Here is a 461,373-nt window from a genome sequence, read left to right on the forward strand (position 1 = left end):
CAGATAATCGGCTTGATACAGCTCAAATGGGCCAAATTACGATTCGTGCATCAAATGGAAAAAATATTCCTCTAGATCAAGTCGCTGAACTCAGACCTGTATTAGAAGAAGGAGGAATCTGGATACGTAACCGTTTACCAACTCTCAGCGTCCGTGCTGACGTGTCTGGTGCTCAAGCACCAGATGTCTCAAAGCAAATAGAACCGATGCTAAATGATCTTCGTAAAATGTTACCCATTGGTTACAGTATTGAAACTGGAGGAACTATTGAAGAAAGTGCTAAAGCAGATGCAGCTATTCAATCTGTTATGCCGGTGATGTTACTACTTTGGGCAATATTCTTGATGCTACAACTGCAAAGCTTCAGTCGCATGTTTATGGTGGTATTAACAGCTCCACTTGGCATGATCGGAGTAAGCCTAGCCTTATTGATTACTCGTGCACCATTCGGTTTTGTGGCCACATTAGGAGTAATTGCTCTAGCTGGTATGATTATGCGTAATTCGGTTATTTTAGTTGATCAGATAGATAGAAATATTTCTACCGGTCAAACACCAGAACAAGCGATTATTCAAGCCACTGTAGGTCGTACTCGTCCTGTTCTATTGACAGCTTTAGCAGCAATTTTAGCAATGATTCCTCTTACACTTTCCACATTATGGGGCCCAATGGCAATTGCGATTATGGGTGGTTTAGCAGTAGCAACGATACTTACTTTATTCTTTGTCCCAGCACTCTATGCTGCTTGGTTTAGAGTGAAAAGCTAAATTTATTTAGCTCGATAGAACTAAAAATTTATAGCTTAAAAGCACAAATAGATTTTTCTATTTGTGCTTTTTTTAATGGTTTATAAACTTCTAAAGTGAGGAAAATGATGATGAGTCACTTGTAAATTTGAAGTAGCTCATTATTCAAATTTTATAAGAAGAAAAGATAGTGTTAGACAAGATAAGCCGCTAAGAAAATTTCTACACCTGATTGTACAGAGTTTTCAATTTCTGCAACTCCCATACGGAAATTTTTAATTTTTTTACTACACATCACTTCAGAAATGAGACAAATACATTTGGTAAAAGAGTCCCTATATACTAGGTCCTATTATAATTCCGGCTAGAATTTCACCTAGTGATTCCATTTGAGCTAAAAACCTTTGAGCAATCTAGGCAATGATTCTGCTGATAAGCAGAATCACCACCTACTCAATGGAAAATCTGTCCTAATAACTTCAGCTGAAGCACTTGATCCATTAACATTTTCCATCGATTTTTTTTCTATCAATTAGTTACAAGATATGGACACGTTTTAAATGTCGATTCACATTACCCTCAACTTTTGCACGGCCATGTAATACTGAATTATTATCAATCAACATGTAATCACCACTAACCCACTGATGTTGGTACATGTATTTAGGGTCATATAAAATCTCTGTGATTGACTGAACAATTTCTTGTGATTCTACGGGTTGATGATTTGTATCTTTAATGGAGAGCTGTACAGGATTCACTTCCTGATTATCTTCATTTTCGATTTCAATAAACCGGATGACTGAATGGCCTTTATGAGGATGGTTTTCAATGAGGTTTACATCAATTGAGCCGCCATAATGTGCTTTTTTTTCAGTCGAATAAGATAGCTTAATTTTCTTCCAGTCTTCTAATTGACTAGAAGGTATATCTTTCAAAATACGTGTGGTATCAACAAAAAGTGTTTCCCCACCTCGCCCATCTTCTGAGGATACGGTACACTGAAAAGCATTAATTCTTGGAGTTTGTTTCGCAAAAGCTCCATCCCAATGCAATTCAACCCTGCCTTTTGAGAAAATATGGTTTTTAGGATCTTGTTCCATTTTTACATTGAGTAAAGCACCAAACTCCCAATACATCAGATTGCCCAATGACTCACAAAAGTTAATATATTGTGGATCTGGTAACGCTTTAAATCCACGAAATACTAAAACTTTATATTGAGACAACAAGTTATTTAAAACCTCGGTACCGATCTCATTAATATTGTCATGAACATCCGATGCCGTTATTAATGCTCCAAATGGAGACAAATCTTTTACACTAAACATTATTCAAATCTCTAAATATAAAACCATATGTACTTACATTTCTTGTTGGTTATTACGCAAATAATGGCTAGCTTTTCCGTTTTTAAAGATTAATAAAGCATTTTCTTCTTCGGCTTTATGTCGTGGAACTAAAGTAAATCCATCATCATCTTGTATAACGACCGAATGCCAAGGAGTACGCCAATTGTCATCCGAGTCCATCAAATATATTCCAATTTTTTCTGAAACTCGAGGTTGTGGATGAATACTAAGACGAACCGAATTTGGGAATTGCTCTTTCAATAAATTAGTCCATGCATTACTTCTTTGAATTACTCGGTAAGCATTCATACGAGCTACATTCAATATCTGGTTTTTTGACCAACCTTTGAATTCAGTAAGACCTGAAAAATCCTCAGTCAAAAAGCGACAAATCCCGCGATACATTTCAGCTGCTGGTTTTTCTTGCTTACATCGGTGTTTTAAGCTTAGTAATGACTCTCCATATTGAACCATCAACTCTTCACGTAGTGTGCTATATTCTGGTATATCTTGAAAAACATCATCTAAATCAAAGTAATCAATATTATCTGCATAAGGTTTTCCCACTCTCTCTATAAGATCATATTTATAAGAAGATATGGCCTCATCTGGGATTCGTACTAGTTCAGCAAAAACCCTCCCATCAGAACAAATAGTTAACTTTGCTCCAGGTGAATAAATATTTTTTATTTTTTCACATAATTTATTCAATGTTGCTAAAGCTAATTCCTCACCTTTATCAGGGAAAATATCTAAAGTTTTTTTCCTATTTGGTGATTTAGCTGGAAAAGCAGGTAAAATCATATGAATAGGTTGTTTATTTTTGACAAAATTCAATACTTTTTGAATATGTAAAAAAGCTTCTTCTTGAAAGTTCTCTTGCTCTGAGTCATTTGCTAATAAACGTCGCTTATGAAAAATTAATTTTACGATCTGCTCAGCTAACATTAAATCATTATTTAAAATTTGTACCACAACAAAAACCCTTATTTCCTTTATACATTCACAAACTTTTAAATTAGACTTATTTTTAAGTCTTTATTTAAATTTTCAATATTACTTTATAAATAAATTTCACTTATTTCATTCAGCTTTCTCTCCAATAATAATTTCTATAGTAGTTAATCCTATTTTTGATGATATTAACTTTTTATTTAACACAAAAAAATTTTCATAAAATTTAAATTAGTCAATCATTTTATATAAACCATTAATAAAAAATAAGATCAAAATTTCAACTCATATATTTCTAATTTTAACTATCAAAATAAATAACTATCGAACATTTAACCACCAATAAAATATATCTATTAGTTAAAATCTGATTATTTTCCTTGAGTATAAAATTTTATTTATATTAAGCTTTCTAAATCAATCACAAGTCTAGCATTTGCTTTAACGTAAATCCATGTCCTAAAAATTGATTAAAACACTCAAAAAAAAACATAATTATTCAGTTTAATTTAATATTAATTTTTTAATACAGGATGAAAAATAAATAGACATAAAAATAAAATTTTATTTTCATTAAATTAATTAAAATTATAAAAATTCATAGTAAACCTTTGCTTAAATTTAAATTACAAAAAACCCCTAACAATTGATTGACTACTTACAATTAAGAATAAATATAAATTAGCAATTAATTTATTAATAAAACTAATATAAAAATTTTACAATTTTACCGAATATTTAATATTATTAAGTTTTTATAAATTTTGTTAAAAACAATAGAATAATAATTTTTATGGTTTATAGATAAAAACTTCGTTCACAAGCCTGTTTTTCAACCAAAATTAAATATTTTTTGTATAAATTTAGACCTATAAATAATTATATAGTGAATAAAATTTAACTTCCTTTTCATAATATTTAATTGAAATGGAGAACATCTTGCACCACACTGGCAAAATTAATTGCCATTTGTGAAGGGGCATGTTTTTTATAAGCAAGCCCTAAACCCACCGTAGGTACTGGCGCCTTCAAAGAGCGATAAGCCACGCCTTGTATTTGCAATTGTTTAGTCGACTCGGGAACCAAAGATACCCCTAAGTTTGCAGAGACTAACGATAAAATTGACACAATTTGCGGAGCATTTTGTCCAATTTTTGGTTCAAAGCCGCGCTCATGACAGGCTTGTTTAATCGCATCGAAAAGCCCTGCGCTAATTGAAGGTGGCGAGACAATAAAATCAAGTTCTCGGAGTGCCGTTAAATCAATTTCTGGTGATGAATCGTCTAGATTAAAAGACTCCGAAGGCAAAGCAGCAATGAGGGGTTCAGCCAATAACTCTTGAATAATTAAACTATCTGGAATATTACGTGGTGATCGAATAATTGCGACATCTAAACGGTCTTCGAGTAGTAAATCGATGAGCAGCAAGGTGTTCGCTTCTTCAAGTTTTAAATTCACTTTCGGATATTGCTGCTGGAAATAGCGAACGCATTTAGGAATGAGAGGGTTCAACATTGAAGTACCTGTAAAACCCAATCGTAATTGACCTACTTCGCCATTTGCCACTTGTTTAACGAGGTTCGCTGCATCTTCTACACGCTGCTGTACAGGCTGTATCGCATTAAAAAAGGCAAGCCCAGCTTCGGTCAACTCAACACCATGCGGAGAACGGATAAATAAATCTGCACCTAGCTCTTCCTCTAAGTCCCGTATTTGCATGCTTAAAGGCGGCTGACTCATGTTTAAACGATGCGCAGCTCTGGTAAAGTTTTTTTCTTCTGCTACTGCTAAAAAGTAGCGTATATGTCTGAGTTCCATCGCTATATATAAAACATATCATGACCTATTGTTAAATATATTAGAAAAATACCCTCTAAATTGCTAATTTTAATTTATCGAATTTTCTCGATGCAGCATGTTCCAACGCACTGCACTTTCTTTCTGTCATGGTCATGATATGAGCTCTTCATCTACACCCAGTACCTTAAGCACTGAGGCAAATTCTCTTCTTTCCCGCGAATGGATTCACAAAGGGACTAAAGCCTACAAACATGCAGGATTTGCTTTATTCCTCGTAGGTTTTGCCAGTTTCTCTCTGATTTATTGTGTACAGCCACTTCTGCCAGCATTCAGCCAAAGCTTCCAAATTAGCCCTGCGAGCAGCTCTTTAGCTTTGTCATTAACGACTGCTTTTTTAGCCATTTCGATTGTGCTATCGAGCGCTTTTTCTCAGGCAATTGGTCGTCGTGGTGTTATCTTCAGCTCAATGCTGTGCGCAGCTATTCTTAATATTGTGGCTATGTTTACACCTAACTGGCACAGTTTGCTCATAGCAAGAGCATTAGAAGGTCTATTACTTGGTGGTGTACCCGCAGTGACGATGGCTTGGATTGCAGAAGAAATCGCACCTGAACACTTGGGTAAAACCATGGGGTTGTATATTGCAGGTACGGCTTTTGGTGGAATGATGGGCCGCGTCGGCATGGGTATTTTGATTGAATATTTTTCTTGGCGCACTGCTTTAGGCTTACTTGGTGCAATCTGTTTTATTTGCTCAATTGCTTTTTTGAATTTACTTCCTGCTTCGCGTAATTTCGTACAGAAAAAAGGTTTGAATTTAAATTTTCACCTGCAAATGTGGCGGACCCATTTAAGTAATTTAAAATTACTACGCCTATTTGCCATTGGTTTCTTGCTCACTAGTGTGTTTGTGACCTTGTTTAACTACGCCACTTTCCGTTTAAGCGGAGCGCCCTATTCACTAAGTCAAACTCAAATTAGCCTTATTTTCTTGTCGTATAGCTTTGGCATGGTGTCTTCATCGTTGGCAGGAACGCTAGCCGATCGCTTCGGTAAAAAAACCATGATGATGAGCGGCTTTGCCTTAATGATTGTGGGTAGCCTCATGACATTACTCAGCTCTCTTTTCGGCATTATTATCGGCATCGCCTTTATTACCACAGGTTTCTTTATTACCCACTCACTCACCAGTAGTTCCGTTGGTGCCGAAAGTAAACAAGCCAAAGCCCACGCCAGCTCCCTGTACTTGCTGTTTTACTACATGGGTTCGAGTATTGTCGGCTCAGCAGGTGGCTGGTTCTGGTTACACGGTGGATGGAGTGCGATCGTAGGCTTAACCGTTGTACTGTCGTTAATTGGAATATTTTTAGTCGTTTATACCACACACGCGAAAGCGCATTAATTTTTAAGTTAAAGGAAAATCACATGTCGAGTTTATTTGTTTATGGCACTTTAGGCCCAGGCCGTCCTAATGCACATATACTTGAAAATATTGGCGGACAATGGTCAGAAGGTTGGGTAAACGGAAGCTTGCGCAATGAAGGTTGGGGAGCAGATTTAGGCTATCCGGGAATTGTACTTGGTGAAACTACCAATCAAGTTCAAGGTTTTATTTTTAGCTCAGAACATTTAGATGCAAACTGGAAATTACTGGATGACTTTGAAGGCGAAGAATACGAAAGAGTACCTGTTCAAGTCACTTTAAATAGTGGCGAACGTGTTGATTCTTTTATTTATGTGTTAAAGTCTTAAGCTATTTCTAAAGTCCAAGCACATAAAGATTTAAAAATTGATAGAAAAAATTTAAGTGGTCATTTTTTGGCTTGTATTTTTTTTAAGAAACTGTAGAATTCATTCCACGTCGCCGACATAGCTCAGTTGGTAGAGCAACTGACTTGTAATCAGTAGGTCCACAGTTCGAATCCGTGTGTCGGCACCATCATTAAACCTCATGAATATTTGATTTATGGGGTTTTTTGTTGCCTGTAGGTTTTGAAATACTTACAGATTTATAATTATTATCAAAAAATTGAGTGTAGACCTATTGATCCACACCCTTCAAATTATTTTTCATATTTCTCTAATTCAATAACCATTTCTTTTGCTGCGGCTATAATTTTAGGCATAGCTTCTTTAGTTAGATCTTGGCCCAATTTCATGCTTTGCTCCATCACTAGAGGCATTTTGTTTATGGCTGCTTGACCAACTGGTGATTTATAAAAATTAATTAATCCATCGATTTCTTCTTGAGTGAAATTTGTCACATAAATACGAGTAAATTCAGGCTCAAGTTTTTCCCAACCCATGTCTTCTACAGTAATGGTAGAGAACTTTTTAGCAAAATTTGCCACGACCTGTTTTTGTTGTGAATTAAGGGGTTTACCTTGTTGCATTTCAACTTCAGAGATTGTTTTTGAAATCATCTGCTCAATGTACGAGTTCATTTGTTTATATAAATCTTGGGATTTTGTGACCTTCATTAATTCTTTTACAGACTCACTAGAAGCAGGCTGTGCAAAGGTTGGATGAGTGAGGCATAAACCAATAACTAAAGTAGATAATATTTTCTTCATCATAATTAATAACATATTAAGAATATTTTTTAAGGATAATAGTTGGGATAGACAATTCTTGTCAAAGGCTTTGTTTTTTGTTTTTAATAAAGACTTATTATAAACCTAATCTTAAAAATAATTTTCTAAAACAAATTTATTCTTTTAAAAGCGAAACATGATGCTGATAATTTATTAAAAAATATAAGATTAAAATAAGAAATATTAAAAAGATATGATTATAATGCGCCCCCAAATAAGGTCATATGAATAAGACCTATTTTATAAACTTTAATTCATTAAGATACCAATACGGAAAAATATGAAACTTCGTTTTATTTTACCTGCTTTATTTCTAACATTGCCTTTAACAACATATGCTCAAGACACTACATCTCAAGCTCAAATGCAAACTACTACAATGCCACCCATTTGCTTAATTGAGGGTACCCCTTCAGCAGAGCACTATAAATCTATTAAACGTATTAAAGCCGCGAAAGGAACTTATGGGGGTTTTGAAGAGGTAAAACCTAAATTAGCGATCATTGCTCGTAAATACGGTGCAGATGTGGTGATTAATTATCATCAAAGCCAAAGATTTGGTTTCTGGCCGTGGCGTATTGTACGTCCAGTACTTACAGGAACTGCGGTGAAATGGAATACGCCAGTTGATTGCACAGCCTTAGGCGGCAAACAAATTTATTAATACAAAATGAAAAAAGCCCAACATCCTGTTGGGCTTTTTTCGTATTTCGTTACTAGGTACACTTCCTGTAATACCTCACGTCCTGATGCTTAAACTTATTATTGTTGTTTTACGTTTCGGAACTTCCTGTTCCTGATGAGTTCATCATAGGCAATTCATCACGTCATAAAAAGACGCCAACTTCCCGAATGTATGTAAGAAAAAGCGTACATAGTGCTTTTAAATTCAAAACTTAATTTGCCTATATTTGAAAATAAAAAACGAAAATATGAATTTATGAAGAAGTTCAGTTCATCAATTAAATGAGAAAACGCTATAATGAACCTATTACTTTATTTCTAAAATATATTTAAAAATAACAAGGAACGAGATGTTTACTTTGCCATCAAATATTTTTCAGCCCTTAGTGATCATACTGGCATGCCTTATTTTCATTGTAAGTAAAATGCCGCAGCTAAAATATAGAAAAACTATATTATTTCTCGCTATTGGTAGCCTTACTTTAATGATTGTTTTAGGAATATTTGGCTTCTTTAATTAAGCCTTATTTCTTGCTCTTCTCTATCATTTTTTCAAAGTGTTTAAGGTTTGGGTTCAACGTATCCCAAGCGTAGGCTTGGCTCACAAACACCTCTGCTCTAGGCTGATAAAGGCTTGGGTCATCAAGCGTACCTGCACGTATTGAAATCATTTCAGGGGCAATTTCAGGTAAGCCAAAAAGCTGAGAACCACAAGTCGGGCAAAATGCTCTTTTAATAGGTCGGCCAGAAGATCCTAAAGTCTCAAAATATTTAAGTTCACCATTCACTTTCAATTCAGATTGGTGAAAAAAAGCGATGGGTGCATATGCTGAACCTGTTGCCTTCTGGCAATCTCGACAATGGCAATTAAAGCTATAACGTGGTTCTGCTTCGCTTTGATAGCTCACAGCTCCACATAAACACGATCCTTGATATTTGGCTGACATGGCTCATCCTATTTTTTTATTGCTGTGATTTGAATATAACGTACATATCCATTTTGGTAGAGTTGTTGGCATAACTTTGCAGTCATTTGAATTTTTAAATTTGCCAATCCTCGGCTTTGATTTTGTCCTTGCTGATTTTGAATATACCGCGAAAAACCGAGTAATACTTGCTCAGATAAATCTTCAATTTGAATATCGACAAAACCTTGTTGTTCCAAGGTAGTTCTTAGTTTTTTTTCAGTCGGTACAGCATCCCAAGCGACATTTGCTGCTTTGAGTAAATAACAATGCTTTTGTTCTTGTAACACGGTCATGTTTTGACATGAATCGGCACGCATTAGGTAGTGAAAACCTAATCGTCCTTTTGAATTTAAAACTGGAGCGATGGAATCTAGAAATGAATTTAAATTGCTGTGATAAGCGGCATCGATACACAACACAGCATCGAAGTGTTGTTTAAATTCAAATTGTTTTAAATTTAAAAATGAACCACAAAAAATCTGACTTATTTCAGGAATAAGCCTTTGAATTTTATTAATACACTCGGGTTGTAAGTCAACTGCATTGAGGCTTTTGGGTTGATAGTGCTGTAGCCAGTGCAACAAACTTGCACCCTGTCCGCAGCCTAAATCTAAGAGATGATCTTTTGAATTTAAATTGATAGCTTGTGCCAAATGATCTGCCAATTGGCAACAAGCTTCACGGTAGTTTTGGGTATTTTTCCAAAAACCCAAATTTGTCCAAGCAAGCTCTTCGTTATCTCCCAAACTTGATGCATCAATTGCATATTTATGAGGGATAAGCCTAGAAAGAGCTGCTCGGACTTTTATTTTCACAATTTCAGTAACCGAGCTCAGGAGCAACTTCGACCTGAGGTTTTAAACCTACAAATGGTAAAGGTGCACCTAAAATTTCAGCAATATGCATTGCAGAAGTAACTGCTGACTCTAAAATTGGCAAGCCATCACATGACCATGAACCGCAGTAAAATACTTTACGGTTTAAGTCTAAATGGCGTTGTTGCAACTCTTTATTTAGGGCAACTGTTTGTGAGTCAACGACTGCACGCGTTAAAGTCACTTTTGAAATGATTTTTTTAGGATCAATATCAGTCACTGGGCGCCAAGTCTGGAACACTGGATTTTTACCCACAAGTGATGGTTCAACCGCATTCATCCAAACTGTGAATTGCTGACGCGTAAACTTACGATCCATCATATAGCTCAGCACTGACCAGTCTTTACGACGTGGTGGCATTACTGTTGCATCTGTATGAATAACAAGATCACCTTGCTCAAAACGGAATTGCTTAAGTAAATTCATATCTTCAGCAAATTGTTCAGGGTTCAAAAACTCATCAATTTTAGACGTTGGCGTTGCCACAATCACTCGATCAAATAAGTTCTTTTCACCTTGGCTGTTTTCAACCAGTACTTTCTCACCTTGTAATTCAACGTTCTTAATCGCTGATCCGCTATGAATGTCGATACCTTTAATCAAGCTATCTACAAATGCAGGTGTACCGCCTTTCATACGCAAAAGCATGTCGCCATCGGTCAAATGACGTAAAAACTCAAGTAGGTTTTTTGCTGGCCAATCGCCAATTGTTTTTGGATTACACGTACAAATTGTATAGAGCACCGGCATAACAACGCCATGCCAGAATACTTCTTCTATATCGTTCTGATTAATAAATTCAGCGAGAGTAATATCTTGATTTTTAGATTTGAAAAACTGATGAATTGCAGTTTTTAATTGCAACATCCCTTTTACAAGACGCCAGCCATATTGCTGAATACCTTTACGATTATTGATAATCGGGAAATTACCAATACGGCTACGAGATGTGGTTAACCATGTTTCAGTACGATCTTCAAATAACCAGCTACATGACATATAAGTACGTACTGGAAAGGTTTTAATACCTAAATGAGCAGCGAGGCTGAGTGTGTTTTTCCATAAATGAGGATTCATCACACGTAGCGGTGCATCAATAATTCCACCATCGAACTCAATGCTATGGCTATCCATTCCCCGGCCAGGAAGTGCTTCAAATATCGTGATCGTATGCCCTGCATCTTTCAGAATTCTTGCTGCCGCAAGACCTGCCATTCCACTGCCAATAATTGCGATATTCAAAATGATGTCCCATTCTTTGAGAATTTTTTTGATTATCACTCATACCCCAAAAAAACACCGTATTAAAAACTACCAGATTTTTATTTTTTGCATCAATTTATATAGAAAATATTTAGCTTTTTGGCAAAGTCATTTTTTATATTTCCTTACAATCATATGGAAGCTCATAAAACCTTAAATTTTTTGAAAATTTAAAAAAAATCTTTTAAATAAAATAAGATAATTTAACTATATTTATATCATTCGTTTTACAACTATTATTTTTTGCGATATCATGACATCACAATAATGAGAAGAAAATCACATAAAACAATGCCGCAACAACAATGCCAACCATCATAAAAACAGAATATTTACAGCGAAAAAGCCCGCTATTCACATTTGATAGCGGGCTTTTTATTACTTTAAATGACGAAAAATAAGACTTAAAAGATCTAACCTTCTTGCATGATTGAACCGAATTTTCCACGATTAAAATCATCAATCGCTTCCATAATCTCGGCTTTGCTATTCATCACGAATGGACCATAACCTTCGATTGGTTCGTTAAGTGGTTGGCCAGTCAACACTAGGAATTTAGTGTCTTCTTCAGCATTTAAACTAAACTCAACGCCTTCGCGAGATAAAATCGCAACGGTTTTACCTTCAAGACGGTTGGTATCATTAATGACCACTGCACCATCTAACACAACAACAAGCGTAGTATGTCCTTCAGGCACATAAAGGGTATGTTTTTGGCCTTTAGCCAATTTACCATCCCATACATTTAATGGACTAAATGTTGTTGCTGCACCTTTTGCATCTGCATATTCACCAGCAATCACACGTAAATGACTACCATGCTCGTCTAACGCAATGTCTGGAATCTCTTTCGCTTCAATTGCTTGGTATTTTCCAGGCGTCATTTTTGAATGAGCAGGTAAATTTACCCATAATTGTACCATCTCAAAAAGACCACCATGCTCTGCAAACTCAGGAGAATGGAACTCTTCATGCAAAACGCCTGCACCCGCAGTCATCCATTGTACGTCACCTGTTTTAATGGTTCCGCCGCCGCCGCTTGAGTCTTTATGAGTCACTTCACCTTGATAAGCGATTGTCACTGTTTCAAAGCCACGGTGTGGATGCGAGCCTACACCTTGCTGTTCGGTCGTTGGTGAGAAGGTATAAGGCGCTGCATAATCGAGTAGCAAAAATGGGCTTAGGGTTTGGCCTAAACGGTCATAAGAGAATAGGTTATATACAGGGAAACCATCACCCACCCAATGCATGTGGTTATTTTGATATGCACCAAGAAATTTCTTCATCTGATCTCTCCTATATATGTAGGATTTTCTTGAACTGAGATTGATTTTACGCCTCAATAATTGCAGTTTATAGATCAGGATTAGCAACACATTATTTCATCTATGAGACAATCATAAAGTTTGAGGTACTCTTTTTAAGATCGTCCTATTTTTAAAATTCTTAATCCTATTTTTTAGACTTAATCACGACAACAAACTCAACTAGCATAATTTTAGGCACTGATGACCTACTTAATAATTTTTGATTATTTATTTTGATAACACGAGGACATAAAAAATGACTCAAGATTACGTACGTTTAGACAAGGATAATGCTGCGGTTCTTTTAGTTGACCACCAAGCAGGTTTACTTTCTTTAGTTCGAGATATCGATCCAGACAAATTTAAAAATAATGTATTAGCACTTGCAGATGCTGCGAAATATTTTAATTTACCGACTATTTTAACGACCAGTTTTGAAAATGGTCCAAACGGTCCTTTAGTTCCAGAATTAAAAGAACTTTTTCCAGATGCGCCATTTATTCCACGTCCTGGTCAAATCAATGCATGGGATAATGAAGACTTTGTAAAAGCGGTCAAAGCGACAGGTAAAAAACAACTAATTATTGCTGGTGTGGTAACTGAGGTTTGTGTGGCATTTCCTGCGTTATCTGCACTCGCAGAAGGCTTCGAAGTATTTGTGATTACTGATGCTTCTGGTACTTTCAATGAATTAACCCGTGATGCTGCTTGGGACCGTATGTCAAAAGCAGGTGCTCAGCTCATGACTTGGTTCGGTATGGCATGTGAGTTACACCGTGACTGGCGTAATGATGTAGAAGGCTTAGGTGCACTCTTCTCAAATCATATTCCTGATTATCGCAACCTGATGACCAGCTATAGTTTTAATACATCGCAAAAATAAGCTGAATTGCTAAGATTAGAGTGCCTAAGCGCTCTAATCTTAAATTTAAATGGATTGATCTGGCATTGATAAGCTCTTTTGATGATTTTTATTATTTTTATTTGGTCGTAAAACACGGCGGCTTTAGTGCGGCCAGTGAAGCTGAGAATATTAGTAAATCTAAGCTCAGCCGACGCATTATTGATCTTGAAAATAAATTTAATGTGAGCCTGATTCAAAGAACAACCCGGCATTTTAAAGTAACTGATTTAGGTCAAGAATTTTATGAGGAATGCTGCAAAGTTATTGCTCAAGTTGAATGTGCAGAAAACGTTTTGTTAAAACAAAAAAGCGAACCTCAAGGGGTAATAAAAGTAAGCTGCCCACCTTTAATGATGCATTTTCAAATTAGAAAAATTTTAAATCAGTTTTTAAAAACCTACCCTAAAGTTGAGATTGCTCTTGAGCTGACGAGCCGTCGAGTAGATATTTTGCATGATGATATCGACCTCGCCATTCGCACCAATTTCGAACCGAATGAAGATTCAAATTTAATTGTTCGTGATGTGATTAAAACTGACCATTGTCTAGTGGCTTCACCTGAATTACTACAAGGTCGCATCATCCAGCATTATTCCGAATTACAGGAATTTCCAAGTATTAGCTTAGGGACTCAAAAGCAAAATTACATTTGGCATTTATGCAATATTCGTAACGGTGAATCGGTTGATGTGCCTTATCAACCACGAATCAAAAGTAATGATTTGGCAGGTGTTTACTATGCCGTGATGGATGGTTTAGGCATTGCCGACCTTCCCTTTTTAACTGTCGAATCTGAAATTCGTAAAGGCACACTTGTTCATATTCTTCCTGACTGGAAGTCAAATATTGGCATGCTACAACTGGTTTATGTGTCTAGAAAAGGCCAACGTCTGGTTGTCGAAAAACTCATTGAAACATTGATTGATGAGCTTAGGCGTTTACCTGAAAGCCATGAAGGATATCTGCCAACGTAAATAAAAAACCGGTCATGAATGGGCATGACCGGTTTTTTGTGAAACATCACATACAGCATAACTGCATGTTTTCGTTCAGAACAAAACGAACTCGCTTTGTTCCTTACTCAGATAAGTCTACGCAGAGATATTTCATTTCGACATATTCTTCGATGCCGAATTTTGAACCTTCACGGCCTAGACCTGACTGTTTTACGCCACCAAACGGAGCAACTTCATTTGAAATCGCGCCCGTGTTAATGCCGACCATACCGTACTCAAGTGCTTCACCCACTCGCCATTGACGAGCTGTGCTTTGAGTAAATAAATAAGCAGCTAAACCAAACTCGGTATCGTTTGCCATCGCCACTGCTTCATCTTCAGTTTTAAAGCGGAATAGTGGTGCAAGCGGACCAAAAGTTTCTTCTTTAGACACTTTCATATCTTGAGTTACGCCAGTTAAAACTGTTGGCTCAAAGAATGTGCCGCCAAGTGCCGAGCGTTGACCACCAATACGAATTGTTGCGCCTTTCTCGGTTGCATCTGCAATATGAGACTGCACTTTTGCAATCGCATCTTCATCAATTAAAGGCCCTTGAGTTGAACCTTCTTGACGACCGTCACCTACTTTCAATTTAGACACGGCTTCAACTAGACGCTCTGCCAATGCATCGTAAATACCATCTTGAACATAAATACGGTTAGCACAAACACAAGTCTGACCGCTGTTGCGATATTTACTTGCCATAATGCCCTGAACTGCTTGTTCAAGATTAGCATCGTCAAATACCACAACTGGTGCATTACCACCGAGTTCAAGTGAAAGCTTTTTAATCGTTGGCGCACATTGTTGCATCAAGATACGACCAACTTGCGTTGAACCTGTGAAGCTTAACTTACGAACAATATCGCTTTCGCATAGTTTTTTACCCACTTCAACCGCATCACCACTAATGTTAATTAAAACATCTGCTGGTAAGCCTGCCTGTAACGCCAAAACTTCAAGTGCATAGGCAGTTAACGGCGTTTGCTCTGCTGGTTTAACCAACATTGAACAACCTGCAGCAATGGCTGGACCTGCTTTACGCGTAATCATCGCAGCTGGAAAGTTCCACGGCGTGATTGCAGCTGTAACACCAATCGCTTGTTTAATCACGAGCAGACGTTGGTTTGGCAACGTAGGTGTTAAGACTTCACCATCAATACGGCGAGCTTGCTCGGCAAACCAGCGGATGAATGAGGCTGCATAACCAATTTCACCACGTGCTTCTGCCAATGGTTTACCTTGCTCAGCTGTTAAGATTTGAGCCAGATTTTCTTTGTGCTCAAGCATGAGGTTGTACCATGCCAATAACACATCAGCACGTGCCAAAGCAGTTTGCTTTTTCCAAGCAGCTTGCGCTTTTGCTGAACGGTTAATTGCGGCTTCAACTCCTGCACGGTCATAGGTTTTTACCCATGCCAAAGTTTCACCTGTAGCAGCATCATTAACTTCGATATAGTCATTTGATGCAGGTGCTTCTAATGAAATATCAGGATGTTTTAATAAATACTGCAAATTATTTTGAATCATGCAGATTGCTCCATCGCTTTTGCACTACCTGCTTTCAGTGTCGCAAAACCTTGTTTCAAGATATCAAGACCTTGACGGAATTGCTCAGCAGGAATGGTTAAAGGATATAAGAAACGAATTACATTACCGTATTTACCACAAGTAAGAAGTAACAACCCGTTTTCCATTGCATAGTTTTGTACAACTTTTGCTTGTTCAGCTGTTTCAAGTTCTACTGCAACCATTGAACCTAATGCACGAATATCAGTTACCACGTCGCCTGTTGCTTGTTGAATATCTTTAAGTGCAACAACTAACTCAGCACCTAATTCATTTGCACGGTCACACAAGTTTTCTTCTTCAATCGCATCAATCACTGCGTGCGCAGCAGCAACCGCAATCGGACTACCTGCGTAAGTACCACCTAGTCCACCTGGATTTGGTGCATCCATTACTTCTGCACGGCCAACAACACCTGAAATTGGGAAACCGCCGCCCAAGCTTTTCGCCATCGTGATGAGGTCTGCTTTAGTCTCGTAATAGTTCATTGCAAACAATTTACCAGTACGGGCAAAACCTGATTGCACTTCGTCAGCAACTAATAAAATGCCGTGCTTGTCGCAAATTGAACGTAAACGTTTTAAGAACTCGGCTGGTACAACATGAAAACCACCTTCACCTTGGACTGGCTCAAGCACAATTGCTGCAACATCATGTGGTGCAATATCTTCACTGAAAATATCTTCAACGCTTTCAATTGCCGCGTCTACTGAAATACCTTTAGCAGGCACAGGGTAACGTGCGTGGAACACACCCGCTGGCATTACACCGAAATCACGTTTGTAAGGCGCTGTTTTACCCGTCATTGCCATGGTCATGAATGAACGACCGTGGAAACCATTACCGAAAGTAATAATGCCGTGACGACCTGTATAACAACGAGCAATCTTCACAGCATTTTCAACTGCTTCTGCACCTGTTGTGAAAAAAGCTGACTTAGCAGGACCAGCAATTGGCGCACGCTCATTAATACGCTCAGCTAAAGCCACGTAGCTTTCATAAGGTGTTACTTGATAGGCAGTATGCGTAAATTTAGTGAGTTGTTCTGTCACCGCTGCAATGACTTTAGGGTGGCGATGGCCTGTATTTAAAACCGCGATACCACCAGCAAAGTCGATAAATTGGTTGCCTTCCTTGTCCCAAAGCGTCGCGTTTTCAGCTTTTTCCGCATACCACTGGCACATCACGCCTACACCACGTGGAGTTGCTTGCTGTTTACGTGCGTTAAGTGCAGAATGTTGATTATCCATTTGATTCCCTCATATTTTCATCATCAGTTGCAGCTTTGGTTTTTTGCATCCTGTGCTTAATTTTCAGGGTGCTTTACAACGACTGCCTATGCATGTAATTTCGCTCGTCTGGCGGCAACTGACGAGAGCCATTTTTTAACTGTAGGAGAGAGCCAATTGCGTAGTTTACTTGGAGATCATTTATTACAACGGCTCCAACAGGACACCGAAGGTAAACTACATCAGCGCCTTTTCCGTTGTCTGCGTGGTGCCATTATTGATGGTGTCATTCAGCCTAAAACTCGCTTGCCCGCTTCACGTGACTTAGCCAGTGAAATTCATGTTTCGAGAAATACTGTTCTTACTGCCTATGAACAGCTACAGGCTGAAGGCTATTTAGAGGCTCGTACGGGACACGGCACATGGGTTGCCGAGAAACTACCAGAGAGTTTTTTAAATACACAAAATAAGAAAAAAGTAGTTTCAAGTCCGAAAGTTCAAAACTCTTATGCGCTCTCAAATCGTGGCTCAAACTTATTAGGCTATGCCGCAGCCTCGCCACACCAATGGGGAGCTTTCGTGCCGGGAGCACCCGATGTTACCGAGTTTCCACATCATATTTTTAGTCGTATTCAGGCCCGCTTGAGCCGAGAGCCTGACATTAACCGTTTAATTTACAGCAATGCTGGTGGCTGTATTGAGCTTCGAAGTGCGTTGGCAGATTACTTACGCGTTGCACGTTCAGTTCAGTGTGATGCTGACCAGATTATTATTACCGAAGGTATTCATCAAGCGATTGACTTAGTTTCGCGTGCGCTTAGTGATATTGGTGATCGCGTCTGGATTGAAGATCCGGGCTATTGGGGAATGCGCAACACTTTACGTATTAATGGCGTAGATATTCAACCCATGCCAGTCGATGCCGAAGGCATTATTCCCGAAGAAAATCCGGTTAAACCACCTAAATTAATTTTTGTCACGCCATCACACCAATATCCACTGGGTTCACATTTAAGCCTAGATCGCCGACGCAAATTGATTGAAATTGCACGCCAACATAATAGCTGGATTGTAGAAGATGATTACGACAGTGAGTTCCGTTTCTCAGGCCAACCGTATCCGTCATTACAAGGCTTAGAAAATGATGCACCTGTGCTGTACATGGGCACGTTTAGTAAAACCATTTATCCATCTTTAAGAATTGGGTATCTAGTGGTGCCTAAACCACTCTTTTCACCGCTACGCATTGTGGCAGCCGAACTCTATCGTGGCGGACATTTACTCGAACAAAAAGCCCTAGCCGAATTTATTCGTGAAGGCCATTACGAAGCGCATATTCGTCGTATGCGTTTACTTTATGGAAAGAGACGCGATTATTTAGTCAGTCTGATTAAACGCTATCTTGGCCCCGAATTTATTCATGAATATGACGAAGCAGCAGGATTACACTTAGTTTTAAAACTACCAAACTCTTGCGATGATGTCGCGATTGCAGCCATGGCACTTGAACGTGGTGTCAAAGTTCGCCCCCTTTCACAGTACTACATGCAATCACACGCACACGCTGAGCGCGGACTACTGATGGGATTTGCCTGTGTAAATGAAAAAGACATGGTGATGGCTTTCGGTGTGTTGCTCCAGTGCTTACGTGAAGCAGGTGTACCTACGCTGAATTAGCTATTCTCTCGTACTAAGCCAAACAAAAAGAGCCTCATTGTGAGGCTCTTTTTTATTTAAAAATGACTAAACTAATTTCTCTTCTTGAGTATGAGTGAGATGGGTTGTTCTACGGTCTTTACCCCACCCCAGTTTTTCCGACAATATTCCAAAAAACACAATAATGCCGAACAATGCTGTGGTGTAAATCACTTCTTTAAAGTATGTGCCTTCAATCAACATGGTAAGAATTGCACCAATAATTGCAAAGATCACTACATAAGTTAAGTAAGGAAACATCCACATTTTAAAGTCAATTTTTACGCCTTCAGCTTCTAACTTTTTACGCATACGAAGCTGAGAATAAGCAATGGTCAGGTACACATACAGTGTTGCCGCACCTGTAGTGAGCATGAAAAAGTCGTAAACATCCATACTCTTAGTTGCAGTTAAAATCACGGCAATCACAGAGAAGAAACATGACACAATCACACCTACCCACGGACTGCTTTTACTGTTCACAGAGCCAAAACTTTTCGGTGCGTCACCACGTTTAGCTAAAGAGAACAGCATACGTGAACACGTATAAAGTGCTGAGTTAAAGCAACTACATACCGACGTTAGAACCACAAAATTTACGATATGACGTGCCCCCGGAATACCAAGAGCAGACAAAGTCACACTATAGGTTCCCCAAGTTGAATCTTTCAAAAGTTCATTGTTATGAGGAATGAGACATACCGCCACAAACATTGAACCCACATAGAATAAAATAATTCGCCAAACCACTGAGTTCGATGCTTTACGAATTTCTTTAGATGGATTTGCCGATTCTGCTGCCGCTACAGTGACAATTTCAGCGCCAATATAAGCAAACATGACCCCAAGTAAAGCGGTAATAACTGATGAACCACCATTAGGCATAAAGCCTTGAGAGGTTAAATTACTAATACCAGAAGCAGCTGGATTGCCCCAAGGCCATAAATGCATGATGGCTAAACTACCAATCACCAAGAAGATCACAATCGCGATGACTTTGATGAGTGCAAACCAGAACTCAAATTCGCCATAGTTCTTCACGTTTTGTAAATTGACTGCGACTAAGGCACCAATCACGACAACCATATAGGCCCAGATAGGTATAAATGGGAACCAATTATTTAAAATTTTACCTGCCACATAGGCTTCCCAACCCATGAGCATTGCGAGCGTACACCAGTACAACCAGCCAATTGAGAAACCTGCCCAACGGCCAATCGCACGGTCAGCATATGTTGAAAAAGAGCCACTATCAGGGTTTAAAACGGCCATCTCGCCTAACATACGCATGATGAACCAAACGAGTAGACCACCTAAAGCGTAAGTTAGAAAAACTACAGGTCCCGTATTGTAAATAATACTGCCCGAGCCTACGAATAAAGAGCCACCAATTACCCCTGCAATCGAGATCATCGTTAAGTGGCGTGATTTGAGTCCATGTTTTAAACTTTGGGAGTGATTGGCTTCAGAACCATTTTGATGAGCTGCCATATCATTTTCCTTAATATATGGAGGATATCGGCTAGTCTCGGAAATCCTCCGAAGCCAAAAAATATCCCCTAAAAATTTAGCCGTTCTGCCCAATTCCTAAAACAGAAAAATCACTGAGCTTATCCGGCGCTTCCGTATGCATACTTCCAATGGCTTTAATTTGTCGTTTCGGCAGTCAAGAAACGAGAGCCATTTTTGGAATAAAAGAGAGAGCCAATTGCAAAATTTATACGCAAAATTGGCTCTTTTTGTCTGAAATGCTGGTAAATGGTTTTAAGTTTTTATTCTGAAAATAATTAAGTTTTACTTTAATAAGATTGGAATTTTTTAGTTTTGCTCAGAGATTAATAACGCTTTTGTACCTGTTTCCAAGGCTCTAAATATATGCTTTTGATCGGCAGGGTAACAAATATAGTCTCCGACACCTAGCTCAACAGCTTCATCAATTAAGCCTACTAAAGCTTTACCTTCGACCACAATAATGTGCTCCACAGAACCAACAGGATGAGGTTCTGAAAGACGGTCTTCGCCCGGCTCAACAATCAATAAATACACATCTCGGCGCGCATGCGGTGGACAAGTCGCTAGCAAAATTGCTTTGTAATTGGCAATCTCTGAACTCACTGTTGGTCCATCGCCACAGCGAATGACTTGTACCTGATTGCTCGGTTCTTCCATCAAACGTGCAAATGGAATATTCAGTGCCACACAAAGTGCCCATAGCGTTTCAATGCTTGGGTTACCTTGACCAGCCTCTAATTGAGAAAGTGTAGACTTTGCAACGCCTGCACGACGGGCAACCTCTGCCAAAGAAAGCCCTGCTCTTTGACGTTCACGATTTAAACCTTTGGCAATAATTTCAATTGGCTGAGACATTCACCACATCCGTTCTATAAAAAAAACGATCGTTCGTTTTGACAAAACAATCAGACTTATTCATTATAATGGAAAATCGTTCGTTATATCATGCTATGTCCACATACGCTCTCATTAAGAAACTTAGTAAAGACACCACCCGCTCGATTTTCTTTGTTTGTCTGGCAACCAGTGTTGTTGGTATGTCTTTAGGTTCACTCGCCGCAAGCTATGGCTTAGCGCTCTGGATCCCACTTTGCCTATCCATATTTGTGCTCGCAGGAACTGCTGAATTTATTTTTATTGGATTCTTGGCTGTAGGTGGTAGCCCAATTGCTGCTGCGGTTGCAGGACTACTCGTCAATTTAAGACATTTGCCTTTTGGCATTGCGGTCAATGAATTAATCAGAGGTAAATTCTCTCAATATTTCGGTGCTTATATCATGAACGATGAAAGCGTTTTGTTTGGCATGGCACAGCCCGATTTCGAGACAAAAAAAGCCGCTTACTGGCTATGTGGTATAGGCATCATGCTGACTTGGCCACTCGGTGTCACTGCGGGTTATTTTATTGGAAGTGCCATTCCAGACCCAAAAACGTTCGGTCTAGATGCCATTTTCCCTGCCATTTTAATTGCACTTACTTTTAATGCTTTAAAAAACAAATCTACTCGAAAAGCTGCATTTGCCGGATCAACTTTGGCACTGATGACTACACCTTTTTTGGCCTCAGGACTTCCAATTCTGATTTCACTTTTTGGCTTAATATTTGGTAGAAAAAAATGAATCAACAATTACTCATTATTTTAGGAATAGGCTTACTAGCACTTGGAACATATGGGATTCGTTTTGCTGGCTTTCACTTGGGTGCCAAGTTTACTTTTTCTGAAAAATATCAAGTTTTACTTTCAAACGGCGCAACTGTTTTGCTCTGTGCCATTGCGGTCACGACGACATTTTTTGAAGGCCAAGATTTCGCAGGTTTCGCACGTATATTCGGCGTTGGGCTAGCACTTCTCTTAGTTTGGAAAAAAGTACCACTTTTATTGGTGATTTGCTTAGCAGCCGCTGGTACGGCTCTAATACGTTTACTCGGAATTGAGTAATAAAAAAGGCGAGATAAACTCGCCTTTTTTTAAAATTTTGTTTAGAACGGTAAATCGTCGTCTAAATCAGCCGGTGCAGATGCAGGCTGTTGTGGTGCTTTAGGAGCAAAGCCACCACCTTGTGGGCTGTTGCCACCATTACCGAAACCACCTTGGCTACCATAACCACCGCCATTGTTTTGACCGTAGCCGCCACCTTGGTTGTTATTATTTTGATAACCGCCACCTTGTTGAGGTGCGTTAAAACGTGGTTGGTTAAAATCATTACCGCCAGCAAAACCTTGTTCGCCTTGTTGACGACCATCTAACATTTGCATCTGTTCGCCACGAATTTCTGTTGTATAGCGCTCTTGGCCATTTTGATCAGTCCACTGACGTGTGCGTAATGAACCTTCAATATAAACCTTAGAACCTTTACGTAGGAACTGCTGAGCAATTTCACCTAAACGGTTATGCAAAACAATACGGTGCCATTCAGTTTGTTCTTTACGCTCACCTGAAGTTTTATCGGTCCAAGCTTCACTTGTCGCGATTGAAAATTGAGTCAGCGAGCCCCCATTTGGAAAAGTTTTTGTTTCAGGATCACGGCCCAAAGTACCAACCAAAATAACCTTATTTACACCACGCATTAGCTGTCTTCATCCTATTCATTTCTATGTTTTACTTTATAAGAGTTATGCTTAAATGGCTACCTCTTTACCGAACAACTGCGTTAAATCACGTCGCGCAGCCTCATCAAGAGTCTGTTTATCGACTTTAATATAAGCAACTTGCTGGTCAGGCATCACCACAACTTCTTCTATACCACGAATTGCCAATAGCTGTGTGGTCCACTCATTCACCTGTTGCACTTGCGGTAATGGCAACACAATCGATGACAAATACCGCGGCTGAGCTAAACCAAAACTAATTAGCAACCATATTATAGCAATCCCTGTTAAGACACTCCATCCAATCGCAGTATTATGTAACATCAATAATTGACCACCTAGTGTGCCGCCAAAAAAAGCACCTAAAAACTGGCTACTGGCATTTACACCCATAGCAGTTGCTTTTGATTGAATTGGCGCACATTTTGATAACCAAGATGGCAATAAAGCTTCCATCACATTAAAGGCAATGAAGAAAATACCTAATCCTGCGAGTAATACATATTTTGATTGATAACCAAATATAAGCAGCAGCAAACCTGCAATAATGCCTGTAATTGCCGTTAAGAAAATGCCTCGCATTTTGCGATATTTTTCAGCCACGATAATGCTTGGAAATGCAAAAAACAGACTAATCACCAACAGTGGTAAATACACCAAACCGTGGCTCGCCAAAGGAATATGCGCAAACTCGATCAGCTGTGAAGGCACATAAATAAACATGGCTGTCAGCAATAAATGCAATGCAAAAACCGAAACGTGTAAACGGTTTAAATCACCCATTTGAATGACTTGCTTAAGCTGCGCTAAGTAGCCTTGCTGATAATTACGATGATGACGAGTTACTTTAGGTACAAGCAATAACATCAAAATCGCGATTAAACCCATAATGGTCGTGACAAAGAACAAACCAGAAATGCCGACAAGACTTGTGAGCCAAGGCCCCAGACTAAATGCCACCACAAAAGACAGACCAATACTCATGCCCATCGCGGCCATGGCTTTAGTACGTTGCTCTTCGCGCGTCACATCGGCAAGAAGCGCCATCACGACTGCTGAAACTGCACCCGCACCTGCAATGGCACGGCCAATAATCACGCCATAAATCGTGTCAGATAAACCCGCAATTGCACCGCCAATTGCAAACAGCAATAAGCCAAGTACCACAAGAGGTTTACGACTAAAACGGTCAGCCAGTAAGCTAAAAGGAATTTGCAAAATAGCCTGACTTAAACCATAGACACCCACAGCCAAACCAATGAGTGCTGGAGTTGCATATTGATATGACTGCCCGACTACAGAAAAGACAGGAATAATCATGAACAAACCCAACATACGTAGCGCAAAAATACTACTTAAGGCAAAAGTTGAGCGACGTTCCAAAGCATTCATCATATCAATACACGTTTATCAAACTAGGCAAATTATAAGCCGATTCGTTTCTAAAAATACGGGACACTTTATTTAAATTAACGATTTCAGCTTAAAAAAATAAAGAGGCATTCAGCCTCTTTATTCTATCGAACTTTACTGAAAATTAGCTTAAGGCGACTGTTGCTCGCGCTTCGAATATTGAATTGAAGCAATAACAGCCCACACAATAAACGCTACACCAATTAAACCAGTGACAACTTCAGGTACATGTACACCTGTACCACTTGCAATCATAATGAATGCTAAAGCACCAATTGCGTAATGCGCACCATGCTCTAAGAACACATAAGCATCTAGCGTGCCTTTTTCAACAAGATAAACAGTCATCGAACGGACAAAAATAGCGCCGATTGCAAGACCGAGCATAATTACAACAACGTCGCTGGTAATTGCAAAAGCACCGATCACACCGTCAAAACTGAATGATGCATCTAATACTTCAAGATATAAGAAACCACCGATACCCGCTTTCACCACACCCGACGCAGCACCTGAGCCATCTTGTAATACAGCATTACCATTTTCATCAATTTCAGGCTCACCACCTAACAAATGACTTAATACTTCAACGCCAATGTAAACCACAATGCCCCAAATACCGGCCATGGTCACTGCTAAACGTTGGTGGTCATCTACATAACCTGCCATCACAATTAAAGCGATCAAAGCAATAAAAACAGACATTGCAGGTACGCTAGCTAAACTTGAAAGTTTAGTTTCAAGCCATCTAAACCAATGCGTTTCTTTCTCATCATCAAAGAAGAAGTTTAAGAAAACCAATAATAAGAATGTTCCACCAAACGCTGAAATTTCAGCGTGGTGTGCCATTAAGCGTTCAGAATAAGTTTTCGGATCATTGAGTGCCAATTTTGCCACTTCAATAACACCCATATCAGCAGTTACAGCAACAATCACGACAGGGAAAATCAGACGCATACCAAAAACGGCGATTAAAATACCGACCGTTAAAAAGATCATTTTCCAGAACGGATCCCAATTACGTAGAACCGATGCATTCACGACAGCATTGTCAAAAGATAAAGAGACCTCCATTACCGCTAAAATCGCTGTAATTGTTAAAGCTTTAAGCATGGTAGACACGCCAGCTTCAGGTCCATGGGTAAAACCCCAATACGCGGATAGTGCTAAACACACCACCGTAAAAAATATCGAAAATCGGAAATGCTTCATGGATCAGACCTATACCAAGAACTAAATTTAATCTTTCTTAAAACCGCGGCTATTATATCGATAATTAACCACAAAACGATGTTGTTTTGTGCCGTTATTCCAGTTACTTTATCTCTCTGTTTAATAAAGAAATTTATAATCTTTAATTAACTTGTTAATCGTATTAAATATTTTCTTGCGATATATCTATCATTATTATTTTTGTATTTTAAAATTGATTTAAAATCTGGTTCAGCTGTCTTATTTTAAATGGAATGATTTTATGCTTTTTTCTCAAGAACTCTGGCAACGTAATTTAAATTTATATCAAAAAATTCTCGACCTGCCTTTTAATCAGGAACTTGCTAACGGTACTTTAGATAAAGAAGCTTTTTGTCATTATGTGATTCAAGATGCTCAATATTTAGTGGCCTATGGTCGCGTACTTGCGGTGGCGGCAGCAAAAGCGTTCGAGGCTGACGATATTATGCAATTTTCAGATGCAGCTAAAATTGCGATTGTGGTGGAGCGTAGTTTGCATGATGACTTCATGAAAAACTTTGGGGTAACTAAAGAAGAATTTAAAAATACGCCACTCACTTTGGCAGGTCACCACTACACTTCATTTTTAACAGCAACAGCTTGGTCTGAAAGCTACCCTGTCGTACTCGCTGCACTGTTACCTTGCTTCTGGATTTATGCTGAAGTTGGTAAGGATATTGTAGATAAATCAATTCCTAATAACCCTTATCAAGCATGGATTGATACCTATGCAGGCGAAGAATTCCATATAGCCGTTCGTAATGTGATTGCGACGGTAGACAAGGTTGCCGCACGTTGTGATGCAGACACTTTAGAGAAAATGCATGCCGCGTATACCATGGGTGCAAAACTTGAATGGTTATTTTGGGATAGCGCCTACCACCAAAGACAATGGCTAGGTTTAGACCATATTTAAAACTTCAAAAGAACCGGTCAGATCGTTCAATCTGCTGACCGTTTTTAATAAAATGCGAGATAAATATGTATATCGGCGAATTAGCATCTTTAACAGGGGCCACTCCTAAAGCCATTCGGCATTATGAAAAATTAGGCTTGCTACCAGTCGCAAAAAGAAAAGGCAATTATCGTATTTATGAAGAGATTGATGTTAAATCAGTTAAGATGATCCGCCTTGCACAAGCTGTTGGATTTAGCCTTTCTGAGCTTTATGACCTGTCAGCTTTAAAATATAAAAATAATCGCTTTCCTGTAGAAATTGCACAGCAGCTTATTCAAAAAAAGAACCAACAAATTATTGAGCAGAAAAAAGCGTTAAACCGTTTACAAGAAGATTTAAAAGAACTGGAAGATGAGATTATTCAGACTTATATTACCAATAAGATTTCTGCCTAAAACAGCTGGTTAAAATCTGGAAATAGCTTTCAAAATGAGTGCTTGACTCTGCCCTTAGGGACAAGGTTTATCGTAATGACTTCTTTTATTACGGACCAATAAAATGAGTGCGCATCTTTCTTTATTTAAAAACTCAACAGCATTAATTACAGGCGCATCTTCAGGAATAGGCAAAGCCTATGCTCAAGAATTTGCATCTTTAGGAATTCATTTAATTTTAACAGCACGCTCTGAGCAAAAACTAAATGATTTAGCCGATGAACTTAGAAAAAAATACAACGTGAATGTTGAGGTGATCGTTTTAGATTTAGCTCAACCCAATTCAGCTCAAAGCTTATTTGATGAAGTACAAGCTCGAAAATTATCGGTAGAAATTTTAATTAACAACGCCGGTTTTGGAAAATGGACAAAATTTCTAGATCAATCTGTATCGATCTATCAAGAAATGATCACGCTTAATATCAGCAGCGTAACGTCTTTATGTTATCTATTTTTGCCCCACATGCTTGCGAACAAAAAAGGCATCATGATTAATATTTCATCGACAGGTGCGTTCCAGCCGTTACCTTATATTGCCGTCTATGGTGCAACTAAATCGTACGTATTGCAGTTTACTGAAGCGCTTGCAGGGGAATATGCATCTTCGGGTGTTAAATTTCTGGCAGTTTGTCCAGGCAATACCGAAACCAATTTTACTCAGGTGGCAAATGCAGATACGAGTGGCATGAAAAGCTCTACGGTAGATGATGTTGTCTCTGCTACAGTTCGAGCATTAGATAAAAATAAAGCAACGGTTGTGGTGGGATGTAGCAATTATTTAACGTCTCAATTACCTCGAATTCTTTCTCGCCAAAAGATGATTCATTTAGTTGAAGGCATGCTCAAAACCCGTGTTATTGAAACATTATAAAAATGCTTCAATTTAAAAGATTAAGGGATTTCTCTTAATCTTTTAATGCTGAAATAGCTGCCAGCCATAAATTAAACCTGCCGCAGCGACCACCCAACAAAGGGTTGCCAATCCTAGACAAGACCACATCGACATCCGTGTTGCCAGCACATAAACAGCGACTAAATAAATGGCATAGGGAATAAGTGACCATAGACCAAATAGAGCCGTCTTTTGTAAAGCCTCAGCCCCTTTTTGTTGATAGACAATCACGTGAGCAATCAAGGCAAATGTAGGAAAAAGTGGAACTAAACCCGCAATATAAAATGCCTTACTTTTCGATAAAACCGAAATAATAAGGACAACCCCAGCCCCCAACATACACTTTAAAAATAGAGCCCACATGCGCTGATCCTATCTGGCCATTTCCATAGCAAAACGCAGTATTGTGCGCTTTTCAGAGAAAATTAACAGCGACTAAAGCAATTAATGCTGGAACTGCCTGAATATAAATAATCTTTTTACTCGCAGTCAGACCACCATAGATACCTGCAATGAGTACACAGCCTAAAAAGAAGTTGGCAATTGATGTCGCAAACGGTGCATCAGCCAATAAAGACCAAAACAAACCCGCTGCTAAAAAACCATTATAAAGACCTTGGTTCTGTGCCATCACTTTGGTGAGTTTTGCTTTCTCTGCATTATTTCCAAATGCTTTCATGCCATAAGGCTTGTCCCACAAAAACATCTCTAACACTAAAATATAGACATGTAATATGGCAATAAGCGCAATGAATATTTGTCCGATCATACAATTTTCCTTTTTATTTTAAAGATATGAAAAAAAGATCAGTCTCTCGACTGATCTTTTAGTTTTTTATGGCTTTAACAATACTTTGCCTTGGCGAGCACCTTGCGTTGCTCTTTGAGCAGCTGTTTTGATCTCATCAAAACTAAATACGCCTTCTACAGGTAAGATTAATTTTTTCTGAGTTGCTAACGTTAATAGCTCAACAATCAGTTCCTTTTTACGAGCGGCTGGCATTTCTTTGTTGACCACACTTGCCCAGAAACCTTTTACCGTCGCTTGTTTGAAAATTAAATCACCCGATGAAATCTGCATGGTTTCACCAGTCATACTACCAAACGAAACGAGCAGGCTATTTTCACTGAGTAGATTTAGCATTTCACCACTGGCGCTGCCACCAATCGAGTCCACACCCGCAATAAGAGGTTGGTCACCGTGAATCTGTTTAACCTGTTCTTTCCAATTAGGCTGATCGGTTGCAACAACATGTTGAATACCTAAGGCTTGCATCTCGGCAATCGCATCAGTACGACGAACCAAATTAATCACAGGTAAGCCACGTGCCTGCGCAATCATCGCAACTGTTTTACCTACTGCACCATTCGCCGTGTTTTGAATGAGCCATTGACCCGGTTGAACATTTACAAAGTCCAATAGCATGAGGGCACTAATTGGCATACCGATCAGCTGTGCTGCTGTTTCATCATCAATTTCATTATTGAGCGGAATAAGTCCTTGCGCTGGTGCAATAAAATATTCAGCCCAGCTACCATGCACAGATGCCACTGCAATACGTTGACCTACTTGTACATGAGTAACACCTTCACCCAATGCATCAACAATACCAACGGCTTCACTACCACCAATCGCAGGTAAAGTTGGCTTGTAGCCATAGCTTCCTCGTACTGTCCATACATCATGATTATGCATTGGAGACATAATCGTTTTAATACGAACTTCGCCTGCTTTTGGTTCGGGCTTTGGCATATCCGCCTGCTCTAAAACGTCTACAGGTTCGCCAAAATTACCATGGATAATACTTCGCATTCTTTATTCCTCTATCGGTTTTAAGAGTTTTTGGGTTGTTTCTAAAGCTAGATGTAGATGTGCTTTGTCTTGCGACAATTTTGTGAGTAAAGCTGCACCTAACCATAACTGATACATGACTTGCGCAGTTTTTAAAGGCTCAATATGTTTTGGAATTGATCCTTCTTGTTGGCCTTCCTTAAGCAGCAAAGCCAGACGCTGGGTTAATTTGTACACACCGTCATTGAGAATTTGACGCATATCTTCCGACAAATCAGAAACCTCTGCCGCCAATTTCACAATCAAGCAATTTTCAGCCCAGCTGCCATATACCGGATCATCAATCCACGCCTGCCACAATGCCATTAAACGGGCATAGGCACTTTGTTCACTGTGCTGCCAAAGTTGTTCCATACGAACTTTATAATTAGCCATGTATTGCTCTAGCAAGGCACAGCCAAACGCCTCTTTCGAAGCAAAGTAGTGATAGAACGAACCTTTGGGTACGTCACACGTCTTTAAAATTTCTTGCAAACCAACACCGACAAATCCTTTGTGTAATACCAGCTCAAAGCTGGTATCCAAAATATGTTGTCGCGTGGTTTCGCTTTTATTTAATCGTTTCATGCAGACACCATACTCCACTATTAGACCAGTCGTCTAGTAAAATTATGTTGCTCAATAAAATTTGCTAAGAAGTAGAAATCAAAAGAAAGGAATGTTAAAAATACAACCTGCTTATTTAAACAAATTTTGTCGATTGTCGTTTAACCGTCACAATTTGTCGCTTTAAATCATTTTGTACCACTTGAACAATTTTAAATCGTTATCATATATAGGGTCTGTTGTTTATAAATAGCCACATCTCCCTGTGCTAATCAAAACAACACCTAAATTTTCATTAATACATAATTGAGATGTTTTATGAGCCAAAGTCATATCCGTATTCGAGGCGCACGTACCCATAATTTAAAAAATGTGTCTCTCGATATTCCACGCGATAAGTTTGTGGTAATTACGGGGTTATCAGGTTCAGGAAAATCTTCTCTTGCCTTCGATACCCTGTACGCCGAAGGACAACGCCGTTATGTCGAATCACTTTCGGCCTATGCTCGCCAGTTTTTATCGCAAATGGAAAAGCCAGAAGTCGACTCGATTGAAGGTTTATCTCCAGCGATTGCCATTGAGCAAAAATCTACCAGTCATAACCCACGTTCAACGGTTGGTACGATTACCGAAATTTATGACTATTTGCGTTTGCTTTATGCACGTGTCGGTACACCATATTGCCCTGAACACGACTTGCCGATGGTTGCGCAAACTATTTCTGAAATGGTTGATGCGGTAAAAACACTTGAAGAAGGCACAGCACTCATGTTGCTTGCCCCTGTCGTTCGTGAGCGTAAAGGTGAATACAGTAACCTGTTCGAACAACTACAAGGCCAAGGTTTTGTTCGTGCCCGTGTTGATGGTGAAATCATTGATATTGATACGCCACCCGAGCTCGACAAAAAGAAAAAGCATACCATCGAAGTTGTCGTTGACCGCTTTAAAGTACGTGAAGATTTAGGTAACCGTATTGCGGAATCATTTGAAACAGCACTGCGTTTAGGTGGCGATATTGCCGTTTTGTCATGGATGAATGGCGAACATCCTGATCGCGTTTTTTCTGCCAAACACTCATGCCCTGAATGTGATCGCGCAGTTGCAGAGCTTGAGCCACGTTTGTTTTCATTCAACAACCCGTTTGGTGCCTGCCCTGTTTGTGATGGTTTAGGTACACGCAGTCATTTTAGTTCTGAAAAGCTGATTCCAAATCCTGATCTTGCGATTAGTGAAGGTGCGATCCGTGGATGGGATCGCCAGCGCCCATATTATTATTCGATGCTGCAAAAAGTTGCAGATCATTTTGGTTTTCAACTTGATACGCCTTGGAACCAGCTCGATAAAGATACTCAAAAGAAATTCTTACAAGGTACAGGTAAAGAAAAAGTCGATTTAAGCTATATCGACGAACGTGGTCGTAAACACACTCGTGTACAACCATTTGAAGGAATTTTGCCTCACCTTGAACGTCGTTATCGTGAGACTGAAAGTAACTATGTACGAGATGATTTAGCTCAATATCTTTCTAATGCAGCGTGTGATGCATGTGATGGTTCACGTCTAAATGAAATTTCACGCCATGTTCGCGTTAAAGATAAAACGATTGCCGACATTACCCGCATGTCGATTGGTGATGCTGAAAGTTATTATCAAGATTTAAATCTTGAAGGTGCTAAAGGTGAAATCGCCGATAAAATCTTTAAAGAGATTCGAGAGCGTTTACATTTCTTGGTGAGTGTTGGACTTAACTATTTAAGTTTAGCTCGTTCTGCCGAAACGTTATCGGGTGGTGAAGCACAGCGTATCCGTTTAGCCTCACAAATTGGTGCAGGCTTGATGGGCGTCATGTATGTCCTTGATGAACCATCTATTGGCTTGCATCAACGCGATAATGATCGTTTATTACAAACGCTGATTCGCTTACGTGATTTAGGTAATACGGTATTAGTCGTTGAACACGATGAAGATGCTATTCGTGCAGCCGACCATATTATCGATATCGGTCCGGGAGCTGGGATACATGGTGGCGTGATTATTGCCGAAGGAACTTATGATGAATTGGCTAACCATGCTGACTCACTCACAGGTCAATATCTTTCAGGCAAGCTCAAAATTGAAATACCAAAACAACGGACTCAATCACCACGCCCAGATGAATTCATTAAACTTTCTGGTGCAAGTGGTCATAACCTTAAAAATGTCGATTTAAAAATTCCACTCGGCATTATGACTTGTGTGACTGGCGTTTCAGGTTCGGGTAAATCGACACTGATTAACCGTACTTTGCTTCCATTAGCTGCAACACAGCTCAATGGTGCAACTACATTAACAGCCGAGAAGTTTGACTCAATTGATGGTCTACAACATCTAGATAAAGTTGTTGATATTGACCAAAGCCCAATTGGACGCACGCCACGTTCTAACCCTGCAACGTACACAGGACTATTTACGCCAATCCGTGAGTTGTTTGCTCAAACGCCAGAGGCAAAAGCACGTGGTTATAGTGCAGGCCGTTTCTCATTTAACGTGAAAGGCGGACGCTGTGAAGCCTGTGAAGGCGACGGCATGATTAAGGTCGCGATGCACTTCTTACCAGATATGTATGTGCCTTGCGATGCATGTCATGGCAAACGTTATAACCGTGAAACGCTTGAAGTGGGCTATAAAGGCAAAAACATTTCTGATGTTTTAGAAATGACGGTTGAAGATGCTGCTGAGTTCTTTAGTGCAATTCCAGTCATCCACCGCCGCTTAGAAACTTTAACTCAGGTGGGCTTAGGTTATATTCGTTTAGGTCAAGCTGCTACGACCTTATCTGGTGGTGAAGCGCAACGTGTAAAACTAGCGCGTGAGTTAGCAAAACGAGATACGGGTAAAACTTTATATATCTTGGATGAACCGACAACAGGTCTACATTTCCACGATATTGCCAAGTTGCTCGACATTTTGCATGAACTACGCAACAAGGGTAATACCATTGTGGTGATTGAACATAACCTTGATGTGATTAAAACAGCGGACTGGGTTGTGGACTTAGGTCCTGAAGGTGGTTCAGGCGGTGGTATGATCATTGCCGAAGGCACACCTGAACAAGTGGCTGAGGTTGAGATTTCCCATACAGGTCGTTTCTTGAAACCGATGTTGAAGTAATTTATTGAATAAAAAGCCGGAACTCATTTCCGGCTTTTTTACCCCTCAACTGCATTCCGACCTCGGGCCTTAGCTCTTAATAAAGAACGGTCAGCTTGCTCTAAAAGCTCTATCCAACTCGCCGCGCCTATGGCAAAACCAATACTCACAGACACATGCAATTTTTCATCGGAACCAGATAAACAAATCTCTTCTAAAGAAATCGCCATTCGAATTTTCTCTGCTAAAAGACGGGCATCTACAAATTGCACCTGTTCTAATAATATTAAAAACTCATCTCCGCCATAACGAACAATTAAATCTGAACTTCGAATATTTTGCTTTAACTGCTCGGCAATATTCACAATAACATGGTCGCCTACAATATGCCCATATTGGTCATTCACCTGTTTAAAACGATCAATATCTATAATCATTAAACACGTTTGCGTAAATTTTTGAGGGTAACTTTCAACAATTTTTAAATATTCAGATAAAGCTAGACGGTTGGACACACCAGTTAATGGATCTGTATTGGCAATATTCTTTAATTGGAATTCAAAAGCATCGCGCTGCTGCAACATACGCTGTAATCGATCAATCGCTTCAAACAGGGAAAGGAATTCACCTTTGGTTGTCATATTCATCTCATCTGTCCAATGATTAGAACTACGCGATAAATCTAAAATTAAAGTTCTTGCTTTTATTAAAGGAGAAAATACCCTTCTTTGTGCATAATTCAGCGTAAGTAACGCTGTGGCTAAAGAAATTAAAGATATTAATAAAGTTAAAAGAAAACCATTTCGAGCAATTACATTTTCTTGAGTTGCAATCACGACACTTTCATCAAGAATATAACTTTGCAAATCAACCACAGTGGTAAATTTACCCACGATTGCATCTGTCAATTGGGTGCCATTTAAATCATATGGCTCCCCTTTTTGGCTTTCTTCTAATAGGTTTTGAACAATCGGAATACCTTTATCTATAAATTCTGATTTCACTCGGGCATATAACCGACGGTATTCAGGGGTCTTTGCCTGTTCAGGCTGCAAGGTATCAACCAAAATCCATAAATATCTAGATTGATGCTGAGTTTGTAGAGAGCGCGCACGATTATTACTTGGAATTTCTTCATTAAAGCTCACAGGAGCAATAATATTAGACGCCATCCGTCCCGCCTGATCGCGCATATCGGTTAGAACTATAATGAGCGTAAAGTAATTAGAAATACGGCTATCTTTACTTTTTAACTGCAACATCAGTTTTTGCAGTATTTCCCTGCAATGATCCCAGACTCCAAACATCCCTAAAATAGCGTTATCCATTTGAACGGAAGTCCTGGCTCCATAGGGAGTTTCACCGTAATAATCAACGACACGTCGGGCTTGTCTAAGATTTTCTTTGAAATTGGTTTGCAGCTCATTTGCTAATGAAACATAGCCTGCTTGTTTTAAGATAAGAATGCTTGTATCAATTTGCGCATCAACAATTAAACGAAACTTTTTTAATTCTTGCTGATTCTTTAATAAATCACTAGGACTGCTCGACATCATCTTATTGGCAGGAGCGCGCTCCTTAGAAATTTTATAGGCAATATCTGCTACTGCTCTTAAACTTTTTATTTCGGCTAAGGCTTGTCTAGTTTTTATATAATCCTGATAGCTCCCCACAATAAGCGGTACAGCCATGAATAATAAGGACAAAATAATAACCAGCATAAAAAAGAACAGTCGATTACTAATATGCTCTGAACGTAATCCTGACATTTCTAGCTGGTACTCCGTAAATGTCCTGCCATTTTTAATACGATATAAATTAGGCTTAAATCCATCCTAGCATTTTAATAACTAGAATTTCATCAATAAAACCTTCATTTCTCTTTTAATAATTATACGGCTTCTAGATTTTAGTAAGCTTAAATAAATAGTATCGAAAAATTAAATGATTTTTATAAAAAAACTCTATTTTACAGATTAAAAATTTTTAGCAATGATAATAAACATATCTAGTTATCCTCTTGGATGCGCTTCTCCCAGCATCCACTGCCCAGCTTTAAGCTGGGTTCTTTTTGTTCTATTATTTTCCAATAAAGTTCATATAAATTTTCTTATAATTTTAAGATTTTCTTATAGATAAAAAAAAAGCTCAACCTTGGGGAAAGCTGAGCTCGTAAAATCTGATGTGATACACACATCGTATCTGGGAAAGCACTTTAAATCCTAAAAACGTTAGGCAGTGAACTTTGCGATTGAATTATGTGATTTATCTCTACTTTTGTAAAGTCGATTAAATTAATCAGAATTCAAAATTTAATCGATTTTTCAACTTAAAATAGAGATTTCTTTTATTTTATTCACTTATATAATAATTAAAAATAGTTAAATTTTTTAGTTAAACTAATCTAAATATTGTTAACTAATCCTCAAAATAGTATGAATATGATAATAAATTGGTGAATTTCTACTCAACATGTAAGCAACTCTACAATTTACTTAATGTTAAAACCGATCATATTAATCATTTTTTCCAATCATAAATGTAATAACTTTTAAACATTTATTTCTAAATTCATTATGAAATATAATTATTAGTCTCTTGTAAATGTTCATTTTTTTATCAGGTTGACAATTTACTTTTCATTTGATTATTTTTTCACCAATTTTAACATAAGTGTCAAATATCTTTAACATTCCTTTTTTTCATTATTGACTTCATAAATTGTTACAATACAATGACCCCAGCTTTATCTCTTGTTATTGCTGGAAATGATTATGAAAAAACTTGGTTTAGCCACTGCTGTACTATTAGCCATGACCGGTGCTCATGCTTATCAATTTGAAGTTCAAGGTCAATCTGAATATGTTGACACAACTGCAAACGATAAAAACTTCACTGGTACTGCACAAGGTACTTATTATTTAAAAAATGTTGATGCTTCTAAAGGTCCTTTAGCTGAAGCAGCTTTCTTAAACCAAGCATCTAACGTTTCTGTTGCTTATAACTATATCAAATATGATGAGAAAGACACTGTAAACGTTGAATCTCATACTTATGGCGTTAAGGGTGAAGCATACCTTCCAACTCCTTACTTACCAGTTTATGCTAGCGCATCTTACAACCACACTATTAATGATTTTAAAGATGGCGTAAGTGATGACAACGGTGACCGTTATGCATTAGAAGCTGGTGCAATGTTGTTACCTAACTTCTTAGTTGCTGTTGGTTATACAAGTGTTGCAGATCAAATTTCTTTAGATGCTTTCGGTGTAAATAAATACGGAATCGCTAAAGCAGTTGGTGAATCAGTTGCTATTGATGAAAAACAAGATGCTGTAACTGCTCGTACTAAATACGTTGGCAACATCGATGGTACGAATATGGCTATTGGTTTTGAAGCATTTGGCGTATTTGCTGAAGACAATGCTTACGGTATGAAAACTGACCTTTACGTAACTCCTAAATTAAGTGTTGGCGCATCTTTTGCTGATGTATCTGCATTTAATTCTGGTTACGACCATGTTTGGGGTGGTCACACTCAATACTTCATCACTCCAGCTGTAGCAGTTGGTGCTGACTTCGTTAAAGCAAATGCGAAAGATGGCAACCCACGTGATACACAAACTATCGGCTTAAATGCTAAATTCCGTTTCTAATTTAATTTAGAAATCGAATTAAAAAAAAGGACTCAATTGAGTCCTTTTTTTATACCTAAATATTAGCTTCGCACAATATTTAAGAAGTACAGATGACGTTCATATTGATCAATAATGTCTTGAATTAAATCTTCTTGCGTCCAATCCATCACATCATAATTTTGCCCGCCCTCTCTTAAAAAGACTTCAGCTTGGAAATATTGTCCATCTTCAGCTTCAGTACGCCCAATTAAAAAACTTGGCGGTACTGTTTCACGTGAAACAACTTTATAAATAAAATTAATTTCATTGTGATGGTCCACACGAAGTTGCATTCCATCTTCAAGTTGAGTAATTGAAACTTCTAAGTGACGGCGTCTAAATTCATGTTTGATATTTTCAAATGCACGACTTACTTGCTTTTCAATATATTCTCTTACTTCTTCTTCATTATGAGGATAGTGCATGATTAATCCTAGACGCTGTTGCCAGCTCCGTGGATTATGAATCGCACGTGGTGTAATGCGTGCTTCTTGAATAGCTGTCATTTTGGTGACATCAAGATGCAATGCTTTTATTAATCCCCAACTCATTAAAAGCATGACCACAGTAAATGGCAATGCACTCATAATAATTGAAGACTGTAACGCAGCTAAACCACCGACTAGCAATAAAATAATTGCGAGCACAGCCATCAGCACCGTCCAGAACAAACGTTGCCAAGTAGGTGAATTATCCGTTTTTGACGTTAAATAATCCGTTACCAAGGCGCCAGAGTCGGCAGACGTCACAAAGAAAAGAATAACCAAAAGGGTGGCTAAAACATTCATAACACCTGACAACGGCAAGTGGCCTAAAAACTCAAAGAGTGCAACTGAAGAATCTTGCTGAACAGCCTGAATTAATGTTGTTTGGTGTTCATGGATAATGCTAAATAAGGCGGCATTTCCTAAAAAGCCCATCCAGATAATGGTAAAACCTGTCGGGATGAGTAAAACACCAACAATGAATTCTCGAATGGTGCGACCACGTGAAACACGCGCGATAAACATACCCACAAATGGTGACCATGAAATCCACCAAGCCCAATACAAAATTGTCCAACCACCTATCCAGCCATTCGGTTGGTAAGCATAAAGGTTGAAGGTCATTGTAAATAAATTAGCAAAATACTGACCTGTGTTTTGAATTGTCGTTTGAAGCAAATAAATGCTTGGCCCACAAATGAAAACAAACGTTAGCAAAATAACAGCTAAAATCAGATTTAATTCTGATAGGCGTTTTACCCCTTTATCTAGACCTAAAAAGACCGATAAAGAAGCCAAAATACTCACCACGACAATTAAAATAATCTGTATATGAGTGCTTTGTTCTATACCTAAAAGATAATGTAAACCAGAGTTAATCTGAGTGACACCAAACCCGAGAGAAGTCGCTACACCAAATACCGTACCAATGGTCGCGAAAATATCGATGCTATCTCCCAATGGCCCATAAATCTTTTTACCAATGAGCGGATATAGGGCTGAACGGGTCTTTAAAGGTAAATTATGTCGATATGCAAAATAGGCTAGAGATAATCCGACTACGGCATAAATTGCCCAAGCATGTAAGCCCCAATGGAAAAAAGTAACTCTTAATGCTTGCTGTGCAGCATCAATAGTCTGAGCATCCCCACTTGGTGGATTAACATAGTGCATGACAGGTTCGGCAACGCCGAAGAACATCAACCCAATCCCCATCCCTGCTGTAAACAACATGGCGAACCAAGATCCATTATTATATTCAGGCTGACTATGATCTGGTCCTAATTTAATTCGACCTATTGATGAACAGGCGATATAAATCAATAAAATGAGAAAGAAGGCAACAGATAAAACATAGAACCAGCTAAATGAATCAGTAATCCACTGTTTTAATTGCTGTGTTAAAAGTTCAAAAGAACTCGGAGCAATCACAACCACTGCTAAAAATAAAGCAATAATGATGACCGTACCAAAAAATACGTTAGGATTAACGTTTGCAAACCAACCTGGTTGTTTGGAAGGCATAACTCCTCCATGTTATTTTAATGAAAAATGACAGGCATTAAGCCCCTAGAGATATTCACGGAATGAACAAAGTTAAATCTTTCAATAGAGAAAGCCGATAACACTCTAAATAAACTTAAAGAATATTGCAGTTACAAAGGTGTAAATAAATTAAAACACCTCCTCCATTATTTATCTGAATTTTTTTTAGGGAGGTGGGTAATATATTGTAAAGCGATTAGGCGAGTTACGATTAAAGCTAAATACATGACTCCACAGAACATTTGCAGCATGGCTAAAACACGCGCTGGTGGAGTGATTGGCATGAGGTCGGATAAGCCTGTAGCAGACTGCAAGCTAAAGCTGAGAAAGAGTAAATCTAGCCAAGTCTGGAAGGCATGGGGATTATTTGGATTTTGAAAGCTATAAGGAAAAACGAGCTGGCAAATGTTGTATAAAAATGCAAAACCCCATGCAATCAGTGTAAAGACTGCTGCTGCCGCAAATAGTTCATCTCTTGTTAAATATCGGTCAGCGAACATATAACGAAATAAACCATAAGCTGCCGAAAAATAGGCCAGAGCTTCGCAGCTATGGGCAAATAACTGAATATATAAATTGCTATATCCCAACACAATCAGTACTGATGACAGAATTGCACCACTCACAAATGTTAAGCCTAAAAAAGTAAACATCGGGGTCTGGCGAATAACTTTGGCAATCAACAATAAAGCAAGAACACCTAATGACCAGGTTAAAGTCCGGTAAGGCAAACTATCAAATGTCAGCATGGCTAAAATCAATAAAATAAACTGAACCAGTAACAGCCATGCGGAAGGCAGTAAGCGAAAACTTGCCCAAAACTCAATAATAGATCGCATTATTATTTTCCTTGTTTCATTATGCTTTTTTGAGAGTTAACAAATAATACTGTACACAAAATCAGGCAAACAAGTTGTTCTTTATTAATATCTAAATTCCAGATTGGAAATAAAATAAGTATAAAAAAAGCCCCGTAGGGCTTTTTAATGAATGAGCTAACAATATTAATCTTAGTGATCCGATGCACCAGATGCACCAATACCTGTCATTGAACGAACATATTGAGCATCGAAAGCAGCACGCTCTTTTTTAGCACGCGCAGAGTTGTCAGTCACCGAGAACAACCAACAGCAAAGGAATGACAATGGCATAGCAAATAATGCAGGACCATTGAACGGATTGATTGGTGTATCAGAGATTTTTAAAGTATCTACCCAAACTGCTTTAGAAAGAACAATGAGTACTACTGCTGTTACAAGACCAACAACACCACCAATAACCGCTCCACGAGTCGTTAAGCCTTTCCAGAACATTGAAAGAACAAGAATCGGGAAGTTTGCACAACAAGCTACAGAGAACGCTAAACCAACCATGAATGCTACGTTTTGCTTCTCAAACAAGATACCCAAAACCATAGCGAAGATTGCTAAGCCCAATGTCGCAATTTTTGACATACGAAGTTCAGAAGCAGGCGTCGTTTGGCCTTTCTTGAATACGTTAGCGTATAAGTCATGAGAGATTGCAGATGCACCTGAAAGTGTTAAACCAGCAACAACAGCAAGAATCGTTGCAAACGCTACTGCTGAAATGAAGCCCATGAATAAGTCACCGCCTAAAGCGTCACTTAAATGCACGGCTGCCATATTGTTACCACCAACAAGCTCAAGTTTGCCTGTTACTGCCATTTTCGCAACATCAAGGAATTGCGGATTGTTTGATACGAAAAGGATCGCACCGAAACCAATGATGAAAGTTAAAAGGTAGAAGTAGCCAATAAAACCTGTTGCAACCACAACCGATTTACGTGCTTCTTTTGCATCTTTTACAGTGAAGAAACGCATAAGAATATGTGGAAGACCAGCTGTACCAAACATCAACGCCAAACCTAGAGACAAGGCATCAATTGGATTTGCCGCAAGTTTACCCGGCCCCATAATTTTTGAAGCATCGGCCAAGCTGATGTCGTGTACTTTACTGAAAACTTCAATTGATTGGCTAAACATGTTGCTGAAGCTGAAACCAACTGCTTTCATCACCATGAATGCCATGAAGGTTGCACCACTGAGTAACATGACTGCTTTAATAATTTGTACCCATGTTGTTGCCAACATGCCACCAAAAATTACGTATGCCATCATCAATAGACCAACGATGACTACAGCAATGTTGTAGTTCAAACCAAATAGTAATTTAATGAGCTGACCCGCACCTACCATTTGGGCAATCAGATAGAATGCCACGACAACAAGTGAACTGACTGCAGCTAAAGTACGTACTGGTTTCTCTTCAAGACGGAATGAAACCACATCTGAAAGGTTATATTTACCTAGGTTACGCAAACGTTCTGCAACCAAAAATAAAACAATTGGCCAACCTACCATGAACCCAAGCGAGTAAAGCAAACCATCAAAGCCTGAACTAAACACTAGTGCGGAAATACCAAGGAAAGATGCAGCAGACATATAGTCACCCGCAATTGCCAGACCATTCTGGAAACCGCTGATGCCACCACCTGCTGTATAGAAATCTTGTGTTGATTGGGTTTGCTTCGCAGCCCACTTAGTAATGAACAAAGTGAAACCAACAAAAATGACAAACATGATAATGGCATGCCAGTTGGTGGCTTGCTGTTCAGCTTCACCTAAGTCCGGACTTGCCATAGCCACTGTTGAATATAGCGATGCTGCTGCCAATAAAGCTTTCGCTTTTAATGAATTCCATTTCATATTAGTGTAGTCCTTTCTCATGCGTGATGGCTTCAACTTCCTTCAACGCTTCTTCACTCAACTGGTCAAGGGTACTATTCGCGATAAAGGAATACACACCACACAATAGGAAAGATAAAACGATAATTCCTAAACCTAGTGGGATTCCCCATGTCGTTACACCACCACTAAATGAACTCATCAAAAATTCTTTGTTGTAGCCAACAAGCAGCATAAAACCCACATAAAGAACTAACATGATGATTGTAAGCGTCCAACTTAATGTACTTTTTTTCTTGACCATCTTTTGAAACTTTGGATTGCGTAGAATCTGTTCTACTTGGTTCTGATCCATAACCAAACTCCTTGCCCTGTGCCCAGCCTTGGCCACTTTTTAATAATAGTTTCTCAGGATTAAAGTTAGCAAAATTACGTGTAATTCGTAACTTAGACTTTGGTCGTTAAAATTTAATCAATTTATAGCTTTGTTTCTGCTTGGGGTATGATAGGCACAAGGTTTTAATCATGTGAGTCATATGAACAGCTGGCTGATTATTGGGGTACTCACCCTTTATATAGCACTCTTATTTATTTGTGCTTTTTTTGGTGAAAAGCATGCCAGCCGTCTGAGTACACGTGGCCGCATGTTCTTGTTCAGCTTAACACTAGGCGTTTACTGTTCATCATGGACATTTTATGGCGCGACTGGAGCAGCTGTTCGAGAAGGCGTCATTTTCTTGCCTATTTACTTAGGTCCTCTCTTATTTGTCTGGTTTGGTTATGACATTTGGCGACGCTTAGGCCGAGTACGTCAGCATCACGCAATTTCATCGATTGCCGACTTTGTTGCTGCACGTTATGGCAAAAGTGGTGTCTTGGCTTCGCTAGTTACGATCTTGGCAGTAATCGCCATTATTCCCTATCTGGCTCTACAGTTACGTGCGATTGCTTTAAGTACTTCTGTTATTCTGGAACAGAATGCTCATATCCATACAACCACCAATAGTGTTTTGCTTTTAACCAGTGTACTGGCTATTTTGGCCATGATTTTTGGTACAAGGCAGATTGCAAACACCGAGCAACATGGCGGTCTCATGTTAGCTGTGGCATTTGAATCTTTTGTAAAATTATTCGCGCTGATTTGCGTTGCTTTATTTTTTATTTTTGAAACACCAGCGAACCTTGCACAAGTCACATCAGATGTGAACCAAACCTTTCAAGAAGTTCAGTTGTTTGGAGTGCCTGAAACTTTCTGGATTCAGACGTTATTGGCAGGTCTAGCAATTATCTGTTTACCCCGCCAGTTCCACGTGGCAGTAGTTGAACTACGCGATGAAAAGCATATTCGCGGTGCACGCAAATGGTTTGCGGTTTATCTGATTTTAACAATTTTAGCCATTATTCCAATCGCAAGCTGGGCATTACATGCAGCACCGAAGTTCTTAACTGTACCTGATGTTGCAGTACTCTCATTGCCCCTGAGTTATAACCAAGAGTGGTTGGCTTTACTGGCCTTTTTAGGTGGCTTCTCGGCATCAACAGGCATGTTACTGGTTTCATCTGTTGCCTTGTCTATTATGCTCAGTAATGACTTGATTATGCCTGCACTCTGGCGTTTTAAGTTGCTATCACGTCACGATAAACATTTACCTAAAGTTCTTAAATTCAGCCGTCGTATTAGTATTGTCGCGGTGATGCTACTTGGTTTTTTATTCTTTCATTTCTTTAATGATATTAACCAGCTTTCAGTATTTGGTTTATTGGCGTTTAGTGCCGTTGCCCAGTTTGCACCTGCGCTTATTGGAGGTTTGTATTGGCGAGGCGGAAGCCGCCAAGGTGTCTATGCTGGCCTCATCGTTGGATTTTTAATGTGGAGTTACACCTTACTATTTCCAACAATCTTACGTAGTTTGCCAGAAGCCTATCAGGAAACAGCCCAAAGTATTTTGCTTTTTGGCCCTTTTGGAATTAACGCCTTACGACCAGAGTCACTTTTTGGTTTTGAATCATTTGCGCCACTTACACACGGTGTAATCTGGTCACTTGGTTTAAATATTGTTTTATATATTTGGATTTCTAAACTTTACCGCCCAAGTGTGGCAGAACAAATTCAGGCAGAAAGCTTTTTCTACTATGAAACCAAACCCCTGCCATCACCGCATACCTCTACCGATTTAACTTATTTACCGCACGATGCTGCACGTTTAAAAGTAGGTGACCTGTTCGCTCTTGCTAAAAGAATTACGGGTGAGCAACCAACAACACAAGCATTCGAGAACTTTTGCGAACAAAATCATCTCACTCTCAACCCCAATAGCATCGCCAATGGCATGTGGTGGCGTTTTACCGAGCAATATCTAGCTGGCATTATCGGTGCAGCCTCTGCCCGTACTTTGCTCACTACAGCAATGATCAATAATGGCCTCGCATTAGGGCAAGTCGCTAATATTTTAGACCAAGCCTCACAGTGGCAACGTTTTAATCAAAACTTGCTCATGACCATGATTGACCACATGACCCAAGGGGTGAGTGTGGTTGATAAAAATATGTGTCTGGTGGCTTGGAATAACCAATATTTAAAACTATTTGGCTACCCGAAAGACTTAGTTTATGTGGGTTGTCCAATTGCCGATTTGATTCGTTATAACGCTGAACGCGGCGAATGCGGCCCCGGTTCAGTCGAAGAACATGTTCGTAAACGCTTACATTGGATGAAAGTCGGAAGCGCGCATGAATTTGAACGAATCCGTAAAGACGGACGCGTTATTCAAATGCGCGGTAATCCTATTTCAGGTGGAGGCTTTGTTACAACATTCGCCGACATTACCGCTTTCCGTGCAAATGAGGCAATACTTGAAGCCCGCGTAAAAGACCGAACCCAACAGCTTGCCGATGCTTTAACCGAGCAACAGCTTGCACGCGAACAAGCCGATATGGCAAACATGTCAAAAAGCCGATTTATTGCAGCAGCCAGTCATGACTTATTACAACCCATGCATGCTGCTCGTCTCTTTAGTACTGTTCTTGAACAAAGCATTGCAACTGAAGAAGACCGTCAAACTTTGCAACAGCTTGACCGTGCTCTATATGGTGCAGAAAGTATGCTCTCTGCCCTACTCGATATTGCCCGCTTAGAAGGCGGTAGCATACAGCCAAAAAGACAGCCTTATCCGTTGCATGATTTACTCAGTGATCTTGAACTACAGTTTAAATCGATCGCCGCTCAGCGAAATATTTCACTCAAAGTTCACGATGTATCATTCTGGATCGATACAGATCCACAATGGATACGACGTATTATTCAAAACTTTGTGAGTAATGCACTGCGTTATACCGCCAAAGGTCGAGTGATTGTTGGTGTATTACGTTCAGCCCAAAAACCTGACCATATTCGTATTGGTGTTTGGGATACAGGCCCCGGAATTGCCGAAGAACAACGTATTAAACTGTTTCAAGAATTCGAACGCTGTGGGCATTTATCACCTTGGGGTGAGCAAGGCCTAGGCTTGGGTCTCGCAATTGTGCAGCGTATGACAGGTTTGTTGAATTACCCTGTTCATGTCTACTCAGAGCTCAATAAAGGCTCCTGTTTTATGATTGAGGTTCCAGTCGTAGAAGCGCCAAAAGTGATAACTCCAACCGTACAGGCAGTGCCTTTAAAAACTAAAGCCTACCGGATTTTATGTTTAGACAATGATGAAACCATTTTAGAAGGAATGAGTAGCTTATTAGGTCGATGGGGTTATGAGGTTTTTAAAGCCACTGAACCAGAACAAGCACTAGAAATTATTCAAAAAGAGAATATTCAGGTCTGGCTTATCGATCAGCATTTAAATAACAACCAACTCGGTGTCGATTTTATTTTGCAAAATCGACAGCATGACGTTCCGGTTGCTTTAATTACAGCAGACTCTCATCCAGAGTTACCTCAGCAATTGAAAGAACTGAATATTGTTTTACTCAAAAAACCGCTTAAACCGGCCTCTCTAAGAGCATGGCTATCGGGACTTAAAATTGCCAGCGCGGCAGATTAAACATTTTCCTCTCCCAAGCTTTTTATAAGTTTGGGAGGGATTTTTGGCAAAAGTTATAGGTTTAATTTAAGCCAATAGGCAGAACTGCTCAAAAAGTCTACTTTTGTTGATTAAATAATTGGCTAAACTTTCCAACAGCCCTTTTTCTATGGCAAAGCCCATCTTTTTTGTAAGTGAACACTTGTATACTTAGTTACAATTTAATAAATATTTGTTTTTTAAAATTATTATCTAAACAAAACCACCATATACGACTTTAGTCGTATTCTACTTGCATTCTTGATGACACATAACTATTCCAAACGCATTTGATAAATGTATAACCATTTTTAACCGATTTCTATATTAAGCACCCCTGCTCACGAATTAATGCAAAGGACAATTGCCATGAATATTTCTGATAATAGCCCACAAAACCAACTCTCATCTCAACAGTTTTATCGTCAATACAGTGCCAATGCTTTACTTCCTGAACTAGATTGGCAAAGTATTTTCCCTCATAGCAAACTCAATGAAGCCCATATCAAAGCGTTAAATACGATTTATCAAAGTGCGGTCCCACTCGCGCTTAATGTATTTCATGATCTAAATTTTGATGTATTTGCACCTGCAGCTTATCATCCTCAAGGATTAGGTTTATTTGATAAATTGGCACAACAAGAAGAAAACTTCTTAAAGGTTCTTAGCACTGAAAGTGAAAATCTTGACCATGACACACGTCATCAAATCTGGAGCATGCTACTCCGTGGCGGTGCGGTTTTGGTTTTCAAAGCTTGGCTTGGTCATGTCAAACTTGGAGAAAATCAGCTAGATATGACTCAATTTGATGAGCTCTCTGACTTACTCTTTATTAAAACGCATCCTGATCAACTTGCTGAACGACTACATGTCGATGAAAAAGCAAAACTCGACCATATCTTCTTAATGTATGGCAATGATATTTTCCTTGATCGCTTCAACAGCCTAGAAACAGCTGCACTTTTTGTAGATTTAGGCGTTTATGATGCAGCGTTTTTAAGCTTACGTGATGACCGTGTAGCTGAATATTTAAAAAGTAAAGGCTATGTGACCCAAGAACAGATCGATGATTTGCAATGTGCACTCAATCCTTTGTACTGCGACAGCCTAACACCAAAGCAAGATTGCCTTGCTTAAGTGGCACACATAAAAAAGACCTCAACTGAGGTCTTTTTTATTTTTAGATTTTCTTATCTTCAATATTTAATGCACTAATTGCCAATACGGCTTGTGTACGGTTTTGCACACCTAATTTTCTAAAAATAGCGGTTACATGGGCTTTAATTGTTGCTTCCGAAACATCGAGTTCATAGGCAATCTGTTTATTAAGCAAACCTTCCGCAACCATCATCAAAACACGGAATTGCTGTGGTGTTAAAGATTGGATACGTTCAGCTAAAGCAGTTTCATCTGCCGCTCTCGGATCAAGATTAAGGTTAGGTGGCAAATTAGGTGGTAACCAGATTTCACCTTCTAAGACGTGGCGAATCGCTTCGCCAATATGACTTGGATGAGCAGATTTAGGAATATAACCCATCGCGCCATGTGCAATGGCACGCTGAATAATTGAAGTTTCTTCATGTGCAGAAACCACAATAATTGGAATAGCTGGATACTGTGCTCGTACATAGACTAGAGCAGAAAAGCCTGAGGCACCCGGTAAATTTAAATCGAGTAATACTAGATCAGGTTCTGCCCCATTTTCCAAACGCTCATAAAACTCATCAACCGAAGCTGTTTCATGAATTTGTGCCTGTGGCAGGCTATAACGTACTGCTTGAATTAAAGCATGACGAAACAAAGGATGATCATCAACGATTAAAATATTCATAAGCGATTAAAGTAATCTTGAGCATAAGTATAGCCTATTGTAACCCTACTATTTAGATGAAAGATACGTTCATCTTATCCATTTTTATGCAAAATGTTGATAAATGTAGAACTTAGCCAAGATTTTCAGAAGTTTTTTAACTTTTAATCAAAATTAATCTGTTTTTTATATAAGCTTACTTTTTATTATAAAAAATATATCACCTATAATTATATAAAATAAAATCAATAAGTTAATATAAAAACGAAGTATAAAAATCCTCTATTTATCTTTTATATTTAAAACTGATAAGGTTGACCAATTTCGTTATTTTACAGTTTACCGTCGATATTGATTAATAAGTCTAATCTCTTGTTTTAGACTTAGGAACCAAATTATGACTGGTATCACATCACCAAAACCTTTAAATATTGTTGCTGTTTCTGGTGGCTTAAATACCCCATCTAAAACGGAAAGTTTGGTTCAAGCCATTCTTGATGAGTTATCCGAAGCAACCGACATTAAAGTTCACTTTATTAAATTAAGTGAAATTGGACCTTTATTAGGTGGCGCATTTTATCGAAATCAACTTCCACAGCGCGTACAAGACGACCTTGCAGCAGTTGAAGCAGCAGATGCATTAATTGTTGGCACACCTGTTTACCGTGCTTCTTTCACAGGCCTTTTCAAACACTTCTTCGATTTTGTTGAACAAACTGCATTGGTCGATGTGCCTGTACTTTTAGCAGCATCGGGCGGTAGTGATCGTCATGCACTGGTACTTGAACATCAACTTCGTCCATTGTTCAGTTTCTTCCAAGCACAAACTTTACCGATTGGTGTATATGCGACCGATCGTGACTTTACCCCTGAATACACGGTGAAAAGCGAGCAATTATCAGATCGTATTACGTTAGCAGTAGCGCGTGCATTGCCAATTTTAGAATGGGCACCAGCGAAAGGTAAACGTGCTGAAGTAGTGAAATCTAAGACTCAGCAAGCAAATCAAGAGCTTGGTATTAACAAGCAAATTGAGCAAGAAGAAGTATTACCTTCAGCGGCTGTGCCTGATCTTAATGCAGCAGAGTCTCGCTTGCATCACAAGTCTGGCAAATCATTAACGCATGTTGCCTAAGTGCAATATCGCTAAATAAAAATAACGAATTGGGAGAGCAAACCATGACGCAATTACAACAACCAATTAAATTTGCTTATTGGGTACCAAACGTAAGCGGTGGCCTTGTAGTAAGTAACATCGAACAGCGTACAGACTGGAGTTATGACTACAATGTTCGACTTGCACAGGCTGCCGAAAAAAATGGTTTTGAATATGCGCTCACTCAAATTCGTTTTACGGCGGGGTACGGAGCAGAAAACCAGCATGAATCAGTAAGTTTCAGTCACGCATTACTGGCAAAAACTGAAAAACTTAAAGTCATTGCGGCGATTCTGCCCGGCCCTTGGAAACCGGCACTCGCAGCCAAGCAACTTGCAACAATTGATTATTTAACTGAAGGCCGTATTGCCATTAATGTGGTGAGTGGTTGGTTTAGAGGAGAATTTGATGCGATTGGTGAAGAGTGGCCAGAACATGATCAGCGCTACGTCCGCTCTGAAGAATTTATTCGTACGTTAAAAGGAATCTGGACCACCGATAACTATAGTTTCGATGGTAAATACTATCAATTCCAAAACTACACACTTAAACCGAAACCTCTGCAAAAGCCTCATATTGAAGTGTTTCAAGGCGGTAGCTCACGGGCTGCACGTGACATGGCTTCACGCGTATCTGACTGGTATTTCACCAACGGTAATACCGTAGAAGAAATTCAAAAACAAGTCGAAGACATTCGCACTAAAGCTAAAGCCAATAACCATCAGGTTAAAATTGGTGTAAATGCGTTCATTATTGCTAGAGATACCGAAGAAGAAGCAAAAGCGGTACTTCAAGAAATTATTGATAAAGCCAACACTGAAGCGGTAAATGCGTTTGGCGATGCAACACGTGAAGCAGGTGCAGCTTCTCCAGAGCAACAAGGTAACTGGGCAAAATCAAGTTTTGAAGATTTAGTGCAGTATAATGATGGCTTTAAAACCAATTTAATTGGTACACCTCAACAAATTGCAGAGCGTATTGTAGCGCTTAAAAATGTAGGTGTTGATTTGATTCTTTCTGGATTCTTACATTTCATTGAAGAAGTAGAATATTTTGGGGAAAAAGTTCTACCACTCGTTCGCCAATTAGAACTTCAACAAGAAAAGGAGATAGAAATTCAAGCAAAATCAGCCTAAAAAACTTCATTTAAAGCAGCGCAAGACAATAAAAACAATAAATTAAAAATAAAGAATTTATTGGCTCCAAGACTCGGCTTGGAGCCTTTATTTTTAAGTTTTCTCGACTTCTCGAATCACTGTTTCAACCGAATAACGGCACCATTTTGAAAGTTTCTCAATAAATTCATTTAATGCTGCGGGTTCAAAATGGCTGACGATCATATAGCAAGCATTGCCCATCACTTTAAAGCATTCATCGATTTGTTCATATTGCTTGACCAGATTTTCAATTTCCTCAAAAGCGCGTTGTTCATTTAAATGCAAATGAATAAATTGTTTATGCGAATATTGCACAGCAATCGTGTAATTTTTGATGACACCAGCATCCATTAACTGTGCAATTCGAGTGCCCACCGCCTGCCCTGTCCGGTGAACTCGCTGCCCAATTTCTTTATTGGTTAGTCGAGAATCGTGTTTAAGCAATGCAATAATTTTTAGATCAATCGGGTCTAATTCAATATTCATTTTTCATGGTGAAAGAAAACTGGCGGTAATGCTTTCATCTGACTATAGCCGATTTTACTGGCAGAGAATAATCTTGTTTTATCTCATATCAACAAGAGTAATCTCATGAAACAAGCACTATTAATTATCGATGTACAAAATGATTATTTTAAAAATGGCAAAATGGAATTGGTTGGACCAGAGCAAGCACTAGAAAAAATAAAACAACTCGAACAATATTTTAGCGAGAAAAACTTGCCAATCATTTATGTGCAACATATTAACCCGCCACAAGCGAGTTTCTTCCAAGAAAATACAGATGGAGTTTTACTTCACCCTGAACTCAGTACTGGAAGTGATTCATTAATCGTAACAAAGCACTATCCAAATAGTTTTTTAGAAACCGATTTAGATGAACTTTTAAAAACACATCAAATTGAGCAACTCGTGATCACAGGCATGATGACTCACATGTGTATTGATTCAGGTACACGTGCAGCCAAAGAACTGGGCTATCAACCGATCTTAATTGCAGATGCAACCGCAACTCGCAATTTAAGCCATGACGGAAAAATTGTAAAAGCTGAAGACGTACAAACCGCTTTTTTAACTGCGCTTAGTACATTTGCAAATGTACAAAATACTGCTGACTTTTTAGGAAAGTCTTAAATAAAACCCAATAAAAAAGCCCCAGATGGGGCTTTTTTAAAATTAGTTTTGTTTATGGGGATAAACAGTTTCAATTAACTGATCTACCACAGCAGGCTCAGCCAAAGTTGAAGTATCACCCAAACTATCAAGCTCATTTGCTGCAATTTTTCTTAAAATACGGCGCATGATTTTACCAGATCGGGTTTTAGGTAATGCTGGTGCCCAATGTAGTGCATCAGGTGAAGCCACAGGTCCAAGCACTTTACGTACCCAGTTAATTAACTCTTTACGCAGTTCTTCCGACTCTGGCACACCCGCTTGTAGAGTCACAAAAGTACAAATACCTTGTCCTTTAATATCATGCGGCATACCTACCACGGCTGCTTCTGCTACTGACTCATGCGAAACAAGAGCACTTTCAATTTCAGCAGTGCCCAGACGGTGGCCTGAAACGTTTAAGACATCATCAACTCGACCTGTGATCCAGTAATAACCATCTTCATCACGGCGAGCACCATCACCCGTAAAGTAGGTATTTTTAAAGGTCGAGAAATACGCTTCAATAAAGCGATCAGGATCGCCCCAAATGGTACGCATCTGGCCCGGCCATGAATCTTTAATCACAAGATTACCTTCAGCCGCACCTTCTAGCTCATTGCCTTCACCATCTACAATGGCTGGTTGAATACCAAATAACGGACGTGTTGCCGAACCTGGTTTTAAAGCTGTTGCACCCGGCAATGGAGCAATCAAAATACCGCCTGTTTCGGTTTGCCACCATGTATCAACAATCGGACAGCGGCCTTCACCAACAACGTTGTAGTACCAATTCCAAGCTTCGGGGTTAATAGGCTCACCGACCGAACCAAGTAAACGCAGGCTGCTACGGTTACTTTCACGTACAAATGAATCCCCTTCTCGCATCATCGCGCGAATTGCGGTTGGGGCCGTATATAAAATAGAGACTTTGTGCTTATCGACCACATGACCAAGACGTGCCCATGTTGGATATTGAGGGACACCCTCAAACATTAAAGTCGTAGTTCCATTTGCAAGTGGGCCATAGATCAAATAACTATGTCCTGTAATCCAGCCTACATCGGCCGTACACCAGTACACATCATCTTGTTTTAGATCAAAGACCTCTTTAAAGGTACTTGTTACATAGACTAAATAACCACCTGTGGTATGCAAAACACCTTTAGGTTTACCTGTCGAGCCCGAGGTATAGAGAATAAATAATGGGTCTTCAGCCTTCATCGGTTCTGGAGGACAGTTGGCATCCACTTCCATAATAATGAGGTGATACCACAAATCACGTCCCGGCTTCATTTCAATCGGGTTCGCATTACGGTAAACCACAACTACATTTTCAACGCACTCTGTACCCGGCAATTCTAGAGCCAAATCGACATTTTCTTTGAGTGGTAATAGTTTTCCGGCACGTAGGCTTGAGTCCGCGGTAATCACCAGTTTAGCTTGGCTATCTTCAATACGGCTTGCTAAAGAGTCTGGCGAGAACCCACCAAATACCACGCAGTGAACAGCACCAATACGGGCACAGGCCAACATGGCAATTGCAGCCTCAGTGACCATCGGCATATACAACACAACACGGTCGCCTTTACCAATACCATATTTCTTTAAAACGTTGGCAAAGCGGCAGACTTCGTCGTGTAATTCTTTATAAGAAACGATTTTATGACGAGAAGGATGGTCACCTTCCCAAATAATTGCTGGTTTATGAGGATGTTCTTTAAGATGCCTGTCTAGGCAATTTGCTGATACGTTCAACTCACCATCAGCAAACCATTCAATTTTGAAATTGTCTTTGTCAAAACTCGTATTTTTAACTTGGGTAAATGGCTTTATCCAATCGACAATTTTAGCTTGCTCTGCCCAGAATTCATCTGGGTTCTCGATAGAGTGTTGATAACGTTTAAAGTAGTCTGCTTCAACAGTACGAGCTGTCTTTTTAAATTCCTCTGGTACTGGATAGATCTCATTCATACGCAACTTCCTTGATCTTGTGCATCCCATCTCGAGACTGTGGCTATTATTTTACTGGATCTTATTTGTATGCCTTTTCAGTATGATGACTGTTTCAAAGCCTAGACAATGCGACTTTGGTCATATATTAACCACTTACTCAAGCACACGAAATTGTGAACATTTTTATAAAATTAAGTTGATTTAAAACATTTGTCTATAGCTTTTACTTTTATAATTTTTTCAAGATTTGATGGTTTTGATCATCAACAAAGATTATTTTGTCTCTCATATGCAACACAGGAATAAAATAATATGTTTGCCCAAACAAGCTCCTCACGCCCACCTCAGCTCCCTTTTAAAGATAGTCCGTTTTCAATTCATGGACGCTTTAATCGCATGAGCTATTTAGGTGGTTATGGACTGATTTATTTAGTCACCCTCTTGGGCTATTTCATTTTGGCTTCATTTCTTGGAAGTTTTCAGCTTTCAAGCAATTTATTTAATTTTGAATTTTATAGCTCTCTTTCTGGAGCCAGTGCTTTAGTAGTCTGGGCTTTTTCGCTGTTCCTGATTTATTTAAATATTGTACTCGTTGTTCGACGCTTGCACGATCTAAATAAGAGTGGCTGGATGGGACTGCTATTGTTCATTCCAGTTGTTCAGTTCTTTTTTATGATTTATTTACTGCTTGCCTCAGGTACAGCAGGTCCCAACGAATATGGTCCTGTTCGACCAGCAACGTTTATAGAAAAACTGATGGCTTGGCTTATTTTAGTCGCTATTTTAATTAGCCTTATTTCAACAGCAGGAATTTTTTATTATTTCTCAGGGACTGATACCTTAGCAACACCGACACAAATCTTACAAAAAGGAACGGAATACTTTTAATTAAAAAACACTTTATTATTTAGATGAACTCATTATAGTAGGCGCACATTTTATCTCCTACTATGATGAAAGCCGAAAATCGCTTTCATAAATTTTTTTTAATTGAGACTTGCCGTGGCTGATGAACAAAAATCCTTAACGGATGTCGCAAAAAATACAGGCGAACTTTTACAAGAAGCGGGCACTAAAACCACTCAAACGGTTTTAGCCCATACTGAAAAGTATCATGATGCCTATACCACTATCGACAAAATCGTGGATAGCTTTTGGGAACGTGTGCCTTATATATGTATTGCGATTATCGTTTTTATTATTTTTTGGCTACTGACCAAATTATTTAAGTTCTTTGTTCGTAAAACCTTAGAAAACCGCTCTTACACACGCCAAAACCTAGTTTTGGTCTTAAACCGTGTAGGCAGCACGACAATTCTATTTTTTGGTTTCTTAATTGCACTCGTCATCATGATTCCAGGGTTTACACCAGGGCAACTCATGAGTGCTCTTGGAATTGGTTCTGTCGCTATTGGTTTTGCATTTAAAGATATCTTTCAAAATTTACTGTCAGGCATCTTAATCTTATTAAGCGAACCATTCCGCATTGGCGATTCCATTGTTGTAAATTCGCTTGAAGGAACGGTTGAAGATATTCAAATTCGTGCAACATTCTTACGCTCGCCAGATGGCCGTCGCATTGTTATTCCAAACGCAACTGTTTATACGAGTGCTTTAACTGTAAATACAGCTTATCAACAACGACGCTGTGAGTTTGTAGTCGGTATTGGATATGACGACGATGAACAAAAAGCCAAGCAGATTATTTTAGATATTCTTAACAATGATCGAAATGTACTTAGTCAGCCAGCCTTCTCGGTTAACGTTACAGCGTTAGCAGATTTCTCGGTTAACCTGACTGTACGCTGGTGGGTTGATACAACTGAAACTGATATTTCGTCATCTACGAGCACTATTCAAGCTCAGGTCAAGCAAGCTTTTAATACGAACGGAATTAATATTCCTTACCCAATTCAGGAATTAAAAATGGCCGCAAATCAGCCACTTTTAAACCCTAAAACATCAACTAAAGAGACGACCTAAAATATAAGAAATAGACGTTTCAGTTCTTAAAATACGGTTGCCTAAGCTCACAGCTTGGCAGCCGTTTTTTGTGAGCAAATCAACTTCATAGGGAATAAAGCCACCTTCGGGACCCACGACTACATTACAAGCATGTGGAATATTAACTGGCATGCTCTGCTCGGCATAAGGGTGGGCCACATAGGCTGGTGTTTCTTTCGAGATCAAGCTTGGCAAAACGTCTTCAACAAAAGGTTTAAAGCGTTTGTACATTTGAATTTCAGGAACAATCGTGTCACCTGCTTGCTCAAGCCCTAAAGTCACATAGTTATCGAGTTGTTGCAAAAATGGAGTTTGCCAATAGCTTTTATCTACGCGATAACTATGAATCAAACTAATTCTTTCAACACCTAAAGTCACACTGTCCATGATTAAACGGCGTAAAACTTTGGGCCTTGGTAACGCTACAATTAAATGAACCGGAAGTTTTGCAGGGACAGCTTCTTCACGAATAGGTCGTATACAAACTTCTTGATCGTTAATCGACATAATTTCAGTGGTATAACGAGCACCGTTTCGAATACCAACTTTTAGATTTTGGCCAACCGTAATATCAAGATGTTCACGTAAATGCTGTAATTGGCGCTTTGAGTGAATTGACCACGTGTCCGACTGAATATCTTCAGGCTCTAGCAAAACAATATTCATGGTTTGTCGGCCAAATACCGATTAATTACGCCAATATGTTTTTGCAATGAACCTTGGTTACGTTGTAAGACTTTATGTGCTTGTTCTACCACTTGTTGGGCCTGATCAGGTTCAGCTAAACATGCCATCCAGATCGCTACAACTTGCTCAGCGTCTTGGGCAATGAGCACACCATTTTCGTCAATGAATTCATCAACAATGGTTTGGAAATTAAAGTAACGAGGTCCAATGACGGTCGGCACATTTAAAACCATAGGCTCTAAAATATTATGCCCACCGCCCGGCTCATTTAAAGAACCACCTACAAAACACACCTGACTTAAGGCATACCATAACCAAAGCTCCCCCATACTATCGGCTAGATAAACCTGCGTACTCGTATGAATACTTTGGTTCAAGCTTCTACGGTGAGTAATTAAATCTAGGTTTTGGCAAATTTCAAAGACTTCGTCGAAACGTTCAGGATGTCGAGGTACGACAATACAAACTAACTCTGGATCTGACTTTAAATAAGGCTGAAGTGCTTGCAAAATTTGTTGTTCTTCGGGTGCATGTGTACTGGCAATTGTCAGTACTTTCCGTTGGCCCAAATACCATAGCTGGTGTAACTTTGCTGCCTGACTTATAAATGCTTCTGGTGCGTGAATATCAAATTTAATATTTCCAACCACCTGACTTTTTTGTTGTTCTAAGCCAAGCTCGACATAGCGTTGGCGAGTAGCATTATCTTGAGCCAACACCCAGTCAATTTGTTTCAACATTCCTGCTGTTAAACCTGAGACTCGACTATAACCTTTAGCTGATTTTTCTGATAACCGCGCATTTAACAATAAGCAAGGAACCTGTTGTAGCTTGGCTTGATCAATTAAATTTGGCCAAAGTTCAGTTTCAACCAATGCTAAAAGTTTTGGCTGATACAACTCAAAAAATTGTTTTAAAAGATGCTTTTGATCAACAGGCAAATAAACTGCTTGAAATAAATCTAAAAACGGCGCTTTTAAAAATAATGATTTGGCACGCGCCTGCCCAGTTTTAGTCGTATTAGTAACTAACACAGGTTGACCGAGTTTAAGATAATGCTCGATTAAAGGCTGCGCAGCATTGGTTTCTCCAACCGAAACAGCATGGAACCAAATTGCTCTCACATTTTTCGGAGATTCAAACGGCCCAAATCTTTCAAGACATTCCTGATTATATAATTCCTGGCTTTCTGCACGTTTTTTTATCCGCCAGTGGTAAAAAGGTTTTAATAAATGGAGTGCGGTGTTGTACCAAAAAGGGGTCGCCAAGCGGTTTGCCTCAAATAGTCAAAGTTTAAAACTGGGGAAAATATAACATAGATAGAAAAAATGGCAGAGTTTCGATACCTAAACTCTACCATTACAAGAAAAGCGATTTACTGAACCCATAAATTAAAGAGGTCAGTAAATCATCTGTTCAAAAAATTACGAAGCTTCTAGCGTTGGATAGTCTGTATAACCTTCAGCACCTTTCGCATATAAAGTTGTTGGTTGAAGTTCATTTAAAGGTAAGTCTTGCTCTAAACGCTGTAAAAGATCTGGGTTGGCAATATATGCTTTACCAAAAGATACTGCGTCAGCTTCACCATCACGCAAAATACGTTTTGCTGACTCTGGTGTTAGATTCTCATTCGCAATCCATACACCATTAAATTTTTCGCGAAGTTTAGGACTAATACTATCAGCAGCTTCATATTCACGAGAGAAGATGAAAGCAACATTACGTTGGCTCAGTTGTTCAACTACATAACCAAATGTTGCTAACGGGTTTTCATCACCCATATCGTGTGAATCACCACGTGGTGCAATATGTACACCTACTCGGCCAGCACCCCATACTTCAATAAATGCATCAACGACTTCTAATAATAAACGTGCACGATTTTCAACAAGACCACCGTATTCGTCATCACGTTGATTCGTATTACTTTGAAGGAACTGGTCAATTAAGTAACCATTCGCTGCGTGTAATTCAACACCATCAAAACCAGCTGCTTTAGCTAATTCTGCTGAATGTTTATATTGAGCAACAACCTCTTTCACTTCTTCTAATGAAAGTGCACGCGGTTTTACATACGGACGTTTAGGACGTAATAAACTCACTTCACCCGCAGGTTGAATCGCACTTGGGGCAACAGGAATATCACCATCTAAAAGTTCAGGATGCGAAATACGACCAACATGCCAAAGTTGAGCTACAATTTTTGAACCTTGAGCATGAACTGCCTCAATAATTTTATTCCAAGCTTGTGCTTGCTCTTGTGACCACAATCCTGGGGTTTCTGCATAACCCACAGTTTTTGAACCAATCACTGTTGCTTCAGTCAAAATTAGACCAGCATTTGCACGCTGTTGATAATATTCAACCATTAAATCATTCGGTACTCGACTTTCACCACTACGCGCACGCGTTAATGGAGCCATTACCAATCGATTTTTGATTTCAAAATCACCAACCGTTAAAGGAGTATTGAGTTCAGCCATAGTCGCCTCGACTTACACTTTAATATTGTTAAAGTGTTTGTTTTAAATGTTCGATATATTGCTGAATCAAAGCTTCGTTACGTGAAAAATAAGACCATTGACCATATTTTTGGACCTGAATCAGACCCGCCTGTTGTAAAACAGACAAATGATTCGACATTGTAGACTGTGCTACTTTGCCCAATCGTTCAATATGACCTGCACAAACACCCTTCTCAAAACTACCACCACACTCTTCCACTGGTAAATAATGCGCAGGTTCTTTTAACCATTGCAAAATCTGCCGACGTAGCGGATTGGAAAGGGCTTTGCTAATTGCATCAATATCCATAGGCTCAACACGTCTTTTAAACGAACAAAGCTTTATTCAGCATTTCGGAACCATCATATCGCATTTTTGCGATATTCATATCTATTTTTTTCGATATTCATATCGCATTTTTTCGATTAAGATTCGAAGGCTGAATTGCTTTGCCGTTTTAATCGCTAAAAATCCAAGAGTTCTACATATTCATAGATGAACTGTATTTAAACTAAAAGTTCAGCAGACTCTTATAAACCTTGTTTTAAGCTCGCCTCAATAAAGCGATCAAGGTCACCATCAAGAACAGCACCTGTATTAGAATTTTCAACGCCCGTACGTAAATCTTTAATACGTGAATCATCTAATACATATGAACGAATTTGGCTTCCCCAACCAATATCAGACTTAGAGTCTTCTAAAGCTTGAGCCGCTTCATTACGTTTTTGCATTTCCAATTCATACAAACGCGCACGTAATTGTTTCCATGCATGGTCACGGTTAGCATGTTGCGAACGCTGGTTCTGACACGCCACCACAATACCTGTTGGAGTGTGGGTCAAACGCACTGCCGAATCGGTTTTGTTAATATGCTGACCACCTGCCCCAGATGCACGGTAAGTATCGGTACGAACATCAGAAGGATTAATATCAATTTCAATATTGTCATCAACTTCTGGTGAAATAAATACCGCAGAGAATGAAGTATGACGGCGATTACCACTGTCAAATGGTGATTTACGAACTAAACGGTGCACACCTGATTCTGTGCGTAACCAACCGTAGGCATATTCACCTTCAACACGAATTGTTGCAGATTTAATACCAGCGACATCGCCATCAGATACTTCCATAAGCTCTGCTTTGAAGCCATGACGTTCAATCCAGCGCATATACATACGTAAAAGCATAGATGCCCAGTCTTGTGCTTCGGTACCGCCTGAACCTGATTGAATCTCGACATAGCAAGGATTAGGGTCCATTGGATTACTAAACATACGACGGAATTCAAGTTTAGCCAGTTCATCTTCAGCAGCACTAAGCTCTGACTGAACATCTTCAAGCAAGCTTTCATCATCAGCTTCTACAGCCAAATCTAACATCGCTTTTGCATCTTCAAGTTGTGTTGACAACCCATCCAATACATTAATAACGTTTTCTAGTTCGCCCTTTTCCTTCGCCATCGCCTGAGCACGGCTTTGATCATTCCAAATCGCAGGGTCTTCTAACTCACGTAAAACTTCTTCTAAACGCTCTTTTTTCAGATCGTAGTCAAAGATACCCCCGTAGTGTTTGGCTACGATCAGTTAAGTCTTTCAATTGGTTTAGATAAGGATTAATTTCCACGCGAGTGTTCCCATAAGAGCAGATAAACAGTCAATTATTTTAGCATAGCTTCCCATTTTCAAACAAAAGCACTAAAACTTATTGATTTTTATTATCTTAATAATGAGAATCAAATATAATACAATTGACTTATATGTAAAAAACACATTAAAATTAACAACTTAAATCTTAATAACTTTATAACATATATTAATCCAGAGCTTTACCATGAAAAAATCAAATATTTTATTCGCAATCATTACTGCTACATGTGCTTTCAATGCAAATGCCTATCAAACTGAAGTTGGTACAATGTACGAATTTACAGATATGGATGGGGGAGAAAATAATAGCTTCGGTATTAACGGCAAATATTATTTTAATCCAGTAGAAGCAAAAACTTTCCCTTTAGCTGAAGCTGCTTTTTTAAATAAGGCTTCCAATATTGGTCTTGGTTATGCGTATAGCAAGTTAGAAGATGATGAAGATTCTGGAAAACTCGAATTTAATTCTGTAGGCATTACAGCTGAATACTTTATTCCAAGTACCCCACTCTATTTATCAGGCGCATTTAACCGTACAAAAACCAAAGTCAGTGCAAATGATTTTGGTTCTGTTGATGATAGCGGTAATGGTTATGCTGTAGAGGTCGGTTTCCTACCAACAGATGGTTTATTGTTGGCCGCTGGTGTAACAGATTTATCTGAAAGCTTTGATCCAATACAAGCAGCTAAATATGGTTTTATAACTTCAGTCACAAATGCTACAGCTGTAACTGGTGAAGATGAGGATACAGCCGTAACTTTACGTGCCAAATACGTTACTCAAATTTCAGGTTTTTATACTAATTTTGAAGGACAAACTTATATTGGTGACGAAACAACTTATCGCTTAGGTGCAGATCTTTATCTTGATCCTACTTTAAGTATTGGAGCATCTTTTGCAGATTCAACAGCAGAAGATTCTGATGCAATTTTTAGTGTCCGTGCACAGAAATTCTTCACACCTCAAGTAGCAGTAGGTTTAACTTATACAACTGTTGATGATGCTAACTCTTTTGGTATTAATGGAACATTCCGCTTCTAATCCATAAGTATTTACTATTAAAAATATGAATGCTCAAGGGAATTTTCCTTGGGCATTTTTCAGTTCATTTTAAGCTTAACCGGTAACATCCTCATACAAAATTGGGTACTTTTACAGCATTTTTTATGATCTACACAAAATCTCCTCAATTTTAATAAAATTAAACATTCTATCTTTATATTTTAAAATCAAATACTTAAGTTAAATATATTTACAAAAAAAGCACATAGTTACAGTGCGGTTACTTGTGCAAGATTGACGCTACCCGATTTTCCTCTAGACTAAAAGTTGTAACAAAACATTTATAAAATCGCTTTTTAGAGGGGAGAGATTCCATGAAAAAACTAGCAATTGCATCAGCTCTTTTATCTGCACTCGCAGTAAGTGGCGCAGCAAACGCTTACCAAGCTGAAGTTGGTGGTTCTTACAATTATCTTGATCCAGACAACGGTAGCAGCGTAAGTAAATTCGGTGTTGACGGGACTTATTACTTTAATCCTGTTCAAACTCGTAACGCTCCACTTGCAGAAGCAGCATTTTTAAGCCGTGCAAGTAATGTTAACGCACTTATCAACTATGGTGATAACAGCGGTACTAAAGATACTCAGTATGGCGTAGGTGTTGAATACTATGTTCCTAACTCAGATTTCTACCTTAGCGGTGATGTAGGCCGTAATGAGCGTGAAATTGATAACACCAATATTGATAGCAAAGTAACTACTTATGCAGCTGAAGTAGGTTATTTACCAGCTCCAGGTCTATTACTTGCACTAGGTGTTAAAGGTTACGACGAGAAAGACGGTAAAGACGGCGCTGATCCAACAGTTCGTGCTAAATACGTAACTCAAGTAGGTCAACATGACGTAAACCTTGAAGCGTTCGGTGCGTTTGGTGACCTAGACGAATATAAAGTTCGTGGTGACTACTACATCGATAAAACTTTAAGCCTTGGTGTGGATTACTACAATAACGACTTAACTGATAAAGATGAATTTGGTATTAATGCTAAAAAATTCTTAAATCAACAAGTAAGTCTTGAAGGTCGTATTGGTTTCGGTGACAACGATAACACTTATGGTGTTCGTGCAGGCTACCGCTTCTAATCTTACCTATAAGTTTATAAAAAAATCCGCTCAAATGAGCGGATTTTTTTTATTGGTTTAAATGCACAATACGCAATTGTAAATTTACATTACCCTTAAATACATTACGGTCAATCTCATAGACCAAATGAACTTCATCTTGCATAGGATTAAATTCAAATCGTCCAACGGCATTAAAAGCAATCGCATCAAAAGTATATTGATCAAGAGCCAATCTAAGTTTTAGATGTGTTTCTTTAAGCCAACGATAATCAACAACTTTAAAATGTCCTTCAAACTGAGGAAATGGGAATTTTTGCCCCCATGGTCCAAGTTGCTCAATCCAATCCAATGTGTCTAGTTGCAAAGCCGAAGCTGGTAATTCCCCATCTGTCCATAAAGTAGCTTGAAACAAAGATTCTTCCATAGCTGCAACACAGGTAGTAAACACTGTTTTAAAAGCATCAAAATTTTCTTTACGTATCGTTAAACCTGCCGCTGCTGCATGTCCACCAAAATGGCTCACCAATTCGGGATGTTGTTCAGCAACCTGTTCAATCGTATCTCGAATATGCACCCCATCAATTGAACGCGCAGATCCTTTAATATGGACACCATCTTCATCTGGTGCAAAGACAATAGCTGGTCGATGAAACTGTTCTTTTAAACGCCCTGCCACGATCCCAATCACGCCTTGATGCCAGTTTTCTTCGAAGAGCACCAGAGCTGGGGGAATATCTTCTTTTGAGAGCTGCAAACTATCTAAAGCAGATAAAGCTTGTTGCTTCATCTCTCCTTCAATTTGTCGCCGCTCTATATTCAACTGATTTAATTGTTGAGCAATCGGGTAAGCTGTTTCCATAGAGTCTGCTAATAAACACTCTATACCGATTCGCATGCTCTCCATACGCCCAGCAGCATTAATACGTGGACCTAAAACAAAACCTAGATCTTGTGCACGCAAAGACGACGCCTCTCGGCCAGCAATATCCAACAGTGCCAATATCCCAACTCGACATTGATGTTGCTGAATCCGCTTCACACCTGCATCCACTAAAATGCGGTTGTTATAATCTAATACAGCAACATCCGCATAAGTTCCCAAAGCAACCAAATCTAGATATCGAGTGACTTTGCTTGTGCTTTTACCTTGTCTAGTACGTAAACTTGCCAAATTAGCCAACACATAAAATGCAACACCAACACCAGCAAGCGCCTTACTCGGAAAATCACAGCCTAATTGATTTGGATTCACCACCGCCTCTGCTAGAGGCGTTTCTTTTGTTGTTAAGTGATGATCGGTAATAATAACTTGCATGCCCAGAGCATGGGCTGTATCAACTCCAGCATGGCTGGAAATTCCATTATCAACTGTAATTAATAAATCAGGTTGATAAGTTTGGTGTGCAAGCTCTGCAATTGCGGGGGTAAGCCCATAACCGTATTTAAATCGGTCTGGAACTAAATAGTCGACTTGTGCTCCCATATCACGAAGCACCAATACCATTAACGCTGTGCTGGTTGCACCGTCAGCATCATAGTCGCCAACAATAATAATCTTTTTCTGTGCATCAATAGCTTGATCTATTAATGTCACAGCTGTCTCTAGTCCCTTGAGCTGCGGGGCTAATAAATTCTTAAGCTTTAGCTCTAATTCCTGTTCAGATTCTACTCCACGCCTTGCCAAAATTTCGGCAATAAACGGCGGCACGCCCTGAAATTGTTCAGGGCGTGTCAATAAAGGTCTTTGTTTGATTTGTATTTTTGTCATTTAAGGCATCAGTCGGTGCAGCGTCCATTGACCGTCGATTTTTTCATAACTCAAGCGGTCATGTAAACGATTTGGTCGTCCTTGCCAGAATTCATAATAATCTGGTTGCAGACGATAACCGCCCCAGAACTCCGGCTTGTCAAGCACTTCACGGCTTTCAACTTGCTGTTGTAAGTCTTGAAAACGTTGCTGTAACAGCTCTCGGCTTTCAATTTTACCACTTTGGGGGGTACTGATATGCGCTGCAATCTGGCTATCACGTGGTCGTTTAAGGTAGTATTCTGTAGATTCTTGCTCAGCAATTTTAACTACGCGACCACCCACTCGCACCTGACGTTCTAGACTTGGCCAGTAAAATAATAATTCGGCATATGGATTTTCTGCCAAATCAATACCTTTTTGACTGTCATAATTCGTATAAAAATCATAACCAGCTTCTGTGGCCCCACGTAACAAAACTGTTCTAACATGAGGTCTGCCCTTTGCACTTGCAGTTGCTAATGACATTGCATAGGGTTCATGCAAATTGGCTGCTAGAGCCTGATTAAACCAAACAAGAAACTGCTGATGAGGGTTAGATTCAACCTGCCCCTCATGCAACTCACCTTGCTCATAACTTAAGCGTAATTCACTTAAATCTTTAATGACATCACTCATGTCATGCACCTTATGCGACTTGTGCTTGTGAACGAACTGAATCTGCTAAATGTTGAGCTAAAGCTTTCACCTCTTGCTCATCATCACCTTCAACCATGACACGAATCACCGGCTCTGTTCCAGACTTACGAATCAAGATACGTCCACGGCCTTTGAGCTGTGCTTCTGCTTTATCAAATTCAGTAACCAATGCCGGAATAGAATACGGATCAAGCATTTGTTCTAAACGTACGTTCAAAAGAACTTGTGGGAATAATTTAAAGTCTTGAACCAATTCATGAAGAGCCTTATTTTGCTCGACCATTACTGTTAATACTTGAAGTGCGGCGATAATGGCATCACCAGTCGTACTCTTGTCTAAAGTTAGAATATGACCAGAAGGTTCACCACCTATCACCCAAGCATTTTCTTCTAAAGCCTGTAATACATAGCGGTCACCGACTTTTGCACGAACAAAGTTAACGTTTGCTTTTTCAAGTGCAACTTCAAGTGCCATATTACTCATGACAGTACCAACAATACCCGCTGGCTTATTTTGAGCTTGAGTCGCCAAAATATATAAAATATGGTCGCCATCAATTAAGTTACCAAACTTATCAACCATCACAACACGGTCAGCATCACCATCAAAAGCAATACCTAAATCTGCTTCCTGCTCAACTACTGCTTTTTGTAAGTGTTCAGGATGTGTTGAACCACAGCTTTCATTAATATTTAAGCCATCTGGTTCATTGTATAAAGCAACAACTTTTGCCCCTAACTCACGAAAAACTGAAGGCCCAACGCTATATGCAGCGCCATGAGCACAGTCCAACACAATCTTTAAATTATTTAAATCGAAGTGGTAAGGGAAAGTAGATTTACAAAATTCGATGTAGCGGCCATTGGCATCATTTACACGAACACTTTTACCTAAGTTTGCAGTGTCTTCAATAAATAAATCTTTTTCTAATTCGTGGTTAATTTCTTCTTGTAATGAATCCGGTAATTTTTTACCTTCGCTTGAGAAGAATTTAATCCCATTATCATAATATGGATTATGCGATGCAGAAATAACAATACCTGCATGTGCATGTAAAGCACGAGTTAGGTGTGCAATTGCTGGTGTTGGTAATGGACCAAGTAGATGAACATATACGCCAGCAGCGTTTAAGCCCGCCTGCAAAGCAGATTCTAAAATGTAACCAGATAAACGAGTGTCTTTTCCTAATACAACGAGTGGTTTATTTTTTGGACTCGTTCGTTTTAATACCTTCCCTGCAGCAAATCCGAGTTTTAAAGCAAACTCTGGAGTAATAGGCATTTGCCCAAATTTTCCACGAATACCATCCGTTCCAAAATAACTCATAGCTTATCTCATTCTTACGCCACTTCAGGGTGGCTCACTTCATATATGGCAATTCCGCCATATTTCTTTTCGTTAGATTTACTTTACACCAAAAACAAAAAGCCGTCAGTGTAATGACGGCTTTCTTCATTGTTTTGGTTACCAAAATCTAACCAACACGATAGTTTGGAGCTTCTTTAGTAATCGTTACATCATGAACATGTGACTCAGACATACCAGCTGAAGTAATTTTCACAAATTTCGCATTTTGGCGAAGATCTTCAATCACAGCAGAACCGGTATAACCCATCGATGAACGTAAACCACCCATCATTTGATGAACGATGTTACCCATTGGGCCTTTATATGGAACACGGCCTTCGATTCCTTCTGGTACTAATTTCTCAGCACCCGCTTTTGAATCTTGGAAATAACGATCAGCAGAACCAGTTGCTCCCGCCATTGCACCTAATGAGCCCATACCACGATATGCTTTGTAGTAACGACCTTGGAAAAACTCAACTTCGCCCGGCGCTTCTTCAGTACCTGCAAGTAATGAACCAACCATGATCGTACTTGCACCCGCACCGATCGCTTTTGCCATATCGCCAGAGAAGCGGATACCACCATCTGCAATTAAAGGAATTTGATCTTTTAGTGCGCTAGCAACGCTGTCAATCGCAGAAATTTGTGGCATACCAATACCTGCCACAATACGTGTTGTACAGATAGAACCAGGACCAATACCTACTTTTACAGCATCTGCACCTGCATCTAATAATGCTAATGCAGCATCACCAGTTGCAATGTTTCCACCAATCACTTGTACTTGAGGGAAGTTTTGTTTCACCCAACGTACACGTTCAATTACACCAGCTGAGTGACCATGTGCTGTATCAACAACAATTACGTCAACACCAGCTTCAACCAATGCTTCCACACGACTCGGTGTATCAGCACCTGTACCTACCGCAGCACCAACACGTAAACGACCAAGGTCATCTTTACAACTGTTTGGATAGCTTTCAGCTTTGCGGAAGTCAGTCACTGTAATTAAGCCTTTAAGTTCGTTGCTCTCACCAACGACCAAGACTTTTTCAATACGGTGTTTTTGCAATAATGCTTGAATATTTTCTTTAGATTCGCCTTCACGTACAGTGACTAAACGATCTTGACCTGTCATGATGTTGCTAACAGGTTGTTCTAAATTAGTTTCAAAACGCGTATCACGGCCTGTCACAATACCAACAACCTTGCCGTCTTTAACAACAGGTACACCGCTAATGTTATTAGCAGTGGTAATCGCAATCAGTTCACGTACTGTAGTTTCAGGCGTTACAGTGATAGGGTCTTTCACCATACCCGCTTCGAATTTCTTTACACGGCGTACTTCTGCAGCTTGAGCAGCAATATCCATGTTTTTGTGCAAAATCCCGATACCACCATTTTGTGACATCGCAATCGCCATACGTGACTCAGTCACTGTATCCATTGCAGCTGAAACTAATGGGATATTTAAATGAATGCCGCGAGTTAATCGTGTCTTTAAAGAGACATCTTTTGGGAGAACAGTAGAGTAGGCAGGAAGTAATAAGACATCATCGAAGGTTAGCGCTTCTTGAACGATGGTCAGCATAACAATCTCACTGGTAAATTCCGTGAGCTATTATAAACAAATTTCAATGCAATTTTCATATTATCTTTGCCTTTTTCAGCAATAGATGTAGAGCTGCTCTAAATAATTCCCACTTATTATAGTTTTAACGTTATTTTTTAACCCATGTTTTTGCAACCCAGAATTTTATCTGGGTTGATCATTAGACATCATATTTAGGCAGGACAACTAAAAACTTGTTCTGTCATCAAGTCAACACCACAAGGTAAAACCTCAATCCAGTCCAAAAAATGATTAATCATTTCTTTGCCAATAAATGGACTGCCATGCTGTGGAACAATCATTTCAATGTCCATCTGGCGGACCATGTTTACCCATAAACGGATAACCTTATTTGAACACATATAGCGTTGGTGAAAAGCTTTCATTTTCAGAACATGCGTATCGAAATCTCTTAAAGGTTGATTAGCATCCTCAACAAGTGAAGCGCCCATATCACCAGAAAATAAAATTTTGGCGACTGGATCATAAAACTGAAAATTACCAACCGAATGTAGAAAATGTGCAGGAACCACCACAAGCTTTGACTCCCCCAATTGAATCACTTGACCACGGTCAGGTAATTCAATAAGACGGTCTTCCCAATTTCCTTTCATACGCTCACTCATAAATGAGGAATTTAGGTGCGGTAGAAAACGTGCCCATAATTTTGACGCCACCACTTTAGCGTCTGTATAGACTAACCAACGTGGCATTGAGGTAATAATATCTGGATCCTGATGCGAAGCCATCACATAGTCTAGATTTTTCAAACGTGTATATTTATTTAATTCCATCGTTAATGGAACATAGGTCAAATCACCACCTGGATCGATTACAGCAGCGCGCTCATGATCAATAATTAAAAATTGATTGGCTTGGATACCTTCCCCTTTGACCAAACTGGTAAAACTAATACATTTATGTACGCCATTATCAAATAATATCTGCGATGTTGTTTTTTCAAACCCCATACAATTCCCCAAAAAACTTTAAATATTAGATATTTTTATATCCATACTAAAATAAAGGGATTCTATAACTCTTGCAATGAATTGCTTTATTTTTCTCATAATATTTTAAAATAGCTTTTGCTTTTCTTATTTTATAAATGAATCATAATGTTATTTAAAATTTACACGCAATAAATTAAAATAATTCTCATTATCAGTTTTGTCTTTTGCGCTGTCTAGGCCTCCCATGAACCAAGTACCTTATTTTTCAAGCTCCAAAACATTGTTAGCAGTTGCTATTTTTAGCTTAATGACAGCAAGTCATGCTGATGGAACAGCAGAACAACAGAATTCGACCAGTGTGCTACCCACAATTTCTATTCAGGCGCAAAAAGAACCCAGCTCTCCCTATGTCGCAACAAAAGCAACCTCTGCCCTAAAATCAGATGCACCCTTATTTAAGACAGCTCAATCAGTTTCTGTGGTGACTCGTGAACAGCTCGACCAGAAACAAGCTAGAACTCTAGCAGATGCACTTGAAGGTGTTGCAGGTGTTGAAGCTGGAAAACTTGGTCGTCGTGGTTGGGATGATTTTGTTATTCGAGGACAGACCTCTTCCGATTCGGTTTATGTAGATGGTTTAAGAGTTGGACAAAATACTTACGTTGCCACTGAACTATCAGGCATGGATCAGGTCCAAGTCTTAAAAGGCCCTGCCTCTATTAATTTCGGTTTGGTTGCACCAGGTGGTATGGTCAATTTAGTCACTAAACGACCTGAAGCAGAAAACTTTGCACGTGCTAGCATGACTTATGGCAGCTATAACTTAAAAGAAGGTACATTCGATTTAAACTATAGCCCTAATAATAGTGAGAAAGGTGCTTTTCGTTTAAATGGCCGCATCTCTGACCAAGATGACCCGACAGATTATGTGTATTTTAAAAATTACTATATCTCCCCTTCTTACAATTTCGACTTAGGTGATAACACTGACCTCTCTGTCATCGCAAGCTATCAGCATCGTGAATATATTCGTCAGCAAGGCTTGCCTGTAATTGGCACATTAAAAGACAATCCTAACGGCGCTATAGACCGAAGTTTATATATTGGCGACCCTAACTTCGGTAAATATGAAGCAGATGTTTACCGCACTGGTTATACGTTTAAACATGCTTTTGATAATGGCTGGAACTTTAACCAGAGTTTTGCAGTTCAAAAAACTGAAATGGATGGTACTGCGGTTTTTGCTCAAACTAAAAAGTTTTGGGCAGATTCATCTTACACAACCATTAACCGAGCAAATAATAGTCGACATCAAGTAATTGATAACTTAAGTTTCGCCATCGATAACCGTTTAAACAAGCAGTTTGATTTATATGGTATGCAACACGACCTTAATATCGGAGTAGATGCTTTTCAGGAAAAAAGTGACTACACCAATGATAAATACGATATTGGTAATTTAAATATCTATGACCCCGTTTATGGTCAAAACGTGACATTGAAGCAAAATGTTCGGGATATTAATCGTCTCAAATATTTGGGACTCTATTTACGTGATCGCATTCAACTCAATGATCAATGGCTTTTAAGCTTATCTGGACGCCAAGACTGGGCACAAACTCAAAGCACAAGCTTAGTTACAAGTAGTGCAAGTAAACAATCAGACAATGCTTTTACGGGTAGCGCCTCTGTCATGTATACCCTTAATGACATTGTTGCCCCTTATGTCAGCTATGCCACTTCATTTACACCTAACAGTGGTACTGATGTAAATAATAATCCGTTCAAACCTGAAGAAGGAAAACAGGTTGAAGTCGGAATGAAATTACAAAGTCCTGATCAACGAATTCAAGGCGCTATCGCTTGGTATGATTTAAAACGTCAAAATGTTTTAGTCACTGATACTGCGAATAGTGGCTATAAAATACAACGTGGCGAACAGTTAACTCGCGGTATTGAGACTGAGTTAAATGCAGATGTATTAGAAGGCTTAAAATTAACGGCTGCATATACCTACACCATTGATGCTGAAATTAGTAAAGATGCAAACTCAAGCAATGTAGGAAAAGCACTCGATAATATTCCTGAGCATGCTTATAGCTTGTCAGCACGTTATAAATTTGACCCAGAATCAAAACTTGGTTGGTATGTTGGCGGTGGATTCCGTGGCGAAACATATAAAACTGTCGATGGCTTAGATATCCACATTCCGGGCTATACAGTCTTTGACACTGAAGCTGGCTATGACGCTGGACATTGGGGTGCTCAACTTGCGATCCGTAACCTATTTGATAAAGATTACTATGCAGGTGCACTGAACGAGAATTTGGTGACGCTCGGTAACCCACGCCAAATTAACTTCACAGTGAAATTTAACTATTAAAATAATCCACAAAAAAACGCACTCAATTCGAGTGCGTTTTTTATGGTAGCTTTAAATGCTTTAGAAGAAATAATGCTGCACTAAAGTAGAGACACCTACAATTAAGAAAATAGCAGCACCAATTTTATGGATAAGTGAGATAGATAAACGTTCAGCTAATTTATTACCAATAAATACAGCTGGTGCATTGGCAATCATCATACCTAAGGTTGTACCTAGCATCACCCAGAAAATGCTGTCATAACGTGCAGCTAAAGCAACTGTCGCAATCTGGGTTTTATCACCAATTTCTGCTAAGAAAAACAGGATAAAGGTTGCACCAAAAACACCAAATTTTTGCCATCTGTTAATGCTATCTGTTTCATCATCTAGCTTATCTGGAATAAGCATCCAGAACGCCATACCTATAAAACCACCCGCAAGTACCCAAACTAAAATTTCGGGACTCAACACGGTCGTAATCCACTGCCCAAGCACAGCAGAGATACCATGGTTAATTAAAGTTGCTAAAAGAATCGCAATCAGAATAGGGATTGGCTTACGGAAACGTGCAGACAGTAAAAGGGCCAACAATTGAGTTTTATCGCCCATTTCAGCAAGGGCAACAATCGAGGTAGAAATCAGAAATTCTTGCATGTCGTTTCTCTGGCTAGCATAAATGCCCATGACCTACCGCTCCTGCTAGCCAAATATCTGCAGAGTGGTAAATCAAAGGTCTTGCCAACTCGGAAACGATGAGACGTTTAAGCTATGATGACCATGTTCTGTTGAACAATTATGTTGATCATCACCTATTCATTCAGAAATGAATAGCGGCTACTCCCCAATGAAGTATGTGCTCATTATATTCGAGCAGTGCTATTTTTCAAACAAAAAATTTTATCCATGCCCATACTAATAGCCTCCCCAAGCCTAATAGTAAAGCTAAACAGATACTTAAGTTAATAAAACCAAAATTGTTAATGCCAGCTATATGTTGTGATTGAAATTCAAATGGCAAAATAAGCGTTGCCACAAATACTTCCAAACCGATTGCAACGTAGGTCATCCACTCCCAAGGAAAGTGCAAAAAACTGACCCATAATCCCATCAATAAAAATACAACCAACAGAATCGGTAACATGATTTTTAAAAAATTCACCATTTATTATTTCTCCTTTACCTAAAACGAGAAACTTTTCCTCTCTCGAGCACTCCCTCTTAATCTTTAGATTAACCTAAAATCAATTAAATTAAATACCAAAATAAAAACCCCGCCGAAGCGAGGTTTTAATGATTCATTTCAAAATATTAGATTAATAAAGTACGAATATCTTTAAGAAGTTTCGTAAGTTTATTGGTAAATCGAGCGGCATCTGCACCATTAATTACACGGTGGTCATAAGACATCGACAACGGCAACATTAAGCGTGGATCAAAGTCTTTACCATTCCAAACTGGTTGCATCGTTGCAGGTGAAATACCCAAAATCGCAACTTGTGGCCAGTTCACAAGTGGTGTAAATGATGTACCACCAATCGAACCTAAGCTTGTAATCGTGAAATTCGCACCTTGTAAGTCTTTCGGTGTTAATTTCTTATCACGTGCTTTTTGACCTAACACACCCAATTCAACTGCAATTTGCTTAATTGATTTTTGGTCTGGGTTACGAAGTACTGGCACAGTTAAACCATCAGGTGTTGCTACCGCAATTCCCATATGGATTTCATTGCGCAAGAGCACTGATTTACCGTCATCAGATAGATGACCTGCGAACTCACGCTCTTCTTTCAACAAATACGCAACTGCTTTGATTATGAATGCCATAATCGTCAGGCTGATACCTTCTTTTTTGAAGTTGCCTTTCAGCTCATTACGCCAATCTTCTAACTCAGTAATGTCAGCCAAATCAAACTGGGTGACTTGCGGAATAAAGTTGTTCAACGACAATTGCGGAATTGATACTTGCTGCAAACGCGTCAGTACTTTTTCTTCCACGCCACCAAATGCAGTGAAGTCAGGAAGCTTTGGCAAACCCGAAACCGCTGGTGCAGCCGCAGCAACTGGTGCAGCTTGTGGCGCAGTTAAACGAGTCTTCACATAAGCAAAGATATCTTCTTTAACAACACGGCCATGCTCACCAGAAGTTTTAACTTGTGACAAAATTACACCAAGTTCACGAGCAAGCTTACGTACAGCAGGACCTGCATATACTTTAGCGTTTTCGGCTTCTTGCTCTTTAGTTAACTTGTCACTGCCAGACGCTGGAACAGATACAGCCTGAGTCGGAGCAGGAGCTGCCGCTTTAGGCGCTGCTGCCTGTGCAGCTGGAGCTACTTCTGCTTTTGCCGCTGGTGCCGCAGCAGGTGCTTGGCCTTCAGCTTCAATTGTTGCAAGCAATATACCTTGTGAAACCTGTTGGCCTGCTTGCAAGTGAATCGCTTTCACAACACCCGCAACAGTACTTGGAACTTCAACAGTCGCTTTATCTGACTCAACCACAACAAGGCTTTGGTCTACATCAACTTTATCGCCAACTTGTACCAAAATTTCAGCAACAACTGCTTTATCTACACCCAAATCAGGAACGTTAATATCAACTGGTCCAGATTGAGTAGCAGCCGCAGCTACAGTTTCTTGTTGAACTGGTGCAGATGCTGCTACTGGAGCTGCTGTAGAAGCAGGAGCTTCAACTGGCGCACTTGATGCAGATGTTGTTTTCACTTTAATGAGCACAACACCTTCTTTAACTGTATCGCCTTCTTTAACTTGAATGCTTTCTACAGTACCAGCAACACTGCTTGGTACTTCTACAGTTGCTTTGTCAGATTCAACAACAACGATGCTTTGCTCAACATCGATTTGCTCGCCAACTTTTACTAAAATTTCACCAACTAGTGCTTTTTCAACACCAATATCTGGAACTTGAACTTCAACCACTTGGCTAGTGGTTGCAGCTGCTGGTTGTGCAGCAACTTGTGGAGCTGGAGCAGGTGCTTCTTTTTCAGCTGCTGGTGCAGGTTTTGCAGCTTCTTCTGCTTGAGCTACAGGTGCAGCACCCTCAGCTTCAAGTTCAAACAATACCGTACCTTCAGTTACGCTATCGCCTTCTTTGATCAAGATGCTTTTCACTACACCTGCTGAAGTGCTAGGCACTTCAACAGAGGCTTTATCTGACTCAAGCAAAACAAGGCTGTCATTTTCAGCAATGCTATCGCCAACTTTTACCAAAATTTCAGCAACAACTGCTTTATCTACGCCAATATCAGGGGTCTTAATTTGCATGCTTAGTTCCCCTCACCTGTTTGCGCTTCATGGTATTCAGCAACTGCTTGAACTTCTGGATGTGCTTGTGGAGCCCATGCCACTGGACGATCAGTATCTAACTCAAAGTTAGAAATTGCATCTTTAACTAAACGTGCATCTACTTCACCTTCGTCAGCTAATTTTTTCAAAGTAGCAACAACGATATGTGCAGCATCAACACCAAAGAAACTACGCAAGTTAGCACGTGTATCTGAGCGACCATAACCATCTGTACCCAACGCAACAAATGGGCGACCATCTGGAAGATAGGCACGGATTTGTTCGCTATACGCACGCATATGGTCTGTTGCTGAAACAACAATACCTTCTGTACCGCGTAATTGTTTAGATACCCAAGACTCTTTCACTTCTTCAGTAAGTGGGTGTAAGCGGTTGTATTCTTCACATGCCATACCATCACGAGACAATTCATTGAAGCTTGTTACACTCCAAACGTTTGAATGGATTTGGTATTCATCACGTAAGATTTTCGCAGCTTTGATCACTTCACGAAGAATTACACCTGAACCAAGTAATTGAACAGTTGCTTTTTCATCTTTTTCGAACAAGTACATACCACGTTTAATGCCTTCCTCAGCGCCTTCAGGCATTGCAGGATGCTCGTAGTTTTCGTTCATTACAGTTAGATAATAGAACACACGCTCTTGGTTCACATACATACGTTGTAAACCATCATGTACGATTACAGCCAACTCATAACCAAAACATGGATCGTAAGATACACAGTTTGGAATCGTGTTCGCCAAGATATGTGAATGACCATCTTGGTGCTGTAAACCTTCACCGTTCAATGTGGTACGACCAGCAGTAGCACCTAACAAGAAACCTTGAGCTTGTGCATCACCAGCAGCCCATGCAATGTCACCAATACGTTGGAAACCAAACATTGAGTAGTACATGTACATTGGAATCATTGGCAAGTTATTCGTTGAATAACTTGTTGCCAACGCAGCCCATGCGCTCATCGCACCAGCTTCGTTAATCCCTTCTTGAAGCATGTGACCGTCACTTGCTTCACGGTAATGCATTAACTGTTCTTGGTCTTCTGGAGTATATTTTTGACCGTGAGCAGCATAAATACCAAGCTGACGGAACATACCTTCTAAACCAAATGTACGTGCTTCATCTGGAACGATTGGCACTACGCGGTCTTTAATTGCTTTTTCTTTAAGTAAAGCAGCAATTAAACGAACCATCACCATAGTCGTAGATTGCTCTTTACCACCTGAACCGTTTAATACTGCATCAAATACAGATAATTCAGGAATCGCTAAAATTTCACTCTCTTTACGACGTGCAGGTAGGTAACCACCTAATGCTTCACGACGCGCCTTCATGTACTTCATTTCTGGAGAGTTTTCACTTGGGCGATAGAATGGAAGCTCTTCTAATTTATCATCTGTAAATGGCAAGTTAAAACGGTCACGTACATATTTTAGAGAGTCGATCTGCATTTTTTTGATTTGGTGAGTTTTATTCACCGCTTCAATTTCTTCAGACAAACCATAACCTTTAACAGTTTTTGCAAGAATAACTGTTGGTTGACCTTTAGCTGTCATTGCTTCTGCATAAGCAGCAAAAACTTTGTACGGGTCATGACCACCACGGTTAAGATTATCGATGTCTTCATCGCTTAAATCTTTTACAAGTTCCGCAGCTTCTGGGTACTTGCCAAAGAATTTCTCACGTGTATATGCACCACCTTTCACTTGATAGCGTTGGTATTCACCATCAACAGTTTCTTCCATTACCGCTTTTAAAGCGCCTGTGTTGTCTTTTGCAAGTAGCGGATCCCAATGACGGCCCCATACCACTTTAATGACACGCCAGCCCGCACCACGGAATAAAGATTCTAATTCTTGAATGATTTTACCGTTACCACGTACAGGACCATCTAGACGCTGTAAGTTACAGTTAACAACCCAAATCAAGTTATCAAGTTTTTCACGACCAGCAAGTGAAATTGCACCAGTACTTTCTGGCTCATCCATCTCACCATCGCCAAGATAAGCCCAGACTTTACGATTTTCTTCTTTGATCAAGCCACGGTTCATCAAATATTTTTGAATGTGCGCTTGATAAATCGACATGATTGGACCAAGACCCATTGATACAGTTGGGAATTGCCAATAGTCCGGCATTAAATATGGATGTGGATAGCTTGGTAAACCGTTACCGCCAACTTCACGGCGGAAATTACTTAACTGTTCTTCAGTTAAACGTCCTTCAAGGAATGAACGTGCATAAATACCAGGAGCACAGTGTCCTTGGTAATAAATCATATCTCCGCCAAAGTTATCGCTGTTTGCACGGAAGAAATGGTTAAAACCTACGTCATATAATGTTGCACTTGATGCGAAGCTCGCCAAGTGTCCACCTAAATCATCACCTGTTTTATTCGCACGAAGTACCATTGCTAAGGCATTCCAACGAATCAATGCACGAATACGGCGTTCCATATCTTGGTCGCCTGGCATTGCAGGTTGTTCTTCAACAGAAATTGTATTTAAGTAAGGTGTATTGAGACGTTGAATTGGAACATGCTTAGCAATTGCTTGTTGGTAAAGTTTTTCCAATAAGAATGCTGCGCGCTCAGTTCCCATATGTTGTAAAACTGAATCGAATGCATCTTGCCACTCTTGGGTTTCTTGTGCATCGGAGTCACCGTAAAACGCCATAATTCACCTGTTCCTTGTTCTTTAATCTACTTTGTATTTTTACCACGTTTTACCCCTCTCTAGTTATTGCCACGGGTGAATGTGAGGGGGGCCTATTATTTTCTGAATGAATAGTCATTGACCGAGCATTAAACAAAATAACAAAAAAACGCCAATAATGGCGTTTTTTTATACAATCTTTACGTTAAAAAAGGTTTAGGCTAATTTCAGATTCATAAATTTAATAACCTTAACTTTTTAACTATGCTTTTAAGGAAGCATCGCCAAGTAAGTAGTTGGATTCTTACGTTGACCATCTTTTACTACTTCGTAGTGCAAATGTGGGCCAGTACAGCGACCAGTACAGCCTACATTGGCAATATGCTCACCTGCCGACACTTGGTCACCTACACGTACCATTAAGCGCGAAGCATGAGCATAGCGTGTTAAGTAACCATTCCCATGGTTAATTTCAACGTATTGACCATAGCCAGTGCCCCAGCCAGATTTCGTTACAATACCTGGGCCTGTTGCATAGATTGGCGTGCCACTTGGAGCAGCCATATCTAAACCACCATGATGTTCGGCACGGCCGCTCATTGTACGACCACCGAAGTTCGAAGAAACTCGTACAGTATCAGGAAGAGGATGCGAAACTAACCAAGAGTAAGCATTTGAAGAAGAGGCATTAAAAGAATTCTTTGCACTCGTATTGCCATATTTTTTTGCGAGCGATTCATTGTTGAGCTCAACCGTTTTTTGGCGTAAGGTCACTGAAACTTTCGCACTCGCCGGAAGATCTAAATCATCAGGATGGGTGTATGAACCTTGAGATAATGTTTTTGATAGTTGTTCCAATCGATCTGAATCAGTAGATTGGTTAATTGTTTGATAATCTGCAAAAGCAACTGATGCTGCCGAAGCGGCAAGTGAAAACGCTAATAAAATACGACGCGTGTGCATAAAAACCTCTTGAAACTGTTCTTACTCAAGTTCCTTATGATCTCTTCCTTGATATCAATCGAAATGAACGCTTAAGATGAAGACAAGAATCTATCCGAGAATGACCCATGTCTAAACCCGATAACGTTTTTCAACAAACCGGAAAACACATAAAAACAGGAAACCTTACGTTTCTAACAACGCAAGTCGCGCAATGGCAAAGACTTACGAAAATAATCCAACCCTTATTGCCCCAACCGGAACAATGGCAGGTCGTGTGTTATCAAAATGGTTCTTTAATCATTACTGGTGAAAATCAGGCGATGATTAGTCAACTCAGTTATTTACAGAACCAATATGTATCTAAATTATCTCAACTTGAAGGGTTAAAAGACTTACAAAGAATTCAGGTTCGCTTGAGAAATAAAAATACTCCAAATCCACCCTCATCTGAGCCCTCTAAACCCATCCCCCCGGAAACACAAGAAATGTTACGTAGTGCAGCCGACTTTGTGAGCGACCCTAAGCTTAGCCAAGCTTTACTACGTTTGGCAAGCAATAAAAAATAATGAGCTTTCTATTTCTTAATTAGAATCGTTCTTGTTATGTGATAATAATCACACTTTGCAATGTTACAATATAACGTAGCCAAGTAAAGACAATGACTTATGTCACACTGACATATGGAATTGGACATTCATTCTCGTCATTAAATGTTACAATTTCATAATTACTCGGATCACTTTGAACATTGCGTAACAACTGATTATTTAAAGCATGTCCCGATTTATAGCCATCAAACTTGGCAATAATTTGATGACCAAGTAAATACAAATCACCTACTGCATCCAAAATCTTATGTCTCACAAATTCGTCAGCGAAACGTAAGCCTTCTTCGTTCACAACACCTGTGTCATCTACACCAATGGCATTATCTAAACTTGCCCCCAAGGCTAAGTTATTTGCTTTGAGGTAATCGAGATCTTTCATAAAACCAAAAGTACGAGCTTCACTGACTTCATATACAAAAGTTTCAGTAGAAAAGTCGATAGTGGCAGATTGATATTCTTTAGCAAATGCTGGATGGTCAAAATCAATCGTAAAATTTAACTGAAAACCATTATGCGGGCTAAAAATCGCTTTTTTATCATCTATTAATGCTTCAACTGGTTTTAATATTCTTATAAATTTTTTCGGTGCATCTAGCTCACGCAATCCACCTTGCATTAAGAGGTAAATAAACGGGCCGGCGCTTCCATCCATAATCGGAACTTCGGACGCAGATACCTCAACAATAAGGTTATCAATTCCTAAACCTGCAATTGCGCTCATTACGTGCTCAATCGTTCCAACTTTTATATCTCCAATCACTAAATTGGAGCACATGAAAGCTTCTTGAATGAGCAATGCATTTGCATGGATTTCAACGGGCGGGTCTAAATCGATACGACGAAATACAATACCTCCATCCGCGGTATGTGGAATGAAATTGATCATCACTTTTTGACCGCTATGAAGACCTATTCCACTCGCTTTTACCACACGATTGAGAGTACGTTGTTTCACCATGCTTTGTAACTTCTTTTTTAAAACCGCTATACGTTAGCATATTTAGTCATTGATCAAAAACAAAAAAAGGCAGTGTTTAAACACTGCCTTTTTTAAAATTTAATAATTTTTTACTTACGTTGCTGATTTTTCAAGTAATCTTGAATACTCATCGGAGAAGAACGCGGAGAAGAACTTGCATTGCTACTCACTTCATTGTCTGCATTTTGACGCTTATTAATAGCAGGAACGTCATCTTCATCAACAGATTGAGCCGCTTGAGACGTTGCATGACTTACTGTATTACGTTTTCTCGGTTCTGCATCTGCTGCATTACGCGTTAAACCAGTTGCAATTACTGTTACACGTAATTCATCACGCGCATCTGGATCAAATACTGTACCGTAGAAAATTTCACCTTCATCAAGGTCAACAATCTGGTTCACAACATCAGTAATGATTTCAGTTTCGCGTAACGTAATATCATCACCGCCAGTAATGTTAATCAACACACCTTTAGCATTAATAATATTGACGTTATCAAGCAATGGGCTACGAATAGCCTGTTCAGCTGCTTGACGTGCACGATCTTCACCACGACCTAAACCAGCACCCATCATTGCGTAACCACGAGTACTCATTGCAGTTTTCAAATCGGCGAAGTCAAGGTTAATGTGACCACGGTTTACAACAAGGTCAAAGATACTACGTACAGCGTTTAACAATACATCATCAGCTTTTTTATAAGCATCTTTCATTGAAATATCGCCATATACGCTAAGTAAGCGCTGGTTCGGGATAATAATCAATGAATCAACATGTGCTTCAAGCGCTTCAATACCGCGTTCAGCAGATTTTAAACGGCGACGGCCTTCAAAGTTAAATGGAGTTGTTACAACACCAACAGTCAAAATACCCATTTCTTTGGCAACTTCAGCCACCACAGGAGCCGCGCCTGTACCCGTACCACCACCCATACCAGCGGTAACGAATACCATATCCGTACCTTCAAGATGGTGACGAATAATTTCACGGCTTTCTTCTGCTGCAACTTGCCCAACTTCAGGGTTAGCACCAGCACCTAAACCACGTGTACTTTGCTCGCCTAACTGAATTTTGAAAGGTGCATTCATACAGTCTAGTGCTTGTTTGTCTGTATTGGCACAAACGAATTTAACACCTTGAATATCAGACTGCACCATATGTTGAACGGCATTACCGCCACCACCACCTACACCAAATACAGTGAAACGGGCTTGACCGTTGCCATCGTTTAGTTCATCTTCTATAAATTCAAATGAGGCCATGACCTTTAGGGTTCCTAATACATTATGGCAGTCACTTCAGCCCGTATACTGCCTTGATTTTCAAAAATAACTAATTTTAAGAATGCTGTGCAATACAAACCTTGTCAAGTACAGTGGTTTTCTCTTACAACTTCCTAACAATTCTACCAATAAATCCATACATCCTAAAAAATGGCTTTTAGCTTGCTATTAAATGCATTCCAGCCATTTACCATTCGCTCCCATACCGAACGGTCATTTGCCTCTTCAGGCTCTTCAACAGCTTCTTGCAACTCACTTTGGCTAAACATGAGCAAACCAGCTGCTGTTGCATACATCGAACGACGTAATGCTGCCTGATGTTGATCATCAGCATAAACCTGTAACGGCGGATTACCCAAATGGGCAGATACCCCCAACATACGGCGAGCCAAACTCACCATACCTTCGATTTGACAAGCATCCCCTGTCAACACTACACCATGGTATAAACCATGAATTGCACCGCTGTTTTCGAGCTCATCGCGAATCTGGCTAAAGATCTCTTCATAGCGGGCAATAATAATTTCTGACAACTCAATTCGACTAATAGTTTGAGGGCCATCAATTCCTTCTACCTGAATCATGTGATCTGGCTTAACAGCACTTAAATCAACACAACCATACAGAATTTTAATACGCTCAGCTTCTTCTGTTGTAGTTTGCAATACAGCAGCAATATCACGCGTAACGTGCTCACCACCGCGTTGCAATGTACGTGCCAGAGCCAAACGTCCATCTAAATAAACGGCAAGATTGGTAATGCCTGCGCCAATATCGACCAGACAAACACCATACTCTTTTTCATCTTTAAGCAAGCTTGCCTCAGCGGTTGCCAGACAAGATACCACCATTTTTTCAACCCCGATATTTGCACCTTTCATAGCGCGATCAAGGTTTTGCATAGTCGCAATCGGCATCATCATTAACTGATAATGTCCGGTCATACTATGGGCAGTCATATTAATTGGATTCTGCACCCATTCAGCAGAATCACCTAATTCAAAGCCTAATGGCACTGCACTTGCTAAATAGTAATCAGAAGTCACATGACTTGCTTTTGCCAATTCTAACGCGCGCACGACTTCATTTGTTGTAATAACATGTGCTGGATTAGCAACTGGTGTGCGGCCAGAGGCATAAAAACTTTGCAACTCGGTACTCGGAATCGATACCCATGCGCTATGAATGCGACATTCGGCCATATTTTCCGCTTCAGCGACAGCATTTTTAATCGCAGCGATAACTTTATCGAGGCTTACGATTTTTCCTTTATTCATGCCACGATTGCGAGCAGTTGCCATACCGATAACTTGAATGTTATCCGGCGCATGAATTTTTCCAATCAAAACTGAAACTTTATGCGTCCCAATGTCAATCGCAACAACTGAGGGAACAGCTTCATTCATCACTCATACCATTTCTTTGTTGTTTAATACCAGGCAAATTGCCTATTTTAAAGCCACGTATTATGGCTTTGCTTTTGTTCCACCTGCAATGCTTGTGTCATCAATCGTTACAACAAACTGACCATTCACAATTTTAGGTGGTGTTGCGTTCTTCCATTGAATAGATAATCCATTACGATATCGCAAATCAATGGCTGAGATTTTCGGCCACACTTGTTTTAAGTCAGATTGTGCCAGATGGCTTAAACGTTGCAACTTATTCATTGTTTGATCTTGGTCAACAATAATTCGTAAACCTGAGTCAAACTGCATAAACCAAGTCATTCGCTCCGTCAGATATAACTCTTTTAGACGCAAATTGGCAGGGTGAAATAATTGATTGATTTCATTATAGCGTCGCATCATCATTTTTGACTGGCTTACCGGACCATGGAGTAACGGAAGCTCAGGATGAATAGTCGGCTCTGCCTCACTGAATACATCGCCTCCATCGCTTAACAAGCGACCTGTTCCCCAACGGGCGATGGCATGTCGAGGCATGACACGAACACGAATACCATTGGGCCAAGCACGAGATACTACAACTCGGTCTACCCACGAAATTTCTAATGTTTTATCACGAATCTGTTCTAAATCAGATGTGAAATAATTCGCTTTTATAATTGGAGCAACATGCTGCATCACTTGTTGTGTTTCAACTGAAGACGTCGATCCCACAACTTCTAACTTTGCAACTGTTGCATCTGTAATAACTTTATATAGCCCATAAATTCCGACTGCCAGCACTACAAAAGCAATAACCAACAGCACCCATCCACCAGCATTTGCAAGCTTCTGCTTACGTGTAGGTGGTTTATCATGAATAGAGGTGATGGCCGCACGTTTACGGCGCATGGAAGCCGGAAGTTGTGCCATATTTAAGCCGTACCTTCCAATGTTTGCTCAAGAATGGCAACACACAATTCATCAAAACTATAGCCAACAGCTTTCGCAGCTTTTGGAACTAAAGAGTGGCTGGTCATACCTGGCACAGTGTTTACTTCTAAAAGCCAGAAATTACCCTGCTCATCCTGCATCGCATCAATACGGCCCCAGCTTTCTGCACCAACTGCCTGAAAAGCGCGTAAGCACAATGCTTGAAGGTTCTTCTCTTCTGTCTCACTTAGACCACAAGGAATACCATACTCTACATCATTACGTTGATATTTCGCTTCGTAGTCGTAGAAAGCAACATCTGCTGGTGGTTGTAAACGAATAACAGGTAAAGGCTGACCATTTAGGAATGAGATCGTGAATTCACGACCTGTGATCCACTTTTCTGCCATCACAACAGCATCGTGCTGAGTTGCTTTCTCAATTGCAGCTGCAAAATCTTCTGCTTTCTCTACCTTACTCATGCCGACACTTGAGCCTTCATGTACAGGTTTGATAATTACCGGTAAGCCTAACTCAGCAATCACCGCATCTAAATCTGTTTCTTTAGTAATAATGCGATATGGCGCTGTAGGTAAATCACTACCTTGCCAGATTTGCTTGGTTTTAACTTTATCCATGCCAATCGCAGAACCTTGTACACCAGTTCCTGTATAAGGCAGATTCAACCATTCAAGCACGCCTTGAATCTGGCCATCTTCACCACCACGACCATGCAATACAATAAATGCACGATCATAATTTACAAGTTCAGTCACACTGCGGTCTTGCGGATCAAATGCTTCAGCCTGAACACCTGAACGCAATAAAGCGTCCAGAACTGCCTGACCACTATCTAAAGACACAGCACGCTCAGCCGATTTCCCACCAAATAGCACGGCAACTTTGCCGAATTTTGTAGCATTTGACACGTTTAAATCCTTAACCCGATAATTCAATATTTTTGTTTATTTCACATACAAATGGTGTTGTGCAAGTTCTACAGAAATTGCTCCCACGTTACCCGCACCTTGCGTTAATAACAAGTCATTTGGTTGTAACACATTTTGCATGATGTTTTGCAAATTACCTTCAACCGGATCAACCAAAATCGGCTCTACTTGTCCACGTAAACGAATACTACGCGCTAGAGTACGGCTGTCTGCACCCACAATAGGCTTTTCGCCGGCAGGATAAACTTCCAATAATAATAATTGATCGACCTGAGAAAGCACTTCAATAAAGTCATCAAAGCAATCGCGGGTACGCGAGTAACGGTGTGGTTGGAATAACATCACCAACCGACGATCCGGATGACTCTGACGAGCAGCTTTAATGGTTGCTTCTACTTCTTTCGGATGGTGTCCATAGTCATCAACTAACTTCACGTTACCATCCGCAAGTTCGAATTCGCCTTGTACTTGGAAGCGACGACCAACGCCACTGAAGCCGGCTAAAGCACGGCTAATTGCGTCATCAGAAACACCTTCATCAGTCGCAACACCAATAGCAGCCAAAGCATTTAAAATATTATGCAAACCCGGTTGATTAATCGTTAGACGTAATGGTTCACGGCCTTTACGCAACACAGTAAAGTGCGAGCGCATACCATCTTGTTCAATATCAACTGCGCGAATGTCGTTGTCTTCGTTAAAACCATAGGTAATTACTGGACGGCCTACACGCGGCATAATTTCACGAATGTTGGCGTCATCACCACAAACTACAGCTAAACCATAAAATGGTAAGTTATGAAGGAACTGAACGAACGTATCTTTTAATTTATCAAAGCTACCTTCATAGGTATCCATATGGTCAGCATCAATGTTCGTTACAATCGCTGCCATTGGTTGCAAATAAAGGAAAGATGCGTCTGATTCATCAGCTTCAGCTACGATGAAACGGCTTTCACCTAATGCAGCATTTACGCCTGTACTGTTAAGTAAACCACCAATCACATAAGTTGGATCAAGGTTTTCTTCAGCCAACATAGTCGTTAAAAGACTAGTCGTTGTCGTTTTACCATGTGTACCAGCTACAGCAATACCATGACGGTAACGCATAAGCTCACCTAGCATCTCTGCGCGGCGTACGATTGGAGTACGTTGCTCAATCGCTGCTTTAATTTCCGGATTTTCTGGATCAATCGCTGTAGAAACTACAAGCACATTGGCATTTTTAATATTTTCCGCTTGATGCCCGATATAAACCTTGATGCCATTTTGCTCTAATTGTTCTGTAGTTTTAGATGCTTTAATGTCTGAACCGGAAATTTTATAACCTTGGTTACCCAATACCTCTGCAATGCCACACATCCCAGCACCGCCGATCCCCACAAAATGAATGTGTTTGATACGGCGCATTTCAGGCACTTTAATCAGTTTTTTTGCTTGGTTCGCAGCTGTTGATGGAGACATAGTAAATCCGATTACATTTTTTGGATAAGATCAACCACATGCTGAGTCGCATTTGGTTGGGCATGTTGACGCGCTTTCACTGCCATTTCTGTAAGTAACTGGCGATTCATCAGCGAAGTGAACAATTCATTTAGAACATCTGGTGTCATAGTCGATTGCTGACAAATTTTTGCAGCACCGAAATCCGCCAGAAATTTGGCATTTGCAGTTTGATGGTCATCAACTGCTATAGGAAGTGGCACAAAAACTGCGGCCACACCTGCTGTTGCAACTTCTGTTACCGTAAGTGCTCCAGCTCGGCAAATAATTAAATCTGCCTCACTATAAGCCTTTGCCATATCTTCAATAAACGGCAAAACGTGTATGGTTAAATTAGCTGGAGCATCTGCATAGAGTGCTTGAGTTGCCTCAACTTGTTGCTGACCACACTGGTGAAAAACATTAAGTGGAACTTGTAATTTTTTTAATGCTGGAGGTAAGCGTTCATTGAGTGCTTTGGCACCTAAAGAACCACCAACAATGAGAATATTTAGAGGTTGCCCTGCTTGCGCGCGCTCATCATAACGCCACTTTGGGCTTAAAATATCTGTGATTTCATGACGTACAGGATTTCCTGTTGTAACGACTTTTCCACCAGCAGGAAATGTATTTGGAAATGCTTCACACACGACTTTAGCAACACGAGACAACTGCGCATTGGTAAAACCAGCAACCGCATTTTGTTCGTGAATAAGTACAGGAATACCTAACAAACGTGCTGCTAAACCACCCGGTCCCGCAACATAACCGCCAAAGCCTGCAACTGCATCAACTTTAAGCTGTTTCATATAACGCATAGCGCTAAAAGTGGCTTTTAAAATTTTAAAAGGTGCAGCAATTTTACGGACTAATCCGTTGCCACGAACACCTTGAATATCAATTTGATATATTGGAATATTTTGATCTTTTAATAATCGGTTTTCCATACCTGTTGGCGTGGCTAACCATGAAACCTGACAACCTTGTTGTTGAAGTTTTTTGGCTACGGCGAGGGCTGGAAAAACATGTCCACCTGTACCGGCAGCCATCATCATGACATGTTTAGGTTTGCTTTGCTGTGAATCGGTCACGGTCTAATTCTTCAACTCAAAAAACAATGGAAATTGTCATCTATTTTTGTAGCCGTTTATTTTAATCCTAAAGCTTCATTAACGAAAAGCTAATTTCACTCGTTTATAACAGAAAGATGTGCTTTTTTGAAAATATGCCTACAAAGCTGTGGTGTATTTAGTATTGTTATTTTATTAATTCATATATTTTCAGGTGATTTCCCATAAATACCGCGGAAAACCACCTGAAATAACTAATTAAGCTGAACGACCAGCTTCTAATACATCAAATAGATCATCTGCAATTGATGTACCAAATTGAGCATCAATTTCACGAATACAGGTTGGGCTAGTGACATTAATTTCAGTGACATAATTACCAATCACATCTAAGCCTACAAAAATCAAACCTTTTTCGCGTAAGAAAGGGCCAATTTTAGCTGCAATCAGCTTATCGTTGTCAGTAAGCGGACGCGCTTGGCCTAAACCACCCGCCGCCAAGTTACCGCGCACTTCACCATTTTGTGGAATACGGGCTAGACAGTAAGGAATAGGTTCGCCATTCACCATTAAAATACGCTTATCCCCTTCTACAATTTCAGGAATATAGCGCTGAGCCATAATTGGACGGTTGCCTAGCTCTGTCAGCATTTCTAAAGTAGAACCAATATTTACACCGTCTTGGTATAAACGAAAAATTCCCATACCGCCCATACCATCAAGCGGCTTAACAATCACATCACCATGTTCTTTAATAAATTCACGAATTAAACTTTGCTGTGATGTCACAAGTGTAGGTACTTGTAGCTCTGGAAATTGCGTTGCAAAAAGTTTTTCGTTGCAATCACGCAATGATTGAGGCTTATTAATAATCCATGAACCTTCACGCTCAGCTTGTTCAAGCACGTAAGTTGTGTAGACAAAATTCATGTCAAATGGCGGATCTTTACGCATAAGTACTACATCGTAAGCCGCGATAGATTCTTTTTTCTTTTCGCCTAACTCATAGTAATGATTGTAATCTTCAAAAACTTTTAATGGTGAAATTAGACCGTAAGCCTTACCTTGATCGATATATAAATCTTGCTGTAATGCATAACCTAATTCATGTCCACGACGGCTCGCCGCCCACAACATTGCCATGGTTGAATCCTTTTTAAGGTTTACGGTTTCAATCGGATCCATGACGACAAGTACACGCATGCTCAAGCTCTTCTTAAAATTTAAATTAACATGAGTATAGCTGAGATTTTTCACTGGTTTTTCTTAATTTCAGTAAATGGTTATCTGTTATTTCTTTAGATTAGACCAATCCGAATCCTATTCCTTCAATTTTGTTTTTAAATTTAAATTCTAGCTGATATAACAACTAACCACCCAAGCTTTTTTTGACTAAATACTCAACTATTTTAATATCAGCATATACCCATTAGACAAAACAAAACTAACAATTTCAGCGAACTGATTCATCACTACAAATAACTCACAGCCCTATAATATAAAATGGATGATACCAATTGATACTCATTGATAAAATAAATTACGCCTTGATAAAAAGGTAAGCTTTTAAACAAATGACTTTAATATTGTTTTAACTATAATAAAAATACTTTGGAATTATTAAATTGAAGACACTCATACCAAACGGTAATAAAGGTAATGTCTAAAACACTCAGTTAAACCATTCTCATTCTTAAAAAGTGATAGTTTGGCACGATGACCCTACTAATGACTCTAACCACTATATTTTAAAGTCAACTTCTTATCCACAATTCGGATGATTTAAAAAATGCACTATCTATTAAGCTAGATTCAAAAATAAGTAATAATTTTCAACTTTAAATAAAATAATTAATAAAAATATATTTTTATTAATTTAAACTTATTATTTATATAAAAATCATTATCTCATGGTATTATTAAAATTAATTTAAAAGCCGTTTAGAATAAATAAATAAAAACAACTTCCCCTTAAATTAATCTTATCATTTTAATAAAAAAATAAATAAAATTAATTTTAGTATTTACTATTTTAAATTCTTTAATATATATTGTGACCTCAACCCTATATTACAAAGGATTTAAAAATGCGTATTGATGATTGTTTAGTAAACCTAGAACAAAATGTGTGTGACGGAAATGGTCAGTTAGCACTAATTTGGTGGTTTATCTAATCTTTAGTTAGATAAATAATTAGGGGTGATTAGAGTTTTTTAACTCTATTACCCCTAATTATCTCTTATAAATTCTTTCCAATTTAAAAATTAATATTATCAAATAAGCTTAAAATGAATAAACAGTTTAATTTTAATGAAGTTTTTAATGGTATAGAATCTGTTTTTAGTAAAAACTCTATTAACCTAAATACATTTAATACATATTTATCACCTAAATTTTATCACACTATAGGTGAGTATTTATTAGAGTTATTAGAAAAAAAACACGATTTTATTCCTTCATTTAATCCAGCAATATCATCTCGTATAACATTACTTCAAACACAATCAATTCATTTAGAACTAGAAATTTTACCTGCAAATATCCCACCTAGGAATTACATATCCACCAACGGAAGCAAACAAACTGTTGGCGTATTAATTGGTAGTGCTAACATACAAAGATTTTCAAAAAATGATGAAAAAAAAGAAATAGTTAAATTTTCAAAAGAAATTATATCTAGTGGACAATCCACTTTAATAGATCATGAGATAGTGGTCGTAGAAAATAATTCTACAGTCTCAACTTATCTTTTATATTTAACTGATAATACAAGTGTTACTAGTGAATCAATAAGAGAAGTTTATTCTATAAATACTGGGAAATTTAGCCATATAGTATCAAATAGTCTTGCATCCTCACGTTTAGAACTTATGTTATTTACTATGGGACATATGAATTACAAAGATTGTTCAGATGTAGCAGAACATTTAGCTTTTAATCATAGGGATTACTTTATTAGATGGGAAGCTACAAGAACTTTCTGTAAAGTAAACCCTGATCAAGCAGAAATATTCCTTTCAAGAGTTTTAGCGGAAGAACAACATCCTCATGTTATTAATGCTATTAATCAAAGTTTATTTTTAATCAAAAATAGGAATAAATAAAATGAATAAAGATAAAATATCTTTAGATGAATTTATTGATTATATTAAAAAAAATATAGACTTAGATGATCTAAATTCTATTAACTCTGCCGCTCCAATGTTAATAAAATTAAGTAATGATAAAGACTTATTACCTAAGGCTGTATGTGACGAATTAAGGTACTCAAATAAACCTTTTCAAGAAGGTAATCCTTATCAAGCTAGTGGCTATGTTCTTTATAAAGATGAAGATTTTGTGATAAGGGCAGTTTGCTGGATTTCAGATAAAGAAAGAAAGTTTGTAAATGTAGATGTTGATCGAGGTCTACTAATTTATTCTATAGCACATGATCATGATTTCAGTTTCTTAACAGTTGGTCATTATGGTTCAGGTTACTATACAGAAACTTATGAATATGATTATGATTCAGTCATAGGTGAAACCGGCGAAAGCATTGAAATGAAAAAGATCTCTTTCAATCAATTAAAACCAGGTCAAACTTATCTCTTCCGCGCAGGTAAAGAAATACATCAGCAACGTTCTCCAGATGATTTTTCTATTAGCTTAAATTTGATTGTTCGAAAACGAGGTCAACAGAGATTTAATGACCAATATGCTTTTGATTTAAACAATAAAAAAATCATAAGACCTTTAGAGAATGACACATTCAAAAGAGCACAAACTGTACATCTAATAGCTGATTTACTCGGTTCTAAATGCTTAGATAGTTTTTGGAAATTAAAAGATTCCCATAGTTGTAGAAGAACACGTATTGAAATAATGAAGGAACTAACTAAATTTAACCCGACTTTACGTAATGAAATTTGGGAAAATGCAAAGCTAAGTTCTGATACCATCCTTTCTAATGCAGCGTACGAAGCTCTAAAATAATATCTTTAGTAGTCAAATGAATTTACTAACTATCAAAATTATTTTGATATTTTAAAATATCAACTATTTTGATAGTGAATAAGGAAACTTTATTCCAATCTGTAAACTCAAATGTCTTAGATAAATTTGTAGGTCCATTGGTTAGATACATTATAAATTTTATCATGTATCTATCAATAATATTATAATTAGGATAATTAATAGCTCCTGAAAACACACCAACAATATTAGGTTTCCAATTTGTCTTTTCTTTAAATTTTTTGAAATAATTATCTAATTCTGGTATATCTCTACCTTTTTTCCTAGCCGTTGCACTGACTGAAAAAAAACCATTATTTATTGATTCTAACTCTTGCAAGTTATTTTCAATAAATTTATAAAGAGATTGGTTATAGTTTCCATAACGAATACTAGCACCTATAAGAATGAAATCATATTTAACATCTATTTTAGAGTAATTATCTACAGAAAAAACAGAAATTTTAAAACCATAACCAAGTAATATTTCTTTTATATAGTTGCTTATTTTTAATGTTTGACCATCTGTAGTTGAAAACAATATAAGAATATTTTTCATTTATAATAAAATCCTTCAATATATTAATAAATTAAAATTGATTAATTCTATAAAATATTTTAAAATTAATCCAACAATATTTAAAATCAAAACTATTTTTAAACATATGAAAAGCTACAAATATGTATATCATATATACGATTTTCTATTAGCGATTTATTTTTGCAAGATAAAAAATAAATTTGGATCGTATAAAAAATAAATTACTATTCACAATTAACCAAAATCCTTTTTCATCCAAGAATTCCATAATTCGAATCATTGGATTATTTTGATGTGCTAATTAATATGCATATAAAGTCGCTATTTTATTAGTTTGTTTTAAGTGATATTCATCTGATTAAGAAAATTCAACGAATTCAATTTTCTTTTTAATCCTGACTGATGCAACAACTATTCACTAATACTTTGTTTATAAGACTTTACTCATTTCTTAATCACTCTAATATAAGCAATGTATAATTTACAACCATAAAACTGTCTCATTAAGCTTTTATTAAGAAATACAATATAGACCATAGATTTACAAGGTGATTTTTTTAACTGTGAGAAAATATTTTGAAATTATTAAATTCGAAACACTTTTATAAAATAGCAATAAAGCTAATTTGTAAAAACTCAGTTGAACTATTTTCATTCTTAAAAGATGTCAATTTGGTGTGGTAAATCTATTGATGGCTCCAGCGCTTATATTTTTTAAGTCGATTCCTTATTCGCGATTAGACTAAGGTAAATTCAGTTAAACTATCGCCATAAATGACTATTTTTTAAGGTTTAGAATGAAACTTTATCGCTATTTAACTGGTCCTGATGACTCTGCTTTTTGTGCACGAGTGACTAAAGCACTGAATCATGGTTGGGAATTATATGAAGCGCCAACCATGACCTTTAATGGCACGCATGTCATTGTTGGACAAGCAATTTGCAAAACAATTGACGAGAATTATGATCCAGAAATGGATATTTTAGATGTTCTGAAAAATAACGCTTAATTCTAAGGGGGATTTTTTATTAGTAAAAGCCCCTCTCCAAAACTCAATTAACAAGAAAAACTAATGAGTTAATTCACATAGTTTGCTTAATTTACTCATTACATTCCTAAAAAATAGTTATTAAAAAATAAAAATGTCATTTTTTAAGGCAATATTTCTTTTATTCTAAACAATTAAATGATTATAATTATCATTTATACTTTTATTTTTGTTAACTGATTTTATTTTTATGTTAAGAATTTCTATACCATCTCCCCAAATTAAGCGTCTTTTCCCGCTGAGCTTACTCAGTCTAATGATCTTGAATATTCAAGGTGCCTACGCAGAAGACTTGATTGACTCGTCATCGAAAGTGGCAGCTACCATGCCCACCATAAAAATTGAGGCCATGAGTGAACTCGACCCAATTAAAAGTTATATCGACTATGACAAGGCCAATGTCACACGCGATGGTTTAGACAAAAAAGATATTCCTCAAACCGTTGATACCATTGATGTACAGAAATATAAAATTTATGGATCAAATGATTTAAGCGTTATGCTGCAAGGCACCCCTGGCGTATCAACCAGTTATGATATGCGCGGTGATGGGATCACGATTCGTGGTTTTGGTGCCGATACAGGTGATATTTACCGCGATGGCATACGTGAAAGCGGACAAGTACGTCGTAGTACAGCCAATATCGAGCGTATAGAAATTTTAAAAGGCCCCGCTTCTGTTTTATATGGTCGTAGTGCTGGTGGCGGGGTTGTGAATATGGTGAGTAAGTTCGCCAATTTTGACTCTAAAAGTTCAGTTGGTGCGTACGCAGGTTCTTACGACAACTACGGAACAACCGCTGACATCAACCAAGTTATTAATGACAATTTAGCAATACGTTTAACGGGAGAATATGGCGAGACAGGCAGCTTCCGCTCTGGTATTGAAAATAAGATTGAAATGTTTTCACCAAGTTTCACTTATAAAAATGACGATGGAACACTCACTTGGACCACGCAATATACTTATGACAAATTAGGTCGTATACCTGATCGCGGACCATTACATGACATTCTGCCTGCGGGAACTTCAATTAAAATGGGATTTGCCCAAGACGGCGATTATGTTGATGATATTTTGCAAGTGGTCCGTACCGATGTGAATTATCAATATGCGCCTGATTGGAACTTTCACTGGGCGGCAAGTTACCGACAAGCAGAACAGAACTTTGACCACTTTTATTTTGGAACTTATTGTGGGTTAGATGGAAAAAACTCAAAGGATGAGTCTTGTACTAAAAAAGGTTACATCGACCAAATTTACTACTGGCAACAAACCAGCAATAAGACCACCACCAATACATTTGATATTAAGGGCAAGTTCAAAACAGGCCAGCTTGAACACCAAATTATGGTAGGTACAGACTGGACTTATGAACAGCGAGAGCCACGTCTAGCCAATAAAACTCAAAATGGGTCAGCCATTTATGGTTACGTTAATCCAATCACTGGTGAACGAGAGTACAGCCGTGGCAATGGCCCATTAAAAATTAGTCAGCATAACTATAATGAAGGCACCACTTACGGCATATTTATTCAGGATTTAATTGGTCTAAATGACCAACTTAAACTGATGATGGGTGTCCGCTACGACTACTTCGATTTTTCAACCACCAACAAGTTAACTAATGAACACCGTAACGTAAAAGATGGTAGCTTTAGCCCAAATGTTGGTTTGGTATGGCAACCGCTTCCTGAACATAGTTTTTACACGTCTTACTCTAAGAGCTTTGCACCATTTGGCGGACAAATGGGTGTTAACCAAGTCACTGGAAGCACCGATGTCACAAAAATGGATAAAGAACCTCAATATAACGAGCAATACGAAGTTGGGGTAAAAAGTGAATGGTTAGATAATCGTTTAAATACTCAATTTTCTGTCTTTGATATTCGTAAGAATAATATCCGCTATAAACCAAATCCTAATGAGCAACCAGAAGTATGGGCAACTGCGGGTCAGCATCAATCTCGTGGTCTTGAATTTAGCTTTATTGGCCGCGTACTTGATAATGTCTTTGTTCGAGGTGGTTATGGCTACACAGATGCAAAAGTAAAAGAAGATAAACAGAAGCCTGAACAAGAAGGTAACTATTTAGCAAATACATCTAAAAACACGGGTAATTTATTTGTTCGTTATTTACCAACTGAACAGTGGTATACCGAAGTGGGCGTAACCTATGTAGGTTCGTATTATCCAAATATTAATAATCAAGTCAAAATGGAAGGCTTCAACCGTATTGATGCAGCGATTGGCTATAGTGCAGACCCATGGAATGTCACACTTGCAGTGAATAACTTAACCAATAAAGAATATTGGCGCTCAGACAGCATGCCAGGCACACCACGTAATGTGTTATTGCGTTTGAATTATCAGTTCTAAGTAAATATTAAAAAGGCATACCCCTATTTGGAGGTATGCCTTTTTATTTTTAAATAGTAAAAAAGACAAGATTTTTATCTTCAATAAATAAAATATTTAATTTTTAGATTATACTCTTCTCACTAAACATACCAATTAAATCAACAATATGAATAAACAGTTTATTTTAACTTTTTTATTATTTTTTTTATCGCTATCAACAGAAGCAAAAATCATTACTCTTTCAATTGATACATATCAAGACTTATCAAAACAACAGCAAAATAGTATTAAAGACAACCTCAATAAAGGATGGATCAGTTATGCTAGAGATGATACAAGAATTCATTATTTGAGTTATCAACTAATTAAATCTATTTCAGATTCCGTCGTAATAGCTCCAGTTAAAACTGCACCAGTCAATCTAGGAAATTTAAATTCTTTAGAGTTATGGCAATTTGACTGCAAAAATAAAAAAATGATGTTGTTGTCAGAAGCGACTTATTCAATTACGAATTCTGAAATATTTTCAATACAAGAAGTAGAATTTCCAAAAGAAGTGCCCGCTATTCCGAACTCTATTGCAAATAGAATTCTAGAAATGGCATGTGTTCTGAACTACATAAAAAATCATTAGCTATAAAAGGAAGGAAAGTTCAAGTACTCCTTCCTTTTATATTATGGAAATTAAATACCGTATTTCTCGCGATAAGCTTGCATATTTGCTAGCGCTTCTGTTTCGCCTTTCGCTTCTAAATAATCCATCAAATCTTTCATGGTAATTAGGGCGTGCACAGGAATTTCTAATTCTTTTTGAACTTCTTGAATTGCAGAAAGCTCACCTTGACCGCGTTCTTGACGATCTAATGCCACCAAAACACCCGCTATAGTTGCGCCAGCGTTTTTCAAAATCGTTACAACTTCACGAATCGCTGTACCTGCGGTAATTACGTCATCAATAATCCAGACCTTTTTGCCTTCAACCGCTGCACCAACTAAAACACCGCCTTCACCATGATCTTTTGCTTCTTTACGGTTAAAGCCCCATGGCACGCTTTTGTTATGGACTTGCGACAAAGCAACAGCAGTCGCCGCTACAAACGGAATGCCTTTATAAGCTGGTCCAAAAATCACATCAACATTTTGACATTGTGTTAATTTATCAGCATAGCCTTGCGCTAAAAGAGATAAAGCTTCACCATCGTTGAGTAGGCCTGCATTAAAAAAATAAGGACTCACGCGTCCAGATTTTAAAGTAAACTCACCAAATTTAAGCACACCGCGTGATAATGCGAGTTCGATAAATGCTTGCGGGTGAAATGACACAGGCGTTGTCATGAGGTGCTCCAAATTCACAATTGAGGTTAAATTTTCGCATGATACCAAAGGATCAGTATCCAAGTGATGTAAAAATTCTTCGAGTCGTTTCCATTAACGTAAATGGCTTACGTTCTTCAGTAACGAAAGGCTTACTTGAATGGTTAGAACAATCAGATGCCGATGTCGTATGCATGCAGGAAAGCCGCATTACCCATGAACAATGGACTGAAAAATTTAGACCCGAAGGATGGCATACCCATCTCTTTCCAGCAGAGCGTGCAGGTTACGCGGGAACTGCAATATATAGCCGCCTACCCTTCGTCTCTGTTAAAGATGGTTTAGGGTTTGAACTAGCTGACAGTCAAGGCCGCTTTATTTCTGCGGAATTCGATTTAGGTTTGTCACATCCGGTACATATTGCCTCATTATACTTACCTTCAGGCTCAAGTGGTGAAGAAGCGCAAGCACGTAAAGATTTATTTTTAGGTGAATACGCAAAAATCTTGAAACAATGGCGTGATGAAAATAAGTCAGTCATCATTTGTGGTGACTACAACATTGTTCATAAACGTATTGATATTAAAAACTGGTCGGGTAACCAAAAATCATCTGGTTGTTTACCCCATGAGCGTGCATGGCTTGACCATATTTACGATGAACTTGGCTATGTTGATACATTCCGTATCGTTCGCCCAGAAGCAGAACTTTATTCATGGTGGTCAAATCGCGGCCAAGCTCGTGCAAAAAATGTAGGGTGGCGTATTGACTATCATGCATGCTCACCAGACTGGAAAGCACGCACAACCAACGCTTGGGTCTTTAAAGATCAATGGTTTAGCGATCATGCACCAGTAATTATCGACTATAAAATTCAAGAGTAAGTGAACAAGTGTTCACTTGCATTATCGTTTTCGCTTACAGCATATGTCGTTTTTGAGTATTTTTCTTACACAGCTTTAACGGCATTATAGCCCCACGGCACAAGGACGCAGTCAGGATGACGTAAAAGGATAGGACGCCGTAGGAAGATAAAATAAACTTATGATAAGTTTATTTGCAAGGATGTGACATTGGACGTTGAAATGAGACCCGCATGATCAGGATGATTAAATGCGGGTTTTCTCTTTTTTAGTCTCTTATTTTTTGCGCTAAGTTCTTTTAGTTTTAACTTCTTCTTATTAAGCTCATTATTACCTTGTCTTATGACAATAACATGACATTTCTTTTTCGATTAATCATTAATTTTCATTTGTTTTAAAAGTATGGGTATAAAGTAGTGCTTAAAAGCTTTTTGGGTTAGGCTGTGTGCTCTCTCTTTTTGACATGGTCCGATAAAATGTTAAAAATTTATGGAATTAAAAACTGTAATTCAATGAAAAAAGCATTTGATGCTTTGCAAGCCAAAGGGCTGAGCTACGATTTTCATGATTATAAAAAACAAGGCATTGATGCAGATACTCTAAAGATCTGGTTAAAAGAAATTGGCCAAGATACAGTTCTCAATAAAAAAGGCACGACTTGGCGTAAGCTTTCGGAAGAAGAACAAAATCGTGCTTTAAGCAGTGAAAATCACCTTATTGAAGCACTCATTGCTCAACCTAGTTTAATTAAAAGACCTGTTTTACAAACCTCACAAGGTTTCATTGTAGGTTTTGATGAATCTACCTATCAAAACATCCAAGCATAAAAAAACGAGCCATACGGCTCGTTTTTTATTAAAACTTTTAGTTCGCGCGAATCCATGTTTGGTTACGACCAAGTGCAGAAACGCCAATATAACCACGTAATTTAAGCTTTTTACCGCCATCGGTTAACTCACCTTTCAGTTTGTAAGTTTTACCAGATTTTGGGTCTAAAATCGTACCGTTTTCATAACTGTTACCACCTACATTTTTTAAATTATGTACAATGGTGACACCTTTAAGTGGTTTGTTTTTATACGGACCTTCACATTTTGTACAAGCGTTTTCTTCACCCGGTGTCAAAATGTTCTGAATGGTTGCAGTTAAGGTTCCGTCCTTCTGTTCCGTAAATTTCACTACGGCTTTTGGCTTGTTGGTCTGATCATCAATCGTTTTCCATACCGTTCCATTGAGTGAATCAGCCGCATTGGCAAATGCAGCCATACCAATGAGTCCTAAAGCTAAAGCAATCTTTTTCATTTTTGTAATATCCTTGGGTCTTTCAAGATTTTCAGTATTCAGAAGTCGCAAAGATATTGCAATTTTTGAATGTGACTGTTTCGTGTAACCTTGTAATCTTGCAAAATAAAATTTACAAGAAAACAAGAAACTAGCATAAAAATGGATGCTATATGAATATATCAAATGTTTGGAAATACTATTTTACAGAAACTTTTCTTAAAACAACAATTCGTAAGCCAAGCCAGCTAAATTTGCCAGCTACCGCTTTACGTCCCGTTCTAGAGCAAATGTGTCGTGCTTTTCCACGACAAAAAAATGTTTCTGTGCGCCCGATTCGACTAGCAGGCATTAAAGGTGAAGAAATCAAACCGCAAGATTCTGCGACTCAGCTGATTTTTCACATTCACGGCGGTGCTTTTTTCCTTGGCAGTGTGAAAACACACCATGCATTTATGACAGATTTAGCTGCTCGCACGCAAATGCAGATCATTCATGTAGATTACCCACTTGCTCCGGAACACCCTTATCCTGAGGCAACCGAAGCATTATATGATATTTATCAATCATTATTAGTTCAGGGAATTCAACCCAAAGATATTATTTTATCGGGCGATTCATGTGGTGCAAATTTAGCGCTAGCACTTTGCTTACGTTTAAAAGAACAACCCGAACTTATGCCAAGTGGCCTGATTTTATTGTCACCTTTTCTAGATTTAACCCTTACGAGTGAGTCTCTTCGATTTAACAAAAAACATGATGCCTTACTCTCTATTGAAGCCCTACAAACAGGAACTCAGTACTATATAGGCAATCATATTGCTGCTGAGGACCCACGCGTTTCACCTATTTTCGATGACTTGCATGGTCTACCGCCCACTTTGGTTCAAGTAGGTTCTAAAGAAATATTATTAGACGATGCCAAGCGTTTTAGAGAAAAAGCTGAAGAGGCTGGCGTTAAAGTGCAATTCAAACTTTATACAGGCATGTGGCATAACTTCCAGATGTTTAATGCATGGTTTGATGAGGCAAAACAAGCATTGGCAGATATTGCTGAATTTGCTCACGAACTTGATAAAACTTAATTTATCTATAAATGATGTGGAGAGTGAACAAAACTTTTCGCATCATTTTCTTTATAAAAAGTCATCATGTATAAATTGAAAATCATGTTATGTTTAAAAAATAAATTATTTAAACAATCCAATTTTAGGATGGTCCAATAAAGAGGCATCTATATTTAGGAGCCCTTACATATTATGAAAAGTCGTTTAATCACTCATCCCATACATAGAATAAAACAGGTGATAATCGATTTCATCCACAATAATCACATCATTAACTGGACACCATTACAAAAAAGTGCCCTGATGCTTACACTTGCCTGTGCAATGAATTTCAGTTGGATTTTATGGAAAGGCTATATTTTAATTACACCAAGTGTCTGGCAATGGACTCATTTACCTTTGGTTGAATCACAGATTTGGCTTAATTTATTTACCTTATTTTTATTAATTATTTTAATTATTCCCTGTTATCGCTACAAAAATGATGAATGGGCTCAAAGAGTTATTCCTTTCATTAGCGTTCAGTTCTTTGCACTCATGCTATGTCACGATGGATATTTAATTGGCAGTATTAGCCCAGCCACTATGGTCGGTTATGTGGGTACGATTGGGGTAGGCCTAGTGTTATTTAACCGTAAAATCGTTTATAGCGCCCTTGTGCCTGCGACAATCATTTTAACGGTATGTACGTATTTAGGTATGATAGGTACTTTGCCTTATGCTCCTCTATTTAATTTTGATGCCATGGACCATGCTCAAACCAATTCATTTTGGTTGGGAAGTATGGCTTTTTTTATTATGCCGATCTTACTGGCTTGTTTTATTTTATTTGAAATATTACTTACACAGTGGCGTCAGCGAGAAAACTACATTCAACGCTTAAGTCAAATTGATCCATTAACTAATGTATTAAATAGGCGTAGTTTAAACACGCATTTAGAATCCCTACACCAACAGCAATTTGATTATGCAGTGGTACTTCTCGATATCGATCATTTTAAAAAAATTAATGATATATACGGGCATCACCAAGGTGATCAAGTCTTAATTGAAATCGCTCAATGTCTTTCCGAGAACTTGCGTAACGAGGATATTATTGGACGTTTTGGTGGAGAGGAATTTATTTTATTACTCCCCCACACCGATATTATTCAAGCAGAGAAAATTGCTGAGCGTTGTCGTCTTGCTCTGCAAGAACTACCTGTTTGTAGCGCCCAAAACAATCCTATTCATATTAGTGCAAGTTTTGGAATCAGCAGTTCAGCTTTTGCAGAAGACCCTTATCTTGTAATTCGACAGGCTGATCAAGCACTCTACGCGGTAAAAGCTTCAGGGCGTAATCAAGTACGTACATTTCATCAGATCGAAACGATGAATATCTTATGAATCTTTTAGTTTTGCCAAACTCGCAAGTTGTTGCAAAAGCTCTTGCTGACTAAAAGCACCAGTTAAACGTAAAGCACGAATCTCTGTTTGCTCTGGGCTTAAAAATAAATAGGTTGGTGGTCCTAAAATATTCCATTGTTTGAGTAACGCTTCATGCGACTGATCATAGTGACTCAAATCAAGCTTAATTAAATAATAAGGTGCGAGAGCAGACTGAACCTCAGGTGCTTTTAAAATACGGTGCTCAATCGGTTGGCAAGCAACACACCAATCTGCATATACATCAACCACAATAGCCCGATCAGTAGGCGCTGCTGCTAAAATCTTTTGGAAGTCTGCCGCGCTAGTCGCAACATGCCACTCGGCCATGTGGTCAGAACTTTGCAAAGTTCGATTTTGAATATGTTGATATTGGTTATAGGCTACAAAAGGTGTAACGATTAATAATAAGATCGCATAGAGCCACTGTAGCTGCCCTTTTTTCCAGAAAAACTGATAAACAGCATAGGCTATAAAAGCGAGGCCTAGTACTAAACTAAGTACTTGCATACCCCAATCTGGCAATAAAGGACGAATAAAGTAGAGGCTTAAACCCAACATCAGAAAAGCAAAAATCACTTTAATCTGATGCATCCAGTCGCCCGCTTTAGGCAAAAATTTTGCCCCTAAAATGCTTGCAAGCAATAAGGGAATTCCCATTCCAAAACCTAAACAGAATAAAAGCAAAGCGCCTTGCCATTGGTTTTGTGTTTGAGAAATAAATAATAAAGTTCCAGCGAGAGGTGCAGTCATACAAGGACCGACCAAAAGTGCAGAAACCACACCCATGACTCCAGCACCGACTAAAGTGCCGCCTTGTTGCATTGACTGAATACGATCAAGTCGGTTTAACCATGTTTGCGGTAAACGAATTTCAAACAAGCCAAATAGGTTCAGAGCAAATACGATAAACAACAAACTAAAAGCAATTAAAGTCGCAGGCTGTTGTAACCAGCGCTGGAAATTTAAGCCTGCTGAAGAAGCAATTAAACCCAAGCCTGCATAGACCAATGCCATGCTACACACAAAAGTAAGTGCAATGGTCCAAGCCTTTAAACCTTTATGTTCTCGAATAATCAGCGAAGTTAAAATAGGCAACATCGGTAAAGAACATGGTGTAAATGCGAGCAACATGCCTAAACCGAGAAATAACAAAACCCCATACCAAAGTGAGTGTTCAATTAGCTTAGCAGACCAAATCTGATCTTGCGCAATTTGTGGCGTGGCTGGATCAATTACTGCCTCTGTGCCCTGCTCTTTTTCTAAAAATTTTGAATCTGAGGAAGTACCGGGTTGCGTATTTGCCAAATCGAGCAATCGTTTTGGTGCTGTTCCTGCTTGGTTTTGCACACCGACCAAGCCATCTGCATCAGTTTGAAACTCAATGGTTTGTGGCGGATAACAAATACGATCTTTGGCACAGCCCTGCCAAGTCACACTATAGTGCTCTGAAGGTTTTGTTTTAATTTTGAAATTAACTTGATGGTAGTAAACCTGACTTTGCCCATAATTTTCATCATATTGAGCAATCGCTTTAGGTAAATTTAAAGCTAAAGGTTGAGTACCTTGTTGTACGGTAAATTTGTGCTGATAAAGATAATAATTGGGCTGAATCTGCCAAGATAAATTCGCAGTATGCCGCTCAGAAGATTCAACCGAAAATGAAAAAGCTTGTTCAGGTGACAGTAGCTTATCTTGTGCAGAAACCAACTGACTAAACACACAAACAGCAACGGTTAGAAAATAAAGAATTCCCTGATGAATAAGCTTTTTCATTAACATAACTTTAAATTGCTTCGATTAGAACAAGAACGCCACGCCTAAGCCACCATTGTAGCTCTTGTCTTGACCCTCTAAATCGACCCCGATACTTGCGTCAAGCTGAGTACGATTATTTACAGCGTAGACTAAGCCTGTACCTAAACCGTATTCATAGTCTTGGCTTTCAGCTTTACGGTAAATGAATTCAGAATATCCAGAAAGTTTACCGGCAATCTTATAATTGATTGCTGGAATTGCAGTCACAGCCCAGTCACTATTTTGCACTTCGTAACGCATAGTAATTGAGGTATCAATCAAGTCATTATATTTATAAGCCACTGCTGAGCTTAGGCTATAAATATCATCATGCGCAGTAAATTCATCATTACCAGTTGCAATGACAGCCTGAGCTAACACAGCCATTGATAAATTTTCATCATCTAGTTCAATTGCTTTTTTCAAACCGATGCTTACATCACCAAAGCCTGAATTGTCAGTTTTTTTACCAGCACGTTTGGTTTGAGTCCATGCTGGACCTTGCCAACCTAATTGTAATTCTAAGCCATCAGCTAAACCTGTACGGAATAGCATATCTTCATTTACAGTTACGGTCTTTTCTTTAACACCATCGACAGTCGACTCTGTATAAGTCGCGCTAGGTAAACCTTGTTCCCAAGCTAACTTACCCACTGGTGTAATACCTGTTCCGAAGCCTGCTCCAGGACGGTCAAAGGAAAATTCTGCTGCGAAAGTACTTCCAGCAGCAACAGTTGTAAGGGCAAAAGTTAAAATTTGTACTATTTTCATTTTAATGTCCAATCAAGTAGTTAATTCTTTTGTCATTTTAGCCCCATGACGGCGCAATAATTCTAATGTTTCACGCTCTTCTTCAAGTGATTCTGACCAATCTATTTCATCAAAATCACAATCAAAGAACAACTGACTGATTGAAGATAAAACGGTGAGTCCTTCTTCATCACGTGAGTTTGGATCAACTTTTTCATCGAGTAAACGTTGAACAGCTGGAGCACATGCCGAGCTTGCTGCATCCCATAATGGACCATAAAACTCTTCTGCATCCCAAAGGTGTACATTTGCTTTGGCTTGAATTAGGGCTTCAAGAATATCGAGATAAACTTGTAACGCTTGTTGCTTCTCTTCTTTTGATAATGGTGTACCTGCTTCATAAGCTTCCGATACATTTTCCCACCATTTAAAAATTCCGTCACAGATAATTGATACAGGTGGCCCTTGCTCTGGATCAATAAAGTTCGGATCAAGTCCGTCAGCAAGTAATTTCTGCACTTGCGCGAGTTCTAATTCTTCTATGGCTTTAATTAAAGCTTGCTGCTGGGTGGTTAACATGACCATCTCTCAAAAATATATTAGGGCTATTATGCCTAATCTCTTCTCCAGATTTTAGAGGTTGATTGCATCGCATTGCAAACCTAATGTTGTGAATAGTTTTATTTTCATCAAATATAAAAAAAAGCCCCGAAGGGCTTTTTAGTATTTTCAATTAAACTTCATCATCAATGAATTCTGGTTGCCCACCTCTCGGGTGTTCTTTTTTCTCAAAGGTATGTTCGAGGCTACGTTTTAATTTTTCAATCGCGCCATGAATTGAAGCGTCAATATTTCCTGCTTTATGGTGCACTGCAACTGGTTTCAAACCTGAAGGACGTGCTTCAATCATACAGTGGATATCTTTGTCACCACTTTTGTCCCCATTTTCATCACTAAAATGAACCGAGAAATGTGTAATACGTTCGCTATGACGTTGGAATTCTTGAGTAAGTTCTGCACGTACATAAGTAATTAAACGTTCACTATTATGGATGTTTTTATCTGTGCGGATTTCAATATTCATAAATACCATCCTCTCTTTCTTACTGTGGATCTTTTCTATGCAAAACTTTTTTATGTTGGCATGTTTTAAGCATGCATGAACTGACTTCAATTGTACATTTTGATGGTGTAATGGTTTGTTATCTCCTGACTTAAACGTACTGGTTTTAATTTATTTTGAAGATCTTCATATCTTCAATATCAGTCCATCTATAAAAATATGCAAGCTGATTTTTTAAATTTTTATGAAAAATTGAACAAAAGGAGAGCAATCGTGACCAAATCTTATCTATCTGGAGCCGAGCTCATTGAGCAAATTCAAAAGTCTCCTTATTCACGTGATTTGATCGGTTATCACGGGCAGCCTCCACAAGTTAAATGGCCTAACAATGCCAAGATTGCAGTGCAATTTGTTCTTAATTATGAAGAAGGTGGCGAAAAACATATTGAGCACGGCGATGAAGGCTCAGAACAGTTTTTATCGGAGATTATTGGCGCTGCAAGTTACCCAGCGAAACATATGTCGATGGACTCGATGTACGAATATGGTTCACGTGCTGGTTTTTGGCGCATTCATAATGAATTCCAAAAGCGCAAACTTCCAATGACTATTTTTGGAGTTGCAATGGCACTTGTCCGCAATCCTTATATTGTGGAGGCGATTAAGCAAGCTAATTATGATGTGGTTTCTCATGGCTACCGCTGGCTTCATTATCAAGATACTGATATTGAGTTAGAAAAACAGCATATAGAACAAGCTCTATCTGTTTTAGAAAACTTGTTTGGAAATAAAGTGATCGGTTGGTACACCGGACGTGATAGCCCTAATACACGTCAATTACTTGCAGAATTCCCACAAATTCAATACGACTCTGATTATTATGGCGATGACCTGCCTTTTTGGACGACTCTCACCAATACTGGTGGTGCATCACGTCCTCATCTGATTATTCCGTATACTTTGGAATGTAACGATATGAAATTCTGTTCACCGGGTGGCTTTAATAGTTCAGAACAATTTTTTCAATATTTAAAAGATAGTTTTGATGTACTGTATGCAGAGGGAGAAAATGCACCAAAAATGTTGTCGATTGGAATGCACTGCCGTATTTTAGGGCGTCCAGGCCGTTTTAAAGCACTACAAAAGTTTCTCGACTACATTCAAATGCACGATCGAGTCTGGATATGTAGTCGTCAAGACATTGCTGAACATTGGTATAAAAATCACATAACTAAATAATTGATTTTTTAATTTTCCAAATTCATAAGCCAATCATGAACGCCTCTTGGCACTGTTATTGCTAAAACTCTATATCACGACAACGAGTTTAGGAATAACAGTGTTTTTAGCCGAGTTTAATCAAGCCCCACCCGAACAACTTAAAACTTTGTTAAAAAACTGTGTCCACATTCCAGCATGGGCCGAGAAAATCACTTCAAGACGTCCCTATTCATCAAAAGCATCTCTTTTAGAGCATGCAGAAAATTTAAGTCAAATGTGGTCATGGCAAGACATTGAAACTGCTTTAGCAACCCATCCAAAAATTGGTGAACGACAAGCAAAAAAACAACTCAATGCAAAAGAGCAACATTTTTCAAATCAGGAACAAGCTGGCATTTCTTTAGATGAACTAACACAACAAGCTCTGCTTCAAGGTAATCTTGATTATGAACAAAAGTTTGGCTTTATTTTTCTAATTAAAGCAGCGGGCCTCAGTAGCGATGAGATTTTAAAAAAGCTACGCGAACGTTTACAACATGACTTAGCTATCGAAAAAGTAATTGTACATGAGCAACTCTCAGCGATTGCTCTATTACGTCTATCTCAGGAAATACAAGCATGATCAGCACTCATATTTTAGATACGAATTTAGGCAAACCAGCTGCACACGTAGAAGTGAAGTTGTTTCATGCAGAAACCCACGAGCTGATTGCAACCGCAACCACGAACCAAGATGGTCGAGTGGCTGATTTTGGAATAACAGACTTTGCAAAAGGTGCTTATCAACTTGAATTTGAAATTGCACCTTATTTTTCATCTCAGCAAATTAAAACTTTTTTCCCACGTGTTTGTATTCAGTTTTTTGTAGAAGACGTCAATCAGCATTATCACATTCCATTACTGATCAGCCCGTTTGCTTACTCCACTTATCGCGGTAGTTAATTCAAATATAAATAGGAGAAAAATATGAATCATCAGCAAAAAAATGCGATTTCTCCAGAGCATGAATATTTAGGAATTTCCAAAAGTTTTGCTTACGGCTTACAGCATGTGCTGACCATGTATGGTGGCATTGTAGCCCCGCCTTTGATTATTGGAACGGCAGCTGGCTTAAGCTCAGCACAAGTCGGAATGCTCATTGCAGCTGCCCTATTTGTCGGGGGATTGGCAACACTGATTCAAACAATCGGTACCAAATATTTAGGCGCAAAATTACCTCTGGTACAGGGTGTGTCTTTTGCGGGTGTTGCAACTATGGTTGCCATTATCACCACTGGTGGCGGCTTACCTGCTGTCTACGGTGCGGTGATTGTCGCATCTCTGATTGGACTGTGCCTTGCACCTTACTTTTCAAAAATTATTCGGTTTTTCCCACCCGTTGTGACCGGATGCGTCATCACGATTATTGGGCTATCTCTGTTACCCGTTGCGATTCGCTGGATGATGGGTGGCAACAACAAAGCACCTGACTGGGGTAGCGTAGAAAATATCTCTTTAGCCTTACTAACCTTAGGTATTGTGATTGTTCTAAATATGCTGCCGCAAGCAAGCATTCGCCGCCTATCGATTTTATTGGCTATTGTTGCTGGTACCACCCTCGCTTACTTTATGGGTTTTGGTGATTTTAGTCAGGTGAGCTCAGGCGCATGGCTCCAATTCCCACACTTATTTGCATTCGGTTTACCGACTTTCGAGCTTAGTGCAATCTTATCGATGCTAATCGTTACCTTAGTGATTATGACTGAGACTACAGCAGACATTATTGCTGTCGGAGACATTGTAGGAACTGAAGTCGATTCGAAACGAATCGCCAATGGCGTACGTGCCGATATGTTTTCGAGTGCTTTTGCGCCTATTTTTGGTTCGTTCATGCAAAGTGCTTTTGCCCAAAATGTTGGATTAGTTGCTATTACTGGCATCAAAAGCCGATTTGTAGTCGCAGCAGGTGGTGTGATTCTCATTATTTTGGGCCTACTCCCCATTATGGGTCGTTTGATTGCCGCGATTCCAATGCCCGTACTTGGTGGTGCAGGTTTGGTCTTGTTTGGGTCGGTTGCAGCGAGTGGAATTCGCACTTTGGCAAAAATAGATTATAACGATCAGAAAAATTTGATTATTGTCGCGACTGCTTTATCAGCAGGAATGATTCCAATTATTAACCATGAGTTTTATGCTCATTTTCCAGTTTGGGTACAAACTTTGTTCCATTCAGGCATTAGTTCAACATGTATCTTTGCTATCTTGTTGAATTTATTATTTAATCATTTACCCTCATTCCGCAGCTCACGTACCCCGCATTTAAGCCAAACAATAAACACAAGAAATACTCATTAAAGATTTAGTTTTTAGCGCCCCACTTCGGTGGGCTTTTTTTTAACCGTTGATCAAATTTGGCTTCATTTTTGCTTAAGACCCTGTATCCTTAGCGTGCTTTATTTGGGGGGAGATCATTTAAATGCAATTAAAGCAACTTGCGGCGACTTGTGCCTTGTTATCTGCAACTGCCATGGTTCAGGCAAAACCAATCTGGCAAGATTTTAGTGTGACTGGACTTTATGGTGAAAACTATGAAGTTGTAGATGACAAAGAAACCACAATTACTTTGGAATATGCAGCGAAAGTTAAATACGCTGATGTATTTTTCTTCATGGACCGCATGCGCGGTGAAGATGACCACAAGAGTACTTACTTTGAGTTATCACCACGTTTAAGCTTAGGTGAAGTGTCTGGTAAAAAACTGGCGTATGGTCCAATTAAAGATGTTTTAATTAGTACCACTTGGGAAAGTAACAGTGAAAACGGCAATAACTTCGACAACTTCCTTTATGGTTTTGCAGTTGACTTAGATATCCCATATTTCCAATATGCGAATTTAAACTTCTACCGCGCGAATAATGAGAAAACTGACGACGATTATCAAATGACATTCGTTTACGGCGTTCCATTAAAATTAGGATCTGAAGATTTCTTGGTAGATGGTTTCCTTGACTGGTCAACTGCTGAAGGCGACCATGCCAGCGAGTTGAACTGGACAACACAATGGAAATGGAATGTAGGTAAACACATTTCTCCTGACACACGTCTATACCTCGGTATTGAGCATTCTGTGTGGAATAACAAATTCGGTATTAAAGGTGCAGACGAAAATAACGTCAGCGCATTGGTTAAATACCACTTCTAAAATTATGATTTAGAAGATAAGACAGCAAGGATAACTCCTTGCTGTTTTTGTTTTAATCGAGTGGATTACCCACAATATTGCTAATAATCCCTTGCATAATATGTCCGCCTTGTTCACGGCGTAATTCTGCATACCACGCTTGTGTAACGCTTTCATCTTTCATATGGGTCACATCACAGCGTTTACGCGCACGAAGTACCAACTCATTTGCACGTTCATTGCGCTTATTTTGATAGCGACGTAAAGCATCTTCGACACCTAAAGTGTTAATTTGCAGAGAACGCGCTAAATAAATCGCATCTTCCATCGCTTGGCAACCGCCTTGTCCAATATCAGGTGTGGTGCTGTGTGCAGCATCACCTAAAATCACTACACGACCTTTATAAAACTGAGTAAACGGTTCAATGTCATGGATTTCTACCCGATTGGTCTTTTGCGAGTCTAAACGCTCAATGAGTTGCTGTACTGGCAAACACCAATCCGCAAAATATTGTTTTAAAAGTTTTTTATAGTCATCTCGATTATTGTCTAATCCTGCTGGCAAAGGCACATCTAAAAAGAAATAGAACTTACCATCTGCAACTGGCATTAAAGAAGCTCGCTTGCCTTCACCCACATAAGTCGTCCATTGCTGAGCTGGGGCTAAATCTTCAGATATTTCAACCAAGCCATTCCAGTTCACATAACCCGCATAACGGCGCTGTACTTGTTGGCCCAAAACATAGGTCCGTGTAAGTGAGTGAGTACCGTCAGCCCCAATTAATAGATCAGCCTGCGTTGAGCTGCCATCTGCAAAATGGACCTCAACAAAATCAGCTTTGTCTTCAAGGCTGACCATTTTTTTACCTAGATAAATCTGATCTCTGCCAAATTCATCCATGAGCATATTTTGTAAATCGGCACGTGCAACTGGATAAGGTCTTTGCCCTACTTCTTCAATTAATGGTAGTAAACTGAATTGTGTCATCACATCTCCAGTTAAACCATCTACATAGGCTAAGTCATCCATTTGTCCACCAAGTTTGGCGATTTTGTCTGTTAATCCCAGATAGTTTAGACATTTCACACCATTCGACCACAGCGAAATTGCAGCACCGACTGGAAGAATCTTTTCAGTTTGCTCAAAAATACGAACTTGGTGACCAAATTTTTTTAATGCAATGCCTGTGGTTAGACCTCCCATTCCCGCACCAATAATCACCACATTCATAACACGCTCCTATAGATATTCACCTATAGAGTGCTTATGCTAAAAACATGCCATCCTTCAAAATTTATTTAGCTTTTCCACAAAACTGGCATGCACCATGCTTATATATTTACGTGTAAAACTCGTCTCAGCACGCTCAGTGTGAGTGCAGTTTTAAATGAAAAATCATGTTTTTAACAAGAAATACGGATACTCCATTATGGCAATATTGCACGCTCCAGCTTTTGAACTTCCTGAAATTTTGAATACAAAAACCAATTTGGCAGATGCCCGAATTGGTGCTCAAGTTATTGAGTGTTCAGATGATTTCTTTGCAGAAGCAAAGCGTATGCTGCAATTTGAAGCACCTATTTTTGTTGAAGATAAATTTGATGACAACGGCAAATGGATGGACGGCTGGGAAACCCGCCGTAAGCGCCACGCAGGCTATGACTGGTGTATTGTAAAACTAGGGGTGAGTGGAAAAATCACTGCTCTTGATATCGATACCAGCTTTTTTACAGGAAATTATCCAGCTTCTGCATCATTAGAAGCATGTTTTGCACCAAATGGGGACCTGACAGGTGCAAAATGGGAGAGTATTTTAACAAATACTGAACTCGGCCCAAGCCAGCATCATATTTTCATGGTCAATAATGATGCACTTTTCACTCATATACGCCTCAATATTTTCCCAGATGGTGGTATTGCCCGTTTACGTGTCTATGGTGAAGTTCATATTCAAGTGACTGACAGCGAACAAACTCTCGATTTATTGGCCCTTGAAAATGGTGGCCGTGTAGTTGCCTATAGCGATGCGCACTTTGGCCATCCACGTAATTTGATTAACCCAGGCCGTGGCGTCAATATGGGCGATGGATGGGAAACCAAACGCCGCCGAGCACCGGGTTATGACTGGTGTATTCTTGCACTCGGTAAAAGCGGAAAAATTGAGAAACTTGAAATTGATACGGCTCACTTTAAAGGGAACTTCCCTGCTGAGGTTTCTATTCAGGCGGTTTACCTTGAAAATCCAACCGATGCACAGTTAATTCCTCAAAGTATGTTCTGGTCTTACTTACTAGAAGCTCAACCGATGCAAATGGACCATATTCATGAGTATGTGAATGAGATTTTACAGCATGAAAAAATCTCGCATATTCGTATTAACATGATTCCAGATGGTGGCATTAGCCGTGTTCGTTTATGGGGAAAAATTGCCAAGTCATGATCATAAAGAATGTTCAAATTCAGCCCTTAACCATTGAGAACTTTCAGCCCTTCGGAGAGGTCATCTGTTGCGACGGGCATGATTTTTTTCATATTAACGATGCCCACACCGAGCGCTACCATGCGCTCGTAGAAACTGAAATTGAAGGGCAAGCAAAAGCAGGAATTAGTATTTTCCGGAATATTAAAGCCAGTGTTCTACCTCTAGAAATTTCTATGTTAGAACGCCATCCGAAAGGCTCTCAAGCATTTATTCCATTACAGCAACAAAAGTTTTTAATTATTGTAGCGCCCGCTTTAGACGAGAATACTCCCGACATTTCAAAGCTATGTGCATTTGTTTCAAATGGTAAGCAAAGTATCAATTATCGGGCAGGCACATGGCATCATCCTTTGCTTACCTTTGAGGCACCAAGTGATTTTGCAGTGGTCGATCGAATTGGAGGTGGAGCGAATTGTGATATTTTTCAATTTCCACAGGCTATAAAAATTACGACCTAAATTAAAATATACAGATCTGTCTATTTTTTAATTTTATGGCAAAAACCGTTGTGGTGATTTCCAATAACTTAGGATTACATAAAAAATCCCCGCCTATTGAGCGGGGATTTTTTAATTCTATTTTAAACAGTGATATCAGCTAAGTTACCCTTCTGCTCAAGCCACTGCTTACGATCTGCTGAACGTTTTTTGGCAAGCAATTTATCGAGTAAACCAGCTGTTAGATGGGCATCATCTAGATCGAGCTGAACTAAACGACGCGTGTTTGGGTCCATGGTCGTTTCACGTAGCTGAATCGCGTTCATCTCACCCAATCCTTTGAATCGGGTAATTTGCGGATTACGATTGCCTTTAACATTTTTCAAAATGGCTTCAAGCTCATCTTCATCAAGCGCGTAATAGACATCTTTACCAATATCGATACGGAACAATGGTGGCATTGCCACATACAAATGCCCTTCTTCAACTAATGTTGGAAAGTGTTTTACGAATAAAGCGCAAAGCAAAGTCGCAATGTGTAAACCATCCGAGTCAGCATCGGCCAAAATACATATTTTGCCATAGCGTAGTTCTGATAAATCATCACTACCAGGGTCTACACCAATGGCAATCGCAATATCGTGAACCTCTTGAGAAGCCAAAACCTCATCTGAAGAAACTTCCCATGTGTTTAAGATTTTTCCACGAATTGGCATGATAGCTTGAAAGTTTTTATCACGCGCTTGCTTAGCACTACCACCTGCTGAGTCACCCTCGACAATGAATAACTCACTGTCTTCACGAGTTTGGCCAACACAGTCAGCCAATTTACCCGGTAAAGCAGGGCCAGAAACAATCTTTTTACGTTCGACTTTCTTCGCTGCTTTTAAACGACGACCAGCTTTAGAAATCGCCATTTCTGCCAATTGCATGGCAATTTCAGCATGTTGGTTGAGCCAGAGTGCGAAAGCATCTTTCGCAATATTTAAAACAATATTAGATGCTTCCCGACTCGAAAGACGCTCTTTGGTTTGACCTGAAAACTGCGGTTCTTGGAACTTGAGTGATAAAATATAGTTCACACCATCCCAAACATCTTCTGCCGAAAGTTTAAGGTTACGCGGTAACAAGTTACGTAGCTCACAGAACTCACGTAATGCCTCAGTTACACCTGAACGTAAACCATTCACATGAGTCCCGCCTTGCGCGGTTGGAATCAGGTTGACGTAACTTTCTTGAACCTGTTCACCACCTTCTACATTCCAACAAATTGCAAATTCACACGCCGCACGGTCTGCCTGACCATTACTCACAAAAGCGGGATTTGGCAAAATTTCGCGGTCTTGTAATTCATCCATCAAATAATCGACGAGACCATTTTCAAATTGCCATTCGATTTTTTCATCGTTAATTTGATCGATATAGAGAATTTTTAAACCAGCCGCTAAAACAGCTTTGGCTTTTAAATTGTGTTTAAGTGCTTTTAAAGCAAATTTTGGACTATCAAAATATTTCGCTTCTGGCCAAAAATGTACCGTTGTACCTGTCGCGCGTTTTGGAGCTTTACCTTCGAGAACGGCTAAAGGTGCTACGGGTTCACCTTGCTCAAAGGCCATTTGATATAGGTTACCCTGACGTTGAACTTCGACCTCAACACGTGTTGATAAAGCGTTTACAACTGAAATTCCCACACCATGCAAACCACCTGAAAATTGGTAATTATCGGTACTGAATTTACCACCGGCATGCAGCTTGGTCAGAATGATTTCGATACCACTTTGGCCATATTCAGGGTGAATATCGACCGGCATACCACGGCCGTTATCTTCAACAGACAATGAACCATCTTTATAAACTGTGACACATATTTTGTCGGCATGACCAGCTAATGCTTCATCAACAGCATTATCAATGACTTCTTGGGCTAAATGGTTAGGTCGAGTCGTATCGGTATACATCCCTGGACGACGACGAACAGGGTCTAAACCAGAAAGGACTTCAAGCGATTGAGCCGTATATTGTGTCACGTTGTACGTTTTCCTTATTTGATGGTGTGCGCAAAGAATTCGATCACTAACGGTAATTTTTCTTCAAAATCTTCCATAGCATGATTGCCATGAGCATCCGTCAAAATCAATGAGGATGGCGTTGCAGCACTATAATAGCGTTGTGCTTGACGATAATCCAAAATTTCGTCGCCTTGTTGCAACAAGACGAGTATTTTGTCAGCATTTTCAGGTTGTTTCAGTTCCAGTTGTTGTAATTGTCGCAACTGAATATGATCAATTGACCATTGATCATTCACCACGTAGGGCATACTTTCAACTTGGAATAACTCATCAAACAACTTCCATGGTTGCATAGCAGGATTAATCAGTACAGCCGGAATATTATATTTCGCGACAAAATATGTCGCAAAAAATCCGCCGAGACTACTACCGACTAAAGCTACGTCTTGCAACGATTCAATCAGCGCTGAAACTTGCTCTACCACTAGATTAGGAGATCTGTTTAGGTCTGGCAAATGCACATTTATGCCTAATTCGCTACAATACTGCTTCAGGCTTAGCCCTTTAATTGAAAGAGAGCTACTATTAAAACCATGGAGGTAGATAATATTCATATATTTCCCTCTAAATTGAGAATAAACTCACATTTTTGTTCTCAGTTTGTATATAAAAACACTATTGTCAGACAAGAAAAACCACTCAACTAACCATTCATCAGTATTTTAAAAACATGTGTTATTTAAACTACTAAGATGGAAACGTTTACTGCCGTTGATAAAAAGTACAGCTTAAAACGTCGGTTATAACGTATATGGGGAAAAGATATGCCGAGCTTAACACCACTACATGAAACTTATTGTAAATGGGATCGTACGCCACCGAGTCAGGCAGACGTACTAGAAGGTTTAGCTCAACTGTTCAGTACCAGCTTAAATGGTGTACATGAATTAATACAAGTTATTAATATTGAAGTATTAAAAAATGCTTTTGGTATAAGTACTCAAAATGCTAAAAACTTTCAAAAACGACCATTTGTGCAAAAGGCATATCAATTTTCTTATGGCGCTTTACAAAAATATGGTAGCTGCTTTTTAGCGCCTGGTTTGCGTCGCATTATTGAGAAATATCCCACACTTCATGAAAAACCTTTAACGCCAAACCTTCATTTTTTAGTGGGAATTTTGAATGGGATTTTTGGGGATTACCTGCTTAAACAACATAGCCCCCTTGCTTTGCCAATGGTGCTATACGATCACTACGGAGCCATACAGCAAGGTGAGCTTGCAGGTCGTATTGTAATTTTGGTTCATGGTTTGTGTATGAACCACCTTAGTTGGTCAAACGCTCATTATGGCGGTATCGGTGAGCGTCTGTTAGCCCAACGTGACCATAACACGATGCTATATTTAAATTACAATACAGGACGCCGCATTTCAGCCAATGGCCGCAGCTTCTCAAATTTATTAGAAGATCTTGTAAAACATAATCCAAGAATTACCAGTATTGATGTGATTGGCCATAGCATGGGAGGACTAGTTGCTCGTAGTGCCCTTTTTTATGGCAAACAAAATATGTATCAATGGATTCATATGGTCGAAAATCTAGTATGTATTGGTTCTCCACATCATGGCGCAGTCTTAGAGCGTTTTGGCTTTACCATACAAGATAAGCTCGGGGCCTTCCCTTTTGTAAGTTTACTCGGTCAACTGGTTAATATTCGTAGTAATGGCATTTTAGACTTACGCCATGGTAGCGTTCGTGATGACGACTGGGAATATATGGATGCCCGAATTGGCATGATGGATGATAACCGTGCCCCAGCTCCCCTACCTTCCCATATCAATACCTTTTTAGTGGCAGGAACACTAGAGTTTGAAAAGGTGCGTAATAAAGCCCTTACCGTGATTGGCGATTACTTAGTGAGTGTGAAAAGCGCACTTGGCGAACATCCAAATCCACGTTTTCAGCTTAAAGTTCCAGACTCACATAAAGCCGTTTTTTATGGTTTAAATCACTTTGAAATTCAGTATCACTCGAGTGTTGCCGAGCAGATTACTCGCTGGCTATATCCTAATGTTAATGATTATGTGCAAGAAGGTATTCAAACCCATATTATTGATATGCCGAACTATACGCTCGAAGATTTAGAAGGAATTGTAGAGACGTAAAAAAAGCCCAACTTTTGTTGGGCTTTTTTTATAGAATCTGAAATATTTTAAAAAGAGCTCTATAACTATTATTTATCTTTAGAAAATAAGTTGTCTTTACTATCTAAAACTTCATCAGCATAAAGATAGTATTTCCCTTTCTTAAAGACTACTTTTCCTAACTTTTCACCACTTTGAGCTTTAAAGAAAGATAGTTCGTTATTTTTCTCTTTCACTTTGCATATATAAGATTTATCAACCTGAAAGCCAGTAGTAGAATACTCACACTTTTTGGGTGTTAGTGTTAAAACGGATTCTATGGTCGCAACATTTCCACCTGGTAGTTCTTCTGAACTATAATAATGATAAGTACCATTCCACTTATCTACATTTGCAAATGTGTTAGCAGAAAGAACCAGCAATAATAAAAAATAAATTTTTTTCATTTAATTAATTTATAAATAATCAAGTCAAACTATTATAACCAAATTACAATATAATAAAATATTTTATGAATTTATAAATAAACTATTAAAAATACTCTTTTTGAAAATTAATTCTTATCACTATTACTAAATTTAGAGAAATATATGAAGGAAATCGTTGTTTTTGACTTGGATGGGACATTACTATCGGGTGACTCTACAAAAGCATGGTTAACAGATAAATTGAAATCTAATATTTTTAGATTTATCGCTGCACTTATTGTTACACCCATCGCTTTACCTCTTATGAAATTTAAGAAGTATAAATCTAAAGGTGCTTCATTGTATTTATGGATTGCAACGTATAGCTTGAACGAAGAAGAATTAGAATACAGTTTTAAAAATTTCTCTAAGAATATCAATGAAACTACTTCCGGTTCATTATATTGGTTTGAGCAAGGTATAGCCGAAGTTAAAGATCATTTAGCCAATAGAAGAATTGTGTTTATTGCCACGGCTGCACCAGAAAAGTTAGCGAATGTTTTACTCGAGTCTATCAATCTAGATGTACAAATTATTGGTACTTCTTTGCAAAATAAACTAGGAGGATGGATAAGTGGGATACATTGTAGGTCTGAAGAAAAAGTAAGAAGATTGAATAAGCTTGATATCAAACAACCCTGGTTTGCAACATACAGTGATGATATTGAAGATGACTTACCTATTTTGATTGGCGCTAAACTGCCCTATTTAATTAATGGGGATAACAACAAAATTAAAAATATTAAAATCAACAATTTAAAAATATTAAATTGGTTTTAAAGTTAGAACATTAATATTATTTTTAGAAGTCACCGAACAACTAATTAACCAAAGATGCTATAGAATCAATTAAATTAACCTATATAGGTTAATTTAATTCTTAACGTATCTTTACAACAAGTTAGATAAAAATCATATCAAAATCTAGAATTATAAAAATATATTAGATATTCATTAAAACTACTTTTAATGAAATAATTTTATATTTTCTAAATAAATATAATGATTCATGACGATAATCAATTTTTTCAAATTCTAAATACCATTCGCTTCCCACATTTCAACAGCTTCTTGACATTGCTCAAGAGAATGGAATGCAAATACTCTAGTATCTTTCATAGTAATTTTAATAGCATCAGAATTTAAATCGAATACATTTTTCTCAACAGAACATTGATAATTCTTTATTTTATAACCGTTTAATTTCTTACATTTTGGTTGTTCTAATTTTTCATCAAAAGTATACCAATCATTTAAAGTTTTCCCCATACAAGTAATTTTATCCTGAGCATCCATTTGTGGTTTTGAATTCTCTATTTTTTTATCTCTCAGTTGAGAAACAGAAGTCTCCTTTATCAGTGAGTCATTAGTATTATTTGACTGTGATTTTATAACTGAATTTGATTCTTTTGGCTGTTCAATAGATACATTTGATTCTTTTTCCACTTTGTTAACATCATTGCAAGCCGTCAAAAGTAAAATACTTAGGACTATTAAAATTTTATTCATTACTCATCTCATAATGTTGAATTATCTAAAAAAGTAGTAGGATCTATTAGATCAGACCGTCGTTGATAGGCATTGTTGCCACGAACTGTTAATGGGCCGGTATCTTTAGGATTAGAATACATCTCCAAATGTAACATCATACTTGGAACTTGTATTGTGAGTTTACCTACATAGCCAATAGTTTGCCCGCGTTTTACATCATCTCCAACTTTTACTAAGGACTTCCCTGCCAGAACCTCGCCATAGCGTATAATATGTTTTTTATGTACAATTTCAATTACATCAGTACCAGAATAAAAACCTTTTACCACACGTACTTTTCCATCAGCCATCGCTCTAATTTCAGTTCCTACTGGTGCATACAGATCACAACCTGCATGTTTCCGTGTTCCACCACTACGATTTGAACCAAATCTACCGCTCCCATTTTTATAAGAACTTGTACGAGTTTTTAATGGGAACAGATAAGATTCATCCTCTTTCAATTTATCTATTCTTAACTCAATAACTGGCATAGGATTCTTCAAAACAGCGGTATAAAGTACTTGTTCTTTACTATCAACATCTACAACAATTTCAATTTTCTTCCCTTCTTCGCCCCGATGTTTTTTTAATCCAATCCCATCTTGTCCAGTATAATGTGTTCTTTTTGCACCATTATACTTAATTGAATAAGCTAGATTTTCTTCTTTACCTGTCTCTTTATTGATTGTTTTAATAGTAAAAGCGACATCACTACCATACTGTTTAGTTAAAGGATTACCATTTTTCTCTGTATGAACATTCTCTGTTTTTCCCAGTGAAGGAATAAAATCAATTAAGTAATCAACAAAGCTCTCTTCATTCTTAGGCGGTGTTTCTTTCGCTGGTGCTTTTTTTGCTGGTACTGTCTTACTTGGAGTATTTGGAGTTACTCGAGGCATCTGTATTGTTGTAGCTGTAGGATTTAAGTTGACATTAATTACAGAAATACTTGGATCATTTCTTAATGTCAAAACAGGTTTCTTATTTGAAAGTAGCAATTTATAAACAAATGCATTCAACATTTTTAATTGAATAAAGCCATTACTATCAGTTGTTTTCTCTATTTCTCTACCTCTATATGAAACAAAAAACTTATTATTTTTTAAAATCTTACCTTTACTATCATGTATTTTCAATTTCACGCTGACTAGCCCTAATGGGACTGATATACAGCTATTTTCTATTCCTTTAGTTACGGATATTGTTTTTAGTTTTTGGTAACCTTTACTTCCATTTACCAATATATCTAAATTTTCGCCCTCTTCTGCAATTATACCAGTTTTTATTCCTGAACTATCAGAAGTATGCTCTTTGATCTTACCTTTATATCTTACGAAAAACCTCATATTCGTTATTTTTCTATTTGTGTCAATTTCTATTATGGCTATATCAAATTTTATATCTTTAGAGGTATGTTTTTTCACCTCATTTTTCTTCGAATCAACAGTTTTCTGTTCCACAACAACAACTTTTTCTTGTTTTGGCTCTGGTTCAGCAGGTTTTTGTAAGACAGATTGAATTTTAATATCTTCACTTACACTTAATTCAATAGATTGTTTTTTATCAGAGGCTTGTATGATGACCGCTGATTGTTTACCATCTGCTTTAATTATAATTTTACTACCTGGATGTCTAATAATAACAGGTAATAGTCCTTGCTCATCTGACTCTGTATTTACAATAAACTTTGATTGTTTAAACTTACCACTATATTCAGATTCAATAGTTACTTTTTTATTTTTTGCTATTTGTCCAATTTGGTTCTTTAATTTTATATATATTTTTCTATTACAACAGCTTTCTAAATCATAATGGTTAAACATCTCAATATATTTACTAATATGAACATTATTTCCATCTACTTCTTTATAATTCCCTTTAAAACCTGATATACCTAAAAAAGAACCTAAGCCTCCGTCACCAACTAAATGAGCTCCTGCAATAGCACCCGATTCAGTAATTTCAATTCCATTTATTATTTTCCCATAGTATTCATTAAAACTTCTATTTCTTAATCGTTTGCAAAGAAGATCTATCCATTCTCCAATGACTTGAACCTGCTTAGCAGGAGATTTCAAAAAATCTGATAAAGAATTAATACTATTGTGTCCAATCCAACTCCCAGTCCAATCATTTTCTTCAGTTTTATCAGAATTATCTTTCCAATGCTTATAATAACCAAGATCGATAAGTGCAGCTTCCCCAAACTGGAAAAAACCAATATAACCCCGAGAATTCTTATTTTGGCTTGCTCTAATGTTTACTGGTGCCGTTAAGGGTAAACTTAAATCTGATGAAGATTCCATTCTTGAAACGGCACAAATAAATCCATATCGCGTTAATGGATATGACTTTTGATTTATAGATTTACCATTTTTCATTTATTTAAGTCCTCAAAACTAAATCGTTTAATATCAATTTTTTTATTATTGATATATGAACTTAAAATAGGTTTCATTTTCTCAAAATTCCCCAATCCAGGGCAACTTAACTCAACACCATTTTTATTCGCTTTTTTTGTTGGAAAAAACTTATCTTCAAACATATCATAGCGACCTAAATTTCTAAAATATGAAAAATAATTACCATTAGTATCATTAATGATATTTATATCACTATGATCATTTTTTAGATAAGCATAATAAACTTGGTATTTATTTTTATTCACTTCAATAACTTGACATTCCCCTGTTGACATCCATTGAGCATCTTTTGGGTTTAAGCCAATAGTCTTTACAAGCTTTGCTTTATTGTTATCTTCCCAAATTTGTTTACATGGAATATTAACTTTATCAATTTTGATACTTTCATTCTTATTTTTGAAGCTATCCCAAATTTTTTCACAAGCATTTTCTTCAGCAAAAGCTTGTATTGAGATAAATGTGCTCAATAGCAATATTAGACTGCGTCTCATCTCTTATACTCCAAATTTATTAAAGTCATCTTCTAGGTCATCTTTATATTCATCATCTAGCGCTTCTGCAAGCTGGCTTTGGATTCCATCATCTAAAAAATCGCCAGTATCATGACTATAAAGATCTTCATTTAATTCCTTCGTAGGTATAATGCTTTTATTGTGATTATTGCTGATAAATTGAATTTCGACAGTATCTGATGAATCACTAAATATTCTTGGTGTTCGCCCCATTTCATCTAACAACCCAACATATTCCGTATTCTTTGTTTTATTGATAACTTTAAATCTAATTTCCTCTTTCAAATTTTCTAAATTGAAAATATCACTAAAATCAAATCTTCGACTAAAAATTCCACTCTCAGGCATTTTCGGCAACTCAGCATTTACTGTTGCCCCACTCGTAAATAAATGCTGCCCAGCTTTACTTTCAAACTTACCGCCTGTTGTTGAAAATACGCCATCCGCATTAATTTTGAGCTGTGACCCACCTGCTGTTAATACAATTTCTTTTGGACTTGTAAGCTCGATTTTTTCTTCTGTAGAAATGAGCTTGATGACCTTCTTGGCAATCGCTTCAATAGCATCATCTTGCGCTTGTAGTTCGAGCTTTCCTTTTGCTGCATAAGCGCGGAAACCTTTTTGTGCGGCAAACAAACTGATTTTGTCTTGTGCATGCCCAATGATATTTTTCTGTGCGCTTAAATTAATTGAACCGCTGGCACTTTCAGCAATATCTTGCGACGCTTGCAGAATAATATTTTCAGGTGTCGTTAAAGCAATGCCATTTGGCGATGCTAATAACATAAGCGCTTGTCTAAAGATTTTGCCTTGTTCTTGTTGTTTCGTATCTGCACTACTTTCTAAACCTTGGGTATAACCCTCCATAAAGCCTTGTAATGAACTCAACGCTTTTGATGGTGATACTTCTAATTTACTGCCTTTACTAAATGTTCCACATACACTCATCAAATCAAAGTCTTTGGTCTCCACATTCCCTAAGACCTTTCCGACCTCTTTAATACTTTCAAATGGATTTTTATGAATCCGATCTTTAATGCTGGCAAGTTTTCCTTTAACGATGTCAGCGCCATGTTCTTCAACGTTTTCGATGAAAGCTTTTAAGTTTTCTACCGCATCTTTGGCATCGCTAAAGAAAGCATTAAATTCGTCTACAACACCTTTTGCATCGCCACCTAAAGCACCCATGTCTTGAATAAAGCCACCGCAGTCTTTTAATGCGTGAATAGGGTCGTTATTAATGCCTTCCTTAAATAGGTTTACCGTACTATTTAATGCCTGTCCTGCGTTTTTTAGCTCAAGGGACTGGATGAATTTGGGTAATCGATTAATCACATTCAAAGCATCAGTTTGTTGCTTAGCTGCAACTTCACTGAGCATTTTCATGCTTTCATAACCTTGTGAAAGTAAAGATTGTGCTTGTGCAGCTTCTAAATGGTCTGCAATTGCCTGCTCTTGTGCATAGGTACTAATGAGCATGCCTTTGCCCGCACGCACAGCTCCCCAAGCATCTGTTCTAAGCTCAAAACCCTCACCACGACCTTGGCTCGTCGCTTGTTCTTTCGGATGGCTTAAATTACCTAAATTCAGTTGCGTCGCTGCATGACTACTTTGTAGTTGAGTACTGATTTGCCCCGTTGTGTCATCAAAGCGTAATTGGTTAAAACCACTACCGCTGATTTCCTGACTGCGAATCCCGCTTAGTTTTTTAGTATCAGGAAGCTGCCCTTTTACATCGAACTTGGTTGGCGAACGCTGCGCTTCATGGATACGCCCTGTCACAAATGGACGGTCAATATTGCCATCAAAGAAGTCTATGACAACCACTTCACCAATACGTGGTAAAAACCGTGCTCCATAGCCCTCACCTGCCCAAGGAGTCAGTACATCAACCCAAGCCGAGTCGGTATCGTTGTCATTGCTCCCTGCACCACCGTCATGTCCATGATCATCACTACGGGTAAATAGAAAGCGTACTTTTATACGCCCCCATTCATCGACATGAATGGTCTCTCCCTCTGGCCCCACGACTTTCGCTCTTTGTGGGTAGGCAATTGGTCGATGCTGTTCTGGATGATATTCAGGTGCAGTTTTAATTTGACGGCGTATTAAGGTCAGCTCATTACCTTGGCGCTCAATATCTTCATAACCATGTTTATCCCAACGACTTTGGGTTAACAACTGGCTAACTTGCTGATGCAAATCTTTCGGTAGGTTATTTTGATTATAGAAATTTTTAGCAATAATCAGGAACTCTTGATCAGCCCCTTCATGCTGATCAATTTCAGGATGCTCCTGTAGGTTAAACCAATAACCAACTTGGCTATCACGGACACTACTATAGGCCTTAAAGTATTTGGCCTGACTCGCATACATATTCGTGAAGTGCTGATTTAATTTTTCTAGCTGATTACCACTTGAAGCGGTAGCTTGATCTTCCCCTTTTAAATCTTGCATCCAAGCTGGGCTCATGTGCCATGCTTGTTCAAGGCTCAAACTCGCTGAATCAAACTGCTCTGAATGTATGTGTGTAGTAATAACTGAACCTACACCTTCTTCGTGTGCCAGAGCATCGGGTTGCCAACGCTGCACATGTACCGCTGTCGGCTGCAAAGTCCGCACTGCTACAAAACCCGTAATGCTATCTTGATATTCTGTCGCACTACTTCGGTGATAACGAATGCTGCGTCGTTCTAAAGCTTGGTACTGGCTATTGTCATCAATGAGTCTTAGTTTTTGAGCGTGTATTGGCACAGTAAAATGAGGTACAAAAAGTTCGGTTTCATCAATTAGCCAGCTAACGCCTTCACTTCGCCATAAGCGTGTCAGAAAGTCATAATCAGACTCATTGTGCTGCATGATAAATGGGCGAATATCATAACTCTGACTTAACCCACTAAGATCGAGACTTAAACTTGTCGCAAAAAGCTGACTTTTTTCTTGCCACTCTTTAAATAAAACTTCCGTGACTTCAATAATACTTTTATTCATGAAAACACGACTATTACGGCGCTTGTGCCATAAGTTTGTCGCGTCTTTTAAGGTCAATTTATAAAGCGTTAATGCGCCATCACTTTGGCCATAACTGGCTTCAGTCACAATTCCTGTTGTTCGAAATAATTGACCTGCATCAGTGACCTGATCAACAGCAACCTGTACCCCTATAAACTGCTTCAATGCAATTTGGGCACTCGTCGAAAGACAAATTAACTCAGCTTCAATTCCCCCATTTAGCTGATGTTGGCCTTCGATACGCTGTAAAAAAACTTGGTTATTGAGTAGTTCATTAGAAAATTGCACGTGAATCGCGCGTTTCTGTGCACTCAACCCTATTTTTTCCAAAACATTAAATATATTAAAAAGCATTTTTTATAATCATAAGGATATATAAACGGCTGCACTTTATAAAAAACAGACCTATCTGTCTACATCATTATTCTTTTTTTTAATTTGTTTTCTTATAGTTTGATTAATTCTAAAACAATAAAAAAAAGCCCAACATAATATTGAGCTTTTTTAATCTGTTTAAACTTACTTTTTAGCAGTCTTAAACACTGGATAAAAACGGAATAACTGCCATAAACATACCAGTAATAGCAAAAGGAAATAAACCAATGACCAAACTGGTAAAGACTGACCTAAAAAGGTCCAGTCAATAGCTGCACACTCACCTGAACCAGAAAGCACTTCTTGCAAAACTGCTTTCATAGGTAAAGCATCAATTAAATAATTTAAACCTGGTCCACAACTCGGTACTTGATCTGCAGGTAAATGCTGTATCCACACATGACGCCCTGCCACACCGACTGACCATAAAATTGCGATGCCAGCCAAAAATGCATAAAAGCGTTTAACCGCATTGGAAACTGGGTTATGCAAAAATGCTATGAGCGCCACAAAACCCATCGCCATTAAGCCAACACGTTGAAAAATACAGAGCGGACATGGCTCTAAACCTTTTACATGTTCCAGATACAACGCAAAAGACATGCCGACAATACTTGCTAAAACAAGTAGTCCACTCACCAAACGGTAACTTAATCGCATGTAAAACCTCGTTTTATTATCGATATTGTTCAAGATATTGATCAAAACTGACCTGAATATCTTGCTCAAGTTGTTCTTGCTGCTGTAACGACTGTGCAGCCAATTGTTCAAAATGTTTCAAGGTTTCCACACTAAGCTCATGCTCTTCATAACTTTCAGCATGTAATTGCGCCATGTGGCTACCAAAACTCCAAGTTCCACCATGTTTTAACGTATCGTCAATAACATGGGCAGATAAAGTCTCATCAACTTCATCAATTCGTGCTTGCATGATTGCTAATGCTGAACCATACAAGTCCGTTGCGTAGGTCTGATCGAGTAGCTGTGCACAATCTTGCATTTTTGCAATATATAAACGTGCCCAATCTTCGATGTGATATGACCCTGTTAAATCTGTAATGGTTGCGTTCGGTGCTCGACCTCGGTTTACCACCTCGGTCTGATTTTTCTCAACCAAGTCTTGCTCAGGACCTAACAAGTCTGGGCTATCACTTAACAGACAATAAAGTGCTAACACTTCAAGGAAGCCTGCCGTTGTTTCATCAACACCAATTGCCGAGTATGGGTTTACATCAACAGCACGTAGCTCAACATATCCCACCCCTCGATTTTTCAAGGCTTGAGATGGTGTTTCACCTTTTTGAGGCACCTGTTTTGGACGTACAAGACTGTAATATTCATTCTCAATCTGCAAAACATGATCATTGATTTGCAACGGCTCACCAGAGGCATCATTTAACCCTAAACGGCTAAATGGTGGGTAAGGAGAATGAACGGCTTTTTGTAAACCATCCAGATAGCCAGACAAATTATTGTAATGAATACCTAAGCTTTTTTGAGCTGAGTTTTGATAACCCAATCGTCCCATACGGAGTGCTGTAGCATACGGTAAATAGTATGAACCTTTGATTAAAGGCAACAACTGATGTTTATGTCCAGTTAAGAAACAACGACATACTGTTGGGCTAGCACCCACTAAAAACATAACTAACGGTGTTAAACGGATAAAATTACGAATAAGACCAAAATAACGATGGCTACGATAATCCTGCAAACTTAATGATTTTAATTGTTCGTCAATTTCATGAGCTTGTAGCTCGGCAAAAAGCGTATCTGGAAAAGATAAATTGTAATGCACGCCTGAAATGGTCTGCATACGGCGACCATATCGAATTCCTAGCCCACGACGGTATAGTGTTTTAAAACGACCAATATTAGACGTGCCGTATTGTGCTAGACGAATCCGCTCTTCATTGTCGTCTAACATACATGGCATAGACAGTGGCCAGAGTTTCTCACCATTTTCTAAATGACGATGCACAACCGCATGAATATCGGTGAGCTCATTCAAAGCTTCACCAATGGTTGGCTTAGGTGAGGTAATAAACTCCATTAATGCTTCTGAATAATCAGTCGTAATTTGTGGATGTGTTAAAGCCGAGCCCAATGCCTTTGGATGTAACTCTTGTGATAAGAACCCATTACTTTGCATACGTAGGCTTTCACGCTCTATTCCACGTAACATGCCTTGTAGTAGCGACGAATCCACCCAAGCAGGAATAACTGATTGAGAGGGTGTAGTGGGTTGACTCATGCATTTGCTCGCTTATTAAAGATCACTATATACAAAATCGTGAGATGATACGGCTATTTATATACTCACATCATTCCAGTTTGGCAATTTTTATCACAATCTTGTTATTTAAGACACGAAAGAATTGTGATTTTATTGAAGAATAATTGCTAAAGAGTTGTCAATATCATGAACGAACAAGACATTTTAAACTTTTGGTTTTCTCCTGAACACCGTTCACTTTGGTTTGCAAAAAGTGATGATTTTGACAAAAAAATCCGTGAAAATTTTTCTGACGTTCATCGACAGGCAACTCAAGTAGAACTCTGGTCTTGGCGAAAAACAGCTGAAGGCCGTCTGGCAGAGATTATTGTACTAGACCAGTTTTCTCGCAACATTTATCGTGATCAACCCCAATCTTTTGCCTACGACAGCTTGGCATTAGCTTTGGCACAAGAAACGATTAGCTTGCAACTCGATGCCCAGCTTAATCCAGAGCAACGTTCTTTCTTATATATGCCGTTTATGCATAGTGAATCAAAATTGATTCATGAGTTTGCCTTAAAACTCTTTCAACGCCTCGGCAATGAAATTAACTTAAGTTTTGAGAAAAAGCATAAAGTTATTATTGATCGCTTTGGACGCTATCCTCATCGAAATACCATTCTTGGGCGTGTTTCTACTCCAGAGGAAACCGAATTTTTATTAGAACCGAACAGTAGTTTTTAAAACTTCTTAATTTTTAATGCTGAGTCATCTATTTTTTAATGCTCAGCTGGGAGTTCATCATGAAATATCTCTCTCTTTGTTTAGCCTTAGGCACTGCCTTAACTTTAACTGCGTGTGCAACGACTCCAAGTAAACCAAAAACCTTTGATCAGCTTGGCCAGTTTTCAGCATATCCCCTAAATGCTCAAACGTTCCGTATTAGCTTTCAAGCCGACCCCAATATGAGTTATGGCAGAGCTGAAGAAATTACCTTGGTGAAATCAGCACAAACGACGATACAAAAAGGTTTCCGCTTTTTTAAAGTGCAAAATGATCCAAGTAATCAGAGCCAGAAACCACCACGTCAAGCTGTGGTTTATCCATCAGCTCCAAGCTTTTACCCATATGGTTATGGTCGTCGCTACCCAGGTTTCTGGCATGATCCGTTCTATGATTACCCACAAGTGGTCAATATCGACCCTGTTCAAGTGTCGTATACTATTGAATGTTATCGGGATCAAAAGCAGGCTCCACAGGATGCTTTTGATGCAACATTGATCTTGAAATCAATCGGACAAAAATATGGATTGAGTCCGACAGGAGAGCTGTTGCCACCGCCTGAGCCTCCAGTAAAACAAAAATGAATAGGATAAATTTATGAACATGGCAGAAGAAGTTCACCACGTGCCCAGTCTTAAACGTAGTAAATATTTTGCTACTCTGGCGCTTATTATTGTCGTTGTGCTGTGGATTGCACTGATGGTGGCTGATCGTTTTCTGCCAGAGTACACAGGTTTTATTCATATTTTAATGTTAGGAGCAGAAGCTGGTGTAGTCGGTGGTTTAGCCGACTGGTACGCAATTACGGTTCTGTTTCGGAACCCGTTTGGTAAGTTACCCATTCCTAAATTTTTGCGCGATCACACCGAAATTATTCCGCGCAACAAAGCTCGCATTGCAGAGTCAATGGGACGTTTTGTACAAGAAAACTTTCTTTCGCCTCAAGTGGTCGAACGAAGCTTAGAAAAAACTGACTTGAGCCTTGCAATTGGCCAATGGTTAGCAAGCCCACAAAACAATACTCAAGTGGTGCAGCTCATTCAGCAAACCGTACCGAAAATTTTTGAGTTTGTTAGCCAAGATCAAATTGCCAATTTTGTGCAAAACAATAGTGTGCAATGGGTGCGTAATACTGAGGTCAATAAACTCGCAAGTGAAATGCTACGCGCAGTATTGGAAAATGATTTCCATCAAGACGTTTTACAGCGTGGACTCGATATCGCGCATGAATGGGTGGTACAAAACCCAGATAAAACCCGTGAATTAACCCGAAAAATGTTTAAAGCACTTGGTGTCTGGTCACTTGCAAAAGGCGCAAGCTGGATTGGTATAGATGTTCAACAACGTACCATCGATTCCCTGGTTGAAAAAGTAGAATCGATGCTGGCAAACCCTGAACACCCATGGCGACAAGAAATTGAAACCATTGCCCACTCTCTCATGCTTGAGCTGGCAAAACCAGACAGCGTTGCTAGCCAACGTCTCAACAGCGGTAAAGATGCCCTTCTAGATAGTCCACAAGTCCTCAATTTCATCAGTGGCGCTGTTACGATTTTGTGTAATGCCATTAAAGAAGATTTAATGAAAGAAGATTCTGGCATTGCAATGAACCTAAGAGCGGCTATTCAGCAACTGGGTGAAAATCTTGTTCAAAATGCCAAAGTACGTGAAGTACTAAACAAAGAAATGACAGGACTTGCGCTGACTTTTACAGATCAATATAGCCATAAAATCATCCGTTATGTGAGCGAGCGTATTCATGAATGGGATTCACGTGAAATGATCGGAAAAATTGAAAATGAAGTCGGTGGCGACCTACATATGATCCGAGTAAATGGCGTTGTAGTCGGTGCATTTATTGGTTTAACCCTCGGTGTAATTCGGGCAGTGATCGAATCAATTTTATAACTTTAAATATTTTAATAAGAGAACAATATGCTTCAACTACAGTCCAAACTGGCCACTCAAGGCGTGACTATTTTTAGTACCATGACGGCAATGGCACATCGTTTAGGTGCTCTCAACCTGTCACAAGGCTTTCCAGATTTTCCCGCACCACAAGCCTTACTGGAAGCTTTGTCTCAGGCGACTTTAGCTGGGCATAATCAGTATCCACCCGGCGATGGTATTCTCGGTTTACGTGAACAGCTCGCTTTACAATTTCAGCAGCGTGACCAACTTCAACTTGACCCTGTAACGCAAATCACGATTACTCCCGGTGCAACCATTGCAATTTTTTGTGCCATACAGGCCTGCATCAATGCAGGTGATGAAGTCATTATTTTTGACCCAAGTTACGACAGCTACGGCCCTTCTGTGCAGTTAGCAGGGGGTAAAGCAGTTCATATTGCACTTGAAGCACCTGACTTTAAGGTGAACTGGCAGCAAGTTAAAGATTTGATTAATGACAAAACCCGTATGATTGTGGTGAATACTCCCCATAATCCAACAGGTACCATCTGGGCAAAACAGGATTGGTTAGAACTGATTGCACTGATTCAAGATAAAAACATTGTGGTTTTATCCGATGAAGTCTATGAACACTTAGTCTTTGATAACCAACAACACTTTAGTGCATTGCATTTTCCAGAGCTCAGAGAGCGTAGTTTTGTGATTGGGTCTTTTGGGAAAACCTTTCATGTGACGGGCTGGAAAACAGGTTATTGTGTCGCTTCACCTGAGTTAATGCGTTTATTTCGCCAGATTTACCAATATGCGAATTTCTGTGGCACGACGCCTTGTCAGATTGCTCTAGCGCAATATATGCAGCAACATCCGGAACATATTCAAGAGCTTTCGCAGTTTTACCAAACTAAGCGAGATCGTTTTAATCAGGCAATTCACAATAGCCGTTTTTTACTAAAACCATCTCAAGGGACATATTTCCAAAATCTTGATTACAGTCAGATTAGACCTGACTTAAACGATGTAGAAATGTGCCAGTTTCTTGCCGAGCAACATAAAATTGTGGCTATTCCTGTTTCAGTTTTCTACCAGCAAGCGCCCGAGTCTTTACGCCTGATTCGCTTCTGCTTTGCTAAAAATGATGAGACATTGCAAAAAGCAGGAGAAATCTTGAATGAATGTTAATAAATTTAGAAACTTAGCATAGTAAAACACTACAAGAAATTTCACCTAAATATGCTAAGTTGAATGTCTGCCCCGCTCATCAAAGAGATGGGCGATGGAGAACACATGCCACCAAGACAGTCTTTAATTCACCAGCAAAATCTATGGAAAACGTTTTTCGTTTTCTTACTGCCTCTCATTGCAACTAATATTTTGCAGAACTTGTCGGGGACGATTAACACCATCTTTGTTGGTCAAATGATGGGAGTTGATGCAATTGCAGCAGTTTCTGTATATTTCCCTATTTTATTCTTGCTTCTCGCTTTTATTATCGGGATTTCAACGGGTACTACTGTTTTAGTAGGGCAAGCATGGGGCGCGCAAAATATAGAGAAAGTCCAGAGTGTGGTGGGTTCTACCCTGTTTATGACACTGATTGGTGGGGTAATTACTGCGATTATCGGTGTGTTTTTTGCCCACGATATTTTAGAGTTATTGGGTACTGATCCAAAGGTAATGCATCTTGCTTTGCCTTATGTGCAATGGATGCTGGCGGGTAGCCCGCTTCTGTTTGTTTATATTATTTATACCTCAATTTTACGTGGTGTAGGCGACAGTACCACGCCTTTACTAGCATTGGCTTTAACCAGTGTCATCGGTGTAATTATTACACCAATTCTACTTAAAGGTTATTTTGGCTTCCCTGCTCTAGGAATTATTGCACCTGCTATAGCATCAATTATTAGTTACATCGCAATATTAATTTTCCTTGCGATTTATCTGAACAAGAAAAATCATCCGCTTAGACCTAATCGTCAGCTTCTGCAACATATCCGTCACAATCCAGAACTGAGCAAAATCATTTTGCGCTTAGGCGTCCCAACCGGCATTCAAATGATTACCACCTCAATGGCTGGCTTGGTTATTGTTGGATTAGTTAACCGTTATGGATCACATGCTACAGCAGCGTATGGTGCAGTGAATCAGGTGCTTAACTACATTCAGTTCCCTGCCTTATCGATCTCAATTGCGGCTTCAATTTTCGCCGCACAAGCGATTGGTGCTGGCAAATCAGATCTGTTAGCACGGGTAACCCGCACAGCTTTGGGAATGAACTTCTTATTTACAGGTACCTTAATTGCACTCGGCTATCTATTTTCAAAATATTTAATGGCTTTGTTTATTACCGACCCAACTGTGGTGGTGTTAGGGCAGCAACTTTTATTTATTGTACTTTGGGCAATTTTATTCTTTGGTGCAGGTGCCATTTTTGCATCGATCATGCGTGCCAGCGGAACCGTGACTGTTCCAATGCTACTTAATATTTCTGCTATTTTATTTATTGAAATTCCATGTGCTTACTGGTTTAGCTCAATATGGGGCCTTAAAGGAATCTGGGTTGCTTATGCCTTGGCATTCGTTAGTTTATGTATTATTCAAGGCTTGTATTACCAATTTATCTGGAAGAAAAAGAAGATCAAAGTTCTTATTTAGAACTAACTAAACCACATAAAAAAAGCCATCATTTGATGGCTTTTTTCGTTAAAAAATTATTTCATTAATTTGGTCACAATGGTTGAAGCACGTTGATATCCCGTTGGGAATAAACGCTGGAATGCATCAAGAATTTTTGCATCGCTACCAATCAATAAACGGCGTTTATTTTTTAAGACAGCTTGTAAAATTTGACGAGCTGCTTCTTCAGGTGGAGTACGTAGTAGCTTATCAAAGTTTTGGATCGATTTAGTCGGGTCCATCCCTAAACTATTCAAGCTATCACTCATTTTTGCAGCTTTAGCAATATTGGTGCGGATTCCACCCGGATGTACGCACAACGAGCTTACGCCACTTTTTTCAATATCTAACTCTTGGCGTAATGATTCAGTAAAACCACGTACAGCAAATTTAGTCGCGTTATAACCAGATTGAGTCGGTTGAGCAGTTAAACCAAATAGGCTCGAGATGTTAATAATGTGCCCATCTTGAGTTTGCTTAATGAACGGTAAAAACTCTTTAGTTCCGTACACCACACCCCAGAAGTTAATCCCAACAATCCACTCTAAATCTTCGTAGGTTGCACCTTCGACAGTTGAGCCTAACGCAACACCAGCATTGTTAAAAATCAGGTTAACAGAACCATGATCTTGTACAGTTTCTTGTGCCCACTGCTTTACAGCTTCACGATCCGACACATCAAGCTTTTTGGTAGTAACCGTAATATTGCTGTACGGTTTTAAAAGCTCGACAGTTTGTTGTAATCCTTTTTCATTAATATCACTCAACGAAAGATGGCAGCCCTGTTTTGCCAAAAGAATTGCTAGCTGTTGCCCAATGCCAGAACCTGCGCCCGTAATTGCAGCGACTTTGTTTTTAAAATTTTTCATTGTCCATCCTTTGTTTTTCGATATTTGCACAACCGGTTCATTGCATGTGCAGTTCAGACATCTTCAATATAATTTTGACAATATCCATTGTCAATATAGTACACTGTAATTTCAGATAGAATGGCACAATTCTTCTGAGAGCTTTATCATAGTGAGCATATTTGGCCAAAACCTATAAATTAGGAAACCATTCTTTAGGAAACGACTTATTTATGGCGACTAACGACTCAACCAGTAAAAAGAAAACAAAAAGTGTGAGTAAAGAACGTCAGTTCAAAGGGTTATCTCTATCTGAACGTAAAGAGGCGCGCCGTGAAAAATTGATTGAAGCAGGTATTGCGACCTACGGAACACTCGGTTTTTTTTCCGTGACGGTAAAAGATGTATGCCAAGAGGCAAAACTCACAGAACGTTATTTTTATGAATCATTTAAAAAGAGTGAAGATTTATTCCAAACCATCTTTTTAAAAATGATTGAAGAATTACAGCAGAACTTAATGCAAGCCGTGATTAAAGCTACCCCCGATCCAGAAAAAATGGTCGATGCTGGTTTAAGAGCACTGCTGACAACATTAAAAGACGACCCAAGATTAGCTCGTATTGTCTATGTCGACGCAGTTTTGGTACAAGAGTTACATAATCAGGCCACTATTCAAGAAACACTTGCGCAATTTGATCGCATGATTCAAGCCTTTGTTATGCTGACCATGCCGCAAATTCAACACCACGAAAATGAGCTTTCTTTAATCGCAACTGGTTTGAATGGATACGTCACTCAAATTGCGATTCGATGGGTCATGGGAGGGTTTGAACAGTCTCTTGAGCAGGTTTTAACCGCATGCCGTATCGTTTTCTTATCTTTATTAGCGCAAGTTTCAAAATAATATTAAAGTTTTTTGACAGACATAAATACGCTAAACCAGTTAAGCTATTAAAGTGATAACCTATTGAATGATTTTAAGAAAATTAAGGTCTTCATGTCACAATTTGGTCATACCTTTGCCTTGGTTTTGTCACAAATTATTGCTAAATTTAATTTTATAGACTTTTCTGCAATGAAATTGTCATAATTAATCTTTGTAATAAGCCTGTCATAACTACAAAACGGTTCACCGTTAAATCTATAGGATATTGCGCTGTGAAAGATGACTATATTTTAATTGTCGATGATGAGCTTCCTATTCGCGAAATGATCCATACTTCTTTGGACATGGCAGGCTTTCAGTGTTTACAGGCAGAAGATGCCAAACAGGCTCATCAAATTATCGTCGACCAACGTCCGGCGCTTATCTTGCTTGATTGGATGTTACCTGGAGGCGTAAGTGGTGTCGATTTATGTCGCCGCTTAAAACGAGATGAAAACCTAGCAGAAATTCCAGTCATTATGTTGACTGCTCGCGGAGAAGAAGACCACAAAGTACAAGGTCTTGACGCAGGTGCAGATGACTACATGACTAAGCCTTTCTCAACACGTGAACTGGTTTCACGTATTAAGGCTGTTCTGCGTCGTGCCAATGCATTAAGTGGCGAAAAAACCATTGATGCCAATGGATTAATTCTTGATCCTGTAAGCCAGCGTGTTAGCTTTGGCAACAGCATTTTAGATATGGGTCCAACTGAATATCGCTTACTTGCATTTTTTATGACCCATCCAGAGCGTGCATATACACGTGCCCAGTTGCTCGATCAAGTGTGGGGCGGTAATGTATATATCGAAGACCGCACTATCGATGTGCACATTCGCCGTTTGCGTAAAGTTTTAGAACCTTTTGGTGTTGACCGATTTGTTCAGACTGTGCGTGGAACTGGCTACCGTTTCTCAACACGTGCAGATTTAGCCGCAGGTTAACCAAGATTTATGTATGAACCCTACCCCGTCCCAGAACAGGTACGTGAACAAAAACTTTCTCGCTACAGTAGTTTATGGACGTTTGCCAAACAAGATTTACGGCTCTTATTATTTTTTCTAATTATTGCCGGTTTAGTCGGTTTAGGCGTTGGGTATTTCTGGAGCTGTATTTTTATCGCCTTCGTGGTGTTTTTTACACTCCAGTTGCGTTCTTTATATCTGGTCAATGACTGGATTGCGAATAAACCTTATGACGTTCCTCCAAATCTTAATGGGATTTGGGGGGCATTATTATTTAATGTCTACCGTGCTCAGCGCCAAGAACGAATTGTACAGGCCGAAATGGTCGGTTTAATTGACCGTGCACAGTCCTCTTTGGTTGCGCTTGCTGAAGCCGTTGTTTTAATTGATGACCAACATCAAATCGAGTGGTGGAACCCTGCTGCCGAACGTTTGTTAGGAATCAGTCCTCTCGACCGTGGTCGTAACTTATTAACGATTTTACGTCAGCCGACCTTTATTGAATATTTTAACAATATTGATCAGGCACCCGATGGGATTAAGCTTCACTCAAATTTTGATGATGACCGATATGTACAGGTCAAACTCACAAGATTTGGTGGAGAAAGTCGCTTATTGGTGGCTTACGACGTGACTCGTATGCACAACCTTGAGCAAATGCGTAAAGACTTCGTCGATAATATTTCTCATGAACTTCGAACCCCTTTAACCGTACTGAGTGGTTATATCGAGACATTTACCGATCAGGAAGATATTAGTCCGCGCTGGAAACGTGCTTTTGATCAGATGCAGTCTCAAACTAAGCGTATGAATGCTTTGGTGAATGACTTACTGCTGTTATCGAATTTAGAAAATAATAAAAAAATTGCAAAAAATCAGATTATTGAAATGCCGAGTTTAATGAGTCAACTCTTTGATGATGCTCAGGCCTACAATGCCGATTATGGACACACGCTCAATTTACACATTGATAGCCACTGTGACCTGATTGGTTCTGACATGGAAATTGCTAGTGCATTTAGTAACTTAATTACCAATGCTATCAAGTACACACCTAAAGGTGGAACCATTACTATTGGCTGGCACGACGATGGTGAACATGCATACTTTAGTGTACAAGACACAGGTATTGGAATTAACCCTAAACATTTGCCACGTCTGACTGAGCGCTTCTACCGCGTAGACAGCGATCGTAGTCGTCAAACAGGTGGAACTGGTTTAGGTCTTGCGATTGTAAAACACGTGTTGATGCAACACGGCGCGTATTTAGATGTACAGTCTAAAGAAAACGAAGGATCAACATTTACCGCAGTTTTTCCAAAAGAAAGACTCTATAACATGACCTAAAGTTGCCCCCGCATATATAAAAAGCCGACTGATGAAAAGTCGGCTTTTTTATAATATTTAAGCTAAGTTACTTAAAATTCGAACAATAAGATTTCGTCTGATTTTTCTCTAGGATATTTAAAAAACTAGTGGCAAAAGTATTACTTTGACGCAGTGCGTCACGGTGATCTCCGCCATCAATTGTTTGATAGATAGTTGGTTTTTTTAATTTACATAACTGTTGGTAATAAGCTGATGTCCCTCTAGGGTCGACTAAATGATCTTTAGAACCTTGAACAATCATTAACGGTACAGTAGGCACCATATTTTCAATGGACTGTTGTTTTAGATAAGCCAAAAGAGGTTTTAAATCGGCATCAGATCGAAATATGCTAGAAGGAGATTTCTTCAAGTCAGATTGAAGTTCAGATAAACAACGACTGCGTCCTTGAGTCAATACTGTGTTCATTTCTGGGCTTACCAGTTTTTCAGGAACGATGCTTGGATCTGCTGCTTGTGCTCCTAATAATACAATCGGGAAAAATGCTGCCACACTTGGTTCTGGGTTTGGATTACTCTGCACATATTCTGCAATGCCCTCATATTGATAGCCGCCTGGTGCAAGAGCGATTGCCCCTTTTAAATCCAGTTCAGGCGCATCTTTTTGACCATAAGCAGACACTGCAATTGCCGCAGCTCCGCCTTGACTGTGCCCCATCACCAACCACTGTTTATTAAAACTCTTAGGCTTGAGCATATGTAATGCCCGCACTGCATCAACCACCGTATGAAGCTGGCTCTTTGCATTCATGTAAGGATGCCCACCCGGTGTACCTAAACCCTGATAATCAGGTGCAACAACTGCATAGCCACGTGCAAGCCAACCATCTAAAGCTTTAGAAGCAACTTCTTGGTATGAATGAACGGGGCCGCCAACATAATCACCCGAAGGTGCACAAGTATCAGCAACTCCAGTCGTGCCATGCGCCCAAGCCAGTATCGGCCAACCATTTTTTGGCGGAGTGCCTTTTGGTAATAAAATAAAAGCGGATGCCACAATGGGCTCGCCCTTAATCCCTCGACTACGATAATTAACTAACAAACGCTGATCAGCATGAGGAAATAAATCTGTCACATCTTGCCGTTCTAGAGACAGTATTGAACCCGGTTTGTCGCTCACAATTTGCTTACCCAAATCTGTAATGGGAACAGCCATAGCAGAACCAGACACCAAACAAGCGCTGCTAAATAAAATTTTTAAAAAAGAATTACTTTTTTTAATCAAGGGATTACTCCTCTATTATTTACATTATATCTATTTAAATAATTAATTTATAAAATATAAATTACCATAAAATCTTCTATATTTATATTTAACTCAAAATAATTTACATTTATATATAAACACTTAAAATCTAATTAGAATATATTTTAAAGAAATGTATTATAAATATCGTTGCAAAAATTAATCCAATTTCAATAATAAAAAATATATGCTGATATTTTCTTAATTACTATAGCGATTAAAATGTCAAAACAATATAAATTTATACCCTATCTGATTTGTCTTATTCTCGGTTCTCTACCTATCCATAGTTTTGCAGACGTAGAAGTGTATGGTCCTGGTGGGCCAGCACCTGCCATGAAAGAAGCCGCCAAACAATTCAGCAATAAAACGGGGATAGCAGTCCATGTGACTTCTGGTCCAACTTCTCAATGGTATGACAAAGCGAAATTAGATGCCGATGTTATATATAGTGGTTCTGAAGCCATGATGTCTGATTTCGAAAATGCTTTTTCTGAGCAAATTATAAAAGACTCGGTGGAACCTTTATATTTACGCCCAGCAGCGATTTTAGTACGCAAAGGAAATCCTAAAAATATTAAAGGATTTAAAGATCTAGCTAAACCCAATATTAAAGTTTTAGTTACTCATGGTGCAGGTCAGGTAGGTATGTGGGAGGATATCGCTGGTAGAACTGGCAATATTCAATTAACCAAATCTATTCGAAAAAATATTGCCACCTATGCAGCCAATACAGGTATTGCCAAGAAAAACTGGGAAGAAAATAGCAGTTATGATGCTTGGTTAGTTTTTAATATTTGGGGAATTAGTAACCCAGATGTTGGAAAAATTATACCTATTGAACCAGAGCTGGTTGTCTATCGTGATACAGGTGTTGCGTTAACCAAACATAGTTTAAAAGACGCTGAAGCTAAACGTTTTGTAGAGTTCTTATCGTCTCAGCAAGGTCATACTATTTTCAAAAAATATGGTTGGACAAAATAATTAAAAAAGGGAGCGTAGCTCCCTTTTCTTTTTTAAAATTATTCACTCTAGTTCACCTAGAATATATTCATTTCAAATTAAATATACGCCAACGGCATATAAACTTCCCAATATGAGACAAAAGGCTGAACTGATATACCAAAATAAATCACTATTACCGACAAATTTTGACTTTAACCATGGAAAAGCCAGACCACGGATAAGAAAAACCGCTGCAACAAGCGACAAAATAAGTTTAGTAAATGGTAATAGCTGTATTCCCTTTGCTGCAAAGAAAGCATAAGTAGCACATACCGTTAGAATTAATCCCACAGCTATAGCTGTAAAATTAGGATACCAATGCCCTCTTTCAACCATCTGAACAATACTTTTCCCGGCCCCTAAAAACCGAAAACCATTTGCCCCCCAGAACACACAAACAAAATGAAGTAATGCGGCACAGAATGTTAATAATGCAGCAATATAAAGTAGAGCGTTCGGAAGTGAGTGCATTAGATTTTATACTAATAAATATGTGTGATATTTATTATACTCAATTATAAAATATATAAAACTTATTGATAGTTGAAATGAATTTAACTTGGTATTTAATATTTTAAATACCAAGCTCAGGTAATCTCAATTATTTACTCTCAAACTCTTTAAAATCAGCTTTTCTGATTTTTGCATGGATCCCTTTGGTTTTATCTACAACTTGTGAAACTTCAAAATCTGTTGCGGCACTTAAATACGCATAAGCCGTTGCTTCATCAATACCGTATTCTTGATTTAGGAAACGAATGGCTTCACGTGTAGATTTCTTCATGGCTTCATCTAAATCTTCATCAAGACCCGGTGTAATCCAAAACTCAGCATTTTCAGCTAAAGGTTGTTTTAACTCTTTACCCGGTATTTTATCTTTACCTGCTTTGAGCAAGGTAAATTTTAGGGTCGCACGTGCTGAAGCTTCGAGTGCAGTTAATGCAACTTCACCGTCCCCTTGCGCGAAATGACTATCACCCGTATAGAATAATGCGCCTTTGACCTGAACAGGATAATAAGCTGTTGAACCTGCACCTAGTTCATTAATATCAATATTTCCACCATACATTGCAGGGGGTACAGAGTGAACAGGCTCAGAAGTATTGGCTGCTACCCCCATAATTCCCATAAAAGGATACAGCGGGAAACGTATTGATTTACCCGATTCTGTTTTTAATACACCTTCGTACTCACCTTTAGCATTTTTTTCAATTGGTGTGAAAATTGAGACATTTCCATAGCGTTCAGGATGCTCAGCCGATGCATTTTCTTGCTTTTCTTTTTTAGGAAATTCCCCCACTAATGCACCTTTACCATGTCGATTTGAAATAACACCGTAAGGTACACGCGGCTCAACTTTAAGTACCTCAACTTTCAAAATATCACCGGGCTGTGCGCCTTCAATTGCAACAGGGCCTGTCACAATATGTGGCCCATCTTTATGAAAATCATGCTTTAAATTTGACTGCGTAATTGTTTTTGCATCTTCCAATATTTCATTAGATTTGACACCTTTCGATTGAAAGAACTTTTCAGCATTACGCCCTTGGTCTTCAAGCAAACCTTCATGAGAAACCGTATCAAATGTCACAACACTACCCGACGGAACAGTAAGCACGGGTTTAGCATCCCGATTCGGTAAATAGCCCCATGTAATAGTATTTAAAGTAGATGGAACGTAATAATTACCTTTATATTCGCCACTTTGAAGTTGAGTAGGCTGTTTTGAAATTTGATTTAAAACTTTAAAATCATTGGCATGAGTGAGTGAAATACAAAGTACAGATAAAACCGCAGCTGTAAGGCTTTTAACTTTTAACATGATTTCAGAACCTAAAAAATATGAAAATTACAGTAAGGTCCTGAATAGTTAGCAAGCATTGTGCCAAGGCTAAAGCCTGTGCAATATTTAAAAAACGCTTCATATTTATAAAATTAAATAATTTTTTTAGATTTAACAACTTATCTTCAAATAGAATTAAAATTACGACTTAAGTCTAACTTAAATATTTCTTTCTATTTTTATTTATTAATTTTCAATCATATTAATATTTTTGCTCTCTTCAGACACATATTTATGGACTAGCTTCTATAATGTCTTATTTCAGATCACTTTATCATAATTATATATTTATATAATATAAATATAAACACAGTTATATATTTTACTTTTATATAATTTAAATCAAAAAATAAACCCTGAATAATTAAAGTCAGGGTTTACTTATCTTATAGGGGTTATATCGTTTACTAAACTGTATGTCCCATGCGCTCGCCCATTACAACCACAGACTCAGCTTTAAAGCGTTGTTCCCATTCGATCTTATCTTTTTCAAATAAAATAACTGCAGTAGAACCTAAATAAAAACGTCCAAGCTCAGCACCTTTCTCTAGCTTTAATTGATGATGCTGTAATTCGATACGACCTGAAGGTTTCACTTTACCTGTTGCAACAGTTTCAATACCAGCAACAATCATTGCACCCACTAACACAACAGCCATACGGCCAAGTTCAGTATCAAACAAACACACCATGCGTTCATTACGGGCAAATAGTCCCGGTACATTTTCAGCAGTCACCTGATTTACCGAAAATAGCTCACCTGGTACATACAAAGTTTCAGTTAATGTACCTGCAAACGGCATATGTACACGGTGGTAATCGCGTGGTGATAAATAAACTGTTGCGAACTCACCATCTTGGAATGGCTGAGCAAGTTGTGGGTCGCCAATGAGTTTCTCTACAGAGAAGCTTTGGCCTTTTGCTTGAAATACTTCACCTGCAGTGATCTTACCAATTTGAGAAATAGCACCATCAGCTGGAGACACGATGCTATCTGCATTTTCGTCAACGAGACGCACACCATCTTTTAAAGCACGAGTAAAAAAGTCATTAAAAGATTTATATTTCAGTGCATTGCCTTGTTCAGCAATCGATAGATCAATCCCATATTTAGTTTTAAATGCATGAATAACAGCAGTTTTCACAACTGGATTTTCACTCGCAGCAACTTTACCTACCACACGGCTCAATTGGTGCTGTGGTACAAGGTTTTGTGCCTTAATAAATAATTCTTTTTTTAATCGAGATGTGAAACTCACGACGGTGATTCTCCAGTAATAATAGGACTATCGAGGCGATTGCCCCATTCACTCCACGCACCATCATAGGCTTTTGCTTCCCAGCCCAAGAGCCTAGCCAAAATATAGGCCAAACCGGAACGGTGATGTGACTGGCAGTACACAACTACAGGTTGCTGTAAATCGAACCCAAGTTGTTCAAGGCGCTGCCGCGTGCGTTCAAGCGGATGCAATTTTAGATGATTTTCACGATTAAGTGCAGTACTCCATTCAAAATGGAGCGCATTTGGAATGTGACCGCCGCGTCGCGCTGCTAAACGGACACCACTATATTCATCACTCGTGCGGCAATCCCACAATTGCACATTTTCTTGCTCAACTTGCTTGCGCAGCTCTTCATAGTTCACTCGGAACTGAGCAGCATGCGATAAATCAATCTGAATTAAGTCTGCAACAGGAGAAACTTTTTCGACTTCGGCTGTGGTTGGTAGCCCTGCTCCTAACCATGCATGGATACCGCCATTAATTAAACTGGTACGAGTGAATCCTAAGCAATGCAAATTCCAGATTAAACGCCCAGCCCATGCTCCGCCTTCATCATCATAAACCACGACATGATGATTAGGTGAAATATTCAATTTTTCAATCAGTGCTTGCAAACCTGCTTCATCTGGCAAAATGCCAGTAGCTTCTTCATCTTGAGCCACCAACCATTTCGGCTGTAAGTGAATAGCATGAGGGACATGGAGTTGTTCATAAACCGATGCACGGCTCAAATCTACAACGCGAATATATTCATTGCCTAAATAAGGCACTAACTCTTCTGCTTCTATTAATAAATCGAGTTTAAAATCTGGAGGTGTCATCGTCATGGTTACTTTTTATACCAGCTTATTTCCAATCTTAGCATAAGCATATATCTAACAAACTCTGATTTTCTGCAACTCTTTAGCAGAAAATCAGATATCAGCATTCTTACTTTTAAAAATACAAAATAGAGAGACTATTTATTACTTAAACCACTTCTTCAAGTTCTTCGATTTCAAAAACCTGACGTAAATAAGCCAAGAAAGTATCGTTATCAGTCATGGTTTTACCGGGACTATCAGAGATTTTCGCAACCGACTGGCCATTACATTCAACAAGTTTCAACACAATATTGAGCGGCTTTTGTCCCATATCATTAGTCAAATTAGTTCCAATACCAAAACTCACCTGAAAACGATCTTTAAAGTATTGATGTAATTCCCATGCTTTTGGCAAATTAAGACCATCGCTAAAAGTCAGCATCTTAGTTTTGGTATCAATTTTTAATTTACGATAATGCGCATAGGCCTTATCACCCCATTCGTAAGGGTCACCACTATCATGGCGTAGGCCATCAAATAGTTTCGCGAAGTACAAGTCAAAATCTCGCAGGAACGCATCCATACCAACAACGTCAGTCAAAGCAATTCCTAAGTCTCCGCGATATTCTTGAACCCACGTCTCTAAAGCAGCTTTTTGAAAGTCACGCAGACGTACATCAAGGGCCTGAAAAGCTTGTAGGAATTCATGAGCCATGGTCCCAATTGGTGTAATGTTTAACTCTTTTGCGAGCAGGACATTACTTGTACCACGGAACACATTTGGCACTGTTTTATGAAAGGCTGCTACAACATGTTTTTGCCATACGAAGCTATAACGGCGACGTGTACCAAAATCAGAAACTAAGAATGGAGGATCATTCGGTTTTTGTGTTTTTTCAAATTCCTGAATCAATTCAAGCTTAGCCTTTAAACGGCGCTCGCCTTCAGCCCATACTTCATCGGTTTTGATACGACTAAAATAAAGTTCATTTACAATTGCCAATACAAAAATTTCAAACATCATGGCTTGGACCATCGGACCTTCAATATGAATATCCAAACGACCTTGCGCATCAATGCTAGCTCGAATAAAGCGTCGCTTCAGTTGAAACAGTTCTAAGTAATCGACAAAATCACTTTTTATAAAGCGTAATTTACGTAAATATTGAAGCTCGTCTTCTTTATATTTGAGATTACATAAATGGTCGAGTTGCTCATTTAAGTCATCCAAAATATCCACTAACGGATAGACTGTATCTTCTAAGTTTCTGCAACGAAAATGATAGACACTATGTGTTTGCGGGAATTTATGCAAAACCACTTGTAGCATCGTAAATTTGTACAAGTCTGTATCTAGTAAAGAATGGATAATTGGAGACATAGTCAATGATTATTCGCTTGCTTCTTAGCATTAAAGCATATTTTTATAAATCAATTGCGAGCTTTTAGACCATTGTTGCAATTCCATGAAATTTCCTTTTAAAAATCATTTAATTTAAATTCTGCTAAACTAAACCAATTCAATTAATTGCAGAAATTTGCTTTAACTATGCGCGCTTTAATACAACGAGTTCTTGAAGCCAAAGTGGTGGTTGACGGTGAGACTACTGGTGAAATCCAACACGGACTACTAGTTTTTTTAGGCATTGGCCGTGATGACACTTTAGCAATTGGCCAAAAGCTTATTGATAAGATTTTGAAATATCGAATCTTTGATGACGAACAAGGCAAAATGGGATGGAATGTTTCTCAAGCAAATGGTGGAATCCTGCTTGTTTCACAGTTTACCCTGATGGCCCAAACGCAAAAAGGTTTACGTCCAGATTTTGGTCCAGCCATGCCACCAGCAGATGCCAAAGCTTTATATGAACAGTTGGTTGAATATACCCATTCACAATTCGAAAACGTTCAAACCGGTATTTTTGCAGCCGATATGAAGGTTCATCTTATTAATGATGGTCCTGTGACGTTTAACTTAGAAGTCGAAGCGTAGATATAAAAAAACTCCCATTTGGGAGTTTTTTTATATCTGGCGATTAACGACCAGTTTTTTCTTTAATAAAAGCACGTGCCTGACGTACTTTCTCTTTAACTGGTTTTGGCAACTTAGGCGGAATGAGTCTAGCCACTTGGTTAAACCAAACAAGTAGGCTGAAGTCTCCTTCCATCTTAATACTGCCGTTTTGCATGCCTGTCATAAATGCAGTTGGGTCACCTTTAATCAAAGTTTTTACACCCTGTTCGCTATCTGCAAATTGCAAGATAAAGTCAGCTTTTTCAGCTGCGCCTGCAACAGTATCGATCTGTCCATTATTAATAATGATCTGACGTGCAACACCTAAGTCCGTACCAATCTGAATACGGAAAGCGCGGTCATGAATCAATTCAATAAACTTAGGGCTAGTACGTGCCAATTGCTTCATACGCAGCACTAAACCTGCTACCAATAAATCTAACGGGTCTGTACTGACATCAACGAGAGGTAACTTGACTACAGGTATAGAAGAAAGTTTCATGAACATTCACGCCTATTGTATTTTTATGAAAACTTTAGTGCAAAACTCAACAAGAACATACCATTGCTTGTGTTTTGTGCATCAACTGATAATTTTTAGCTGGCAACGCAATCTAGATGAAACGTCAACAGACGCGTCTATCGTAGCATAACTGGCTATTTTTTAATAAATGCTTTGTATAATAAAAATCACGTTTCGTAAATAAAAAAGGCATGCTGTGCATACCTTTTTACCGTTAGATAACAATTTAATTATCGGCTAGAACATTGCTGCTGATCATCTTCATATACTGGCGTGTGTTCTATATATTGGCGATTTGCCAAAGCCTTTTGTGCCTGTTTATCCTCACGTAACAAAACAAATGTAACCATTACCATCGCTAGACTTAGTGCAGTTAAATAACTATATGTGACTGGCATTTCAAAAGTGACTTGAACTCCAAAACGGACCACTTCCAATAGCCCCCAAAAGAACATCCCTGCAAGCATAAAACCAAGCCAACGACGGTAAGGAGAAAAGAAAACAGCAACAAGCGCGACAGCGATCAAGCTGAATCCGGCGATAGCGGCAAAATTCGCTGTTACCATAGAAACCTCCGTCTTAATGAAAACGTCTAAAAAGATTCGGTCTTAAAACCCGACCTCATTCCAAAAACAACTTTAATTCATAATTTGTGTTGAAGCTTAGGATGCATTATGGATGTTTTTTTTTAGAAAAAAAGACCCGTTTTTTCTTAATGCGACATACTTTGTCGCAACATTCTTTTGTCATTACATTTTTGTAAAATTCAAAAAGTTCGATTCCCTATATGGCATCAATTCTGGCGTGTCATTACAAAAAAATATGCTGTTTTTAAGGACCAAAATAAGTTTTTTTCAGATTTTTTTATTGCCTTTTTTCTGTGCAAAATTCTGTCATAACTTGCTTGTTTTTATGACTATTCTGCATAAAAAAAGCGCTACTCTGAAGTAGCGCTTAAAGCTTAGCCTTAAACATTAAGCACGGTTTAAATCTTTGTCATGCATGCCCAGCAAATACAGCACGCCATCTAAGCCCACACTTGAAATAGCCTGATTTGCATTTTGACGAACTAACGGTTTAGCGCGATAAGCTACACCTAAGCCTGCAATAGCAAGCATTGGCAAATCGTTTGCACCATCACCTACTGCCATCGCTTGCTCTAGAGAAATACCCATTTTATTTGCAAGTTCGCGTAATAACTCAGCTTTACGAGCGCCATCAACAATTGCGCCTTTTACTTCACCTGTTACGAAACCGTCTTGAACATCTAAAATGTTGGCATGAACTTCATCAATACCAAGTTTACCTTGTAGATATTCAGCAAAATATTGGAATCCACCAGATAAAATTGCCGTTTTATAACCAAGCGCTTTTAAAGTTGAGATAAGACGTTCTGCACCTTCAGTAATGGTTAAACGCTCTGCAATTTTAGGTAGAACAGCAGCATCTAGCCCTTTTAATAATGCAACACGAGCACGGAAGCTTTGCTGGAAATCAAGCTCACCTTGCATTGCTCTTTCAGTAATTTCAGCAACTTGTGCGCCTACCCCTGCTTCAATCGCTAACTCATCAATCACTTCTTGTTCAATGAGTGTTGAGTCCATATCAAAACAAACTAAACGGCGGTTACGTCGATAAGCGTTGTCTTCTTGAACAGCGACATCAATATTTAATTCGCTTGAAAGAAGTAAACATGCTGCACGCATAGCTTGAGCATCTAGAGTTGGGCCACTGCTTAAACCAAACTGTACACATGCACGTCGTGGGAATGCGCTATCCTTTTCAAAGTCAACACGGCCTGATAAACGGGTAACCGTTTCAATGTTAAAGCCTTGGCTAGACACAATTTGTGTAACCGCTTGTAAGTGTGCAGCAGTGAGTTCAGGGGCTAAAGCCGTGACGATATAACGAGTACGACCACCTTCAGTTACCCATTGATCGTATTCTGCGCCTGTGATTGGTTTAAAGCGCACTGTTAAGCCAATATCATGTGCTAAAATCAGAATTTCTTTCATTGCCAATGCAGTCGCAGTTTCATTATCGGAAGCGACTACAATGCCTAATGTAAGTTGATTATGAATAACAGCCTGACCTACATCCAGTATTTGCAATGAATGTACGGATAGTACTTGCATTAATCGGGTAAACTGGTTTGGTTGGTCTGGTCCTAAAAAGGATATAAGAATGATTTCTCGCATGAATTGACTCTAGTCTGAGTGACAACTATTGTAAGAATCATAATCGAATTTCAATATAATTGCCTTGGAAGTTTAACTTGATTGCGCCTAGACAAGGGCTATTTGCTAGCCTACTGATCGTTAGTTTTGCATTGCATACCTTTTTAATGGTGATTGCAACGACACACCAGCTTAATGAAAACCGTGCGAGTCAAGGTCAGCTCATGACTAGTCAACTCGTGGCCGACAGCTTATCTGAGCTAGAACCTGCTAATACGGTATCTTTAGCTCTGATTGCCAATCGCTATGCGACCAATCCAAGCGTTGCGTCTATTCGCATTCTTGATGCCAACAAACAAGTACTGGCAACGAGTGGAATTTCAAAAACTCGCCAAGGTGAGATTTTTGCTCGCGATGCTTTGCAAAACGAAAAGAAAGTAGGCTCTATCGAGGTTACGCTGATTCAGCCAAGTATTGGCGAAATTTTGCGCACACAATGGCTAGCAATCTTAGCATCTCTGTTTTTGCATGTTTTATTATGGCTTGCTTATCGCGCGATTGCCCGTCCAACCCGTAGCGAATACTTGGCACGCATTAATGAAGAAAACCGCTTGAAACATGAAATTCAGCAATTAACTCAGGCGCTTGCATTAGAAAAACAAAATACGGTGACATTGGTTGCCCAAGCTCAGCAACAAGCTAAAGCTAAACCAGCGCTTCGCCCACAGCCAGAGAAAACTTCAGATTCAGCTGACCAACATACTTTGGCACTCAATATTCAGTTTTATGACCCTAAACAGTTATTAAGCAGTGTTAACCAATCGGTATCTGTTCCGTACTTTAAACTCTGTCAGCTCTTTTTAAACAAGAGTATTGAGTTATGTGTGAAACATTACCAATTAAAGTTAGCAGACATTGAAGTTGTAAATGAATTTAATGCTGACGGCGCGACACTTGCGATTTCAACCTCGCATACGCATGCCGTAGAGTGTTTACTCATGATTGGAACTGTCTTCCAACTACTCTCAGACGTTTTATATAAACGTTACCGCGAAGATAAACGCTTTGCGCTGCAAACCCGTAGCGCAACGTGTAATGCTGTAGAAGCGATGCAAATTGATGCGAAAGAAGCGGCTCAACGTTTAGCACAGCATCTTCATGCGAAAGAATCTGCTTTATATCTTGAAAATGATCAACTCAAAGCAATTCAAGACAGCTATCAACTTGTTGCAATGCCAAACCCAAGCAATGTGATGACTCGTCATGCCTTTATGATCAATGGTATGAATGCAGAGTGTGCTGAACTTGCCCAAAATATCCGGACTGAGATTTTGATGGGGAAAAAATCAATCCCACAAAATGATAGTCCAAGCAGTGCAGCTTCATAAAAAATAACTGCGCATATCAGAACCTAGCCTTTTGGCTAGGTTTTTTTTATTTAAATTCATTGTTTTTATTTTAAATTATTCCATTTTCTTATGATTTATTTGTATAAATAAAGCTGGATCTATTCTATCTCGATGCAAAGTTGGATAAATCAGAATCATAGGCAAAATTATCTAAACAGCGTAAACTATGCAAAATTTATTAAATAGAAATTGTCTAACGACAAAAAAAGGTGAGAGCGAATGCCGCTGAGTCGTGTTGAAGATCTTGTCGCCGATATTCGTGCAGGCAAAATGGTTATCTTGATGGATGACGAAGATCGCGAAAATGAAGGTGATCTTGTCATTGCAGCAACGCATGTTCGTCCTGAAGATATTAACTTCATGATTACCCATGCACGTGGTCTAGTTTGCTTAACGTTAAGCCGTGAGCGCTGTAAGCAGTTAAACCTTCCGTTGATGGTTGACCAAAACGGTGCTCAGCATAGTACAAACTTTACCTTATCAATCGAAGCCGCTGAAGGTATTACAACTGGTATTTCAGCAGCAGAGCGTGCACATACAATTCAAGCTGCTGTCGCAGCGCATGCAAAGCCAAGTGATATTGTACAACCGGGCCATATTTTCCCGTTAATGGCACAGCCAGGTGGTGTTCTACATCGTGCGGGTCATACTGAAGCGGGCTGTGATTTAACACGCTTAGCAGGTCTTGAACCAGCTTCTGTTATTTGTGAAATCATCAATGAAGATGGCACAATGGCACGCCGTGCAGATTTAGAAATTTTTGCCGAGAAGCATGGCTTAAAAATTGGTACAATTGCGGACTTGATTCACTACCGCATGACCAATGAACAAACGGTTGAACGTCTGGATCAAAAAACGATTCAAACAGAATATGGTTCATTTGAACTCTATCGTTATCGTGAGATTGGTAACCCGGACATCCATTTGGCTTTAGTCAAAGGCGAGCCAAAAGAAGGTGTTACAACAGTACGTGTACATGGTTTCAGTCCAATTCGCGATTTACTTAAGCTAAATAAAGCCGATGGTGAACCTGCGTGGAATCTAGACCGTGCACTACAGACAATTGCAGCGAGTGATCGCGGTGTTTTAGTCTGGATCGGGCAAGATCATTTGCAAGACTTGGGACCAGCGTTGGATGATTTAAATAAACCAAAACCGGTGAAATCCAATGCAGCACTTTCACATCAATATCAAACCATTGGTGTAGGCGCTCAAATTTTGCGTGACTTAGGTGTTGAAAAAATGAAGCTTCTTAGCTCACCATTACGTTTCAATGCTTTATCTGGCTTTAATTTAGAAGTAGTGGAATATGTCACTGCTGATCAAATCACAACGAAATAATCGAGGTTGCTATGGCAATTCGCCGTATTGAAGGTTTATTACATCTCGCAAGCGAAGGTCGTTATGCGATTTTAGTGGGTCGTTTCAACAGTTTTGTTGTTGAACACTTATTGGATGGTGCAATCGATACATTAAAACGTCATGGTGTAAATGAAGATAACATTACTGTTATTCATGCTCCTGGCGCATGGGAACTCCCGATTGTTGCTAAAAAATTAGCTACATCAAATCAGTTTGATGCAATCATCGCACTTGGCGCAGTTATTCGTGGTAGCACACCACACTTTGACTTCGTTGCTGGTGAATGTGCAAAAGGTTTAGGTGTAGTTGCGTTAGAAAGCAGCTTGCCTGTCATCAATGGTGTATTAACTACTGATAGCATCGAGCAAGCCATCGAACGTTCAGGTACAAAAGCAGGAAACAAAGGTAGCGAAGCTGCTTTAACTGCAATTGAAATGGTTAATTTATTAAAGGCAATTTAAAGCATGTCTCAAACACTGCAAGCCGCTTATGCAGCAAAACGCAAAGCACGTCGTTTTGCTGTACAAGGTATTTATGAGTGGCAAATGAGTCACAATCCTGTACATGAAATCGAAGCACGTACTCGTGCTGAAAATGCCATGCACAAGGTAGACTTAAATTACTATCACGAACTATTAACGCAAGTGATTGCACTGCGCGATGATCTTGATGCATTACTCATTCCGGTACTTGACCGTGAACTTAGTGCACTTGATGGTGTAGAGCTCGCAACCTTACGTTTAGGTGCTTATGAGTTACGTGATCATTTAGAAGTACCTTATCGTGTAGTTCTTGATGAAGCCATTGAACTCGCCAAACACTTTGGTGGAGCAGATAGCCATAAATACATTAATGGCGTTTTAGATCGTTTAAGTTCAACACTACGTAGTGCTGAAAAACAACAAGCAAACTAATAGGTTTGAAGTTGATATGGCTGAGTTTTCTATTATTGACCAATACTTTAACAGACAATCTTATACAGATGTCACCTTAGGTATTGGAGATGACTCAGCCTTAGTCACCCCTCCTCAAAATCAACAATTGGTGATCTGTGCAGATACGCTAGTTGCTGGTCGTCACTTTCCTCTTAATACCTCAGCGCATGCAATTGGCTGGAAAAGTGTGGCTGTCAATCTTTCAGATATTGCTGCCATGGGTGCTAAACCGCATAGTATTTTACTTGCGTTAAGCCTACCTACCATTGACCATGAATGGCTCGAAGGATTCAGTCAGGGAATCTATGACTGCTGTAATCAATTTGGTGTTGCTCTCATTGGTGGAGATACGACCCAAGGTCCACATCTGACCATTACCGTGACGGCTATGGGTTGGATTGAAGCTGGACAAGCCGTGTTACGTTCAGGCGCAAATGTCGGTGACTATGTTTGTGTAAGCGGTCAAGTTGGAGATGCAGCATATGGTTTACAAGACCTAGGTCATCCATTACAAAAAAGACTAGACTACCCGACACCACGTTGTCAGCTCGGACAACAGTTAAAGGGTCTTGCTTCTAGCATGATTGATATTTCTGATGGATTAGCCCAAGATTTAGGTCATATTTTAAAAGCTTCAAAGGTCGGTGCTCGGTTATTTTTAGAAAAGTTACCGATTGATTCAACGCTAGAGAAACTACCAGAACAGCAGCGTTGGCAATATGCGCTAGCTGGTGGTGATGACTACGAATTATGTTTTACAATAACACCGCAAAATTATGAAAAACTTTTGCAAAAACAACTAGACATTAAGATTACAATGATCGGACAGATCGTTGAGCAAACACAACTAACTTTTGAGCATTTGGGTTCGGATTACCCATTGCAAATTCATGGATACCAACACTTTGCATAAGCCGCCGATTCATTTTAAAGACATGTCTTGGTTCAACCGCTGCATTGTTTTCTGTGGAGTTGGTTTCGGATCTGGTCTCGCACCTAAAGCCCCTGGTACTTTTGGCTCTGCTTTTGCCCTACTCTTCGTTCCGATCTGGATATCGCTTGGATTTAACTTAAGCTTAATCGCGATAATTATCATGTCCTTGGTCGGGATCTATATCTGTGGTCAAACAGCAAAAGTCATAAATGTACACGATGATGGTCGAATTGTGTGGGATGAATTTGCAGGGCAATCTATAACCTTTCTTCCTCTCATTTACTTACAACAAATGAACTGGATGTGGGTGATCGTCGGCTTCATATTATTTCGAATTTTCGATGTTTGGAAACCTTGGCCTATCCGTGTTATTGATCGTCAAGTGCATGGTGGTTTTGGTATTATGCTTGACGATATTATTGCCGGTGTATGGGCTGCTCTTTGTACACTAATTATTATCCATTTGAGTTAAATCATTAGAGTTATACATGTCAACTACCGTCATTATTCTTGCTGCTGGCAAAGGAACGCGTATGCGTTCTCAGCTTCCTAAAGTATTACAACCTTTAGCGGGTCGCCCACTATTAGGGCATGTCATTCAAACGGCAAAACAATTACAAGCTAAAAATATTATTACGATTTATGGTCATGGTGGTGACCGCGTACAACAAACATTTGCTCAAGAAAATGTTCAATGGGTTGAGCAAGCAGAACAACTTGGTACAGGTCATGCAGTACAAATGACCTTGCCTGTACTTCCTAAAGAAGGTGTTTCACTGATTTTATCAGGCGATGTGCCATGCATTAATGCAAATACGCTACAAAAATTATTAGATGCATCGACTCAGACAGGAATTGGCTTAGTTACGCTCACTGTTGATGATGCAACAGGTTATGGCCGTATTGTGCGCCAAGATGGCAAAATTCAAGCCATTGTTGAACATAAAGATGCCAACGAAGCACAACGCCAAATTAAAGAGTTCAATACAGGTATTTACTGTGTTAGCAATGCAAAACTACATGAGTGGTTGCCTAAACTTTCAAATGAAAATGCACAGGGTGAATATTACCTAACTGACATCGTTGCAATGGCGATTGCAGATGGCTTAGAAGTTGCCTCTGTTGAACCAGAGCTTGCTTTTGAAGTTGAAGGTGTTAATGACCGCTTACAACTTGCAGCTTTAGAACGCCAGTTCCAGCAAGAACAAGTCAAAAAGCTAATGCAGCAAGGTGTAATGTTCTTTGACCCTGCACGTTTTGATTTACGTGGCTCTGTAAAAGTTGGACAAGACGTTCGTATTGACATCAATGTTATTATTGAAGGTGAATGTGAGCTTGGTGATTTTGTAGAAATCGGCGCTGGCTGTATTCTAAAGAACACCAAAATTGCAGCAGGCACCAAAGTTCAAGCCTATAGCGTTTTTGATGGCGCAGTTGTAGGTGAAAATGCTCAGATTGGACCATTTGCACGCTTACGCCCAGGGGCTAAATTGGCAAATGAAGTACATATTGGCAATTTTGTGGAAGTTAAAAACACAACGATTGGATTGGGTAGTAAAGCTAATCATTTCACCTATTTAGGTGATGCAGAAATCGGTGCTGAATCGAATATTGGGGCAGGTACTATTACTTGTAATTATGACGGTGCAAATAAACACAAAACCACTATTGGCGATGCCGTTTTTATCGGTTCTAATAGCTCGCTGGTTGCCCCGGTGACCATTGGGAATGGCGCAACAGTTGGTGCGGGTTCTGTGATTACGAAAGATGTAGCCGAACAAAGTCTCTCCTTTGAACGTGCGCAACAAATTTCAAAAGCAAATTATCAACGTCCCCAAAAGGTTAAAAAATAAGAGGATTGAAGTATGTGTGGTATCGTCGGAGGCGTTGCAGAGCGTTGTGTAACCGAAATTTTAATTGAAGGTTTAAAACGTCTTGAATACCGTGGTTATGATTCTGCGGGCGTTGCTTTACTTAATAATCAACAAATTTTACGTGAACGCCGTGTAGGTAAAGTCATCAATCTTGCTGATGCAGTTGCTGAACACCAACTTACAGGGGCTATCGGCATTGCGCATACACGTTGGGCGACCCATGGTAAGCCAACTGAAAACAATGCTCACCCACACATGTCTGGTAAGGTTGCTGTTGTACATAACGGCATCATTGAGAACTACCAAGAGCTAAAAGATGACCTTCAAGCGTTAGGTTATGTTTTTACTTCTCAAACAGATACTGAAGTTGTTGCACACTTAGTTGCTGAAGCTCTAAAAAGCACAGATAGCCTTTTAGATGCTGTTGAAACTGTTGTACCTCAGCTTAAAGGTGCTTACGCGCTAGGTATTATCCACAGCGATTATCCAGATGAACTCATTACTGTACGTGAAGGTTCACCTTTAGTGATTGGCGTAGGTATTGGTGAAAACTTTATTAGTTCAGACCAACTTGCACTTTTACCAGTGACAAACCGCTTTATGTACCTAGAAGAAGGTGATATTGCACGTCTTACCCGTACTTCAATTGAAGTATTTGCAAATGGCGAACGCGTTGAACGTCCGGTAAGAGAGCTTGATGCAACCGTAAGCAGTGCATCAAAAGGTGAATACAAACACTACATGCTCAAAGAAATTTATGAGCAACCAGAAGCAATCAAACAAACAATTTCTCAAGCGCTTGATGGCAATAGCTTACGTGATGATTTCTTGAAAAATGCTGATGCAGATTTCAACAAAATTCAAAGCGTACAAATCATTGCTTGTGGTACAAGTTACCACTCAGGAATGATTGCGAAATATTGGTTTGAACAACTGATTGGCGTGCCTTGCCAAGTTGAAATTGCGAGTGAATTCCGCTATCGCACCCCTGTAATTGTTGAAAATACACTTTATATTTGTATTTCACAGTCAGGTGAAACAGCCGATACATTAGCTGCACTACGTGAAACTCAAAAACGTGCGAAAGCAAACAATATCGATATTCAGACTTTGACTATCTGTAACGTTGCTACGTCTTCAATGGTTCGTGAAACTGATCATCACTTATTGACTCTTGCTGGTCCTGAAATTGGTGTTGCATCAACTAAAGCGTTCACGACTCAGCTCGCTGCGCTTATGTTGTTAATCTTGAAAATTGGTCAAGTGAAACAACGTATTAGCCCTGCTCTTCTTGAAGAAATTACACGTGAACTATGGCACAGCCCGAAAGTTATTCTTGATACGCTTAAACATGATCCAGAAATTTTGCGTTTGTCTGAATTATTCGTTGAAAAAAATCACTGCTTATTCTTAGGCCGTGGTACGAATTATCCAATCGCATTAGAAGGCGCATTAAAGCTAAAAGAAATTTCATATATTCATGCAGAAGGCTATGCAGCTGGTGAGTTAAAACACGGCCCATTAGCACTCGTTGATAGTGAAATGCCGATCGTGATTCTTGCTCCAAATGATGAAATGCTTGATAAGCTCAAATCAAATATGGAAGAAGTTCAGGCACGTGGTGGTGAATTATTCGTTTTCGCCGATGAAAATAGCGGAATCAATGAAAAAGATCGTCAACACGTTGTACATATTCCAGCAGTAAACGAATGGCTAGCTCCAATTGTTTATAGCGTACCAGTTCAGTTGTTGTCTTATCACGTTGCTGTATTACGTGGTACAGACGTTGACCAGCCACGTAACTTGGCGAAGTCAGTAACTGTAGAGTAATTCAAAAAGATCATTATTAAGGCATCACTTGCTTTAATAACTGATTGATTAAGCCCGATATGTGTAAGTGCATATCGGGCTTTTTTATTGCGTTCATACAGCTACACAAGCGCTTTTACGTGAAAGAATAGAGAACAGTCCCTTGGACCCTGTGCCACAACGGACTTTTACTTTTGCGCTGATTTAAAGTTTGAGAGATCATTGCGACACAGAGATAAAGGAGCTAAGCGAACTTAGCCCATTTGAGTTTTGTCGCAGCGTTGAATGCTGCTGAACAAGTTAGGGGCAAAGTCCTGTGGGAGAACAGGACTTTGCAAACTGGTGTGTTTTAAACGTTGTACGGTTTGAGGTGAATACACCTGCGCAAGCTGTTGGCAAATACAATTGCAACTGGCCTGCATGTGTTCACCTGACAAGCAAATTCTTTTAAATTCCTGCTGAGCATTGGCGTCATCATTTGTAATACCGTAAGCACCGACCACAAGGTTTAAAAACAATATAAATTTATGAAGTTTCATATTATTCTCATGATTATTTATATCTTTAAATAAAATAAAAATATTATTCGCTTAAATATTAAAATAATTTTTTAAATAATAATTAATCCTCCCATATAAATAGGAAAATAAAATAATTAAGATTTTAAAATAAAAATAATTTATAAATTTAAAAAATCAGGATATAGAAAACCCAAATTTTAAATAAATAAAATAGTTAAATGAGAGAGAAAATGAGTTTGAATAATGGCATGGCCAACTCCTTAAAAATGGAGTCCTACCACCAAATCACCGTCAATTGATTAGGGTGGCAGAACGAAAGAGGGTTGACAGACTGAGCCTAGCGATCAGCACGCGCGTACGCGTCCCCCTTCCGCCCTACCATAGAGAAAAAGGGGGCACAAAGGTTCCACACGGGAAATACTTAGAAAGTATAACCCGACACGCTAGACACGGTCTGTCAAAACCGACTGGCAATGTAGGCCAGCAACAAAATAATAATCGGTATAATAAAGAACGTCAATTTATTTTAATAAAAAAGTTTAAATATAATAATTTAATTAATGTTTAAATAATATTATTCTCTTTATTGTATTTATGGCTTTTAATTAAATTTAAAATATAAACTTAGGTTATATATATTTAGTTAATAAAATAGATTAATCGTTAATTATAATTTAACAGTCTATATAAATATAATAGAAAGATGTTGCCCGATCATGTAACTTGGCTAAGTCAGTAACTGTAGAATAATTTAAAAATATCGTGTTATGAAAGTCACCTTTGTTTTGATAACTCATCTATTAAAAAGCCTGATATGTCTTTGAAATACATACTGGACTTTTTTATTACGTTCATGAAACTTTAGAAAATAGTGGTATCTTCTTCTTAAGATATTCTAATAAATACAACTAAATCAATATGTTATATACAAAAACCAACAAAAACACTTGGATTTATATGTGAAAAATTATGGTATAAATCACGCTTCGAAATTTGCCTAATAACTATAAATTTCGACTATTACAAAAACTTTCTAATTATAAGGAGCAACTCGTCATGGCTAATGGATTTCCAGGTGGAAACTTTAGAATCGTTAACAAAGAAACAGGTGCGTGTATCGCAAGCGCATATGGTGGACAAACCCATGGCTTACAAGATGCTGTAACTGCACGTGGTGAAACGGGTCAGTTAGCCTATTCTCATACAAATGACCGACTCTTTACGGTACATGACAAGGTTAAAAATATAGACGAAGAACTTTGGTATTTTGACAGCCAAGACTATCGCAGTGGTCGAGAAAATAAGCTTTATAACAAAGTTAAAGATATCCGTTCTAGTTGGGTGCTCGGTGCTCATGTTGAAACAGATGCGATTGCATATAAATTATTTGATAAAGACTTAGAGCATTTCCTTAGTCTTTTACCAAAGCAAGATGAAGAAACAATCGCCCACTTAAAAACCAGTGATTGTCTTGATATTGTTCATTTATTACAGACATTTATTTATAGTAACGGCGAAGAAACGATTAAATCGGAACTTGTTGGTAAACTCGATGAGACTAAGCTGAACGAATATTTAAATGCTGTACTCGCTCATGAGTCAATTCGTCGCATCGAACAAAAGTTCTATGAATATGCTGCCTCTCCTTGGCTCTTTTTAGATATTCCTGAACTTAAAGGTTTGCCTGAAAATCCTTTCGCTCAGCAGAATGAACAAATCTATAAGATCATTCTTGCCTCTGTACAATTAGATGTCTTGGATCAAAAAGATTGGACTACAAGATCAGAGTTCCGATTGCATTTACGCCATGACAATATCGATGCTCTACTAAAAAATATGAAGAAAGAGAGCATGGCGGAGCTTCATGCAAAAGCATATAAAGAATATGAAAATACTCAAGACCTCAAAAAAGAAGCCGTAAAAGTCCTTCTAGAGCTTAGAAAAGCACTAGATTTACATACGAATGAAAAAAATATGGAGACAGTCAAAAAGATTTTAAAAGTCAGCTTAAAATCAAATGAGTCTTTTGAACAATTGCAAACAGCGTTAAACAGTACCAATGGTAAAGAAATAAAACCAGTGAATTGGCATAGTGGCAATGTTTTCTTGCAAGGCGCAGGCCGCCAGTACCAAACTAACTGGGCATTTGAAGATGGTTATATCTTTGTAGAAGGCCAACCAGATGCTGTACTGACACATCTCTGGGGTTCATCTGTAGGTATTAGTCAACGATCTAATGACCCAAAACAGCGTTGGGAATTGAAATAAGCTTAATTTGAGCTAGAACATAAGATGGTAAGAGAAAGCTCTCTTACCATCCTGATGAAGTTTATATTGCGATATCTTTTACTGGTAAATGCTTACCTAACAAAGAAAAACTAACGTCTGCAACTTCCAACGGGTCTGAACTGGTCCAAATAATATGATTTCCCTCATTTGGACTTTCAGAACTTAAATCATATCTATTTAATTGGCGCATTAAATGTGCGGTAACTGCTTCCGAAGGCTCAATAATTTGGATATCACGACCAACAATTTCTTGAATCGTAGCTGAAACAAATGGATAGTGTGTGCATCCCAAAATAATCGTATCAACTTTTTGCTCGACCAGCGGCGCCAAAATATTTTTTAAATAATCCTTAACTTCCGCTGTATGCGCTTTACCTGTTTCAATTTTTTCGGCTAAGCCAATACAAGGCACCAAAGACACTTTAATATCTTGCGCATACGTTTCAATTAAACTTTTTAAGTTTTTACCCCTCACCGTGGTGGCAGTTGCCAAAACAGCAATATGCTTGCTTTGTGTGATGGCTACAGCAGGTTTTACCGCTGGTTCTATGGCAATAAGTGGAACACTAATTTGTGCTCTAATCGTTTCAATCGCTACAGCCGTCATGGTGTTACAAGCAACCACAATTGCTTTGCACTTCCCGTCATTTATAAGATTTGAGATTAAGTGAGTGGTTCGTGAAACAATCCAGTCACTATCTTTGTCGCCATAAGGAACATGTTTCGAGTCAGCAAAATAAATAATATCTTCATTCGGAAGCGCCTGCCGAATATGCTTAAAGAGAGACAACCCGCCTAAACCAGAGTCAATCATTCCAATCGGGTTATTCTTCTGGTTCATTATTTTTCCAATTTAAAATTCTAAAAGAAACTATATTTTTCATTATTATATTATGTTTTCTATCGGTTTTTAAATCAGGCCCAATGAGGACCTGACCTAAATTTCGAATTTTATTTTAAGCTGCCGCTTTTTGTTCCTTTATCCAATTTTTAATACGTGCATCCAATATATTTAAAGGCAATGTTCCTGCATTTAAGATCATGTCATGGAACGCTTTGATATCAAAACGGTCTCCAAGCTCATGTTTCGCGAGCTCCCGTAGCTCTAAAATTTTGAGTTGGCCCATCTTGTAAGCTAATGCTTGTGCAGGAATAGCAATATAGCGGTCTGTCTCTGCCTGAATATCTGGTTCATCTAAAGCTGAGTGTTCACGCATAAAATCAATCATTTGCTGACGGGTCCACTTTTTATAATGTACACCTGTGTCAACCACTAGACGACAAGCACGGAACAACTCACTCGATAGTCTTCCATAGTCTGAAAGCGGGTCTTTATAGAAACCAACATCTTTACCCAATTGCTCTGCGTAAAGTGCCCACCCTTCAATATAGGCGGTATGGTTGGGTTGCTTCCGGAACATCGGCAAATTTGGTAAGTTTTGGGCAATATCAATCTGCATATGGTGCCCGGGAATTGCCTCATGGTAAGCGGTCGCTTCCATTGATATTTTTGAACGTTCAGAGAAGTCGCCAGTATTTACATACACCTGTCCGGGACGTGAACCATCAGGCGTGCCTTGGTGATACTCCGCACCTGCCGCTTCTTTTTCTCGATATTGCTCTACAGGCAAAACTTCGACTTTATTTTTGGGTAATAAACCAAATAGCTTCGGTAATTCTGGTTGCATTTGGGCAATATATCCGCGATAAATCTCTAAAATTTCTTCACGAGATTTGGGGAAAACCGTAGGGTTTGTTTTTAAGGATTGTTGGAAACTTTTTAAGTCATTGAAACCTTGTGCTTTAGCAATTTTCAGCATTTCCGCTTCAATACGAGCAACTTCTTTTAACCCAAGCTGATGAATAGTTTCAGGGCTTTCCGAGGTTGTCGTATTGTTTTCTACATAAAAACGATAGAGCTCGTCACCGTTTGGCAAGCTCCATATACCCTCGTGCTGTCGTCCATAAGGTAGGTAATCTTTCTGAATAAACGTACCGAGTTTTTGATAAGCAGGGCGAACATTCTGATCTATGGCCTGTAGTATTTCACGGCTTAAACGCTCTTGTTCTGCTTTCGAAATGTTTTTTGGAAATTGTTTTAATGGAGAAGCAAACACACTGTCCTTTCCTGCTGGAGTTGCAATGCTATCAACCTGCTTTGCCACTTTTTCAAGTAAATATTTCGGTGGTATCAAACCATCTTTTTGTCCTTGTTTTGCTAACTGAATACCTTGATCAAGAATAAGAGGAATTTGTTTTAAACGAGCAATATAGTCTTGATATTGTTTAGCATTGTTAAATGGAATCGAACTAATAAATCCCGGAAATTGTAAATGTAGCCCCCACATTTGATTGAAAGGCATCTCATAGAGTTTCAAATCATAACTTTTGAGTGTCTCTTTCAACTGATAAATCATTAAGTCTTTATTTAATTGATCAGTTGCTGAAAATCCTGTGCTATCAATCGCTTCAAAACGTTTTAAAAAATTTTGAGTAGTTTTTTTATCTTTCTCAATCTGATTTTTTGAAACCTCGGTCCATCGATCGTTGTAGCGTAAATCTCCTAAAGTCGTTGCAGTTTCAGGATTATTTTTCAAAGTATATTCCCACTGTTCTTGTAAAAGCTGGTTTAAAGCGCTCACCCGAACAGAGACATTACTATTTGGTTTAGATTGTGATTTTTCGATGGTATTTGTATTTATTTCGGGGCTTGCAGCATCAGAAGAATGAGACATCCAAAATAAAACACTGATACAAGCAAAATGTAAGGTTCTGTTTTTCATTTAATTATCCAGAAATATTTAACAAAGTTTAAAATATAGACAAAACAAATTACGTGCCAAGCAGCATATAAAATGGTGTAAAAATCGAGTATTTTTTAACTCAATGATTTTATAAATTAATTTTCTTTTTAATTAAATTATTTATAGTTGCTATCTTTATTCCGAATCTGACTTTAATTTACCAGAAAGTCAAAAAAAGAGCACATGAGCGATCTCAGTGCACTTTTTTATTTCTACATTAAAAATTGTTTCTCAAGAAAACAAATATTGATAAACAATATACGCAGCCAGTTTTGCTGTTCTATTGTCTAAATCAAATTTTGGATTGCACTCGGCAATATCTAAAAGTTTGATTTTTCCAGTCTCTTGAATATGCTTAAAAATTGCTTCAAAAGTAGCTAAATCAATTCCTTTTACAGCAGGTGCACTGACTCCCGGTGCAACCGCAGCCGTGAATACATCTAAATCAATCGTAACGTACAAACAGTCGACTTTTTCAATAAAAGCATCAACCGCTGCAAGCACGTTGTTTAGGTTAAAAATATTAACCTCATGATCGCGTAAATATGAACAATTTAGAGCATCGGCTGTATCAAACAAAACTTTAGTATTGGCATGGTTGGCAACCCCAATACATAAATAATTAAATTGTTTTTGATGTTGTTCTGAAAGCCTTGCTGCTTGTAAAAAAGGTGTTCCAGAGGTGGCATGCTCTGCTTCACGCAAATCAAAATGGGCATCGAAATTAATAATGCCTATTTTTTTATCTGGCGCGTGGGCTTGTACATATTGAAACAAACCGCTAAAGCTGCCAAATGCAACTTCATGTCCACCACCAAGTACAATCGGTTTTAAACCATTTTGTAGGCTAGTTGCGACTTGCTCCGCCAACTCAGTTTGGGCTTGCTCTAAATTGTCATATTCGCAGGTCACTGTACCCAAATCGACAATACTGACTGGACGATGAATAGGTAAATTGGCAAGCTGATTACGGATTGCATCTGGCGCATCGGCAGCACCGACTCGGCCTTTATTACGTTTCACGCCTTCATCCGAGCTAAAACCAATCAACGCAAATTCAGCATGTTGGGTTTTATTCATAATATGGTGAATACGTTGGTGTGCTTCACCCTCGCCATCATGGCGACCTTGCCATTTAAATGTGTGATTCATGTGACACCGTTTAAAAAATAACTTCTTGTCCATGCTGAACGACTCGCTTAGGCAAATCTCCGCCCAGCCAGTAAACAATTTCAGATGGATGCTCAATATCCCAAGCGACAAAGTCAGCGACTTTACCCTGCTCCAAACTACCGTGCGTTTGCTCTAAACCGAGTGCTTGTGCGGCATGAATGGTGACACCAGCCAATGCCTGCTCTGGTGTTAAGCGGAATAGCGTACTGCCCATATTCAGCATTAAACGTAAAGAAAGTGCTGGAGATGTGCCCGGATTTAAATCACTCGATAGCGCAATACGCACGCCATGTTTAATGAGGCTTTCAATCGGTGGATATTGTGTTTCACGTAATAGATAAAAGGCGCCCGGTAGTAACACAGCAACCGTACCCGACTCTGCCATTGCTTTGACATCATCTTCGGTCATGTACTCTAAATGGTCAGCCGACAAAGCATGATAACGTGCTGCCAAACTTGAGCCACCTAGCGATGAGAGCTGTTCAGCATGCAGCTTAACGGGTAAACCCAATGATTGTGCCGTTTTAAAAACACGCTCAACCTGAGCTGGTGAAAAGGCTAAATGCTCGCAGAACGCATCAACTGCATCGACTAAGCCTTCAGCATGCAGTTTAGGCAGCATTTCTGTACAGATATGCTCAATATAAGCATCGCTTTGATCTTTGTACTCTGGCGGTAAAGCATGAGCAGCCAAGCAAGTGCTTTTAACCGTCATCGGTAATTTTTCACCAATTTGACGGATCACACGCAGCATTTTGCGTTCATTTTCATAGTTGAGTCCGTAACCAGACTTAATCTCGATGGTAGTTACACCATCTTGTTGCATGCAACGAATACGCTTAAGGGCTGATTTCAGTAATTGTTCTTCGCTGGCTTCACGCGTTGCACGTACAGTACTGGCAATACCACCACCGCTTGCTGCAATTTCAGCATAACTTACACCTTGCAAGCGTTTTTCAAACTCAACGCTACGGTTGCCACCAAATACACTATGCGTATGGCAGTCGATAAACCCTGGGGTCACCCAAGCGCCGTTTAAATCAACTGTTTCGGAATATGTGTCGGTAGGAAGTTGTTGTTGTTTTCCAATCCATTGAATGAGATGCCCTTCTGTGACAATTGCAGCATCTTCAATGTAGGAGTATTGCCCATTTTGCATGGTCGCAATGTGGCAATTCTGCCAAAGTTTTTTCATGAGCCTTTCCTCAAAACTGCCCAATAGTGAAACCATTGGGCAGTTCATTTGTTAGCTTTCTATCTCAACATTTTGCTGGATAGGATTACTTTCCTTTCCCAAGTTTTGCTGTGGTTTTACCCATATGCGATAAGCAATAGTTAAGAGTGCAAGCCATGCTATTCCGACATAAATTGCAGGACGTGAATCAGGGAAATAACCCATCATGACTAAAATGAACACCATAAAACCAATCGCGAACGCAGGTGCAACTGGCCAACCCCATACAGGGAAATCAAGTGCCTTAATTTCAGCAGTAGATAATTTACGGCGCATCGCAACTTGCGAAAGCAAAATCATGAGCCATACCCAAACCGTTGCAAAAGTGGCAATTGATGCAATGATCATGAATACATTTTCAGGAATTAGGTAGTTCAACACCACACCAATTAACAGCACACCAGCCATAACCACAACAGTCATCCAAGGCACACCATTACGCGATAACTTTTGGAAAATTTTCGGTGCTTGACCACGGTTTGCCATACCGTAAAGCATACGGCCAGCACCAAATACATCACTATTAATTGCTGAAATTGCAGCAGTCACCACCACAATATTTAGAATATTCGCGGCAGATTTAATGCCTAAATTTTCAAAAATTTGTACGAATGGGCTACCTTGGCTACCAATTTGATTCCATGGGAAAATCGACATCAAAACAAAAATGGTCAGTACATAGAAAAGTAAAATACGTACTGGAACAGCATTAATTGCTTTTGGCAAAGTGGTTTTAGGGTCTTGTGATTCGCCAGCAGTTAAACCGATAATTTCGATACCACCGAAAGCAAATACAACTACAGATAAACATGCAACTAAGCCTGCAATGCCATGCGGCATAAAGCCATCATAAATCCATAAGTTCGAAATACCCGGTACTACACTGCTATGGTCAGCATGGAAGCCATAGAACATTAAGCCTATTCCACCTAAAATCATGGCAACAATGGCACTGACTTTAATGATGGAAAGCCAGAATTCGAGTTCACCAAAGACTTTAACGTGAATTAGGTTAATGGCACCCAAGAACATAATCAGAGATAAAATCCAGATCCACCGTGGTACATCGGGATACCAGAACCCCATATAAATACCAAAAGCGGTGACATCGGCAATCGCGACAATCACCATTTCAAACACATACGTCCAGCCCGTAGTGAAACCTGCCAAAGGACTAATGTATTGTGATGCATAGTGGCTAAATGAACCGGATACTGGGTTATGGACAGCCATTTCACCCAGTGCGCGCATAACGATATAAATTGCAATCCCTGCAACGATATACGCGAGTAAAACTGAAGGCCCCGCCATTTTAATAGCAGTTGCCGAACCATAGAAAAGCCCAGTTCCAATTGCTGAGCCCAATGCCAAGAAACGAATATGGCGGGTGTTCAATCCCCGCTGTAGTGTGGAGTTTTGTGACATTATAATCTCCAATCCTTGAGGAAATTTAGTTAGATTCGGCCACTCCATGTGACCGTTTTATCAATCACACTTCAGATAAACTAGGGAGTAGTTTTGGAATAAGTAACTTGTTTAAGCAGCCACTCGAAAGTAATTCACTTGCTTGTTCAATATCAGGAGCAAAGAAACGGTCTTCACTGTAGTAAGGAACTTGATCGCGCAAGATTTTACGAGCTTGTTCAAGTTTAGGCGAGCTTTTTAAGCCTTCACGGAAGTCTAGACCCTGACAAGCGCCTAACCATTCGACAGCTAAAATGCCACGGACGTTATCAGCCATTGGCCAAAGACGTTTACCTGCATTCGGAGCCATTGATACATGGTCTTCCTGATTCGCTGAAGTTGGCAAACTATCAACACTCGCTGGATGTGCAAGTGCTTTGTTATCACTCGCAAGAGCTGCTGCTGTAACTTGAGCAATCATGAAACCTGAGTTCACGCCACCATTTGCAACCAAGAACGGTGGAAGCTGTGACATGTGACGGTCCATCATCATCGAAATACGACGTTCTGAAAGTGAACCAATTTCTGCGATTGCCAATGCTAAATTATCTGCCGCCATTGCTACAGGTTCTGCATGGAAGTTACCACCAGAAATCACATCACCTTGTTCTGCAAAAACAAGTGGATTATCAGATACAGCATTTGCTTCAATTTCTAAAACTTCAGCAGCCTGACGGATTTGAGTTAAACATGCACCCATCACCTGTGGTTGGCAACGTAAAGAATACGGATCTTGAACTTTGCTACAGTCTTCGTGTGAATGTGCAATTTCACTCGAATCTGTCAATAAATCGCGATAAGCCGCAGCAACATCAATTTGACCACGTTGACCACGTACTTCATGAATACGAGCATCAAACGGTGAGCGTGAACCCAGCATTGCTTCAACACTTAAGCCACCACAAACTGTCGCAGCAGCAAATAAATCTTCAGCTTCAAACAAGCCACGTAAAGCATAAGCGGTCGAAACTTGTGTACCATTTAGAAGTGCCAAGCCTTCTTTAGCAGCTAAAGAAATTGGCTCTAAACCTGCAATTTTTAAAGCTTCAACTGCTGGCAACCATTCACCTTTATAACGCGCCTTACTTTCACCTAGCAAAATCAATGACATATGTGCAAGTGGTGCCAAGTCACCTGAAGCGCCTACTGAACCTTTAAGAGGAATGTGCGGATAAACTTCAGCATTAATTAAAGCCAACAAAGCATCAATCACTTTACGGCGAATACCTGAGAAGCCACGTGCCAAGCTATTTGCTTTCAATAGAATAATTAAACGAACCATTGCATCATCAAGTGCTTCACCTACACCTGCCGCATGCGAAAGAACTAACGAACGCTGTAATTGTTCTAAATCTTCAGGAGCAATCTTGGTTGAAGCAAGTAAACCAAAACCTGTGTTAATGCCGTAAGCTGTACGTCCCTCATTTACAATCTGTTCTACACAAGCCACGCTTGCGTTGATTGCAGCTGACGCACTTTCATCTAACTTAACTTTAATCGGGTTGAGGTAAGCTTGACGTAAATCAGCTAAGGTTAATTTTCCCGGTTGGATCAGTAATTCCATGTTGGCTTCCTAATTTTTTGCACTATATTCTGCTGAGACAGTGCTTTTCACAATTGCAAAAAGCACCGCCAGTTCTTCCATGTATTTTTATTGCGTGATCATTGGCAAGTTTAAGCCTTGCTCTTTCGCACAGTTAATCGCAATTTCATAACCGGCATCGGCATGACGCATAACACCTGTTGCAGGGTCATTGGTCAGTACACGAGCAATACGTGCAGCAGCTTCATCTGTACCGTCACACACAATCACAACGCCTGAGTGTTGAGAGAAGCCCATACCTACACCGCCACCATGGTGTAGAGATACCCAAGTTGCGCCGCCTGCTGTATTTAACAATGCATTTAATAAAGGCCAGTCTGATACTGCATCTGAGCCGTCTTGCATTGCTTCAGTTTCACGGTTTGGACTCGCAACTGAACCTGAGTCTAAGTGGTCACGACCAATCACAACTGGAGCTGATAATTCACCACTACGTACCATTTCGTTAAATGCCAAACCAAGTTTTGCACGTAAACCTAGACCAACCCAACAAATACGCGCTGGTAAGCCTTGGAAGCTAATGCGTTCACGAGCCATGTCTAACCAGTGATGTAAATGTTCATCATCAGGAATTAATTCTTTAACTTTGGCATCTGTTTTATAAATGTCTTCTGGGTCACCAGAAAGCGCTGCCCAACGGAATGGACCAATACCACGGCAGAACAATGGACGGATATATGCAGGTACAAAGCCAGGGAAATCAAAAGCGTTTTCTACGCCTTCTTCTTTCGCCATTTGACGGATGTTATTACCATAGTCAAATGTTGGAACACCCATTTTTTGGAAATCGAGCATCGCTTGTACGTGTTTCGCCATCGACTGTTTTGCAGCTTTTACAACAGCTTCTGGTTCAGTTTTCGCACGTTCACGGTATTCATCCCAAGTCCAGCCTACTGGTAGGTAGCCATTGAGTGGATCATGTGCACTTGTTTGGTCGGTCACCATGTCAGGACGTACACCACGACGAACAAGCTCAGGTAAAATCTCTGCAGCATTGCCATGAAGTGCAATTGAAATGACCTTGCCTTCTTTCGTATAACGATCAATACGCGCTAAAGCATCATCTAAATCAGTTGCTTGTTCATCTACATAACGGGTACGTAAACGGAAATCGATACTTGCTTGTTGGCATTCAATGTTTAAAGAACAAGCACCTGCAAGTGTTGCAGCTAAAGGCTGAGCACCACCCATACCGCCTAAACCAGCAGTAAGAACCCAACGACCGTTTAAATCACCATTGTAATGTTGGCGACCTGCTTCAACGAAAGTTTCATAAGTACCTTGTACAATGCCTTGGCTACCGATGTAGATCCAAGAACCCGCTGTCATTTGACCGTACATTGCAAGTGCTTTTGCGTCTAACTCGTTGAAGTGTTCCCAGTTTGCCCAGTGCGGTACAAGATTTGAGTTTGCAATTAAAACGCGTGGTGCATCTTTATGAGTTTTAAATACACCTACTGGTTTGCCTGATTGAACTAATAAAGTTTCGTCAGTTTCAAGATTTTTTAAAGTATCTACAATTTTATCGAAACATTCCCAGTTTCGTGCTGCACGGCCAATACCACCGTATACAACCAACTCTTTCGGGTTTTCTGCAACGTCCGGATCAAGGTTATTCATCAACATACGTAATGGAGCTTCAGTTAACCAACTTTTAGCCGTCAATTCAGTGCCGCGTGGCGCACGAATTTCTACATCACGAAATTTTGTTGTCATTGTTGTCACAGGCGGACTCCTTCCTTTGAGCTTACATCAGCAGAACATCACTTGTTTCTGCATTTGTATAGTAATGTATTAACTTGTATATACATCCATATACTACACAAATATTTTACGGCGTGAAGAGGGTTACTCATATTTTTTTAAAAAAATTGAATAAGCTTATGAATTAAATTAATTTATTTTTATATTAGGCATAAAAAAAGCACATATCTTTTCACTAGACATGTGCTTTTAAAAAATAATTTATTTAGTTTTAACGTTGAATTAACTCAATAACATAACAGTTTTTTTCCCAATTTTTAGGGAAATGAACTGAGGTAATCGCAGTATTTTTTTCAATTTTTAGCGTCTCGTGAGCAGCAACGTGAACGGAATGATCATCAACCATCACTTCTGTATCAGAACCACTATTAAAAATGAAAATCAGGTCTGCCGAACTTAAAAAGGTCTGTTCTTCTGTACCCTCTACTCTCTGAAAACGGGCATGAAATTTTGCAGGATCATAAATTAAATTTAAATCTCGAATTGCCCCGTCTACCAGTTCACTTTGAACCTGACTCTCACCATGGAAAGCAAAAATGTCGCCTTGGTTTAGCGTTTTGGCAGGAAGATCATCGACATGCAGCACCATGCCTTTCCCATCAAGCACGCTAATAATTCGCTGCTTATTGGGAAATAGCGAAAATGGCCCAGAAGTGGTCACATCAGCCATCGAAATGCGCCAGTCAAAGTCGGCATCACCTTGGCTTCGAGCAATTTCTAGAGTAAAGCCTGCACCATTTTTCCAAAGCATTTTTGTATATTGATCGGCCCTGATCAACTCAATCATGGGTTAAATTTCCCTTCGAGATAATAGCGGCTACCCGGATAAATCAAACGCGCACTTGAAATGAGTTGTTTGTTTGACCATGTGCGGCGACGGATCAGTAAACACGGCTCAGCTTTGGTAATCTTCAACCATTTACACTCTTGCGGAGATGCTAAAACTGCCTCAACAATATGCTCACCTTCTGACACAGGTGCTTTTGCCATGAGGTAAGCATTTGGGGTAATGGTTTTAAAATCTTGTTGTAAATAATCCGGAATCAGTGCTGCATCAACTAAACGATCTTCGACCTGAACAGGTACATCATTTTCATAATGCACAATAATCGAGTGGAATAATCTTTGCCCTTCGCGAGTCTGCATTAACACGCTTTGCTCTGCATTTGCATAAATTTGTTCTAAGACTAAAACTTCAGCGTGGTGCTTATGGTTTCGTGCAATAATCTCATCGGCAATATTATTAATCTGAAAAAGTGCAGTTCGGCCTTGCCCTTCAGCAACGAAAGAACCAACGCCTTGAATTCGAACAAGTAAGCCTTCCGTCGTTAACTCACGAAGCGCACGGTTTACAGTCATACGGCTACAGCCGAGTTGATTAACCAATTCACTTTCCGAAGGAATTTTTTTATTTACAGCCCAAGTACCTTCATAAATTTTTTGTGAAATCAGCTGTTTTACGCGTTGATATAAAGGAACTGGACTATCAGCTTCAATCGAAAGCTCAGCATGTTCTTGTTTTGATGTTCTGGGCATAACAAATACTCAAAAAGGCGGCAGGCAAAAAGGTATTTTAGTTGACATGCTATGTATATACAACCACATACAACATGTTAATTTATGAATTAAATAGATTTTAAAAAGTTTAAAAAATAAGCATAGCTCGATAAGAGCTAATTTAAAGTTTTATGTAGAGAAATTCAAATATATAAAGGCTTTATCAATATTTATTTAATAATTATTTCTGCTATGTCTGTGCTCCATTCAAGGATGTAAAAAGTATCGTCTTTTCTGGTTTACGAAATGCTGCTTAAAATTTTTATTTAAAATAACTGATCGATAGTATTCTTCTGCCACACAGTATATTAATAAAGCTGGAAGCACATCGAATGCGTAATTATAAAATAGATATTCTTCGAGGAATTTCTATCCTTTTGGTTCTTTTACACCATTTTAATATTCCCTATAAACTTAAAGATACATGGTTAGGTTTTGATTTCTTAGGTGAAGCATTTAGCACAGTCATCGCAAGAAACGGAAATTATGGCGTCACCATGTTTTTTGTGATTTCGGGTTTTTTAATTACCCATCACACTTTAAAAAGAGACAAACAATTTTCTGCAATTAACCTCAAGAATTTTTATATCCGACGGGCAGCGCGTATTTTACCGTGTCTGATATTACTCATTTTAGGGGTAAGCATACTTGGGTCATTTGACTTAAAACCCTTTATGAACCAAGCACCGAATGGTATTGAGGTCTCATATCCACTAACAATTTTTGCGGCTTTAACCTTCTGGATGAATATCCTGATTATTAAATTCGGTTGGGTAAACTACGCTTTGGGTGTGTTGTGGTCACTCTCTGTAGAAGAAGTTTTCTATTTTGTTTTTCCATTATTGTGCTTGCTTACGCGTAGTAATAAGGTCTTTATTGCTGTACTGATTGGAGTAATTTTATACGGGCCTTATTTTAGGTCTCTACATTTTGGAGAAGAAAGCGGCGCTTATTTATATCATTATTTTTCGAGTTTTGATGGTATAGCAATTGGCTGTTTAACAGCGATTTTCTCTCATAAATATCAGCCAAATTGGCACTATAAAAAATCTCTTTCTGCGTTGATTATTTTGAGCATGGTCGCTCTTTATTTATATGCGCCAATTAAAGAAGTGAGTACATGGGGTATCAGCTTATTTGCTTTTGCCACAGGCTTACTCATTTTGTGTTTTCAGCATCCTTCCGAAACGCAAGCACAGAGTCTATTTACAAAAATCATGGTCTGGTTAGGGCAAAGAAGTTATGAAACTTATTTGTTTCATCTAGTTGTGCTGGGCCTTATGAAGGTTGCTTTTGTTCCAGCCCAAACCGACTCTAGCATCAAAATTATGCTTTTAATTGGCTATTTGGTTCTAACCTTTATTATCAGCGCAGCGATTGAAAAATATTATTCGACACCGCTTAACAGCTATATTCGAAAGGTTTTCATTAAAGATAAATCATAAAAATAAGCCCCTTTAAATCAGGGGCTTTTTTAATTAAGCAATCAACATGGTTTCATCATCTTGCTTAAAAGGATTAGACCAGCTTTGCCACGCTTGTGGTCCTAAAGCCATTTCTTCATCACTTAATAAACAACGGTCTAAGCGTTGTATTAAGGCTTGCTCATCCATTTGCATACCAATTAACACCAGCTCCTGACGTGCGTCACCTGTTTGAGCATCCCAAACCTTTTTAATTTCTTCAATACTGGCAAGGTCACTCGGCCAGTCTTCTTCTGCTACAGCCGCCCACCAATAACCTGCCAAGCCATGTCGTGCCATCGCACCCGCTTGTGACCATGAATAAGCCAATGTCGGTTCAGCAGCCAACCAGAAAAAGCCTTTAGAACGAACGACACCCGGCCATTCAGCTTGTACCAGATCATAAAAACGCTCGGGATGGAAAGGTCGGCGTGCGCGGTAAACAAAGCTACTAATGCCATACTCTTCAGTCTCTGGCGTATGCTCACCACGTAATTCTTTTAACCATCCCGGTGCTTGTGCAGCTTCATCAAAATCGAATAGCTGTGTATTTAAAATTTTATCTAAAGCGATCTTTCCAAATTGAGCAATTTCAATTCGAGCACGCGGGTTTAGAGTTTTTAAAATCGCGATGAGTTGGTCTTGCTGAGCCTGATCAATCAGGTCAATTTTATTCAGCATAATCACATCACAAAATTCGATCTGATCAATAAGCAAATCGACCACAGTTCTCTCATCTTGCTCGCCTAAGGACTCACCACGTTGTTGCAGGGAGTCGATTGAACCGTAATCTTTAAGAAAGTTAAAAGCATCAACTACCGTAACCATGGTGTCGAGTCGAGCGAACTCATTTAAAGAATTTCCATCTTCATCTTCAAAGGTAAAGGTTTCTGCAACAGGCAGCGGTTCAGAAATGCCAGTTGACTCAATCACCAATTGGTCAAAGCGTCCTTCATCAGCTAAACGTTTAACCTCAACCAATAAGTCTTCTCGTAACGTACAACAGATACAGCCATTACTCATTTCCACCAGCTTTTCATCTGTTCTTGAAAGCTCCGCCCCACCTTCGCGTACTAATGCCGCATCAATATTCACCTCAGACATATCATTAACAATTACGGCAATACGGCGGCCTTCGCGATTATTTAAAATATGGTTGAGTAATGTGGTCTTTCCTGCACCCAAAAAGCCAGATAAAACAGTGACGGGAAGCTTGGCAAATGAGTTGGCGATTGCAGTGCGCATGGCTTGATCTCTTTGAATAATATTTAAACTGATCATGGCTGGCCATTTAAATATGGCCAGATCACAGGCGTAATCTATTTCTAAACCACAACAATGTTATGTTATAACATAACTATTGATCAAGTTTTTATTCCAGTTTTATTTAAGCCCATTCACTTAGTCTTTGAAAAAATTGCTTTTATAGTTACTGACAAATTGAGGTTCTATAGTGATGATCAGGTCCCCATGAACGGAATCCTTGGCTATCAATATGGATTTGTCCCGAAGCATAAACACCCAGACCCATGTTAAGTGCTTGACCCTTGGTTTCCCAGAACTGACAAAGTTTAGTTTTGGTTTGTTGAATATTAAACTGGTCTAAATCGGTAGGTTGTTCTGGTCCAATTCGAAAATCAAGCGCTGCATTAAAGACATGTCGAGAAGCATCTGCGCCACCCGCACAGCGATTTAAAGATAAAGCTCGATAGGCCGAGGTCACTTCAAAATCGTTAATTACACCATCGTCAACTAATGCTTTTAAAATGCTAAGCGTCGGAACGATATTGGACCAAATCTCTCTTGGTGGCACCGCATAGGGTTCAACTCCACATTTTTGCCAATCGCGAGCCGAGCGTAATAACTCATAGTCTGGAACTAAATTGGCAAGCCCTTTTTGCTTAAGAAATTGCTTATAGGCTTGTACAGACTGTCCGTGATCTGCGCTTGCGATCCAAGCCACATAATCTTCAGGTTGCTGCTTTATTCTGACCACTGTTTTAGAAGGCTGAGGCAAAGAGTGAAAATGCTTAGAATCTTTTGGCTTGGGTGTTTGAGTACTACACGCTGTAAGAGATAATAAAATTAAACCTAAATAACGTTTCATAAATATGCTCTATCTTCGCCAAAAATGGGAAAACTGCTCATCATTAAATTGAGCAAATGTTATATTATAACAATAATAAAGTCCTTTAATTTCTGTTGTTAAATTTTAAAAATAAAAAAGGACGTATGAGATACGTCCTTTTGATACCTACAACTTACGCTGTTATTAAATATCAGCTTCTACAGCAGTTAAAGACTGCTCAGCTTTTAGTTTTCGGCGTTTAAATTGATAAGCCACCATCAAGCACAAGATCCAGCCAGGAATCATCATGACCGCAACACGCATATCTGGTGTTAAAGACATCACAATTAAAATGCCCAACATAAATACGATGCATAAATAGTTGCTAAATGGGTACATGAAGCTTGGGAACTTCGTTGTTTGCCCTTGGCGTTGCATATATTTGCGGAATTTTAAATGCGTCCATGAAATTACAACCCAGTTAATCACAATGGCTGCTACAACCAACATCATGAGTAAACCAAATGCTTTTTCAGGGAAAATATAATTTAACAGTACACATAAAATAGTCACAGCCGCAGAAAGGATCACTGCATTAGTTGGAATACCGCGTTTATTAATGTGTGCAAATACTTTTGGCGCATTTCCTTGTTGTGCAAGGCCTAATAGCATACGGCTACTGCAATAACTTGTACCGTTATAAACTGAAACAGCAGCAGTCAAAATCACAAAGTTTAATAATGTTGCAATTCCTTGGCTATCTAAAGAAGCAAATACCATCACAAACGGGCTACCGCCTTCAGCCATTTGGTTCCATGGGAATAGCGAGAATAAAACAAAAAGTGTCGCAATATAGAAAATCAAAATACGGTAAATAATTTGATTTACAGCTTTAGGTAAAGTTTTATCAGGGTCACGTGCTTCAGCCGCAGTAATACCGAAAAGCTCAATACCACCGAAAGCAAAAATAATGACCGCCATTGCCATGACTAAGCCTTCAACACCAAATGGGAAGAAACCACCCAGTGCCCAAAGGTTCGAAATGCTTGCCTGTGGACCTGCCGTTCCTGTTGCAAGTAAATATGAACCAAAACCAATCATTGCAAGAATCGCCAAGATTTTGACAATAGAAAACCAAAATTCCATTTCGCCAAAAAACTTAACATGCAGCAAATTAATGCCATTAATTAAGACAAAGAAGGTTAAAGCAGATGCCCACGTTGGGATTTGCGGCCACCAATATTGAATGTAAAGACCAATTGCGCTTAGTTCTGCCATACAGACGAGCACATTGAGTACCCAATAGTTCCATCCTGACATGAACCCTGCAAATGGTCCCCAATATTTGTAGGCAAAATGACTAAAAGAACCACTAACGGGCTCTTCAACCACCATTTCACCAAGCTGACGCATCATTAAAAAAGCAATAAATCCTGCAATGGCATAACCGAGGATGACCGATGGACCTGCTAATTTAATCGATTGTGATATACCAAGAAAAAGCCCTGTGCCAATCGCCCCACCCAATGCAATAAGCTGGATGTGCCGATTACTCAAACCATGTTTCAGGTTTCCTTGCTCTTGTGCTGACATATGATTATTCTCATCCGTGTCACGTAATTTTTTTCCAATAAATTACGTATATCATAAATTGATCAAACTTTCATAGATATTCATGAAAAAATAATTGCGTGACTTTTCTCATGACCGCGAATGAAAACAGAAAATACAAGAAATGACAATTATTATGAAATGTGTAATTAAATTATGTATTGCGTAATTTGGTGAATTCAGTATTATAGAGACATGAAGCAATTGGTTGTGCTCGGTCTATATCAAACTCATAAGACAAAAGATGATCTAAGCAAAGGTTAAAACTTATTGAGTAGCTCAGTCCTAGACCGAACTTTTATTTGTATAAGACCCGAGATAAAGACAAGGACGCGAAAATGGAACAAAAACTAAACTCTTTTATTGAAGTTTCACCTCAATCAGATTTCACTATTCATAATTTGCCTTATGGTATTTTTAGCAAAACAGCTGATGGCGAGCGTCAAGTTGGCGTAGCTATTGGTGATTGGGTGATTGATCTCGCTGCTCTTGAAAAGTACGGTCTTTTAAAACTCTCAGAACAAGACACATACTTTAATCAACCCACACTGAATAAATTTATCGAGTCTGGCAAAGCCAACTGGTCAAAAGTTCGTAAAACGTTACAGTCTCTTCTTTCAGTTGAAAATTTAACACTTCAAGAAAATGAAGCATTACGCCAAGAAGTTTTAGTTAAGCAAGACAGCGTTACTTTGCATTTACCTCTTCAGGTGCCTGGTTATACCGATTTCTATTCTTCTAAAGAGCATGCAACCAATGTGGGCTGTATGTTCCGTGATCCTAAAAATGCTCTACTTCCAAACTGGAGTGAATTGCCTGTTGGTTATAACGGTCGTGCTAGCTCTGTTGTAGTTAGTGGCACTCAAATCGTTCGTCCATCTGGGCAAATTAAACTTCCAAATGAAGAGCGCCCAGTTTTTTCTGCAACGCGTAAACTCGATTTTGAACTTGAAACAGCATTTGTTATTGGTAAACCAACGGGGCTTGGCCAGCCAATCTCGATTGAAAATGCGTGGGACCATATTTTTGGAATGGTATTACTCAATGACTGGTCAGCACGTGACATCCAGCAATGGGAATATGTTCCACTTGGGCCATTTAATGCAAAAACTTTTGCAAGCTCGATTTCACCTTGGGTGGTAACGCTTGAAGCACTTGAGCCATTTAAAGTTGAAGGCCCGAAACAAGAACCAAAACCACTGGCTTATTTACAAGAAAGTGTTGCCAATAGTTACGACATTAATTTGAGTGTTGAAATTCAAACCCCGAAATCTGCACAAGCTGATGTGATCTGCAAAACCAATTTTAAATATATGTATTGGTCTATGTCTCAGCAGCTCACTCATCACACGATTGCTGGTTGTAACGTTCAAGTTGGCGATTTAATGGGTTCAGGTACGATTTCAGGCTCGACACCAGATTCATATGGCAGCTTGCTTGAGCTTACATGGAATACTACTAAACCTCTGACACTTGCTAATGGCGAAACTCGTGGTTTCTTGCAAGACGGCGATACGCTCATCATGAAAGGCCACTGTGAGAAAAATGGTATTCGCATTGGCTTTGGTGAAGTTCGAAATACTGTGCTTCCTGCATTAACGTTCGATTTTGCAGAGACTTCGGAGCCTGACTATGAAGCTGTATAGTTACTTTCGTAGCTCTGCAGCCTACAGAGTACGGATTGGTCTAAACATTAAAGGTTTAGCTTATGAGACTGTTCCAGTTCATCTGGTAAAAAACGAACAGCAAAACGAAGACTATTTAAAGTTAAACCGCAGTGCTCTCGTTCCGACATTAATTGACGGCGATTTAACCTTGTCTCAATCGTTAAGTATTTTGGAATATCTGGATGAGCAATATCCAGAAACCAAATTACTTCCAAGTGATGTGCAAGAGAGAGCCAAAATCCGTGCTTTTTCCCAAGCAATTGCTTGCGATATTCACCCGTTAAACAACTTACGCGTACTGAAATATTTAAAAAATGACTTAAATGTTTCGGACGAACAAAAAAATTATTGGTATCAGCACTGGATTATTGAAGGCTTTCAAAATCTCGAACAGCTACTTCAAGATTCAAACGGACAATTTTGCTTTGGAGAACAAGCCACAATTGCCGATTGCTGTCTGATTCCACAGGTTTTCAACGCGAAACGCTTCAAGATTGATTTATCTGCGTTTCCAAAAATTGAATCGATTTATCACCATTGTTTGTCTATCCCAGCCTTCTATAACGCGGCGCCAGAACAACAACCAGATTGGGAATAGTAAAAAGGAGTTTTAATATGACATTTGCCATTAAAAAAATACATCACGTTGCATATCGTTGTAAGGATGCGAAAGAAACTGTTGAGTGGTATAAAAAAATGCTCAACATGGACTTTATTTTAGCTTTTGCTGAAGACCATGTACCTTCAACTAAAGCCTTTGACCCATATATGCATTTATTCTTAGATGCAGGTCAAGGCAACGTTTTGGCTTTCTTTGAATTACCAACTCAACCAGACATGGGCCGAGACGAAAATACGCCGCAATGGGTACAACATATTGCTTTTGAAGTTGAAGACTTAAATGCTTTGATGGCTGCGAAGCAACATTTAGAAGAAAATGGCGTGAAAGTTTTGGGCGTAACCAACCATGGCATTTTCCACTCAATTTATTTCTTCGATCCAAATGGCCATCGTTTAGAACTGACTTATAACGATGTACATGCTGAAGAAAAAATTGCAAAAATTACTGAAGAAATGAAAGCTGAAATGCTAGAGGAATGGAGCAAAACCAAACGTGCTCCACACCACACTCATTTCTTACATGAAGCAGAGTTAGGAACCTAATTTAAAAAGAGCAAAGTAAAAAGTCGGCATTGGTTAGAATTGTTTGAATGAACGGTTCTGTATCAATGCCGATTTATATTATTTAAAACTGCTAAATTTCTAGAAAAACGCGCTATAAATAAGAGTGTCGGGATTTTAGAAAAATTGTTGATTATTAAACATGCCAATTTCGCTAATAGAAAAAGGTGATTTCTATTTCTCACTAGGCTCAGGCATGATGTAAATCGCAGCAATTTCAATTTATGTTTTGAACATCGCTGTTTAACAGCTGAAGTAACTTTATTAAGGGTATTTAAATGATTGAAGAAAAAGTATCTGGGGGGGTTCAATCACTTGAAGTCGGTTTATCTGTACTAAACGCCCTTTTAGAGCACAATCAACCTATTATTCTCAAAGACCTATCGAGCAAGCTAGAAATGCATCCTGCCAAGGTACACCGCTATCTGGTCAGCCTTATTCGCATGGAATATGCAAAACAACTTGATGATGGGCAATATGCCCTAGGTGATCAGGCATGGCGCTTAGGTCTCAACTGTGTTCAGCATAGCGATACACTACAGCTGGTACAGCATTTAATTTACGACCTACAAAACAAAATTGGTTGTGGCATACAAATTAGTAAATGGTCGCCTAAAGGCCCTGTAGTTGTTCAATCGATTGAATCAAACCATCCTATTTCGATTGTCACTAAAGTCGGCTCGATTATGCCTTTAGTCAATTCTGCTGCGGGACGTTTGTTTGCTTCTTATCTTCCAGAGCATTTTGTTCGCCCCTTAATGGAAACAGAATGGCAAAAGCATCAAGAGCTTGGTCTAAACATCGCACCACAAAACTGGGAAGCGTTTACAGAGCTTAAAGAAATCATTCGCCAACAAGAAATGTCAGCAGCGAAAGGTGACTTACTGACAGGAATTAATGCGGTGGGTTTACCTGTGTTTAACTCAAACCAGAGCATTGAGTTTTGTATTGTTGCACTGGATAGCGAAATGTTTTTACCAGTCGACCCTCACAGTAAAACGATTGAAATCTTGAAAAATGAAGTAAAGCTCATCAATCAATATATTAAAAGCCGCTAATCAACACCAATAAAAAAAACCAAGAGATCAAACTCTTGGTTTTTTTAGATCAGGAATAAAGCTCAGCTTATTTATTTAGTTTCTAAAACACCACGGCGAATCTGGTCACGTTCAATCGACTCGAACAACGCCTTGAAGTTACCTTCGCCAAAGCCATCATCATCTTTACGTTGAATAAATTCGAAGAAGACTGGGCCAATCATGTTTTCAGAGAAGATCTGCAATAACAGCTTTTTCTGGCCATCTTTAGTGTTGCCATCTAGCAAAATACCACGCTGTTTTAACTCTTCAGTTGGCTCACCATGCTCAGGTAAACGTTCTGGTAGCATTTCATAATACGTATTTGGCGGCGGTGTCATAAATTTCAGACCGAGGCTTTTTAACTTATCCCAAGTCGAAATTAAGTCATCACAAATAAACGCGATATGTTGAATACCTTCGCCATTAAAGTCAGATAGGAACTCTGCAATTTGGCCGTTTCCTTTGTCCGAATCTTCGTTTAATGGAATACGGATCTTGCCGTCTGGCGCTGTTAATGCTTTAGACGTTAAGCCCGTATATTCGCCCTTAATATCAAAGTAGCGAATTTCTTGGAAGTTAAAGATTTTTTCATAGAAGTTTGCCCAATACTCCATACGGCCTTTGTAGACATTATGAGTTAAATGGTCAATTTCGTTTAGGCCTGCACCCACTGGGTGTCTTTGAGCATCATCAAAGAACGTAAAGTCGTTTTCATAAATATCGCGGTCAACTAAAAAGATTGGCATGCCACCAATACCTTTAATTGCCGGAATGTTGAGCTCCATTGGCCCAACTTTTGAATACATTGGTTCAGCACCTAGCTCTACAGCCTTTTGAAAAGCTTTTGCTGCATCACGTGTTTTAAAACCCATTGCACAAGCTGATGGGCCATGTTCATTAAAGAAGAATGAAGCATAAGATTCTGGCTGATAATTCAGGATAATATTGATATTTCCTTGACGCCATAAGTACGCTTCTTTCGATTTATGCTTGGCTACTTTTGAAAAGCCGATTGTTTCAAAAACTGGATCTAATTCATTTTCTTTTGAAACAAACTCAATAAATGCAAAACCGCATAATTCTAATGGGTTCTCTAAAATATCCATCTAGTTTCCCTCTGGTGATTACCTGTTCCGTTTATCTCTATTGCTGATAAACTCAGCTCCTTTCTCTATAGAATACGTAATCATTGGGTGAGTATTTGAACCGTCAAAATGCCTTAACCCAACGCATCCTATGAGAAAAAAACGAGTCGCTAAAACGAAGATATGATGGGCGTAAAGCCTTTGATGATTAATTTCCGTTCCATGTGGTGTTTATTTTCCATACACACTGTCCTTTGTTATCTAAAAGTACGATTGAGATTTTTCAATAAACCTTTAAAAATCGTCTTTTCCTAAAAATCATTTATAGATTTATGGAGACCAACATCCTTGTTGGATCTCCAATGGCCATTTACCTTGAATTAGATGCTACTAAAAACAATTAAATTATGCAATACATAACTTAATTATGAATTGCATAATTTTAGTAATCTTGAATTAAGCTATTTTAAAATTTATGGTCAGTTTTCAAATTTTGTTTATGATTTCTACAATAAGCCCCACCATCCATTTGATTTAGGAAAACTTATGATCTTAGTCAGCGCCTGTTTAATTGGTGAACCTGTTCGATATGATGGTAAATCTTGTCCAAATACTTTACTTAAGCAACTATTACTCAATAAAAAAGCCCAATCATTATGCCCAGAGTTATTAGGGGGTTTTACGACTCCTCGCTTACCCGCAGAAATTGTGGGCGGAACAGGTCAAGATGTACTTGATGGCAAAGCAAAAATTACCGATTCATCGGGTTTAGATGTGACTGATCTATATTTAAAAGGTGCTTATCGCACACTAGAAGTCGCACAACAAATAAAAGCAAGCTGTGTGGTTTTAAAAGAAAATAGCCCTTCTTGCGGCAGTCAAAAAATTTATAACGGAACTTTTCAAGGGGAAAAAATTGTGGGAACTGGAATTACCACAGCACTGTTACAGCGCCATGGTTTTGAAGTGATTTCTGAAAACGAAATTGAAGATTGGTTAGTAGATCACCCTCTTTAAAAGTTACTCAATTTTGTTTTTAGCAAGATCATTTACATCTTTACGACTTGCCCAGTAAGTCGCAAGCGCAGGACCAGAAATATTGTGCCAAAGGCTGAAAATTGCGCTGGGTACGGCCGTAATTGGAGATGCAGCAAAATGTACTGCTGCCAGCGCAACACCTAAGCCTGAGTTTTGCATTCCTACTTCTACGGCAATTGCCTTACTGTCCGCATAAGGTAATTTAAAGAAACGTGCCGCGGTAAAACCTAATAAATATCCAAGGCCATTATGCAATATCACCACAGCTAAAATGAGCAAACCCGACTGTAAAATTGCCGCTTTACTGCCGCCAATAATGGCTGCCACAATCGCGACAATTGCAATGACTGACACTAAAGGCATCACTTGAATATAGGACTCGACTTGACGCTTGAGCAACGTTCTTAAAATTAACCCAACTACAATAGGAAGCAATACCACCTGCAAGATTGAAATAAACATAGAAGCTGCATCAATCTTTAACCATTGGCTAGCAAGCAGATAGAAAATAGCAGGTGTTAACACAGGTGCTAAAAGCGTAGATACCGATGTACAAGCCACCGATAAAGCCACATTGCCTTTGGCCATGTAGGTAATCACATTTGAAGCAGTTCCGCCCGGACAACATCCCACTAAAATGACGCCGACGGCGATTTCAGGAGGTAAATTAAATAATTTACATAAGATAAATGCCAAGCCCGGCATCACTGCAAACTGCGCTACGACCCCAATTAATACTGCTTTAGGGCTTTGTAATACCCCTTTAAAGTCGTCTACAGTCATAGTCATTCCCATGCCGAGCATAATAATCCCCAAAATCCATGGAATGTATGCTTTGAGCCAAACAAAAAATTCAGGCTGCCATAGCGCTAGCGCTGCAAAAACAATCACCCATAGGGCAAAAGTTTTTTGAATAAATTGAGTAAAGCGCAAAAATGCAGCCATATTTTCTATCCCTAAAAATAAAATATGAAAGTTAAAATACTAGACCAATATACTTAGTGCTTACTCAACAGATCAGTCGATTGAATACGGACAACACCTTGTTGCTGCATGGTTTGCCACGCATTTTCTAATGAACCATTCAGATCAATACCTTTGCAGGCATCTTCAACCACTAAAGTTTTAAAACCTTGTTTTACTGCATCTAAAGCGGTCCATGCGATACAAAAATCTGTGGCAATTCCAACCACATAAACCGTATCAATGCCACGCTCTTTTAAATACCCCGTTAAACCCGTCATTGTGGTGTGGTCTGCTTCCATAAAAGCTGAATAGCTATCAATATGCGCATGAAAGCCCTTTCGAATAATCAGTTGAGCGGTCGATATATTTAAATTCGGATGAAATTCGGCATCTTGAGTACCCTGCACACAATGCTTAGGCCAAAGCACTTGTGGCCCATAGTCGAGTTCAATGGTTTCAAATGGCTGCTTACCCAAATGGTTTTGTGCAAAAGATATATGATTATCGGGATGCCAATCTTGCGTCAGCACAACATTTTCAAAATAACCTGCCAATTGGTTAATGGTTGGAATAATTGTATCGGCATCGGCAACTGCTAAGTTTCCACCCGGTGTAAAACCATTTTGTACATCAACTACGATTAAAACCGCATTTTGTGGTTGTTTATTCATATTCATGTCATCTTCAATCCCAACCGGGAAAATTGCATTCTATCTTGCCATAAAAAAAGTACATATTAAGTAAGGTCCATTCGAATCAGGCTCTATTGTTATATTTACTGGCCTCTCTCAGCTGACAATAATGAAAACATCCTATCTTTTCCTCAAGTTTACCTTGCGATTATCCGTTAGGCGTATTGTTCTTATGCGTCTGATCAGTCATAATTTGCATAATTGTCATTCAACAATCTGTTATTGTTAGAACTGGACAATCAAAATACTGCAACCATCCCACATTTTGTTTTTCTTACCTCAGATTCGGATGGATAAATAGGATATTTTTAAAAATGACTCAGCAAGCACAGACCATTCAAGGCTCAATCGTCGCAATCGTCACACCAATGTTGAAAGACGGCGGTGTAGATTGGAAGGGTCTTGAGAAGCTGGTTGAGTGGCACATAGAACAAGGTACAAACAGTATTGTAGCCGTCGGTACAACCGGCGAAGCCTCAACATTGAGCATGGAAGAGCACACACAGGTTATTAAAGAAATTATTCGTGTAGCCAATAAACGTATTCCAATTATTGCCGGTACTGGTGCAAACTCAACCCGTGAAGCAATCGAATTAACTAAAGCTGCGAAAGATCTTGGCGCGGATGCAGCTTTACTTGTGACGCCGTACTATAACAAGCCAACTCAAGAAGGCCTATTCCAACACTATAAAGCGATTGCTGAAGCCGTAGAACTACCTCTTATTCTTTATAACGTACCAGGTCGTACTGGTGTAGATCTTGCAAACGATACAGCTGTACGTTTAGCAGAGATCCCTAATATTGTTGGTATTAAAGATGCGACAGGTGATGTACCTCGTGGTAAAGCATTAATCGAAGCTTTAAATGGCAAGATGGCTGTCTACTCAGGTGACGACGAAACTGCTTGGGAACTCATGCTTCTTGGCGCTGACGGTAATATTTCGGTTACTGCAAATGTTGCACCTAAAGCAATGAGTGAAGTATGCGCTGTTGCGATTGCTAAAGATGAACAACAAGCGAAGACGATTAACAATAAGATTGCAAATTTACACAATATTCTATTTTGCGAATCAAACCCAATTCCTGTGAAATGGGCACTACATGAGATGGGACTGATTGATACTGGTATTCGTTTACCACTCACTCCTCTCGCTGAGCAATATCGCGAACCTCTCCGCAATGCCCTAAAAGATGCGGGAATTATTTAATAAGAGCAATTTATGATGCAATTACGTCTTGGTTTAGTCCTTGCAGTTTCAGCCTTGAGTTTAGCTGGTTGTGGTCGCTTCGCAATTAATAATCACTCTTTAGATTATAAAAATGCCAAGCAACTTGCCCCGCTTGAGTATCCTGCCGATGCAACTGTACGACCAGTGACACCTTTGTATCCTGCACCAACTGTTGACCAGCTCGCTATTGAGCACGCGCCGAAGTTTGAAAACCAGCGTGGTAACCGTTTTGCATTGCCACGCCCTGAACAAACTCAAGGTAACAATGCAACAGCAGATGCATCTGCTCAAACGACAACTGCGCTTGGTCGTCCTCAGCTTGTGACCGACGGTAATAAAAACCCATTATTAAAAGTTGATGGGAATACGACCGAGATCTGGCAATATACCAAAGCGACATTAAGTACTTTAAATTACAACATCATCGCTCAAGGCAGTAATCAGGCGACGATTAAAGTAAATGACAATACTTATGTGCTTAAACTTACTGGTGTAGGTTCAAGTCATACTCTTGCTCTATTTAATGTAGACAACACTTTTGCAAGCCCAGATGTGGCCGCTGAAGTGTTAAACCAGATTTACCAAAATTGGCCAGCCTAGTCGTTTACTAGGCATTTTTTTTAAAAGGTTCCCTCATGTTAAAACAAACCTTGCTCTATACTGGTAAAGCAAAATCTGTATATGAAACAGACAATGCCGACCATCTGATTTTAGTCTTTCGTGATGATGCCTCTGCGTTCAACGGCGAAAAAATCGAACAACTAGATCGTAAAGGCAAGGTGAACAACCTTTTTAACGCCTTCATTATGGAAAAACTTGCTGCTGCGGGTATTGAAACGCATTTTGAAAAATTGCTTTCTCCAACTGAAGTGCTTGTTAAAAAACTTCAAATGATTCCAGTTGAATGTGTAATTCGTAACTACGCAGCTGGTTCTCTATGCCGTCGCTTAGGTGTAGAAGAAGGTAAAGAGTTAACTCCTCCTACATTTGAATTGTTCTATAAAGATGACGGTCTAGGCGACCCAATGGTTAACGAATCTCAAGCGATTGCTTTAGGTTGGGCGACTGCTGAACAATTAGAACAAATGAAAGTGTTAACTTACCAAGTAAACGATGTATTAAAAGCATTATTTGCTGAAGGCAACATGATCTTGGTGGACTTCAAGCTTGAATTCGGTGTTTTCCATGACCGTATCGTGCTTGGTGATGAATTCTCTCCAGACGGTTGCCGTCTATGGGATAAAGACTCTAAGAAGAAACTCGACAAAGACCGTTTCCGTCAAGGTTTAGGCGGTGTTGTTGAAGCTTATGAAGAAGTTGCTGCTCGTTTAGGCGTAGATTTATCTGCTCTCTAATCGTTCAAACTTCATGAAAAACCGGGCTTTAGCCCGGTTTTTTTATATAAGGTATTTTAGAAAATAAATAATGTAGACAGATTTGTCTATTAAAGTAAATTAGCACTTGCACAAACTCAATTTAAAACACTAAAATCTAAAAAAACATTAAGCACTTCACAATAATTAAATTTCAAAACTAGGGTAAAGCTATGGAAATATCTAAGCTTGAAAAGAGATTAATGAATCATCCAATCCATTTTGGTGAAAATCCTTTGGTCTTATTAACTAACTTTAGCAATTCAGCCTTAAAACAAGGCTGGAGTCAGGCAGAAGTCGAATCTGTTATTTCTAAAGCCTCTCAAGGTGATTATATGGCACTGATCCGCACGTTAAGGGCTTATACATTTCTTTAATCTTATTGCTGATGATCTGCTGCCATTTAACATTCAATTTATAAAAAGACACATAAAGCTGTTAGGAATCGACTGGATTTATCCCAAGCACTGCCTTATCAATGAATAAAAATAAGAAATATAAATTATTTATTCAGTGAGGAGTAAACCTGATGGATCATGAAATAGAGGAAAAAAAGGTCGAGAAAACCTTAAGCTGGCGTGAAAAAATGGCAGTTGAAGAACATGAAAAACTGTCACCCCGTTTGGTCTATGAAATTATCCGCCGTGATGGTGCCGAAGAGCTGGATCGTCCAACGGCTGCACTGATTTTTTCAGGGATTGCTGCGGGTTTAGTCATCAGTTTTTCATTTGTATTTAAAGCGATTATTGCCTCTTACCTCCCAGCTGATGCGGTCTGGACCGATTTAATCACCAATATCGGTTATACCATTGGGTTTCTGATCGCTATTTTGGGTCACATGCAACTCTTTACCGAGAATACTATCACCACTGTTGTGCCTTTATTCAAACCCTTTACCTTCGATAAATTACGAGCAGTGGGCCGCTTATGGGGAATTGTGATTCTCTGCAATATTCTTGGGACAGCATTGGCAAGTTTATTTTTCTTAACTACTCACCTGTTTACTCCAGATATTGACAAGGCACTGGATGAACTCGCCCATCATGTTGGTTCCTTTTCTGCCACCCAGAATATGCTTAAAGGTATTATGTCAGGGCTGTTAATTGCTGCCTTAGTCTGGATGTTACCCTCAGTTAGTAATAAGTTCCTGCTCATCTTTTTCATGACTTACTTGATAGGACTGGGTGACTTTACCCATGTAGTGGTGGGCTCTACAGAAATGTCCTATCTCGTCTGGCAAGGAGAGGCTTCCATTAATGACTATCTGTTTACTTTCCTCGTCCCCACCACTATTGGCAATATTATTGGTGGTACAGGCGTGTTTACACTACTGATTTATGGTCAAGTGACTGAAGAACTAGAGCGGAAGCATAAATAAATTATTGTTCCTGCTGCCATCTGCGTTGCTGTAAGCGCTCACCTTCAACCTCACGCTTATTTCTCGCAGATTCATAGAGTTTGGTTCCCTTTAACTCAGGTGGCAAATAGTCTTGCAACACAAAGTGCTCAGGATAATCGTGAGGATAGAGATAATTAATCCCATAACCTTGTTGCTTCATCAGCTTGGTCGGCGCATTTCTCAAATGCAAAGGCACAGGTAAATTTGCCGTTTTTTCAGCAAGTTCTAAGGCCTTATTAATCGCTAAATAAGTACTATTACTCTTTGCACTCGTTGCTAAATAAACCGCGGTTTGGCCCAAAATAATTCGAGCCTCAGGCATCCCCACCGCTTGTACAGAGCGGAAACACTCACCTGCAAGTAATAGCGCATTAGGGTTAGAGTTTCCAATGTCTTCTGAAGCTGCAATCAGCATACGTCTTGCAATAAAAACCGGATCTTCTCCGCCTTTGAGCATACGTGCCATCCAATACAGGGTTGCATCTGGATCACTACCACGAATTGATTTAATAAAAGCAGAAACGAGATCGTAATGCTGCTCACCCGATTTGTCATAACGCGCAATATTTTGCTGAGCGACTTTCACCACCACCGCATTGGTAATCGTGTTTTCAATTTCTGGTTCAAATGTACTTGCAATTAAATCCAGTAAATTAAGCGCTTTACGAGCATCGCCTGCTGCGAATTGAATGAGAGCATCGTATTCTTCAACATGAATATAACGCTCTTTTAAGAATTTATCGGCTTGAAGTGCATTATTGAGGAGTGTCTGAATTGCCTCACTGTCTAAACTATTTAAGGTATAGACCTGACAGCGAGATAAAAGCGCACTATTCACCTCAAAAGATGGGTTTTCAGTCGTCGCGCCAATTAAGGTAATTTTGCCTTTTTCAACTGCACCCAATAATGCATCTTGCTGTGATTTATTAAAACGATGAATTTCGTCAATGAAAACTACAGGTGTCAGTAAATCACCACTTTCTGCAATCACTTCACGTAATTCTTTTACACCCGTATTCAGCGCAGATAAGCTTACAAATGGGCGATCTATCGCTTGAGCCAAAAGCAAAGCAATTGTTGTTTTACCAACGCCTGGTGGCCCCCAAAAAATAATAGAAGGCAAATGTCCCTGATCAATCATTTGACGCAGTGGCGCATGTTCACCTAATAAATGATCTTGCCCAATAATTTCAGACAAGTCTCTCGGGCGCAGGCGTTCAGGAAGTGGAATATGGGTGTCTGACATCTCAAATGGCTTTATCGTCTTTTCACTATAGTCTATTGTGTCTCACAGAAATCTACAATTTGAATCTATGAGACACGCCCTTTATTTACAAGCTATTTCCTAGCTTTAAGAGGGTTTCTTACTTAGCTTCAGTAAACGCGCATTTGAGCCGTCTTCAATGACCCAAATCGAGCCATCTTGTGCTTCATGTAATCCACGAATACGTTTTTTCATATCTAATCTTTGAACTTCTTTCACTGGTTTATGCTCTAAATCCACCACAATAATTGCTTCTGAAGATAGCCCGCCAATTAACGCCTTATTTTTCCATGCAGGAAATTGTTGTCCCTGATAAATGATTAGGCTCGATGGAGAGATTACGGGAGTCCAGTCAATTTCTGGTGCTTTAAATTCTGGGCGAGTGTGATGGTCTGGAATAGGTTGACCTGAATAATGGTCTCCATTTGAAACGATTGGATAACCATAATTTTCACCTTTTACGATGACGTTAAGCTCATCACCACCTTTAGGCCCCATTTCAACTACCCAGAGCTGTCCTTGGCGATCAAAAGCCATACCTAATGGATTACGATGTCCTAGTGACCATATTTCAGCAGTGACCCCACCTTGCTTATAAAAAGGGTTATCTACAACCGCAGAACCATCCTCATTTAAATGCAAGATTTTACCCAAGTTACTTTTCATGTTTTGAGCAGGGTCAAACTTTTGTCGTTCACCTGAACTGACCCATAGCTTACCGTCTGCACCAAAAAGCATACGATGTCCATAATGGCCTTGTCCTGAAACTTTGGGTACTTGCTGCCAAATCTGCTTTATATCGTTAAGTTTTGGCTGATTGGCATTAGATAAATCTAATTTAGCGCGTGAAATTACTGCTCCAGATCCGCCTTGCCCTTTCGCAGCATAGCTGAGATAAACCCAGTGATTCTTCGCAAAGTCAGGGTGTAAAACGACATCTCCTAAACCACCTTGCCCCCCATAGTTCACTGCTGGAACGCCTTGAACATCCAAGATTTGTTTATTTTTAGGGTTAAAAATTTTTAATTTACCTTGCCGTTCAGTGACTAATAAACGCTGATCAGGCAAGTTGGTCAAAGCCCAAGGTTCATTGAATTGAGCAAATATTTCAGTTTGATAAGGTTGTTTGGTTAAAGCAGTCTGCTCTGTTTTTACAGACGTATTTTGTTCAAGATTTTTTGAATTTGTATTATTAGACCCACAAGCTATCAACAAAAAAAAGCTACTACATAATAATGGAGTTGCTAATCGTCTCATCATTCTTGTCTCCTTTTGTTTTTATTGTTATATAACGGAGATGAGCAAAAAATTTACGATAAAATGTTACTTTATAATACGTTGTAATTAAAAATGCCCATCACGAGCATATTAACGCACCCATCGTACGACATAATCTTCAAGATCATCTTCATGGACATCAACTTCTGAAAGACAACGTCCAGCAACTGACTTTTTCGCCTTAACAACGCTTTGTCTCGAACCTGTATTTAAATAATGCCAAGAAGGTAGATTTTTGCCTTCATTCAAGCGCTTATAAGCACAGCTCGATGGTAACCAATGAATTGTTTTTAAAGACTCTGGGGTTAATTGCAAACAGTCAGGCACTTGCTGCTGACGATTTGGATAATCGGTACAACGTCCTGTATCACAATCGAGTAACTTACAAGCCACTTTGGTATAAGCCACCTCATGGGTATCTTCATCTTCAAGCTTGACCAAACAGCACAAACCACACCCATCGCATAAAGCTTCCCACTCAATTTGAGTGAGTTGCTCTAATGGATAGTTTTTCCAGAAGAGTGGTCGAAGTGAGGTCTCGGTAGACATAATGTTTTAGCAGCTGATGAGATGAAACAGTGACTAAGTATAACATTGAAGTCGTCTGTACGAAAAAAGAAGCTGTATTCCTAGCATCACAAAATGATTGTTTAATATACATTTCAACCACATAAACGACACATTCGGTGCAAAAAACAAGCTATATAGTTAAACAACAATGAAAAAATAAGGAGAACAGCATATGTTCCGTTGGGCTATAATTTTTGCAGTGATTGCACTCATTGCCAGTCTATTAGGGTTTGGTGGTGTTGCAGGACTATCTAAAGACTTTGCCGTGATTTTATTAGTTGTGGCTGTAATTCTGGCTGTAATTGGGTTCATTTCCCGAGGCAGAACGTAACTTAATCATGATCACCTAAAAAGAAGGAACTGGTTTCCTTCTTTTTTATTGCGTGAAGATTTCTATCTTTTGTTTTGATGTAGATTCTTACACAGTTATTTATATTACTTTTATCTTTTTATGCTTTAATCAAGCGTGTTTAAATCTCTTTAAATTTCAGGATTAAGGTTATGAGTACAGCAATTAAAACCCGTGAAATTCAATATACTGCACCAGATGGCAGCCATTTAATTGGTTACTTTGCGGCTCCAGATAGTGAAACACCTGTTGCGGGTGTAATTGTTGGTCCTGAGTGGTGGGGTCGTAACGAATATACTGAACAACGTGCACGTGAGCTTGCTGAACATGGCTATGCTGCGCTTGCAATTGATATGTATGGCGATAAAAAAGTAACCTCGACTGCCGCTCAAGCCTATGAATGGATGATGCAGACATTTGAAAATTTAGATACGGTTACTGATCGTGCCAATGCAGCACTTCAAACTCTAGCGGCCCAACCAGAAGTAAACAGTGAAAAACTTGCTGCAATTGGCTTCTGCTATGGTGGAAAAGTCGTGCTAGATCTTGCTCGCTCAGGTGCACCACTTAAATCAATTATAACGTTCCATGCGACATTAGCTCCGAAAGCACCTGCTCAAAAAGGCAGCATTCAGGGTGAAGTTTTAGTACTACATGGTGAACTAGACAGCATGGTCACCTTAGAAGATGTTGCTAATTTTGAAAAAGAGATGCAAGCTGCTGAGGTTAAACACGAAGTAGTGGTTTTAGAAGGTGCTAAACATGGCTTTAGTAACCCACTTGCAGATGAGAAAGCTAAAGCGAACGGTGTAGACCTTGGCTACAATAGCGAAGCTGAAAAACAAGGCCTTGCTAAAATGTACGCTTTGTTAGATCGTACTTTAAAATAAAAGAAGCCAATTTGGAGCAAATGTTTTTTCGCATTTGCTCCCTTAAATGTTTATGACTTTGCAATATTTTTACTGTATTTTTTAAACCATACTTCAATAACTATACTCCCGTTGAGCTAGACCAAAGCCTAGTCTTATTTCCCGCACTCGGGGTTTAATGGAATAACATGAGAGGATACAACAATGACTGACAAGAAATGTCCGTATTGCGAATTTGATGAATATGACATCATTGATAAGAATGAATTTGCTGTAATTTTGCCTGATTCTAATCCACTAGCTAAAGGCCACTGTGTAGTAACACCACTGCGCCATGTTCGTTCTTTTTTTGATATCACTTCTAAAGAACATCAAGGCTTGCTTACACTCCTTGAAATTGCTCGCCACGAAACACAGCTTCGCCATCAACCAGACGGTTTCCATATTGGCTTCAACGATGGTGAAGTGTTCGGACAAAATTCTGATCATTTCCACATTCATGTCATTCCGTACTACAAAAACCAACCGTTGAAACTTGACCAACGTTGGGGTGTACAAAAGGATTAATCCTTTTTATACATGAAGCAGAGGTTACTCATTATCAGGTAATCTCTGTTTTAACATACTCTCGCTGTTCGCCTGCTTTAAACAAAATTTCAGCTAAAATTCAGCTATAATTTAGCCCTTACTTCTCTTCTATAGCTGTTCATGCCTGAATTTTCTTTTTCTGATGCCCTTTTAAACTGGTTCGATCAACATGGTCGTCACGATTTGCCTTGGCAAGTTGCAGATGATCCGTACAAAGTTTGGGTTTCTGAAATTATGTTGCAGCAGACTCAGGTGAAAACGGTTCTGCAATATTTTGACCGCTTTATGGAGCGCTTCCCAACTGTAGAGACGTTAGGCCATGCAACTTGGGATGAAGTAGCGCCTTACTGGGCGGGTCTGGGCTATTACGCTCGTGCACGCAATTTGCATAAAGCTGCTGGCCTTGTCACTCAGCAAGGTAGGTTTCCTAAAACACTAGAAGAATGGATTTCATTACCCGGCATTGGTCCCTCTACCGCAGGTGCACTCATGTCTTTGGGTCTACGTCAGTACGGCGTGATCATGGATGGCAACGTGAAACGCGTTTTAGCTCGTTTCTTTGCCATTGAAGATGACTTAAGCAAACCACAGCACGAACGTGAAATGTGGAAACTGGCTGAAGAGCTTTGCCCAACACATCGTAACCATGACTACACTCAAGCAATTATGGACTTGGGCGCGACCATTTGTACGCCCAAAAAGCCTCTTTGTTTATATTGTCCAATGCAAGCTCATTGTCAGGCTTATCAGCAAGGTTTAGAACAAGAATTACCTTTTAAGAAACCGAAAAAAACACCACCTGTTAGAACAGCAGATGTTCTTATCATCCAGTGCGAAGATGAATGGTTCTGGCAACAACGCCAAGCCCATGGCCTATGGGGTGGTTTATTCTGTTTACCTATTTTAGAAAATGAACATGAACGACTGAGCTTAAGTCAGCAATTTAAATTACAACCTCAACCGCAAACTTTTCAGATCAGTCATAGCTTCACTCACTTCACATGGTTACTTAATACTCACATGTTCCACGTGGAACCTGATCAAAAAGAACATCTGTCAATTGAACTTGAAGGCCAATGGTTGAGCCCAGAACAAGCTATTGCTAAAGGGGTTCCAACAGCTATGAAAAAATTGATCTCGACAAGCCGTTCGTGACATAGTGAGCAAAATAATTTTGATATGACTGTGACAGGGAGTATTTTGTGCGACGTTTTGTTTCTCATTTCTCACTTGGTTTTCTGATTATCCTATTGGCGGCCTGTGCTAGTGCACCTAAAAAACCTGCCCCACTTCCACCGGCTCAAGTTAATAAACTTAAAAGTATGCAGCTTCCAAATCGACTGCCTGTACCCGTGAAAGGTGTCGATCGAGATGAGTTAAAAGACACATGGGGAGCTGCTCGCAGTCAAGGTCGTAGTCACGAAGGAATTGATATTTTGGCTCCACGTGGAACCAAAGTGTACAGTGCAACTGATGGGCTCGTTGCCGATCTTCGCAATAACAACTTAGGTGGCAAAGTCATCTGGATTTTAGGTCCAGCTGGAACATGGCATTATTATGCCCACCTTGATGACCATAAACGTGGCTTAAATGTTGGTGACTATATCAAAAAAGGCGATCTAATTGGCTATGTCGGCAATACAGGCAATGCACGTTATACTTCACCTCATCTTCATTATGGTCTTTACCTAGATGGTAAAGGACGTGGTGCTGTTAATCCTTATTCATATTTACGCTAGGAACATTTTATGTCGGAAGCGCTGATCAATCGCTTAGTAGAGTTTGCCGAGTCTGGCAACCAGCAAAAGATCATTTTAAATGGCAATAGCTATCAAGGCTGGATCATGGAAATCAGTGATGAGGCCCTGCTAATCAGTACCGGTTTTTCAGATAAAGTTGGTAAAGACTTTTGGCTAAAGTTTGAAGACTTAACTCAAGCTGAACTGTATTATTGGGATACTCGCCCAAATGAATGGGTGCTGTTTAAACTTTAAAATTCTAAGATAAATATAAGGAGCATTATCATGAAAACTCAACGTTGCGGATGGTGTTCCAACGATCCACTCTATATTGCCTACCATGATGAAGAATGGGGCAAACCGGAACATGACGAAGCACGTTTATTTGAAATGCTTTGCCTTGAAGGCCAGCAAGCTGGTTTATCTTGGATAACCGTACTGAAAAAAAGAGAAAGCTACCGTCAGCATTTTTTTAATCATCCGATTGCAGAAATTGCTTCATTCACAGATGATTTTTTAGAACTAAAATTATCCGATGCAGGCTTAATTCGCCACTTAGGCAAACTCAAAGCTATTCGTGATAATGCAATTGCTTGGCAAGCGCTCAAAGCACAAGTCAGTGATGTTCCTACATGGCTTTGGCAGTTTGTAGATGCAGCTCCACAAAATAATGATGTTGAAGATTACCGCCAAGCTCCTGCACAAACTGAACTCAGCGTAAAACTTTCCAAAACGCTTAAAAAGAATGGTTTCAAATTTGTCGGCCCAACCACCTGCTATGCTTTTATGCAGGCAGTAGGCATGGTCGATGATCATGAAAACGATTGTCAATTTAAAGCTTCATAACCCACTCGAACGGTTCAAATCCGCTTAAGGAGTTTCCGATGAGCAATAATACGATTCAGGCTTATGCTGCAATGCAGGCAGGTGAAAAACTAGTTCCCTATCAATTTGACGCAGGTGAATTACAACCGCATCAGGTTGAGGTAAAAGTTGAATACTGTGGTTTATGTCATTCTGATATTTCTGTTTTGAATAATGAATGGCGTTCAACTGTGTACCCTGTGGTTGCGGGCCATGAAATTATTGGACGCATTGTTGCTTTGGGTTCAGAAGCCAAAGGTCTACAAATCGGGCAACGTGTCGGCATTGGCTGGACCGCGGAAAGTTGCCAAGCCTGTGATGAGTGTATAGGTGGTCAGCAAGTACTTTGTACGGGCGGAAGTGTTGCAACAATCGTGGGGCATGCTGGTGGCTTTGCCGATAAAGTCCGTGCAGGCTGGCAGTGGGCTATTCCCCTCCCTGAGGATTTAGACGCTGAAAGTGCTGGTCCTTTACTTTGTGGCGGAATTACCGTTTTTGACCCACTACTTAAACATAAGATTCAAGCAACACATCATGTGGGTGTGATTGGCATTGGTGGCTTAGGGCATATCGCTATTAAGCTACTCAAAGCTTGGGGCTGTGAGATCACTGCATTTAGTTCCAACCCTGATAAAACAGAGGAACTTAAAGCAATGGGAGCAGATCATGTCGTGAATAGCCGTGATACAGACGCGGTAACAGCACAAAAAGGGAAATTTGATTTATTGCTCAGCACAGTAAACGTGACGCTAAACTGGCGTGCTTTCATTTCTACGCTAGCACCCAATGGTTCATTGCACTTCTTGGGGCTGACTCTGGAACCTGTTCCTGTTTCTGTAGGTTCACTTATTAGTGGTGCTAAGTCAGTGACAGGCTCACCGACGGGTTCACCAGCTGCATTGCGTCAACTTTTGAAGTTTGCTGCACGCAAAAAAATTGCGCCTCAAATTGAGCTATTTCCAATGTCACAGCTCAATGAGGCAATTGAACGTTTACACTCAGGTCAGGCACGCTACCGCATTGTGTTGAAAGCAGACTTCGCAGAATAAAACTAACTCACGGTTTTCATCTGTTGTCGTGACCATTCCGCCAAGTCACTAATTGCTTGGCGGACATCTGCTGTTAATTCATGACCCGCATTTAAACGAATGAAATGTCGATATCGTTCATCCTCACCAAAAACATGGCCTGGTACCACGGTAATTCCTTCAGCTTTCGCTGTGTAATACAGCGCTAAGGTATCTACTTCTTTTGGTAACTGTATCCAGAGTGCATAGCCGCCTTCTGGCTGACTTAACGCAATGGGAAGGCCATCAAAGGCTCTTAAAATGCAACTGCGATATTGCTCGACCTGTTGCATTAGATTTGGTCGTAGCTGCTCTAAATGCTCTCGATAACCACGGCTATAAATAAAATCAGCTAAGCCTAATTGTAGCGGTGTATTTACTCCAATATTACTTGCCAGTAGCTCTAGTTTTAAATGCTGTAACTTTGAACTTAAACAGAACCACCCTACCCGATATGCACTCGACAGCGACTTAGAAACCGATCCACACCAAATGACATAGCCTTCGCGGTCCCAATAGCGAATCGGTAGCGGGCGTTCATTACTGTAACCACATTCACCAAAAATATCGTCTTCAATAATAAAGCACTGATATTTTGCAGCTAATTCAGCAATCTTTTGTTTTTCTGCATTACTTAAACAATATCCTAAAGGATTTTGATAGTTGGCTGTCATCAGGCAAACCTTCGCCAAACCCTGCTGCATCAATGATTCTAAACGTTCAAGATCAATACCACGATGATGTGCTGGAATTTCAATAATCTGCCGTTTTAAACTTGCTATAAGCTGTAGTTGCCCATTAAAAGTAGGTGTCGGAATCAAAATACTATCGCCTACTTCTGTTAGGTGCTGAATGACTAACGACAAAGCGGGGATACAACCATTGGTAATAAAAATATCTTCCGTTGCAATGAAGATTCCGTCTTCGCGCCAATGATCAGAAAGCGCTTTTCTTAATTGCTCATGTCCTTGTTTATTACAATAGAGAAAGTCTTGTGGTTGGCAATTTTTTAAAGCCCGTTGAATAGAACGACGTAAACCCTCTACTGGAATAAAATGCGGCGTCAACTGAATCGAACCCAACGGTACGAGATGGCTTTGTAAGGCGGCTTCTTGAATTTGGTTATGTAACTCTAGATTTGAGACTTGCCGAGGCAAAGACAAAAAATCTGGGCTATCAGGAATAGGACTAGATTGACTACGAGCAACCACAAAGTAACCTGATTTCGGCTTTACATAAATCAGTCCCCTCGCCTCAAGCAATTCATAGCAACTTTTTGCTGTGCTTAAGCTAATACTGTGCTGACGAGCGAAATCTCGTAATGAAATCAGCTTCTGATGAGGCTTAAGCTCATCTTGATAAATTCGATGTGCTAATTGATTGGCAAGAACCTGATATTGGAAAGTCATTCTGTGCTGCTTTTTTAAAAATTTCTGTATCTGTACTGGTTTATAGAACACCTTTACGCTATAGAAATCAACTCAAAGAGTAGCAAGATCATGAAATTAAAAGCTATATTGTTATTTACTATTGTTTTAGCAGGTTGCCAGCCACAACCAAAAAACGAGCAGTACAGACATACGGTTTGCCAAAGTCTCATTGAAGGTTATTTAAAAATGACCAATCAACAAGACTATAAAATGGAGCAACGCACTGATGATGAGGCCAGTGCGATTTCTCATTATCAATATAAGCGTAATAGCTCAAATGAAGTTGTCATGGTGAATTCGACTTATTCCAAATTATATTTTAGTTGTCGACAACAGCAAAAAAGCTATTTTCTGGCCCAGCATTCATCAGAGGGACAAATCACTCCAATTTTAGAAGTTCATTTTCCAACTGATGGCTATGCTACTTTTAGAGAGCGCTTTTAAAACCATCTTTTAACTGTTCTGCCAAAAATTCAATGAATAACCGGATTCGTTTTGGTAGATGCTCTTGTTGATAATACACAGCATGGATGCTTTGATATTGATGCTCAATTTGATCTTCGAATAATGCAATCAATCGCCCTTCTTGAATATCTTTCCAAATTTCAAATTCAGATAGTCGTGCGATACCATGGCCTCTAATCGTGAGTTGGCGTACCGTCTCACCACTAGAAGCTTTAATATTTGCTTGTGCAAAAAAATATTCATCGCCGATTTTAATCGGCCAGCTATTAATATAGGCAGGTCTGGTAAAACCAATCAGGTCATGCTGTTCGAGTTGTTCAGGCTGTGTTGGTGTGCCCTTAATCGCTAGATATTCTGGACTCGCAACAATAAATAAGCGACTTTTACACACCAGTTTGGCATGCAGACTCGAATCATTAAGCTCCCCAAACCGAAATGCCACATCGGTTTTATGCTGCAATAGATCAATCACCTGATCATTACTATTTAACTCAATTTCAATATTTGGATAACACTCACGAAACTTATGCATTAATGGGGCAATCACGTGTAAAACAAACGGCGTTGCTGAATCAATACGAATGAGTCCCGCAGTACCCTGATCAGATTTTTGTAGTTCTTCTTCAGCCGCATTTAGTTCATTTAAGATTTTACGGGCCTTTATAAGAAACTGCTGCCCTTCTTGAGTGAGTTTCAATTTACGTGTCGTTCGCTCTAACAAAGTCACATCTAACTTTGCTTCCAAGCGTGTTAAAGATCGACTAACTCCCGAAGGTGTTTGTTTTAAATGCTCTGCTGCCGCAACAAAAGAACCCGTATCAACGATTGCGATAAACGCGACGAGTTCTTCAATTGTTGATTTCATGTCTTATTCCATTATTGACTAATGATCAAAGATATTTTGCTTATTCATCTATTTTTTCGCAACAATAAAAAAAGCAAAATGCACATCAAGTTAAATGATTATTCAAATTTAGGTAAACACATGAATATTCCACGTTTTGGACTAGGAACTTTCCGTCTTAAAGAACAAGCAGTCATTGATTCTGTAAAAACTGCTTTAGACGTAGGTTACCGTGTAATTGATACTGCTCAAATTTATGACAATGAAGCAGCGATTGGTCAAGCCATTGCCGAAAGCGGTGTAGCGCGTCAGGACTTATTTCTAACCACAAAAATCTGGGTAGATAATTTTGCTCAAGATAAGTTTATTCCAAGCTTAAAAGAAAGCTTAGAAAAGCTTCGTACTGACTATGTCGATTTAACTTTAATTCATTGGCCAGCACCAGATTTAGGCGTTTCGATTCCTGAAATCATGAAGCTTTTACTTGAAGCGAAAGAACAAGGTCTTACTAAACAAATTGGTATTTCAAACTTCAATATTGAGCTTACTCAACAAGCGATTGATACAATTGGTGCTGAAAATATTGCAACCAACCAGATTGAGTTAAGCCCTTATCTTCAAAACCATAAACTTGTAAATTTCTTACAAGAGAAGAATATTGATGTCACTTCATATATGACGCTTGCGTACGGTAAAGTGCTTCAAGACCCTGTTTTAGCTGAAATTGCAGCAGCTCATAAAGCAACGACAGCACAAATTGCACTTGCGTGGGCATTGCAACGTGGTTTTGCAGTTATTCCATCTTCGACTAAACGTGAAAACCTGATGAGCAACTTAAAAGCACAGGATATCGAGTTAACTTCAGCTGAAATGCAAATGATTGCCGAACTTGATCGTAACAGTCGTGAAGTTAGCCCAGAGCCGTGGGCACCAGTTTGGGACTAAACTCATGAACACTCAATCAAATACGGCGTTCTCATTATTGGCATTGGCAATTGGTGCCTTTGCCATTGGCACCACGGAATTCTCACCAATGGGATTGTTGCCAAATATCGCTAATGATTTAGGGATTTCAATTCCAACAGCCGGAATGTTAATTACGGGCTATGCACTTGGCGTCATGCTAGGTGCCCCGTTCATGACCCTGTGGTTTGGTGGTTTTGCACGACGTAATGCGCTTATCTTCCTGATGGCGATCTTTACGGTAGGTAACCTGATAGCAGCATTTTCACCAAGCTATATGAGCTTATTAGGTGCGCGTCTCATCACAAGCCTTAACCATGGTGCTTTCTTCGGGATAGGTTCAGTTGTAGCAGCAAGCATTGTGCCCGCACATAAACAGGCCAGCGCTGTAGCGACCATGTTTATGGGCTTAACCATTGCCAACATTGGTGGTGTACCGTTGGCAACATGGGTTGGGCAAAACATTGGCTGGCGTATGTCTTTCCTTGCGATTTCATTGCTTGGTGTGATTACGATGCTCGCTTTATGGAAAGCATTACCACAAGGTATGGTTGCCCAAAAACCAAATGTGAAAGCTGAATTAAAGGTATTAACACGCACTCCTGTAATACTTGCTCTACTCACTACAGTGCTTGGTGCGGGTGCAATGTTTACGCTCTATACCTATATCGCGCCAAGTTTGACTGAGTTTACACATGCTTCACCGACCTTCATTACGTTTATGCTGATGTTGATTGGTGTCGGTTTCTCAGTTGGTAACCATTTAGGCGGTCGCTTTGCAGATTTGTCTATTAACAAAACTCTGATTGGTTTCTTGGTTCTGTTAATTGTAATGATGGTGACTTTCCCAATCCTTGCACAAAGCCAGATTGGAGCAGCCATTGCATTAGTCATCTGGGGTGCTGCAACCTTTGCTTTAGTTCCACCTTTGCAAATGCGTGTAATGTCAGTTGCTCATGAAGCACCAGGGCTTGCCTCTTCAGTAAATATCGGCGCCTTTAACTTAGGTAACGCGGTTGGAGCAGCAGCAGGTGCGTTAGTACTCGATTTAGGTTGGGGTTATAGCGCAGTATCATTTGCTGGTGCTTTGCTAGCAGGGTTAGGCTTGTTATTGGTTTTATTCCAAATCAAACGCGAGAGTAGTCCCATCCAAGCATTACAGCAGTGTTCAGATTAATAAAAAAAGCGCCTGATCTCAGGCGCTTTTTTTAAGCTATTTATTTTAAAATTTCTGGTAACTTGGGTTGCTCGTAAATCGGACTAGTCACTTCCCGTTTCATTTTCAACAACATCTGGTAAGGCTGTTGTTGAACAAACATATTTACGAAGCTCAGCGGAATCGCACCAGCTGGGTCAGCATAACCACTTGTGGTTACTTTAACTTTGTTATTCGCTAATTTCTGGAAGGTCCAATCCCCTTCATAGCGTGTTAAGCGCACTACATCAGGTTGTATCGGATAATTACTATTAATTGCCGTGTTCTTAATGGTAATCAAACCATTGGCTGCTTTACTCATTTTTCCTTTCACGACCACATCTCGATCTTTTAAAGGAAAAGGAAAATCTAATAGCATATAGAGTGTGAATTCACCCTTTTTCTCATCTTGAGACAACATCTGAACCTTGCCCATATAAGGCACCCACTGATCAGCACGATTTACATCTAAAATCACAGCGACAGCGCGTTCAAGTGGCACATCAAAAGTCGTTTCAGCCTTATATTGAAAGACTGGATTATCAGTCTTTTGATAGGTCCAGACTTTAATATTATTACGGTCTAAGCTGAGTTTAGCTTTTTCCGTAGAAGCAGCCCCCGTCCAGAGGCTGCTTAAGCAAAGAAGAGTGGTCAAGGCAATTTGTTTTTTATTCATGTTCTGCTCTATCTTTTTTTTCTCGCTACACATGGAATACGTACAGGGTTTTAAACCTGTACGTCATTCAACCCTAAAACATCTTTCATGTCATATTTACGCGCTTCACGGCCCACAACCCATGCAGCAGCTCGCACTGCACCAGCAGCAAAGTTCATACGGTTAGTTGCTTTATGAGTCACTTCAACGCGCTCACCTTCACCAATAAACATCACAGTGTGTTCACCAACAATATCCCCACCACGAATGGTTTCAAAACCAATCGTTTGACGGTCACGCGGACCTGTGTGCCCTTCACGTCCATAGACAGCAACTTCTTTTAGGTTACGGCCTAAAGTATCTGCAATCGCTTCACCCATCATTAACGCTGTACCAGATGGCGCATCTACTTTATGACGGTGATGAGCTTCAATCACTTCAATATCTACTGTATCGCCAAATACTTTTGCTGCAAGCTCAAGTAACTTGATTGATACATTTACACCTACTGAATAGTTCGCTGCATAAACCACAGGTGTATGAGTGGCAACTTCGTCTAATTCAGCTTTTTGCTCATCTGACATACCTGTTGTACCAATAACCATGGCAACCCCAGCTTCACGGCAAAGCTTCAAATGCTGAGCAGTTGCAACTGGTGCAGTAAAATCAATAATTACATCGCAATCTTTCAGAACATCGGTCAAGCTTCCTGAAACCTTCACACCCACTGAACCAATACCAGCAAGCTCACCAGCGTCAGTGCCCACCAAACTACTTTCCGGACGCTCTACCGCAGCAGCTAGTTGATAGCCTGCTTGTTGAACTGCTTGAATAAGCGTACGGCCCATACGACCGCCTGCACCTAAAATACCAATGCGTGGAGCTGCTGACATAATCCTTCTCAATCTTCTGTTTTACGTAATTTGTCTACTATATCAAAACTCTTTGCTCACGATAAAAAGTAAAAATTATTTTTTGAGATGAACTGAAATTTAATCTGTTTTCACAAAAGTTAAAGAATTGATCTGCACACTACGGACCACGAATGAAAAAAAGATGACTATAAGGAGTTCAGCATGCATTCGAGAATTATTGGCTTTACCGTAATGATGGGGATTATGAGTTCAGTGGCTTTTGCAGAGCCTGCAATCCAGCCAGGAGACACATTAGAAAGCTTATCTAAAGCACGTATTACCACTAACGTAACGACTCAAACAGCAACACCTACAGCTCAAACAAGCGTGGCAACCAATGCCAACGCTGACGTTAAAGTTGAAGATATTGACCCGATTATTGGCGAAACAACAGCAGAAGCACCGAAAGTAGCTGTACAGGCAGAAGCAGTAGCCGCACCAGTGATCGAAAATGCTCCTACTCTTGCTTCTAGCGAACCGACTGTAAGTGTAAATGATATTGATGTTGCTCATCCTACAGAGTAAGCAGACGTAATTTTCTTTTAAGCAGAATAAAAATAATAAGATGAATCAGCGCAATAAAAAGGCGGATATTTTATCAATATCCGCCTTCTTTTTAATTTCTTGTCTAATCAAGCATTAATCGAACAAACGATCAAAGAATGATTTTTTCTTCGGTGAAGAAGCACTGTCTTCGCCATCAAAAGAAGCTTGCAACTCTTTAAGTAATTCACGTTGGCGAGAATTTAGGTTGACTGGAGTCTCGACCACAATACGGCAGAGTAAATCACCCACCATGCTGCTACGTACTGGACGAACGCCTTTGCCACGTAAGCGGAATAATTTACCTGTTTGAGTTCCCTCAGGAATTTTCAGGCTAACACGGCCTTCCAGAGTTGGAATTTCAATTTCTTTACCAAGTGCAGCATCAGCAATGCTTACTGGTACGTCCATATAAAGATCTGCACCGTCACGTTGGAAAATTTCGTGTTCACGAACTACAACTTCAACGTACAAGTCACCTGATTGGCCATCACGAATTGCTTCGCCTTTACCACTCAAACGAACGCGGTCACCATTATCTACACCCGCTGGAATTGTAACTTCCAACGTTTGCTGGCGATCAGCTACACCTGAACCATGACATGCCTGACAAGGGTTTTTAATAATTTTACCTTGGCCACGACAAGTACCACATGTTTGTTGTACAGAGAAGAAACCTTGCTGCATACGTACTTGTCCTGAACCATGACAAGTTTTACAGGTTTCAACATCTTTTGGATTTTTTGAACCTTTACCATCACACACATCACAAGGTGCTGGAGCAGTAAAGGTAATGGTTTTTTTCACCCCTTTTACAGCTTCTTCAAGGGTAAGTTCCATTACATAGCGTAGATCTGATCCGCGACGTTGACGCTGTTGACGCCCACCACCACCGAATGCACCACCGAAGATATCACCGAACTGGCTGAAAATGTCTTCGGCACTAAATCCACCAAAGCCACCACCACCGCCGCCAAAGCCGCCTTCGAACGCATTATGACCCATGCGATCGTACATGCTACGCTTTTCGCTGTCCGATAAAACTTCATAAGCTTCAGCAGCTTCTTTAAATTTCTCTTCAGCTTCGGCATTGTCAGGGTTTCTATCAGGATGATATTTCATCGCCAATTTACGGTAGGCTTTTTTGATCTCATCATCACTTGCGGTTTTCGAAACGCCTAAAACCTCATAATAATCACGTTTAGCCATTTTTGGCGGTGCTCCTCACGGAATTTTATCAATACTCTATTGCCGACTAAATGGGGGGCTTTAGCCGAATTTACAAGGGTAAAATGTTTAAAAAATAGATATATTAAAAAACTGCCTTATTTTTTAAATATTTAGACAAGCCTTTTAACCATGCATTTAATAGAAATAACCACGCAATAGCGCTAAATACCACACCCGCAACCGTAGAGGCGGTTACCCAAAGGTTACTGTCCCATGCAAAAAAGAAGAGCGGAATAAACCAGACCACAGCAAAAATTGCCATACAAAGAAATAGAATCCCGTTGCGCATAATCCATAGTGCATGCGCATGAATCCAAACTTCTGCATTATCTACAACCGCCACTTTACGAGCAACCAAATAAGCAAAGGCCGCAAAAATAACCGTAAACAATGCAAGAAACATGAACGCATAAGAAATTACTATATAACGGCGATGCTGTTCGATATGGTCTTGCCCCATCTGTATTTCACCTCAATTCACTGCACTTAGCCTATTTTTTATGCAGTGAAATAATCCTGTATTTTTTGTGTAAAGACAGGTGCTACTATATTGGAGTTTTCAATATTTCGCACCTTTATTCACAAAAAATTTATGTATTTTATGCGGTTTTTTTCACCTTAAACCACGCTGCGTAGAGCGCAGGTAAGAAAAATAATGTCAGTAAGGTGGCAACAATCAAGCCGCCCATGATCGCAACTGCCATCGGACCAAAGAAAATACTTCGTGAAAGTGGAATCATGGCCAAAACCGCGGCTAATGCAGTCAAAATAATCGGGCGGAATCGACGCACTGTCGCTTCAATAATCGCTTCCCATGTTGGATGTCCTGCTTGCCTGTCTTGTTCAATTTGATCAATCAAAATAAGCGAGTTACGCATGATCATGCCAGAGAGTGCAATTGTGCCCAACATGGCCACAAAGCCAAATGGTTTGTTAAATAGAAGTAAGAATAAAACCACCCCAATTAAACCAAGCGGAGCTGTTAATAACACAATGGTCGCGCGTGATAAGCTTTTGAGCTGAATCATTAGTAATGTCATGACCACAGCCAAGAACAGTGGCATACCCGCATTAACAGAATTTTGCCCACGTGCAGACTCTTCTACAGTTCCACCGACTTCAACAAGATAACCACTTGGTAATTCAGCACGCAATTTATCCATTGATTCAGCTAACTCGCCAACCACTGTAGCTGGCTGTAATTGAGTGCGGATATCTGCGCGAACAGTAATGGTCGGTAAGCGATTACGATGCCAAATTAAACCATCTTCAAACTTATACTCAATTTTAGCGATTTGAGCTAAAGGCACAGTCGTTCCGTTAGTCGTTGGTACGGCTAAACTTGCTAGGGAAGCCACTTCAACTCGTTCGCTCTGATCGCCGCGTAAACGGATTTCGATGAGTTCACGCTTTTCACGATATTGCTCAATCGCACTACCAGTAATTGATGCATTAATAAAGTTCGCTAAATCCAAACTAGAGACACCCATTTGTCGAGCACGATCTTGGTCAATTTGAATTGAAATAATCTTACTCGGCTCACCCCAATCTAAATGCACATTGGTGGTATTCGGGTTTTCGCTAATCAGCTTAGCGACTTTCTGTGCTTCTTGACGGACCAGATTTTGATCTTCACCCGACACCCGATATTGCAATGGATAACCAACAGGAGGGCCATTCTCCAGTAATGACACGCGAGTACGAACTTGCGGCAGCAATTGTCTAATTTGTTTGTCTAACGAGCGTCGAATTTCATCACGATCATCAAGCGATGACGCGAGTACAACAAACTGCGCGAAACTGGCTTGCGGTAATTGCTGGTCTAACGGTAAATAAAAACGTGGTGAACCTGTACCGACATATGCCACATAGTTATCAATACCTTTTTGTTTAGACAGGAATTTTTCAACCTTTTTCACAGCTTGTTCTGTCGCTGTTAAAGAAGCACCTTCTTCAAGTTTTAAATCGACTAAAATCTCGGCACGATTCGAAGGTGGGAAAAACTGCTGAGGAACGATCTTAAACATCAGCACAGATAGCACAAAAATACCCACCGTCGTCGCAATTACGGTTTTACGGTAAGTCACACAAAACTCGACCATCTTTCTAAAACGTAAATAGAAATTAGATTGATAAGGATCGTAGTGATGGTCCTGTGAAATGGCCACAGTTTGCGGTTGCGGTTTTTTAGTTAATCTCGCCCATAAACGAACATACCAAGGTGCCTGATGTCCTGTTTTGGTAAAATCGGGTAATAGCTTTTCGCCTAAATAAGGTACGAATAAAACTGCTGCAATCCAAGAGACTAATAAGGCAATCGTCACCACCTGAAAGATAGAGCGAGTGTATTCACCTGTACCAGACTGAGCGGTAGCGATCGGTAAGAAACCAGCCGCAGTAATCAGTGTTCCGGTGAGCATCGGAAATGCTGTTGTTTTCCACGCAAATCCGGCAGCTTTAATTCGGCTATAACCCTGCTCCATCTTAATTGCCATCATCTCGACGGCAATAATGGCGTCATCGACTAACAAACCTAGCGCCAGAATCAAGGCACCTAGTGAAATCTTATGCAGCCCAACATCGAATAGATTCATCCCCGCAAAGGTCATTGCTAAAACTAAAGGAATAGAAAAAGCGACAACCAATCCTGTACGAAAACCTAAAGAGAAAAAGCTCACTAACAAGACAATAATAACTGCTTCAGCGAGTACCTTGATAAACTCATGAATACTGCGTTGTACCGCTACAGGTTGGTCAGAAACTTTTTGGAGCTTCATACCTAAAGGTAAAGTTTTTTGTAGTTGGGCAAATTCTGTGTCGAGATTTTTACCTAAGGCAATAATGTCACCGCCCTTACGCATTGATAAAGCAATACCAATCCCATTTTCACCCATGAAGCGCATGCGTGGCTGAGCAGGTTGACTAAAACCACGGTAGACATCAGCGACATCTCCGAGCTGAATGGTTTTATCACCTACCAGTAAAGGCATTTTCTTAATTTCATCAATATTTTGTAAATGACCGCTTACCCGAATCTGGATGCGGTCTGTGCCTGTTTCAAAAAAACCTGCACTTGCCATACTGTTTTGCTTTTGTAAGGCATCTTGAATCGCTGTAACTGGAATACCAAGCTGTACCGCTTTGGTGTTAGAAATCTCAATCCAGATTTTTTGATCTTGCAGACCAATTAGTTCGACCTTACTGACATCCTTGACGCGTTGAAGCTGTAATTGCAAACGATCTGCATATTCCTTAAGAAGTGCGTAGTCAAAGTCTTTGCCTGTCAGTACATAAATATTGCCGTAAGTGTCTCCAAATTCGTCATTGAAAAATGGACCTTGTACACCGTTTGGCAGTTCATGGCGTATATCATTTACCTTTTTACGAACGTTGTACCAAACATCAGGAATCTTGTCAGAAGTCAGTGAATCCTTCGCTACAAAAGTGACCAACGACTCACCTGGACGGGAGTAAGCCATAATCTTGTCATACTGCCCTGTTGTCATGAGTTCCTTTTCGATACGGTCCGTAACTAAAGTAGAAACTTCTTTGGCAGTCGCCCCTGGCCAGTAGGTCTGCACCACCATGACCTTAAAGGTAAATGGTGGATCTTCACTTTGTGATAATTTTGAATAAGAGATTGCACCGATAATGCCAAGCAACAGCATAAAATAAAGGACAATGCCTTTATTATTTAATGCCCATTCCGAGAGATTGAATTTCATGGCTGGGTTGCTCCCTGAATTTTCACCCCACGGTTTTCACGATCAATCGGATGAATCTTCTGTTTATCACGTAGCAAGTGTACGCCGCCAATCACCACCCAATCATTTGGAGTCAAGCCAGATAACACAGGTACACTATCTTTGCCATATGCACCAATCGTTACAGGTACTTTACGCAAAGTCTGGTTCGCATTAACCACCCACACATAAGGTTGATTATCTGTTGCTGAAACACTTGAAAGTGGCACACTCATCACATTGGTTTGAGTCGAGCTAAAAAATACGCGTGCACTTTGTCCAAGCTGAATAGCAGATTGACCTTCTTTGAGAGCAACTTTGACCGTAAATGTACGAGACTGATCCGCCGCTGGGGAAACTTCGCGCACATAACCATCAAATCGGTCATTTGGTTTAGACCATAACGTCACCCAAGCTGCTTGGCCAACCTTGATCTCAGAAACCGCTTGTTCTGGCACACCAATGACAACTTCACGCTCTCCATCAATAGCTAGTTGATAAGCCGCTTGGCCCGCAGCAACCACTTGTCCAATTTCAATGTTTCGTGCAGTAATTACCCCGTTTTTATTAGAAACGAGTTGGTTATAACCAGTTTGGTTTGCAGAAACTTCATAGTTAGAACGAGCTTGCTGTAGAGCCGCTTGCGCAGCGTCATATTGATTTTTTACCGTATCGAATTGCGAACGACTCACCGCATTAATCGGCAATAATTGCTGAAAACGTTTAAGTTCGTCTGCTGCTGTTTTTGCTGAAGCCTGTGCATTGTCCAGTTGGGCTTTAGCGGCATTTAATTGTAGCTGAGCATCTGCCACGTCAAGCTTTGCTAAAACTTGTCCGACTTTAACTCGATCACCTACATCCACGTAACGTGCCGTAACCTGTCCACCGACCCGAAATGCTAAAGCTGTTTGCTGTCTAGCCTGCACATCCCCTGCATAGCTTTTTTGTTCATTGAGTGTGGTCAAGGGTTGGACCACCATCACATAGGGTATTTCTTCTGTTTTGGGAGCTTCTTTACTACACCCCATTAATGTGACCGTACAAACAATCACCATACTCATGATGAGAGGTTTTAACAGATTCATATCTTATCGCTCTTATTCAAACTGATTTTTTAAGGCACAATATGCTTGCATCATAAATTGTTTATTTTTTAATTAATATACCCATGGGTACATTAATTAAAGAAAAACTTATAATTTGCTATCTTTTTAAATTTTTATCAGAGGGTTTTGTGCAAACAGTTAATCAAAGTGGTCGCCCCAAAGATCTGGAAAAACGTGCTCGGATCTTACAAGCCGCGAAAGCTATTTTTTTAAAATCTGGCTATCACGGTACCAGCATGAACCAGATCGCACAGGAAGCAGAGGTCACTAAACTCACGGTTTATAATCACTTTCAAGACAAAGCAAACCTGTTTATCTGTGCGATTACAGAAACCTGTGAAGAGACACTGTGCACTAAACAATTTGAATTAGATGCATCAGCAGACTTTTATCAAGCACTCTTTATTGTTTGTTCAGGCGCCTTGCAGATTATTTACTCACCTGAAGCATTAAAGCTTGAACATGTATTATTTGAGCTCGCAGCAGAACAAAGTCCTCTCACTCTACAGTTTTTTGATGCTTCACATACACGACTGCAAAATCAGTTAACTGAGTTTTTGCAAAAAGCGGCTCAATTAGGTTTTATTCAAACCGATGACCCTAATTATCAAACCGAGCTTCTTTTGTCTTTATTGCTTGGCGTACGCCACCAGAAGGTTCTACTTAGAATTATTGCTGTACCAAATGCACAAGAGCTAGAAAAAATTATTAGAGATGCAATTCATTTATTTTTGCTCAAATATCGGAATTAAACCAAAGTCCGATTGCCAAAAGTTGCACTGAGTGCATGTCTACTTTTAAGACGCAATAAGCGAATTAAATGTTATTTTTTAAGCAAAAATTCACATTTTCTTACGCTCAAAGCTTGGAATGTTCGCTAATCGCGCTATATTCGATAAGAATAAGAACAGGAGAAAAATAGCATGGTTCAGCAAATCGATGCGCCACTGCGTGAGGACGTCCGCTTACTTGGCAACTTGTTAGGTGAAACCCTAAAACAACATGCAGGACAAGAACTGTTTAATCAGATCGAGCAAATCCGTGCTCTTGCCAAAGGCGCACGTGATGGTCAAGCTGAAGCCGAAAAGCAATTAGAACAATTATTTTTAGAATTGCCCGATGAAGAGCTACTTCCTCTTACCCGCGCTTTTTCTCATTTTTTAAATTTTGCTAATATTGCCGAGCAATACCATGTAGTTCGTAGCCGCAGACATGCAGAGTTTGATTCGGAGGCTAATTCTCCAAATCCCCTTGTTCACCTATTTCAAAAATTTAAAGATAAAAGTATTTCGACAGAAAAACTGTTTCAGCAAATTTGTGATCTCAATATTGAGTTAGTACTTACGGCGCACCCAACCGAAGTCAGCCGTCGTACACTCATTCAAAAATATGATGATATCAATGCTTGTCTTTCTCAACTTGATCAGCAAAAACTTACTCCGCGTGAACGACAAAGTGCACTTGCCAACTTGAAGCAACAAATTAGTTCGGCATGGCAAACGGATGAAATCAGACAGCATCGCCCTACTCCAGTCGATGAAGCAAAATGGGGTTTTGCCACAATTGAGCAAACACTTTGGAATGCTGTACCTAAATTTATTCGTGAATTAAATGAGTTGGTTCAAGATAATTGCCAACAAAACTTACCACTCAATATTGCACCAGTGCGCTTTGCTTCTTGGATGGGCGGAGACCGTGATGGCAACCCAAATGTTACTCATCAAATTACCCAAGAAGTACTGTGGTTATCACGCTGGCAAGCTGCCGACCTTTACCTAAGAGATATCGAAAACTTACGTTGGGAGCTTTCAATCCAAACCTGTTCCGAAGAAATGATTCAAGCGATTGGTAGCCAACATGCAGAACCTTATCGTGAGTATTTACGTGCTACACGCGAACGCTTAAAAGCAACTCGTCACTGGTTAGCGCAGCGCCTACAAGGTTTAGAAGCAGATGACAGCAATGTCATTAAAAGCAAAGATGAGCTATTACAACCATTATTGCTGTGCTATCGCTCTTTAATTGACAGTAACCTTCCTGAAATTGCGAATGGTCAACTTCTCGACTTTATATACCGCGTGAACTGTTTTGGTATTGAATTACTTAAACTCGACATTCGCCAAGAATCAGGTCGTCATCGTCAAGCCATTTCAGCCATTACCGAGTATTTAGGATTAGGTAATTTTGAATCTTGGACTGAGCAAGCTCGCCAAAACTTCCTCATTCAGGAACTACAAAGTAAACGCCCGCTTTTACCGAAATATATTAATGAACCTGAAGGTAGTTTGATTGGTCATCCAGATGTTCAAGAAGTATTTGCAACCATGCGTACTTTAGCAGACCAACCGCCTGAATCTTTAGGGGCTTATATTATTTCGATGGCTGAATATCCAAGTGATGTTTTAGCTGTGTTGCTATTGCAAAAAGAAGCAGGTATTCAGCACCCTCTACGTGTAGTTCCTCTGTTTGAAACTTTAAAAGATTTAGATGGCGCTGCAACTACTATGAATACGCTGTTCAATATGCACTGGTATAAGCAGCACATTCAGGGCAAACATGAAGTCATGATCGGTTACTCCGACTCTGCAAAAGATGCTGGCTTTATGTCTGCCAACTGGGCGCAATATCGTGCTCAAGAAGAGCTCACTGCAATTGCTCAAAAACACGGCGTACAGTTAACGCTATTCCATGGCCGTGGTGGTTCAATTAGTCGTGGTGGTGCTCCAACACAACAGGCACTATTTTCGCAGCCACCGGGTTCGATCTCTGGTGCAATCCGTGTCACAGAACAAGGTGAAATGATTCGCTTCAAGTTCGGTTTAGAAGGGATTGCCATGCAAAACCTTGAAATCTATACCGCCGCAACACTCGAAGCGACTTTATTACCACCACCAGAGCCTAAAGCCGAGTGGCGTGAAATCATGAACCGTATGACAGATCATTCTGTTAAGGTTTATCGCCAGACGGTGCGTGAAAATCCACATTTTGTGAAGTATTTACGGACCGTTACCCCTGAACTTGAATTACAAATGTTGCCATTAGGCTCACGTCCAGCAAAACGTAAAGTGAGTGGTGGTATTGAGTCTTTACGTGCGATTCCATGGGTATTTGCATGGACTCAAATCCGTTTGATGCTACCTGCATGGCTAGGTACTGGTGCAGCAATTAATGAAGTGATTGCCGATCAGCAAAAAGCAACGCTTGATGAAATGCTCCAGCAATGGCCTTATTTCCAGACGCTTATTGATATGCTGGAAATGGTATTGTCTAAATCCGACGCCAACATTGCACTCTATTACGAGTCTCATTTGACTGACGATGAAGATTTAAAAGTGCTCGGTAATCAATTACGTCAGCGCTTAAAAGATGCTGTTGAAACACTCCTTAAATTGAAAGATGAATCAAAGCTTCTTAGCAACAATGAAGTTCTTGATCAATCAATGCAGGTTCGTAAACCTTACTTACTTCCTTTGCATCTTTTACAAGCTGAACTCATGAAACGCCGCCGTGATTATCTCGCTGAGCGTCAGGCAGAGAACACCCCTGTTGACCATGCACTTATGGTAAGTATTGCGGGTATTGCTGCTGGCTTACGTAATACGGGCTAAGCTAATTTTACCAATTGTTTAACAAAGCAGTGCATCTCGATGTACTGCTTTTTACTTGCAAAATTCTCTATTTTTCTTAAATTTTCTCTGATTTTCTATTTTTTAGAATATTTTTTTAAAATCAAAAAATTAGTCTTTATGAGAAAAAAATAACTAATTCCTTATATTTAGAATTCATAAAATTATACCAATCGTTAAAAAATAATTATTTTTCACTAACATACTTCTCTCTAGAGATTAAATGCATTCTCAAGAAAGAGTATCATGGCACCAATTAAAGAATAATGAGCTTATTTTATGTCCAATTGGTTTCCAAAATGGCAGCCTTACCAAGGTGATATTGACCACCGACCGGTCTCTACCAACGAATATCTCCCTCCAGTTCAGAGTGCTATTTTAGGTATTCAACATGCATTTGCCATGTTTGGAGCAACTGTTTTAGCACCATTACTCATGGGCTTTAATCCTAACCTTGCCATTTTAATGTCTGGGATCTGTACCATCCTGTTCTTTTTAATTACGGGTGGTCGTGTTCCGAGTTACTTAGGCTCAAGTTTTGCATTTATTGGTGTGGTTGCAGCAGCAACTGGACATATTACAGGTTCAGGTGCCAATCCAAACCTTTCTATGGCTTTAGGCGGAATCGTAGCATGTGGTGTGTTTTATGCCATTATCGGTTTTATTGTGATGCTTACGGGTACACGCTGGATTGAAAAACTCATGCCGCCTGTGGTGACTGGCGCCATTGTGATGATTATTGGTCTAAACCTCGCACCCGTTACCATTAAAGGTGTTGCAGGCCAACCATTTGAAATGTGGATGGCCTTAATTACCGTACTTTGTATGGGTAGTATTGCAGTCTTTACGCGTGGCTTATTGCAACGTCTTCTTCTATTGGTCGGTTTAATTTTGGCTTATGCAATTTACGCTATCACCACCAATGGGCTAGGTTTTGGTAAACCAATTGATTTTAGCCAAATCTCAGCAGCTGCATGGTTCGGAATTCCAAGCTTTTCACATCCTACTTTTGATACCAAAGCAATGCTAATTATTGCGCCAGTTGCGCTTATTTTAGTAGCAGAAAACTTAGGCCATATTAAAGCTGTTGGTGCAATGACTGGTGAGAACCTGACGCCACAATTAGGCAAAGCATTTGTTGCAGATGGTTTAGCAACAACGCTTTCTGGTAGTGTCGGTGCTACAGGGATGACCACTTACGGCGAAAACATTGGGGTCATGGCAGTCACTCGTGTGTACTCAACCATTGTTTTTGTGATTGCAGGTGTCTTCGCCATTTTCTTGGGTTTATCTCCAAAATTTGGCGCGGTAATTAGTACGATTCCAAGTGCTGTCTTAACAGGTGCATCTATTGTTGTATTTGGTTTAATTACTATTGCTGGTGCAAAAATCTGGATTGAAAACAAAGTTAATTTTTCTAACAATAAAAACCTGATTGTTGCTTCAGTAACAATTATTTTAGGTGCCGGAAATTTTGAATTAATGTTTGGTAATTTCAATTTAGGTGGTATTGGTACCGCAACATTTGCAGCCATTATTCTAAATTGGTTGTTTAGTTTAAAAGATAAAACCTAAGTTCAAAAAGGCAGCGTAAGCTGCCTTTTTTCATTACGATTTAGTATGATGAATTTTTGCGTTTCAATACGTTCCTATCATGCGTTTTGATTTTTTTGATTTACAGTTGGTTCTTCATATTGTCTCGACTGGTAGCCTAACCAAAGGTGCAGACCGCTCTGCTATTTCACTTCAAGCAGCGAGCGAGCGTATAAAAAAACTCGAACAATATTTTGAGACACCCTTATTTATTCGCCAAACCACTGGGGTAGAACTCACCACAGCTGGACATGCTTTTGTAGAACATGCCCGTCAGCTTTTAGTACAAAAAGATCAACTCGAACAAGAAATGCAGCGGTTTAGGCACCCTACCACAGAGGCATTAACGCTTTGGTGTAACTCTTCTGCTCAAAGTGAATATTTGCCTACGTTATTACCGCAATATCTGGTGCTTCATCCAGAAATGAATATTGATTTACATGAGGCAGAAAGCTCAGAAATTGTAGATGCATTAACCCAAGGAATTGCGAGTCTAGGTCTAGTCTCAAGTTTTTTTGGTACCCGACATTTGCAAACTAAGGAATTTGCGAGTGATCCGTTAGTTTTGATTTGCCCTACTACCCACAATTTAGCTCAATACCAAGAGCTGAATTTGGTAGAGGCTTTAAGCTATGGTTTTATTGGTCTTAAACCCCACCACTCTTTGCAACAGTCCATTGAAACTCAAGCTAAGCTATTAGGCTTTAACATACAGTACCGTTTGCGTTTACCTAACTTTAGTGCAATTGCTGAGGTTGTCGCCAAAGGTGTGGGAATTGCGATTATGCCAGCTCGTGCTGCACAGCGTTTGCAATCAGATTATGATTTTCATTCGATCCAACTGCTAGGTGCGTGGGCAAATCGTAAACTGCTTTTAGCCACACAAAATTTCAATCAGCTGCCTAACAGTTACCAACAATTTGCAGACTTTTTATTACAGCATCGCCCTTAAAAATTGGCTTAATGCAAAATCATATAAAGCCCTAATGACACCAAACCTATAAAAAAGATACGACGAAATAATTGCTCGTTGAGTCGATAGCGAATTTTTTTACCTAACCACATTCCACCGAGTGCAGCCACCAACGCAGCAAAAGATAAACGATAGTCCAGTGTTACTCCAGACATCGGGTTTTGGTGTAAGAAAATAGCAAGACAAATGGTAGACACCGTAAAGGTTAATCCCAAAGCCTGAACCAACTCGTCACGTTTTAAATGCAAAGACTGCAAATAAGGAACAATCGGAATAATAATAACGCCTGTTGCTACGGTCACTGCCCCACCAATATAACCAATAATCGGCGATAGCCAACGCTCATGTTTCCCTAAATGTGGAAGCTTTTTGACACACAGTCCATAAAGGCCATATAAGGCCAACATACAGCCCAATAAAATCTCACTACTGTGCCCATGACTTTGACTTAAAGTCGGTAGAAAACTCCATATTGAACCCACCACAATGCCTACGAGTAAGGTCCAGAAACGGCGAATAAAAGCCCAGACATGTCCTTCAGCAAAAAGCTGCCAAACATTGGTGACCATTGAAGGAACAATGAGTAAAGAGGCTGCTTGAAAAGGACTCATTGCGATGGTGAGTAAGCCCATCGATACTGCGGGCAGCCCTAAACCGATCATGCCTTTAATCATGCCAGCAAAGGCAAACACCACCATAATAATTGCTAGAAATGTCACTGTTTATCTCCGATTCCTTACAAGGTTATGCTACGGAAAAAACAGGCTTTGCCCTATTCTTGTTTTTAGGAGTAGGCCTCAATTAGAAGTTGAGGCCGTTTTGTATTTTTCTTCTAAAACATTACTAAAAATACTTTCAATCATCCAAACGCGGTACAAGCTATTAAATACATAGCTTTGCTCATCAATACGCAACTCTAGAACTGGTAAATCAGGCTGATGCTTATCTTTGCAAAAAGCATCATTTTGTGCCAGAACAGCTGGCACATCCTGCTCGGTTAACTGCTCAATTCCCAGCTGCTGCTGTAATTCTTGGAAATGCTTTTGGAAAGATAAATCTTTGCCTTTTGTCCAAACCGCTTGCAAAATCGTAAAAATCGTATCGATTTGCTGATTTTCTTGCACACTATAAAAAAGCTTTGCCATTTCAAGCGTACTTTCTTCTGTAGGGCGGCAAAAAGGAGTAAAAGCGACGTCTGTTCGTTTAGAAACACGTGTTGCCAAACTCCAGTCAAACCAGTCTCGGCCTTGGTAGCTTAAAGGGTAAACTTTTAATTGAATGTCGTAATAATCAGCCAGCTCTTCCTTAATATAGGCAAGCAACAGCCAACTCATTGGATCTTCTAAGGCAATATATAAATCAAGTTCAGGACGAAGTGTCTGAATTTCAGTAAGTGCCTCAGCATCATTAATTAAATGCTCACGCCATTCGATATGATTAATTAAAAAGATCGGATTGCCGGTTAGTAATTTTTGCTGTTTTAGACGACGGGTTAAACGTAATAAATCATCTACTGCATGATATTTACGTCCACCAAACTCAAAGTAAGCTGCCGGTACAGGCTCATCCGTAAAAATACGTTCTGAAAAATGTTGAGGAAGCTGATGTTTAACTGCCATGGCATGTAAAGTACGTAGCTTTCCGTATTGCTGCTGCCAAAGCATGTGAAAAATATCTTCAAGTAAATGTAAGAAATTCTGACCTTGTAATGGGGTTCTTTTTAATATGACGGCGGCTTGTTTTAAAGATTCTTGGCTTGGGATTTCTGGAAATTCATCAAAAGCAAAACGGTGTTGTTTAGCTAATATTTTGGCATCATTCAAACAATAATTTTGCCATTCTTCATGCGACATACCATTTGGAGGTTCAGAAGCAGTATGGGAAATAATAATTTTTAAGGGCTTAAGTTCATCACTTAAAATCTCATCGAGCTGAGATAGTTGTTGAACAGCTAAATAGCTATATACATCATCAAGTCGTAAATAAATACTTAAACCATTTTCCGTGGGTAACACCGCTTGACGTGAAGGTTTTTGGTAAAACCAACTCGATCGGATAGGGTCAAACCAACGGCGTAGCAGTGACATGAGAGTAGAGCCTCTAAAAAATAATCCTAAGCAAGACCAAAAAACTGCTTTGATCGCAGTACTAAGTGCCGCAGAAACTTCATATACAAAATGTTGTTGAAGAGCTCTGCTTACGCAAAACAAAAATCGTGTTATTGCATGTATTTCTGCATCGGTGAAGATTTTATCATCATTTTATGGCAAACCCATAGAATGACTTGCAAGACCTTCATCTACAAGCCTATTTTTTCCAACAGATGTAAAAAATGCACCCATCAGCATGATAATAATTCATCATGCAAATGGATGCATAGTTTCTATTCAATTAATAAAATTGAATATTTTATAGAACGCGTACAGCTCCTTTCGCTGCACTTGTTGTATGCATTGCATAAACTTTTAACGCTTTTGATACCTTACGTTTACGTTCTTCTTTCGGATGCCAGCCTTTCGCTTCTTGAACTGTACGACGGTGCGCCATAGTCGCATCATCAACGTTTAAGTGAATAGTACGGTTCGGAATATCGATTTCAATGGTATCGCCATCTTCTACCAAACCAATTGCACCACCTTCAGCAGCTTCTGGCGAAACATGTCCAATTGAAAGACCTGATGAACCCCCAGAGAAACGACCATCTGTCACCAATGCGCAGTCTTTTCCTAAACCTTTCGATTTAAGGTAGCTGGTTGGGTAAAGCATTTCTTGCATACCCGGACCGCCACGTGGGCCTTCATAACGAATCACAACAACATCACCAGCCTTAATGTCATGACCCAAGATTGCATCTACAGCGGCATCTTGGCTCTCAAATACACGCGCTGTGCCCGTAAATTTCAAGATCGATTCATCTACACCCGCAGTTTTCACGATACAACCATCAAGCGCGATGTTGCCGTATAGAACTGCTAAACCACCATCTTTAGAGAAAGCATGTTCTGCATTACGGATAACGCCTTTTTCACGGTCGCCATCTAATGTTGAATAATAACGATTTTGCGAGAAGGCAACTTGAGTTGGAACACCACCTGGAGATGAGCGATAGAACTCATATACATCTGCATCTTCAGTACGGATAATATCCCACTTATCTAATGCATCTTTCAAAGTTTTCTCATGTACAGTCGGTACAGATACATCAAGTAACTTCGCACGGTCAAGCTCACCCAAAATGGCCATAATGCCACCCGCACGGTGAACATCTTCCATGTGAACATCTTGTTTCGCAGGCGCTACTTTAGACAATACAGGAACTCGACGTGATAATTCGTCAATGTCGTCCATGGTAAAATCAACTTCAGCTTCGCTTGCCGCAGCCAATAAATGTAGAACCGTATTAGTTGAACCACCCATTGCAATATCAAGGGTCATCGCATTTTTAAACGCAGCCTTGGTTGCAATTGAACGAGGTAGAATACTTGCATCTTCTTGTTCGTAATAGCGCTTAGCCAATTCAACAATAAGTTGGCCTGCTTTTAAGAATAGTTTCTTGCGGTTTGCATGTGTCGCAACAATCGAACCATTACCCGGTAAAGATAAACCTAAAGCTTCAGTTAAACAGTTCATTGAGTTTGCAGTAAACATACCTGAACATGAACCACATGTTGGACATGCTGAACGTTCGAATTCTTCAACTTCTTCGTCTGTATAACTTTCATCAGCTGCAACGACCATTGCATCAACAAGGTCAATCGCTTTTTCATTCCCACGGAACTTGACCTTGCCCGCTTCCATTGGTCCGCCAGACACAAAAACAACAGGAATATTCAGACGCATCGCAGCCATGAGCATTCCCGGAGTAATCTTGTCACAGTTTGAAATACACACCATGGCATCTGCACAGTGTGCATTCACCATATATTCAACTGAGTCAGCAATCAAATCACGTGATGGTAGTGAATAAAGCATGCCGTCATGCCCCATTGCGATCCCGTCATCTACTGCGATCGTATTGAACTCTTTAGCAACACCACCTGCTGCCTGAATTTCTGCTGCGACTAGTTGCCCTAAATCTTTAAGGTGTACATGGCCCGGAACAAATTGAGTAAATGAGTTGACCACCGCAATAATCGGTTTGCCGAAATCCTCATCTTTCATTCCTGTTGCACGCCATAAGCCACGTGCGCCAGCCATATTTCTTCCGTGTGTCGATGTTTTTGAACGATAGTCAGGCATTAGTGTTTCCAACAAGTTGTGCTTGAGCGGAATTTCTCCCACTCTGGCTGAATGATACTGATATAGCGTTAGATCAGTCGGAATATTGACTCATCATCATAATTTGATCATTCTCCATTCTATAGAAGCAAATAATATTCGGAAAGCCAAGAACCGTAATAGTCAGTCAATATTTAGCAAAACTTACATGAATAATTTTTTATTTTTTCATAACCTTTTTTTATCAATAAAAGTTTTTCAATAATTTTTTGTTCACTATTTAAAAATCAAATCTCTCAATAGCTGTGAGTTTAGGGCTTCAAACGTTTTTCACGTATACTACCCATAAACTCTTTTTGGATTGCATTTGTGAAAATTATTTTTGCTGGCACCCCCGAATTTGCTGCAACAGCATTGGCGGCATTATTAAAAACTTCCCATGAAATTATCGCGGTTTATACTCAGCCAGATCGTAAATCGGGTCGTGGACAAAAACTAACGCCATCTCCTGTAAAACAGCTTGCACTTGAACATAATATTCCTGTCTATCAACCGCTTCATTTCAAAGCTTCAACTGAAGAAGGTTTAGCAGCTCAACAAGAACTGGCCGCTTTAGGCGCAGATGTCATGGTAGTTGCTGCCTATGGTTTGATCCTTCCACAAACTGTGCTCGATACACCGAAATATGGCTGTTTAAATATTCACGGCTCACTATTACCACGCTGGCGCGGTGCAGCACCAATTCAGCGTGCAATTGCAACGGGTGATGAAGAAACCGGAATCACTATCATGCAAATGGCAGCTGGTTTAGATACAGGCGATATGATGTATAAAACCTACTGTCCAATCATACCCGAAGATACATCAGCGACTTTACACGACAAACTAGCCGCTCAAGGTGCAATGGCAATTTGTGCGGTACTCGAGTCGGAAGAAACACTACAAAAATATTTAGCAGAACGCGAAGTTCAAGACGAAAGCTTAACGGTCTATGCACATAAATTAGTGAAATCAGAAGCTCGTATTGACTGGTCAACTGAAGCTGTGCAAATTGACCGAAATATCCGTGCATTTAATCCTTGGCCCGTCGCTTTTGTTCAACTTGATGAAAATAATGCGATGCGTGTTTGGAACTCAGCCACTTCTACTCAAAGCCAAGCAAATGCTCAAGCTGGTGAAATTATTGCAATCGATAAACAAGGCGTACACGTTGCTTGTGGTCAAGATTCATTTATTTGTTTGACTAGCGTGCAATGGCCGGGTGGTAAAGCATTGAATGCTCAACAAATTGCACAAACTCAAAAACTTCACGTAGGACAAATTTTGCCATGAGTCAGGTTACCTCAAATTCCTCACGTTTTAACCTGCGTGCTCAAGTCGTCCAGACATTATTAAAAGTCCAGCAAGGTCAATCGTTGGCTAGTATTTTAAATATACAGCTCAATCAAGTCGCAGAGCGCGATCGTGCTTTATTTCATGAGCTCGTTTTAGGTACATTGCGCCAATGGTTTGCTCTTAAATCAATTAGCTTACCTTTGCTGAGCAAACCTTTAAACAATGAGACAGTAGAAACCTGCCTATACGTTGGTCTTTATCAAGTTTTATGCACGCGTATTGCAGCGCACGCTGCCATCTCGGAAACAGTAGATGCGACTAAACAACTTGGGTTCCCTGCACTCAGTGGTATTGTAAATGCTATTTTGCGCCGAGCTACTCGTGAAACTGATGAGTTCGAGCAAGGTTTACAACAAGCACATGGCTTACCAAGTTGGCTTTTTAAACGCTTAAAAAAGGATTGGGGCGAACAAACCGAAGTGCTCTGCCAATCATTAAAACAAGTTGCGCCTTTAACCTTACGAGTGAACCAACGACATATTGGCCGTGATACTTATTTAGCAAAATTACAGAGTTTAGAAATTCAGACACGTGCATGTACTTTGTCTGAAGCAGGTATTGTTCTTGAGCAATCTGTACAAATCACTCAGTTACCTGGTTTTGAACAGGGCTGGTTCTCTGTACAAGATGAACATGCGCAGCTATGTGCAACCTTATTGCCTGATTTAAACAATAAAACGATTATTGATGCTTGTGCTGCCCCCGGGGGTAAAACAGCTCATTTACTCGAAAATTTTACACCTGCTCAGCTTATTGCCATTGATCAGGACCCGAGTCGTTTAGTCCGTGTGACTGAGAATTTAAATCGTTTAGCACTCGATCAAAGCCACACTGAAATTCTGGCTGCGGATGCAACCCAATGGGTGCCTGCACAGCCAGTAGATTGTATCGTGCTCGATGCACCCTGCTCTGCTACAGGAGTTATTCGTCGTCATCCTGATATACGCCTATTGCGCCAATCTAGCGATATAGCTCAAACTATTGAACTGCAAAAGCAAATCTTGAATCACATGTGGCAACAGCTTAATGTTGGAGGCACATTGCTCTATATTACCTGTTCAGTTTTAAAAGCTGAAAATGAACATCAAATGATAAATTTCTTTGCAGAACATACTGATGCGAAAGAAGTTAAAATTGAAGCGAATTGGGGACTTGAACAAATTCATGGCCGACAATTATTACCGCAAGCACAATCTGGCGATGGATTTTATTATTGTAAAATTCAAAAAATTGCATAAAAAAAGCAGGCTTAAAGCCTGCTTTTTTACTCGCTCAGCCTCAAAGTGTGTGCTGATCTTTTACTTCATCTAAAACGTTATCTAACTCTTCAGGATGTTTTGTTAAATGTAAGATGGATAAAGCTAATCCACCCCATACAAACACCATTGAAATTACCATCATTACGATTGCTGAAGTATTCATTATTCTATCCTCCTAGCGATCTTTCATTTTACTTAACACGATAGCAACAACTGCACAGAAAATCACACTGCCCCAGCCGAATATACCTTGTAAGCTCATACTATAAGTGTCATAGCCATTTTTGATCAAATTAAATACAGTCATACTAAGTGTAGTTAACAAGATTAATGATGTAATGACTGTTAAAGTGAAATCCCACCCCTTACCTAATTGAATCGTTGAAATACTATTGATGTGATCACGCAATTTAACCAAAGCAGAACGGTTAAACCAAACAATACAAATAATCGATATGAAGGCACCACCCACAATACCAATATTGTTGATAAAGTGGTCAACGATATCAACTAGCTTAATTGCGTTTACACTTGAGAATAAAATAATTGATACAAGCGCACTACCACCACCAATAATGGTTACAGCCTTCTTACGGCCCCACTTCAACTTATCTTGCATTGCAGCAATAGGTACTTCCAAAATACTTACCATCGAAGAAATACCAGCAACGAATAATGAAGAGAAGAACAAAAGACCAAATAAATCAGCACTTTCTCCTAAGCTTGAAATGATTTTCGGGAATGCAATAAATGCTAGACCGATACCGCCACTTACAACATCTTTAACTTCTGTACCCGCAGCATGTGCCATAAAGCCTAATGCAGCAAAAATACCGATACCAGCCAAAATTTCAGTTGATGCATTAGCAAAACCAACAATTAAACCAGAGCCCGTTAAATTCGTTTTAGGTTTCAAATATGATGAATACGTCACCATGATTCCGAAACCAACAGATAAAGAGAAGAAGGTATGACCATAAGCAGCTAACCAAACTTTATAGTCCATCATTGCCGACCAGTTTGGCGTAAAGAAAGCATTTAGGCCTTGAGCTGCGCCTGGTAAACGTAATGATTGAATCACTAAAATAGTGAAGAGAATGAATAATAAAGGCATGAAAATCTTATTTGATAACTCCACCCCTTTTTTCACACCACCATAAAGAATGATTAAAGTAAGCGCCCAAATACCAACAATTGGCCAGAATAAATGACTTACAAACTGTAAATCAAAGCCGGTTGCTTTTGAGGTTTGCAAATAAGTATTAAAGAAGAAACCTTCTGGATCACTTCCCCACATTTGACCAATAGAGAAGTAAACATAACTACCAGCCCAAGTGAGCACACTTGCATAGTACAAACCAATAATGATACAGACACAAACCTGCCACCAACCTAATGTTTCCCCGCCTTTAAATAAGGCACGATATGCTTTAGGAGGTGAACCAGTACTACGATGCCCTACCGCATAATCTAAAAATAGTAACGGTAAACCAGCAGTAATGAGTGCTAGTAGATAGGGAATAAGAAACGCACCACCACCATTTTCATAAGCAACGTATGGAAAGCGCCAAATATTACCTAAACCCACAGCCGAGCCAACGGCTGCAATAATAAAACCAGATCGTGACGTCCAGTTTTCACGAGAATCTGTCATAGAACACCTAATGTTAAAAGATTACTTATTTTTACTGCTATTGTTGATTGTTATTCCGCATGCAAAAAAAGAACCAAAAAATACTTTTGTGTTTGTAGAAAATAAAATGAACCTTTTGAGTATTTTTATTCCCTTAACAAACAAGCAAAAATAGAAAATTCTTCCTTAAAGATTTTTGTCCATTTTTTGCCCCTATATAGCTGAACAATACCTGTTTTTATTTCTTTTTACTGTAATTTCCGTCAGAAATTTTACGAATTTTCTGAGTTTTTTTCACAATTGGTTATTTTTCAGCTGATATTTACGTTCTACTACTTGTAGATCAATATTTTTATTTAATGACATTTTCTTCCAACTCTTAAAAAAGTGTCCTTAATTACTCTACTTCTCCACTAATTTATTCATACCTCTCTGATTTTTCAAATTAGACTTAATACCCTCATATAATTAAATGACAAAATTTATACTAAAATTTTTAGCTAATCAGAATCTCCCAAATTAAACATCTAATAATAATCATTTGAAATAAATGAACTTTTTCTCTGTATAAAAATTTATTCCTATTATACGTACCAGATCTTTATTTTTTATCAATGCATCAGTAGCAAGATGTCTATATCATGCGCTCAAAGATTTCTTTTATGCGGATGTAAAAATGAAAATATTAAAAATATCTTTATTAACGCTCGGGATGGGCTTAAGTGGCTTTGCTCAAGCAGACTTTGTAGGAGTAAAGGGAGATGTCGGCTACTGGTTTTATGATGGTAAAGCGAATATGTCATCTCAATTTCCTGATGATCAAGATCTAGATCAAAAAGGCAGTGCTCAAATCTCATTAGCAGTAGAGCATCCAATTCCATTTATTCCAAATGCAAAAATTCGTTACGTAAATTTAGATACTCAAACTAAATCGGAAACTTTGGGTCAAGCCAACTATAAAGTTGATTTGGATCATAGCGATTTTATCCTTTACTATGAGTTACTAGACAATATTGTGAGTGTAGATGCTGGACTTGGTGCAACTGTACTAAATGGTGATATTACTGCTTATACAGGTAAACGCGTGGATATTGATAAAACATATCCTATTGCTTATTTATCTGGTGAAGTTAAACTTCCATTTACAGGCTTAAGTGCTAAAGGTGAAGCAACCTATACAAACTTTGATGATGCACGAATCACAGATGCATTAGCAGAAGTAAAATATAAATTTGCAGATAATTTACTCATTGATCTTGGTTTAACAGCAGGATATCGCGTACTCAACATTGATTTAGATGACTACGATAATAATGATCTTAAGTTTGAATTTAAGGGTCCGTATATCGGTTTAGAAGCCCATTTCTAACTTGGCACGGATTCGAAGTTTCCTTCCTATATAAAAAAGGACTCTTATAAAGTCCTTTTTTAATTAGCCCATGCCTACATAACCTGAATATTTTCGAATTCTTTGGCACCACGCTTGAATATTTGGATATAGCTCCAAATCAAAACCACCTTCCTCCGCAACATGCGTGTATGCATATAAGGCAATATCAGCAATAGTTAATTGACTTCCAACAAGATAGTCATGCTTTACTAAAGCTTTATCCATAATAGATAGTGCTTTATGGCCTTTCGGTTGTAAATTATGATATTCCTCTATTCTTTCTGGTGGTAATCCTAAATATTTATTAATAAAACGAGCAACTGCAATAAATGGTTCATGACTATACTGTTCAAAGAACATCCACTGATACATTTTTGCTTTCGTATAGGAATCTGTAGCAATAAACTCTGTTCCCTCCGCCAGATAACCTAAAATAGCGTTAGATTCACTTAAAACACGACCATCATCTAGAACCAGTACAGGTATTTTTCCATTAGGATTTAAGAATAAAAAATCTGCTGTTTGAGTGTCTTTTTTTAAAATATCAATATGGACCCATCTATGTTTAATATTTAATAAGGAAAGTAATAGTTTAACCTTATAACAATTCCCTGAACCTACATCACCATAAATTATCATAGATGCTTTTCCCTTGTTATTCATATTTAAGTATGTAATTTTCTTATTATTTATAGCATGAATCTTTCATAATATTTTCAGTTTCATTTTTTCTCATTTAATTTCCCATAAGGAAACACCCCAATCTCTTTCGAGACCGGGGTGTTTAGAATAATGAGCTGGCGATGACTTACTCTCACATGGGAAACCCCACACTACCATCAGCGCTAAGAGGTTTCACTTCTGAGTTCGGGAAGGGATCAGGTGGTTCACTCTTGCTATGGTCGCCAGCACAACTGGTATGGATACTTGCATGGGTCTTAATATGCCGATGCGTTTTCCAAATCTTTACAGATGGGCTGATTGAATCTTACTTTATTTGTTCATTTTAGCTAAGCGTATAACTAAATCAAGTTGCTTTGCATATTAATGAATCGATTGATGCTTTATATACAACTGCTTGGGTGTTGTATAGTCAAGCCTCACGAGCAATTAGTATTGGTCAGCTTCACATATCACTATGCTTCCACATCCAACCTATCAACGTCCTAGTCTCGAACGGCTCTTTAGAGGACATAAAGTCCTAGGGAAATCTTATCTTGAGGTAGGCTTCCCGCTTAGATGCTTTCAGCGGTTATCCCTTCCGAACATAGCTACCCGGCGATGCGACTGGCGTCACAACCGGTACACCAGAGGTTCGTCCACTCTGGTCCTCTCGTACTAGGAGCAGATCCTCTCAAATTTCCAGCGCCCACGGTAGATAGGGACCGAACTGTCTCACGACGTTCTAAACCCAGCTCGCGTACCTCTTTAAATGGCGAACAGCCATACCCTTGGGACCTGCTTCAGCCCCAGGATGAGATGAGCCGACATCGAGGTGCCAAACACCGCCGTCGATATGAACTCTTGGGCGGTATCAGCCTGTTATCCCCAGAGTACCTTTTATCCGTTGAGCGATGGCCCTTCCATACAGAACCACCGGATCACTAAGACCTACTTTCGTACCTGCTCGACTTGTGGGTCTCGCAGTTAAGCGCGCTTTTGCCTTTATACTCTACGCGTGATTTCCGACCACGCTGAGCGCACCTTCGTACTCCTCCGTTACTCTTTAGGAGGAGACCGCCCCAGTCAAACTACCCACCAGACATGGTCCTCGCCCCGGATTACGGGGCAGAGTTAGAACCTCAACATTACCAGGGTGGTATTTCAAGGACGGCTCCATTGGAACTAGCGTTCCAACTTCAAAGCCTCCCACCTATCCTACACAAGTAAGGTCAAAGTTCAATGTCAAGCTGCAGTAAAGGTTCACGGGGTCTTTCCGTCTAGCCGCGGGTACACTGCATCTTCACAGCGATTTCGATTTCACTGAGCCTCTGCTGGAGACAGCGCCGCCATCATTATGCCATTCGTGCAGGTCGGAACTTACCCGACAAGGAATTTCGCTACCTTAGGACCGTTATAGTTACGGCCGCCGTTTACTGGGGCTTCGATCAAGAGCTTCGCTTACGCTAACCCCATCAATTAACCTTCCAGCACCGGGCAGGCATCACACCCTATACGTCCACTTTCGTGTTTGCAGAGTGCTATGTTTTTAATAAACAGTTGCAGCGGCCTGGTTTCTGTGGCTGCCAATAGCTCAGACCGCGAGGGTCATCACCGTCAGCAGCGTACCTTCTCCCGAAGTTACGGTACCATTTTGCCTAGTTCCTTCAGCAGAGTTCTCTCAAGCGCCTTGGTCTACTCGACCTGACCACCTGTGTCGGTTTCGGGTACGATTCCTGTGTAACTGAAGCTTAGAGACTTTTCCTGGAAGCATGGTATCAGCCACTTCGCTGTACAAGTACAGCTTGCTATCAGATCTCAGCATAGAGCACCCCGGATTTGCCTAAGATGCATGCCTACTTCCTTCCACCTGGACAACCAACGCCAGGCTGACTTAACCTTCTCCGTCCTCTCATCGCATTACACAGAAGTATTGGAATATTAACCAATTTCCCATCGACTACGCCTTTCGGCCTCGCCTTAGGGGTCGACTCACCCAGCCCCGATTAACGTTGGACTGGAACCCTTGGTCTTTCGGCGAACGGGTTTTTCACCCGTTTTGTCGTTACTCACGTCAGCATTCGCACTTCTGATACCTCCAGCATACTTCTCAATACACCTTCATCGGCTTACAGAACGCTCCCCTACCACTTGACTAAAAGTCAAATCCGCAGCTTCGGCACATAGTTTTAGCCCCGTTACATCTTCCGCGCAGGCCGACTCGACTAGTGAGCTATTACGCTTTCTTTAAAGGGTGGCTGCTTCTAAGCCAACCTCCTAGCTGTCTATGCCTTCCCACATCGTTTCCCACTTAACTATGATTTTGGGGCCTTAGCTGGCGGTCTGGATTGTTTTCCTCTTGACTACGGACGTTAGCACCCGCAGTCTGTCTCCCGGATAGTACTCATAGGTATTCGGAGTTTGCATCGGTTTGGTAAGTCGGGATGACCCCCTAGCCGAAACAGTGCTCTACCCCCTATGGTATTCGTCCGAGGCGCTACCTAAATAGCTTTCGGGGAGAACCAGCTATCACCAGGCTTGATTAGCCTTTCACCCCTATCCACAAGTCATCCCCTGGCTTTTCAACGACAGTGGGTTCGGTCCTCCAGTTAGTGTTACCCAACCTTCAACCTGCTCATGGATAGATCGCCTGGTTTCGGGTCTATACCCAGCAACTAAACGCCCTATTAAGACTCGATTTCTCTACGGCTCCCCTATACGGTTAACCTCGCTACTGAATATAAGTCGCTGACCCATTATACAAAAGGTACGCAGTCACCGAACAAGTCGGCTCCCACTGCTTGTATGCATGCGGTTTCAGGATCTATTTCACTCCCCTCACAGGGGTTCTTTTCGCCTTTCCCTCACGGTACTGGTTCACTATCGGTCAGTCAGGAGTATTTAGCCTTGGAGGATGGTCCCCCCATATTCAGACAAGGTTTCACGTGCCTCGCCCTACTCGTCATCATTATGTGTGCCCTTTCGTGTACGGGAATATCACCCTCTACGTTCGCACTTCCCAGAGCGTTCCACTAAAACACACATAACTTAATGGGCTGATCCCCGTTCGCTCGCCGCTACTAAGGGAATCTCAATTGATTTCTTTTCCTAAGGGTACTGAGATGTTTCACTTCCCCTCGTTCGCCTTGCAACACTATGTATTCATGTTGCAATACCTACCTTAAAGTAGGTGGGTTCCCCCATTCAGAAATCTCCGGATCAAAGGATATTTGCCGCCTCCCCGGAGCTTATCGCAGGCTATTACGTCTTTCATCGCCTCTGACTGCCAAGGCATCCACCACATGCACTTAATTACTTGACTATACAACCCCAAACAGTCGTCAACACTTACAAGTGAGTGTTGTCCGTGCGATTCTTCATCGCTACTATCTGTTGTCTGTGTACTTAAACACTGTACAGCTTCAATCTAAATTCATATACCAAAACGCTTGATTCAGTTAATTTGCTAGTTCTCAATTCATTCAGATTAATTGCTTAATCTAAACTCTTGAGTGAACAATTTATTTCAGACTCAATTTTGCCAATCTGTTAATGAATAAACATGCCTTCGTCAGGTCATGCTTAATACCGTGATACTTAAATCACAGAAGTTAATAAACCAAGATCTAAATCTTTATTTACTAATTTCTGTAATCCGAACTTCTCTTAAGTTCTGGTGGAGACTAGGAGAGTCGAACTCCTGACCTCCTGCGTGCAAAGCAGGCGCTCTACCAACTAAGCTAAGTCCCCAGCTTACATCATCAGTCATGTATCTTTTATCTATAACTTCAACCAGTCAAAGTCATGGTGGGTCTGACAAGACTTGAACTTGTGACCCCACGCTTATCAAGCGTGTGCTCTAACCAACTGAGCTACAGACCCTCAGATACATCTATGAAGAACAACTTGTTGTGGATTCTTACCAATCGTCAATCTTTCGTTAAGGAGGTGATCCAGCCGCAGGTTCCCCTACGGCTACCTTGTTACGACTTCACCCCAGTCATCGGCCACACCGTGGTAACCGCCCTCTTTGCAGTTAGGCTAGCTACTTCTGGTGCAACAAACTCCCATGGTGTGACGGGCGGTGTGTACAAGGCCCGGGAACGTATTCACCGCGGCATTCTGATCCGCGATTACTAGCGATTCCGACTTCATGGAGTCGAGTTGCAGACTCCAATCCGGACTACGATCGGCTTTTTGAGATTAGCATCCTATCGCTAGGTAGCAACCCTTTGTACCGACCATTGTAGCACGTGTGTAGCCCTGGCCGTAAGGGCCATGATGACTTGACGTCGTCCCCGCCTTCCTCCAGTTTGTCACTGGCAGTATCCTTAAAGTTCCCGACATTACTCGCTGGCAAATAAGGAAAAGGGTTGCGCTCGTTGCGGGACTTAACCCAACATCTCACGACACGAGCTGACGACAGCCATGCAGCACCTGTATGTAAGTTCCCGAAGGCACCAATCCATCTCTGGAAAGTTCTTACTATGTCAAGGCCAGGTAAGGTTCTTCGCGTTGCATCGAATTAAACCACATGCTCCACCGCTTGTGCGGGCCCCCGTCAATTCATTTGAGTTTTAGTCTTGCGACCGTACTCCCCAGGCGGTCTACTTATCGCGTTAGCTGCGCCACTAAAGCCTCAAAGGCCCCAACGGCTAGTAGACATCGTTTACGGCATGGACTACCAGGGTATCTAATCCTGTTTGCTCCCCATGCTTTCGCACCTCAGCGTCAGTGTTAGGCCAGATGGCTGCCTTCGCCATCGGTATTCCTCCAGATCTCTACGCATTTCACCGCTACACCTGGAATTCTACCATCCTCTCCCACACTCTAGCTAACCAGTATCGAATGCAATTCCCAAGTTAAGCTCGGGGATTTCACATTTGACTTAATTAGCCGCCTACGCGCGCTTTACGCCCAGTAAATCCGATTAACGCTTGCACCCTCTGTATTACCGCGGCTGCTGGCACAGAGTTAGCCGGTGCTTATTCTGCGAGTAACGTCCACTATCTCTAGGTATTAACTAAAGTAGCCTCCTCCTCGCTTAAAGTGCTTTACAACCATAAGGCCTTCTTCACACACGCGGCATGGCTGGATCAGGCTTCCGCCCATTGTCCAATATTCCCCACTGCTGCCTCCCGTAGGAGTCTGGGCCGTGTCTCAGTCCCAGTGTGGCGGATCATCCTCTCAGACCCGCTACAGATCGTCGCCTTGGTAGGCCTTTACCCCACCAACTAGCTAATCCGACTTAGGCTCATCTATTAGCGCAAGGTCCGAAGATCCCCTGCTTTCTCCCGTAGGACGTATGCGGTATTAGCATTCCTTTCGAAATGTTGTCCCCCACTAATAGGCAGATTCCTAAGCATTACTCACCCGTCCGCCGCTAAGTGATAGTGCAAGCACCATCACCCCGCTCGACTTGCATGTGTTAAGCCTGCCGCCAGCGTTCAATCTGAGCCATGATCAAACTCTTCAGTTAAAAATCATTTTGCACCTTATTAAAGACAAGGTGCCAATTCTGGCTCATCAATTTTCTGACTTAAATTTCGCTCAAATAAACTTCGAGTAATTTAAACCAATCAATCAATGATAATATTTCGATTAATCAATCAGTAAAAATCCACACAAGTTGTTCTTCAATTCTCTTAATGATCTTCTTCCTGGTTCGTCACCAGCAAGCTAGGTCGGCTATATTACTCTTAATCTCTTAAAAGTCAACAGGTAATTTCGATATTTTTAAAACTTAGTCTCAAAACCAACTTCTCACCAAATTCATCACTTAAAGCAACCAACTTAATTCCAAGTAACTGTTTTTCAATAAGTTATTATCTGCATCACCGCCGATGGATGTGCATTATAGACCATTAAAAACCTTTGGCAAGGGGTATTTCAGCCTTTTTCTTTTGAGTGCCGCTTTTTTCTACTATTTTGCGAAAAAAGTGATATATGTGCCTTTTTTTTAGGCATTTTTACTACTTTTTCTTAATTCTTATATTCAGAAATGTAGGTTATCTTGAGTTTTATATGACTTCTATAGAGCTTAGAGGCATATATAGGTTCTTCTAATCCAAAGATTCCAAAGATTCCAAAGATTCCAAAGATTCCAAAGATTCCAAAGATTCCAAAGATTCCAAAGATTCCAAAGATTCCAAAGATTCCAAAGATTCCAAAGATTCCAAAGATTCCAAAGATTCCAAAGATTCCAAAGATTCCAAAGATTCCAAAGATTCCAAAGATTCCAAAGATTCCAAAGATTCCAAAGATTCCAAAGATTCCAAAGAAATAATAGAGCAAATACTCTACCCCATTCTATATTTCTTCTTATTTTTTAATTTACTTCTTTTATTATTAGTGAATCACTGATCTTTAAATTGTTCCACGTGGAACGTTGAATTGTTTTTTTGGGATCCTTAAATAAAAAAAGCAGGATTACTCCTGCTTTTTTTATTACATAACACTCTTAGTCAGTGAACGTGACACGTGCAATTGCTTTTTTACCTGACTGAATAATGAAAGTACCGTTTTCTTTTATAGAGAAACCTGCATCAACAGCATTCCAGTCAACTTTTACTGCACCGCGAGCTACCGCATCTTTTGCAGCTGCAGCATTTGGATTTAATCCAGCTACACGTAGAATGGTAGCAATAAAGATTTCTCCACCAAACTCACCACGCGAAATAGTCACCTCTGGGGTGTCTTCTGGTACTTCACCTTCTGTAATAAGGTTACCAGCACTTTTATGTGCATTAGCCGCAGCTTCTGCATCATGGAAACGTTCAACTAGCTCAAGTGCAAGGATACGTTTTACTTCTTGTGGATTACGACCAGCAGCAATTTCATCTAATAAGGTTTTGATCTCATCTAGAGATTTAAAACTTAATAAATCGAAATAGCGTTCAATTAAAGAATCTGGCATTGATAAAACTTTTTGGTACATTGCCCCTGGCGTATCAAATACACCAATATAGTTACCTAAAGATTTAGACATTTTATTTACGCCATCTAAACCTTCTAGAATCGGTACAGTGATACACACTTGAGATTCTTGTCCATAACGGCTTTGTAAAGTACGACCCATAAGTAAGTTAAAGGTCTGGTCTGTACCGCCTAACTCAACGTCAGCTTCAAGTGCAATAGAGTCATAACCTTGAACTAAAGGATATAAAAACTCATGGATTGCAATCGGCTGATGGTTGCTATAACGCTTTGTAAAGTCATCACGCTCTAACATACGAGATACGGTTTGCTGACTTGCTAGCTGAATAAGGTCAGCAGCAGATTTTTGATTAAACCATTCTGAGTTAAAACGTACTTTTGTTTTATTCGGGTCTAATATTTTGAAAACTTGTTCTTGATAAGTTTTAGCGTTGGCTTCCACTTGTTCACGTGACAACGGCGGACGAGTTGCGCTTTTACCAGTTGGGTCACCGATCATCGCTGTATAGTCACCAATTAAGAAGATAACTTCATGACCCAAATCTTGGAAAGTTTTTAATTTATTAATAAGAACCGTATGTCCTAAATGTAAATCCGGTGCTGTAGGGTCGAAACCAGCTTTAATTTTAAGAGGACGATTCTCTTTGAGCTTTTTCAGTAAATCTTCTTCTGAAATAATTTCGTGCGTGCCTCGTTGGATGAGGGCAAGCTGTTCTTCGGCGGGCAAGAAATTTGACATCACAAAACCTAAACACATCAGTTATTCAATTTGTGCGATATACTAACATTTTTTCAGCGTCTTGCAGGGGAAGTTGCATATGAGCGCAATCTATATCGGCGTAATGACTGGCACTAGTATGGATGGTGTGGATATTGTTGCGGCTTCATTTGAGCCACTACAGCTTCATGCCACTCTTACAGTTCCATTTGAACCCGAGTTACGTGATGAGCTTATGGCGTTAACTTTGCCTGATGACAATGAAATTGACCGCATGGGTAAAGCTGATGTTGCTTTAGCCAAAATGATTGGTCATGGCATTAATACTCTCATTGAAAAAAACCAGTTAGATCGGAGTCAAATTAAAGCAATTGGTTCACATGGGCAAACCATTCGCCACCGTCCAGAACATGGATTTACGCTACAAATTGGCGATCCCAACATTATTACTGAAATCACTCAGATTCCGGTTGTTTCAGATTTCCGTCGTAGAGATATGGCAGCAGGCGGTCAAGGTGCACCATTGGTTCCGGCTTTCCATCAAGCATTATTTCAACATCCAAGTATTCATCGTGTGATTTTGAATTTGGGTGGTATTGCTAATGTGAGTATGTTGCCTGCCAATAATGCTGACGGCGTATTTGGTTTTGATACAGGTCCTGCAAATATTTTGATGGATGCTTGGTGTCATCGCCATACAGGTCATCCATATGATGAAAACGGTGATTGGGCAGCTTATGGTCATCCTATTCGCTCTTTACTCGACCGTCTTCATGCGCATGAGTATTTTTCTAAAGAACCACCTAAGAGCACAGGACGTGAAGACTTTAATATTGACTGGTTAGATGATCAGTTAATCGATTGGCGAAATGATTTAACTTATGATGAGTTAGAAGATACCCCTGAAAACATCCAAGCCACCTTATTAAAGCTTACTGTGCGTGCCATTCAAAAAGCGATTTATCGCTCTGAGATGGAAACAGGTGAAGTATATGTATGTGGCGGTGGTGCTTATAACTCTTATTTATTAGAGCAATTACGCTGGCGTCTTCGTAAGCACAATTGGTCTGTTCAACCTACAGATGTTTTAGGGCTCTCCCCTACTTGGGTAGAGGCTACAGCATTTGCATGGTTAGCAATGCGCTTTGTAAATGGTTTAAGTGGTAATTTGCCCGCAGTAACAGGTGCTTCGGATTTCAGAATTCTAGGTACGATCACAGTAGTATAAAAACTACTTATTGATTTGATTAGTTAGATTCGACCTCATAACACATTTACTGACCCGAAATGCTGTTATTTAAATGAGCATAAAAACTCATGATAAATGCCGACAAAAATAATTTAAGGCATGTTTGTATGGATCTGACCAAACGTATTCATCAATACACACGTGGGGCTTGGACATTCGATGTAATTGATTCAGGCCCTATAGGTGGTCCAATCGTTGTTTTATTGCATGGTTTTCCAGAAACTGCTCATAGTTGGGAACAAACCTCTGAATTATTGCATCAGCATCAATTTAGAACACTTGCGATTCATCAACGTGGTTATAGTTTAAATGCTAGACCTCAAAGCCGATTTCAATATTCACTGAGTGAACTTGTAGAAGATGTGGCAAGTTTAATTGAGCAGCTTGGCCAGCCAGTTTATTTAATTGGGCATGACTGGGGCTCGGCAATTGCCTCAGGCATTGCGATGAAGTATCAACAATATATACAGCATCTCACTTTAGTTTCTGTACCCCATCAAGCTGCTTTTTTAAAAGCTTGTTTAAGCAGTAGACAACTTTTTAAATCTTATTATTTTGTAATTTTTCAGCTGCCGATTCTGCCCGAACTTTTATTTAAAAAAATACCTAAATTGGGCCGTAAGTTTCTTAAGTCATCGGGTATGACTGATCAGCAAATTGAGATATTCGAGGCTGAGTTTATAGAAGAAAATAGATTATCTACGGCGTTGAATTGGTATCGTGGCTTTTTTTGGGACAAGCCTCAAAATCCTTTTAAAGCAATAGATGTTCCTACTCTTTTTATTTGGGGCAAACATGATATTGCCGTTACAGAAAAAAGTGCCGAGCTAAACTCACATTATTTTAAAAATAGTTATGAGGCAGTTTTTATGGATGCATCACATTGGATTCCATATCAGAATGCACCTGAACTAGTGCAATACTTTTTAGAATCTGTCCGTAAAAAATAATGATTTGACCAATAAAAAAACCTCTCAAAATAGAGAGGTTTTTTTAATTTTAAAATTCTTTTTAAATCGAGAACGAAGAACCACAACCACATGTTGTTGTCGCATTCGGGTTTTGGATAATAAAACGTGACCCTTCAAGACCTTCTACATAGTCAACTACTGAGCCAATTAAATATTGATAGCTAAGTGAGTCAACAAGCATTTTTACATCGCCATTTACGAATTCTGCATCATCTTCATTTACGCTTTCAGCAAAATTGAAGCCATACGAAAACCCTGAACACCCGCCTCCTGTTACATATACACGTAACATGAGATCGTCATTCCCTTCACTATCACGGAGTTGGCGTACCTTATTGGCAGCATTATCTGTCAAAACTAGAGCTTGGGCATTCATGATGATTGTTCCTCGGATTTTGCTGTGCCTTTCAAAATAAAAAAGACCCTATATTGAGTATAGCATAATCAATATAGGGTCTGTCTTCGAAGTTTAAAGCGAATCTTGAGTATTTTTATCAAGATTATTTGTAATTCTCGTCCTGTAAGCCACATTCGAAGTTTTTAGCGTCTTGTTTACAACGGAATTGCCAAAGGAGTTTCATCATACGTTTATCGTACACACCACGTTGTGTAAGGTTAATTCGAGACTCACGCATAAGCTTTTGGTAGCCTGGTTTATCGGCTGCTGGAACATCCATCCAGTATTTTTGCGGTATATCAGCTTTCATTTTACCCAAGATGGTAAATGCACGTGGTAGCTGACCTGAAACCCATTCTCTAGATTTCTGACCAAAACCAGCTGGGAACTTATCAGGACGGATAATAATATTTCCTGTGACCTGTAAGATCGGATAGTTCACGATCGCACCTTTTGTTCCTAAACCTTTTTGTAGCTCTAAAGGCTTAAATGCTGCTGCTGGCGCACCAATAATATCAACTTGATGGTTATTAAATTTCGCACCGAAATTGGTTACATCAGCGCTCACAGCCTGTGCCCCTACCTGCTGAACCATAATTTTTTGTGCTTCATCATAGTCAAGAACAGCAATTTTCTTACCTGCGGCTTTCGCTACTGTATTGATGCTGCGATCGTTTACTAGAAGGTAAGCATCACCAACTGGAATAACACCAACAACCTCATAGCGACCATTAACCATATATTTACTAAAAGTTGGACTCGCTAAACCTTGCATTATTTTTACAGCAAGCTTCAGGTCAGGAATGGCCCCGATCGCGTCTAATGACCCAGTAAATGAGTTAAATTGACGGCCACGCATCCCTGACACACTAATACCATCACATTTGCCTGCTTTAAAATCTTCAGCAATCACGGCTTCATTTTGGTTTACTTTAAGTTCGATATCAGCTCCCCAGTTTTTAGCGGCAAGTTGATAATCCTTCATTAATGCATAGACATCGCCATTTTTACCAACGAAGTCAAAAACACATACTGTTTGTTTAGCCTGAGCTGCAAAAGAAACTGTAGTAAGTCCCATCGCAAGTAATAGCATTTTGGAAAATTGCATATTTCTTTTTCCTTTCCTTGTGGAGTTTTTGTTTTTCGATACCAAGAAATTTCACACCAATCAGGTATGAATCGGATAGGCTTCATATAAAAATCATATTGAAGATATTTTTACGGGTCCATTTTGCTTTTATGATTTTATTTCCATGAAAAATAGATAACGATTGAGCTACCTATTAGCAATTATTTTAATCACTCAAGTCCTTGATCCATTTTTATACCTTCATGTTTCCTTATGAAGTTTTTATCTAAATTTAGCTTAACGTCTTTCTAACTAACCACAATGGCAGAATTGACAGCACATATAAAACAAAAAGCCTAGAACTCAGTCTAGGCTTTCTGAAAGAAATTAAGATTATTCACCAGGCATTGAACATTCAAAGTTAGCCTTGTCTACAGAACAACGTGCTTTTTTAAGTACAGACATCATTCCTGCATCGTAAACACCGCGTTTAGTTAAGTCCATACGGCCATCACGCAACATTTTTTGATACTTAAGTTTATCTTCTGCACTTAAGTTCATTTTGTATTTGCCAGGAATTTGCGCTTCTAAACGGTTGATCATTGCAAAGTTCTTAGGCAACTGTTTAACGAACCAGTCACGAGATTTTTGACCAAAACCAGCTGGGAATTTATCAGAACGTAATACTAGATCTGCTGTAACGTGTAATACAGGGAAGTTCCACATTACACCGTTTGCACCTAAACCTTTATTTAACTCTAATGGTTTGTAAGCATAAGCAGGTGCACCTACCATATCTACCTGACCATTGTTAAATTTAGCGGCAAAGTTTGAAATATCAGAAAGAACCGCTTGAGCACCTACACGTTGCACCATAATTTTTTGTGCATCGTCATAGCCCAGTACGGCGAATTTTTTACCCGCAGCTTTTTCAACAGAGTTGATGTTTTTGTCACGTACGAAAATGAATGCTGAACCTAGCGGAGAAATACCAGCAACTTCATATTTTTTACCACCCATATTAGTGGTCATTTTTGCTGCATTACGTGCATCTAATACATAAGTAATTGCACGTTGAGCGATTTGGTTATTTGGAACACCACCGAGTGAGTCGATAGATCCTGCGAATTTGTTATATTGGCGTGCACGCATTGCTGTCATTGCTACAGCATCACATTTGCCGGCTTTAAAATCATTATCAGCAACAGCCTCGTCCTGACGAGGAACTAAGTTAATTTCAGTACCCCAGCCTTTTGCAGCTAGAGCCCATTCTTCCATCATTTTATATGAGTCGCCTGCTTTTCCTAAGAGGTCGAATACACATACGGTACTCGCTGCTTGCGCTGAAGCAGAAAAACCAACAACAGAAGCGGCAGCCATAGCAAGTACGATTTTTTTCATTTTCTTCATCCTTCCACGGAACAGATTTTTTGTTTGAAGTTTCCTTTCAAAGACAGATATTAATCATGTTTTTTAGAAAAAAATAGAGCTTTTACTCAAATATTTTTATCTTATTGAACCATTGTTTGTTCAATTTAAATTATTTATTAGTGGTAAAAATCACTAAGTTTCCGTAAGTTACTTTTTATATTCACAATTTTCATACCCATATTCAGCTTTGAAATATATGTAGCGTTTTTGTGTTTAAAAAATAAACTATTCCCCATTAAGGGTACATTCAAAATTAGTTCTTTCAACCGTACAACGAGCACGCTTCAGCACACTCATCATTGTTGCATCGTATACCCCCTGCTTTGTTAAGCTGAGGCGACCTTCACGTAAAATTTTTTGATATTTAATTTTGTCTTCAGCTGAAAAATTCATTTTAATTTTTGATGGTACGCCCACTTCTAGCCGTTTTATCATGGCAAAGTTCTGAGGTAATTGCTGTAGAAACCAAGCACGTGACTTTATACCGAAATCTGTAGGGAACTTATCACTTCGAGCAACTAAATCTCCCGTAACGTTAACCACAGGGAAAGTAAACATTGCCCCTTTCCCTCCTACCCCTTTACCAATCTCTAAAGGTTTATAAGCATAAGCTGGTGCAGCAATTGCATCGACTTGTCCACTATTAAACTTTTTCACAAAATCGGTAATTTCTGATGGAATAGGCTGGGCACCTACACTTTCCACCATAATCTTCTGTGCTGCGTCATATTGCAAAATAGCAAATTTAGTACCGCGTACTTTTTCAATTGAATTCAGGTTTTTATCTCTTACAAATAAATAAGCCAATCCAATCTGAACAATCCCGACGACTTCGTAATTGGCTCCATTTTGTGCAGTTACCATACGATGTTTATTGCGTTTATCTAAAACGTAGCTAATAGCTTTTTGCGCAATAGCATTACTGGTTACTCCACCAATTGCATCAATCGAACCTGCAAATTTATTGTAATTTCTCGCCCGCATGGAAGTCATATAAGCGGCATCACACTTGCCTTCACGCAACCTACGGTCAACCAAAGCTTCATCTTGAAATGGAATTAAAGTGATATCTGCTTGCCACTCTTTAGCTGCAAGCGCCCATTCTTCCATCAGTTTATAGGATTCACCTGACTTTCCTAATAAATCAAACACACACACATTTTGTCCAGCATGTGCTGTTCCCATAGCACAGCAAAATACTGCACTAACAATCCCCAATCTTTTTTTCATTTGACTTTCCTTAGTCTAGTTTTATTAGTAGCTCATTAATCAACCAAAATTTAAACTGTTTTTATTTTAGCCATATTTTTTTAAATGTGTTCTATCTTGTTCAATATTTTGAGAATTTCGGATGAATAGCGAAATTTAGAATGTCTTGAAATATGTAATTATTAACAGCCGCTCACTAAAATCCGGAAAGTTTTGTTTTCATCGGCAGTTCTCTTTAAAATACAGCATCCCTAACTCACCTCGATACAATAAGATGATTCAATTTGACCAAGTTTCTTTACGCCGCGGTGGACGTGTTCTCTTTCAAAAAGCGTCTATGCAATTACACCCAGGTTGGAAGATTGGTCTAACTGGGGTAAATGGTGCAGGTAAGTCAACATTATTTGCTGCATTACTTGGAAGTTTAGGTGCCGATGAAGGTTCACTTACTCGTCCTACAGGCTGGACTGTAGCGCATATGGCTCAAGAAATAAAAGCCTTAGATATGCCTGCAATTGATTTTGTTCTTTCGGGTGATGAAGAATTTTGGGATATTCAAAATAAGCTTGCTCAACCAGATCAACTGACTGATTTTGAATTGGCTAAATTGCATGGCCGCTTTGATGAAATTCATGGTTATTCAGCACCATCTAAAGCAGCCCAACTCATGGCTGGTCTTGGGTTTCTAGAAAATCAATTACGTTTGAATGTTGAGAGTTTCTCAGGTGGATGGCGTATGCGCTTAAATTTAGCGCGTACCCTTATGAGTCGTTCAGATTTATTATTACTAGACGAACCAACCAACCATTTAGACTTGGATGCAATTCTGTGGTTAGAAGATTGGCTTAAAGCCTATGAAGGTACACTCATCCTCATTTCGCATGACCGTGACTTTTTAGATGCGATTACAGATCATATTCTTCATATTGAAAATCAAGAACTCACGCTTTACACCGGAAACTACTCTACATTTGAAACTACGCGTAGTGAACGTCTTGCCCAACAACAACAAGCTTTTGAGAAACAAGAAGAAACACGTGCTCATCTACAAAAGTTTATTGACCGTTTTAAAGCAAAAGCGACTAAAGCTCGTCAGGCGCAGAGTCGTATTAAACAACTTGAGCGCATGCAGCAACTTGCACCCGCTCATGTAGATACGCCGTTTACGTTTAGTTTCCGTGAACCCACCAAAATGAGTTCTCCTTTGCTGACTTTAGACAATGCCAGTATTGGTTATGGAGATAAACAAATAGCCGAAAAAATCAGATTACAAATTACACCAACCTCACGTATTGGTTTACTTGGTATGAACGGCGCAGGTAAGTCAACATTGATTAAGAGCTTGGTTGGTGATTTACCTCTCTTAGCGGGTGAACGTAAAGCTTCCGAACTGCTTAACATTGGTTACTTTGCGCAGCACCAAATGGATGCTTTAGATGGCCATGCTACTCCAATGTTACAGCTTGCTCGTATAGCAGATAAAAAAATTAGTGAAGCCACCCTACGTTCTTTCTTAGGTAGTTTTGGCTTTAGTGGTGAACGCATGGATACGCCATGTGAAACCTTTTCTGGTGGAGAGCGCGCTCGTTTAGCCCTCGCACTTATTGTATGGCAGCGTCCAAACGTTTTAATTCTCGATGAACCGACGAACCATTTAGATCTAGATATGCGTCATTCACTGAGCATGGCATTACAAGACTTTGAGGGTGCTGTTGTACTGGTTTCCCACGAACGTCAACTCATTGCAAGTGTTTGTGACGAGCTTCTTTTGGTACACGGCGGTAAATGTACCGAATTCGAAGGTGATTTACAGGATTATGCAAAATGGCTACGTGAAGCACGTCAGCAACTCATTAACGCTCAAACTGCTGTGGCACAGAATAATTCGTCCTCTACCACTGCTGCTGCCCCAGCTAAAGTTGATAAAGAAGCTCAGCGTAAAGAAGCAGCTCGCCGTCGTGAACAGACTCGACCTATTCGTAAAAACATTGAAAAAGTTGAGTCTCAAATTGAGAAGCTTCAACCGCAGCTTGCCAAAATTGAAGAATCTCTAGCAGACACATCTCTATATGAAGCTGCACGTAAAGACGATTTACTCAAACTTATGAATGAACAGACTGAGCTGAAGGCTAAACTTGAACAACACGAAGAGCAACTTTTAGAACTCATGATGGAGTTAGAAGAAATGGAAGCTTCTTTTGATTAATCTGTTTTCTAAAATAAAAAAGCCGATTTCTTAATCGGCTTTTTTATTAATTAATAAGGGGTATAAAAAGCCCCTAATTCATTTAAATTGCTATTTACAGGTAAAGGCCAAACATTGCTTGATTGGCTATCTGCGATATATAGATCATAACCGCCACGACTACCTGTTTGCCCTGCAAGTGACACCACCATGTAACGCTGATCTAAAGGCGCTGGATCGGAAGTATCATAATTAATGCTGTTAAATGGCAAACGTGTGGTTTGTTTATTAGCCATGTCATAGAGATAGATCTGATCATGAGCATTTGTTTGACTATACCAACGCACATATAAAAACTGACTGCCTTGCCACCATATTGGATAGTATGAAGCGATATTGATTAGCTGTGTATCATAGGCACCCGACTGATCAATACTGAAAATTCGAGAATTATTTCCAGCACCTTTTGCATATAAGATTTGGGTAGTATTTACCATCGGATAAGGCATCGATTCTTCTATGTCCCAACCATTTTGAGTGACAGAAGTTATCGTACGATCCATCATTTTAACGATTTTTAAATCGCCATTTTGTTTGAAAATAATACGCTGGTTATCTATGAATTTTGGATCTTCATCGCGTTTGTTATTTCCCTGAGTTAAGTTAATGGGTAACTCACTACTGCCCACTTTCCAAGCATACACATCCCATGCATCGCCGTAATGCTGCCCAGAATTCACTCCCATGAAAGTTAACCATTTTCCATCTGGAGAGAAATGACCATTCATCATATGGTCAATTTTCCAATTTGTGCCCAGTAATGTAGTCTGCTGTGTTGTGAAGTTATAAAGATAAAGCTTACTGTCCCATGCGTCATAATCACTATAACGATGAAATACTAATTTTCCATAAAAAGTTGGGACTGTAGCAGCATGCAGTTGAAATAAGCAATTAAAAAACATGATCCCAATGCATAAGAGTTTTTGTGTTTTTTTCAAAATTATATTCTCTTGATATAAATGGAAACTACCATCTAAATGGCAGTTTAAAAGTTCATTTCTTATAAAAAAAGGCTTTGTTTTTAATTAAACAAAGCCTTTTCTTTAATCATCATAAAAAGAATTATCTAAACTTTTTATGATTTTCATTTCGTATTGTGACTAAATTGATTGCTTCAGTTTTGGCTTGATCTAATTGTCCTTGCTCAACCAAAGCAGTTACTTTATCAATCTCGGCAACAAGCTGATCTAAACCAGCTTGGTACTCTTTTACCTGTACATTTCCTAAAGGTAAACCTTCGAGTTTATGTGGTAAATATTGCTTAGAAGAAACAGCTGCTTCACGCATTACAACAAGCTGTTGTTTCGCATTAGCAGTATCTTTTGCTTCAGCAAATGCTTTAGTACTCTTAGCTAAAATTTTCATATTCGTTTCTAGGTCTGCCGCCGAAACAGCAGAACTTCCTAAAATCGCACATGAAATTAAAAGACTAGCTAATAATTTCTGACTCATCATTCTCTCCCTAGACTGATTTAGAATCATATTATGGATTAAGCATCAATATCCGCATTTAAAGCATTTTCTTCAATGAATGCACGACGTGGTTCCACATCATCACCCATCAAGCAAGAGAACATACGATCTGCTTCAATCGCATCATCAATAGTTACCTGCAACATATTACGGTTTTCAGGGTCCATTGTCGTTTCCCAAAGCTGTTCAGCGTTCATTTCGCCAAGACCTTTATAGCGCTGAATCATCATACCGCGGCGCGAATCTTGCAGAATATGCTGCCAAACTTGATGGAAGTTAGCTACCTGAATACGGCGATCACCTTTTTGTAAATAAGCACCATCTTCAAGCAAACTGAACCAACTCTTCGAGTTTTTCAGCAAACGTGCATACTCAGCTGAATTCAATAAAGCTGCATCAAGCAAATATGCATGTGGCAAGTTATGAACATATACCGTAATACGCGGCCAATAATGCGCAGATTTTTCACCTTGAGCATTTTCACGCTCAAATGACTCTAGTGTAATTTCTGGGCGTAAACTTGGCTGTAATCTTGTAATGATAGCTTTTACTTGATCAGCCCATTGTTGTACATAAGCCTGATCATGATTTTGATCGCTCTTGAACGCTTCTACTTCAAGTAAAGCATCCAATAAGCTAGCTGGATAACGTAAAGTTAAGCGCTGTAAACTCTTTTGTGAAACTTGATAGTCTTGAATGACTTTTGCAAGTGCTTCACCTGTAATAGCAGGTGCTTCAGCATTGGTATGCAAAGATAGCTCATCAATCGCATTTGAAATTAAATAAGTTTCCAATGCATCATTATCTTTGATGTATTGTTCCTGCTTACCTTTTTTCAATTTATACAAAGGTGGCTGTGCAATATAAATATGCCCACGCTCAACCAATTCTGGCATTTGACGGAAGAAGAACGTTAATAACAAGGTACGAATGTGCGAACCATCAACGTCGGCATCGGTCATGATAATGATTTTATGATAGCGTAGCTTATCAGGATTATATTCTTCACGACCAATACCACAGCCAAGCGCAGTAATTAAAGTACCGACTTCCTGACTAGAAATCATTTTATCAAAGCGCGCACGTTCAACGTTCAGGATTTTACCTTTCAACGGCAAAATAGCCTGCATTTTACGGTTACGGCCTTGCTTGGCACTACCACCTGCAGAGTCACCCTCGACAAGATATAGTTCAGAAAGTGCTGGATCTTTTTCCTGACAATCTGCCAATTTACCTGGTAAACCAGCGATATCAAGTGCGCTTTTACGACGCGTCATTTCACGTGCTTTACGCGCAGCATCACGCGCACGCGCAGCATCAATAATTTTACCTGCAATCGATTTTGCAGCTTGCGGGTTTTCAAGTAAGTAAGCAGAGAACTCTTTGTTCATTGCTTGCTCAACTGCTGGTTTTACTTCACTCGATACCAGTTTTTCTTTGGTTTGAGATGAGAACTTCGGATCAGGTACTTTTACCGAAATAATAGCAGTTAAACCTTCACGCGCATCGTCACCGGTTACATTGACTTTTTCTTTCTTGATAATATTTTCATTTTCAAGATATTGGTTAAGACCACGCGTCAACGCTGCACGGAAACCTGCTAAATGAGTACCACCATCTTTTTGAGGAATATTATTGGTAAAACAACGAACGTTTTCTTGATAACTTTCGTTCCACTGTAAGGCTACTTCTACAACAATGCCGTTATCTGTATCCGCAGTGAAATGGAAAATCTCATTCAGATGAGTTTTACCTTCGTTAATGTATTTTACGAACTCAGATAAGCCACCTTCGTAGTCATACACATGTTCAAGGTTAATTCGTTCATCACGTAAAACAATACGCACGCCCGCATTTAAGAATGAAAGCTCACGTAAACGACGCGCTAAAATTTCTACGTTAAAGATAGTTTGGCTAAAAGTTTCTGCACTTGGCCAAAAACGTACTGTTGTACCGCTTTTATCTGTTTCACCAATCACACGTAATGGATATTGTGGATCACCGTGTTGATATTCTTGCTCATGCACTTGACCAGCGCGAGAAATCATTAAATGTAATTTACGCGAAAGTGCGTTTACTACAGAAACACCTACGCCGTGCAAACCACCAGAAACTTTATAGCTGTTGTCATCAAACTTACCACCTGCGTGCAGAATGGTAAGAATTACTTCCGCTGCAGAAACACCTTCTTCGGGGTGAATATCGGTTGGAATACCACGGCCATTATCAGAAACGCTTACGGACTCATCTTCATGAATAGTGACGATAATTTCATCACAATGCCCAGCTAAAGCTTCATCGATCGCGTTATCGACTACCTCGAATACCATATGGTGTAAACCGGTACCGTCGTCTGTATCCCCAATATACATACCCGGACGTTTACGAACTGCATCTAATCCACGTAATACTTTAATACTAGAGGAATCATAAGCCTTTTCATTGGTTTGTTCTGTTTGAGAGGCTGATTGAGACTCTGAACTCATGGTTTCTCCCTAGCAAATATAGGTTTATTCAAAGATGGTTAACATCAAAAAATTATGGTGAAGCAAGACTAACTTGACCGGATTCAACATTGAATAATTGATATGAAATAGACAGATCATGTAAGTGTTTTTTTACCGATGCATGATCTAAAGTTGTCATAAAAACCTGGCTACCAAGTTGGCTTAATCGTTCAATTAAACGTTGTTGTGCGGTTAAGTCTAATTCTGCTGTCAGATCATCTAATAATACCACAGTTTCCTTATTACTCGCATGTAACATTGCAATTTGTGACAGTTTTAAAGCAATAATCAGCAGTTTTTTCTGACCTCTTGATAAAACCACATCAGCGTGTCCAAACGGGGTTTTTAAACGCAAATCTGCGCGATGTGGACCATATTCGGTATACCGTCTTTCGATATCTTTTTGGTGTTGATTTAGCAGGTCTTGCATGAGCCCCTGCTCTGTATGAAAACCTGGAATGTATTCCAGTTCAATTTCAAGATCAGGGAGTAATTGGCTCAAATCATTTTGAAAAAACACATTCCATTGTTCCACAATACCCAAGCGCTGAGAGTGCAAAATTTCACCATAATCACTCAGCATTTTGTTCCAAGGCTCTAAATCAGCCAACGACAAATTTCTTCGGGTTTTAAGTAACGTATTTCGCTGTTTTAATGCACGCGAATAGTATTGCCACGCAAAATAAAACTCAGGTTCCACGTGGAACATCAGCCAATCTAAAAGTTGGCGTCGTGGTTTTGCACCATGGTCAATAATGTCGGTACTTTGTGGATCGAGGTGCTGTAAAGGAAGTAATTTAGCAAGTTGGCCTTGGGTAGCTACGGTATCGCCATTGACCTTCATCAACTGCTCACCAGATGCTAACTTTTGCATGCCAATTTTTTCAGTACTAGACTGGGCAAAGACAATCGCATCTTCGGCAGCATACTGAATATAATTTTTAGGAATATGAGTGCGGAACGATCGCCCAGTTGCAAGCAAATGAATTGCTTCCAGAATGGAGGTTTTCCCTGAACCATTAGCGCCATAAAATATATTAAACGGTTGCAACCCTTGGAGTGCAACCGTTTTTAAATTACGCACACGTTCAATGTTTAAGCGCGTAAGATGCATATTAGATAGCCAGATTATACACGCATCGGCATAACTACATAAGTTTGATCAGTATGTGCTGGATCTTGAACCAAAACAGACTGATTCGCTTCACTCATACTCATGTTTACGTCATCGCCATCAAGTACACCCAATACTTCAAGTAAATATTGCGCATTAAATGACATTTCAAGTGGTACGTTTTGATATTGGATAGCTAAATCTTCAATAGCTTCATCTTGCTCAGGGTTATTCGCACGAAGCTGTAAAGAATCTTGATTAAAATTCAAGAAAACGCCACGCAATTTTTCATTACTCAAAATTGCAACACGTTGTAATGATTGCTTAAATACATCATGGCTAATTAATACATGTTTATCGCCACCACGTGGAATTACACGACGATAATCAGGGAATTTTCCATCAATCAATTTTGTTGTAAAACGAACAGTAATATCACCCTGCTCTTTGTCACGACTTGGCGTATTGATGGTTACATTTAACAACTCACGACCAATCAACAATGTTAATTGTTCATCTTCAATACTCAGTAAACGCTGTAATTCACCAACAGCTTTACGAGGTACAATGGCCTGAACCAATTGAGATGATGTAGAAGAAGCCGTAATTTCACAAAGTGCTAAACGGTGTCCATCTGTTGTTACTGCACGTAATTGATTTTCATCAATTTCCAATAAAGTACCTGTTAAATAGAAACGTACATCTTGTACAGCCATCGCAAAAGCAGTTTTTTCAAATAAACGCTTTAACTCACGTTGAGTTACCTGTACTTGAGTACCTTGACTATTTTCAGTCGTCAATAATGGATAATCTTCTGCTGGTAAAGTTCCTAATACGAAACGGCTATTACCAGATTTTAAGATACATCTTTGATCTTCAGTAATTTGTAAATCAATTAATGCAGCTGTAGGCAATGATTTACAAATTTCCATTAATTTACGGGCAGGGACTGTGGTTTCCCCTGCTTCAAGGCATGCCCCTTCTGTTAAAACAGTGCTCGCAACCAGTTCGACCTCCAGATCGGAACCAGTAATGGTGAGCGCCTGAGCATTAGTCTGAATTTTGACGTTTGAAAGAATATTCAATGTATGACGACGTTCTACCGCACCGACAACATGCGATAAAACATTGAGTAAACTTTCTTTAGCGATTTTCAAACGCACGATTCATTCCTCTAGCAACTTGGAGCAAATATTTCATTTTTTAGCTGTGTACTATGCTGCACTTACGTAGACTTTGCAACAATGTCTTATTATTTCATTAACTCTGAAGTAGACGCAGTAGATTTTTATAATCTTCGTCAAAAATTGGATCTTCTCCGCGCAGACTGGTTACTTTTTCACAAGCATGCATCACGGTACTGTGGTCGCGTCCACCAAAAGCCATTCCAATTTCTGGAAAACTATCACCGGTCAATTCACGAGCAAGTCCCATTGCTAACTGACGTGGTCGAGCATAAATTCGCGTACGTTTAGGCCCTACTAATTCTTTTAATGGGATACGGAAATACTCACTCACGACGCGCTGAATATTTTCTACACTAATTGTTCGTGCACGGATCGCTAACACATCTTTCAAAGACTCACGAACCACATCAAGATCGATTGGCGCACCTTTAAAACGAGAAATTGCAACGACTTTATTAAGTGCACCTTCAAGTTCACGTACGTTAGCAACCACTTGTTGTGCAATAAATAATGCACAATTTCGAGGTAAATCAACGCCGCTATTTTCGGCTTTCTTTAATAAAATTTCGATACGAGTTTCAATATCTGGTGGTTCAACGCCTACTGAAAGTCCCCAAGAAAAACGAGAAACTAAACGCGGATCCAACTCTGTTAACTCTTTTGGATAACGGTCTGAAGTTAAAATAATTTGTTTAGATTCATCAAGTAAGGCATTAAATGTATAGAAGAACTCAACTAGACTCGCCTCTTTACCTGCTAAGAGATGAATATCATCGACCAATAATAAATCTAAAGAACGACAGTTTTTCTTAAACTCTTCTACTTTGCCTTTTTGTAAAGAACTCACAAAATCCTGAACAAAACTCTCAGAAGTCATATACATAACACGAGCATTTGGTTTGGCTTGTAATAAAGCATTACCAACTGCTTGCATTAAGTGTGTCTTACCTAATCCTGTAGGACCGTATAAAAACAAAGGGTTATGTTGTGAGGCACCTAATTGAGTTAATACTTTTCTACATGTTTCAGCAGCCATCTGGTTCGAACGACCTTCAACAAATAAAGAAAAAGTAAACTGAGGATTCAGTAGTTTCTTTTTTGATGTTTTCGGATTGACGACACTATTCGCATGTGGGCTAGAAACAGACTCAGGCTCTTTTTTTACTTTAATACTTTGTGGTGGCGCAGTTTGCAGCGCAGCTGTAGTGGTTGCTGGTTGTTCGCTCGATGACAAAATACTCCCAGGACGAGAATCAACTAAAATCTCAACCTGACGTACACGTCCTTCTGACAACTGCTCAGCCAATATAGAAATTAATTCTAAATGATTCTCTTGAATGTAACGCGTCCAATAAGGGTTAGGAGCATAGAGACGTAGTATCCCTTCTACTTCTTCAGCAACTAATGGGCGAATCCACATCGCAAAGACGTTATCAGAGAGCTCTTGTCGCAAGCGAGTTAAGCAGTCTGTCCAAAGCATGTGTATCCCCTATTTTTGCGTTTTTAAATTCAAACAATCTAAAGATTCACCCTTCCATATGAGAAGGGGTCGCCATTCTAACCAAGTTATCCACATCTGTCATGACGAATTCGAGCGATTTTGTCTAAAAAGAAAACTCTTGTGAATAAATTTAAATTCAAAACCACTTGTGTATAACTTTTCGCACAACCTGTGGATAAATTATCATACAAACTTATCCACAATCCATAAATATAATAAAAACAGAGTTATCAACAACCCAAACACATGTTTTTTAAATTTAAAAGTACGAAATCCACAGAAAAAACCGCTCCTAATAAGAATAAATATAAATTTTAAAATTTGAATTTATTTAATAGGGGTGTGATCTTTTGTGGATAACTGCAAAATATGAATTTAAATTCAAATGCAGTAAATCAAAGCCAAGATGATATCTTGTTTTGTTGATAAATATGTATATAAGGTGTGTATATAATAAAAGTTCTAATAAAAATAGACAATTACTTTGTGTATAACTTTAAAAACTATATATTGCACTGAATTATGACAATCATAAAAAGAAGTAGAGAGATTAAAAATTTGGGTTAAATACAAAACTTTCTTGGTTTTTCATTGACAGCGTAAACATTGCACAATAAAATCGCGGACCTTTATAGAAAGATCATTTTTGGGAGTTTCGATATGAAACGTACTTTCCAGCCATCTGAATTAAAGCGTAAACGCGTTCATGGTTTCCGTGCTCGTATGGCAACTAAAGCTGGTCGTCAAGTATTAGCTCGTCGTCGTGCAAAAGGTCGTCATAGCTTAACTGTTTAATACTGTTACGCTGACCAGACTTGGGTGTGATGACACTTTACAATTTTAGCACAGATGTGCGAATACGCTGTGCTGCAGATTATAAAAGTGTATTCGATGGTGCGCTTTTTAAAGTGCATCAACCCCATTTTTTATTTCTTGCAAAATTAACCGAACAGCCTAATAGCCGTTTGGGTATTGTTGTTGCTAAGAAAAAAGTGCGCCGTGCGCATGAAAGAAATCGAATAAAACGTCTTGCTCGTGAGAGCTTTCGTCTACATCAGCCGAATTTTGGATCAGATATAGATATTGTGGTAATGCCGAAAGTCGGTATAGAAGCGATTACGAATGCTGAGCTATATCAACAATTAGATTTTGCTTGGCAAAAATTACAACGCTTAGCAAAAAAACATTCTAAAGTTGGCACAACCTCGCAGAATTAAGAGATAGCCAATGGTTCGTTTTCTACGTTGGTTGATTCGACTGTATCAAATTGCGATTAGTCCGCTTCTTGGACCCCGTTGTCGTTATATCCCGACCTGTTCCCAATATGCGATAGAAGCATTGCAAACTCATGGTGCAATCAAAGGCGTTTGGTTATCTTCTAAACGAATTTGTCGTTGTCATCCGTGGGGTGGATCTGGATATGATCCGGTACCGCCAAAAGCAATTCGTTTTATTTCGTTTCATCAAATAGATTCTCAAACGCATCATGTTGCTGTACCCTTTCGTGATCGTTTACTGAAGCAAAATCTCTCTAACCATTTGGGGTAATAGATATGCAACAATGGGCCAGGTTTGCAATTCTCGGGGCCATGTTTGTCACCGCATATTTGCTCATTTTGGCTTGGCAAAAAGATTATGGAAATGCTGCAACTGCACCGCAAAAACAAGCGGCGGCTGTAAGTTCACATGAAGTATCTGCTGATTTGCCAAATGCTAAAAATGCAACAGTGGCTTCCGATGTGCCACAAGCAAATATTGCGCAGTCACAAACCACAGATGCAACTGCACCTGTGAATCAACAGCTTATTTCAGTACAAACTGACCTTTACCATATTTGGATCAATCCAAAAGGTGGTGATATTGTTCGTATTGAATTACTCTCACACGACAAAAGCAAAGACAGCGATCAGCCATTTGTTATGCTTGAAAATGATGCCAAGCGTACATATGTTGCTCAATCTGGCTTAATTGGTTTGAATGGACCAGATAGCAGTCGTGGTGGTCGTCCATTATATGCGGTTGAAAAAACATCATATACTTTGGCTGATGCTAAGGGTGTACAGGATCAAAAGGGTCAATCTGAAAAAGTTTTAAACGTTCCGATGGTATTTAAAACACCTGAAGGCGTTGAAATTATTAAAACTTTCACCTTTACCCAAGGGCAATATCCAATTGTTGTAAGACATCAAGTGATTAACCGTAGCCAACAAAGCTGGCAAGGTCAGATGTTTGGACAATTAAAGCGTGATAACTCTGATGATCCTGGTAAATCTTCTCAAGGTATTTTCACTCTAGGAACTTTCTTAGGTGGAGCTTGGGGAACACCTGATTCACACTACAACAAGCTTAAGTTTGCTAATTTCTCAGAAGAAAAAGTAAATACTGAAGCGAAAGGTGGATGGGTTGCGATTGTTCAGCATTATTTTGTAAGTGCTTGGATTCCTGGGAATCTTAAACTGACTCAAGCAAATGGTCAGCCTTATGTAGCTAAACTTGAATCTCGTCAATCTGCGGATCATATGAATATCATTGGTTTTACCTCACCAGTGATTAATGTTCCGGCAGGCACTTCAATGGAAGTGGACGCAAAACTTTATTCAGGTCCGAAAGTACAATCTGAATTAAAAGATTTAGCGGTTGGCTTGAATCAGACTGTCGATTATGGCTGGTTATGGCCGATTGCCAAGTTATTGTTCTTAGGTCTTCAATTCTTCCATAGCATTGTGGGCAACTGGGGATGGTCAATCATCTTACTTACCGTGATGGTGAAGATGATTTTATGGCCTTTATCTTCAAAAAGTTATCGTTCTATGGCGAAAATGCGTGTGATTGCACCAGAAATGCAACGCATGAAAGAAGAGTTCGGTGAAGACCGTATGCGCTTCTCCCAAGAAATGATGGCTTTATACAAACGTGAACAAGTGAATCCACTTTCAGGTTGTTTACCATTGTTGCTACAAATGCCAATTTTCCTTGCCTTGTATTGGGTACTCATGGAAAGTGTGGAATTACGTCACGCACCGTGGTTAGGCTGGATTCAAGACTTGTCAGCAATGGATCCTTGGTTCATCTTGCCGTTGATCATGGGTGCTACGATGTTTGCGCAGCAAATGTTGAACCCGCAACCCGCTGATCCTATGCAGGCAAAAGTGTTCCGCATTATGCCGATTATGTTCACGGTATTTATGTTGTTCTTCCCAGCAGGTCTCGTGCTGTACTGGATTGTGAACAACAGTATTACTATTTTACAGCAGTCGTTTATTAACAAGAGCGTTGAAAAAAGTCGTATAAATAAGACTGAATCAGCTTCTTAATCATTGAACTTTTGCTGAATAAATCCGCTTAAGATGGTAATCTTAGGCGGATTTTTCTTTGGCTGGATTTTAGGTTTTTAGGTGAATAATATGCAAAGTCAAACCACGATTGCCGCGATTGCAACGCCACTAGGGCGTGGTGGTGTGGGCGTGATTCGCCTATCGGGACCTAAAGCTTATGAGATTGCTCAAAACCTGACACAGAAAAACTTGCCTGAAGCACGTATGGCGGGTTTTCGTAAGTTTTATGATGCTGATGGCAGCATTATGGATGAAGGGATTGTTCTATGCTTTCCCAATCCCCACTCCTTTACAGGTGAAGATGTTGTAGAGCTACAAGGTCACGGTGGTCCAGTCATCCAGAATGCCTTGCTTGGACGTCTATTTGAGCTGGGTGCAATTGCTGCAAAAGCTGGTGAATTCTCCATGCGCGCTTTTGAAAATGGCAAGATGGACTTGGTACAAGCAGAAGCGATTGCCGATTTGATTGATGCGACTTCGCAAGCTGCGGCACGCTCTGCTGTTCGCTCTTTACAAGGCGCTTTTTCAACAAAAATTAATACGGTTTTAGAAAAACTGATCCATTTACGCTTACATGTTGAAGCCGCAATTGATTTTCCCGAAGAAGAAATCGATTTCTTAGCAGATGGTAAGATTTTAGCTTTACTTGAAGATGTTCAGCAGTCAGTACATGCAGTTCAAACATCTGCACGACAAGGTCAATTACTACGTGAAGGTTTACAAGTCGTTATTGCGGGTAAACCAAATGCAGGTAAATCTAGCTTGTTGAATGCGCTAGCTGGTGTTGAGCGCGCAATTGTGACGGATATTGCCGGTACAACTCGCGATGTTTTACATGAAAAAATTAGCTTAAATGGCCTACCAATCACCTTAACAGACACAGCTGGCCTACGTGAAACAGGTGACATTGTTGAAAAAGAAGGGATCCGCAGAGCAATTAAAGAAATTGAACAAGCTGATTTGTTATTGCTGGTTTATGATTTAAATCAAGGCGATGACCCATTAAAACTTGCTCAAGAATATTTTGCTGAACACATCGAACCGCGTCGTTTAATGTTAATTGGCAATAAATGCGATTTAACTGGACAATTAGCTGAAATAAGCGATTTTCAAGGGTTCCGTCATATAACCGTTTCTGCAAAACAAGAGATGGGCGTACAAGGCCTCGTAGATGCGATTACAGCGCATGCAGGCTTCCACCCTGAGGAAGACACCTTTATTGCGAGAACACGTCATTTAGACGCAATGAAGCGCACACAGCTCTATCTTTCAGAAGCACATGAGCAACTTGTTGTGTTTAATGCAGGTGAACTCGTTGCTGAATCATTACGCCTTGCTCAAAATGCTTTAGGTGAAATTACCGGTGACTTTAGCGCCGATGACCTATTAGGCAAGATTTTTGGTTCGTTTTGTATTGGAAAATAACTGAAAAACTCTGGATGATGCACATGGCTGTGTCATTCAGTCACCTTGTTAACCGTATCTTTTTAGAACCTTTAAAAACTCATCTAACTCATTCTGATCAACTTGTGCTTCTTTGAGTACATGATGATGTAAGTGTTGTTCCATCAATTCACTCATTAAACCGTTTATCGCACCTTTAATGGCAGCAACTTGTTGCAGTATTTCTATACATGAAATATCAGGCTGTTCAACGGCATGCTCAATACTATTAATTTGCCCTTTTAGTCGTTTTACACGATTAACTATTTTTTTATCCTGACCAATGTGACTCATCTATGTTCTCTTGTATAATTCAATATACTGGTAGGGAGTATATTGGGTTTGAATATTATGCAGGATCATAGTGTATCACGTCATCATCAACATCAGTTTGATGAAGGAAATCCACTTGCACAAAAACGTATTTTGATTGCAACGATTTTAACGGCATCCATGATGGTGTTAGAGATATTTGGTGGATGGTTTTTCAATTCAATGGCACTTCTCGCTGATGGTTGGCATATGAGTTCACATATGTTGGCACTCGGTTTAGCCTATTTTGCTTATCGTGCAGCTCGTCATTATTCCAAAGATCATCGGTTTAGTTTTGGAACTTGGAAAATCGAGATTTTAGCGGGTTATAGCAGTGCAATTTTGCTGATGGTTGTTGCCATTTTTATGGCTTTTCAGTCGATACAACGTTTATTTAATCCAGTTGAGATTTTTTATAATGAAGCTATTCCTATTGCAATTTTAGGTTTGGTCATTAACTTGATTTGCGCATGGTTACTTCACGATGATGGGCACCATCACCATCACCATCACCATCACCATCACCATCACCATCACCATCATGAACATGGGCATCACCATCATGATTTAAACCAAAAAGCCGCTTTTTTACATGTAGTTGCAGATACTGTGACCTCCGTTTTTGCAATTATTGCGCTTTGTGCTGGTAAATATTTTGGATGGGGTTTTTTAGATGCACTTTTAGGGATTTTAGGTGCTATTTTGGTTGCAAAATGGTCTTTTGGGTTAATGAAAGAGACAGGAAAGACCCTTTTAGATGCTGAAATGGACCATCCTGTGGTTGAAGAAATTCGTGAAGTGATTGGTGAATTTCCGAAACATATTGAAATTACGGATATTCATGTCTGGAAAGTCGCAAAAGGTAAATTTTCTTGTATTTTAGCGCTCGAAACTGATGATATTTCTTTAACCGCAGATCAGATTCGTCAGGCTTTATCAATTCATGATGAAATTGTGCATATATCGGTAGAAATTAATATTCTAAAATCTACTTATGTTCCACGTGAAACATTGGCATAAATGAGTGGCATTTTGGTTATAACTCGGTAATCAGTTCTGTTCTCAAAAGCTGAACTGATTAAAATGAGCTCCTCTCCTACCTATGAGTCGGTTTTATGCTTAAAAAATTAGGAATATTGGCGTTATTTAGCTTAACAGCAAGTGTGAGTTTCGCTAATGTAGATACTGTTAGGGAAAATATTAAAAAACAATATCCTAATTTGAAAATTAGCAATATTCAGAAAACCGAAATGCCTGGGCTATATAGCGCTAATCTCGATCAGCAAATCATTTATGTTGGCGAAGATGGGCAGCATATGTTTGTAGGCTCTATGATTCGTTTAAAAGATCAGAAAAACTTAACCAAAGATCTAGTGTTAGGACAGAACTCAATTGATTGGAAACAATTACCTTTAAAAGATGCGATTAAAACGGTTAAAGGTAATGGACAGCATGTTTTAGTAGTATTTTCTGATCCAAACTGCCCTTATTGCAAACAACTTGAACCTGAACTCGATAAGCTGAAAGATGTAACCATTTACACGTTCATCTATCCTTTAAAACCTCAGTCTATTGTTGTTTCTAGGCAGGTTTGGTGTGCGCCAAATCAATCCTATTCATGGAAAAAACTGATTCAACAAGGTGTTAAACCAACAGTGACAAACTGTGCTAATCCAATTGATCGTAATTTAGAGCTTGGAAAAAAACTAGGTTTTAATGGTACCCCTACCTTAATTTTTGCAAATGGATTTAAACTGGTAGGCGCTCGATCTGCCGAAGAAATTCAGGCAGTTTGGAAAGAATTAGGTCTATAAAATGAATTAAAAAAAAAGCACCATCTGGTGCTTTTTTATTGCCTAAAAGTCATTAACTTTTTCGTGCAATTAAATTGTAAATAAAGAGAATAATGACTGCACCAATTACAGATGCGATAAAGCCCGCAGCTGAATTTTCTCCATAAAGGCCAAGTAAACGACCACCATAAGTGGCTAGAAGTGAACCTGCAATACCAATTAGGGTGGTTACGATGAAACCTGCTTTATCATCCCCTGGATGTAAGGCACGAGCGATTAAGCCAGCAAAGAAACCAACTACAATAGCGACAATGAGTGACCACATATTTGTTCTCCAGTTGTTTTTTTGATGAAGTTAATGATTTTGCTTCATATTCTATCGTGCGGCAGAGCTGTCTGTTTTGTCTGTAGCAGATTGCGACTTTTTGTGTCTTTTTTGTTCGAAGCTAAAGTTTTATATAAAAAAATAGCACCTCGCGGTGCTATTTTTTTGAAATTTATAAACCAATTTCGCCAATAAATGGTAAGTGGCGATATTTTTGATCGTAGTCTAATCCATAACCCACAATAAACTTGTCTTCTACTTCAAAACCTAAAAATTTCACTTCGAGATCAATTTCACGGCGAGATGGTTTACTCACTAACGTACACAATTGAATCGAATTTGGTTCGCGAGTTTGCAGCATTTCCATAACTTTGCTTAAGGTATTACCTGAGTCGATAATATCTTCAACGACCAGTACATCTTTACCGCGAATTTCACCATCAAGATCTTTTAAGATTTTAACATCCCGACTTGAAGTCGTACCGCCGCCGTAGCTAGAGACTGTCATAAAGTCGAGTTCATGCGGTTTGGTAATCGTTCGGCACAAGTCTGCCATGAAAATAACAGAACCACGCAGTAGCCCAATCAGGACTAACTCTTTGTCGCTATTTGCATAGTGAGCGTTAATTTGCTCGCCGAGCTCTTTGACTTTTGCTTGAATTTCTTCGGTTGAAATCATGATGCTCATTGCAACAGTCATGTCAGATTCCTACAAGATATAAAAGAAAAAATAAAAAAGGTGTTGACCTGCAACACCTCTAAAATCTGAGTTAATGGTAAAATTTTAAAGCAAAATGATGTTTCATGCACCCTTTGATGACTTTGAAGTTTTATCATTTTGAGCAATATGTCGATCCCGCTTTAAAACAAGAGCACATATTCCAAATAATAACAAAAACTTAACGACCCGATTTTTATTAGGCTGTTTCTTTTTGATAAGCACGGTTTCCATAAATATACGTCGCCTCAATATTACGGTCATCACCTAAAGTGAATAATGCAAACAACGAATCTTCAACAGATTTGGATTTAGACTGACGAAGTTGCTGTAGTGCCGTTGGCTTAAGGTTGAGTACCACAAAGTCTGCTTCTTTACCGATGTTGAAATTGCCTAACTTGTCCTGCAAATCAAGCGCTTTTGCTCCGCCTAGTGTCGCGTGATAGAGCGCTTCATAAGCTGAAAGTTTATCACCCTGTAACTGTTGGACCTTATAAGCCTCGTTAACAGTTTGCAGCAAACTAAACGATGTACCAGCGCCGATATCTGTACCTAAACCTACTTTCACTTGTTTTTCCCAAGTTTTTTTCAATGGGAATAAACCACTTCCCAAGAACAGGTTTGAGGTTGGGCAAAATGCGATAGCCGACTGTGTATCATGCATACATTGCCATTCATCATCTTCTAAGTGAACACAATGAGCAAAAACAGAACGTTTACCAGTTAGGCCATAATGTTGATAAACATCTAAATAGCCCGCTTGTTCTGGAAATAAAGATTTCACCCAAGCAATTTCATCTTTGTTTTCGCTTAAATGGGTATGTACATAAACATCTGGAAATTCTTGTTTTAACTGCCCTGCTCTTTCTAATTGTTCAGGTGTAGAGGTTGGTGCGAAACGTGGTGTAATCGCATACAGAGCACGACCCTTGCCATGCCATTTTTCAATGAGTGCCTTAGTGTCACTGTAAGCCGTTTCTGGGGTATCACAAAGCGCTTCAGGGGCATTGCGGTCCATGAGTACCTTACCAGCGATTAAACGCATCTGAACGCGTTCTGCAGCTTCAAATAAGGCATCAACAGACTCAGGATGAACCGTACAGAAAACGAGGGCCGTGGTTGTACCGTGTTTTAAGAGTTCCTGAACAAAGAACTGAGCAATTTCACTTGCATATGCTTTATCCTGAAACTGGATTTCAGTTGGGAAAGTATAAGTATTGAGCCAGCTTAAAAGTTGTTCGCCGTATGCTCCAACCATTTCGGTTTGCGGGAAGTGAATATGGGTATCAATAAAGCCGGGTACAATCAATTGTTCTGGATAATGTTGAATCTCAACCCCAGCAGGTAGATGCGCTTGAGCATCTTCCCATGCACCAAACCATTTGATTTTTCCATGTTCACTAATCAATACACCATCTTCTAAATAACGCACTTGATTTGGAATATCAGTTGGTTCAGAGATGATTTGCTGGATATCTAAAAAACGACCACGCACAACGGTGGTATTTGCGATCAATGACATGGAAAGCCTTTATATTTTCACTTTTTTCGATTGATTGTACCCCACTTAGCCAATATTTAAACGGTATAACGTTTACTTAGTCCCCATTCAGCCAAAATCCGTCGATAAGTCGTTGATGAACGGTCTGCTTCGAAATGTGCTTCCATCATTAAATCAAGCGGTAGTTCTTCTGGCTTTTGTGATTCGACCATGTCTTGATCTTCGGTAAAAATTTGAGCATTAAATGCGTATACCTTTTCTAAATCGCCAGTTTGGTCAAAGTTACGGGTGAGTGGAACAAATAAACGGGTCTTATTGCTTGAAACAGGACAACAGACATTTAAAATTTTTAAAACCCCACCTTCTGGAAAATCGACCGTAAGTACAGCTGAAAAAGGTGGATAGACATCAAAGGTACGTTTCCATAAGAAGCCTTCTGGTTCAAGATGTTTTAGCTCGTGCGGATAGTTACTGACATTGCTGATATAGACTGTTTTTAAGCCGTAGGCGGTGCGTTCAGTGTGGTACTTAGGGACAACGGGATTATCGCGACTAGCAAAGGCATTGTGATGCACCCATGCAAAATGAGCGACATCGATAAATCCTTCGAGTTGACGTCCGCTAGAACCGCCAATATCCACAAAAGGCGGTAAAATTGATTGATGCTCTGCATGGTCCCAAGTATCTAATACTGGAATATTAGCTCGAGTAACATCCCGACTGTGAATACTGGTCCAAATTAAGCCATATCGTTCAACAACTGGAAATTTGGTTAGAGAAAAACGATCTGAAATTTTGGTTAACTCAGGTTGAGCTGGTATTTGGGTACACTTCCCTTCGGTGTTATAGCGTAGACCATGATAAGGACACACAATTTCTTCACCATCTACCCACCCTTTGGTTAAAGGCACACCACGATGTGGGCAAATGTCTCGGACCAGATGAATTTCGCCACTTTCTGTCTTATATAGGGCCATATTGACATCTAATAACGTCACTCTTTGTGGTGTAGTAGAGACATCTTGAATACGCGCAACCGGATACCAGTGAGTAGATAAAATTTCCCAATCTTTTGCATCAAAACTGCTGTTACATGGCATGGCAAGGGGCGTTAAAGTTGGAATCGCATTCATGGCATCACTCCTTAAAAAAATCAGGGCTCTCGCGAGCCCTTAAAATCTAGGCTTTTTTCTTTTTAGGAGATGCAAAGAGCTTGCCAATATCACTTTTTAATTTTTAAAATGAAATAAAGTTTTTAAAATTCATAAGATTAAATTATTATATTTTTGAATTTTTGTTCTAATTTAGCTTTAAAAATAAATATTCATTATTTGTTATATATCTAAAATGCACTGTTTGATTGCGGACCAAGCATAATAAAAAAGCACTTTTAAAGTGCTTTTTTATAAATCTCTATGCGTTTTTACTCGACAAAATAATGTGCTGCAAAGTGAGCATCATTACCGATAATGTCATAACAATCTTCACGGATAGACAGGCCTGCGCATTGATGTCCAACCATCCATAAACCGAGTGTAGGTAATTGTCCTGAAAATAAAGGGGTATCTACCCATTTTTGTACAACATATCCGTATTTGTCATAGTCATCAAAATGAAAGCTACCAGAAGCTGAGCCTTGATCGTGACCATCTTGTAAAATTCGAATATTGGCCCCTTCCCTTGCCAAAATTGGCTTTTTCACCCATTTGCCAGACAAAACTTGTTGCGGGTCATAGGTATGGGTTTCGACCAACAATGGATGGTTTGGATAACGCTTCCAAAGCTCAACCAAAATCGCTTTATTTGAAAGTAACATTTTCCAGCAGGGTTCAATCCACTGTGTTTGTGGGTGAATATATTGAGAAAAGGCTTCCTCCCAAATCCATTCCCATGGATAGAGCTTAAATATGTTTTGAATGGGCTGATTATGGAGATCAACAAAATCTTGCCCATTCCAGCCTATGTTTTCCATAGAAAGCTCGGAAACTTGTAGATGAGCTTGATAAGCTGTATCCATCAAGTACTCGAGATTTCCCCAGTCTTCCCTTCCAGCTTCCTGACAAGCAGCAAAATGCACATGGCTAGCACGCGGTAAAATTGTTTTCCAGCGTTTAATCAGGTCTTCATGAATGCTATTGAATTGATCTCGGTTTGCAATGCCTGAGACTTGTTCTATCCACAGCCACTGCGCGACAGAAGCTTCGAGTAAGCCAGTCGGTGTGTCCGCGTTATATTCCAGCATTTTGATATTTCGCCCATCGTAAGCGAAATCAAAGCGACCATAGAGCATGGGTGCATTTTGTTTCCACGAATGTTCAATATGGCTTATGGCTGTTTCTGGAATTTGAAAATAAGCTGGATAGTCCCCGCGTTGAATGAGATCTCCTACTACCGATAAACACATCTGATGCAGTTCATTTGCTGCATCTTCAAGTTGTTCAATCTGCTTAAGGGTAAACTCATAAGCAACCCCTTCAGACCAGTAAATTGAGCCATCGAGAGAAGGTAAATTAAAATAATCGAAACCAATATTTTGATGCTCCACTTGCCAGTCTGGTCGTGGAGTAAATATTTTTCTTTTCATATTAAGTGAATGCCTAAAGACTTAGCCGCCGAAAGAAAAACCGCTACGGCCAAAACCACCACGAATTGGGGATGAAAAAGACGAACTTTTCGCTGTGCTTGAAATAACTGGTCGACCTACACTCAAATTGCTGTAAGGATGTAAGGTATTGCCATGATAAGAAACTTCCCGATTATTTCGATAATACGCAGGACCTAAATAGCGGCTACCAGTATAGCTAGAACCATGTCCACTGGAGCTATTTTCTTCTTTACAAGTTTGGGTATTCCAGTCGCGAGCACAGTCATATTGGTTGTTATATACGTCTTGTACTAAGGGACCATCATTATGGCTACATGCTGTGAGTAATAGCGGAACGACGACGAGATTAATTTTTTTAGAACGCATGAGACTCCACACATTTTAATAAGTATGTTCGGCATAAAATACCGAATAGCTGTTATCTATTATGTTTCTGATTAGGAAAGATAAATTTTAGGTTGGCATATGATATTAATCTGTTTTTTTAAAGTACAGTCTCTTTTGAAGATTTAGATGACAAGGCATCTCACATGTAGATGCCTTGTTGTGATGAATTAAGACTGCAATTGCTTTTTGTTATGTCGTAAAGAAAGGTAAGCCGTAATTGCTAACACTATTACGATAAAGCTTAACGAGATCCAGATTGGCATGTGGAATACATCAAGCAACAACATTTTTGCACCAATGAACAGTAAGATGATGCCTAAGCCATATGGCAAATAATGCAATTTAGTTGCAGCGCCAGCAAGTAAGAAGAACATTGCACGTAAACCTAAAATTGCCATTAAGTTTGCTGTTAAAACAATAAACGGATCGCTCGTTACCGCGAAAATAGCAGGAATAGAATCTACTGCGAAAATCACGTCTGAAGCTTCAACCAAAATCAAGACTAAAAATAACGGCGTTGCCCACAATAAACCATTTTGATGTACAAAGAATTTGTCACCTTCAAGCTGTGGTGTAATACGCATATGGTTACGTAACCATTTTAGAGCTTTGATATCTTCAATATTGGTTTCTTCTTCTTGACCTTTTAAGAACTTGAAACCTGTATATACCAAGAACGCACCGAAAATATAAAGCACCCAAGAGAACTCTTGAACGAACCATGCACCAATAAAAATAAAGAGGGTGCGCAGTACAATTGCGCCTAATACGCCGTAGAGCAAAATTTTACGTTGCAGCGCAGCTGGTATAGCAAAAGCTGCGAAAATCATTAACCAGACGAAAACGTTGTCAATTGCGAGGGACTTTTCAAGTAAGTAACCTGCGAAGTATTCCATTGTTTTTTGGTTTGCTAGGGTCACACCAGCCGTTTGCTGTAGATACAACCATAAACCACCACCAAATAAAACCGCGACGCTTACCCACGCCACGCTCCAGTAAGCAGCTTGCTTAATTGAGACATCCTGACCTTGCTTTTGCTTAAAGCCTAAAAAGTCCACTAAAAGCATGACAATGACAATGCCAAAGAATGCTATGTACAGCCATAGATTGCCGATTGTTTCCATAAATCCTCCTCACATCCGGCAATTGGGCATAAAAAAACCTCGACCAGTTGCCAGATGAATTAAACATCTGTATCAACATGATCAAGGTCTTGCCTACATCATGAATTTCACGATGCTCAGATACCGACTTTTTAATAAAAGTGTATTGACGATATCTGACACATAACATTGCTGTTATGTTTGGAGGAGGCTACTCCCCTTGTCAAACTAAATTCTGTATTGGATAAAACATATCCAAGTTCACATAGAATGGCAGATTTTTTTGTATTACGCAACTGAACTTAATGTCGTGGTTTTAATGCAAAAAAATCTCTAGGTTATTTAATCAAACCACGGTCTAAAAGCGGTTTACATATAATTTGGTATAGGTGAATAAAGAATGCCGTTAAAGGCGTACCATAAATATTCCAGAAGTAATAACCCGCTACATTGACCAGTAGTGCGACAATAAAAGCACCCAACATGTCTAAAGGGAAATGCACACCTAAATAAACACGTGACCACGCTACTACAAATGACAAAAATAGCAGAATAATTCCAATCATTTTGCGCTGAGCAAACAAATAAGACAGAGCAATGGTACTGAAAATCAGCATATGATTACTTGGAAAAGATGCAGTTGGCGCATGCTCAATAAACGTGGTGCCAACACCCATGACAAACGGTCTGGAGTGATGGTAAAACAGAGAGATAACGTAACCTACTAAAAGGGATATGCAGGTTAAAAAGACAGACTTAATGACTCTATTTTTTAAATCTTGATCACCATAGAACCATAAAAATGTAAGGATGAATAAAAGAATATAGAGGAGATCATTAGCAAAAAAGATAGCAAGACGAATGATAAATTGACTCGCATCCTGAGCCCCATTAATAACATGGAATAAGCTAAGGTTGAGTGTTTCTAAAGACATTCATATTCCAAACAAGAACAAAAACGTGGGCTATGATAAAGAATTAAGCCTATTGTCTTGATAAAGAATTGTCACAAAAATGAAATATAGTTTGTTTGTGAGTAAAGATTAAACAGCAAGTCTAGATATTTTTTAATGCGTGTTCTGGGCGTTAATATTAAAGTGTTAACGTGTTGGCACTTTATTCGAGAACGTTATTTTATGACTACTCAAGAAAAACAGAAAAAATTAAGTTTGAGGCCCCTATCTCCAAGAGATCCAAAACAGCCGCATAGAGCAGCAACTCCCCTCGAATTATTGTTCGATTTAATTTTTGTAGTCGCGATTGCAACAGCAGGTCAGCAATTACATCACGCGATTATTGAAAATCACCTCTGGCATGCATTACCAAGCTACCTGATGGTATTTTTTGCGTTGTGGTGGGCATGGATGAATTTTTCGTGGTTCGCCTCAGCTTACGATAATGATGATGCATTGTATCGATGCCTTACCTTTGTTCAGATTGTGGGGTCATTAGTGATGGCCGCAGGTATTCCTGATGTATTCCATAGTCAGGACTTTGACATCATTATTGTCGGCTATGTGATTATGCGCTTAGCGCTGGTTACCCAGTGGCTGAGAGCCGCAAAACATGACCCTGAACGACGAATTACGGCTTATCGCTATGCAATAGGCATTGTATTAGTTCAGGTAGGTTGGCTCGTTGCTAATTTCGCGCACATACTTTCTATCCCCGTTTTTTTATTTTTAGTAGTGATGGAGCTATTTATTCCCATCTATGCAGAGAAATATTCTCCAACGCCGTGGCACCCTCATCATATTGTAGAGCGCTATGCCCTACTCACAATTATTGTGTTGGGTGAGTCGATTATCGGTAGTTTTAATGCAATACGTGATGCCTTAGCAGCTCAGTCCATGAATATTCCTGCTGTATTCTTGATGATTGGTGGATTAATGCTGATGTTTGCCATGTGGTGGGCTTATTTTGACCGTAGCGAACAACACCATCATGTTAAAGGTGTACGCCCTTTTGTTTGGGGATACGGTCATTATTTTGTTTTTGTCAGTATTGCTGCGGTAGGTGCGGCGCTTGCTGCTGCCGTAGATGTCACAACCCATCATGCGCATATTTCTGATTTATATATGGGAATAGTCGTTGCGTTTAGTGTGGTGCTCTATACCACCTGTATTTGGATACTTTACGAGTTCCAATGTTTATCTGGAATCACGAAATGGTTTTACCCGATCACAGCCCTGATTATTTTATGTATTCCGTTTATTTGTAATAACGTGGGATATAGCGTTTTTGCGATGGGCGTTGTCTATAGTTTACGTTTAATCGTTTCTAATAAATTTTTGGATAATATAGAACCAGAAAAGGTTTAAAACAGAAAAATAAAAAATGGGTTTCAATTTGAAACCCGTTTTTTATTGAATCATCTAAAGCGAAAGTTAAGCAGCTTTCGCTTTTAATGCGCTCATGAGTTTTTGATGTAAGCCACCAAAGCCACCGTTAGACATAATCACAACAGCATCGCCCTCACCTGCTTCATTGACAATACGCTCAATAATTTCATCAAGTGAACGACTGACTTGAGCACGGTTAGAAGCAGCTTCAATCACAGGTTGTAAATCCCAATCTAAACCTTCTGGCTGATACCAGATAACGTCATCTGCTAAGCGTGCTGAATGTGCTAAGCCATCTTTATGACTGCCCATACGCATTGTATTTGAACGTGGTTCAATAATGGCCCATAAACGGCGTTCACCTAAGCGTTTACGTGCGCCATCTAAAGTGGTGTCAATTGCAGTTGGGTGGTGAGCAAAGTCATCATAAATCTCAATGCCGTTGACTGTGCCGAGTAACTCCATACGACGTTTTACACCGCCAAAGTTAGATAAAGCTTCACAAGCTTGTTCAAGCGCAACACCTACATGCTGAGCAGCTGCAATCGTTGCCAAAGCATTAGCTACACTATGTTGCCCTGTCATGGTCCATTTAACTTCACCAACGACATTGCCATTTTCTAATACTTTAAAATGGCTACCATCAATTGAAATTAATTCGGCAGACAAAGTGGCTTTTTCATTCGCTTCTAAACTGGTACGAATTACGGGTGTCCAGCAACCCATTTCAAGTACTTCATCAATATGAGTTTCAGTAATTGGCGCAATAATGCGGCCTTCACTTGGAATGGTACGAACAAGATGATGGAACTGCTTTTGAATTGCTGCTAAATCATCAAAAATATCAGCATGGTCGAATTCAAGATTGTTTAAAATCGCCGTTTTTGGGTGATAGTGAACAAACTTAGAACGTTTATCAAAGAAAGCAGAGTCATATTCATCGGCTTCAACGCAGAAGTATTTGCCGCCACCTAAACGAGCGCTTTCACTAAAACCAAGTGGAACACCACCAATTAAAAAGCCTGGGTTTAAACCAGCCTGATCAAGTACCCAAGCCAGCATGGTTGTAGTCGTGGTTTTACCGTGAGTACCCGCTACACCAAGCACGTGTTTACCCTGTAAAACATGATCAGCAAGGAACTGGGGACCAGAAATATAAGGCAAGCCTTCGTTCAGCATATATTCGACGGCATCAATACCACGTTTCATGGCATTTCCGACAATAACCAAGTCCGGATGAGGCTGTAAATGACTACGGTCGTAGCCTTGCATGAGTGTAATGCCTGCGTTTTCTAACTGGGTAGACATTGGTGGGTAAACATTTAAATCGGAACCAGTTACCTTATGTCCTAAATCACGAGCTAAAAGTGCTAAAGAGCCCATAAAAGTGCCACAAATACCCAAGATATGCAGATGCATTGCTCGCCTTCTCCACTGCTTTTGTACACACCATTAATATGAATTGCTGAGTGTGCATTATTGATAAATTTGCCAGCAACGATAGCAAGGCTAAACTTGAAAAGATAGTCAAAAATCGTTGTTGTTCTATGTGTTTGAGGCCCTAATAAAACTACAGCTTTATTTTTTTGATTTAAGCTGAATTACAGTTTTATCTTTTATAATATTTTTGATCTATATTAATTCTTAAATCATCGTGATGATGAAGGATGTGCCTTTGAGCCCAACGGTTTTAGCTTTTGCTTTCTTAATTATCTCTAATTGTTTTATGACGCTCGCATGGTACGGGCATCTCAAATTTTTACACCATGCTCCCATTTGGCAAGCAATCCTATTCGGTTGGATTATTGCCTTACTTGAATACAGTTTTATGATTCCTGCTACTCGAATATTGAGTGCACAAGGTTGGTTACTCGGCGAAATGAAGATCACTCAGGAAGTGGTCACGCTGGTTGTGTTTGTACCATTTATGATTTTCTTATTTAAACAGCCATTTAAACTCGATTATTTATGGGCGATGTTATGTCTATTTGGTTGTGTTTATTTCGTATTTAGAAGCCAATAAGTTGTAGTAGCTTGTAGAGAATCAATTATTTAATACAAGCTCTTACTCTTCCAGATCTTTAATGATCTTACAGGATGTTTAAATAATATGAATAAAATTTGAGAAAGTGTCACCGTTAAACCATGACAATTTTTTTATGGGAATAAAAATATTCGCAGAGCTGGTCAGTTAAATTTTCGTGAGATGAAAAATCAGTCTATAATAATGGGCTTCCGAACCATTTAAAACTTGGCTCTCGTCGAGATTTATCTTCTTTTACTTTTGTCTCTGGAACATTAGCAATGAATGCGGCCGCAGCACAAGACGCTCAACCTCTCGTTGGAATTATTATGGGTTCTCAATCTGATTGGGCAACTCTCGAAAACACAGCCAATATGCTTAAACAGCTTGGTGTCCCATTTGAAGCGGAAGTGGTATCTGCTCATCGTACTCCAGATCGTTTATTTGAATATGCAGAAACTGCGCGTGATCGTGGTATTCAAGTGATTATTGCTGGTGCAGGTGGTGCAGCGCATTTACCTGGAATGTGTGCCGCAAAAACTGATTTACCAGTTTTGGGTGTGCCAGTTAAATCATCAATTTTAAATGGCGTAGATTCTTTGCTTTCAATCGTACAAATGCCAGCTGGTATTGCAGTGGGTACTTTAGCAATTGGTCCAGCTGGTGCGACGAATGCTGCAATCATGGCGGCACAAATCTTAGGTTTAACTCGTCCTGAAATCGCAAAAAATGTTGCTGATTTCCGCGCTGCGCAAACTGATAAAGTTGCAAGCAAAAATATTCCGGGTCAGGTGTAAGAGGCTGAGATGGATAAAACTATCGGTATTTTTGGTGGTGGGCAACTGGGCCGAATGATGGCTCAAGCAGCGTTACCATTAAATATTCAGTGTACTTTTTTTGAAGCAAATACAGATTGTCCTGCAGGTGTTTTAGGTCAAGTCTTTTCTAGTCAAGATGAGCAAGGCTTAAAGCAGTTTATTGAAAGTGCTGATGTTTTTAGTCTTGAGTTTGAAAATACGCCTGTTGAAGATGTGGATGTTTTAACACAAACCAAAGCATTGCACCCTCCTCGTGTTGCTTTAGCAACTGCGCAAAATCGTTTGTCAGAAAAAGCGTTGTTTGATGAGCTTACTATTCCTGTTGCGCCGTATCGTGCTGTAGATAGTCTAGAAAGCTTGAAAAAGGCTGTTGCTGAGCTTGGTTTGCCGATTGTACTTAAGACTGCAACTGGCGGATATGACGGTAAAGGTCAGTTTGTACTTCGTTCAGAAGACCAGATTGATACTGCTTGGGCTGAACTTGGGCCTGCAAAAAGTCTAGTTGCCGAAAGCTTTGTTAAATTCTCTCGTGAAGTTTCAATTATTGCGGTGCGCGGCCAAAATGGTGAAGTAAAAACTTGGCCACTGGCTGAAAATCACCATCATAATGGCATTTTATCGCATTCAATTGTTCCAGCACCGAATAGCGAAGCCTTGCAACCTGTGGCTCAAGACTACATTACTCGTTTGTTGAATCATCTCAACTATGTTGGCGTGCTGACGCTTGAGCTATTTGTGACAGAACAAGGCTTATGTGCAAATGAGATGGCACCGCGTGTGCATAACTCAGGTCACTGGTCAATTGAAGGCGCTGTTTGTTCTCAGTTTGAAAACCATATTCGAGCTGTTGCAGGACTACCATTGGGTTCAACAGACGTTGTTCGCCCAACGGTTATGATCAATATTATTGGTCAACATCCTAAAACTGAAGATGTGCTTGCCTTAAATGGTGCTCATCTGCACCTTTATAATAAGTCTGAACGTGCTGGCCGTAAGTTAGGCCATATCACTTTAATGCCTGTGGATAGTAATGAATTGACGAATTTATGCCGTCAATTAGCAGAAATTTTGCCAGAACCACTCGCTTTAACAGCAGATATGACCCTCTAAAATATTTCTTATTCTCTAAAAAGCGATCTTCGGATCGCTTTTTTTATCTTTTAAATTTAAAAAATAATAAATCCTGAGTAATTTCTTGTTTGTGGATAACTTTTTATAGGAATTTTTGAATTTAAATATTGATGGTATTTTTTAAATTTAAAAAGTGCAGCTTGATTGTTTCGAATTTAAAGTTAGTTATCCACAAGAGAGTTTGATTTGTAGCTGATGATAGAGCTCATGTTTTTTGAATTCAAAACTAGTGGTATTTGCTGAAGTGTTTTAAATTTAAAATAACGCGGTAAGTTTGAATTTAAATTATTGCGTGATTTTTGAATTTAAAAATATAGATTGTTTGGTTGATTGGATTTTTCGTGTCATCAAGAATAATGAAATATAGAAAGGAATCAATAAATAGTGCTGTTTTTGCTCGATTGTGGATAAGTTTATCCACAGAAACGCCTGTGTTATAGTTTAAATTTAAAGTAAGACTTTTGAATTTAAACTATGCGCTATTGTTTTGAATTCAAAACTGGTGATGCAAATGAGGGGAAGTTTTAAATTCAAAATAAAGTGGGAAATTTGAATTTAAAACACTGGAAATGAATTTAAAGAAGAGATTATGAATTCAAATTTACGTTTTCTCTCTGAAATTTTAGACTCATAATGGTATGGTACTTAAAAATTTAAATTCAAAAATTGAAACTGGGATAATATGCGACGTTTTTCTTGTATTGTTGGCTCTGTATTTTTAGCAATGACTCAGGCTCAAGCAGAGCTCGTAATTAATGGTTCTACAATATCTAGCAATGCTACTGTTCCAGTAGTAACTAGCGAAGATTATACGCCTAATAATAATTTCCAAAGTTGTTTGGCAAATTTACGTTCTCAAGCAATTGCTGCGGGAGTCTCGGGAACAACTTATGACCGTTATACTCAAAACTTAACTCCAGATTATTCAGTTATTGATAAATTAAACTATCAACCAGAATTTTCGACACCAATTTGGGATTATCTTTCTGGCTTAGTTGATGAAGAGCGTGTGGAGCTTGGAAAACAAAAACTAGCGCAATATCGCGATGTTTTAAATCGTGCTTCTCAAACTTACGGCGTGCCACCAGAAACAATCGTGGCAGTGTGGGGGGTAGAAAGTAATTTTGGTGATATTTCTGGAAAATATCCTTTATTACAAGCGCTTGGAACTTTAAGTTGTGAAGGTCGTCGACAAAGTTATTTCCGTACTGAATTTTTTGCCACCATGCGTATTTTACAGCGCGGTGACTTAACCGAAGATCAACTGAAAGGTTCATGGGCTGGAGCATTTGGTCATACACAATTTATGCCATCGACCTATGAGCGTTTAGCTGTTGATTTTGATGGAGATGGTCGTCGTGATTTAGTATCAAGTACTGCAGATGCATTGGCATCAACGGCTAATTTCTTAAATAAAGCTGGTTGGCAAACAGGAATGCCATGGGGTTTTGAAGTCAAAATTCCTCAAGGTATGTCAATTGATGGAGAAGGGCGACGCTCAAAGAAAGCATTAAGTAGCTGGAGTGCACGAGGAGTAACTCGAATTGACGGTTCTCCACTTGTCCAAGGAGCGTTATCTGGCAGTACTTCGGCAGGTTTAATGGCACCGGCAGGTGTAAATGGTCCAGTATTTTTAGTATTTAAGAATTTTGATGCTATCTACAGTTATAATGCTGCGGAAAGTTATGGTCTTGCAATTGCCCATCTATCTGATCGTTTAAAAGGTGCTCGTCCTTTTGCAACATCTTGGCCAACTGATGATCCAGGAACTTCACGCGCGGAACGTCGTGAAATCCAACAGTTTTTGATTAATCGTGGTTACGATATTGGTGCGGTTGATGGTCTTATTGGGGATAAAACCCGTGTGGCTATTCGTCAAGAGCAAACTCGTTTAGGTTTAAATCCAAGCGGACGAGCAGGGCAACAAATCTTACGTGCATTCCGTCAAGAACAAGCCCAAAAAATGATGCAATAAACTGAAAATAATAAAAAGGTCTGCACATGCAGACCTTTTTTATAAGTACTTGTATAAGATTGCTAATCTAATTTTACCGCTTCCAATATATCAAAAATAACTGAAGTGACATCTTGGCTTAAATCTCGATCATTAAAGATTTCATACGCAGTGATCGTAACATCTGTATCACTTGGTAATTGCTTTTGTTCTTCTTCAATTAAATGTTCAATCGGTAGCAGAGTCTGTTTCACTTCAAGATGCAAAATATCTTTGTATTCAATATTTTCATCTTCAAGCTCGATTTCATGCTCATTGAAAAAGGGGATTAGAATAGAATGAAGATACGGTTTGATTTCAATAATATCAAACAGTTCAATATCGCGTGTTTGTTCAATTGTGCTGATATGATCATTTACTTCAATCAGGATATGATAGTAACTCATCTTGATCTCCATTCTATTTTCGTTAGCTCTTATGACCACAATAACATGACTTTGATATGAATTTCGATGTATCTATCTAGAAATAGATACATCATTTTATATCAAGTTCTTAATTATTGAGGTAAAGCACTCAATAGATCGCGATCAGCATCTGTAAGACCAGTGACTTTTCTGTCACCATCTTTACGTACTGAGGTACATTAATGCATCTGGTTGATCGCTATGTTTTAAACCAAGCGCATGTCCTAACTCATGAGCAATCGTTAAGCGTAAATCATCAATAGACTTAAACTCATAAATCACAATTTGTTTGCCATTGTAGATACCTTTTTTAAAGACATCAGCTTGGGCATTTTGCTTAAATTGGGTTAATGAATTGTTAAACTCATTGTTAATCTGATTAAAGTGAGCGACTTTGACATTTAAATCTTTAGCTTGCTCATTATAAGCAGCAATTTCTTTCTTTAAAGCAACAGTTTGTTTTTGCAAATCTTTCTGGGTTTTAGCCAAAGATTTAGCACTGTATTCAGGTGCTAATTTGCCTTGGTTAAGCTGCATCATTTGCTCGTCAAGATTTTTCAATTTGCCATTCAAAATCTGCTTCTTATTTTCAAGGTCAGATTGAGTTTGACCAAGAGTTTGTTTCAATTGCTTAATTTGTTGCTGCTCATCAATTACACGTTGCTGTTCTTGCTGAAACTGAGCAGCAATTTTTTGACGCTGTTCAGAACGACTCTGACTATTATCGTAAACTAAACGAATTTCTAACTTTGCATTTGGATCATAAGTAAAATAATCCTGACCAGTGCCTTGTTTCCAAATATCTGCAGCTTGTTGGCTAATTTGAATTAATTGGTCTTGGCTTAAACCAAAACGGGGATCAATATCAGCAATTTTGTAAGTCAAATGTTGACCTGCTTTTTGCTGAATTTGAGTGTGAGCTGGAGTAGCAAGATTAGCATTAGCCTGAAAATTAGAAAAAGCAAAGGCTACGCCTAATAACAATGATGTTAAACGCATAATAAAAAGGTGGGAGATTTTAAAAAAAACGTATTATAAGAATATAAAGTGAAAAATCAATCAAAAAACGTACGATTTAGATAAATAAATGAGACTTTAGTCTCATAGTTTTTTACCAAATGCCAAACTATTTTGTAGAAAAAATTCAGTAAAATTGGTTTTATGTAGTTTTTTTAATTAGTTAACTTTAATGATTTTCCTTAATTAAACTATAAATTGAGCCTAATAGCTCTAAATCTGAATCTGTTAATTTAAAATTATGAATATCTTGCTCTTTTAACCGTGGATACATTAATGATTTAGGATCAGTAGTATGTTTTAATCCTAATGCATGGCCAAACTCATGAGCAAGGGTTAAACGTAAATCATTTAAAGAAGCGTAACCATAAATTTGAATTTGGTTTTGGCTGAATAAGCCTTTATGGAAGGGGTGAATACTGGTTTTTTGTTCTAGTTTGAATTGTGTTTTTAAAGAGCTTAAATCACTTTGCTCTTCATTGAGTTCCCTAATTTTTGAATTAAGCAATTGAATTTTATAATTTAAACTATTTGATTCATTTTGTAGATTTCCAGATTTTTGCTGGAGTTGATTTTGCTGCTCTTTTAGCTCATCGGCACGATAGTATCGATGTTCTCCTTGATTAAAGCGTGTTACATTTTGTTGATATTGTTCAAACTCAGCTTTTAAACTGATCTTTCTTTTGTTTAAATCACTTGATAGTTGAGCAACTTCCTGTTTGTTTAGAACAATTTCTTCATTTTTAATGCGCCATGCCTCCTGCTTTTGCAAAAGTGCATTCAAATTTTCCTGTTGCTCGCTTTTTATCAGTTGATGATCATCATAGATTAAGTTAATTGACAATTGAGCCTGTGAATCATAAATAAAATAAGTCTTCCCAGTTTCTTTTTGCCAGATTTCAGCAGCTTGTTGGCTTACCTCAATAAATTTTTCTCGAGTTAATTGAAACCGTGGATCAATAAAAGCAATTCGATACTTTAAAGGTTGATTAGAGGAACCCATTGCTAGATTATTTTGAGCAAAGCTCGTCGTTTGAAAGCCTATGCCTACACATAAGCTCAATCCCCACCATAGAATTTTTTTCATGGCAAAATAAAAAATATAAATAAAATCTTATTGTTAGCTACTTAATTTAATTCGTCAAAATGATAAAAAGTACAGGAGAGTGGGAAAGCTTTGTGATCTTGGTAGAAAAATTTAATAAGATGTTTTTAGACTTGGCAATAATGGAATAATTAATGTAATAAGTAACAATGTATTTTAGTTTAGAAAATCTTTTTTATAATTAATACATTAGTTTTTATAATTGACTTTTTTGACATTAAATAATTTAAAAATATATGAAAAAACGTATTGTTATTTTTTGTAACCAATAAAAAACCGCGCCTAAGCGCGGTTTTTTATTAAAGAAACAAATTATTTTTTGTCATCTTTAACTTCAGTAAACTCTGCATCTACAACACCATCATCAGCTTTTTGTTGACCTGCATCACCACCTTGGAATGCATTTGGATCAAAGCCTTCTGCACCACCAGTTTGCTGTGCTTGTTCATAAGCACGTTGAGTGATAGGCATCAAGATGTTTTGTAAAGCTTCAGTTTTAGCTTTGATATCTTCAACATCATTTTCTTTTGTTGCTGCTTCAAGTTCAGAAACGGCAGTGCTTACAGCTGTTTTTTCATCTTCAGTAACTTTGTCACCAAGATCTTTAACTGCTTTGTTCGAGCTTGAAATTAATGCATCTGCTTCGTTACGAGCTTTTGCAAGTTCTTCAAACTTACGGTCTTCTTCAGCATTTGCTTCAGCATCTTTAATCATTGCTTCGATTTCAGCATCAGACAAACCTGAGTTTGCTTTAATCTGGATCGATTGCTCTTTACCAGTACTCTTATCTTTAGCAGATACTTTCAAGATACCATCAGCATTGATGTCGAAAGATACTTCAATTTGTGGCACACCGCGTGGAGCAGGCGGAATGTCACCTAATTGGAAGTTACCCAACAATTTGTTTTGTTGAGCCATCTTACGTTCACCTTGGTAAACAGAAATGTCTACAGCAGGCTGGTTGTCAGCAGCAGTAGAGAACACTTGTGATTTCTTCGCAGGAATCGTCGTGTTTTTCTCAATGATTGGTGTTAATACACCACCCATTGTTTCAATACCTAAAGTTAATGGTGTTACGTCTAATAAAAGAACGTCAGTTTTGTCACCAGACAATACTGCACCTTGAATCGCAGCACCGATTGCAACTGCTTCGTCAGGGTTCACGTCTTTACGTGGCTCTTTACCAAAGAATTCTTGTACTTTTTGTTGTACAAGTGGCATACGAGACTGACCACCAACCAAGATTACGTCAGAGATGTCAGAAGTCGAAAGACCAGCATCTTTAAGCGCGATACGGCAAGGCTCAATTGTACGAGCAACTAAATCAGCAACTAAACCTTCAAGTTTTGCACGAGTTACGTTGATCACTAAGTGTTTAGGACCAGTTGCATCGGCAGTGATATATGGAAGGTTGATTTCAGTTGCATTTGATGAAGAAAGCTCAATTTTTGCTTTTTCAGCAGCTTCTTTCAAACGTTGTAACGCAAGTGGATCATTTTTCAAGTTCACACTTTGTTCTTTCTTAAATTCTTCAACCAAGAATTCAATTAACGCGTTATCAAAGTCTTCACCACCAAGGAAAGTATCACCGTTTGTTGATAACACTTCGATTTGTTGGTCGCCATCAAGGTCTGCGATTTCAATGATTGATACGTCAAAAGTACCACCACCTAAGTCGTAAACTGCAACTTTACGGTCGCCTTCTTTTTTGTCCATACCGAACGCAAGTGCAGCAGCAGTTGGTTCGTTAATGATACGTTTAACGTCTAATCCAGCGATTTTACCCGCATCTTTAGTTGCTTGACGTTGAGCATCGTTAAAGTAAGCAGGAACAGTAATAACTGCTTCTGTCACTGTTTCACCTAAATAGTCTTCTGCAGTTTTCTTCATCTTTTTCAAGATTTCAGCAGAGATCTGTTGAGGCGCTAATTTTTTATCGTTTACTTCAACCCAAGCATCACCATTGTCAGCCTTGATGATTTTGTAAGGTACAAGACCGATGTCTTTTTGTACCGCTTGATCTTCATAACGACGACCAATTAAACGCTTAATAGCGAATAATGTATTTTTCGGGTTAGTTACTGCCTGACGCTTAGCACTTTGACCAACCAAGATCTCGCCATCTTTATAAGCGATGATCGATGGAGTTGTACGTGTGCCTTCAGCGTTTTCGATTACTTTTACTTTATCGCCTTCAAGTACAGCAACGCATGAGTTGGTAGTACCTAAGTCAATACCAATAATTTTTGCCATGTGACGTTTTCCTCAAAAATTCTTTTGCAATGTTTTTGCTTGTTATCCGATATGAGAGTGAATCTATTTTTTTCAAGCATTTTAGCTAAAAAAAATCTAAAAACTCTCAAAAATTTACTTATTGACCGACCATAACCATAGCAGGGCGCAATAAGCGGCCATTTAAGGTATAGCCTTTTTGTAAAACGGTACCGATTTCATTCGCTTTAGCATTTGGATCAATACCAACTGCTTGATGTAAATCTGCATTGAAACCATTTTTAGTATCAGCTTCTACAACGCCAAATTTTTCAAGCGCAGTTAACAGTGACTTCAAGGTTAATTTGATACCTTCAAGTACAGGTGTCTCTTCATCACCCGCCGCTTGGATTGCACGCTCTAGATTGTCTACAGAATCCAGTAATTCTTTTGCAAATTTTTCAAGCACAGTTTCCTTATGCTTTTCAGACTCACGTTGAATACGCTCTACACTTTTTTGTGCTTCGTAAACAGCATTCGCTGTACGTGCTTTTTCAAGTTTAAGACTTTCTTCTAATTTAGTGATTTGCGCTTGTAAAGATTCAACGGTAACGTCGTTTGCTTGCTCTACACCTTCAGCCTGAGTTTGCTCATTAGATTGCTCTGCTTGCTCGTGTTGAATGTCTTGAGCTTGCTCATTTTGCTCATTAGCCATTGATGATCTCCGTTTAAATGGGTTTTTAAACATGTACAGTCCTTTGGGCATCAGTATTTACTGTGTAAAATCTGAACTGCCATGCATATGCTGTAATTCATTAATAGAGATGAAGTATGGGCATTGCCTAAAAATTCAAGCGTACACGGCAATTTAAAACTTTTAATTTTGCGGTTTTAAGTAAAAATCTAAATTCTCGATCATAAAAGCAATAAATTCCTGCGTTATCTTGGGTAAATGTTGCCTCGATGCATATACCACTGACAGACTTAACTCCGGAGCTGAAAAGTTTTTAAACAAAGGAACTAGTCGTTTTTCTTTTAAATCTTTTTTAACTAATAGTGAAGGCAACATAGCCACACCTTGAGCATGTAGACACATATCATAAACAGCATTTACATCATTACTTTTAAAGGTAACGTTTAAAGGATAATTCTGCGGTTGTTGCTCTTCATCAAAAAGAGTCCAGTATGAATGTTGGCTATGGTGAGCTAAACATTCATATTGAATAAGTTGTCTTGGATGAGAGAGGGTGCTGTGCTGTTTTAAATAGTCTGGATGGGCACAAAATATTGATTCGATCTGACAGACTGGTCTCGCAATTAATCCATCTGCAACTTTTTGCGTTATACGCAACGCCAAATCGACTTGTGCATCAATCAGGTCAATTGTATTTTCAGTAAGATATACATCAAATTGAATATGTGGATGTTGCTTTTTAAATTGACGAATGCATTCCCCAACACCTAGTTGAAATAAAAATAAACCACAGGTAAAACGAATCGTACCGTTATGTTGTTCGGGTGCTGCTAGCTCTTGCAGAAGTAGTTGTTGTTGTAAAATATTTTCGCAATAGAGGAGGGCTTTTTCACCGGCTGGAGTGAGAGATATCTTTCGGGTATTCCTCTGAAATAGTCGAGTTGAAAATGTGTGCTCTAGGTGCTCAAGATAGCGAGAAACCATGGCACGGGAATAATTAAGATGTTCAGCGGCTTTAGTTAAATTGCCATGTTGAGCAATAGAAACAAAGACCTGTATGGCTTTTAATGTGTCCATATGTCTTATCATTATTACAATATATGCAACAGTTTATCTTAATTTAGTGCATTTACCTTACATAAATTGCAATTTAAAGTATTCCTTATGAAATTGGAGAATACATAATGAAATTTTTTAAATTAACTGCTTCAGCTCTAGCAACTGCCACAGCTTTGACAATGGCTTCCTCAGCTTTTGCTCAAGATCTAAAAATCCAAAGTTTTCTGGCTAAACCCGAACATTTTGGGGTGACTTCTACTTTAATTGAAGGTGATAAAGAAGTTCTATTGGTGAATGCACAATTCTCAAAATCTGAAGCATTACGTATTGCTGCCGATATTCTCGATAGCGGTAAAACGCTGAAGACAATTTTCGTAAGTTATGGTGATCCTGACTATTATTTTGGTTTAGATGTATTTAAACAGTACTTTCCAAATGTACAAATCATTGCAACTCCAGAAACTGTTAAACATATTCAAGATACTCAAGCGCTGAAAGTGAAATATTGGGGACCACAAATGGGTGCAAATGCACCTAGTCAAATTATTGTTCCTCAGGTTTATACAGCTAAAGCCTTAAAACTTGAGAATGAATCAATCGAGATTAAAGGTAAGAAAGAACTTACTTATTTATGGATTCCTTCTTCAAAAGCAGTAGTCGGCGGTATCCCTGTATCTTCAGGTATTCATTTATGGATGGCAGATACACCTAAAACTAAAGATCGTGTTGAAGTGATTCAAACTTTAGAAAGTATCAAAGCACTTCAACCTAAAATTGTTGTACCTGCTCATATGGTTGAGGGAGCTTCACAAGGACTAGATGCTGTTAACTTCTCAATTAACTATTTAAATAGTTATGAAAAAGCTGCTAAAGCAAGTAAAAATTCGGCTGAGCTTAGCAAACTTATGCAGAAACAATATCCAGCTCTGAAAAGTGTGGATAGCCTTGAGCTAGGTGCAAAAGTTGTAAAAGGCGAGATGCAATGGCCGTAATTTAAATCGAAATATCATAAATTTTTAAAAAAAGCTGGGGTCTATACCCGGCTTTTCTCATTAGAAAAGGAGTTTTTAAACAAAAAACCTCTGTAACATTCTACGTACCTTATATAGCGTTTCTATGAAGAGAATTTTTTTGAGCAGCGCAAAAGATTAAGATAAAAATTAGAAATTGATAAAATTAAACAAAAACTTAAGTTGCTACTTTTATATAAAAGATAGAGATAAGGGGAGGGAAGTGGATTTAATAAAAAATTGCACAATTTGTACCTCTATTACTACAAAAGACAACCAATGATACGCACGCCAGAAAAAAAAATTGTGAATTATAGGCAGCGCGAAGATGAACTTTGCATTTAAATGTTTGTCGTAATGAAAGGAAAGTGATTATGAAAAAATTAGGTCTTATCTCTGTAGTACTTGCTGGTGTTGCTTTTACAGCTGTTGGTTGTGCATCTGAAGCTGGTTTAAATGCATCAGGTTCTGCTCAAACAAGTGCTAGCCCATCTGGCGTACAAGCTGGGGTAGGCGTTGATGCTGGCGTTTCTGGCCAAGCACAACCAGGTCAAGTTGATGCTGGTGCTTCAGGTTCTGTTTCAGGCTCTGCAACTGCTCAGTAATTCTTAGCGATAAGAACAGTTAAAAGATTATAGAAGATATATATTCAAGATGCCGATTTATATATGAAATGAGCTGCTACTCATTATTCTATAATTAAGAGAATTTAGATGTCTCAAAAAAGCCCCAAAAGACTTAACTTCTTGGGGCTTTTTATATAGTAATGAATTTAGTCATTATGGCGATCATCTCGACGATTATGATCTCGATCTTCTACTCGTTTTTTATCCCATTCGTGGCGCCTTTTATCGTCATCACGGTGTTTTTTATCCTCGTCATGGCGTCTTTTATCCCATTCTTGACGATTTCGATCCTGTTCGCGAGCAACTCTTCGTTGTTGTTCATATATTCTTTGACGTTCTTCCCAGCGTTTTCGCTCCCAATCATTATATCGACGTCCATCATTGCGATCATAGCGATTAGTATCATGATAACCATAACCACCACGATAAGAAGGGTCGTCCGTATAAGCTACACAGCCTACAGTTAAAAGACTGGTTGCTAATAAAGTAACAACTAGTTTTGTTGACATAATCGTACCTCTTTTTGTCTGTTAACAATAATTGGCAAAAAAGTCCTGTTTTAAGTGACAGATTTGTTAATGACATTTGCTTTAAATCAGATTAGCGTAATTTGGGTTTTACCTTTGTATCTTGATTACGTGAGTTGTATGCGAATATAGTCAAACAACAACAGAATTCTGTAGAAAATATGAAGGATAAGAGGAATTCATGGAGATAGGCATGACAGCATTCAATCAAAAAATTCAAACATTGCTAGATAAGGGCCAAGGGCCCGCTGCTCGAGCTCTTGATAAGTTACCTCGACTAGCTCAAGAATCACTTGCCAAAATTCTTGGATATTCTTACCAATATCCAGATCTCGACTCATTTATTAAATGTATGATGGCTGTACAGATTAAACAGGGACGCATCGGCTTTATTGGTTCAGATCCTATCGAGTCTAGAAGACAGTTCGATACACAAATGTTGGCTATACGCCAGAAATCAACCGATATTGATTCAGTCGAAGATATTCGTTTACCTCTCCAAAGCGGAACTGTTTTCGCAAGACACTATCATCCAGTGCCTAATAAAAAGTTACCTCTTCTTGTTTTCTATCATGGAGGAGGGTTTGTCGTTGGTGGGTTAGATACTCATGATGAGGTTTGTCGTATATTGGCAAAATATGCAAAGGTACAAGTACTCAGTATTGATTATCCTCTTGCACCTGAAGTATCTCCTCAACATTTAATCCAGTCATGTGAAGATGCATTAGCATGGGTATATCAAAATCGCAGACAATTAAAGATATTAAAAGGTCGAATTGCGGTAGCGGGGGATAGTGCAGGTGGAAACATCAGTACAGTCGTGGCTCAAAGATCAGTAAATAAACCTTATGCTCCACAGGCACAACTTCTCATTTACCCTACAGTTGATTTTAAGAGCCGACATCCTTCTTTTTATGCTTATAACGAAGGATTGGTTTTGACCGATAGCGATATTAATTATGTCACTCAATATTATGCAACGCAGCATAACGTAGAACTAGATGATCCTATTATTTCTCCAACCTATGGCAACTTGAAAAAGAACCCACCAGCTTTTGTGATTACTGCTGGGCATGATGTATTACATGACGAGGCAAAAATCTATAGTTATAAGCTACGTCAAAATGGTGTCAAAATGCATTATGAAGAATATTCAGATCAAACTCATGGTTTTATAAACTTGACGCCTATTTCAAAAAAAGCCAAACGTTACACCATTGAGTTCAGTAAAAACTTTAGAAAATTTTGGGATAAAAATAGCTAAATAAAAGTTTGGTCCATGTTTCACGTGGAACATGGACACATATACACATCCAAAATATTAGGCCTTAAATAAAAGACAATAAATACTCACTAGAATTCTTTTATATAGACGATTAAATTTAACCTTTACTAAATTTTGCATTTTATTGTAGGAAAATATGAAAAAATTATTAATGCTATGTTGCTTAGGTCTAAGCAGTCATTCAGTTTGGGCTGACACTTTAGTTGAAATGCAAACAAATTTAGGCAATATAGAAATACAACTTTATGACGAGAAAGCCCCAATCAGCGTAAAGAATTTTAAAACCTATATAAAGTCGAACTTTTATAAAGATACGATCTTCCATCGCGTAATACCTGGCTTCATGGCGCAGGGTGGTGGACTTACTGCAAATATGCAGGAAAAGACAACCCGAGCACCAATCAAAAACGAAGCTGGAAATGGAATTGCTAACACCCGCGGAACTTTAGCAATGGCTCGTACTGCAAATCCGGACTCTGCTACTAGTCAATTCTTTATTAATGTCGCAGATAACAGTTTTCTAAATCGCTCAGCTGGTAACGCAGGTTATGCGGTTTTCGGAAAAGTAATTAAAGGAATGGATGTGGTTGACCGTATTGTAAAGGTACCTACAACCAATGATGGCATGCATCAGAACGTTCCTAAACAACCTATTAAGATACTAGAAGTGAAAATCAAAAAAGAATGAAAATAAATAATTTAATATTTATTGTTTGTTATCAGTTGCTTAGTTAATTATTTTGGCTTTTTTGATTTTTAGTTGGGTAAAAAAGAGTCGGTCAAACACATATATTTAGAAAAGTGCTTGCGTACCAGTTTTTTTTCCCTATAATGCACTCATCCCGACGCGATACACGAGAATATCTTAGCTTACAGGGTTAAGATGGAAACTTAGTATTGCGTTGAATTCTGTCTCTGACGAAGAGCAGAAAAATCATTAAGAGAATTGAAGAACAACTTGTGTGGATTTTTACTGATTGATTAATCGAAATATTATCATTGATTGATTGGTTTAAATTACTCGAAGTTTATTTGAGCGAAATTTAAGTCAGAAAATTGATGAGCCAGAATTGGCACCTTGTCTTTAATAAGGTGCAAAATGATTTTTAACTGAAGAGTTTGATCATGGCTCAGATTGAACGCTGGCGGCAGGCTTAACACATGCAAGTCGAGCGGGGTGATGGTGCTTGCACTATCACTTAGCGGCGGACGGGTGAGTAATGCTTAGGAATCTGCCTATTAGTGGGGGACAACATTTCGAAAGGAATGCTAATACCGCATACGTCCTACGGGAGAAAGCAGGGGATCTTCGGACCTTGCGCTAATAGATGAGCCTAAGTCGGATTAGCTAGTTGGTGGGGTAAAGGCCTACCAAGGCGACGATCTGTAGCGGGTCTGAGAGGATGATCCGCCACACTGGGACTGAGACACGGCCCAGACTCCTACGGGAGGCAGCAGTGGGGAATATTGGACAATGGGCGGAAGCCTGATCCAGCCATGCCGCGTGTGTGAAGAAGGCCTTATGGTTGTAAAGCACTTTAAGCGAGGAGGAGGCTACTTTAGTTAATACCTAGAGATAGTGGACGTTACTCGCAGAATAAGCACCGGCTAACTCTGTGCCAGCAGCCGCGGTAATACAGAGGGTGCAAGCGTTAATCGGATTTACTGGGCGTAAAGCGCGCGTAGGCGGCTAATTAAGTCAAATGTGAAATCCCCGAGCTTAACTTGGGAATTGCATTCGATACTGGTTAGCTAGAGTGTGGGAGAGGATGGTAGAATTCCAGGTGTAGCGGTGAAATGCGTAGAGATCTGGAGGAATACCGATGGCGAAGGCAGCCATCTGGCCTAACACTGACGCTGAGGTGCGAAAGCATGGGGAGCAAACAGGATTAGATACCCTGGTAGTCCATGCCGTAAACGATGTCTACTAGCCGTTGGGGCCTTTGAGGCTTTAGTGGCGCAGCTAACGCGATAAGTAGACCGCCTGGGGAGTACGGTCGCAAGACTAAAACTCAAATGAATTGACGGGGGCCCGCACAAGCGGTGGAGCATGTGGTTTAATTCGATGCAACGCGAAGAACCTTACCTGGCCTTGACATAGTAAGAACTTTCCAGAGATGGATTGGTGCCTTCGGGAACTTACATACAGGTGCTGCATGGCTGTCGTCAGCTCGTGTCGTGAGATGTTGGGTTAAGTCCCGCAACGAGCGCAACCCTTTTCCTTATTTGCCAGCGAGTAATGTCGGGAACTTTAAGGATACTGCCAGTGACAAACTGGAGGAAGGCGGGGACGACGTCAAGTCATCATGGCCCTTACGGCCAGGGCTACACACGTGCTACAATGGTCGGTACAAAGGGTTGCTACCTAGCGATAGGATGCTAATCTCAAAAAGCCGATCGTAGTCCGGATTGGAGTCTGCAACTCGACTCCATGAAGTCGGAATCGCTAGTAATCGCGGATCAGAATGCCGCGGTGAATACGTTCCCGGGCCTTGTACACACCGCCCGTCACACCATGGGAGTTTGTTGCACCAGAAGTAGCTAGCCTAACTGCAAAGAGGGCGGTTACCACGGTGTGGCCGATGACTGGGGTGAAGTCGTAACAAGGTAGCCGTAGGGGAACCTGCGGCTGGATCACCTCCTTAACGAAAGATTGACGATTGGTAAGAATCCACAACAAGTTGTTCTTCATAGATGTATCTGAGGGTCTGTAGCTCAGTTGGTTAGAGCACACGCTTGATAAGCGTGGGGTCACAAGTTCAAGTCTTGTCAGACCCACCATGACTTTGACTGGTTGAAGTTATAGATAAAAGATACATGACTGATGATGTAAGCTGGGGACTTAGCTTAGTTGGTAGAGCGCCTGCTTTGCACGCAGGAGGTCAGGAGTTCGACTCTCCTAGTCTCCACCAGAACTTAAGAGAAGTTCGGATTACAGAAATTAGTAAATAAAGATTTAGATCTTGGTTTATTAACTTCTGTGATTTAAGTATCACGGTATTAAGCATGACCTGACGAAGGCATGTTTATTCATTAACAGATTGGCAAAATTGAGTCTGAAATAAATTGTTCACTCAAGAGTTTAGATTAAGCAATTAATCTGAATGAATTGAGAACTAGCAAATTAACTGAATCAAGCGTTTTGGTATATGAATTTAGATTGAAGCTGTACAGTGTTTAAGTACACAGACAACAGATAGTAGCGATGAAGAGTCGCACGGACAACACTCACTTGTAAGTGTTGACGACTGTTTGGGGTTGTATAGTCAAGTAATTAAGTGCATGTGGTGGATGCCTTGGCAGTCAGAGGCGATGAAAGACGTAATAGCCTGCGATAAGCTCCGGGGAGGCGGCAAATATCCTTTGATCCGGAGATTTCTGAATGGGGGAACCCACCTACTTTAAGGTAGGTATTGCAACATGAATACATAGTGTTGCAAGGCGAACGAGGGGAAGTGAAACATCTCAGTACCCTTAGGAAAAGAAATCAATTGAGATTCCCTTAGTAGCGGCGAGCGAACGGGGATCAGCCCATTAAGTTATGTGTGTTTTAGTGGAACGCTCTGGGAAGTGCGAACGTAGAGGGTGATATTCCCGTACACGAAAGGGCACACATAATGATGACGAGTAGGGCGAGGCACGTGAAACCTTGTCTGAATATGGGGGGACCATCCTCCAAGGCTAAATACTCCTGACTGACCGATAGTGAACCAGTACCGTGAGGGAAAGGCGAAAAGAACCCCTGTGAGGGGAGTGAAATAGATCCTGAAACCGCATGCATACAAGCAGTGGGAGCCGACTTGTTCGGTGACTGCGTACCTTTTGTATAATGGGTCAGCGACTTATATTCAGTAGCGAGGTTAACCGTATAGGGGAGCCGTAGAGAAATCGAGTCTTAATAGGGCGTTTAGTTGCTGGGTATAGACCCGAAACCAGGCGATCTATCCATGAGCAGGTTGAAGGTTGGGTAACACTAACTGGAGGACCGAACCCACTGTCGTTGAAAAGCCAGGGGATGACTTGTGGATAGGGGTGAAAGGCTAATCAAGCCTGGTGATAGCTGGTTCTCCCCGAAAGCTATTTAGGTAGCGCCTCGGACGAATACCATAGGGGGTAGAGCACTGTTTCGGCTAGGGGGTCATCCCGACTTACCAAACCGATGCAAACTCCGAATACCTATGAGTACTATCCGGGAGACAGACTGCGGGTGCTAACGTCCGTAGTCAAGAGGAAAACAATCCAGACCGCCAGCTAAGGCCCCAAAATCATAGTTAAGTGGGAAACGATGTGGGAAGGCATAGACAGCTAGGAGGTTGGCTTAGAAGCAGCCACCCTTTAAAGAAAGCGTAATAGCTCACTAGTCGAGTCGGCCTGCGCGGAAGATGTAACGGGGCTAAAACTATGTGCCGAAGCTGCGGATTTGACTTTTAGTCAAGTGGTAGGGGAGCGTTCTGTAAGCCGATGAAGGTGTATTGAGAAGTATGCTGGAGGTATCAGAAGTGCGAATGCTGACGTGAGTAACGACAAAACGGGTGAAAAACCCGTTCGCCGAAAGACCAAGGGTTCCAGTCCAACGTTAATCGGGGCTGGGTGAGTCGACCCCTAAGGCGAGGCCGAAAGGCGTAGTCGATGGGAAATTGGTTAATATTCCAATACTTCTGTGTAATGCGATGAGAGGACGGAGAAGGTTAAGTCAGCCTGGCGTTGGTTGTCCAGGTGGAAGGAAGTAGGCATGCATCTTAGGCAAATCCGGGGTGCTCTATGCTGAGATCTGATAGCAAGCTGTACTTGTACAGCGAAGTGGCTGATACCATGCTTCCAGGAAAAGTCTCTAAGCTTCAGTTACACAGGAATCGTACCCGAAACCGACACAGGTGGTCAGGTCGAGTAGACCAAGGCGCTTGAGAGAACTCTGCTGAAGGAACTAGGCAAAATGGTACCGTAACTTCGGGAGAAGGTACGCTGCTGACGGTGATGACCCTCGCGGTCTGAGCTATTGGCAGCCACAGAAACCAGGCCGCTGCAACTGTTTATTAAAAACATAGCACTCTGCAAACACGAAAGTGGACGTATAGGGTGTGATGCCTGCCCGGTGCTGGAAGGTTAATTGATGGGGTTAGCGTAAGCGAAGCTCTTGATCGAAGCCCCAGTAAACGGCGGCCGTAACTATAACGGTCCTAAGGTAGCGAAATTCCTTGTCGGGTAAGTTCCGACCTGCACGAATGGCATAATGATGGCGGCGCTGTCTCCAGCAGAGGCTCAGTGAAATCGAAATCGCTGTGAAGATGCAGTGTACCCGCGGCTAGACGGAAAGACCCCGTGAACCTTTACTGCAGCTTGACATTGAACTTTGACCTTACTTGTGTAGGATAGGTGGGAGGCTTTGAAGTTGGAACGCTAGTTCCAATGGAGCCGTCCTTGAAATACCACCCTGGTAATGTTGAGGTTCTAACTCTGCCCCGTAATCCGGGGCGAGGACCATGTCTGGTGGGTAGTTTGACTGGGGCGGTCTCCTCCTAAAGAGTAACGGAGGAGTACGAAGGTGCGCTCAGCGTGGTCGGAAATCACGCGTAGAGTATAAAGGCAAAAGCGCGCTTAACTGCGAGACCCACAAGTCGAGCAGGTACGAAAGTAGGTCTTAGTGATCCGGTGGTTCTGTATGGAAGGGCCATCGCTCAACGGATAAAAGGTACTCTGGGGATAACAGGCTGATACCGCCCAAGAGTTCATATCGACGGCGGTGTTTGGCACCTCGATGTCGGCTCATCTCATCCTGGGGCTGAAGCAGGTCCCAAGGGTATGGCTGTTCGCCATTTAAAGAGGTACGCGAGCTGGGTTTAGAACGTCGTGAGACAGTTCGGTCCCTATCTACCGTGGGCGCTGGAAATTTGAGAGGATCTGCTCCTAGTACGAGAGGACCAGAGTGGACGAACCTCTGGTGTACCGGTTGTGACGCCAGTCGCATCGCCGGGTAGCTATGTTCGGAAGGGATAACCGCTGAAAGCATCTAAGCGGGAAGCCTACCTCAAGATAAGATTTCCCTAGGACTTTATGTCCTCTAAAGAGCCGTTCGAGACTAGGACGTTGATAGGTTGGATGTGGAAGCATAGTGATATGTGAAGCTGACCAATACTAATTGCTCGTGAGGCTTGACTATACAACACCCAAGCAGTTGTATATAAAGCATCAATCGATTCATTAATATGCAAAGCAACTTGATTTAGTTATATGCTTAGCTAAAATGAACAAATAAAGTAAGATTCAATCAGCCCATCTGTAAAGATTTGGAAAACGCATCGGCACATTAAGACCCATGCAAGTATCCATACCAGTTGTGCTGGCGACCATAGCAAGAGTGAACCACCTGATCCCTTCCCGAACTCAGAAGTGAAACCTCTTAGCGCTGATGGTAGTGTGGGGTTTCCCATGTGAGAGTAAGTCATCGCCAGCTCATTATTCTAAACACCCCCAACTTAACAGTTGGGGGTGTTTTTTTATGGAAAAATAATGAAATTGAAGAGTTTAAGCTAATGAAAGTACAGCTTTAAAATCAGATTTGCATATCAAGCATGTTCTATGAATATAATAATGATGAAGTTTGTTATTTTTAGGTGTTTGCGTGAAAATTAATTCCTTCTCTTCAATATCTGAAGATGATGAAGAACTTTCTCTTCCTGAATTAGTCTATTGGGCTTCTTTGGGGGACCTAGATCAGGTAGAGCAATTACTATTAGAAGGACAAGATCCTAATCAGGCAGACGATGAAGGCTATAGTGCTTTGCAAGCAGCTGCTGAAAATGATCATTTAGAGATAGTTAAACTCTTGGTAGAAAAAGGTGCTCAAGTCGCTTATAAAAGCGAATATACAGCGCTACAGCTTGCAGAAATGGCTGGTAATATAGACGTATTAAATTATTTACAAAGCTTATAAAAATAAAAGGCCCCTATTTTATTTATAGAGGCCTTTTTAAATTTAAGATAGGTGATATTTCTGTAGTTTCTCAACAATAGATTGAAGCCCTTTTACTTCAAACTCATTAGCTTCGAATTTTTCGTCTTTATTGCGTTTAAAGATATCTCGTATCTCTATTACAGCATTGGGATCAATGATACTTAAACTTGAGGTGACTTGACGTATTTGGCTGATAGAACGAGAACCATTCGTTGAACCATAACCAATAAATGCAGCTGGTTTACCACTCCATTCTTTGCCTACATAGTCCAGAGCATTTTTTAGAGCTGGACTGTAACCATGGTTGTATTCTGGGCTAATAAAGATAAAAGCATCTGCTTGAGCAATTTTGTCTGCCCATTCTTGTTGTTTAGGTTGATCATAAATTCCGGTAGCGGGTGGATGAGATCCTGAAAATAGAGGTAAATCCCATTCTTTTAAATCGACTACTTCGGTTTGGAAATCACTTAGGCCCAATGTTGGGATTGTTGATTCTACCCAATTGGCAATTTTAATTGCTGTACGTCCTTCACGAACACTTCCCACGACAATATAGACCAGCATGCATTTTTCCCGAGGATTTTTATACTTATAACTTAATTCATTACATGGGTAGCTGAGAATATAGAATTTGTAAGGATTCTTATGTTATGAAAAAAATTGGATAATAAAAAAGCCCTCATTGAGAGGGCTTTTTTATTTACATGAGTTTAATGCCTTGTTGGCCTTCAGGAGTAACCTTGAATATTTCTACTTCAAAGGTAATGTTCTTTCCAGCTAAAGGGTGATTAAAATCAATTTCTGTAATGTCATCATTAACTGACTTCACTACACCGAATAAAGTTGTTTTTGCCTTATCTTCGAACTCAATCATATGACCAGGAATAGGGCGTTGTTCAAACTTAACTGTATCGAAAGTTTGAATATTTTCCGGATTCCATGGACCAAATGCATCTTCTGGTGGAAGATGTACTGTACGACGGTCACCCGCACGTAAACCAAATAATGCTTTTTCAAAGCCAGGTAAAAGATTCCCGTCACCAATAGTCAAGGTAACAGGTTCTTCACGGTTACGTGTATTATCGATTTCTACACCATTTTCAATAGCAACAGAAAAGTGTAGATCGACTTTAGAGCCATCTGTAATACGAATTTCTTCGTTAGGTTGGATAATTTCGGTCATATTATGCATCCGAATTTTGGTTGCGTTGCTTCTCAAGGAAGAATGTATCAATGAGTAGCAAAATGGTACCTAAGGTAATAGCACTGTCCGCAATATTAAAAGCTGGAAAGTGATGATTTTGGTAATAAACATGAATGAAATCGACCACATAACCTAGGGTAATACGGTCAATTAAATTGCCTAAAGCTCCACCTAAAATTAAAGCGATGGCTACAGGTAGCACCACCATTTTTTTAGGCATACGAAGCAACCAAAATACAAAAAGGATTGAAACTAAGCCTGCTAAAGATGTGAAGAAATAGCGCTGCCATCCTCCTGCATCCGATAAAAAGCTAAAAGCTGCACCATAATTATGTAATAGTGTCCAGTTTAAAAATGGAAGCACAGGCACTGGATCTGCATAGTTCAGATGTGTACTTGCAATCCATTTTGTCCATTGATCCAACACAATGGCAAGGACAGAAAGTCCAAGCCAAATGAGATTGTGTGGATAAAACTGGAATAAGCCTTTTTTAGCTTGTGAATTAGGCATATTTTCTCACTTCGCCACGACCAGTGACGTTCACAATACAACGACCACATAAACCAGGATGATCGGCATGTGTATTTACATCTGGAAGGACGTGCCAGCAACGTGCACATTTTTCACCTTCAGCTGCAGATATTTGTACACGTAAGCCTTCCATTTCAGTTGCTTCACCTTGCTCAGCAAATGGATATACTACTACTTGAGAAGTAATAAGAACAAAACGGAGTTCATCAGCCAGTTGGTTTAAAACTGTTTGTAATGATTCATTTGCCCAAAGTTCAACTTTGGCTGAAAGATTACTGCCGACAAGTTTAGCGTTACGAGCTGCTTCAATCTGTTTATTTACTGCAGATTTTACGCTAATCAATGTTTGCCAATCTTCTTCAGAAAGCAAGTTTGCTTTTGATGAAACAGGCAAGTCGTACCATTCTGAAGTAAATACATACTTTTCAGTTTGTTCTGGAATCAGTGGCCAAGCTTCTTGAGCAGTAAAGCTTAAGATTGGGCTCATCCAACGGATAAATGCTTGAACGATATGATAAAGCGCTGTTTGTGCAGAGCGACGTGCTTGTGAGTCAGCCTTAGTTGTATATTGACGATCTTTGATAATATCTAGGTAGAAACCACCTAAGTCATTAATACAGAAGCTTGTTAACGCACTACACACCACATGGAAGTTCATTTCTTCGTAAGCAGTGATAATGGTTTGTTGTACTTCATTCGCGCGTTGCAAGATGTATTGATCTAGAGCGATAAGGTCATCTACTGCTAAAGCATCTGTGCTTGGTTTGAAACCATTTAGGTTCGCAAGCAAGAAGCGTAAGGTATTACGAATACGACGGTAGCTATCACTTACACGGTTAAAGATTTCTTTAGAAGCTGCAATTTCATAGCGATAGTCGCTAGAAGCTACATATAGACGTAAACCATCAGCACCAAGCTGTTTGATGATTTCTTCAAGCGGAATGTAGTTGCCTAAAGATTTCGACAACTTACGGCCGTTTTCATCCACTGTAAAACCATGTGTTAACAAGGCTTTATATGGTGCACGATTGTGAATTGCCATAGACGTTAATAAAGAAGATTGGAACCAACCACGGTGTTGGTCTGAACCTTCTAAATATAAATCAGCAGGGCTTTCTAATTCTTCACGTTGCTCAAGTACAGCGTAATGTGTTGTACCAGAGTCGAACCATACATCAAGCGTATCGCGAACGGCATTGTATTGTTCAGCATCTTCACCTATGAAGTCTTTTGCTTCACGTTTGAACCATGCTTCGATACCTTCTTGTTCGATCAGTTGAGCAACTTCTTCGATGAGTTCAGGTGTACGAGGGTGTAATTCATTTGTATCTTTATGAACGAAGAAAGGAATTGGTACACCCCAAGTACGTTGACGTGAGATACACCAGTCCGGACGACCTTCAATCATTGATTCAATACGGTTTTTACCCCAGTTCGGTACAAACTCGATATCGTTTTCAATAGCGTTAAGCGCGCCTTCACGTAAACCTTTTTGATCCATGCTAATAAACCATTGTGGTGTAGCACGGAAAATAATAGGAGTCTTATGACGCCAGCAGTGTGGGTAGCTGTGTTTAATTGGTTGATGAGCCCATAAACGGCCTACAGCACCCAAAGCTTCAATAATCTTTGGATTGGCTTTATAGATGTGCTCACCAGCATAGATTGGAGCAGTTGGTAAATAAACACCATTACCACCGACTGGATTGTCTACTTTAAGATTGTATTGAAGACCTACTTTATAGTCGTCTGCACCATGGCCAGGCGCTGTATGTACTGCACCTGTACCGCTTGTTGCAATAACGTGTTCACCCAAAATCACTGGAACTTGACGATCGGTAAGTAAAGGGTGTTGTAAAGTAAGGTTTTCAAGAGCTGAACCTGTAAAGTCAGCTAAAACAACTGGGTTTTCAAGCTTGTAACGCTCAATTGCTGAAGCAACTAAGTCTTTAGCAAGAATGAAGTTTTGCTTACCACGCTCAGTAGTTACTTGTACCAATTGATATTCAATTTCGGCATGCAAAGCAACGGCTTGGTTAGCAGGTAATGTCCACGGTGTAGTCGTCCAGATCACGATATCTGTTGGGTCTTGAACTTCTACGTTTAAACGGGCACTTAAATCTTTTAGATCTACAACACCAAAACCAACGTCAATTGCGTCAGATTTTTTATCTTCGTATTCAACTTCAGCTTCAGCAAGTGCTGAACCACAGTCCATACACCAGTTCACTGGCTTTAAGCCCGGCTGGATATGACCATTTTTTTGGATTAAGCCTAAAGTACGAACAATATCGGCTTCTTGTTTATAGTTCATGGTGAGATAAGGATTATCCCAATCACCTAAAATACCAAGACGTTTAAAGTCAGTACGCTGTAAATCAATTTGTTTTAGAGCATATTCACGGCAGAGTTTACGGAAAGTCGCTGCGTCAACTTTTTCGCCAACTTTACCTACTTTTTCTTCAACTTTTAGCTCAATTGGCAAGCCATGACAGTCCCAACCCGGAACATAAGGTGCATCGAAACCTGCCAAAGTACGGCTTTTTACAATCACGTCTTTGAGTACTTTATTGACTGCGTGACCTAAGTGAATTGTACCGTTCGCATATGGAGGGCCATCGTGCAAAATATATTTTTTCTTGCCAATACGCGATGCACGAATCTGCTGATAAATGTTGTCGGTATACCACTCTTCTAACCATTTCACTTCACGTACTGCCAAATTTGCTTTCATTGCAAATTGAGTATCCGGCAGGTTTAGCGTGGCTTTGTAGTCCACTGCATTCTCAGGAGTTTGCTTATCGCTCATGCAAGTTTTCATCCAGTTTAATCAGCTAGGGAGCCGACATGTTTTACAATCAAAATTCGAATTAAAAAGGAAATTGTGTCGTGTCGTTACGGTATTGTCGTAACTGCTGCACGTCATTATCAATTCCTGCCTTAAGTGCCTCAAGCGAAGGGTAGTTCAATTCACCATGAAGATAGTGAAGAAAAGTCACCCGCATAAATAAGCCATACAGATTAGCAGAAACATCAGGGAAATGTACTTCTAATCTCCACTCTGGATGTTCTTGCTGAATGGCTGGACGTGTACCGACATGCCCTGCACCATAGAGGCTGTTTTCATGATATCCGGCAATTCCCGGTTTTTCGGGTGTATCTTGACGCACTTTTTGAGTAAGTGAAGTTGTTTCACAAATGACTTCAACACCATAAATCCCATTTAAACATGGCTTATGGCGGTTGAGGCGAACATTAATCGTTGGAAAATCTAAAGTTCGTCCAATTTGGTCGCCATATTGGACACGTCCTGTAATACTGTACGGACGACCTAATAATTTAGCAGCTAAGGCAAGATTTCCTACCTGAAGCACTTGGCGAATACGAGTTGAACTGACGCGTTCACCTTCAAGTTCAATAGTATGTAAATTTGTGACTTGAAAGCCGTAATTCTTTAGAAATTCGCTGTTACCTTGACGGTCTTTGCCGAAATGAAAGTCATCCCCTAGAACCAAAGTCTGCGCATTTAGTTTATCTTTTAATAAATCTGCAAACTCAGACGCACTCATGCTACGGAAATGCTGATCAAATTTAGCAACCGCAATGTAATCAACCCCAAGCTCGGTTAGATATTCGACCTTTTCTCGTAGTGAATTAATACGAGGAGGGGCATCGTAGCCTTTAAAGAATTCAAGAGGTTGTGGCTCAAAAATCATAACCAATGTTTTTAAGCCTTGTGCTGCAGCAATTTTTTTGAGTTGAGCAATCATCGCTTGGTGACCTAAATGGACACCATCAAAATTACCAATAGTTACCGCTGTTTGAGGTAACTGAAAATTGGGCGATAACGCATTAAGACGAAGCAGTTTCATGAACTTAAAATATGGCTATTTTTGCAAGGGCTATATATTGCCATAATCTCACAGATTCGTCTTGTTGTTGTGTTTTTACTCAGTTATTTTTCAACATGAATATTTGTATATTTAAAATACTGATGAATCAAATAAAAATAAATCAATTTTTCTTATTAATGGTTTGCTCTACTATATCTTTATCCACTCTTTGATTAGAGAACTAAGATGAAAAAACCCTTTTACCAATTAAATCATAGCAAAGATGTTATACGACATTTTACTCCAAATTGGTTTACAGCGACTATGGGTACTGGCGTGGTAAGTATGATTTTAATTCAGCTTCCATTTGCCCAATCATTTTTATTCACGCTAGCAACTTTGTTATGGCAATTTAATATTATTTTATTCAGTGTTTTTTCAGGTCTTTATTTATTGCGGTGGTTTCTTTTCCCTCATGAAGCGAAGCAAATATTTAACCATCCCAATATGAGCTTGTTTTTAGGCGCTATTCCAATGGGGCTCGCTACAATACTAAATGGTTTTTTAACCTTTGGTATAGGGCTTTATGGTGAAGTTGCGATACATATTGCTCAAGCTTTATGGTACATCGATGTCTTTTTAGCGCTAGCAATTGCGTGGATCGTGCCGTTCTGCATGTTTAGTCGTCAGAACCATCAGCTACATACCATGACTGCAATTTGGCTTTTACCTGTGGTTGCATGTGAAGTAGCAGCAAGTTCTGCCGGCATGTTGGTTGCACATTTACCAGCAGATTTACACAGCTTTCATTTATTAATGGCGGGCTACGTACTTTGGGGAATTTCTGTTTTACCCGCATTCGCTATTTTGACAATTTTAATGCTGCGTATGGCTTTACATCAGTTACCAGAAAAAGAAGTCGCAATTTCTAGCTGGTTGTCTTTAGGCCCTATTGGTACAGGTGCTTTAGGTCTCTTGTTACTAGGCGAGCAGGCACAAAGAGTGGCACCAAATGTAGGATTTCACCAATTTGCGAATGTCTTTCAAGCTTTAGGAGTCGTAGGTAGTCTCGTGCTTTTAGGCTTTGGGTTATGGTGGCTGGGTCTTGCAATTTTAACAACGCTTCGTCACGCAAAGACAGGTATTCCATTCAATTTGGGTTGGTGGGGCTTAACCTTTCCATTAGGCGTATTTATTCTTGCACTGTTTAATTTAGGGCATCAGGTTGAAATTGTATTTTTACAATACGTTGCTGTGGCCTTGAGTCTTTTATTATTGACAATGTGGGGTGTGGTAATGAAGAAAACGCTAGCAGGCGCATATAGCGGCCAACTGTTCTTTTCTCCGTGTTTAATCGCCTTACAACAAAAAATGCAGTAATGATGAAAAGGTGCAAAAAGCTTTTGCACCTGATTTATACTTATTTTCTAATTTATTTAATTTTGATTTGAGCTTTTTGAATGAACACTGATATTGCTTTAATTATGGCACTTCCTAATGAATCTAAAGGTTTGTTTGAGCAGGCAGGTGTTGAAGTCCATTACAGTGGTATTGGTAAGATTAACGCTGCCTTTAAAGCATTTGAGGTTATTCAAAAAACTGGCTGTAAAACTTTAATTAATCTCGGTACAGCTGGAAGCTCTGCATTTAATCGACATGATTTAGTCGAGGTGAAGACTTTTGTACAACGTGATATGGATGTTTCACCCCTAGGGTTTGAAGTAGGTGTAACGCCGTTAGATGATCACTTGCGAGCTGAAATTCATCTTCAACCACATTTTGCTGATTTGCCAAAAGCAGTTTGCGGAACTGGAGATTCATTTGAAACGGGTCAGCCAAAAGTCGCTTGTGATGTGGTGGATATGGAAGGATATGCTTTAGCCAAAGTCTGCCATAAGTTAGGTGTACGGCTGATTTCGGTGAAATATATTACTGATGGTGCAGATGACACTGCACATGTAGATTGGGAAGAAAATTTATTATTGGGTGCTCAAAAACTTTTAGCGCTTTATCAAAATCACTTCTAAAAAAAGATCGGCAAATTTGCCGATCTTTTTTTAGTTTTAACGAGGTAATACGCCGTAGAGCATTAGGTGGACTGTATGTTCAATTGAGCGTTGGAACATGCTTCGGTTACGCAGTGTTTTTCCAGTCACCATTTCCATTTGGGTTGCAAAATCTGCATAGTTTTGCGTAAGACCCCAAATGTTTAAGATTAATAATTCTGGGTCGATATCTGGTGAAATCTTTCCTTCTTCTTGCCAAGTCTGAATGACTTTAGCTTTGCGCTTAAATAGTTTTTTTAATGGTCCTTTGAGTATAGGTAAAATATGCGGAGCGCCTTGAATGATTTCTAATGCAAACAATCTAGATGCTTTCGGTTGGCTACGAGATAGTTCGATTTTTTGTATTAAATAGTGAGATAAGGCTTCGGCTGGTTCTAATTCAGCTTCTAAAGTTTGTAAGGGAGCCAACCATTTTTGTAAAACGGTTGTGAGCACTTCTACGTATAAAGACTCTTTATTTTCGTAGTAATAGAAAATATTCGACTTATGCATGTCGGCGAGTTGGGCAATTTCATCCAGACTTGCGCCAGTAAACCCATAGACTGAAAAAACATCAAGGGCGGCAGCAAGAAGCTGATTGCGCTTTTGGGTACTCTTCTTTTGTTCCATCTGCTGCATAATTAAAAAAATAATATTCCCATTGTAAGGGAAATTGTTTGATTTGTGCACAGGTGTCTTGCTTTTTTAATCAAAAAACGGCTAGTTATTTGCGTAATAGATATACTATTGTGCAAAAAATAGAGAGATTCACTAGTTTATTGTTATTCTTAAAAATATTTTTTAAATTTCGCCCTAAAAAAGAGCAATAAAACAGCAGTTTTATTGCTCGTAAATTGGGCATTTTTCGGTTGAACAGTTCTCATTACTCATCACGACCTTAAGTTGCCAAAACCGCATCGAGTACTTGTTGCTCAAGTTGGGAAAAACTAATACTTTTTTTACGAGGGCGTGGCAAATTAACTTGGAAACTTTGAGCAATCTGACCCTTATCTAACAAGATAATACGGTCAGCCAATTGCACTGCTTCACTTACATCGTGTGTTACTAAAATGGCTGTGAAACCTTGTTCTTTCCACAAGCGCTCAATCAAGCTTTGCATCTCAAGACGGGTTAGGGCATCTAATGCACCTAAAGGTTCATCTAGTAACAAAATACGTGGTGTATGAGATAACGCACGTGCTAGGGCTGTACGCTGACGTTGTCCACCTGAGAGTTGAGAAGGCCATTGCCCTGATTTCTCTTTTAAACCCACTTTTTCCAGTAACTCTTCTGCTAAAGCATGTTGGGCTTTAGGTAAACCAAGTTGAACATTTTGAAGGATATTCCTCCAAGGAAGTAGCCGTGGGTCTTGGAACATTACTCGAATATCATCGTTAGTAATGCCTTCGCGCAAATGCCGAGCAGATTTGAATTTGATTTCTCCAAAACTGGCTTTTTCAAGTTGAGCAATTAAACGTAGTAACGTACTTTTGCCACAGCCACTTCGACCAACAATTGCTAAAAACTCACCAGGCTGGATGTGTAGGTCAAGATCTTCAAGGACCTTTATCTCGCCATAGAATTTATAAAGTTGCTCAATCAGAATCTCTGCACCTAATACGGGTTCTTGAGATTCTGATGGTTCTTCCGGAATGAGCTGCACTTCATTCTGATTAATATTTAAATTCAGATTTGTCATGTTCTAAGCTCCCTTATTTCTGATATCCGGAGTGCCAACGTAATAAATAGCGTTCTAAAAGCTGGGCTAAAACATCGGCCAGTTTGCCTAGTAAGGCGTACAGAAGAATACCGACCAGAACGACATCTGTTTGTAAAAACTCACGTGCATTCATGGTCATATAACCAATACCAGCTTGAGCTGAAATGGTTTCAGCGACAATGAGCAATACCCAAACCAAACCTAAAGCAAAGCGTAGACCTACTAAAATAGAAGGCATTGCACCTGGCAAAATAATTTCTTTGTAAAGCTGCCAGCGAGAGAGACCGTAACTTTTACCCATCTCAATCAATTGAGGGTCAACTGACCGAATACCGTGATAGGTATTAATATAAATCGGGAAGAAAACGCCTACTGCGACCAAAAATAATTTCGCTGTTTCATCAATACCGAACCACAAGATGACGAGTGGAATAAGGGCCAATGCTGGGATGTTCCGTATCATCTGCAGGGTCGTATCGAGCAGGGTAGAGGCGAAGCGTGAAGAGCCATTAAGTAAACCTAAGAGCAGACCTAAGCCACCACCAACCAAAAGCCCAAGCAAAGCGCGACCAGCGCTTACTTTAACGTGATGCCATAACTCTCCGCTAACGAGTAAGTGCCAAAAAGCGGAAACCACAGCAGTCGGTGCTGGCAAAATACGGCTTTCTAAAAGACCTAAACTTGAAGCAATTTGCCATACAACCAATAGAACAATTGGGAAAACCCAAGGCAGCAAATGCTGCCCGATCTGTTTTGTTCCACGTGAAACAATACCTTCATCTTTGCTCATGCAGGCTCCTTGACGGAACTATTTTGCTTCTTCTCGTCTGGAACATAGTTGTTGGCAATAATTTCACCGAATGGCCCAGTCAGGTTTGGCTGAGCAAGTTTAGCGCGAGTTTCGATTGGTAATAACGGGAAGACCAACTCTGCAAAACGGATTGACTCTTCAAGATGTGGATAGCCCGAGAAAATGAAAGTATCGATACCTAAATCAGCATATTCCTGAATGCGGGCAGCAACTGTTTCTGGGTCACCTACAAGTGCTGTACCAGCACCGCCACGGACTAAACCAATACCTGCCCAAAGGTTTGGAGACACTTCAAGTTTATCTCGGTTACCCCCGTGGAGAGCTGCCATACGTTGTTGGCCTACAGAGTCCATTTGTGCAAATTTTTTCTGTGCTGCAGCAATAGTTGCATCATCAAGATATTGGATAAGCTCGTTCGCTGCTGCCCAAGCTTGTTCGTTGGTTTCACGAACAATCACATGTAAGCGAATGCCATAAGTTAATTTACGGCCTTTTGCCTCAGCCTTAGCACGAACATGTTCGACCTTTTGTTTAACTGCTTCTGGTGGTTCACCCCATGTAAGGTAAGTATCGACTTGTTCAGCCGCAAGGTCGACAGCAACGTCTGAAGAGCCGCCAAACCAAAGTGGGGGGTAAGGCTTTTGAACAGGTGGGTAAAGTAGTTTTGCATCATCTACTTGTAAGCGTTCACCGTGGAATGTAAAAGCTTCACCCGTATGTGAACGCGTCAAAATTTCACGCCAGATTTTTACATATTCATTGGCAGTTTGATAACGCGTTGAGTGATCTTCATATAAACCATCGCCGCGTAGTTCGGCCTCATCGCCACCCGTCACTAGATTGAGTAACACGCGACCATTCGACAAGCGGTCAAATGTTGCAGCCATGCGAGCTGCCAATGCTGGTGTTGTTACTCCTGGACGTAACGCAACTAAAAATTTAAGGTGTTGAGTTGCATCAATCAGGCTAGCCGCCGTAATCCATGGGTCTTCACATGAACGGCCCGTTGGAATAAGTACACCTTCATAACCCAAATTATCTACTGCCACAGCAATTTGCTTCATATAGGCATGGTCAACCTGACGAGCGCCTTTACTTGTACCTAAATAGCGACTATCACCGTGGGTAGGAATAAACCAGAAAATTTTCATGTGCATTACCTATATGTCTATTGAAATTACTTGGCAATCCAAACAGCTTGTTTGATGCTGATTGGCTTTGGAATGATGCCTTGTTGAGTAAAGATGTCTGCGAGTTGCTGCTGCTCAGCAATCACTTTGCTGTTCAGCGGAGCGGCTGATGAAGGACGAGGACGGCGTTTAATAAATAAGTCACTGGTTGCAGGCTTCAGTCCTGTACTTTGGCCAATGGCTGTTGCCGTTTCTGCTTGATGGCTTTGAACCCATTTGTCAGCTTGATTAATTTGTTTGATGAGCCCAGAAACAGCTTTCGGATGTTGTTTAACAAAATCTGGAGCTGCTAAATAAAATGTATAGTTAGGGCTTAAGCCTTTACCTGATGCAAGAACACGAGCTTGATCTTCTAGTTGTGCTGAAGCGAAGTAAGGGTCCCAAATGGCCCATGCATCAACGGCACCTTTTTGAAATGCTGCGCGAGCATCGGCAGGTGTAAGCCAGATCGGAGTAATGTCACTCCAGTTTAAGCCTGCTTTACGTACAGCTTGTACAAGTAAGTAATGTGAACTCGAACCTTTTTGCAGCGCAATACGTTTACCTTTAAGGTCTTTAAGTTGTTTGAGCTGCGAGTTTTTAGGAACTAAAATTGCTGATGCTAGTGGTTTAGCTGCTTCATAGGCAATGTAATATAAAGGCTTTCCAGCTGCTTGTGCGTAGACTGGAGGAGTGTCCCCAGTAACTCCGACATCAAGGGAACCGACAGCCAAAGCTTCTAAAATTTGTGGACCAGCAGGGAACTCATTCCAAGTAACTTTGGCATTTGGAAATTCTTGTTCAAATAGTTTTTGCTGTTTGGCAATCGCAAAATTAATTGAACTTTTTTGAAAACTAATACGAAGTTCTTTTACAGTTGGATCAATGGCCCAAGCTGGCGCTGCGATTGTTAAACCTAATACAGCGACTGCACTGATGCGTTTAGCGAATTGTGCCCACTGACTCTTATTAAATAATGACTGATGTTGCATATTGATATCCTTGTTCCCCTTGAGGTCAGGCACAGCATTTATATTGTTATTTGCCGTGCCTAAGCTGGGTTTATTTCAGTTTTAAAATGGCATCTTGAATGGTGAGTTTGTTTGGAATGAGCTTTTGTGCATAAAAAGCATCAGCTACTTGTTGTTGTTCTTGTGCCACCTTGTCAGATATTGGCTGAACTCCAAAACCCATACGTGAAATGGAAGTTTTGAGTACATCAAACTCAAGTGCGGTAGGTTTTTCGAGTAATTTGGCAGCTTCATCCTGATGTGAACTTACCCACTCAGTGGTCTGGTTAAGTGTCTGTACAACAGTGTTGAGTACTTTTGGATTATTTTCTGCAAATTTACGGTCAGCTAAATAGAACTGATGATTACTCACCAAGTTTTCGCCTGTTGCTAAAACTCGGGCCTGAATTTGATGTTCAGCCGCTGCAAAGAACGGGTCCCAAATCACCCATGCATCGACAGCACCTTTTTCAAAGGCAGCACGAGCGTCTGATGGCGGTAAATAAACTGGTTGAATATCACTTAAGCTTAAGTTGTTGGCTTCTAAAACTTTTAACAATAGGTAGTGAACATTCGAGCCTTTGTTAAGAGCAACACGTTTGCCTTTTAAATCTTTAATAGATTGGATTGGAGAGTCTTTTTGTACCAATAGTGCTTCAGCCTTTGGCGCAGCAGGTTGGTTTGCAACATAGACTAAATTTGGATTGGCCGCTTGAGCAAAGATCGGTGGTGCTTCACCAGCTTCACCGAGTGAAACACTTCCTACGTTTAAGCCTTCAAGCAATTGAGGGCCAGCAGGGAACTCAACCCATTTCACTTGTACGCCTTGTTCTTTTAATACTTTTTCTAAGTCACCACGAGCCTTTAAAATAGGAAGAATCCCATATTTTTGATAGCCGATATTTAAGGTTGTGGTGGCTTGTTCCTCTTTTTTGGCACAACCACTTAACATTATCACTCCTGCAAGGCTGGCCGCGATGACTGAATATTTTGCCCATGAAGTGGTGTTGAAAAGTGCCATGAGATTTCGTGCTCCCCGAAAGAGAAAAAGAAAAAATAATTGGATGAGCAGATACCCTAAAGGGATTTTTATTTCAGAAAAAATAAGTATTCGGTCTTTATTTATGCAAAAAAAAGCTAAAAACAATAGGCTATAAACTTATGCAAAAAAGTGATTTATCTAATAGAAATATATTTAATAAATTAGGAGTAAGTTTATGTAAATAAAATAAAAAAATATTAAAACATTAAAAATAGAGATTTAAAAAAAGTACAACCATAAATGAATAGCGTTTATGGTTGTACTTTTTTAACTAAGCTTATCTGAAATAAGAATATCTTAAAAAGAGCAAAGGCTAAGGAAGCAGTTTCTTAAAGACTAAAGAATTCCTTTGATAGTTATAGAGCGCCTGACGGGCATTAGGTAATTCATCAACGCTGACTTGATGAAAACCATGTTCCAAAAACCAGTGAGCGGTACGCGTTGTTAAAACGAATAGCTGACGAATACCTTGTTGCTTGGCTTTTTCTTCAAGAAATTGCAGAATTTGGCTACCACGATTTGATTTACGATAACTTGGATGTACCGCAACACAAGCGATTTCTGCCGATGTTGTTTCGTTAAATTCGGTTGGAATTGGATAAAGCGCAGCACACGCTAAGATCATGCCATCTCGTTCAATAACAGCAAACTGGCCAATTTCTTGTTCTAAACGCTCACGGGAACGATAAACCAAAATACCTTCTTCTTCTAACGGGCGTAATAAATTCATTAACCCGCCCACGTCCTGAATATTGGCTGTGCGAACCTCTTCATAATGCGCATCGGTAATCATGGTTCCTACACCATCTCGAGTAAATAATTCTTCGATAAGGGCACCATCATAGGCATAAGAAATGAGATGAACGCGATGTACACCTGATAAAGATGCTTTCTTTGCTTGTTGCAAATGTAAGGCTAGCGTTGGGCTGCTGGTTTGGTATTGTTGGATATAGTAGTCCAGTTGATGTGGACTTAATTCACGTAATATTTGTTGAGCTTCATTAAGGAGGCCTTGTTGCTCCCCAAGAAAAATGAGTTTATCTGCTTTTAAATAAGTCGCAGTTTTGGTCGCAACTTCTTCTGCTCGCAAGTTAAAGACTTCGCCTGTAGTGGAGTAACCTGTTGGCCCCAGTAACACAATATTATGATTATCGAGGTGTCGTTCAATTGCATCGGTGTCTATTGAACGAACTTCACCTGTAAGCTGGAAATCCATGCCATCACGAATGCCATAAGGTTTAGCAGTCACAAAATTACCTGATATCACATCTATGCGAGCGCCATACATTGGAGAGTTTGCTAATCCCATCGAAAGCAATGCTTCAATTTCTAGGCGAATAGAGCCTACGGCACTCATGACGCAGCTTAAAGATTCACGTGTGGTAATACGGCTGTTGTCATAAAAAGGGGTTTCAATTCCTTTTTCTTTAAGATTTTGATTAATTTGCGGACGTGCGCCGTGCACAAGAATTAGTCGAATACCCAGTGAATGTAATAGCGCAATATCATGAATGATATGTTCGAAATTAGGATGACGGACTGCTTCACCTCCAAACATCAATACGAATGTTTTATCGCGGTGGGCATTAATGTAGGGTGCTGAGTGTCGAAACCAGTGTACATAATGCTGGGGGTTATTATGCGACTTTTCTAAAGACTTGCTTGGCATACCGATCTCGAATCAACAGCAAAAAGATATAAAGATGATTCTAAACAAAAAAGATTAAAGTCGCATGTTTTAGATAAAAAAACACCCAAATCTAAGTTTGGGTGTTTAAATTTTTTTAAATTAGTGAACCACTCTAATGATTTTATGGCTTTGTTCATTTACCAGCACATAATTTCCGTTCACTTTGTACCATTTTTGGTAACGACCTGGTTTCGTTAATTTTTGATGCTGACGATAGTCAATCATGTAACGTGAGTGTTGATATTCACGGGGTACAACCTGACCTGCTCGCCAAACATTACGATGGTCGTCTTTTTTAATTACTTTAACGGTTTTTACTTCATGGTTTTGGTAGTTGCCATGGTGGTTATGATCGTTTGATGCTGCCATTGCTGTTGTTGCAACTAAACCACTAAGTGAAAGGACAATCGCTGTTGTTAATTTTTTCATTGTAAACCTCGAGTGATGAATTAAATTTCAATAACTGAAGATTAGTGAACAATTACAGATAAATCGTGGAGGCTACGAAGAATAAATGTGAAAACTAACGATGAAATAAGAAGAAATTAAGAAAATACGAAATATTAGAATATAAAAATCTATTTATTTTTTAAATATATAAGTAATAAAAAAAGGATAAAACCATAAGGCTTTATCCTTTTTGCTCAGCGATAGCGAGGTTCTATCGCTTTAAAAACCACGAATACTCACAATACTATTAGAATCAGTATCGACTAAAATATAGTCATTGTTGATTTTGTACCATTGCTGATTACGGTCTGGTTTTGGCAAGTTACTATCTTTATAGTCGACTTTATAGCCATTACCACGATAGTGCTGTGGCATAACATAACCAGGCTGCCAGCGATGCTGTTTAAGCCGTTCAAAACCACGTTCTTCGCGCATACGGCGCTCGTCACGGACACGATCTTCATCATGATCACGTCCAAATCCTGGCCCACGATCGTTCCATTCACCGCGTGGTCCTCCACCTTTAGGACCTTTGGGGCCATGGCCTCGGTCAAAAGGAGGATCAGCAAAGCTCGCCATACTTGTGGTGAGTACAGCTATGGAAAGGGTTAAGATTGTGAACAACTTTTTCATGATGCATCCTCGTTTACATCTGATGTCTCTCATGTTGAATACTCTACGCGCAAAATGCAGAGAAACTGTGAAGATCATTTAATGGTTCAATTAAAATTACGGATAGATCAAGAGTTTTTATCAATAATAAAAAAGGCTTGAATATATCTTTGCAGGTATAGGCAAGCCAGATTTGATGATCGGCTGTAATTTTCTTTAGCTTTTCATCTTTAACTTTTAATCCTGTGCATCAATACTTTGACCATTGAGCGCCAAGCTATCTTCACCCATTAAATAGAGGTAAGCAGGCAAGATCGACTCTGGTGTAGGTAGTGTTTTCGGATCTTCTTGTGGATAGGCTTTAGCACGCATTGCCGTACGCGTTGCGCCTGGATTAATGCAGTTAAAACGGATATTGGGATAAGTATGTTCCGCTGCAAAAATTTTGCTCACTGCTTCAATTGCAATTTTTGAGACAGAATATGCGCCCCATAAAGCACGTGCTTCACGGCCTACACCTGAACTGGTAAATACAACAGAGGCATTTTCTGATTTTTGCAAAAGTGGTAATAATGCTTGAGTTAAAGCAAAAGGCGCGCGTAGGTTAACTGCCATGACATCATCCCAAGTTTCGGTTGGATAATGTGCTAGCTCTACGCGTTCACCTAAAATACCTGCATTATGCAAAATACCGTCTAGGCGTCCAAATTGCTTTTCGAGCGTATCGACTAAAAAGTCATAATCACGGTCAGAAGCACTCGAAAGTTGTAATGGTAAAATTGCTGGTTGCGGTGCACCCAGGCTTTCAATTTCATCATAAATAACTTCAAGTTTATTTAAGGTTCTACCATGCAGTACAACGGTCGCACCATGTAGGGCATAAGTCAGAGCGGCAGCTCGCCCAATTCCATCGCCAGCACCGGTGATTAAAATAATTCGATCTTTGAGTAGATCCGGACGAGGTTGGTATTCTGAATATTTCATTGGTAAACCTCCTTCTTTTTATATTGATAAAACAAACAACTGTTAAAAAAGCCTATAAAACTCTTAGCTTAACTTATCATACGCTGATTTGCCTGTAGAGCAGGAAGCTTTTGACGTAACATATGGTTTAATTCTGTCACTGTATTTACAATCGAATCGGCTTGCCATGCAGCAAGATCATCACGATGTTCGATTGGTAAATAGCCATATGCAGCCAAAATAGTATACATATTGGCATTGCGACCAGCATCAATATCACGTGGATGGTCACCCACATAGATAATTTCATTTGCTGGGATATTTAAGTGTTTAGCCGCCAAATACATTGGTTCTGGATCTGGCTTAGTTTTACTGACATCTTCAGGACACACCAAAACCGCACAGCGTTCGGTCAGATTTAACTTTTCTAAAAGAGATTCACTTAATCCGCGTGGTTTATTGGTCACAATACCCCACGGAATTTGCTGAGCTTCTAACTCTTCTAAAAGTGGATACATACCTTCAAACAGGTCTGTATCAACCACAATATTATTGCCGTAAATATCTAAAAAGTTTTGACGATGTGCCAAGAAAATTGGATTGGCCACATCCAGTTCTGGATAGACCAATTTAACCATCGCACGTGCACCTTCAGAAACCTGAGTGCGAATGAGGTCGGCATCAACAATCGGGCGTCTTTCATCACGGCACATTTGCTGAATAATACGAATGAAGTCGGCAGCCGTATCGATAAGAGTACCGTCTAAATCAAATAAAACAGCTTTCATCATGCACCTGTATTTATCGTGTGAACCATATAATTAACATCAACATTTGGCGCTAACCAGTAATGCTTGGTCAGTGGGTTGTAGTGCAGTCCTGTCATTTCTTTTAGAGTCAGACCTGCATTACGAATGTCATGTGCCATTTCAGATGGTCGAATAAATTTATGATAATCATGTGTACCTTTTGGCAACATGCGTAGTACGTATTCTGCGCCAATAATGGCAAATAAATAAGATTTTGGGTTACGGTTAATGGTTGAGAAGAACACATGGCCACCCGGTTTAACCAAAGCCTGACAAGCTCTTACAATAGATGCTGGATCTGGAACGTGCTCCATCATTTCCATGCAAGTGACCACATCGTATTGACCGGCTTGTTCTTGTGCTAATTCTTCTACAGGAATTTGACGATATTCAATATTTTGAACATTGTCTTGTTGAGCATGCAAACGGCCAACAGCTAGCGGTGCTTCGCCCATATCAATACCAAGTACATCTGCTCCACGACGTGCCATGCTCTCTGCCAAAATACCGCCACCACAACCGACATCAAGTACTTTTTTACCAGCAAGGCCGCCTACACGTTCATCAATCCAGTTTAAACGTAGTGGATTAATTTGATGAAGTGGGCGAAATTCAGAATGTTGATCCCACCATTTGGCAGCAAGTGCTTCAAACTTTGCGATTTCTTGTAAATCAACATTCAATTGCGACATGGTGCTACCTCTAAACTTGGGTTATCTTTTTGGATATAGTTCGCCGTTAGTGTAGCGATTATTGGGAAAAAAGCGATAAACCCAATAAAAAACTTCACAGAAGCAAAACGAATTTAGCATATTTGTTTTATATTTAGAGCATAAGCTAATGCATAACAACTTAGAGGAAAAGCTGTAGCAATGAAAAAATTGGTTTTGGGTGGTTTAAGCGCAGCAATTATGGCCGTATCGGGTAGTGCAATGGCAGCAGATTTTGTTGCTGGTAAAGACTACACCGTGATTGCCAATCCAGGCAAAGTGGAAGTTCCTGGGAAAATCGAAGTTCGAGAGTTCTTTTGGTATGGATGTCCACACTGTTTTAAACTTGAACCGCATATGCAAACGTGGTTAAAACAGATTCCTAACGATGTACGTTTTGTACGTACACCGGCTGCTATGAACAAAGTATGGGAACAAGGGGCGCGTACTTATTATACATCTGAGGCATTAGGTGTACGTAAACGCACACATTTACCGTTGTTCCATGCGATTCAGGTGAATGGTCAGCAAATTTTTGATCAGGCTTCTGCTGCGAAGTTCTTTACTCGTTATGGCGTGCCTGAACAGAAATTTAATAGTACTTACAATTCATTTGCTGTGACTGCAAAAGTTGCTGAGTCAAATAAACTTGCTCAACAGTACCAATTAACAGGTGTTCCTGCGGTTGTTGTTAATGGTAAATATGTTGTGCAGGGTGAAGATGGTAAAGTTACTCAAGTTCTTAATTATTTAATTGAGAAAGAACGTAAAGCAAAATAAGTTGTTTAGGCTTTACTTCAAAAATGGGCTTCATACGAAGCCCATTTTTATATTTAATTTATCGTTAATTATCACGAAATATTTCAATTAATTTTGTGGGTTTTCATCTTCAATTTGAAAATTTAAAACATCAAAATTAGCTGTTTGGGTCGGTAGTGATAATGCCTGATTAATATATAAATTAATTAATTTTTGGCGAGAACCAATAGAGCGCTGGTAATAGGTAGAATTTAAAAGCAGTGATGCACCATAAGTCAGTGACCAGATATAAGACAAATAATCACGGATCGACATATCATAATTTAATGATTTTAAATAATTTTCTGTAATATCTTTAATTGCTAAAATACGCTGTTGGCGGATTTCATAAAGCTCTTCAAAAAGATGCTTCAACTTAGACTCTGTCATTGTCAGATTTTCTTCAAGTTGATGCAATAAAATGGTTTTTCCAGGTGTAAGCAAATGGTGAAGCATGTAATGAGGGGCATACTCTTTGAAATCTGTATTATATTTTTTAGAAATTTCTAAAATTTGCTTTTCATTTTGAATAATGAGCTCAAGTAGAAGCTCATTTTTGCTTCTAAAATGCTTATAAAGTGTGCCTTTAGCAATATCTAGCTCGGCCACTAACTCATCTAGAGTAATTTCCTGATTGTTTTCTAGTAACAACTTTTCTGCCACGCTTAGAATTTTTTCTTTGCGCATCAAAAACTGTGTATGACGATCAAGATTCATAGGTATTCCCACACCAGTTTGGCCTAACTAATAATTTACTTCCTGTAAAAAGAAAAAGACTTTTCTCGAAATTTTTAGCCTTTTTCTTTCTCTCTTTACGTATTACCACATAACCTGTTTTTTGTCATTTGCCGCTTCTACCGTTCCCAGTTTGCAATCCCTCTAAACAGTAAGCGAACTTGTGTAGAGGCATTTTCAATAAAGGCAGCTTGATGCAGCTTGAGCTGTTCACCTTGATATTGTTTCGATAGGTTGAGCCACGTCATTGCCCATGTAAATGACATATTGGTCAAAATGGTAGATAAGACATTTAAGTCTTGAGGCTCTTGAATATGTTTAAAATTTTCGAGTTTAGTCAGATCAGTTGTTAGATCTTCAATTAGAAATTCGATTTCTCTAGCAATGGCTGCACGAACCGTTTCTGAACCGCCCCAACGCTCGGAAATCATAAATTGCCACTGCTTAGGGCTATGATTTACCGCCTGAACAAATAGCTCAATGCTGGTCTGAGTTTTAGTCGATTTATGTTGTAAATAACTTTGACCTAGTTGATGCAAAACACTTTTTAAATGTAGGGCAACTTGGTCAACCAATTCCTTGCCAAGTTCATCCATGTCTTGAAAATGACGATAGAACGCTGTCGGTACTAAACCAACTTCACGTGCAACTTCACGCAAACTGATACTACTGAACGAACGCCCAGACGTGCTCAGATGCAAGGCTGCATCTAGAAGTGCCTGACGACTTTGCTGTTTTCGTTCATCCCGTATCGACATTAAAAGAACCTATTTAAACCGTGAGCCAGAGTCTAACAAAAAAGAGCAAAATTTCATAAAAAAAATAGTGAACAAGTGTTGACTGAGTGAACACTTATAAATATAGTGTACATATGTTCACTATACGAACATGTGTTCACTCAAATAAATAGCCAGATACAAAAGAGGAACGTATGAACGCAACACTTAGTTATCAGCCACATTTGGTTCGAGAAGATTTCGTTGATTTTGTTTTGCAGAAAATTAACGTGACTTGGGCTTGGAAACGCGTACTTGCAGAAGTTATCGCAGTTCAGTCTCTACATACCGATATGGTGCTTATTAAGCTTAAACCGAATCGAAATTTTAAGTTCGATCAGGTACGCGCTGGGCAAAGTATTTTATTAACGCTACTGATAGATGGAGTTTACCAACAGCGTAGTTATTCAATTATTGAAGTAACTCCTCATGGTGAAATCTCTTTAGGTATTAAAGTACAAGGCTTGGTGTCTAGTGCAGCTCAACGATTACATGTCGGAGAGTGCATTGAGATTTCACAGCCACAAGGTGATTTTACTTTGCACCAAGGCCAACAGCCTGCAATTTTAATTGCGTCAGGGAGTGGTATTACTGCAATTTATTCACTTTTGCAGCAAGCGTTGAAACAGCAGCTTGAGCAGATTCATGTCATTTACTTTAATCGTGCAGAAATTTTTCATGCTGAATTAAAAGCTTTGGCAGAAAAGCATCCAGAGCTTCACTATCATTTTTTTAATACCGCTGAGCAAAAGCAGCATTTAACTGAAGGGCTATTACAAAAGTTAGTTCCTGATTACGCACAGACTGCAACGTATGTGTGTGGACACCACGGCATGATGCAACAGGCAAATGAAATTTATGCGCAACAAAGTGCCCAGTCGCAACTTCATCAAGAATTTTTCATGCCTGTTCAAATCGAACAGTCTAATGAAGCACAACCCATCGTATTTCGTCGTTCACAACAAAACTTTATTGCCACGACAACATTACTAAGCAGTGCAGAGCAGGCTGGCTTACGTCCACAGCATGGTTGCCGTATGGGTGTATGCAACCAATGTACGTGTACCAAAGTCAGTGGTGTCACCCAGAATATATTAACAGGCGAAATTGACGATCAACCAAATCGTGCAATTAAGTTATGTGTGAACCAGGCATTAAGCCCAGTCACGATTGATCTATAAAAACAAACATAAAAGAGATTTGAGGATACCATTATGAATATGGCAGTAGAACTTAAAGCAACATCAAAATCGGCACATTTAACTCCAGAGCAAACAGAAGCTTTTGGTCGCCGTATTGAAGAAATTCGTCTTGAAGTGATGAAAGATCTCGGGGAAAAAGATTCAAAATATATTTACAAAGTACGTAATTTTGTACGCTACACCGAAATTGCATCACGTGGCATGTTGATGTTTGGTGGTTGGATTCCACCAGTATGGTTGTTGGGTACGGCTATGCTCGGCATATCTAAAATCGTTGAAAACATGGAGCTCGGTCATAATGTGATGCATGGTCAGTTTGACTGGTTAAATGACCCAACGCTTAATGGTGCAACCTATGACTGGGATACGGTGTGTACTGGTGAAGACTGGAAATATACCCATAACTATAAGCACCATACCTATACCAATGTGTTTGGCATGGATCATGATATTAGCGGTTATGGTGTGATGCGCATGAGTCGTGAGCAAAAGTGGGAAACCCGTTTTTTATTCAACGTGCCAATGGGTTTTGTATTGTCAACGGGTTTTGAATGGCTATTAGCTTTGCAACGTCTAGAGATGGAAAAAGTGTTGTTTGATGGCACCAAAACTTGGAAAGAAGTATATGTAGAATCTAAAAATCTACGTAAAAAAATGGTACGTCAGTTTGGTAAAGATTATGTGCTGTTCCCACTAATTGCAGGACCAATGTTCTTGCCAGTATTGGCTGGTAACTTTTTTGCTAACTTGATCCGTAACTACTGGGCATCGACCGTGATTTATTGTGGTCATTTCACAGAAGACTCTGAAATTATTACTGACAACATTGATAATGAAACCAAAGCAGAGTGGTACTTGCGTCAGATTCGTGGTTCAGCAAACTTTACTGGCGGTAAAATCATGCATTTCTTGAGTGGTAACTTGAGCCATCAAATCGAACATCACTTGTTTCCTGATGTACCTGCCAACCGCTATCAAGAGATGGCACCTAAAGTACGTGAAGTTTGTGCAGAGTTCGGTCAACAGTACAATACCGCGCCCTTTGGATCTCAAATTTTGAGTGTGTATAAACGTCTGGCTGTTCACTCTTTGCCTGACAATATGGTTGACCGTTTGGTGGCGACCAAGCGTACCTTTGTTGAGGCGGTGAAAGGCATGTTTGGCAAAGCTGCTTAATAAAGATAGAGCCTTGTTTAAGGCATTCCAAATAGCTCCTTTTAAGGGGCTATTTTTATTTTTGTGTCATGAAAAGTGCAGACTTACATTTGAATGTAGGGAATAAACTCAACCTGTCAAAATCCTTTGCTATACTATGCCCAAGTTTGTATTTAAGAGAAGTTAGGAAGGATTATGCGTATTGACCAACGTGCATTAGACCAATTACGTGAAGTGAAAATTACACGAAACTACACCCGTTATGCTGAAGGTTCTGTGCTGGTCGAATTTGGTCACACCAAAGTCCTTTGTACTGCAAGTATCGATAATTCAGTTCCAAGGTTTTTAAAAGGAAAAGGGCAGGGCTGGGTCACTGCTGAATATGGCATGTTACCGCGTTCAACACACTCACGTTGTGATCGTGAAGCAGCGCGTGGTAAACAGTCGGGCCGCACACAGGAAATCCAGCGCCTGATTGGTCGTAGCTTACGTGCTATGGTCGATTTGAAGAAGCTTGGAGAAAACACAATTACCATCGACTGTGACGTGATTCAGGCAGATGGCGGTACACGTACGGCAGCAATTACTGGTGCGGCTGTAGCATTGGTTGATGCTATGAATGTTTTGTTATCTCAAAAGAAAATTAAGCATGATCCGCTTAAAGGATTAGTTGCTGCAATTTCTGTAGGTATGTATCAAGACGAAGTATTGCTTGATCTTTGCTATGAAGAAGATTCGAACTGTCAAACTGACTTAAACGTAGTAATGACACAAGCAGGCGAATTTATTGAAATTCAAGGTACTGCCGAAGATAAACCATTTACTCGTGCACAAAGCAATGACATGTTAGAAATGGCTGAAAAAGGGATTGCAGAGCTCATTAAAAAGCAACAAGAAGCTTTAGGCTGGTAATTTTACCCTTTCTAAAAAACGCATCTTCGGATGCGTTTTTTTATGTATTCATCAAATCGACATAAAAACATCACTTGCCTGTCACTTTTTCACTTTATTAGTAGTTCGCATTTAAACCGTTTGGAAAAAACCAATGCGAAAAATTTCACTTCTATTAATTACTTCTTTAGCACTTTTACTGAGTGCTTGTAACGATGATAACGACCTAGATAATTCATCGCCAACAACACCGCCAACCAGTAATTGCAAAATGCACTGCGCACCATAATAAGAACTTAGGATAGAACTAATGAATCGTCGCGAATTTCTTTTAAATTCTACAAAAACCATGTTTGGGACCGCTGCTTTGGCAAGTTTCCCATTGAGTATTCAAAAAGCGCTGGCTATTGATGCCAAAGTTGAAAGTGGAACTATTCAAGATGTTAAGCACATCGTGATTTTGACTCAGGAAAACCGCTCATTCGATAATTATTTCGGAACACTAAAAGGCGTGCGTGGGTTCGGTGACCGCTTTACTATTCCAATGACGGAAAGTCGAAAGGTTTGGGAGCAATATGATGCCAAGAAAAATAAAGTATTGCCGTACCATCTCGATAGTCGTTTAGGAAATGCTCAGCGTGTTTCAGGAACTCCTCACTCATGGTCTGATGGCCAAGCAGCTTGGGACAATGGTCGCATGAGCGACTGGGTGGCTTATAAAAAACCGCAGTCGATGGGCTACTACAAAAAACAGGAAGTCGAATATCAGTTTGCTTTAGCCAATGCTTTTACGATTTGTGATGCTTACCACTGTGCCATGCATGCGGGAACTAACCCGAACCGTAAATTTATCTGGACCGGAACGAATGGCCCTACAGGTGCAGGTGTTGCCAGTGTGGTAAATGAATTTGATGGGATTGGGCCATCAACAGAAGGTTATGAATGGACGACGTATCCTGAGCGCTTACAGCAGGCTGGCGTAACATGGAAAGTTTATCAAAACATGCCGGATAACTTTACTGATAACCCGCTTGCAGGCTTTAAACAATATCGCCGTGCAAATGAACAATCGGGTCAGCCTGTCAGTAACGACACGCCAACATGCCCTGCATACGATGAAAAAATCGATGCGACTCAACCACTTTATAAAGGTATTGCTAACACTATGCCGGATGGTGGTTTTTTGGGAACCTTTAAAACTGATATTGCACAAGGTAAATTGCCGCAAGTGAGTTGGTTAGTCGCTCCTGCAACTTACAGTGAACATCCAGGACCATCTAGTCCTGTGCAGGGGGCTTGGTATATTCAGGAAGTATTAAATGCATTAACTGAAAATCCTGAACTGTGGAGCCAAACCGTTTTATTGGTGAACTTTGATGAGAATGATGGTTTCTTCGACCATGTTCCTTCACCAAGTGCACCGTCTAAAGATATAAACGGTGTCGTATATGGAAAAACGACTTTAACTGATCAGCAAGTATCTTATGAATACTTTAACCATCCACCAGTAGCGACTTCAAAATCTCAACCACCAACAGATGGGCGAGTCTATGGGCCGGGTGTACGTGTTCCAATGTATGTGATTTCTCCGTGGAGCCGCGGTGGTTGGGTGAATTCACAAGTCTTTGACCATACTTCTATTTTGCAATTTTTGGAAAAGCGTTTTGGTGTGCAAGAACCAAATATCAGCCCATATCGCCGTGCTGTATGTGGTGATTTAACGACGGCATTTAATTTTAAAACCCCGAATCTTCTGCCTGTCGCTGAACTAGATGGGAAAAAAACAAAAGCCGAAGCTGATGCGATTCGTGTTGCTCAAGCTTTATTGCCACAAGTTCCTGTTCCGAGCCAGCAACAATTTCCTCAGCAGGAAATGGGAATTAGGCCATCGCGTGCTTTGCCATATATCTTACACACCAGTGCCAAAGTCGATGCAGCACAAAAGGCTGTAAAGCTGATGTTCTCAAACACTGGTAAGCAGGCAGCCGTTTTTCATGTGTATAACCGATTAGATCTTACGGTAGCTCCTCGTCGCTATATGGTTGAGGTGGGTAAACAGCTTGATGACGTGTGGAATACTATAAATGGACAGTACGATTTATGGGTACTTGGTCCAAATGGTTTCCATCGCGCGTTTGAAGGGAATCTGATCCAAGCCAATCAAACTCAAGCATTACCAGAAATTAGAGTGTGTGTGGAAGAGTGTGATGCGAATTTGTATTTAAAAGTTCGTCACGATGGTAATAAGTCAGTCAAGCTTAACGTCAAAGCAAATGCTTATCTTCCAAATAAGACATGGACTATAGAAACGAATAGTTCTGAAAAAGAACTGGTTTGGGATATGTCTGAATTTGGAGGTTGGTATGACTTCACTGTGACCTTAGCTGAGGATGCTACTTTCAGCCGCCGTTTTGCAGGACGTATTGAAACCCAAGAAGATTCAATTTCTGATCCATATATGGGGTATTTAGAGTCTTAAGTTGTTAAGTTTTTTTCCTTAATGAAGGTATTAGAATTTATTCCTCATTAGCTGGTGCTAAAAGTCATCTGCAACCTGTCTATAATCTATAAGGATCTTATTTTTGCAACAAAATAGGATAGAGGATGAAAGTGAGCAGGTTTTGCAGATGGCAATGCCTTTGGTCTTGCATGGCTTTAGTCGCCATTCAGGGCAAAACCAAAGTAACAGAATTAGCTGCTGGCAAAAAAATCTAGACGGTAAGACTCCGTCATGTAGGTTGATAAAGAGAACAAGATATCCCTGTTACGATAGCGAATAAAGGGATTAGGGGATTGATATAAAATATTACGTAGGAAGATGCTGTCGTTTAGATGAATAATAAAAATAAAGACTTACCTTTTGTAACAGAATCTCCTAAGCCTCGTCATATTTATCTTTTACCTTGAAACCCTGATTTTTTAAAGTAATGGGGAAAATTTATGCTACAAGGTTTTATTGTATTATTAGCAGTAGTTACATTTGTTTTAATGGCTGCCGATCCACGTGATAGTGGGGCACAAGCGACTCAGTCAGCATGGCAAAAAACACAAGCGGCAGACATGACCAAGTCGCAAAAAAATACCAATAATGATGCAGATTTTATCTAAGCATTAAAACGCATTGATAAATCTACAGCTCTAACATCTTTAGTCAGAACGCCCATAGAAATGTAATCAACGCCAGTAGTCGCCACTTCACGTAAGTTTTCAATAGTGATATTGCCCGAAGCTTCGAGTTTACAGCGACCTGCCACATGTTTTACGGAATCAATCATTTGCTGTTGACTGAAGTTGTCGAGCATAACAATGTCTGCACCAGCTTCAAGCGCTTGATTTAGCTCATCCCAAGTTTCAACTTCGACTTCAACAGGTTTACCCGGTGCAATTTGATGGGCTTTTTCAATTGCCTGAGCAATACCACCTGCCGCCATAATATGATTTTCTTTAATTAAAAATGCATCAAATAGACCGAGACGATGGTTCTGTCCGCCACCAATAGCTACAGCATATTTCTGTGCAATACGTAAGCCTGGTAAGGTTTTACGCGTATCGAGAAGTTTTGTATTTAAACCTTCAAGATGTTGAACATATTCAGCAGTTTTTGTTGCAACAGCAGACAAAGTTTGAATAAAGTTTAAAGCAGGGCGCTCTACAGTAAGTAAGCTACGTGCAGAGCCTGCAAGTTTTAAAAAGGCTTCATTTGCGGCAACACGGTCACCTTCTTGTTTTAACCAAGTTACCTGTACAGTATTGTCATAAGCTGAGATGAGTGCATTTACCCAAGGCTGGCCAGCTAAAACCATATCTTCACGGCTAATAATGGTCGCGGTTGCCTGCTCATCTTCAGGTGTAAGCATCGCGGTAATGTCACCGTCCCCAATATCTTCTTGTAATGCTTGTTGAATATTGATTTGAATTGATTGTTCAAGCAAAGACTGAGGTATGCTCATACGGTTTCCATTTTGTAGATGACCCTAAAACTTGCGATATATTAGCACCGTCGACTTTAAAAATAAGCTGTTTTATGAGATTAATCGCGATAAACAATCGTATTTACTGCTTTGAAAAGTAGATAACTGCTTTAAACTAAAACAATTGGCAAGCAATTTATTGGCATCTCAATGAAGCAAATCACACTGTATGAAGTTATAGATGGACAATTAAAAGGGGCGAGACAAATCCCTTCTCCAAATTTTAACCAACGGCCGACTGGTACCGAAATTCAAATGATCGTCGTTCATAATATTAGCTTGCCACCGTCTCAATTCGGAGGTGGATATATTGAGCAGTTTTTTCAAAATAAATTAGATTGGTCAGTGCATCCTTATTTTCAGACCATTCAAGGCATGCAAGTTTCTACACATCTGTTAATTTTAAGAACAGGTGAAGTCCTACAGTTTGTTAATTTTAGTGATCGGGCATGGCATGCAGGGCGTTCGAGCTATTTAGCCAAAGTAGAATGCAATGATTATTCAATTGGGATAGAGCTTGAAGGAAGTGATGATTTACCTTTTGAAGAAGTACAATACGAAGTATTAACCGATGTGGTTAAGGCTATTCGTCAGGCTTATCCCGAAATTAAAAACCATATAGCAGGGCATTCAGACATTGCACCCGGCCGAAAAACTGATCCGGGACCTTATTTTAAATGGCAGCACTTTAGACAACTGTTAGTTCAGAAAAAAAGTTGAGTTCATTCATCATTTCACAACGAAAAGATTTTCTAGTTTCATTACAATAGCGTCTTTCGAATATAGCTGTAGGTGAGTACGATGGCATTGTGGCGATCGACTTTTATTGTCAGTGCAATGACGATGTTGTCACGAGTGTTAGGGCTCGTACGTGACGTCGTATTGCTCAACGTGTTTGGTGCAGGTAAAGATTTTGATACCTTCGTCGTCGCTTTTCGTATTCCCAACTTCTTTCGACGATTGTTTGCCGAAGGCGCCTTTTCTCAGGCCTTTATTCCAGTATTAACTGAATATAAAACAGGTCGAGCACACGCTGAAGTACAGATCTTGATTAGTCGGGTATTTGGTTGCTTGCTAACAGTCATGACCTTACTGACTTTTGTGGCTATGGTTTTAGCGCCTGCGATCATTTATATGTACGCACCAGGTTTCCATAGCGATCCTGAAAAGTTCGATTTAGCAGTCAGCATGTTCCGCCTGACCATCCCTTATTTATTATTTATGTCACTGACTGCTTTTGCTAGCAGTATTTTAAATAGTTATGGTTCATTTGCTTCACCAGCTTTTTCACCCGTTTTACTGAATGTCGCAATGATTGCAGGTGCATGGTGGCTTACGCCGTATATGGCTGAACCCATCAAAGCCTTAGGTTGGTCGGTGGTCGTGGCAGGGATATTACAGTTAGCTATACAAATTCCTGAATTGTGGCGTAAAAACCTCCTGATTCCACCTAAAGTTGATTTTAAACATGAAGGTGTAGAGCGTATTCTAAAATTAATGCTTCCAGCATTATTTGGGGTATCTGTTACTCAGATTAACCTGTTATTAAATACGATTTGGGCCTCTTTCATGCAAGATGGTTCAGTGTCTTGGCTCTATAGTGCAGAGCGTATGACTGAGTTGCCGTTAGGTTTAATTGGTGTTGCGATTGGTACAGTGATTTTACCTTCACTTTCCGCCCGTCATGCAGAGCAAGATCAAGCAAAGTTCCGCGGTATGATCGACTGGGCTGCAAAAATTATTGTATTAGTTGGCTTACCAGCAAGTATTGCCTTATTTATGCTTTCTACACCGATTATTCAGGCATTATTTCAACGTGGTGAGTTTGACCTCCATGATACACAAATGACAGCGCTTGCATTGCAATGTATGAGTGCAGGCGTGATTTCATTTATGCTGATTAAAGTCTTTGCACCAGGTTTTTATGCGCAGCAGGATACCAAAACACCCGTACGTGTCGGTTTAATGTCAGTCGCAGCGAATGCTATTTTAAACGTTGTATTTATTGGTTTCTTTAAGCTGATTGATTGGCAGGCAGAGCATATGGCACTTGCATTGGCATCTTCAGGTTCAGCTTTAGTGAATGCGGGTCTACTCTACTTCTATTTACACAAACGTAATATTTTCCGATTTGATTCGCATTGGAAAAAATTAGGGCTTCAATATGGTTTGGCAAACCTTGCTATGATTGCAGCACTGTGGTTTGCATTAAATTGGTATAACGGCGAGCTTTCGCAGTGGTTGCGTATTGCCGAAGTAGTGGGATTGTGTGTCGTCGGCGTAATTGCTTATCTGGTCGTTTTAATCATTACCGGTTTTCGTCCTAGAGACTTAAAACACTAAAATAAAAAAAGCGATCTTAAATGATCGCTTTTTTTATATCTATTGAATTTATTTTGGTAAAACTTGCAGTAATTCAATATCAAAAATTAAAGTGCTATTTGGACCGATCGTGTCGCCAGCACCGACTTCACCATAAGCAAGATTGGCAGGAATAAAGAAACGCGTTTTTCCGCCTTCTTTCATGGTTTGTAGACCTTCTGTCCAACCTGCAATGACTTGGCTGAGCTGAAACTCAACTGGATGATTACGAGCAATAGAACTATCAAACACGGTTCCATCTAGTAAACGACCTTCATAATTCACTTTAACGCGAGAGGTAGCTTTCGGCTTTTGTCCATTACCTTCTTTTAACACTTGGTATTGGAGACCAGATTTAGTCGTCATAACACCAGATTTTTTTGCATTGTCAGCAAGAAATGCCGCGCCTGCTTGAGCGTTTAGTTGACCTGTTTTTTGAAATTCGACGAGTTGTTTGGCTTCTAATGTTTTCTTATAGTCATTAATCGCTTTTGCCATTTCTTCATCAGTTAAGCGTGCTGTTTTACTTTGAGCGCCTTCTTGGAGACCTTGGTAAAAAATATCAAGATTCAGATCTGTTAGTGCATCCGTATTATTACGACCCATTAAATAGCCATAACTATAACTAAATTGTTCTTTTGCTGGACTTTTATTCGTTATAGGAGTTGCAGCAAAAATAGATAAACTCATTGTTGATGCTGCAATCATTAAACCGATTTTTTTCATGCTGTTTTCCAAAAAAAAGGAGAGTAGTGTTCTACTCTCCTGAATGTTTTTATTTCACTGAAATAAGTTCTACATCAAAAATCAGTGTACTGTTTGCTGGAATGCCAGGAACTTCCTGAGGACCATAGGCAAGATTTGATGGAATGAAGAAAGTCGCTTTACCGCCTTCTTTCATTAATTGAAGTCCCTCAGTCCAGCCTGGAATAACTTGATTAAGAGGAAACTCAACTGGCTCACCGCGTTTATAAGAACTATCAAAAACCTGTCCGTTAATTAAACGACCTTCATAATGTACTTTAACAACTGACTGAGCTGTTGGCTGTTTGCCAGTACCTTCTTTGGTAATGATATATTGCAAACCAGAAGCGGTTGTTTTTACGCCAGCTTTTGATTTATTTTCTGCAAGGAACTGCGCATCTGCAGATTCAGGAGTAGCGCCAGCAGCTTGTTCCGGTTTATTTTGTTGCTGCATTTTTTGCTGCAATTCTTTTTCATAAGCTGCTACAGCAGCTTTTAACTCTTCTTGAGTATAAGCACTTGGCTGCTTGCTACGAGCATCATGAATCCCTTTCACAAATGCTTTTGTATCTAGCTCAGGTGGAGTTTGCTGAGCAACTTCATATCCAAGAACATAACTGATTTTTTCAATTGGAGAGGCATTCTTATTTGCCTTGCTTCCGACTTCTGTGGTCGGATGTTGGCTTGCATAATATACTGGTACAAGTGCAGCACCGCCTAAAACTACAGCGACAGCAATGGGTAAGGCTTTACTCATAAAAGGTTCCAAAAATAATCATTTGAGTCTAAAAGGCTGCTTTTGATCTTAGCATGCTTAAGCATAGAATGTTTAAGAAAAAAAACGAGTGGTTTTTTATATATTTTAGTTAGTTTTAGTAGGGATATACTTAAAAAAATCTTAAATAAAAAAACCGGATCATTTGATCCGGTTCTCTTATCACTTTACGATTAATCTTCTTTTTGTGCTTTATAAGCATAGGCATAGTTATAACCATAACCGTAGCCTGCGCTAGCACGTTGAATGTCATTGAGAATAAAGCCATTGACTTTAACACCCGCTTGTTCAAAGCGATTAAGTGTTAATTCGAGCTCTTTCATTTGTGATTTAGCATAACGGGCAACAATTAAGTTCACACCAGTATATTGCGAAATAATAATACCATCAGTTACTGCCAACACTGGTGGAGTATCAATAATGATGTGGTCATATTGACTTTGTAGCTGTTCAAGTAATTCTTTAAATTGGTTTGAGCTTAAAATCTCTGAAGGATTTGTTGGACTCTTACCACGCGTAATGAGATCAAGGTTTGCCACAGGAGTCTTATGTAAAACTTTTTGTAGATCAGCTTGTCCACTCAATAATTCAGAAAGACCTGGTTTAACATCAACGTCAAAATATTTGTGCATATAACCACGACGCATATCGGCATCAATCAGTAACACACGTTTATCACCTTGTGCGAAAATCGTTGCAAGATTTGTTGAAATAAATGATTTGCCTACTTCTGGTGAAGGACCTGCAATCATGATGATATTATTTTTTGCTGATGTGAGGGCAAAGTGAATCGCGGTACGGATACTGCGTAAGCTTTCAATTGCAATGTCATCACTATTTTTAACTGCAAGAATAGGGATACTCTTCTTCTTCTTTAAAATCTTAACGCGACTTTCTTGAATTGGAGAACGTGGTACTGTTGCATAAACGGGTAAATCTAGTTCATTTTCAATTTGGCCAGAATCTTTAATACCTGTACGTAGTGTATTACGTAATAGCGCAATTAAAGTTCCAATAAAGCCACCTAAGAAAATAGATAAAATTAAAATTTGTAATTTTCTAGGTTTAATCGGCTCGACGGGTTCAATTGCAGTATCTACAATTCGTACATTGCCAATTTCACCAGCTTTTGCAATACGAAGCTGTTGGTAAGAGTTGAGCAGTGCTGTATAAAGCTGAGTTTTAACTTCAACTTCGCGATATAACTGTAAATATTGGCGTTGTATATCTGGTAGTTGTTTTAATGTAGTATTTAACTCACCGATTTGTTTATTAATGGCAGTAAGTTGCCCATTAATTTCGCGCATTGCCGGATGTTCAGGAGTATATTTTGCTGCCATTTCAGCTTGTTTTTGTTCAAGCGTTGCTTTTTGGGCTTCTAAAGTAACACTTTGAGTTAAATAAAGCTCAGACTCTTTAGTTACATCAACAGTATTATATTGTTGACGGAATTTATTAAATTGACGTTCTGCATCATCAAGTTGTTTCTTAAGGTCGGGAAGTTGTTCATCCAAGAACTTTAAAGTCTGAGCAGATTCTGCCGAGCGACGTTCAATATTTTGTGCACTATATGTCGCTAAAATTGCATTTAAAACTTTAGTAATATGTTCTTTGTCTTGACCTTGATAGTTTAAACCTAATACTCCAGTAAGTTTCCCTTGTTCTGCGACGGAGTAATTTGAACTTATTGCATTCACTGCAGCAGGTAAGGATAAGTTCCTGATATTATAAGTGGTATCAAATGCATCTTTTGTAAAAATAGCAATTTTCCAAGAGCCATGTGGTCCTGTAATTTGGTTTAACTGATTTAAAGGAGCATTTAATACTACTTCTTCAGTTGTTGGGTCAGTTAAACGTAAAGATTGTTTATCAAAGTTAAGATGTAAGGTTTTATCCACATAATACGCTGGAATTTCTAATGTACGAATTTCAAAACTTTTTAGGCCATCCTTAAAGATGACTGATTTTTTATTATATTCAGTTTTATAGTCAGTATCGCTCAATAAGCGATGACTAAGAGTATTTTCTGTGCTTGAAATTTGTATATTTAGATGCAGTTCTTTAATGACCGAACCCAAAACTAAACGAGACTTTAAAATTTCAATTTCAGCTTGAGCGGGGGACTTCTGCTCAATCATATTAGATAAATCGCCTAATAGAGCAGCAGAAGCTCCTTTACTGTCTTCTACTTGAACTAGTGCATCAACGGAGTAAGTATTTGGGGTGACACGTAAGTAGAGTAGAGCACATACAATACTTAAAATAACGCACAGAGCGATAAGCTTCCACTGCGCAATAAGTGAAAAAAACAATTCTTTTAAATCGATTGTATCTTCGGTATTCGTATTTTGGTTCATAAGCTTAAAATCTTGGCGTTAAATATAAGGTTTCCAGTCAGCAATACACTGTTGAATAAGTTGACAGGTTTCATCAAACACAGCTTGATCGTGTTGATAGGGGTCGGGCACATTTCTATTCTGCCAATGACCCAAACGAAAAGTTTTTCCTTTTGCAAAAGGCCAAGTCTGTTCAATATGTTTTTGCTGGTTATGACTCATGACCAAAATAAGGTCAGCTTTTTTAATATGTTCAGAGTTTAACTTTCTGGCAATATGAGGTTGCATATCAATCCCCCAACGTTGCATGCAAAGTTGTGCTTTAGTATCTGCTTGATGACCAACAAGTCCTGAAATGCCAGCAGATTCAATATTTAATGCAGGGTATTGTTGTTTTAAAAAATATTCTGCCATGGGACTACGACAGATATTTCCGATACAGACCACTAAAATGTTTTTAAATTGCATAACAATTATTGCCCCAAACGGTCTATGTTATATAAAGCATTTGAGAAAGGAATAATCTGGTTAACCACACGCTGCCAGCGAGTCAAACCAGTCGCATCGACATAAACAATATCATTACTACGTAGTTTAAATTGATTGGCTAATCCGAAATCACCAATACTCATTAAGTTTAAATGATAAATTTCTGTTGAGTGATCATTGGGATTAGTTCGTACTACATAGATGCGACTTGCACTTGCCGAAATTGGGTTAATTCCTAAGCTTTCACCTAATGCATCAGTTAATGTCATTCCTTGATCACGCATTGGTAAAGCTTGATTTTTACCTGATTCGCCCATTACATAAATTTTCTGGTTTTCGCGTGTACTCACATAAATTGTATCGTTCGGTTGAACTAGAAGTTTATGTAGTGAATACCCCATTTTTTCTAGTTCAATCGTATTTAAATTATAGGTCTGGCCATTACGAATAAGTTGAATATAAGTATTATCACCTTTATCACTCACGCCACCAGCAAGTCCTAAAGCTGTATATACACTTACAGGCTGGTCACTTAAATAAAATTGTCCACCCTTTACAACACTGCCTTGTACCGAAAAACGCTGACCCTCATAGGATAACACTCTTACAGTTACATCAGGATTTTTTAAAAATCGGGCTAATTGACCTCTTAATTCACGATTAACTTGAGCCAGAGTTTTACCAGCGGCTTTATAACGACCTACAAGTGGAAACTGAATATAGCCACTTTGGTCAATCGGGTAACCACTCGCTTGTACAGATTGTTCATTATTAACGTTGTTTACAAGAGGAGTAATCTCAGGGTAAGCCCAAAGCTGAATTGAGAGAACATCTCCGGGGCTTAAGCGGTAAATGGGCTGTTGATTTTTAAATAGGGCTGCATAGTCACGTTGATAGTCAACTTGAGCTGGTTGTATTGCTGGTAATGTTTCTTGAGAAATTTTAACCACATTAACCGTTGTTCCAAGGTCGGTTCTATAAACGCCTTCATTTGGAATATCGTAAGTTTGTAAACCGGAAGTAACTGCGCAGCTGGCAGCACTTAAACTTAAGGCAAGAACAGAAAAAAACTGACAATACTTCACAAGCAACCCTTTGTGTATTTATCTTTAATTGATACTGTCTGTATCATTAATCATATAGCATTAAATGCTTAGGTTTAGACAGAGATGGTCTGATTCTAGCTGAAAAAAAAATAAAAAACATAGAAAAAAACGTAGAGCTTTGTATGTTTAATTTATACCAATGCATTTTACCACATCATTAGTTAACCTCTCCGGAATTAGTAATTTGATGAAAAGATAAATTAGCTTATCTAAAAAGAACCTAACATCTGTAAACACTTTTATACAATTGAATTACGGTTAATAAAAAAAAACTGATATAGTTACGCACGACTATATTTGGTCAATATGTATCATTATTTAATATATACAATTTGTAAGGAATAAGGCTAACTTTTATGCAACTTGCCGATTTAAGAATAGCGATTATAGGTTTAGGTTATGTAGGCTTGCCATTGGCGGTTGAGTTTGGAAAAAAAGGGCCAGTAATTGGATTTGATATTAATCAAAAACGTATTGATGAATTGAAAAGTGGCCAAGACCATACGCTGGAAGTTACACCTGAAGAGCTAAAACAATCAAAAAAGTTAAGTTTTAGTGCAGATTTAGATGACTTGAAGCAAAGTAATTTTTTTATCGTAACTGTTCCAACTCCAGTTGATCAGGTTAATCGTCCTGATTTAACTCCTTTAAGAAAAGCAAGTGAAACCGTAGGGCAAGCTTTAAAAAAAGGCGATATTGTTGTATATGAGTCTACAGTATATCCAGGTGCTACTGAAGAAGTTTGTATTCCTATTTTAGAAAAAGTCTCTGGATTGAAATTCAATCAAGATTTCTTTGCTGGTTATAGTCCTGAACGTATTAATCCAGGTGATAAAGTTAATACATTGACTAAAATTAAAAAGATTACCAGTGGTAGTACACCTGAAGTAGCAGATACTGTAGATGCAGTGTACGCAAGCATTATTACTGCAGGCACTCATAAAGCAACTAGTATTAAAGTTGCAGAGGCTGCCAAAGTGATTGAAAACACGCAACGTGATTTAAATATTGCGTTAGTAAATGAGCTTTCGGTTATTTTTGATCGTATTGGTATTGATACTTTAGATGTTTTAGAGGCTGCAGGTAGTAAGTGGAACTTCTTACCGTTCCGTCCAGGTTTAGTTGGTGGGCATTGTATTGGTGTTGATCCTTACTATTTAACTCACAAAGCAGAAGAAGTTGGCTATCATCCCCAAGTGATTCTTGCTGGTCGTCGTATTAATGACAATATGGCACGCTATGTAGCGCGTAACACGATTAAACTTATGCTTCAAAATGGTATTGATGTACCGCGTGCAAAAGTTGGTGTACTCGGAGTAACTTTTAAAGAAAACTGCCCTGACATCCGTAATAGTAAAGTAGCTGATCTCATTAAAGAGTTAGAGTTCTGGGGAGCACAAGTTGTTGTGGCAGACCCGTGGGCAGATGCAGATGAAGTGAGGCATGAATATGGTGTTGAGCTTGGAACAGTTGATGCTCAAAACCCTGTAGATAGTGTCATTGTTGCGGTAGGTCATAATGAATTCCGCTCACTTTCTGCAAATGAACTGCGCAGTTATATGAAGAGTGAAAAACCTGTATTGGCTGATGTAAAGAGCCTATTTAACCGCACAGAAATGTCAGATGCAGGTTTCACCGTATTCCGTCTCTAATTTTATCTTATTATTAAATTGAAGTTTTGATCATGAAAAAATTTGCACTTATTGGTGCTGCTGGTTATATCGCACCACGTCATTTAAAAGCTATTAAAGAAACTGGTAATACCTTAGCGGTTGCTATGGACGTAAATGACTCAGTCGGGATTATGGATAGCCATTTTCCCGAAGCAGAGTTTTTTACCGAGTTTGAAGAATTTGAAGCTTATGTAGAAGACCAAAAACTAAAAGGTGAAAAGCTAGATTACGTGGCGATCTGCTCACCGAACTATCTTCATGCACCGCATATGAAATATGCCTTGAAAAATGGTATTGAGGTCATTTGCGAAAAACCATTAGTGCTTAATTCAGAAGACTTAAACATGCTTTCTGAATATGAAAAGCAATATGGTGCTAAAGTAAACTCAATTTTACAATTACGTTTACATCCTTCAATTATTGCACTACGCGATAAAGTTCAAGCTGCACCAGCCGATAAGATATTTGATGTTGATCTTACTTATTTAACTTCTCGTGGTAAATGGTATCTAAAATCATGGAAAGGGGTAGACAATAAATCAGGTGGTGTAGCAACTAATATTGGTGTGCATTTCTACGATATGCTGCATTTTATTTTTGGCAAAATTGTTAAAAATGAAGTGCATTTCCGCGATGAAAAAACCGCTTCAGGTTATTTGGAATATGAGCGTGCACGTGTACGTTGGTTCTTATCAATTGATGCGAATAACCTCCCAGAAAACGCGGTACAAGGAGAAAAGCTGACCTATCGTAGTATTACTATTGAGAATGAAGAGCTAGAATTCTCAGGTGGTTTTACTGATTTGCATACACAAAGTTATCAGCGTGTATTGGAAGGCAAGGGTTACGGTGTTGAAGAAAATCGTGCAGCGATTGAGACAGTTGAAGTAATTCGTGTTTCTCCAATTGTTGAAAATCCAGAAAACCCACATCCACTATTGGCAAAGGTGAAAAAAGCATGAGCTTTTATCAACATGAAACTGCCATAGTAGATGATGGCGCACAAATTGGTGATGATTCGCGTGTTTGGCATTTTGTTCATGTCTGCGGCGGGGCGAAAATTGGTAAAGGCGTATCTTTAGGTCAAAATGTATTTGTTGGTAACCGAGTTGTGATTGGCGACCACTGTAAAGTCCAAAATAATGTATCTGTTTACGATAATGTATTTTTGGAAGAGGGCGTATTTTGTGGCCCAAGCATGGTCTTTACGAATGTCTATAACCCGCGTTCTTTGATAGAGCGTAAAGATCAATATCGTGACACTTTAGTAAAAAAAGGTGCCACGCTAGGGGCAAATTGTACGATTGTTTGTGGTGTTACTATCGGGGCTTATGCTTTTGTTGGTGCTGGTGCTGTAGTTAATAAAGATGTACCTGCGTATGCACTTATGGTAGGTGTACCCGCTAAACAAATTGGCTGGATGAGTGAGTTTGGTGAGCAAATTGATTTGCCTTTGCAGGGACAAGCCCAAGCTATCTGTTCTCATACTGGGGCAGTTTATCAACTCGATGGAACGACACTGACAAAGCAGGGTTAATATGATTGACTTTATTGATTTAAAAGCACAACAAAATCGAATTAAAGATAAAATTGATGCGGGTATTCAAAATGTTTTGACTCATGGTCAATATATTTTAGGTCCAGAAGTAACTGAGTTGGAAGAAAAGCTAGCTGCCTATGTAGGGGCTAAGCACTGCATTACTTGCGCAAATGGTACAGATGCCTTACAAATCGCACAAATGGCATTTGGTATTGGTCCAGGTGATGAAGTAATTACTCCTGGATTTACGTATATAGCAACGGCTGAAACAGTTGCACTTTTAGGTGCAAAACCTGTTTACGTTGATGTAAATCCGAAGACTTATAATTTAGATGCTGAAAAATTAGAAGCAGCAATTACCTCTCGGACCAAGGCTATTATTCCTGTAAGTTTATATGGTCAGTGTGCGGACTTTGATGCAATCAATGTGATTGCTGCAAAATATGGCATTCCTGTAATTGAGGACGCTGCGCAAAGTTTTGGTGCAACCTACAAAGGCCGTAAAAGCTGTAATTTAAGTACAGTTGCTTGTACGAGCTTCTTTCCAAGTAAGCCATTAGGTTGCTATGGAGATGGCGGTGCTATTTTTACCAACGATGATGAGCTTGCTAAAGTAATCCGTCAGATTGCGCGACATGGTCAAGATAAGCGATACCACCATATTCGTGTCGGTGTGAATAGCCGATTAGACACTATTCAGGCTGCAATTTTATTACCAAAATTAGAAATTCTGGATGATGAAATGCAAGCACGTCAAAGAGTAGCTGAAACTTATAATCATTTATTTAATCAAGTAGGTGTTAATACTACTCCTTTCATAGATGTGCACAATACGAGTGCTTGGGCACAATATACGATTCAGGTTGATAATCGTACAGAAGTTCAAGAAAATCTAAAAGCACAAGGTATTCCCACAGCCGTTCATTATCCAATTCCTTTGAATAAACAGCCGGCTGTGGCTGATGTAAGTGTGGAGTTGCCTGTAGGTGATGCAATTGCTGAAAGAGTTATGAGCTTACCGATGCATCCTTACTTAGATGAAGTCAAAATTATTAAAGTTGTAAATTGTTGGAAATAAAATGAAAATATTAATGCTTGCACCCTATTCTTCACCTATTGTTCAGCGTTTATCTAAAGCTTTAGAAAAATATAGTGAATGTGAGGTGTGGGTTGCAAGCTTTAATGTGGAAACTGATTTAGAAAAAAAAGTAATTAGTTTAGGTGAAATTAATAGTTTTATTGATTATTTCAAATTTTATAAAGTTAATAAATTAGTAAAAAAACTAAATCCTGACATAGTGCATGCTCATATTATTAATCATTATGGGATTATGGCTATATTCCAGAAAAAGCCATTAATAGTAGGTTTATGGGGTTCTGACGTTATGTTGGCACCGAATAAAGGCTCATTTTTAAAGAGAGAAATATTTAAGTTAATTAATGCCATAGTTATAAAAAGAGCAAATTTGATGCATACCTCTTCTAATCATATATTGGAGGAGCTGATAAAAAAACATGGAAAATATATTAAAAATAAAACTAATGTTTTTTACTGGGGGTTTCCCGTAGAAGAGCCTTCACATACTAATTATCAATTGATTCAAGCTATGTTGAAAAAGGAATATAATATTGAAAAGGATAATCATTTAATAGTTTTTCCTAGAGGGCTATCAAAAGTATATGATCCAGATAATGTTGTAAAAGTTATTAAAAAACTCTTGAATATTAAAGAATTGAAGATTGTTGTTTTGCGTGGTTTCTCATCTGAGGAAGATGTTAAAAATTTTAAAGATAAATTAGGAGCAGAAGGAGATAAAATAATCTTTATTAATAGATTGCTAAATACAAATGAGTTATACGTTCTTTATAGTCAAACAAAATATCATGTATCTATTCCTATTTCTGATGCTTTAGGAGGAGGGGTGATTGAACCATTCTTAAGAGGAAGTTTTCCGATATTAAGTAATATAAAACCATATAAAAATTTTGTAGAGCAAAATTCAGGTTTTATCTTAGAAGATTACTCTGAATTTGGCTTGAATAATTTGGAGAATAAAATATTAAATGATCAACTTAAAGTAGGAGGCTTGGCATTAAAAAATACTGATTATTCGGCCCAAGCAATAGTAGAAAAATTTAAGAAACTTTATGAAATAGTTTTAAAATGAATATAAAGAAAATTTTACATTTTAGTATTGGGCCTATTGGAGCTGCTGTTTTAGGTATTGTAACAATACCTATGTTAGCTTGGCTGTTTTCTATTGAAGACATTGGTCGGTTTAGTATCTTACAAATTATTTTGAGTTTTTCTTGTATTTTATTTACTTTAGGTTTAGATCAAGCTTATGTAAGGGAATATCATGAAACAGATAACCATGGTGTATTATTTAAAACAACATTAATAACATCAATTGCACTTTGTTTAATATGTGTATTTTTTTTATTATTTAATATTAGGCTAATAGCACAATATGCTTATCATATTTCCTCTGCTTTATTGTCATGGATGACGATAATATGTGTGCTTTTAACAATATTTTTGAGATATATATCTTTAACAATAAGAATGCAAGAAAGAGGGTTGTTATATTCTATTAGTCAGTTTTCTCCAAAACTAATATTGTTGTTAGCAATTCTTTATTTGTATTTTTTTGGCCAAAGTACTTTTGATTTTAAAAACCTAATAATAATACAAAGTTTTTCTTTGTTTTTTGTTTTTTTAATATTTGTCTTTTTTACTAGAAAAGAATTTTTGCAGCTCTTTTATGCAAAATTTAATGTTTCTTTACTGAAAATAATGTTGGCTTTTGGATTACCTCTAGTTATTAGTGGATTAGTTTTTTGGTTAATGCAATCCTCTTCTCGAATTCTTCTTCTAAAATTTTCTACATTAAAAGAAGTTGGTATTTTTGGAGTAGCAACTAGTGTAGCAGCAGGTTTTAGTGTTTTAACTTCCATTTTTAATACAATTTGGGCTCCATCAGTATTTAAGTTAATTAAAGAAGGAAAAGGTAGAAATGAGGTCGAAAAAGTTAGCGAGTATATTGCCTTATTAATTTCTATTGTTGTAATTTTTATTAGTATTTTAATGCCTATAATCCCTAAGTTTTTACCTAATAAATATTTAGGAATTGAATATATAGTGCTCTTATGCGTTATGCAACCGTTGTTTTATACCTTATCTGAAGCTACCGCAGTGGGTATTTTAGTAAAAAGAAAAACAAAATATTCTGTGCTAATAAGTATTTTAGGTCTGATAGTTAATTTAATTTTATTAGTTATTTTAGTACCATCTTATGGAGCACTAGGAGCAGCTATATCCATATCAGTATCTTTTTGGCTGTATTTTATTTTGCGCACTGAATTCTCTAAAATTGTATGGGAGAGTATTAATAGTAAAAAAATATATTTATCTACATTTTTATGTCTTAGTTTTGCGCTAAGTGTAGGAATAATGCATTTAAATTATATTTATACTGCTATTGGGGCTTTTCTTTTACTTATTTCAAATGTTGCTATATTTTTAAATATTTTAAAGATGAGTTTTACTTCTTTAATTAATATTTGGAAATGTAGGTAAGATTAATTATTTAAAGGTTTGGTATGAGTAAAGATGATATACTAATAAATCTGGCTTCTTTTGGTCTAGTTTCCTCATTAGTTTTCCCATTTTTTTCTTTTTTTGGTTTTGGTCTATATTTAACTAGTTTAATTTCCATTATTTTGCTTTTTTGTATTTTATTTTACAATGTAAAAATAGGTTGGTTTACAATTCTTGTTTTTTTATTATGTTTAACTGTCTTTGTTAGTTCTCTATACTCAAATGCTTTTGGTTTTTCTGTTTATAATTTTTCTAATTATTTAGAGGCTTTTAAATATTTTCAATATATTCCGTATATTATAATTTTTCATAGTGTTAATAAACATATTTCATTTGATATTTTTTTGAAGTATATTTATTTTGCTGTATTTATATATTTGCTAATTTTCTTTTTACAATTAATTAATCCATTAAATTTAGGTTATTTAGTTAGTATTTTTTATTTGGGCGGAGCTAGCAGTCCTCATCTACTTGGTATTGAAACTGGTTTTAGGTTACCAATAACTGGCTCAAATCCTAATGTAGGGGCAGTTATAGGGGTATTTTTTACTTTATTTTTCTTAATATTGTTTGCTTATAGGAAAAGTAAAACTGCTTTAATTATTTTTATATGCTGCTTTATTTCTGTTTTTTATACTCAGAGTCGTACAACTTTAGTTGCTTTAATTGTTTCTTTAGTGTTTTATGCTTTTTTATCTAAAATTAGATTAATATATAAAATCTTAGTTCCTATAATTTTGGGGGCAGGAGTCTTTCTTATATTTAAATATCTTGATTTATCTTATATTGTGAATGGATATGAGTATGCGAAAGAAGGTGATAATAGTAGTGTAAATGCTCGTTTAGATACATTGGATATGGCTATTAATGTGTTTTATAGTTCACCTATATTTGGTGTGGGTCCATCTAAGGAAGAATACACCACAAATTTTGACTCTGAATATATTCTTATATTAATGAGATATGGAATTTTAGGTTGTTTAGTTTTTTCCTCTTTAATTTTCTATCTCTTAATTAAGGGTTTTAAAAATAGAAATAATGTTGCTGGTTTAACACTGTTTCTATATACCATTGCAACGTTAATTATTATGTTGACTAATAATGCTTATAGTGGATATCAATTAATGTCTATAACTGTATTATTGTATATTATTATATATTGTGATGCTAAACAGAAGGTAAAGCTATGAAAGTTGCACATTTGACTTCTGCCCATCCTCGTTTTGATACGCGTATTTTTGTTAAACAATGTTGTTCTCTTACCCAAAGTTACGATACTTATTTAGTTGTGGCTGATGGAAACGGGAATGAAGTCAAAAATCAGGTTAATATTCTTGATGTTGGTAAGTTTAATGGCCGCAAAGACCGTATGCTTAATGCTCCTAATGCTGTATTTAAAAAAGCGCTTGCTTTAGATGCAGAAATTTATCATCTCCATGATCCTGAGCTTATTCCAATCGGTTTAAAACTAAAAAAAATGGGAAAAAAAGTTTTCTTTGATGCCCATGAAGATTTACCTAATCAAATCATGTCCAAGCATTATTTGAATCCTATATCTAAAAAGATCATTGCTTTTTTAGTTAAAACTTATGAAAAATATGCTTGTGCTAAATTAGATGGTATTGTGGCAGCAACTCCATTTATTCGAGATAAATTCCTTAAAATTAATAAAAATACAATCGATATTAATAATTACCCAAAATTAGAAGAGTTTAGCTCAATCCCTACAAATGCTTTAAAAGGTAATCAAGTTTGTTATATCGGTGGTTTAGCAGATGTGCGTGGAATTGTTGAAATGGTTCAAGCAATTAATTCAACACAAAGTGAAGCAAAACTGGTACTTGCTGGAGATTTTTCAGATAAAGACCTAGAGCAATCTGTAATGGAAATGGAAGGATGGGAAAAAGTTAACTTTCTAGGCTATGTAGGCCGAAATGAAATAAAGAATACCTTAACTTCATCTGTTGCGGGTTTAGTTGTTTTACATCCAACACGAAGCTATTTAGATTCATTGCCTGTAAAAATGTTTGAATATATGTGTGCCGGAATACCTGTAATTGCGTCAGATTTCCCCTTATGGCGCTCTATTGTAAATGACGCACAGTGTGGGATTTGTGTTGATCCTTTAAAACCTTATGAAATTGCTAAGGCTATAGATTATTTTATAAATAATCCTGATAAGGCTAGACTCCTTGGAGAACAGGGCCGAGCTGCAGTTTTAGAAAAGTATAATTGGAGCATTGAAGAAAATAAACTTTTGAATTTCTATTCAAGTATTTTGGATATTTGAAATGATGAAAAATAAAAAAACATTTTGGTTTATTAACCAATATAGCTCAACTCCTGAAACAGCTATGGGCGGTCGACACTATTATTTAGCACAAGAGTTAGCTAAAAAGGGCCATCAAGTTTATGTGATCGCGGGACGTTATAGTCATTTGCTTCGTAATCCGAAGAAATTTGAGGGACAGTATCTCGTTGAGGAAATTATTCCTAATTTCTCATTTGTATGGGTGAATTTACCAGAATACGAAGAAGCACATAGCAAACAACGTGTATTAAACTGGTTTAAGTTTTCATGGCTTTTGCGTACTTTGGCAAATGTAATTCCAGTAAAACCTGATGTAATTTTATATTCTTCGCCTTCACTTATTGGTTATTTGGGGGCTAAATATTTAGCTAATAAATTTAATACTCCTTTTATCTTTGAAGTGCGGGATATTTGGCCTTTAACATTAATGGAATTAGGGGGGCATTCTCCAAGCCATCCATTTATAAAATTTATGCAATGGATTGAAGACAGAGCTTATAGAAAAGCTGATTACGTATTTTCAAATTTATATAATGCTATTGAACATATGCAAAGTCGGGGGTTAGATAGTAGTAAGTTTCACTGGATCCCTAATGGGGTACCTTTAGATGAAGTGTCTCAAAAACAACCTCTAAGTACAGAAGCGTTTACTCAATTACCTCAAAATAAATTTATCGTTGGTTACACAGGAACAATTGGTATTGCTAATGCTATAGATGACCTTATTGAAGCAGCACAGATGCTATCAAATAATCCACATTTACATTTTGTTCTTGTAGGTTCGGGAAAGGAAAAAGATAATTTAATACAAAAAGTTAACTCTTTGGGCTTAAAGAATATTACTTTTATTGATGCAATTCCCAAGAAGCAGATTCAGTCAATGCTTGAGCAATTTGATGTTTGTTATATAGGTTGGCAAAAAAATCCACTTTACCGTTTTGGTATAGCGCCCAATAAATTACCTGAATATCTATATGCAGGTAAGCCAATTATTCATGCCTTTTCTGGTAAGGGCGATATAGTTCAGCAAGCGCAAGCGGGAATTACGATTGAAGCAGAAGATCCTCAAGCAATCGTAGGGGCGGTAGAACAATTATATGCACTTACTGCAGAGCAAAGGCAACAGCTAGGTGCCAATGGTAAACAGTTTGTATTACAAAACCTTGAATATGCCATGATTGCAGAAAAACTCGAAAATATTGTTTTTAAGGATAACTTATGAAACGTTTAGTCGATATCATTATTGCTTCTATAGCATTAATTCTGCTTTCACCTTTATATTTTTATGTTGCATATAAGGTGAAAAAAAACTTAGGTTCACCAGTATTGTTCCGCCAAATTCGTCCTGGTTTACATGGTAAACCGTTTGAAATGATTAAATTTCGAACTATGAAAGATGCAACAGACCCTCAAGGCAATCTTCTGCCTGATAATGAGCGCTTAACTCCATTTGGCAAAATGCTCCGCGCTACCAGTTTGGATGAAATGCCTGAGCTTTGGAACGTCATTAAAGGTGATATGAGTATTGTAGGTCCAAGACCTTTACTGATGGAGTACTTGCCACTTTACAATAAAGAACAGGCAAAGCGTCATGATGTACGTCCAGGGATGACTGGTCATGCTCAAGTTAATGGACGTAATGCAATTGGCTGGGAAGAAAAATTCAAACTTGATACGTGGTACGTAGAGAACAGATCGCTTTGGTTAGATTTTAAAATTATGCTACAAACCGTAAAAAAAGTAATTTCTAAAGATGATATTAATGAAGTGGGTGAAGCGACGATGAGTAAATTCACTGGTTCAGTAGAGAAGGAGATAGAGAAGAAATGACAATAATTATTGGTGTTTATGGTGCTAGTGGTTTTGGTAAGGAAGTTATGCCTTTGGTGCGTCAGCAGTTCCCAACATTAAGTAAAGAGCAATTTGCTTTTATTGATGATAGCCAAGCTGGAACTATTTTAAATGGATATCCAGTACTAACTTATTTTGAATTTATTAGTAAACCAATTGATCACAAAGCTATAACAATTGCTATAGCAAATAGTGTTGTTCGGGAAAAGTTAGTCAGTCTTTTAGAAAAGGATGGTATACAGCATTTAGCGGTTCAAGCTACAAATACGGTAATTCTTGATGAGGTTGAGATAGGAGAAGGGAGTTTACTTTGCCCATTTACCTGCTTAACTTCTAATATAAAAATTGGAAAGTTTTTCCACGCTAATATTTATAGTTATGTGGCTCATGACTGCGTAATTGGAGATTATGTTACATTCGCCCCTGGCGTGAAGTGTAATGGCAATATTCATATTGAAGATCATGCATATATTGGTGCAGGAGCAATTATTAAGCAAGGTACACCTGATAAGCCTTTAGTGATTGGTAAAGGTGCTATTGTTGGTATGGGTGCTGTAGTGACTAAAAGCGTACCAGCTGGTGTAACAGTTGTTGGCAACCCAGCCAGAATTTTAGAAAGTAAGTAAGAAATATTTTTTATTAGGAAATCAAAATGTTAAATACTGCATTTGAACCATGGCCAAGTTTTACCATAGAAGAAGCTGACGCAGTCAAAAATGTATTACTATCAAATAAAGTAAATTATTGGACCGGTCAAGAATGTAGAATTTTTGAAAAAGAATTCGCAGATTTTTCTGATACAAAATATGCGGTAGCTTTGGCAAATGGTACCGTGGCATTAGATGTCGCATTAAAAGCTTTAGATATTGGTGTAGGTGATGATGTTATTGTGACGTCTCGTACCTTTTTAGCTTCAGCAAGTTCAATTGTAACCGCCGGTGCTAATCCTGTTTTTGCCGATGTAGAATTAGATTCTCAGAATATTTCACGACGTACGATTGAAGCTGTCATTACACCAAATACGAAAGCGATTATTTGTGTACATTTAGCTGGTTGGATGTGCGATATGGATCCGATTATGCAACTTGCTGCTGAGCGTGGTATCTATGTTATTGAAGATTGCGCACAGGCTCATGGTGCAAAATATAAAGGTAAAGCTGCAGGATCAATCGGTCATATTTCTGCTTGGTCTTTTTGCCAAGATAAAATTATGACAACTGGTGGTGAGGGCGGTATGGTCACCACAAATGATGAAGCACTTTGGAAAAAAATGTGGTCATATAAAGACCATGGGAAAAGCTACGATAGTATTTATAATAAACAACATCCTCCAGGTTTCCGCTGGTTGCATGACTCATTTGGTACTAACTGGCGCATGATGGAAATGCAAGCTGTTATTGGTCGAATTCAGTTAACACGTATGATTGAATGGACAAAAAAGCGTACTGAAAATGCCGGAAAGATTTTAAAAGCGTTTGAAAACTCTCCTTACTTTAACGTTCATGTCCCTTCTGATGACTATGTACATGCATATTATAAATGTTATGTACAAGTGAATTTAGAGACGTTACCAGAAGGTTGGACACGTGATCGTATAATGCAAGAAATTAATGCCAAAGATGTGCCTTGTTTTAGTGGCTCTTGTTCTGAAGTTTATTTAGAGCATGCTTTTGATGGTACTCCATGGCGTCCAGAAAAACGTTTGGAAAATGCACAGCAATTAGGTGACACAAGCTTGATGTTCTTGGTGCATCCGACTTTAAGCCAAGATAGTATAGCAAAGACAATTAGTGCAATTAATGCAGTTAGTAGAGCTATACAATCATAAAAATGTGAAGCTATTCACATAGCTTTCTTTTGAATTATGATCTGATTTAAAGTTATGTAACCGCTGCGTAAATTTTATTTCTAGTTATATGAGAAATGAGTATAAATACCGCACGGTTACTACAACGATTAGAAGAGTATTGTGAAAAAGATTATTTATCAGTTTGCGTCTGCCCCAAGACTTGCTAAACAATGTTTTTTGGTTCTTGTAGACCTTTTTGCATTTCCTGTTATTTTGTGGCTATGTTACGCCATTCGACTGTTTGATTTAGGCGCTGAAGTTATTCCTGGCATTAACTATGGAGTAGCCATCGTTACTATCGTTGCTATTTTAAGTTTAATGGTAACAGGGGTATATCGCTTTATTGTTCGTACTTTTAACGAAGCCTTTATCGCAAAATTAGCGATTGCTGTTGCATTGATGGTCATCGTTTTATATAGCCTAAATGCATTCTCCGCAGCGTTTGTTCCAACTTCAATTCCATTGATGTTTGGTTTCTTAATGTTTAGTTGGGTCTGGTGTAGTCGTGCATTCATTCGTTTTATTGTAAAGACTACATTACTCACAGGTGAAGAGAGAAAGCGTATCGCAATTTATGGTGCGGGTGATGCTGGTCAGCAAATTGCAGCTGTGCTTTATCGTTCTGACAACCATTTACCTGTTTTCTTCATTGATGATAATAGTTCTTTGCAAGACCATATGGTTGGTGGTTTAAAAGTTTATTCTGTTGAAAAGGCATTACAACGTTTTAGCAAAGATCGTATTGATGAAATTTTACTGGCATTGCCTTCTGTGGGGCGAGTTCGGAAAACAGAAATCATTCAGCAGTTTGAAATTGCCCGCTTAAAAATTACTGAATTGCCTGGTTTGACTCGTCTAGTGGATGGTGAAATTCAGGTCTCAGATATACAAGAAGTTGATATTATTGATTTATTGGGGCGTGATCCTGTTCCGCCAGTTGCTCATTTAATTGCTAAAAATATTCATAATAAAATCGTGATGGTAACAGGTGCCGGTGGTTCAATTGGTTCAGAATTATGCCGTCAAATTATCAAGAATCAACCAAAAATGTTGGTGTTGTATGAGCTCACAGAATTCGCCTTATATGATATTGATAAAGAGTTAAGACAAACAGCAGCATGTGAAATTGTTCCAATTTTAGGTACTGTTCAAGATCAACAAAAATTAGAACGCATTATTGAACAATATCATATACAAACGGTTTACCATGCTGCAGCTTATAAGCATGTGCCTTTAGTAGAATGTAATCCAATTGCAGGATTAAAAAATAATGCGATTGGTACAGCAAATAGTTTAAATGCGGCAGTGAAGAAAGGGGTTGAAACCTTTGTTCTGATCTCAACAGATAAAGCGGTGAGACCAACCAATGTAATGGGTGCCTCAAAACGTATGGCCGAGCTCTATTGTCAGGCGGTGGCCGAAACCAAACCCACTACGCAAATCAGTATTGTTCGTTTTGGTAATGTGTTGGGATCTTCGGGTTCTGTTGTTCCTCTATTTAAACAACAGATCGCGAAAGGAGGTCCGATAACAGTGACCCATCCTGAAGTAACCCGTTATTTTATGACTATTCCTGAAGCCTCTCAATTGGTGATCCAAGCGGGTGCATTAGGTTCCGGTGGCGATGTATTCTTGCTTGATATGGGGGAGCCGGTCCGAATTCAAGATTTGGCACGCCAAATGATTAAGCTCAGCGGTTTAAAAGTGAAAGAAACAGGATCATTGGATGGTGATATCGAAATTGCTTATAGTGGTTTGCGTCCTGGTGAAAAACTTTATGAAGAACTGCTTATTGATCAGGATAATACGGAATATACTGAACATACCCGTATCTTACGTTCATTTGAGAAGCATTTTCCATTACAAGAAATTGAGTGTGTATTTAGTAAAATCAATCAAATGACAGCAATTGATCATGATGTAGATTGGGCTTTAACTCAGCTTGAACACTATGTGGATGGGTACAAACGTAGCGATGACGTTAGAGTGAATTAAGAGCACTTTGTGGTAAGCAGTTTAATCTCAGTTTAAGATTGGAGATCTAACATATCTTTGGGATAAGTAAAATTTAATCTATATTCAGATATAGCAAGCTGTAAATTTAATTTAGTTATTAGAATTCAGCTTGCTTTTTTGTATGATAAAAGGCCAATAGACTGCAATAAATTAGGAAAGGATTTTTCCTTCCCTAATTTTATATTTGTTTATTACCTATCAAAAAGAGAAGCTGCCATGAAAATAGTAAGAAAAAGAACTTATTTTTCATCTATTCTAAGATTTTTGTTGGCTACTCTATTCGTATTAAATATAACTACAAATATTACCCATGCAGATATAGTCAGTACTGCCAATAGTTGCGGTGGGCTGCATGATCAACAATCTTGGAGTTTATGGGATAGTTATGGGAAAAAACGTATTACAGATACATTAAATATTCGCCTCATAAAGCAAGGCGATACCTATGCGCTTTATGATACACAAATTTTATTTAATAATTTATTTGATTTAGCTGTTCGTTGCCATTATCCAGATAGAATTCGAGAATTTGCCGATATTATCCAGATGACCTATCAAAAGTTAGAACCTTTACCTCAAATAGGGGGACAGGCTGTTGTCTGGGTATGTCGTGGAGGCACTCGTTGTCAAAACGGAAATTTACTAGGGAAAGAAGTTCAGTTAAATAGTGTACAGTTTTTAGGTTTTGCTTCTGAAGTAGCTAATGAGCTAGATCGAGTTTATCCAAAGGATTCTCATGCTCAGCAGTTCGTTTTGCAAACGGCAAAAATATCTGTAAATCGATTAAGTGAGTGGTCTACGAATACGCTTCCAAATATTTCTAAAAGAATAACAGCAATACCAAATGATATACATAATGGATCTTCTAGTATGTTTACAGATAAAGACTTATGGCAGATCGTAATTTTTAGTAATATCGCAGGTATCGTAGATAGACATCCAGATTATCTTATAAAGATTTTTGGTAATCAGAGTAGTTTTGATCAACAAAAAAACTATTTTTCAGCACTATCTTCTTTAATGAAAGCTAGAGTAAGTAAAAATCCAATCCTATATAATAATAAAAAAATTAGTATTAATGATCTTGATCGAGGTTTTTGGAATTCTATTAGTGATAATAAATATGCAGGCTATTCTAGTCTAGAAATACCAGTGACTTGTGACCCTAATAATTCCCAAAAACCTATGGTTGTAGCTAATTTAGGTAATATCAAAAAACAACTAAATCTTGGTTGGGATTTTAGCCATGCACGTAGGTTAACTAATTTGTTCTTTGCCTTGGATAGAAATCGCATAGCAATCAAAAAAGTGTATGGTGACAATATTAGTAGCATTTTACCATCAGATGCTGATAAGTTAGGATTTATTAACCAGTTAAAATCGAATGTTTGGAATCAAAATAAGCAATATCCACTATTTTCGAATTATTATAATGGGGCGAATGGGTGGTATAGAGTAGGATATCATAATGGAGGAAAGATTTGTGATGAGGGCGTTTCTCCTTATGGCTTGAGTAATTCTTATTTAGCTGGTGGTTATATTGTATGGGGAGAGAATGATCCCTTACTTTTACAACTTGGTGAAAATATATATAATTTGATATATTCTACTAATATTCAAGACCAAAAATTCATGAATAAATATTATGCTGGTTATTTACCAAATTCACCAGCATATAAAATAAATGTTCTTAATTTTTTCCCAACTTTAGTTGTATCAAAATAAAGTGTTGGTGTAGTGTTGTAAGTGCAGAATATTTGAAATTACTATTAATATATTCTTAGATATAAAGGACAGTCTATCTCTAGAATAGCTTGTCATTTTTAATTTAATTGAAAAATTAATTATCTAGTGAACTCTTTTTTTTATCTTCTGATAATGCCGATTAATAAATAAGTAGGCATCTATTGATGATTTTAAAGAGGGTTTTATACATTGAGCTTATATAAAGATAGCAGCCATCGAATTTGATAGTTAAATTTAACTATCAATTCATTCAACAACGTCAGTAGCTAGATATGGCTATAGAGCAAAGAGAGTAATACCACACAGATCAATACCAGCAACTGCATAGCGCATTAAAAACGAAGTCATCAAGAAAGTCCTTGCACAAAAAATGATAGCTAAATGTGCCCATTCTCCTGAAACAATTTTATTATTATGGAATAATGTTAAATTGGAACTAGAGATTAAAGGTGTAATTTAACTATACTCAACATAACTTTTAATCATCTACAAATTATTTAATTCTTATGATCAAAAAGGCAGTTTTACCTGTAGCTGGATTAGGTACACGTTTTTTACCAGCAAGTAAGTCAATTCCCAAAGAAATGGTTACAGTAGTTGATCGTCCTGCAATTGAATATGTAGTGCGTGAAGCTGTAGAGGCTGGAATTGAGCAAATTATTTTGGTAACTCATTCATCTAAGGCATCAATTGAAAATTATTTTGATCGAAACTTTGAACTAGAAACGACTCTAGAGCAAAAGAAAAAGTTCGATTTACTTGAAGAAATTACGCAGATTATTCCATCTCATGTAAGTGTGGTAAGTGTAAGACAACCTCAACCTTTGGGGTTGGGGCATGCTGTTTTATGTGCAAAAAGTATTGTTGGACAAGATGATTTTGCTGTGTTGTTGCCAGATGTGTTGGTTCAAGATAACTCAGGAAAAAACGATTTATCGCGTATGATTTCACGCTATGAATCGAGTCAAGCTGCTCAAATCATGGTTGAGGCAGTACCAGACCATCTTGTAGATCAGTATGGAATTGTTGATGTAAAGCAGAGCCCGAATGAGGGTGAAAGTATTGCTATGCAGGGAATTATTGAAAAGCCTGCTATAGGTTCTGCACCTTCTAATTTATCTGTGGTGGGGCGTTATATTTTACCTGCTAAGATTATGCAGCTTTTAGAAAATACTCCGAAAGGCGCGGGCAATGAAATTCAGTTAACTGATGCAATTGCGATGCTTCAAGAAACAGATACTGTTGAAGCCTATCGGATGCAAGGCCAAACTTTTGACTGTGGCAGTAAGCTCGGTTATTTGAAAGCTGTACTACACTATGGGGTTGCACACCCTAAGTTAGGATTAGAATTTAAACAGCTGATTCAAGAACTTAAATTATAAAGTTTTGTAGTTCTGCTTAAGTATTTGTAAAAACTACTGAACATAGTAGCTGAGCAGTATATTCTCTTCCTGTAACGGGAAGAGAAATCTATAAAATACGAAAAAATCGGGTGTGCAATGAAAATCGCAGTATTTGGAACAACGTTACATGCCGGTGTGATGGCAGCGTTATTAGCTGAATATGGTAATCAAATTTACTGGTGTACAAGTGTCACCTGTGAAGAAAATATTTCTGTACTTTCGTATCAAGATCAAGACGTAAATAATTATTTAAATAAGCAGCGAAAAGCGGGTTTTTTAAAAGAGAGCCCTTTTTCTGAGATTCCTTTAGATATTGAAGTTTATTTATTTTGCTTTAGTCCAACACAAATTGAACTTGCATTAAAAACAGTTGAGAAGTTGAGCGAACGACCTATTGTTCATCCGCGATTAATGATTAATGGCTCTACTTTTGGTTTGCATGGTACAGAGAAATTAAAACAGCATTTACCAAAAGATGAGTGGGTTTATTTTCCTGATGTGATTCAGGAAGGTAATGCTATCAACAGTGTATTAAATGTAAAACATGTCATTGTTGGTGTTGAATCTAGGGATGCAAGTGAAACCATGCAAGAGTTATTGCGTCCTTTTTTCCAATTTAGTTATCAATATTTATTTATGCCGATTCTAGATGCTGAGTTCACCAAACTTAGTATTTCAGGCATGTTGGCTACCCGTATTAGTTATATGAATGACTTGGCTATGGTGGCTGAAAAATTAGGTATTGATATTGCGAATGTAAAGCATGGTATCGCTGCTGACACACGTATAGGTGCTGCATATTTATCGCCGGGTGTAGGATTTGGCGGTGAGAACTTTTCGCATGATATTTTAACACTTTCGAGTACTGTGTCTGAAACTGGAACAAAAAGCCGCCTTTTAGAACAGGTTTGGGCGATTAATGAGCAGCAGAAAGAAATTTTATTTCGTAAGTTATGGAATTATTATCACTGTAGTCTAAATGGCAAAACAGTTGCGATTTGGGGTGCTTCCTTTAAAGAGAATACTTCGAATATACATAATTCACCGATTCATATTTTATTAGCCGCATTATGGGCACAGGGTGTAATAGTACGTCTGCATGATCCTCAAGCTTTAGATGAAATAGCTGCAACTTATGGACATCGTCAAGATTTAATTTTATGTACGGACCAATATGAGGCGGTACGAGATGCTCATGCGCTATGTCTAGTCACGGCATGGAAGCAATATTGGAGTCCTGACTTTAAGCAACTACAACAGTTAATGAAGCATCCTTTAATTTTAGATGGACGTAATATTTATGATCCTGCGTATGTAAAGGCGAAAGGTTTTGCTTATGAAGGAGTAGGTCGCTTATGAGTAAATCAATTGAGCAATTTCCAAAGGAATTAGTCTCGCCTTTAGCTCATCTTCAAACTCTAGGTGAAAAAAACTCAAAATTACATATAAAAGAGTTATTTGCTTTAGAGCCAGATCGTTTTCAAAATTATTCTGTAAAATTTGATCAATTATTTTTTGATTATAGTAAGCACCGCTTAACCAAAGATATTTTGGGACAATTAGTAGCTCTCGCGAATACTAAAAATTTAACCGAATGGATTCATCGCCTTTTTTCACAGAATAAAATTAATTGTACTGAGCAACGTGAAGCAATGCACTGGGCATTGCGTTTACCAGCTGATTATTCAAAGTTTCCCGATTTAACAGAACAAGTTCATAGCCAGTTACAACGCATGTATACCTTAGTGGAAAAGATCCATGCAGGGCAATATCGGGGTTCAACTGGTGAGGTGATTCAAGACGTTGTTAATATTGGGGTCGGTGGTTCTGATTTAGGACCACAAATGGTCACGCATGCTTTATCTGATTTTAAGGTAAAAACAGCTAAGCCTTTAAATATTCACTTTGTTTCGACTATGGATGGTAGTCAGTTATCTGAGTTACTCCATCAACTTCGTCCCGAAACAACTTTGTTTATTATTTCGTCTAAGTCTTTTGGTACGATTGATACTTTATCAAATGCACAAACAGTTCGTCAGTGGCTTGAAAAGGCATTAGGAACACATGCTCGTGTATTAAAAAGTCACTTTATTGGTGTATCTACAAAATCTGACAAAATGTTTGAATGGGGAATCGCGCCTGAAAACCAGTTACTACTGTGGGACTGGGTAGGTGGGCGTTATTCTTTATGGTCTTGTATCGGTTTACCTATTGCTTTGACGATTGGTGTGGAAGGCTTCCAGCAACTCTTAGCAGGGGCTCATGCCGTCGATGAACATTTTCAAAATACGAGTTTTGATCAAAATATCCCAGTTTTGATGGCATTATTAGGAATCTGGAATAATAACTTTTTAAATATTCAGACCCATGCAGTATTACCCTATGATGGGCGATTAAAGTATTTTGCAGCTTATCTGCAACAGCTAGAAATGGAATCTAATGGGAAGTCAGTACAGCGCAATGGCTTAAAAGTTGAGCTTGATACTTGCCCTATTATATGGGGGGAGGTTGGACCAAATGCCCAGCATGCTTTCTATCAGTTGTTACATCAAGGTTCACAAGCAGTAAGCTGTGATTTTATTGCGCCAATTCAACGTTATAACGCAGATCATTTTACCTATGTTGAAAATGCAGAAGCTCTGGTTGAACAACATCATCTTGCACTTTCAAACTGTTTAGCGCAATCAAGATTATTAGCCTTTGGTAATGAAGCTCTAGACCCAGCTGAATTAGAGAATTTACCAATTTATAAGCAATATGAAGGTAATCAACCCAGTTCTACATTATTATTAGATGAGCTAAACCCGTATAATCTAGGAATGCTGATCGCTTTATATGAACATAAAGTATTTGTTCAGTCTGTGATTTGGAACATTAACCCATTTGATCAATGGGGTGTTGAAAAAGGTAAACAGATTGCTGATCAGTTACTTCCGATTTTAAATGGTATTCAAAGTGATTTTTCAACACTTGATGCCTCGACTCGGGGGTTAATTAAAATATTGTTAGGAAAGGTAGATGGCTAAAATTCTAGTCACTGGAGGGGCCGGTTATATAGGTTCCCATACTTGTATCGAGTTATTAGATGCAGGATATGAAGTCATTGTTTTTGATAATCTTTCGAATAGCTCAGAAGAATCTTTAAATAGAGTTCAAGATATCACTCAAAAAAGTTTAACTTTTGTGCAGGGGGATATCCGTAATGCGGATGAACTTGATCGTGTTTTCGAAAATCATTCAATTGATGCTGTTATTCACTTCGCAGGTTTAAAAGCCGTAGGTGAAAGCCAAGAAAAGCCGCTCATTTATTTTGATAATAATATTGCGGGTAGCATTCAACTGGTTAAATCGATGGCAAAAGCTAAGGTTTATACACTAGTGTTTAGCTCTTCCGCTGCTATATACGATGAAGACAATATATCGCCTTTAAACGAACAAATGCCAACAGGTATACCAAGTAATAACTATGGTTACACTAAGTTGATTGTTGAACAATTATTGCAAAAGTTGTCAGCATCTAATCCAGAGTGGTCAATCGCATTGCTTCGTTATTTTAATCCAGTAGGTGCACATAAGAGTGGCCGTATTGGTGAAGATCCGCAAGGTATTCCAAATAATTTAATGCCATATGTGACTCAAGTTGCTGTTGGCCGCCGTGAGAAATTATCTATTTATGGTAATGACTATGACACGGTAGATGGTACTGGTGTGCGTGACTATATTCATGTGGTTGACTTAGCGAATGCACATTTATGTGCTTTGAATAACCGTTTACAGTCGAAAGGTTGTCGAGCATGGAATATTGGTACAGGTAATGGTTCATCTGTTTTGCAAGTTAAAGACACCTTTGAACAAGTTAATGGCATACCTGTAGCATTTGAGTTTGTAGCACGTCGAGCTGGTGATGTTGCGACTTCTTTTGCAGACAATAGCCGTGCAGTTGCTGAGTTAGGTTGGCAGCCTCAATACGGCTTAGAAGATATGCTCAAGGATAGTTGGAACTGGCAGAAGCAAAATCCTAATGGATATAATTAAATAGCAATAAAAAAAGGAGCTTATCGCTCCTTTTTTATTATGAATTAGTTCTGAATCAACCCAGTCAGCTCATCTACATAATGCTGCATTGGCTGAGCTTGGCGATCTGCACGGCTTTCAATGTTGAGACGTAATAACGGTTCAGTATTTGAAGCACGGACATTAAAACGCCATGCACCAAAGTCTAGACTTACACCATCGGTACGGTCAATTTGTGGATTTTGATCAGCATAAAAATCAAAAATCTTTTGAATAGTGATTTGTGTGTCAGCCACTTTAAAGTTGATTTCACCACTACAAGGAAACTTGGTAATCATATTTTCAACCAGTGTTGAAAGTGATTGTCCTGTTTCAGAGAGTAGGGCAACGGTGAGTAACCATGGAATCATGCCGCTGTCGCAGTAAGCAAAGTCACGGAAATAGTGATGTGCACTCATTTCGCCACCATATACGGCATTGTGTTCGCGCATGACATCTTTAATAAATGCATGACCAGATTTTGACTGGACAGCAATACCTTTATATTCATCCACGATATCAAATGTGTTCCAGACTAAACGTGGGTCATGCACAATTTTCTCGCCTGACTGTTTAATCAAGAAAGCTTGAGCCAATAAACCAACAATATAGTAACCTTCAATGAACTGTCCCTTTTCGTCAAATAAGAAACAGCGGTCAAAGTCGCCGTCCCATGCAATTCCCATATCTGCTTTATGCTCAATTACAGCATTTCGAGTACTGTCACGGTTTTCAATTAAAATTGGGTTAGGAATTCCGTTTGGGAAAGTACCATCTGCTTCATGGTGAATTTTAATAAATTCAATTGGTACGTTAAGCGCTTTAAATTTTTCTTCAATCGCATCAATCACATGGCCAGCTGCACCATTACCAGCATTTACCACTAACTTGAGTGGGCGGATTTTTGCAGGTTCAATGTAGGTGATTAAGTGATCAACGAACTCGGGCAAAATGTTATAGGTTTGAGTTGTACCTTTTTGGCTAACTTCTTCAAAGTTATTGGTTTCTGCTAAAGCCTGAATTTCTTTTAAACCGGTATCAGCACTAATTGGACGAGCATTTTCTCGAACTAATTTCATGCCGTTATAGTCCATTGGGTTATGACTAGCGGTAACTTCAATTCCACCTTGTACATCTAAGTGGAAAGCAGCGAAGTAAACTTCTTCGGTACCCGTCATGCCCAAATCAAGAACATTCACGCCCGCATCATTTAAACCACTGATGGTCGCTTGTTTTAAACTTTCACTGCTTAGACGAATATCACAACCTACAACTACAGTCTTTGGTTTATAGATTTGTCCGTAAGCGCGGCCAATTTTATAGGCAATTTCTTCATTCAATTCGGTGCCGAGTTTGCCTCGGATATCATAAGCTTTAAAACACGTTAAAGTAGTCATTATTCAATTCAATACATGTGGTTTGAGTTGTGTGCACATTATACATAGATCATGAAACAGGAATGTTTATAGTTTTTATATTCAAATTTTTCACTTCATTTCGGTAGTTCATATCTAAATTTATAAGAAAGATTTTTACGACTTTAGTCTAATAAATAAATTTATAAATTAGAAATTGCTTGATTTTACTTAGCACTATTGGTCTTACCAATTATGATGGTTATTTAATGATTGATCTTACCAATATCTGTGTTTATTATGCGATCTGTGGTTTACGGAACAACATTTGCACTTAATTTTTTAATTGGTCATACCAATTGTGTTAAATGTTTAAGAATTTAAGGTACAAAAATTCGCCCCGGCATTTCAAGGAGATGACAATGCTCAATATGTGGCAACAACTTTATGACCCTTTAAATAATATTTGGCTGTCCAGTGCGGTTGCATTAATCCCGATTATTTTCTTCTTTTTGGCGTTGGCTGTTTTTCGTTTAAAAGGTAGTATCGCGGGTACGGGCACAGTCATTATTGCATTATTGATTGCTCTCTTTTTCTATCAAATGCCGGGTCAAATGGCCTTTGCGTCTATTATTTACGGTTTTTTCTATGGTCTATGGCCAATTTCATGGATCATTATCGGGGCAGTTTTTCTATATAAGATTTCGGTAAAAACAGGCCAGTTTGAGGTTATTCGTTCAAGTATTTTGTCGATTACCGAAGACCAACGTCTGCAAATGTTACTCGTTGGTTTTGCATTTGGTACTTTCTTAGAAGGAGCAGCGGGTTTTGGTGCTCCTGTGGCAATTACGGCTGCACTCCTTGTTGGTTTAGGCTTTAAACCTCTTTACGCTGCTGGTTTATGTTTAATTGTAAATACAGCACCAGTTGCTTTTGGTGCAATGGGTATCCCAATTATTGTGGCGGGGCAGGTGTCAGGCGTAGACACTATGGAAATTAGCCAGATGGTGGGTCGTCAGTTGCCATTCTTAACGCTGATTGTGCTGTTCTGGATTATGGCGATTATGGACGGCTGGCGTGGTGTTAAAGAAACTTGGCCTGCTGTATTGGTGGGTGGTGGCGCTTTTGCGATTGCCCAATATCTTACATCTAACTTTATTGGCCCTGAATTACCAGACATTACCGCCGCAATTGCTTCATTGGTCAGTCTGACCGTGTTGTTCCGTTTCTGGAAACCAAAACATATTTTCCGCTTTGAACCTGAAGCTGGCCAAACTCTAATTCAGCAACCTACAACGGTTCAACGTTACAGTATTGGGAAAATTGCTAAGGCGTGGTCTCCATTTGCAATCTTAACGGTGATGGTCACCATCTGGAGTGTTAAGCCATTTAAAGCATTATTTGCAAAAGATGGTGCTCTTGAGCACTGGATTTTTAAACTTGAAGTGCCGTACTTGCATAAATTGGTCGAAAAAATGCCGCCAATTGTGGCAGAGATGAAGCCATACGAAGCGATTTATAAGTTTGACTGGTTCTCTGCAACAGGTACTGCAATTTTTATTGCCGCAATCATCACTGCTATTTTCTTAAAAATGAAAGCAAGTGAAGCAGTAACGACTTTTGGTGAAACACTTAATGAGTTGAAAACACCGATTTACTCGATTGGTATGGTGTTGGCTTTTGCTTTTATTGCGAACTACTCAGGTTTATCTGCAACTTTAGCTTTGGCTCTATCGCATACGGGTCATGCGTTTACTTTCTTCTCACCATTTTTGGGTTGGCTTGGTGTGTTCCTTACAGGTTCAGATACATCTTCAAATGCTTTGTTCTCGGCATTACAGGCGACCACAGCGCAGCAAATTGGTATTCCAGAAGTATTGCTTGTGGCTGCCAATACCAGTGGTGGTGTAACCGGTAAGATGATTTCTCCACAGTCAATTGCGATTGCGTGTGCAGCAGTAGGCTTAGTTGGAAAAGAATCTGACTTGTTCCGTTTCACGGTAAAACATAGCATCATATTCACTGTCTTTGTTGGCATCATTATTACGGTTCAGGCTTATCTGGTTCCGTGGATGATTCCATAACTCCAGTGAAGGAAACGCGATGAGAATCTCCGATCAAGTGGTCATGAAATTGCAGGCATTAATTGAAGAACGGCACATGAAAAAAGGTGATCGGTTGCCTGCCGAACGCCAGCTTGCAACTAGCTTAGGGGTTTCTCGTCCGTCTTTGCGTGAAGCAATTCAACAGCTCAATAGTCAAGGTGTGCTCAGTAGCCGCCGTGGCGATGGGACTTATATTCAGCAGTTACCTGAACAGTGGCCACAGCAACTCATTGTGAACCCAATTAGTAACCTGATTGAAGAAGATCCGCTCTACCGTTTTGATGTTCAAGAGGCACGGTTATTACTTGAAGGCGGTACGGCATGGTATGCCGCATTACGCTCAACGCCTGAAGATCGCGCCAAAATTCATCATTATTTTAATGAAATTAGTCGCCATCAAAATGCGGGTGACTCAGCACAGGCCGCGGTGGCCGATGCTGAATTCCACTTAGCGATTGCTGAAGCATCTCATAATGTGGTGCTGATTCAGATGATGCGCAGCCTGTTTGATTTGCTGCAATACAACGTCTTGTTAGGGCGTAAAAAAGTTTATAACGATCCAGTCAATGGTGACTTGCTGAGTGAGCAGCATTTTCAGGTGATGGATGCTATTGATCGTAAAGATCCCGAGGCCGCACGCCAAGCTGTCTGCGGTCATATTGAATTTGTGATTAATCATGTGCGTTCTCTGGATGAAGACGAAGCTCGCCAGAAACGTGCAAACCGTTTAAGTAGAGTTGATTCAAAATGATTATTTCTTCTGGCAATGATTATCGTGCTGCGGCACAACGTCGCTTACCTCCATTTTTATTTCACTACATTGATGGTGGAGCGTATTCGGAATATACCTTAAAGCGTAACGTACAAGATTTGTCAGAAATTGCATTGCGTCAACGTGTGCTGAATGACATGTCAGCGTTAAGTTTAGAGACAAAACTGTTTAACGAAACTTTGTCTATGCCGGTTGCATTAGCTCCTGTGGGTTTAACAGGTATGTATGCACGCCGTGGTGAAGTGCAGGCCGCGATGGCAGCCGATAAAAAAGGTATTCCATTTACGCTTTCAACGGTTTCGGTATGTCCGATTGAAGAGGTTGCGCCTGCAATTAACCGCCCAATGTGGTTCCAGCTTTATGTATTACGTGACCGTGGTTTTATGCGTAATGCTTTGGAACGAGCAAAAGCAGCTGGCTGTTCAACACTTGTGTTTACTGTAGATATGCCTGTGCCAGGTGCACGTTACCGTGATGCCCATTCGGGGATGAGTGGACCAAATGCTGCGATGCGCCGTTATATGCAGTCTATGTTCCATCCACATTGGTCGTGGAATGTCGGCTTAATGGGGCGTCCGCATGACTTGGGTAATATCTCTAAATATTTAGGTAAACCAACTGGGCTTGAAGATTATATTGGCTGGTTAGGCTCGAACTTCGACCCATCCATTTCATGGAAAGACCTTGAGTGGATTCGTGAGTTTTGGGATGGCCCAATGGTAATTAAGGGCATTTTAGACCCTGAAGATGCCAAAGATGCTGTACGTTTTGGTGCGGATGGGATTGTGGTATCGAATCATGGTGGTCGTCAGTTAGATGGTGTGATGTCGTCTGCTCGTGCATTGCCTGCAATTGCCGATGCCGTGAAAGGTGATTTGGCCATTTTGGCTGACTCAGGCATTCGTAATGGTTTAGATGTGGTGCGGATGTTGGCGCTCGGTGCCGATACGGTTTTACTTGGCCGTGCATTTGTTTATGCCTTGGCAGCAGCAGGTGGGCAAGGTGTGTCGAACTTACTTGATTTGATTGATAAAGAAATGCGTGTTGCGATGACGTTGACGGGTGCTAAGTCGATTTCGGATATTAATGCAGATTGTTTAGTACAGGCGATGAAGCTCTAATATTTTCGTATTAACTTTGATGATATTGGCACGACGGAGTCTTATCGGAAAAGGTTCAATGTAAGTAGCTAATTGACGTTACTTTTTTAAAAAAGTAACCAAAAACCTTTGTTTCGATAACGGTACGTCCTTGCTACCGCATCGAAACGGCGGCATCCCTGCCGCCAACCGCGATAGTAAATATAGGGCTGATTCGAATTAGAGAATGAGCTAATTAAATATAAATTAGAAACGGTAAGATCCCGTCGTGTTGGTCTAATTTGATAAATGGATGACCAAAAGGAAACCATCATGCAAACATTTTCTCCTCAAGCAGTGATTGAACGCTTACAAAACATTGTAGGGCGTTCTTATGTTTTGACCGATGATCAAAGCACGCGTCAGTATCGCCAAGGTCGTCGTTTTGGTGAGGGGAAAGTACTTGCTGTGGTGGTGCCGGGCACATTGCTAGAGCAATGGCAGGTGCTTCAAGCTGCTATTGAGGCAGACTGTATTGTCATTATGCAGGCGGCCAATACGGGTCTTACTGGTGGTTCAACACCTTATGGTGATGATTATGACCGTCCTGTTTTGGTCATGAGTACGCGCCGTTTGAAGGGTATTCAAGTTATTCACGATGGTAAGCAAGTGATTTGTTTACCGGGTGCAACCTTAGATAATTTAGAGCAAATTTTAAAAGGTTATGACCGTGAACCGCATTCAGTCATTGGTTCATCTTGTATTGGTGCATCGGTACTTGGCGGGGTGTGTAATAACTCTGGCGGTGCCTTGGTACGCCGTGGCCCTGCGTATACTGAACTGGCGTTATATGCTCAGGTGAATGCTGCTGGTCAATTAGAGCTGGTGAACCATTTAGGGGTGAATTTAGGCTCGACTCCCGAAGAAATTTTGACACGTTTAGAGAAGCAGAAATATCAAGCCGTAGATATTTTAGATGACAATGAAAAGCAGGCGTCCGACCATCGTTATGCCCATGATGTGACCCAAGTTGATGAAGATACACCTGCTCGTTTTAATGCAGATCCGTCACGTTTGTTTGAGGCTTCGGGTTCGGCAGGTAAAGTTTGTGTATTTGCGGTACGTCTTGATACCTATGAAAAAGTAGAGAGCAATGTCTTTTATATTGGGACTAATGATGCCGATGATTTAACAGCGATTCGCCGATACTTACTGACCTCACTGCCAAGCTTGCCGATAGCAGGCGAATATATTCACCGAGATGCTTACTTAATTGGTGAAAAGTACGGAAAAGACACGTTCTTGTTTATTGAGAAATTTGGCACAGCCAATGTTCCAAAAGCTTTTGCGATGAAAGATAAAGTTGATGGCTTCTTAGAAAGATTTAAAATTAAAGGTTTAACGGATCATATTTTACAGGCGATTACCTTCTTTTTACCGAGTCATTTGCCGAAGCGTATGACTGAATATCGAGATCATTATGAGCATCATTTAGTTTTACGTGTCGAAAATAATTCAAAAGCACAAACCGAGCAGTTTTTAAAAGAATATTTTGCAGTGCATCCGTCAGGTAGCTATTTCGTATGTAGTGAAGAGGAAGGACGAAAGGCGTTCTTACACCGTTTTGCGATTGCAGGGGCAGCAATTCGTTACCGCGATACACACCGTAGTGAAGTTGAAGATATTGTGGCGCTTGATATTGCGTTACGTCGTAATGATCGTGAATGGGTAGAGCAACTACCTGCTGAAATGGAAAACAAAATTCTCCATAAGCTCTATTATGGGCATTTCTTTTGTCATGTGTTCCATCAGGACTATATTCTTAAAAAGGGCCATGACCCATTAGAAATGGAACACCAAATGTGGAAATTACTCGATGCGCGCCGTGCTGAATATCCGGCAGAGCATAATGTTGGGCATCTTTACATTGCCAAGCCTGCATTGGCCAATTTCTATCAAAAACTTGACCCAACCAATAGCTTTAATGTGGGTATTGGACATACCTCAAAACTAAAATATTGGGGCAAGGCTAAATCGTAATATCGAGACATAAAAAAAGGCGCCGAAGCGCCTTTTTTAATAGATGTCTTATGCAGCTTCTACTGATTTAGCAAGTACTTCTGCAACTGCTTTAGCAACAGTGTAAACATTGTTCATGTTTAAACCTGCTACACAAATACGACCACTACGTACTAAGTAGATTGCATATTCTTCACGCAAGATATCTACTTGCTCAGCAGTTAAACCTGTGTAGCTGAACATACCTTTTTGGTTTACAAGGTAGCTAAAGTCACGGTCTGGTAATGCTTTAGTGAGTTCATCTTTCAAGATGCTACGCATTTTAATAATACGCTCACGCATCTCTTTCACTTCACCTTGCCATTGTTGGTTAAGTTCAGCGTCATTTAACACTTCATCAACTAACCAAGCACCTGTTGTAGGAGGGCTAGAGTAAATACGGCGTACAGTCGCTTTTAACTGACCGAATGTGCACTGAGCAGCTTCTGCATCGTCACATACGAAAGTTAAGCCGCCAACGCGCTCGCCATATAAAGAGAAAATTTTAGAGAACGAGTTGCTCACAATGAAGTTTAGACCCGCTTGATCTAAAGCACGGATTGCATACGCATCTTCTTCCATACCGTCACCAAAACCTTGGTAAGCGATGTCTAGGAATGGAATAAGGTTACGGTCTTTTAATACTGCAATTACTTGGTCCCACTGTGCTGGGTTTAAGTCAGCACCCGTTGGGTTGTGGCAGCATGGGTGCAACAACACAATGCTTTGCTCAGGCAAAGTTTTAAGTGTAGACAACATACCGTCAAAATCTACACCACGCGTTTCGTTGTCGAAATATGGGTAGAAATGAGTCTTGATGCCAGCGCCATTGAAAATCGCAACGTGGTTATCCCAAGTTGGTTGGCTTACCCAAACGTCTGAATTTGGGAAATAAGTTTTTAAGAAGTCTGCACCAACTTTCAATGCACCTGAACCACCAAGTGTTTGGATGGTCACAGCACGGCCAGCTTTAACTGCTGGGCTGTTTGCACCAAATAAAAGTGCTTGAATTGCTTCGCGGTAAGGTTTGAAGCCTTCCATTGGCAAATAAAGTTTGGTTTTACCGTTTTTAGGCTCAATACGCTTTTGCGCCTCAATAATGGTCTCTAACTGAGGAACAATACTGTCTTCGTTATAATAAAGACCAATACTCAAGTTTACTTTTTCAGAACGAGTATCAGCATTGAACTGTTCCATTAAAGAGAGAATTGGATCGCCTGCGTATGGGGGGATATGTTGAAACATCAAAAAAGTCCTTTCATTCAACAATATGCATAGTGCTGGGTTTTTTCTGTCTCGAAAAATACATTACATCTATGTCGATGTTCAATAATGTATCAATAAAGCTACCGTGAAGCACCTGATAATTTCACTAATATCGATATTTTCTGGATGAAAATGATAAAAAGATTTAAAAGAAATTACGGTAAATAGATACTAATTTATAACTCATGCTTTCATTCAAGCAGATTGTCTACAATCTTGCTGTAATACATTGGTTGTAGACTAAAGTTTGAAACAAAAGATTAGAGGTCGAAAAGCAGCTAAAAAAGTGCCATAAATCTATAGGTAAAATAATATTAAATAACTGTTTTATAAATACTAATTAGCAAGTGGTGTAATGCTCTAAATATTAGGTGAGAGAACAGGCCAAACTATAAAAATTGACCTGATGCGTTCTGTAAAGTGTCAACAATCACCTTGATTTTTTTCATTCATACCGCTATAAAACTCATAATTGATTAAAAATTGTCGACAATATGCAAGATTTGACCTACGCACCAGAGCCATTACAAAGTCAGGGAAGAACACTGACCGAGAATGTATTTAAACAAATACAGACGGCGATTGTTTTAGGTCAAATTCCGGCAGGTAGCAAAATTTCTGAGCCTGAGTTGGCTAGGACTTATGGCATTAGCCGTGGGCCATTGCGTGAAGCGATTCATCGCCTTGAAGGTCAACGTTTGGTTGAGCGCACAGCACATGTGGGCGCTCGCGTGGTTTCGCTCTCACTGCAACAGTTTAAAGAGCTTTACCAGATTCGTGCGTCATTAGAAGGTTTAGCTTGCAAACTTGCTGCACAACATATTGATAAAAAGCAAATTTTGGCGCTACGTGATGTCTTGCGTATGCACGCTGAAGATGAAAACTTTAAAGCAGGTAAGGGATATTATTTGCAAGAAGGGCAGGACGATTTTCACTACTGCATTATCAAAAGTAGTGGCAATAAAACCTTAGAAAAAATGCTATGTGATGAGCTTTATCACCTCATCCGTATGTACCGAATTCAGTTTTCAAACACACCCGATCGACCGAGCAAAGCTTGGGACGAACATATCCGTATTTTAGATGCAATTGCAGAAGGCGATGGTGAACTTGCCGAGCTGCTCATGCATCGACATATCAATGCTTCTTACAAAATTATTGAGCAAACACTGCTACAAGCACAAGGAGAACATAACAATGGCTAAACAATCCGCAGGTCAGCTATTTCGCGATGCAGTAGCCCAAGAAAAGCCATTACAAGTGGTTGGAACCATTAACGCCAATCATGCACTTTTGGCAAAACGTGCAGGTTATAAAGCGATTTACTTATCAGGTGGTGGTGTAGCCGCTGGTTCTTTAGGCTTACCTGATTTAGGAATCAGTAACCTGGATGATGTGTTGACCGACGTACGCCGTATTACCGATGTATGTGATCTTCCATTATTGGTCGATGCGGACACAGGTTTTGGTGCTTCTGCATTTAATATTGCCCGTACGACAAAAGCACTCATCAAGTTTGGTGCTGCGGCAATGCACATTGAAGACCAAGTGGGCGCAAAACGTTGTGGTCACCGTCCGAATAAAGCCATTGTGACTCAAGAAGAAATGGTTGACCGTATTAAAGCTGCGGTTGATGCGCGTGGTGATGACAGCTTCGTAATTATGGCACGTACCGACGCATTGGCTGTAGATGGTTTACAAGCTGCCATTGACCGTGCGGGTGCCTACATTGAAGCGGGTGCAGACATGTTGTTCCCTGAAGCAATTACCGAGCTTGATATGTACAAGCAATTTGCTCAGAAGACTGGCGCACCGATTTTGGCAAACATCACAGAGTTCGGTTCTACACCACTGTTTACCACTGAAGAGTTAGCATCTGCCGATGTAAGCCTTGCGCTTTATCCGCTTTCTGCTTTCCGTGCCATGAACAAGGCAGCCGAAACTGTGTATGAAACCTTGCGTAAAGAAGGCACGCAAAAGAACGTGGTTGATATTATGCAAACGCGTAAAGAGTTATATGAACGCATTAACTACTACGCGTTTGAAGACTACTTAGACAACGCATTTGCTAAAAAGAAGTAATAAATTAAAAAGTTGATTAATTGGAATCTGATACTCGGAGACGTCATCTGCAACTGTTTGAGGCAGGACTACATTTTTTAAAAATGGTTCTGCGATAGATAGGATATCCGATGGTTGTGGACGAGTTTTGCAGATGACAATGGTTTTGCCTACTTTTCCCGAAAGAAAAGTAGGTCAAACTGAAGGTTAATCCTGAAATAAGAAGTGAAAATGGTACGACTCCGTCGTGCTTAATAAACAAATTCAGATAGATAGGAAAGGACAATCTTATGAGCTCAAATGAAACAACAACAGGCTTCAAACCAAAAAAATCAGTTGCACTTAGCGGACAAGTTGCAGGCAACACAGCACTTTGTACCGTAGGACGTAGCGGTAACGACTTGCACTATCGTGGCTATGACATTCTTGACCTTGCAGCAGGTAGTCAGTTTGAAGAAGTTGCTCACTTGCTCGTACATGGCAAATTACCAAACAAAGCTGAACTCAAAGCCTATAAAGCAAAATTAAAAGCACTTCGTGGCTTACCAGCAGCTCTTAAAACTGCACTTGAACAATTACCACCGTCTGCACACCCAATGGATGTGATGCGTACAGGTGTTTCAGTTCTAGGTTGTTTAACTCCAGAACACGAAGACCATAACGAAGCTGGCGCAAAAGACATTGCTGATAAATTAATGGCAAGCCTAGGCTCAATGCTGCTTTATTGGTACCACTTCAGCAACAACGGTCGTCGTATTGAAGTTGAAACAGATGACGACTCTATTGCAGCGCATTTCTTACATTTACTTCATGGCGAAAAACCATCTGAAGAATGGATTCAAGCAATGCATACATCACTTATTTTGTATGCTGAGCACGAGTTCAACGCATCAACATTTACATCACGTGTAGTGGCAGGTACAGGCTCTGACATGTACTCAGCAATTACAGGTGGTATTGGCGCACTTCGTGGACCTAAGCACGGTGGCGCAAACGAAGTTGCATTCGTCATTCAACAACGTTACGACAATGCAGACGAAGCAGAAGCTGACATTCGTAAACGTGTTGAAAATAAAGAAGTCGTAATCGGATTTGGTCACCCTGTATATACAGTTTCTGACCCACGTAACGAAGTGATCAAGAAAGTGGCGCATGACTTAGCACAAGCACAAGAGAACACCAAAATGTACCTCATTGCTGAGCGTTTAGAAGCAGTGATGAAAGAAGTGAAAAACATGTTCCCGAACCTCGACTGGTTCAGTGCAGTGAGCTATCACTTAATGGGTGTTCCAACTGCAATGTTCACACCATTGTTCGTGATTGCACGTACAGCAGGTTGGTCAGCACACGTGATTGAACAACGCCAAGACGGCAAAATCATTCGTCCAAGCGCGAACTACACAGGCCCTGAAAACCTCGAATTTAAACCATTGGCGGAGCGTGGTTAATGAATACAAAATACCGTAAACCGCTGGCAGGTACCCAGCTTGAATATTATGACGTGCGTCAAGCCGTTGAAGATATTCAGCCAGGCGCATACGAAAAACTGCCTTACACGTCTAAAGTACTCGCAGAGCAATTGGTACGCCGTGCCGATGCCGAGAACTTAACTGCTTATTTAACCCAGTTGATTGAAGGCCGTCAGGACTTGGACTTTCCTTGGTATCCTGCGCGTGTGGTGTGTCATGACATCTTAGGTCAAACAGCATTGGTTGACCTTGCAGGCTTGCGTGATGCGATTGCTGACAAAGGCGGTGACCCATCTAAAGTCAACCCAGTTGTGCCGACTCAGCTTATTGTCGACCACTCTTTAGCGGTGGAATATGGTGGTGCTGACCCAGACGCTTTTGCAAAAAACCGTGCTGTTGAAGACCGTCGTAACGAAGACCGTTTCCACTTTATTGAGTGGACTAAAACCGCATTTAAAAATGTCGATGTAATCCCTGCGGGGAACGGCATTATGCACCAGATTAACCTAGAGAAAATGTCTCCGGTCATTCAGGCGCGTGATGGCGTAGCATTCCCAGACACATGCGTAGGTACCGACTCACATACACCACATACAGATGCATTGGGCGTAATTTCTGTGGGTGTCGGTGGTTTAGAAGCTGAAAACGTAATGTTGGGCCGTGCATCTTGGATGCGTCTGCCAGACATTATTGGTGTTGAGTTTGTCGGTCAGCGTCAGGCAGGCATTACTGCAACAGATATCGTATTGGCTTTAACTGAGTTCTTACGTAAAGAGCGTGTGGTTGGTGCTTACCTTGAGTTCTTTGGTGAAGGTGCTGACAGCATGTCTGTGGGTGACCGTGCAACCATTTCGAACATGACACCAGAGTATGGCGCTACTGCTGCGATGTTCTACATCGACCAAAACACAATCGACTACTTACGCCTAACAGGCCGTGAAGATGCTCAAGTGGCATTGGTTGAACAGTACGCAAAAGAAATCGGCCTTTGGGCATCTGACATGACCAAAGCAGAGTACCCACGCGTACTTCGTTTTGATCTATCAAAAGTAACGCGTAACATTGCTGGTCCATCAAACCCACATGCACGTGTTTCAACAAGCGATTTAAAAGAAAAAGGCATCGCGGGTGTTGTTGAAAACCGTTCTGACGGTTTAATGCCAGATGGTGCAATCATTATTGCTGCCATTACTTCGTGTACCAATACTTCTAACCCACGTAACACCGTGGCGGCAGGTTTGTTGGCACGTAAGGCAAATGAGCTAGGTTTAGTTCGTAAACCTTGGGTGAAATCATCATTTGCACCGGGTTCAAAAGCGGCTGCACTTTACCTTGAAGAAGCGGGTGTTCTAAAAGACTTAGAGCAACTTGGTTTTGGTATTGTGGCTTATGCTTGTACAACGTGTAACGGTATGTCGGGTGCGTTAGATCCAGTCATTCAACAAGAAATTATTGACCGTGACCTGTACGCAACCGCAGTACTCTCTGGTAACCGTAACTTCGATGGCCGTATCCATCCTTATGCAAAACAAGCATTCTTGGCATCTCCACCGCTTGTCGTAGCGTATGCAATTGCGGGTACGATTCGTTTTGACATCGAAAAAGATGCGTTAGGTCATGACAAAGACGGTAACCCGATTTACCTGAAAGACATCTGGCCATCTGATGCTGAAATTGATGCATTAGTAAAGCAAGCCGTGAAGCCTGAACAGTTCCGTAAAGTCTACATTCCAATGTTTGATTTAGGCGTAACGGAAGAAGCTGAAAGCCCACTTTACGACTGGCGTCCACAAAGTACTTACATCCGCCGTCCACCATATTGGGAAGGGGCGTTGGCTGCACCACGTACTTTAGCGAACATGCGTCCGCTTGCAATTTTGGGTGACAACATCACCACCGATCATTTATCGCCTTCAAATGCGATTTTGATGGACTCGGCTGCGGGTGAATACCTTCACAAAATGGGCGTACCAGAAGAAGACTTCAACTCATATGCAACTCACCGTGGCGACCATTTGACTGCACAACGTGCAACATTTGCTAACCCGAAACTTTATAACGAAATGGTAGTTCGTTCAGACGGTACCATTAAGCAAGGTTCAAAAGCGCGTGTAGAGCCAGAAGGCGAAGTGATGCGTATGTGGGAAGCGATTGAAACCTACATGAACCGTAAACAGCCATTAATTATTGTTGCGGGTGCTGACTACGGTCAGGGTTCAAGCCGTGACTGGGCTGCTAAAGGTGTACGCCTTGCAGGTGTTGAAGCCATTGTGGCAGAAGGTTTTGAGCGTATTCACCGTACCAACTTGGTGGGTATGGGTGTATTACCACTTGAGTTTAAACCGGGTGTAAACCGCAAGACTTTAAAACTAGATGGTACAGAGCTTTATAGTGTAATTGGTAATATTGCACCGCGTTCGACTTTAACTTTAGTGATTGAACGTGCCACAGCGGATGGTAAAGAAGAGATTCTTGAAGTACCGGTGACTTGCCGTTTAGATACAGAAGAAGAAGTTTCTGTATATGAAGCGGGCGGTGTATTACAGCGTTTTGCACAAGACTTTTTAGAAGGTCAGGTGGCTTAATATTGAGTTAAAATAATTGATATAGTTGTAAAAGCCCCGCTTTAGAGTGGGGTTTTTTATTTGTTTATACGTAGATAATTAATTATAAAAAATGACTGCATATATTATATTTTTAAAAATTATTTTATTTTTGTCATCAAATTCTCTTTAACTTACATTAAGATACGCGACTCTTACACTTAAATATAAATCACAATAGATTTCTTGGAAAATATCAATGCGTAACTTATTAATTATTTCAATTTGCTCTCTTATATTAACTGCTTGTGGGACGATGCCTTATGTAAGTACAGAGTACCCTTTACGTGCAGGTTTAATTCAACCTGTGAAGGTTATTGGTAAGGCAGATGTGACCAATGCTCAAACTTCAGATGAACGAGTGATTGTATATTCTTATATGGGCACAAAACTGGACTCTAGTATTAAGTCTATTACAGAAACGATGGTACAACAGACTCAAAAAGAACTATTGAAAAATGGTCAACCTGTAGAGGGTAATGGATCGAAATCGATTGCGATTAAAGTAAATTCATTACGTAGTACCTACACCAATCTGCTTTTCTGGCGCAGTAAAATTAAATTCGAAGCGACTTTAGGAAATGGACAAACTATTCCATTTACAGTTCCTCATACGAGTGGTGTGTTAGTACAAGATTTAAATGGATGTATTGCAGAAGGGGTAATGACTTTACTCAATGATGCACGTGTAAGAAGTTATTTAGCAGAAAAATAAGAATATAAAAAAAGCCCGACATCCTGTCAGGCTTTTTCGTATTTGGTTGCTAGATATGACTCCTGTCGTATCTCACGCTCCTAGTGCATGAACCTATTATTGTTGTTTTGTGTTCCGGAACATCCTGTTCCTGTATGAACTCATCATAGGAAAAAAGCAGGGGATCGCCAATCCGCAAAATCCCTAAAAGTTTGTAAGATATATCGTACAAATAACATTTTTTGCATTTATGCCATCATCATCGGGCGAAATGGACAATTGACAATCACTCTAACTGGGTTATATTCCTGTTTAATATCTATACGATTATAGGAATGCAATCATGGTAACAGCTGGCGAAAAACCCGGAACAGGCTTCTATTTCTGCGCTCAATGTGGCCAGAGAGTGTTTTTAGAAATTAATACAGATCGTTTACCACCATGCACTAAATGCTATTGCACTGAGTTTAAACGTTAAGAATAAAATAATATTTGCGTTCGCATTTAACAAAAAGCCCTGTCACCCGATGGGGCTTTTTGTTAGTTTAAAATAAGACTTACATAACAAGACCCGCGATGGGCATGAAAAAGGAAACCGTTATGGAAACTATATTAGGTTTATGTATTGGCGTGGGGCTGAGCGCTGCCTGCGGTTTTCGCGTGTTTGTACCGTTGTTGGTGATGAGCATTGCAACAATGATGGGATGGTTTGAGCCATCGAAAGGTTTTGAGTGGTTAGCTATGCCATCGGTTTGCTTGGCTTTAGCTGTGGCAACAGTCTGTGAAGTTGCTGCTTATTATATTCCATGGGTCGATAATGCCTTAGACACGGTTGCGACACCTGCTGCTATGATTGCGGGTACGCTCACCACGATGGCGGTCAGCAGCGGAGAAATGTCGCAGTTCGCAGGTTGGGCAGCAGCGATTATTGTGGGCGGTGGTACGGCTGGTGTGGTGCAAATGAGTACAGTTGCTGCACGTGGTGTTTCAACTGCAACCACAGGCGGCTTAGGGAATTTTGTAGTCGCTACAGGGGAGTGGATTGGAGCAATCTTACTTTCGGTTTCAGCTTTGTTAGTTCCTGCGCTGGTTGCGATTGTGGTGGTTATTGCTGTTATTTTGGCAATACGTTGGATACGTCATAAAAAACAAGAACAGGCACATAGTCCGCTATAGGCTAACGTAAACATCATTTTTTAATGAGCATAAAAAAAGCCCAACGTCCTGTTGGGCTTTTTCGTATTTGGGTACTAGATATGACTCCTGTCGTATCTCACGCTCCTAGTGCATGAACCTATTATTGTTGTTTTATGTTCCGGAACATCCTGTTCCTGTATGAACTCATCATAGGAAAAAAGTAGAGTGTCGCCAATCCGCAAAATCCCTAAAAGTTTGTAGGTTAAAGCGTACATAGGAAATGTAGTGTGGGATATTTTGTAGTTGCGATAGGTGCGTGGTTTATTTTTATATAACTTTAATTAAGAGATTTTTGTTAAAAAATAGAGTTTGTTCTCGACCATCCTCTAATGGATTCGTGATTATAATCAGTAGATTATTCATAAATTTTATTGAACTTATTATATTTCGAAGGTTTAGTGTGTCTCTTATAAAACTTAATGATATTTTGAAATTGAATGACTTTGATAACGTGAAAGTTAGATTCAATCTGATGCTTGATGGTAATTGGAATCCAATTGAGATATTCAAAAATGGCGAAGAGGAAGTCTTATTGCAAGGACATTATTGGAATTACAATAAAAATAAATCTTATAAAGATGGCCAAACAACAATCGGTCTTATAAAAATAAAAAGAAATGAAGATCTATGGCTTTTATTTCATATAGGAAAGATTACTAAAGACTTGAATATTCTTAATGGTATTGGCTATGAATATGAAGTTATTGAAGAATACCGTAAATTTTTTGGTCGAGTGGTAATTAGATTTAAAAATACATCACAGAATATGGTTAGACGGGCGACATCTGTACTTGATGATTGTGAAGTAGTACAAATGCTTCCAGATATATTCGACAATGATATTTTCCCTGGTTATGAAAATGTAAACATCTCTTGGAATGAATTATCAAGAGTTATAGGTAAGGATTCATGGAGGACTGCTTTACGAAACCAAAAGGGTGTTTATCTGATTACTGATATTAATAATGGAAAGATGTATGTTGGGTCTGCCTATGGCGAAGACATGCTTTTAAATCGTTGGCAAGCTTATGTTCGTACTAAGCATGGCGGCAATAAAGGCTTAGTTAATTTAGATCTTGCATACATGGAAGAAAATTTTAGATTCTCTATTCTCGATATATTTAAGTCGACGGTAGATGATAACGTCATTATCCAACGAGAAAGTTGGTGGAAAGAAACGCTTCAGACAAGAAAGTTCGGGTATAACCTAAATTAAGATATACATGTCGATAGAGTTATTTTTAACTTAAATAAAAAAAGCCCGACATCCTGTCGGGCTTTTTCGTATTTGGTTGCTAGATATGACTCCTGTCGTATCTCACGCTCCTGGTGTATGAACCTATTATTGTTGTTTTGTGTTCCGGAACATCCTGTTCCTGTATGAGTTCATATTAGGAAAAAAGAAGGAGGTCGCCAATCCGCAAAACCCTCAAAAGTTTGTAGGATAAAACGTACATTGAGAAATGATTCAGTCGTTTAAACCCTGAAATTTCCCAATATTCAGATATAAAAAAAGCCCGACATCCTGTCGAGCTTTTTCGTATTTGGTTGCTAGATATGACTCCTGTCGTATCTCACGATCCTGATGCATGAACCTATTATTGTTGTTTTATGTTCCGGAACATCCTGTTCCTGTATGAGTTCATATTAGGAAAAAAGCAGGAAGTCGCCAATCCGCAAAATCCCTAAAAGTTTGTAGGTTAAAACGTACAAAAATGGGTATGGTTATTTTTATATAAAAGGATTTTCAGTTTCCCAAGGCTTGCTGCTAAAAATGATCTGCCCATTTTCAACACAAAGAATCCACGTATAGAAATATTCTTCACCTAACCCTCGACATTCAAAATTTGCATTTGGAAATAGAGGGGTAATTTTTTCTATGAGTTGTAAGCAATAAACGGGATCGACATTAAGGGATGCCTGACCATCAGAAAAGGCATCTACTAAAGCACCATAAACATCTTCGTGGATTGAATCCTCCGTTAATATTTCTAGAATTTTTTGCTTTTCAGTAGATAAATCAATCGTGTCAAAATCTGTATAACGAACTTGTAGTTCTGTATAAAAACTCATTTTTATTAGCTCTATGATATTAATGTTAAAAAATACTACTTATTAAACATGACTTTATCGTTAAAAATGAGTTGAGTATAGGAATATCTAGACTATAAGAGTTCAAATTTCTTAAAAATATTCTTCTTTAGGCCCCTGCGCCACAACAGACTTTAATCTTTTGCGCTGATTTAAAGTAATAAACTATTGCGGCACAGAGATAACGAGCTAAGCCAAACGCTTAACCCAGACTACTTTTGTCACACCGCTGCATGACGCTGAAAAAAGTAGGGGCAAAGTCCTGTGGGAGAACAGGACTTTGCAAACTGACATGTGCTAGGCGTTGCATGAGCTTAGGGGAGTAAGCTTGTTCAAGTCGCTGATAAATACAGTCGCAACTGGTCTTGGTGTGTCCACCCGACAGGCAAATTTTTTCAAAATCCTGTTGGGTGTGTAAGTTACAGCCCGAAATACTCAAGCTGCCTAGAACGAAACTTAAAGCCAAAATAGGTTTATAAATTGTCATATTATTCTCATAATGATTTATATCTATGAGTAGAGTAAAAATATAATTAGTTTTAAGGTTTAAAATAATTTTAGGTAATAATTAATCCTTCCATAAATTTAGGAAAATAAAATAATTAAATTTTTAAAATAAAAAATAGTTTATGAATTTAAAAAATTAGGAAATAGAAAACCCAAATTTTAAATAAATAAAATAGTTAAATAAGAGAGGAAATAAGTTTGAAAAATGTCATGGTCAACTCCTTAAAATATGGAGCTCTACCACCAGATCACCGTCAATTGATTATGGTGGTAGAACGAAAGGGGGTTGACAGACTGGAGCTCATAGAACCAGCACGCACAGGGCGTCCCCCTCCCGTCCTACCGCAAAGAAAGGGGACGCAAGGGTCTAACGAACTATAGTAGAACTATAATCCGCTATGAGCTTACGGTCTGTCAAAACCGTCTGGCAATGTGGCCAGCAACGAGATAATAATCGGTGATTTTAATTACGTCAATTTAATATTTAAAATATTTTTGATTTAATAATAAAGCTAAATATATTTTTAAAATAAAAATATTATTATTAACTTTTTATTTATATTTGATTATAAAAAATAATAAATATAGAGATATTTTGCCAGTTCCAAAAAAGAACTTGGTTGTTAAGATCTATTTTTGTCGTTTTTATAGAGATAAGAATGGAACGTGTCGTCATAACAGGTATGGGAATTAATTCCTGTATTGGAAATACATTAGAGAAAGTAACCGAGTCCTTAAAAGCAGGCTGCTCAGGCATTTGCTATAACGATGTCTATGCAAAACTGAATTTTCGAAGTCACGTGAGCGCCGCAGCCGAAATGGATTTTGAAAATATTGATCCAGAGTTAAAAAAGCATATGGGCGTTTGCGCGATGTATGCCTACAACTCGGCACTTGATGCGCTACAACACGCTGAGCTTGATGCAACTGACATTGCCAATAACTCAAAATATGGCGTGATTGGGGGAACAGGGGGCAGTTCGACAGCCTCTATCATCGACATGCTACATACCTTAAAAGAAAAAGGCGCAAGCGGAGTCTCACCTGATTTAGCATCACGCTATCTTACAAATACGGTGAGTTCTAACTTAGCAAATGCTTTCAACCTAAAAGGTATATCTCAATCCATTGCAAGTGCCTGCGCTACTTCAGCCGACGCAATTGGCTATGCATTTCACCTTATTGCCGCTGGTAAACAAGACTTAATGCTGGCGGGTGGCGGTGAAGAAGACCATTGGTCCCAAACAGCAATATTCGATGCGATGGGTGCATTATGTTCTAAATATAACGATGCACCAGAAACAGCTTCACGCCCATATTCAAAAGATAATGACGGTTTTGTGATCGCTGGCGGCGGTGGCATGGTAGTTTTGGAATCTTTAAGTCATGCCCAAAAGCGCGGAGCAAAAATTTTGGCAGAAGTGGTTGGATACGCTGCCAATAGTGATGGTGTCGATATGGTAGCTCCAAGTGGCGAAGGCGCGACTCGCTGCATTAAACTGGCACTCGCAGAAGCCAAGCAAAATGGCTCTGAAACCATCGATTATATCAATACGCATGGCACTTCAACGCCAGCAGGAGACATTCCCGAACTATTGGCTATAGAAAGAGCTTTTGGTAGCGAAAAAGTACCGCCACTCAGTTCGACCAAGTCGATGACTGGACATAGTTTGGGGGCAGCAGGCGTACACGAAGCTATTTATTCTATTTTAATGCTGCAAAATAACTTTATCGCGCCGAGTATTAATATTACCGAACTGCGCGAAGAAGCTAAAAAGTTCGATATTGTTCAAACGAGCAGAGAAACCGAACTAAAAACAGTCATGAGTAATAGCTTTGGTTTTGGTGGCGTAAATACTTGTCTCGTTTTTAGAAAATGGGAAGGGTAATTTAAAATCGAAATGAATGTGACCTTATAAAAACAATAAAATAGGTCATACATACTGCTTTATAAGTAATAGAAATTTATTATTTTTTTAAGTCCAGTCATCTAAAAAATAAGATGCCATTTATTCTAAACTTTTAAGCATTTCTTTCGCATCTACATCGCCTGTATTGGCAGCTTGCTGGAACCATTTCTTTGCCATTTCTAAGTTTTTCGGCGTGCCTTCACCGTTTAAATACATTTGGGCCAAGTTGTACTGGGCATCACTTTCATCATGCTCGGCCGCTTTGGTGTACCACTTCAGCGCCTGCTCATCACTTTGGGTGACGCCGTGACCTTTTTTATATAGCTGAGCTAAATTGTATTCTGCGGGTGGATAGCCTTGCTCGGCAGCACGACTAAACCACTCAAACGCCTGCACATAATTTTGCGCAGTTCCTTCGCCTCTGTCATATAACACCCCTAAGTTATATTGCGCTTTAGCATGGCCCTTGGCCGCAGCCTTAGTGAAATAATCAAAAGCGCGCTTGGCATCTTTTTCAACACCCGTGCCTGTGTAATACATCATCCCTAAACTATATTTTGCCCCCATACTTCCATTTTGGTCAGCCGCAGTTAGCCATTTAAACGCTTGTTCATAGTTTTTAACAACGCCTTGTTCACCACTTAAAAGCATCATCCCCAAATGATATTGAGCAACAGCTTGCCCTTGCTCTGCACGATATTGAATATCGGCGACACTCGGTTCCGCAAATGCTAAAGAATGAAGTGAGAAAATCACGGTAAATATATAAAAAGCAGACTTTTTTATTTTCATATCTCATCCTGAATTTTATTAATTTGAATGGTTGATTTATTTAATATCTATTTGAATATAAAAGAAAAATATTAAATATATCGGGCTGATTTATAGCGCTTTAAAATGATCTGATTTTACGGTTTAAATACCTATTTAATAAGAAATTAACGTAAAACAGCATATTTAGACTAGTTACATTTTGAAAATGAGTATAGATAGACAGATTAGTCTTTTATTAATTAAAATACGGCTTAAATATAAGTTTGATTGATAATAAAAATGCAGATGAGTGTGTCGAGTATATTGGAGCGTTTAGGCCTTGTTTCACAAAATCGCGCTGTTCATATCCAATTCTCAAATCAGTCTTTAAATCAGCAAGTCTTCTTACAACGCATTGAGGGCGAACATACGCTCAACCAAGGTAGCGTTGCTGAGTTACTGTGTCTGTCGACAAACGCGCATATTGCATTAAAACAATTTATTGGCTGTCAGGTTGCCATCGATCAGGTCACTGACACAGGTCAGTTTTTTAGAACCACGGGCATTATTACCGAAGCGAGCCAAGGTCAAAGCGACGGCTCACTCACCATTTATAACCTCACCTTAAAAGACCCAACTGCACTTTGGCATAAACGTCGTAACAGCCGCGTGTTTATGAATAAAAGCGTGCGTGATATTAGCGAAATTCTGTTTAAAGAATGGCAGGGTAAAAGCCCGCTGTTTGCCTCAAGTCTAACGCTCGACACATCTGGTTTAAGCAAAGACTACGATGTGCGTCCATTTGTGATGCAATCAAACGAAAGCGACTATGACTTTTTAACCCGTCTATGGCGTAGCGAGGGTATTAACTGGCTAGTTGATGAATCTCAGCTTTTTGTCGCTGACCCGAATGCGTCCATTCGGCCACAAGTCTTACGCTTAATTGACGATAATCAGCACTATCAAGCTCTTGACCGTCGTAGCCTACGCTACCAACGCAGCAGTGCCACAGAACAGTTCGATACCATTACCCAAGTTAAAGCTGAGCGCCGCTTACAGCCGACATCTGTACATGTGCAACGTTGGCAAGCCGATGCCCTGCAACAAGAAGAGGGTAGTGGTAGCGTACAAGGCACACAAAAGCACAGCGAACACTATGACAATGCCAGCCTAAACCTTGAAGATGCATGGCATGTTAGTCCCGCGTGGATGCAAGACTTAAACGGTGAAGATCAAGCTACAGCTTCAGGCAATAGCCAGATTGAACAGCTTAACCAGCATATTAATGCTTATCATCACTTGAGTTCGAAACAGTTTACGGTTTCAGGCAACGTCCGCGATGTACAGGTGGGTTACTGGTTTGAACTCAATGATCATCCTGAACTCGACCAACACGACAGTGCTGATAAAGAGTTCTTAATCTTAAGCAAACACTACTATAACCAGAATAATTTACCGAAAGAATTACAACAGCAACTTGAGCGTCTATTGCCAAAAGACAAGCTCAAAGCTGCCCAACTCGACACGCAAAATCCTGAGCAACGCCATTTTGCTGAGCTAAATGTCGTTCGACGCAACATTAAAGCTGTCCCTGAATATAACCCGCTAGAGCACCGACCAGCCGCTTACCCGCAGCGCGCTAGAGTGGTGGGGTTAGAGGGTGAAAGCATTCATGTTGACCAGTGGGGACGCATTAAAGTCCGCTTCCTGTTTACCCGAGCTGACGACCATAGCCATGATGGTGGAGCGGGAAGTAACGACAATGACACCGATTCCGCTTGGGTTGATGTACTCACTCCATGGGCAGGTGCGGGTTATGGCGCACGGTTCTTGCCACGTGTGGGTGAGATCGTGGTGATCGATTTCTTTGACGGCAATATTGACCGCCCATTTGTGGTGGGGCGTATTCACGAAGCTGAATGTTACCCGACCCAGTTCGACCAGAAAGGTCAATTACCTGATACTAAAAAACTCAGTGGTATCCGTTCAGAAGAAGTCGATGGCAAAGGCTTTAACCAGCTACGCTTTGATGACACGACAGGACAAATCAGTGCCCAGCTCCAAAGCAGCCATGCGGCAAGCCAACTCAACTTGGGTAACTTAAGCCATCCAAAAGATAAAGCGGAAAGTGACGGCCGTGGTGAAGGTTTCGAACTCAGAACAGATCAATGGGGAGCGGTAAGAGCTGGCAGTGGTTTACTCGTTAGCACCCACAAACAGGATCAAGCCCAAGGTGTACACCTTGATGCAAATGAGGCCAAACAACAAGTTGAAGGCGGTCTTAGCAATGCCAAGGCACTCAGTGAAGTTGCCAAAAATCAGCAAACTGATCCATTAGAAAATTTAGAAAACTTAAAATCCTTTATTGAAAAACTTGAACAGCAAGACAACGCAAAAGCCAAAACCTTTAAAGAAGCAATTATGCTGTTGGCAAGCCCCAATAGCATCGCGTTGAGCAGTAACGAAGATATTCACTTAAGCGCAGATGGTCAGTTAAATCAAACTGCTGGGGACAGCATTAACCTGTCTACCCAAAAGAATTTAATCGCGCATGCCCAAAATAAAATTAGCCTTTTTGCAGCTCAAGAAGGTGCAAGACTCTATGCGGGCAAAGGTAAAGTCGAAATACAGGCGCAAGGTGATGGAGCAGATTTAATTGCCCGTAAAGCTGTTCAGATTATTTCAGCAGAAGACAAAATCGAAGCGACAGCAGCCAAAGAAATTGTACTCACCGCAGGCGGCTCTCAAGTCAAAATTACTGGTTCGGGCATTTTTATGACTACTGGTGGCAAATTTGAGGTGAAGGCTGGGCAACATTTGTTTATGGAGGGTGGGGGTGCGAATGCTAATGTTCCTGCATTACCTAAATTAGAATTTGCTGAATCTCCTTATTCTGCTCAATATCAATTATTTAAGGCAGATGGGAGAAGTTTCCAAGGTTATAAATATTCTATTTATGACTCAAAAAATAACCTAATAAAGCAAGGCGTTACTGATAATCAAGGTTTGACTGAACAAGTAGTGACTGAGAATAGAGAAAGAATCATAGGTTATAAATCTGTAATGAGAGAAAGTGAGCGTATTACTGAGAATTGGGAAGCAAAGTTAGAACAGGTAGCTAATAAAATGAGTTCAGTAGGAAAATAATTATGCTTCCTGTCGTGATTGGAATAATTGAACTAGCTGGATATGCAATAACGGCATATGAATTATATCGTACAGCAGCAAATGCTTACGATGAGGTTAAAAACTATCAAGATAATATTAAAAAGGCAAAAGAAGAAATCAAGAAAATAATGAAAAATCTTGATAAGGAGATTACTGACAAGATTGATCGGCAACGTGAAAAAGTATTATTAACGACTTTGACCACAGGTGATAAACAATCTAATACTACAAAGTCTGCTTCTGGAAGACCACAAGTCAAAAGTAATGTAATTACTGCGGCCATAAAGCAGAAAATTCCTTTTAGACCTATTATTAGCCAAATATGTGAAAAAGCAGATCATTTGCCAATGATCCAGTTAAGAAAACAAAAAGGTAAAAAATTAAAAGATGTCATACCAAAGAGTAAGGTGGATATCGTCGCGAAGCTATTGAAGATGACTGCTCAAGAATTAGCGGGAGCAAGTGTTGATGAATATATTATTATTAGATTAAAACAACTTGCCGTAAATTTCATGTTTGAGTTTATGGACGAGCTTTTAAAATGGCGTAGTCCTTTAAAATCAGAAGTATGTTTCGGTTATGATATAAAAACTAAGAAATATTTAGCCCCTCAATTAGATGGTCAGACACGTATTAAAAGGGTCGGTTCAGAATTAAATCCATTTTGGCCGATGCCTTATAAAGGTAAAGGTGTAATTGGTGCAGATATTATTATTCCTGAGTATCGTGGTGAACCTTTAACTTTAACTAATATTTTTGCACTGGTTGAAATTAAATTTCAGAATGACCGGATTGATAAGGAGCAATTTGATAATTATGAAAAGTTAAAAGATCAATGTGCCCATGCAAAGAAAGCCAGTAAAATAACAGCAAGTGAGGGCTTTAAATTATCATTGTTCCGCTATCCAGAAGATGCATCATCTACAGAAGCTAAAGACTCTAAGCCTGCAACACCGAATAAAAAGCGTAAAACCAATTAAGGAATATTACATGATTACACCTGAAACTTTTTTAAATGATGAAGAGATTTTTGAGTTAGTACGGGATATTCCACTTGATACTTCAATTATTTATGGTGAGGAAGATCAAGAGTTTGGTATTTGTCCATACATTACCTTTTATATTTATCATCAAGATAATGAAGTGGACGAGATAGCTAATAAAGTTATCGATATTTATGAAGAATTTGAAAATGAAATAATTGATAAGCCCTTTAAGTTGCGTTATCGAAAATCAAAAAGTGGTGCTAGTACATGGAAAAAATCAGAGAGATGGAAGCAAACACGACAAGAAATAATAGAGCAAATGCACGAGACCTATAAAAAATATTTTGTATATTTTATAGCAGCTACTACAGGAGATTCGGACATCCAAAGTCCACGTTGGGCTTTACAAAGTAATATTCGTGATGATGGTTCAAGATATTCTAGTTTAAAAATTTCATTTGGTGATAAATGGTTTCGAGGAAATAAAAACAAATGGTATGCATTTGTTAAAAAGTGTTTAATAAAACTTAATCCAATACAAGCTTATAGTGGATATGAAATTGGATGTACTGCTCAATTTCCTGTGGTTTCTCCAGAATTTGAAATTGCAGAGCGTATTTTTAGTGACTATTTCTATGGTTTAGATATCGATCATCCTGGGAATATGAGTCATACCCATGATGATAGTGATGGATATATTAATTCTTCAGCACTTGGAGCTGGATTACGAACTCCAACATGGTGTTTTTTACTTTCTCCCTATTGGATAGAAAGGTTAGGGTTAAGCGAGGAGCAAATCTGCTTAAAACTTAATGATCCACGAATCGAGATTACTAAATTACTAGATTCAACAGACCCTGAAAAATTTAGTCTATGGATTCGACTTGGAGAATTATCACTTTATCCAGTTGAAGAGGGTGTTCCAGATTTACTGGTGATGGCAAATGAGCTTATTAGGCCAATTCGTTGCAACGATTTGAAATTAACAACTTTAGATCCATGGGATGATGATCCAAACCCAAGATTTGACATAGAGAACTCTCCACAATGGATTGCCCGTTTTGATGAAGATAGCGATTGGCCAGAAGGTAAACGAGTCAATAAGATTCATGCAGTGCTATTAGAGCAAAATAAAATGAAGGCACTCGGTGGTGAAATATGTCCGAAAACAGGCGAATGGTATAGTCCTGCAAATAATATGGAAAAGCGCTACTTTACAGAAGGTGAAATCATGCCTGAAATTGAAGATAATGCTTGGGGTGAAACCATTTGGTATTTAGATATAGAAAATGAATAAGATTTTTATCTATTTAATTTATTAATATATGAAGCCTATCTAGATGATGGGCTTTTTAATGTATGCAAGGAAGTGTTCAGGTGTTGGTATCCTCATTGGTGGTGAAATTGGGGGGATTGCTGCATATCAACTGGTAGATGCATTCGATAAAGAACTAGAAGTATTTACTGCTTGGACTGTATTTTAAGAAGAGGCAAAACTATGCTATTTAATTTTTTTAAACAAGAAAGTAATCATAAAGAAGAAAAGTCTTCTCCATATTTAACGAAAGAACTATCTTGGGATGAAGAAAAAATAATAGCAATTCGATTTAATGGTACGCAGCGGACTATGTATTATAAAAATATTATACGAATAGAAATTATTATTAGTGATCTTTATTTTTCTGTACCTAAATGGGTTATACAAGATGATAATTTAGATGATCATACGACAATAGATTTTTATAATGACCTAAAGCCAAATATCAACGATTTGGTTATAGATATGTTTAATAAAAAAATAAAAGATTATGATAATCAGAAGGTTCATGAAAAAGTTATAGAGGCGATGGGTGCGAGTAGTGGCTTATTTCATTTATGGAGTAGAGAAGATATTGATCAGGTACTAAATAAGATATGGAACAACAATAAAGATAAAATAGAAGCTGATATTAATAAGGCCATAAAAGACGCGGAAGAGCAGAGAAAAAGTAAGCAATGGTGGAAAATTTTTTAAAAGGTTTAGGATGGGTTGGCTATAATTATGCCCGAAATCTAGAGAAATAAAGATGAACTTTAAAAACTTAATAATATTGTTTTTAATGACAAGCTTTTTAGGGTGTAGTAGAGATTACAAGATTGAACCACATGAGCTCCCAGTAGCTTATGTAGGAAAGTCATATAGTCAATTTATTAAAATTACAGGTGGTAAAGTCTCAGAACAACATTTTGAATTAACGTCTAATATTCAAGAAAATCAGGGTTTCCAAATTACTCCAGTAGATGATATAGATGGATACAATCATATAAAAATAGAAGGTATTCCTAAATATAAAGGAAAATATAAAATTATAATTAATACATATTTTTATGGGCGAGGCGATGATAAGCTAACTAAAACCTATGAATTTTTAGTTAAAGAATAAAAGATATTTTTAATAAGAAGTAGATATGAAAAAGAATTTATTAATTACCATACTAATTTTACTTTTCATTGTTCAGTCCTTATTAAATTATTACTTCTGGAATCGTACAAAAACACCCGAAATTCATGTTCTAGAAAAACCTTTGCGGATAGCATCGAATTTCGATAACTATGCACCATATACAATCCTTCCTGCAGGAACTGTTTTATATGATGATAGTGATTCTTTAAATAGAAGGATTATGGTTTATTTCAATTTACAAGGTGTAGACTTTAATTTCAAAGAACAAGATCCAGATATCTTGAAACAACCTAGTGAAGTCAGTGGTATAAGGTCGAAGGACTTGCCTGATTTACTAAATGAAATTCCTCTGACCAAAAAAGATATTTATTTAATTATTAAACATGATGAACGCATAAAAGATTATGCCCGTTCAATTTTATTTAAAGCATACAAAATTGATCCTTCAGAGTATAAAAAATAATTAAAAAATTATAAATTTTAAAAAACTAGAAGAAGCGTAATTAATTACGCTTCTTCTGCCATAAGAAAATTATTTAAGCAGCTTGAATGGCTTCACCACAAAAAGAAACAGTTTCTTGCTTATGCTGATGTAAGTACCAGAACTGCTCCGCAATCGTTTCTGGATGTACTGTGTAGGTTTTATCTTTCGCTTCAGGTGTTCCATCTACAAAACCATTTACAATCACTTGGCTCACGTAAACATTTGAGTCAGCGAGACTATGAGCAAGCAAGTTGGTGGCTTTGTATTGAGCGGCAGCCGTAGTTGCTAATGATGAATATTCTTTAGCAACTAAATCGATGCCCACTGCATCGAAAGCAAAAATTCCGTTTGTCGATAAAATGCTACCGTGATTCTTCTCTAAATCACCTAAGCAAGCTTGCACCGTAGCAATATAGCTTGAAACACGAATATGAAAGCTTTTAGTAAGCTCTAGTGGAGGGGTTTTTAAGATATTACCTTCAATATCATGGAAAGCATTCCAATGAATATTTTTAATCTCTCCGAATTGGTCTTTAATACATTTTACGAGATTTGGTATATCTTCAAGAACTGCTAAATCAGATGTAAAAGCATAAGCTTCTATACCTTGTGTTTTAAGTTCTAGAATGGCCTTCTCGAGTTTTTCAGCATTACGTGCCACTAAACCGATTTTATAGCCTTCTTTACCGAACTTATATGCCACGGCTTTGGAAATACCTGTTCCATAACCAAAAATTATAATATTGTTGTTCATTATAAAGTTCCAAAAAACCAATTATTTGGTTAGAAATAGTTTATAATATGTTTTTATAATGTATTCAAGCGCAAAAGTTATCTCTAAGAATAGTGCCCAAAGAATAAAAATGCTTAAAAGTGGGGATTAGGGAGTCAGCTTTACATGAGTTATTGGGCTAAACATGCGCGGTTGAACGAACTTCCAATTTGGCTTAAAAAATTTTCTTGGTAAAATAAACCGAAAAACACAAATAAAGTGGAATTTAAAATTAACTAATTATTATGAAATGGGAATATATTCTTTTTAATTTGAATTTTTGCGTAAAAATTACCAAAAATATTTAAAATTAGCTGTTCTTAGAAAAACAATCCCACAGGGTGCTGGCTAAACTATATCTCAAGGGTGTGATAGGGATCGAAAAGAGTAGCATGCACCAAAACGTATAACGTTAGTGTGTACTCACCCAAAAGGTCTCGATTCGGCTTAGGACGCTATAGATCAAAAGTTTATAGGCATAAGGTTCTAACTTACAAAGTTATAATTGTTGAAGTAAACCATAGACGGTTTCCCTTGACACCCTAAAAAATTCTCTATAATAAAAACGATACTTTACAAGAATATAATTTATGAATAAGCCTTATCTTTCTGCCTTGCCGCATGACAGCCAAATCTCATCTCAATTGAACAATGCTTACTTCCACGACTCGTGGAGTATTGTGTTGGGTCAGCCCGACCTGAATGTATTTGAGCAGCTTATTAAATTGTTCCAGCATACTCCGCAGTGGATAGAGTGGAGTATGAATCTACGCAATAAAATTACTTCCAAGATTGGGCTTAAAGATTTAGGAAGTTTTAAGCAGATTGATTCGAATAAAAAAGAAAATGAGTATGTTGCAGGCGACCGAATTGGAATTTTTACTTTACGGCAACGTACCGAAAATGAGTTAGTGATCGGAGATGATGATAAGCATTTAAATGTGACTTTATCTATTTATAAAAATGAAGATACCCAAGTGCTTACAGTGACCACAGTGGTACATATCAAAAATCTGCTTGGGCGATTGTACATGGTACCTGTAATTCCTGCTCATCGAAAAATAGTGCCAGCGACTTTACAGATATTAGGTTAGAGTACTATTTTTATTTACGAAGCGATCAGCAAAAATCGTTTATATACTAATCTTATTATCATAATAACGAGCTGAATAATATGGAAAATAAAAACCATTGTCGCCAATGCGCCGTTTGTGGAAAGAATTTTCCCTTAAAAGATCTTGTGTCTGGTGAAGTCATTCGGAATGTTATCAGCGATGAAATTTTAAAAGATCACCCAGACTGGACTTACTCAAGCTTTATTTGTCGAGCCGATCTGGCAGATTATCGAATTAAATATGTGCAGTCGCTATTACGCTCGGAGAAAGGCGAATTATCTAATTTAGAAAATGAAGTGATTGGCAGTATGCAACGGCATGAGCTGATCAGTCGAAATACAGAAACAGATTTTGATCAAAAATGGACGCTTGGAGAAAAACTGGCAGATAAAATAGCCACTTTTGGGGGAAGTTGGGCTTTTCTTATTTGTTTTGCTCTATTTTTAATAGGCTGGATTATTCTAAATACGGTTGTGATGGTGGTACGTCCTGTCGACCCGTATCCTTTTATTTTGCTTAATTTAGTTTTGTCATGCTTAGCGGCAATTCAGGCACCGATTATTATGATGAGTCAAAATCGCCAAGAAGCCAAAGATCGCTTACGTTCTCAACATGATTATCAAATTAATTTAAAAGCCGAGCTTGAGATTCGCCATTTGCATGAAAAAATGGACCATCTTTTGTCGCATCAGTGGGAACGGCTTGCACACATTCAAGAAATTCAGCTCGATCTTTTGGCTGAAATGAATAAAAAACGATAAAGATTTTCTGAGTTTCACGTGGAACGTGAGTAGAGCGTTATAGATTATTTTGCGGTAGGTCTGAAATTTCTTTATGATCTGCCGCCATGCTCCATTGCTGTTTCTACGACCATGCCTTTAAACGACAATTTTGTTTACGCTCCACCACAAGATCCACTTTCAATTCTATTTGAAGATGACGATTTAATTGTGGTTGATAAACCTGCGGGCCTGTTGTCGGTCATGGGCCGTTTACCTGAACATCATGACAGCGCTTATTTACGGGTGCTGGAAAAGTTCCCTTTGGCTAAGGTCACCCATCGTTTGGATATGGCCACATCGGGCTTACTTATGTTTGCCAAACATCGTGATGCAGAAGTTGCGGTAAGTAAAATGTTTCAGGCCAGAACAGTCAAAAAATATTATATTGCTTTGGTGCAAGGCCAAGTCGCAGAAGAGGGTAGTGTAGAAGTTCCACTCATTACCGACTGGGAAAATCGCCCAAGACAAATTGTACATTTTGAATTAGGTAAATACGCTAAAACTTTATTTCAGCCTTTGGTTTATGATGAAAATACTGATCAAAGTCGAGTATTACTTGAACCAGTCACAGGACGTTCGCATCAGCTACGTGTGCACATGATGCATATTGGCCATCCGATTATGGGCGACAAGTTATATCACCCTGAACCTAAACGTTTTCACTTAAACCGCATGGCCTTACATGCTGCATATTTGGCTTTTCAGCATCCATTAAAAGGCACGGATGTGGTGATTGAATCGCAAGTGCCTTTTTAAAATTTATATACAATTAAAAATTCAATTTGGTGCAATTGGGAACGGAATATATACCCAAATTGCAATAAAAGTCGGGTATTCTTGATGTCGAATAATATTAATACTGCGACAACAACAAGGATCACTTTATGACTCGTGACTACGAACAATTTCCAGATGACGATAACGGCAATGTACTTTGGCAAATGGCTGAAGATGGGGACGATTTAACCGAGCTGCATGAAATTGAATTTTCTATTGCTTTTCAAGATCAAAAAAATGCAGAGCAATGTGCGCTGTATTTACTTTATCAAGAACAAAAAGTTTCACTTTTCCAAGATGACTCTGTTGAGCCAAACGAGTGGGTGATTACCATCTTTGTCAACATGGAACCTGAGTATTCAGATATTGTTGATTTGGAACAATGGTTTGCCAGCATCGCTGAAAAATTTCAGGGCGAATATGATGGATGGGGCTGTATGGCCTATGTCTTCGAGGAAGGCGACGACGAAGATGACCTGTTGCAGTAAGGTCTAAAATAAAGAGTAGGAGATAATTATGAACTTATCTCAAAAACAAATTGCAGTACGGTTTTTAGAGCTTGCCGCAGCTGGCGAAGTCGATGAAGCCTATAGCAATTATACCGCACCGAACTTCAAGCATCACAACCCTTATTATGCGGGTGATGCGAATTCTTTAAGAGAAGGGATGCGTGAAAGCGCGGCTGAAACTCCAAACAAAGTCTTTGATGTTCAACATGTCATTGAAGAGGGCGATTTGGTTGCTGTGCATTCTAAACTTGAAATGCAAATGAATGGTTTAACCACCTTGGCCGTGGTCCATATTTGTCGTTTTGAAAATGGAAAAATTGCTGAGTTTTGGGATATTGGCCAAGTACAGCCCGACCCGCTCGTCAATGAAAATGGTATGTTCTAATAAAAAAGCCCGAAATAATTCGGGCTTTTTGTTTATGTATGAATTAAAACTTCCACTGTGCCGAAATTGAGGCGTTTAGTGGTTCACCCGGTTGAATCCATAAATCGCTATAGCTTGAAACATAGTAAGTTTTATCAAACAGGTTGTTCACATTGAGCTGATAGCGTAAACGGTCAGATGGGGCATAGTAGCCATTTAAATTGACCAATGTATAACTCGGTAAATTAAAGCCATTATCAAGGTTATGTCCGCTGCGTTCACCTACATAGGTAAGGTTAGCACCTACGCCCGCTTTTCGTGGACCTTCTTGTAGAAACTCATAGTTAGTACTTACAGCGCCTTGGTGTTTTGGAACATTGCTTAGACGAGCGCCTTTTGCCAAGTCTTGGTCTTTTTCAATTTGAGCATCGGTATAACTATAGTTGGCATTGACGAACCAGCGGTCATTGATTTGGCTATTTAAATCAAACTCAATCCCTTTACTACTCACTTCACCTGCTGCGGTTTGAAAGTTACTATCGATTGGGTCTGTCGTGAGTACATTTCGTTTTTTCATTTTAAACAAAGCGAGACTCAGCACACTTTGATCATTCATTTTATATTTGGTGCCGATCTCATAGCTTTCACCTTTTTCAGGAGCAAAAGTCTGACCATTTCGGTTCATACCACTATTCATCGCAAATGAGCGGCCATAATTGGTATAAAACGCCCATTGGTCAGAGGCTTTAAAATTTACTCCGAAACGTGGACTATTCTGGTGAAGCGTTTGGTTGCTTTCAGTCTGAGTCAGGTGATTTTTAAAGTCTTGTTCGACTTGATCAAAACGGTTACCAAATAGCACACTCCATTGATCATTGAAAAAGATCTGGTCTTGTACATTCAGTGCAAAATAGCGCTGGCGCTCTTTAGTATTGGTAAAAGGGTCGAGGTTGGGTAAATATTTGCCGTATTCAGGTTGGTAGATATCAATTGTGTTTGTTGAGCTTGTACTGTGATTGCGACGAAGCTGGTTTTGCTTATAGTCGAGTTGACCAAGTTCAGTTGAAAGTAAAATTTCATGGCGAGCCCACGAACTATCAAACTTGCCAAGTAACTCTGTCTGAGCTAGAACATCTTCACTTGTATAATCACGATAGCGACGTTGACGCTCTAAAGTACGTCCATCGGCTTGCATACGGCGAGGTTCGGTTGCAAAGCCGACCATATTGGCATCTTTATAGCTGACAGCACTATTTAGCTTCCAGTCCGGGTTAAATTCGTGACTCAGACGTAATTGGTAAAAGTAATCTTTTATTTTCAAATCGCCGTCGTCAGGTTCACCTGTAAAGGTTTTCGGGTCCATCACAAACTCATGATTGACTGTGCTGACACCACGGTCAAAGGTTCCTTTATGCTCTGTAAATTCACTGTCAAAGTCGAGTTGTGTCTGGTCTGAAATTTTCCATGTGAGCTGTGGTGAAAAGAACCAACGTTGACTACTGACATGATCACGGAAGCTTTGATTATCTTCATGGGCAACCGCTAATCGATAGGCCAGTTCATCGTTAATAGGGGCGGTATGCTCTAGGCTTATTCGATATTGTTCTTGAGTATTGGCACGTAGGTTAACTTCACTTTCGCTTTCCCACTGTGGTTTTTTACTGTTGAGGTTAAGCAAACCACCTGTTTCGCCGCGGCCATATAAAGCCGCCATAGGCCCTTTTAAAAATTCTAAAGATTCAATGTTCACTACATCTTTTGGAGCGCTAATCCCTCGGTTGACACTCAAACCGTTACGGATCATAGAGGCACCTAAATTGGGATCGGTACTAAAACCACGGAAAGAGTAATTATCCCAAAAGCCGCCACCAAAACTATTTTGATGAAAGACTCCACTCACTAAAGTCAATGCATCATCAATCCGTCGAACGTCTTGTTGTTCCATCATTTGTTTTGAAACATAAGCACGATTAAAAGGGACATCTAAAACATCGTGAGTAAATTTAGTCGCCGAGCTATTTTGGCTCACACCTTCTTGAGTATTTTCAGCCTGAATTCGTATGGTTTCAAGTACCGTTGACGTTTCTTCTGCCCAAGTGAATGTCGATATAAATGATAGACCCAACGAAGACAACAATCCTAATTTGTGTTGCATAAATAATCAGCCATGAAAGACAAAAGAACTATAATGTAATAGTATAACGTTACATTATTTTATTGATTAACGCTATGCCTATAGAAAAAAATATTGAACGTTTACAGTCGATTGATGCATTGCGTGGTTTGGTTATCATCATTATGTTGCTCGACCATGTAAGGGAAACTTTCTATTTACACAAACAAGTTATCGATCCAATGGACGTAACAGTAACAGAACCGGCTTTATTTGGCAGTCGATTATTGGCACATATTTGCGCTCCGGTTTTTGTACTTTTAACAGGAATTTCCGCTTTTTTATTTCAATCAAAAAAACAAGATTTACAGCAAACGCGTGCTTTTCTATTAAAACGTGGCTTATTTTTGATTGTGCTAGAACTTACGCTTGTGAACTTTGCTTGGACAGCGACTTTTCCACCCGAAGTCATTTATTTACAGGTAATTTGGGCGATTGGTATTAGCATGGTGGTGTTGGCTTGCTGTGTGAGTTTACCATTGCCAATTCTTGCAGGTATAGCGTTGGTCATTATTTTTGGACACAACCTACTAGATTCTGTGCACTTCTCACAAGGCATCCTACAGAATATATGGTTCGTTTTACATGAACGTGGCTGGCTTGAATTTGCGGGTATCAAGCTTCGTACAAGCTATCCTATTTTACCTTGGATAGGGGTGATTTTATTAGGCTACGTTTTAGGTCAGTTCTTTAGTTCAAAATATACAGCAAAGCAAAGAAGACGCACTTTACTCAGCCTTGGTTTAGCAAGTATTGGGCTATTTGTTTTATTGCGTTTTATCAACGTCTATGGGGACCAGCCATGGCAGCATTTTGAGTCATTACAACTGAGCCTTATGAGCTTTTTTAATCTCACCAAGTATCCACCATCTTTACTGTTTATTTTACTGAATGTTGGAATTGGCTTGCTTGTGCTCGTTGCTTTTGAATGTATGCAGCAATACTCATTTTTAAAACCATTGGTGGTATTTGGCTCGGTGCCGATGTTCTTCTATTTATTGCATTTATATGTGCTGAAACTGATCTATGTGTTTGCACTCAGTCTATGGGGAGCTAATTATGGAAATTATTTGTCGGTGAGCCATGTGTGGATGCTGTGGTTAATCACAATTGTGCTGTCTTTTGCACTCTATCCAGCGGTTAAGTGGTTCTCGAAGTTCAAACATCAAAACAAACATATTTCGATTTTAAAATATTTCTAATGTTCAAAATGTGAGTAAAGCGAGTTCAATAATGCTCGCTTTACTTGCTTACATCTAGATATAGAGTTTCTTTTACTTCTTCCATGACCACATAGCTGTGTGACGATGCCGAAGCGGGGAGTTTCTTTAATAGATCTCCTAATAAGCGGCGGTATGCGCTCATTTCTTTTAAACGCGCTTTTACAAGGTAGTCAAATTCACCTGAAATAAGGTGACATTCAAGTACTTCAGGAATCTCAACTAAGTCTCTAGCGACTTGATCAAATACATCGCCTGATTTGGCAGATAACTTAATTTCTAAAAAGACGAGAAGATTACGGTCTACGTAAGCTGGGTTTAGACGGGCGTAATAACCCATGATAATGCCATCGCGCTCAAGGCGTTTTACACGCTCTGAACAGGGGGTGGTAGAGAGGTTGACTCTCGATGCCAATTCACTAATCGCAATTCGTCCTTCGCGCTGCAAAATGTCCAGAATCATGCGATCTATACGATCTAAGGGGCGCATAGATATTTCCTCTTTTTTTAAAATTCTCGCGAGAAAAACATAAATTTACCTAGATTATACCCTGAAAAACAGTGAAATAAACTATTGAAGCAGAAATATACTAGTTAAATAAACTGGTGTGCGTGAGGGAATGGAAATGCGCGTAATTGTATTAGGTAGCGGCGTTATCGGAGTGGCAAGTGCCTATTATCTAGCTCAACAAGGAGCTGAGGTCACTGTTCTTGACCGTCAGGCAGGCCCTGCTGAAGAAACAAGCTTTGGTAATGCAGGTCAAATTTCGCCAGGGTATTCGACCCCTTGGGCAGCACCAGGAATTCCTTTTAAAGCTGTGAAGTGGATGTTCCAACATCACGCACCGCTTGCGATTAATTTAGATGGCAGCATGTGGCAGTTACAGTGGATGGCGCAAATGCTAAAAAACTGTAATCCACAAAGTTATGCAGTCAACAAAGAACGTATGATGCGCGTGGCTGAGTACAGCCGTGATTGCTTACGTGAACTTAGAAAAGATACTGGTATTAATTACGAAAACCGCGCTAAAGGTACTTTGCAGTTATTTCGTAAAGAAGCACAAATGGAAGCGGTTCAACGCGACATTAGCGTGCTACAAGAGTGCGGCGTAAGTTACGAATTATTAAATGCCAACGAACTTGGTCGTGTAGAACCAGCTTTGGCAAATGCGCAAGATAAACTTGTTGGTGGTTTACATTTACCAAATGACGAGACAGGTGACTGTTATTTATTTACCAATGCTTTAGCTCAAATTGCCAAAGAATTGGGTGTTAACTTCCAGTTCAACCAAAACGTAGAAAAATTGATTGTAGAAGGCGATGAAATTAAGGGCGTTCAGGTCAATGGTAAAGTCTTAACCGCAGATCGTTATGTTCTAGCGTTTGGGAGTTATTCACGTGATTTCTTGAAACCACTCGATCTACAGTTGCCTGTATATCCGGTGAAAGGCTACTCGTTGACGATTCCTATTGTTGACCCTGCTTTTGCTCCTCAATCTACAGTGCTTGATGAAACCTACAAAATTGCGATTACTCGTTTTGACCAACGTATTCGCGTTGGTGGGATGGCTGAGTTAAGTGGCTTCAATTTAGGTCTGAACGAAGACCGCCGTGCAACCTTGCAAATGGTGACTCAGGACTTGTTCCCGGGCGGCGATATGGCACAGGCATCTTTCTGGACTGGTTTACGTCCAATGACGCCAGACAGTACCCCAATTATTGGTGCGACCCGCTTCAAAAATCTGTTCTTGAATACAGGTCACGGTACTTTAGGTTGGACGATGGCGTGTGGTTCAGGAAAATTAATCAGTGACATCGTATTGAATCATAAGACTGAAATCAGTACAGATGGTCTTTCAATTCAGCGCTATTCACACGCGCATGCTGCATAAAAGACGTTAGGAAATTAATCATGCCTCGTCCTATTACCGCAGTTATCCACCGTCAAGCCTTACAAAATAACTTGTCGGTGGTACGCAAGGCTATGCCAAACAGTAAGGTCTTTGCTGTTGTAAAAGCCAATGCTTATGGACACGGAATTGAACGTGTCTATGAAGCATTTAAAGCAGCAGATGGCTTTGCCTTACTTGATCTTGATGAAGCAAAACGAATTCGTGCTCTAGGTTGGACAGGTCCAATTTTGTTGCTCGAAGGGATTTTTTCTCCACAAGATTTATTTGATTGTGTGCAGTATCAACTCAGTTTCACCATTCATAGTGAAGAGCAGATTGAGTGGGTTCAAAAGCATCCTTATGCGGCTCAATTTGATGTTTGCCTAAAAATGAACAGTGGTATGAACCGTCTTGGTTTTAAACCACAACACTATGTTCAGGCATGGGAACGTTTAAATAACTTGGCGAACGTGTCCAAGATTACGCACATGATGCATTTTTCAGATGCAGATGGCGATCGTTTCGGTCAGCAAGGCATTGATTATCAAATCACTGCATTTGAAGAAATTATTAAAGATTTACCGGGTGAAAGGTCGGTAAGTAATAGCGCGGCAATTCTGCGCTATCAAGACCAGCTCAAATCAGATTATGCACGTAGCGGCATTATGCTCTATGGCAGCTCGCCAGACTACCCGACGCATAGTATTGCGGACTGGGGCTTACAACCGACCATGAGCTTACGCAGTGAAATTATTTCCGTTCAGCATTTAGAACCGAATGAAAGCGTAGGTTATGGCTCAAACTTTGTCGCAGAGCAGCCCATAACGATTGGGATTGTCGCTTGTGGCTATGCCGATGGTTATCAGCGTATTTCACCAACAGGTACTCCGGTTTTAGTGGACTCTGTCCTCACTCGTACAATTGGCCGCGTCAGCATGGATATGTTGGCAGTCGATTTAACAGGCATTGAAAGTGCCAAAGTCGGCAGTGAAGTGGTGCTTTGGGGCCAATCAAGTACAGGGGTCGTTTTACCTATTGATGATGTCGCAGTTTCATCCGGTACGGTGGGCTATGAACTGATGTGTGCTGTCACCGCCCGTGTTCAATTTATTAATCAGGTATAAGGAAATCCGAATGTCTAATTCAGATATACAAAAGATTAACACTAACGAAGTCATGAGCGCCGTGACTGTTTTTAACAAAGTGGTTTATCTGTCAGGTCAGGTACCTAAAAATACCGAGCAAGACGTGGCAGGCCAAACTCGTGAAATTCTTGCAACGATTGATGAACTTTTGGCATTAGCCGATACCGATAAATCTCGCTTGCTCTCTGCACAGCTCTATTTGAAAAATCTTTCTGACTTTTCAACCGTAAATGCAATTTGGGTTGACTGGTTAAAAGGGTGTGTTGCTCCATCGCGTGCCACAATTCAGGCCGATTTGGTCAATCCAGATTGGTTAATTGAAATTGCCGTGACGGCAGCACAAAAGTAATTCGTTTTTACTCCAAAAATGATGATGTATCTAACAGAAGGAAGATAGATACGGTTTATCCAGTCATTTTTGGTGAACAGATTCAGTGACCTATGGCATACGGTTCGATTTTCGCCATAGGTTGCTGATCTTAACAAAGGAATTCAAAAAGGAATTTTAATATGACAACGGCTCGTCATTCAGATACGGAAAATTCTCCTGATCATCTGCAACGAAAACTGTCTAACCGTCATTTACAACTGATTGCAATTGGCGGTGCAATTGGAACCGGCCTATTTATGGGTTCGGGCAAAACTATCTCCCTCGCAGGTCCTTCAATTCTTTTAATCTATATGATTATTGGAGGCATGTTCTTTTTCTTAATGCGTGCAATGGGCGAGTTGCTTCTTGCAAATCTGCATTACAAATCTTTTGTTGATATGGCTCATGACCTGATCGGTCCTTGGGCTGGTTATTATTTGGGCTGGACCTATTGGTTAGGCTGGGTGCTGGTGGGTATTGCGGACCTTTCAGCGGTCATTAACTATTTGAGCTTCTGGTTGCCAGATGGGACAAGCTTCTCACCAATAGAGCAGGCCATGATTAGCGCAGGCTGTGTGTTGTTTGTGATGGGTCTTAACCTACTGACAGTACGCCTATTTGGTGAAATTGAATTCTGGTTTGCACTCATTAAGATTTTGGCCATTATTGGCTTGATCGGAGTGGGGGGCTACATGATTTTCAGCCATTTCCAAGCTCCGCAAGGCGCTGTTGCAAGCATTAGTAATGTTTGGTCGCATGGCGGTTTATTCCCGAAAGGTACAGAAGGCTTCTTGGCAGGATTCCAGATTGCTGTGTTTGCTTTTGTCGGGGTTGAACTAGTTGGTACAACGGCTGCTGAAACCAAAGATCCAGAGAAGAATTTACCGAAAGCAATTAACGCGATTCCGGTACGTATTATTTTGTTCTATGTGCTAGCACTCTTTATTGTGATGTCAGTAACGCCTTGGGACCATATTCGTGCGGACAAAAGTCCGTTTGTTGAGTTGTTCTTAAATGCGGGTATTCCTGTCTCAGCCATCATCATGAACTTGGTGGTGCTATCTTCGGTGATGTCTTCAATGAACAGCGGTGTGTTTTCAACCAGTCGTATGCTGTTCGGTTTATCTAAAGACGGTCAGGCTCCGGGTGCATTTGGTCGTTTATCAAAACGTGCCGTACCTTCAAATGGTTTGATTTTCTCATGTATTTTCATTATGGGCGGGGCAGTCCTTCAGTACTTTGTTCCAAACACCATGGAAGCATTTACTTTGGCAAGTTCACTCTGTGTGATTCTATTCATTAGTGTGTGGAGTCTCATTATGGTGTGCTATTTACGCTATCGTAAATTACGTCCTGAATTACATGAAAAATCGACTTTCAAAATGCCGGGTGGCATTTGGATGAGTTATATCGTTTTGGCATTTATGCTTTTCACTTTAGTCATCTTGGCACTTGAGCCAGATACATTAAAAGCACTCTATGTCAGTCCAGTATGGTTAGTTATCTTAGGTGTTACCTATCATGTGTTGTATAAACCACGCATGAAAAAACTAGGACGTGAACTCGTCAACGATCATTAAGTTTTATTAAAAAGCCAATCAATCATGATTGGCTTTTTTTATTTTTATTGGATTTTTTATCGGAATAATATTGTTTATTTTTAAATCATCAGTGCAAATTGGAGGCTGTTGGCAAAGTACATATAGCATTATCACATGCTAAACTTTGGCTAATCTGGAGTACCCAGATCGATTAATTAAAATTGCCGTGAAGGCAGTACATAAATAATGTGACTTAAAAAAACAGGACAAACGATTTATCAATTAAGGAAAAAATATACTTGAACATCTTGTCCTGAGGTATAGACTCAGCAACCCACGATATACGGTTCGTTTTTCTCCCTATAGGTTGCTGATTTTAAGTTAAGCAAAATATAAAAAGGACTTCTAATATGACAATGGTTCATCATCCAGATGAGGCAAGCTCCCCTGATCATTTACAACGGAAATTAAATAATCGTCATCTACAAATGATTGCAATTGGCGGTGCAATTGGAACCGGCTTATTTATGGGCTCGGGCAAAACCATCTCCCTCGCAGGTCCTTCAATCCTCGTGATTTACATGTTAATTGGTGGCATGTTCTTTTTTCTGATGCGTGCATTGGGTGAACTACTGCTCGCCAACTTACATTACAAATCATTTGTCGATATGGCTTATGACTTGATCGGACCATGGGCTGGTTATTATATAGGTTGGACCTATTGGTTAGGCTGGGTACTGGTCGGTATTGCAGATTTATCTGCGGTCATTAACTATTTAAGTTTCTGGCTGCCCGAAGGCGCCAGTTTCTCACCAACACAACAAGCCATGATTAGTGCAGGCTGTGTACTATTCATTTTAGGGCTTAACCTGCTTACGGTGAAGTTGTTTGGTGAAGTTGAATTCTGGTTCGCACTCATTAAGATTTTGGCCATTATTGGCTTGATTGGAGTCGGTGGTTACATGATCCTCACTCATTTTCAAGCTCCGCATGGTGAGGTTGTGAGTGTAAGTAATGTGTGGTCGCATGGCGGCATATTTCCAAAAGGCGTAAGCGGATTTTTGGCAGGATTCCAGATCGCCGTATTTGCCTTTATTGGTGTTGAGCTAATTGGTACAACAGCCGCTGAAACGAAAGATCCAGAGAAAAATTTACCGAAGGCAATTAACGCGATTCCTGTACGTATTATTTTGTTCTATGTACTAGCACTCTTTGTGGTGATGTCAGTAACACCTTGGGATCACATTCGTGCAGATAAAAGTCCGTTTGTTGAGTTGTTCTTAAATGCGGGTATTCCTGTTTCAGCCATCATCATGAACTTGGTGGTACTGTCTTCAGTGATGTCTTCAATGAACAGCGGTGTGTTTTCAACCAGTCGTATGCTGTTCGGTTTATCGAAAGATGGTCAGGCGCCAAGTGCCTTGGGGCGTTTATCAAAACGTGCCGTACCTTCAAATGGTTTAATCTTCTCATGTATTTTCATTATGGGTGGGGCAGTGCTTCAGTACTTTGTTCCAAACACCATGGAAGCATTTACTTTGGCAAGTTCACTCTGTGTGATTCTCTTTATTAGTGTATGGCTTCTGATCATGGCATGCTATTTACGTTACCGTAAGTTGAGTCCAGAGTTACATGCTAAATCGACCTTTAAAATGCCGGGTGGCGTGTTAATGGCGTATGTGGTCATTGTATTTTTCTTGTTCACTTTAGTGATTTTGGCACTAGAGCCAGATACATTAAAAGCACTCTATGTTAGTCCATTATGGCTAGTTGTTTTAGGCGTTAGCTATCATGTGTTTTATAAACCACGCATGAAAAAACTAGGCCAAGAAACTTTTGATTAATTATTATTAATTTCAAAAAAGCCAATCATCCATGATTGGCTTTTTTATTTACACTCTCTAATCAACTAACAAATGCTGATATTTATCGGCTTGCTTACGCAAATAGTCCCAAACTAACTTAATGCGTGGTTCATGTTGTAAATCAACAAAAGTCAGCATCCAGAAGGTATGAGTAAAGCGAACTTGCTGCTCTAAAACGACGTCTAGTTCTGGTTTATCATCTGCTAAAAACTTGGGCAAAATCGCAAGTCCTGCACCAGCACTCACCGCAATTTGTTGGGCCAAAATACTGCTACTACGGAAGTTCGCGTTAAGCTTTAAGGGTAACCGTTCTAAACAGTACAACTCAGGGCTATACACCAGATCATCAATATAGTTCACAAAGCGGTGTTGGGTTAAATCTTCTAAACCACGAATGGGTGGGTTCTGCGCCAGATAGTTTTGGCTGCCATAAATTTTTAAGCAGTAGTCTGATAACCGCGTAATAATGTAGGGCCCAGACGTTGGACGATCAATCGACACCACAATGTCTGCCTCACGGTGTGAGAGTTTAATCATTTTCGGTACTGGAATCAGATCGATGGTGAGCAGTGGATATTGAATAGAGAACTCAGCCAGTAAACGGGCTAAAAACGCAGTGCCAAAACCTTCAGGTGTGCCAATTCGCACACGACCTTGCAAAGGTTGATGTGGTTTCTCAATTTGTAAGAAAGCTTGTTCCATTTGCTCAACTCGAGGAACAAGTGCCATCCCTTCGAGTGTCAACTCATAACCAGTCGCTTCACGCTTAAACAACGTTGTACCCAAAGCAAGTTCTAGTGCCTGAATCCGTCTAGCTACTGTACTGTGCTCGACACCAATAATCCGCGCAGCGTTGGTCAGCGTTTTAGTCCGAGCTAAAACCAGAAAAAAATGTAGATGATCCCAATCCACTTTCATTTTTGTTGTAATCCTTGTGCATATTTGCACAACAATCGTGCATGAATTTCCGTTGGTGGTCAAAGTTTTCTTTGCTAGTCTCAATTGAAACTGGAATAAAGAAAATACGATCAAGAAGTATTTTCTAATAATTGAACACAATAAAAATATGGCCTACGGAGAGGTTATGAACACAATCCAAAAAATCGAATTGGAAACCGCTAAATTACTCATTAACGGAAATTTTATCGAATCTGAAACACAGGAATGGCAAGACATTGTTAACCCTGCAACTCAGGAAGTGATTGGTCGTGTACCATTTGCAACGGTTCAAGAAGTTGACGCTGCTATTCAAGCTGCACAAGATGCTTTTGCTTCTTGGCGTCAGACCCCAATTCAGGCACGTATGCGCATCATGCTTAAGTTACAAGACTTAATCCGTGCCAACATGAAAGAAATTGCACAAGTACTAACGGCTGAACAAGGCAAAACCTTGGCCGACGCGGAAGGCGATATTCAACGTGGTTTAGAAGTGGTTGAACATGCTTGTTCGATCGGCACTTTGCAAATGGGTGAATATGTTGAAGGTGTTGCGCGTGGTGTAGACACTTATACCTTGCAACAACCTTTGGGTGTCTGTGCGGGTATTACGCCGTTTAACTTCCCTGCCATGATTCCACTTTGGATGTTCCCAATGGCAATCGTTTGCGGAAACACCTTTGTTTTAAAACCATCAGAACAAGACCCGTTATCGACCATGATGCTTGTTGAGCTTGCGATTCAAGCAGGTATTCCGGCAGGTGTGCTGAACGTTGTGCATGGCGGTAAAGAAGTGGTTGACCGTTTGTGTACCCATAAAGATATTAAAGCGATTTCATTTGTGGGTTCAACTGCTGTTGGAACGCATGTTTATAACCTTGCAGGGCAACATGGTAAACGTGTGCAGTCGATGATGGGTGCAAAAAATCATGTGGCTGTTATGCCAGATGCCAATAAAGAGCAAACCTTAAATGCCTTGGTCGGTGCAGCATTTGGTGCAGCGGGACAACGCTGTATGGCATTGTCGGTTGCGGTCATGGTGGGTGAAAGTAAACAGTGGATTCAAGAGTTAGTTGAAAAAGCGAAAACCTTAAAAGTAAACGCAGGCCATGAGCCAAATACTGACATTGGCCCAGTCATTTCAAAACGTGCTAAAGCGCGTGTGCTTGATTTAATTAATAGCGGTGTTGAGCAAGGGGCAGAGTTGCTACTCGATGGCCGTGATGTTCAAGTCCAAGGCTATGAATCGGGCAACTTTGTAGGTGCAACGATTTTTAGCGGCGTAAATACCGACATGCGTATTTATAAAGAAGAAGTCTTTGGCCCTGTACTTTCCATTATTTGTGTAGACACCCTTGATGAAGCGATTGCTCTTATCAATGGCAACCCATTTGGTAACGGTGTAGGTCTATTCACACAAAGTGGCGCGATTGCACGTACTTTCCAAAACTTAATTGATGTTGGCCAAGTCGGTATCAACATTCCAATTCCTGTGCCAGTACCTTTCTTTAGTTTTACCGGTTCAAGAGGTTCAAAACTTGGTGATTTGGGACCATACGGCAAACAAGCTGTTCAGTTCTATACCCAGACCAAAACCATTACCAGTCGCTGGTTTGAAGATAGCCATGAAGTTGGCGGTGTAAATACAACCATTAGTTTACGTTAAGGGGATCACGGATGAATATCGCCTTTATCGGTCTAGGCAATATGGGCGGCAGAATGGCCCATAACCTACTTAAAGCCGGACTCAATGTTTATGGATATGACCTCAGTGAAGTTGCTATTCAGCACTTCGCCGAGGCAGGTGGTGTGTTCTGCGACAGCCCGCAGGCAGCAGCAAAACAAGCTGATGTGGTCATTAGCATGCTGCCTGCAGCCAAGCATGTTAAAGAAGTTTACTTGGGTGAAAATGGTGTATTGGAAGTGCTAAAAGCAGGTAGCTTATGCATTGATAGCAGTACCATTGACCCACAAACCATTAAAGACATTGCTGCTGTTGCGCACAGTAAAAATATTAAAATCTGTGATGCACCAGTTTCAGGTGGAACCATTGGTGCCCAAGCAGGAACCTTAACCTTCATGGTGGGTGCCGATGATCAAACCTTTAACGAAGTGAAATCTGTACTTAGCCACATGGGCAAAAATATTGTTCATTGTGGTGATGTCGGTGCAGGTCAAATTGCCAAAATCTGCAACAACCTGATTTTAGGTATTTCAATGGCTGCTGTTGCCGAAGGTATGGCACTTGGTGTGAAACTCGGCATCGACCCACAAGCATTGGCAGGCGTCATTAACACCTCAAGCGGTCGTTGCTGGAGCTCGGATGTGTGTAACCCATGGCCGCATATTAATGAAAATGCGCCAGCATCTCGAGGCTACCAAGATGGCTTTGCGACTCAGCTGATGCTGAAAGATTTAGGACTCGCTGTAGAGGCCGCGGGCCAAGTCAAACAGCCAGTTGTATTAGGTGGCATGGTGCAGCAGCTCTATCAGCAAATGTGCATGCGCGGGAATGCCAATCTTGATTTTTCGAGCATTATTCAGCAGTACCTGCCACAAGAGGCATAACGGTAAAGCCAAAGGATGGCTTTAAACACATTAAACCCTGTCGTGAATAACAACAAATCCGGACTGAGGGAAAAGATATGATGGATTATCAAAATGCTGCACAGGCTTTCGATTTGGAAAGTACTGCAAAACAGATGTTATCAGGTTCACTTGATGCCTTAAATGCTTGTTATGAATGCTGTGATCGACACGCAGATGGCGACAAAATTGCGCTGTATTGGCAAGGAAAAGACGGACGAAAAGAGCAATATACCTTCCGTGAATTAAAAGAGTGGTCGAGTCAATTTGCTAACTTTTTAAAATCACAAGGTGTGAAAGCGGGTGACCGTATTTCAGGTCTATTACCAAGAACACCTGAACTGATCGTGACCATTTTTGCAGCTTGGCGCATAGGTGCAGTCTATCAACCGCTCTTTACTGCGTTTGGTCCAAAAGCGATTGAGCACCGTATTCAGCTTGCACAAAGTAAGTTGGTAGTGACCGATATGGGCAACCGTAGCAAGCTTGATGAAATTGAAAATTGCCCTGCAATTGTGACTGTCGCCGACGCCCAAGGTACTCCGCTTAAAGCAGGCGATTTTAACTTTTGGAATGAAGTGAAGCAGCAGTCCGATCAATGCGATCTGGTGATGTGTAGCATTCAAGATCCTTTCCTGCTCATGTTTACTTCGGGCACAACAGGTCCTGCAAAACCATTGGAAGTGCCTTTAAAAGCATTGATTGCCTTTGGTCGATATATGCAAGATGCCATTGGTTTAACCGAAGAAGATTCATTTTGGAATATTGCCGATCCGGGTTGGGCGTATGGCCTGTACTACGCGATTACTGGGCCGTTATTCTTGGGCCACGCTACTTTGTTCTATGAAGGTGGTTTCAGCACGGATAGCCTATGCCAAATTGTGAAAGATTATAAAATTAACAACTTGGCAGGTGCACCAACGGCCTACCGCATGATGATGGCAGCTGATCCAGCACAAATGGCGCCGTTAAGAGGGCAGTTCCGTGTAGTGAGCAGCGCAGGCGAGCCGCTTAACCCAGAAGTGATTCGCTGGTTTAAACAAGTGCTTGATGCTCCGATTTATGATCACTATGGGCAAACTGAAGTGGGCATGGTGGTGTGTAATCATCATGGTTTAAAACATGAAATTCATGCTGGTTCAGCAGGTTTCCCAAGTCCGGGCTACCGTGTTGCGATTGTCAATGAACAAGGTGAAGAGCTTCCAGCGGACACCCCAGGAATTTTAGCAGTCGACATTAGCCAGTCTCCAATGATGTGGTTCGGCGGCTATAAAGAAAGCCGAAAATCACCATTTGTTGGTCATTACTACTTAACGGGCGACACTGCCGAGTTACATGCCGATGGCAGCATGAGCTTTGTTGGCCGTAGTGATGATGTAATCACCACATCGGGCTATCGGATTGGGCCATTCGATGTGGAAAGCGCTTTACTCGAACATGATGCAGTGGTTGAGGCTGCAGTGATTGGTGTACCTGACCCAGACCGTACCGAAGTGGTTAAGGCATTTGTAATTTTAGCTACGGATGCTCAACCTTCAGATGCACTTGCTGAACAGCTCAGCCAATTTGTTAAAAGACGACTTTCTGCACATGCGTACCCACGTTTAGTTGAATTTGTGAGTGAATTACCTAAAACTCCAAGTGGTAAAATTCAGCGCTTTTTATTGCGTAATCAAGAAATTGCTAAACAACAAGCTAAAGCAGGGTAAAGGGAATAACAATGCAATTTACCGAAGAACAATTACTCATTCGTGATATGGCGAAAAGTTTCGCCCAAGAACAAATTAAGCCTCATGCCAGCGATTGGGATCGAGACGGGACATTCCCAAAAGAAACTCTATCTCAAATGGGGCAACTCGGTTTTATGGGTATGCTTGTTTCAGAGCAATGGGGCGGTTCAGACACAGGTAACTTAGCCTATGTGCTAGCCCTCGAAGAAGTTGCGGCAGCAGATGGCGCAACCTCAACTATCATGAGCGTACATAACTCAGTTGGTTGTGTGCCTATTTTAAAATTTGGTACAGACGAGCAAAAAGAGCGTTTTTTAAAACCTCTGGCACAAGGTGAAATGATCGGTGCTTTTGCTTTAACCGAGCCACATACGGGGTCAGATGCGGCAGCTCTTAAAACCCGAGCGGTGAAAGATGGCGATGATTACATTTTAAATGGTGCCAAGCAGTTTATTACCTCGGGTGATAATGCAGGCGTCATTATTGTGTTTGCAGTGACTGATCCGAGCGCGGGTAAAAAGGGCATTAGTGCATTTTTAGTCCCACGTGAAACTCCGGGTTATGAAGTGATTCGTGTTGAAGAAAAACTAGGTCTGCATGCTTCAGATACGTGTCAGATCGCGCTGACAGATGTGCGCATTCATAAAAGCCTCATGCTTGGCAAAGAAGGTGAGGGTTTGAAAATCGCTCTTGCCAATTTAGAAGGTGGACGTATTGGTATTGCTGCACAAGCAGTCGGTCTAGCACGTGCGGCGCTCGAAGAAGCGACTCGTTATGCCAAAGAGCGTATTACTTTTGGGAAACCAATTTTTGAGCATCAAACCATCGCGTTTCGCCTTGCCAGCATGGCAACTGAAATTGAAGCAGCGAGACAACTGGTTCACTACGCTGCGCGTTTAAAAGAAGCAGGTCAACCGTGTCTCAACGAAGCTTCAATGGCTAAGTTATTTGCTTCAGAAATGACTGAGCGTGTGTGCTCGAGTGCGCTACAAGTGTTTGGTGGCTATGGCTATCTCAGAGATTTCCCAATTGAACGCATTTATCGTGATGCGCGTATTTGTCAAATTTACGAAGGCACAAGTGATATCCAGCGGTTAGTGATTGCACGTAGTCTATAAAATCAGAACAAGGAATAAATAATGCAGTGGCAAAGTATTTTATTAGAAAAGCGTAATGGGGTTGGACTGATTACATTAAATCGCCCTCAAGCGCTCAATGCTTTAAACAGCGAATTAATTAGTGAAATTAATCAGGCATTAGATCAGCTCGAAAAAGACCGCGAAATTGGTTGCATCGTATTGGCAGGTTCTGAAAAAGCTTTTGCCGCAGGTGCAGACATTAAAGAAATGGCTGATTTAGCATTCCCTGATATTTATTTTGATGACTTTTTCCATCTTGCAGACCGTATTGCACAGCGCCGTAAACCTCTAATTGCAGCAGTGAGTGGCTATGCATTAGGTGGTGGCTGTGAATTGGCGCTTATGTGTGACTTTATTTATTGTGCTGACAACGCCAAGTTTGGTTTGCCTGAAGTGACCTTAGGGGTAATTCCGGGTATTGGTGGCACGCAACGCTTAACCCATGCCATTGGTAAAGCCAAAGCAATGGAAATGTGTTTTACCGCTCGTCAAATGGGCGCTGTAGAAGCAGAGCAAAGTGGTTTAGTCGCACGTGTGTTTAGCAAAGAAGAATTACTTGAACAAACCTTGCAAGCAGCTGAAAAAATTGCGGCACGATCTTTAACTGCAAACATGATGCTCAAAGAAACCATTAACCGAGCTTTTGAAGTGAATCTTACCGAAGGTTTACGTTTTGAAAGACGCATGTTCCATTCAATATTTGCAACATTTGACCAAAAAGAAGGAATGCAGGCATTCGTTGAAAAACGAAAGCCAAATTTTAAAAATCAATAAGAGATCAATAAAATGAATACAGAAAATCACTTAATGATTGAGCGACAAGGTAAGCTCGGCGTGATTACCTTAGACCGTGTGACTCATCTCAATGCATTGTCGCTAGATATGATCAAAAGTATTGGTGCCCAATTGGAACTGTGGCGAAATGATGCTGCTATTCAGGCCGTTTTAATCAAATCAAATAGCCCAAAGGCCTTCTGTGCAGGTGGCGATATTCGCTATCTCTACGACAGTTATAAAAATGGCACGGCCGATTACAAAGGCTACTTTAGTGCCGAATATAAAATGTTAGATATACTGCGTGAATATGCAAAGCCAGTCATCGTTGTACTTGATGGCTATGTATTAGGTGGCGGATTTGGCTTGGCTCAGGCTTGTCACATTGTGGTGAGCAGCGAAAAGTCTAGATTTGCCATGCCTGAAACAGCGATTGGTTTCTTCCCAGACGTTGGTGCAACACATTTCCTGTCTCGTCTTGATGATATTGGCGTTTATATGGCAATTACGGGTGAGCAGATCAGCAGTAGCGATGCGCTTTACCTCGATTTAATTGACTACCATGTGCCAAGTGAGCAGTTACAAGCTTTGCAAAAAGCTCTCGTTGAAGCGCCAAGTTTAACTAAAGAGGGAATTGAACACATCATTACCCGATTTATTACTCGCCCTGCCGAAAGTGAATTAAAACAATTGGCGGAAGGTATCCGTAAACACTTCGGATATCAGCATTTAGATGAAATCGAGCAAAGTCTTGAAAATGAACAAGATGAAAGCTTAAAAGCTTGGGCAAGTAAGATGCTTATTATTTTGCAGCAGCGCTCATTTATTGCCAAACAAACCAGTTTGAAACTGCAACATTTAGGTCGAGGTCTCTCTTTACCTCAGTGCATGCAGCTTGAACGTGATTTACAGGATATCTGGTTTGAGCATGGTGACTTTATTGAAGGTGTCCGTGCTCTCATTGTTGATAAAGACAAACAACCACAGTGGCAAGAACGTAATTCGAAATTTGAGCCAATTTTAGAAAAATTGAGCTAAACCGTATTACAACAACATAAAAAGCTTAAGGAGATAAAGCGAGACCTGAAAATGCTTATGGTCAGGGCTGGTCATAAGCATAAAAAAGATAAAACAAGAAAATCTAAAAAGGATATTACGATGCAAACAGTACACGGAAACGGTTCGAATACTAAAAAGTCGTCACATCGATTAGCAGGCATCTCAAGCATGGTCGGCACCACCATTGAGTGGTATGACTTTTTTATTTACGGTGCGGCGGCGGCGCTGATTTTTAATAAATTATTTTTCCCAAATCTGGACGCCCTTACGGGTGTGCTTGCTGCATTTGCCACCTATGCCGTTGGGTTTATTGGGAGACCATTAGGCGGCTTAGTCTTTGGTCATTTTGGTGACAAGATTGGCCGTAAATCGATGTTGCTACTGACCTTGATGCTCATGGGGATCCCAACCGTACTGATTGGCTTATTACCGACTTACGAATCAATTGGTTACTGGGCTGCAATTTGTTTGGTTGTCTTACGATTCATTCAAGGGATGGCAATGGGTGGTGAATGGGGCGGTGCTGTGCTCATGGCCGTTGAACACGCACCTGAAGGTGGTAAGGGTTTTTGGGGAAGTTTACCTCAAGCCAGTACGGGTGGCGGTTTAATGCTAGCCTCAATTGCATTAGGACTGGTGTCGTTATTACCTGAACAAGCACTGTTTAGCTGGGGGTGGCGTCTACCATTTCTTGCCAGCATTATTTTGCTAGCAGTAGGTTGGTACATTCGAGTGAAAGTGCCTGAGTCACCAGATTTTGAAAAAGTAAAACAGCAGTCAGAAGAAGTCAAAGTTCCTGCTTTACAAGTTTTTAAAAACCATCCAAAGCAACTCATCACCATTATTTTGGCGCGTGCTGCCGAGAACGCATGGTTTTATATTGCTTCAACTTTTACATTGGCTTATACCACTGCACAACTTGGGATCGCACGCCAAGACATTTTGTTTGCTACCATTTGCGGTGCAATAGTCATCCTATTTATGACACCGTTATGTGGACATTTGTCAGATAAAGTGGGTCAACGCAATATGTTCATGTTTGGTTTATGCATATTGGCACTTTACTGCTATCCATTTTTCGCCATGCTCAACACAAAAGACCCAGTATTAGTCTGGACAGCAATTGTTTTAGCAATTGGCGTGGTCTTTCCCATTATGTACGCACCACAAGCTCAGCTTTTTGCCCGTCAATTTCCGGCAGAAATTCGATATAGCGGAATCTCAATTTCGGTACAGTTGGCTGGGGTGTTTGGTGGTGGTTTAGCGCCGTTAATTGCGACGAAACTTTTAAGTATCGGGCAGGGTAATCCTTACTTAATTATGATTTATATTGGATCTATGGCTATCGTTGCGATCATATCGACTTCATTTATGCCACGTGATTGGCAGACTAAAACTGATGAGGCTTACCATAAGAAATCAGAATTAAATTTGAAAACCAAAATTACTGAGCAATCTTAATATTCAGTTTGATTCTTCAAATAAAGGAAAGCCCTAATCTTTTGACTAGGGCTTTTGAAATTTAGCGAATGAAACGAGATTCGGGCTTAAGATCCTCATCTTTGCTATGTCACCAATATCTAAGACTTTGATTTAACAAACTACACTTCAATCAAGCATGCAAACATGGCATATCCATCGATAACCATTGGCGGTCCTGCACGATGGGCGCGAAAACCCGCGGCACGTAATAACCGCTCTACCCCAAGAGGTGAGGTCGTAATGAGTTGCTTTGCACCTTGTTTTCTTGCAAAGTTGATCGCTTCTTGCAGAATAGCAATAGAGACTGGGGATGACACTGCTTGATTAGCAGAGGTCGGTGGATTCGAGAAATCTACGGCTGAAAATCTTGATAATTCCCAAATTTCTGGTGAGCAAGGAATAGGCATTCCATTCATTAATTGAGGAAATATTTCACCCAGTAAATAGGGTTGAGTCGTGGGTAGTAGTCTGGCACAGCCAATAATATTGGATTCTCTATCTTGAGCGACGACGTAAGCTGTATCGATTTTATCAAATTGATCTAATTCTTCATTATTTGGACAGTTCAACTCCCAACCCAAATGTTCAACAAATACCTTGTAGCGGTAACTTTTAAATTTGGTATATAGGACTTCTGAAAAATTATTTTGGAATCCAGCAATAACATTCATTACAAGTGCTTCCACTTATTTTTCAGGCGACTTTACTCGACAGCTGAAAAGGTGGTAACTGTAAGAATTTACAGGTTTCTAAGAGAAATTTGGACTTAATTTAGTCTTTGTTTGCGTTGTATTGATTTGAGCATAAATGAACTGTTCCCAAAACAAAGAATCTATTTTTTTTTCGATTAATGTTTCAGTAACATCAAATCCAATATCTGTACCGGATAAATCAACAATCATGATATTGCTTCGAGGTAGCCCAATTCGTTTTAAGCTAGCAATTCCATTGTTCTCAATAAATTCCCAGTCCCATCCAGTACTTAAAGCTGGGCTCCGTGATGTTGCCCATTCAGTAAACCCACAATATAGAATTTGAGAGTCTTCAATTTGTGTAGTTTCAACAATAGATATGAGGTGTTGGAGGGGGTAATTCATAAGCTGGATTTCATTCATCCGAATAAAACCATCTGTTGAGATTGAAAAATCAGGGGGGATTGTGACCATGCTACCTATTCAAGTGACTTGAATTACAGTTCTATAGATAAATAACATAAATTATTGCCAACAAAATACTGTTAAGTTTTACAGGTTAGCCTTAATCCAGCGGTACACAACGTTAAGCTGTTCTTTAGAAAGTACTTCAGGCAGGAAGTTTTACTTACGCAGAAATTGACCCATCTATAGCTTCAATATGAGAGTTGCTTGTTTCAAGGCCATCAACAGTTTAAGTTTTTCATATGTATTGTAGATAATATCTATCCTATTATTAAAATAATATTTTAGAAATCATTATCATGATTATGCGTTTCATTAAATAATAAATAAAAATTTATACTTCTAGTATCACTAGTAGATGTTATTCTTTAGTTAAATTAATAGAAATATACAAATAAGAAGGAATAATAGGCTCTTTTTAAAAATAAAAAATACTCATTTTTGGAATAAAATGCATCCTGTAAATTTGAGGCTTTCAAGCATAATTCGCATGTGCAATATAACAACCTTAAAAAGCTTTCTGAAACCAGTTTATCCGAAAAATTTACCACCCTCTCAGGCTCAAAAATGTTGTTAATTGGATTATGAATTCACTATATGCAACTAAATAAAAATGATTTATGCATGAGGTTTAATGAGAGTAAATGGAAAATTGGCAAGAAGATCTACTATCAGCATCCCTGATGGTAAAAAATCAATATCAGCTATTTGAGGTAGTCAAATCTACAGCTTCAAAGCTTGGATTTGATTATTGTGCTTATGGTATGCAGTCGCCATTATCTATTGCTGAACCAAAAACAATTATGTTGAATAATTATCCCGAAGCATGGCAGAAGCGTTATGTTAAACAGCAATATGTGAGGGTAGATCCAACCGTACAGCATTGTATGCTATCACTTCAACCTCTTGTCTGGTCGAGCCAATCTGCGAACACACAATCACAAAAAGATTTTTGGGAGGAGGCACGTTCTTATGGTTTAAATGTCGGTTGGGCACAGTCAAGCCGTGATTTTATTGGTACAAGGGGAATGCTAACACTCGCAAGATCCACTGACCAATTATCAGAAAAAGAGCAGAAAGCTCAATATACTAATATGTTTTGGCTATCTCAGACAGTACATTCCAGTATTGCTAAAATTGTGAATGAAACAGAATTTGCTCAGTTTAATCTTTATTTAACGAATCGGGAAAAAGAGGTTCTACGTTGGACTGCGGAAGGAAAAACGTCAGCAGAGATTGCTCAAATTCTCGGTGTAACTGAAAGAACAGTAAATTTTCATCTCGGAAATTCAATGCAGAAACTTAATGTGAATAATAAAATTTCAGCAGCGATTAGAGCTGTAATGTTAGGGATTTTATAAAGTTAGATATATAGAAATATAATAATTAATTTTAATAAAATAAATTATTGTTAGATGTTTGTTTAAAATGGGGTTAATTGAGAATTGTTTAATTTATTAAAATTTTAATTGAAGTCGAATTTATATCGATAATCTTGTTTATAAAAGTTTTTAAAATTGATTTGATAGAGTGATTTAATAATATTTTCACTTAATGATAAAATAAAGAATAAATGAAATTTATAGTTAAAAATATTTTATTAATATTGTTGTTTTAAAATTTGGTATTGGCATTTTATCGGTTCTTAGAAGATAAAATTTATTAATTTATAGAGTTGTATATTAGTCAAGGCGCTGTACATAACTTCATGCTATTCAAGTACACATTAAAGCAGATTTCTTTAGGAGCTTTATCCTTATAAATAAAGGCTGTGATGAGACCTTGCCTGAATCATTTATTGCCCTTAAGAAAAGCAAATAAACAGCACATTAGATTGTGAATACAAGATATCTAATCAAGAGATTCACAAAATAAGAATACGAACAGGCCATATAGTTAGCATGCTAAAAACCTTGAGAAACATTATTAAATATTAACGAAATAAGGGCAAAAATTGAGTTAGAGGTTTAATTTAATTGCCAGCCTTCACTATATTGAACTGAATAAAAATTAATTTATGAAAGATATCCAATTTCTTAATTCTTAATAAAAACAGGCCAACCTGTAAAACCTTACAGGTGTAATAAAAAACACTCGCACATAAAATATAATGTGAATTTATATTTTAAACAAAAAGTATATTCATTTTTTATTAAAAGCCCCAGCTAGAAGTGTCATTTCTGAATTAGCGAGTTTAAAGGGTGAATTATAATTAATCGGAGTAAGTTATGGCTGTAATGGGTACGGATAATATCCTTGCAACTTTGGAATCCCACGCAAATTCAAATGGAGCTAGGATTGCTTTCGAGTATTTAGGGCGCCAATCCGGTGGAATTCAATCTCTGACGTATGCAGAGCTGAACGAGCAAGTTCAACGTCAGGCCCAAATCTTAATGAATCTTGTAGATAGCGGTGATCGCGCCGTGTTGCTGTTTGAGCCTGGATTGGACTTTATCGTATCGTTCTTTGCCTGTTTAAAAGCTAAAATTATCGCAGTACCTGTCAGCTTGCCTTTTAACCGCAATGGTTTTTCTAATATTTTGAATATTATGAATGACTGTGAGCCAAAGATAGTACTCACAACCAAAAAGATTCTTGAGCTATCGGGTCTTATCACATTAAAAGCCCAAAACGAAAGTTTAATATTGCATGCTGTTGATGCCCAATTGCAACGTGATTTAGTGGACAAGGATTTTCCACATATTGCTGAAGACGATATCTGCTTCCTTCAATACACTTCAGGGTCAACTGGTTGGCCTAAAGGGGTAATCGTCACCCATAAAAACATCATGGCAAATGAAGTCATGATTGCTGAAGCTTTTGGCACACAAGCGGATGATATCGGTCTTACATGGCTACCTGTTTATCATGACATGGGATTGATCGGCTCAGTTTTGCAGACCGTGTATGTAGGTCTGACCTGCTATGTAATGTCACCGCTGGATTTTATTCGTAAACCACTTAAGTGGCTGCAATTCATTAGCGAAAAAGGTGTCACGATTAGTGGCGGACCAAACTTTGCCTATGAATTGTGTCTGCATCGCATCTCGGATGAGGACGCAGCTACGCTTGATCTGAGCCGTGTGCGTGTGATGTTTAACGGTGCCGAGCCAATCAAAGCTCATGTTATGCAAAGCTTCATGGAGAAGTTCAATACTCAGTCGAAATTGAGAATGGATACTTTCTTGCCGTGCTATGGCTTGGCAGAAGTTACGCTCTTAGTCAGTGGTGTGACTGGTCCACTCAATGCTATTTCAATTGATCGTGAAAAGTTGAATGCCAATTCGGTGCAGACCAGTCAAGATCAGACCGCTGTGCAAATAGTAAGCTGTGGCAAGATTTCAGCACACATTGATTGTCGTATTGTTAATCCACATACCCGCAAAGAGGTAGGGGCTGATGAAGTCGGTGAAATCTGGTTAGCAGGTGAGAGTGTCACTGCGGGTTACTGGCAGAAGCCAGAGGTCAATCAGGAAACCTTTGCTGCAACCATCCTCGATAAGGCAGATAAGCCTAGTCAAGTGCACTACTTGAGAACTGGTGATATGGGCTTTGTTAAAAACGGAGACCTGTATGTGACTGGTCGCCTTAAGGATGTGATCATCATCCGTGGCAAAAACTATTATCCACAAGATATCGAGTGTTCTGTTGAAACGGCACATCCTGCTGTCCGTAAAGGCTGTGTCGCAGCAGTGAATTTCGATAATTCTGACGGTGTCACGGTTGTGCTTGAGATCAAAAAGAAGTCGATAAACAAGACACTTAATTTTGAAACCATCAGAACTCAGGTTAAAGAACAAGTCGCGGCTGATATCGGTTTGCCTGTAGAAGGTGTTTATTTGCTGCATCAAGGTCGGATAAACAAGACCACTAGCGGAAAAATTAGAAGAAGAAAAATTAAAGAGCAGATCGAGCGCGGTCAACTGATCTGTTTAACCCATCCAAACCGTAGAACGGTGATGGCTCGAAACTATGTCAAAAATGGCTTAGACATCATCCGTGATCGTGAGCAGAGGGGGCAACTGATTCGTTATAGCTCCAATCTACTCAACTCAATGGTCAAGGAACGAGAAGTGCGCGCGCTTATTTTTAATCGATTGAAAAGTGCTTTGTTTTAATCCTTACCCTTTAATCATTTGAGCAAAAACTCATGTCACTTACATCTAATTTGCGGCAGTTTCAATCTGCTGCTCGTCTGGAGCAAATTTTAGGCTCCGTACATGATACTAACAACGATTTTTCTTGGTCCGCTGCCATTGAGCGTGATGAGAAGGAGCAATACCCTCAGCGTGCTGTTGATTTTCTGAATGCCGTCGGCATGAACCGTTTTTATGTGCCCTCAGAGCTTGGAGGTCGTATGGAAATTGGTGAAGAGTTGCTATATCTGCATCGTGTGCTGGCACGACGTGATCTAACCATCAACTCGACCTATAGCACGAATGCTTGGTCTGTGATCGTATGGATCGGCGGTAATGCGAACCAATGCCAAAACATTGCTAGTCGAATTTTGAGTGGTGCTGCACCAGCGCTGGCTTATAGTGAGAAAGCGCACGGAGCTGACCTGTTATCTAGTGAAGTAACTGCACAAGCTACTGAAAGCAAGTACGTTTTGAATGGTGAAAAATGGTCAATCAATCGCGCTACTCTAGGCGATTCTTTAAGTCTGATTGCTAAAACGTCGGATGACCGCGGACCACGTAGCCTGAGTGCATTCTGGCTTGATAAGCGTCATATGGTTTCTAAGGGAACTTATAGCCTGAACCGCCTGCCAACAGTGGGTATGCGCGGATTAGATATCAGTGGTATTGGCTTTAACAATGCTGAAATTCACAAAGATGCTCTGATTGGTGAAGAAGGTCAGGGCTTAGAGCTTGGACTCAAGACGCTACAGGTGACGCGTGCATATTGCAGCAGCTTCTCTTTGGGTGCGGGCGATACGATGCTGCGCATTGCGACTGAGTTTGCTATTGAGCGTGAGTTATATAACAAAAAAGTAATAAGTATTCCGCTGGTGCGTGAGCAACTGGCTACAGCCTATGCCTATCTATTGGCGGCTGAGGTGTTGTCACTCGTTGGTGCGCGTGGGTTACATGTTTGTATCAATCAGTTCAGCACATGGTCACCGATCATTAAGGTACTGGTGCCTGAGTATGTAGAGTCACTCGCTAAGATCACTTCCTCAGTGCTTGGGTCACGTTTTTTCTTAAGAAATGCATATGCGGATGGAATGTATCAGAAAGCTTTCAGAGATCATCTGATTGTTAGCGTGTTTGACGGCAGTAGCACCGTCTGTCTAGACAGCCTGAGTTTTCAGCTCAAATCTGCCAATAAAGGCCGTAGCAAAAAAGTAAACCATCTCGACCAAGCCGAAGCTAAAGCACGCTATCACCAGTTATATGACTTACAGGTGAAGACGGATGCTATTGATTTTCGTGAGCTTGAGATTTTCAACCGCGATGGTGACTTGGTGATGGAGTCACTGGGAACGATCATCGGGATGCTTAACGATGCGGACGTTACAGAGGGACTGACTGCTGAGATTCTGTCCCCGCTACGTGAACGTGCTGATCAACTTCTTATCGAGCAGCACACGCTAGATCAAAAAATTCAGGATTATTTCTCAAATTCAGAAGCGGCCAAAGAGTTTGAAACATTACGTTTCAGCTTGGCCCGTGACTATGCTGAGTTATTTTCTCGCATTGCTGTGCTGGGTTTTTGGATATTTAACCGTCATGGCTTAAGACCTGCTTTACAGGATGGTGCGTGGCTGATCATTTTCCTAAATGCTGCTGAAGGGCAGGCATCCCCTCCAATGACATCACTACGTGAAAGCACATTGGCAGATCTGCTAGACCGAATTTCAACCAACCATATGTTATCTGTCATCGATTTTGCATTGGCACCACGTGATGCCAAACCGGTTAAAGAGGAGATTACCCCATGAATAAAGATAAAGCTTACTGGAGCGCAATTATTCGTACGCTAGTAGCCAAAGAAATGCGCGTAGAGCCTGAGACGATTAATCCAGATCAAAAATTTACCAGTTACGGTCTTGATTCGATCGTTGCTTTGTCTGTGTCTGGGGATTTAGAAGATCTGACAAAACTAGAGCTTGAACCGACACTACTATGGGATTACCCGACAATTAATGCGTTGGCTGAATATCTTGTTTCTGAGTTGCAACAGGGAGTTGCTTCGTGAATAACCTTGTACGACTAGAACCAGAAGTTCTGTCACGTCATGCGATTTCTGCAGAACAGCTCGGCATCTGGTATATCCAGCGCCTTGAGTCGACCTGCAGTGCCTACAATATGGTGGTGGCCTTTGATGTGAAGGTCAACCAACCATTAGGCAATAAGCCGATGGAGATTCTAGAAGCGGTAATGCATGATTATCCGCTGCTACGTGTAAGTATGCCTGCCAATGATCAGGGTATTGAGCAACTTATCTGGGATCGAATCTATCCTAATATCGTCTTCTCTGATGCTCGCCATGTTGATGCATCTGATTTGACACATTTGGTCGAGCAGGATACTAAACAGCCGTTTGATCTGACTCAGCCACCGCTGTGGCGTATTCATTGTTATGAACGTGGTGAAAATCACTATGTGATTGCAGTCGTGATTCATCATGCCCTCATGGACTTCTGGTCGATTGGTCTCTTACTGCGTGATGTCGGCAAACGTTTTGGACTAGTTACAGAGTCGGATACAGTGAATGGAATCGAGTTCGCACAGTATGCTGATAAGCAGCAGAGTACTGCGATTGACGATGCTGATGAGAGTCTACTTTTCTGGAAAAATGCGTTACAACATGCACCACACGTACATAGCATTCCGCTTGATTATCCTCGTCCGGCTGTGCAGCAACACAAAGGTAGCTCATTGGTGTTCCGTGTGCCTGAGACAGTGTCGTCTGGTCTTGTGAACTTAGCGAAAGATTATGAGATCACGCTGTTTGGACTCGTACTATCTGGCTTCTATATCCTGCTACACAAGCTATCAAATGAAAATGAACTCGTTATTGCTACACCTGTAGCTGGTCGACTTGAGCGCTCGTTGCGCAATGCGCTGGGGCAGTTTGTCAATACGATTGCTATTCACATGGACATTGATGCTGACCAGACTTTACGTCAATTTACACAGCAGGTTCAGGAACAATTAAGACAGAGCCTCAAGCATCAAAAAGTTGCCTTTTCCAGAGTAGTTGAAGCTGTTTCACCAAAGCGTGATGGCAGTATTAACCCATTAGCTCAGGTGGGAATGTTCTGGGAACGTCTAGGTGGCATGGATGAGTTTAAAGAACTACTCCTGCCAATCCAGACCCCAGCGACTTTGGTCGGCCAAGACCTGACCTTAGGTAGTTTTCCAGTTCGCCAGCAAGAAGGTCAATTAGATCTTACGCTGGAAATGGGCGGTGAATATCAAGGCGAACTAGTTGGTGTACTGAAATATAACTCCGAGTTATTTTCTGCACAGTCTGCCGAGAATATGGTGCAACTGCTGCAATCTGTACTATCAGAGATGGTGGCTCATCCTGAACGTAAGATCGTTGAGTTAGATATTGCGCCTGATTATAAAAATGGCATTCAGTTCGACACCCTACGTGGACAGGTTACTGATTATCCTCAACATGATCTACTGGCAATGATTCTAAAGCAGATTGATGAGCGTGGTGACAATCATGCTTTGACCTCGAAGGATCATGCAGTTAGCTATCGTGAGTTAGGTCAACATATCGCTGGTATTGCTGAATATTTGCGTGCGCATGGCGTTATTCGTGGTGATCGTGTAGGTCTGATGTTAGATCGCACAGCTTTATTGCCAGCAGCAATCCTCGGGATCTGGGCGGCAGGAGCAGCTTATGTCCCGCTAGATCCTAATTTCCCAAGTGAACGTCTACATAACATCATCGAAGATGCTGAACCTAAAGTCATCTTAACTCAAACCGAGTTGATGGATGCTCTTAACGTTTCTGTGCCGCGTTTAGATATCAATCAAGCTGGCGTTGTACCACTGGAGCAAGTGCGCGAGACGCTGGCCTTTGGTGAAACCGCTTATGTGATGTACACCTCAGGCTCGACAGGTAAGCCTAAAGGTGTGCGTATTGGGCATCCTTCAATCATCAATTTCTTGCTATCTATGAATGATAGATTGCAAGTAACGACTGAAACTCAGTTGTTAGCAATCACCACTTATGCATTTGATATCTCGATTCTTGAGTTGCTGATTCCGTTGATGTACGGCGGTGTAGTGCATGTTTGTCCACGTGAAGTATCACAAGACGGCAATCAATTGGTGGATTATCTAAATACAAAGTCTATCAATATTTTGCAGGCAACACCGGCTTCTTGGAAAATGCTCTTAGATAGCGAGTGGAGCGGCAATACAGGGTTGACTGCACTCTGTGGAGGTGAAGCACTAGATACTATTCTTGCAGAAAAACTGCTGGGTAAGGTCGGCTGTCTCTGGAATGTCTATGGACCGACCGAAACTACAGTGTGGTCTAGTGCAGCTCGTATCACCGATGCAAAGTGTATTGATTTAGGCGAACCACTAGCGAACACCCAGCTTTATGTGCTTGATGAACAGCAACGTTTAGTCCCACCGGGCGTCATGGGAGAGCTTTGGATTGGGGGTGATGGTCTAGCAGTTGATTACTGGCATCGACCTGAACTGACAGATGCTCAATTTAGAAATTTGCCATCTCTACCAAATGCTGGTCGACTCTATCGTACCGGAGATAAAGTCTGTCTGCGTACAGATGGACGCTTGACTCATCATGGACGTCTAGATTTCCAAGTCAAGATTCGTGGATTCCGTATTGAACTAGGCGAAATCGAGAATGTTATCAAGCAGATCGACGGTATCACCGATGCAGTTGTACTGGTTAAGAGTACAGCCAGCAACGATCAAAAACTGGTGGCTTATTTAATTGGACATGAGATTGATATTGCTAGTTTGAAAAAGACGATGCAAATTCATCTACCAGCTTACATGGTACCAAATACGTTTATGACGTTGGATGAATTTCCAATGACGGCCAACAATAAGGTGGATCGTAAAGCGTTTCCTGAGCCTGTGTTTGAACAAAGTAACGATTATGTTGCACCACGTGATCCGATTGAAATTGAACTCTGTACTACTTTTGAGCAGATTTTATCGGTTAAACGGGTTGGTATACATGATGACTTCTTTGACTTGGGTGGACATTCGTTACTTGCTGTGAAGCTTGTTAATCACCTCAAAAAAGCATTTGGCACCGAACTATCAGTTGCTTTGCTGGCCCAATATTCCACTGTGGAGAGTTTGGGTGAGATCATTCGTGAAAATAAAGAAATTAAGCCTTCCATTGTAATTGAACTGCGCCGTGGAACTTACGAGCAACCATTGTGGCTGTTCCATCCAATTGGTGGTAGCACCTTCTGTTATATGGAACTTTCGCGCCATCTCAATCCGAAACGTACCTTGCGTGCTATTCAGTCTCCTGGACTGATTGAAGCAGATGCTGCGGAAGTGGCAATCGAAGATATGGCAACGCTCTATATTGCTGAAATGCAAAAGATGCAGCCTGAGGGACCTTATTTCCTCGGTGGGTGGTGCTTTGGCGGTGCAATCGCATACGAGATCAGTCATCAGCTGCGTCAAATGGGGCAGCAGGTCACAGGTATTGTCATGATCGATACCCGTGCTCCAATTCCAGAGAATGTGCCTGAAGATGCTGATGATGCGATGCTTTTGTCTTGGTTTGCCCGTGATTTGGCTGCGCCTTACGGCAAAAAGTTGACGATCCCAGCGCAATACTTGCGTGAATTGAGTCCAGATCACATGTTTGATCATGTGCTTAAAGAAGCCAAGGCCATCAATGTCTTGCCTCTAGATGCAAACCCATCAGATTTCCGACTTTACTTTGATACCTATTTGGCGAATGGCATTGCACTCCAGACCTATTTCCCAGAGCCTGAAGATTTTCCGATCCTCTTAGTTAAGGCTAAAGATGAGCTGGAAGATTTTGGCGAAAGTCTAGGTTGGGACCAACTGGTCAAAGACACGTTTACACAGGTGGATCTGCCTGGTGATCATTCATCAATTATGTACGCTGAGAATGTCGTGGCTGTTGCCCAGACAATTGATCAGATGTATCCAATTCCCGCATAAGAAATACAAGAAGGTAGAACCACTATGGTGACCATAGAACATGCTTTCCTCATACCGGCCGAGATTGACAAGGTTTTTAACTATCTTGCAAACCCGGCCAATGATGCAGGTTGGCAATTGTCGTGTAAGCATTCTGAACTGCTAGACAATACTCCACGTGTGGGCAGCAAGTATGAAATCGGTTTTAGCTTTATTGGTCGTGAGATGTCCTTTAAAGGTGAAATTACACATCTAGTACCGAATGAATTGTATGCGTTTAAAGTAGTGGAAGGACCCTTTCACTACACTGGAACTTACCGTTTCAAACCACATGCAGAAGGCACCTGGATTGAATGGGTGTTTGAGGCAGAGCCAGGCAGCTTTTTTGGTGTATTGCCCCCAGCACTGCTAAAAAAGATGGTACTCGCTCAGTTTAAAAAAGATGTTGCTAATCTTGAGGCATTGGCTCAGAAGGGTGAAGCCTATGAGTCGGTTGGCAATGAAAATAAACCAACTATCGAGACCAGTAAACCACGCCGCAAGACTCATCAGGTGATGGAACAATACGCGCGTTGGATTCTCAGACATCGCCGTATTGTACTAACTGTGGTGATGCTTTTAACGCTTGCCTTGGCATATCTCGCATCTGGCGTAAAAATTATTATTGATCCAGATGCGCTTGCCCCCAAAGGTCATCCTTATATCACCTCCACCAAGCTGATTGAAAAGAAATTCGGCTCCAAGTACATGGTCGTGATCGGTATTACACCGAAGCAGGGTGATATTTATCAGCCGCAAGTATTAGAAAAAGTCAAACGTATTACCGAAGAAGTTGATAATGCTCCGGGTGTGGTTAGATCTACTCTAATGAGTCTGGCCGCGCGTCAGGCCAAAGGGATCACCGCCAATTCGGATGGATTTGATGCCAAGAAACTACTGCCGAATAGTTCTGTGACCGAAAGTGATGTCGATCACCTGAAAAAACTGTTGGCACTGAATCCGATCTATATGAATTCAGTCGTATCTAAAGATCAGAAAACTGCTGCTATTTTGCTTGAACTTGAGGAAAGTCCAGAAGGCTTCCAAAAGATGATGGGCCCGATCAACAAAATCGTAGCGGCTGAACAGTCTAAGGATATGACCATCAGTGTTGGTGGTAATCCAGTCTATTTAGATAAAGCCGAAGATTACTCTAAGCGTATCAACATCTTGTTCCCAATTGCCGTATTGGTGATTGGTTTATTGCACTTCGAAGCATTCCGCAGTAAACAAGGCCTGATTCTGCCATTAGTTACAGCTTTGCTGTCTGTAGCATGGGGTATGGGCATGATGGGGCTGTTCAAACAGCCGATGGATATTTTTAACTCTCCTACACCAATTCTGATTCTGGCCATCGCGGCAGGGCATGCCGTGCAGTTGCTCAAGCGATACTATGAAGATTTTGATCGTCTGATTGCCCAAGGGATGGAACCTAAAGCTGCAAATAGCGAAGCCGTGGTGCAGTCTATGGTTCGTGTTGGTCCAGTTATGATACTGGCTGGCGGAATTGCAGCGGCTGGATTCTTCTCTCTGTTGACCTTTAATATTCCGACTATCCGTTCATTCGGTATTTTTACAGGAATCGGGATCATCAGTACGCTGATCATTGAGATGACTTTTATTCCTGTACTTCGCTCGATGTTACCACCGCCTTCGGTTACTAAGGTTGCACGCAAAGGTTTGCCGATCTGGGACTGGATTCCAAAACGCATTGGTGATGTCATTTTGTCAGTTCGTCCGCGAATGATGCTAATGACTGTGATTGCAGTACTGGGCGTTTTTCTTGCTCTCGGCACGAGTCGTATTGTGGTGGATAACGATAGTCGCAACTTCTTCTCGCGCGATCTACCAATGCAGCAAGACGACAGATTCTTGAATCAGTCTCTTGGTGGCACAAACAGTCTCTACATCATGGTCGACACCAAAGTTCGTGATGGTATTGAAAACCCAGAAATCCTGAAAGCGATTGATAATACAGAGAAGTTCGCGAATTCAATTCCAGAGGTCGGTAAAACTATCTCTATCGTGGACTATATCAAGAGAATGAATCAGGCAATGAATGCCGATCAGCCACAGGCATTTCAGGTTCCAGCAACCAAAGATGTTGTTGCTCAGTATCTGTTGTTGTATTCAATGTCTGGTGAGCCGACTGATTTTGAATCTTACATTGATACAACTCAGCGCTATGCCAAGATCACGATTCTGCTAAAAACAGGTAGTAATCACCGTATCAAAGAAATCCTTGAGTCGCTAAAAACATATATGGCGGGTCAATTGGGTGATAAAGCAGTCGTGAGTTTTGGTGGTGATGTGACTCAGACCATTGCTTTAACTGAAACTATGGTTCACGGCAAGCTCATGAATATTCTACAGATTTCATTTGCCGTATTCTTTATCTCTGCCTTAGTTTTCCGTTCGTTCTCTGCTGGACTCATTGTCCTAACACCACTTCTATTCTCGATTCTTGCAATCTTTGGTGTGATGGGCTGGCTCGACATTCCGCTCAATATTCCAAACTCTCTGATCTCAGCCATGGCGGTTGGTATCGGTGCAGATTATGCCATTTACTTCCTCTATCGCTTGCGAGAAATCTTGAGTGAAGAGGGTGGTGATATCAAAGATGCTATTCGTAAAACTTTAAGTACTGCTGGTAAGGCTTCGCTTTTTGTTGCGACTGCTGTTGCTGGTGGGTATGGCGTATTGTCCTTATCGCAAGGCTTCCATGTGCATCAATGGCTAGCGATGTTTATTGTGATTGCGATGCTTTTCAGTGTATTTGCAACCTTAATTATGGTACCTACAATGATTCTAATGTTGAAACCTCGTTTTATCTTTCCCTCAAATAAGAAGAACATTACCGTTGCACAAACTGTTGTGACAAGTCTCTTGTTAGGTACGGCACTCACAATGTCGATGCCTAAAACATCTCATGCAGATGAGGTTCAAGACATTGTTAACCGTAGTGATGATGCTTCTAAGTTCTTGTCTTCAAGTGCCAGTGCTAAATTTGTGCTGACATCTAAAAGCGGCGAGCAACGTGTACGTTTGACTAAAAATATGACTAAGCTTGCTGGAAATACTCAGAACAATATGCGTTTGACTGAATTCATCTCACCAGCAGATGTACAGGGAACCACCACGCTGTTGATTGAGAATGCAAAAGGCAGTGATAGCATGTTTGTCTATTTGCCTGCATTAAAAAAAGTACGTCGTTTGGCATCAGCGAATAAGGGCGATGCTTTTATTGGTACGGACTTTAGTTATGGTGATGTGCTTGGCTATAAGCTAAGTGACTGGAAGTACACTAAACTGGCAGATGGCAAATTTAATGGTAAAGATTGCTACACGATTGAAGCAACGCCAATCAATAATACTGTGAAGAGTGACTTTGGTTATAGCAAACGTCGCATGTGCATCCTCAAAGACAACTTTGTTACAGCAACCATCGACATTTGGGATACAGCAGGTAAGCCATTAAAGCATATTGAGTTCACGGATATCCGTCCTTACGGTAAAGTGAAACCAAGATGGCAGGCCATGAAATCTATGGCGAAAAATCTGCAAACTCAGCATATGACACAAGTTATCGTCAATGATTTTGTAGCAGAAAAAACTTTATCCGATAAGATTTTCTCACCGCAGAGTCTAGAAAAATGACGCAAGGTGCCTATTGGGTATTTGCATGCTGCAGTAGCTTTATGCTACTGCAGCATGCTCATGCAGATGACAGCGAAATTAGTTTTGTGAGCCAGAACTCAGCCAGACTTGATATGTGGTCATCAGATCGTGATTTAAGTTCATTAAAAAACATTGGACAAGCAAGTTTCTGGTCCAATGGTACGCTCAAGTTTAATCCAGAGTTTAAGATCCATTACGACATAAATATTGGAGATGAAACGGACCATACTGTAAACCCAGATCAGGTGAGTAAGGTAAATCGCAACTTACGTGAGTTGTATGCCTCTTATAACTGGGATCAGACAGTCTATGTCGATGTTGGTCGCCAGATTGTAGTCTGGGGGAGAGCTGATGGGATTAACCCAACGGATAATCTATCACCCCGTGACTATACGCGCCTAGTACCAGATGAGACAGATCAACGTCTTGGAAATGATGCAATCAAATTGACATATATTCCTGAATCAGGAACCAATAAATGGACAGCGTTGTGGTATCCGCGTAGTCGTTCAGATGTGATTCCATTGCGTCAGATTTCTGGTGTCCAGTATGAAATAGATAAGAAGAGCCGTCCTGCATTTGCAATGCGCTGGGATTATTCTGTAGATGGTCTAGATGTTGGTGCATCGTATTTCTCAGGTTTGGACCATATGCCCGATCTGTCAATTCTTTCTGCATCTCCAACAGGGGAGGCAACATTGCAGCTGAACAATAATCCTATGTCCGTCTATGGATTTGATTTCAGTTATAACCATAACGATATCGTATGGCGCGGTGAAGCGGCATATACCCACACTGACTCGAATGGTAGTGCAGATCTTACGCACAAAAAAAATAATCTGACCGTGGTCATGGGGCCAGAATTAGCATTGAAGAATTCCACACTAAGTTTAGTTGGCGTATACAAACATACGGAGGACTTTAGATCTGCCGATAGCTTAACAAATCCAGTATTGAGTGCAGTCTACCGTTATCAGCAAACGATCAGTAACCAATATGAGCAGGATCAGTATGGAGCTATGCTGCGCTATGCACTTAACCTACTGAATGATAATCTAAAATTAGAAGTAACAGGATTCTACTTTGCACCAGAGCCTAATGAATTGTTGAGAGTACGTATTAATTACAGCCTTGATGATCACTGGCAATTGAATGTAGGTGGGGATCGCTTCTGGGGTAGAAATGATACGGTGTTAGGACAATTTAGAGATAACAGTCTGGTGTATGCCCAGGTTCGATATAATTTTTAAGATAATTCGCTCCAAAACAATGCTGGGAGTGCCCAGTCCCTAATAAGGTGATTTATGGATAATTTAAATAACGCAAAAAAAGATAATTTTTCACGGAAGACCATATTAGTAACAGGTGCAGCAGGTTTTATTGGTAGCAGACTGATCGTTGATCTTCTGCGTGAAGGTCATCAGGTGATTGCTGCGCTGCGTAATGCTGCAACCAAGAAAGATAAGCTGTTAGGTTTTATTGCAACAGAAGGGCTGGTCGATCCGTCTATTTCGTTTGTCGAATATGATTTAAGCCGAGATTTTAAGCTGGACTCTCTGCTAGCGGATGCTCAGGCAAAGATCCATGTGATTTATCATCTTGCCGCATCCTTTAATTGGGGCATTAGCAAAGCTGAAGCTGAGCGTACCAATATTAAGTCAGGAGTTGCCTTAATTGAATGGGCTGCAACATTGAAGCAGCTTGAGCGATTTATCTGGATTGGTGGATATCGTGTGGCTACTCCGCCACAAGAGTCGGCTGATGAGTTGTATTGCAAACATGGTGGCTATGAAGCTTCAAAAATTTTGGGTTATCAAGCTTTCATTGAAGCCTGTAAGCGTTTAAATGTGCCATGGACTGCAATAAATCCAGCGACGGTCATTGATGGTTTTTATAACTATGGCGATATGCAATATATCGGTATTGCTGACATGATTGATAAGCTCTATCAGGGACGTCTACTGGCATTGCCAGGTAGTCGTGACACATTTCTGCCACTATGCAATATGCAGTATATCGTGAGCTTTTTGATCCGAACGATGTCTTATCCTGAGACTATTGCTCAGGAGTATATGTTGCTTGATCCTGCGACGCCGAAATTTCATCGTCTCGTTCACCTAGCTGCCGAGCATTTGGGAGTCAGCACACCACATTTACAAGTACCCAAAGGTCTATTAGAGAAATTACCTGAGGTATTGCTTGATGGTTCTAAAGAACAACTCTCTTTCATTTCTACCGAGCACTATCATGTTGCTGGGGCAGAGGCGATGGCAGCGAAAATGGGCATCGCAGACCTGATCAATGTCACTCCTTATTTTTCTCGTTGGATTGATCGTTTGGTGCTTACACGCTTTGGTCGTATGCAAGTACCAATACCTAGTCATTTCAGCTATCAGAATCGATATTGGACAGAAATCTATACTAAACAGCCGATTAATTCTGACACATCATCTGCATTATTTTTACATGGGATCCCATTTGATAGTGCATGCTGGTCTCCAATCATCAATAAAATCACATACGATCAGGTCGCTATGATGGATCTGCCGGGACTTGGGCGTTCAGGCAGTTATGAGATGATGGAAGACAACAACCATCAATTTATTGATGCTGCTGCAAAGCTTTTAGCGCCAAATAGTGTTGTTATTGCACATTCGTTAGGATGTCTTTTTGCGTTGAATCTTGCAAAGAAATATCCGGATAAAGTTGCACGCCTCATCCTCATATCACCTTATTTTGTTCAGGCGCAGGCCGCTAAAATGTTTCAGATACAAGCTATATCTAATCTGATTTTCCGTTTTGTGCCAAAAGATATGATTGCTAAAGACCTACATCCAGATGGACAACAAAATCCGTCTGTTGGTTATGCGATGGATTCATTACGTCGAGTGTCGGTAGCTAAGCATATTAGTGAGTATATGCACCGTATTAGTTTGCCGCAGCAGCGAGCAACTCAGACAGCTTTGTTAAACGAACTTAGTTCTAAAGTTGAAATCATTGTGGGAGATAAAGACCCAATTGTTACCACAATAAGCTCAGATATCCCTATACATATTATCGCTGGTGCAGGCCATAATCCGCACGTTACACATGTAGATGCGGTTTCTGACTATCTCGCGCCTGTTCTGATGAAATACAACAGCACTACCGCTTCCTAATGTCTGATCGTGCCCAAGTGCAGGTTTATGTCTGCCCAGTTTCACGGGTACCACAAGATCATTTGGTATTGAGTCATTATCTCGGCTTTCTCAGTTCGGCAGAGAGGCTGAGATATGATCAATATCATCCTAAGGCGGCTCGTCTTTTCTTGATCTCTCGCGTATTAGTGAAGACTGTCTTGGCAGATAAGCTAGGCATCTCACCTCATCAAGTTAATATTCAATTACATCCCAACGGCAAGCCTTTTGTACAAGGCAGCAAGGCTGTGTATTTTAATCTTACTCACTCAGCGGACGTTATTATCCTCGCTGTGACTGAAGAAGGGGAAATAGGAGTGGATATTGAACAAGTGGATCGTGAGTTCGAGTGGATGCGTGTTGATAGTGTGTTAGCACCGATTGAAATTGAATGGATTAAAGAGAATGAACTCACTGATCCATTCAGTGTATACCAGCGGTTTTTTCAAATATGGACCTTAAAAGAAGCCTATATTAAATGCACTGGCGAAGGAATGAGCCGTCATTTAAAGAAGCTCAACTTTCATGTGTTGCCTGAGCATATACAATTTCTCGACTCAACCAATGATGCTCGAAAGACAGAACAGTATTATTTTGAAAGTTATATATATGATTCTCACTTCATCTTTTCTATCTGTTTACAACAAAGTTGTAGCCTAGAGCGCTTTAACTTGGACTGTTTTCAATTATTACCCTTTATATCTAAGCATCGAATAACGCCAACGCCTTGTAAATATAGCTAGATTGAATCGTTATAACTGACGATTTAAAAAAGTGAATCTAGTAATAAAATATTTGGCTTTGAGCTGAACCATTCTCAATGAATTATGCTGTGAATAGATAGACCGCAAAAATTATAAATCAATGAAAAGAAAAAAGCCCCAGTCTTTCGACTAGGGCCTTTTAAATTTGGAGCGGGAAACGAGACTCGAACTCGCGACCCCAACCTTGGCAAGGTTATGCTCTACCAACTGAGCTATTCCCGCATATATAAGCAGTTTTTACGAAAACTTTCTCAAAAAAAACCAATTTGGAGCGGGAAACGAGACTCGAACTCGCGACCCCAACCTTGGCAAGGTTATGCTCTACCAACTGAGCTATTCCCGCGTGCCGCTTATAATACATTAAGCGAAACATGGGTCAACAACTTTATGCAAATAAATATGCTGATTGCATAAAATAAAAACAGAAATGAGCAATTAAATGTATTTTTATCGTTAAGTTGCCGAATAAATAGACATTTTGTTTGGGGTCAAAGCATACAAGAGCAACTTTTGTTTGTGTGTAGACAGGGTATACTAGGTTCAAATATACGAATAATCGTAAAGGAAAAGCTATGAGCCTTGAACAACAATTGATTGAGCGGTTACAAACCCTTGCACCTAGCCATTTGGAAGTTATTAATGAGTCGGCTGGACATGGTGGTTATTTCCCAGGTAAAGAGTCACATTTTAAAGTGATTGTAGTGAGTGAAGAATTTAACGGATTACGTTTAGTTCAACGTCATCAAAAAGTTTATGCTTTAGCTTCAGACTTAATGAATCCAGGTCAAATTCACGCTTTAGCAATTCATGCCTACTTACAAAGTGAGTGGCAAGGTCAAGCACCTGCTAGCCCAGAATGTGCACATGCACCTAAAAGCTAAGGGCTAATTTCATGGATGCACATTTACTCACTAAAATTATTCATATGACTGCGGTGGCTGCTGCACTTATGGTTTTTGTCTTACGCGCTTCAACTCTGTTTGTAGGCGTGCAAGGGGAGCAACCAAATCCTGCGGGACGCAAAATATTAGTTGCCTTACAACATTTGTCGTTTACCGTAGTTTTTATTACGGGTGCAATTTTATTGGTCATGAAAGACTTTCAGGTACAGCCGTGGTTTTACGCTAAAATTATTCTATTTTTAGTCTTGTTATCTTCTCTGATGAAAGCCTTTAAAAAAGATGACACTCTTTTATTGGCACAACGTAGGGCGGGTTTAATCATTAGTGCGATCGCATTTATTGCTATTATTATTTTAGTAATTGTGAAACCTGTTTTTGCTTAATTGTTCTACATTCTTTGCCTTTTTGCTTAAGCTCTAGGTTAAACTGCGTACAGTAAAAAAATATACAGAGGGAAACATGTTAACTCGTGTGGTGTTTAACCAAAAAGGCGGTGTAGGGAAATCAAGTATTACTGTAAATTTGGCCGCAATTAGTGCCAAACATGGCTTAAGGACATTGGTCATTGATCTTGATCCTCAAGCCAACTCTAGTCAGTACCTTTTAGGGGATGACGCAACCTATTCTGCTGAAAAATCAATTTTAGAACCAAATATCGAAAATTTCTTTGATGATGTGTTGGGAAACAATCAACAAAAGGGTTTAATCGGTAATGCATTAGGTTCGATTTTAAAAGCTCCACGAAGTAAAGATATTGACAGCTTTGTACACTCAACTCCCTTTGCAAAATTAGATGTGCTTCCTGCTAGCCCAACACTAGGCGCTCTTGAGCATGCACTTGAAAGTAAACATAAAATTTATAAATTACGTGATTCAATTCAAAACTTAATTGGACGATATGATCGTATCTATATAGATACACCACCTGCATTTAACTTTTTTACTTTATCGGCACTCATTGCAGCAGATAAAGTCTTAATTCCCTTCGATTGTGATGTCTTTTCAAAGCGTGCGTTACAAACATTGATTGAAAATGTTCTCGAAACGCAAGATGATCATAATGATCGCTTGGAAATTGAAGGAATTGTTGTCAACCAATTTCAAGCTCAAGCAAAATTACCTCGGGAAGTGGTTCAGCAGTTGAAAGATGAAGGGTTGCCTGTACTTAATAGCATGTTACCGCCTTCGGTTTTAATGAAAGAATCGCATCAGAAAAATTTACCTTTGGCTCATTTGGCACCAGAACATAAATTGACTCAAGCTTACGAGACATTGTTTGGTGAAATTGAACCAAAACGATAAGAGAAAAATGATGAAAGGCTTATATATTATTGTGCCTTTGGTGGCAGCCACTTTATTACTCGGCGCTTGTGCTACGACGGTAAAACCGACTTACGTGTCTCCGACTCAATATCAATCTTTGGGCTGTCAGCAGCTACAAAGTGAATATAACCGTATCCAACAATATATCGATAATGGCGTACAAACTCCGAAAAGTACTGGTATGGGTGTTGGGCTTGGACTTGGCGGTGGCTGGGGACGAGGCGGTTGGGGATTCGGTCCATCTATCTCTGTAAATATGGGACAATCTTCTTCAACGAAAAATACCGAACTTTCACGTGTTTTAGGTCAGCAAGAAGCCATAGTTCAGGCTGCTCAGTTTAAAAATTGCCCAATTATTGTTCGAAAAAAGGCCAATTAATAGCCTATTTTGCATCACAATATGCTAATTAAGGCATATTGTGATGATTAAAGTTTAGCAAAATGTTTCATAATAAAATTAATATAAATCAATACATTTTAAATTTTAAAGCTTAATAAATTCTGTATTTTCTATAATCAAAAGCCCTCACAAACTTGCTATATTTTGCCTATTTCGTTTAAGGTGGCCCCATCTTGGATGTTGTGGAAATTTTATGATTGAGAGTTGGTTTTTTGTATTGGCAATGTTGGCTGTTTTGCTCATTCCGGGGCCGACAAATGCTTTACTTGCAACCGCTGCTCATTCTCAAGGTTTATCTAAAGCATTCTGGCTTATCCCAATGGAATGGTTAGGCTATGCCTACGGTATTAGCTTTTGGGCTGTATTTATTCATTTAGCTGCTCCAATTTGGCCAGCACTACTGCTCATTTTGCATATTACGAGTGTACTTTATGTATTCTGGCTTGCTTTTCACTTATGGAAAAACACCCATTTACAACAGTTCAGTCAAAGTCACCGTAATATTCGACCACGTCAATTATTCTTATCAACCTTAAAGAATCCTAAAGCTTTGCTGTTTGCAGCGGGTATCTTTCCTGCTGAAGCATGGAATTCGCCTGAAAATTTTCTTATCGTATTTGGTGTTTTTACATTAATCCTGATTCCGGCAGCAAGTTTCTGGACGCTTTTTGGACGAGCGTTGTTAACGGGTCCAATCAAAAAAATAAAAGCCGATCATTTATATAAAGGATCGGCCATGTTACTCATTTTATGTATGCTTCCGGTGGTATTCCGTTTCTTCTAATTAGTCTCGAACATTGGCTTTTCGGTTTTTGAGTTTTTCACGTATAAATCCGATGATGCCTGGTAAAACACTAATGATAATGATGCCGAAAATGAGATGGGTAAAGTTATCTTTAACGATTGGCATATTTCCAAATAAATAGCCTAAAGTTACAAAAGAAGCGACCCAACAGAATGCTCCAATCAGGTTATAAGTTAAGAAAAACTTATAGTTCATGCTACCCGCCCCAGCAACAAAAGGTGCAAAGGTACGAGCAAATGGAACGAAACGAGCAAAAATAATCGTCTTGCCGCCATGGCGAGCAAAGAATTCTTGAGTTTTAACTAAGTGCTGTTTATTAATGAATCGGGAATTCATTTCAAACACACGTGGACCGATAAAACGCCCAATATGGTAGTTTACAGTGTCACCTAAAACGGCAGCAATGAAGAGTAGAGTGCCGAGTACCCATGGATCCATCGCACCTGTAGAGGCTGCTAAAGCACCAGCTGCAAATAGCAAACTATCTCCCGGCAAGAACGGCATAACCACTAAACCGGTTTCAACAAAAATAATTAAAAATAGAATGCCATAAATCCACGTTCCGTAATTTATAATAAATTCGGCGAGATGTTGATCAACGTGTAGAATAAAATCAATAAGTTCCATGATAAGAGCAAGTGGTAAACCGTGTTCAAATCCTAGCAGTGAGCCTATAGAAAGTCAGTATAAAGCATCAAAAAAATACAAATTGATCATCTCGTTTATGCAACGATATATATGGATTTTGAGTATTTAATTATCAATGTCCCAAACCTAGAATGAGCTCATCAATAAATAAGCATTTAAATAAAGGTGGCAAAATGTTTAATCCAAATGTAGTGGTCAAAAACATCGTAACGCAATCAGGCGCAGATAGTTTCATTAGCCTTATTGCGCGTCTTCTTATCGCCTATATCTTCCTTGTTGCAGGTTGGGGGAAAATTACTGGTTATGCAGCAACTGCTGGATATATGGAAGCAATGGGGGTTCCAGCTGGAATTCTTCCTTTAGTTATCTTGGTTGAGTTTGGTGGTGGTTTAGCCTTGTTATTTGGTTTCCAAGCACGCTTTGCAGCTTTTGGACTTGGAATCTTTAGTATTCTTACTGCATTTTTATTCCACCAAGGTGGTGCTGATGCAGCGGCGCAATATAACAATGGCATCCATTTCATGAAAAACCTTGCAATGGCGGGTGGTTTATTCTTCCTGATGCTTCATGGCGCTGGACGTATTAGCTTGGATCATGCAATCGAGAAATAATATTCAAGACAAAATAAAAACCGGATGATCAACTCATCCGGTTTTTTTATTTCTAGGGACGTAAAATTAAAGCATGAACTGGATTTGTAATTCCCCAACCACAAAACCAAGTACTGCACCTACTGCAATGAGTGCCCACTCATCTTCTTTAAATGCAGGGCGTAACATACCTTCAAATTCAGATGGTGTTAGTTTTTGCATACGTTCAATTAAAGTACTGCGAATATTCATAGCATCTTCTGCATAAGACTCTACGTATTTCATCGTCTCTGGAAGCCGTTGCATGATACGTTCAGCAACTTGCGATTTCATATCCTGATATTTTTCTCCGCCAATTGCGTAAACAACAAGTGGACGAATCACACCTGCTTGCATATCAATTTCTTGTTTGACATGGCGGTTAACCAGATCAATAACACGTGCAGAATGTGTACCAGAAAATAATTCTTCCATCATATGGCGAGAAGTTAAAAGCTGTTTGGAAATTAACGCTGCGTAGTCGGCGGCAACTTCATTTTGACGTTTAATAAACAAACCTTGCCACGTATAGCCCAATATTTTCTTAGGGTATAGTGGTCTAAACATCATTTGTAATGCAATCCAGTCACTGAAAAAGCCCACAAAGCCGCCAAACATTGGCAGCATCCAAGGGTATTTACCCTGTGTGATAATCCAGCACAGCATCTGAATCACACCAATACCGAAGCCAAATACAAATCCGACATTACTAAAAAATTTAAATTCTTGTTTGCCCACTCGTTTAAAAATATTGTTGAGTAGGCGTTTGTCTTTAAGCAAGTTGCTAATAACAAGATGTTTAATATCAAAATATCGGTTCACATCACGTTGTACTTCACTCATGATGTGTTCAACAATCTCGGGCGCTTTTGATTGCACACGACGAATAAGTCTTTGACGCGCAAACTCTGGCATGCCTTCCCATAACCCAGGCTGATATTCTTGCGCAACATCACGAGTAATATCTTCAGCTGCCGCAAGCAGTGGTTTTTCTATTTCTTTGGCAATACGTTTCGGATCTAGGCGTGCAAAAATTTCTTCAGGTTTAATGAGCTTGGCTGTCATGAGCTCAACAGCAATTGTTGCCATCTTCTCGGCTTTGCGTGGCACGATACCTTGCCAACCTAGAAATGGTTTAATGCCTTTAAACTCAAGTGGCGAAAACATCATCTGAATGGCGATCACCTTGGTGATGTAGCCAATTAAACCACTCATAAAAGGAATAGAGATATACAACCAAAAATGTTGCTGGAAATCTGCAATCATAGTTTGAAGCATTGTTGTTCCTTAGATTTCTATTGATTTTGATAGGGGGCAACAAGCCATAAAAATGGATAATTGTTTAAGCACAGACAAATATCGCTTATGGTATTTACCTTTCCATGGTAATGCCTGTTTTATCGGCTCATCTTAACATCAAATTCATGGTGATGTTGCATAGAATGTGATGAATTTATCAATACGTATGAAGTTTTTAAGACTAATCCAGATGTTTGATAAATATAAGTAAATATTAATTTATGTCAAAGAATTCAACGATAGAAATGATTCAGAAATGAAAAAAATAAGATATATGATGATTTGCGGTGCGCCGAAGCGTGAAAAATGTTAAAATGGCGCGCTTAATTCTTTTGCCATTTAGTGGTTTGTCATGACTACCAATACTCAAATTACTGAAGATCGTATCCTGATTCTGGATTTCGGCTCTCAATATAGCCAGCTCATTGCACGTCGTGTACGTGAAGCCGGCGTTTACTCTGAAATGTATGCTTTTGATATGTCTGAAGAAGACGTTCGCGCTTTTAAGCCAAATGGCATTATTTTGTCAGGTGGACCTGAGAGTGTGCATGAAGAAGGCAGCCCACGTGCACCACAAGTAGTGTTTGAGTTGGGTGTTCCAGTATTGGGTATTTGCTATGGCTTGCAAACCATGTCTGAACAGTTAGGCGGTAAAGTTGAGCCAGGTACTGTACATGAGTTTGGTTATGCCGAAGTTGATATCGTTAAACGTGACCAACTGATTGGCAACTTACAAGATCGTGAAGACCAACTTCATGTCTGGATGAGCCATGGCGACAAAGTGAGCCAGATTCCAGAAGGTTTTAGCATTACTGCAAGCACACCAAGTTGTCCTGTTGCTGCTGTAAGTGACGAAACACGCCGTTTCTATGGTGTGCAATTCCACCCAGAAGTAACGCACACGGCAAAAGGTGAAGAATTACTTGCAAATTTTGTTCATAAAATTTGTGGATGTGGTGGTCTTTGGACACCTGAGCACATCATTGATTTGCGTGTAGAACAACTACGTGAACAGATCGGTGATGAAAAAGTTCTTTTAGGTCTTTCTGGTGGTGTTGACTCATCTGTAGTTGCTGCGCTTTTACACAAAGCAATTGGCGACCAGTTAACATGCGTATTCGTTGATAACGGTTTACTTCGTTTAAATGAAGGTGACCAAGTAATGCAAATGTTTGCTGAAAACATGGGTATCCGTGTTATTCGTGCAGATGCTGAACAACGTTTCTTAACTGCATTGGCTGGTGAAGTTGATCCAGAGAAAAAACGTAAAATCATTGGCCGTGAGTTTATTGAAGTTTTTGCTGAAGAAGCACGTAAACTTGATGGCGTGAAATTCTTAGCACAAGGTACAATTTACCCAGACGTAATCGAATCTGCTGCAAGCAAACAAGGTAAAGCACACGTTATTAAATCTCACCACAACGTGGGTGGTTTACCTGACGATTTAGAGTTTGAGTTGGTTGAACCTTTACGTGACTTGTTTAAAGATGAAGTTCGTAAATTAGGTACGACACTTGGCTTGCCACACAGCATGATTTATCGTCATCCATTCCCAGGCCCTGGTTTAGGTGTTCGTATTTTGGGTGAAGTGAAAAAAGAATATGCAGATATTCTTCGTCTTGCTGATGACATCTTTATGCAAGAGCTTCGCGACAGCGGCTGGTATGACAAAACAGCTCAAGCATTTGCCGTATTCCAACCTGTTAAGTCAGTTGGTGTAGTGGGTGATGGTCGTCGTTATGCATGGGTAATCGCACTTCGTGCAGTTGAAACAGTTGACTTTATGACAGCTCGTTTTGCACATTTACCATACGAATTGGTTGATAAAATCTCAACACGTATTATGAATGAAATTAAAGATGTATCACGTGTTGTATACGACGTGTCATCTAAACCACCAGCAACGATTGAGTGGGAATAATTTTCCTCTGTTTGTTGGTAAAGAAAAGGACGCGTTAGCGTCCTTTTTTATTACTTAACTTTTAAAGATAAAAATTAATTTTGATACTTAAAACTTTGATTGTCTCATTCATAACACCCTGTGTATTACTAAAAGACTATATTGAATAATGAGTGTATTGTTAAGATCATTAAAACAACTCATTGCAAAAGCATAGGTAAAAGAGAGTAATATCATGAGCAATAATAATGATTACGATATTTCTGATTCAAAAGATTGCGAGAAATTTGCCAATCAATTTATTCAGGAATTTCCAATTCGCTCTGCTGAAATTGGACAGGGGACAGTCATTAAGCGGGCTTTACCTAGCCGACAAAAACGAATGATTGGAGCATGGTGTTTCCTAGATCATGCAGGCCCAGTAACCTTTCCTGCGGGTGATGGTTTAGATGTTGGTCCTCATCCTCATATTGGTTTGCAAACCTTCACTTGGATGATTGAAGGGACGATGATGCATACTGATAGCTTGGGTTCAAAACAACTTATTCGTCCTAAGCAAGTGAACCTAATGACGGCGGGTCATGGCATTTCACATACAGAAGTTGCACCTGATACAGAAACTCAAATGCACGCTGCGCAGCTTTGGATTGCTTTGCCAGATGCTAAGCGTAATATGGATCCGAAATTTGAACATTACCCAGAGCTGCCTGTTGTTGAGAAAGACGGACTAGAATTTACCGTACTTGTGGGTGAATATTTGGCAACGACTTCTCCGGTAGTGGTTCATACGCCGTTAGTGGGTGTCGACTTAATTGCTACCCAAGATACTAAAACTCGTATTCCATTAAATCCTAATTATGAATATGGCTTTATGGCATTAGAAGGTGTTGCCCATGTAAATGGTCATGAGTTAACTGCTGACAACATGGTTGTTTTGGATACTGGACTGAGTGAAATTGAGATTGAAGTAAAAAAAGGCAATCGTATTCTTTTGATTGGTGGAGAACCGTTTGAAACGCCAATTTTACTCTGGTGGAATTTTGTTGCACGTACAATGGATGATTTAAAAGAAGCGCGTGAGCAATGGATTAACCATGATGCGCGTTTTGGTGAAATTCCAGATTATGTGGGTGCACGTTTAGAAGCCCCTGTTCTTCCAGATCAAATGAGAGCATCGAAATGACAGTAGTAATTGCAAGCAGTAAAGCAAAGCCTCTTGCTGAACAATGGAAGGGCGAAATTACCAGTGGACGTCATCAATATTTTTGTGATGAGCCTGAAAAACTTGAAGGGCAAGACCAAGGCCCAGCACCCTATGATTTGCTCACCGGAAGTTTAGCCGCGTGTACGCTTATTACTTTAAGAATGTATGCGAAGCATAAGGGGTATGATTTGGGTGAATTCTCGGTTGAAATTGATTTTCATACCAATAGAGAGCATGAGGAACATATTGAACGTCGTATCGTTTTTAAAGACTTGCCAGATGAAGAACTTCAGCAAAAAATCTTAACGGTATGTAGTAAAACGCCAGTTACTAAAACTTTGTTACGTAGTTTAGACATTCATACTGTGCTTGTTACAGTGTAAAAATGCTATTTTGTGGAGGTGGATGATTTTATATCCATTCCACAAATGGAATAAAACAGCATGTTCACATGCTGTTTTTTATGTAAAAAGAAAAATAAAAGCAGGCAATAACATGATTAGTGTACACCACCTGGAATGTTCGCGATCGTTTCGAATTTTATGGGCTTTAGAAGAATTAGGCTTAGATTATGATATTCATTATTATCAACGCTTACCTAACTATTCCGCTCCAGAAACATTGAAATGTATTCATCCTTTAGGTAAAGCTCCAATTTTGACTGATGATGAGCAAGTCATCGCAGAATCTGCTGTGATTTTGGAATATTTACAGCAGCGTTATGATCAGAAGCAGCAATTTAAACCTACACAGCCCCAAGATTTACAGCAGTATATTTATTGGATGCACTATGCTGAAGGTTCACTTATGCCACTATTAGTCATGACTTTAGTCATGAATAGTGTAAACAAGCATGTGCCATGGTTAATTCAACCCGTAGCAAAAAAAATCACAGAAGGGGTGAAGGCAAATTTTGTTCGCCCACGTATGAAAGATCATATTAGTTTTTTAGAAAACTATTTGGCAGAGCATGAATATTTCGCAGGCGATTTTTCATTTGCTGATATTCAAATGAGTTTCCCACTGGAAGCTTTGCAATCACGTTTGCAAGGGAAATACCCTAATATTCAGGCTTTCTTACATCGTATTCAGCAAAGACCCGCATTTCAGAAAGCGAAACAAAAGGGAATGGGTACTAATGAAAGGAATTGTGCTGATATTTAAAAGAAAAGGAACAATTATTTGTTCCTTTTTTATTTGCCCTTTACTTGCGTTTGATCACGATAGAATCAATGCCACTGTGTTGTAAGGTTTGTTGAGCGGCCAATGCAGCATCTTGGGAGTCATAAGGACCTGAAATAACACGGTACCATATTTGCCCATTTTCACTACTTTTGACTACATCTGCAGATAAACCATTCAAAATGATTTCTGCACGGCGAGCATCAGCCTGATCGGGGTCGTTATAGCTGCGAACCTGTAAAATATAGGTAGGCTGCTGAGGAGCGGTAGCTGATGGATTAGCATCAATTCCTGCACTTTCTGAAGCTGCTGGTTGAGCTGCACTTGGTGCCTCAACAATCATGGCTGTACCTTGATTTTTGCTTTCAGGAATTGCTTGCTCCGGAATAGGTGTTACTTGTTGTTGAGGTAATAGATCGTAGAAACGATAGTCTTTATTGGTATCTTCTTCTTGATAGTGTTCAGAGGTAATCTGATTTTTTGCAGGAACAGGTTGCCAAGGTTTCCAAAGCATAAGCACTACAGCGATACATAAGACCGCCAAAATAGCGACAAGTGTCCCTAACCATTTAGGAATTAGGGGCTTTTTAGGCTTGTTAGGTCTTTCAGATACACCGCGTTGCGTTTTGCCAAACACGTGGATTATTCCTCTGTATTTTGATTGTTTTAATTCGAGTTTGAGTCTCGTATTACGATGCTGAAACAGTGGTTCGTATCAGCTATTTTAACTCTACAAACCACTGCTTACTATATATTGCATGACCTTTATTTACTGTCATGCAATATAATTTTTACATAGATTCTGGTGCAGATACACCAAGCAATTCTAAACCATTGCGCAACACTTGTTGTACATTGATTGAAAGTAATAAACGTGCTTGTGTAAGCTCGGCATCATCGCTTAATACTTTATGTTCATTGTACCAACCGTGGAACAAGGCAGCTAACTCTTTCAAATAGTTACCCAACTGATGTGGTTCATACGCATTTGCAGCCCGCAACACTGCATCTGGATAAGCTGCCAATTTAGAAAGAATTTCAGTTTCAGCATCAAGAGACAAGCGTGCCGCATGCGGGCGAGCAGTGTTTACATCGAATTGTAGGTTTGTGCTTGCTGCTTTTTCTAACATGCGGCAAATACGTGCATGCGCATATTGGATGTAATACACAGCATTGTCTTTACTTTGTGACACAGCAAGGTCAAGGTCAAAGTCAATGTGTTGTTCGCTCTTACGCATTACGTAGTAGAAACGAGCCGCGTCATTGCCCACTTCTTTACGCAAGTCACGTAAAGTCACGAACTGACCTGAACGAGATGACATTTGAACCATCTCGCCACCACGCCATAGACTTACGAACTGAACTAAAAGTACAGTTAATTTTTTAGAGTCGTAACCCATCGCATCAATTGCCGCTTTTACGCGAGAAATATAACCGTGGTGGTCAGAACCCCAAATGTCGATTAGGTCCGTATAACCACGTTGTAATTTATTCAAGTGATATGCAATGTCTGATGCAAAGTATGTAGTTTGGCCATTACGACGTTTAACAACACGGTCTTTTTCATCACCAAATTCAGTTGATTTAAACCAGATGTTGCCATCTTTCTCATAAAGGAAGCCACGTTGATCAAGTGTTTCTAAAGCTTCATCAATTTTTGCACTAAGAGATGCTTCACTAAACCATTGATTGAAAGTTACACCGAAGTCAGCAAGGTCATCTTTAATGTCATCTAAAATGGCATGAAGAGCAGCTTGGTGGAATACACGGTAGCCTTCACCTAATAATTGTTGTGAATTGGCAATAAGGCCATCAATATGTTTTTCTTTGTCGCCAGATAAAACGACTTTATTGCCGTCGCTATCTAATTCTTCTGCATATTGTACGTCTTCTGGCACATCTTTGTAGACATCAGCCACTTCGCGAAGGTAGGCATCGCCATCTTTATCAATAATAGTCTGTGCGATTTCTTTAACGTAATCGCCTTGATAAGCATTTTTTGGAAATACAAGGTTTTGACCAAGTAATTCTAAATAACGTAAATAAGTAGAAGTCGCCAAAATATCCATTTGACGGCCAGCATCATTCACATAGTATTCACGGTCAACTTTAGCACCTGTTGCTTCAAGTAACGTGGCAACAGTCATACCATATGCAGCACCACGGCCATGTCCTACATGTAGACTAGACGTTGGGTTTGCAGAAACAAATTCAACTTGGATCTTTTTCGCCGCATTTGCTTGGCTGCGACCAAAGATTTCTTTTTGTGCTTGAATCTGGTCAAGAATAGCAAAGCGCTGATCTGCATTTAAAAAGAAGTTAATAAAACCAGGTCCTGCGATTTCAGCTTTGCTGATATCTGCAACTTCTGGTAATGCAGTTAGAACTTTCTCAGCTAAATCACGTGGTTTCATACCAGCAGCTTTCGAGCCGATCATGGCAATATTAGAAGCAAAGTCGCCATGGCTTCGGTCTTTGGTGCGTGTTAAGTTGCTTGTGTTTTTCCAGTCGGAAGGAAGCACCCCTTCTTGTTGAAGAGTTTGCACTGCATGGTCGAGAGCTGCTTGTATTGCCGTATTCATATCAATCGAAAATAGATGTCGCAGAAAAACGTCAAATATAGCAAATTTCCTAGGAGTTAGGGGAGTGGATTTAATATTCGAGTAATTCTTTTTGTGCCACTTACTGAGTATTATTTTTTAAATGAATATTGCAGGGTGGACTGTCTCATTATTCTAAAAACAAATAAATACAAGCCTTTTGTGGTTTTTTAATCAGTAAATGACACTAAAAATCCACCATTATTTCTTATGGAAATATATGGTAGTATTAAAATATATGGTTTAGGCCGCTAAAATTAAAATAATAAAAGATTTTTTAAAAGCACAAAATTATTAAGATATTGATATTTATTGTTTATTTTTAAACATGTTTTAACTAAATAGTCTTCAATTTTAACATCACAGTTTAAAATATCTATTTTGAACGAATTAGGCTTAAGCTTATACGCACAAAGAGTTTTAGAGACCATACAAAAACGTGTTTTTCTCTACTCTAAGCTGGAAAATGAGATAGGCAATGATATCAGGACACCCAAGTAAACATCCCCTTTATATCCCATATGCAGGTTTTACACTTTTAGAGTTACCACTTCTAAACAAAGGTTCTGCTTTCACTGAAGAAGAAAGAAGTAACTTTAACTTACACGGTTTACTCCCCCATATTATTGAAACTATTGAAGAGCAGAGCCAGCGCTCTTATCAACAATATTGCGCTTTCACTGATGATATCAACCGACATATCTATCTGCGTAATATCCAAGATACTAATGAAACCTTGTTCTATCATCTAATCGAAAATCATCTTGAAGAAATGATGCCGATTATTTACACCCCAACAGTAGGTGAGGCATGTCAGCGTTTCTCTGATATCTATCGTCGTCATCGTGGTGTTTTTATTTCATATCCAGATCGTGATGTGATTGATGATATTTTGCAGAACGTAAATAAAAATAATGTAAAAGTTATCGTGATTACTGATGGTGAACGTATCTTAGGTCTTGGTGACCAAGGTATTGGCGGAATGGGGATTCCTATCGGAAAACTTTCACTTTACACCGCTTGTGGTGGGATTAGTCCAGCTTATACATTACCAATCACAATTGATGTAGGGACGAACAATCCACAACTGTTAAATGATCCGATCTATATGGGTTGGCGTCAGCCGCGTATTAGCGGCGATGAATATTACGCATTTGTAGATATGGTGATTGATGCTGTGAAGCGTCGTTGGCCAAAAGCATTAATTCAGTTTGAAGATTTCGCACAAAAAAATGCGATGCCACTTCTAGAAAAGTATCGCGATAAAATTTGCTGTTTTAACGATGATATTCAAGGAACAGCGGCGGTATCGGTTGGTAGTTTGATTGCTGCGAGTCGTGCGGCGGGCAAGCAATTAAAAGATCAGAAAATTGCTTTCTTAGGTGCAGGTTCGGCGGGTTGTGGTATCGCGGAGCAAATTGTTGCTCAAATGGTTGCTGAAGGTTTAACCGATGCTGAAGCGCGTGCTCGCGTTTATATGGTAGACCGTTTTGGTTTGATCACCGAGAATCAACCAAACTTGCTCGACTTCCAACGTAAGTTAGCACAAAAAGCTGAGGTGGTTGATCAGTGGGGCAATATTGAAGAAGTGATTTCACTACTTGATGTTGTTAAAAATGCGAAGCCTACAGTGTTAATTGGTGTTTCTGGTCAGCCTGGTTTGTTCACCGAAGAAATCATTAAGACCTTAGCGGCAAACTGTGAACGCCCAATTGTCATGCCATTGTCAAACCCAACTTCACGTGTTGAAGCCGTACCTGCTGATATTGTGGAGTGGACTGAAGGTAAAGCGTTAATTGCAACAGGTAGTCCGTTTGCTCCTGTGAATCATCACGGTAAACTTTATAATATTTCTCAGTGTAATAACTCATACATTTTCCCAGGCATTGGCTTAGGTGTGGTGGCATCGGGTGCTAAACGTGTTACTGAAAATATGTTAATGGCGTCAAGTAGTGCTTTAGCAAATTGTTCTCCACTGCTTAAAGATCCACAAGCTGATTTGTTGCCACCGTTGGGTGAAATTCAACAAGTGTCTAGAGTTATTGCATTCGAAGTTGCGAAAGCCGCTATGGCTGATGGTGTAGCTGTAACGATTAGTGATGATCTGTTGAAACAGAAAATTGATCAATCATTTTGGAAACCTGAATATCGCAAATATAAGCGTATTCCTTTCTAAGAATGAGAATAAAAAAAGAGGAGCGTCAGCTCCTCTTTTTATTTTTAGTCTTCTAAAATTTCTTCGAGTAATTCTTCGCTAGGTGCAAAATAGTAAGCACCATCAAGCGGGGTCACGAAATGCAATAAACGGTCGTGAATACCATCTCCACTTGTACCGAACATACGTTTTAACATGGCATCAATAATGTTCAGGTCCTTGGTGTAGGCAATAAAAAATAAACCTTGATCGCCTCTGCCGTCGCCATAAGGCAGACTATGACGCAAGATTTCCATTTCTTCGCCTTCATCATCTTCTACAACAGTACGGGCGACATGAGCATTTTCCGGTTTAACGTCATCATCTAATTCAATAGATTCAAGCTTGGTGCGGCCCATGACATTTTCTTGCGCATCAACTTTCAATTTTTTCCATTTTTCTAAGTCGTGTGCATAGCGCTGCGCGAAAATGAAACTACCATCGGCAAATACTCCAGCCTCTTCAGGTAGAAGAGCTGTTTCTGCACGGTCATCTGGGAACTGAGGGTTTTCAGTACCGTCTATAAAACCTGTCATATCTCGGCCATCGAAATAGCGGAAGCAAACACGCTCATCAAGAACTTCGACTTTATCTTTAATACCTTCAAAAAATGCTTGGCTTAATGCAAAACAAATATCAGAGCGCATGCTGGCAATATGAATGAGTACATCTGCTGGCACAGATGGCATATTGAATACACCTTGTTCTGGCTCAAGCTGTTTAAATCCTACAGGAGTTTGCGAATAGAGCTGTTTCCATAGTTCAGGACCAAAAGCGACTGCTGTTTTAATTTGAGCATCAGAATGCTGAGTAATTAGACGGTCTCGTGCTTCAAATAAAGCTCCGATTTGTTTTTTTAATTCATCAATTGATAAGTCTTTTAAACGAAGAACAATGAAGCGAGCATGATCTGATGGCAATGGCAAAATGACAGATTGAGCAGTCATTGGAAGGTATCTCCTCAATTATAATTTAGTATGAGCTTTAATTATTGTGCCTGATGCGGAGAGTCGTTAGTAGTCTATTTCTTGATTTTATTGTTTGAATTCTGACTGAGATAGTTTTATAAAACAGTATAATTCCACTTTTATAGTCTATTTTTTGCTATGTCTCTGCAAGTTTGGTTCGCTTATATGTTGGCCTGTTGGGTCATTAGTATCTCACCGGGTGCAGGAGCAATTGCTTCAATGTCGAGTGGTCTAAACTATGGTTTTAGGCATGGCTATTGGAATGCGATTGGTTTGCAAATCGCTTTGCTACTTCAAATTATGGTGGTGGCAGCAGGTGTGGGGGTTTTATTTGCAACAACACCTTTGGCTTTTCAGTTTGTTAAATGGTTTGGTGTGATTTATTTGTTATACCTTGCTTATTTACAGTGGACAGCACCTATAAAAGATATAGAAATCCAACAAGAAAAAAGAGATAAATCTGTATTTGCGCTATTACTAAATGGCTTTGTGGTCAATATTAGTAATCCCAAAGCGATTGTATTTCTATTGGCTGTCTTACCCCAGTTTCTAGATTTGGGTAAGCCTCAATGGATACAATACATGATTATGGCTGTAACAATGATTACGATTGATTTGATTGTAATGGCTGGATATACAGGACTAGCATCAAAGGTTCTAAGATTACTTCGCTCTCCTAAGCAGCAAAAATATTTGAATCGGGGTTTTGCTGTGATGTTTAGTTGTGCGGCTTTATTATTAAGTACAGTTCATCAGGCGTCCTAATTTAGGCCGCCTGTGTCTGATTTTTTAGCTTTTGAGTTATGAAAATAACGGCGAAAGTTAAGGCCATGCATAAAACAATACTCAAGCCTGTAGAGATATTGAGTGCTGCGCTTGACCATAATCCTACACTCACCCCAAGCTGGGCTAATACAAATGCCCAAACGACCATTTGCTTTGGTGAGTTTGCTAGTAGGCGAGCGCTTAAAGCAGGTATTACGAGTAATGCACCCATAAGCAAAGAACCTACTGCACGTAAGGCTAATACAGTAAATAAAGCCAATAACAGCATGAAAATAAGACGTTGCCAGTTCGCATTTACCCCTTCACTAATTGCAATGTCTGGATCAATTGCAAACTGTATTTGCGGCTGCCAAAAGCGGTAAAGAATTGCGAGTGATAGCGCAATGATTAAAGTGAAAACAGGCAAGTCGGGCCAATCAATACTCAACAAGTCACCAAATAAATAACTTAAAAGTTCTGGTCTTAAACTTGGAACATGTTGAATAAATAATAAACCACTACAAAGTAATGTCGCTGAACATAAGGCTAAGAGCGCATCATTAGGTAAGCGATTGTCATGTAGGGCCCATAAAATTGCGACCAGTAAAACAGCAGTGCCTGCAACACCCAGCCAAAGAGGAAGGCTTAAAGCACCTGCGATAGCAACCCCAAGTAGTGTTCCGTGTGCCATGGTGTCAGCAAAAAAAGACATGCGTCTCCAAAGCATTAGACAACCAAGAGGTGCGGTTAAAAACACCAGCAAAGTTCCCATAATCCATGCGGGCAACAATAATTGTAACCATTCCATCATGGCTTAAGCTTCCGGTTCTGGGTGGATGTGAGGACGGTCATTATGAGGGCAGGGGAGTGCTGCATCACCGTGAGCACAATGATCATGATGATGTTGGTAGAAAACCCGTTGAGTTCCAAAGATAGCCTGATATTCAGGATGTTGTTGAATGTTCTCGGGCAACCCACTACAGCAAATATGTTTATTCAAACACACTACGCGGTGTGTTCCTTCCATCACCCATTGTAAGTCATGAGAAACAATTAAGATTGCGCAACCATATCGTTCTGGCAGACTACGGACATATTCATAAAGTTCAGCTTCTGACTGAATATCTAAACCTTGCATCGGTTCGTCAAGAACTAAAATATCTGGCTGGCGAAGTAGAGCACGCGCTAGTAATACGCGTTGGCGCTCCCCCCCGGAAAGTTGTTGTACTTTTGATTGTTGTAACTTGGAGATGCCAGTGTCTTGAATAATTTCCTGACGAAGGGCAGGGCTGCACTTTTCTAAATCAAGTAAATCCTGCACACGCAAAGGTAGACTGTGTGAAGGATTAAATTTTTGTGGCACATAAGCCATTTTCAATTTTTTATAATTAACAATACGTCCGCTACTCGGTTGGAGAATGCCGAGTAGAACTTTAATCAGTGTTGATTTGCCAGCACCATTTGGTCCAATTAAAGACACAATTTCATTTTGATGTAGAGCAAAATCAACTTTTTTTAAAATTTCCCGATTATCACGATGAACAGAAACCTGCTCAAGCTGAATTAATACAGGATTTAACGAGTTGTGCGGCACTGTTGGCATTTCCCCGATATTTCAATAATGCTGTGTTGAGCCACGAACTCATCTGACGCTGCAAGTTGGTCAAGCTGGTGAGTTAAACCTTGAGAAGAGGCTTCTTTAACCATGTGACATTCGGTACAGATTAGGAATGCTGCTTGATGGCCTTCTCGAGGGTGGCAACAGGGAATATAGGCATTAATAGAAGTTAGGCGATGGATTAAACCTTTTTCTAATAAAAAATCTAAAGTTCTATATACAGTCGGAGGAGCGGCCGGACGATCAGTTTGACTTTTTATACGTGCGAGTAGGTCATAGGCGCCCATTGGACCCGAAGCATTTAAAATGAGTTCCAAAACTTCTTTGCGCAAAGGCGTAAGTCGTGCGCCAGTCGCAGAACATAAATTTTCTGCTTCAGCTAAACGGTTTGCGACATTATGGTGATCATGCACACCATGCAAAGAATCATGATGTTCATGCGAGCAGGAACTCATAGAAATAACCTCGAATTTTTAACGGAATATTAGCATGAAGCGATGCTTCATTCGATTAATCTTAGGTATTTTTGTAACTTTGTTATATTATAACATGCTTCGAGCTAATTTAAATTGATGGTCTGTCATGTTCCGTTTTTTTGTTTTCAGTATGTTCTCTCTTTTGAGTACGTTAGGGTGGAGTCAGGGTTTGGTGGTTTCTACACACCCGATCTATCTGATTGCAAAAGAAGTCACTCAAGGTATTGAAGAACCACAACTCTTATTAAAGGGACAAACTGGGCATGACGTACAATTAACCCCAGCGCACCGTAAAGCAATTAATGATGCATCATTGGTCATTTGGTTGGGTAAGGCTCATGAAGCACCTCTAAATAAATTGTTAGGTAATAATAAGAAAGCCATTGCCTTATTAGATAGTGGCATAGTTTCTGTTTTACCCCTGCGTAGTACCCGCGGTGCGGCTTTACCTAATACAGTAGATACCCATGTGTGGTTAGAACCAAACAACGCGGTTCGAATCGGTTTCTTTATTGCGGCTTTACGTTCCCAGCAGCATCCTGAAAATAAGGCTAAATATTGGAATAATGCCAATATCTTTGCTCGTAAAATGTTTCAGGCAGCACAGGCTTACGACAGTACAAGTAATGGTAAGCCATATTGGTCATATCATGATGCCTATCAATATTTAGAACGCTCTTTAAATTTAAAGTTCGCAGGCGCTTTGACAGATGATCCTCATGTTGCACCAACAGCAGCTCAAATTAAGTATCTTAATGATAATCGACCAAAAGATCAGATGTGTTTGTTAGCGGAAAGTTTTACTACTAAAAGTCAGTATCAAAAATTAGGTAACATTACTTTTCAACCCGTAGACGAGAGCATGAATAATGAGGATGATTTCGTCACTGCATGGAAGAAACTGGCTATAAAAACAGATAAATGTGTATTAAGTACGCAAAAGTAAGATAAAAAATAAACAAAGGCTGACTGTAGCGTCAGCACCTCCTGTCATGAAAAACCCCGACTAAAGTCGGGAAAAGATTGCATGTTCAGGGGTGTAACTCTATAATGCCTGCGATTAAAAGCGATCATCAGCTAAACTTGTCAAGCATTTATGCTGTGAGTGGATAAATAATGAGCCAAACTAGTCGCTTGATTGACCGACGATTAGCAAAAGCTTTGGTCTTCTTACAAGCATGTATGATCCCTGTTTCCGCCCTAGTGGCGTGGAGCATAAAAGACATGACAGCAGCATTAAGTGCGGCACTTGGTGCACTGGTTTGCTGGCTTGCTATGAGTTATTTCTCGTGGCAATCCTTCAGAACAGCAGGTGCGAGAGCATCAAAACAAGTGCTGTCTAACATGTATAGGGGCATGTTAGGCAAATTTGCAATCATGATCGTTGGATTTATTTTGATTTTGAGCAATGTTAAACCTTTATCACCGTTAGCATTGCTGTTTGGTTTTATTCTCGTTCAGACAATGTCGTGGGTCGCTCCGTTTTGGGTGTCACGTCTACAAAAACGGGTGTAGAAACAAGAAGAATTGAAGATTTTTTGGAGGGTAGCGAGATATCGACAGTGCGCCGATGTTCGTTTCCCTTCTTTTTAGTAATTGACATTGACCAGGTGTGATTTATGGCTGCTGAAGAACATGCCCTCACTTCGACAGAGTATATCAAGCATCACTTGACCAATATGACCTATGGCAAAATGCCAGATGGTACATGGAAATTGGCTGAGACTGCTGAAGAAGCTCATTCGATGGGGTTCACTGCAATTCACTTGGATTCAATGGGTTGGTCAATTGGCCTTGGTGTTATTTTCTGTTTGATGTTCTGGATCGTTGCGAAAGCTGCTAATGCAGGTGTTCCAACTAAATTCCAGTCTGCAATTGAAATGATCATCGAGTTTGTTGACTCAAGTGTCCGTGATACTTTTCATGGCAAATCACGTTTAATCGCTCCGCTTGCACTCACTATTTTCGTGTGGATTTTCCTCATGAACTTAATGGACTTGATCCCAGTTGACTGGATTCCTCAAGTTGCAGCGTTTGTAGGTGCAAACGTATTTGGTATGGACCCTCACCACGTTTACTTCAAGATCGTTCCATCTACAGATCCAAACATTACTTTAGGTATGTCTTTATCTGTATTTGTACTTATCTTGTTCTACAGCATCCGCGAAAAGGGTGTTAGTGGTTTCGTTGGTGAATTGGCACTTAACCCATTTAACCCAAGTAATCCAGTTGCAAAAGCGTTGCTTATTCCAGTGAACTTGATTTTGGAATTGGTAACATTCCTTGCTCGTCCGATTTCATTAGCTCTCCGACTATTCGGTAACATGTATGCCGGTGAGTTGATCTTTATCCTAATTGCTTTATTGCCGTTCTGGATTCAATGGGCGTTGTCTGTGCCTTGGGCGATCTTCCACATTCTTGTAATCACGTTGCAGGCATTCATCTTTATGATGCTTACCATCGTTTACTTGAGCATGGCAAGCGAAAAACATTAATGGTATTGCCTAACTATCAAACGATGGTTGGGCTGAATTTTTTTAATTTAATTTGGTAATAACCTAACCTCTGAGGAATTTTTCATGGAACTCACTTTAGGTCTAGTTGCAATTGCATCTGCTATCTTGATCGCTTTCGGTGCTTTAGGTACTGCGATTGGTTTTGGTCTTTTGGGTGGTCGCTTTTTAGAAGCTGTTGCTCGTCAACCAGAATTGGCTCCACAACTTCAAACTCGTATGTTCTTAATCGCGGGTCTTCTTGATGCTGTGCCTATGATCGGTGTTGGTATTGGCTTGTTCTTCATCTTCGCTAATCCATTTGTAGGTTAATCATCTTAATTCCTAAATCCACTATTTGAGGAATTGCAATGAATATCAACCTCACATTGATTGGTCAAGCGATTGCGTTTGCATTCTTTGTTGCATTCTGCATGAAGTTTGTTTGGCCACCACTAATCAATGCGATTAGTGAGCGTCAGCGTAAAATTGCTGATGGCTTAAATGCAGCAGAAAAAGCGAAAGCTGATCTTGCCGATGCACAATCGCAAGTAAAGCAAGAGCTTGATGCAGCTAAAGCACAAGCGGCTCAATTGATCGAACAAGCGAACCGTCGTGCAGCACAATTGATCGAAGAAGCTCGTACTCAAGCTGCGGCTGAAGGTGAGCGTATTCGTCAACAGGCTAAAGAAGCTGTTGATCAAGATATCAATTCTGCTCGCGAAGAATTACGTCAACAAGTAGCTGCTTTGGCAGTAACTGGCGCAGAAAAAATCCTGAACCAGCAAGTTGACGCAGAAGCTCATAATGCCATGCTGTCTCAGCTGGCTGCTAAACTTTAAGAGAGGCGAATCATGGCTGAACTCTTGACGTTGGCACGTCCGTATGCCAAAGCAGCATTTGCTTATGCTTCTGAGCAAGGTGCAACAGACAATTGGTCGAATGCGTTACAAGTGCTCAGTGCTGCGGTGCAAGACGAAGCATTTTCCGCTTATTTAAATCGCCCTGAACTTACTCCTGTGGAGCAAGTGAAGCTTTTTGCTAAAGTTTTAGGTGAAGGTCAATCTCAAGCAGTGTCTAACTTTTTGACACTTCTTGCAGATAACGATCGTTTAATGTTGTTACCTGAAATTGAAGCAGAATATGAACAGCTTAAATCACAGAATAACAACAATGTGGATGTCGTGATTGAATCGGCTTTCCCATTAACTGCTGAACAAGAGCAATTGTTGAAATCTGCTTTAGAAAAGCGTTTCAACAGTACTGTAACTGTTTCAGTTGAAGTTAAACCTGAGCTTATTGCAGGTGTTGTAATTCGTGCAGGCGATCAAGTGATAGATGATTCTGCGCTTAACAAGCTTGAAAAAATGCGTACTCGTCTTCTTGCATAATGCAAATGATGAAGACTGAACTAATAAAAGATTGAGGAATAGCGCAATGCAACAACTGAATCCATCCGAGATCAGTGCGCTCATTAAACAGCGTATCAGCGATCTGGACACCAGCGCGACCGCTAAAAACGAAGGTACCATTGTTATGGTATCCGACGGTATCGTGCGCATTCACGGTCTTGCTGATGCAATGTACGGTGAAATGATCGAATTTGACGGCGGCTTATTTGGTATGGCACTGAACCTAGAACAGGATTCAGTGGGTGCCGTTGTCTTAGGTAACTACTTAAGCCTTCAAGAAGGTCAAAAAGCTCGTTGTACAGGTCGTGTACTTGAAGTTCCAGTTGGTCCGGAACTTCTTGGCCGTGTTGTCGACGCTTTGGGTAACCCAATTGATGGTAAAGGCCCAATTGATGCAAAATTAACTGATGCTGTTGAAAAAGTAGCACCAGGCGTAATTTGGCGTCAATCTGTAGACGAACCTGTTCAAACTGGTTACAAATCAGTTGATACCATGATTCCTGTGGGTCGTGGTCAGCGTGAGTTGATTATTGGTGACCGTCAAACTGGTAAAACAGCGATGGCGATCGATGCGATTATCGCTCAGAAAAATTCTGGCATTAAGTGCGTATACGTTGCGATTGGTCAAAAACAATCAACAATTGCAAACGTTGTACGTAAGCTAGAAGAAACTGGCGCTATGGCGTATACAACTGTTGTCGCTGCTGCGGCTGCTGATCCTGCTGCAATGCAGTACTTAGCTCCGTACTCTGGCTGTACAATGGGTGAATACTTCCGTGACCGCGGTGAAGACGCTCTTATTATTTATGATGATTTGTCTAAGCAAGCAGTTGCTTACCGTCAAATTTCATTACTTTTACGTCGTCCACCAGGTCGTGAAGCGTATCCGGGTGACGTATTCTATCTTCACTCACGTCTTCTTGAACGTGCTTCTCGTGTATCTGCTGACTACGTTGAGAAATTCACTAATGGCGCAGTAACTGGTAAAACTGGTTCTTTAACTGCATTGCCAATTATTGAAACTCAAGCAGGTGACGTATCTGCATTCGTACCAACGAACGTAATTTCGATTACTGACGGTCAGATCTTCTTAGAAACATCATTATTCAACGCAGGTATTCGTCCTGCTGTGAACGCGGGTATCTCTGTATCTCGTGTTGGTGGTTCTGCTCAAACTAAGATCATCAAAAAATTGTCTGGTGGTATCCGTACTGCTTTAGCACAATACCGTGAATTGGCTGCGTTTGCTCAGTTCGCTTCTGACCTTGATGAAGCAACTCGTAAGCAACTTGAACATGGTCAACGTGTAACTGAGTTAATGAAGCAAAAGCAATATGCTCCTTACTCAATTGCTGACCAAGCTGTTTCTGTTTATGCATCTAACGAAGGCTATATGGCTGACGTAGAAGTTAAGAAAATCGTAGACTTTGATGCTGCGTTAATTTCTTACTTCCGCGCAGAATATGCTCCGTTGATGAAACAAATCGATGAAACTGGTGATTACAACAAAGACATCGAAGCAGCAATCAAAGCAGGTATTGAAAGCTTTAAAGCGACTCAAACTTACTAAGTTCAGTTTTAGTTAAGTTTGGTTCACGGATCAACCTTCGGAAGCTCGAAAGAGCTTTCGAATACTAGGTTAAGCGTATGGCAAATTTAAAAGAAATTCGCGCCAAAGTAGCTAGTATCAAGAGCACGCAAAAGATTACTCGCGCGATGCAAATGGTAGCTGCTTCTAAAATGCGTCGTGCGCAAGAGCGCATGGCTCAGGGCCGTCCGTATGCCGATAATATGCGCCGTGTAATTGCTCACTTGGTCCAAGCAAACCCTGAATACAAACACCGTTATATGGTTGATCGCCCAGTTAAGCGCGTTGGCTATATCGTAGTGTCTTCAGATCGTGGTTTGGCAGGTGGCTTGAACATTAACTTGTTCAAGAAAGTTGTGCAGCATGTCAAAGCACAACAACAGCAGTCAATTGAAGTTGAATTTGCTTTAATTGGTCAAAAAGCGGTTTCGTTTTTTAAGAATTACGGCGGTAAAGTGCTTGGTGCAACTACCCAACTTGGCGATGCGCCGAGTTTGGAACAGTTAACTGGCTCAGTACAAGTTATGCTTGATGCATTTGATAAGGGCGAATTAGATCGTATCTACCTCGTATCAAATGGCTTCGTTAATGCAATGACTCAGCAGCCTAAAGTAGAACAACTTGTTCCTTTAGCACCAGCAGAAGAAGGCGATGATCTCAACCGTACTTATGGTTGGGACTATATCTACGAACCAGAAGCAGAAGAATTGTTAAATGGTTTGTTGGTTCGCTATATCGAGTCTATGGTTTATCAAGGTGTGATTGAAAACGTTGCATGTGAGCAGTCAGCTCGTATGGTCGCGATGAAAGCAGCGACAGACAACGCAGGACAACTGATTAAAGACCTACAACTCATTTACAACAAGCTGCGTCAAGCCGCGATTACTCAGGAAATTTCCGAGATCGTTGGCGGTGCCGCTGCCGTTTAACATTATTAAGTTTGAATTGAGGAGACAGCAATGAGTAGCGGTCGTATCATTCAGATCATCGGCGCGGTTATCGACGTCGAGTTTGAGCGCAATAGCGTTCCTAAGATCTATGACGCTCTCCAAGTTGACGGTACTGAAACTACATTAGAAGTTCAGCAACAGCTTGGCGATGGTGTTGTTCGTACCATCGCAATGGGTTCTACAGAAGGTCTTAAACGTGGCCTTAACGTAACCAGCACAAATGCACCGATTTCTGTTCCAGTAGGTCCAGCTACGCTTGGTCGTATCATGGACGTTTTGGGTCGCCCGATTGATGAAGCAGGTCCTGTTGCGACTGAAGAGCGTTTGCCGATTCACCGTGAAGCACCTTCTTATGCTGAACAAGCAGCTTCTACTGATCTTTTAGAAACTGGTATTAAAGTAATTGACTTACTTTGCCCGTTTGCAAAAGGTGGTAAAGTTGGTTTATTCGGTGGTGCTGGTGTTGGTAAAACCGTTAACATGATGGAGTTGATCAACAACATCGCGAAAGCTCACTCAGGTTTATCTGTGTTTGCTGGTGTTGGTGAGCGTACTCGTGAAGGTAACGACTTCTATCACGAAATGAAAGATTCTAACGTTCTTGACAAAGTAGCAATGGTCTACGGTCAGATGAACGAGCCACCAGGTAACCGTTTACGCGTAGCGTTAACTGGTTTGACTATGGCTGAATACTTCCGTGATCAAAAAGACGAAAATGGTAAAGGTCGTGACGTATTATTATTCGTCGACAACATCTACCGTTATACACTTGCAGGTACTGAAGTATCAGCATTGTTAGGTCGTATGCCATCTGCGGTAGGTTACCAACCTACACTTGCAGAAGAAATGGGTGTTCTTCAAGAGCGTATTACATCTACTAAATCTGGTTCGATCACATCGATCCAAGCAGTATATGTACCTGCCGATGACTTAACAGATCCATCGCCTGCAACTACATTTGCTCACTTAGATGCAACAGTAGTATTGAGCCGTGACATCGCATCTTCTGGTATCTATCCAGCGATCGATCCACTTGACTCAACTTCACGTCAGTTAGACCCATTAGTTGTTGGTCAAGAGCATTATGAAATTGCTCGTTCTGTACAGAACGTATTGCAACGTTATAAAGAGCTTAAAGACATTATCGCAATTTTGGGTATGGATGAGTTAGCTGAAGAAGATAAATTGGTTGTTTACCGTGCGCGTAAAATCCAACGTTTCTTCTCTCAACCATTCCACGTAGCTGAAGTGTTTACTGGTGCTCCTGGTAAATTAGTACCACTTAAAGAAACGATTCGTGGCTTTAAAGGTCTATTAGCTGGTGAATACGATCACATCCCAGAACAAGCGTTCTATATGGTTGGTGGTATTGACGAAGTGATTGCTAAAGCTGAGAAACTCTAATTTAAGGAGATCATCTCATGGCGACTATGCAATGTGATGTCGTAAGTGTTAAAGAGTCTATTTACTCTGGCGCAGTGACGATGTTAATCGCGAAAGGTGCTGGTGGTGAGCTTGGTATTTTGCCAGGACACGCTCCACTCGTAACCTTGCTTCAACCGGGCCCGATTCGTGTTCAGTTGGAAAATGGTACAGAAGAAATCGTCTATGTATCTGGCGGTGTTTTAGAAGTTCAACCTCATGTTGTAACGGTTCTTGCAGATACTGCAATCCGTGCAGACAATTTGGATGAAGCTGCAATTTTAGAAGCACGTAAAAATGCTGAACAATTGCTTGCGAACCAAAAGAGTGATTTGGACTCAGCTGCTGCTTTGGCATCTCTATCAGAGATTTCAGGCCAGCTTGAAACAATCCGTAAAATCAAAAACCGCGCTCAATAAGACGTGGTTCGAGATTGAAAAAGCCACCGTAAGGTGGCTTTTTTTATAAGTTAATTTTTAAGATTCAGTTTTTGAGTCTGATTTTTCATCTCCAGCCATAATCATGGCAGCTAACTTAACCATATCCATTTGAATAGTATTCAGCTGTTTTTCAATTTGGTCAAAATTGATTTGATCTAATTTTCCATTTAATAACGGCATACTAAGAGCTTGTTGATTGGCATGTAGTAAACTTTGGCGGATATTCTCAATTTCCTGACTTTTGATATCTAAGGTGAGAAGAGCTTGATTTAAACCTTGTAATTGCTGTTTTAAAGTTGAAACAGTTGTTTTTAATTCACTTTGATTCTTATCTTGAATTGCTTGTTCAACGTCAAGTTGAGTGTCTTTAAGCTGTTCAACATAATCTCCAGCTTTAAGCTGTAAATTAGCAGCATCTCGGACCATATAAAAAATATTGCCGCTTTTGAGTTCAGTTTTGCTAGGAGCAATATCTGATTCTTGTCGTTCAATAGCTTGATCAGATGCCTGTTCACTTATTTCAGTATTTTCTTGTTCAGTAGCATGATCTCGTGCTTGATCACACCCGAGTAAAAGCATGCCTGAGGCAAAAATTACAAAAGGAAGAAAAGCACCCTGTAAAACTTTTTTCATAACTACAAACAACATCAAATAAAGCAAATAGGTACTATAGGCATAAAATATGGAGAAAGATTGTATTTTTGCAAACAAACAACATTTTGAGCAGATAATAAAAAAGAGCGTAGAAAACGCTCTTTTTCACGTTTTTAAAAACGTTATTTTGCTAACTCTGCTTCAACGGCTTTAACAATTTGTTCATCATCAGCAGTTAGGTTTGGAGCAAAACGAGCTACTACCTCGCCATTTTTATTAATTAAGAATTTTTCGAAGTTCCATAAAACTTCTGGAGCTGGATTAGTTGGAATACCTAAACCTTCTAAGCGTTCACGGAAAGGTCCTTCACCAGTACGTTCTGGTTGAGCTGATGTCAAAGTTGCATAAAGTGGATGCTTATCTTCACCTGCAACAGACACTTTAGAAAATAAAGGGAAGTGAACATCGTAATTTAATGAACAAAATTGCTGAATTTCTTCATCAGAGCCTGGTTCTTGTTCTTTAAAGTTGTTTGCAGGGAAACCTAAAATTTCAAGACCTTGATCTTTCTTGGCTTGATAAAGTTTTTCTAAGCCTTCGTATTGTGGAGTTAAACCACATTTAGAAGCAGTATTTACAATAAGTAAAACTTTACCTTTATATTGTTCAAGATCAACCATTTCGCCTGAAATAGCTTTTACTGGAATATGATATACAGATTGTGTCATGAGTCTTTCCTAAAGATTGTAATTGATATCAAGTAACGCATTTGTTTTAACTGCTATTGATGGGCAGTGCAATAATATTCGTGTTCAAAAAAGAAAAAGTTTTTAAAGATAAACTAAATTCTAGTTATTTCTAATTTGTATAGGTGTTTGCCCAGTATAGCGTTTAAAAAACTCGATAAAACTTGAGCTATGTTGATAACCTAAATCGTATGCTAAACGCTTAATGGATGTCCCTTGGCGGATCTGATGAATGGCATAAACAATTTTGGCTCGGTTACGCCATTCCGACAACGAAAGCTGAAGCTCTTGTTGACTCAAACGTAATAAGTGACGATCACTCACTGAGAAATTTTGTAGCAACTGCTGTAAAGAGTGATCAAAAAGTAATGGGTCTGAGAGTTTTTCTAGTATAGGCAATAAAACAGGATGTCGCGTTTGCGGTAAATAATGTGAATAGGCAGGGGCCTGTGTGAGTTGATCGAATAAAACTTGTAAAAGATGTTCCAAATATTCAGGTTTTTCGATTTGTTTTTGCTGTTTGAGAATTTGTAAAACTAAGGTTCGAAAGAAAGGCTGAATACTAAAGCATTTACAGACGTCACCTAAAATAGAACATAGGCGTGGATGCAGGCGAATACATATATAGTGAATTTCATGGTCGATATGAGTGGATTGATGAACAGTTTGAGGTGGAATCCAAAGACCATAGCTAGGGGGAGAAAGATATAGTTGTTCCTCGACTTGTATTTCTAAAATACCATTTAAGCTGAAATTAAAATCCCCCCAGAGAGAAGCATGAGGACGAACAATATCTTCTTTTTGGTATAGAAACTCATGAACTTCTATACTGTTCAATAAAGAAAATTGCTGGTCCTCATTTTTCATTTATTTACTCTGACTTATATTTTAATTTTCACAAGTCGCTTTAGGATTGTTTAAACCTTTTGCTAAGGTGAATGTACTTAGTAATGCTAGGGCAACAAAGCTTAATACGCCATAAATTAAAGTATTTTCATTGAAATGATCAACTACATATCCACCTAATAATGAACCTGTTGCAATCATCACCTGAAACATACCTACAAAAAGAGGCATACCTTTTTCAACTGCATTTGGTGCATGTACAAACATCCAGATATTTGCTGAGGTAGGGAAAGCACCAAATGCAAAGCCCCATAAAGCTGTTAAGACAATAGCACCAAATTCATGAATGGCAAAAAGTGGGAATCCAAAAAACACAATTGCAAAGCAAGCGCTAACAAAGGCAAGTGTATATCGGACATTTAAATTACCGCTATATCCAGCAAACGCATTTCCGAAAATACCTGCAATTCCATAGAGCAATAATAATGAACTAATTGTTGTGCCGTTGAATCCTGCAATATTTTTGAAGAAAGGTGCTAAATAGCTATAAGCACAAAAATGAGCAAGTCCAATCAGTAAAACGATCAACATACCACTACGTGCTTTAGGGGTGCGTAATAATGCTGGCAAATCTCTTATGTGAATTGCGGAGTCTGGAACAAGTTTAGGTAAAAAGATTAATTGTAAGATTAAAACAATTAAACCAATTCCTGCGGTAATTCCAAAAGCGCTGCGCCAACCATAAAATTCACTTAACCATGTTCCAATCGGAACACCTAAAACTGTCGCAAAAGTTACACCTGCCATCACGACTGCTGTTGCTTTAGCAATAGGAAGATGTGAGGGAGCTAATTTCCCACTTAAAGCAATTGCTGTCGCCCAGAAACCCCCAATCGAAATTCCTAAAATTAAGCGACTGAGCAATAAAATATGGAAGTTTTCTGCAAAGGCAGTAATGGTATTGGCAATAACCATAATGGCTGTCAGCAAAATAAGCACATAACGCCGATCAAGTTGTTTCACAGATACAGGTAATAGAGGGGCGGCAATTGCTGCCATAATGCCGGGTACAGTAATAATAAGACCAGCTGTACCTACAGAAATATTTAAATCTGTTGCAACACTATTTAAAACGCCAACAGGTAAAAATTCACTTGTTACTAATGCAAACGCTGCAATCGCAACGGCCAAAATGGCAAACCAGCTCCCTTGAGGGGAGGTCGTGGGTCGCGCTTTAGAAATAGAAGATTGGTCCATAAGAAATCCTTACTTGGCTAAATTTAGAGTGAAGAAAGGCAATTTATTAATTAACTAACGATCATTATGAAAATAAAATAGTTGATAAAAAATCGAACGTCAATTAATTTAATAACGATTGTTATAAAAATAGATGTGATCTTTATGACAAATAGGCATGAAACGAATTTAGCTGTTACAGAAGACGCGCTGAAAAAAAAGCGTGGACGCCCTAAATGCTTTGATGAACAACAGGTTTTGCAAAAAGCAATGTTGCTGTTTTGGGAGCATGGTTATGAAGCAACGTCTATTAGTGATTTAACACAAGCTTTGGAAATTACAGCACCGAGCTTATATAGTGCCTTCGGCGACAAAGAAGGGCTGTTTTACAGATGTGTTGATTACTATTTAGCTCATGAAGGATGTCCGATTGACACTATATTTGTAGAAGCAAAAACTGCAAAAATTGCTGTTGAGTTATATCTTTATGACATTGTTAAAAGATTGGTTCAGCCGAATAAGCCAGCAGGTTGTATGGTGGTCGTTGCTGCTATGAATTGCTCTGATGCAACTCAAGATGTACAGCAAAATCTATTAGATAAGCGCGTAAAGACAAAAGAAAAATTATTAAAACGGCTTCAGCAAGGTGTGGAGCAAGGGGATTTATCTTCTCACGCTCCTTTACAGGAAATGACTGATTTTTATACTACTGTCGTTCAAGGGCTGACTATTCAAGCGAGAGATGGTGCGAGTAGCGAGCAATTACATAAAGTGGTAGGCCATGCGGTGAAAGCTTGGACATTATTTTAGATTCTAGAAAAAGATGATGTCCTAAGTTCAATATCAATGTCGGAAATACGATATTTCAATTTATTAAGACATTCTTCAAAATAAAATCTCTTTTGTAGATGGTGTATTACTATGAGTCAGGTCATGAAATATCACAAATGGGCATTTATTTTTCCCATTTTGGCAGTACTGATTTGGTCTTTAAATATTGTAGTCACCCGCTATGTCTCGGATTATATTTCTCCGGTAAGTATTAGTTTTTATCGGTGGTTAATTGCTTTTATTATTTTGACTCCATTTATGTTTTTGCCTGTTTGGAGACAAAGACGATTATTAATACCATATTTACCTAAGCTGGCTGTGTTAAGTGCATTTGGAATGGTGCTTTATCAAGGACTTGCTTATACGGCTGCCCATTATACTAGTGCAACCAATATGGGAATTGTGAATGCATTTATTCCTATCTTTACAATCTTTGTTTCGCTTGCGATTTTAAAAGATGTGCCTAATCGATTTGCAGTTTTTGGCAGTATTTTATCTTTCGCTGGTTTGCTATATGTCATGTCCCAAGGGAATATTAGCCACTTATTAAGTGGAGGCGGACATCTTGGTGATGCATTGATGATTATTGCCGTATTCTTCTATGCATTTTATGGGGTTTTCCTTAAAAAATGGCAGCTTCCACTTCCAATCATGACAAGCTTATATGTTCAGATCGGATTTTCTGTAATATTTCATCTTCCTTTAATTTTTTGGTTTGGACTAGATGCTTTAAATGCACAAAATGCACCAAGTGCTATTTATGCAGGTGTATTTGCTTCACTCATTGCACCGTTAGTTTGGATGTTGGCTGTTCAACAACTTGGCCCCAATAGAACAAGTATTTTTATGAACCTGGTTCCTGTTTTTACAGCAGTTATTGCAAGCCTTTGGTTATCTGAGCAATGGACCATCTATCACACAATAGGTGGGATTGTTATCTTAATTGGTATCATTATGGCTCAGAAAAAAGTCAGTCCTAAAAAGAGCAACTTAATGCAAGAGCAGAACTAAAGTCGTTAAAAAAACTATGGCATATTTTGAAAAAAACTGATGAAAATATGCCATTTTTTTCTTAGTTAAAGTTTTTCTATATGATTTATAAATAGTTTATAAAAGTAGGTTGAAATATAAATATTAAAAAAGCCGAGTAAAAATATTAATATAATTTTAATTTATAAGTGAAAACTCGTAAATTCCCTACACTTTTCATGCTTTTTTTAGAGAAATAATATATTTCTCTCATTTAATCTCTTACTACATAATAGCGACCACTACGAAAGACGTGCTTTTTTGCAAATTATCTTTCGTTGCAGAGATATCCAAACCCTCTGGATGCGGTATATACCCATCCTTTTTTATGCTCAGTTATCCCTATATAACTGAGCTTTTTTTTGTCTGAAATTAGGCGCGAATAATCTCTCCAGTGAGAGCATTAATAATTCTACTTGGTTGCTGACTTTGGCCTAAATCACCATTGAGATAGTTTAATTGTGAACCAAAGTATTGGCAGGCATCTTGTAGTGAATGAGCAGGCTCTTGCCCACTTGGGTTAGCACTCGTCGAGACAATAAAACCATGAAAAGCATTGCATAATGCCACACACAAAGGATGTGTGGTGACTCGAACAGCAACAAGTGGATGTTCACCTTTAATCCAAGAAGGAATATGTTCGCCAGCAGGTAATAGCCAAGTAGTAGCTCTTTCAGAAGGTTGATGATTCGTCCAACAATCAATAATTTCTTGTTGGGTTGTTTGAGGTAGCGAAGTGAGCAGGTGCTCAACTTGGCTAATATGACCTGCTAATAAAATCACTCCCTTTTCAATAGGCCTTTGCTTTAACTCAAGAATCTTTTGAAAAGCTTGTTCGTTAAAAGGGTCGCAACCTAACCCCCAGACTGCCTCAGTTGGATATGCCAAAACTTGACCTTGTTGTAAACATTCGGCTGCTTCGGTAACTGAGGTGGTAATCATGGTAATACTCTTCCTTTCAATCAAACAGAATTGCTATTGCGCTCCAGCTCTAAGAGCGACAACGTAAATACAGCCCTGATTGTTGCATACATAAACCAAGTAGTTCTAGTTCCATGAGTGAAGAGGTGAGTTCTGCCACAGGTTGAGAGTGGTGTATGACAAGCTGATCAATATTTTGTCCGACCCAGTCTAAAGACTGATAAAGGTTAATCAAATGTTCAGGAATTTCTGGAGCACAAGAAACCACGACCTCTTCAGTTGAGTTCTGTTGCTGACTTTGCCATTGAGTAGGTAAAGCAAGATCTTCAATAATTTGTTCAGGATGATCGACTAAAATGGCTCCTTCACGAATAAGTTGATGACAGCCCTGATGGAACTCACTGTAAATATGACCAGGAATGGCAAATACCGTTTTACCTTGCTCGGCAGCTTTGTTCGCAGTAATAAGAGAACCACTTTTTAAAGTAGCTTCTACCACTAACACACCTAAACTCAAGCCACTGACAATTCGGTTCCTACGAGGAAAATGTTGCTGTAATGGTGGCGTACCGGGCAAAAACTCAGTAATGATGGCGCCGTTTTGAGCCAAGATCTGCTCTGCAAGTTTTTTATTTTGAGCTGGGTAGGTACTATCTAAACCTGTTCCCGTTACTGCAATAGTACGTTGATGTGCTGAAGCTCCTTGGTGAGCAGCTTCGTCAATGCCATATGCCAAGCCACTACTTACGTAAAAACCTTTTTCACTTAAGTAATACGCAAAATCATAAGCAACCTGACGACCATGTGGGCTTGGTTTTCGACTGCCTACAATCGCAATTTGTGGTTGTAACAAAGCTTGAGCTTGGCCTTTTCCAAATATGATGGGTGGATGGTCTGTATAAGGTAGTAATTGCGTAGGATAGCCCAGGTCTTCTGATGTTAAAACAAAGTCGGTATATTGCTGGATCTGCTCAATTAGTTTTTTAAACTGAGCTTGACCCTGAGCAGTTTGAAATTCATCTACGCGTTTTAAATGATTAGCATGTAACCCGAGATTGCACCATTGAGCTAACCCAGCAGGTTGGATCGCTTTTTCACAGCTACCAAAATAATTGACAATTTTTTTGAAGCTAACTAATGAGTGTTGCACCAAATACCACACTTTAAGCGTGTGGTAATGGTGTGAAGAAAGTTGAGTAAGCATTGTAAAGGGTATATCCAGCGTTAATCATCAAAACGAGGTGGCTGAATACTTGAACCTACTTTAATAGGTAAGTCACTTTCTAATACGTAGGCATAGCTAAGCTGATCAAAGGTTCTAAAAACCATCAGACTACCAATTTGTTGTCCTGGTAACTGTATTGGTTCTTTGGTTTTAGGGTCGCGAATGGTCTCGCCTTTTTGAGTGATATCAAAAACTTGTCCCACTTGCATTCCTTGTGCTGTACCTCGGTCTAAAGTCACGACACTATTTTTGGCAGCGCTGCCAATTGAACCCATTACACGAATGATCTTGCCGGCATCTGTAACTTGAGTGGCGTCTACCGGATAAAATAAAGTAGGTAATGTTGCTTCTTCTTCCGGCATAACCCGATCGCCACGGCGTACTTCGGAATTGTAGCTATCAGTTAACTCCAGCGTTGTTATGTCCTTTTCAGAAGAGATCGCAATCCCTGAAGCAACTTGTTGCAGTTCAATACCTAGACTATGCTTTTTACCTTTACTGTCTGTGAAATAATAAGGTTCACCTTCACGGTAGACTGCATAACGTTGACCATTAACTAAACCTTGTCCACGCGCATAAATGGTTTGGCCTCTTGCGGCAAGCACGCGTTGATCAGCAGTTCCTACTACATAAGGAGTGTGTTCAATTGCATCGGCTGGCAAAATTGTGCTGTGTTCTAACCACTGTTTGATATGTTCAAGTGGAATAACAGGCACATTGTCGTTAAGCGATTCCACACGAACTTGAGGTTGCAAGTTTGTCATTTGGCCTGTGTAGCGACGAATAATGCCAACGCAACCATCTCCCTCATCTTTACCGATCAATGGTCGACCGGCTACACTGCATAACAACAATCGGTCACCAGGATAAATCCAGTGTGGATTTTTGACATGTTGATTATTTGCCCAGATTTCTGGCCAGCGCCAAGGTTTGCTTAGGAAATGACCGGAAATATCCCACAGCGTATCTCCGCGTTTTACAACGTAGACATGTGGTGCATTGCTTTTTAAAGAGGGTGGATTATGGTTCGGACTAGCAGCATGAACCTCTGCTACTGTACCCATTGCAACCCCTGTAAAAAGTGCGAAAGCAAGTAAATGCTTTTTTATCCCCAAAGCATGAAATTCAACCATGCCGTTAAAAACCTTTTTCATTATGATAATTCCTAAAAATTATGCGTGCAGATGCGTTATAATAGGCGGCTTACACACAATTTTTCGATGAAGTATTTCCTTCATTTGGTTTTTCAATCAATGGCATAAGTGAGGACGTCAGTATGGCCTTATTACCTATTTTAAGTTTTCCTGATCCCCGTCTTCGTACCATTGCTAAGCCTGTTGAAGAAGTTACTGATGAAATTCGTCAACTTGCAGCAGATATGCTTGAAACCATGTATGCCGCACCCGGTATTGGTTTAGCAGCTTCACAGGTAGATCGTCATATTCAGTTAATCGTTATCGATTTATCTGAAGCTAAAGATGAACCCTTGGTTTTTATTAACCCCAAAATCACTCCACTGACAGAAGATAAGCAGCAGTACGAAGAAGGCTGCCTATCGGTGCCACAAATATACGACAAAGTTGAGCGCCCGTCACGTGTGAAAATTGAGGCAATTAACCTTGAAGGTCAAGCATTTGAGATAGAAGCTGATGGACTTCTCGCTGTTTGTATCCAACATGAAATGGATCACTTAAATGGCAAATTATTTGTGGATTATTTGTCGCCACTTAAACGTCAGCGTGCTCGAGAAAAAGTCGAAAAAGTTGTTCGTCAACGTGAGCGTGAAAAAGTTGCAGTAAAACGTTAAAAATTTCTATTCTTGAAACATTAATATAGTGTGGATGTGATTTTTGGTTTTTCGTAGTGGTTTACTGCTTGCATGTGCAGCAGTATTTTTACAGGTTGCGGTATTTCTACAGCCGCTATTACCGAAGCAATATCAAATTGCTCCGGTCTGTGAAACTATTACTCGTGCTTTGCTTAAACCGAAAGCACAGATGGAAACCATGTCACATACCATGCATTCACATCATGAACATCATATTGAACAGACACAAGCCTCGGGGCAACATGACCATCATGATGCAAATCACCAGTGTCAATATTGTACCGTCTATGCCAATCTGGTTTTACCACCTGAATTTGGTGTAAAAGAAGTTTTAGTCCGCATACAAGTCCGCTTGGTTGCCTATCAACAAGCATTTCGACATGTTTACTTTGCGCTACAGCGACTTTTCCTACTCCCTCAAGGGCGCGCACCGCCTCTATTTGCATAAATAAAAGCAATTTTTTGTTGGGGTCTTAACTGACTTCAATATCACTTTATTTATGTTTTAGAGCGTATAAAAATGCCACATTCTAAATTCTTATTACAGCCTCTATGGGTTGCGATGCTTGCTGTCTCTCATTCGGGTCTCGTTTTTGCAGATTCAGAAAAAAATGATGTTGATACCACAACACTTCACTCATTAGCACCTATTGTTGTTACAGCTCAGCAAGGTAACGATGCAAATGGTCTGATTGTACATGCCGACCCGAAACAGCCGATTCAGCCAGTACCTGCTACAGATGGGGCAGATTATCTACAAAGTATTATGGGTTTCAACTCAATACAAAGCGGTGGAACTAATGGTGATGTGACCTTCCGTGGTATGTTTGGTTCACGCATCAAAATTTTGACAGATGGAACAGAAAACCTAGGCGCATGTCCAAACCGTATGGATGCTCCGACTTCTTATATCTCTCCAGAAAGTTATGATCGTATTTCTGTCATTAAAGGTCCACAAACGGTTCAATATGCCAATACAGGTTCGGCCGCTACGGTACTTTTTGAACGTCAACCTGAGAAACTCACCTCTGAAAAACCTTATCGTGGGCAAGCGAGTGTCTTGCTAGGTTCATATGGGCGTATTGACCATAATGTTGAAGCAGCATTGGGTGATGAGAAAAAATATATTCGTTTAAATGCCAACCGTTCAGAATCCAATAGTTATCAAGATGGTGATGGCAATACAGTGCCCTCAGCATGGAAAAAGTGGAATGCAGATATAGCGCTTGGCTTCACTCCAGATGAAAACACTTGGATCGAGTTCACGGGTGGGAAATCTGATGGTGAATCGCTTTATGCTGGACGTTCAATGGATGGTTCTCAGTTTGCGCGTGAAAGCCTAGGGCTGCGTTTTGAAAAGAAAAATATCACTGATGTCATTAAGAAAATTGAAGGGCAGGTGAACTACAGCTATAACGACCATATTATGGATAACTTTAGCTTACGTACTCCGCCATTAGTTGAAATGAATCATGGTGGTATGACCATGCTGATGCCGAACGCGATGGCAATGCAAGTAACACGCCGTACACTAAATTCACGCTTAGCCATGACTTCTGAATGGAATAAGTGGAGTTTAATTACAGGTGTAGATTCTCAATTCAATAAACATGGCGGTAGCATGTCATCGCCAAATATGCCTTCTATGAATGTTCCATATCGTCAAGATATGCGTTTTCAATCATACGGTGCTTTTGGTGAGCTTGGTTATCAATGGAACGATCTCAACAAGCTGGTCACAGGTGTGCGTTTAGATCGAGTCACAGTTGAAGATGAACGTGCCGACTCTCAAGCACAAGGTTTTAACACCAAACTTGAAAAGACTTTACCAAGTGCATTTGTACGCTGGGAAAACCAACATCCTGAGCATGACCTAAAAAGCTATATCGGTTTAGGTTATGTAGAGCGTATGCCTGATTATTGGGAGCTTTTCTCGCCTAAACATGGGAATGCTGGCTCAACCAATACATTTAACGGTGTAAATCCTGAGAAAACATTACAGTTGGATATGGGCTTCCAGCAGCAACATGGTGCTTTAAATACATGGGCATCTGCTTATGTGGGCTTAGTAGATGACTACATTTTAATGAGTTATCACCATCATCCAAGTACTGGAATGGGTGGACATGATATGAGCCATGATATTACTGCGGGCGCTAAAAATGTCGATGCAACTATTGCGGGGGCAGAAGCGGGTATTGGATATCAATTTACTGATCATATTCAGGCAGATTTGAGTGCGATGTATGCATGGGGTAAAAACACTACAGATGATAAACCACTACCTCAAATTTCACCTTTAGAAGGTCGTTTAAATATCCGCTATGTGGCTGACAAATATAACTTAGGTCTGTTGTGGCGAGCAGTTGCTGAACAGAACCGCGTGAGTCTGCATCAAGGTAATATCGTGGGATATGACCTAAAACCAAGTAAAGGTTTTTCGACTCTTTCTCTAAACGGAAGTTACAACCTTCGTAAAGATATCGATGTCTCTGTTGGTGTCGATAACGTATTAGATAAAACCTACACCGAACACTTAAACAAAGCGGGTAGTGCAGGCTTTGGATTTGCGAGTGAAGAGCAATTCAATAATATCGGAAGAAATTACTGGGTTCGTATGAGCATGAAGTTTTAATAAGCTATAGCGAATGAAATGAACTGAAAAATATTAATTGAATGAGAGAAATGAAATGACAAATAAATTATCGCCTGAGCAGTCTTGGTGGGGATGGAAGTTACTTATTGTGGCTTCTATCTTGAGCTTATTATTTATGATCATTTTTTACTTGGCGATCAATAATGAGCCTGACTATATGCCAAGTCAAAAAAATAAGCAGATGATGGAGTCGCCTGAGCAAATGAACCACGCTGAAATGCACATGCACAGTTCATCAGCTCAATAAGCCCCTTAATATTTGAAAAAGGAAGTCTGGTTAACAGGCTTCCATTTTTTATTTTTAGGTTTTAAAAATTATTGATGCATACTCGCTAAGGTTTTTGCCTTACCTTGATTCTGATAAAGCGTTAAGCCAAGCTTTTGTATATTGCGACCTGACTTAGATAAAAACTTTTCAACTTTTGGTGAAAGCTTCGCACCACTATAAAGTAGTGAATTGCGCACAATCAAATAATAAGCAAACCATGAAGCAGACTGCTGAGGCAATCCAAGTAGTTTCATTCTTTTCTTACCAATAAAAAATTGGGTAAGTTCTAAATGTTGCCGATATGCAAGCTTCTGCTGTAACGAGCGTAAATGCAGATATTTTCTCTCAAAAGGCTCTTTAGATAAGCTTGAACCTAGTTCAACACTGCTGTGATCAGAGCGAGGGTGAGCAAACTGCATCCAGTAAAGTAATCGCCAACCTTCGGATTCAGATTGAATAAGCCATTTTTCATCAATACCCATTAACCAGCCAACATAACGCCAAAAATGTAAAAAATTCTTAGCTTCTTGTTTCGTTGGCCATACACCTAAAGCCCTAATACCAAGTAAAACTACACTGCTAAAAGCCAAATTAGTCATTGCCAAATCAAATTGATTAAGAGGAATCCCCCAAACTTCACTATCCCAGCGATCAGACTTCTTTAATTGCCGACGAACAAGTGCATGAATAAAGCGAACATAAATCGTTGACGTGAAACCTGAGCTTAAACGGACAAGTCCCTGAGGTTCAGTAATATCAACCCACCATTTTGTGGTTTCTGCTAAACGATTACCCGCCTGTTTTTTCAACGCGCCCGTTAAAATTAGAGGCTGATTAAATCCAGGATATAAATATCCTGCCATTAAAGATAAATCTCTAAGGATAAAACCATTATTTACTCCTAAACGATGAGTAAATTTAACAGCCTCATCAATTTGGCGCTGATCTAACCATTCAGGCTTTTGTTCAATGTAATTAAAGAAATTTTCTAACTCAGTAGGTACCGGCTCAGATAGGTCATCGCGGCCTTGAAATAATATCTTCTCAAAAATCATGCGGTGATCTTTGGGGTTTTGCATAACCCAATCAATCACCTTATCCATTTCAATGTCTCCTTCACAAAGAGCGCGTTGTAAAGACACATATTCTGTATAGTTTGGTTGAGCTGTTTTTTCGCAACAGATATTTAAAAACTGAGTAAAAAAATTACTGTCTTGCATGTCATTAAAAGAAGCAAGTCGAGTTGGGCTAATTGTTTGCATATCGTTACTTACTTATTGAACTGAATAATAAATAGGCTAATATGAATAATTATTCGCATTCAATTCGCATTTAACGAATAAACAACCGATGAGAAAAGCTCCCCAGCAACAGCGCTCAAAAATTATTGTTGACCATATTTTAGAGGCGACACAACACTGTATTGCCCAACATGGATTACTACATACCACAACTCCTAAAATTGCAGAGAAATCTGGAGTAAGTGTAGGTTCGATTTACCAATACTTTGAGAATAAAGATCAAATCATAGAAGAACTATTACGCCGTAAAAGCGAACTATTAGGACATCAACTTAAAGAGCTAGTTATGCAGCAAGGGAATATTCCTTTAGACCTGCTCATCCCCTTGGCGATAGAGCTAGGGTTTAATGCATTAAAAGCTGATCATGGATTTTTTATAGAAGTACTGAAACATTGGCATAACTATAGTCATTCGCAAGCTGCTCAGATTTTAGAAAAGCATTTTTTTGAAGTAGGACTTTATACATTTAGTAGAAATCCTCATCAGTGGGACTTCGAACAGGTGAAGCATAAATCCTTTGTAATTATTAATAGTACGCTTTTTACGATGATGCGATATGTGAGTCAGAACAATTTTCTTATATCAGAACAACAACTTAAGCGTGAATTGTCGAGCATGATCTTGGCTTATTTAGGTCAAAAATAAATAATTAAAATAATTACTTATATAAAACAATAGGTTGTATTGGCTGTTGATTTAAAAGTGAACGCTCAAGTCATAAGTTTCTAATTTTCGCTTGCAAAGGGATCTTAATCCTCTATAATGCACATCCATCGGCGGTGATGCAGATAAGAACTTGTTGAAAAACAGTTACTTAGAATTAAGTTGGTTACTTTAAGTGATGAATTTGGTGAGAAGTTGGTTTTGAGACTAAGTTTTAAAAATATCGAAATTACCTGTTGACTTTTAAGAGATTAAGAGTAATATAGCCGACCTAGCTTGCTGGTGACGAACCAGGAAGAAGATCATTAAGAGAATTGAAGAACAACTTGTGTGGATTTTTACTGATTGATTAATCGAAATATTATCATTGATTGATTGGTTTAAATTACTCGAAGTTTATTTGAGCGAAATTTAAGTCAGAAAATTGATGAGCCAGAATTGGCACCTTGTCTTTAATAAGGTGCAAAATGATTTTTAACTGAAGAGTTTGATCATGGCTCAGATTGAACGCTGGCGGCAGGCTTAACACATGCAAGTCGAGCGGGGTGATGGTGCTTGCACTATCACTTAGCGGCGGACGGGTGAGTAATGCTTAGGAATCTGCCTATTAGTGGGGGACAACATTTCGAAAGGAATGCTAATACCGCATACGTCCTACGGGAGAAAGCAGGGGATCTTCGGACCTTGCGCTAATAGATGAGCCTAAGTCGGATTAGCTAGTTGGTGGGGTAAAGGCCTACCAAGGCGACGATCTGTAGCGGGTCTGAGAGGATGATCCGCCACACTGGGACTGAGACACGGCCCAGACTCCTACGGGAGGCAGCAGTGGGGAATATTGGACAATGGGCGGAAGCCTGATCCAGCCATGCCGCGTGTGTGAAGAAGGCCTTATGGTTGTAAAGCACTTTAAGCGAGGAGGAGGCTACTTTAGTTAATACCTAGAGATAGTGGACGTTACTCGCAGAATAAGCACCGGCTAACTCTGTGCCAGCAGCCGCGGTAATACAGAGGGTGCAAGCGTTAATCGGATTTACTGGGCGTAAAGCGCGCGTAGGCGGCTAATTAAGTCAAATGTGAAATCCCCGAGCTTAACTTGGGAATTGCATTCGATACTGGTTAGCTAGAGTGTGGGAGAGGATGGTAGAATTCCAGGTGTAGCGGTGAAATGCGTAGAGATCTGGAGGAATACCGATGGCGAAGGCAGCCATCTGGCCTAACACTGACGCTGAGGTGCGAAAGCATGGGGAGCAAACAGGATTAGATACCCTGGTAGTCCATGCCGTAAACGATGTCTACTAGCCGTTGGGGCCTTTGAGGCTTTAGTGGCGCAGCTAACGCGATAAGTAGACCGCCTGGGGAGTACGGTCGCAAGACTAAAACTCAAATGAATTGACGGGGGCCCGCACAAGCGGTGGAGCATGTGGTTTAATTCGATGCAACGCGAAGAACCTTACCTGGCCTTGACATAGTAAGAACTTTCCAGAGATGGATTGGTGCCTTCGGGAACTTACATACAGGTGCTGCATGGCTGTCGTCAGCTCGTGTCGTGAGATGTTGGGTTAAGTCCCGCAACGAGCGCAACCCTTTTCCTTATTTGCCAGCGAGTAATGTCGGGAACTTTAAGGATACTGCCAGTGACAAACTGGAGGAAGGCGGGGACGACGTCAAGTCATCATGGCCCTTACGGCCAGGGCTACACACGTGCTACAATGGTCGGTACAAAGGGTTGCTACCTAGCGATAGGATGCTAATCTCAAAAAGCCGATCGTAGTCCGGATTGGAGTCTGCAACTCGACTCCATGAAGTCGGAATCGCTAGTAATCGCGGATCAGAATGCCGCGGTGAATACGTTCCCGGGCCTTGTACACACCGCCCGTCACACCATGGGAGTTTGTTGCACCAGAAGTAGCTAGCCTAACTGCAAAGAGGGCGGTTACCACGGTGTGGCCGATGACTGGGGTGAAGTCGTAACAAGGTAGCCGTAGGGGAACCTGCGGCTGGATCACCTCCTTAACGAAAGATTGACGATTGGTAAGAATCCACAACAAGTTGTTCTTCATAGATGTATCTGAGGGTCTGTAGCTCAGTTGGTTAGAGCACACGCTTGATAAGCGTGGGGTCACAAGTTCAAGTCTTGTCAGACCCACCATGACTTTGACTGGTTGAAGTTATAGATAAAAGATACATGACTGATGATGTAAGCTGGGGACTTAGCTTAGTTGGTAGAGCGCCTGCTTTGCACGCAGGAGGTCAGGAGTTCGACTCTCCTAGTCTCCACCAGAACTTAAGAGAAGTTCGGATTACAGAAATTAGTAAATAAAGATTTAGATCTTGGTTTATTAACTTCTGTGATTTAAGTATCACGGTATTAAGCATGACCTGACGAAGGCATGTTTATTCATTAACAGATTGGCAAAATTGAGTCTGAAATAAATTGTTCACTCAAGAGTTTAGATTAAGCAATTAATCTGAATGAATTGAGAACTAGCAAATTAACTGAATCAAGCGTTTTGGTATATGAATTTAGATTGAAGCTGTACAGTGTTTAAGTACACAGACAACAGATAGTAGCGATGAAGAATCGCACGGACAACACTCACTTGTAAGTGTTGACGACTGTTTGGGGTTGTATAGTCAAGTAATTAAGTGCATGTGGTGGATGCCTTGGCAGTCAGAGGCGATGAAAGACG

The 461,373-nt window shown here is 39.5% G+C and carries 405 protein-coding genes, 9 tRNA genes, 8 rRNA genes, 3 pseudogenes and 1 riboswitch (2 of these 426 running past the window's edge); of the genes and pseudogenes, 227 read left to right on the forward strand and 198 right to left on the reverse strand.

Annotated features, from left to right (window positions below):
* Nucleotides 1-767 carry the 3' end of an efflux RND transporter permease subunit gene (locus tag ACS125_RS02810; protein WP_443270417.1) on the forward strand. It extends 2,278 nt beyond the left edge of the window, so only the last 767 of its 3,045 coding nucleotides appear in the window; its start codon lies beyond the left edge, outside the window; it ends in the stop codon at nucleotides 765-767.
* Nucleotides 768-1,282: 515 nt separating this feature from the next.
* Here ACS125_RS02810 and ACS125_RS02815 read toward each other — a convergent pair.
* The 3 genes from ACS125_RS02815 to sxtR all read right to left on the reverse strand — a co-directional run bounded on the left by ACS125_RS02815 (nucleotide 1,283) and on the right by sxtR (nucleotide 4,870).
* Nucleotides 1,283-2,077 carry a TauD/TfdA family dioxygenase gene (locus ACS125_RS02815; protein ID WP_151963798.1) on the reverse strand — a complete coding sequence of 265 codons (795 nt, stop codon included), beginning with the start codon at nucleotides 2,075-2,077 and terminating at the stop codon, nucleotides 1,283-1,285.
* A gap of 33 nt (nucleotides 2,078-2,110) precedes the next feature.
* Complete coding sequence (locus ACS125_RS02820; RefSeq protein WP_443270419.1) at nucleotides 2,111-3,073, reverse strand: L-tyrosine/L-tryptophan isonitrile synthase family protein; 963 nt, start codon at nucleotides 3,071-3,073, stop codon at nucleotides 2,111-2,113.
* Nucleotides 3,074-3,970: 897 nt separating this feature from the next.
* The gene (sxtR, locus tag ACS125_RS02825) at nucleotides 3,971-4,870 is read right to left on the reverse strand and encodes a multidrug efflux pump transcriptional activator SxtR (protein ID WP_151963796.1); all 900 of its coding nucleotides are present in this window, start codon (nucleotides 4,868-4,870) and stop codon (nucleotides 3,971-3,973) included.
* Between the two features lie 139 nt (nucleotides 4,871-5,009).
* On the opposite strand from sxtR, the gene sxtP reads away from it, so the two are divergent.
* The 3 genes from sxtP to ACS125_RS02840 all read left to right on the forward strand — a co-directional run bounded on the left by sxtP (nucleotide 5,010) and on the right by ACS125_RS02840 (nucleotide 6,791).
* Nucleotides 5,010-6,254: a multidrug efflux MFS transporter SxtP gene (gene sxtP / locus ACS125_RS02830; RefSeq protein WP_443270422.1), complete on the forward strand. Its 1,245-nt coding sequence runs from the start codon at nucleotides 5,010-5,012 to the stop codon at nucleotides 6,252-6,254.
* A gap of 23 nt (nucleotides 6,255-6,277) precedes the next feature.
* Nucleotides 6,278-6,604, forward strand: coding sequence for a gamma-glutamylcyclotransferase family protein (locus tag ACS125_RS02835; protein WP_443270424.1), 327 nt, complete (start codon nucleotides 6,278-6,280; stop codon nucleotides 6,602-6,604).
* Nucleotides 6,605-6,715: 111 nt separating this feature from the next.
* Nucleotides 6,716-6,791, forward strand: a tRNA-Thr gene (locus tag ACS125_RS02840).
* A gap of 124 nt (nucleotides 6,792-6,915) precedes the next feature.
* Here ACS125_RS02840 and ACS125_RS02845 read toward each other — a convergent pair.
* Nucleotides 6,916-7,428 carry a DUF2059 domain-containing protein gene (locus tag ACS125_RS02845; protein WP_238612250.1) on the reverse strand — a complete coding sequence of 171 codons (513 nt, stop codon included), beginning with the start codon at nucleotides 7,426-7,428 and terminating at the stop codon, nucleotides 6,916-6,918.
* Nucleotides 7,429-7,726: 298 nt separating this feature from the next.
* Between ACS125_RS02845 and ACS125_RS02850 the strand changes: the two genes are divergently transcribed.
* Complete coding sequence (locus tag ACS125_RS02850; RefSeq protein WP_238612251.1) at nucleotides 7,727-8,110, forward strand: hypothetical protein; 384 nt, start codon at nucleotides 7,727-7,729, stop codon at nucleotides 8,108-8,110.
* A gap of 544 nt (nucleotides 8,111-8,654) precedes the next feature.
* On the opposite strand, the gene ACS125_RS02855 is transcribed toward ACS125_RS02850, so the two are convergent.
* From ACS125_RS02855 to ACS125_RS02870, 4 genes are all read right to left on the reverse strand, one after another.
* Nucleotides 8,655-9,077: a GFA family protein gene (locus ACS125_RS02855; RefSeq protein ID WP_004789959.1), complete on the reverse strand. Its 423-nt coding sequence runs from the start codon at nucleotides 9,075-9,077 to the stop codon at nucleotides 8,655-8,657.
* Nucleotides 9,078-9,085: 8 nt separating this feature from the next.
* Entirely contained in the window at nucleotides 9,086-9,913 is an 828-nt protein-coding gene (locus tag ACS125_RS02860) for an SAM-dependent methyltransferase (protein ID WP_034596094.1), read from the reverse strand.
* A gap of 4 nt (nucleotides 9,914-9,917) precedes the next feature.
* Nucleotides 9,918-11,216 (reverse strand): FAD-dependent oxidoreductase, encoded by a 1,299-nt coding sequence (locus ACS125_RS02865; RefSeq protein ID WP_004789961.1) that lies wholly within the window; start codon nucleotides 11,214-11,216, stop codon nucleotides 9,918-9,920.
* Between the two features lie 434 nt (nucleotides 11,217-11,650).
* Nucleotides 11,651-12,523, reverse strand: coding sequence for a pirin family protein (locus ACS125_RS02870; protein ID WP_443270427.1), 873 nt, complete (start codon nucleotides 12,521-12,523; stop codon nucleotides 11,651-11,653).
* 277 nt (nucleotides 12,524-12,800) lie between these two features.
* Here ACS125_RS02870 and ycaC point away from each other — a divergent pair, with 277 nt between their 5' ends.
* Both ycaC and ACS125_RS02880 read left to right on the forward strand, forming a co-directional pair.
* Nucleotides 12,801-13,427, forward strand: coding sequence for an isochorismate family cysteine hydrolase YcaC (ycaC, locus tag ACS125_RS02875; RefSeq protein ID WP_443270429.1), 627 nt, complete (start codon nucleotides 12,801-12,803; stop codon nucleotides 13,425-13,427).
* A 20-nt stretch (nucleotides 13,428-13,447) separates the two neighbouring features.
* Nucleotides 13,448-14,422: a LysR substrate-binding domain-containing protein gene (locus ACS125_RS02880; protein WP_443270431.1), complete on the forward strand. Its 975-nt coding sequence runs from the start codon at nucleotides 13,448-13,450 to the stop codon at nucleotides 14,420-14,422.
* Nucleotides 14,423-14,525: 103 nt separating this feature from the next.
* On the opposite strand, the gene ACS125_RS02885 is transcribed toward ACS125_RS02880, so the two are convergent.
* Together ACS125_RS02885 and gabT are read right to left on the reverse strand one after the other, a co-directional pair.
* Nucleotides 14,526-15,974 (reverse strand): NAD-dependent succinate-semialdehyde dehydrogenase, encoded by a 1,449-nt coding sequence (locus ACS125_RS02885; protein WP_443270433.1) that lies wholly within the window; start codon nucleotides 15,972-15,974, stop codon nucleotides 14,526-14,528.
* Complete coding sequence (gene gabT, locus ACS125_RS02890; protein WP_443270435.1) at nucleotides 15,971-17,263, reverse strand: 4-aminobutyrate--2-oxoglutarate transaminase; 1,293 nt, start codon at nucleotides 17,261-17,263, stop codon at nucleotides 15,971-15,973. Before gabT ends, ACS125_RS02885 begins: the two co-directional genes overlap by 4 nt.
* Before the next feature lie 156 nt (nucleotides 17,264-17,419).
* On the opposite strand from gabT, the gene pdxR reads away from it, so the two are divergent.
* A complete protein-coding gene (pdxR, locus tag ACS125_RS02895; RefSeq protein ID WP_238612255.1) occupies nucleotides 17,420-18,919 on the forward strand; it encodes a MocR-like pyridoxine biosynthesis transcription factor PdxR in 1,500 nt (499 codons plus the stop codon).
* A 66-nt stretch (nucleotides 18,920-18,985) separates the two neighbouring features.
* On the opposite strand, the gene ACS125_RS02900 is transcribed toward pdxR, so the two are convergent.
* Nucleotides 18,986-20,428 (reverse strand): amino acid permease, encoded by a 1,443-nt coding sequence (locus tag ACS125_RS02900; RefSeq protein WP_151744140.1) that lies wholly within the window; start codon nucleotides 20,426-20,428, stop codon nucleotides 18,986-18,988.
* Between the two features lie 327 nt (nucleotides 20,429-20,755).
* Nucleotides 20,756-21,304, reverse strand: a complete 549-nt coding sequence (locus tag ACS125_RS02905; protein ID WP_004789974.1) for a helix-turn-helix domain-containing protein — start codon at nucleotides 21,302-21,304, stop codon at nucleotides 20,756-20,758.
* Between the two features lie 68 nt (nucleotides 21,305-21,372).
* Between ACS125_RS02905 and ACS125_RS02910 the strand changes: the two genes are divergently transcribed.
* Both ACS125_RS02910 and ACS125_RS02915 read left to right on the forward strand, forming a co-directional pair.
* Entirely contained in the window at nucleotides 21,373-22,068 is a 696-nt protein-coding gene (locus ACS125_RS02910; RefSeq protein ID WP_443270438.1) for an AzlC family ABC transporter permease, read from the forward strand.
* A complete protein-coding gene (locus ACS125_RS02915; RefSeq protein WP_004789977.1) occupies nucleotides 22,065-22,388 on the forward strand; it encodes an AzlD domain-containing protein in 324 nt (107 codons plus the stop codon). The genes ACS125_RS02910 and ACS125_RS02915 overlap by 4 nt, the downstream gene beginning before the upstream one ends.
* Nucleotides 22,389-22,429: 41 nt before the next feature.
* Here ACS125_RS02915 and ssb read toward each other — a convergent pair whose 3' ends face one another.
* From ssb to ACS125_RS02930, 3 genes are all read right to left on the reverse strand, one after another.
* Nucleotides 22,430-23,017, reverse strand: coding sequence for a single-stranded DNA-binding protein (gene ssb / locus ACS125_RS02920; RefSeq protein ID WP_443270441.1), 588 nt, complete (start codon nucleotides 23,015-23,017; stop codon nucleotides 22,430-22,432).
* A 51-nt stretch (nucleotides 23,018-23,068) separates the two neighbouring features.
* On the reverse strand, nucleotides 23,069-24,433 hold the full coding sequence (locus ACS125_RS02925; protein WP_004789981.1) for an MFS transporter: 1,365 nt from the start codon (nucleotides 24,431-24,433) through the stop codon (nucleotides 23,069-23,071).
* Nucleotides 24,434-24,580: 147 nt separating this feature from the next.
* Nucleotides 24,581-25,663, reverse strand: coding sequence for a DUF475 domain-containing protein (locus tag ACS125_RS02930; RefSeq protein ID WP_004789983.1), 1,083 nt, complete (start codon nucleotides 25,661-25,663; stop codon nucleotides 24,581-24,583).
* Between the two features lie 262 nt (nucleotides 25,664-25,925).
* Between ACS125_RS02930 and tenA the strand changes: the two genes are divergently transcribed.
* The 3 genes from tenA (at nucleotide 25,926) to ACS125_RS02945 (ending at nucleotide 27,947) form a co-directional block, all read left to right on the forward strand.
* Complete coding sequence (tenA, locus tag ACS125_RS02935; RefSeq protein ID WP_004789986.1) at nucleotides 25,926-26,600, forward strand: thiaminase II; 675 nt, start codon at nucleotides 25,926-25,928, stop codon at nucleotides 26,598-26,600.
* Between the two features lie 65 nt (nucleotides 26,601-26,665).
* The gene (locus ACS125_RS02940) at nucleotides 26,666-27,037 is read left to right on the forward strand and encodes a MerR family transcriptional regulator (protein ID WP_049837507.1); all 372 of its coding nucleotides are present in this window, start codon (nucleotides 26,666-26,668) and stop codon (nucleotides 27,035-27,037) included.
* Between the two features lie 103 nt (nucleotides 27,038-27,140).
* A complete protein-coding gene (locus ACS125_RS02945) occupies nucleotides 27,141-27,947 on the forward strand; it encodes an SDR family NAD(P)-dependent oxidoreductase (protein ID WP_443270445.1) in 807 nt (268 codons plus the stop codon).
* Nucleotides 27,948-27,989: 42 nt separating this feature from the next.
* On the opposite strand, the gene ACS125_RS02950 is transcribed toward ACS125_RS02945, so the two are convergent.
* The 4 genes from ACS125_RS02950 to ACS125_RS02965 form a co-directional block, all read right to left on the reverse strand.
* A complete protein-coding gene (locus ACS125_RS02950; RefSeq protein WP_416702849.1) occupies nucleotides 27,990-28,331 on the reverse strand; it encodes a GlpM family protein in 342 nt (113 codons plus the stop codon).
* 52 nt (nucleotides 28,332-28,383) lie between these two features.
* On the reverse strand, nucleotides 28,384-28,737 hold the full coding sequence (locus ACS125_RS02955; protein ID WP_002053763.1) for a DUF1304 domain-containing protein: 354 nt from the start codon (nucleotides 28,735-28,737) through the stop codon (nucleotides 28,384-28,386).
* 66 nt (nucleotides 28,738-28,803) lie between these two features.
* Nucleotides 28,804-29,781 (reverse strand): zinc-binding dehydrogenase, encoded by a 978-nt coding sequence (locus ACS125_RS02960; RefSeq protein WP_312821244.1) that lies wholly within the window; start codon nucleotides 29,779-29,781, stop codon nucleotides 28,804-28,806.
* A 3-nt stretch (nucleotides 29,782-29,784) separates the two neighbouring features.
* On the reverse strand, nucleotides 29,785-30,387 hold the full coding sequence (locus ACS125_RS02965; protein WP_443270448.1) for a TetR/AcrR family transcriptional regulator: 603 nt from the start codon (nucleotides 30,385-30,387) through the stop codon (nucleotides 29,785-29,787).
* A 297-nt stretch (nucleotides 30,388-30,684) separates the two neighbouring features.
* Between ACS125_RS02965 and uvrA the strand changes: the two genes are divergently transcribed.
* Complete coding sequence (gene uvrA / locus ACS125_RS02970; RefSeq protein WP_005300695.1) at nucleotides 30,685-33,516, forward strand: excinuclease ABC subunit UvrA; 2,832 nt, start codon at nucleotides 30,685-30,687, stop codon at nucleotides 33,514-33,516.
* Between the two features lie 38 nt (nucleotides 33,517-33,554).
* On the opposite strand, the gene ACS125_RS02975 is transcribed toward uvrA, so the two are convergent.
* Nucleotides 33,555-35,264, reverse strand: coding sequence for a GGDEF domain-containing protein (locus ACS125_RS02975; RefSeq protein WP_443270450.1), 1,710 nt, complete (start codon nucleotides 35,262-35,264; stop codon nucleotides 33,555-33,557).
* A 1,005-nt stretch (nucleotides 35,265-36,269) separates the two neighbouring features.
* Here ACS125_RS02975 and omp33-36 point away from each other — a divergent pair.
* Nucleotides 36,270-37,151, forward strand: coding sequence for a porin Omp33-36 (gene omp33-36 / locus ACS125_RS02980; RefSeq protein ID WP_111855183.1), 882 nt, complete (start codon nucleotides 36,270-36,272; stop codon nucleotides 37,149-37,151).
* 62 nt (nucleotides 37,152-37,213) lie between these two features.
* Here the strand turns inward: omp33-36 and ACS125_RS02985 are convergent, their stop codons facing one another.
* The 4 genes from ACS125_RS02985 to ACS125_RS03000 all read right to left on the reverse strand — a co-directional run bounded on the left by ACS125_RS02985 (nucleotide 37,214) and on the right by ACS125_RS03000 (nucleotide 42,262).
* On the reverse strand, nucleotides 37,214-39,181 hold the full coding sequence (locus tag ACS125_RS02985) for a BCCT family transporter (protein WP_443270453.1): 1,968 nt from the start codon (nucleotides 39,179-39,181) through the stop codon (nucleotides 37,214-37,216).
* A 167-nt stretch (nucleotides 39,182-39,348) separates the two neighbouring features.
* Nucleotides 39,349-40,041 (reverse strand): ion channel, encoded by a 693-nt coding sequence (locus tag ACS125_RS02990; RefSeq protein ID WP_213066418.1) that lies wholly within the window; start codon nucleotides 40,039-40,041, stop codon nucleotides 39,349-39,351.
* Between the two features lie 171 nt (nucleotides 40,042-40,212).
* Nucleotides 40,213-41,928 carry a cation acetate symporter gene (locus tag ACS125_RS02995; protein WP_151963780.1) on the reverse strand — a complete coding sequence of 572 codons (1,716 nt, stop codon included), beginning with the start codon at nucleotides 41,926-41,928 and terminating at the stop codon, nucleotides 40,213-40,215.
* 1 nt (nucleotide 41,929) lies between these two features.
* Nucleotides 41,930-42,262 carry a DUF485 domain-containing protein gene (locus tag ACS125_RS03000; RefSeq protein ID WP_004790008.1) on the reverse strand — a complete coding sequence of 111 codons (333 nt, stop codon included), beginning with the start codon at nucleotides 42,260-42,262 and terminating at the stop codon, nucleotides 41,930-41,932.
* A gap of 181 nt (nucleotides 42,263-42,443) precedes the next feature.
* Between ACS125_RS03000 and ACS125_RS03005 the strand changes: the two genes are divergently transcribed.
* Entirely contained in the window at nucleotides 42,444-45,941 is a 3,498-nt protein-coding gene (locus ACS125_RS03005; RefSeq protein ID WP_443273907.1) for a hybrid sensor histidine kinase/response regulator, read from the forward strand.
* A 387-nt stretch (nucleotides 45,942-46,328) separates the two neighbouring features.
* Complete coding sequence (locus ACS125_RS03010) at nucleotides 46,329-47,096, forward strand: hypothetical protein (protein ID WP_174758635.1); 768 nt, start codon at nucleotides 46,329-46,331, stop codon at nucleotides 47,094-47,096.
* A gap of 43 nt (nucleotides 47,097-47,139) precedes the next feature.
* Here the strand turns inward: ACS125_RS03010 and ACS125_RS03015 are convergent, their stop codons facing one another.
* The gene (locus tag ACS125_RS03015; RefSeq protein ID WP_004790013.1) at nucleotides 47,140-47,790 is read right to left on the reverse strand and encodes a response regulator transcription factor; all 651 of its coding nucleotides are present in this window, start codon (nucleotides 47,788-47,790) and stop codon (nucleotides 47,140-47,142) included.
* Nucleotides 47,791-48,166: 376 nt separating this feature from the next.
* Between ACS125_RS03015 and msuE the strand changes: the two genes are divergently transcribed.
* Together msuE and sfnG are read left to right on the forward strand one after the other, a co-directional pair.
* A complete protein-coding gene (gene msuE, locus ACS125_RS03020) occupies nucleotides 48,167-48,904 on the forward strand; it encodes an FMN reductase (protein WP_151963779.1) in 738 nt (245 codons plus the stop codon).
* A gap of 44 nt (nucleotides 48,905-48,948) precedes the next feature.
* A complete protein-coding gene (gene sfnG, locus ACS125_RS03025) occupies nucleotides 48,949-50,061 on the forward strand; it encodes a dimethylsulfone monooxygenase SfnG (protein WP_005300669.1) in 1,113 nt (370 codons plus the stop codon).
* A gap of 93 nt (nucleotides 50,062-50,154) precedes the next feature.
* Here the strand turns inward: sfnG and ACS125_RS03030 are convergent, their stop codons facing one another.
* Nucleotides 50,155-50,568 carry a winged helix-turn-helix transcriptional regulator gene (locus ACS125_RS03030; RefSeq protein ID WP_238612264.1) on the reverse strand — a complete coding sequence of 138 codons (414 nt, stop codon included), beginning with the start codon at nucleotides 50,566-50,568 and terminating at the stop codon, nucleotides 50,155-50,157.
* A 105-nt stretch (nucleotides 50,569-50,673) separates the two neighbouring features.
* On the opposite strand from ACS125_RS03030, the gene ACS125_RS03035 reads away from it, so the two are divergent.
* Complete coding sequence (locus tag ACS125_RS03035; RefSeq protein WP_174759551.1) at nucleotides 50,674-51,216, forward strand: cysteine hydrolase family protein; 543 nt, start codon at nucleotides 50,674-50,676, stop codon at nucleotides 51,214-51,216.
* Nucleotides 51,217-51,258: 42 nt separating this feature from the next.
* On the opposite strand, the gene acs is transcribed toward ACS125_RS03035, so the two are convergent.
* Entirely contained in the window at nucleotides 51,259-53,208 is a 1,950-nt protein-coding gene (gene acs / locus ACS125_RS03040; protein ID WP_443270459.1) for an acetate--CoA ligase, read from the reverse strand.
* Nucleotides 53,209-53,502: 294 nt separating this feature from the next.
* Here acs and ACS125_RS03045 point away from each other — a divergent pair, with 294 nt between their 5' ends.
* Nucleotides 53,503-54,078: a DUF805 domain-containing protein gene (locus ACS125_RS03045; protein WP_174730597.1), complete on the forward strand. Its 576-nt coding sequence runs from the start codon at nucleotides 53,503-53,505 to the stop codon at nucleotides 54,076-54,078.
* Between the two features lie 114 nt (nucleotides 54,079-54,192).
* Complete coding sequence (locus tag ACS125_RS03050; protein WP_443270461.1) at nucleotides 54,193-55,173, forward strand: mechanosensitive ion channel family protein; 981 nt, start codon at nucleotides 54,193-54,195, stop codon at nucleotides 55,171-55,173.
* Here ACS125_RS03050 and ACS125_RS03055 read toward each other — a convergent pair.
* From ACS125_RS03055 to prfB, 5 genes are all read right to left on the reverse strand, one after another.
* Nucleotides 55,153-55,860 carry a 16S rRNA (uracil(1498)-N(3))-methyltransferase gene (locus ACS125_RS03055; protein ID WP_443270463.1) on the reverse strand — a complete coding sequence of 236 codons (708 nt, stop codon included), beginning with the start codon at nucleotides 55,858-55,860 and terminating at the stop codon, nucleotides 55,153-55,155. The genes ACS125_RS03050 and ACS125_RS03055 overlap by 21 nt on opposite strands.
* On the reverse strand, nucleotides 55,857-57,149 hold the full coding sequence (locus tag ACS125_RS03060) for a 3-deoxy-D-manno-octulosonic acid transferase (RefSeq protein ID WP_174730588.1): 1,293 nt from the start codon (nucleotides 57,147-57,149) through the stop codon (nucleotides 55,857-55,859). The genes ACS125_RS03055 and ACS125_RS03060 overlap by 4 nt, the downstream gene beginning before the upstream one ends.
* A 156-nt stretch (nucleotides 57,150-57,305) precedes the next feature.
* Entirely contained in the window at nucleotides 57,306-58,364 is a 1,059-nt protein-coding gene (locus ACS125_RS03065; protein ID WP_443270466.1) for an alkene reductase, read from the reverse strand.
* A 28-nt stretch (nucleotides 58,365-58,392) separates the two neighbouring features.
* Entirely contained in the window at nucleotides 58,393-58,695 is a 303-nt protein-coding gene (locus tag ACS125_RS03070; RefSeq protein WP_002121891.1) for an ArsR/SmtB family transcription factor, read from the reverse strand.
* A gap of 221 nt (nucleotides 58,696-58,916) precedes the next feature.
* Nucleotides 58,917-60,012 (reverse strand): peptide chain release factor 2 gene (prfB, locus tag ACS125_RS03075; RefSeq protein ID WP_107880456.1). Its coding sequence is split into 2 segments (ribosomal slippage): nucleotides 58,917-59,939 and nucleotides 59,941-60,012, totalling 1,095 coding nucleotides; the frame shifts between segments, so codons are not numbered across the junction.
* A 207-nt stretch (nucleotides 60,013-60,219) separates the two neighbouring features.
* Between prfB and ACS125_RS03080 the strand changes: the two genes are divergently transcribed.
* Together ACS125_RS03080 and ACS125_RS03085 are read left to right on the forward strand one after the other, a co-directional pair.
* On the forward strand, nucleotides 60,220-61,077 hold the full coding sequence (locus tag ACS125_RS03080; protein ID WP_174740676.1) for a putative porin: 858 nt from the start codon (nucleotides 60,220-60,222) through the stop codon (nucleotides 61,075-61,077).
* Between the two features lie 335 nt (nucleotides 61,078-61,412).
* Complete coding sequence (locus ACS125_RS03085) at nucleotides 61,413-62,180, forward strand: putative porin (protein WP_004790036.1); 768 nt, start codon at nucleotides 61,413-61,415, stop codon at nucleotides 62,178-62,180.
* Between the two features lie 49 nt (nucleotides 62,181-62,229).
* Here ACS125_RS03085 and recJ read toward each other — a convergent pair whose 3' ends face one another.
* The 5 genes from recJ to ACS125_RS03110 all read right to left on the reverse strand — a co-directional run bounded on the left by recJ (nucleotide 62,230) and on the right by ACS125_RS03110 (nucleotide 68,542).
* Nucleotides 62,230-63,930, reverse strand: coding sequence for a single-stranded-DNA-specific exonuclease RecJ (gene recJ / locus ACS125_RS03090; RefSeq protein ID WP_443270469.1), 1,701 nt, complete (start codon nucleotides 63,928-63,930; stop codon nucleotides 62,230-62,232).
* A complete protein-coding gene (pdxH, locus tag ACS125_RS03095) occupies nucleotides 63,931-64,587 on the reverse strand; it encodes a pyridoxamine 5'-phosphate oxidase (RefSeq protein ID WP_443270471.1) in 657 nt (218 codons plus the stop codon).
* A 10-nt stretch (nucleotides 64,588-64,597) separates the two neighbouring features.
* Complete coding sequence (glmM, locus tag ACS125_RS03100; protein WP_440203230.1) at nucleotides 64,598-65,935, reverse strand: phosphoglucosamine mutase; 1,338 nt, start codon at nucleotides 65,933-65,935, stop codon at nucleotides 64,598-64,600.
* A 148-nt stretch (nucleotides 65,936-66,083) separates the two neighbouring features.
* Complete coding sequence (gene guaB, locus ACS125_RS03105; RefSeq protein ID WP_004790042.1) at nucleotides 66,084-67,550, reverse strand: IMP dehydrogenase; 1,467 nt, start codon at nucleotides 67,548-67,550, stop codon at nucleotides 66,084-66,086.
* Nucleotides 67,551-67,744: 194 nt separating this feature from the next.
* A complete protein-coding gene (locus ACS125_RS03110; RefSeq protein ID WP_443270474.1) occupies nucleotides 67,745-68,542 on the reverse strand; it encodes an MBL fold metallo-hydrolase in 798 nt (265 codons plus the stop codon).
* 226 nt (nucleotides 68,543-68,768) lie between these two features.
* On the opposite strand from ACS125_RS03110, the gene ACS125_RS03115 reads away from it, so the two are divergent.
* Complete coding sequence (locus ACS125_RS03115) at nucleotides 68,769-70,907, forward strand: TonB-dependent siderophore receptor (protein ID WP_443270476.1); 2,139 nt, start codon at nucleotides 68,769-68,771, stop codon at nucleotides 70,905-70,907.
* Between the two features lie 60 nt (nucleotides 70,908-70,967).
* Here the strand turns inward: ACS125_RS03115 and ACS125_RS03120 are convergent, their stop codons facing one another.
* The 5 genes from ACS125_RS03120 to ACS125_RS03140 all read right to left on the reverse strand — a co-directional run bounded on the left by ACS125_RS03120 (nucleotide 70,968) and on the right by ACS125_RS03140 (nucleotide 77,833).
* Nucleotides 70,968-71,543, reverse strand: a complete 576-nt coding sequence (locus ACS125_RS03120; protein ID WP_003654075.1) for a TMEM165/GDT1 family protein — start codon at nucleotides 71,541-71,543, stop codon at nucleotides 70,968-70,970.
* A 15-nt stretch (nucleotides 71,544-71,558) separates the two neighbouring features.
* Nucleotides 71,559-71,744: riboswitch (yybP-ykoY riboswitch) on the reverse strand.
* 28 nt (nucleotides 71,745-71,772) lie between these two features.
* The gene (locus tag ACS125_RS03125) at nucleotides 71,773-72,051 is read right to left on the reverse strand and encodes a hypothetical protein (RefSeq protein WP_174741962.1); all 279 of its coding nucleotides are present in this window, start codon (nucleotides 72,049-72,051) and stop codon (nucleotides 71,773-71,775) included.
* 146 nt (nucleotides 72,052-72,197) lie between these two features.
* Nucleotides 72,198-74,171: a 2-oxo acid dehydrogenase subunit E2 gene (locus ACS125_RS03130; protein WP_443270478.1), complete on the reverse strand. Its 1,974-nt coding sequence runs from the start codon at nucleotides 74,169-74,171 to the stop codon at nucleotides 72,198-72,200.
* A gap of 2 nt (nucleotides 74,172-74,173) precedes the next feature.
* Nucleotides 74,174-76,891, reverse strand: coding sequence for a pyruvate dehydrogenase (acetyl-transferring), homodimeric type (aceE, locus tag ACS125_RS03135; RefSeq protein ID WP_312821272.1), 2,718 nt, complete (start codon nucleotides 76,889-76,891; stop codon nucleotides 74,174-74,176).
* A 249-nt stretch (nucleotides 76,892-77,140) separates the two neighbouring features.
* The gene (locus ACS125_RS03140; RefSeq protein WP_005300632.1) at nucleotides 77,141-77,833 is read right to left on the reverse strand and encodes a M23 family metallopeptidase; all 693 of its coding nucleotides are present in this window, start codon (nucleotides 77,831-77,833) and stop codon (nucleotides 77,141-77,143) included.
* A gap of 107 nt (nucleotides 77,834-77,940) precedes the next feature.
* Here ACS125_RS03140 and ACS125_RS03145 point away from each other — a divergent pair, with 107 nt between their 5' ends.
* Nucleotides 77,941-78,381 carry a DciA family protein gene (locus tag ACS125_RS03145; protein WP_004790058.1) on the forward strand — a complete coding sequence of 147 codons (441 nt, stop codon included), beginning with the start codon at nucleotides 77,941-77,943 and terminating at the stop codon, nucleotides 78,379-78,381.
* A gap of 97 nt (nucleotides 78,382-78,478) precedes the next feature.
* Here ACS125_RS03145 and lpxC read toward each other — a convergent pair whose 3' ends face one another.
* The 8 genes from lpxC to gshB all read right to left on the reverse strand — a co-directional run bounded on the left by lpxC (nucleotide 78,479) and on the right by gshB (nucleotide 87,714).
* Nucleotides 78,479-79,381 (reverse strand): UDP-3-O-acyl-N-acetylglucosamine deacetylase, encoded by a 903-nt coding sequence (lpxC, locus tag ACS125_RS03150; RefSeq protein ID WP_004790060.1) that lies wholly within the window; start codon nucleotides 79,379-79,381, stop codon nucleotides 78,479-78,481.
* A 110-nt stretch (nucleotides 79,382-79,491) separates the two neighbouring features.
* Nucleotides 79,492-80,667, reverse strand: coding sequence for a cell division protein FtsZ (gene ftsZ, locus ACS125_RS03155; RefSeq protein WP_004790062.1), 1,176 nt, complete (start codon nucleotides 80,665-80,667; stop codon nucleotides 79,492-79,494).
* Nucleotides 80,668-80,831: 164 nt separating this feature from the next.
* Nucleotides 80,832-82,094 carry a cell division protein FtsA gene (ftsA, locus tag ACS125_RS03160; protein WP_004790064.1) on the reverse strand — a complete coding sequence of 421 codons (1,263 nt, stop codon included), beginning with the start codon at nucleotides 82,092-82,094 and terminating at the stop codon, nucleotides 80,832-80,834.
* Between the two features lie 60 nt (nucleotides 82,095-82,154).
* Nucleotides 82,155-83,009: a cell division protein FtsQ/DivIB gene (locus ACS125_RS03165; protein ID WP_004790066.1), complete on the reverse strand. Its 855-nt coding sequence runs from the start codon at nucleotides 83,007-83,009 to the stop codon at nucleotides 82,155-82,157.
* A 2-nt stretch (nucleotides 83,010-83,011) separates the two neighbouring features.
* Nucleotides 83,012-83,938 carry a D-alanine--D-alanine ligase gene (locus tag ACS125_RS03170; protein WP_005300616.1) on the reverse strand — a complete coding sequence of 309 codons (927 nt, stop codon included), beginning with the start codon at nucleotides 83,936-83,938 and terminating at the stop codon, nucleotides 83,012-83,014.
* 36 nt (nucleotides 83,939-83,974) lie between these two features.
* Nucleotides 83,975-85,423: a UDP-N-acetylmuramate--L-alanine ligase gene (gene murC, locus ACS125_RS03175; protein ID WP_174729047.1), complete on the reverse strand. Its 1,449-nt coding sequence runs from the start codon at nucleotides 85,421-85,423 to the stop codon at nucleotides 83,975-83,977.
* Nucleotides 85,424-85,434: 11 nt separating this feature from the next.
* Entirely contained in the window at nucleotides 85,435-86,532 is a 1,098-nt protein-coding gene (gene murG, locus ACS125_RS03180; RefSeq protein WP_443270484.1) for an undecaprenyldiphospho-muramoylpentapeptide beta-N-acetylglucosaminyltransferase, read from the reverse strand.
* Between the two features lie 237 nt (nucleotides 86,533-86,769).
* Complete coding sequence (gene gshB / locus ACS125_RS03185; RefSeq protein WP_151963763.1) at nucleotides 86,770-87,714, reverse strand: glutathione synthase; 945 nt, start codon at nucleotides 87,712-87,714, stop codon at nucleotides 86,770-86,772.
* Nucleotides 87,715-88,799: 1,085 nt separating this feature from the next.
* Between gshB and ACS125_RS03190 the strand changes: the two genes are divergently transcribed.
* Together ACS125_RS03190 and ACS125_RS03195 are read left to right on the forward strand one after the other, a co-directional pair.
* Nucleotides 88,800-89,615 carry a hypothetical protein gene (locus ACS125_RS03190; RefSeq protein ID WP_443270486.1) on the forward strand — a complete coding sequence of 272 codons (816 nt, stop codon included), beginning with the start codon at nucleotides 88,800-88,802 and terminating at the stop codon, nucleotides 89,613-89,615.
* Nucleotide 89,616: 1 nt separating this feature from the next.
* Nucleotides 89,617-90,486, forward strand: a complete 870-nt coding sequence (locus tag ACS125_RS03195) for a hypothetical protein (RefSeq protein ID WP_443270488.1) — start codon at nucleotides 89,617-89,619, stop codon at nucleotides 90,484-90,486.
* Nucleotides 90,487-90,511: 25 nt separating this feature from the next.
* Here ACS125_RS03195 and hemG read toward each other — a convergent pair whose 3' ends face one another.
* Nucleotides 90,512-91,063 carry a menaquinone-dependent protoporphyrinogen IX dehydrogenase gene (hemG, locus tag ACS125_RS03200; RefSeq protein WP_443270490.1) on the reverse strand — a complete coding sequence of 184 codons (552 nt, stop codon included), beginning with the start codon at nucleotides 91,061-91,063 and terminating at the stop codon, nucleotides 90,512-90,514.
* Between the two features lie 779 nt (nucleotides 91,064-91,842).
* On the opposite strand from hemG, the gene ACS125_RS03205 reads away from it, so the two are divergent.
* The 3 genes from ACS125_RS03205 to ACS125_RS03215 all read left to right on the forward strand — a co-directional run bounded on the left by ACS125_RS03205 (nucleotide 91,843) and on the right by ACS125_RS03215 (nucleotide 95,090).
* Nucleotides 91,843-92,055 (forward strand): DUF1737 domain-containing protein, encoded by a 213-nt coding sequence (locus ACS125_RS03205; protein ID WP_002122004.1) that lies wholly within the window; start codon nucleotides 91,843-91,845, stop codon nucleotides 92,053-92,055.
* A gap of 229 nt (nucleotides 92,056-92,284) precedes the next feature.
* Nucleotides 92,285-94,474, forward strand: coding sequence for a TonB-dependent receptor (locus ACS125_RS03210; RefSeq protein WP_443270493.1), 2,190 nt, complete (start codon nucleotides 92,285-92,287; stop codon nucleotides 94,472-94,474).
* A gap of 148 nt (nucleotides 94,475-94,622) precedes the next feature.
* Nucleotides 94,623-95,090 carry a surface-adhesin E family protein gene (locus ACS125_RS03215; RefSeq protein WP_443270495.1) on the forward strand — a complete coding sequence of 156 codons (468 nt, stop codon included), beginning with the start codon at nucleotides 94,623-94,625 and terminating at the stop codon, nucleotides 95,088-95,090.
* Nucleotides 95,091-95,140: 50 nt separating this feature from the next.
* Here the strand turns inward: ACS125_RS03215 and pyrE are convergent, their stop codons facing one another.
* On the reverse strand, nucleotides 95,141-95,791 hold the full coding sequence (gene pyrE / locus ACS125_RS03220) for an orotate phosphoribosyltransferase (protein WP_049837532.1): 651 nt from the start codon (nucleotides 95,789-95,791) through the stop codon (nucleotides 95,141-95,143).
* Nucleotides 95,792-95,829: 38 nt separating this feature from the next.
* Between pyrE and ACS125_RS03225 the strand changes: the two genes are divergently transcribed.
* The gene (locus ACS125_RS03225; protein ID WP_004790082.1) at nucleotides 95,830-96,654 is read left to right on the forward strand and encodes an exodeoxyribonuclease III; all 825 of its coding nucleotides are present in this window, start codon (nucleotides 95,830-95,832) and stop codon (nucleotides 96,652-96,654) included.
* 455 nt (nucleotides 96,655-97,109) lie between these two features.
* Nucleotides 97,110-97,460: an arsenate reductase gene (locus tag ACS125_RS03230; RefSeq protein ID WP_443270498.1), complete on the forward strand. Its 351-nt coding sequence runs from the start codon at nucleotides 97,110-97,112 to the stop codon at nucleotides 97,458-97,460.
* Between the two features lie 37 nt (nucleotides 97,461-97,497).
* On the opposite strand, the gene ACS125_RS03235 is transcribed toward ACS125_RS03230, so the two are convergent.
* Entirely contained in the window at nucleotides 97,498-97,935 is a 438-nt protein-coding gene (locus ACS125_RS03235; protein ID WP_002121971.1) for a DUF2147 domain-containing protein, read from the reverse strand.
* A 152-nt stretch (nucleotides 97,936-98,087) separates the two neighbouring features.
* Between ACS125_RS03235 and ACS125_RS03240 the strand changes: the two genes are divergently transcribed.
* Nucleotides 98,088-98,999, forward strand: coding sequence for an alpha/beta hydrolase (locus ACS125_RS03240; RefSeq protein WP_443270501.1), 912 nt, complete (start codon nucleotides 98,088-98,090; stop codon nucleotides 98,997-98,999).
* A gap of 174 nt (nucleotides 99,000-99,173) precedes the next feature.
* Nucleotides 99,174-100,367, forward strand: coding sequence for a GGDEF domain-containing protein (locus ACS125_RS03245; RefSeq protein WP_174739389.1), 1,194 nt, complete (start codon nucleotides 99,174-99,176; stop codon nucleotides 100,365-100,367).
* Here ACS125_RS03245 and dsbD read toward each other — a convergent pair.
* The 4 genes from dsbD to ACS125_RS03265 all read right to left on the reverse strand — a co-directional run bounded on the left by dsbD (nucleotide 100,362) and on the right by ACS125_RS03265 (nucleotide 104,037).
* A complete protein-coding gene (gene dsbD, locus ACS125_RS03250) occupies nucleotides 100,362-102,188 on the reverse strand; it encodes a protein-disulfide reductase DsbD (RefSeq protein ID WP_443270503.1) in 1,827 nt (608 codons plus the stop codon). The two genes, ACS125_RS03245 and dsbD, sit on opposite strands and share 6 nt — an antisense overlap.
* Before the next feature lie 18 nt (nucleotides 102,189-102,206).
* Nucleotides 102,207-102,974 carry a transporter gene (locus ACS125_RS03255; RefSeq protein ID WP_238612282.1) on the reverse strand — a complete coding sequence of 256 codons (768 nt, stop codon included), beginning with the start codon at nucleotides 102,972-102,974 and terminating at the stop codon, nucleotides 102,207-102,209.
* Between the two features lie 12 nt (nucleotides 102,975-102,986).
* Nucleotides 102,987-103,532 (reverse strand): ankyrin repeat domain-containing protein, encoded by a 546-nt coding sequence (locus tag ACS125_RS03260; protein WP_004790092.1) that lies wholly within the window; start codon nucleotides 103,530-103,532, stop codon nucleotides 102,987-102,989.
* 154 nt (nucleotides 103,533-103,686) lie between these two features.
* Nucleotides 103,687-104,037: an HPF/RaiA family ribosome-associated protein gene (locus ACS125_RS03265; protein ID WP_004640014.1), complete on the reverse strand. Its 351-nt coding sequence runs from the start codon at nucleotides 104,035-104,037 to the stop codon at nucleotides 103,687-103,689.
* A gap of 252 nt (nucleotides 104,038-104,289) precedes the next feature.
* On the opposite strand from ACS125_RS03265, the gene puuE reads away from it, so the two are divergent.
* The 5 genes from puuE (at nucleotide 104,290) to ACS125_RS03290 (ending at nucleotide 108,418) form a co-directional block, all read left to right on the forward strand.
* On the forward strand, nucleotides 104,290-105,255 hold the full coding sequence (gene puuE / locus ACS125_RS03270) for an allantoinase PuuE (RefSeq protein ID WP_443270507.1): 966 nt from the start codon (nucleotides 104,290-104,292) through the stop codon (nucleotides 105,253-105,255).
* 100 nt (nucleotides 105,256-105,355) lie between these two features.
* Nucleotides 105,356-105,859 carry a 2-oxo-4-hydroxy-4-carboxy-5-ureidoimidazoline decarboxylase gene (gene uraD, locus ACS125_RS03275; RefSeq protein ID WP_443273909.1) on the forward strand — a complete coding sequence of 168 codons (504 nt, stop codon included), beginning with the start codon at nucleotides 105,356-105,358 and terminating at the stop codon, nucleotides 105,857-105,859.
* Entirely contained in the window at nucleotides 105,856-106,179 is a 324-nt protein-coding gene (uraH, locus tag ACS125_RS03280) for a hydroxyisourate hydrolase (protein WP_174728146.1), read from the forward strand. Before uraD ends, uraH begins: the two co-directional genes overlap by 4 nt.
* A 24-nt stretch (nucleotides 106,180-106,203) precedes the next feature.
* Complete coding sequence (locus tag ACS125_RS03285; protein ID WP_151963754.1) at nucleotides 106,204-107,571, forward strand: nucleobase:cation symporter-2 family protein; 1,368 nt, start codon at nucleotides 106,204-106,206, stop codon at nucleotides 107,569-107,571.
* A 121-nt stretch (nucleotides 107,572-107,692) separates the two neighbouring features.
* Nucleotides 107,693-108,418, forward strand: coding sequence for an outer membrane protein OmpK (locus ACS125_RS03290; protein ID WP_144732520.1), 726 nt, complete (start codon nucleotides 107,693-107,695; stop codon nucleotides 108,416-108,418).
* 52 nt (nucleotides 108,419-108,470) lie between these two features.
* On the opposite strand, the gene hpxO is transcribed toward ACS125_RS03290, so the two are convergent.
* On the reverse strand, nucleotides 108,471-109,628 hold the full coding sequence (gene hpxO, locus ACS125_RS03295; RefSeq protein WP_174728149.1) for an FAD-dependent urate hydroxylase HpxO: 1,158 nt from the start codon (nucleotides 109,626-109,628) through the stop codon (nucleotides 108,471-108,473).
* A gap of 199 nt (nucleotides 109,629-109,827) precedes the next feature.
* Between hpxO and alc the strand changes: the two genes are divergently transcribed.
* Nucleotides 109,828-110,838, forward strand: coding sequence for an allantoicase (alc, locus tag ACS125_RS03300; RefSeq protein ID WP_174728164.1), 1,011 nt, complete (start codon nucleotides 109,828-109,830; stop codon nucleotides 110,836-110,838).
* On the forward strand, nucleotides 110,835-111,338 hold the full coding sequence (locus tag ACS125_RS03305) for an ureidoglycolate lyase (RefSeq protein ID WP_443270511.1): 504 nt from the start codon (nucleotides 110,835-110,837) through the stop codon (nucleotides 111,336-111,338). The genes alc and ACS125_RS03305 overlap by 4 nt, the downstream gene beginning before the upstream one ends.
* A 122-nt stretch (nucleotides 111,339-111,460) precedes the next feature.
* Here the strand turns inward: ACS125_RS03305 and parE are convergent, their stop codons facing one another.
* Together parE and ACS125_RS03315 are read right to left on the reverse strand one after the other, a co-directional pair.
* The gene (parE, locus tag ACS125_RS03310) at nucleotides 111,461-113,344 is read right to left on the reverse strand and encodes a DNA topoisomerase IV subunit B (RefSeq protein WP_443270513.1); all 1,884 of its coding nucleotides are present in this window, start codon (nucleotides 113,342-113,344) and stop codon (nucleotides 111,461-111,463) included.
* Nucleotides 113,345-113,358: 14 nt separating this feature from the next.
* On the reverse strand, nucleotides 113,359-113,940 hold the full coding sequence (locus ACS125_RS03315) for a YqiA/YcfP family alpha/beta fold hydrolase (protein ID WP_004790103.1): 582 nt from the start codon (nucleotides 113,938-113,940) through the stop codon (nucleotides 113,359-113,361).
* A 210-nt stretch (nucleotides 113,941-114,150) separates the two neighbouring features.
* On the opposite strand from ACS125_RS03315, the gene ACS125_RS03320 reads away from it, so the two are divergent.
* Nucleotides 114,151-115,494, forward strand: coding sequence for an alpha/beta fold hydrolase (locus tag ACS125_RS03320; protein ID WP_443270515.1), 1,344 nt, complete (start codon nucleotides 114,151-114,153; stop codon nucleotides 115,492-115,494).
* 68 nt (nucleotides 115,495-115,562) lie between these two features.
* On the opposite strand, the gene ACS125_RS03325 is transcribed toward ACS125_RS03320, so the two are convergent.
* Nucleotides 115,563-115,919 carry a DUF5991 domain-containing protein gene (locus ACS125_RS03325; RefSeq protein WP_443270517.1) on the reverse strand — a complete coding sequence of 119 codons (357 nt, stop codon included), beginning with the start codon at nucleotides 115,917-115,919 and terminating at the stop codon, nucleotides 115,563-115,565.
* A 144-nt stretch (nucleotides 115,920-116,063) separates the two neighbouring features.
* Here ACS125_RS03325 and ACS125_RS03330 point away from each other — a divergent pair, with 144 nt between their 5' ends.
* Nucleotides 116,064-116,720, forward strand: a complete 657-nt coding sequence (locus ACS125_RS03330) for a haloacid dehalogenase-like hydrolase (protein ID WP_443270519.1) — start codon at nucleotides 116,064-116,066, stop codon at nucleotides 116,718-116,720.
* 255 nt (nucleotides 116,721-116,975) lie between these two features.
* Here ACS125_RS03330 and ACS125_RS03335 read toward each other — a convergent pair whose 3' ends face one another.
* The 6 genes from ACS125_RS03335 to gshA form a co-directional block, all read right to left on the reverse strand.
* Nucleotides 116,976-117,449, reverse strand: coding sequence for a hypothetical protein (locus tag ACS125_RS03335; protein ID WP_443270521.1), 474 nt, complete (start codon nucleotides 117,447-117,449; stop codon nucleotides 116,976-116,978).
* Between the two features lie 8 nt (nucleotides 117,450-117,457).
* Nucleotides 117,458-119,854, reverse strand: coding sequence for a M23 family metallopeptidase (locus ACS125_RS03340; RefSeq protein ID WP_443270523.1), 2,397 nt, complete (start codon nucleotides 119,852-119,854; stop codon nucleotides 117,458-117,460).
* Nucleotides 119,851-120,387 (reverse strand): hypothetical protein, encoded by a 537-nt coding sequence (locus ACS125_RS03345; protein WP_443270525.1) that lies wholly within the window; start codon nucleotides 120,385-120,387, stop codon nucleotides 119,851-119,853. Before ACS125_RS03345 ends, ACS125_RS03340 begins: the two co-directional genes overlap by 4 nt.
* Nucleotides 120,388-120,390: 3 nt before the next feature.
* Nucleotides 120,391-123,774, reverse strand: coding sequence for a type VI secretion system Vgr family protein (locus ACS125_RS03350; RefSeq protein ID WP_443270527.1), 3,384 nt, complete (start codon nucleotides 123,772-123,774; stop codon nucleotides 120,391-120,393).
* 165 nt (nucleotides 123,775-123,939) lie between these two features.
* The gene (locus ACS125_RS03355; protein ID WP_174739788.1) at nucleotides 123,940-124,455 is read right to left on the reverse strand and encodes a disulfide bond formation protein B; all 516 of its coding nucleotides are present in this window, start codon (nucleotides 124,453-124,455) and stop codon (nucleotides 123,940-123,942) included.
* Nucleotides 124,456-124,471: 16 nt separating this feature from the next.
* Entirely contained in the window at nucleotides 124,472-126,049 is a 1,578-nt protein-coding gene (gene gshA, locus ACS125_RS03360; protein WP_443270529.1) for a glutamate--cysteine ligase, read from the reverse strand.
* A gap of 168 nt (nucleotides 126,050-126,217) precedes the next feature.
* On the opposite strand from gshA, the gene ACS125_RS03365 reads away from it, so the two are divergent.
* From ACS125_RS03365 to ACS125_RS03385, 5 genes are all read left to right on the forward strand, one after another.
* Entirely contained in the window at nucleotides 126,218-126,757 is a 540-nt protein-coding gene (locus ACS125_RS03365; protein ID WP_443270531.1) for a DUF924 family protein, read from the forward strand.
* 59 nt (nucleotides 126,758-126,816) lie between these two features.
* On the forward strand, nucleotides 126,817-127,380 hold the full coding sequence (locus tag ACS125_RS03370; RefSeq protein ID WP_005300533.1) for a CC0125/CC1285 family lipoprotein: 564 nt from the start codon (nucleotides 126,817-126,819) through the stop codon (nucleotides 127,378-127,380).
* A gap of 13 nt (nucleotides 127,381-127,393) precedes the next feature.
* Nucleotides 127,394-128,704, forward strand: a complete 1,311-nt coding sequence (locus ACS125_RS03375) for a DUF445 domain-containing protein (RefSeq protein ID WP_443270534.1) — start codon at nucleotides 127,394-127,396, stop codon at nucleotides 128,702-128,704.
* A gap of 27 nt (nucleotides 128,705-128,731) precedes the next feature.
* Nucleotides 128,732-129,886 carry a pyridoxal phosphate-dependent aminotransferase gene (locus ACS125_RS03380; RefSeq protein WP_151963738.1) on the forward strand — a complete coding sequence of 385 codons (1,155 nt, stop codon included), beginning with the start codon at nucleotides 128,732-128,734 and terminating at the stop codon, nucleotides 129,884-129,886.
* Nucleotides 129,887-129,991: 105 nt separating this feature from the next.
* A complete protein-coding gene (locus ACS125_RS03385; RefSeq protein WP_250375011.1) occupies nucleotides 129,992-131,359 on the forward strand; it encodes an MATE family efflux transporter in 1,368 nt (455 codons plus the stop codon).
* Between the two features lie 56 nt (nucleotides 131,360-131,415).
* Here the strand turns inward: ACS125_RS03385 and ACS125_RS03390 are convergent, their stop codons facing one another.
* Nucleotides 131,416-132,249, reverse strand: coding sequence for an SDR family NAD(P)-dependent oxidoreductase (locus ACS125_RS03390; protein ID WP_151963737.1), 834 nt, complete (start codon nucleotides 132,247-132,249; stop codon nucleotides 131,416-131,418).
* Between the two features lie 212 nt (nucleotides 132,250-132,461).
* Here ACS125_RS03390 and ACS125_RS03395 point away from each other — a divergent pair, with 212 nt between their 5' ends.
* The 3 genes from ACS125_RS03395 (at nucleotide 132,462) to phoR (ending at nucleotide 135,466) form a co-directional block, all read left to right on the forward strand.
* Nucleotides 132,462-133,133: a TetR/AcrR family transcriptional regulator gene (locus ACS125_RS03395; protein ID WP_004790119.1), complete on the forward strand. Its 672-nt coding sequence runs from the start codon at nucleotides 132,462-132,464 to the stop codon at nucleotides 133,131-133,133.
* A gap of 254 nt (nucleotides 133,134-133,387) precedes the next feature.
* Nucleotides 133,388-134,098, forward strand: a complete 711-nt coding sequence (phoB, locus tag ACS125_RS03400; protein ID WP_000650776.1) for a phosphate regulon transcriptional regulator PhoB — start codon at nucleotides 133,388-133,390, stop codon at nucleotides 134,096-134,098.
* Nucleotides 134,099-134,107: 9 nt separating this feature from the next.
* Nucleotides 134,108-135,466 carry a phosphate regulon sensor histidine kinase PhoR gene (phoR, locus tag ACS125_RS03405; RefSeq protein ID WP_005300516.1) on the forward strand — a complete coding sequence of 453 codons (1,359 nt, stop codon included), beginning with the start codon at nucleotides 134,108-134,110 and terminating at the stop codon, nucleotides 135,464-135,466.
* Between the two features lie 67 nt (nucleotides 135,467-135,533).
* Here phoR and ACS125_RS03410 read toward each other — a convergent pair whose 3' ends face one another.
* Nucleotides 135,534-136,730: an alpha/beta fold hydrolase gene (locus ACS125_RS03410; RefSeq protein WP_443270540.1), complete on the reverse strand. Its 1,197-nt coding sequence runs from the start codon at nucleotides 136,728-136,730 to the stop codon at nucleotides 135,534-135,536.
* 243 nt (nucleotides 136,731-136,973) lie between these two features.
* Between ACS125_RS03410 and ACS125_RS03415 the strand changes: the two genes are divergently transcribed.
* Nucleotides 136,974-137,735, forward strand: a complete 762-nt coding sequence (locus tag ACS125_RS03415; protein ID WP_443270542.1) for an AcfC family putative adhesin — start codon at nucleotides 136,974-136,976, stop codon at nucleotides 137,733-137,735.
* Nucleotides 137,736-137,807: 72 nt separating this feature from the next.
* Here the strand turns inward: ACS125_RS03415 and ACS125_RS03420 are convergent, their stop codons facing one another.
* The 5 genes from ACS125_RS03420 to pncB form a co-directional block, all read right to left on the reverse strand.
* Nucleotides 137,808-138,227 carry a hypothetical protein gene (locus ACS125_RS03420; RefSeq protein WP_004790123.1) on the reverse strand — a complete coding sequence of 140 codons (420 nt, stop codon included), beginning with the start codon at nucleotides 138,225-138,227 and terminating at the stop codon, nucleotides 137,808-137,810.
* 130 nt (nucleotides 138,228-138,357) lie between these two features.
* Nucleotides 138,358-139,578, reverse strand: coding sequence for an acetamidase/formamidase family protein (locus ACS125_RS03425; protein WP_443270544.1), 1,221 nt, complete (start codon nucleotides 139,576-139,578; stop codon nucleotides 138,358-138,360).
* 428 nt (nucleotides 139,579-140,006) lie between these two features.
* Nucleotides 140,007-140,858, reverse strand: a complete 852-nt coding sequence (gene asd, locus ACS125_RS03430) for an archaetidylserine decarboxylase (protein ID WP_209734485.1) — start codon at nucleotides 140,856-140,858, stop codon at nucleotides 140,007-140,009.
* Entirely contained in the window at nucleotides 140,855-141,703 is an 849-nt protein-coding gene (locus ACS125_RS03435; protein WP_174731778.1) for a sulfurtransferase, read from the reverse strand. Before ACS125_RS03435 ends, asd begins: the two co-directional genes overlap by 4 nt.
* Nucleotides 141,704-141,851: 148 nt before the next feature.
* Entirely contained in the window at nucleotides 141,852-143,066 is a 1,215-nt protein-coding gene (pncB, locus tag ACS125_RS03440) for a nicotinate phosphoribosyltransferase (RefSeq protein ID WP_443270547.1), read from the reverse strand.
* Nucleotides 143,067-143,234: 168 nt separating this feature from the next.
* Here pncB and dtd point away from each other — a divergent pair, with 168 nt between their 5' ends.
* A complete protein-coding gene (gene dtd, locus ACS125_RS03445; protein ID WP_151963731.1) occupies nucleotides 143,235-143,678 on the forward strand; it encodes a D-aminoacyl-tRNA deacylase in 444 nt (147 codons plus the stop codon).
* A gap of 43 nt (nucleotides 143,679-143,721) precedes the next feature.
* Here the strand turns inward: dtd and ACS125_RS03450 are convergent, their stop codons facing one another.
* The 3 genes from ACS125_RS03450 to serB form a co-directional block, all read right to left on the reverse strand.
* Nucleotides 143,722-144,201, reverse strand: coding sequence for an SCP-2 sterol transfer family protein (locus tag ACS125_RS03450; RefSeq protein ID WP_151963730.1), 480 nt, complete (start codon nucleotides 144,199-144,201; stop codon nucleotides 143,722-143,724).
* Between the two features lie 251 nt (nucleotides 144,202-144,452).
* Nucleotides 144,453-144,788 (reverse strand): ciprofloxacin tolerance protein AciT, encoded by a 336-nt coding sequence (aciT, locus tag ACS125_RS03455; RefSeq protein WP_004704819.1) that lies wholly within the window; start codon nucleotides 144,786-144,788, stop codon nucleotides 144,453-144,455.
* Nucleotides 144,789-145,196: 408 nt separating this feature from the next.
* The gene (gene serB, locus ACS125_RS03460) at nucleotides 145,197-146,420 is read right to left on the reverse strand and encodes a phosphoserine phosphatase SerB (protein ID WP_004790139.1); all 1,224 of its coding nucleotides are present in this window, start codon (nucleotides 146,418-146,420) and stop codon (nucleotides 145,197-145,199) included.
* Between the two features lie 59 nt (nucleotides 146,421-146,479).
* On the opposite strand from serB, the gene ACS125_RS03465 reads away from it, so the two are divergent.
* From ACS125_RS03465 to glmS, 8 genes are all read left to right on the forward strand, one after another.
* On the forward strand, nucleotides 146,480-147,787 hold the full coding sequence (locus ACS125_RS03465; protein WP_443270550.1) for a hypothetical protein: 1,308 nt from the start codon (nucleotides 146,480-146,482) through the stop codon (nucleotides 147,785-147,787).
* Between the two features lie 240 nt (nucleotides 147,788-148,027).
* A complete protein-coding gene (gene ribBA / locus ACS125_RS03470) occupies nucleotides 148,028-149,149 on the forward strand; it encodes a bifunctional 3,4-dihydroxy-2-butanone-4-phosphate synthase/GTP cyclohydrolase II (RefSeq protein ID WP_003654193.1) in 1,122 nt (373 codons plus the stop codon).
* A gap of 11 nt (nucleotides 149,150-149,160) precedes the next feature.
* Nucleotides 149,161-149,631: a 6,7-dimethyl-8-ribityllumazine synthase gene (ribH, locus tag ACS125_RS03475; RefSeq protein ID WP_002119264.1), complete on the forward strand. Its 471-nt coding sequence runs from the start codon at nucleotides 149,161-149,163 to the stop codon at nucleotides 149,629-149,631.
* Between the two features lie 3 nt (nucleotides 149,632-149,634).
* A complete protein-coding gene (gene nusB, locus ACS125_RS03480) occupies nucleotides 149,635-150,084 on the forward strand; it encodes a transcription antitermination factor NusB (RefSeq protein WP_004790142.1) in 450 nt (149 codons plus the stop codon).
* A 16-nt stretch (nucleotides 150,085-150,100) separates the two neighbouring features.
* A complete protein-coding gene (gene thiL / locus ACS125_RS03485; RefSeq protein ID WP_443270553.1) occupies nucleotides 150,101-151,018 on the forward strand; it encodes a thiamine-phosphate kinase in 918 nt (305 codons plus the stop codon).
* On the forward strand, nucleotides 150,996-151,511 hold the full coding sequence (locus ACS125_RS03490; protein WP_151963725.1) for a phosphatidylglycerophosphatase A family protein: 516 nt from the start codon (nucleotides 150,996-150,998) through the stop codon (nucleotides 151,509-151,511). Before thiL ends, ACS125_RS03490 begins: the two co-directional genes overlap by 23 nt.
* A gap of 16 nt (nucleotides 151,512-151,527) precedes the next feature.
* Nucleotides 151,528-152,892 (forward strand): bifunctional UDP-N-acetylglucosamine diphosphorylase/glucosamine-1-phosphate N-acetyltransferase GlmU, encoded by a 1,365-nt coding sequence (glmU, locus tag ACS125_RS03495; RefSeq protein WP_004790147.1) that lies wholly within the window; start codon nucleotides 151,528-151,530, stop codon nucleotides 152,890-152,892.
* A gap of 12 nt (nucleotides 152,893-152,904) precedes the next feature.
* Complete coding sequence (gene glmS / locus ACS125_RS03500; protein WP_174731887.1) at nucleotides 152,905-154,743, forward strand: glutamine--fructose-6-phosphate transaminase (isomerizing); 1,839 nt, start codon at nucleotides 152,905-152,907, stop codon at nucleotides 154,741-154,743.
* A gap of 223 nt (nucleotides 154,744-154,966) precedes the next feature.
* Here glmS and ACS125_RS03505 read toward each other — a convergent pair.
* Nucleotides 154,967-155,261 (reverse strand): annotated as a pseudogene (locus tag ACS125_RS03505) (hypothetical protein).
* Between the two features lie 1,038 nt (nucleotides 155,262-156,299).
* Between ACS125_RS03505 and ACS125_RS03510 the strand changes: the two are divergent.
* Entirely contained in the window at nucleotides 156,300-157,511 is a 1,212-nt protein-coding gene (locus tag ACS125_RS03510) for a hypothetical protein (protein ID WP_443270556.1), read from the forward strand.
* A gap of 61 nt (nucleotides 157,512-157,572) precedes the next feature.
* Here ACS125_RS03510 and murI read toward each other — a convergent pair whose 3' ends face one another.
* The 9 genes from murI to hutC all read right to left on the reverse strand — a co-directional run bounded on the left by murI (nucleotide 157,573) and on the right by hutC (nucleotide 169,110).
* Nucleotides 157,573-158,373, reverse strand: a complete 801-nt coding sequence (gene murI, locus ACS125_RS03515; RefSeq protein WP_443270558.1) for a glutamate racemase — start codon at nucleotides 158,371-158,373, stop codon at nucleotides 157,573-157,575.
* Nucleotides 158,374-158,488: 115 nt separating this feature from the next.
* Nucleotides 158,489-160,315, reverse strand: coding sequence for a DUF885 domain-containing protein (locus tag ACS125_RS03520; protein WP_443270560.1), 1,827 nt, complete (start codon nucleotides 160,313-160,315; stop codon nucleotides 158,489-158,491).
* A 252-nt stretch (nucleotides 160,316-160,567) separates the two neighbouring features.
* On the reverse strand, nucleotides 160,568-161,488 hold the full coding sequence (gene hutG, locus ACS125_RS03525) for a formimidoylglutamase (RefSeq protein WP_144732467.1): 921 nt from the start codon (nucleotides 161,486-161,488) through the stop codon (nucleotides 160,568-160,570).
* A gap of 10 nt (nucleotides 161,489-161,498) precedes the next feature.
* Nucleotides 161,499-162,704 (reverse strand): imidazolonepropionase, encoded by a 1,206-nt coding sequence (gene hutI, locus ACS125_RS03530; RefSeq protein ID WP_443270563.1) that lies wholly within the window; start codon nucleotides 162,702-162,704, stop codon nucleotides 161,499-161,501.
* 51 nt (nucleotides 162,705-162,755) lie between these two features.
* Entirely contained in the window at nucleotides 162,756-164,168 is a 1,413-nt protein-coding gene (locus ACS125_RS03535; protein ID WP_443270565.1) for an amino acid permease, read from the reverse strand.
* Nucleotides 164,169-164,232: 64 nt separating this feature from the next.
* Nucleotides 164,233-165,771 carry a histidine ammonia-lyase gene (hutH, locus tag ACS125_RS03540; protein ID WP_107880409.1) on the reverse strand — a complete coding sequence of 513 codons (1,539 nt, stop codon included), beginning with the start codon at nucleotides 165,769-165,771 and terminating at the stop codon, nucleotides 164,233-164,235.
* Nucleotides 165,772-165,858: 87 nt separating this feature from the next.
* The gene (hutU, locus tag ACS125_RS03545) at nucleotides 165,859-167,526 is read right to left on the reverse strand and encodes a urocanate hydratase (protein ID WP_081399456.1); all 1,668 of its coding nucleotides are present in this window, start codon (nucleotides 167,524-167,526) and stop codon (nucleotides 165,859-165,861) included.
* A gap of 259 nt (nucleotides 167,527-167,785) precedes the next feature.
* Nucleotides 167,786-168,361 (reverse strand): HutD/Ves family protein, encoded by a 576-nt coding sequence (locus tag ACS125_RS03550; protein WP_353154152.1) that lies wholly within the window; start codon nucleotides 168,359-168,361, stop codon nucleotides 167,786-167,788.
* Nucleotides 168,358-169,110: a histidine utilization repressor gene (gene hutC, locus ACS125_RS03555; protein ID WP_004790171.1), complete on the reverse strand. Its 753-nt coding sequence runs from the start codon at nucleotides 169,108-169,110 to the stop codon at nucleotides 168,358-168,360. Before hutC ends, ACS125_RS03550 begins: the two co-directional genes overlap by 4 nt.
* A 353-nt stretch (nucleotides 169,111-169,463) precedes the next feature.
* On the opposite strand from hutC, the gene ACS125_RS03560 reads away from it, so the two are divergent.
* A complete protein-coding gene (locus ACS125_RS03560) occupies nucleotides 169,464-170,576 on the forward strand; it encodes an acyltransferase family protein (protein ID WP_443270568.1) in 1,113 nt (370 codons plus the stop codon).
* A gap of 33 nt (nucleotides 170,577-170,609) precedes the next feature.
* Here the strand turns inward: ACS125_RS03560 and zigA are convergent, their stop codons facing one another.
* From zigA to ACS125_RS03575, 3 genes are all read right to left on the reverse strand, one after another.
* Nucleotides 170,610-171,875, reverse strand: coding sequence for a zinc metallochaperone GTPase ZigA (zigA, locus tag ACS125_RS03565; protein WP_443270570.1), 1,266 nt, complete (start codon nucleotides 171,873-171,875; stop codon nucleotides 170,610-170,612).
* Between the two features lie 148 nt (nucleotides 171,876-172,023).
* Nucleotides 172,024-172,701, reverse strand: coding sequence for a D-Ala-D-Ala carboxypeptidase ZrlA (gene zrlA / locus ACS125_RS03570; RefSeq protein ID WP_443270572.1), 678 nt, complete (start codon nucleotides 172,699-172,701; stop codon nucleotides 172,024-172,026).
* Nucleotides 172,702-172,866: 165 nt separating this feature from the next.
* Nucleotides 172,867-174,255 carry an amino acid permease gene (locus tag ACS125_RS03575; protein WP_004790179.1) on the reverse strand — a complete coding sequence of 463 codons (1,389 nt, stop codon included), beginning with the start codon at nucleotides 174,253-174,255 and terminating at the stop codon, nucleotides 172,867-172,869.
* A 356-nt stretch (nucleotides 174,256-174,611) separates the two neighbouring features.
* On the opposite strand from ACS125_RS03575, the gene fahA reads away from it, so the two are divergent.
* The 4 genes from fahA to ACS125_RS03595 all read left to right on the forward strand — a co-directional run bounded on the left by fahA (nucleotide 174,612) and on the right by ACS125_RS03595 (nucleotide 178,180).
* Nucleotides 174,612-175,919, forward strand: coding sequence for a fumarylacetoacetase (fahA, locus tag ACS125_RS03580; protein WP_443270574.1), 1,308 nt, complete (start codon nucleotides 174,612-174,614; stop codon nucleotides 175,917-175,919).
* Nucleotides 175,906-176,538: a maleylacetoacetate isomerase gene (gene maiA / locus ACS125_RS03585; RefSeq protein WP_443270576.1), complete on the forward strand. Its 633-nt coding sequence runs from the start codon at nucleotides 175,906-175,908 to the stop codon at nucleotides 176,536-176,538. Before fahA ends, maiA begins: the two co-directional genes overlap by 14 nt.
* 17 nt (nucleotides 176,539-176,555) lie before the next feature.
* Nucleotides 176,556-177,104: a VOC family protein gene (locus ACS125_RS03590; RefSeq protein WP_004790185.1), complete on the forward strand. Its 549-nt coding sequence runs from the start codon at nucleotides 176,556-176,558 to the stop codon at nucleotides 177,102-177,104.
* Nucleotides 177,105-177,400: 296 nt separating this feature from the next.
* Nucleotides 177,401-178,180, forward strand: a complete 780-nt coding sequence (locus tag ACS125_RS03595) for an IclR family transcriptional regulator (RefSeq protein ID WP_443270579.1) — start codon at nucleotides 177,401-177,403, stop codon at nucleotides 178,178-178,180.
* Nucleotides 178,181-178,251: 71 nt separating this feature from the next.
* Here the strand turns inward: ACS125_RS03595 and hppD are convergent, their stop codons facing one another.
* Entirely contained in the window at nucleotides 178,252-179,307 is a 1,056-nt protein-coding gene (gene hppD / locus ACS125_RS03600) for a 4-hydroxyphenylpyruvate dioxygenase (protein WP_151963710.1), read from the reverse strand.
* 525 nt (nucleotides 179,308-179,832) lie between these two features.
* Between hppD and ACS125_RS03605 the strand changes: the two genes are divergently transcribed.
* On the forward strand, nucleotides 179,833-180,303 hold the full coding sequence (locus ACS125_RS03605; protein ID WP_004790190.1) for a DUF523 domain-containing protein: 471 nt from the start codon (nucleotides 179,833-179,835) through the stop codon (nucleotides 180,301-180,303).
* A 3-nt stretch (nucleotides 180,304-180,306) separates the two neighbouring features.
* Here the strand turns inward: ACS125_RS03605 and ACS125_RS03610 are convergent, their stop codons facing one another.
* The gene (locus ACS125_RS03610; protein ID WP_004790192.1) at nucleotides 180,307-181,269 is read right to left on the reverse strand and encodes a bile acid:sodium symporter family protein; all 963 of its coding nucleotides are present in this window, start codon (nucleotides 181,267-181,269) and stop codon (nucleotides 180,307-180,309) included.
* 53 nt (nucleotides 181,270-181,322) lie between these two features.
* Complete coding sequence (gene pncA, locus ACS125_RS03615; protein WP_034596109.1) at nucleotides 181,323-181,967, reverse strand: bifunctional nicotinamidase/pyrazinamidase; 645 nt, start codon at nucleotides 181,965-181,967, stop codon at nucleotides 181,323-181,325.
* Nucleotides 181,968-182,296: 329 nt separating this feature from the next.
* On the opposite strand from pncA, the gene dapA reads away from it, so the two are divergent.
* The 5 genes from dapA (at nucleotide 182,297) to ACS125_RS03640 (ending at nucleotide 185,962) form a co-directional block, all read left to right on the forward strand.
* Nucleotides 182,297-183,190: a 4-hydroxy-tetrahydrodipicolinate synthase gene (gene dapA, locus ACS125_RS03620; RefSeq protein ID WP_005300412.1), complete on the forward strand. Its 894-nt coding sequence runs from the start codon at nucleotides 182,297-182,299 to the stop codon at nucleotides 183,188-183,190.
* A gap of 15 nt (nucleotides 183,191-183,205) precedes the next feature.
* The gene (locus tag ACS125_RS03625; RefSeq protein ID WP_080645798.1) at nucleotides 183,206-183,811 is read left to right on the forward strand and encodes a lipoprotein-34 precursor (NlpB); all 606 of its coding nucleotides are present in this window, start codon (nucleotides 183,206-183,208) and stop codon (nucleotides 183,809-183,811) included.
* A gap of 35 nt (nucleotides 183,812-183,846) precedes the next feature.
* A complete protein-coding gene (purC, locus tag ACS125_RS03630; protein ID WP_004790203.1) occupies nucleotides 183,847-184,566 on the forward strand; it encodes a phosphoribosylaminoimidazolesuccinocarboxamide synthase in 720 nt (239 codons plus the stop codon).
* Nucleotides 184,567-184,757: 191 nt separating this feature from the next.
* Nucleotides 184,758-184,961 (forward strand): hypothetical protein, encoded by a 204-nt coding sequence (locus tag ACS125_RS03635; RefSeq protein ID WP_004790205.1) that lies wholly within the window; start codon nucleotides 184,758-184,760, stop codon nucleotides 184,959-184,961.
* A 152-nt stretch (nucleotides 184,962-185,113) separates the two neighbouring features.
* Nucleotides 185,114-185,962, forward strand: a complete 849-nt coding sequence (locus ACS125_RS03640) for a formate/nitrite transporter family protein (RefSeq protein ID WP_443270583.1) — start codon at nucleotides 185,114-185,116, stop codon at nucleotides 185,960-185,962.
* 1 nt (nucleotide 185,963) lies between these two features.
* Here ACS125_RS03640 and ACS125_RS03645 read toward each other — a convergent pair whose 3' ends face one another.
* The 3 genes from ACS125_RS03645 to ACS125_RS03655 all read right to left on the reverse strand — a co-directional run bounded on the left by ACS125_RS03645 (nucleotide 185,964) and on the right by ACS125_RS03655 (nucleotide 189,074).
* Nucleotides 185,964-187,229, reverse strand: coding sequence for a replication-associated recombination protein A (locus ACS125_RS03645; RefSeq protein ID WP_004790208.1), 1,266 nt, complete (start codon nucleotides 187,227-187,229; stop codon nucleotides 185,964-185,966).
* 105 nt (nucleotides 187,230-187,334) lie between these two features.
* Nucleotides 187,335-188,507, reverse strand: a complete 1,173-nt coding sequence (locus ACS125_RS03650; protein WP_034596112.1) for a PQQ-dependent sugar dehydrogenase — start codon at nucleotides 188,505-188,507, stop codon at nucleotides 187,335-187,337.
* A gap of 108 nt (nucleotides 188,508-188,615) precedes the next feature.
* Entirely contained in the window at nucleotides 188,616-189,074 is a 459-nt protein-coding gene (locus ACS125_RS03655; RefSeq protein WP_004790211.1) for a YcgN family cysteine cluster protein, read from the reverse strand.
* 193 nt (nucleotides 189,075-189,267) lie between these two features.
* On the opposite strand from ACS125_RS03655, the gene ACS125_RS03660 reads away from it, so the two are divergent.
* From ACS125_RS03660 to ahr, 8 genes are all read left to right on the forward strand, one after another.
* A complete protein-coding gene (locus tag ACS125_RS03660; protein ID WP_002053759.1) occupies nucleotides 189,268-189,426 on the forward strand; it encodes a DUF1328 domain-containing protein in 159 nt (52 codons plus the stop codon).
* Nucleotides 189,427-189,596: 170 nt separating this feature from the next.
* Entirely contained in the window at nucleotides 189,597-190,334 is a 738-nt protein-coding gene (locus ACS125_RS03665) for a dienelactone hydrolase family protein (protein WP_004790213.1), read from the forward strand.
* Nucleotides 190,335-190,517: 183 nt separating this feature from the next.
* Nucleotides 190,518-190,880 carry an HIT family protein gene (locus ACS125_RS03670; protein ID WP_004790215.1) on the forward strand — a complete coding sequence of 121 codons (363 nt, stop codon included), beginning with the start codon at nucleotides 190,518-190,520 and terminating at the stop codon, nucleotides 190,878-190,880.
* A gap of 141 nt (nucleotides 190,881-191,021) precedes the next feature.
* Nucleotides 191,022-192,056 carry an A/G-specific adenine glycosylase gene (mutY, locus tag ACS125_RS03675; RefSeq protein WP_443270588.1) on the forward strand — a complete coding sequence of 345 codons (1,035 nt, stop codon included), beginning with the start codon at nucleotides 191,022-191,024 and terminating at the stop codon, nucleotides 192,054-192,056.
* A 47-nt stretch (nucleotides 192,057-192,103) separates the two neighbouring features.
* Nucleotides 192,104-192,640, forward strand: a complete 537-nt coding sequence (locus ACS125_RS03680; RefSeq protein ID WP_443270590.1) for a M23 family metallopeptidase — start codon at nucleotides 192,104-192,106, stop codon at nucleotides 192,638-192,640.
* A 9-nt stretch (nucleotides 192,641-192,649) separates the two neighbouring features.
* Entirely contained in the window at nucleotides 192,650-192,895 is a 246-nt protein-coding gene (locus ACS125_RS03685) for a hypothetical protein (RefSeq protein WP_443270592.1), read from the forward strand.
* Between the two features lie 30 nt (nucleotides 192,896-192,925).
* Nucleotides 192,926-193,486, forward strand: a complete 561-nt coding sequence (locus ACS125_RS03690; RefSeq protein ID WP_443270594.1) for a DNA-3-methyladenine glycosylase I — start codon at nucleotides 192,926-192,928, stop codon at nucleotides 193,484-193,486.
* A 38-nt stretch (nucleotides 193,487-193,524) separates the two neighbouring features.
* Complete coding sequence (gene ahr / locus ACS125_RS03695; protein ID WP_199943277.1) at nucleotides 193,525-194,553, forward strand: NADPH-dependent aldehyde reductase Ahr; 1,029 nt, start codon at nucleotides 193,525-193,527, stop codon at nucleotides 194,551-194,553.
* Nucleotides 194,554-194,555: 2 nt separating this feature from the next.
* Here ahr and ACS125_RS03700 read toward each other — a convergent pair whose 3' ends face one another.
* Nucleotides 194,556-195,980, reverse strand: coding sequence for an aminotransferase-like domain-containing protein (locus ACS125_RS03700; RefSeq protein WP_443270596.1), 1,425 nt, complete (start codon nucleotides 195,978-195,980; stop codon nucleotides 194,556-194,558).
* Nucleotides 195,981-196,070: 90 nt separating this feature from the next.
* Between ACS125_RS03700 and ACS125_RS03705 the strand changes: the two genes are divergently transcribed.
* Nucleotides 196,071-196,445 carry a hypothetical protein gene (locus ACS125_RS03705; RefSeq protein ID WP_443270599.1) on the forward strand — a complete coding sequence of 125 codons (375 nt, stop codon included), beginning with the start codon at nucleotides 196,071-196,073 and terminating at the stop codon, nucleotides 196,443-196,445.
* On the opposite strand, the gene ACS125_RS03710 is transcribed toward ACS125_RS03705, so the two are convergent.
* Complete coding sequence (locus tag ACS125_RS03710) at nucleotides 196,429-197,331, reverse strand: LysR family transcriptional regulator (RefSeq protein ID WP_151821554.1); 903 nt, start codon at nucleotides 197,329-197,331, stop codon at nucleotides 196,429-196,431. The genes ACS125_RS03705 and ACS125_RS03710 overlap by 17 nt on opposite strands.
* Nucleotides 197,332-197,451: 120 nt before the next feature.
* On the opposite strand from ACS125_RS03710, the gene dkgB reads away from it, so the two are divergent.
* Together dkgB and ACS125_RS03720 are read left to right on the forward strand one after the other, a co-directional pair.
* Nucleotides 197,452-198,255 (forward strand): 2,5-didehydrogluconate reductase DkgB, encoded by an 804-nt coding sequence (gene dkgB / locus ACS125_RS03715; protein WP_443270602.1) that lies wholly within the window; start codon nucleotides 197,452-197,454, stop codon nucleotides 198,253-198,255.
* Nucleotides 198,256-198,259: 4 nt separating this feature from the next.
* Nucleotides 198,260-199,450: an MFS transporter gene (locus ACS125_RS03720; RefSeq protein ID WP_443270604.1), complete on the forward strand. Its 1,191-nt coding sequence runs from the start codon at nucleotides 198,260-198,262 to the stop codon at nucleotides 199,448-199,450.
* 40 nt (nucleotides 199,451-199,490) lie between these two features.
* Here ACS125_RS03720 and ACS125_RS03725 read toward each other — a convergent pair whose 3' ends face one another.
* Both ACS125_RS03725 and dapB read right to left on the reverse strand, forming a co-directional pair.
* Entirely contained in the window at nucleotides 199,491-200,144 is a 654-nt protein-coding gene (locus ACS125_RS03725) for an START domain-containing protein (protein ID WP_005300357.1), read from the reverse strand.
* Nucleotides 200,145-200,194: 50 nt separating this feature from the next.
* On the reverse strand, nucleotides 200,195-201,016 hold the full coding sequence (gene dapB / locus ACS125_RS03730; RefSeq protein WP_004790232.1) for a 4-hydroxy-tetrahydrodipicolinate reductase: 822 nt from the start codon (nucleotides 201,014-201,016) through the stop codon (nucleotides 200,195-200,197).
* A gap of 183 nt (nucleotides 201,017-201,199) precedes the next feature.
* Here dapB and ACS125_RS03735 point away from each other — a divergent pair, with 183 nt between their 5' ends.
* Complete coding sequence (locus tag ACS125_RS03735) at nucleotides 201,200-201,562, forward strand: hypothetical protein (RefSeq protein WP_238612336.1); 363 nt, start codon at nucleotides 201,200-201,202, stop codon at nucleotides 201,560-201,562.
* A gap of 114 nt (nucleotides 201,563-201,676) precedes the next feature.
* On the opposite strand, the gene dnaJ is transcribed toward ACS125_RS03735, so the two are convergent.
* The 4 genes from dnaJ to ACS125_RS03755 form a co-directional block, all read right to left on the reverse strand.
* Nucleotides 201,677-202,789: a molecular chaperone DnaJ gene (gene dnaJ, locus ACS125_RS03740; RefSeq protein WP_002119101.1), complete on the reverse strand. Its 1,113-nt coding sequence runs from the start codon at nucleotides 202,787-202,789 to the stop codon at nucleotides 201,677-201,679.
* Nucleotides 202,790-202,892: 103 nt separating this feature from the next.
* The gene (locus ACS125_RS03745; RefSeq protein ID WP_004790237.1) at nucleotides 202,893-203,270 is read right to left on the reverse strand and encodes a hypothetical protein; all 378 of its coding nucleotides are present in this window, start codon (nucleotides 203,268-203,270) and stop codon (nucleotides 202,893-202,895) included.
* Nucleotides 203,271-203,409: 139 nt separating this feature from the next.
* Complete coding sequence (locus ACS125_RS03750; protein ID WP_443270608.1) at nucleotides 203,410-206,535, reverse strand: efflux RND transporter permease subunit; 3,126 nt, start codon at nucleotides 206,533-206,535, stop codon at nucleotides 203,410-203,412.
* The gene (locus tag ACS125_RS03755) at nucleotides 206,532-207,638 is read right to left on the reverse strand and encodes an efflux RND transporter periplasmic adaptor subunit (protein WP_443270610.1); all 1,107 of its coding nucleotides are present in this window, start codon (nucleotides 207,636-207,638) and stop codon (nucleotides 206,532-206,534) included. Before ACS125_RS03755 ends, ACS125_RS03750 begins: the two co-directional genes overlap by 4 nt.
* A gap of 149 nt (nucleotides 207,639-207,787) precedes the next feature.
* On the opposite strand from ACS125_RS03755, the gene ACS125_RS03760 reads away from it, so the two are divergent.
* The 4 genes from ACS125_RS03760 to ACS125_RS03775 all read left to right on the forward strand — a co-directional run bounded on the left by ACS125_RS03760 (nucleotide 207,788) and on the right by ACS125_RS03775 (nucleotide 213,830).
* A complete protein-coding gene (locus ACS125_RS03760; RefSeq protein ID WP_034596129.1) occupies nucleotides 207,788-208,411 on the forward strand; it encodes a TetR/AcrR family transcriptional regulator in 624 nt (207 codons plus the stop codon).
* 171 nt (nucleotides 208,412-208,582) lie between these two features.
* On the forward strand, nucleotides 208,583-211,267 hold the full coding sequence (gene ppc / locus ACS125_RS03765; RefSeq protein WP_353154077.1) for a phosphoenolpyruvate carboxylase: 2,685 nt from the start codon (nucleotides 208,583-208,585) through the stop codon (nucleotides 211,265-211,267).
* A gap of 297 nt (nucleotides 211,268-211,564) precedes the next feature.
* Nucleotides 211,565-212,860, forward strand: coding sequence for a solute carrier family 23 protein (locus tag ACS125_RS03770; protein WP_443270613.1), 1,296 nt, complete (start codon nucleotides 211,565-211,567; stop codon nucleotides 212,858-212,860).
* Between the two features lie 79 nt (nucleotides 212,861-212,939).
* A complete protein-coding gene (locus ACS125_RS03775; protein WP_443270615.1) occupies nucleotides 212,940-213,830 on the forward strand; it encodes a LysR family transcriptional regulator in 891 nt (296 codons plus the stop codon).
* Between the two features lie 8 nt (nucleotides 213,831-213,838).
* Here the strand turns inward: ACS125_RS03775 and ACS125_RS03780 are convergent, their stop codons facing one another.
* The 3 genes from ACS125_RS03780 to ilvD form a co-directional block, all read right to left on the reverse strand.
* Nucleotides 213,839-214,570: a sulfite exporter TauE/SafE family protein gene (locus ACS125_RS03780; RefSeq protein WP_443270617.1), complete on the reverse strand. Its 732-nt coding sequence runs from the start codon at nucleotides 214,568-214,570 to the stop codon at nucleotides 213,839-213,841.
* Between the two features lie 78 nt (nucleotides 214,571-214,648).
* Complete coding sequence (locus tag ACS125_RS03785) at nucleotides 214,649-215,938, reverse strand: hypothetical protein (RefSeq protein ID WP_443270619.1); 1,290 nt, start codon at nucleotides 215,936-215,938, stop codon at nucleotides 214,649-214,651.
* A gap of 322 nt (nucleotides 215,939-216,260) precedes the next feature.
* On the reverse strand, nucleotides 216,261-218,090 hold the full coding sequence (ilvD, locus tag ACS125_RS03790) for a dihydroxy-acid dehydratase (RefSeq protein WP_013196516.1): 1,830 nt from the start codon (nucleotides 218,088-218,090) through the stop codon (nucleotides 216,261-216,263).
* Nucleotides 218,091-218,438: 348 nt separating this feature from the next.
* Between ilvD and fmt the strand changes: the two genes are divergently transcribed.
* Complete coding sequence (gene fmt, locus ACS125_RS03795) at nucleotides 218,439-219,401, forward strand: methionyl-tRNA formyltransferase (RefSeq protein WP_174730788.1); 963 nt, start codon at nucleotides 218,439-218,441, stop codon at nucleotides 219,399-219,401.
* A complete protein-coding gene (gene rsmB / locus ACS125_RS03800) occupies nucleotides 219,398-220,702 on the forward strand; it encodes a 16S rRNA (cytosine(967)-C(5))-methyltransferase RsmB (protein ID WP_443270621.1) in 1,305 nt (434 codons plus the stop codon). The genes fmt and rsmB overlap by 4 nt, the downstream gene beginning before the upstream one ends.
* Before the next feature lie 40 nt (nucleotides 220,703-220,742).
* Here rsmB and ACS125_RS03805 read toward each other — a convergent pair whose 3' ends face one another.
* Together ACS125_RS03805 and ACS125_RS03810 are read right to left on the reverse strand one after the other, a co-directional pair.
* Nucleotides 220,743-220,886, reverse strand: coding sequence for a methionine/alanine import family NSS transporter small subunit (locus tag ACS125_RS03805; RefSeq protein ID WP_174730794.1), 144 nt, complete (start codon nucleotides 220,884-220,886; stop codon nucleotides 220,743-220,745).
* Between the two features lie 12 nt (nucleotides 220,887-220,898).
* Nucleotides 220,899-222,377, reverse strand: coding sequence for a sodium-dependent transporter (locus ACS125_RS03810; protein ID WP_174730797.1), 1,479 nt, complete (start codon nucleotides 222,375-222,377; stop codon nucleotides 220,899-220,901).
* Between the two features lie 655 nt (nucleotides 222,378-223,032).
* On the opposite strand from ACS125_RS03810, the gene ACS125_RS03815 reads away from it, so the two are divergent.
* A complete protein-coding gene (locus tag ACS125_RS03815) occupies nucleotides 223,033-223,725 on the forward strand; it encodes a TIGR04219 family outer membrane beta-barrel protein (RefSeq protein WP_174732740.1) in 693 nt (230 codons plus the stop codon).
* 63 nt (nucleotides 223,726-223,788) lie between these two features.
* Here the strand turns inward: ACS125_RS03815 and ACS125_RS03820 are convergent, their stop codons facing one another.
* From ACS125_RS03820 to tyrS, 8 genes are all read right to left on the reverse strand, one after another.
* Complete coding sequence (locus ACS125_RS03820; protein ID WP_004790266.1) at nucleotides 223,789-224,385, reverse strand: glutathione S-transferase family protein; 597 nt, start codon at nucleotides 224,383-224,385, stop codon at nucleotides 223,789-223,791.
* Between the two features lie 156 nt (nucleotides 224,386-224,541).
* Nucleotides 224,542-224,656: ribosomal RNA gene (gene rrf / locus ACS125_RS03825) — 5S ribosomal RNA — on the reverse strand.
* A gap of 179 nt (nucleotides 224,657-224,835) precedes the next feature.
* Nucleotides 224,836-227,728 (reverse strand): 23S ribosomal RNA (locus tag ACS125_RS03830).
* A gap of 352 nt (nucleotides 227,729-228,080) precedes the next feature.
* A tRNA-Ala gene (locus ACS125_RS03835) sits at nucleotides 228,081-228,156 on the reverse strand.
* Between the two features lie 55 nt (nucleotides 228,157-228,211).
* Nucleotides 228,212-228,288 (reverse strand) — tRNA-Ile (locus tag ACS125_RS03840).
* Between the two features lie 59 nt (nucleotides 228,289-228,347).
* Nucleotides 228,348-229,885 (reverse strand): 16S ribosomal RNA (locus ACS125_RS03845).
* A gap of 503 nt (nucleotides 229,886-230,388) precedes the next feature.
* Nucleotides 230,389-230,700, reverse strand: a complete 312-nt coding sequence (locus ACS125_RS03850) for a hypothetical protein (protein WP_443270624.1) — start codon at nucleotides 230,698-230,700, stop codon at nucleotides 230,389-230,391.
* Between the two features lie 166 nt (nucleotides 230,701-230,866).
* The gene (gene tyrS, locus ACS125_RS03855; RefSeq protein ID WP_443270626.1) at nucleotides 230,867-232,099 is read right to left on the reverse strand and encodes a tyrosine--tRNA ligase; all 1,233 of its coding nucleotides are present in this window, start codon (nucleotides 232,097-232,099) and stop codon (nucleotides 230,867-230,869) included.
* A gap of 61 nt (nucleotides 232,100-232,160) precedes the next feature.
* Between tyrS and ACS125_RS03860 the strand changes: the two genes are divergently transcribed.
* The gene (locus ACS125_RS03860) at nucleotides 232,161-233,288 is read left to right on the forward strand and encodes an anhydro-N-acetylmuramic acid kinase (RefSeq protein ID WP_004795587.1); all 1,128 of its coding nucleotides are present in this window, start codon (nucleotides 232,161-232,163) and stop codon (nucleotides 233,286-233,288) included.
* Between the two features lie 128 nt (nucleotides 233,289-233,416).
* Nucleotides 233,417-234,259 (forward strand): alpha/beta fold hydrolase, encoded by an 843-nt coding sequence (locus ACS125_RS03865; RefSeq protein WP_443270628.1) that lies wholly within the window; start codon nucleotides 233,417-233,419, stop codon nucleotides 234,257-234,259.
* A 61-nt stretch (nucleotides 234,260-234,320) separates the two neighbouring features.
* Here the strand turns inward: ACS125_RS03865 and erpA are convergent, their stop codons facing one another.
* From erpA to ACS125_RS03885, 4 genes are all read right to left on the reverse strand, one after another.
* Nucleotides 234,321-234,656 carry an iron-sulfur cluster insertion protein ErpA gene (gene erpA / locus ACS125_RS03870; RefSeq protein ID WP_003656048.1) on the reverse strand — a complete coding sequence of 112 codons (336 nt, stop codon included), beginning with the start codon at nucleotides 234,654-234,656 and terminating at the stop codon, nucleotides 234,321-234,323.
* Between the two features lie 124 nt (nucleotides 234,657-234,780).
* On the reverse strand, nucleotides 234,781-235,785 hold the full coding sequence (locus ACS125_RS03875) for a putative solute-binding protein (RefSeq protein WP_013196508.1): 1,005 nt from the start codon (nucleotides 235,783-235,785) through the stop codon (nucleotides 234,781-234,783).
* Nucleotides 235,786-236,139: 354 nt separating this feature from the next.
* Nucleotides 236,140-237,147 (reverse strand): putative solute-binding protein, encoded by a 1,008-nt coding sequence (locus ACS125_RS03880; protein ID WP_003656045.1) that lies wholly within the window; start codon nucleotides 237,145-237,147, stop codon nucleotides 236,140-236,142.
* A 255-nt stretch (nucleotides 237,148-237,402) separates the two neighbouring features.
* On the reverse strand, nucleotides 237,403-238,407 hold the full coding sequence (locus ACS125_RS03885; protein ID WP_443270631.1) for a putative solute-binding protein: 1,005 nt from the start codon (nucleotides 238,405-238,407) through the stop codon (nucleotides 237,403-237,405).
* A gap of 253 nt (nucleotides 238,408-238,660) precedes the next feature.
* Here ACS125_RS03885 and ACS125_RS03890 point away from each other — a divergent pair, with 253 nt between their 5' ends.
* Nucleotides 238,661-240,592, forward strand: coding sequence for an ATP-binding cassette domain-containing protein (locus tag ACS125_RS03890; protein WP_013196506.1), 1,932 nt, complete (start codon nucleotides 238,661-238,663; stop codon nucleotides 240,590-240,592).
* Nucleotides 240,593-240,642: 50 nt separating this feature from the next.
* On the opposite strand, the gene ACS125_RS03895 is transcribed toward ACS125_RS03890, so the two are convergent.
* The 6 genes from ACS125_RS03895 to dnaA all read right to left on the reverse strand — a co-directional run bounded on the left by ACS125_RS03895 (nucleotide 240,643) and on the right by dnaA (nucleotide 248,392).
* On the reverse strand, nucleotides 240,643-241,569 hold the full coding sequence (locus ACS125_RS03895) for a hypothetical protein (RefSeq protein WP_443270634.1): 927 nt from the start codon (nucleotides 241,567-241,569) through the stop codon (nucleotides 240,643-240,645).
* A gap of 124 nt (nucleotides 241,570-241,693) precedes the next feature.
* Nucleotides 241,694-242,086: a cytochrome b562 gene (gene cybC / locus ACS125_RS03900; RefSeq protein WP_174740960.1), complete on the reverse strand. Its 393-nt coding sequence runs from the start codon at nucleotides 242,084-242,086 to the stop codon at nucleotides 241,694-241,696.
* A 35-nt stretch (nucleotides 242,087-242,121) separates the two neighbouring features.
* A complete protein-coding gene (gene gyrB, locus ACS125_RS03905) occupies nucleotides 242,122-244,590 on the reverse strand; it encodes a DNA topoisomerase (ATP-hydrolyzing) subunit B (protein ID WP_004795574.1) in 2,469 nt (822 codons plus the stop codon).
* Between the two features lie 52 nt (nucleotides 244,591-244,642).
* The gene (gene recF, locus ACS125_RS03910) at nucleotides 244,643-245,725 is read right to left on the reverse strand and encodes a DNA replication/repair protein RecF (RefSeq protein WP_443270637.1); all 1,083 of its coding nucleotides are present in this window, start codon (nucleotides 245,723-245,725) and stop codon (nucleotides 244,643-244,645) included.
* 14 nt (nucleotides 245,726-245,739) lie between these two features.
* Nucleotides 245,740-246,888 (reverse strand): DNA polymerase III subunit beta, encoded by a 1,149-nt coding sequence (gene dnaN / locus ACS125_RS03915; RefSeq protein ID WP_005308370.1) that lies wholly within the window; start codon nucleotides 246,886-246,888, stop codon nucleotides 245,740-245,742.
* A 97-nt stretch (nucleotides 246,889-246,985) separates the two neighbouring features.
* Complete coding sequence (gene dnaA, locus ACS125_RS03920) at nucleotides 246,986-248,392, reverse strand: chromosomal replication initiator protein DnaA (RefSeq protein WP_005308372.1); 1,407 nt, start codon at nucleotides 248,390-248,392, stop codon at nucleotides 246,986-246,988.
* 681 nt (nucleotides 248,393-249,073) lie between these two features.
* On the opposite strand from dnaA, the gene rpmH reads away from it, so the two are divergent.
* The 5 genes from rpmH to mnmE all read left to right on the forward strand — a co-directional run bounded on the left by rpmH (nucleotide 249,074) and on the right by mnmE (nucleotide 253,173).
* Nucleotides 249,074-249,208, forward strand: coding sequence for a 50S ribosomal protein L34 (rpmH, locus tag ACS125_RS03925; RefSeq protein WP_000831329.1), 135 nt, complete (start codon nucleotides 249,074-249,076; stop codon nucleotides 249,206-249,208).
* A gap of 29 nt (nucleotides 249,209-249,237) precedes the next feature.
* Nucleotides 249,238-249,630: a ribonuclease P protein component gene (rnpA, locus tag ACS125_RS03930; RefSeq protein WP_004795567.1), complete on the forward strand. Its 393-nt coding sequence runs from the start codon at nucleotides 249,238-249,240 to the stop codon at nucleotides 249,628-249,630.
* Between the two features lie 10 nt (nucleotides 249,631-249,640).
* Nucleotides 249,641-249,961 carry a membrane protein insertion efficiency factor YidD gene (gene yidD, locus ACS125_RS03935; protein WP_003656027.1) on the forward strand — a complete coding sequence of 107 codons (321 nt, stop codon included), beginning with the start codon at nucleotides 249,641-249,643 and terminating at the stop codon, nucleotides 249,959-249,961.
* Nucleotides 249,962-249,966: 5 nt separating this feature from the next.
* A complete protein-coding gene (yidC, locus tag ACS125_RS03940) occupies nucleotides 249,967-251,727 on the forward strand; it encodes a membrane protein insertase YidC (protein WP_004795565.1) in 1,761 nt (586 codons plus the stop codon).
* A 90-nt stretch (nucleotides 251,728-251,817) separates the two neighbouring features.
* Nucleotides 251,818-253,173, forward strand: coding sequence for a tRNA uridine-5-carboxymethylaminomethyl(34) synthesis GTPase MnmE (mnmE, locus tag ACS125_RS03945; protein ID WP_443270643.1), 1,356 nt, complete (start codon nucleotides 251,818-251,820; stop codon nucleotides 253,171-253,173).
* 48 nt (nucleotides 253,174-253,221) lie between these two features.
* On the opposite strand, the gene ACS125_RS03950 is transcribed toward mnmE, so the two are convergent.
* Nucleotides 253,222-253,485, reverse strand: a complete 264-nt coding sequence (locus tag ACS125_RS03950; protein WP_004795563.1) for a metal/formaldehyde-sensitive transcriptional repressor — start codon at nucleotides 253,483-253,485, stop codon at nucleotides 253,222-253,224.
* A gap of 57 nt (nucleotides 253,486-253,542) precedes the next feature.
* Between ACS125_RS03950 and dmeF the strand changes: the two genes are divergently transcribed.
* Both dmeF and ACS125_RS03960 read left to right on the forward strand, forming a co-directional pair.
* Nucleotides 253,543-254,523 carry a CDF family Co(II)/Ni(II) efflux transporter DmeF gene (gene dmeF, locus ACS125_RS03955; protein ID WP_443273912.1) on the forward strand — a complete coding sequence of 327 codons (981 nt, stop codon included), beginning with the start codon at nucleotides 253,543-253,545 and terminating at the stop codon, nucleotides 254,521-254,523.
* 95 nt (nucleotides 254,524-254,618) lie between these two features.
* Nucleotides 254,619-255,317, forward strand: coding sequence for a DsbC family protein (locus tag ACS125_RS03960; protein WP_443270645.1), 699 nt, complete (start codon nucleotides 254,619-254,621; stop codon nucleotides 255,315-255,317).
* Nucleotides 255,318-255,369: 52 nt separating this feature from the next.
* On the opposite strand, the gene ACS125_RS03965 is transcribed toward ACS125_RS03960, so the two are convergent.
* From ACS125_RS03965 to ACS125_RS04000, 8 genes are all read right to left on the reverse strand, one after another.
* Entirely contained in the window at nucleotides 255,370-255,621 is a 252-nt protein-coding gene (locus ACS125_RS03965; protein WP_000269732.1) for a GlsB/YeaQ/YmgE family stress response membrane protein, read from the reverse strand.
* Between the two features lie 172 nt (nucleotides 255,622-255,793).
* On the reverse strand, nucleotides 255,794-256,321 hold the full coding sequence (gene hpt / locus ACS125_RS03970; protein ID WP_004795560.1) for a hypoxanthine phosphoribosyltransferase: 528 nt from the start codon (nucleotides 256,319-256,321) through the stop codon (nucleotides 255,794-255,796).
* Between the two features lie 217 nt (nucleotides 256,322-256,538).
* Nucleotides 256,539-257,861: a guanine deaminase gene (guaD, locus tag ACS125_RS03975; RefSeq protein WP_443270651.1), complete on the reverse strand. Its 1,323-nt coding sequence runs from the start codon at nucleotides 257,859-257,861 to the stop codon at nucleotides 256,539-256,541.
* Between the two features lie 56 nt (nucleotides 257,862-257,917).
* Nucleotides 257,918-258,973, reverse strand: coding sequence for a Rieske 2Fe-2S domain-containing protein (locus ACS125_RS03980; protein ID WP_443270653.1), 1,056 nt, complete (start codon nucleotides 258,971-258,973; stop codon nucleotides 257,918-257,920).
* Between the two features lie 290 nt (nucleotides 258,974-259,263).
* Nucleotides 259,264-260,424, reverse strand: coding sequence for a glutathionylspermidine synthase family protein (locus ACS125_RS03985; RefSeq protein ID WP_443270655.1), 1,161 nt, complete (start codon nucleotides 260,422-260,424; stop codon nucleotides 259,264-259,266).
* Between the two features lie 21 nt (nucleotides 260,425-260,445).
* Nucleotides 260,446-260,811, reverse strand: coding sequence for a hypothetical protein (locus ACS125_RS03990; RefSeq protein ID WP_174740883.1), 366 nt, complete (start codon nucleotides 260,809-260,811; stop codon nucleotides 260,446-260,448).
* 188 nt (nucleotides 260,812-260,999) lie between these two features.
* Nucleotides 261,000-261,956, reverse strand: a complete 957-nt coding sequence (locus ACS125_RS03995) for a TerC family protein (RefSeq protein WP_443270657.1) — start codon at nucleotides 261,954-261,956, stop codon at nucleotides 261,000-261,002.
* A gap of 317 nt (nucleotides 261,957-262,273) precedes the next feature.
* Complete coding sequence (locus ACS125_RS04000; protein WP_004795554.1) at nucleotides 262,274-262,870, reverse strand: phosphatase PAP2 family protein; 597 nt, start codon at nucleotides 262,868-262,870, stop codon at nucleotides 262,274-262,276.
* Between the two features lie 135 nt (nucleotides 262,871-263,005).
* Between ACS125_RS04000 and ACS125_RS04005 the strand changes: the two genes are divergently transcribed.
* Nucleotides 263,006-264,256, forward strand: a complete 1,251-nt coding sequence (locus tag ACS125_RS04005) for a low temperature requirement protein A (protein WP_238613046.1) — start codon at nucleotides 263,006-263,008, stop codon at nucleotides 264,254-264,256.
* 66 nt (nucleotides 264,257-264,322) lie between these two features.
* On the opposite strand, the gene mpl is transcribed toward ACS125_RS04005, so the two are convergent.
* Nucleotides 264,323-265,696 carry a UDP-N-acetylmuramate:L-alanyl-gamma-D-glutamyl-meso-diaminopimelate ligase gene (gene mpl / locus ACS125_RS04010; protein ID WP_443270660.1) on the reverse strand — a complete coding sequence of 458 codons (1,374 nt, stop codon included), beginning with the start codon at nucleotides 265,694-265,696 and terminating at the stop codon, nucleotides 264,323-264,325.
* Nucleotides 265,697-265,937: 241 nt separating this feature from the next.
* On the opposite strand from mpl, the gene ACS125_RS04015 reads away from it, so the two are divergent.
* From ACS125_RS04015 to ACS125_RS04030, 4 genes are all read left to right on the forward strand, one after another.
* Entirely contained in the window at nucleotides 265,938-266,300 is a 363-nt protein-coding gene (locus tag ACS125_RS04015; protein ID WP_081399724.1) for a DMT family protein, read from the forward strand.
* A gap of 281 nt (nucleotides 266,301-266,581) precedes the next feature.
* Nucleotides 266,582-267,097, forward strand: coding sequence for a 5-(carboxyamino)imidazole ribonucleotide mutase (gene purE, locus ACS125_RS04020; RefSeq protein ID WP_002115451.1), 516 nt, complete (start codon nucleotides 266,582-266,584; stop codon nucleotides 267,095-267,097).
* Between the two features lie 9 nt (nucleotides 267,098-267,106).
* A complete protein-coding gene (locus ACS125_RS04025) occupies nucleotides 267,107-268,228 on the forward strand; it encodes a 5-(carboxyamino)imidazole ribonucleotide synthase (protein WP_004795549.1) in 1,122 nt (373 codons plus the stop codon).
* Between the two features lie 703 nt (nucleotides 268,229-268,931).
* Entirely contained in the window at nucleotides 268,932-270,224 is a 1,293-nt protein-coding gene (locus ACS125_RS04030) for a lytic murein transglycosylase (protein WP_443270663.1), read from the forward strand.
* 62 nt (nucleotides 270,225-270,286) lie between these two features.
* On the opposite strand, the gene ACS125_RS04035 is transcribed toward ACS125_RS04030, so the two are convergent.
* The 6 genes and pseudogenes from ACS125_RS04035 to ACS125_RS04060 all read right to left on the reverse strand — a co-directional run bounded on the left by ACS125_RS04035 (nucleotide 270,287) and on the right by ACS125_RS04060 (nucleotide 276,774).
* On the reverse strand, nucleotides 270,287-270,661 hold the full coding sequence (locus ACS125_RS04035) for a hypothetical protein (RefSeq protein WP_003656007.1): 375 nt from the start codon (nucleotides 270,659-270,661) through the stop codon (nucleotides 270,287-270,289).
* A 101-nt stretch (nucleotides 270,662-270,762) separates the two neighbouring features.
* A pseudogene (locus tag ACS125_RS04040) lies at nucleotides 270,763-271,745 on the reverse strand (M57 family metalloprotease).
* Between the two features lie 111 nt (nucleotides 271,746-271,856).
* Complete coding sequence (locus tag ACS125_RS04045) at nucleotides 271,857-272,774, reverse strand: matrixin family metalloprotease (RefSeq protein WP_443270666.1); 918 nt, start codon at nucleotides 272,772-272,774, stop codon at nucleotides 271,857-271,859.
* A 330-nt stretch (nucleotides 272,775-273,104) separates the two neighbouring features.
* Nucleotides 273,105-275,045 (reverse strand): molecular chaperone DnaK, encoded by a 1,941-nt coding sequence (gene dnaK, locus ACS125_RS04050; RefSeq protein WP_443270668.1) that lies wholly within the window; start codon nucleotides 275,043-275,045, stop codon nucleotides 273,105-273,107.
* Between the two features lie 118 nt (nucleotides 275,046-275,163).
* The gene (grpE, locus tag ACS125_RS04055; protein ID WP_199968779.1) at nucleotides 275,164-275,718 is read right to left on the reverse strand and encodes a nucleotide exchange factor GrpE; all 555 of its coding nucleotides are present in this window, start codon (nucleotides 275,716-275,718) and stop codon (nucleotides 275,164-275,166) included.
* A gap of 162 nt (nucleotides 275,719-275,880) precedes the next feature.
* Entirely contained in the window at nucleotides 275,881-276,774 is an 894-nt protein-coding gene (locus ACS125_RS04060; protein ID WP_443270671.1) for a LysR family transcriptional regulator, read from the reverse strand.
* Between the two features lie 107 nt (nucleotides 276,775-276,881).
* Here ACS125_RS04060 and ACS125_RS04065 point away from each other — a divergent pair, with 107 nt between their 5' ends.
* Nucleotides 276,882-277,748, forward strand: coding sequence for an MBL fold metallo-hydrolase (locus tag ACS125_RS04065; protein WP_443270673.1), 867 nt, complete (start codon nucleotides 276,882-276,884; stop codon nucleotides 277,746-277,748).
* Nucleotides 277,749-278,140: 392 nt separating this feature from the next.
* Nucleotides 278,141-278,371, forward strand: coding sequence for a hypothetical protein (locus ACS125_RS04070; RefSeq protein ID WP_000733015.1), 231 nt, complete (start codon nucleotides 278,141-278,143; stop codon nucleotides 278,369-278,371).
* A gap of 167 nt (nucleotides 278,372-278,538) precedes the next feature.
* Here the strand turns inward: ACS125_RS04070 and ACS125_RS04075 are convergent, their stop codons facing one another.
* Nucleotides 278,539-278,901, reverse strand: coding sequence for a hypothetical protein (locus ACS125_RS04075; RefSeq protein ID WP_443270677.1), 363 nt, complete (start codon nucleotides 278,899-278,901; stop codon nucleotides 278,539-278,541).
* 211 nt (nucleotides 278,902-279,112) lie between these two features.
* Here ACS125_RS04075 and ACS125_RS04080 point away from each other — a divergent pair, with 211 nt between their 5' ends.
* The 8 genes from ACS125_RS04080 (at nucleotide 279,113) to ACS125_RS04115 (ending at nucleotide 287,135) form a co-directional block, all read left to right on the forward strand.
* Nucleotides 279,113-280,183: an alpha/beta hydrolase gene (locus ACS125_RS04080; protein WP_443270679.1), complete on the forward strand. Its 1,071-nt coding sequence runs from the start codon at nucleotides 279,113-279,115 to the stop codon at nucleotides 280,181-280,183.
* Nucleotides 280,184-280,340: 157 nt separating this feature from the next.
* Nucleotides 280,341-280,892 carry a peptidylprolyl isomerase gene (locus ACS125_RS04085; RefSeq protein ID WP_174759402.1) on the forward strand — a complete coding sequence of 184 codons (552 nt, stop codon included), beginning with the start codon at nucleotides 280,341-280,343 and terminating at the stop codon, nucleotides 280,890-280,892.
* A gap of 419 nt (nucleotides 280,893-281,311) precedes the next feature.
* Nucleotides 281,312-282,849: ribosomal RNA gene (locus ACS125_RS04090) — 16S ribosomal RNA — on the forward strand.
* A gap of 59 nt (nucleotides 282,850-282,908) precedes the next feature.
* Nucleotides 282,909-282,985, forward strand: a tRNA-Ile gene (locus tag ACS125_RS04095).
* A gap of 55 nt (nucleotides 282,986-283,040) precedes the next feature.
* Nucleotides 283,041-283,116: transfer RNA gene (locus ACS125_RS04100), tRNA-Ala, on the forward strand.
* Between the two features lie 352 nt (nucleotides 283,117-283,468).
* Nucleotides 283,469-286,361: ribosomal RNA gene (locus ACS125_RS04105) — 23S ribosomal RNA — on the forward strand.
* 179 nt (nucleotides 286,362-286,540) lie between these two features.
* Nucleotides 286,541-286,655 (forward strand): 5S ribosomal RNA (rrf, locus tag ACS125_RS04110).
* A gap of 168 nt (nucleotides 286,656-286,823) precedes the next feature.
* The gene (locus tag ACS125_RS04115; RefSeq protein WP_443270681.1) at nucleotides 286,824-287,135 is read left to right on the forward strand and encodes an ankyrin repeat domain-containing protein; all 312 of its coding nucleotides are present in this window, start codon (nucleotides 286,824-286,826) and stop codon (nucleotides 287,133-287,135) included.
* A 42-nt stretch (nucleotides 287,136-287,177) separates the two neighbouring features.
* Here the strand turns inward: ACS125_RS04115 and ACS125_RS04120 are convergent, their stop codons facing one another.
* From ACS125_RS04120 to ribF, 5 genes are all read right to left on the reverse strand, one after another.
* A complete protein-coding gene (locus tag ACS125_RS04120; RefSeq protein WP_238612879.1) occupies nucleotides 287,178-287,720 on the reverse strand; it encodes an NADPH-dependent FMN reductase in 543 nt (180 codons plus the stop codon).
* Between the two features lie 136 nt (nucleotides 287,721-287,856).
* Nucleotides 287,857-288,339, reverse strand: a complete 483-nt coding sequence (locus ACS125_RS04125) for an FKBP-type peptidyl-prolyl cis-trans isomerase (RefSeq protein WP_004640310.1) — start codon at nucleotides 288,337-288,339, stop codon at nucleotides 287,857-287,859.
* Between the two features lies 1 nt (nucleotide 288,340).
* On the reverse strand, nucleotides 288,341-288,871 hold the full coding sequence (gene lspA / locus ACS125_RS04130) for a signal peptidase II (protein WP_003655819.1): 531 nt from the start codon (nucleotides 288,869-288,871) through the stop codon (nucleotides 288,341-288,343).
* Complete coding sequence (gene ileS / locus ACS125_RS04135) at nucleotides 288,864-291,701, reverse strand: isoleucine--tRNA ligase (protein WP_174732265.1); 2,838 nt, start codon at nucleotides 291,699-291,701, stop codon at nucleotides 288,864-288,866. Before ileS ends, lspA begins: the two co-directional genes overlap by 8 nt.
* Before the next feature lie 61 nt (nucleotides 291,702-291,762).
* Nucleotides 291,763-292,764: a bifunctional riboflavin kinase/FAD synthetase gene (gene ribF, locus ACS125_RS04140; RefSeq protein ID WP_004795519.1), complete on the reverse strand. Its 1,002-nt coding sequence runs from the start codon at nucleotides 292,762-292,764 to the stop codon at nucleotides 291,763-291,765.
* A 207-nt stretch (nucleotides 292,765-292,971) separates the two neighbouring features.
* Here ribF and ACS125_RS04145 point away from each other — a divergent pair, with 207 nt between their 5' ends.
* A complete protein-coding gene (locus tag ACS125_RS04145; RefSeq protein WP_443270685.1) occupies nucleotides 292,972-294,105 on the forward strand; it encodes a TDT family transporter in 1,134 nt (377 codons plus the stop codon).
* 80 nt (nucleotides 294,106-294,185) lie between these two features.
* Nucleotides 294,186-294,752, forward strand: a complete 567-nt coding sequence (locus ACS125_RS04150) for a 5'-methylthioadenosine/S-adenosylhomocysteine nucleosidase family protein (RefSeq protein ID WP_004795515.1) — start codon at nucleotides 294,186-294,188, stop codon at nucleotides 294,750-294,752.
* Nucleotides 294,753-294,788: 36 nt separating this feature from the next.
* On the opposite strand, the gene ACS125_RS04155 is transcribed toward ACS125_RS04150, so the two are convergent.
* The 12 genes from ACS125_RS04155 to ubiG form a co-directional block, all read right to left on the reverse strand.
* On the reverse strand, nucleotides 294,789-295,409 hold the full coding sequence (locus ACS125_RS04155) for a TetR family transcriptional regulator C-terminal domain-containing protein (RefSeq protein WP_013199284.1): 621 nt from the start codon (nucleotides 295,407-295,409) through the stop codon (nucleotides 294,789-294,791).
* A gap of 259 nt (nucleotides 295,410-295,668) precedes the next feature.
* Nucleotides 295,669-296,469, reverse strand: a complete 801-nt coding sequence (locus ACS125_RS04160; protein ID WP_443270688.1) for an ABC transporter ATP-binding protein — start codon at nucleotides 296,467-296,469, stop codon at nucleotides 295,669-295,671.
* 13 nt (nucleotides 296,470-296,482) lie between these two features.
* Entirely contained in the window at nucleotides 296,483-297,280 is a 798-nt protein-coding gene (gene ssuC, locus ACS125_RS04165) for an aliphatic sulfonate ABC transporter permease SsuC (RefSeq protein WP_443270690.1), read from the reverse strand.
* Nucleotides 297,277-298,452 (reverse strand): FMNH2-dependent alkanesulfonate monooxygenase, encoded by a 1,176-nt coding sequence (gene ssuD, locus ACS125_RS04170; RefSeq protein ID WP_005308909.1) that lies wholly within the window; start codon nucleotides 298,450-298,452, stop codon nucleotides 297,277-297,279. Before ssuD ends, ssuC begins: the two co-directional genes overlap by 4 nt.
* 26 nt (nucleotides 298,453-298,478) lie before the next feature.
* Entirely contained in the window at nucleotides 298,479-299,462 is a 984-nt protein-coding gene (locus tag ACS125_RS04175) for a sulfonate ABC transporter substrate-binding protein (RefSeq protein ID WP_443270692.1), read from the reverse strand.
* 70 nt (nucleotides 299,463-299,532) lie between these two features.
* A complete protein-coding gene (locus ACS125_RS04180) occupies nucleotides 299,533-300,501 on the reverse strand; it encodes a sulfonate ABC transporter substrate-binding protein (RefSeq protein ID WP_312821967.1) in 969 nt (322 codons plus the stop codon).
* 334 nt (nucleotides 300,502-300,835) lie between these two features.
* Nucleotides 300,836-302,191 (reverse strand): amino-acid N-acetyltransferase, encoded by a 1,356-nt coding sequence (gene argA, locus ACS125_RS04185; RefSeq protein ID WP_443270694.1) that lies wholly within the window; start codon nucleotides 302,189-302,191, stop codon nucleotides 300,836-300,838.
* A 120-nt stretch (nucleotides 302,192-302,311) separates the two neighbouring features.
* Complete coding sequence (locus ACS125_RS04190; protein ID WP_443270696.1) at nucleotides 302,312-302,641, reverse strand: RcnB family protein; 330 nt, start codon at nucleotides 302,639-302,641, stop codon at nucleotides 302,312-302,314.
* 240 nt (nucleotides 302,642-302,881) lie between these two features.
* Entirely contained in the window at nucleotides 302,882-303,295 is a 414-nt protein-coding gene (locus ACS125_RS04195; RefSeq protein ID WP_004795500.1) for an RcnB family protein, read from the reverse strand.
* Nucleotides 303,296-303,511: 216 nt separating this feature from the next.
* A complete protein-coding gene (locus ACS125_RS04200; protein ID WP_004795498.1) occupies nucleotides 303,512-304,258 on the reverse strand; it encodes a YciK family oxidoreductase in 747 nt (248 codons plus the stop codon).
* Nucleotides 304,259-304,326: 68 nt separating this feature from the next.
* The gene (locus ACS125_RS04205; protein WP_443270699.1) at nucleotides 304,327-305,028 is read right to left on the reverse strand and encodes an HAD family hydrolase; all 702 of its coding nucleotides are present in this window, start codon (nucleotides 305,026-305,028) and stop codon (nucleotides 304,327-304,329) included.
* Entirely contained in the window at nucleotides 305,025-305,738 is a 714-nt protein-coding gene (gene ubiG, locus ACS125_RS04210) for a bifunctional 2-polyprenyl-6-hydroxyphenol methylase/3-demethylubiquinol 3-O-methyltransferase UbiG (protein WP_003655787.1), read from the reverse strand. The genes ACS125_RS04205 and ubiG overlap by 4 nt, the downstream gene beginning before the upstream one ends.
* Nucleotides 305,739-305,918: 180 nt before the next feature.
* On the opposite strand from ubiG, the gene ACS125_RS04215 reads away from it, so the two are divergent.
* Complete coding sequence (locus ACS125_RS04215) at nucleotides 305,919-306,536, forward strand: thiol:disulfide interchange protein DsbA/DsbL (protein WP_049838330.1); 618 nt, start codon at nucleotides 305,919-305,921, stop codon at nucleotides 306,534-306,536.
* Between the two features lie 87 nt (nucleotides 306,537-306,623).
* On the opposite strand, the gene ACS125_RS04220 is transcribed toward ACS125_RS04215, so the two are convergent.
* Together ACS125_RS04220 and ACS125_RS04225 are read right to left on the reverse strand one after the other, a co-directional pair.
* Entirely contained in the window at nucleotides 306,624-307,271 is a 648-nt protein-coding gene (locus ACS125_RS04220; RefSeq protein WP_004795493.1) for a TetR/AcrR family transcriptional regulator, read from the reverse strand.
* Nucleotides 307,272-307,408: 137 nt separating this feature from the next.
* Nucleotides 307,409-308,047, reverse strand: coding sequence for a TetR family transcriptional regulator (locus tag ACS125_RS04225; protein ID WP_443270702.1), 639 nt, complete (start codon nucleotides 308,045-308,047; stop codon nucleotides 307,409-307,411).
* Between the two features lie 173 nt (nucleotides 308,048-308,220).
* Here ACS125_RS04225 and ACS125_RS04230 point away from each other — a divergent pair, with 173 nt between their 5' ends.
* From ACS125_RS04230 to ACS125_RS04255, 6 genes are all read left to right on the forward strand, one after another.
* A complete protein-coding gene (locus ACS125_RS04230) occupies nucleotides 308,221-309,246 on the forward strand; it encodes a ferredoxin reductase (RefSeq protein WP_443270704.1) in 1,026 nt (341 codons plus the stop codon).
* 33 nt (nucleotides 309,247-309,279) lie between these two features.
* Nucleotides 309,280-310,443 (forward strand): fatty acid desaturase family protein, encoded by a 1,164-nt coding sequence (locus ACS125_RS04235; protein WP_443270706.1) that lies wholly within the window; start codon nucleotides 309,280-309,282, stop codon nucleotides 310,441-310,443.
* Between the two features lie 174 nt (nucleotides 310,444-310,617).
* Nucleotides 310,618-311,334: a ribonuclease PH gene (gene rph / locus ACS125_RS04240; RefSeq protein ID WP_174739069.1), complete on the forward strand. Its 717-nt coding sequence runs from the start codon at nucleotides 310,618-310,620 to the stop codon at nucleotides 311,332-311,334.
* Between the two features lie 133 nt (nucleotides 311,335-311,467).
* Nucleotides 311,468-311,602, forward strand: coding sequence for a hypothetical protein (locus ACS125_RS04245; protein ID WP_262444575.1), 135 nt, complete (start codon nucleotides 311,468-311,470; stop codon nucleotides 311,600-311,602).
* A 21-nt stretch (nucleotides 311,603-311,623) separates the two neighbouring features.
* The gene (locus tag ACS125_RS04250) at nucleotides 311,624-313,792 is read left to right on the forward strand and encodes a phosphocholine-specific phospholipase C (RefSeq protein ID WP_443270709.1); all 2,169 of its coding nucleotides are present in this window, start codon (nucleotides 311,624-311,626) and stop codon (nucleotides 313,790-313,792) included.
* Between the two features lie 461 nt (nucleotides 313,793-314,253).
* Nucleotides 314,254-314,421 carry an ABZJ_00068 family colistin stress protein gene (locus ACS125_RS04255; RefSeq protein ID WP_000938939.1) on the forward strand — a complete coding sequence of 56 codons (168 nt, stop codon included), beginning with the start codon at nucleotides 314,254-314,256 and terminating at the stop codon, nucleotides 314,419-314,421.
* Here the strand turns inward: ACS125_RS04255 and nadC are convergent.
* Complete coding sequence (gene nadC, locus ACS125_RS04260) at nucleotides 314,418-315,263, reverse strand: carboxylating nicotinate-nucleotide diphosphorylase (protein WP_443270713.1); 846 nt, start codon at nucleotides 315,261-315,263, stop codon at nucleotides 314,418-314,420. The genes ACS125_RS04255 and nadC overlap by 4 nt on opposite strands.
* A 171-nt stretch (nucleotides 315,264-315,434) precedes the next feature.
* Between nadC and ampD the strand changes: the two genes are divergently transcribed.
* Both ampD and murJ read left to right on the forward strand, forming a co-directional pair.
* Nucleotides 315,435-316,004 (forward strand): 1,6-anhydro-N-acetylmuramyl-L-alanine amidase AmpD, encoded by a 570-nt coding sequence (gene ampD, locus ACS125_RS04265; protein WP_443270715.1) that lies wholly within the window; start codon nucleotides 315,435-315,437, stop codon nucleotides 316,002-316,004.
* A 72-nt stretch (nucleotides 316,005-316,076) separates the two neighbouring features.
* Nucleotides 316,077-317,627, forward strand: a complete 1,551-nt coding sequence (gene murJ, locus ACS125_RS04270; protein WP_174730257.1) for a murein biosynthesis integral membrane protein MurJ — start codon at nucleotides 316,077-316,079, stop codon at nucleotides 317,625-317,627.
* Between the two features lie 48 nt (nucleotides 317,628-317,675).
* On the opposite strand, the gene ACS125_RS04275 is transcribed toward murJ, so the two are convergent.
* The 5 genes from ACS125_RS04275 to ACS125_RS04295 form a co-directional block, all read right to left on the reverse strand.
* Nucleotides 317,676-318,371 (reverse strand): FKBP-type peptidyl-prolyl cis-trans isomerase, encoded by a 696-nt coding sequence (locus ACS125_RS04275; protein WP_443270717.1) that lies wholly within the window; start codon nucleotides 318,369-318,371, stop codon nucleotides 317,676-317,678.
* Nucleotides 318,372-318,420: 49 nt separating this feature from the next.
* The gene (locus ACS125_RS04280; RefSeq protein WP_144735257.1) at nucleotides 318,421-319,146 is read right to left on the reverse strand and encodes an FKBP-type peptidyl-prolyl cis-trans isomerase; all 726 of its coding nucleotides are present in this window, start codon (nucleotides 319,144-319,146) and stop codon (nucleotides 318,421-318,423) included.
* Nucleotides 319,147-319,337: 191 nt separating this feature from the next.
* A complete protein-coding gene (locus ACS125_RS04285; RefSeq protein WP_443270719.1) occupies nucleotides 319,338-321,521 on the reverse strand; it encodes a polysaccharide biosynthesis tyrosine autokinase in 2,184 nt (727 codons plus the stop codon).
* Between the two features lie 18 nt (nucleotides 321,522-321,539).
* Nucleotides 321,540-321,968 carry a low molecular weight protein-tyrosine-phosphatase gene (locus ACS125_RS04290; RefSeq protein ID WP_443270721.1) on the reverse strand — a complete coding sequence of 143 codons (429 nt, stop codon included), beginning with the start codon at nucleotides 321,966-321,968 and terminating at the stop codon, nucleotides 321,540-321,542.
* A gap of 5 nt (nucleotides 321,969-321,973) precedes the next feature.
* Nucleotides 321,974-323,074, reverse strand: a complete 1,101-nt coding sequence (locus tag ACS125_RS04295) for a polysaccharide biosynthesis/export family protein (protein WP_443270723.1) — start codon at nucleotides 323,072-323,074, stop codon at nucleotides 321,974-321,976.
* Between the two features lie 377 nt (nucleotides 323,075-323,451).
* Here ACS125_RS04295 and tviB point away from each other — a divergent pair, with 377 nt between their 5' ends.
* From tviB to galE, 18 genes are all read left to right on the forward strand, one after another.
* The gene (gene tviB, locus ACS125_RS04300) at nucleotides 323,452-324,747 is read left to right on the forward strand and encodes a Vi polysaccharide biosynthesis UDP-N-acetylglucosamine C-6 dehydrogenase TviB (RefSeq protein WP_443270725.1); all 1,296 of its coding nucleotides are present in this window, start codon (nucleotides 323,452-323,454) and stop codon (nucleotides 324,745-324,747) included.
* A gap of 32 nt (nucleotides 324,748-324,779) precedes the next feature.
* A complete protein-coding gene (locus ACS125_RS04305; RefSeq protein ID WP_263032640.1) occupies nucleotides 324,780-325,730 on the forward strand; it encodes a Gfo/Idh/MocA family protein in 951 nt (316 codons plus the stop codon).
* Entirely contained in the window at nucleotides 325,727-326,305 is a 579-nt protein-coding gene (gene wbpD / locus ACS125_RS04310; protein ID WP_151828241.1) for a UDP-2-acetamido-3-amino-2,3-dideoxy-D-glucuronate N-acetyltransferase, read from the forward strand. Before ACS125_RS04305 ends, wbpD begins: the two co-directional genes overlap by 4 nt.
* Nucleotide 326,306: 1 nt before the next feature.
* Nucleotides 326,307-327,386, forward strand: a complete 1,080-nt coding sequence (locus ACS125_RS04315) for a DegT/DnrJ/EryC1/StrS family aminotransferase (protein ID WP_443270728.1) — start codon at nucleotides 326,307-326,309, stop codon at nucleotides 327,384-327,386.
* 1 nt (nucleotide 327,387) lies between these two features.
* Entirely contained in the window at nucleotides 327,388-328,476 is a 1,089-nt protein-coding gene (locus tag ACS125_RS04320; protein WP_443270730.1) for a glycosyltransferase, read from the forward strand.
* The gene (locus tag ACS125_RS04325; RefSeq protein WP_443270732.1) at nucleotides 328,473-329,888 is read left to right on the forward strand and encodes an oligosaccharide flippase family protein; all 1,416 of its coding nucleotides are present in this window, start codon (nucleotides 328,473-328,475) and stop codon (nucleotides 329,886-329,888) included. The genes ACS125_RS04320 and ACS125_RS04325 overlap by 4 nt, the downstream gene beginning before the upstream one ends.
* Before the next feature lie 23 nt (nucleotides 329,889-329,911).
* Nucleotides 329,912-331,099, forward strand: coding sequence for an O-antigen ligase family protein (locus ACS125_RS04330; RefSeq protein WP_443270734.1), 1,188 nt, complete (start codon nucleotides 329,912-329,914; stop codon nucleotides 331,097-331,099).
* Nucleotides 331,096-332,199 carry a glycosyltransferase family 4 protein gene (locus tag ACS125_RS04335; RefSeq protein WP_443270736.1) on the forward strand — a complete coding sequence of 368 codons (1,104 nt, stop codon included), beginning with the start codon at nucleotides 331,096-331,098 and terminating at the stop codon, nucleotides 332,197-332,199. The genes ACS125_RS04330 and ACS125_RS04335 overlap by 4 nt, the downstream gene beginning before the upstream one ends.
* Before the next feature lies 1 nt (nucleotide 332,200).
* On the forward strand, nucleotides 332,201-333,442 hold the full coding sequence (locus tag ACS125_RS04340; protein ID WP_443270738.1) for a glycosyltransferase family 4 protein: 1,242 nt from the start codon (nucleotides 332,201-332,203) through the stop codon (nucleotides 333,440-333,442).
* Nucleotides 333,439-334,050: a sugar transferase gene (locus tag ACS125_RS04345; RefSeq protein WP_443270740.1), complete on the forward strand. Its 612-nt coding sequence runs from the start codon at nucleotides 333,439-333,441 to the stop codon at nucleotides 334,048-334,050. Before ACS125_RS04340 ends, ACS125_RS04345 begins: the two co-directional genes overlap by 4 nt.
* Nucleotides 334,047-334,697: an acetyltransferase gene (locus ACS125_RS04350; RefSeq protein WP_443270742.1), complete on the forward strand. Its 651-nt coding sequence runs from the start codon at nucleotides 334,047-334,049 to the stop codon at nucleotides 334,695-334,697. Before ACS125_RS04345 ends, ACS125_RS04350 begins: the two co-directional genes overlap by 4 nt.
* A 26-nt stretch (nucleotides 334,698-334,723) precedes the next feature.
* Nucleotides 334,724-335,899 carry a DegT/DnrJ/EryC1/StrS family aminotransferase gene (locus ACS125_RS04355; RefSeq protein ID WP_443270744.1) on the forward strand — a complete coding sequence of 392 codons (1,176 nt, stop codon included), beginning with the start codon at nucleotides 334,724-334,726 and terminating at the stop codon, nucleotides 335,897-335,899.
* Between the two features lie 141 nt (nucleotides 335,900-336,040).
* Nucleotides 336,041-337,915, forward strand: coding sequence for a polysaccharide biosynthesis protein (locus tag ACS125_RS04360; protein WP_443270746.1), 1,875 nt, complete (start codon nucleotides 336,041-336,043; stop codon nucleotides 337,913-337,915).
* 237 nt (nucleotides 337,916-338,152) lie between these two features.
* On the forward strand, nucleotides 338,153-339,661 hold the full coding sequence (locus ACS125_RS04365) for a hypothetical protein (RefSeq protein ID WP_443270748.1): 1,509 nt from the start codon (nucleotides 338,153-338,155) through the stop codon (nucleotides 339,659-339,661).
* A gap of 527 nt (nucleotides 339,662-340,188) precedes the next feature.
* The gene (gene galU, locus ACS125_RS04370) at nucleotides 340,189-341,064 is read left to right on the forward strand and encodes a UTP--glucose-1-phosphate uridylyltransferase GalU (protein WP_111856301.1); all 876 of its coding nucleotides are present in this window, start codon (nucleotides 340,189-340,191) and stop codon (nucleotides 341,062-341,064) included.
* Nucleotides 341,065-341,181: 117 nt separating this feature from the next.
* Nucleotides 341,182-342,444 carry a nucleotide sugar dehydrogenase gene (locus ACS125_RS04375; RefSeq protein WP_443270750.1) on the forward strand — a complete coding sequence of 421 codons (1,263 nt, stop codon included), beginning with the start codon at nucleotides 341,182-341,184 and terminating at the stop codon, nucleotides 342,442-342,444.
* Nucleotides 342,441-344,111: a glucose-6-phosphate isomerase gene (gene pgi / locus ACS125_RS04380; protein WP_443270752.1), complete on the forward strand. Its 1,671-nt coding sequence runs from the start codon at nucleotides 342,441-342,443 to the stop codon at nucleotides 344,109-344,111. The genes ACS125_RS04375 and pgi overlap by 4 nt, the downstream gene beginning before the upstream one ends.
* The gene (gene galE / locus ACS125_RS04385) at nucleotides 344,104-345,120 is read left to right on the forward strand and encodes a UDP-glucose 4-epimerase GalE (protein ID WP_443270754.1); all 1,017 of its coding nucleotides are present in this window, start codon (nucleotides 344,104-344,106) and stop codon (nucleotides 345,118-345,120) included. Before pgi ends, galE begins: the two co-directional genes overlap by 8 nt.
* 44 nt (nucleotides 345,121-345,164) lie before the next feature.
* Here galE and ACS125_RS04390 read toward each other — a convergent pair whose 3' ends face one another.
* On the reverse strand, nucleotides 345,165-346,535 hold the full coding sequence (locus ACS125_RS04390; protein WP_174758531.1) for a phosphomannomutase CpsG: 1,371 nt from the start codon (nucleotides 346,533-346,535) through the stop codon (nucleotides 345,165-345,167).
* Nucleotides 346,536-346,909: 374 nt separating this feature from the next.
* On the opposite strand from ACS125_RS04390, the gene lldP reads away from it, so the two are divergent.
* From lldP to dld, 4 genes are all read left to right on the forward strand, one after another.
* Nucleotides 346,910-348,577, forward strand: a complete 1,668-nt coding sequence (lldP, locus tag ACS125_RS04395) for an L-lactate permease (RefSeq protein WP_171056861.1) — start codon at nucleotides 346,910-346,912, stop codon at nucleotides 348,575-348,577.
* 19 nt (nucleotides 348,578-348,596) lie between these two features.
* A complete protein-coding gene (gene lldR / locus ACS125_RS04400) occupies nucleotides 348,597-349,349 on the forward strand; it encodes a transcriptional regulator LldR (RefSeq protein WP_013199244.1) in 753 nt (250 codons plus the stop codon).
* Complete coding sequence (lldD, locus tag ACS125_RS04405) at nucleotides 349,346-350,491, forward strand: FMN-dependent L-lactate dehydrogenase LldD (protein ID WP_002050500.1); 1,146 nt, start codon at nucleotides 349,346-349,348, stop codon at nucleotides 350,489-350,491. The genes lldR and lldD overlap by 4 nt, the downstream gene beginning before the upstream one ends.
* Nucleotides 350,492-350,782: 291 nt before the next feature.
* The gene (dld, locus tag ACS125_RS04410; protein ID WP_443270757.1) at nucleotides 350,783-352,489 is read left to right on the forward strand and encodes a D-lactate dehydrogenase; all 1,707 of its coding nucleotides are present in this window, start codon (nucleotides 350,783-350,785) and stop codon (nucleotides 352,487-352,489) included.
* A gap of 48 nt (nucleotides 352,490-352,537) precedes the next feature.
* Here dld and ACS125_RS04415 read toward each other — a convergent pair whose 3' ends face one another.
* Entirely contained in the window at nucleotides 352,538-353,752 is a 1,215-nt protein-coding gene (locus ACS125_RS04415) for an amino acid aminotransferase (RefSeq protein WP_046812480.1), read from the reverse strand.
* Between the two features lie 515 nt (nucleotides 353,753-354,267).
* Here ACS125_RS04415 and ACS125_RS04420 point away from each other — a divergent pair.
* The 8 genes from ACS125_RS04420 to ACS125_RS04455 all read left to right on the forward strand — a co-directional run bounded on the left by ACS125_RS04420 (nucleotide 354,268) and on the right by ACS125_RS04455 (nucleotide 363,013).
* On the forward strand, nucleotides 354,268-354,978 hold the full coding sequence (locus ACS125_RS04420) for a GntR family transcriptional regulator (RefSeq protein ID WP_014208068.1): 711 nt from the start codon (nucleotides 354,268-354,270) through the stop codon (nucleotides 354,976-354,978).
* On the forward strand, nucleotides 354,971-355,855 hold the full coding sequence (gene prpB, locus ACS125_RS04425; protein ID WP_004706036.1) for a methylisocitrate lyase: 885 nt from the start codon (nucleotides 354,971-354,973) through the stop codon (nucleotides 355,853-355,855). Before ACS125_RS04420 ends, prpB begins: the two co-directional genes overlap by 8 nt.
* A gap of 269 nt (nucleotides 355,856-356,124) precedes the next feature.
* Entirely contained in the window at nucleotides 356,125-357,282 is a 1,158-nt protein-coding gene (gene prpC / locus ACS125_RS04430; RefSeq protein ID WP_002120737.1) for a bifunctional 2-methylcitrate synthase/citrate synthase, read from the forward strand.
* Nucleotides 357,282-359,888, forward strand: coding sequence for a Fe/S-dependent 2-methylisocitrate dehydratase AcnD (acnD, locus tag ACS125_RS04435; protein WP_443270761.1), 2,607 nt, complete (start codon nucleotides 357,282-357,284; stop codon nucleotides 359,886-359,888). Before prpC ends, acnD begins: the two co-directional genes overlap by 1 nt.
* A 217-nt stretch (nucleotides 359,889-360,105) precedes the next feature.
* Nucleotides 360,106-360,621, forward strand: coding sequence for a hypothetical protein (locus ACS125_RS04440; RefSeq protein ID WP_250374949.1), 516 nt, complete (start codon nucleotides 360,106-360,108; stop codon nucleotides 360,619-360,621).
* 322 nt (nucleotides 360,622-360,943) lie between these two features.
* On the forward strand, nucleotides 360,944-361,078 hold the full coding sequence (locus ACS125_RS04445; RefSeq protein WP_004640417.1) for a zinc ribbon-containing protein: 135 nt from the start codon (nucleotides 360,944-360,946) through the stop codon (nucleotides 361,076-361,078).
* Nucleotides 361,079-361,200: 122 nt separating this feature from the next.
* Nucleotides 361,201-361,776: a DUF4126 domain-containing protein gene (locus ACS125_RS04450; RefSeq protein WP_078225511.1), complete on the forward strand. Its 576-nt coding sequence runs from the start codon at nucleotides 361,201-361,203 to the stop codon at nucleotides 361,774-361,776.
* A 421-nt stretch (nucleotides 361,777-362,197) separates the two neighbouring features.
* Entirely contained in the window at nucleotides 362,198-363,013 is an 816-nt protein-coding gene (locus ACS125_RS04455; RefSeq protein WP_443270764.1) for a GIY-YIG nuclease family protein, read from the forward strand.
* 515 nt (nucleotides 363,014-363,528) lie between these two features.
* Here the strand turns inward: ACS125_RS04455 and ACS125_RS04460 are convergent.
* Nucleotides 363,529-363,870 (reverse strand): hypothetical protein, encoded by a 342-nt coding sequence (locus ACS125_RS04460; protein ID WP_312822088.1) that lies wholly within the window; start codon nucleotides 363,868-363,870, stop codon nucleotides 363,529-363,531.
* Between the two features lie 220 nt (nucleotides 363,871-364,090).
* Nucleotides 364,091-364,375, reverse strand: a complete 285-nt coding sequence (locus ACS125_RS04465) for a hypothetical protein (RefSeq protein ID WP_443270766.1) — start codon at nucleotides 364,373-364,375, stop codon at nucleotides 364,091-364,093.
* A gap of 679 nt (nucleotides 364,376-365,054) precedes the next feature.
* On the opposite strand from ACS125_RS04465, the gene ACS125_RS04470 reads away from it, so the two are divergent.
* Nucleotides 365,055-366,284, forward strand: coding sequence for a beta-ketoacyl synthase N-terminal-like domain-containing protein (locus tag ACS125_RS04470; RefSeq protein WP_443270768.1), 1,230 nt, complete (start codon nucleotides 365,055-365,057; stop codon nucleotides 366,282-366,284).
* 120 nt (nucleotides 366,285-366,404) lie between these two features.
* Here ACS125_RS04470 and ACS125_RS04475 read toward each other — a convergent pair whose 3' ends face one another.
* Nucleotides 366,405-367,097 carry a tetratricopeptide repeat protein gene (locus ACS125_RS04475; protein ID WP_443270770.1) on the reverse strand — a complete coding sequence of 231 codons (693 nt, stop codon included), beginning with the start codon at nucleotides 367,095-367,097 and terminating at the stop codon, nucleotides 366,405-366,407.
* A gap of 261 nt (nucleotides 367,098-367,358) precedes the next feature.
* Here ACS125_RS04475 and ACS125_RS04480 point away from each other — a divergent pair, with 261 nt between their 5' ends.
* From ACS125_RS04480 to ACS125_RS04510, 7 genes are read left to right on the forward strand one after another with little or no spacing between them, the layout of a single operon-like run.
* Complete coding sequence (locus ACS125_RS04480; protein WP_443270772.1) at nucleotides 367,359-370,205, forward strand: type VI secretion system Vgr family protein; 2,847 nt, start codon at nucleotides 367,359-367,361, stop codon at nucleotides 370,203-370,205.
* Nucleotides 370,206-370,207: 2 nt separating this feature from the next.
* Nucleotides 370,208-371,206 (forward strand): hypothetical protein, encoded by a 999-nt coding sequence (locus ACS125_RS04485; RefSeq protein ID WP_443270774.1) that lies wholly within the window; start codon nucleotides 370,208-370,210, stop codon nucleotides 371,204-371,206.
* Between the two features lie 10 nt (nucleotides 371,207-371,216).
* Entirely contained in the window at nucleotides 371,217-372,509 is a 1,293-nt protein-coding gene (locus ACS125_RS04490) for a type VI immunity family protein (protein WP_443270776.1), read from the forward strand.
* A gap of 58 nt (nucleotides 372,510-372,567) precedes the next feature.
* Nucleotides 372,568-372,696 carry a hypothetical protein gene (locus ACS125_RS04495; protein WP_443270778.1) on the forward strand — a complete coding sequence of 43 codons (129 nt, stop codon included), beginning with the start codon at nucleotides 372,568-372,570 and terminating at the stop codon, nucleotides 372,694-372,696.
* Between the two features lie 14 nt (nucleotides 372,697-372,710).
* Nucleotides 372,711-373,226 (forward strand): hypothetical protein, encoded by a 516-nt coding sequence (locus tag ACS125_RS04500; RefSeq protein ID WP_443270780.1) that lies wholly within the window; start codon nucleotides 372,711-372,713, stop codon nucleotides 373,224-373,226.
* Between the two features lie 52 nt (nucleotides 373,227-373,278).
* Nucleotides 373,279-373,635, forward strand: coding sequence for a hypothetical protein (locus tag ACS125_RS04505; RefSeq protein WP_443270782.1), 357 nt, complete (start codon nucleotides 373,279-373,281; stop codon nucleotides 373,633-373,635).
* 25 nt (nucleotides 373,636-373,660) lie between these two features.
* Nucleotides 373,661-374,119, forward strand: coding sequence for a hypothetical protein (locus ACS125_RS04510; protein WP_443270784.1), 459 nt, complete (start codon nucleotides 373,661-373,663; stop codon nucleotides 374,117-374,119).
* 73 nt (nucleotides 374,120-374,192) lie between these two features.
* Here ACS125_RS04510 and ACS125_RS04515 read toward each other — a convergent pair whose 3' ends face one another.
* A complete protein-coding gene (locus ACS125_RS04515) occupies nucleotides 374,193-374,894 on the reverse strand; it encodes an SDR family NAD(P)-dependent oxidoreductase (protein WP_443270786.1) in 702 nt (233 codons plus the stop codon).
* A gap of 608 nt (nucleotides 374,895-375,502) precedes the next feature.
* Here ACS125_RS04515 and ACS125_RS04520 point away from each other — a divergent pair.
* From ACS125_RS04520 to ACS125_RS04540, 5 genes are all read left to right on the forward strand, one after another.
* The gene (locus ACS125_RS04520; protein WP_174764887.1) at nucleotides 375,503-376,006 is read left to right on the forward strand and encodes a DUF2867 domain-containing protein; all 504 of its coding nucleotides are present in this window, start codon (nucleotides 375,503-375,505) and stop codon (nucleotides 376,004-376,006) included.
* Nucleotides 376,007-376,086: 80 nt separating this feature from the next.
* On the forward strand, nucleotides 376,087-376,788 hold the full coding sequence (locus ACS125_RS04525) for a DUF1003 domain-containing protein (protein ID WP_443270788.1): 702 nt from the start codon (nucleotides 376,087-376,089) through the stop codon (nucleotides 376,786-376,788).
* Between the two features lie 111 nt (nucleotides 376,789-376,899).
* The gene (locus ACS125_RS04530) at nucleotides 376,900-377,565 is read left to right on the forward strand and encodes an RluA family pseudouridine synthase (protein WP_443270790.1); all 666 of its coding nucleotides are present in this window, start codon (nucleotides 376,900-376,902) and stop codon (nucleotides 377,563-377,565) included.
* Between the two features lie 128 nt (nucleotides 377,566-377,693).
* Nucleotides 377,694-378,074, forward strand: a complete 381-nt coding sequence (locus ACS125_RS04535) for a ribonuclease E inhibitor RraB (RefSeq protein WP_004795383.1) — start codon at nucleotides 377,694-377,696, stop codon at nucleotides 378,072-378,074.
* Nucleotides 378,075-378,102: 28 nt separating this feature from the next.
* Nucleotides 378,103-378,480, forward strand: coding sequence for a nuclear transport factor 2 family protein (locus ACS125_RS04540; RefSeq protein WP_107882176.1), 378 nt, complete (start codon nucleotides 378,103-378,105; stop codon nucleotides 378,478-378,480).
* A 43-nt stretch (nucleotides 378,481-378,523) separates the two neighbouring features.
* Here ACS125_RS04540 and ACS125_RS04545 read toward each other — a convergent pair whose 3' ends face one another.
* Nucleotides 378,524-380,614: a TonB-dependent receptor gene (locus ACS125_RS04545; RefSeq protein WP_443270793.1), complete on the reverse strand. Its 2,091-nt coding sequence runs from the start codon at nucleotides 380,612-380,614 to the stop codon at nucleotides 378,524-378,526.
* A gap of 74 nt (nucleotides 380,615-380,688) precedes the next feature.
* On the opposite strand from ACS125_RS04545, the gene ACS125_RS04550 reads away from it, so the two are divergent.
* Nucleotides 380,689-381,834: a DUF1624 domain-containing protein gene (locus ACS125_RS04550; RefSeq protein WP_443270795.1), complete on the forward strand. Its 1,146-nt coding sequence runs from the start codon at nucleotides 380,689-380,691 to the stop codon at nucleotides 381,832-381,834.
* Nucleotides 381,835-381,874: 40 nt separating this feature from the next.
* Here the strand turns inward: ACS125_RS04550 and ACS125_RS04555 are convergent, their stop codons facing one another.
* Nucleotides 381,875-382,342 carry an Lrp/AsnC ligand binding domain-containing protein gene (locus tag ACS125_RS04555; protein WP_001247568.1) on the reverse strand — a complete coding sequence of 156 codons (468 nt, stop codon included), beginning with the start codon at nucleotides 382,340-382,342 and terminating at the stop codon, nucleotides 381,875-381,877.
* A 136-nt stretch (nucleotides 382,343-382,478) separates the two neighbouring features.
* Here ACS125_RS04555 and ACS125_RS04560 point away from each other — a divergent pair, with 136 nt between their 5' ends.
* From ACS125_RS04560 to ACS125_RS04580, 5 genes are all read left to right on the forward strand, one after another.
* The gene (locus ACS125_RS04560; RefSeq protein ID WP_443270799.1) at nucleotides 382,479-383,744 is read left to right on the forward strand and encodes a D-amino acid dehydrogenase; all 1,266 of its coding nucleotides are present in this window, start codon (nucleotides 382,479-382,481) and stop codon (nucleotides 383,742-383,744) included.
* Between the two features lie 20 nt (nucleotides 383,745-383,764).
* Nucleotides 383,765-384,868, forward strand: coding sequence for an alanine racemase (alr, locus tag ACS125_RS04565; protein ID WP_443270801.1), 1,104 nt, complete (start codon nucleotides 383,765-383,767; stop codon nucleotides 384,866-384,868).
* A 10-nt stretch (nucleotides 384,869-384,878) separates the two neighbouring features.
* Entirely contained in the window at nucleotides 384,879-385,238 is a 360-nt protein-coding gene (locus tag ACS125_RS04570; RefSeq protein WP_005037543.1) for a RidA family protein, read from the forward strand.
* Nucleotides 385,239-385,399: 161 nt separating this feature from the next.
* Complete coding sequence (locus ACS125_RS04575) at nucleotides 385,400-386,839, forward strand: amino acid permease (protein ID WP_443270803.1); 1,440 nt, start codon at nucleotides 385,400-385,402, stop codon at nucleotides 386,837-386,839.
* Nucleotides 386,840-387,216: 377 nt separating this feature from the next.
* A complete protein-coding gene (locus tag ACS125_RS04580) occupies nucleotides 387,217-388,644 on the forward strand; it encodes an amino acid permease (RefSeq protein WP_443273915.1) in 1,428 nt (475 codons plus the stop codon).
* Between the two features lie 57 nt (nucleotides 388,645-388,701).
* Here ACS125_RS04580 and ACS125_RS04585 read toward each other — a convergent pair whose 3' ends face one another.
* Nucleotides 388,702-389,583 carry a LysR family transcriptional regulator gene (locus ACS125_RS04585; protein ID WP_004640467.1) on the reverse strand — a complete coding sequence of 294 codons (882 nt, stop codon included), beginning with the start codon at nucleotides 389,581-389,583 and terminating at the stop codon, nucleotides 388,702-388,704.
* Between the two features lie 166 nt (nucleotides 389,584-389,749).
* Between ACS125_RS04585 and ACS125_RS04590 the strand changes: the two genes are divergently transcribed.
* The 7 genes from ACS125_RS04590 to ACS125_RS04620 all read left to right on the forward strand — a co-directional run bounded on the left by ACS125_RS04590 (nucleotide 389,750) and on the right by ACS125_RS04620 (nucleotide 398,350).
* Nucleotides 389,750-391,267: a CoA-acylating methylmalonate-semialdehyde dehydrogenase gene (locus ACS125_RS04590; RefSeq protein WP_443270806.1), complete on the forward strand. Its 1,518-nt coding sequence runs from the start codon at nucleotides 389,750-389,752 to the stop codon at nucleotides 391,265-391,267.
* Nucleotides 391,268-391,278: 11 nt separating this feature from the next.
* Entirely contained in the window at nucleotides 391,279-392,169 is an 891-nt protein-coding gene (mmsB, locus tag ACS125_RS04595) for a 3-hydroxyisobutyrate dehydrogenase (protein ID WP_443270808.1), read from the forward strand.
* Between the two features lie 77 nt (nucleotides 392,170-392,246).
* A complete protein-coding gene (locus tag ACS125_RS04600; RefSeq protein ID WP_443270810.1) occupies nucleotides 392,247-393,896 on the forward strand; it encodes an AMP-binding protein in 1,650 nt (549 codons plus the stop codon).
* Nucleotides 393,897-393,907: 11 nt separating this feature from the next.
* Nucleotides 393,908-395,035: an acyl-CoA dehydrogenase family protein gene (locus ACS125_RS04605; protein WP_107882160.1), complete on the forward strand. Its 1,128-nt coding sequence runs from the start codon at nucleotides 393,908-393,910 to the stop codon at nucleotides 395,033-395,035.
* Between the two features lie 21 nt (nucleotides 395,036-395,056).
* Nucleotides 395,057-395,830: an enoyl-CoA hydratase gene (locus tag ACS125_RS04610; RefSeq protein ID WP_005309095.1), complete on the forward strand. Its 774-nt coding sequence runs from the start codon at nucleotides 395,057-395,059 to the stop codon at nucleotides 395,828-395,830.
* A 12-nt stretch (nucleotides 395,831-395,842) separates the two neighbouring features.
* The gene (locus ACS125_RS04615) at nucleotides 395,843-396,868 is read left to right on the forward strand and encodes an enoyl-CoA hydratase/isomerase family protein (RefSeq protein ID WP_443270813.1); all 1,026 of its coding nucleotides are present in this window, start codon (nucleotides 395,843-395,845) and stop codon (nucleotides 396,866-396,868) included.
* A gap of 120 nt (nucleotides 396,869-396,988) precedes the next feature.
* A complete protein-coding gene (locus ACS125_RS04620) occupies nucleotides 396,989-398,350 on the forward strand; it encodes an MFS transporter (protein WP_443270815.1) in 1,362 nt (453 codons plus the stop codon).
* A gap of 140 nt (nucleotides 398,351-398,490) precedes the next feature.
* On the opposite strand, the gene abaI is transcribed toward ACS125_RS04620, so the two are convergent.
* Nucleotides 398,491-399,057: an acyl-homoserine-lactone synthase AbaI gene (gene abaI / locus ACS125_RS04625; RefSeq protein ID WP_080632436.1), complete on the reverse strand. Its 567-nt coding sequence runs from the start codon at nucleotides 399,055-399,057 to the stop codon at nucleotides 398,491-398,493.
* Between the two features lie 63 nt (nucleotides 399,058-399,120).
* A complete protein-coding gene (locus ACS125_RS04630) occupies nucleotides 399,121-399,537 on the reverse strand; it encodes a DUF4902 domain-containing protein (protein WP_004795349.1) in 417 nt (138 codons plus the stop codon).
* A gap of 635 nt (nucleotides 399,538-400,172) precedes the next feature.
* Between ACS125_RS04630 and abaR the strand changes: the two genes are divergently transcribed.
* The 9 genes from abaR (at nucleotide 400,173) to ACS125_RS04675 (ending at nucleotide 417,300) form a co-directional block, all read left to right on the forward strand.
* Nucleotides 400,173-400,889, forward strand: a complete 717-nt coding sequence (gene abaR, locus ACS125_RS04635) for a LuxR family transcriptional regulator AbaR (RefSeq protein WP_004795347.1) — start codon at nucleotides 400,173-400,175, stop codon at nucleotides 400,887-400,889.
* A gap of 867 nt (nucleotides 400,890-401,756) precedes the next feature.
* Nucleotides 401,757-403,646 (forward strand): fatty acyl-AMP ligase, encoded by a 1,890-nt coding sequence (locus ACS125_RS04640; protein ID WP_443270818.1) that lies wholly within the window; start codon nucleotides 401,757-401,759, stop codon nucleotides 403,644-403,646.
* A gap of 50 nt (nucleotides 403,647-403,696) precedes the next feature.
* Complete coding sequence (locus tag ACS125_RS04645; RefSeq protein WP_081399718.1) at nucleotides 403,697-405,472, forward strand: acyl-CoA dehydrogenase; 1,776 nt, start codon at nucleotides 403,697-403,699, stop codon at nucleotides 405,470-405,472.
* Nucleotides 405,469-405,729 carry an acyl carrier protein gene (locus ACS125_RS04650; RefSeq protein ID WP_004795344.1) on the forward strand — a complete coding sequence of 87 codons (261 nt, stop codon included), beginning with the start codon at nucleotides 405,469-405,471 and terminating at the stop codon, nucleotides 405,727-405,729. The genes ACS125_RS04645 and ACS125_RS04650 overlap by 4 nt, the downstream gene beginning before the upstream one ends.
* Nucleotides 405,726-409,685, forward strand: coding sequence for a non-ribosomal peptide synthetase (locus ACS125_RS04655; protein ID WP_443270821.1), 3,960 nt, complete (start codon nucleotides 405,726-405,728; stop codon nucleotides 409,683-409,685). Before ACS125_RS04650 ends, ACS125_RS04655 begins: the two co-directional genes overlap by 4 nt.
* A 24-nt stretch (nucleotides 409,686-409,709) precedes the next feature.
* Nucleotides 409,710-413,360: an outer membrane lipoprotein-sorting protein gene (locus ACS125_RS04660; RefSeq protein ID WP_443270823.1), complete on the forward strand. Its 3,651-nt coding sequence runs from the start codon at nucleotides 409,710-409,712 to the stop codon at nucleotides 413,358-413,360.
* On the forward strand, nucleotides 413,357-414,631 hold the full coding sequence (locus ACS125_RS04665; protein ID WP_443270825.1) for a porin: 1,275 nt from the start codon (nucleotides 413,357-413,359) through the stop codon (nucleotides 414,629-414,631). The genes ACS125_RS04660 and ACS125_RS04665 overlap by 4 nt, the downstream gene beginning before the upstream one ends.
* A gap of 54 nt (nucleotides 414,632-414,685) precedes the next feature.
* On the forward strand, nucleotides 414,686-416,539 hold the full coding sequence (locus ACS125_RS04670; protein ID WP_443270827.1) for an alpha/beta fold hydrolase: 1,854 nt from the start codon (nucleotides 414,686-414,688) through the stop codon (nucleotides 416,537-416,539).
* On the forward strand, nucleotides 416,539-417,300 hold the full coding sequence (locus ACS125_RS04675; RefSeq protein ID WP_443270829.1) for a 4'-phosphopantetheinyl transferase family protein: 762 nt from the start codon (nucleotides 416,539-416,541) through the stop codon (nucleotides 417,298-417,300). The genes ACS125_RS04670 and ACS125_RS04675 overlap by 1 nt, the downstream gene beginning before the upstream one ends.
* A gap of 167 nt (nucleotides 417,301-417,467) precedes the next feature.
* Here ACS125_RS04675 and ACS125_RS04680 read toward each other — a convergent pair.
* Nucleotides 417,468-417,543, reverse strand: a tRNA-Gly gene (locus tag ACS125_RS04680).
* Between the two features lie 45 nt (nucleotides 417,544-417,588).
* A tRNA-Gly gene (locus ACS125_RS04685) sits at nucleotides 417,589-417,664 on the reverse strand.
* Nucleotides 417,665-417,893: 229 nt separating this feature from the next.
* Between ACS125_RS04685 and ACS125_RS04690 the strand changes: the two genes are divergently transcribed.
* From ACS125_RS04690 to ACS125_RS04710, 5 genes are all read left to right on the forward strand, one after another.
* Entirely contained in the window at nucleotides 417,894-418,202 is a 309-nt protein-coding gene (locus ACS125_RS04690; protein ID WP_443270831.1) for a BolA family protein, read from the forward strand.
* A gap of 11 nt (nucleotides 418,203-418,213) precedes the next feature.
* Entirely contained in the window at nucleotides 418,214-418,606 is a 393-nt protein-coding gene (locus tag ACS125_RS04695) for a SirB2 family protein (RefSeq protein WP_004795332.1), read from the forward strand.
* A gap of 76 nt (nucleotides 418,607-418,682) precedes the next feature.
* A complete protein-coding gene (locus tag ACS125_RS04700) occupies nucleotides 418,683-419,525 on the forward strand; it encodes a ParA family protein (protein WP_151964489.1) in 843 nt (280 codons plus the stop codon).
* A 10-nt stretch (nucleotides 419,526-419,535) separates the two neighbouring features.
* Nucleotides 419,536-419,925 (forward strand): hypothetical protein, encoded by a 390-nt coding sequence (locus ACS125_RS04705; protein WP_443270834.1) that lies wholly within the window; start codon nucleotides 419,536-419,538, stop codon nucleotides 419,923-419,925.
* A 214-nt stretch (nucleotides 419,926-420,139) separates the two neighbouring features.
* A complete protein-coding gene (locus tag ACS125_RS04710) occupies nucleotides 420,140-420,730 on the forward strand; it encodes a LysE family translocator (protein WP_443270836.1) in 591 nt (196 codons plus the stop codon).
* On the opposite strand, the gene ACS125_RS04715 is transcribed toward ACS125_RS04710, so the two are convergent.
* Nucleotides 420,731-421,378, reverse strand: coding sequence for a DedA family protein (locus ACS125_RS04715; protein ID WP_111856346.1), 648 nt, complete (start codon nucleotides 421,376-421,378; stop codon nucleotides 420,731-420,733).
* A gap of 194 nt (nucleotides 421,379-421,572) precedes the next feature.
* Between ACS125_RS04715 and ACS125_RS04720 the strand changes: the two genes are divergently transcribed.
* Entirely contained in the window at nucleotides 421,573-422,010 is a 438-nt protein-coding gene (locus ACS125_RS04720; RefSeq protein WP_004795325.1) for a DoxX family protein, read from the forward strand.
* A 66-nt stretch (nucleotides 422,011-422,076) separates the two neighbouring features.
* Here ACS125_RS04720 and ACS125_RS04725 read toward each other — a convergent pair whose 3' ends face one another.
* Complete coding sequence (locus tag ACS125_RS04725; protein WP_171056882.1) at nucleotides 422,077-423,294, reverse strand: DUF445 domain-containing protein; 1,218 nt, start codon at nucleotides 423,292-423,294, stop codon at nucleotides 422,077-422,079.
* Nucleotides 423,295-423,679: 385 nt separating this feature from the next.
* On the opposite strand from ACS125_RS04725, the gene guaA reads away from it, so the two are divergent.
* The 4 genes from guaA (at nucleotide 423,680) to ACS125_RS04745 (ending at nucleotide 427,595) form a co-directional block, all read left to right on the forward strand.
* Complete coding sequence (guaA, locus tag ACS125_RS04730; RefSeq protein WP_004795322.1) at nucleotides 423,680-425,248, forward strand: glutamine-hydrolyzing GMP synthase; 1,569 nt, start codon at nucleotides 423,680-423,682, stop codon at nucleotides 425,246-425,248.
* Between the two features lie 214 nt (nucleotides 425,249-425,462).
* On the forward strand, nucleotides 425,463-426,410 hold the full coding sequence (locus tag ACS125_RS04735) for a pirin family protein (RefSeq protein WP_443270839.1): 948 nt from the start codon (nucleotides 425,463-425,465) through the stop codon (nucleotides 426,408-426,410).
* On the forward strand, nucleotides 426,407-426,814 hold the full coding sequence (locus tag ACS125_RS04740; RefSeq protein WP_191900740.1) for an OsmC family protein: 408 nt from the start codon (nucleotides 426,407-426,409) through the stop codon (nucleotides 426,812-426,814). The genes ACS125_RS04735 and ACS125_RS04740 overlap by 4 nt, the downstream gene beginning before the upstream one ends.
* A 112-nt stretch (nucleotides 426,815-426,926) precedes the next feature.
* The gene (locus ACS125_RS04745) at nucleotides 426,927-427,595 is read left to right on the forward strand and encodes a glutathione S-transferase family protein (RefSeq protein ID WP_004795312.1); all 669 of its coding nucleotides are present in this window, start codon (nucleotides 426,927-426,929) and stop codon (nucleotides 427,593-427,595) included.
* Between the two features lie 40 nt (nucleotides 427,596-427,635).
* Here the strand turns inward: ACS125_RS04745 and ACS125_RS04750 are convergent, their stop codons facing one another.
* Together ACS125_RS04750 and argS are read right to left on the reverse strand one after the other, a co-directional pair.
* The gene (locus ACS125_RS04750; RefSeq protein WP_013199189.1) at nucleotides 427,636-428,250 is read right to left on the reverse strand and encodes an SPOR domain-containing protein; all 615 of its coding nucleotides are present in this window, start codon (nucleotides 428,248-428,250) and stop codon (nucleotides 427,636-427,638) included.
* Nucleotides 428,251-428,404: 154 nt separating this feature from the next.
* The gene (gene argS, locus ACS125_RS04755; RefSeq protein WP_192834823.1) at nucleotides 428,405-430,195 is read right to left on the reverse strand and encodes an arginine--tRNA ligase; all 1,791 of its coding nucleotides are present in this window, start codon (nucleotides 430,193-430,195) and stop codon (nucleotides 428,405-428,407) included.
* Nucleotides 430,196-430,691: 496 nt separating this feature from the next.
* Here argS and ACS125_RS04760 point away from each other — a divergent pair, with 496 nt between their 5' ends.
* Nucleotides 430,692-432,389 (forward strand): NAD-dependent malic enzyme, encoded by a 1,698-nt coding sequence (locus ACS125_RS04760; protein ID WP_013199187.1) that lies wholly within the window; start codon nucleotides 430,692-430,694, stop codon nucleotides 432,387-432,389.
* 44 nt (nucleotides 432,390-432,433) lie between these two features.
* On the opposite strand, the gene ACS125_RS04765 is transcribed toward ACS125_RS04760, so the two are convergent.
* Nucleotides 432,434-433,354, reverse strand: a complete 921-nt coding sequence (locus ACS125_RS04765; protein ID WP_443270843.1) for a Dyp-type peroxidase — start codon at nucleotides 433,352-433,354, stop codon at nucleotides 432,434-432,436.
* A 159-nt stretch (nucleotides 433,355-433,513) separates the two neighbouring features.
* Between ACS125_RS04765 and ACS125_RS04770 the strand changes: the two genes are divergently transcribed.
* Nucleotides 433,514-434,140, forward strand: coding sequence for a LysE family transporter (locus tag ACS125_RS04770; RefSeq protein ID WP_151964499.1), 627 nt, complete (start codon nucleotides 433,514-433,516; stop codon nucleotides 434,138-434,140).
* Nucleotide 434,141: 1 nt separating this feature from the next.
* Here the strand turns inward: ACS125_RS04770 and znuB are convergent, their stop codons facing one another.
* The 3 genes from znuB to ACS125_RS04785 are packed head-to-tail and all read right to left on the reverse strand — an operon-like array spanning nucleotide 434,142 to nucleotide 436,213.
* Nucleotides 434,142-434,951: a zinc ABC transporter permease subunit ZnuB gene (znuB, locus tag ACS125_RS04775; protein WP_004795302.1), complete on the reverse strand. Its 810-nt coding sequence runs from the start codon at nucleotides 434,949-434,951 to the stop codon at nucleotides 434,142-434,144.
* 3 nt (nucleotides 434,952-434,954) lie between these two features.
* Nucleotides 434,955-435,743: a zinc ABC transporter ATP-binding protein ZnuC gene (gene znuC / locus ACS125_RS04780; RefSeq protein ID WP_443270846.1), complete on the reverse strand. Its 789-nt coding sequence runs from the start codon at nucleotides 435,741-435,743 to the stop codon at nucleotides 434,955-434,957.
* Entirely contained in the window at nucleotides 435,716-436,213 is a 498-nt protein-coding gene (locus ACS125_RS04785; protein WP_005309148.1) for a transcriptional repressor, read from the reverse strand. Before ACS125_RS04785 ends, znuC begins: the two co-directional genes overlap by 28 nt.
* A gap of 127 nt (nucleotides 436,214-436,340) precedes the next feature.
* Here ACS125_RS04785 and ACS125_RS04790 point away from each other — a divergent pair, with 127 nt between their 5' ends.
* The 10 genes from ACS125_RS04790 to ACS125_RS04835 all read left to right on the forward strand — a co-directional run bounded on the left by ACS125_RS04790 (nucleotide 436,341) and on the right by ACS125_RS04835 (nucleotide 444,517).
* Nucleotides 436,341-437,180 (forward strand): metal ABC transporter solute-binding protein, Zn/Mn family, encoded by an 840-nt coding sequence (locus tag ACS125_RS04790; protein ID WP_174729102.1) that lies wholly within the window; start codon nucleotides 436,341-436,343, stop codon nucleotides 437,178-437,180.
* A 170-nt stretch (nucleotides 437,181-437,350) separates the two neighbouring features.
* Nucleotides 437,351-437,749 carry an ATP synthase subunit I gene (locus tag ACS125_RS04795; RefSeq protein WP_004795299.1) on the forward strand — a complete coding sequence of 133 codons (399 nt, stop codon included), beginning with the start codon at nucleotides 437,351-437,353 and terminating at the stop codon, nucleotides 437,747-437,749.
* A gap of 104 nt (nucleotides 437,750-437,853) precedes the next feature.
* Nucleotides 437,854-438,729 (forward strand): F0F1 ATP synthase subunit A, encoded by an 876-nt coding sequence (gene atpB, locus ACS125_RS04800; RefSeq protein WP_004795298.1) that lies wholly within the window; start codon nucleotides 437,854-437,856, stop codon nucleotides 438,727-438,729.
* A gap of 84 nt (nucleotides 438,730-438,813) precedes the next feature.
* Complete coding sequence (gene atpE, locus ACS125_RS04805) at nucleotides 438,814-439,059, forward strand: F0F1 ATP synthase subunit C (protein WP_000424060.1); 246 nt, start codon at nucleotides 438,814-438,816, stop codon at nucleotides 439,057-439,059.
* A 38-nt stretch (nucleotides 439,060-439,097) separates the two neighbouring features.
* The gene (locus ACS125_RS04810) at nucleotides 439,098-439,568 is read left to right on the forward strand and encodes a F0F1 ATP synthase subunit B (protein WP_004795296.1); all 471 of its coding nucleotides are present in this window, start codon (nucleotides 439,098-439,100) and stop codon (nucleotides 439,566-439,568) included.
* A gap of 12 nt (nucleotides 439,569-439,580) precedes the next feature.
* A complete protein-coding gene (locus ACS125_RS04815; protein WP_004795294.1) occupies nucleotides 439,581-440,117 on the forward strand; it encodes a F0F1 ATP synthase subunit delta in 537 nt (178 codons plus the stop codon).
* 46 nt (nucleotides 440,118-440,163) lie between these two features.
* A complete protein-coding gene (gene atpA, locus ACS125_RS04820; RefSeq protein WP_004795293.1) occupies nucleotides 440,164-441,708 on the forward strand; it encodes a F0F1 ATP synthase subunit alpha in 1,545 nt (514 codons plus the stop codon).
* A 77-nt stretch (nucleotides 441,709-441,785) separates the two neighbouring features.
* Nucleotides 441,786-442,655, forward strand: coding sequence for a F0F1 ATP synthase subunit gamma (gene atpG, locus ACS125_RS04825; protein WP_002114131.1), 870 nt, complete (start codon nucleotides 441,786-441,788; stop codon nucleotides 442,653-442,655).
* Between the two features lie 30 nt (nucleotides 442,656-442,685).
* Nucleotides 442,686-444,080 carry a F0F1 ATP synthase subunit beta gene (atpD, locus tag ACS125_RS04830; RefSeq protein WP_004795290.1) on the forward strand — a complete coding sequence of 465 codons (1,395 nt, stop codon included), beginning with the start codon at nucleotides 442,686-442,688 and terminating at the stop codon, nucleotides 444,078-444,080.
* Nucleotides 444,081-444,097: 17 nt separating this feature from the next.
* On the forward strand, nucleotides 444,098-444,517 hold the full coding sequence (locus tag ACS125_RS04835; RefSeq protein WP_004795288.1) for a F0F1 ATP synthase subunit epsilon: 420 nt from the start codon (nucleotides 444,098-444,100) through the stop codon (nucleotides 444,515-444,517).
* Between the two features lie 57 nt (nucleotides 444,518-444,574).
* On the opposite strand, the gene ACS125_RS04840 is transcribed toward ACS125_RS04835, so the two are convergent.
* The 4 genes from ACS125_RS04840 to ACS125_RS04855 form a co-directional block, all read right to left on the reverse strand.
* Nucleotides 444,575-445,171, reverse strand: a complete 597-nt coding sequence (locus ACS125_RS04840) for a hypothetical protein (RefSeq protein WP_081402319.1) — start codon at nucleotides 445,169-445,171, stop codon at nucleotides 444,575-444,577.
* Nucleotides 445,172-445,314: 143 nt separating this feature from the next.
* Nucleotides 445,315-445,860 (reverse strand): glutathione peroxidase, encoded by a 546-nt coding sequence (locus ACS125_RS04845; protein WP_443270854.1) that lies wholly within the window; start codon nucleotides 445,858-445,860, stop codon nucleotides 445,315-445,317.
* Nucleotides 445,861-445,980: 120 nt separating this feature from the next.
* Complete coding sequence (locus ACS125_RS04850; RefSeq protein ID WP_312824555.1) at nucleotides 445,981-446,745, reverse strand: helix-turn-helix transcriptional regulator; 765 nt, start codon at nucleotides 446,743-446,745, stop codon at nucleotides 445,981-445,983.
* A gap of 21 nt (nucleotides 446,746-446,766) precedes the next feature.
* Nucleotides 446,767-447,981, reverse strand: a complete 1,215-nt coding sequence (locus tag ACS125_RS04855) for an MFS transporter (protein ID WP_005309158.1) — start codon at nucleotides 447,979-447,981, stop codon at nucleotides 446,767-446,769.
* A gap of 135 nt (nucleotides 447,982-448,116) precedes the next feature.
* Here ACS125_RS04855 and ACS125_RS04860 point away from each other — a divergent pair, with 135 nt between their 5' ends.
* Both ACS125_RS04860 and ACS125_RS04865 read left to right on the forward strand, forming a co-directional pair.
* Complete coding sequence (locus tag ACS125_RS04860; RefSeq protein WP_081399583.1) at nucleotides 448,117-448,770, forward strand: TetR/AcrR family transcriptional regulator; 654 nt, start codon at nucleotides 448,117-448,119, stop codon at nucleotides 448,768-448,770.
* Between the two features lie 111 nt (nucleotides 448,771-448,881).
* On the forward strand, nucleotides 448,882-449,802 hold the full coding sequence (locus ACS125_RS04865) for a DMT family transporter (protein ID WP_081399582.1): 921 nt from the start codon (nucleotides 448,882-448,884) through the stop codon (nucleotides 449,800-449,802).
* 390 nt (nucleotides 449,803-450,192) lie between these two features.
* On the opposite strand, the gene ACS125_RS04870 is transcribed toward ACS125_RS04865, so the two are convergent.
* Genes ACS125_RS04870 through ACS125_RS04880 form a run of 3 tightly spaced genes read right to left on the reverse strand, consistent with a single transcriptional unit; the run spans nucleotide 450,193 to nucleotide 453,120 of the window.
* Nucleotides 450,193-450,762 carry an L-threonylcarbamoyladenylate synthase gene (locus ACS125_RS04870; RefSeq protein ID WP_013199176.1) on the reverse strand — a complete coding sequence of 190 codons (570 nt, stop codon included), beginning with the start codon at nucleotides 450,760-450,762 and terminating at the stop codon, nucleotides 450,193-450,195.
* A 49-nt stretch (nucleotides 450,763-450,811) separates the two neighbouring features.
* The gene (gene dprA / locus ACS125_RS04875) at nucleotides 450,812-451,945 is read right to left on the reverse strand and encodes a DNA-processing protein DprA (protein WP_443270856.1); all 1,134 of its coding nucleotides are present in this window, start codon (nucleotides 451,943-451,945) and stop codon (nucleotides 450,812-450,814) included.
* 20 nt (nucleotides 451,946-451,965) lie between these two features.
* Nucleotides 451,966-453,120 (reverse strand): LysM peptidoglycan-binding domain-containing protein, encoded by a 1,155-nt coding sequence (locus ACS125_RS04880; protein WP_443270858.1) that lies wholly within the window; start codon nucleotides 453,118-453,120, stop codon nucleotides 451,966-451,968.
* Nucleotides 453,121-453,242: 122 nt separating this feature from the next.
* Here ACS125_RS04880 and def point away from each other — a divergent pair, with 122 nt between their 5' ends.
* The 4 genes from def to ACS125_RS04900 all read left to right on the forward strand — a co-directional run bounded on the left by def (nucleotide 453,243) and on the right by ACS125_RS04900 (nucleotide 456,697).
* Nucleotides 453,243-453,773 (forward strand): peptide deformylase, encoded by a 531-nt coding sequence (gene def / locus ACS125_RS04885; protein WP_004795267.1) that lies wholly within the window; start codon nucleotides 453,243-453,245, stop codon nucleotides 453,771-453,773.
* Nucleotides 453,774-453,816: 43 nt separating this feature from the next.
* On the forward strand, nucleotides 453,817-454,242 hold the full coding sequence (locus ACS125_RS04890) for a DUF2946 family protein (protein WP_174731521.1): 426 nt from the start codon (nucleotides 453,817-453,819) through the stop codon (nucleotides 454,240-454,242).
* A gap of 72 nt (nucleotides 454,243-454,314) precedes the next feature.
* Nucleotides 454,315-456,429 carry a TonB-dependent copper receptor gene (locus ACS125_RS04895; protein WP_443270861.1) on the forward strand — a complete coding sequence of 705 codons (2,115 nt, stop codon included), beginning with the start codon at nucleotides 454,315-454,317 and terminating at the stop codon, nucleotides 456,427-456,429.
* A gap of 55 nt (nucleotides 456,430-456,484) precedes the next feature.
* Nucleotides 456,485-456,697 (forward strand): hypothetical protein, encoded by a 213-nt coding sequence (locus ACS125_RS04900; protein ID WP_174731527.1) that lies wholly within the window; start codon nucleotides 456,485-456,487, stop codon nucleotides 456,695-456,697.
* A gap of 68 nt (nucleotides 456,698-456,765) precedes the next feature.
* Here ACS125_RS04900 and ACS125_RS04905 read toward each other — a convergent pair whose 3' ends face one another.
* Complete coding sequence (locus ACS125_RS04905; RefSeq protein ID WP_443270863.1) at nucleotides 456,766-457,980, reverse strand: oxygenase MpaB family protein; 1,215 nt, start codon at nucleotides 457,978-457,980, stop codon at nucleotides 456,766-456,768.
* Between the two features lie 88 nt (nucleotides 457,981-458,068).
* Between ACS125_RS04905 and ACS125_RS04910 the strand changes: the two are divergent.
* The 5 genes and pseudogenes from ACS125_RS04910 to ACS125_RS04930 all read left to right on the forward strand — a co-directional run.
* Nucleotides 458,069-458,639, forward strand: a pseudogene (locus ACS125_RS04910) (TetR/AcrR family transcriptional regulator).
* Nucleotides 458,640-459,158: 519 nt separating this feature from the next.
* Nucleotides 459,159-460,696 (forward strand): 16S ribosomal RNA (locus tag ACS125_RS04915).
* A gap of 59 nt (nucleotides 460,697-460,755) precedes the next feature.
* Nucleotides 460,756-460,832, forward strand: a tRNA-Ile gene (locus ACS125_RS04920).
* Nucleotides 460,833-460,887: 55 nt separating this feature from the next.
* Nucleotides 460,888-460,963, forward strand: a tRNA-Ala gene (locus tag ACS125_RS04925).
* Nucleotides 460,964-461,315: 352 nt separating this feature from the next.
* Nucleotides 461,316-461,373, forward strand: a 23S ribosomal RNA gene (locus ACS125_RS04930); it runs 2,835 nt beyond the window's last position.

It is taken from the genome of Acinetobacter sp. PFS20, assembly GCF_052261015.1.
Classification (GTDB): domain Bacteria; phylum Pseudomonadota; class Gammaproteobacteria; order Pseudomonadales; family Moraxellaceae; genus Acinetobacter.

Coding starts and splice junctions, on each gene's coding strand:
- ACS125_RS03425 (WP_443270544.1), bottom strand. CDS start 139,578: ATGTTAAAAGTTAAAAGCCTTACAGCTGCGGTTTTATCTGTACTTTGT.
- ACS125_RS04620 (WP_443270815.1), top strand. CDS start 396,989: ATGCAAACAGTACACGGAAACGGTTCGAATACTAAAAAGTCGTCACAT.
- ahr (WP_199943277.1), top strand. CDS start 193,525: ATGAGCAATAATACGATTCAGGCTTATGCTGCAATGCAGGCAGGTGAA.
- lldD (WP_002050500.1), top strand. CDS start 349,346: ATGATTATTTCTTCTGGCAATGATTATCGTGCTGCGGCACAACGTCGC.
- ACS125_RS04315 (WP_443270728.1), top strand. CDS start 326,307: ATGATTGACTTTATTGATTTAAAAGCACAACAAAATCGAATTAAAGAT.
- pdxH (WP_443270471.1), bottom strand. CDS start 64,587: ATGAGTGATGTCATTAAAGATTTAAGTGAATTACGCTTAAGTTATGAG.
- ACS125_RS04220 (WP_004795493.1), bottom strand. CDS start 307,271: ATGAATCTTGATCGTCATACACAGTTTTTGATGCGCAAAGAAAAAATT.
- ACS125_RS02950 (WP_416702849.1), bottom strand. CDS start 28,331: ATGTGGGCTCTATTTTTAAAGTGTATGTTGGGGGCTGGGGTTGTCCTT.
- ACS125_RS04740 (WP_191900740.1), top strand. CDS start 426,407: ATGACAGTAGTAATTGCAAGCAGTAAAGCAAAGCCTCTTGCTGAACAA.
- glmS (WP_174731887.1), top strand. CDS start 152,905: ATGTGTGGTATCGTCGGAGGCGTTGCAGAGCGTTGTGTAACCGAAATT.
- ACS125_RS04850 (WP_312824555.1), bottom strand. CDS start 446,745: ATGAAAAATGAGGACCAGCAATTTTCTTTATTGAACAGTATAGAAGTT.
- guaD (WP_443270651.1), bottom strand. CDS start 257,861: ATGTCATTGATCGCAAATACCACCGTTGTGCGTGGTCGTTTTTTAGAT.
- ACS125_RS03190 (WP_443270486.1), top strand. CDS start 88,800: ATGAATAAACAGTTTAATTTTAATGAAGTTTTTAATGGTATAGAATCT.
- ACS125_RS03745 (WP_004790237.1), bottom strand. CDS start 203,270: ATGGGGCAAGACCATATCGAACAGCATCGCCGTTATATAGTAATTTCT.
- thiL (WP_443270553.1), top strand. CDS start 150,101: ATGGCTGAGTTTTCTATTATTGACCAATACTTTAACAGACAATCTTAT.
- acs (WP_443270459.1), bottom strand. CDS start 53,208: ATGAATGAGATCTATCCAGTACCAGAGGAATTTAAAAAGACAGCTCGT.
- ACS125_RS03965 (WP_000269732.1), bottom strand. CDS start 255,621: ATGTGGTCACTCATTGTCGCTATTGTAGTTGGTTTCTTTGCTGGCTTA.
- ACS125_RS04715 (WP_111856346.1), bottom strand. CDS start 421,378: ATGGAACTTATTGATTTTATTCTACACGTTGATCAACATCTCGCCGAA.
- sxtR (WP_151963796.1), bottom strand. CDS start 4,870: ATGGAACTCAGACATATACGCTACTTTTTAGCAGTAGCAGAAGAAAAA.
- ACS125_RS04630 (WP_004795349.1), bottom strand. CDS start 399,537: ATGGTCACAATCCCCCCTGATTTTTCAATCTCAACAGATGGTTTTATT.
- ftsA (WP_004790064.1), bottom strand. CDS start 82,094: ATGAATGAAGCTGTTCCCTCAGTTGTTGCGATTGACATTGGGACGCAT.
- ACS125_RS04735 (WP_443270839.1), top strand. CDS start 425,463: ATGAGCAATAATAATGATTACGATATTTCTGATTCAAAAGATTGCGAG.
- ACS125_RS04550 (WP_443270795.1), top strand. CDS start 380,689: ATGCCTATAGAAAAAAATATTGAACGTTTACAGTCGATTGATGCATTG.
- ACS125_RS04785 (WP_005309148.1), bottom strand. CDS start 436,213: ATGAGTTCCTGCTCGCATGAACATCATGATTCTTTGCATGGTGTGCAT.
- ACS125_RS02910 (WP_443270438.1), top strand. CDS start 21,373: ATGGAAAATCGTTCGTTATATCATGCTATGTCCACATACGCTCTCATT.
- ACS125_RS04765 (WP_443270843.1), bottom strand. CDS start 433,354: ATGACTGCTCAATCTGTCATTTTGCCATTGCCATCAGATCATGCTCGC.
- ACS125_RS03820 (WP_004790266.1), bottom strand. CDS start 224,385: ATGATAATTTATGGTGATGTAGGTTCAGGGAATTGTTATAAGGTTAAA.
- ACS125_RS04250 (WP_443270709.1), top strand. CDS start 311,624: ATGAATCGTCGCGAATTTCTTTTAAATTCTACAAAAACCATGTTTGGG.
- ACS125_RS04520 (WP_174764887.1), top strand. CDS start 375,503: ATGAATAAGCCTTATCTTTCTGCCTTGCCGCATGACAGCCAAATCTCA.
- ACS125_RS04225 (WP_443270702.1), bottom strand. CDS start 308,047: ATGTCGATACGGGATGAACGAAAACAGCAAAGTCGTCAGGCACTTCTA.
- mnmE (WP_443270643.1), top strand. CDS start 251,818: ATGCAAAGTCAAACCACGATTGCCGCGATTGCAACGCCACTAGGGCGT.
- ACS125_RS04200 (WP_004795498.1), bottom strand. CDS start 304,258: ATGAAATATTCAGAATACCAACCTCGTCCGGATCTACTCAAAGATCGA.
- pyrE (WP_049837532.1), bottom strand. CDS start 95,791: ATGACAACGCCTGTGTCATTTCACCCGCAAGCATTTATCGAACTCGCA.
- hemG (WP_443270490.1), bottom strand. CDS start 91,063: ATGAAAAATATTCTTATATTGTTTTCAACTACAGATGGTCAAACATTA.
- ACS125_RS04580 (WP_443273915.1), top strand. CDS start 387,217: ATGGTTCATCATCCAGATGAGGCAAGCTCCCCTGATCATTTACAACGG.
- ssuC (WP_443270690.1), bottom strand. CDS start 297,280: ATGAGCAAAGATGAAGGTATTGTTTCACGTGGAACAAAACAGATCGGG.
- ACS125_RS04445 (WP_004640417.1), top strand. CDS start 360,944: ATGGTAACAGCTGGCGAAAAACCCGGAACAGGCTTCTATTTCTGCGCT.
- ACS125_RS03380 (WP_151963738.1), top strand. CDS start 128,732: ATGCTTCAACTACAGTCCAAACTGGCCACTCAAGGCGTGACTATTTTT.
- ACS125_RS03045 (WP_174730597.1), top strand. CDS start 53,503: ATGTTTGCCCAAACAAGCTCCTCACGCCCACCTCAGCTCCCTTTTAAA.
- ACS125_RS04855 (WP_005309158.1), bottom strand. CDS start 447,981: ATGGACCAATCTTCTATTTCTAAAGCGCGACCCACGACCTCCCCTCAA.
- tviB (WP_443270725.1), top strand. CDS start 323,452: ATGCAACTTGCCGATTTAAGAATAGCGATTATAGGTTTAGGTTATGTA.
- ACS125_RS04190 (WP_443270696.1), bottom strand. CDS start 302,641: ATGAAAAAATTAACAACAGCGATTGTCCTTTCACTTAGTGGTTTAGTT.
- hpt (WP_004795560.1), bottom strand. CDS start 256,321: ATGACTGTTGCAATGAGCATCATGATTTCAACCGAAGAAATTCAAGCA.
- ACS125_RS02960 (WP_312821244.1), bottom strand. CDS start 29,781: ATGCGAAGTATTATCCATGGTAATTTTGGCGAACCTGTAGACGTTTTA.
- ACS125_RS03785 (WP_443270619.1), bottom strand. CDS start 215,938: ATGTCACTGCTACGCCGTTGGTTTGACCCTATCCGATCGAGTTGGTTT.
- znuC (WP_443270846.1), bottom strand. CDS start 435,743: ATGCCAACAGTGCCGCACAACTCGTTAAATCCTGTATTAATTCAGCTT.
- gshB (WP_151963763.1), bottom strand. CDS start 87,714: ATGCGTGTACTTGTCGTCATGGATCCGATTGAAACCGTAAACCTTAAA.
- ACS125_RS03140 (WP_005300632.1), bottom strand. CDS start 77,833: ATGCACACGCGTCGTATTTTATTAGCGTTTTCACTTGCCGCTTCGGCA.
- abaR (WP_004795347.1), top strand. CDS start 400,173: ATGGAAAATTGGCAAGAAGATCTACTATCAGCATCCCTGATGGTAAAA.
- ACS125_RS03950 (WP_004795563.1), bottom strand. CDS start 253,485: ATGAGTCACATTGGTCAGGATAAAAAAATAGTTAATCGTGTAAAACGA.
- pncA (WP_034596109.1), bottom strand. CDS start 181,967: ATGAATATGAATAAACAACCACAAAATGCGGTTTTAATCGTAGTTGAT.
- atpD (WP_004795290.1), top strand. CDS start 442,686: ATGAGTAGCGGTCGTATCATTCAGATCATCGGCGCGGTTATCGACGTC.
- aciT (WP_004704819.1), bottom strand. CDS start 144,788: ATGGTAACAGCGAATTTTGCCGCTATCGCCGGATTCAGCTTGATCGCT.
- ACS125_RS04175 (WP_443270692.1), bottom strand. CDS start 299,462: ATGCAACATCAGTCATTATTTAATAAGAGTCAGTGGGCACAATTCGCT.
- ACS125_RS04810 (WP_004795296.1), top strand. CDS start 439,098: ATGAATATCAACCTCACATTGATTGGTCAAGCGATTGCGTTTGCATTC.
- ACS125_RS03130 (WP_443270478.1), bottom strand. CDS start 74,171: ATGCAAATTAAGACCCCTGATATTGGCGTAGATAAAGCAGTTGTTGCT.
- hutG (WP_144732467.1), bottom strand. CDS start 161,488: ATGAATCACACATTTAAATGGCAAGGTCGCCATGATGGCGAGGGTGAA.
- sfnG (WP_005300669.1), top strand. CDS start 48,949: ATGACGCAATTACAACAACCAATTAAATTTGCTTATTGGGTACCAAAC.
- dtd (WP_151963731.1), top strand. CDS start 143,235: ATGCGCGCTTTAATACAACGAGTTCTTGAAGCCAAAGTGGTGGTTGAC.
- lldR (WP_013199244.1), top strand. CDS start 348,597: ATGAGAATCTCCGATCAAGTGGTCATGAAATTGCAGGCATTAATTGAA.
- ACS125_RS04690 (WP_443270831.1), top strand. CDS start 417,894: ATGAGCCTTGAACAACAATTGATTGAGCGGTTACAAACCCTTGCACCT.
- gshA (WP_443270529.1), bottom strand. CDS start 126,049: ATGAGTCAACCCACTACACCCTCTCAATCAGTTATTCCTGCTTGGGTG.
- ACS125_RS04570 (WP_005037543.1), top strand. CDS start 384,879: ATGTCTAATTCAGATATACAAAAGATTAACACTAACGAAGTCATGAGC.
- ACS125_RS02955 (WP_002053763.1), bottom strand. CDS start 28,737: ATGATCGGACAAATATTCATTGCGCTTATTGCCATATTACATGTCTAT.
- ACS125_RS03980 (WP_443270653.1), bottom strand. CDS start 258,973: ATGAATGCGATTCCAACTTTAACGCCCCTTGCCATGCCATGTAACAGC.
- ACS125_RS03110 (WP_443270474.1), bottom strand. CDS start 68,542: ATGGGGTTTGAAAAAACAACATCGCAGATATTATTTGATAATGGCGTA.
- ribBA (WP_003654193.1), top strand. CDS start 148,028: ATGCCGCTGAGTCGTGTTGAAGATCTTGTCGCCGATATTCGTGCAGGC.
- pgi (WP_443270752.1), top strand. CDS start 342,441: ATGAGTAAATCAATTGAGCAATTTCCAAAGGAATTAGTCTCGCCTTTA.
- ACS125_RS03435 (WP_174731778.1), bottom strand. CDS start 141,703: ATGACACCTCCAGATTTTAAACTCGATTTATTAATAGAAGCAGAAGAG.
- ACS125_RS04700 (WP_151964489.1), top strand. CDS start 418,683: ATGTTAACTCGTGTGGTGTTTAACCAAAAAGGCGGTGTAGGGAAATCA.
- znuB (WP_004795302.1), bottom strand. CDS start 434,951: ATGATGGAATGGTTACAATTATTGTTGCCCGCATGGATTATGGGAACT.
- ACS125_RS04440 (WP_250374949.1), top strand. CDS start 360,106: ATGCGTAACTTATTAATTATTTCAATTTGCTCTCTTATATTAACTGCT.
- ACS125_RS04510 (WP_443270784.1), top strand. CDS start 373,661: ATGAAAAAGAATTTATTAATTACCATACTAATTTTACTTTTCATTGTT.
- ACS125_RS03705 (WP_443270599.1), top strand. CDS start 196,071: ATGAAATTAAAAGCTATATTGTTATTTACTATTGTTTTAGCAGGTTGC.
- ACS125_RS03145 (WP_004790058.1), top strand. CDS start 77,941: ATGTCTAAACCCGATAACGTTTTTCAACAAACCGGAAAACACATAAAA.
- wbpD (WP_151828241.1), top strand. CDS start 325,727: ATGAGCTTTTATCAACATGAAACTGCCATAGTAGATGATGGCGCACAA.
- ACS125_RS04745 (WP_004795312.1), top strand. CDS start 426,927: ATGATTAGTGTACACCACCTGGAATGTTCGCGATCGTTTCGAATTTTA.
- ACS125_RS02850 (WP_238612251.1), top strand. CDS start 7,727: ATGAAACTTCGTTTTATTTTACCTGCTTTATTTCTAACATTGCCTTTA.
- ACS125_RS03640 (WP_443270583.1), top strand. CDS start 185,114: ATGGATCATGAAATAGAGGAAAAAAAGGTCGAGAAAACCTTAAGCTGG.
- yidC (WP_004795565.1), top strand. CDS start 249,967: ATGCAACAATGGGCCAGGTTTGCAATTCTCGGGGCCATGTTTGTCACC.
- ACS125_RS03340 (WP_443270523.1), bottom strand. CDS start 119,854: ATGAAAAATGGTAAATCTATAAATCAAAAGTCATATCCATTAACGCGA.
- ACS125_RS03290 (WP_144732520.1), top strand. CDS start 107,693: ATGCAATTAAAGCAACTTGCGGCGACTTGTGCCTTGTTATCTGCAACT.
- ACS125_RS04615 (WP_443270813.1), top strand. CDS start 395,843: ATGAATACAGAAAATCACTTAATGATTGAGCGACAAGGTAAGCTCGGC.
- gyrB (WP_004795574.1), bottom strand. CDS start 244,590: ATGAGTTCAGAGTCTCAATCAGCCTCTCAAACAGAACAAACCAATGAA.
- ACS125_RS04555 (WP_001247568.1), bottom strand. CDS start 382,342: ATGCGCCCCTTAGATCGTATAGATCGCATGATTCTGGACATTTTGCAG.
- ACS125_RS04280 (WP_144735257.1), bottom strand. CDS start 319,146: ATGAGTAAAGCCTTACCCATTGCTGTCGCTGTAGTTTTAGGCGGTGCT.
- ACS125_RS04695 (WP_004795332.1), top strand. CDS start 418,214: ATGGATGCACATTTACTCACTAAAATTATTCATATGACTGCGGTGGCT.
- ppc (WP_353154077.1), top strand. CDS start 208,583: ATGGTTCAGCAAATCGATGCGCCACTGCGTGAGGACGTCCGCTTACTT.
- ACS125_RS03610 (WP_004790192.1), bottom strand. CDS start 181,269: ATGGCTGCATTTTTGCGCTTTACTCAATTTATTCAAAAAACTTTTGCC.
- ACS125_RS04515 (WP_443270786.1), bottom strand. CDS start 374,894: ATGAACAACAATATTATAATTTTTGGTTATGGAACAGGTATTTCCAAA.
- ampD (WP_443270715.1), top strand. CDS start 315,435: ATGAAGCAAATCACACTGTATGAAGTTATAGATGGACAATTAAAAGGG.
- ACS125_RS04345 (WP_443270740.1), top strand. CDS start 333,439: ATGAAACGTTTAGTCGATATCATTATTGCTTCTATAGCATTAATTCTG.
- ACS125_RS03035 (WP_174759551.1), top strand. CDS start 50,674: ATGAAACAAGCACTATTAATTATCGATGTACAAAATGATTATTTTAAA.
- ACS125_RS03605 (WP_004790190.1), top strand. CDS start 179,833: ATGATCTTAGTCAGCGCCTGTTTAATTGGTGAACCTGTTCGATATGAT.
- zigA (WP_443270570.1), bottom strand. CDS start 171,875: ATGATCAGTTTAAATATTATTCAAAGAGATCAAGCCATGCGCACTGCA.
- ACS125_RS04865 (WP_081399582.1), top strand. CDS start 448,882: ATGAGTCAGGTCATGAAATATCACAAATGGGCATTTATTTTTCCCATT.
- ACS125_RS04255 (WP_000938939.1), top strand. CDS start 314,254: ATGCTACAAGGTTTTATTGTATTATTAGCAGTAGTTACATTTGTTTTA.
- lldP (WP_171056861.1), top strand. CDS start 346,910: ATGACAATGCTCAATATGTGGCAACAACTTTATGACCCTTTAAATAAT.
- atpB (WP_004795298.1), top strand. CDS start 437,854: ATGGCTGCTGAAGAACATGCCCTCACTTCGACAGAGTATATCAAGCAT.
- dld (WP_443270757.1), top strand. CDS start 350,783: ATGCAAACATTTTCTCCTCAAGCAGTGATTGAACGCTTACAAAACATT.
- ACS125_RS04525 (WP_443270788.1), top strand. CDS start 376,087: ATGGAAAATAAAAACCATTGTCGCCAATGCGCCGTTTGTGGAAAGAAT.
- msuE (WP_151963779.1), top strand. CDS start 48,167: ATGACTGGTATCACATCACCAAAACCTTTAAATATTGTTGCTGTTTCT.
- ACS125_RS03655 (WP_004790211.1), bottom strand. CDS start 189,074: ATGTCTACCGAGACCTCACTTCGACCACTCTTCTGGAAAAACTATCCA.
- ACS125_RS03810 (WP_174730797.1), bottom strand. CDS start 222,377: ATGACAGATTCTCGTGAAAACTGGACGTCACGATCTGGTTTTATTATT.
- ACS125_RS03700 (WP_443270596.1), bottom strand. CDS start 195,980: ATGACTTTCCAATATCAGGTTCTTGCCAATCAATTAGCACATCGAATT.
- prpC (WP_002120737.1), top strand. CDS start 356,125: ATGAGCTCAAATGAAACAACAACAGGCTTCAAACCAAAAAAATCAGTT.
- ACS125_RS04675 (WP_443270829.1), top strand. CDS start 416,539: ATGTCTGATCGTGCCCAAGTGCAGGTTTATGTCTGCCCAGTTTCACGG.
- ACS125_RS03125 (WP_174741962.1), bottom strand. CDS start 72,051: ATGGTGAATTTTTTAAAAATCATGTTACCGATTCTGTTGGTTGTATTT.
- ACS125_RS04335 (WP_443270736.1), top strand. CDS start 331,096: ATGAAAGTTGCACATTTGACTTCTGCCCATCCTCGTTTTGATACGCGT.
- ACS125_RS04045 (WP_443270666.1), bottom strand. CDS start 272,774: ATGAAAAAAATTCTATGGTGGGGATTGAGCTTATGTGTAGGCATAGGC.
- ycaC (WP_443270429.1), top strand. CDS start 12,801: ATGACTCAAGATTACGTACGTTTAGACAAGGATAATGCTGCGGTTCTT.
- ACS125_RS03815 (WP_174732740.1), top strand. CDS start 223,033: ATGAAAATATTAAAAATATCTTTATTAACGCTCGGGATGGGCTTAAGT.
- ACS125_RS03215 (WP_443270495.1), top strand. CDS start 94,623: ATGAATAAACAGTTTATTTTAACTTTTTTATTATTTTTTTTATCGCTA.
- ACS125_RS03225 (WP_004790082.1), top strand. CDS start 95,830: ATGATACCAAAGGATCAGTATCCAAGTGATGTAAAAATTCTTCGAGTC.
- ACS125_RS02995 (WP_151963780.1), bottom strand. CDS start 41,928: ATGAAATGGAATTCATTAAAAGCGAAAGCTTTATTGGCAGCAGCATCG.
- ACS125_RS04000 (WP_004795554.1), bottom strand. CDS start 262,870: ATGTCTTTAGAAACACTCAACCTTAGCTTATTCCATGTTATTAATGGG.
- ACS125_RS04895 (WP_443270861.1), top strand. CDS start 454,315: ATGCCACATTCTAAATTCTTATTACAGCCTCTATGGGTTGCGATGCTT.
- ACS125_RS03890 (WP_013196506.1), top strand. CDS start 238,661: ATGATTCAATTTGACCAAGTTTCTTTACGCCGCGGTGGACGTGTTCTC.
- ACS125_RS03770 (WP_443270613.1), top strand. CDS start 211,565: ATGTCCAATTGGTTTCCAAAATGGCAGCCTTACCAAGGTGATATTGAC.
- omp33-36 (WP_111855183.1), top strand. CDS start 36,270: ATGAAAAAACTTGGTTTAGCCACTGCTGTACTATTAGCCATGACCGGT.
- ACS125_RS03450 (WP_151963730.1), bottom strand. CDS start 144,201: ATGAAACTTTCTTCTATACCTGTAGTCAAGTTACCTCTCGTTGATGTC.
- ACS125_RS04205 (WP_443270699.1), bottom strand. CDS start 305,028: ATGATGAAAGCTGTTTTATTTGATTTAGACGGTACTCTTATCGATACG.
- hutH (WP_107880409.1), bottom strand. CDS start 165,771: ATGGAATTACTGATCCAACCGGGAAAATTAACCTTAGCTGATTTACGT.
- ACS125_RS03210 (WP_443270493.1), top strand. CDS start 92,285: ATGTTAAGAATTTCTATACCATCTCCCCAAATTAAGCGTCTTTTCCCG.
- ACS125_RS03195 (WP_443270488.1), top strand. CDS start 89,617: ATGAATAAAGATAAAATATCTTTAGATGAATTTATTGATTATATTAAA.
- ACS125_RS03260 (WP_004790092.1), bottom strand. CDS start 103,532: ATGTTAACCACCCAGCAGCAAGCTTTAATTAAAGCCATAGAAGAATTA.
- ACS125_RS02900 (WP_151744140.1), bottom strand. CDS start 20,428: ATGGCAGCTCATCAAAATGGTTCTGAAGCCAATCACTCCCAAAGTTTA.
- ACS125_RS02990 (WP_213066418.1), bottom strand. CDS start 40,041: ATGCGATCTATTATTGAGTTTTGGGCAAGTTTTCGCTTACTGCCTTCC.
- ACS125_RS04285 (WP_443270719.1), bottom strand. CDS start 321,521: ATGAACCAAAATACGAATACCGAAGATACAATCGATTTAAAAGAATTG.
- argS (WP_192834823.1), bottom strand. CDS start 430,195: ATGAATACGGCAATACAAGCAGCTCTCGACCATGCAGTGCAAACTCTT.
- ACS125_RS04670 (WP_443270827.1), top strand. CDS start 414,686: ATGGATAATTTAAATAACGCAAAAAAAGATAATTTTTCACGGAAGACC.
- ACS125_RS04245 (WP_262444575.1), top strand. CDS start 311,468: ATGCGAAAAATTTCACTTCTATTAATTACTTCTTTAGCACTTTTACTG.
- ACS125_RS03375 (WP_443270534.1), top strand. CDS start 127,394: ATGAACATGGCAGAAGAAGTTCACCACGTGCCCAGTCTTAAACGTAGT.
- ACS125_RS02975 (WP_443270450.1), bottom strand. CDS start 35,264: ATGTCAGGATTACGTTCAGAGCATATTAGTAATCGACTGTTCTTTTTT.
- ACS125_RS04770 (WP_151964499.1), top strand. CDS start 433,514: ATGTCTCTGCAAGTTTGGTTCGCTTATATGTTGGCCTGTTGGGTCATT.
- ACS125_RS03005 (WP_443273907.1), top strand. CDS start 42,444: ATGAACAGCTGGCTGATTATTGGGGTACTCACCCTTTATATAGCACTC.
- ACS125_RS02885 (WP_443270433.1), bottom strand. CDS start 15,974: ATGATTCAAAATAATTTGCAGTATTTATTAAAACATCCTGATATTTCA.
- ACS125_RS04795 (WP_004795299.1), top strand. CDS start 437,351: ATGAGCCAAACTAGTCGCTTGATTGACCGACGATTAGCAAAAGCTTTG.
- ACS125_RS03015 (WP_004790013.1), bottom strand. CDS start 47,790: ATGAATATTTTAATCGTTGATGATCATCCTTTGTTTCGTCATGCTTTA.
- ACS125_RS03395 (WP_004790119.1), top strand. CDS start 132,462: ATGGCGACTAACGACTCAACCAGTAAAAAGAAAACAAAAAGTGTGAGT.
- ACS125_RS04505 (WP_443270782.1), top strand. CDS start 373,279: ATGAACTTTAAAAACTTAATAATATTGTTTTTAATGACAAGCTTTTTA.
- nusB (WP_004790142.1), top strand. CDS start 149,635: ATGTCTCAAACACTGCAAGCCGCTTATGCAGCAAAACGCAAAGCACGT.
- ACS125_RS03625 (WP_080645798.1), top strand. CDS start 183,206: ATGCAATTACGTCTTGGTTTAGTCCTTGCAGTTTCAGCCTTGAGTTTA.
- ACS125_RS04070 (WP_000733015.1), top strand. CDS start 278,141: ATGAAAAAATTAGGTCTTATCTCTGTAGTACTTGCTGGTGTTGCTTTT.
- hutU (WP_081399456.1), bottom strand. CDS start 167,526: ATGACAACAAAATTTCGTGATGTAGAAATTCGTGCGCCACGCGGCACT.
- hutC (WP_004790171.1), bottom strand. CDS start 169,110: ATGCCCAGAACATCAAAACAAGAACATGCTGAGCTTTCGATTGAAGCT.
- ACS125_RS03115 (WP_443270476.1), top strand. CDS start 68,769: ATGAACCAAGTACCTTATTTTTCAAGCTCCAAAACATTGTTAGCAGTT.
- ACS125_RS03750 (WP_443270608.1), bottom strand. CDS start 206,535: ATGAAATTCAATCTCTCGGAATGGGCATTAAATAATAAAGGCATTGTC.
- ACS125_RS03535 (WP_443270565.1), bottom strand. CDS start 164,168: ATGTCACAAAACTCCACACTACAGCGGGGATTGAACACCCGCCATATT.
- ACS125_RS04030 (WP_443270663.1), top strand. CDS start 268,932: ATGCGACGTTTTTCTTGTATTGTTGGCTCTGTATTTTTAGCAATGACT.
- ACS125_RS02945 (WP_443270445.1), top strand. CDS start 27,141: ATGAGTGCGCATCTTTCTTTATTTAAAAACTCAACAGCATTAATTACA.
- ACS125_RS04085 (WP_174759402.1), top strand. CDS start 280,341: ATGAAAAAATTATTAATGCTATGTTGCTTAGGTCTAAGCAGTCATTCA.
- ACS125_RS03520 (WP_443270560.1), bottom strand. CDS start 160,315: ATGAAAAACAGAACCTTACATTTTGCTTGTATCAGTGTTTTATTTTGG.
- ACS125_RS03080 (WP_174740676.1), top strand. CDS start 60,220: ATGAAAAAATCAAATATTTTATTCGCAATCATTACTGCTACATGTGCT.
- rsmB (WP_443270621.1), top strand. CDS start 219,398: ATGAGTCAGGTTACCTCAAATTCCTCACGTTTTAACCTGCGTGCTCAA.
- ACS125_RS03650 (WP_034596112.1), bottom strand. CDS start 188,507: ATGATGAGACGATTAGCAACTCCATTATTATGTAGTAGCTTTTTTTTG.
- ACS125_RS03685 (WP_443270592.1), top strand. CDS start 192,650: ATGTCGGAAGCGCTGATCAATCGCTTAGTAGAGTTTGCCGAGTCTGGC.
- ACS125_RS04340 (WP_443270738.1), top strand. CDS start 332,201: ATGATGAAAAATAAAAAAACATTTTGGTTTATTAACCAATATAGCTCA.
- ACS125_RS03385 (WP_250375011.1), top strand. CDS start 129,992: ATGCCACCAAGACAGTCTTTAATTCACCAGCAAAATCTATGGAAAACG.
- ACS125_RS02870 (WP_443270427.1), bottom strand. CDS start 12,523: ATGAAGAAATTTCTTGGTGCATATCAAAATAACCACATGCATTGGGTG.
- dsbD (WP_443270503.1), bottom strand. CDS start 102,188: ATGTTAATGAAAAAGCTTATTCATCAGGGAATTCTTTATTTTCTAACC.
- dkgB (WP_443270602.1), top strand. CDS start 197,452: ATGAATATTCCACGTTTTGGACTAGGAACTTTCCGTCTTAAAGAACAA.
- dnaA (WP_005308372.1), bottom strand. CDS start 248,392: ATGCTTTGGACAGACTGCTTAACTCGCTTGCGACAAGAGCTCTCTGAT.
- ACS125_RS04485 (WP_443270774.1), top strand. CDS start 370,208: ATGCTTCCTGTCGTGATTGGAATAATTGAACTAGCTGGATATGCAATA.
- atpG (WP_002114131.1), top strand. CDS start 441,786: ATGGCAAATTTAAAAGAAATTCGCGCCAAAGTAGCTAGTATCAAGAGC.
- ACS125_RS03635 (WP_004790205.1), top strand. CDS start 184,758: ATGGAAATATCTAAGCTTGAAAAGAGATTAATGAATCATCCAATCCAT.
- ACS125_RS03690 (WP_443270594.1), top strand. CDS start 192,926: ATGAAAACTCAACGTTGCGGATGGTGTTCCAACGATCCACTCTATATT.
- tenA (WP_004789986.1), top strand. CDS start 25,926: ATGCTTTTTTCTCAAGAACTCTGGCAACGTAATTTAAATTTATATCAA.
- dapB (WP_004790232.1), bottom strand. CDS start 201,016: ATGTCAGCAGCTCCACGCATTGGTATTTTAGGTGCAGGCGGTCGTATG.
- ACS125_RS04330 (WP_443270734.1), top strand. CDS start 329,912: ATGAGTAAAGATGATATACTAATAAATCTGGCTTCTTTTGGTCTAGTT.
- ACS125_RS04355 (WP_443270744.1), top strand. CDS start 334,724: ATGTTAAATACTGCATTTGAACCATGGCCAAGTTTTACCATAGAAGAA.
- atpE (WP_000424060.1), top strand. CDS start 438,814: ATGGAACTCACTTTAGGTCTAGTTGCAATTGCATCTGCTATCTTGATC.
- ACS125_RS04530 (WP_443270790.1), top strand. CDS start 376,900: ATGCCTTTAAACGACAATTTTGTTTACGCTCCACCACAAGATCCACTT.
- ACS125_RS04390 (WP_174758531.1), bottom strand. CDS start 346,535: ATGACTACTTTAACGTGTTTTAAAGCTTATGATATCCGAGGCAAACTC.
- ACS125_RS02845 (WP_238612250.1), bottom strand. CDS start 7,428: ATGATGAAGAAAATATTATCTACTTTAGTTATTGGTTTATGCCTCACT.
- ACS125_RS04460 (WP_312822088.1), bottom strand. CDS start 363,870: ATGAGTTTTTATACAGAACTACAAGTTCGTTATACAGATTTTGACACG.
- ACS125_RS04650 (WP_004795344.1), top strand. CDS start 405,469: ATGAATAAAGATAAAGCTTACTGGAGCGCAATTATTCGTACGCTAGTA.
- ACS125_RS04195 (WP_004795500.1), bottom strand. CDS start 303,295: ATGAAAAAGTTGTTCACAATCTTAACCCTTTCCATAGCTGTACTCACC.
- hutI (WP_443270563.1), bottom strand. CDS start 162,704: ATGAAAAAACTTTGGCAGAATTGCCACATTGCGACCATGCAAAATGGG.
- ACS125_RS04235 (WP_443270706.1), top strand. CDS start 309,280: ATGAATATGGCAGTAGAACTTAAAGCAACATCAAAATCGGCACATTTA.
- ACS125_RS03880 (WP_003656045.1), bottom strand. CDS start 237,147: ATGAAAAAAATCGTACTTGCTATGGCTGCCGCTTCTGTTGTTGGTTTT.
- ACS125_RS03240 (WP_443270501.1), top strand. CDS start 98,088: ATGAATATATCAAATGTTTGGAAATACTATTTTACAGAAACTTTTCTT.
- ACS125_RS04545 (WP_443270793.1), bottom strand. CDS start 380,614: ATGCAACACAAATTAGGATTGTTGTCTTCGTTGGGTCTATCATTTATA.
- ACS125_RS02815 (WP_151963798.1), bottom strand. CDS start 2,077: ATGTTTAGTGTAAAAGATTTGTCTCCATTTGGAGCATTAATAACGGCA.
- ACS125_RS04870 (WP_013199176.1), bottom strand. CDS start 450,762: ATGATTACCACCTCAGTTACCGAAGCAGCCGAATGTTTACAACAAGGT.
- ilvD (WP_013196516.1), bottom strand. CDS start 218,090: ATGCCTGACTATCGTTCAAAAACATCGACACACGGAAGAAATATGGCT.
- ACS125_RS04365 (WP_443270748.1), top strand. CDS start 338,153: ATGAAAATAGTAAGAAAAAGAACTTATTTTTCATCTATTCTAAGATTT.
- ACS125_RS04080 (WP_443270679.1), top strand. CDS start 279,113: ATGACAGCATTCAATCAAAAAATTCAAACATTGCTAGATAAGGGCCAA.
- ACS125_RS03645 (WP_004790208.1), bottom strand. CDS start 187,229: ATGTCAGACACCCATATTCCACTTCCTGAACGCCTGCGCCCGAGAGAC.
- ACS125_RS04560 (WP_443270799.1), top strand. CDS start 382,479: ATGCGCGTAATTGTATTAGGTAGCGGCGTTATCGGAGTGGCAAGTGCC.
- mmsB (WP_443270808.1), top strand. CDS start 391,279: ATGAATATCGCCTTTATCGGTCTAGGCAATATGGGCGGCAGAATGGCC.
- ACS125_RS03865 (WP_443270628.1), top strand. CDS start 233,417: ATGGATCTGACCAAACGTATTCATCAATACACACGTGGGGCTTGGACA.
- ACS125_RS02930 (WP_004789983.1), bottom strand. CDS start 25,663: ATGAAGCATTTCCGATTTTCGATATTTTTTACGGTGGTGTGTTTAGCA.
- ACS125_RS03665 (WP_004790213.1), top strand. CDS start 189,597: ATGAGTACAGCAATTAAAACCCGTGAAATTCAATATACTGCACCAGAT.
- ACS125_RS04585 (WP_004640467.1), bottom strand. CDS start 389,583: ATGAAAGTGGATTGGGATCATCTACATTTTTTTCTGGTTTTAGCTCGG.
- ACS125_RS03875 (WP_013196508.1), bottom strand. CDS start 235,785: ATGCAATTTTCCAAAATGCTATTACTTGCGATGGGACTTACTACAGTT.
- ACS125_RS03960 (WP_443270645.1), top strand. CDS start 254,619: ATGCTTAAAAAATTAGGAATATTGGCGTTATTTAGCTTAACAGCAAGT.
- ACS125_RS04180 (WP_312821967.1), bottom strand. CDS start 300,501: ATGGCACTTTTCAACACCACTTCATGGGCAAAATATTCAGTCATCGCG.
- ACS125_RS04035 (WP_003656007.1), bottom strand. CDS start 270,661: ATGGAGATCAAGATGAGTTACTATCATATCCTGATTGAAGTAAATGAT.
- alr (WP_443270801.1), top strand. CDS start 383,765: ATGCCTCGTCCTATTACCGCAGTTATCCACCGTCAAGCCTTACAAAAT.
- ACS125_RS02940 (WP_049837507.1), top strand. CDS start 26,666: ATGTATATCGGCGAATTAGCATCTTTAACAGGGGCCACTCCTAAAGCC.
- ACS125_RS03010 (WP_174758635.1), top strand. CDS start 46,329: ATGAATATTTCTGATAATAGCCCACAAAACCAACTCTCATCTCAACAG.
- pncB (WP_443270547.1), bottom strand. CDS start 143,066: ATGTCTCCAATTATCCATTCTTTACTAGATACAGACTTGTACAAATTT.
- grpE (WP_199968779.1), bottom strand. CDS start 275,718: ATGGCTAATGAGCAAAATGAGCAAGCTCAAGACATTCAACACGAGCAA.
- uvrA (WP_005300695.1), top strand. CDS start 30,685: ATGAGCCAAAGTCATATCCGTATTCGAGGCGCACGTACCCATAATTTA.
- glmU (WP_004790147.1), top strand. CDS start 151,528: ATGTCAACTACCGTCATTATTCTTGCTGCTGGCAAAGGAACGCGTATG.
- ACS125_RS04350 (WP_443270742.1), top strand. CDS start 334,047: ATGACAATAATTATTGGTGTTTATGGTGCTAGTGGTTTTGGTAAGGAA.
- ACS125_RS03670 (WP_004790215.1), top strand. CDS start 190,518: ATGACTGACAAGAAATGTCCGTATTGCGAATTTGATGAATATGACATC.
- ACS125_RS03995 (WP_443270657.1), bottom strand. CDS start 261,956: ATGGAAACAATCGGCAATCTATGGCTGTACATAGCATTCTTTGGCATT.
- ACS125_RS04125 (WP_004640310.1), bottom strand. CDS start 288,339: ATGACCGAAATTATCCAACCTAACGAAGAAATTCGTATTACAGATGGC.
- ACS125_RS03720 (WP_443270604.1), top strand. CDS start 198,260: ATGAACACTCAATCAAATACGGCGTTCTCATTATTGGCATTGGCAATT.
- ACS125_RS03000 (WP_004790008.1), bottom strand. CDS start 42,262: ATGGATCAGAACCAAGTAGAACAGATTCTACGCAATCCAAAGTTTCAA.
- ACS125_RS03330 (WP_443270519.1), top strand. CDS start 116,064: ATGAAGGAAATCGTTGTTTTTGACTTGGATGGGACATTACTATCGGGT.
- ACS125_RS03165 (WP_004790066.1), bottom strand. CDS start 83,009: ATGGCACAACTTCCGGCTTCCATGCGCCGTAAACGTGCGGCCATCACC.
- ACS125_RS02905 (WP_004789974.1), bottom strand. CDS start 21,304: ATGTCTCAGCCAATTGAAATTATTGCCAAAGGTTTAAATCGTGAACGT.
- ACS125_RS03595 (WP_443270579.1), top strand. CDS start 177,401: ATGATTGAAGAAAAAGTATCTGGGGGGGTTCAATCACTTGAAGTCGGT.
- ACS125_RS03575 (WP_004790179.1), bottom strand. CDS start 174,255: ATGTCAGCACAAGAGCAAGGAAACCTGAAACATGGTTTGAGTAATCGG.
- ACS125_RS03885 (WP_443270631.1), bottom strand. CDS start 238,407: ATGAAAAAAAGATTGGGGATTGTTAGTGCAGTATTTTGCTGTGCTATG.
- lpxC (WP_004790060.1), bottom strand. CDS start 79,381: ATGGTGAAACAACGTACTCTCAATCGTGTGGTAAAAGCGAGTGGAATA.
- ACS125_RS03245 (WP_174739389.1), top strand. CDS start 99,174: ATGAAAAGTCGTTTAATCACTCATCCCATACATAGAATAAAACAGGTG.
- dprA (WP_443270856.1), bottom strand. CDS start 451,945: ATGCTTACTCAACTTTCTTCACACCATTACCACACGCTTAAAGTGTGG.
- ACS125_RS03335 (WP_443270521.1), bottom strand. CDS start 117,449: ATGAATAAAATTTTAATAGTCCTAAGTATTTTACTTTTGACGGCTTGC.
- ACS125_RS04660 (WP_443270823.1), top strand. CDS start 409,710: ATGGTGACCATAGAACATGCTTTCCTCATACCGGCCGAGATTGACAAG.
- ssuD (WP_005308909.1), bottom strand. CDS start 298,452: ATGAAAATTTTCTGGTTTATTCCTACCCACGGTGATAGTCGCTATTTA.
- ACS125_RS03775 (WP_443270615.1), top strand. CDS start 212,940: ATGCGTTTTGATTTTTTTGATTTACAGTTGGTTCTTCATATTGTCTCG.
- ACS125_RS04760 (WP_013199187.1), top strand. CDS start 430,692: ATGATATCAGGACACCCAAGTAAACATCCCCTTTATATCCCATATGCA.
- lspA (WP_003655819.1), bottom strand. CDS start 288,871: ATGCCTAATTCACAAGCTAAAAAAGGCTTATTCCAGTTTTATCCACAC.
- ACS125_RS03235 (WP_002121971.1), bottom strand. CDS start 97,935: ATGAAAAAGATTGCTTTAGCTTTAGGACTCATTGGTATGGCTGCATTT.
- ACS125_RS04015 (WP_081399724.1), top strand. CDS start 265,938: ATGAAGGATGTGCCTTTGAGCCCAACGGTTTTAGCTTTTGCTTTCTTA.
- uraH (WP_174728146.1), top strand. CDS start 105,856: ATGATCAGCACTCATATTTTAGATACGAATTTAGGCAAACCAGCTGCA.
- ACS125_RS03990 (WP_174740883.1), bottom strand. CDS start 260,811: ATGCGTTCTAAAAAAATTAATCTCGTCGTCGTTCCGCTATTACTCACA.
- ACS125_RS04880 (WP_443270858.1), bottom strand. CDS start 453,120: ATGAAAAAGGTTTTTAACGGCATGGTTGAATTTCATGCTTTGGGGATA.
- dnaJ (WP_002119101.1), bottom strand. CDS start 202,789: ATGGCTAAACGTGATTATTATGAGGTTTTAGGCGTTTCGAAAACCGCA.
- ACS125_RS04905 (WP_443270863.1), bottom strand. CDS start 457,980: ATGCAAACAATTAGCCCAACTCGACTTGCTTCTTTTAATGACATGCAA.
- ACS125_RS03805 (WP_174730794.1), bottom strand. CDS start 220,886: ATGAATACTTCAGCAATCGTAATGATGGTAATTTCAATGGTGTTTGTA.
- ACS125_RS04025 (WP_004795549.1), top strand. CDS start 267,107: ATGGATAAAACTATCGGTATTTTTGGTGGTGGGCAACTGGGCCGAATG.
- ACS125_RS02925 (WP_004789981.1), bottom strand. CDS start 24,433: ATGATGAATGCTTTGGAACGTCGCTCAACTTTTGCCTTAAGTAGTATT.
- ftsZ (WP_004790062.1), bottom strand. CDS start 80,667: ATGGCCTCATTTGAATTTATAGAAGATGAACTAAACGATGGCAACGGT.
- ACS125_RS03490 (WP_151963725.1), top strand. CDS start 150,996: ATGGATACCAACACTTTGCATAAGCCGCCGATTCATTTTAAAGACATG.
- ribF (WP_004795519.1), bottom strand. CDS start 292,764: ATGAAACTGCTTCGTCTTAATGCGTTATCGCCCAATTTTCAGTTACCT.
- acnD (WP_443270761.1), top strand. CDS start 357,282: ATGAATACAAAATACCGTAAACCGCTGGCAGGTACCCAGCTTGAATAT.
- murC (WP_174729047.1), bottom strand. CDS start 85,423: ATGTCTCCATCAACAGCTGCGAACCAAGCAAAAAAACTGATTAAAGTG.
- ACS125_RS02965 (WP_443270448.1), bottom strand. CDS start 30,387: ATGAAACGATTAAATAAAAGCGAAACCACGCGACAACATATTTTGGAT.
- tyrS (WP_443270626.1), bottom strand. CDS start 232,099: ATGTGTTTAGGTTTTGTGATGTCAAATTTCTTGCCCGCCGAAGAACAG.
- glmM (WP_440203230.1), bottom strand. CDS start 65,935: ATGAGTTATTTTGGAACGGATGGTATTCGTGGAAAATTTGGGCAAATG.
- aceE (WP_312821272.1), bottom strand. CDS start 76,891: ATGGCGTTTTACGGTGACTCCGATGCACAAGAAACCCAAGAGTGGCAA.
- ACS125_RS04415 (WP_046812480.1), bottom strand. CDS start 353,752: ATGTTTCAACATATCCCCCCATACGCAGGCGATCCAATTCTCTCTTTA.
- ACS125_RS03205 (WP_002122004.1), top strand. CDS start 91,843: ATGAAACTTTATCGCTATTTAACTGGTCCTGATGACTCTGCTTTTTGT.
- def (WP_004795267.1), top strand. CDS start 453,243: ATGGCCTTATTACCTATTTTAAGTTTTCCTGATCCCCGTCTTCGTACC.
- ACS125_RS03120 (WP_003654075.1), bottom strand. CDS start 71,543: ATGCAAGAATTTCTGATTTCTACCTCGATTGTTGCCCTTGCTGAAATG.
- ACS125_RS04145 (WP_443270685.1), top strand. CDS start 292,972: ATGAAAAAACCCTTTTACCAATTAAATCATAGCAAAGATGTTATACGA.
- ACS125_RS04060 (WP_443270671.1), bottom strand. CDS start 276,774: ATGGACACATTAAAAGCCATACAGGTCTTTGTTTCTATTGCTCAACAT.
- ACS125_RS04490 (WP_443270776.1), top strand. CDS start 371,217: ATGATTACACCTGAAACTTTTTTAAATGATGAAGAGATTTTTGAGTTA.
- erpA (WP_003656048.1), bottom strand. CDS start 234,656: ATGAATGCCCAAGCTCTAGTTTTGACAGATAATGCTGCCAATAAGGTA.
- rph (WP_174739069.1), top strand. CDS start 310,618: ATGCGTATTGACCAACGTGCATTAGACCAATTACGTGAAGTGAAAATT.
- ACS125_RS03390 (WP_151963737.1), bottom strand. CDS start 132,249: ATGAAAAATTTTAAAAACAAAGTCGCTGCAATTACGGGCGCAGGTTCT.
- alc (WP_174728164.1), top strand. CDS start 109,828: ATGGCAATATTGCACGCTCCAGCTTTTGAACTTCCTGAAATTTTGAAT.
- cybC (WP_174740960.1), bottom strand. CDS start 242,086: ATGATGAGTCAGAAATTATTAGCTAGTCTTTTAATTTCATGTGCGATT.
- ribH (WP_002119264.1), top strand. CDS start 149,161: ATGGCAATTCGCCGTATTGAAGGTTTATTACATCTCGCAAGCGAAGGT.
- recJ (WP_443270469.1), bottom strand. CDS start 63,930: ATGACAAAAATACAAATCAAACAAAGACCTTTATTGACACGCCCTGAA.
- yidD (WP_003656027.1), top strand. CDS start 249,641: ATGGTTCGTTTTCTACGTTGGTTGATTCGACTGTATCAAATTGCGATT.
- guaA (WP_004795322.1), top strand. CDS start 423,680: ATGACTACCAATACTCAAATTACTGAAGATCGTATCCTGATTCTGGAT.
- rnpA (WP_004795567.1), top strand. CDS start 249,238: ATGACACTTTACAATTTTAGCACAGATGTGCGAATACGCTGTGCTGCA.
- ACS125_RS02915 (WP_004789977.1), top strand. CDS start 22,065: ATGAATCAACAATTACTCATTATTTTAGGAATAGGCTTACTAGCACTT.
- atpA (WP_004795293.1), top strand. CDS start 440,164: ATGCAACAACTGAATCCATCCGAGATCAGTGCGCTCATTAAACAGCGT.
- dmeF (WP_443273912.1), top strand. CDS start 253,543: ATGCAGGATCATAGTGTATCACGTCATCATCAACATCAGTTTGATGAA.
- ACS125_RS03055 (WP_443270463.1), bottom strand. CDS start 55,860: ATGAATATTGTTTTGCTAGAGCCTGAAGATATTCAGTCGGACACGTGG.
- ACS125_RS04575 (WP_443270803.1), top strand. CDS start 385,400: ATGACAACGGCTCGTCATTCAGATACGGAAAATTCTCCTGATCATCTG.
- serB (WP_004790139.1), bottom strand. CDS start 146,420: ATGCGAGAAATCATTCTTATATCCTTTTTAGGACCAGACCAACCAAAC.
- ACS125_RS03370 (WP_005300533.1), top strand. CDS start 126,817: ATGAAATATCTCTCTCTTTGTTTAGCCTTAGGCACTGCCTTAACTTTA.
- ACS125_RS03320 (WP_443270515.1), top strand. CDS start 114,151: ATGCCGAGCTTAACACCACTACATGAAACTTATTGTAAATGGGATCGT.
- maiA (WP_443270576.1), top strand. CDS start 175,906: ATGAAGCTGTATAGTTACTTTCGTAGCTCTGCAGCCTACAGAGTACGG.
- ACS125_RS04005 (WP_238613046.1), top strand. CDS start 263,006: ATGCGTGTTCTGGGCGTTAATATTAAAGTGTTAACGTGTTGGCACTTT.
- ACS125_RS03510 (WP_443270556.1), top strand. CDS start 156,300: ATGGCTAATGGATTTCCAGGTGGAAACTTTAGAATCGTTAACAAAGAA.
- ACS125_RS04230 (WP_443270704.1), top strand. CDS start 308,221: ATGAACGCAACACTTAGTTATCAGCCACATTTGGTTCGAGAAGATTTC.
- ACS125_RS04155 (WP_013199284.1), bottom strand. CDS start 295,409: ATGCAGCAGATGGAACAAAAGAAGAGTACCCAAAAGCGCAATCAGCTT.
- ACS125_RS04840 (WP_081402319.1), bottom strand. CDS start 445,171: ATGAAAAAAGTTTTACAGGGTGCTTTTCTTCCTTTTGTAATTTTTGCC.
- ACS125_RS03325 (WP_443270517.1), bottom strand. CDS start 115,919: ATGAAAAAAATTTATTTTTTATTATTGCTGGTTCTTTCTGCTAACACA.
- ACS125_RS04540 (WP_107882176.1), top strand. CDS start 378,103: ATGAACTTATCTCAAAAACAAATTGCAGTACGGTTTTTAGAGCTTGCC.
- argA (WP_443270694.1), bottom strand. CDS start 302,191: ATGCCAAGCAAGTCTTTAGAAAAGTCGCATAATAACCCCCAGCATTAT.
- ACS125_RS04900 (WP_174731527.1), top strand. CDS start 456,485: ATGACAAATAAATTATCGCCTGAGCAGTCTTGGTGGGGATGGAAGTTA.
- ACS125_RS03420 (WP_004790123.1), bottom strand. CDS start 138,227: ATGCACTCACTTCCGAACGCTCTACTTTATATTGCTGCATTATTAACA.
- ACS125_RS04845 (WP_443270854.1), bottom strand. CDS start 445,860: ATGACACAATCTGTATATCATATTCCAGTAAAAGCTATTTCAGGCGAA.
- ACS125_RS03710 (WP_151821554.1), bottom strand. CDS start 197,331: ATGAAATCAACAATTGAAGAACTCGTCGCGTTTATCGCAATCGTTGAT.
- ACS125_RS04160 (WP_443270688.1), bottom strand. CDS start 296,469: ATGACAAATCTGAATTTAAATATTAATCAGAATGAAGTGCAGCTCATT.
- ACS125_RS03265 (WP_004640014.1), bottom strand. CDS start 104,037: ATGAATATTGAAATCCGCACAGATAAAAACATCCATAATAGTGAACGT.
- purE (WP_002115451.1), top strand. CDS start 266,582: ATGAATGCGGCCGCAGCACAAGACGCTCAACCTCTCGTTGGAATTATT.
- mpl (WP_443270660.1), bottom strand. CDS start 265,696: ATGCATCTGCATATCTTGGGTATTTGTGGCACTTTTATGGGCTCTTTA.
- ACS125_RS04120 (WP_238612879.1), bottom strand. CDS start 287,720: ATGCTGGTCTATATTGTCGTGGGAAGTGTTCGTGAAGGACGTACAGCA.
- ACS125_RS04605 (WP_107882160.1), top strand. CDS start 393,908: ATGCAATTTACCGAAGAACAATTACTCATTCGTGATATGGCGAAAAGT.
- ACS125_RS04835 (WP_004795288.1), top strand. CDS start 444,098: ATGGCGACTATGCAATGTGATGTCGTAAGTGTTAAAGAGTCTATTTAC.
- ACS125_RS04535 (WP_004795383.1), top strand. CDS start 377,694: ATGACTCGTGACTACGAACAATTTCCAGATGACGATAACGGCAATGTA.
- mutY (WP_443270588.1), top strand. CDS start 191,022: ATGCCTGAATTTTCTTTTTCTGATGCCCTTTTAAACTGGTTCGATCAA.
- ACS125_RS04815 (WP_004795294.1), top strand. CDS start 439,581: ATGGCTGAACTCTTGACGTTGGCACGTCCGTATGCCAAAGCAGCATTT.
- ACS125_RS04725 (WP_171056882.1), bottom strand. CDS start 423,294: ATGATTGCAGATTTCCAGCAACATTTTTGGTTGTATATCTCTATTCCT.
- ACS125_RS03070 (WP_002121891.1), bottom strand. CDS start 58,695: ATGGATATTGATGCAATTAGCAAAGCCCTTTCCAATCCGCTACGTCGG.
- ACS125_RS04465 (WP_443270766.1), bottom strand. CDS start 364,375: ATGACAATTTATAAACCTATTTTGGCTTTAAGTTTCGTTCTAGGCAGC.
- ACS125_RS04475 (WP_443270770.1), bottom strand. CDS start 367,097: ATGAAAATAAAAAAGTCTGCTTTTTATATATTTACCGTGATTTTCTCA.
- ACS125_RS04450 (WP_078225511.1), top strand. CDS start 361,201: ATGGAAACTATATTAGGTTTATGTATTGGCGTGGGGCTGAGCGCTGCC.
- ileS (WP_174732265.1), bottom strand. CDS start 291,701: ATGAGCGATAAGCAAACTCCTGAGAATGCAGTGGACTACAAAGCCACG.
- ACS125_RS04215 (WP_049838330.1), top strand. CDS start 305,919: ATGAAAAAATTGGTTTTGGGTGGTTTAAGCGCAGCAATTATGGCCGTA.
- fahA (WP_443270574.1), top strand. CDS start 174,612: ATGGAACAAAAACTAAACTCTTTTATTGAAGTTTCACCTCAATCAGAT.
- ACS125_RS04720 (WP_004795325.1), top strand. CDS start 421,573: ATGTTTAATCCAAATGTAGTGGTCAAAAACATCGTAACGCAATCAGGC.
- ACS125_RS04600 (WP_443270810.1), top strand. CDS start 392,247: ATGATGGATTATCAAAATGCTGCACAGGCTTTCGATTTGGAAAGTACT.
- ACS125_RS03065 (WP_443270466.1), bottom strand. CDS start 58,364: ATGGCTGAACTCAATACTCCTTTAACGGTTGGTGATTTTGAAATCAAA.
- galU (WP_111856301.1), top strand. CDS start 340,189: ATGATCAAAAAGGCAGTTTTACCTGTAGCTGGATTAGGTACACGTTTT.
- ACS125_RS03085 (WP_004790036.1), top strand. CDS start 61,413: ATGAAAAAACTAGCAATTGCATCAGCTCTTTTATCTGCACTCGCAGTA.
- ACS125_RS04640 (WP_443270818.1), top strand. CDS start 401,757: ATGGCTGTAATGGGTACGGATAATATCCTTGCAACTTTGGAATCCCAC.
- ACS125_RS04305 (WP_263032640.1), top strand. CDS start 324,780: ATGAAAAAATTTGCACTTATTGGTGCTGCTGGTTATATCGCACCACGT.
- ACS125_RS04610 (WP_005309095.1), top strand. CDS start 395,057: ATGCAGTGGCAAAGTATTTTATTAGAAAAGCGTAATGGGGTTGGACTG.
- zrlA (WP_443270572.1), bottom strand. CDS start 172,701: ATGAAACGTTATTTAGGTTTAATTTTATTATCTCTTACAGCGTGTAGT.
- purC (WP_004790203.1), top strand. CDS start 183,847: ATGTTAAAACAAACCTTGCTCTATACTGGTAAAGCAAAATCTGTATAT.
- ACS125_RS03285 (WP_151963754.1), top strand. CDS start 106,204: ATGAATCATCAGCAAAAAAATGCGATTTCTCCAGAGCATGAATATTTA.
- ACS125_RS04710 (WP_443270836.1), top strand. CDS start 420,140: ATGATTGAGAGTTGGTTTTTTGTATTGGCAATGTTGGCTGTTTTGCTC.
- ACS125_RS04075 (WP_443270677.1), bottom strand. CDS start 278,901: ATGTCAACAAAACTAGTTGTTACTTTATTAGCAACCAGTCTTTTAACT.
- ACS125_RS03590 (WP_004790185.1), top strand. CDS start 176,556: ATGACATTTGCCATTAAAAAAATACATCACGTTGCATATCGTTGTAAG.
- ACS125_RS03315 (WP_004790103.1), bottom strand. CDS start 113,940: ATGAATATTATCTACCTCCATGGTTTTAATAGTAGCTCTCTTTCAATT.
- sxtP (WP_443270422.1), top strand. CDS start 5,010: ATGAGCTCTTCATCTACACCCAGTACCTTAAGCACTGAGGCAAATTCT.
- ACS125_RS04320 (WP_443270730.1), top strand. CDS start 327,388: ATGAAAATATTAATGCTTGCACCCTATTCTTCACCTATTGTTCAGCGT.
- ACS125_RS04500 (WP_443270780.1), top strand. CDS start 372,711: ATGCTATTTAATTTTTTTAAACAAGAAAGTAATCATAAAGAAGAAAAG.
- ACS125_RS02835 (WP_443270424.1), top strand. CDS start 6,278: ATGTCGAGTTTATTTGTTTATGGCACTTTAGGCCCAGGCCGTCCTAAT.
- ACS125_RS03230 (WP_443270498.1), top strand. CDS start 97,110: ATGTTAAAAATTTATGGAATTAAAAACTGTAATTCAATGAAAAAAGCA.
- ACS125_RS03415 (WP_443270542.1), top strand. CDS start 136,974: ATGTCAAAACAATATAAATTTATACCCTATCTGATTTGTCTTATTCTC.
- murI (WP_443270558.1), bottom strand. CDS start 158,373: ATGAACCAGAAGAATAACCCGATTGGAATGATTGACTCTGGTTTAGGC.
- ACS125_RS02855 (WP_004789959.1), bottom strand. CDS start 9,077: ATGTCAGCCAAATATCAAGGATCGTGTTTATGTGGAGCTGTGAGCTAT.
- phoR (WP_005300516.1), top strand. CDS start 134,108: ATGTATGAACCCTACCCCGTCCCAGAACAGGTACGTGAACAAAAACTT.
- ACS125_RS03305 (WP_443270511.1), top strand. CDS start 110,835: ATGATCATAAAGAATGTTCAAATTCAGCCCTTAACCATTGAGAACTTT.
- prpB (WP_004706036.1), top strand. CDS start 354,971: ATGGCTAAACAATCCGCAGGTCAGCTATTTCGCGATGCAGTAGCCCAA.
- ACS125_RS04325 (WP_443270732.1), top strand. CDS start 328,473: ATGAATATAAAGAAAATTTTACATTTTAGTATTGGGCCTATTGGAGCT.
- ACS125_RS03350 (WP_443270527.1), bottom strand. CDS start 123,774: ATGCTTTTTAATATATTTAATGTTTTGGAAAAAATAGGGTTGAGTGCA.
- ACS125_RS02985 (WP_443270453.1), bottom strand. CDS start 39,181: ATGCCTTCCAAACAACCAGGTTGGTTTGCAAACGTTAATCCTAACGTA.
- rpmH (WP_000831329.1), top strand. CDS start 249,074: ATGAAACGTACTTTCCAGCCATCTGAATTAAAGCGTAAACGCGTTCAT.
- ACS125_RS03660 (WP_002053759.1), top strand. CDS start 189,268: ATGTTCCGTTGGGCTATAATTTTTGCAGTGATTGCACTCATTGCCAGT.
- ACS125_RS04290 (WP_443270721.1), bottom strand. CDS start 321,968: ATGCAATTTAAAAACATTTTAGTGGTCTGTATCGGAAATATCTGTCGT.
- recF (WP_443270637.1), bottom strand. CDS start 245,725: ATGCATCTTACGCGCTTAAACATTGAACGTGTGCGTAATTTAAAAACG.
- ACS125_RS03355 (WP_174739788.1), bottom strand. CDS start 124,455: ATGCGATTAAGTTACCGTTTGGTGAGTGGACTACTTGTTTTAGCAAGT.
- gabT (WP_443270435.1), bottom strand. CDS start 17,263: ATGGATAATCAACATTCTGCACTTAACGCACGTAAACAGCAAGCAACT.
- ACS125_RS03725 (WP_005300357.1), bottom strand. CDS start 200,144: ATGAATAAAAAACAAATTGCCTTGACCACTCTTCTTTGCTTAAGCAGC.
- ACS125_RS03030 (WP_238612264.1), bottom strand. CDS start 50,568: ATGAATATTGAATTAGACCCGATTGATCTAAAAATTATTGCATTGCTT.
- ACS125_RS03860 (WP_004795587.1), top strand. CDS start 232,161: ATGAGCGCAATCTATATCGGCGTAATGACTGGCACTAGTATGGATGGT.
- ACS125_RS04420 (WP_014208068.1), top strand. CDS start 354,268: ATGCAAGATTTGACCTACGCACCAGAGCCATTACAAAGTCAGGGAAGA.
- ACS125_RS03255 (WP_238612282.1), bottom strand. CDS start 102,974: ATGAAAATAGTACAAATTTTAACTTTTGCCCTTACAACTGTTGCTGCT.
- ACS125_RS04705 (WP_443270834.1), top strand. CDS start 419,536: ATGAAAGGCTTATATATTATTGTGCCTTTGGTGGCAGCCACTTTATTA.
- ACS125_RS04590 (WP_443270806.1), top strand. CDS start 389,750: ATGAACACAATCCAAAAAATCGAATTGGAAACCGCTAAATTACTCATT.
- ACS125_RS04150 (WP_004795515.1), top strand. CDS start 294,186: ATGAACACTGATATTGCTTTAATTATGGCACTTCCTAATGAATCTAAA.
- ACS125_RS04375 (WP_443270750.1), top strand. CDS start 341,182: ATGAAAATCGCAGTATTTGGAACAACGTTACATGCCGGTGTGATGGCA.
- ACS125_RS04275 (WP_443270717.1), bottom strand. CDS start 318,371: ATGAAAAAAATCGGTTTAATGATTGCAGCATCAACAATGAGTTTATCT.
- ssb (WP_443270441.1), bottom strand. CDS start 23,017: ATGCGTGGTGTAAATAAGGTTATTTTGGTTGGTACTTTGGGCCGTGAT.
- ACS125_RS03550 (WP_353154152.1), bottom strand. CDS start 168,361: ATGATTGAGTTGATCAGGGCCGATCAATATACAAAAATGCTTTGGAAA.
- nadC (WP_443270713.1), bottom strand. CDS start 315,263: ATGAGCATACCTCAGTCTTTGCTTGAACAATCAATTCAAATCAATATT.
- ACS125_RS04665 (WP_443270825.1), top strand. CDS start 413,357: ATGACGCAAGGTGCCTATTGGGTATTTGCATGCTGCAGTAGCTTTATG.
- ACS125_RS03735 (WP_238612336.1), top strand. CDS start 201,200: ATGCATTCGAGAATTATTGGCTTTACCGTAATGATGGGGATTATGAGT.
- ACS125_RS04495 (WP_443270778.1), top strand. CDS start 372,568: ATGTATGCAAGGAAGTGTTCAGGTGTTGGTATCCTCATTGGTGGTGAA.
- ACS125_RS03345 (WP_443270525.1), bottom strand. CDS start 120,387: ATGAGACGCAGTCTAATATTGCTATTGAGCACATTTATCTCAATACAA.
- ACS125_RS03365 (WP_443270531.1), top strand. CDS start 126,218: ATGAACGAACAAGACATTTTAAACTTTTGGTTTTCTCCTGAACACCGT.
- hppD (WP_151963710.1), bottom strand. CDS start 179,307: ATGGATATTTTAGAGAACCCATTAGAATTATGCGGTTTTGCATTTATT.
- ACS125_RS03985 (WP_443270655.1), bottom strand. CDS start 260,424: ATGAAAAGAAAAATATTTACTCCACGACCAGACTGGCAAGTGGAGCAT.
- ubiG (WP_003655787.1), bottom strand. CDS start 305,738: ATGTCGCAATTGAATGTTGATTTACAAGAAATCGCAAAGTTTGAAGCA.
- guaB (WP_004790042.1), bottom strand. CDS start 67,550: ATGCTGACCATCGTTCAAGAAGCGCTAACCTTCGATGATGTCTTATTA.
- dnaK (WP_443270668.1), bottom strand. CDS start 275,045: ATGGCAAAAATTATTGGTATTGACTTAGGTACTACCAACTCATGCGTT.
- ACS125_RS03560 (WP_443270568.1), top strand. CDS start 169,464: ATGCGTAATTATAAAATAGATATTCTTCGAGGAATTTCTATCCTTTTG.
- hpxO (WP_174728149.1), bottom strand. CDS start 109,628: ATGAATGTGGTGATTATTGGTGCGGGAATGGGAGGTCTAACCACAGGC.
- ACS125_RS04790 (WP_174729102.1), top strand. CDS start 436,341: ATGTTCCGTTTTTTTGTTTTCAGTATGTTCTCTCTTTTGAGTACGTTA.
- ACS125_RS04480 (WP_443270772.1), top strand. CDS start 367,359: ATGCAGATGAGTGTGTCGAGTATATTGGAGCGTTTAGGCCTTGTTTCA.
- galE (WP_443270754.1), top strand. CDS start 344,104: ATGGCTAAAATTCTAGTCACTGGAGGGGCCGGTTATATAGGTTCCCAT.
- ACS125_RS03755 (WP_443270610.1), bottom strand. CDS start 207,638: ATGAATCTGTTAAAACCTCTCATCATGAGTATGGTGATTGTTTGTACG.
- dapA (WP_005300412.1), top strand. CDS start 182,297: ATGACTCAGCAAGCACAGACCATTCAAGGCTCAATCGTCGCAATCGTC.
- ACS125_RS04065 (WP_443270673.1), top strand. CDS start 276,882: ATGAAATTTTTTAAATTAACTGCTTCAGCTCTAGCAACTGCCACAGCT.
- ACS125_RS04470 (WP_443270768.1), top strand. CDS start 365,055: ATGGAACGTGTCGTCATAACAGGTATGGGAATTAATTCCTGTATTGGA.